Origin of the sequence: Pseudomonas silesiensis (genome assembly GCF_001661075.1) — a bacterium.
Taxonomy (GTDB): Bacteria; Pseudomonadota; Gammaproteobacteria; order Pseudomonadales; family Pseudomonadaceae; genus Aquipseudomonas; species Aquipseudomonas silesiensis.
On the sequence record NZ_CP014870.1, the window covers coordinates 227,707 to 689,079 of the forward strand.

At 60.1% G+C, this 461,373-nt stretch carries 387 protein-coding genes, 2 tRNA genes, 9 pseudogenes and 1 riboswitch (2 of these 399 cut by a window edge); of the genes and pseudogenes, 208 read left to right on the forward strand and 190 right to left on the reverse strand.

Annotation, left to right across the window (positions count from 1 at the left end; translation table 11 throughout):
- A protein-coding gene (mutY, locus tag PMA3_RS01065; RefSeq protein ID WP_064675438.1) for an A/G-specific adenine glycosylase crosses the window boundary here: on the reverse strand, nucleotides 1-80 show its 5' portion. 988 nt of this gene lie to the left of the window's left edge; the window shows 80 of its 1,068 coding nt (coding positions 1-80); the start codon lies at nucleotides 78-80; its stop codon lies beyond the left edge, outside the window.
- Nucleotides 77-2,293: an AsmA family protein gene (locus tag PMA3_RS01070; protein ID WP_064675439.1), complete on the reverse strand. Its 2,217-nt coding sequence runs from the start codon at nucleotides 2,291-2,293 to the stop codon at nucleotides 77-79. Before PMA3_RS01070 ends, mutY begins: the two co-directional genes overlap by 4 nt.
- Before the next feature lie 238 nt (nucleotides 2,294-2,531).
- Here PMA3_RS01070 and hisB point away from each other — a divergent pair, with 238 nt between their 5' ends.
- The 6 genes from hisB (at nucleotide 2,532) to PMA3_RS01100 (ending at nucleotide 6,416) form a co-directional block, all read left to right on the forward strand.
- Entirely contained in the window at nucleotides 2,532-3,125 is a 594-nt protein-coding gene (gene hisB / locus PMA3_RS01075) for an imidazoleglycerol-phosphate dehydratase HisB (protein ID WP_064680593.1), read from the forward strand.
- Entirely contained in the window at nucleotides 3,125-3,763 is a 639-nt protein-coding gene (gene hisH, locus PMA3_RS01080; protein WP_064675440.1) for an imidazole glycerol phosphate synthase subunit HisH, read from the forward strand. The genes hisB and hisH overlap by 1 nt, the downstream gene beginning before the upstream one ends.
- A complete protein-coding gene (locus PMA3_RS01085) occupies nucleotides 3,763-4,020 on the forward strand; it encodes a DUF2164 domain-containing protein (RefSeq protein ID WP_050682512.1) in 258 nt (85 codons plus the stop codon). The genes hisH and PMA3_RS01085 overlap by 1 nt, the downstream gene beginning before the upstream one ends.
- 42 nt (nucleotides 4,021-4,062) lie before the next feature.
- Nucleotides 4,063-4,800: a 1-(5-phosphoribosyl)-5-[(5-phosphoribosylamino)methylideneamino]imidazole-4-carboxamide isomerase gene (gene hisA, locus PMA3_RS01090; RefSeq protein ID WP_010464588.1), complete on the forward strand. Its 738-nt coding sequence runs from the start codon at nucleotides 4,063-4,065 to the stop codon at nucleotides 4,798-4,800.
- 9 nt (nucleotides 4,801-4,809) lie between these two features.
- Nucleotides 4,810-5,580, forward strand: coding sequence for an imidazole glycerol phosphate synthase subunit HisF (gene hisF / locus PMA3_RS01095; protein WP_007897430.1), 771 nt, complete (start codon nucleotides 4,810-4,812; stop codon nucleotides 5,578-5,580).
- An 80-nt stretch (nucleotides 5,581-5,660) separates the two neighbouring features.
- Nucleotides 5,661-6,416: a substrate-binding periplasmic protein gene (locus PMA3_RS01100; RefSeq protein WP_064675441.1), complete on the forward strand. Its 756-nt coding sequence runs from the start codon at nucleotides 5,661-5,663 to the stop codon at nucleotides 6,414-6,416.
- Here PMA3_RS01100 and PMA3_RS01105 read toward each other — a convergent pair.
- The 6 genes from PMA3_RS01105 to gpmI all read right to left on the reverse strand — a co-directional run bounded on the left by PMA3_RS01105 (nucleotide 6,397) and on the right by gpmI (nucleotide 14,770).
- On the reverse strand, nucleotides 6,397-7,713 hold the full coding sequence (locus PMA3_RS01105) for a Vps62-related protein (RefSeq protein WP_064675442.1): 1,317 nt from the start codon (nucleotides 7,711-7,713) through the stop codon (nucleotides 6,397-6,399). The genes PMA3_RS01100 and PMA3_RS01105 overlap by 20 nt on opposite strands.
- Nucleotides 7,714-7,916: 203 nt before the next feature.
- Nucleotides 7,917-9,335, reverse strand: a complete 1,419-nt coding sequence (locus tag PMA3_RS01110; protein WP_064675443.1) for a trypsin-like serine peptidase — start codon at nucleotides 9,333-9,335, stop codon at nucleotides 7,917-7,919.
- Nucleotides 9,336-9,544: 209 nt separating this feature from the next.
- On the reverse strand, nucleotides 9,545-10,336 hold the full coding sequence (locus PMA3_RS01115) for a divergent polysaccharide deacetylase family protein (protein ID WP_064675444.1): 792 nt from the start codon (nucleotides 10,334-10,336) through the stop codon (nucleotides 9,545-9,547).
- Between the two features lies 1 nt (nucleotide 10,337).
- Nucleotides 10,338-11,657 carry a S41 family peptidase gene (locus tag PMA3_RS01120; RefSeq protein ID WP_064675445.1) on the reverse strand — a complete coding sequence of 440 codons (1,320 nt, stop codon included), beginning with the start codon at nucleotides 11,655-11,657 and terminating at the stop codon, nucleotides 10,338-10,340.
- 34 nt (nucleotides 11,658-11,691) lie between these two features.
- Nucleotides 11,692-12,984 (reverse strand): murein hydrolase activator EnvC family protein, encoded by a 1,293-nt coding sequence (locus PMA3_RS01125; protein WP_064675446.1) that lies wholly within the window; start codon nucleotides 12,982-12,984, stop codon nucleotides 11,692-11,694.
- A 256-nt stretch (nucleotides 12,985-13,240) separates the two neighbouring features.
- Nucleotides 13,241-14,770, reverse strand: a complete 1,530-nt coding sequence (gene gpmI, locus PMA3_RS01130; RefSeq protein ID WP_064675447.1) for a 2,3-bisphosphoglycerate-independent phosphoglycerate mutase — start codon at nucleotides 14,768-14,770, stop codon at nucleotides 13,241-13,243.
- A gap of 153 nt (nucleotides 14,771-14,923) precedes the next feature.
- Between gpmI and PMA3_RS01135 the strand changes: the two genes are divergently transcribed.
- From PMA3_RS01135 to secB, 3 genes are read left to right on the forward strand one after another with little or no spacing between them, the layout of a single operon-like run.
- The gene (locus PMA3_RS01135; protein ID WP_008024918.1) at nucleotides 14,924-15,337 is read left to right on the forward strand and encodes a rhodanese-like domain-containing protein; all 414 of its coding nucleotides are present in this window, start codon (nucleotides 14,924-14,926) and stop codon (nucleotides 15,335-15,337) included.
- 1 nt (nucleotide 15,338) lies between these two features.
- Nucleotides 15,339-15,593 (forward strand): glutaredoxin 3, encoded by a 255-nt coding sequence (gene grxC / locus PMA3_RS01140; RefSeq protein WP_064675448.1) that lies wholly within the window; start codon nucleotides 15,339-15,341, stop codon nucleotides 15,591-15,593.
- A 41-nt stretch (nucleotides 15,594-15,634) separates the two neighbouring features.
- Nucleotides 15,635-16,120, forward strand: a complete 486-nt coding sequence (gene secB / locus PMA3_RS01145; protein ID WP_064675449.1) for a protein-export chaperone SecB — start codon at nucleotides 15,635-15,637, stop codon at nucleotides 16,118-16,120.
- Nucleotides 16,121-16,251: 131 nt separating this feature from the next.
- Here secB and PMA3_RS01150 read toward each other — a convergent pair whose 3' ends face one another.
- The gene (locus PMA3_RS01150) at nucleotides 16,252-16,707 is read right to left on the reverse strand and encodes a tRNA (cytidine(34)-2'-O)-methyltransferase (protein ID WP_007949025.1); all 456 of its coding nucleotides are present in this window, start codon (nucleotides 16,705-16,707) and stop codon (nucleotides 16,252-16,254) included.
- On the opposite strand from PMA3_RS01150, the gene PMA3_RS01155 reads away from it, so the two are divergent.
- Entirely contained in the window at nucleotides 16,706-17,146 is a 441-nt protein-coding gene (locus tag PMA3_RS01155; RefSeq protein WP_082930239.1) for a hypothetical protein, read from the forward strand. The two genes, PMA3_RS01150 and PMA3_RS01155, sit on opposite strands and share 2 nt — an antisense overlap.
- Before the next feature lie 210 nt (nucleotides 17,147-17,356).
- The gene (locus PMA3_RS01160) at nucleotides 17,357-19,474 is read left to right on the forward strand and encodes a leucine-rich repeat domain-containing protein (RefSeq protein WP_237140681.1); all 2,118 of its coding nucleotides are present in this window, start codon (nucleotides 17,357-17,359) and stop codon (nucleotides 19,472-19,474) included.
- Between the two features lie 661 nt (nucleotides 19,475-20,135).
- Here PMA3_RS01160 and ntrC read toward each other — a convergent pair.
- The 5 genes from ntrC to glnA form a co-directional block, all read right to left on the reverse strand.
- On the reverse strand, nucleotides 20,136-21,572 hold the full coding sequence (gene ntrC, locus PMA3_RS01165) for a nitrogen regulation protein NR(I) (protein WP_064675450.1): 1,437 nt from the start codon (nucleotides 21,570-21,572) through the stop codon (nucleotides 20,136-20,138).
- Nucleotides 21,569-22,654, reverse strand: coding sequence for a nitrogen regulation protein NR(II) (gene glnL / locus PMA3_RS01170; protein WP_064675451.1), 1,086 nt, complete (start codon nucleotides 22,652-22,654; stop codon nucleotides 21,569-21,571). The genes ntrC and glnL overlap by 4 nt, the downstream gene beginning before the upstream one ends.
- A 230-nt stretch (nucleotides 22,655-22,884) precedes the next feature.
- Entirely contained in the window at nucleotides 22,885-23,505 is a 621-nt protein-coding gene (locus PMA3_RS01175) for a DUF4124 domain-containing protein (RefSeq protein WP_064675452.1), read from the reverse strand.
- A complete protein-coding gene (locus PMA3_RS01180) occupies nucleotides 23,502-24,017 on the reverse strand; it encodes a DUF4124 domain-containing protein (protein ID WP_064675453.1) in 516 nt (171 codons plus the stop codon). Before PMA3_RS01180 ends, PMA3_RS01175 begins: the two co-directional genes overlap by 4 nt.
- 298 nt (nucleotides 24,018-24,315) lie before the next feature.
- On the reverse strand, nucleotides 24,316-25,722 hold the full coding sequence (gene glnA / locus PMA3_RS01185; RefSeq protein WP_064675454.1) for a type I glutamate--ammonia ligase: 1,407 nt from the start codon (nucleotides 25,720-25,722) through the stop codon (nucleotides 24,316-24,318).
- 332 nt (nucleotides 25,723-26,054) lie between these two features.
- Between glnA and thiI the strand changes: the two genes are divergently transcribed.
- Nucleotides 26,055-27,509 carry a tRNA uracil 4-sulfurtransferase ThiI gene (gene thiI, locus PMA3_RS01190; protein WP_064675455.1) on the forward strand — a complete coding sequence of 485 codons (1,455 nt, stop codon included), beginning with the start codon at nucleotides 26,055-26,057 and terminating at the stop codon, nucleotides 27,507-27,509.
- A gap of 139 nt (nucleotides 27,510-27,648) precedes the next feature.
- On the forward strand, nucleotides 27,649-29,469 hold the full coding sequence (gene typA, locus PMA3_RS01195; protein WP_064675456.1) for a translational GTPase TypA: 1,821 nt from the start codon (nucleotides 27,649-27,651) through the stop codon (nucleotides 29,467-29,469).
- 113 nt (nucleotides 29,470-29,582) lie between these two features.
- On the opposite strand, the gene PMA3_RS01200 is transcribed toward typA, so the two are convergent.
- Both PMA3_RS01200 and PMA3_RS01205 read right to left on the reverse strand, forming a co-directional pair.
- Complete coding sequence (locus PMA3_RS01200; RefSeq protein WP_064680596.1) at nucleotides 29,583-30,110, reverse strand: hypothetical protein; 528 nt, start codon at nucleotides 30,108-30,110, stop codon at nucleotides 29,583-29,585.
- Between the two features lie 153 nt (nucleotides 30,111-30,263).
- On the reverse strand, nucleotides 30,264-30,704 hold the full coding sequence (locus PMA3_RS01205) for a YkgJ family cysteine cluster protein (protein ID WP_102136469.1): 441 nt from the start codon (nucleotides 30,702-30,704) through the stop codon (nucleotides 30,264-30,266).
- Between the two features lie 259 nt (nucleotides 30,705-30,963).
- On the opposite strand from PMA3_RS01205, the gene PMA3_RS01210 reads away from it, so the two are divergent.
- The 5 genes from PMA3_RS01210 to PMA3_RS01230 all read left to right on the forward strand — a co-directional run bounded on the left by PMA3_RS01210 (nucleotide 30,964) and on the right by PMA3_RS01230 (nucleotide 40,214).
- Nucleotides 30,964-33,414 (forward strand): glycogen/starch/alpha-glucan phosphorylase, encoded by a 2,451-nt coding sequence (locus PMA3_RS01210; RefSeq protein WP_064675458.1) that lies wholly within the window; start codon nucleotides 30,964-30,966, stop codon nucleotides 33,412-33,414.
- 286 nt (nucleotides 33,415-33,700) lie between these two features.
- Nucleotides 33,701-36,922 (forward strand): DUF2339 domain-containing protein, encoded by a 3,222-nt coding sequence (locus PMA3_RS01215; RefSeq protein ID WP_064675459.1) that lies wholly within the window; start codon nucleotides 33,701-33,703, stop codon nucleotides 36,920-36,922.
- The gene (locus PMA3_RS01220; RefSeq protein ID WP_064675460.1) at nucleotides 36,919-38,292 is read left to right on the forward strand and encodes a DUF3999 domain-containing protein; all 1,374 of its coding nucleotides are present in this window, start codon (nucleotides 36,919-36,921) and stop codon (nucleotides 38,290-38,292) included. The genes PMA3_RS01215 and PMA3_RS01220 overlap by 4 nt, the downstream gene beginning before the upstream one ends.
- A gap of 305 nt (nucleotides 38,293-38,597) precedes the next feature.
- A complete protein-coding gene (locus PMA3_RS01225) occupies nucleotides 38,598-39,608 on the forward strand; it encodes a class 1 fructose-bisphosphatase (RefSeq protein ID WP_064675461.1) in 1,011 nt (336 codons plus the stop codon).
- 3 nt (nucleotides 39,609-39,611) lie between these two features.
- A complete protein-coding gene (locus tag PMA3_RS01230; protein ID WP_064675462.1) occupies nucleotides 39,612-40,214 on the forward strand; it encodes a DUF924 family protein in 603 nt (200 codons plus the stop codon).
- A gap of 123 nt (nucleotides 40,215-40,337) precedes the next feature.
- Here the strand turns inward: PMA3_RS01230 and PMA3_RS33475 are convergent, their stop codons facing one another.
- Both PMA3_RS33475 and PMA3_RS01235 read right to left on the reverse strand, forming a co-directional pair.
- The gene (locus tag PMA3_RS33475) at nucleotides 40,338-40,925 is read right to left on the reverse strand and encodes a methyl-accepting chemotaxis protein (RefSeq protein WP_420848677.1); all 588 of its coding nucleotides are present in this window, start codon (nucleotides 40,923-40,925) and stop codon (nucleotides 40,338-40,340) included.
- Nucleotides 40,832-42,139, reverse strand: a complete 1,308-nt coding sequence (locus tag PMA3_RS01235) for a PDC sensor domain-containing protein (RefSeq protein ID WP_420848595.1) — start codon at nucleotides 42,137-42,139, stop codon at nucleotides 40,832-40,834. Before PMA3_RS01235 ends, PMA3_RS33475 begins: the two co-directional genes overlap by 94 nt.
- A gap of 362 nt (nucleotides 42,140-42,501) precedes the next feature.
- Between PMA3_RS01235 and PMA3_RS01240 the strand changes: the two genes are divergently transcribed.
- On the forward strand, nucleotides 42,502-42,756 hold the full coding sequence (locus PMA3_RS01240; protein WP_064675463.1) for a hypothetical protein: 255 nt from the start codon (nucleotides 42,502-42,504) through the stop codon (nucleotides 42,754-42,756).
- A gap of 31 nt (nucleotides 42,757-42,787) precedes the next feature.
- Nucleotides 42,788-43,357 carry a lipocalin family protein gene (locus PMA3_RS01245; RefSeq protein ID WP_064675464.1) on the forward strand — a complete coding sequence of 190 codons (570 nt, stop codon included), beginning with the start codon at nucleotides 42,788-42,790 and terminating at the stop codon, nucleotides 43,355-43,357.
- 57 nt (nucleotides 43,358-43,414) lie between these two features.
- Here the strand turns inward: PMA3_RS01245 and PMA3_RS01250 are convergent, their stop codons facing one another.
- Nucleotides 43,415-44,779 carry a formimidoylglutamate deiminase gene (locus PMA3_RS01250; protein WP_064675465.1) on the reverse strand — a complete coding sequence of 455 codons (1,365 nt, stop codon included), beginning with the start codon at nucleotides 44,777-44,779 and terminating at the stop codon, nucleotides 43,415-43,417.
- A gap of 200 nt (nucleotides 44,780-44,979) precedes the next feature.
- Here PMA3_RS01250 and hutC point away from each other — a divergent pair, with 200 nt between their 5' ends.
- The 18 genes from hutC to PMA3_RS01340 all read left to right on the forward strand — a co-directional run bounded on the left by hutC (nucleotide 44,980) and on the right by PMA3_RS01340 (nucleotide 67,468).
- Nucleotides 44,980-45,648, forward strand: coding sequence for a histidine utilization repressor (gene hutC, locus PMA3_RS01255; RefSeq protein WP_237140722.1), 669 nt, complete (start codon nucleotides 44,980-44,982; stop codon nucleotides 45,646-45,648).
- A 9-nt stretch (nucleotides 45,649-45,657) separates the two neighbouring features.
- Entirely contained in the window at nucleotides 45,658-46,227 is a 570-nt protein-coding gene (locus PMA3_RS01260; RefSeq protein WP_064675467.1) for a HutD/Ves family protein, read from the forward strand.
- Nucleotides 46,228-46,747: 520 nt separating this feature from the next.
- Nucleotides 46,748-48,430 (forward strand): urocanate hydratase, encoded by a 1,683-nt coding sequence (gene hutU, locus PMA3_RS01265; RefSeq protein ID WP_064675468.1) that lies wholly within the window; start codon nucleotides 46,748-46,750, stop codon nucleotides 48,428-48,430.
- Between the two features lie 141 nt (nucleotides 48,431-48,571).
- Nucleotides 48,572-50,044, forward strand: a complete 1,473-nt coding sequence (locus tag PMA3_RS01270) for a purine-cytosine permease family protein (protein ID WP_064675469.1) — start codon at nucleotides 48,572-48,574, stop codon at nucleotides 50,042-50,044.
- Between the two features lie 68 nt (nucleotides 50,045-50,112).
- Nucleotides 50,113-51,081, forward strand: a complete 969-nt coding sequence (locus tag PMA3_RS01275; protein ID WP_064675470.1) for an ABC transporter substrate-binding protein — start codon at nucleotides 50,113-50,115, stop codon at nucleotides 51,079-51,081.
- 70 nt (nucleotides 51,082-51,151) lie between these two features.
- Nucleotides 51,152-52,003 carry an ABC transporter permease gene (locus tag PMA3_RS01280; RefSeq protein WP_030129253.1) on the forward strand — a complete coding sequence of 284 codons (852 nt, stop codon included), beginning with the start codon at nucleotides 51,152-51,154 and terminating at the stop codon, nucleotides 52,001-52,003.
- On the forward strand, nucleotides 52,000-52,830 hold the full coding sequence (locus tag PMA3_RS01285; protein WP_064675471.1) for a quaternary amine ABC transporter ATP-binding protein: 831 nt from the start codon (nucleotides 52,000-52,002) through the stop codon (nucleotides 52,828-52,830). Before PMA3_RS01280 ends, PMA3_RS01285 begins: the two co-directional genes overlap by 4 nt.
- A 160-nt stretch (nucleotides 52,831-52,990) precedes the next feature.
- Nucleotides 52,991-54,514: a histidine ammonia-lyase gene (hutH, locus tag PMA3_RS01290; RefSeq protein ID WP_064675472.1), complete on the forward strand. Its 1,524-nt coding sequence runs from the start codon at nucleotides 52,991-52,993 to the stop codon at nucleotides 54,512-54,514.
- Between the two features lie 118 nt (nucleotides 54,515-54,632).
- On the forward strand, nucleotides 54,633-56,165 hold the full coding sequence (gene hutH, locus PMA3_RS01295; protein ID WP_064675473.1) for a histidine ammonia-lyase: 1,533 nt from the start codon (nucleotides 54,633-54,635) through the stop codon (nucleotides 56,163-56,165).
- A gap of 126 nt (nucleotides 56,166-56,291) precedes the next feature.
- Nucleotides 56,292-57,515 carry an imidazolonepropionase gene (gene hutI, locus PMA3_RS01300; protein WP_064675474.1) on the forward strand — a complete coding sequence of 408 codons (1,224 nt, stop codon included), beginning with the start codon at nucleotides 56,292-56,294 and terminating at the stop codon, nucleotides 57,513-57,515.
- Nucleotides 57,508-58,308: an N-formylglutamate deformylase gene (hutG, locus tag PMA3_RS01305; protein WP_064675475.1), complete on the forward strand. Its 801-nt coding sequence runs from the start codon at nucleotides 57,508-57,510 to the stop codon at nucleotides 58,306-58,308. Before hutI ends, hutG begins: the two co-directional genes overlap by 8 nt.
- Nucleotides 58,309-58,557: 249 nt before the next feature.
- A complete protein-coding gene (pip, locus tag PMA3_RS01310) occupies nucleotides 58,558-59,529 on the forward strand; it encodes a prolyl aminopeptidase (protein WP_064675476.1) in 972 nt (323 codons plus the stop codon).
- Nucleotides 59,526-59,963 (forward strand): D-aminoacyl-tRNA deacylase, encoded by a 438-nt coding sequence (gene dtd, locus PMA3_RS01315; protein ID WP_064675477.1) that lies wholly within the window; start codon nucleotides 59,526-59,528, stop codon nucleotides 59,961-59,963. The genes pip and dtd overlap by 4 nt, the downstream gene beginning before the upstream one ends.
- Nucleotides 59,964-60,283: 320 nt before the next feature.
- Nucleotides 60,284-62,104: a glucan biosynthesis protein gene (locus PMA3_RS01320; protein WP_064675478.1), complete on the forward strand. Its 1,821-nt coding sequence runs from the start codon at nucleotides 60,284-60,286 to the stop codon at nucleotides 62,102-62,104.
- Complete coding sequence (gene mdoH, locus PMA3_RS01325; protein WP_064675479.1) at nucleotides 62,097-64,667, forward strand: glucans biosynthesis glucosyltransferase MdoH; 2,571 nt, start codon at nucleotides 62,097-62,099, stop codon at nucleotides 64,665-64,667. The genes PMA3_RS01320 and mdoH overlap by 8 nt, the downstream gene beginning before the upstream one ends.
- A gap of 196 nt (nucleotides 64,668-64,863) precedes the next feature.
- The gene (locus PMA3_RS01330) at nucleotides 64,864-65,661 is read left to right on the forward strand and encodes a transporter substrate-binding domain-containing protein (RefSeq protein WP_064680597.1); all 798 of its coding nucleotides are present in this window, start codon (nucleotides 64,864-64,866) and stop codon (nucleotides 65,659-65,661) included.
- Between the two features lie 120 nt (nucleotides 65,662-65,781).
- Nucleotides 65,782-66,741 (forward strand): amino acid ABC transporter permease, encoded by a 960-nt coding sequence (locus tag PMA3_RS01335; RefSeq protein WP_064675480.1) that lies wholly within the window; start codon nucleotides 65,782-65,784, stop codon nucleotides 66,739-66,741.
- Complete coding sequence (locus PMA3_RS01340; protein ID WP_064675481.1) at nucleotides 66,734-67,468, forward strand: amino acid ABC transporter ATP-binding protein; 735 nt, start codon at nucleotides 66,734-66,736, stop codon at nucleotides 67,466-67,468. Before PMA3_RS01335 ends, PMA3_RS01340 begins: the two co-directional genes overlap by 8 nt.
- A gap of 138 nt (nucleotides 67,469-67,606) precedes the next feature.
- Here the strand turns inward: PMA3_RS01340 and PMA3_RS01345 are convergent, their stop codons facing one another.
- From PMA3_RS01345 to ubiE, 10 genes are all read right to left on the reverse strand, one after another.
- Entirely contained in the window at nucleotides 67,607-69,523 is a 1,917-nt protein-coding gene (locus tag PMA3_RS01345) for a methyl-accepting chemotaxis protein (protein ID WP_064675482.1), read from the reverse strand.
- 180 nt (nucleotides 69,524-69,703) lie between these two features.
- Nucleotides 69,704-70,411, reverse strand: coding sequence for a 16S rRNA (uracil(1498)-N(3))-methyltransferase (locus PMA3_RS01350; RefSeq protein WP_064675483.1), 708 nt, complete (start codon nucleotides 70,409-70,411; stop codon nucleotides 69,704-69,706).
- Nucleotides 70,408-71,202, reverse strand: coding sequence for a twin-arginine translocase subunit TatC (gene tatC, locus PMA3_RS01355; protein WP_064675484.1), 795 nt, complete (start codon nucleotides 71,200-71,202; stop codon nucleotides 70,408-70,410). Before tatC ends, PMA3_RS01350 begins: the two co-directional genes overlap by 4 nt.
- Nucleotides 71,199-71,654, reverse strand: a complete 456-nt coding sequence (gene tatB, locus PMA3_RS01360; protein WP_064675485.1) for a Sec-independent protein translocase protein TatB — start codon at nucleotides 71,652-71,654, stop codon at nucleotides 71,199-71,201. The genes tatC and tatB overlap by 4 nt, the downstream gene beginning before the upstream one ends.
- A gap of 10 nt (nucleotides 71,655-71,664) precedes the next feature.
- Complete coding sequence (locus PMA3_RS01365; protein ID WP_064675486.1) at nucleotides 71,665-71,943, reverse strand: twin-arginine translocase TatA/TatE family subunit; 279 nt, start codon at nucleotides 71,941-71,943, stop codon at nucleotides 71,665-71,667.
- A 25-nt stretch (nucleotides 71,944-71,968) separates the two neighbouring features.
- Nucleotides 71,969-72,301 carry a phosphoribosyl-ATP diphosphatase gene (locus tag PMA3_RS01370; RefSeq protein WP_003220849.1) on the reverse strand — a complete coding sequence of 111 codons (333 nt, stop codon included), beginning with the start codon at nucleotides 72,299-72,301 and terminating at the stop codon, nucleotides 71,969-71,971.
- The gene (gene hisI, locus PMA3_RS01375; RefSeq protein WP_064675487.1) at nucleotides 72,294-72,695 is read right to left on the reverse strand and encodes a phosphoribosyl-AMP cyclohydrolase; all 402 of its coding nucleotides are present in this window, start codon (nucleotides 72,693-72,695) and stop codon (nucleotides 72,294-72,296) included. The genes PMA3_RS01370 and hisI overlap by 8 nt, the downstream gene beginning before the upstream one ends.
- 81 nt (nucleotides 72,696-72,776) lie before the next feature.
- Complete coding sequence (ubiB, locus tag PMA3_RS01380) at nucleotides 72,777-74,381, reverse strand: ubiquinone biosynthesis regulatory protein kinase UbiB (protein WP_064675488.1); 1,605 nt, start codon at nucleotides 74,379-74,381, stop codon at nucleotides 72,777-72,779.
- The gene (locus PMA3_RS01385) at nucleotides 74,378-75,001 is read right to left on the reverse strand and encodes a ubiquinone biosynthesis accessory factor UbiJ (protein WP_064675489.1); all 624 of its coding nucleotides are present in this window, start codon (nucleotides 74,999-75,001) and stop codon (nucleotides 74,378-74,380) included. The genes ubiB and PMA3_RS01385 overlap by 4 nt, the downstream gene beginning before the upstream one ends.
- A complete protein-coding gene (ubiE, locus tag PMA3_RS01390; RefSeq protein ID WP_007948968.1) occupies nucleotides 75,001-75,771 on the reverse strand; it encodes a bifunctional demethylmenaquinone methyltransferase/2-methoxy-6-polyprenyl-1,4-benzoquinol methylase UbiE in 771 nt (256 codons plus the stop codon). Before ubiE ends, PMA3_RS01385 begins: the two co-directional genes overlap by 1 nt.
- Nucleotides 75,772-75,926: 155 nt before the next feature.
- On the opposite strand from ubiE, the gene PMA3_RS01395 reads away from it, so the two are divergent.
- The 3 genes from PMA3_RS01395 (at nucleotide 75,927) to PMA3_RS01405 (ending at nucleotide 77,718) form a co-directional block, all read left to right on the forward strand.
- Nucleotides 75,927-76,202, forward strand: coding sequence for a polyhydroxyalkanoic acid system family protein (locus PMA3_RS01395; protein WP_064675490.1), 276 nt, complete (start codon nucleotides 75,927-75,929; stop codon nucleotides 76,200-76,202).
- Nucleotides 76,203-76,451: 249 nt separating this feature from the next.
- Complete coding sequence (locus PMA3_RS01400; protein ID WP_064675491.1) at nucleotides 76,452-76,874, forward strand: phasin family protein; 423 nt, start codon at nucleotides 76,452-76,454, stop codon at nucleotides 76,872-76,874.
- A 10-nt stretch (nucleotides 76,875-76,884) separates the two neighbouring features.
- A complete protein-coding gene (locus PMA3_RS01405; RefSeq protein WP_064675492.1) occupies nucleotides 76,885-77,718 on the forward strand; it encodes a phasin family protein in 834 nt (277 codons plus the stop codon).
- 167 nt (nucleotides 77,719-77,885) lie between these two features.
- On the opposite strand, the gene PMA3_RS01410 is transcribed toward PMA3_RS01405, so the two are convergent.
- The 10 genes from PMA3_RS01410 to PMA3_RS01455 all read right to left on the reverse strand — a co-directional run bounded on the left by PMA3_RS01410 (nucleotide 77,886) and on the right by PMA3_RS01455 (nucleotide 91,043).
- Nucleotides 77,886-78,506: a TetR/AcrR family transcriptional regulator gene (locus PMA3_RS01410; RefSeq protein ID WP_064675493.1), complete on the reverse strand. Its 621-nt coding sequence runs from the start codon at nucleotides 78,504-78,506 to the stop codon at nucleotides 77,886-77,888.
- A gap of 177 nt (nucleotides 78,507-78,683) precedes the next feature.
- Nucleotides 78,684-80,366, reverse strand: coding sequence for a class II poly(R)-hydroxyalkanoic acid synthase (gene phaC, locus PMA3_RS01415; RefSeq protein WP_064675494.1), 1,683 nt, complete (start codon nucleotides 80,364-80,366; stop codon nucleotides 78,684-78,686).
- Between the two features lie 114 nt (nucleotides 80,367-80,480).
- A complete protein-coding gene (phaZ, locus tag PMA3_RS01420; RefSeq protein WP_064675495.1) occupies nucleotides 80,481-81,335 on the reverse strand; it encodes a poly(3-hydroxyalkanoate) depolymerase in 855 nt (284 codons plus the stop codon).
- A gap of 148 nt (nucleotides 81,336-81,483) precedes the next feature.
- Nucleotides 81,484-83,163, reverse strand: a complete 1,680-nt coding sequence (gene phaC, locus PMA3_RS01425) for a class II poly(R)-hydroxyalkanoic acid synthase (protein WP_064675496.1) — start codon at nucleotides 83,161-83,163, stop codon at nucleotides 81,484-81,486.
- Nucleotides 83,164-83,417: 254 nt separating this feature from the next.
- The gene (locus tag PMA3_RS01430; protein ID WP_008025216.1) at nucleotides 83,418-83,795 is read right to left on the reverse strand and encodes a gamma-butyrobetaine hydroxylase family protein; all 378 of its coding nucleotides are present in this window, start codon (nucleotides 83,793-83,795) and stop codon (nucleotides 83,418-83,420) included.
- Between the two features lie 165 nt (nucleotides 83,796-83,960).
- Nucleotides 83,961-85,298 carry an ATP-dependent protease ATPase subunit HslU gene (hslU, locus tag PMA3_RS01435; protein WP_064675497.1) on the reverse strand — a complete coding sequence of 446 codons (1,338 nt, stop codon included), beginning with the start codon at nucleotides 85,296-85,298 and terminating at the stop codon, nucleotides 83,961-83,963.
- Nucleotides 85,299-85,353: 55 nt separating this feature from the next.
- On the reverse strand, nucleotides 85,354-85,884 hold the full coding sequence (gene hslV, locus PMA3_RS01440) for an ATP-dependent protease subunit HslV (RefSeq protein WP_007948954.1): 531 nt from the start codon (nucleotides 85,882-85,884) through the stop codon (nucleotides 85,354-85,356).
- Between the two features lie 255 nt (nucleotides 85,885-86,139).
- On the reverse strand, nucleotides 86,140-86,847 hold the full coding sequence (locus PMA3_RS01445; RefSeq protein WP_064675498.1) for an SPOR domain-containing protein: 708 nt from the start codon (nucleotides 86,845-86,847) through the stop codon (nucleotides 86,140-86,142).
- A 1-nt stretch (nucleotide 86,848) separates the two neighbouring features.
- Nucleotides 86,849-88,585 (reverse strand): arginine--tRNA ligase, encoded by a 1,737-nt coding sequence (argS, locus tag PMA3_RS01450; protein ID WP_064675499.1) that lies wholly within the window; start codon nucleotides 88,583-88,585, stop codon nucleotides 86,849-86,851.
- Between the two features lie 238 nt (nucleotides 88,586-88,823).
- Nucleotides 88,824-91,043, reverse strand: a complete 2,220-nt coding sequence (locus PMA3_RS01455; protein WP_064675500.1) for a primosomal protein N' — start codon at nucleotides 91,041-91,043, stop codon at nucleotides 88,824-88,826.
- Nucleotides 91,044-91,330: 287 nt separating this feature from the next.
- Here PMA3_RS01455 and rpmE point away from each other — a divergent pair, with 287 nt between their 5' ends.
- The 4 genes from rpmE (at nucleotide 91,331) to PMA3_RS01475 (ending at nucleotide 95,095) form a co-directional block, all read left to right on the forward strand.
- Nucleotides 91,331-91,567: a 50S ribosomal protein L31 gene (gene rpmE, locus PMA3_RS01460; RefSeq protein WP_064675501.1), complete on the forward strand. Its 237-nt coding sequence runs from the start codon at nucleotides 91,331-91,333 to the stop codon at nucleotides 91,565-91,567.
- A 14-nt stretch (nucleotides 91,568-91,581) separates the two neighbouring features.
- Complete coding sequence (locus PMA3_RS01465) at nucleotides 91,582-92,382, forward strand: thermonuclease family protein (protein WP_064675502.1); 801 nt, start codon at nucleotides 91,582-91,584, stop codon at nucleotides 92,380-92,382.
- 183 nt (nucleotides 92,383-92,565) lie between these two features.
- Entirely contained in the window at nucleotides 92,566-93,834 is a 1,269-nt protein-coding gene (locus PMA3_RS01470) for a malic enzyme-like NAD(P)-binding protein (protein WP_064675503.1), read from the forward strand.
- Nucleotides 93,835-94,147: 313 nt separating this feature from the next.
- Complete coding sequence (locus PMA3_RS01475; RefSeq protein ID WP_064680598.1) at nucleotides 94,148-95,095, forward strand: IS110 family RNA-guided transposase; 948 nt, start codon at nucleotides 94,148-94,150, stop codon at nucleotides 95,093-95,095.
- Nucleotides 95,096-95,277: 182 nt separating this feature from the next.
- Here the strand turns inward: PMA3_RS01475 and PMA3_RS01480 are convergent, their stop codons facing one another.
- Entirely contained in the window at nucleotides 95,278-97,722 is a 2,445-nt protein-coding gene (locus tag PMA3_RS01480; protein WP_420848678.1) for a penicillin-binding protein 1A, read from the reverse strand.
- Nucleotides 97,723-97,936: 214 nt separating this feature from the next.
- Here PMA3_RS01480 and PMA3_RS01485 point away from each other — a divergent pair, with 214 nt between their 5' ends.
- From PMA3_RS01485 to hemE, 11 genes are all read left to right on the forward strand, one after another.
- Nucleotides 97,937-99,001, forward strand: coding sequence for a pilus assembly protein PilM (locus PMA3_RS01485; protein ID WP_064675505.1), 1,065 nt, complete (start codon nucleotides 97,937-97,939; stop codon nucleotides 98,999-99,001).
- Nucleotides 99,001-99,564, forward strand: a complete 564-nt coding sequence (locus PMA3_RS01490) for a PilN domain-containing protein (RefSeq protein WP_064675506.1) — start codon at nucleotides 99,001-99,003, stop codon at nucleotides 99,562-99,564. The genes PMA3_RS01485 and PMA3_RS01490 overlap by 1 nt, the downstream gene beginning before the upstream one ends.
- Nucleotides 99,561-100,184, forward strand: coding sequence for a type 4a pilus biogenesis protein PilO (gene pilO, locus PMA3_RS01495; RefSeq protein WP_064675507.1), 624 nt, complete (start codon nucleotides 99,561-99,563; stop codon nucleotides 100,182-100,184). The genes PMA3_RS01490 and pilO overlap by 4 nt, the downstream gene beginning before the upstream one ends.
- Nucleotides 100,181-100,708 carry a pilus assembly protein PilP gene (locus PMA3_RS01500; RefSeq protein ID WP_064675508.1) on the forward strand — a complete coding sequence of 176 codons (528 nt, stop codon included), beginning with the start codon at nucleotides 100,181-100,183 and terminating at the stop codon, nucleotides 100,706-100,708. Before pilO ends, PMA3_RS01500 begins: the two co-directional genes overlap by 4 nt.
- 13 nt (nucleotides 100,709-100,721) lie before the next feature.
- The gene (locus PMA3_RS01505; protein WP_064675509.1) at nucleotides 100,722-102,803 is read left to right on the forward strand and encodes a type IV pilus secretin PilQ; all 2,082 of its coding nucleotides are present in this window, start codon (nucleotides 100,722-100,724) and stop codon (nucleotides 102,801-102,803) included.
- 4 nt (nucleotides 102,804-102,807) lie between these two features.
- Entirely contained in the window at nucleotides 102,808-103,326 is a 519-nt protein-coding gene (aroK, locus tag PMA3_RS01510) for a shikimate kinase AroK (protein ID WP_010464421.1), read from the forward strand.
- Between the two features lie 150 nt (nucleotides 103,327-103,476).
- Complete coding sequence (gene aroB / locus PMA3_RS01515) at nucleotides 103,477-104,577, forward strand: 3-dehydroquinate synthase (protein ID WP_064675510.1); 1,101 nt, start codon at nucleotides 103,477-103,479, stop codon at nucleotides 104,575-104,577.
- Between the two features lie 9 nt (nucleotides 104,578-104,586).
- Nucleotides 104,587-106,176 (forward strand): AAA family ATPase, encoded by a 1,590-nt coding sequence (locus tag PMA3_RS01520; RefSeq protein WP_064675511.1) that lies wholly within the window; start codon nucleotides 104,587-104,589, stop codon nucleotides 106,174-106,176.
- A 506-nt stretch (nucleotides 106,177-106,682) separates the two neighbouring features.
- Nucleotides 106,683-111,128 carry a glutamate synthase large subunit gene (gene gltB / locus PMA3_RS01525; protein ID WP_064675512.1) on the forward strand — a complete coding sequence of 1,482 codons (4,446 nt, stop codon included), beginning with the start codon at nucleotides 106,683-106,685 and terminating at the stop codon, nucleotides 111,126-111,128.
- A gap of 33 nt (nucleotides 111,129-111,161) precedes the next feature.
- Complete coding sequence (locus PMA3_RS01530) at nucleotides 111,162-112,580, forward strand: FAD-dependent oxidoreductase (protein WP_064675513.1); 1,419 nt, start codon at nucleotides 111,162-111,164, stop codon at nucleotides 112,578-112,580.
- Between the two features lie 223 nt (nucleotides 112,581-112,803).
- Nucleotides 112,804-113,871, forward strand: a complete 1,068-nt coding sequence (gene hemE / locus PMA3_RS01535) for a uroporphyrinogen decarboxylase (protein ID WP_064675514.1) — start codon at nucleotides 112,804-112,806, stop codon at nucleotides 113,869-113,871.
- A 174-nt stretch (nucleotides 113,872-114,045) separates the two neighbouring features.
- On the opposite strand, the gene PMA3_RS01540 is transcribed toward hemE, so the two are convergent.
- On the reverse strand, nucleotides 114,046-115,287 hold the full coding sequence (locus PMA3_RS01540) for an MFS transporter (RefSeq protein WP_420848679.1): 1,242 nt from the start codon (nucleotides 115,285-115,287) through the stop codon (nucleotides 114,046-114,048).
- 151 nt (nucleotides 115,288-115,438) lie between these two features.
- Between PMA3_RS01540 and PMA3_RS01545 the strand changes: the two genes are divergently transcribed.
- The 5 genes and pseudogenes from PMA3_RS01545 (at nucleotide 115,439) to PMA3_RS01555 (ending at nucleotide 118,812) form a co-directional block, all read left to right on the forward strand.
- Nucleotides 115,439-116,338 carry a LysR family transcriptional regulator gene (locus PMA3_RS01545; protein ID WP_064675516.1) on the forward strand — a complete coding sequence of 300 codons (900 nt, stop codon included), beginning with the start codon at nucleotides 115,439-115,441 and terminating at the stop codon, nucleotides 116,336-116,338.
- A 114-nt stretch (nucleotides 116,339-116,452) separates the two neighbouring features.
- A complete protein-coding gene (locus PMA3_RS30405) occupies nucleotides 116,453-117,511 on the forward strand; it encodes an RHS repeat-associated core domain-containing protein (protein ID WP_082930452.1) in 1,059 nt (352 codons plus the stop codon).
- Between the two features lie 20 nt (nucleotides 117,512-117,531).
- Nucleotides 117,532-117,624: pseudogene (locus tag PMA3_RS32980) on the forward strand (LysR family transcriptional regulator); the annotation flags it as partial.
- Nucleotides 117,625-118,183: 559 nt separating this feature from the next.
- A pseudogene (locus tag PMA3_RS01550) lies at nucleotides 118,184-118,518 on the forward strand (DUF6124 family protein).
- A gap of 6 nt (nucleotides 118,519-118,524) precedes the next feature.
- Nucleotides 118,525-118,812: an addiction module antidote protein gene (locus PMA3_RS01555; RefSeq protein ID WP_064675517.1), complete on the forward strand. Its 288-nt coding sequence runs from the start codon at nucleotides 118,525-118,527 to the stop codon at nucleotides 118,810-118,812.
- Between the two features lie 64 nt (nucleotides 118,813-118,876).
- On the opposite strand, the gene PMA3_RS01560 is transcribed toward PMA3_RS01555, so the two are convergent.
- Together PMA3_RS01560 and PMA3_RS01565 are read right to left on the reverse strand one after the other, a co-directional pair.
- Nucleotides 118,877-119,131 (reverse strand): hypothetical protein, encoded by a 255-nt coding sequence (locus PMA3_RS01560; protein WP_064675518.1) that lies wholly within the window; start codon nucleotides 119,129-119,131, stop codon nucleotides 118,877-118,879.
- Nucleotides 119,132-119,189: 58 nt separating this feature from the next.
- On the reverse strand, nucleotides 119,190-119,546 hold the full coding sequence (locus tag PMA3_RS01565; protein ID WP_064675519.1) for a DUF6124 family protein: 357 nt from the start codon (nucleotides 119,544-119,546) through the stop codon (nucleotides 119,190-119,192).
- A 404-nt stretch (nucleotides 119,547-119,950) separates the two neighbouring features.
- Between PMA3_RS01565 and PMA3_RS01570 the strand changes: the two genes are divergently transcribed.
- Together PMA3_RS01570 and PMA3_RS01575 are read left to right on the forward strand one after the other, a co-directional pair.
- On the forward strand, nucleotides 119,951-120,547 hold the full coding sequence (locus PMA3_RS01570) for a helix-turn-helix transcriptional regulator (RefSeq protein ID WP_064675520.1): 597 nt from the start codon (nucleotides 119,951-119,953) through the stop codon (nucleotides 120,545-120,547).
- Entirely contained in the window at nucleotides 120,541-121,419 is an 879-nt protein-coding gene (locus PMA3_RS01575; RefSeq protein WP_064675521.1) for a queuosine precursor transporter, read from the forward strand. Before PMA3_RS01570 ends, PMA3_RS01575 begins: the two co-directional genes overlap by 7 nt.
- Nucleotides 121,420-121,476: 57 nt before the next feature.
- On the opposite strand, the gene queC is transcribed toward PMA3_RS01575, so the two are convergent.
- Nucleotides 121,477-122,172: a 7-cyano-7-deazaguanine synthase QueC gene (gene queC, locus PMA3_RS01580; RefSeq protein ID WP_064675522.1), complete on the reverse strand. Its 696-nt coding sequence runs from the start codon at nucleotides 122,170-122,172 to the stop codon at nucleotides 121,477-121,479.
- Between the two features lie 237 nt (nucleotides 122,173-122,409).
- Between queC and PMA3_RS01585 the strand changes: the two genes are divergently transcribed.
- On the forward strand, nucleotides 122,410-122,793 hold the full coding sequence (locus PMA3_RS01585; RefSeq protein WP_064675523.1) for a type II toxin-antitoxin system PemK/MazF family toxin: 384 nt from the start codon (nucleotides 122,410-122,412) through the stop codon (nucleotides 122,791-122,793).
- A 232-nt stretch (nucleotides 122,794-123,025) separates the two neighbouring features.
- Here the strand turns inward: PMA3_RS01585 and PMA3_RS01590 are convergent, their stop codons facing one another.
- Genes PMA3_RS01590 through PMA3_RS01680 form a run of 19 tightly spaced genes read right to left on the reverse strand, consistent with a single transcriptional unit; the run spans nucleotide 123,026 to nucleotide 140,429 of the window.
- Entirely contained in the window at nucleotides 123,026-124,252 is a 1,227-nt protein-coding gene (locus tag PMA3_RS01590) for a beta-ketoacyl-ACP synthase (protein ID WP_064675524.1), read from the reverse strand.
- On the reverse strand, nucleotides 124,252-124,980 hold the full coding sequence (fabG, locus tag PMA3_RS01595) for a 3-oxoacyl-ACP reductase FabG (protein WP_064675525.1): 729 nt from the start codon (nucleotides 124,978-124,980) through the stop codon (nucleotides 124,252-124,254). The genes PMA3_RS01590 and fabG overlap by 1 nt, the downstream gene beginning before the upstream one ends.
- Nucleotides 124,977-125,438 carry a hotdog family protein gene (locus PMA3_RS01600; RefSeq protein WP_064675526.1) on the reverse strand — a complete coding sequence of 154 codons (462 nt, stop codon included), beginning with the start codon at nucleotides 125,436-125,438 and terminating at the stop codon, nucleotides 124,977-124,979. The genes fabG and PMA3_RS01600 overlap by 4 nt, the downstream gene beginning before the upstream one ends.
- Nucleotides 125,435-126,631: a beta-ketoacyl-[acyl-carrier-protein] synthase family protein gene (locus PMA3_RS01605; protein WP_064675527.1), complete on the reverse strand. Its 1,197-nt coding sequence runs from the start codon at nucleotides 126,629-126,631 to the stop codon at nucleotides 125,435-125,437. Before PMA3_RS01605 ends, PMA3_RS01600 begins: the two co-directional genes overlap by 4 nt.
- Nucleotides 126,628-127,137, reverse strand: a complete 510-nt coding sequence (locus PMA3_RS01610) for a hypothetical protein (protein ID WP_237140683.1) — start codon at nucleotides 127,135-127,137, stop codon at nucleotides 126,628-126,630. Before PMA3_RS01610 ends, PMA3_RS01605 begins: the two co-directional genes overlap by 4 nt.
- Nucleotides 127,138-127,157: 20 nt before the next feature.
- Nucleotides 127,158-128,405, reverse strand: a complete 1,248-nt coding sequence (locus PMA3_RS01615; RefSeq protein WP_064675528.1) for an NAD(P)/FAD-dependent oxidoreductase — start codon at nucleotides 128,403-128,405, stop codon at nucleotides 127,158-127,160.
- Entirely contained in the window at nucleotides 128,392-129,552 is a 1,161-nt protein-coding gene (locus PMA3_RS01620) for a cation:proton antiporter (protein WP_082930241.1), read from the reverse strand. Before PMA3_RS01620 ends, PMA3_RS01615 begins: the two co-directional genes overlap by 14 nt.
- On the reverse strand, nucleotides 129,549-131,888 hold the full coding sequence (locus PMA3_RS01625; protein ID WP_064675529.1) for an MMPL family transporter: 2,340 nt from the start codon (nucleotides 131,886-131,888) through the stop codon (nucleotides 129,549-129,551). Before PMA3_RS01625 ends, PMA3_RS01620 begins: the two co-directional genes overlap by 4 nt.
- A complete protein-coding gene (locus PMA3_RS01630; RefSeq protein WP_064675530.1) occupies nucleotides 131,872-132,591 on the reverse strand; it encodes an outer membrane lipoprotein carrier protein LolA in 720 nt (239 codons plus the stop codon). The genes PMA3_RS01625 and PMA3_RS01630 overlap by 17 nt, the downstream gene beginning before the upstream one ends.
- Nucleotides 132,588-133,013 carry an acyl-CoA thioesterase gene (locus tag PMA3_RS01635; protein WP_064675531.1) on the reverse strand — a complete coding sequence of 142 codons (426 nt, stop codon included), beginning with the start codon at nucleotides 133,011-133,013 and terminating at the stop codon, nucleotides 132,588-132,590. Before PMA3_RS01635 ends, PMA3_RS01630 begins: the two co-directional genes overlap by 4 nt.
- The gene (locus PMA3_RS01640; RefSeq protein ID WP_064675532.1) at nucleotides 133,006-134,550 is read right to left on the reverse strand and encodes an HAL/PAL/TAL family ammonia-lyase; all 1,545 of its coding nucleotides are present in this window, start codon (nucleotides 134,548-134,550) and stop codon (nucleotides 133,006-133,008) included. Before PMA3_RS01640 ends, PMA3_RS01635 begins: the two co-directional genes overlap by 8 nt.
- Nucleotides 134,531-135,472 (reverse strand): LpxL/LpxP family acyltransferase, encoded by a 942-nt coding sequence (locus PMA3_RS01645; protein WP_064675533.1) that lies wholly within the window; start codon nucleotides 135,470-135,472, stop codon nucleotides 134,531-134,533. Before PMA3_RS01645 ends, PMA3_RS01640 begins: the two co-directional genes overlap by 20 nt.
- On the reverse strand, nucleotides 135,469-136,203 hold the full coding sequence (locus tag PMA3_RS01650; RefSeq protein ID WP_064675534.1) for a glycosyltransferase family 2 protein: 735 nt from the start codon (nucleotides 136,201-136,203) through the stop codon (nucleotides 135,469-135,471). The genes PMA3_RS01645 and PMA3_RS01650 overlap by 4 nt, the downstream gene beginning before the upstream one ends.
- Complete coding sequence (locus PMA3_RS01655; protein WP_064675535.1) at nucleotides 136,196-137,875, reverse strand: acyl-CoA synthetase family protein; 1,680 nt, start codon at nucleotides 137,873-137,875, stop codon at nucleotides 136,196-136,198. The genes PMA3_RS01650 and PMA3_RS01655 overlap by 8 nt, the downstream gene beginning before the upstream one ends.
- Nucleotides 137,872-138,417, reverse strand: a complete 546-nt coding sequence (locus PMA3_RS01660) for a COG4648 family protein (protein WP_064675536.1) — start codon at nucleotides 138,415-138,417, stop codon at nucleotides 137,872-137,874. The genes PMA3_RS01655 and PMA3_RS01660 overlap by 4 nt, the downstream gene beginning before the upstream one ends.
- On the reverse strand, nucleotides 138,414-138,668 hold the full coding sequence (locus PMA3_RS01665) for an acyl carrier protein (RefSeq protein WP_064675537.1): 255 nt from the start codon (nucleotides 138,666-138,668) through the stop codon (nucleotides 138,414-138,416). The genes PMA3_RS01660 and PMA3_RS01665 overlap by 4 nt, the downstream gene beginning before the upstream one ends.
- 9 nt (nucleotides 138,669-138,677) lie before the next feature.
- Nucleotides 138,678-138,938: a phosphopantetheine-binding protein gene (locus tag PMA3_RS01670; RefSeq protein ID WP_064675538.1), complete on the reverse strand. Its 261-nt coding sequence runs from the start codon at nucleotides 138,936-138,938 to the stop codon at nucleotides 138,678-138,680.
- Nucleotides 138,919-139,728 (reverse strand): lysophospholipid acyltransferase family protein, encoded by an 810-nt coding sequence (locus tag PMA3_RS01675; protein ID WP_064675539.1) that lies wholly within the window; start codon nucleotides 139,726-139,728, stop codon nucleotides 138,919-138,921. The genes PMA3_RS01670 and PMA3_RS01675 overlap by 20 nt, the downstream gene beginning before the upstream one ends.
- Nucleotides 139,704-140,429 (reverse strand): beta-ketoacyl synthase chain length factor, encoded by a 726-nt coding sequence (locus PMA3_RS01680; RefSeq protein ID WP_064675540.1) that lies wholly within the window; start codon nucleotides 140,427-140,429, stop codon nucleotides 139,704-139,706. Before PMA3_RS01680 ends, PMA3_RS01675 begins: the two co-directional genes overlap by 25 nt.
- Nucleotides 140,430-140,782: 353 nt before the next feature.
- Here PMA3_RS01680 and PMA3_RS01685 point away from each other — a divergent pair, with 353 nt between their 5' ends.
- The gene (locus tag PMA3_RS01685; RefSeq protein ID WP_064675541.1) at nucleotides 140,783-141,553 is read left to right on the forward strand and encodes a ParA family protein; all 771 of its coding nucleotides are present in this window, start codon (nucleotides 140,783-140,785) and stop codon (nucleotides 141,551-141,553) included.
- 169 nt (nucleotides 141,554-141,722) lie between these two features.
- Here the strand turns inward: PMA3_RS01685 and trxC are convergent, their stop codons facing one another.
- From trxC to PMA3_RS01705, 4 genes are all read right to left on the reverse strand, one after another.
- Nucleotides 141,723-142,157: a thioredoxin TrxC gene (gene trxC, locus PMA3_RS01690; protein ID WP_064675542.1), complete on the reverse strand. Its 435-nt coding sequence runs from the start codon at nucleotides 142,155-142,157 to the stop codon at nucleotides 141,723-141,725.
- A 98-nt stretch (nucleotides 142,158-142,255) separates the two neighbouring features.
- A complete protein-coding gene (selO, locus tag PMA3_RS01695) occupies nucleotides 142,256-143,719 on the reverse strand; it encodes a protein adenylyltransferase SelO (protein ID WP_064675543.1) in 1,464 nt (487 codons plus the stop codon).
- A 48-nt stretch (nucleotides 143,720-143,767) separates the two neighbouring features.
- Nucleotides 143,768-147,115 carry a mechanosensitive channel MscK gene (gene mscK, locus PMA3_RS01700; protein WP_064675544.1) on the reverse strand — a complete coding sequence of 1,116 codons (3,348 nt, stop codon included), beginning with the start codon at nucleotides 147,113-147,115 and terminating at the stop codon, nucleotides 143,768-143,770.
- A 34-nt stretch (nucleotides 147,116-147,149) separates the two neighbouring features.
- Complete coding sequence (locus PMA3_RS01705; protein WP_064675545.1) at nucleotides 147,150-148,892, reverse strand: potassium/proton antiporter; 1,743 nt, start codon at nucleotides 148,890-148,892, stop codon at nucleotides 147,150-147,152.
- A 314-nt stretch (nucleotides 148,893-149,206) separates the two neighbouring features.
- On the opposite strand from PMA3_RS01705, the gene PMA3_RS01710 reads away from it, so the two are divergent.
- The 4 genes and pseudogenes from PMA3_RS01710 (at nucleotide 149,207) to PMA3_RS33485 (ending at nucleotide 151,771) form a co-directional block, all read left to right on the forward strand.
- On the forward strand, nucleotides 149,207-149,437 hold the full coding sequence (locus tag PMA3_RS01710; protein WP_064675546.1) for a hypothetical protein: 231 nt from the start codon (nucleotides 149,207-149,209) through the stop codon (nucleotides 149,435-149,437).
- A complete protein-coding gene (locus PMA3_RS01715) occupies nucleotides 149,434-149,736 on the forward strand; it encodes a cell division protein ZapA (protein WP_064675547.1) in 303 nt (100 codons plus the stop codon). The genes PMA3_RS01710 and PMA3_RS01715 overlap by 4 nt, the downstream gene beginning before the upstream one ends.
- A 262-nt stretch (nucleotides 149,737-149,998) precedes the next feature.
- Nucleotides 149,999-150,907, forward strand: a pseudogene (locus tag PMA3_RS33480) (HAMP domain-containing protein); the annotation flags it as partial.
- Nucleotides 150,908-151,039: 132 nt separating this feature from the next.
- Nucleotides 151,040-151,771 carry a methyl-accepting chemotaxis protein gene (locus tag PMA3_RS33485; protein WP_420848680.1) on the forward strand — a complete coding sequence of 244 codons (732 nt, stop codon included), beginning with the start codon at nucleotides 151,040-151,042 and terminating at the stop codon, nucleotides 151,769-151,771.
- A gap of 246 nt (nucleotides 151,772-152,017) precedes the next feature.
- Here PMA3_RS33485 and PMA3_RS01725 read toward each other — a convergent pair whose 3' ends face one another.
- Nucleotides 152,018-153,820, reverse strand: coding sequence for an acyl-CoA dehydrogenase (locus PMA3_RS01725; protein WP_064675549.1), 1,803 nt, complete (start codon nucleotides 153,818-153,820; stop codon nucleotides 152,018-152,020).
- Between the two features lie 222 nt (nucleotides 153,821-154,042).
- The gene (putA, locus tag PMA3_RS01730; protein WP_064675550.1) at nucleotides 154,043-157,993 is read right to left on the reverse strand and encodes a trifunctional transcriptional regulator/proline dehydrogenase/L-glutamate gamma-semialdehyde dehydrogenase; all 3,951 of its coding nucleotides are present in this window, start codon (nucleotides 157,991-157,993) and stop codon (nucleotides 154,043-154,045) included.
- Between the two features lie 463 nt (nucleotides 157,994-158,456).
- On the opposite strand from putA, the gene putP reads away from it, so the two are divergent.
- From putP to PMA3_RS01745, 3 genes and pseudogenes are all read left to right on the forward strand, one after another.
- Nucleotides 158,457-159,941, forward strand: a complete 1,485-nt coding sequence (gene putP / locus PMA3_RS01735) for a sodium/proline symporter PutP (RefSeq protein WP_064675551.1) — start codon at nucleotides 158,457-158,459, stop codon at nucleotides 159,939-159,941.
- A gap of 329 nt (nucleotides 159,942-160,270) precedes the next feature.
- Nucleotides 160,271-162,166: pseudogene (locus PMA3_RS01740) on the forward strand (RHS repeat-associated core domain-containing protein); the annotation flags it as partial.
- Nucleotides 162,167-162,376: 210 nt separating this feature from the next.
- Nucleotides 162,377-163,216, forward strand: a complete 840-nt coding sequence (locus PMA3_RS01745; RefSeq protein WP_064675552.1) for a 23S rRNA (adenine(2030)-N(6))-methyltransferase RlmJ — start codon at nucleotides 162,377-162,379, stop codon at nucleotides 163,214-163,216.
- Between the two features lie 141 nt (nucleotides 163,217-163,357).
- Here PMA3_RS01745 and msrA read toward each other — a convergent pair whose 3' ends face one another.
- The 5 genes from msrA to aceE all read right to left on the reverse strand — a co-directional run bounded on the left by msrA (nucleotide 163,358) and on the right by aceE (nucleotide 173,391).
- The gene (msrA, locus tag PMA3_RS01750) at nucleotides 163,358-164,005 is read right to left on the reverse strand and encodes a peptide-methionine (S)-S-oxide reductase MsrA (protein WP_064675553.1); all 648 of its coding nucleotides are present in this window, start codon (nucleotides 164,003-164,005) and stop codon (nucleotides 163,358-163,360) included.
- Between the two features lie 187 nt (nucleotides 164,006-164,192).
- Nucleotides 164,193-166,886, reverse strand: a complete 2,694-nt coding sequence (locus PMA3_RS01755) for a putative bifunctional diguanylate cyclase/phosphodiesterase (RefSeq protein ID WP_064675554.1) — start codon at nucleotides 166,884-166,886, stop codon at nucleotides 164,193-164,195.
- 222 nt (nucleotides 166,887-167,108) lie between these two features.
- Entirely contained in the window at nucleotides 167,109-168,503 is a 1,395-nt protein-coding gene (locus PMA3_RS01760) for an alkaline phosphatase D family protein (protein ID WP_064675555.1), read from the reverse strand.
- Between the two features lie 269 nt (nucleotides 168,504-168,772).
- Complete coding sequence (gene aceF, locus PMA3_RS01765) at nucleotides 168,773-170,734, reverse strand: dihydrolipoyllysine-residue acetyltransferase (protein WP_064675556.1); 1,962 nt, start codon at nucleotides 170,732-170,734, stop codon at nucleotides 168,773-168,775.
- A gap of 11 nt (nucleotides 170,735-170,745) precedes the next feature.
- Nucleotides 170,746-173,391: a pyruvate dehydrogenase (acetyl-transferring), homodimeric type gene (aceE, locus tag PMA3_RS01770; protein ID WP_064675557.1), complete on the reverse strand. Its 2,646-nt coding sequence runs from the start codon at nucleotides 173,389-173,391 to the stop codon at nucleotides 170,746-170,748.
- A gap of 383 nt (nucleotides 173,392-173,774) precedes the next feature.
- On the opposite strand from aceE, the gene glnE reads away from it, so the two are divergent.
- The 16 genes from glnE (at nucleotide 173,775) to PMA3_RS01850 (ending at nucleotide 192,598) form a co-directional block, all read left to right on the forward strand.
- Nucleotides 173,775-176,714, forward strand: coding sequence for a bifunctional [glutamate--ammonia ligase]-adenylyl-L-tyrosine phosphorylase/[glutamate--ammonia-ligase] adenylyltransferase (glnE, locus tag PMA3_RS01775; RefSeq protein ID WP_064675558.1), 2,940 nt, complete (start codon nucleotides 173,775-173,777; stop codon nucleotides 176,712-176,714).
- 49 nt (nucleotides 176,715-176,763) lie between these two features.
- Nucleotides 176,764-177,798 carry a lipopolysaccharide heptosyltransferase II gene (waaF, locus tag PMA3_RS01780; protein WP_064675559.1) on the forward strand — a complete coding sequence of 345 codons (1,035 nt, stop codon included), beginning with the start codon at nucleotides 176,764-176,766 and terminating at the stop codon, nucleotides 177,796-177,798.
- Nucleotide 177,799: 1 nt separating this feature from the next.
- On the forward strand, nucleotides 177,800-178,861 hold the full coding sequence (rfaC, locus tag PMA3_RS01785; protein WP_064675560.1) for a lipopolysaccharide heptosyltransferase RfaC: 1,062 nt from the start codon (nucleotides 177,800-177,802) through the stop codon (nucleotides 178,859-178,861).
- Entirely contained in the window at nucleotides 178,861-179,985 is a 1,125-nt protein-coding gene (locus tag PMA3_RS01790) for a glycosyltransferase family 4 protein (protein WP_064675561.1), read from the forward strand. Before rfaC ends, PMA3_RS01790 begins: the two co-directional genes overlap by 1 nt.
- On the forward strand, nucleotides 179,982-180,788 hold the full coding sequence (rfaP, locus tag PMA3_RS01795) for a lipopolysaccharide core heptose(I) kinase RfaP (protein ID WP_064675562.1): 807 nt from the start codon (nucleotides 179,982-179,984) through the stop codon (nucleotides 180,786-180,788). Before PMA3_RS01790 ends, rfaP begins: the two co-directional genes overlap by 4 nt.
- Entirely contained in the window at nucleotides 180,788-181,522 is a 735-nt protein-coding gene (locus PMA3_RS01800; RefSeq protein WP_064675563.1) for a lipopolysaccharide kinase InaA family protein, read from the forward strand. Before rfaP ends, PMA3_RS01800 begins: the two co-directional genes overlap by 1 nt.
- Nucleotides 181,519-182,271 carry a lipopolysaccharide kinase InaA family protein gene (locus tag PMA3_RS01805; protein ID WP_064675564.1) on the forward strand — a complete coding sequence of 251 codons (753 nt, stop codon included), beginning with the start codon at nucleotides 181,519-181,521 and terminating at the stop codon, nucleotides 182,269-182,271. Before PMA3_RS01800 ends, PMA3_RS01805 begins: the two co-directional genes overlap by 4 nt.
- A complete protein-coding gene (locus PMA3_RS01810) occupies nucleotides 182,271-183,722 on the forward strand; it encodes a lipopolysaccharide kinase InaA family protein (protein WP_064675565.1) in 1,452 nt (483 codons plus the stop codon). The genes PMA3_RS01805 and PMA3_RS01810 overlap by 1 nt, the downstream gene beginning before the upstream one ends.
- A 243-nt stretch (nucleotides 183,723-183,965) precedes the next feature.
- Nucleotides 183,966-184,298 (forward strand): YceK/YidQ family lipoprotein, encoded by a 333-nt coding sequence (locus PMA3_RS01815; protein ID WP_064675566.1) that lies wholly within the window; start codon nucleotides 183,966-183,968, stop codon nucleotides 184,296-184,298.
- A gap of 177 nt (nucleotides 184,299-184,475) precedes the next feature.
- Entirely contained in the window at nucleotides 184,476-186,233 is a 1,758-nt protein-coding gene (locus tag PMA3_RS01820) for a carbamoyltransferase family protein (protein ID WP_064675567.1), read from the forward strand.
- Nucleotides 186,217-187,347 (forward strand): glycosyltransferase, encoded by a 1,131-nt coding sequence (locus PMA3_RS01825; protein ID WP_064675568.1) that lies wholly within the window; start codon nucleotides 186,217-186,219, stop codon nucleotides 187,345-187,347. The genes PMA3_RS01820 and PMA3_RS01825 overlap by 17 nt, the downstream gene beginning before the upstream one ends.
- Complete coding sequence (locus PMA3_RS01830; protein WP_064675569.1) at nucleotides 187,347-188,243, forward strand: antimicrobial resistance protein Mig-14; 897 nt, start codon at nucleotides 187,347-187,349, stop codon at nucleotides 188,241-188,243. Before PMA3_RS01825 ends, PMA3_RS01830 begins: the two co-directional genes overlap by 1 nt.
- A gap of 8 nt (nucleotides 188,244-188,251) precedes the next feature.
- The gene (locus PMA3_RS01835; RefSeq protein WP_064675570.1) at nucleotides 188,252-189,682 is read left to right on the forward strand and encodes a PIG-L deacetylase family protein; all 1,431 of its coding nucleotides are present in this window, start codon (nucleotides 188,252-188,254) and stop codon (nucleotides 189,680-189,682) included.
- Entirely contained in the window at nucleotides 189,679-190,635 is a 957-nt protein-coding gene (locus PMA3_RS01840) for a glycosyltransferase (protein WP_064675571.1), read from the forward strand. Before PMA3_RS01835 ends, PMA3_RS01840 begins: the two co-directional genes overlap by 4 nt.
- A gap of 55 nt (nucleotides 190,636-190,690) precedes the next feature.
- Complete coding sequence (locus PMA3_RS01845; RefSeq protein WP_064675572.1) at nucleotides 190,691-191,452, forward strand: hypothetical protein; 762 nt, start codon at nucleotides 190,691-190,693, stop codon at nucleotides 191,450-191,452.
- A gap of 48 nt (nucleotides 191,453-191,500) precedes the next feature.
- Nucleotides 191,501-192,598 (forward strand): glycosyltransferase family 4 protein, encoded by a 1,098-nt coding sequence (locus tag PMA3_RS01850; RefSeq protein ID WP_064675573.1) that lies wholly within the window; start codon nucleotides 191,501-191,503, stop codon nucleotides 192,596-192,598.
- Here the strand turns inward: PMA3_RS01850 and PMA3_RS01855 are convergent.
- The gene (locus PMA3_RS01855) at nucleotides 192,593-193,159 is read right to left on the reverse strand and encodes a BUD32 family EKC/KEOPS complex subunit (RefSeq protein ID WP_237140684.1); all 567 of its coding nucleotides are present in this window, start codon (nucleotides 193,157-193,159) and stop codon (nucleotides 192,593-192,595) included. The two genes, PMA3_RS01850 and PMA3_RS01855, sit on opposite strands and share 6 nt — an antisense overlap.
- Before the next feature lie 150 nt (nucleotides 193,160-193,309).
- Between PMA3_RS01855 and PMA3_RS01860 the strand changes: the two genes are divergently transcribed.
- The 3 genes from PMA3_RS01860 to hldE all read left to right on the forward strand — a co-directional run bounded on the left by PMA3_RS01860 (nucleotide 193,310) and on the right by hldE (nucleotide 197,903).
- A complete protein-coding gene (locus PMA3_RS01860) occupies nucleotides 193,310-194,482 on the forward strand; it encodes an O-antigen ligase family protein (protein WP_064675575.1) in 1,173 nt (390 codons plus the stop codon).
- 15 nt (nucleotides 194,483-194,497) lie between these two features.
- Nucleotides 194,498-196,306 (forward strand): lipid A export permease/ATP-binding protein MsbA, encoded by a 1,809-nt coding sequence (gene msbA / locus PMA3_RS01865; RefSeq protein WP_064675576.1) that lies wholly within the window; start codon nucleotides 194,498-194,500, stop codon nucleotides 196,304-196,306.
- Nucleotides 196,307-196,478: 172 nt separating this feature from the next.
- A complete protein-coding gene (gene hldE, locus PMA3_RS01870) occupies nucleotides 196,479-197,903 on the forward strand; it encodes a bifunctional D-glycero-beta-D-manno-heptose-7-phosphate kinase/D-glycero-beta-D-manno-heptose 1-phosphate adenylyltransferase HldE (RefSeq protein ID WP_064675577.1) in 1,425 nt (474 codons plus the stop codon).
- Nucleotides 197,904-197,951: 48 nt separating this feature from the next.
- Here hldE and PMA3_RS01875 read toward each other — a convergent pair whose 3' ends face one another.
- From PMA3_RS01875 to PMA3_RS01890, 4 genes are all read right to left on the reverse strand, one after another.
- On the reverse strand, nucleotides 197,952-198,920 hold the full coding sequence (locus PMA3_RS01875) for a hypothetical protein (RefSeq protein ID WP_064675578.1): 969 nt from the start codon (nucleotides 198,918-198,920) through the stop codon (nucleotides 197,952-197,954).
- A gap of 32 nt (nucleotides 198,921-198,952) precedes the next feature.
- Nucleotides 198,953-199,765, reverse strand: a complete 813-nt coding sequence (locus PMA3_RS01880) for an aldo/keto reductase (protein WP_064675579.1) — start codon at nucleotides 199,763-199,765, stop codon at nucleotides 198,953-198,955.
- Nucleotides 199,762-200,937 carry an NAD(P)/FAD-dependent oxidoreductase gene (locus PMA3_RS01885; RefSeq protein WP_064675580.1) on the reverse strand — a complete coding sequence of 392 codons (1,176 nt, stop codon included), beginning with the start codon at nucleotides 200,935-200,937 and terminating at the stop codon, nucleotides 199,762-199,764. Before PMA3_RS01885 ends, PMA3_RS01880 begins: the two co-directional genes overlap by 4 nt.
- Before the next feature lie 177 nt (nucleotides 200,938-201,114).
- Nucleotides 201,115-201,447 carry a DMT family transporter gene (locus tag PMA3_RS01890; RefSeq protein ID WP_008027887.1) on the reverse strand — a complete coding sequence of 111 codons (333 nt, stop codon included), beginning with the start codon at nucleotides 201,445-201,447 and terminating at the stop codon, nucleotides 201,115-201,117.
- 103 nt (nucleotides 201,448-201,550) lie between these two features.
- Between PMA3_RS01890 and PMA3_RS01895 the strand changes: the two genes are divergently transcribed.
- Nucleotides 201,551-202,471: a LysR family transcriptional regulator gene (locus tag PMA3_RS01895; protein WP_064680601.1), complete on the forward strand. Its 921-nt coding sequence runs from the start codon at nucleotides 201,551-201,553 to the stop codon at nucleotides 202,469-202,471.
- Complete coding sequence (waaA, locus tag PMA3_RS01900) at nucleotides 202,464-203,741, forward strand: lipid IV(A) 3-deoxy-D-manno-octulosonic acid transferase (RefSeq protein WP_064675581.1); 1,278 nt, start codon at nucleotides 202,464-202,466, stop codon at nucleotides 203,739-203,741. The genes PMA3_RS01895 and waaA overlap by 8 nt, the downstream gene beginning before the upstream one ends.
- A gap of 157 nt (nucleotides 203,742-203,898) precedes the next feature.
- On the opposite strand, the gene PMA3_RS01905 is transcribed toward waaA, so the two are convergent.
- Nucleotides 203,899-205,332, reverse strand: a complete 1,434-nt coding sequence (locus PMA3_RS01905) for a TolC family outer membrane protein (RefSeq protein WP_064675582.1) — start codon at nucleotides 205,330-205,332, stop codon at nucleotides 203,899-203,901.
- Between the two features lie 191 nt (nucleotides 205,333-205,523).
- Nucleotides 205,524-205,629, forward strand: a riboswitch (TPP riboswitch).
- Nucleotides 205,630-205,792: 163 nt separating this feature from the next.
- Here PMA3_RS01905 and thiC point away from each other — a divergent pair.
- Entirely contained in the window at nucleotides 205,793-207,682 is a 1,890-nt protein-coding gene (gene thiC / locus PMA3_RS01910; RefSeq protein ID WP_064675583.1) for a phosphomethylpyrimidine synthase ThiC, read from the forward strand.
- Nucleotides 207,683-207,844: 162 nt separating this feature from the next.
- Nucleotides 207,845-209,137 (forward strand): putative hydroxymethylpyrimidine transporter CytX, encoded by a 1,293-nt coding sequence (gene cytX / locus PMA3_RS01915; RefSeq protein ID WP_064675584.1) that lies wholly within the window; start codon nucleotides 207,845-207,847, stop codon nucleotides 209,135-209,137.
- Here the strand turns inward: cytX and PMA3_RS01920 are convergent.
- A complete protein-coding gene (locus tag PMA3_RS01920; protein ID WP_064675585.1) occupies nucleotides 209,106-209,852 on the reverse strand; it encodes an RsiV family protein in 747 nt (248 codons plus the stop codon). The genes cytX and PMA3_RS01920 overlap by 32 nt on opposite strands.
- Before the next feature lie 206 nt (nucleotides 209,853-210,058).
- On the opposite strand from PMA3_RS01920, the gene PMA3_RS01925 reads away from it, so the two are divergent.
- The 9 genes from PMA3_RS01925 to PMA3_RS01965 all read left to right on the forward strand — a co-directional run bounded on the left by PMA3_RS01925 (nucleotide 210,059) and on the right by PMA3_RS01965 (nucleotide 219,486).
- Nucleotides 210,059-210,676, forward strand: coding sequence for an NUDIX domain-containing protein (locus PMA3_RS01925; RefSeq protein WP_064675586.1), 618 nt, complete (start codon nucleotides 210,059-210,061; stop codon nucleotides 210,674-210,676).
- Nucleotides 210,667-211,119, forward strand: coding sequence for a DUF1249 domain-containing protein (locus PMA3_RS01930; protein WP_064675587.1), 453 nt, complete (start codon nucleotides 210,667-210,669; stop codon nucleotides 211,117-211,119). Before PMA3_RS01925 ends, PMA3_RS01930 begins: the two co-directional genes overlap by 10 nt.
- A 97-nt stretch (nucleotides 211,120-211,216) precedes the next feature.
- The gene (gene cpdA / locus PMA3_RS01935; protein WP_064675588.1) at nucleotides 211,217-212,032 is read left to right on the forward strand and encodes a 3',5'-cyclic-AMP phosphodiesterase; all 816 of its coding nucleotides are present in this window, start codon (nucleotides 211,217-211,219) and stop codon (nucleotides 212,030-212,032) included.
- 224 nt (nucleotides 212,033-212,256) lie between these two features.
- Complete coding sequence (locus tag PMA3_RS01940) at nucleotides 212,257-212,865, forward strand: YqiA/YcfP family alpha/beta fold hydrolase (protein WP_064675589.1); 609 nt, start codon at nucleotides 212,257-212,259, stop codon at nucleotides 212,863-212,865.
- Nucleotides 212,866-212,906: 41 nt separating this feature from the next.
- Nucleotides 212,907-214,811, forward strand: a complete 1,905-nt coding sequence (gene parE / locus PMA3_RS01945; protein ID WP_064675590.1) for a DNA topoisomerase IV subunit B — start codon at nucleotides 212,907-212,909, stop codon at nucleotides 214,809-214,811.
- Nucleotides 214,811-215,800, forward strand: a complete 990-nt coding sequence (locus PMA3_RS01950; protein WP_064675591.1) for an esterase-like activity of phytase family protein — start codon at nucleotides 214,811-214,813, stop codon at nucleotides 215,798-215,800. The genes parE and PMA3_RS01950 overlap by 1 nt, the downstream gene beginning before the upstream one ends.
- Entirely contained in the window at nucleotides 215,797-216,321 is a 525-nt protein-coding gene (locus PMA3_RS01955) for a retropepsin-like aspartic protease family protein (RefSeq protein ID WP_064675592.1), read from the forward strand. Before PMA3_RS01950 ends, PMA3_RS01955 begins: the two co-directional genes overlap by 4 nt.
- Before the next feature lie 7 nt (nucleotides 216,322-216,328).
- A complete protein-coding gene (parC, locus tag PMA3_RS01960; protein ID WP_064675593.1) occupies nucleotides 216,329-218,596 on the forward strand; it encodes a DNA topoisomerase IV subunit A in 2,268 nt (755 codons plus the stop codon).
- Nucleotides 218,597-218,772: 176 nt separating this feature from the next.
- Complete coding sequence (locus PMA3_RS01965; RefSeq protein ID WP_064675594.1) at nucleotides 218,773-219,486, forward strand: PqiC family protein; 714 nt, start codon at nucleotides 218,773-218,775, stop codon at nucleotides 219,484-219,486.
- A gap of 252 nt (nucleotides 219,487-219,738) precedes the next feature.
- Here the strand turns inward: PMA3_RS01965 and PMA3_RS01970 are convergent, their stop codons facing one another.
- Nucleotides 219,739-221,268, reverse strand: coding sequence for an AhpA/YtjB family protein (locus PMA3_RS01970; protein ID WP_064675595.1), 1,530 nt, complete (start codon nucleotides 221,266-221,268; stop codon nucleotides 219,739-219,741).
- A 134-nt stretch (nucleotides 221,269-221,402) separates the two neighbouring features.
- Between PMA3_RS01970 and serB the strand changes: the two genes are divergently transcribed.
- Nucleotides 221,403-222,617 (forward strand): phosphoserine phosphatase SerB, encoded by a 1,215-nt coding sequence (gene serB / locus PMA3_RS01975; RefSeq protein WP_064675596.1) that lies wholly within the window; start codon nucleotides 221,403-221,405, stop codon nucleotides 222,615-222,617.
- A 120-nt stretch (nucleotides 222,618-222,737) separates the two neighbouring features.
- On the opposite strand, the gene PMA3_RS01980 is transcribed toward serB, so the two are convergent.
- The gene (locus PMA3_RS01980; RefSeq protein ID WP_064675597.1) at nucleotides 222,738-224,516 is read right to left on the reverse strand and encodes a hypothetical protein; all 1,779 of its coding nucleotides are present in this window, start codon (nucleotides 224,514-224,516) and stop codon (nucleotides 222,738-222,740) included.
- A 226-nt stretch (nucleotides 224,517-224,742) separates the two neighbouring features.
- Here PMA3_RS01980 and PMA3_RS01985 point away from each other — a divergent pair, with 226 nt between their 5' ends.
- Complete coding sequence (locus tag PMA3_RS01985; protein ID WP_064675598.1) at nucleotides 224,743-225,144, forward strand: lectin OAA family protein; 402 nt, start codon at nucleotides 224,743-224,745, stop codon at nucleotides 225,142-225,144.
- Between the two features lie 56 nt (nucleotides 225,145-225,200).
- Here the strand turns inward: PMA3_RS01985 and asd are convergent, their stop codons facing one another.
- From asd to PMA3_RS02000, 3 genes are read right to left on the reverse strand one after another with little or no spacing between them, the layout of a single operon-like run.
- A complete protein-coding gene (gene asd / locus PMA3_RS01990; RefSeq protein WP_064675599.1) occupies nucleotides 225,201-226,061 on the reverse strand; it encodes an archaetidylserine decarboxylase in 861 nt (286 codons plus the stop codon).
- Nucleotides 226,062-226,078: 17 nt separating this feature from the next.
- Nucleotides 226,079-226,894, reverse strand: coding sequence for a rhodanese-like domain-containing protein (locus PMA3_RS01995; protein ID WP_064675600.1), 816 nt, complete (start codon nucleotides 226,892-226,894; stop codon nucleotides 226,079-226,081).
- Nucleotides 226,895-226,937: 43 nt separating this feature from the next.
- A complete protein-coding gene (locus PMA3_RS02000) occupies nucleotides 226,938-228,476 on the reverse strand; it encodes an HDOD domain-containing protein (RefSeq protein WP_064675601.1) in 1,539 nt (512 codons plus the stop codon).
- A gap of 178 nt (nucleotides 228,477-228,654) precedes the next feature.
- Here PMA3_RS02000 and motA point away from each other — a divergent pair, with 178 nt between their 5' ends.
- Nucleotides 228,655-229,506, forward strand: coding sequence for a flagellar motor stator protein MotA (gene motA / locus PMA3_RS02005; protein WP_064675602.1), 852 nt, complete (start codon nucleotides 228,655-228,657; stop codon nucleotides 229,504-229,506).
- Nucleotides 229,507-229,509: 3 nt separating this feature from the next.
- Nucleotides 229,510-230,538, forward strand: a complete 1,029-nt coding sequence (gene motB, locus PMA3_RS02010; protein WP_064675603.1) for a flagellar motor protein MotB — start codon at nucleotides 229,510-229,512, stop codon at nucleotides 230,536-230,538.
- Nucleotides 230,539-230,626: 88 nt separating this feature from the next.
- Here motB and rsgA read toward each other — a convergent pair whose 3' ends face one another.
- The gene (gene rsgA / locus PMA3_RS02015) at nucleotides 230,627-231,658 is read right to left on the reverse strand and encodes a small ribosomal subunit biogenesis GTPase RsgA (RefSeq protein ID WP_064675604.1); all 1,032 of its coding nucleotides are present in this window, start codon (nucleotides 231,656-231,658) and stop codon (nucleotides 230,627-230,629) included.
- A 107-nt stretch (nucleotides 231,659-231,765) separates the two neighbouring features.
- On the opposite strand from rsgA, the gene orn reads away from it, so the two are divergent.
- Together orn and PMA3_RS02025 are read left to right on the forward strand one after the other, a co-directional pair.
- On the forward strand, nucleotides 231,766-232,308 hold the full coding sequence (gene orn, locus PMA3_RS02020) for an oligoribonuclease (RefSeq protein WP_064675605.1): 543 nt from the start codon (nucleotides 231,766-231,768) through the stop codon (nucleotides 232,306-232,308).
- Nucleotides 232,309-232,508: 200 nt separating this feature from the next.
- Nucleotides 232,509-233,120, forward strand: coding sequence for a trimeric intracellular cation channel family protein (locus PMA3_RS02025; RefSeq protein ID WP_064675606.1), 612 nt, complete (start codon nucleotides 232,509-232,511; stop codon nucleotides 233,118-233,120).
- A gap of 131 nt (nucleotides 233,121-233,251) precedes the next feature.
- On the opposite strand, the gene queG is transcribed toward PMA3_RS02025, so the two are convergent.
- Nucleotides 233,252-234,316 (reverse strand): tRNA epoxyqueuosine(34) reductase QueG, encoded by a 1,065-nt coding sequence (gene queG / locus PMA3_RS02030; RefSeq protein ID WP_064675607.1) that lies wholly within the window; start codon nucleotides 234,314-234,316, stop codon nucleotides 233,252-233,254.
- 63 nt (nucleotides 234,317-234,379) lie between these two features.
- On the opposite strand from queG, the gene PMA3_RS02035 reads away from it, so the two are divergent.
- From PMA3_RS02035 to PMA3_RS02090, 12 genes are all read left to right on the forward strand, one after another.
- Complete coding sequence (locus tag PMA3_RS02035; protein ID WP_064675608.1) at nucleotides 234,380-235,879, forward strand: bifunctional ADP-dependent NAD(P)H-hydrate dehydratase/NAD(P)H-hydrate epimerase; 1,500 nt, start codon at nucleotides 234,380-234,382, stop codon at nucleotides 235,877-235,879.
- Entirely contained in the window at nucleotides 235,867-236,337 is a 471-nt protein-coding gene (tsaE, locus tag PMA3_RS02040; RefSeq protein WP_064675609.1) for a tRNA (adenosine(37)-N6)-threonylcarbamoyltransferase complex ATPase subunit type 1 TsaE, read from the forward strand. The genes PMA3_RS02035 and tsaE overlap by 13 nt, the downstream gene beginning before the upstream one ends.
- Nucleotides 236,338-237,765: an N-acetylmuramoyl-L-alanine amidase gene (locus PMA3_RS02045; protein ID WP_064675610.1), complete on the forward strand. Its 1,428-nt coding sequence runs from the start codon at nucleotides 236,338-236,340 to the stop codon at nucleotides 237,763-237,765.
- Nucleotides 237,762-239,666 carry a DNA mismatch repair endonuclease MutL gene (mutL, locus tag PMA3_RS02050; RefSeq protein WP_064675611.1) on the forward strand — a complete coding sequence of 635 codons (1,905 nt, stop codon included), beginning with the start codon at nucleotides 237,762-237,764 and terminating at the stop codon, nucleotides 239,664-239,666. Before PMA3_RS02045 ends, mutL begins: the two co-directional genes overlap by 4 nt.
- Nucleotides 239,666-240,637 (forward strand): tRNA (adenosine(37)-N6)-dimethylallyltransferase MiaA, encoded by a 972-nt coding sequence (gene miaA, locus PMA3_RS02055; RefSeq protein WP_064675612.1) that lies wholly within the window; start codon nucleotides 239,666-239,668, stop codon nucleotides 240,635-240,637. The genes mutL and miaA overlap by 1 nt, the downstream gene beginning before the upstream one ends.
- 95 nt (nucleotides 240,638-240,732) lie before the next feature.
- Complete coding sequence (hfq, locus tag PMA3_RS02060) at nucleotides 240,733-240,999, forward strand: RNA chaperone Hfq (protein WP_064675613.1); 267 nt, start codon at nucleotides 240,733-240,735, stop codon at nucleotides 240,997-240,999.
- A gap of 12 nt (nucleotides 241,000-241,011) precedes the next feature.
- On the forward strand, nucleotides 241,012-242,313 hold the full coding sequence (hflX, locus tag PMA3_RS02065) for a ribosome rescue GTPase HflX (protein ID WP_064675614.1): 1,302 nt from the start codon (nucleotides 241,012-241,014) through the stop codon (nucleotides 242,311-242,313).
- A gap of 96 nt (nucleotides 242,314-242,409) precedes the next feature.
- Nucleotides 242,410-243,582: an FtsH protease activity modulator HflK gene (hflK, locus tag PMA3_RS02070; protein WP_064675615.1), complete on the forward strand. Its 1,173-nt coding sequence runs from the start codon at nucleotides 242,410-242,412 to the stop codon at nucleotides 243,580-243,582.
- The gene (gene hflC, locus PMA3_RS02075) at nucleotides 243,582-244,451 is read left to right on the forward strand and encodes a protease modulator HflC (protein WP_064675616.1); all 870 of its coding nucleotides are present in this window, start codon (nucleotides 243,582-243,584) and stop codon (nucleotides 244,449-244,451) included. Before hflK ends, hflC begins: the two co-directional genes overlap by 1 nt.
- A 316-nt stretch (nucleotides 244,452-244,767) precedes the next feature.
- The gene (locus PMA3_RS02080; protein WP_064675617.1) at nucleotides 244,768-245,955 is read left to right on the forward strand and encodes an ATP phosphoribosyltransferase regulatory subunit; all 1,188 of its coding nucleotides are present in this window, start codon (nucleotides 244,768-244,770) and stop codon (nucleotides 245,953-245,955) included.
- Nucleotides 245,956-246,009: 54 nt separating this feature from the next.
- Nucleotides 246,010-247,299 (forward strand): adenylosuccinate synthase, encoded by a 1,290-nt coding sequence (locus PMA3_RS02085; protein ID WP_064675618.1) that lies wholly within the window; start codon nucleotides 246,010-246,012, stop codon nucleotides 247,297-247,299.
- Nucleotides 247,300-247,449: 150 nt separating this feature from the next.
- Nucleotides 247,450-249,384 carry a methyl-accepting chemotaxis protein gene (locus PMA3_RS02090; RefSeq protein WP_064675619.1) on the forward strand — a complete coding sequence of 645 codons (1,935 nt, stop codon included), beginning with the start codon at nucleotides 247,450-247,452 and terminating at the stop codon, nucleotides 249,382-249,384.
- A gap of 95 nt (nucleotides 249,385-249,479) precedes the next feature.
- Here PMA3_RS02090 and PMA3_RS02095 read toward each other — a convergent pair whose 3' ends face one another.
- From PMA3_RS02095 to PMA3_RS02110, 5 genes and pseudogenes are all read right to left on the reverse strand, one after another.
- On the reverse strand, nucleotides 249,480-251,045 hold the full coding sequence (locus PMA3_RS02095; protein ID WP_064675620.1) for an ABC transporter permease: 1,566 nt from the start codon (nucleotides 251,043-251,045) through the stop codon (nucleotides 249,480-249,482).
- The gene (locus PMA3_RS02100) at nucleotides 251,045-252,055 is read right to left on the reverse strand and encodes an extracellular solute-binding protein (protein WP_064675621.1); all 1,011 of its coding nucleotides are present in this window, start codon (nucleotides 252,053-252,055) and stop codon (nucleotides 251,045-251,047) included. The genes PMA3_RS02095 and PMA3_RS02100 overlap by 1 nt, the downstream gene beginning before the upstream one ends.
- Nucleotides 252,056-252,168: 113 nt before the next feature.
- Nucleotides 252,169-252,246: pseudogene (locus PMA3_RS33490) on the reverse strand (YqgE/AlgH family protein); the annotation flags it as partial.
- Between the two features lie 112 nt (nucleotides 252,247-252,358).
- A tRNA-Leu gene (locus PMA3_RS02105) sits at nucleotides 252,359-252,445 on the reverse strand.
- Between the two features lie 167 nt (nucleotides 252,446-252,612).
- Nucleotides 252,613-252,699: transfer RNA gene (locus PMA3_RS02110), tRNA-Leu, on the reverse strand.
- 226 nt (nucleotides 252,700-252,925) lie between these two features.
- Between PMA3_RS02110 and rnr the strand changes: the two genes are divergently transcribed.
- The 7 genes from rnr to dnaB all read left to right on the forward strand — a co-directional run bounded on the left by rnr (nucleotide 252,926) and on the right by dnaB (nucleotide 260,244).
- Nucleotides 252,926-255,571 carry a ribonuclease R gene (gene rnr / locus PMA3_RS02115; RefSeq protein ID WP_064675622.1) on the forward strand — a complete coding sequence of 882 codons (2,646 nt, stop codon included), beginning with the start codon at nucleotides 252,926-252,928 and terminating at the stop codon, nucleotides 255,569-255,571.
- Nucleotides 255,568-256,335: a 23S rRNA (guanosine(2251)-2'-O)-methyltransferase RlmB gene (rlmB, locus tag PMA3_RS02120; protein ID WP_064675623.1), complete on the forward strand. Its 768-nt coding sequence runs from the start codon at nucleotides 255,568-255,570 to the stop codon at nucleotides 256,333-256,335. Before rnr ends, rlmB begins: the two co-directional genes overlap by 4 nt.
- Before the next feature lie 315 nt (nucleotides 256,336-256,650).
- A complete protein-coding gene (rpsF, locus tag PMA3_RS02125; protein ID WP_003217491.1) occupies nucleotides 256,651-257,073 on the forward strand; it encodes a 30S ribosomal protein S6 in 423 nt (140 codons plus the stop codon).
- Between the two features lie 28 nt (nucleotides 257,074-257,101).
- Nucleotides 257,102-257,332, forward strand: coding sequence for a 30S ribosomal protein S18 (gene rpsR, locus PMA3_RS02130; protein WP_002551829.1), 231 nt, complete (start codon nucleotides 257,102-257,104; stop codon nucleotides 257,330-257,332).
- 36 nt (nucleotides 257,333-257,368) lie between these two features.
- Nucleotides 257,369-258,262 carry a YybS family protein gene (locus PMA3_RS02135; protein WP_064675624.1) on the forward strand — a complete coding sequence of 298 codons (894 nt, stop codon included), beginning with the start codon at nucleotides 257,369-257,371 and terminating at the stop codon, nucleotides 258,260-258,262.
- Between the two features lie 19 nt (nucleotides 258,263-258,281).
- Nucleotides 258,282-258,728, forward strand: a complete 447-nt coding sequence (rplI, locus tag PMA3_RS02140) for a 50S ribosomal protein L9 (protein WP_003197251.1) — start codon at nucleotides 258,282-258,284, stop codon at nucleotides 258,726-258,728.
- A gap of 121 nt (nucleotides 258,729-258,849) precedes the next feature.
- Complete coding sequence (dnaB, locus tag PMA3_RS02145) at nucleotides 258,850-260,244, forward strand: replicative DNA helicase (RefSeq protein WP_064675625.1); 1,395 nt, start codon at nucleotides 258,850-258,852, stop codon at nucleotides 260,242-260,244.
- 51 nt (nucleotides 260,245-260,295) lie between these two features.
- Here dnaB and PMA3_RS02150 read toward each other — a convergent pair whose 3' ends face one another.
- The 3 genes from PMA3_RS02150 to PMA3_RS02160 form a co-directional block, all read right to left on the reverse strand.
- Complete coding sequence (locus PMA3_RS02150; protein ID WP_064675626.1) at nucleotides 260,296-263,994, reverse strand: NEL-type E3 ubiquitin ligase domain-containing protein; 3,699 nt, start codon at nucleotides 263,992-263,994, stop codon at nucleotides 260,296-260,298.
- Between the two features lie 228 nt (nucleotides 263,995-264,222).
- Nucleotides 264,223-264,978 carry a hypothetical protein gene (locus PMA3_RS02155; protein ID WP_152032234.1) on the reverse strand — a complete coding sequence of 252 codons (756 nt, stop codon included), beginning with the start codon at nucleotides 264,976-264,978 and terminating at the stop codon, nucleotides 264,223-264,225.
- 182 nt (nucleotides 264,979-265,160) lie between these two features.
- Entirely contained in the window at nucleotides 265,161-267,767 is a 2,607-nt protein-coding gene (locus tag PMA3_RS02160; RefSeq protein ID WP_064675628.1) for a hypothetical protein, read from the reverse strand.
- 233 nt (nucleotides 267,768-268,000) lie between these two features.
- On the opposite strand from PMA3_RS02160, the gene PMA3_RS02165 reads away from it, so the two are divergent.
- From PMA3_RS02165 to PMA3_RS02185, 5 genes are all read left to right on the forward strand, one after another.
- Nucleotides 268,001-270,304: a YgiQ family radical SAM protein gene (locus PMA3_RS02165; RefSeq protein WP_064680602.1), complete on the forward strand. Its 2,304-nt coding sequence runs from the start codon at nucleotides 268,001-268,003 to the stop codon at nucleotides 270,302-270,304.
- Nucleotides 270,305-270,679: 375 nt separating this feature from the next.
- Nucleotides 270,680-273,955 (forward strand): transglutaminase family protein, encoded by a 3,276-nt coding sequence (locus PMA3_RS02170; RefSeq protein ID WP_064675629.1) that lies wholly within the window; start codon nucleotides 270,680-270,682, stop codon nucleotides 273,953-273,955.
- 89 nt (nucleotides 273,956-274,044) lie between these two features.
- Entirely contained in the window at nucleotides 274,045-276,531 is a 2,487-nt protein-coding gene (locus tag PMA3_RS02175) for a circularly permuted type 2 ATP-grasp protein (RefSeq protein WP_064675630.1), read from the forward strand.
- Nucleotides 276,531-277,421 carry a transglutaminase family protein gene (locus PMA3_RS02180; RefSeq protein ID WP_064675631.1) on the forward strand — a complete coding sequence of 297 codons (891 nt, stop codon included), beginning with the start codon at nucleotides 276,531-276,533 and terminating at the stop codon, nucleotides 277,419-277,421. The genes PMA3_RS02175 and PMA3_RS02180 overlap by 1 nt, the downstream gene beginning before the upstream one ends.
- A gap of 112 nt (nucleotides 277,422-277,533) precedes the next feature.
- Nucleotides 277,534-278,712, forward strand: coding sequence for an integrase core domain-containing protein (locus PMA3_RS02185; RefSeq protein WP_064675632.1), 1,179 nt, complete (start codon nucleotides 277,534-277,536; stop codon nucleotides 278,710-278,712).
- Between the two features lie 216 nt (nucleotides 278,713-278,928).
- On the opposite strand, the gene PMA3_RS02190 is transcribed toward PMA3_RS02185, so the two are convergent.
- Entirely contained in the window at nucleotides 278,929-279,117 is a 189-nt protein-coding gene (locus tag PMA3_RS02190) for a hypothetical protein (protein WP_007947526.1), read from the reverse strand.
- A 68-nt stretch (nucleotides 279,118-279,185) separates the two neighbouring features.
- Nucleotides 279,186-279,773, reverse strand: coding sequence for an LOG family protein (locus PMA3_RS02195; protein WP_064675633.1), 588 nt, complete (start codon nucleotides 279,771-279,773; stop codon nucleotides 279,186-279,188).
- A 342-nt stretch (nucleotides 279,774-280,115) separates the two neighbouring features.
- On the opposite strand from PMA3_RS02195, the gene azu reads away from it, so the two are divergent.
- Complete coding sequence (gene azu / locus PMA3_RS02200; RefSeq protein WP_064675634.1) at nucleotides 280,116-280,562, forward strand: azurin; 447 nt, start codon at nucleotides 280,116-280,118, stop codon at nucleotides 280,560-280,562.
- Between the two features lie 188 nt (nucleotides 280,563-280,750).
- Here the strand turns inward: azu and nadE are convergent, their stop codons facing one another.
- The 3 genes from nadE to PMA3_RS02215 all read right to left on the reverse strand — a co-directional run bounded on the left by nadE (nucleotide 280,751) and on the right by PMA3_RS02215 (nucleotide 283,960).
- On the reverse strand, nucleotides 280,751-281,578 hold the full coding sequence (nadE, locus tag PMA3_RS02205; protein ID WP_064675635.1) for an ammonia-dependent NAD(+) synthetase: 828 nt from the start codon (nucleotides 281,576-281,578) through the stop codon (nucleotides 280,751-280,753).
- Nucleotides 281,579-281,582: 4 nt separating this feature from the next.
- A complete protein-coding gene (gene pncB / locus PMA3_RS02210; protein WP_064675636.1) occupies nucleotides 281,583-282,818 on the reverse strand; it encodes a nicotinate phosphoribosyltransferase in 1,236 nt (411 codons plus the stop codon).
- A gap of 230 nt (nucleotides 282,819-283,048) precedes the next feature.
- Nucleotides 283,049-283,960: a LysR family transcriptional regulator gene (locus PMA3_RS02215; protein ID WP_064675637.1), complete on the reverse strand. Its 912-nt coding sequence runs from the start codon at nucleotides 283,958-283,960 to the stop codon at nucleotides 283,049-283,051.
- 175 nt (nucleotides 283,961-284,135) lie between these two features.
- Here PMA3_RS02215 and amaB point away from each other — a divergent pair, with 175 nt between their 5' ends.
- The 7 genes from amaB to PMA3_RS02250 all read left to right on the forward strand — a co-directional run bounded on the left by amaB (nucleotide 284,136) and on the right by PMA3_RS02250 (nucleotide 292,581).
- Nucleotides 284,136-285,626 (forward strand): L-piperidine-6-carboxylate dehydrogenase, encoded by a 1,491-nt coding sequence (gene amaB / locus PMA3_RS02220; protein ID WP_064675638.1) that lies wholly within the window; start codon nucleotides 284,136-284,138, stop codon nucleotides 285,624-285,626.
- Between the two features lie 124 nt (nucleotides 285,627-285,750).
- Complete coding sequence (gene amaA, locus PMA3_RS02225; protein WP_064675639.1) at nucleotides 285,751-287,034, forward strand: L-pipecolate oxidase; 1,284 nt, start codon at nucleotides 285,751-285,753, stop codon at nucleotides 287,032-287,034.
- A 362-nt stretch (nucleotides 287,035-287,396) separates the two neighbouring features.
- Nucleotides 287,397-288,530 carry a branched-chain amino acid ABC transporter substrate-binding protein gene (locus PMA3_RS02230; protein ID WP_064675640.1) on the forward strand — a complete coding sequence of 378 codons (1,134 nt, stop codon included), beginning with the start codon at nucleotides 287,397-287,399 and terminating at the stop codon, nucleotides 288,528-288,530.
- 267 nt (nucleotides 288,531-288,797) lie between these two features.
- Entirely contained in the window at nucleotides 288,798-289,712 is a 915-nt protein-coding gene (locus PMA3_RS02235; protein WP_064675641.1) for an ABC transporter permease subunit, read from the forward strand.
- Nucleotides 289,713-289,715: 3 nt separating this feature from the next.
- A complete protein-coding gene (gene livM / locus PMA3_RS02240) occupies nucleotides 289,716-290,999 on the forward strand; it encodes a high-affinity branched-chain amino acid ABC transporter permease LivM (protein ID WP_064675642.1) in 1,284 nt (427 codons plus the stop codon).
- On the forward strand, nucleotides 290,996-291,868 hold the full coding sequence (locus tag PMA3_RS02245; RefSeq protein WP_064675643.1) for an ABC transporter ATP-binding protein: 873 nt from the start codon (nucleotides 290,996-290,998) through the stop codon (nucleotides 291,866-291,868). Before livM ends, PMA3_RS02245 begins: the two co-directional genes overlap by 4 nt.
- Nucleotides 291,865-292,581 carry an ABC transporter ATP-binding protein gene (locus PMA3_RS02250; RefSeq protein WP_064675644.1) on the forward strand — a complete coding sequence of 239 codons (717 nt, stop codon included), beginning with the start codon at nucleotides 291,865-291,867 and terminating at the stop codon, nucleotides 292,579-292,581. The genes PMA3_RS02245 and PMA3_RS02250 overlap by 4 nt, the downstream gene beginning before the upstream one ends.
- A gap of 64 nt (nucleotides 292,582-292,645) precedes the next feature.
- Here the strand turns inward: PMA3_RS02250 and PMA3_RS31445 are convergent.
- Nucleotides 292,646-292,846 (reverse strand): annotated as a pseudogene (locus PMA3_RS31445) (IS110 family transposase); the annotation flags it as partial.
- 965 nt (nucleotides 292,847-293,811) lie between these two features.
- Between PMA3_RS31445 and PMA3_RS02260 the strand changes: the two are divergent.
- Entirely contained in the window at nucleotides 293,812-294,582 is a 771-nt protein-coding gene (locus tag PMA3_RS02260; RefSeq protein WP_064675646.1) for an SDR family oxidoreductase, read from the forward strand.
- A gap of 119 nt (nucleotides 294,583-294,701) precedes the next feature.
- Here PMA3_RS02260 and PMA3_RS02265 read toward each other — a convergent pair whose 3' ends face one another.
- The 7 genes from PMA3_RS02265 to PMA3_RS02295 all read right to left on the reverse strand — a co-directional run bounded on the left by PMA3_RS02265 (nucleotide 294,702) and on the right by PMA3_RS02295 (nucleotide 299,824).
- Nucleotides 294,702-295,829, reverse strand: a complete 1,128-nt coding sequence (locus PMA3_RS02265; RefSeq protein ID WP_064675647.1) for an AGE family epimerase/isomerase — start codon at nucleotides 295,827-295,829, stop codon at nucleotides 294,702-294,704.
- Nucleotides 295,830-296,021: 192 nt separating this feature from the next.
- Nucleotides 296,022-296,594, reverse strand: a complete 573-nt coding sequence (locus PMA3_RS02270; protein ID WP_064675648.1) for a HupE/UreJ family protein — start codon at nucleotides 296,592-296,594, stop codon at nucleotides 296,022-296,024.
- 35 nt (nucleotides 296,595-296,629) lie between these two features.
- On the reverse strand, nucleotides 296,630-297,244 hold the full coding sequence (gene ureG, locus PMA3_RS02275) for an urease accessory protein UreG (RefSeq protein WP_064675649.1): 615 nt from the start codon (nucleotides 297,242-297,244) through the stop codon (nucleotides 296,630-296,632).
- A gap of 23 nt (nucleotides 297,245-297,267) precedes the next feature.
- Nucleotides 297,268-297,942, reverse strand: a complete 675-nt coding sequence (locus tag PMA3_RS02280; RefSeq protein WP_064675650.1) for an urease accessory protein UreF — start codon at nucleotides 297,940-297,942, stop codon at nucleotides 297,268-297,270.
- Nucleotides 297,939-298,439, reverse strand: coding sequence for an urease accessory protein UreE (gene ureE / locus PMA3_RS02285; RefSeq protein WP_064675651.1), 501 nt, complete (start codon nucleotides 298,437-298,439; stop codon nucleotides 297,939-297,941). Before ureE ends, PMA3_RS02280 begins: the two co-directional genes overlap by 4 nt.
- Nucleotides 298,440-298,634: 195 nt before the next feature.
- Nucleotides 298,635-299,267 (reverse strand): TetR family transcriptional regulator, encoded by a 633-nt coding sequence (locus PMA3_RS02290; RefSeq protein WP_064675652.1) that lies wholly within the window; start codon nucleotides 299,265-299,267, stop codon nucleotides 298,635-298,637.
- 170 nt (nucleotides 299,268-299,437) lie between these two features.
- On the reverse strand, nucleotides 299,438-299,824 hold the full coding sequence (locus tag PMA3_RS02295) for a hypothetical protein (RefSeq protein WP_064675653.1): 387 nt from the start codon (nucleotides 299,822-299,824) through the stop codon (nucleotides 299,438-299,440).
- A 388-nt stretch (nucleotides 299,825-300,212) separates the two neighbouring features.
- On the opposite strand from PMA3_RS02295, the gene PMA3_RS02300 reads away from it, so the two are divergent.
- Entirely contained in the window at nucleotides 300,213-302,279 is a 2,067-nt protein-coding gene (locus tag PMA3_RS02300) for an AsmA family protein (RefSeq protein WP_064675654.1), read from the forward strand.
- A gap of 85 nt (nucleotides 302,280-302,364) precedes the next feature.
- On the opposite strand, the gene PMA3_RS02305 is transcribed toward PMA3_RS02300, so the two are convergent.
- From PMA3_RS02305 to PMA3_RS02325, 5 genes are all read right to left on the reverse strand, one after another.
- Nucleotides 302,365-303,033 carry a hypothetical protein gene (locus PMA3_RS02305; protein ID WP_064675655.1) on the reverse strand — a complete coding sequence of 223 codons (669 nt, stop codon included), beginning with the start codon at nucleotides 303,031-303,033 and terminating at the stop codon, nucleotides 302,365-302,367.
- 75 nt (nucleotides 303,034-303,108) lie between these two features.
- A complete protein-coding gene (locus PMA3_RS02310) occupies nucleotides 303,109-303,870 on the reverse strand; it encodes a hypothetical protein (RefSeq protein WP_064675656.1) in 762 nt (253 codons plus the stop codon).
- A 114-nt stretch (nucleotides 303,871-303,984) separates the two neighbouring features.
- Nucleotides 303,985-304,749, reverse strand: coding sequence for a hypothetical protein (locus PMA3_RS02315; protein WP_082930245.1), 765 nt, complete (start codon nucleotides 304,747-304,749; stop codon nucleotides 303,985-303,987).
- Nucleotides 304,750-304,774: 25 nt separating this feature from the next.
- Nucleotides 304,775-305,533: a hypothetical protein gene (locus PMA3_RS02320; protein ID WP_064675657.1), complete on the reverse strand. Its 759-nt coding sequence runs from the start codon at nucleotides 305,531-305,533 to the stop codon at nucleotides 304,775-304,777.
- Between the two features lie 166 nt (nucleotides 305,534-305,699).
- The gene (locus PMA3_RS02325) at nucleotides 305,700-306,230 is read right to left on the reverse strand and encodes a ferritin-like domain-containing protein (RefSeq protein WP_064675658.1); all 531 of its coding nucleotides are present in this window, start codon (nucleotides 306,228-306,230) and stop codon (nucleotides 305,700-305,702) included.
- Between the two features lie 234 nt (nucleotides 306,231-306,464).
- On the opposite strand from PMA3_RS02325, the gene PMA3_RS02330 reads away from it, so the two are divergent.
- The gene (locus tag PMA3_RS02330) at nucleotides 306,465-307,355 is read left to right on the forward strand and encodes an esterase/lipase family protein (protein WP_064675659.1); all 891 of its coding nucleotides are present in this window, start codon (nucleotides 306,465-306,467) and stop codon (nucleotides 307,353-307,355) included.
- A gap of 138 nt (nucleotides 307,356-307,493) precedes the next feature.
- On the opposite strand, the gene PMA3_RS02335 is transcribed toward PMA3_RS02330, so the two are convergent.
- A complete protein-coding gene (locus tag PMA3_RS02335) occupies nucleotides 307,494-308,381 on the reverse strand; it encodes a DMT family transporter (protein ID WP_064675660.1) in 888 nt (295 codons plus the stop codon).
- 95 nt (nucleotides 308,382-308,476) lie between these two features.
- Between PMA3_RS02335 and PMA3_RS02340 the strand changes: the two genes are divergently transcribed.
- The 3 genes from PMA3_RS02340 to PMA3_RS02350 all read left to right on the forward strand — a co-directional run bounded on the left by PMA3_RS02340 (nucleotide 308,477) and on the right by PMA3_RS02350 (nucleotide 310,733).
- Nucleotides 308,477-309,265, forward strand: a complete 789-nt coding sequence (locus PMA3_RS02340; RefSeq protein WP_064675661.1) for an AraC family transcriptional regulator — start codon at nucleotides 308,477-308,479, stop codon at nucleotides 309,263-309,265.
- A 72-nt stretch (nucleotides 309,266-309,337) separates the two neighbouring features.
- The gene (locus PMA3_RS02345; RefSeq protein ID WP_064675662.1) at nucleotides 309,338-309,643 is read left to right on the forward strand and encodes a PsiF family protein; all 306 of its coding nucleotides are present in this window, start codon (nucleotides 309,338-309,340) and stop codon (nucleotides 309,641-309,643) included.
- Between the two features lie 76 nt (nucleotides 309,644-309,719).
- On the forward strand, nucleotides 309,720-310,733 hold the full coding sequence (locus PMA3_RS02350) for an AI-2E family transporter (protein ID WP_064675663.1): 1,014 nt from the start codon (nucleotides 309,720-309,722) through the stop codon (nucleotides 310,731-310,733).
- A 157-nt stretch (nucleotides 310,734-310,890) separates the two neighbouring features.
- On the opposite strand, the gene PMA3_RS02355 is transcribed toward PMA3_RS02350, so the two are convergent.
- Nucleotides 310,891-312,165 carry an Hsp70 family protein gene (locus tag PMA3_RS02355; protein WP_064675664.1) on the reverse strand — a complete coding sequence of 425 codons (1,275 nt, stop codon included), beginning with the start codon at nucleotides 312,163-312,165 and terminating at the stop codon, nucleotides 310,891-310,893.
- Between the two features lie 298 nt (nucleotides 312,166-312,463).
- Between PMA3_RS02355 and PMA3_RS02360 the strand changes: the two genes are divergently transcribed.
- Both PMA3_RS02360 and PMA3_RS02365 read left to right on the forward strand, forming a co-directional pair.
- Nucleotides 312,464-313,411, forward strand: coding sequence for a DnaJ C-terminal domain-containing protein (locus PMA3_RS02360; RefSeq protein WP_064675665.1), 948 nt, complete (start codon nucleotides 312,464-312,466; stop codon nucleotides 313,409-313,411).
- Nucleotides 313,412-313,434: 23 nt separating this feature from the next.
- Nucleotides 313,435-313,740 (forward strand): chaperone modulator CbpM, encoded by a 306-nt coding sequence (locus PMA3_RS02365; protein WP_064675666.1) that lies wholly within the window; start codon nucleotides 313,435-313,437, stop codon nucleotides 313,738-313,740.
- Nucleotides 313,741-313,792: 52 nt separating this feature from the next.
- Here the strand turns inward: PMA3_RS02365 and PMA3_RS30425 are convergent, their stop codons facing one another.
- Both PMA3_RS30425 and PMA3_RS02370 read right to left on the reverse strand, forming a co-directional pair.
- Nucleotides 313,793-315,106 carry an RHS repeat-associated core domain-containing protein gene (locus PMA3_RS30425; RefSeq protein ID WP_420848605.1) on the reverse strand — a complete coding sequence of 438 codons (1,314 nt, stop codon included), beginning with the start codon at nucleotides 315,104-315,106 and terminating at the stop codon, nucleotides 313,793-313,795.
- Nucleotides 315,030-316,154, reverse strand: a complete 1,125-nt coding sequence (locus PMA3_RS02370; RefSeq protein ID WP_064675667.1) for a sensor histidine kinase — start codon at nucleotides 316,152-316,154, stop codon at nucleotides 315,030-315,032. Before PMA3_RS02370 ends, PMA3_RS30425 begins: the two co-directional genes overlap by 77 nt.
- 252 nt (nucleotides 316,155-316,406) lie before the next feature.
- On the opposite strand from PMA3_RS02370, the gene PMA3_RS02375 reads away from it, so the two are divergent.
- A complete protein-coding gene (locus PMA3_RS02375; protein ID WP_064675668.1) occupies nucleotides 316,407-321,653 on the forward strand; it encodes an NEL-type E3 ubiquitin ligase domain-containing protein in 5,247 nt (1,748 codons plus the stop codon).
- Between the two features lie 287 nt (nucleotides 321,654-321,940).
- Nucleotides 321,941-326,704, forward strand: coding sequence for an NEL-type E3 ubiquitin ligase domain-containing protein (locus PMA3_RS02380; protein WP_420848681.1), 4,764 nt, complete (start codon nucleotides 321,941-321,943; stop codon nucleotides 326,702-326,704).
- Nucleotides 326,705-326,764: 60 nt separating this feature from the next.
- Here the strand turns inward: PMA3_RS02380 and ureC are convergent, their stop codons facing one another.
- The 21 genes from ureC to PMA3_RS02485 form a co-directional block, all read right to left on the reverse strand.
- On the reverse strand, nucleotides 326,765-328,465 hold the full coding sequence (gene ureC / locus PMA3_RS02385; protein ID WP_064675670.1) for an urease subunit alpha: 1,701 nt from the start codon (nucleotides 328,463-328,465) through the stop codon (nucleotides 326,765-326,767).
- Between the two features lie 151 nt (nucleotides 328,466-328,616).
- On the reverse strand, nucleotides 328,617-328,922 hold the full coding sequence (locus tag PMA3_RS02390; RefSeq protein ID WP_030128285.1) for an urease subunit beta: 306 nt from the start codon (nucleotides 328,920-328,922) through the stop codon (nucleotides 328,617-328,619).
- Nucleotides 328,922-329,455 carry a GNAT family N-acetyltransferase gene (locus PMA3_RS02395; RefSeq protein ID WP_064675671.1) on the reverse strand — a complete coding sequence of 178 codons (534 nt, stop codon included), beginning with the start codon at nucleotides 329,453-329,455 and terminating at the stop codon, nucleotides 328,922-328,924. The genes PMA3_RS02390 and PMA3_RS02395 overlap by 1 nt, the downstream gene beginning before the upstream one ends.
- Nucleotides 329,456-329,461: 6 nt before the next feature.
- Nucleotides 329,462-329,995: a GNAT family N-acetyltransferase gene (locus PMA3_RS02400; RefSeq protein ID WP_064675672.1), complete on the reverse strand. Its 534-nt coding sequence runs from the start codon at nucleotides 329,993-329,995 to the stop codon at nucleotides 329,462-329,464.
- A gap of 9 nt (nucleotides 329,996-330,004) precedes the next feature.
- A complete protein-coding gene (locus PMA3_RS02405) occupies nucleotides 330,005-330,307 on the reverse strand; it encodes an urease subunit gamma (protein WP_064675673.1) in 303 nt (100 codons plus the stop codon).
- A gap of 122 nt (nucleotides 330,308-330,429) precedes the next feature.
- Entirely contained in the window at nucleotides 330,430-331,269 is an 840-nt protein-coding gene (locus PMA3_RS02410; protein WP_064675674.1) for an urease accessory protein UreD, read from the reverse strand.
- 28 nt (nucleotides 331,270-331,297) lie between these two features.
- Nucleotides 331,298-331,996 (reverse strand): urea ABC transporter ATP-binding subunit UrtE, encoded by a 699-nt coding sequence (urtE, locus tag PMA3_RS02415; protein ID WP_064675675.1) that lies wholly within the window; start codon nucleotides 331,994-331,996, stop codon nucleotides 331,298-331,300.
- Nucleotides 331,997-332,133: 137 nt separating this feature from the next.
- Nucleotides 332,134-333,003 (reverse strand): urea ABC transporter ATP-binding protein UrtD, encoded by an 870-nt coding sequence (urtD, locus tag PMA3_RS02420; protein ID WP_064675676.1) that lies wholly within the window; start codon nucleotides 333,001-333,003, stop codon nucleotides 332,134-332,136.
- The gene (gene urtC, locus PMA3_RS02425; RefSeq protein WP_064675677.1) at nucleotides 333,000-334,079 is read right to left on the reverse strand and encodes an urea ABC transporter permease subunit UrtC; all 1,080 of its coding nucleotides are present in this window, start codon (nucleotides 334,077-334,079) and stop codon (nucleotides 333,000-333,002) included. The genes urtD and urtC overlap by 4 nt, the downstream gene beginning before the upstream one ends.
- Nucleotides 334,079-335,581 carry an urea ABC transporter permease subunit UrtB gene (gene urtB / locus PMA3_RS02430; RefSeq protein WP_064675678.1) on the reverse strand — a complete coding sequence of 501 codons (1,503 nt, stop codon included), beginning with the start codon at nucleotides 335,579-335,581 and terminating at the stop codon, nucleotides 334,079-334,081. The genes urtC and urtB overlap by 1 nt, the downstream gene beginning before the upstream one ends.
- Before the next feature lie 160 nt (nucleotides 335,582-335,741).
- Entirely contained in the window at nucleotides 335,742-337,007 is a 1,266-nt protein-coding gene (gene urtA / locus PMA3_RS02435; RefSeq protein ID WP_064675679.1) for an urea ABC transporter substrate-binding protein, read from the reverse strand.
- Nucleotides 337,008-337,324: 317 nt separating this feature from the next.
- A complete protein-coding gene (locus PMA3_RS02440; protein WP_064675680.1) occupies nucleotides 337,325-338,701 on the reverse strand; it encodes a PepSY-associated TM helix domain-containing protein in 1,377 nt (458 codons plus the stop codon).
- A 126-nt stretch (nucleotides 338,702-338,827) separates the two neighbouring features.
- Nucleotides 338,828-340,945 carry a TonB-dependent copper receptor gene (locus PMA3_RS02445; protein ID WP_064675681.1) on the reverse strand — a complete coding sequence of 706 codons (2,118 nt, stop codon included), beginning with the start codon at nucleotides 340,943-340,945 and terminating at the stop codon, nucleotides 338,828-338,830.
- Between the two features lie 84 nt (nucleotides 340,946-341,029).
- Nucleotides 341,030-341,494, reverse strand: coding sequence for a DUF2946 domain-containing protein (locus tag PMA3_RS02450; protein ID WP_064675682.1), 465 nt, complete (start codon nucleotides 341,492-341,494; stop codon nucleotides 341,030-341,032).
- A 21-nt stretch (nucleotides 341,495-341,515) separates the two neighbouring features.
- The gene (locus tag PMA3_RS02455; protein ID WP_064675683.1) at nucleotides 341,516-341,995 is read right to left on the reverse strand and encodes a copper chaperone PCu(A)C; all 480 of its coding nucleotides are present in this window, start codon (nucleotides 341,993-341,995) and stop codon (nucleotides 341,516-341,518) included.
- Nucleotides 341,996-342,042: 47 nt separating this feature from the next.
- Nucleotides 342,043-342,441 (reverse strand): DUF2946 domain-containing protein, encoded by a 399-nt coding sequence (locus PMA3_RS02460; RefSeq protein ID WP_064675684.1) that lies wholly within the window; start codon nucleotides 342,439-342,441, stop codon nucleotides 342,043-342,045.
- 117 nt (nucleotides 342,442-342,558) lie between these two features.
- Complete coding sequence (locus PMA3_RS02465) at nucleotides 342,559-342,882, reverse strand: helix-turn-helix domain-containing transcriptional regulator (RefSeq protein WP_064675685.1); 324 nt, start codon at nucleotides 342,880-342,882, stop codon at nucleotides 342,559-342,561.
- Between the two features lie 3 nt (nucleotides 342,883-342,885).
- Complete coding sequence (locus tag PMA3_RS02470) at nucleotides 342,886-343,221, reverse strand: type II toxin-antitoxin system RelE/ParE family toxin (RefSeq protein ID WP_064675686.1); 336 nt, start codon at nucleotides 343,219-343,221, stop codon at nucleotides 342,886-342,888.
- A 55-nt stretch (nucleotides 343,222-343,276) separates the two neighbouring features.
- The gene (locus tag PMA3_RS02475; RefSeq protein WP_064675687.1) at nucleotides 343,277-344,002 is read right to left on the reverse strand and encodes a cobalt-precorrin-6A reductase; all 726 of its coding nucleotides are present in this window, start codon (nucleotides 344,000-344,002) and stop codon (nucleotides 343,277-343,279) included.
- Nucleotides 343,999-345,096 carry a cobalt-precorrin-5B (C(1))-methyltransferase gene (locus PMA3_RS02480; RefSeq protein WP_064675688.1) on the reverse strand — a complete coding sequence of 366 codons (1,098 nt, stop codon included), beginning with the start codon at nucleotides 345,094-345,096 and terminating at the stop codon, nucleotides 343,999-344,001. The genes PMA3_RS02475 and PMA3_RS02480 overlap by 4 nt, the downstream gene beginning before the upstream one ends.
- Nucleotides 345,089-346,300, reverse strand: a complete 1,212-nt coding sequence (locus tag PMA3_RS02485) for a bifunctional cobalt-precorrin-7 (C(5))-methyltransferase/cobalt-precorrin-6B (C(15))-methyltransferase (protein WP_064675689.1) — start codon at nucleotides 346,298-346,300, stop codon at nucleotides 345,089-345,091. Before PMA3_RS02485 ends, PMA3_RS02480 begins: the two co-directional genes overlap by 8 nt.
- A gap of 166 nt (nucleotides 346,301-346,466) precedes the next feature.
- On the opposite strand from PMA3_RS02485, the gene PMA3_RS02490 reads away from it, so the two are divergent.
- The 6 genes from PMA3_RS02490 to PMA3_RS02515 all read left to right on the forward strand — a co-directional run bounded on the left by PMA3_RS02490 (nucleotide 346,467) and on the right by PMA3_RS02515 (nucleotide 352,720).
- Entirely contained in the window at nucleotides 346,467-347,219 is a 753-nt protein-coding gene (locus PMA3_RS02490; RefSeq protein ID WP_064675690.1) for a hypothetical protein, read from the forward strand.
- 130 nt (nucleotides 347,220-347,349) lie between these two features.
- Nucleotides 347,350-348,672 carry a precorrin-3B synthase gene (gene cobG, locus PMA3_RS02495; RefSeq protein ID WP_064675691.1) on the forward strand — a complete coding sequence of 441 codons (1,323 nt, stop codon included), beginning with the start codon at nucleotides 347,350-347,352 and terminating at the stop codon, nucleotides 348,670-348,672.
- Nucleotides 348,665-349,291, forward strand: a complete 627-nt coding sequence (locus PMA3_RS02500) for a precorrin-8X methylmutase (protein ID WP_064675692.1) — start codon at nucleotides 348,665-348,667, stop codon at nucleotides 349,289-349,291. The genes cobG and PMA3_RS02500 overlap by 8 nt, the downstream gene beginning before the upstream one ends.
- Nucleotides 349,288-350,022: a precorrin-2 C(20)-methyltransferase gene (locus tag PMA3_RS02505; protein ID WP_405047570.1), complete on the forward strand. Its 735-nt coding sequence runs from the start codon at nucleotides 349,288-349,290 to the stop codon at nucleotides 350,020-350,022. The genes PMA3_RS02500 and PMA3_RS02505 overlap by 4 nt, the downstream gene beginning before the upstream one ends.
- Nucleotides 350,022-351,725, forward strand: coding sequence for a precorrin-3B C(17)-methyltransferase (gene cobJ / locus PMA3_RS02510; protein ID WP_064675694.1), 1,704 nt, complete (start codon nucleotides 350,022-350,024; stop codon nucleotides 351,723-351,725). The genes PMA3_RS02505 and cobJ overlap by 1 nt, the downstream gene beginning before the upstream one ends.
- Before the next feature lie 203 nt (nucleotides 351,726-351,928).
- A complete protein-coding gene (locus tag PMA3_RS02515; RefSeq protein WP_064675695.1) occupies nucleotides 351,929-352,720 on the forward strand; it encodes a hypothetical protein in 792 nt (263 codons plus the stop codon).
- A gap of 58 nt (nucleotides 352,721-352,778) precedes the next feature.
- Here PMA3_RS02515 and PMA3_RS02520 read toward each other — a convergent pair whose 3' ends face one another.
- The 14 genes and pseudogenes from PMA3_RS02520 to PMA3_RS02585 form a co-directional block, all read right to left on the reverse strand.
- The gene (locus PMA3_RS02520; protein ID WP_064675696.1) at nucleotides 352,779-353,375 is read right to left on the reverse strand and encodes a MarC family protein; all 597 of its coding nucleotides are present in this window, start codon (nucleotides 353,373-353,375) and stop codon (nucleotides 352,779-352,781) included.
- Nucleotides 353,376-353,439: 64 nt separating this feature from the next.
- On the reverse strand, nucleotides 353,440-356,217 hold the full coding sequence (locus PMA3_RS02525) for a hybrid sensor histidine kinase/response regulator (RefSeq protein ID WP_064675697.1): 2,778 nt from the start codon (nucleotides 356,215-356,217) through the stop codon (nucleotides 353,440-353,442).
- A gap of 99 nt (nucleotides 356,218-356,316) precedes the next feature.
- Nucleotides 356,317-357,612, reverse strand: a complete 1,296-nt coding sequence (gene purD, locus PMA3_RS02530; RefSeq protein ID WP_064675698.1) for a phosphoribosylamine--glycine ligase — start codon at nucleotides 357,610-357,612, stop codon at nucleotides 356,317-356,319.
- Nucleotides 357,613-357,797: 185 nt separating this feature from the next.
- Nucleotides 357,798-359,405 (reverse strand): bifunctional phosphoribosylaminoimidazolecarboxamide formyltransferase/IMP cyclohydrolase, encoded by a 1,608-nt coding sequence (gene purH, locus PMA3_RS02535; RefSeq protein WP_064675699.1) that lies wholly within the window; start codon nucleotides 359,403-359,405, stop codon nucleotides 357,798-357,800.
- An 81-nt stretch (nucleotides 359,406-359,486) separates the two neighbouring features.
- Nucleotides 359,487-359,807, reverse strand: coding sequence for a DNA-binding transcriptional regulator Fis (fis, locus tag PMA3_RS02540; protein ID WP_007907419.1), 321 nt, complete (start codon nucleotides 359,805-359,807; stop codon nucleotides 359,487-359,489).
- Entirely contained in the window at nucleotides 359,804-360,814 is a 1,011-nt protein-coding gene (gene dusB, locus PMA3_RS02545; protein WP_064675700.1) for a tRNA dihydrouridine synthase DusB, read from the reverse strand. The genes fis and dusB overlap by 4 nt, the downstream gene beginning before the upstream one ends.
- Before the next feature lie 185 nt (nucleotides 360,815-360,999).
- Nucleotides 361,000-362,217, reverse strand: coding sequence for a DUF3426 domain-containing protein (locus tag PMA3_RS02550; protein ID WP_064675701.1), 1,218 nt, complete (start codon nucleotides 362,215-362,217; stop codon nucleotides 361,000-361,002).
- A gap of 30 nt (nucleotides 362,218-362,247) precedes the next feature.
- A complete protein-coding gene (gene prmA / locus PMA3_RS02555) occupies nucleotides 362,248-363,126 on the reverse strand; it encodes a 50S ribosomal protein L11 methyltransferase (RefSeq protein ID WP_064675702.1) in 879 nt (292 codons plus the stop codon).
- 263 nt (nucleotides 363,127-363,389) lie between these two features.
- Complete coding sequence (accC, locus tag PMA3_RS02560; RefSeq protein ID WP_064675703.1) at nucleotides 363,390-364,748, reverse strand: acetyl-CoA carboxylase biotin carboxylase subunit; 1,359 nt, start codon at nucleotides 364,746-364,748, stop codon at nucleotides 363,390-363,392.
- A 17-nt stretch (nucleotides 364,749-364,765) separates the two neighbouring features.
- The gene (gene accB / locus PMA3_RS02565) at nucleotides 364,766-365,230 is read right to left on the reverse strand and encodes an acetyl-CoA carboxylase biotin carboxyl carrier protein (RefSeq protein WP_033059578.1); all 465 of its coding nucleotides are present in this window, start codon (nucleotides 365,228-365,230) and stop codon (nucleotides 364,766-364,768) included.
- Nucleotides 365,231-365,254: 24 nt separating this feature from the next.
- A complete protein-coding gene (gene aroQ / locus PMA3_RS02570) occupies nucleotides 365,255-365,710 on the reverse strand; it encodes a type II 3-dehydroquinate dehydratase (protein ID WP_008031265.1) in 456 nt (151 codons plus the stop codon).
- 131 nt (nucleotides 365,711-365,841) lie between these two features.
- A complete protein-coding gene (locus tag PMA3_RS02575) occupies nucleotides 365,842-367,578 on the reverse strand; it encodes a protein-disulfide reductase DsbD (protein WP_064675704.1) in 1,737 nt (578 codons plus the stop codon).
- A 184-nt stretch (nucleotides 367,579-367,762) separates the two neighbouring features.
- Nucleotides 367,763-368,269, reverse strand: a pseudogene (locus tag PMA3_RS33495) (methyl-accepting chemotaxis protein); the annotation flags it as partial.
- 1,492 nt (nucleotides 368,270-369,761) lie between these two features.
- Nucleotides 369,762-371,432: a diguanylate cyclase gene (locus PMA3_RS02585; protein WP_064675706.1), complete on the reverse strand. Its 1,671-nt coding sequence runs from the start codon at nucleotides 371,430-371,432 to the stop codon at nucleotides 369,762-369,764.
- Nucleotides 371,433-371,719: 287 nt separating this feature from the next.
- On the opposite strand from PMA3_RS02585, the gene PMA3_RS02590 reads away from it, so the two are divergent.
- The 6 genes from PMA3_RS02590 to PMA3_RS02615 all read left to right on the forward strand — a co-directional run bounded on the left by PMA3_RS02590 (nucleotide 371,720) and on the right by PMA3_RS02615 (nucleotide 378,467).
- A complete protein-coding gene (locus tag PMA3_RS02590) occupies nucleotides 371,720-372,787 on the forward strand; it encodes a DUF2333 family protein (RefSeq protein ID WP_064675707.1) in 1,068 nt (355 codons plus the stop codon).
- Nucleotides 372,788-372,790: 3 nt separating this feature from the next.
- Nucleotides 372,791-373,351, forward strand: coding sequence for an NUDIX hydrolase (locus tag PMA3_RS02595; protein ID WP_064675708.1), 561 nt, complete (start codon nucleotides 372,791-372,793; stop codon nucleotides 373,349-373,351).
- A 295-nt stretch (nucleotides 373,352-373,646) separates the two neighbouring features.
- Nucleotides 373,647-374,018, forward strand: a complete 372-nt coding sequence (locus PMA3_RS02600) for a translation initiation factor Sui1 (protein WP_033059567.1) — start codon at nucleotides 373,647-373,649, stop codon at nucleotides 374,016-374,018.
- A 213-nt stretch (nucleotides 374,019-374,231) separates the two neighbouring features.
- Nucleotides 374,232-376,145: an arginine decarboxylase gene (gene speA, locus PMA3_RS02605; protein WP_064675709.1), complete on the forward strand. Its 1,914-nt coding sequence runs from the start codon at nucleotides 374,232-374,234 to the stop codon at nucleotides 376,143-376,145.
- A 232-nt stretch (nucleotides 376,146-376,377) separates the two neighbouring features.
- Nucleotides 376,378-377,688: a type VI secretion system Vgr family protein gene (locus PMA3_RS02610; RefSeq protein ID WP_064675710.1), complete on the forward strand. Its 1,311-nt coding sequence runs from the start codon at nucleotides 376,378-376,380 to the stop codon at nucleotides 377,686-377,688.
- Nucleotides 377,685-378,467: a DUF4123 domain-containing protein gene (locus tag PMA3_RS02615; protein WP_064675711.1), complete on the forward strand. Its 783-nt coding sequence runs from the start codon at nucleotides 377,685-377,687 to the stop codon at nucleotides 378,465-378,467. The genes PMA3_RS02610 and PMA3_RS02615 overlap by 4 nt, the downstream gene beginning before the upstream one ends.
- Before the next feature lie 28 nt (nucleotides 378,468-378,495).
- Here PMA3_RS02615 and PMA3_RS02620 read toward each other — a convergent pair whose 3' ends face one another.
- Complete coding sequence (locus PMA3_RS02620) at nucleotides 378,496-379,845, reverse strand: MATE family efflux transporter (protein WP_064675712.1); 1,350 nt, start codon at nucleotides 379,843-379,845, stop codon at nucleotides 378,496-378,498.
- Nucleotides 379,846-380,021: 176 nt separating this feature from the next.
- Nucleotides 380,022-380,315 (reverse strand): hypothetical protein, encoded by a 294-nt coding sequence (locus tag PMA3_RS02625; protein ID WP_064675713.1) that lies wholly within the window; start codon nucleotides 380,313-380,315, stop codon nucleotides 380,022-380,024.
- A 332-nt stretch (nucleotides 380,316-380,647) separates the two neighbouring features.
- Between PMA3_RS02625 and PMA3_RS02630 the strand changes: the two genes are divergently transcribed.
- The 4 genes from PMA3_RS02630 to PMA3_RS02645 are packed head-to-tail and all read left to right on the forward strand — an operon-like array spanning nucleotide 380,648 to nucleotide 382,940.
- The gene (locus PMA3_RS02630) at nucleotides 380,648-380,950 is read left to right on the forward strand and encodes a MazG-like family protein (RefSeq protein ID WP_064675714.1); all 303 of its coding nucleotides are present in this window, start codon (nucleotides 380,648-380,650) and stop codon (nucleotides 380,948-380,950) included.
- Nucleotides 380,950-381,699, forward strand: coding sequence for a methyltransferase domain-containing protein (locus PMA3_RS02635; RefSeq protein ID WP_064675715.1), 750 nt, complete (start codon nucleotides 380,950-380,952; stop codon nucleotides 381,697-381,699). Before PMA3_RS02630 ends, PMA3_RS02635 begins: the two co-directional genes overlap by 1 nt.
- Before the next feature lie 12 nt (nucleotides 381,700-381,711).
- Nucleotides 381,712-382,335: a DUF4136 domain-containing protein gene (locus PMA3_RS02640; protein ID WP_064675716.1), complete on the forward strand. Its 624-nt coding sequence runs from the start codon at nucleotides 381,712-381,714 to the stop codon at nucleotides 382,333-382,335.
- A gap of 50 nt (nucleotides 382,336-382,385) precedes the next feature.
- Nucleotides 382,386-382,940 (forward strand): DUF4136 domain-containing protein, encoded by a 555-nt coding sequence (locus PMA3_RS02645; RefSeq protein WP_064675717.1) that lies wholly within the window; start codon nucleotides 382,386-382,388, stop codon nucleotides 382,938-382,940.
- 17 nt (nucleotides 382,941-382,957) lie between these two features.
- On the opposite strand, the gene PMA3_RS02650 is transcribed toward PMA3_RS02645, so the two are convergent.
- Complete coding sequence (locus PMA3_RS02650; RefSeq protein WP_064675718.1) at nucleotides 382,958-383,812, reverse strand: MaoC family dehydratase; 855 nt, start codon at nucleotides 383,810-383,812, stop codon at nucleotides 382,958-382,960.
- Nucleotides 383,813-383,814: 2 nt separating this feature from the next.
- Nucleotides 383,815-385,167, reverse strand: a complete 1,353-nt coding sequence (locus PMA3_RS02655; RefSeq protein ID WP_064675719.1) for a 3-oxoacyl-ACP reductase — start codon at nucleotides 385,165-385,167, stop codon at nucleotides 383,815-383,817.
- A gap of 219 nt (nucleotides 385,168-385,386) precedes the next feature.
- Between PMA3_RS02655 and PMA3_RS02660 the strand changes: the two genes are divergently transcribed.
- Nucleotides 385,387-386,664, forward strand: a complete 1,278-nt coding sequence (locus PMA3_RS02660; protein WP_064675720.1) for an acetyl-CoA C-acetyltransferase — start codon at nucleotides 385,387-385,389, stop codon at nucleotides 386,662-386,664.
- Nucleotides 386,665-386,855: 191 nt separating this feature from the next.
- The gene (locus PMA3_RS02665; protein ID WP_064675721.1) at nucleotides 386,856-387,647 is read left to right on the forward strand and encodes an AraC family transcriptional regulator; all 792 of its coding nucleotides are present in this window, start codon (nucleotides 386,856-386,858) and stop codon (nucleotides 387,645-387,647) included.
- Between the two features lie 13 nt (nucleotides 387,648-387,660).
- Here PMA3_RS02665 and holA read toward each other — a convergent pair whose 3' ends face one another.
- From holA to leuS, 3 genes are all read right to left on the reverse strand, one after another.
- On the reverse strand, nucleotides 387,661-388,698 hold the full coding sequence (gene holA / locus PMA3_RS02670; protein ID WP_064675722.1) for a DNA polymerase III subunit delta: 1,038 nt from the start codon (nucleotides 388,696-388,698) through the stop codon (nucleotides 387,661-387,663).
- Nucleotides 388,699-388,737: 39 nt separating this feature from the next.
- Nucleotides 388,738-389,343 (reverse strand): LPS-assembly lipoprotein LptE, encoded by a 606-nt coding sequence (locus PMA3_RS02675; RefSeq protein WP_064680604.1) that lies wholly within the window; start codon nucleotides 389,341-389,343, stop codon nucleotides 388,738-388,740.
- A gap of 88 nt (nucleotides 389,344-389,431) precedes the next feature.
- The gene (leuS, locus tag PMA3_RS02680) at nucleotides 389,432-392,038 is read right to left on the reverse strand and encodes a leucine--tRNA ligase (RefSeq protein ID WP_064675723.1); all 2,607 of its coding nucleotides are present in this window, start codon (nucleotides 392,036-392,038) and stop codon (nucleotides 389,432-389,434) included.
- 278 nt (nucleotides 392,039-392,316) lie between these two features.
- Here leuS and PMA3_RS02685 point away from each other — a divergent pair, with 278 nt between their 5' ends.
- Together PMA3_RS02685 and PMA3_RS02690 are read left to right on the forward strand one after the other, a co-directional pair.
- Entirely contained in the window at nucleotides 392,317-392,637 is a 321-nt protein-coding gene (locus PMA3_RS02685; RefSeq protein ID WP_064675724.1) for a hypothetical protein, read from the forward strand.
- A gap of 107 nt (nucleotides 392,638-392,744) precedes the next feature.
- Entirely contained in the window at nucleotides 392,745-393,506 is a 762-nt protein-coding gene (locus tag PMA3_RS02690) for a YdcF family protein (protein ID WP_064675725.1), read from the forward strand.
- Nucleotides 393,507-393,637: 131 nt separating this feature from the next.
- On the opposite strand, the gene lnt is transcribed toward PMA3_RS02690, so the two are convergent.
- The 5 genes from lnt to miaB all read right to left on the reverse strand — a co-directional run bounded on the left by lnt (nucleotide 393,638) and on the right by miaB (nucleotide 399,049).
- Entirely contained in the window at nucleotides 393,638-395,161 is a 1,524-nt protein-coding gene (lnt, locus tag PMA3_RS02695; RefSeq protein WP_064675726.1) for an apolipoprotein N-acyltransferase, read from the reverse strand.
- A gap of 15 nt (nucleotides 395,162-395,176) precedes the next feature.
- Entirely contained in the window at nucleotides 395,177-396,016 is an 840-nt protein-coding gene (locus PMA3_RS02700) for an HlyC/CorC family transporter (protein WP_064675727.1), read from the reverse strand.
- A gap of 5 nt (nucleotides 396,017-396,021) precedes the next feature.
- Entirely contained in the window at nucleotides 396,022-396,516 is a 495-nt protein-coding gene (gene ybeY / locus PMA3_RS02705; RefSeq protein ID WP_064675728.1) for an rRNA maturation RNase YbeY, read from the reverse strand.
- On the reverse strand, nucleotides 396,509-397,513 hold the full coding sequence (locus PMA3_RS02710) for a PhoH family protein (RefSeq protein WP_064675729.1): 1,005 nt from the start codon (nucleotides 397,511-397,513) through the stop codon (nucleotides 396,509-396,511). Before PMA3_RS02710 ends, ybeY begins: the two co-directional genes overlap by 8 nt.
- A gap of 207 nt (nucleotides 397,514-397,720) precedes the next feature.
- Complete coding sequence (miaB, locus tag PMA3_RS02715; RefSeq protein WP_064675730.1) at nucleotides 397,721-399,049, reverse strand: tRNA (N6-isopentenyl adenosine(37)-C2)-methylthiotransferase MiaB; 1,329 nt, start codon at nucleotides 399,047-399,049, stop codon at nucleotides 397,721-397,723.
- A 134-nt stretch (nucleotides 399,050-399,183) separates the two neighbouring features.
- Here miaB and PMA3_RS02720 point away from each other — a divergent pair, with 134 nt between their 5' ends.
- Complete coding sequence (locus PMA3_RS02720) at nucleotides 399,184-399,513, forward strand: DUF1820 family protein (protein ID WP_007894425.1); 330 nt, start codon at nucleotides 399,184-399,186, stop codon at nucleotides 399,511-399,513.
- A 111-nt stretch (nucleotides 399,514-399,624) separates the two neighbouring features.
- Here PMA3_RS02720 and PMA3_RS02725 read toward each other — a convergent pair whose 3' ends face one another.
- The 4 genes from PMA3_RS02725 to PMA3_RS02740 all read right to left on the reverse strand — a co-directional run bounded on the left by PMA3_RS02725 (nucleotide 399,625) and on the right by PMA3_RS02740 (nucleotide 403,160).
- Nucleotides 399,625-400,179, reverse strand: coding sequence for a tetratricopeptide repeat protein (locus tag PMA3_RS02725; RefSeq protein WP_064675731.1), 555 nt, complete (start codon nucleotides 400,177-400,179; stop codon nucleotides 399,625-399,627).
- A gap of 226 nt (nucleotides 400,180-400,405) precedes the next feature.
- Nucleotides 400,406-401,689 (reverse strand): glutamate-1-semialdehyde 2,1-aminomutase, encoded by a 1,284-nt coding sequence (gene hemL / locus PMA3_RS02730; RefSeq protein ID WP_064675732.1) that lies wholly within the window; start codon nucleotides 401,687-401,689, stop codon nucleotides 400,406-400,408.
- Between the two features lie 17 nt (nucleotides 401,690-401,706).
- Nucleotides 401,707-402,330: a thiamine phosphate synthase gene (thiE, locus tag PMA3_RS02735; RefSeq protein ID WP_064675733.1), complete on the reverse strand. Its 624-nt coding sequence runs from the start codon at nucleotides 402,328-402,330 to the stop codon at nucleotides 401,707-401,709.
- Nucleotides 402,331-402,362: 32 nt separating this feature from the next.
- Nucleotides 402,363-403,160 carry a hydroxymethylpyrimidine/phosphomethylpyrimidine kinase gene (locus PMA3_RS02740; RefSeq protein ID WP_064675734.1) on the reverse strand — a complete coding sequence of 266 codons (798 nt, stop codon included), beginning with the start codon at nucleotides 403,158-403,160 and terminating at the stop codon, nucleotides 402,363-402,365.
- A gap of 303 nt (nucleotides 403,161-403,463) precedes the next feature.
- On the opposite strand from PMA3_RS02740, the gene PMA3_RS02745 reads away from it, so the two are divergent.
- From PMA3_RS02745 to PMA3_RS02760, 4 genes are all read left to right on the forward strand, one after another.
- The gene (locus PMA3_RS02745; RefSeq protein ID WP_064675735.1) at nucleotides 403,464-405,848 is read left to right on the forward strand and encodes a hybrid sensor histidine kinase/response regulator; all 2,385 of its coding nucleotides are present in this window, start codon (nucleotides 403,464-403,466) and stop codon (nucleotides 405,846-405,848) included.
- Between the two features lie 75 nt (nucleotides 405,849-405,923).
- Nucleotides 405,924-407,573 (forward strand): acyl-CoA dehydrogenase family protein, encoded by a 1,650-nt coding sequence (locus tag PMA3_RS02750; protein ID WP_064675736.1) that lies wholly within the window; start codon nucleotides 405,924-405,926, stop codon nucleotides 407,571-407,573.
- A 192-nt stretch (nucleotides 407,574-407,765) separates the two neighbouring features.
- Nucleotides 407,766-409,265 carry an AMP nucleosidase gene (amn, locus tag PMA3_RS02755; RefSeq protein WP_185753236.1) on the forward strand — a complete coding sequence of 500 codons (1,500 nt, stop codon included), beginning with the start codon at nucleotides 407,766-407,768 and terminating at the stop codon, nucleotides 409,263-409,265.
- A 75-nt stretch (nucleotides 409,266-409,340) separates the two neighbouring features.
- Nucleotides 409,341-409,985 (forward strand): pseudouridine synthase, encoded by a 645-nt coding sequence (locus PMA3_RS02760; RefSeq protein ID WP_064675737.1) that lies wholly within the window; start codon nucleotides 409,341-409,343, stop codon nucleotides 409,983-409,985.
- Here the strand turns inward: PMA3_RS02760 and PMA3_RS02765 are convergent.
- Together PMA3_RS02765 and PMA3_RS02770 are read right to left on the reverse strand one after the other, a co-directional pair.
- A complete protein-coding gene (locus PMA3_RS02765; protein ID WP_064675738.1) occupies nucleotides 409,977-410,186 on the reverse strand; it encodes a DUF2788 domain-containing protein in 210 nt (69 codons plus the stop codon). The two genes, PMA3_RS02760 and PMA3_RS02765, sit on opposite strands and share 9 nt — an antisense overlap.
- Before the next feature lie 211 nt (nucleotides 410,187-410,397).
- Nucleotides 410,398-410,877, reverse strand: coding sequence for an Lrp/AsnC family transcriptional regulator (locus PMA3_RS02770; RefSeq protein ID WP_007937367.1), 480 nt, complete (start codon nucleotides 410,875-410,877; stop codon nucleotides 410,398-410,400).
- 434 nt (nucleotides 410,878-411,311) lie between these two features.
- Between PMA3_RS02770 and PMA3_RS02775 the strand changes: the two genes are divergently transcribed.
- Nucleotides 411,312-412,343 (forward strand): DUF6515 family protein, encoded by a 1,032-nt coding sequence (locus PMA3_RS02775; RefSeq protein ID WP_064675739.1) that lies wholly within the window; start codon nucleotides 411,312-411,314, stop codon nucleotides 412,341-412,343.
- A gap of 42 nt (nucleotides 412,344-412,385) precedes the next feature.
- Here PMA3_RS02775 and PMA3_RS02780 read toward each other — a convergent pair whose 3' ends face one another.
- Both PMA3_RS02780 and PMA3_RS02785 read right to left on the reverse strand, forming a co-directional pair.
- On the reverse strand, nucleotides 412,386-413,279 hold the full coding sequence (locus tag PMA3_RS02780) for a cation diffusion facilitator family transporter (RefSeq protein ID WP_064675740.1): 894 nt from the start codon (nucleotides 413,277-413,279) through the stop codon (nucleotides 412,386-412,388).
- A 30-nt stretch (nucleotides 413,280-413,309) separates the two neighbouring features.
- A complete protein-coding gene (locus PMA3_RS02785) occupies nucleotides 413,310-413,729 on the reverse strand; it encodes a hypothetical protein (RefSeq protein ID WP_064675741.1) in 420 nt (139 codons plus the stop codon).
- Between the two features lie 110 nt (nucleotides 413,730-413,839).
- Between PMA3_RS02785 and hrpB the strand changes: the two genes are divergently transcribed.
- The 6 genes and pseudogenes from hrpB to argE all read left to right on the forward strand — a co-directional run bounded on the left by hrpB (nucleotide 413,840) and on the right by argE (nucleotide 420,836).
- On the forward strand, nucleotides 413,840-416,362 hold the full coding sequence (gene hrpB / locus PMA3_RS02790; protein WP_064675742.1) for an ATP-dependent helicase HrpB: 2,523 nt from the start codon (nucleotides 413,840-413,842) through the stop codon (nucleotides 416,360-416,362).
- A 623-nt stretch (nucleotides 416,363-416,985) separates the two neighbouring features.
- Entirely contained in the window at nucleotides 416,986-417,897 is a 912-nt protein-coding gene (locus tag PMA3_RS02795; RefSeq protein WP_064675743.1) for a hypothetical protein, read from the forward strand.
- Nucleotides 417,857-418,027: pseudogene (locus PMA3_RS33500) on the forward strand (ATP-dependent helicase C-terminal domain-containing protein); the annotation flags it as partial. The gene PMA3_RS02795 and the pseudogene PMA3_RS33500, both read left to right, overlap by 41 nt.
- A gap of 499 nt (nucleotides 418,028-418,526) precedes the next feature.
- The gene (locus tag PMA3_RS02800; protein WP_064675744.1) at nucleotides 418,527-418,886 is read left to right on the forward strand and encodes a DUF6124 family protein; all 360 of its coding nucleotides are present in this window, start codon (nucleotides 418,527-418,529) and stop codon (nucleotides 418,884-418,886) included.
- A 116-nt stretch (nucleotides 418,887-419,002) separates the two neighbouring features.
- Nucleotides 419,003-419,680, forward strand: coding sequence for a DUF1028 domain-containing protein (locus PMA3_RS02805; RefSeq protein WP_064675745.1), 678 nt, complete (start codon nucleotides 419,003-419,005; stop codon nucleotides 419,678-419,680).
- Complete coding sequence (gene argE / locus PMA3_RS02810) at nucleotides 419,673-420,836, forward strand: acetylornithine deacetylase (RefSeq protein WP_064675746.1); 1,164 nt, start codon at nucleotides 419,673-419,675, stop codon at nucleotides 420,834-420,836. The genes PMA3_RS02805 and argE overlap by 8 nt, the downstream gene beginning before the upstream one ends.
- 96 nt (nucleotides 420,837-420,932) lie before the next feature.
- Here argE and PMA3_RS02815 read toward each other — a convergent pair whose 3' ends face one another.
- Nucleotides 420,933-421,853 carry a LysR family transcriptional regulator gene (locus tag PMA3_RS02815; RefSeq protein WP_064675747.1) on the reverse strand — a complete coding sequence of 307 codons (921 nt, stop codon included), beginning with the start codon at nucleotides 421,851-421,853 and terminating at the stop codon, nucleotides 420,933-420,935.
- A 229-nt stretch (nucleotides 421,854-422,082) separates the two neighbouring features.
- Between PMA3_RS02815 and PMA3_RS02820 the strand changes: the two genes are divergently transcribed.
- From PMA3_RS02820 to PMA3_RS02845, 6 genes are all read left to right on the forward strand, one after another.
- Entirely contained in the window at nucleotides 422,083-423,573 is a 1,491-nt protein-coding gene (locus PMA3_RS02820) for an aldehyde dehydrogenase (RefSeq protein WP_064675748.1), read from the forward strand.
- A gap of 149 nt (nucleotides 423,574-423,722) precedes the next feature.
- Nucleotides 423,723-424,778 (forward strand): ABC transporter substrate-binding protein, encoded by a 1,056-nt coding sequence (locus PMA3_RS02825; protein WP_064675749.1) that lies wholly within the window; start codon nucleotides 423,723-423,725, stop codon nucleotides 424,776-424,778.
- A 101-nt stretch (nucleotides 424,779-424,879) separates the two neighbouring features.
- Entirely contained in the window at nucleotides 424,880-426,325 is a 1,446-nt protein-coding gene (locus PMA3_RS02830; RefSeq protein ID WP_064675750.1) for an APC family permease, read from the forward strand.
- A gap of 28 nt (nucleotides 426,326-426,353) precedes the next feature.
- Nucleotides 426,354-427,736: an aspartate aminotransferase family protein gene (locus tag PMA3_RS02835; RefSeq protein ID WP_064675751.1), complete on the forward strand. Its 1,383-nt coding sequence runs from the start codon at nucleotides 426,354-426,356 to the stop codon at nucleotides 427,734-427,736.
- A gap of 337 nt (nucleotides 427,737-428,073) precedes the next feature.
- Nucleotides 428,074-429,339 (forward strand): flavin-containing monooxygenase, encoded by a 1,266-nt coding sequence (locus PMA3_RS02840; RefSeq protein ID WP_064675752.1) that lies wholly within the window; start codon nucleotides 428,074-428,076, stop codon nucleotides 429,337-429,339.
- Nucleotides 429,340-429,415: 76 nt separating this feature from the next.
- Nucleotides 429,416-429,841, forward strand: a complete 426-nt coding sequence (locus tag PMA3_RS02845; protein WP_064675753.1) for a RidA family protein — start codon at nucleotides 429,416-429,418, stop codon at nucleotides 429,839-429,841.
- Nucleotides 429,842-429,977: 136 nt separating this feature from the next.
- Here PMA3_RS02845 and PMA3_RS02850 read toward each other — a convergent pair whose 3' ends face one another.
- Nucleotides 429,978-431,054 carry an endonuclease/exonuclease/phosphatase family protein gene (locus PMA3_RS02850; protein ID WP_064675754.1) on the reverse strand — a complete coding sequence of 359 codons (1,077 nt, stop codon included), beginning with the start codon at nucleotides 431,052-431,054 and terminating at the stop codon, nucleotides 429,978-429,980.
- 75 nt (nucleotides 431,055-431,129) lie between these two features.
- Entirely contained in the window at nucleotides 431,130-431,804 is a 675-nt protein-coding gene (locus PMA3_RS02855) for a YciC family protein (RefSeq protein WP_064675755.1), read from the reverse strand.
- A gap of 178 nt (nucleotides 431,805-431,982) precedes the next feature.
- Between PMA3_RS02855 and PMA3_RS02860 the strand changes: the two genes are divergently transcribed.
- From PMA3_RS02860 to PMA3_RS02875, 4 genes are all read left to right on the forward strand, one after another.
- The gene (locus PMA3_RS02860) at nucleotides 431,983-432,744 is read left to right on the forward strand and encodes a DUF2076 domain-containing protein (RefSeq protein ID WP_064675756.1); all 762 of its coding nucleotides are present in this window, start codon (nucleotides 431,983-431,985) and stop codon (nucleotides 432,742-432,744) included.
- Between the two features lie 137 nt (nucleotides 432,745-432,881).
- Entirely contained in the window at nucleotides 432,882-433,361 is a 480-nt protein-coding gene (locus PMA3_RS02865) for a LabA-like NYN domain-containing protein (protein ID WP_064675757.1), read from the forward strand.
- Nucleotides 433,362-433,383: 22 nt separating this feature from the next.
- Nucleotides 433,384-433,995 carry a 3'-5' exonuclease gene (locus PMA3_RS02870; RefSeq protein WP_064675758.1) on the forward strand — a complete coding sequence of 204 codons (612 nt, stop codon included), beginning with the start codon at nucleotides 433,384-433,386 and terminating at the stop codon, nucleotides 433,993-433,995.
- Nucleotides 433,996-434,497: 502 nt separating this feature from the next.
- A complete protein-coding gene (locus PMA3_RS02875) occupies nucleotides 434,498-435,013 on the forward strand; it encodes a BRO-N domain-containing protein (protein WP_064675759.1) in 516 nt (171 codons plus the stop codon).
- A gap of 152 nt (nucleotides 435,014-435,165) precedes the next feature.
- On the opposite strand, the gene PMA3_RS02880 is transcribed toward PMA3_RS02875, so the two are convergent.
- On the reverse strand, nucleotides 435,166-435,621 hold the full coding sequence (locus tag PMA3_RS02880; protein WP_064675760.1) for an Lrp/AsnC family transcriptional regulator: 456 nt from the start codon (nucleotides 435,619-435,621) through the stop codon (nucleotides 435,166-435,168).
- 163 nt (nucleotides 435,622-435,784) lie between these two features.
- Here PMA3_RS02880 and yedA point away from each other — a divergent pair, with 163 nt between their 5' ends.
- Together yedA and PMA3_RS02890 are read left to right on the forward strand one after the other, a co-directional pair.
- The gene (gene yedA, locus PMA3_RS02885; protein ID WP_064675761.1) at nucleotides 435,785-436,711 is read left to right on the forward strand and encodes a drug/metabolite exporter YedA; all 927 of its coding nucleotides are present in this window, start codon (nucleotides 435,785-435,787) and stop codon (nucleotides 436,709-436,711) included.
- Nucleotides 436,712-436,775: 64 nt separating this feature from the next.
- The gene (locus tag PMA3_RS02890) at nucleotides 436,776-438,110 is read left to right on the forward strand and encodes an RNA helicase RhlE1 (RefSeq protein ID WP_064675762.1); all 1,335 of its coding nucleotides are present in this window, start codon (nucleotides 436,776-436,778) and stop codon (nucleotides 438,108-438,110) included.
- A gap of 137 nt (nucleotides 438,111-438,247) precedes the next feature.
- Here PMA3_RS02890 and PMA3_RS02895 read toward each other — a convergent pair whose 3' ends face one another.
- Nucleotides 438,248-439,489, reverse strand: coding sequence for a TIGR03862 family flavoprotein (locus PMA3_RS02895; protein ID WP_064675763.1), 1,242 nt, complete (start codon nucleotides 439,487-439,489; stop codon nucleotides 438,248-438,250).
- Between the two features lie 281 nt (nucleotides 439,490-439,770).
- Nucleotides 439,771-440,691 carry a histone deacetylase family protein gene (locus tag PMA3_RS02900; protein ID WP_064675764.1) on the reverse strand — a complete coding sequence of 307 codons (921 nt, stop codon included), beginning with the start codon at nucleotides 440,689-440,691 and terminating at the stop codon, nucleotides 439,771-439,773.
- Between the two features lie 84 nt (nucleotides 440,692-440,775).
- On the opposite strand from PMA3_RS02900, the gene PMA3_RS02905 reads away from it, so the two are divergent.
- The 3 genes from PMA3_RS02905 to PMA3_RS02915 all read left to right on the forward strand — a co-directional run bounded on the left by PMA3_RS02905 (nucleotide 440,776) and on the right by PMA3_RS02915 (nucleotide 442,909).
- A complete protein-coding gene (locus PMA3_RS02905) occupies nucleotides 440,776-441,345 on the forward strand; it encodes a GNAT family N-acetyltransferase (protein WP_064675765.1) in 570 nt (189 codons plus the stop codon).
- Nucleotides 441,346-441,449: 104 nt separating this feature from the next.
- Entirely contained in the window at nucleotides 441,450-442,319 is an 870-nt protein-coding gene (gene tesB, locus PMA3_RS02910; RefSeq protein WP_064675766.1) for an acyl-CoA thioesterase II, read from the forward strand.
- Nucleotides 442,316-442,909, forward strand: coding sequence for an HAD family hydrolase (locus PMA3_RS02915; protein ID WP_064675767.1), 594 nt, complete (start codon nucleotides 442,316-442,318; stop codon nucleotides 442,907-442,909). Before tesB ends, PMA3_RS02915 begins: the two co-directional genes overlap by 4 nt.
- A gap of 170 nt (nucleotides 442,910-443,079) precedes the next feature.
- Here the strand turns inward: PMA3_RS02915 and PMA3_RS02920 are convergent, their stop codons facing one another.
- The 3 genes from PMA3_RS02920 to ypfJ (PMA3_RS02930) form a co-directional block, all read right to left on the reverse strand.
- Nucleotides 443,080-444,039, reverse strand: coding sequence for an alpha/beta hydrolase (locus tag PMA3_RS02920; protein ID WP_064675768.1), 960 nt, complete (start codon nucleotides 444,037-444,039; stop codon nucleotides 443,080-443,082).
- Nucleotides 444,039-444,929 carry a KPN_02809 family neutral zinc metallopeptidase gene (ypfJ, locus tag PMA3_RS02925; RefSeq protein WP_064675769.1) on the reverse strand — a complete coding sequence of 297 codons (891 nt, stop codon included), beginning with the start codon at nucleotides 444,927-444,929 and terminating at the stop codon, nucleotides 444,039-444,041. Before ypfJ (PMA3_RS02925) ends, PMA3_RS02920 begins: the two co-directional genes overlap by 1 nt.
- Before the next feature lie 149 nt (nucleotides 444,930-445,078).
- Nucleotides 445,079-445,945, reverse strand: coding sequence for a KPN_02809 family neutral zinc metallopeptidase (gene ypfJ, locus PMA3_RS02930; protein WP_064675770.1), 867 nt, complete (start codon nucleotides 445,943-445,945; stop codon nucleotides 445,079-445,081).
- A 218-nt stretch (nucleotides 445,946-446,163) separates the two neighbouring features.
- Between ypfJ (PMA3_RS02930) and PMA3_RS02935 the strand changes: the two genes are divergently transcribed.
- The 3 genes and pseudogenes from PMA3_RS02935 (at nucleotide 446,164) to PMA3_RS02940 (ending at nucleotide 448,152) form a co-directional block, all read left to right on the forward strand.
- Nucleotides 446,164-446,940, forward strand: a complete 777-nt coding sequence (locus PMA3_RS02935) for an IclR family transcriptional regulator (protein ID WP_064675771.1) — start codon at nucleotides 446,164-446,166, stop codon at nucleotides 446,938-446,940.
- 106 nt (nucleotides 446,941-447,046) lie between these two features.
- Nucleotides 447,047-447,178: pseudogene (locus tag PMA3_RS31465) on the forward strand (sugar phosphate isomerase/epimerase); the annotation flags it as partial.
- A 95-nt stretch (nucleotides 447,179-447,273) separates the two neighbouring features.
- Nucleotides 447,274-448,152, forward strand: a complete 879-nt coding sequence (locus PMA3_RS02940; RefSeq protein ID WP_064675772.1) for a DMT family transporter — start codon at nucleotides 447,274-447,276, stop codon at nucleotides 448,150-448,152.
- 135 nt (nucleotides 448,153-448,287) lie between these two features.
- Here PMA3_RS02940 and PMA3_RS02945 read toward each other — a convergent pair whose 3' ends face one another.
- Nucleotides 448,288-449,622 (reverse strand): MFS transporter, encoded by a 1,335-nt coding sequence (locus tag PMA3_RS02945; protein ID WP_064675773.1) that lies wholly within the window; start codon nucleotides 449,620-449,622, stop codon nucleotides 448,288-448,290.
- Nucleotides 449,623-450,193: 571 nt separating this feature from the next.
- Between PMA3_RS02945 and quiC the strand changes: the two genes are divergently transcribed.
- Complete coding sequence (quiC, locus tag PMA3_RS02950) at nucleotides 450,194-452,095, forward strand: 3-dehydroshikimate dehydratase QuiC (RefSeq protein ID WP_064675774.1); 1,902 nt, start codon at nucleotides 450,194-450,196, stop codon at nucleotides 452,093-452,095.
- Between the two features lie 102 nt (nucleotides 452,096-452,197).
- On the forward strand, nucleotides 452,198-452,875 hold the full coding sequence (locus PMA3_RS02955; RefSeq protein WP_064675775.1) for a TetR/AcrR family transcriptional regulator: 678 nt from the start codon (nucleotides 452,198-452,200) through the stop codon (nucleotides 452,873-452,875).
- Nucleotides 452,876-453,009: 134 nt separating this feature from the next.
- Here the strand turns inward: PMA3_RS02955 and PMA3_RS02960 are convergent, their stop codons facing one another.
- From PMA3_RS02960 to PMA3_RS02970, 3 genes are all read right to left on the reverse strand, one after another.
- On the reverse strand, nucleotides 453,010-453,864 hold the full coding sequence (locus PMA3_RS02960) for a shikimate dehydrogenase (RefSeq protein ID WP_064675776.1): 855 nt from the start codon (nucleotides 453,862-453,864) through the stop codon (nucleotides 453,010-453,012).
- A 5-nt stretch (nucleotides 453,865-453,869) separates the two neighbouring features.
- Nucleotides 453,870-454,310, reverse strand: a complete 441-nt coding sequence (aroQ, locus tag PMA3_RS02965) for a type II 3-dehydroquinate dehydratase (RefSeq protein ID WP_064675777.1) — start codon at nucleotides 454,308-454,310, stop codon at nucleotides 453,870-453,872.
- A 157-nt stretch (nucleotides 454,311-454,467) separates the two neighbouring features.
- Nucleotides 454,468-455,379 (reverse strand): LysR family transcriptional regulator, encoded by a 912-nt coding sequence (locus PMA3_RS02970; protein WP_064675778.1) that lies wholly within the window; start codon nucleotides 455,377-455,379, stop codon nucleotides 454,468-454,470.
- A 215-nt stretch (nucleotides 455,380-455,594) separates the two neighbouring features.
- Between PMA3_RS02970 and PMA3_RS02975 the strand changes: the two genes are divergently transcribed.
- Both PMA3_RS02975 and PMA3_RS02980 read left to right on the forward strand, forming a co-directional pair.
- Nucleotides 455,595-456,023 (forward strand): hypothetical protein, encoded by a 429-nt coding sequence (locus tag PMA3_RS02975; protein ID WP_064675779.1) that lies wholly within the window; start codon nucleotides 455,595-455,597, stop codon nucleotides 456,021-456,023.
- Nucleotides 456,020-456,466, forward strand: a complete 447-nt coding sequence (locus PMA3_RS02980) for a DUF2442 domain-containing protein (RefSeq protein WP_064675780.1) — start codon at nucleotides 456,020-456,022, stop codon at nucleotides 456,464-456,466. The genes PMA3_RS02975 and PMA3_RS02980 overlap by 4 nt, the downstream gene beginning before the upstream one ends.
- Nucleotides 456,467-456,520: 54 nt before the next feature.
- On the opposite strand, the gene trmA is transcribed toward PMA3_RS02980, so the two are convergent.
- Together trmA and PMA3_RS02990 are read right to left on the reverse strand one after the other, a co-directional pair.
- Nucleotides 456,521-457,600, reverse strand: a complete 1,080-nt coding sequence (gene trmA, locus PMA3_RS02985) for a tRNA (uridine(54)-C5)-methyltransferase TrmA (RefSeq protein WP_064675781.1) — start codon at nucleotides 457,598-457,600, stop codon at nucleotides 456,521-456,523.
- Nucleotides 457,597-458,892: an NCS2 family permease gene (locus PMA3_RS02990; RefSeq protein ID WP_064675782.1), complete on the reverse strand. Its 1,296-nt coding sequence runs from the start codon at nucleotides 458,890-458,892 to the stop codon at nucleotides 457,597-457,599. Before PMA3_RS02990 ends, trmA begins: the two co-directional genes overlap by 4 nt.
- 222 nt (nucleotides 458,893-459,114) lie before the next feature.
- Between PMA3_RS02990 and PMA3_RS02995 the strand changes: the two genes are divergently transcribed.
- Together PMA3_RS02995 and PMA3_RS03000 are read left to right on the forward strand one after the other, a co-directional pair.
- Nucleotides 459,115-459,561 (forward strand): DUF4879 domain-containing protein, encoded by a 447-nt coding sequence (locus PMA3_RS02995; RefSeq protein WP_082930453.1) that lies wholly within the window; start codon nucleotides 459,115-459,117, stop codon nucleotides 459,559-459,561.
- Between the two features lie 66 nt (nucleotides 459,562-459,627).
- The gene (locus PMA3_RS03000) at nucleotides 459,628-460,179 is read left to right on the forward strand and encodes a DJ-1 family glyoxalase III (RefSeq protein ID WP_064675784.1); all 552 of its coding nucleotides are present in this window, start codon (nucleotides 459,628-459,630) and stop codon (nucleotides 460,177-460,179) included.
- Between the two features lie 6 nt (nucleotides 460,180-460,185).
- Here PMA3_RS03000 and PMA3_RS03005 read toward each other — a convergent pair whose 3' ends face one another.
- Both PMA3_RS03005 and PMA3_RS03010 read right to left on the reverse strand, forming a co-directional pair.
- On the reverse strand, nucleotides 460,186-460,473 hold the full coding sequence (locus PMA3_RS03005; protein ID WP_064680605.1) for a HigA family addiction module antitoxin: 288 nt from the start codon (nucleotides 460,471-460,473) through the stop codon (nucleotides 460,186-460,188).
- A gap of 122 nt (nucleotides 460,474-460,595) precedes the next feature.
- Nucleotides 460,596-461,373, reverse strand: partial view of an MFS transporter gene (locus PMA3_RS03010; protein WP_064675785.1) — the 3' portion only. It continues 461 nt past the right edge of the window; only the last 778 of its 1,239 coding nucleotides appear in the window; the start codon falls outside the window, past its right edge; the stop codon is at nucleotides 460,596-460,598.

The window sequence follows — 461,373 nt, forward strand, 5'->3', positions numbered from 1 at the left end:
CCCTGTTGCCAGGGCAAATCGTGGCGGCCGTGGCGGTCGTACCAGTCCAGTACCGCCGAAGAGAACTGCTCGGCTCTCATCGCTTGAACAACCCCTTCAGCGCATCTTTGAGTTCAGGACTGACCTTGTCGCCCAACTTCTCATCGATTTTTTCGCTGATTTTGTCGCCGGCCATTTTGCCCGCGACCTTGCCCATGCGTTCATTGTCGAGGCGACAAGCCTTGGCACCCAACTCCAGTGGGCCGCGGCAGCGCAGTGGCCATTCGATGCCGACGAATTTCTCGCCCACCTGGCAGGCCGGGTCTGGCATGTCGCTCTTGTCGCCTTCGACGATGATGCCCACGCGGTAATCCATGCCCAGCACTCGCAGGTCGACATCGCCGTCGCCGTTGACGGTCATGCCCGGGATGCGCACTTTCAGGTCCGGGTTGCTGGCCACGCCATTACGGAAGGTCAGGTTGCCCTTGAGCTCCTGGAACGGCGTGTCCTTGCCCCGTGGCTCGCCGCTGAGGGTTTTGCGGTTGAGGGTGGCGATGCCTTTGCACAGTTGCTGTTCGAGATTGGCATTGAGCAATACGCCATTGTTGATGACGAAACTGGCGTTGCCGTTGAGGCTGTCGATCAGCGCGCTCTGACTGTTGCCGCTGCCGGTCAGGTTGCTGTTGAGCGTGACCAGGCCCTTGACTGGCGGATTTTTACCTTGGCTTTCGAGGATTTTTTCTACCGGTACCTGGTTGATGTGCGTCTGCATGTTCAGCGTAGGCACCGACTGGCGTACGTCCAGGGTGCCCTTGGCTTCGAAGTTGCCGTCGTACAGGTTGCCGCGCAGGTTTTCCAGGGTCAGCAAACCACCCAGGCCGGTGGCTTTGAGTGCAGCGTTCTGGATCGGCAGTTTGTCGAGGGTCAGCTGGCCGAAGGTCAGGTCGGCGTCCACATCGAGTTTGCTCAGGCGTTCCACCGGCAATAGCCGCGCAGTGCTCCAGGGGCCTTTGGTCGGTGATTGCGGCAGTGGAGTGCTGCCCGCACTGGCCATGGCATCGGCCTCGGTGCTGGCGACTTCGGCTTCGCGCACCTGTTTCGCGCTGTTGGCTTCGGCGGATTTTGGCGGCAAGTAACGATCAACGTTGAAGGTGTCAGCCTTGAGGCTCGCCCGCAGCGATTGTTTGGCGAAGTCCTCGACGGCGATACGACCGCTGAAGGTGCTGTCGTCGACCTTCAGGTTGATGTCGTCGAACGACACGCTGGTCGGTGTTCCGGAAAGACGGCTGGCCAACTCGACTTTGCTCAGGCTGCCTTCAGCCATGGCCGGGAGTTTCTGGCCGATGCTGTCGACGAATTTCGCCAGGTCAAACTGGGCAATCGACAGGCCGCCGCTGATTTGCGGGGTCTTGTCGAGGTCGTTGACCTTCAATTCACCCAAAGCGCGCAGTTGATTGGCAGATAGCTTGATACCGGTCCATTCGGCGACGTTGGCCGCTTTATCCAGCAGCAACTGGCCTTGGGCGGCGAAGGTAATGGTTTTGCCTTGCAATGGATCACCGGCGACTTCACCGGACAGTTTCATGTCTTCGAACTTGTAGCGTTGCAGCGCACGCTCGAAGCGCAGTTCGCCATTGAGCTCGGTACGTACTCGCAGAACCGGTTGGTTGGAGCCGAGAAACGCGGTGAGCTTGATTGGAATATTGGTCGAGTCGTGAACCGCCCCGGTGCTCAGCTGGATGCTTTCGGCGCTGAACAGCTTGCCGGTTTTTTCGTCGCTGTATTCAACGCGGGCGTTGTTGACGGTCAGGCTGTCGATGTCCAGGCGGATCGGCTGGGCCGGTTTTTCCGCTTGGGCGGTGGTCTGCGATGCTGGAGCGTCGGTGGCGGCGGGCGGTGTGGCAGATGCCGGGGCCTTGCCGATGTCTTCCCAGTTTCCGTGGCCGTCCTTGTCGCGATTAAGGCGCAGATTCAGGCCTTCGACACGCACGTCGCTCATCTGCACTTCACGACGCAACAGCGGCAGCACGCGCACCGAGAGGCCCAGCATTTTCAAGTCAGCGAACGGCTCGGTGGGCTTGGCCAGGGTTGCGACACTGGCTTCGTGCAATTCCAGGCCTAGCCAGGGGAACAGGCTCCAGCCGATATCGCCATTGAGCGTCAGCTCGATGTGGGCCTTGTCGCGGGCAATCTGGCGAATCTCGTCTTTATAGTCGTTGGGATCGAAGAGGTGGGTCAGGGCAAAGCCCAGCGCCACAATGATCAGCAACAGCCCGAGGAGTACCAGACCCAGGATTTTGCCGAACGCTTTCATGGGCGAGTCCTTGTAGTTAGTCGAATGTGTAATTTAGCCGGGGAGTATAGCGCCCCGAAACGGGTGATCGGTCAGCGATGATGCAGGCATTCATAATGATTCCGGCTTGTATGGACATGTCTATCCACGACGGTGCTGAATTCAGTCCGTCAGTGATATCACCTCTCGTGTTTCTGTTTCCGGCCCGCGCCCCTATAATGGTTGCCTTTTTCGCCCAATGATTTTTGCGGAGCTGGTGATGGCCGAACGTATGGCGTCTGTCGAGCGCGACACTCTGGAAACCCAGATCAAAGCCTCGATCAACCTGGATGGCACCGGAAAGGCCCGATTTGATATCGGTGTGCCTTTTCTTGAGCACATGCTGGACCAGATCGCCCGTCACGGGCTGATCGACCTGGATATTGTCAGCAAGGGCGACCTGCATATCGACGACCACCACACCGTGGAAGATGTCGGTATCACCCTGGGTCAGGCCTTCACCAAAGCCATCGGCGACAAGAAAGGCATCCGTCGCTACGGCCATGCCTACGTGCCGCTCGATGAGGCGCTGTCGCGCGTGGTGATCGACTTCTCCGGCCGTCCTGGCCTGCAGATGCATGTTCCTTTTACCCGCGCCACCGTCGGCGGTTTCGACGTTGACCTGTTCCAGGAATTCTTCCAGGGCTTCGTCAACCACGCCAACGTCAGCCTGCACATCGACAATCTGCGTGGGCACAACACCCACCACCAGATCGAGACCGTGTTCAAGGCTTTCGGCCGCGCACTGCGCATGGCGGTAGAGCTGGATGACCGCATGGCCGGTCAGATGCCGTCGACCAAAGGCGTTCTGTAATGCAGACGGTCGCGGTTATCGATTACGGCATGGGCAACCTGCACTCGGTGGCCAAGGCCCTCGAGCACGTCGGTGCCGGCAAGGTCCTGATCACCAGCGATGCCGATGTGATTCGCGAAGCCGACCGGGTGGTATTCCCCGGTGTCGGCGCGATTCGCGATTGCATGGCGGAAATCCGTCGCCTGGGTTTCGATTCGCTGGTACGTGAAGTCAGCCAGGACCGTCCGTTCCTCGGCATCTGTGTCGGCATGCAAGCCTTGCTCGACAGCAGTGAAGAGAACGACGGCGTTGACTGCATCGGCCTGTTCCCGGGCGCGGTGAAGTTCTTCGGCAAAGACCTGCACGAAGACGGCGAACACCTTAAAGTCCCGCACATGGGCTGGAACGAAGTGAAGCAGAAGGTGAGTCACCCGCTGTGGCACGACATTCCTGACCTGGCGCGTTTCTATTTCGTGCACAGCTACTACATCGCTGCCGGCAATCCGCGGCAGGTGGTGGGTGGCGGTCACTACGGCGTCGATTTCGCCGCGGCGCTGGCCGACGGCTCGCGTTTCGCCGTGCAGTTCCACCCGGAGAAGAGCCATACCCATGGCCTGCAATTGCTGCAGAACTTCGCCGCGTGGGATGGTCGCTGGTAATGGCCGTCAAGAAGAAGCCGCCGATCCTGACCCTCACTCCTGAACAGGAGAACGAGGCCAACCAGAAGATCAAACGCTTCATGGAGGATCGCTTCGAGCTGGACCTGGGTTCGTTCGAAGCGGCCGAAATCCTTGAGCTGTTTACCCGTGAAATTGCGCCGCACTATTACAACAGGGCGATTTTCGATGTGCAGACGCATCTCAAAGAGAGGTTCGAAAGCATCGAAAGCGACTTGTGGGCGCTCGAGAAAAACTGATTTTCGAGCGAAGCTGAACAATCGAATTTGAAGGTTTGCCAGATGCTGATTATTCCCGCTATCGATCTTAAAGACGGTGCCTGTGTTCGTCTGCGCCAGGGCCGCATGGAAGATTCCACAGTGTTCTCCGATGATCCGGTGAGCATGGCTGCCAAGTGGGTGGAGGGCGGTTGCCGTCGTCTGCATCTGGTCGACCTGAACGGCGCCTTCGAAGGCCAGCCGGTCAACGGCGAAGTGGTCACCGCCATCGCCAAGCGCTACCCGAACCTGCCGATCCAGATCGGCGGCGGTATCCGTTCCCTGGAAACCATCGAACACTACGTGAAGGCTGGCGTGAGCTACGTGATCATCGGGACCAAAGCCGTGAAAGACCCGGCCTTCGTCGCTGAAGCCTGCCGCGCGTTCCCGGGTAAAGTGATCGTTGGTCTCGACGCCAAAGACGGTTTCGTCGCCACCGACGGCTGGGCTGAAATCAGCACCATTCAGGTGATCGACCTGGCCAAGCAGTTCGAAGCCGACGGCGTGTCCGCGATCGTTTATACCGACATCGCCAAAGACGGCATGATGCAGGGCTGCAACGTACCGTTCACCGCTGCGCTGGCCGCTGCCACGCGCATTCCGGTGATCGCGTCCGGCGGTATTCACAATCTGGGTGACATCAAGTCGCTGCTCGACGCCAAGGCGCCTGGCATCATCGGCGCCATCACCGGCCGCGCCATTTACGAAGGCACCCTCGACGTCGCTGAAGCGCAAGCTTTCTGCGATTCGTACAAAGGCTGAGGACTGACCATGGCGCTGGCCAAACGCATCATCCCTTGCCTGGACGTGGATAACGGCCGGGTGGTCAAGGGCGTCAAGTTCGAGAACATCCGCGATGCCGGTGACCCGGTGGAAATCGCCCGTCGCTACGACGAGCAAGGTGCCGACGAGATTACCTTTCTCGACATCACCGCCAGCGTCGACGGTCGCGACACCACGTTGCACACCGTCGAGCGCATGGCCAGCCAGGTGTTCATCCCGCTGACCGTGGGTGGCGGCGTGCGCACCGTGCAGGACATTCGTAACCTGCTGAATGCCGGTGCGGACAAGGTTTCGATCAATACCGCTGCGGTATTCAATCCCGAATTCGTTGGCGAAGCCGCGCAGCATTTCGGTTCGCAGTGCATTGTCGTCGCCATCGACGCCAAGAAGGTCTCCGGCCCGGGCGAAACCCCGCGCTGGGAAATCTTCACCCACGGCGGCCGCAAACCCACCGGTCTCGACGCGGTGGAGTGGGCGAAGAAAATGGAAGGCCTGGGTGCCGGTGAGATCCTGCTGACCAGCATGGACCAGGACGGCATGAAAAACGGCTTCGACCTGGGCGTCACCCGTGCCATCAGCGATGCCCTGGGCATTCCGGTCATCGCGTCCGGCGGCGTCGGCAACCTGCAGCACCTGGCCGACGGCATTCTCGAAGGCCACGCCAGTGCGGTGCTGGCGGCGAGTATTTTCCACTTTGGCGAATACACCGTGCAGGAAGCCAAGGCCTACATGGCTCATCGCGGAATCGTGATGCGCTAAAACAAATCGATGCCAGGCCAGTGGACAGCATGGCGGGCTCAAGGCACTCTTGAGCACGCCATGGATTTCGGTAGCCAGACATGCTTAGACGCCTTCTTCTTGCCCTCGCCAGCGCTTCTGTGTTGCTCGTCAGCGGAGCTCAGGCGGTAGAAAGTCTCGACACCGACCTGGTGCTGCTGACGGAAAATTTCCCGCCCTACAACATGGCAAAGAACGGCAAGAATTTCGCTCAGGACGAGAACATCGATGGCATCGCCGTGGACATCGTCCGCGAAATGTTCAAGCGCGCCGACATCACCTACAGCCTCACGCTACGTTTCCCCTGGGAGCGGATCTACAAGATCGCCCTCGAAAAACCCGGTTATGGCGTGTTCGTGATGGCACGGTTGCCGGACCGCGAGAAACTCTTCAAGTGGGTCGGCCCGATCGGCCCGGATGACTGGATCATGCTGGCCAGGGGGGACAGCAAGATCACCCTCGAGACCCTGAACGACGCGCGCAAGTACAAAATCGGCGCGTACAAGGGCGATGCGATTGCCGAGACGCTGGCCAAACAAGGTTTGAAACCGGTAGTGGTGTTGCGCGATCAGGATAACGCCAAAAAGCTGGTCAATGGCCAGATCGACCTCTGGGCCACCGGTGACCCGGCCGGGCGCTATCTGGCGCGCCAGGACGGGGTGACCGGTCTCAAGACCGTTCTGCGTTTCAATAGCGCAGAGTTGTACCTGGCACTGAACAGGAACGTTCCGGACGATGCGGTTGCCAAGTTGCAGGCCGCGCTGGATCAGATGCGCAAGGACGGTGTGGTCGAAGAAATCATGGCGCGGTATTTATAGCTGCCGAAATGTCTGCCACTGGCAAAGTGGCGGTGGTTTCACTGTCTACCTCAGGCGGATATTCGGCCAGGTAGAAACTGTCGCTATCGGTGTAGGCGATGTTGACCGCAACCTGTGTGCCGTCTTTGCGCAGAAGCTCGTAGTGGCTCTGCAGCTGATAAACCGCCAGGATCTTGTTTTTCGGAACGATGGCGACGACTTCTACGGATTTAGATGTCATCCATCGGCTGGATGATGTTTCGGTGCGAGTGAAACTCTTGCTCAATCTTGCCGAGAATTTTATTGGCAAGACACGCCCCGACGTCGCGATTGGCCACTCGGTTCTGAACTGTATGGATGTGTTGTCGGTGAATATCCGCAGTAGGGTAGGGTTCAGAACCCGATGCGCTGTCCATCTGAAAAACTTGCCCTTGGTTCCTGTGTTATGGCCGTACCCGACCAGCACGTATTTGTCTGTTCTTTCCAACTGGTAGAGCGGTGATCTGGTTAATTTTTCGATAGGTTCCAGGGCATCGTCTTCCACTGCGAACCAGGGAATGGTGGCAACCTGAGTGGCCTCGGATGATTCATGTGGTGGAGCACTGAATCCCGTGAGTACGGGAACTTCTGATGGGGGATTTGCCTGGAGGGGGATTTGCATCCGCAATGAATAAGCAGCGACGTGTGTCGCAGGTTTGGAAAAGCTGGCGGCACCGATGAAGGTGCCCGATGCAAAGTAGATTTCTCCCGCCGCTGCGGCCGGAGGATCGGTGCTCCAGGCGCTGAAGTTCTGTTTGGCGCCGCTGCCCCGGTCGTCCCAGATCTCGTCGCCGACGCTTGACGCGATCACCAGGTCTGCCCGGACACAACGTACTGCATTGAGCGAGGGCTTTTCATGGTTGTTGGAGCTCACCAGACCCAACGCCACATAGCCATCAGGAGGGATCGGACGCCATATCGAACCGTCCGTCCTGGATCCTGAACCCGAATCTTTCCAGACTTGTTCATAGTCATTGGGCCGGCTGAGTGCTTTTCCCTTGGTGGCACCCTCGCTCTGCGGATCACCCTCACAGACAACCGCCATCACTCTTTTTCCGTTGATGTTGTCGTGTCCGGAGACGGCAAGGTCACCCAGCGGGAAAAAGCCAGGTAGTGCATCAGGGGCCGGGGTTGGGCGCCAAAAGGCCCCTGGTTTTGCCTTCGAGCCCTTGCTATCCCAGATCCGGTGAAACTCCGTCGTGAAGTTGATCAGCAGGTTTTCTACTTTTAATGATTCCATTTGCCTCGCGGGCAATGCGACATCGTCATTGGTGTTCATGATCAATCCTGATAGTTGAAAGGCGACTCGGGGGAGTCGCGACCTGTTGCGTGTCTCACTATTCAGGGATTGGCGAGGTATCTGGCGGTAACTATGTATAGGTCGTGACCGGGTATTACCGATAAATGCCATCTTTGCCATGAGCGACCATGGCGCGGTATCACTGATATTCGGGTGATAAAATTTTGTTTCCGCGGAACGTGTTATTGATCTGTAGCGGGTGGCGCTATCAAATCGAACCGCGTTGCAGAGGGTTGCGGGTCTGACTCATTGCTGGCGTAACTACATATTTTCAAAGGGCTATCTGGCGACAGCAACTCGAGTGCCGCTGCTTTCTTGTACCGTGTATCTCGAAAGTCGGCGCAGGGAGTACTATCGACAAGGGTTGTATAGAAAAAATGCGAACTGAAATCAGGGTAGGCACCTTCCCATTGCATCGATGTAAATTTTTCATTGTAGCCAAACGCTGGTTCAGGAGCAGGTTCTGCGAGATGTCCAGCGTGAGTGAATGCATTTTTCAGTAATGCAGTTGTAAGATTTTTCTCTATTGAACGCACACCTATTATGCACAGTACGTGCATGCGCGTTTCGGGACCTACAGAGTCGTTGATATGACCCTTTGTAGCGCTGATGGCAGCGCTATAGTCTTCAGGTCTTTCGCAGCTTTGCGCATCCCGCACAGTCTTGTATCGATAATAGGGAGTATCGATACTGAATTTAAAATTCCATGTTGGCATTAGTTCATTGCCCGAAGGGCCAATTTCAGGCCGAAGCTTGCTCCTTAAGAACAAGCTCTCAAAGTCAACTTGCACGTTGATTTGTTGTAGGTCGCAGTTTTCAGTGCCATTGCTGAATATTCCATTTATGAAGCAGTTTGACAGGAACGCGGGTGAAAAACCGTAATGGCGTTCGGAAACGATGCTCGTGATTTTGTTTGTCCGCCGATCCACCATTGGGCTGCCTGAGCTTCCATAGTCCAGATCCTTGCACTCGTTCACCAAACCTCCGGGAAATGCAGGTTGTACGCCTGAGATAGTCCTGGACACTTCCTGTGCGCAGGCACTCAAGCGCAGAGCCCTGTTGGTGAAGGTGCCAGGAGCTCCGACATTGAGCACATCATGAGAGAACAAGGGGGGCGTGGGTGAGAGTTCGAGAGGCATGATCTGGTCCTGTAACAATGCAGACAGAGGTTTTTCAAGCTCGAGTATCGCCAGATCCGTCCCCAACATGCTTGTCCAGATGGCCGTACGAACTTTGTAAGTTTTGTTATTGTCGGCTGTATCTTGAAAGTAATTGAAAGCCACGCTTGCATTTAGCTCATGATTCAACTTTGAAGTGCCATGTTCAGCTAATACACAGTGGCCGGCAGTGATGACATACGCGGGTGCAGTAGTCGTCCATCCGACACCTCGGGTATCGATTAGCACTGCGGTACAAGTACCATTGGGTGTACTGAGAAGCCCAACGCCGGTCCAGCGTGAAGACTGGTTGTCATTGTTGGTTAACGGTCGGGAGGGAGAACCGTTTTTTAAATTCTCTCCGAGATCTTTTTGTGCGGCTTCAGCAAACACAAAGAGGTGACTGGTAAAGTAAAGAATAAAACTGAACTGTTTGAATTTCATGACCAATCCTTGGTTATTGATATGTGTGGTTTTGGGTAAGCAGACTGAATGACTACTGCGTTATTTAAGGTTTCGACGCAGTGTGACCATTATTCGAAGGGCTAGGTGGTACATATTTATAGCGACGGCCACAGCGGAATGACCGGCGCAAAGCCCTTGCGCAATGTGTCCGTCAGCTTGGAGGAGGCGGTGTTAAACAATCAGAGGGGTCAATTACCGTGCAGGGTCCGGTAAATGCCGTCCTTGCCGTGCGCAGCCGTTGCCTGGTTGCCACGCACGCTGATCATCATCTTGATATCGATCCACTCAATGCCTTGGGCCTTTAGTTTTGGCAGTTCGCGTTCGAGTACTGCCAGTGTTTGCGGATACGGATGCCCTATCATTACCGCCGAACCCTGCTTGCGCGCCAGGCTGATGGCGGTCTGCAGTTGCGTGAAGATCGCCGCTTCCGTCGGCTCGTCATCCAGAAACACATCCCGCGAAACGCTCGCCAATGCAATCTTCTGCGCTTGGGCCGCCGCGACGGTCTGGGCGCTGGTGCGGCTGTCGACGAAAAATTTGTGCCGCCGCTGCAGGTCAGCCATCAACCAGGCCATGGCAGCCGGTTGAGCGGTCATGCGGCTACCCATGTGGTTGTTGATGCCAGCGGTGTAGGGGACGACCTTGAACGCCGCGTTCAGGCGCTTTTCGAGCTCTTCGATCGGCAGCTCGGGATGCCACGCGAACGGTCCGGTGGCCGGCGCCATGGGCATGTGCAGAATGACGATCTTGCCGGCGCGATGGGCCTCGCGAGCGAACTCGGTGGCATGGGGGGTATCGGGCATGATCGCTGCAGTCACCGGCCCGGGCAGGGCCAGCACGCGGCGATCCTGGGGCAGGTTCTGCCCCAGGTCATCGATGATCAGGCTTAAATAGGCCTTTTGAGGCGGCGTCGCGACAGGCGTTGCGTGAGCAACACCCGTCAGACAGCACATCAGTGCGAGGATGAACCGCAAGCGCACCTCAGCGGCCAGAGGTGATGCTCAGCCCTTTGAGCAGGCTCAAGGCCTGGGCCAGCTGATAATCGTCATCCTGCGGCATTACCTTGGCTTTGCCGCCCGAGCCGGTAGGCTTGTCGGCGCCGCCGTTGCCATTGCCCAGGTGGCCTTGCAGATCGGCTTCCTTGAAGTACTCGCCGTCCTGTTCGTTGGTGATCTTGGCCCTGCGCACTTCGATGTCCGGGACGATGCCCTGCGCCTGGATCGAGCGGCCGTTCGGCGTGTAGTACAGCGCCGTGGTGATTTTCAGTGCGCGCTCGTTATTGAGCGGCAGCACGGTCTGGACCGAGCCCTTGCCGAAACTGGTGGTGCCCATGACCACCGCACGTTTCTGATCCTGCAAGGCGCCGGCGACGATCTCCGAAGCCGAGGCACTGCCGCCGTTGATCAGCGTGACCATCGGCACGGCTTCGCTTTCGTCCTTGCCGGTGGCGGAGAAGCGCAGTTCGGAGTTGGCGATGCGGCCTTTGGTATAAACGATCAAGCCCTTGGTGATGAAGTGGTCGACCACTTCCACCGCTGCTTGCAGCACGCCACCCGGGTTGTTGCGCAGATCGAGGATGATGCCGTTGAGCTTCTTGCCGTTATCCTTGCGCAGCTTGGCCAGGGCCTTGGAAACCTCTTCGCCGGTCTTGACCTGGAACTGGGTGATGCGGATGTAGCCGTAGCCGGACTCCAGCAGCTGGCTCTTCACGCTCTTCACTTGAATGATGGCGCGGGCCAGGGTCACGTCGAACGGCGTGCCGCCGTCGCGCACCAGGGTCAGGGTGATTTTCTGGCCGATCTTGCCGCGCATCTTGTCCACGGCTTCGGTCATGCTCTGGCCACGGGTCGGCTGGCCGTTTATCTTGACGATGAAATCGCCGGCCTGGATGCCAGCCTTGGACGCCGGGGTGTCATCGATCGGCGACACCACCTTGATGAAACCGTCTTCGGCGCCGACTTCGATGCCCAGGCCGCCGAATTCGCCGCTGGTGCTTTCCTGCAATTCAGCGAAGTCTTCCGGGCCCAGGTAGGCGGAGTGCGGGTCGAGGTTGCTGAGCATGCCCTTGATGGCGTTTTCCAGCAGGGTTTTGTCATCCACAGGTTCGACATAGGCGGCCTTGATCCGGTCCATGACCTCGGCAAAGGTGCGCAACTCTTCCAGCGGCAATGGCGCCTTGGTGGTCGCAGCAGTGCCCGCAGGTGCGACCGCCGGAGCAGGTTGAGCGGCGAACGCCAGAGGCGCGCCGATCACCAGGGCGATCGTCAGGGCCAGCGAGGTAAGGCGGGACAAATACAGCATGTCGAACGAACTCCTAATGTAGGTGATTCAGCGCCTATCCTTGCGCGCGGCACCATTGCGCCGGATCACTCGGGTGACCCTGCTGACGAATTGCGAAATACAGCGCTGGTGTGTCCTGACCGCCACTGTTGCCGACGGTGGAAATGGACTCACCGGCTTTTACCACGTCACCCGCAGCCTTGAGCAGCGTCTGGTTGTGGCCGTAAAGGCTCAGGAAACCGTTGCCGTGGTCAAGGATCACCAGCAGCCCGGCGCCACGCAACCAGTCGGCGAACACCACGCGACCGCCATGCACGGCGTGTACCTGGCTGCCGGCGGAGGCGCTGATCATTACACCGTCCCACTTGGTGCGGGCGTCGTCGCCGCGGCTTTCGCCAAAGCGTGCCAGCAGTCGACCATCAACTGGCCAGGGAAGTTTTCCCCGGCTTGAAGCAAAAGGGCCACCAAAGGTTTCGCCTGAACTGGACACCAGTGCGCCAGGGGTCGTTCGGACAGGTTTACGTGGGGCGTCAGTGGCATCTGCTTGCGCCTGAGCCTCACGTAAACGCTTTTTTTCGGCTTCCTGCTGGGCGATCAGCGCTTTTTGCCGCGCTTCCTCTGCCTCACGAGCCTGGCGGGCCAGGGTTTCCTCGATGGTTTTAAGGACTTTAGACAGGTCGGCCTGATCCTGCTCGCGAGCGGCCAGCTTCTGATCGCGCGCCTTGACGTCGTTGTTGAGCTTGGCCAGGACTTGCTGGCGCTCCTTGCGGACTTTGTCGAGTTCGTCACGCTGGCTGTCAAGGCTGCTCTTCTGCACGAGCAGTTGCGCCTGCTGCATGGCGATATCTTTTTCAACATTGGCCAGTTGACGCAAGGTTTCGTTGAAGTTCTTCAACTGTTCCAGGCGGGCCTGGCTCAGGTAGTCGTAATAGGTGAGGGTGCGGGCGAATTTTTCCGGGTTCTGCTGGTTCAGCAGCAGCTTCAGGTACTCCTGGCGGCCGTTCTGATAGGCCGCGCGGGCCTGAATGGCGATCAGTCGTTGCTGTTCAATGCGCGCGCTCTGGAGTTTTTTTTTCTCTGCATCGAGTCGCTGTAGCTCGGATTCGCTTTTCTGCAGCTCTTTTTGCAGGGCATCGACCTGCTTCTCGAGCTTGCCCATCTCGGTCTCGGTGCCCTTGAGATCTTTTTGCACCCCGGTCTTTTCTTCCTGCAACTTGCCCAGCAGTTTTTTCAGCTCGGCAATGTCCTGACGCGTGGCGTCCAACTGTTGTTGGGTTTGCGCGCGCTCGTCAGCGAAGGCCGGTTGGAGCAGGCAAGTCAGGGCGAGGGCTATCAGGACGCGAAGCATAGAGGCGGGTGATACCAGGGAAAGGGACGCCCTAGTATGCCCGCCAAGCGCTGCAAAAAAAACGCCCAATTGGGGCCGTGTGATGACTGGAGCAGAGTTGCATCGAAAAACACCCTAAAACCACTGTGGGAGCGGCGGTGCGACGATTCGACTTGCCCGCGATGGCGGCCTGACATTCAACATGGATGTTGGCTGTCAGGCCGCCATCGCGAGCAAGCTCGCTCCCACAGGGGTTGGTGGTGTTTGGAAGGTTGGATTACACCAGTATTGAAGTCCCGGTCATTTCAGCTGGCTTTTCCAGGCCCAGCAACATCAGCATTGTCGGCGCCACATCTGCCAGAACACCGCCTTCACGAACCGTCAGGTCCCGCTTGCCGACATAAATGAACGGCACCGGCTCGGTGGTGTGGGCCGTATGCGCCTGGCCAGTGGATTCGTCGGACATTTGCTCGACGTTACCGTGGTCGGCGGTGATCAACGCTTCGCCACCGACTTTTTCCAGCGCATCGACGATCCGGCCGACGCACAGGTCCAGGCATTCAACGGCTTTGACCGCAGCGTCGAACACGCCGCTGTGGCCGACCATGTCGCCGTTGGCGTAGTTGACCACGATCACGTCGTAACGCTGGTTCTCAATGGCATCGACGATGCGGTCGGTGACTTCCGGTGCGCTCATCTCAGGCTGCAAGTCATACGTGGCCACTTTTGGCGACGGGATCAGGATGCGCTCCTCGCCCGGGAACGGTTCTTCACGACCGCCGGAGAAGAAGAAGGTCACGTGGGCATATTTCTCTGTTTCGGCAATGCGTAGCTGGGTCTTGCCGTTTTTCGCCAGGTAGTCGCCCAGCACGTTGTCCAGGCTGCCGGCGGCGAAGGCCGATGGTGCAGGAATGCTGGCAGCGTATTGGGTCAGCATGACGAAGCCGGCCAGTTTTGGCTGGCGCGCACGTTCGAATTCCTTGAAATCGTCTTCGACGAACACGCGGGTCAGTTCGCGGGCGCGGTCGGCACGGAAGTTCATGAACACCACGGCGTCGCCGTCTTCGACCTTGACCGGCTCGCCGATGGAGGTGGCCTTGACGAATTCGTCGCTCTCGCCGCGTTCGTACGCGGCTTGCAGGCCTTCCTGGGCGGTGGCGGCGTTGAATTCGCCCTTGCCATCGACGATCAGGTTGTAGGCCTGGGATACGCGGTCCCAACGGTTGTCGCGGTCCATGGCGAAATATCGACCGATAATGCTGGCGATCCGACCTTTGCCGAGGGCCTGGAAGCTCGCGTCGAGCAGTTCGATGGACGACTCGGCGCTTTTTGGCGGCGTGTCGCGGCCATCGAGGAAGGCGTGCAGGTAGATTTTTTCAGCGCCGCGTTTATAGGCCAGTTCAGCCATGGCAACCAGGTGATCCTGGTGGCTGTGAACGCCGCCATCGGACAGCAGGCCCATGAAGTGCACGGCTTTGCCGGCGGCAACAGCTTTATCGACGGCGGCGCAAATGGTCGGGTTCTCGAAAAATTCGCCATCGCGGATCGATTTGGTCACTCGCGTGAAGTCTTGATACACAACGCGACCGGCACCGAGGTTCATGTGGCCGACTTCGGAATTGCCCATCTGGCCGTCCGGCAAGCCGACGTCCATGCCGCTGCCCGAGATCAGGCCGTTCGGCACGGTGGCCCACAAGCGGTCGAGCACGGGCTTCTTCGCGGCAAAGATAGCGTTGGATTCGGGGCTCTCACTGTGACCGAAGCCGTCGAGAATAATCAGGACCAAAGGTTTAGGCGTGGTAGTCATGGATTCCACTCGTGGCTGAGTTAAAAGAGGGCGATGGAAAAGGGAGTGGCAGTTTAAAGCGAAGTTCCGGCGCCGTCACCGCCGGACGGGGTTTGGCCCACCATAGTGGCTGTGTATACTGGCCGACATTTTAACGCCCTGGAACCTCCTTCGATGGTTGCTCACCTGATTGAATTCGCCACTAACCACTATCTGCTCGTCGGTATCTTCGTCGTACTGCTGGCGTTGCTGATCGCTTATCAGATGCAAGGCGGCGGCCGCAGCCTGAGCACCGGTGAACTGACCGGGCTGGTCAACAAGGACGCGGGCGTTGTGATTGACATCCGTCCGGTCAAGGATTTCGCCGCTGGTCACATTGTTGGCGCGTTGAACATTCCTCACGACAAACTGGCGGCTCGCGTCGCCGAACTGGAAAAGCACAAGGCCAAGACCATCATCCTGGTCGACGCCATGGGCCAGACGGCCGGCACCCATGCCCGCGAACTGATGAAATCCGGCTTCACCGCCGCCAAGCTCTCCGGCGGTATTTCCAGCTGGAAGGGCGACAACCTGCCACTGGTGAAGTGAAATGAGCAACGTCGTCGTCTATTCCAGCGATTACTGCGGTTATTGCTCACGAGCCAAGTCCCTGCTCGAGAACAAAGGCGTGGCCTTCGAAGAAATCAAGGTCGATGGCAAGCCGCAGGTGCGCGCCGCCATGGCCCAGAAAGCGGGGCGTACGTCCGTGCCGCAGATCTGGATCGGTGAGCGCCACATTGGCGGCTGTGATGATTTGTTTGCCCTTGAGCGCGCCGGTAAGCTCGACGCCATGCTCAAGGCCTGAATGCCTTCCCTATAAGACCCCAAGATCAGAAAGGATCTGAGATGACTGACCAACAGAACACTGCAGCTAGCGAAGAAGAAACCGCACCGCAATTCTCCTTGCAGCGCATCTACGTACGTGACTTGTCCTTCGAAGCCCCGAAAAGCCCGGCGATCTTCCGCCAGCAGTGGGAGCCGAGCGTCGGTCTGGATCTGAATACCCGTCAGAAGGCACTGGAAAACGACTTCCACGAAGTCGTGCTGACCCTGTCCGTGACCGTGAAAAACGGTGACGAAGTGGCGTTCATCGCTGAAGTGCAACAGGCCGGGATCTTCCTGATCAAGAACCTGGACGACGCTTCGATGAGCCACACCCTGGGCGCGTTCTGCCCGAACATCCTGTTCCCGTACGCGCGCGAAACCCTGGACAGCCTGGTGACCCGCGGTTCGTTCCCGGCGCTGATGCTGGCCCCGGTGAACTTCGACGCGCTGTACGCACAAGAACTGCAGCGCATGCAGGCGGCGGGCGAGACTCCGACCGTTCAGTAAGCGGTCTAAGCGTCGAAGCAAATCCAATGTGGGAGCGGGCTTGCTCGCGAAAGCGGTGTATCAGTCAACAATGGTGTTGAATGCTATGACCCCTTCGCGAGCAAGCCCGCTCCCACATTTGCTATGCAGTGTTATTTGAAGCCGAGCTGGCGCCAGCCTTCATACACGGCAACCGCCACGGTGTTCGACAGGTTCAGGCTGCGGCAGCCTTCGCGCATCGGCAGGCGCAGGCGTTGCTCACCGGGCAGGGCATCGAGCACCTCCGCCGGCAGGCCACGGCTTTCCGGGCCGAACAGAAAGGCGTCGCCCTCGGCGAAGCTGGCATCGTGGAACGGCCGCGAGCCCTTGGTGGTGAAGGCGAACAGCCGTGGGTGACCGAGGCTCTCCAGGCAGCTGGCGAGGTCGGCGTGGCGCTGCAGGGTGGCATACTCGTGGTAATCGAGGCCGGCCCGGCGCAGGCGCTTGTCGTCCATCTCGAAGCCCAGCGGCTCGATCAAATGCAGGTGGCAGCCGCTGTTGGCGCACAGCCTGATAACGTTGCCGGTATTCGGCGGAATTTCCGGTTGGAAAAGGATGACGTGAAACATGCACGGCTCCGAAGGTAAAGATGACCGGCATTCTACGCCGCCAGTGGACAAGCGATCGAAACTATTCCCGCGGGTGATGGTTTCGCTGGCGATTGTCGGGGTAATGATAGGTTTAATGATCGGTCGCCTGACCACGCCCGATCCGAGCGTGCTGCAGCAGGTCGAGGTGATCGACGACGGCCTGGTGCTGTGGTTCAACAATGAACCGAAGCTGCACGGCGAAATCATTGACGGCACCGTGGCGCTGCTGTTTCAGGCTGAGGGCCGGGCGCAGAAGGGCCAGCTCAAGCTCAATGGCAAAGACGTTAACTGGCGTACGCGAGTGAGTGATGGTGGATTGTTGCTGACGGTTCTCGCGGCACGGCCGCTGCGGGCTGATTGGGCCGGCAGCAAGGTTGATGACCGCTGGCGGCTGGAAATTCGGTTGCAAGCAAACTGAAAAAATAAGTTCCAGTTGGCCGGCAGACGGGGACGCCGGCCAATAGCTTTTAAAATTGATATATGTACCGCTTTTCGCTCCATTTTTCCTGCTACAAAAATGGCGAACCTTAGGCGCTCCACGAAACCGTATAACCCAAAAAACCGGCAATGACGCCAAATGCCCCTTCAGACTCCCGCTTGTGGGTTCTGATGCGGCAACCCTTCAAGGATGAAAAAAACCATGTCACCAAGACCGCCACCCAAAGGTCCCATCAGCGTCGATATCCACCCCCGTCCCAGACAGCCCTCGGACGGCCATACACCACTACCCGACACCCTGCCGCGGGTCGATTTCGGCTCGCCAGCCACGACGAATCTGCAAAATCCTTCCAGGACGACCGGGACACCGGGGGATGGCGATCTTGATGCCATCACCCCTGCACCGACCGTAACGGCCAGCGACCTGCCTTCTGTCCCGGTGCCTGCCCCCGCCGCGGCGCCGCGTTCGCTCGAGCGTTATTGGGTTGCCTCGGCGGCGCAGCTTCCCGCTCCGGACGCCCAGGGCATAAGGACGCTCAAAGGACGTCAGTACGTCGATGTGCCGGGCGGTGGCATCGTGCATGTCGAGGCGGATCCTGACACCGGCCTGTACCTGTACCGGGCCAAACTGCCGAGAGAACTGCAAGCCTCAGGTCCGGTGCTAGTGCGCGATCCCTCGGGCACGCTTTGGCATCCAGTGGATGAGATTGGGTCAACGACCTACCCATTTGAAGCGCAAGTCCTGTTCCACAGGCGGATTGCCGAGCGGGCTTTGGTCAAAAGCTACTTTGCGGAAGCGACTGATCAGCACGCTGATGACTTCATCGCACACTTTGGCGACAAGGATAAGGCAGAGGCGGAGCTCAAGCGGCTCCAGCTTGGCTTTCCTCATCTGGACCAAGAGGTCCGTGCCTGGGAGAGGGCGTATAAAGGCATCGATGACGGCGAGCGCATTCGGCGACTTGCTATCGGTGCCAAGATACGTCGACTGTACAAATGGCAAGGCGAAACATTGGAGAAGGTCCATCGCGATGGGCGACTGGTGGGTTTCAAACTGGATTTGGACCTGGGTAATCGAAAAAATCAAACGCTTCCGATTTTTTCGACACGAGCCTACTCCATTGTTTCCCTTAACCTGCAAGGTAGTGCCGTGCAAAAGCTGGGGGGGTTAATTGCGGGGTTTGCCCATATTGAAACTCTGAAGATACGTATATACGGGACCACCATTGAACTGCCTGTCGAAATCGAACGGCTCACGGCGTTGAGAGTCCTGAATATGAGTGAAACCAGACTCACACTGGGACCAGGCGATGTGGAGCGACTCACAAATCTGCCCCGTTTGCAGGAGCTGAACCTGGAAAAATGTAACCTGCAGCTTGCACCTTCAGTGCGTGGCATGACTGAATTGCGAGTGTTAATGCTTGGTGATAACGGAATAAGCGATCTGCCTGCCGGACTGAGTCAGTTGCCCGGGCCGTCACGCTTACATGTGCTTGATCTGCATAGGAATCGAAATATACGAGCGGCGCCTGATATTAGCGGGATGTCCGAGTTGCGAGTATTGGATCTGAGGGACACCGGCATAAACCAGCTACCTGTCGGGCTGGGATCTGCGGACGGGCCATTACGACTGGAAGTTCTGAAACTTGGCGATAATCGGATATGGGTTGCGCCGTCACTCAGAGGCATGACTGCGTTGAGGGAGTTAGACCTTGGCAATACTGGAATCGATAGACTCCCGGAGGGGATCACGTCTGAGATTCCCAAGACAAATTTGGATATAAGCAACAATGACATCGCGTCGATCCCTGAACACATCGAAATCAGAAAAGGCTTTGAGCTTCGATTCAACCCTATTACCGACCCTTCTACCCTGCGCCGACTGATTTTTGCGCGTCGACAAACGGGCACCGATATTTGGCTAGGTACGGGGGACGCTGACCTGACGGTAAATCTTTGGTTGCGAAATGTGCCGCAAGATCAGATCCCTGACAAGTTGACTCTTTGGGACAGTGTGTTCCCCGTTTCCGAGGGCCCGCTTGCCCCTAACAAGATGAAGATTCGAGAACTGAGCAGAACGCCCGAGTTTCAAGTCGAGCGTCAGATTTTGCAGCGTCGGGTCTGGGCATATCTTGAGCGTTTCGCAGAGGCTGATCAAGATGAACGAGTACAACTGACTCAAATTCTGCGCAATGAGCCTAGTCCTGGACAGATGCTGGACAAACTGGAAGAAGAACTACGGAAATACGACGCAGGGCGGCAAAACCAGCCGCCGCATCACTTGCCCAAGCGCCCGAGGCTTGATTGACGCCAGGCTCAAGGGCACGGCCTGGGGTGTAAAAGCGGGAATCCCTGACCTGCCTGTATCAGGGTTCCCAAAAGGCTGGACTTCGCTTGCAGCGTCGGTCCGGTGTAAAGAAGGAATCCCCGGCCTGCCTGTACCAAGGACCCCAAAACGGGAGGGCTCATCGCCAATGCGTTGTGAGCCCGGTGTAAAGAAGGAACCCCTGACCTGCCTGTATCAAGGGCCCCAAAACTGCAGGGCTCGTCGCTAGTGCGTTGTGAGCCCGATGTAAAAGAGGGGAATCCCCGGCCTGCCTGTACCAAGGTCCCCGAAACCGGGTAGTGAACTGAATCACTGAATGGACTATTGCAGGGGGCGTGCCAGGTTTTAACAAGTTGATACAGAAAGCCGCTTTGAAAAGCTGAAAGCCCCGTCATTCGGGGCTTTCGTGTTTTTTCGATCGGGGTTCGACTGCGAATGCAGGCGGGATTTTGGGTCGGTTGATGTGCGCGATTGCGGTTCACGGTGCATTCAGTCGGTGCACGGCGGCCCCAAAAGCATCGCGGGCAAGCCCGCTCCCACAGGGTTCAATGGTGTTCGCACAATCGTGAAAACACCGAAGTCCACTGTGGGAGCGGGCTTGCCCGCGATTGGATGTAACGGTCATCGAAGATCTGAAGGCTGTTTAGCCTTCTTCGCCCTCATCATCATCCCCACCATCAACCTTCATCCCCAATTCCTTGATCTTGCGCGTCAGGGTATTACGCCCCCACCCCAGCAACACCGCAGCATCGCGGCGGCGGCCGGCGGTGTGTTTGAGGGCGGTCTCGATCATGATCCGCTCGAAAGCCGGCACGGCGCTGTCGAGCAGGCTCGATTGACCACGGGCCAGGGCTTGATCAGCCCACTGCCGCAGCGCCTGCTCCCAGTTGGTCACCGGTGCCGAATCCTGCGGCAGGCTCAGCAGTTCCGGCGGCAAGTCACTGATGTGCACTTCGCGACCCGAAGCCATCACCGTAATCCAGCGGCACGTGTTCTCCAGCTGACGCACGTTGCCGCCCCACGGCAGGTTCTTCAGGTACTCCTCGGTTTCGCTTTTCAGCAGCTTGGGCTCCACCGCCAGTTCTTGCGCGGCGCGGCTGAGGAAGTGCTTGGCCAGGGTCGGGATGTCTTCGCGACGGTCCGACAGCCTTGGGATATGAATGCGGATCACGTTGAGACGGTGGAACAAGTCCTCACGGAATTTCCCGGCGTGTACCAGGGTTTCCAGGTTCTGGTGAGTCGCGGCGATGATTCGCACATCGACCTTCACTGGCACGTGGCCTCCGACGCGATAGAACTCGCCATCGGCCAGAACGCGCAACAGACGGGTCTGGGTGTCGGCCGGCATGTCGCCGATTTCATCGAGGAACAGCGTGCCACCGTCCGCTTGTTCAAAACGTCCGCGCCGCAGGTTGGCCGCACCGGTGAACGCACCTTTCTCATGACCGAACAGCTCGGACTCCATCAGGTCTTTCGGGATCGCCGCCATGTTCAGCGCGATGAACGGTGAAGCCGCCCGTGGGCTGTGACGGTGCAGGGCATGGGCTACCAGTTCTTTACCGGTACCGGATTCGCCATTGATCAGCACGGTGATGTTGGAATGGCTCAAGCGCCCGATGGCGCGAAACACTTCCTGCATCGCCGGCGCTTCGCCGATGATTTCCGGGGTGCGGGTCAGGGCGACCGGGACTTCCAGGCCTTGTTGTTCCTGGGCATGTTGGTTGGCGCGCTTGACCAGCGATACCGCTTCATCGACATCGAACGGCTTGGGCAGGTATTCGAACGCACCGCCCTGATAGGACGCGACAGCGCTGTCCAGATCGGAGTGCGCAGTCATGATGATCACTGGCAGCCGTGGGTGCTGTTCGCGAATCCGCGCCAGAAGGTCCAGGCCGCTGGCGCCGGGCATGCGGATGTCGGAGATGATCACATCCGGTTGCTGGCGCGCCAGGCGGCTCATCACGCCATCGGCGCTGTCGAAGCTTTGCGTGGTCATGCCTTCTTGCTGCAGGGCTTTTTCCAGGACCCAACGGATAGAACGGTCGTCATCGACGATCCACACGGTTTCACTACGGCTCATGTCGATGTGGCTCCTTGTTCCAGTGGCAGAAAGATCGAGAACGTGGTGTGGCCTGGATGGCTGTCACATTCGATCAGGCCCTGGTGCTGGCTGATGATGTTCTGGGTAATGGCCAGGCCCAGCCCGGTACCGTCCGGGCGGCCGCTGACCATGGGAAAGAAGATGGTTTCCTGCAGCTCGGCGGGAATGCCCGGACCGTTGTCGATGATTTCGATCTTGGTCACCAGGCGGTGGCGCACATGGCCGATGGTGAATTGGCGCATGGCGCGGGTGCGCAGGCTGATGCGTCCCAGTCGCAGCTCGTTCTGGGTGCTGATGGCCTGCATCGCGTTGCGCACGATGTTCAGCACCGCCTGGATCATTTGTTCGCGATCGATTAATACGTCGGGAATGCTTGGATCGTAGTCGCGCACCAAAGTGATGCAACCCTGGCTTTCCGCTTCGACCAGATGGCCGACGCGCTCGAGCACTTCATGAATATTGCACATGGCCAGGGACGGTAGCTTGTTGGAGCCGAGCATGCGATCGACCAGGTTACGCAGGCGGTCGGCTTCTTCAATGATGACGTTGGTGTAGTCGCGCAAGCTTTCTTCCGGCAATTCCCGGGCGAGCAATTGCGCCGCGCCGCGAATCCCGCCCAGTGGATTCTTGATTTCGTGAGCGAGGCCGCGCACCAGCATCTTGCTGGTTTCCTGCTTCGACAGCTGCGCCTCTTCCTTGGTGATCCGCAGCAGACGGTCACGGGGATGGACTTCCAATAGCAGCATGGTGACGCCGCTGGCCAGGATCGGCGTTACCGCATAGTCGACGGTCAGGGTCTGGCCGGTGAGGGCCGTGAGCATCGCTTCGCGCTTGGTGAACGGGTGCGCCTGCTCGACCGCCTGGCGCAGGGAGTTCAGGGCTTCGGTGGATTCGGTAAACAACTCGCTGATGAACTGCCCATGGCTACGCTGGCCGCTGATGGCCAGGAGCATCTCCGCCGCCGGGTTCATATACTCCAGACGCAGCTCGGCGTCGAGCAGAATGGTGGCGGTGGTCAGGTTGTCGAGTAGCAAACGGTGTAGTGCGTCGCTTATGGTCATCAGGACCTCTTTTGGAGCGGAGCGTGCGCAAGAAACAAGCGTTGGTACAAGGAAAATGCAAAAACCAAACCAAGGCTCCGAAAAGAAGCGTTTAAAGCCGGAAACAGGCGATTGACGCTCGTTTGCGTGGCGTACGGCCTGCCTTCGCGGGTAGTTTCGAACCAAAATGGGTTGGCGAGTGGGTAAGTGGCAGATTGTCGCCCCAATATAGTGCGCAAAGCCGAGGGAGGTTAGAAGAACGGCAGGAAGGAATTTTTCTCTTCTTCGGGTTTGTCTTTGAGTGGGCATTCCGGTCGTTGGCCGTAGTCATCGAGCGCGCAAGGTTTGACCTGCCTTTTCTGCGCGAGGGATATGCGCAGCATGTGAAACGGCTGATTGGCCGTGCGTTCGACGGTGCGGCCCTGTTCGTCGAGGATCTCCACGGACAGGTTGTGACTGCCGCGGTCGACGTTGCTCAGGGGGAAGACCGGGCTGGGGCCGGGTTCGGCAACGGCTTCGCCGTCCAGCAACAGGCGGAAACGATGACCGCGCTGCAGGCCGGGTTCGCTGGTGACGCTGACGATCAGCTCACCGGCGCTGCTGCGGACAGTGGCATCGGGCTCCGGTACCAGCACTCGCAGCATGTCGTAGTGGAAAGGTGCCTTGGCTTCGGTCTTTTTACCTGCGGCGACCGGTACTGCGGCGGTCGGGTTGGCGGACATGCGATTACTCGGTGCCAACGGCACTCGCTTGGCGTTGCCGGAGCCGGGTCGGTCGGTGAAGACCCGATTGCCTTGGGCGTCGACGTAGGTGAACACGTCGGCCGCTACGGGCAGGGCGATCAGGCATGCGAGCAACAGCCAATACCTCACGGCTTATGCACCCGTTGTACGGTGAAGGTCACGCTCGGACTCTGCTGAACGATGCTTTCCCCGTCGATGACCTGCACGGCGAGGCTGTGTAAGCCGCGATCGATGTTCACCAGTTGCAGGATGGGTACGTTGCTAGGTTGGCCGTAGGGCTGATCGTCCAGCAACAGCCTGAACAGATGCGGACCTTGCAGGCGGGGCTTGATCAACACGTTGACGGTGAAGGTGCCGTTATTGGCGCGCAGGGCTTCTGTGGTCGGCAGGCCGGTCAGCTCCAGCACCTCGTAGGCACTGCCGGGTTGCTCGCGATCGGTGGCGTCGGCAGGTGGCTCAGGGTCTTTCGGCGACTGCGGCTCGATGCTGTTGAGCGGCGGCAGCTCGACCGGCTGCGCTTTTACGCCGTCGGGCGGTTGATTGCTGTAGGCCGTGTTGCCGTTGGCGTCAGTGTATTTATAGATCTGCGCTGAGGCAGGCAGGGCGATCAGCAGCAGGATGAATGGAAGACAACGACCCATAAAGGCGACCAGAAACGAAAGTGTTGGGGTGCAGCATAGGTCAGGGGTGACGGTTGACCCAAGTGGTTAACATTTGGGCACGGTTTACCTATGCCACCTCAGCACAGCAGATCCCTGTGGGAGCGGGCTTGCCCGCGAAAGCAGACTGTCTGACGAATTAGATGCTGGCTGTGCCGCCGCCTTCGCGGGCAAGCCCGCTCCCACAGGGATCTGCTGCGCCCATTAAATCGTGGGTACAAAAAAGGCCTCCCGAAGGAGGCCTCTCTTTTGTCACGCCGCGTGTCGCAGCGCTACCGGATCAGCAGCTGTAGTACAGCTCGTATTCCAGTGGGTGTACGAAGGTACGTACCTTGATTTCTTCTTCGCTTTTAAGGGCGATGTAAGTGTCGATGAAGTCGTCGCTGAAAACGCCGCCTTTGGTCAGGAACGCACGACCTTTGTCCAGCTCTTCCAGGGCTTCTTTCAGGCTGCCGCAAACTTGTGGGATCTCTTTCGCCTCTTCAGGCGGCAGGTCGTACAGGTTTTTGTCAGCTGCGTCGCCAGGGTGGATCTTGTTCTGGATGCCGTCCAGGCCAGCCATCATCAGGGCTGCGAAAGCCAGGTAAGGGTTGGCGGCCGGGTCCGGGAAGCGCGCTTCGATACGGCGACCCTTGGGGCTGTTCACGTAAGGAATGCGGATCGAGGCGGAGCGGTTGCGTGCCGAGTAAGCCAGCATGACCGGTGCTTCGAAACCTGGGACCAGACGCTTGTAGGAGTTGGTCGACGGGTTGGTGAAGCCGTTCAGGGCCTTACCGTGCTTGATGATACCGCCGATGAAGTACAGGGCGGTGTCGGACAGGCCGGCATAACCTTCGCCGGCGAAGGTGTTCTTGCCGTCTTTGGAAATCGATACGTGAACGTGCATACCCGAACCGTTATCGCCGTACAGCGGCTTAGGCATGAAGGTCGCGGTGCGGCCATAGGCATCGGCAACGTTGTGCACGCAGTATTTCAGGGTCTGAACTTCGTCAGCCTTGGCGACCAGGGTGTTGAACTTCACACCGATTTCGTTCTGGCCGGCAGTCGCCACTTCGTGGTGGTGAACTTCGACGGTCTGGCCCATTTCTTCCAGTGCGTTGCACATGGAGGTACGGATTTCATGGTCGAAGTCGAACGGTGGAACAGGGAAGTAGCCGCCTTTCACGCCTGGACGGTGGCCTTTGTTGCCGCCTTCCACGTCCTGGTCGGACATCCACGAGCCTTGCTCGGAGAAGATTTTGAACATGGAGCCGGAGATGTCGGATTTGAACTTCACCGAGTCGAAAATGAAAAACTCAGGCTCCGGACCGAAGAAAGCGGTGTCGCCGATACCGGTGGACTTGAGGTATTCCTCGGCACGGCGGGCGATGGCGCGTGGGTCGCGGTCATAGCCTTGCATGGTCGAAGGTTCGATGATGTCGCAGACCAGGATCAGGGTCGGTTCTTCAGTGAACGGATCGAGTACGGCAGTGCTGTCGTCCGGCAGCAGGATCATGTCGGAGGCTTCGATGCCTTTCCAGCCAGCGATGGAGGATCCGTCGAACATCTTGCCGACTTCGAAAAAGTCGTCATCCAGCGCATCGCGAGCCGGCATGGTCACGTGATGCTGAGTGCCTTTGGTATCCGTGAAGCGCAGATCAATCCACTTGACGTCATGATCTTTGATGAGTTGAACCGACTTCGACATAGTGTCCTCCGGGTGGATTCGGGCTTGGGTAGTGGATGGCCCTTGGAATGTGGGTGATGCCGGCGCGAATACTCTGCCAAGGCAACCTGCCTCACAAGGGAGCAAATTGCATGCCAGTGCCCCATCATGGTTTTTTTGCCCCAAAATCACGCTTATAAAGGTGCAATCGGTCATAAAGAAGAAAATCTCGCCCTGTTATGTGGCGTGTAATTCAACAAATGACCTGTTTTGGTGCGCGGCAAACCTTATACACATTAACTGGTTAAACCTTGAGCAATTTCCGCTATAATCCGCGCCCCCCTTTTTCGGCTGGCCCAGCGCGCGCTGTTTTCATGAAACTAATCGTAAAAGTCTTTCCCGAGATCACCATCAAGAGCCGCCCGGTACGGATGCGTTTCATCCGCCAGTTGGCCAAAAATATCCGTACCGTGCTCCGCGACCTGGACCCGGCCGTGGTGGTGAACGGTGTGTGGGACAATCTCGAGCTGGAAACCCGCGTCAGCGAGCCCAAAGCCCTGAAGGAGATGACCGAACGCCTGAGCTGCATGCCGGGCATCGCGCATTTCCTGCAGGTCGACGAGTACCCGTTGGGCGACTTCGACGACATCGTCGCCAAGTGCAAGCAGCACTTCGGCGAGGCGTTGGCCGGGAAGATCTTTTCGGTGCGCTGCAAGCGTGCCGGCAAGCATGAATTCAGCTCGATGGACGTCGAGAAATACGTCGGCAGCCAACTGCGTCGTCAGTGCGGCGCCGCCGGAATTTCGCTGAAAGAGCCGGAAATCGAAGTCCGCATCGAAATTCGCGACAAACGGTTGTTCGTGATCCACAACCAGCACAACAGCATCGGTGGTTATCCGCTGGGTGCCCTGGAGCAGACGCTTGTACTGATGTCCGGCGGCTTCGATTCCACCGTTGCGGCCTACCAGATCATGCGTCGCGGCCTGATGAGCCATTTCTGCTTCTTCAATCTGGGCGGGCGTGCCCATGAGCTGGGCGTCATGGAGGTCGCGCATTTCATCTGGAAGAAGTACGGCAGCTCCCAACGCGTGTTATTTGTCAGTGTGCCGTTCGAGGAAGTACTGGGAGAAATTCTCGGGAAAGTCGATAACAGTCATATGGGTGTGGTTTTGAAGCGTATGATGTTGCGCGCTGCTTCCCGTATTGCCGATCGGCTGGAGATCGAAGCGCTGGTCACCGGCGAAGCGATTTCCCAGGTGTCGAGCCAGACGCTGCCGAACCTGTCCGTGATCGACTGCGTGACCGACAAACTGGTCTTGCGTCCGCTGATCGCCAGTCACAAGCAGGACATCATCGACCTGGCCAACGAAATCGGTACCGCCGACTTCGCCAAGCACATGCCGGAATACTGTGGGGTCATCTCGGTGAACCCCAAGACCCACGCCAAGCGACCGCGCGTGGAGCATGAAGAGAAAGAATTCGACATGGCGGTCCTTGAGCGTGCGCTCGAGAACGCCAAGCTGGTGCCGATCGATCGCGTGATCGACGAATTGGGCCAGGACTTGCAGATCGAAGAAGTCAGCGAAGCACTGGCGGGCCAGATCATCATCGACATCCGTCACCCGGATGCCGCTGAAGACGAGCCGCTGGATCTAGCTGGCATTGAGGTACAGACGATGCCGTTTTATGCATTGAACGCTCGTTTCAAGGAACTGGACCCTACTCGCCAGTACCTGCTGTATTGCGACAAAGGCGTGATGAGTCGCCTGCATGCCCACCATTTGCTCAGTGAGGGGCATGCCAATGTGCGCGTTTATCGACCGAGCTAAGAGCCCGGGGCTGTTTGCCTGTGGCCTGCGTCACCGGCCCCCCGACGCCGCCGTCAAGCTGTAACGGCAAGGCCTGACTCTACTGTAAATCGCTGCCAAGACTTGTCAGCACACCGAATCCTCTGATCGAGATACACAAGTGATCGAAAATCTACGCAACATCGCCATCATTGCTCACGTTGACCATGGTAAGACCACCCTGGTAGACAAACTCTTGCGTCAATCCGGCACCCTGGAGCGCAACGAGCTCAACGACGAGCGCGTGATGGACTCCAACGACCAGGAGAAAGAGCGCGGTATTACCATTCTGGCGAAAAACACCGCCATCAACTGGAACGGCTACCACATCAACATCGTGGACACCCCGGGCCACGCCGACTTCGGCGGCGAAGTTGAACGCGTAATGTCGATGGTCGACTCCGTTCTGCTGCTGGTTGACGCTCAAGACGGCCCTATGCCGCAAACCCGTTTCGTGACCAAGAAGGCTTTCGAAGCCGGCCTGCGTCCGATCGTGGTGATCAACAAGGTTGACCGTCCAGGCGCGCGTCCGGATTGGGTTCTGGACCAGATCTTCGACCTGTTCGACAACCTGGGCGCTACCGAAGAACAGCTGGACTTCAAAGTCGTCTACGCCTCGGCCCTGAACGGCATTGCCGGTCTGGAACACACCGACATGGCTGAAGACATGACCCCGCTGTACCAGTCGATCGTCGACAACGTACCAGCACCGAAAGTCGACCGTGACGGTCCGTTCCAGATGCAAATCTCGGCGCTGGACTACAACAGCTTCCTGGGCATCATCGGCGTTGGCCGTATCGCTCGTGGTCGCGTCAAGCCGAACACCCAGGTTGTGGCGATCGATGCCGACGGCAAGCGCCGTAACGGCCGTATCCTGAAGCTGATGGGTCACCACGGTCTGCACCGTGTAGACGTTGACGAAGCAGCTGCCGGCGACATCGTCTGCATCAGCGGCTTCGATTCGCTGTTCATCTCCGACACTCTGTGCGACCCACTGAACGTCGAAGCGATGAAGCCGCTGACCGTTGACGAACCAACTGTTTCCATGACCTTCCAGGTTAACGACTCGCCGTTCTGCGGTCGTGAAGGCAAGTTCGTCACCAGCCGTAACATCAAAGAGCGTCTGGACAAGGAACTGCTCTACAACGTTGCCCTGCGCGTTGAAGAAGGCGACACCGCCGACAAGTTCAAAGTCTCCGGCCGCGGTGAACTGCACCTCTCGGTACTGATCGAAACCATGCGTCGCGAAGGCTTCGAAATGGGTGTTGGTCGTCCGGAAGTGATCATCCGCATGGTTGACGGCGTGAAGCACGAACCGTACGAAAACGTGACCATCGACCTGCCGGAAGAATCGCAAGGTTCGATCATGGAACAGATCGGTATCCGTAAAGGCGACCTGACCAACATGGTTCCGGATGGCAAGGGCCGTGTGCGCCTTGAGTACAACATCCCGGCTCGTGGCTTGATCGGTTTCCGTAACGAGTTCCTGACCCTGACCTCCGGTGCAGGCATCCTGACCTCGATCTTCGACCGTTACGACGTGATGAAGTCCGGCGACATGTCCGGCCGTCAGAACGGCGTGCTGGTTTCGGTTGCCACCGGTAAGGCTCTGACTTACTCGCTGGAAACCCTGCAGGCTCGCGGCAAACTGTTCCTGGGTCACGGCGAAGACGTGTACGAAGGTCAAATCGTCGGCATCAACAGCCGCGACAACGACCTGGGCGTCAACCCAACCAAAGGCAAGAAGCTCGACAACATGCGTGCTTCGGGTAAAGACGAAACCATCGCTCTGGTTCCGCCTATCCGCTTCACCCTGGAGCAGGCTCTGGAATTCGTTCAAGAAGACGAATTGTGCGAAGTCACTCCTAAGTCCATCCGTCTTCGCAAGAAGATCCTGGGCGAAAGCGAGCGTACCCGCGCTGCCAAGAAAAGCGGCAACTGAGTTTCGACTTAGTTAGCGGCTAAAAAAAACGCCCCCGGATCGCGAGATCCAGGGGCGTTTTTTTATGTCTGGACCTGCAGGTCGCCCTTGAGGTCCGGTACCTGGCTTTGACGTCAAATCTCGAACCATCGAAAGGCGAGAAAGCTTTGCGCAATGTTGCGCAGCAGTACCTTGTCGGCCCTGTTGGCTATGCCGTCACTGTTCACGTCAGTATTGGTGTACGAGTCCAGACTGCCATCATTGTCACCATCATAGGCCGCTGCACCTTTAATCCGAATGGGGATGCCAGGCGTGCCATCGTCTTCACTGAACTGAAGCGAGACGACATTGGGGGAGCCATCCTGGTGATGGTCTTTCGCACTGATCTTGAGATAACGCTCCCAGTTATCTCCTTTATTGAACCAGTTCAGCTGCAGGAAAACTTCCGCAAACGCGGTCAACAGCAACTGGTCCTGGAAGTTCTGCTCGCCGTCGCTGTTGATGTCACCGGCGAAACCAAACTCAATCCTGCCGTCGGCGGACATATCCACGGCAAAGGCTTCGTGTACCAGGTTGTCCGGGCTGTTGTGGAAGTGCAACAGCACCGCATCCGCTTTGCCGTTACCGCTACGATCCTGGGCTGTCACTTTCAAATAACGCATGAGCATCTTCTCCGAATAAAAGATGCTCCACACTAGGGCTTGTGACTGGCCTTTCCTGTCGGGCGAATGCTTGGCGAGGCATGGGAAATCGCTGAATATGCATCAGGTCGAGTTACCCGGGCGTGTCGGAACAAACCCAACACTCAGCGGCGATTAAAACTTCTCGAGCGTGCGACGGCTCTCGCTGGTCTCACGCGCCACTTCTTTGGGCTTATAAGCGCAATACCCCGGTCGCGGCCCGATTTTCGGGTGGTTGCGGCAGGTATCCGGGCGCTTTTCATAAATAGTGCACAGACGGCTCTTACGATCCAGGTACAGGCAATCGTTGTTGCTCATGCGCTGAAGGGTGAAGATCTCGGACTTCTGGTTGTAGCGCTCGACGATCCCTTCCTTCTGCAGGCGCTTGGCGATGTTCTTCGCCGGCTCGCCGCGCTCGAATTCGTCGACGATGCCGATTCGGATAAGATCCTTGATCTTGACCTCGACCGGCAACGTGCAGCAGCTGGACACGCAGGAACCGCACATCGGCGCAGAGTATTTGGCCCAGGTATCGAGGCGATCGATCTCCGCGGCGGCGATCAGGTTGGACTTCATCATCGGTTGTTACCAGCGTGTGCATCAGGGCGCGCGATCATACCGGGACTGGTGGATTTTTGAACAACCTTTCGCCAGTTTTTTTCATAAACTACCCGGTAATCACTGTTTTCCGGCACGGGCCCTGCATTCTTTCCGGTGCGCGGCAAGGTAATCTTGATCTATCTCGCCCTAACGGGAAAAACTGCCGAACCAGAGTTCCAACGGCCTGTCTGACCGTCTAGGCTCAACTATTCCACGCTCGCCCGAGGTCTTATCGATGACTCAAGAACCACTTGTTCGCGAAGCAGAGGTGGCCGCATTTCGCGACGCCGTCTTGACCAAACTCACCTATGCGGTGGGCAAAGACCCGGATCACGCCTTCGACCACGACTGGTTCGAAGCCATTGCCTTGGCGGCGCGCGATCACATGGTCGAGCACTGGATGGATCACACCCGGCAGATCTACCGCAAGGGTCAGAAGCGGGTTTACTACCTCTCCCTGGAATTTCTCATCGGCCGCCTGCTCTACGACAGCCTGAGCAACCTCGGCCTGCTGGATGTGGCCCGCGAGGCCCTGACCGAACTCGGCGTCGACCTTGAGCGCATCCGCCTGCTGGAGCCCGATGCGGCCCTTGGCAACGGTGGCCTCGGCCGTCTGGCCGCGTGCTTCATGGAAAGCATGTCGACCCTGGGCATCGCCGGCCACGGCTACGGCATTCGTTACGAGCACGGCTTGTTCCGCCAGGCCATCGTCGATGGCTGGCAGCAGGAACAGACCGAACACTGGCTGGATTTCGGCAACCCGTGGGAGTTCGAACGTCCGGAGGTCGTTTATCCGATCGGTTTTGGCGGCAGCGTCGAAACCGTCACCGACGAAACCGGCAAATCCAAGCAAGTCTGGACCCCGGCGGAAACCGTTCGCGCGATTGCCTACGACACCCCGGTGGTCGGCTGGCGCGGGGCGAGCGTCAACACGCTGCGCCTGTGGCGTGCCCGTGCCATGGAAGATTTGCACCTGGAGCGCTTCAACGCTGGCGACCACCTGGGTGCCGTGGCGGAAGTCGCCCGGGCCGAAAGCATTTCCCGGGTACTCTACCCGGCCGACAGCACCGAAGCCGGCCAGGAACTGCGCCTGCGCCAGGAATATTTCTTCGTCGCCGCGTCCTTGCAGGATTTGCTGCGGCGCCATCGCAACATGCACACCTCGGTCCTGACCTTGGGCGACCACGCGGCCATCCAGCTCAACGACACTCACCCCTCGATCGCCGTGGCCGAGCTGATGCGTCAGCTGGTCGACGTGTACGACGTGGCGTGGGACGCCGCCTGGCAGGTCACCGTCGACACGCTGTCCTACACCAACCACACGCTGTTGCCGGAAGCGCTGGAAACCTGGCCGGTCGGGTTGATGGAGCGCATGCTGCCGCGGCACATGCAGATCATTTACCTGATCAATGCCCAGCACATCGACTCGCTGAGGGCCAAGGGCGTCCATGACTTCGAAGTGCTGCGGGCGGTGTCGCTGATCGAGGAAGACAACGGCCGTCGTGTGCGCATGGGTAACCTGGCGTTCCTCGGTTCCCACAGTGTGAACGGCGTGTCCGCGCTGCATACGCAGCTGATGCGCAAAACGGTGTTCTCCGAGCTGCACAAGCTCTATCCGGAGCGGATCAACAACAAGACCAACGGCATTACCTTCCGCCGCTGGCTGTACCAGGCCAACCCCGAACTGACCTCGATGATGGTCGATGCCCTCGGCCCGGATCTGCTCAATAACGCTGAAGAGCGCTTGCGCGACCTGGAACCCTTTGCCGAGAAAGCCGCGTTCCGCAAGGCGTTTGCCGACCAGCGCCTGCACAGCAAGAAAGCTCTGGCGTATATCATCCACGAGCGGCTGGGGGTGGCGGTCAACCCGGCGGCGATGTTCGACGTACAGGTCAAGCGGATCCACGAATACAAACGGCAGTTGCTGAACCTGCTGCACACCGTCGCGCTCTATCAGGCGATTCGTGCCGAGCCGGAAGTCGACTGGGTACCGCGGGTGAAGATCTTCGCCGGCAAGGCCGCAGCCAGTTATCACCAGGCCAAGCTCATCATCAAATTGACCAACGACATTGCCCGGGTCGTGAACAACGACCCGACCGTGCGTGGCTTGCTCAAAGTGGTATTCCTGCCCAACTACAACGTCAGCCTGGCGGAAAGCATCATTCCAGCGGCGGATTTGTCGGAACAGATTTCTACCGCAGGCTTCGAGGCGTCGGGCACCAGCAACATGAAGTTCGGCCTCAACGGCGCGTTGACCATCGGCACCCTGGATGGCGCCAACGTGGAAATGTGCGAGTTCATCGGCGCCGAACACATGTTCATCTTCGGCCTCAGCGCCCAGCAGGTCGAGGCGCGCAAGCAGAACCACGAGTTCAACGCGACGCCGGATATTGCCGCGTCCCATCGGCTCAATGACGTGCTGCAGGCGATTCGCGGTGGGGTGTTCTCGCCGGATGATCCGTCTCGTTATACCGGGCTGATCGATTCGCTGATCGATTACGACCGCTTCCTGGTCTGTGCCGATTTCGATTCCTACTGGGACGCGCAGATGCGTGTCGAAGCCCATTGGCACGATTCTCAGGCATGGTGGCGTTCGGCGGTATTGAACACCTCGCGGATGGGCTGGTTCTCCTCCGACCGGACCATTCGCGAGTACGCGACGGATATCTGGAAAGCGCTGGAGTAATTTCTAACAGTAATTGCGAAGCAGGCCCGACGATGGTTGGGCTTGATCGATATACTCAGCACCACCTTAATCCCTGTGGGAGCGGGCTTGCTCGCGAAAGCGGACTGACATTCAACATCGTTGTTGAATGTCATGGCCTCTTCGCGAGCAAGCCCGCTCCCACATTGGGTTTGTGGTGCAGGTGCAATCTGCGCTCGCACTGGAATACGGGGGGCTGGTCACTAGACTGAACGAGGCGCTCTACCGTCTGGAATGCCCCATCGCGGGCCGCTTAGGGATATCGACCATGCAATGGATGTTCATGCTGATTGGGCTGGTGCTGGGCTGGATGCTCGACGAGTCGTTCAGCGATGCGCTGTTGGGCGCACTGCTCGGGTTGGGGATCGGTCAGGCCATCCGTATCGGCCGCCTGGATTCACAAGCTGCGGAGCAACGCTTGCTGCTTGAGAAGGCACAGGTTGCGCTGCATGCGGTCGAGCAACGTCTGGCATTGCTGGAGGTGTCGGGCGTCAAATTGCCTGAAGCCAATGAACTTGCGCCGTCCGCTGACATCATTGTCGATGAAGTTTCTGCCCAAACCCCCGAATTGATCTGGGAACTCCCGCCCGAACTGGAGCCGATGCCGGCTGCGGCTACCGAAACCAGTCCGCCGCCCCCTGTCGATGCATGGAAACCCGAGCCGGTTACCCGTGAACCGCAACGATCGGCCTTCCCTCGCGACCCTGATTTCATCGAGCGCGCTATCAGCGTTGCCCGCGCCTGGCTGTTCGGCGGCAACACCGTCCTGCGCGTCGGTGTGGTGCTGTTGTTCCTCGGCCTGGCGTTCCTGCTGCGCTATGCCACCGAAGGCATGGTGGTGCCGATCGAATTGCGTTACGCCGGTGTCGCGGCGGCGGCATTGGGCCTTCTGGGGCTGGGTTGGTGGCTCAGGGCGCGCAACGACAATTACGCACTGATGCTGCAAGGCACCGCAATTGCGGTGTTGTACTTGACGGTATTTGCCGCGATGCGCCTGCATCCGCTGCTCGATCCCACCGCTGCGTTGGGCTTGCTGGTTGCGGTGACGGTGTTCTCGGCGATTCTGGCCATTACCCAGGACGCTTTGGGGCTGGCCGCCGCGGCGGCACTTGGCGGTTTTGCGGCGCCGATCCTGACGTCGACCGGTGCCGGCGACCCTGTTGCGCTGTTCAGTTACTTCGCCTTGCTCAATGCCGGTATCTTCGCCATCGCCTGGTTCAAGGCCTGGCGTTTGCTCAATCTGATCGGTTTCGTCGGCACCTTCGGCATCGGGGTCGCCTGGGGCCTGCGCTCCTATACGCCGGACCTGTTGTGGAGCACCGAGCCGTTCCTGATTCTGTTTTTCCTGATGTACCTGGCCATCGGCCTGCTGTTCGCCCGGCGCAAGCTGTTGGACATGCCCGACGCAGCCGAAGACGACAGCCGCGATGCGCTGCTGCGCGGGTCGGCACTCAAGGGTGACTATGTCGACGGCACCCTGCTGTTCGGCCCGCCGCTGGTGGGCTTCGGCTTGCAGTTCGCGCTGGTCCAGCACCTGGAATTCGCCGCGGCGTTCAGTGCGTTGGCGCTGGGCATGATCTACATGGGGCTCGCCCGATTGCTGATGGGTGGCCGGGCCTTGCTGCTGGCGGAAACCTGCCTGGCGTTGGGCGTGATCTTCGCCAGCCTGGCGATTCCGCTGGGGCTCGACGCCCGCTGGACAGCCGCAGCCTGGGCAGTGGAAGGCGCGGGTATTTTCTGGCTCGGCCTGCGTCAGCAGCGAACGCTGGCCCGGGCCTTTGCCTTGCTGCTGCAACTGGGGTCGGCACTGACATTCCTCAGTGAGCTGCGAATGGGCGAGAGCAGCCTGCTCGACGGGGCGCCACTGAGTGCGTTGATGCTCGGCGGGGCGTTGTTGTTCAGCTTCTATCAGTTGCGCAGCGCTTTGCCTGAACAGACTTCGCCGTGGGAGCGCAACGGGCTGCCCGTGCTGGCCAGCCTCGGCCTGGCCTTCCTCTACTTGCTGGCGCCGTTGTTCTTCTTCACCCAAGGTACGGCGATCAGTTGGGCGCTTGCGGGGTTGGCGACGCTGTTTATCGGCCTGCACCTGCAATCGCGGACGCTCCTGCTCAGCGCTTTTGCCGTGCAATTATTGGGCGGTGCGGCGTTCCTGCTGGCCGGACACAGTCTGCTCGGGCCATTGGCCAGCGAAGGTCTGCGCCCCTTGGCTCATGGTGGTTTCTGGACCCCGCTGTTGCTGGGCCTGGCCGCGCTGGTCGGGGCCTGGCGTTTGCAGCTCGGCAATCACGGCACGGCATTCGATCCATTGAGCTTGAATCGTTTGTCCGACGTGTTGTTGGCGTGGGGCGCGGGCTGGTGGGCGCTGGCGTGGATCAGTGAAGTGCTGCGTTTTGCCCCGGTGAGTCTGCAGGCGACGTTATTGCTGTTCGTCGCAGCGGTCAGTGTCGCTTTGTGGGCCGTGTTGGCGCTACGTCTGAAATGGCCGTCACTGGGATTGCTCTGCACCGTGCTGATTCCCGCTGCCGGTCTGGTGTTGCTGGCGGCCTGGCACTCGCGTTATCACCCGGCCGCCCATTTCGCCTGGTTAGCCTGGGCAGCAGTGTTCGTTGTGCATTTCATCTCCATGAGGCGCCTGGGGCCGATGATGCCGGCGCGCCCTCTGGGCGTGGCCCATGTCGTCGGTTGTTGGCTGCTGATCGGTGTACTGGCGCTGGAATTGCGTTACGGCTTGCTGTTGTTGTCCGAACACTACAACGCCTGGCGCTGGTTGGGTTGGGCGATGCTGCCGAGCCTGTACCTGGTGCTCGCGGCGGCGCCCCGAGCCTGGCCTTGGCCGGTGTCGGCTTATCCCCGGGAATACCGTGTGTATGCGGCAGTGCCCCTGGCATTGTTGATGCTCGGCTGGTTCTGGCTGGCGAACCTCGTCAGTGATGGCGCTGCCGAGCCGCTGCCCTATGTGCCGCTGATCAACCCGCTGGAGTTGGGCCTGCTGTTCACGCTGTTCGGCCTATACGTCTGGTCCCGCAGTGCGGTGACGCAAGGGGTGATTCGCAAGGATTACGCTGCGCCGGCCACGCAGCTGATCGCCGGGTTTTCGCTGTTTGCATTCTTTACTGCGCTGGTGATGCGCACCGCCCACCACTGGGGCGATGTGCCGTTCGAGCTGGATGCCTTGCTCGAATCCATGCGGGTGCAAGCCGGCCTTTCCATTGTCTGGACCTTGATCGCCCTGAGCCTGATGATCGGCGGTCATCTGCGACATCGCCGCGAGGTCTGGCTGATCGGGGCGGCGCTGATCGGTGTCGTGGTGGCCAAGCTGTTCTTTGTCGAATTGAGTAACCGCGGCGGGCTGGCACGGATCGTGTCGTTTATCGGCGTTGGCGTATTGCTGTTGGTGGTCGGTTATTTCGCCCCGTTGCCTCCCAAACGCACTGATGCTGTGCCTGATCCTGCAACACTGGCCCCGCAAACCGAAGGAGTGTCACCTTGAGTCAGAAGCTGATCCTGGTCTGGTTGAGCGCTGTTGCGATGGGCGTGGCCCTGTCGGCGCATGCCCGGGAAACGCCGGCGGATTTCGCCACGCAGGTGCCGTTGACCGTCAGTGGCCAAGGCCCATGGTATCGACTCGAATTGCCTTTGGACGTGCAACTGAAGGCACGACGAACCGACCTGGGCGATGTGCGCGTGTTCAATGCCGCCGGTGAGCCTCAGGCCTATGCCCTGGCTCGGGCGCCCGCGCAAACCAGCGAAAGCCGCCACCTTACCGAGGTGAAATGGTTCCCGCTGTACAACTCGGCGGATGCCACCGAGCAAGCGCCGAGCATCCGGGTGCGATCGAGCGCCAACGGCACGCTGGTCGACGTACAACCGTCCACTCAGCTGGAGGCGGGCGAAGAAGTGCTGCGCGGCTGGTTGCTCGACGCCAGCGGTATCAAGGCGCCGTTGCAGCAATTGATCCTCGACTGGACCAGCGAGCGCGACGGCTTCCAGCGTTTCAGCATCGAGGCCAGTGACGACTTGCAGCATTGGCAATCCTGGGGCGAGGGCCAAATAGCGCGGCTGACGTTTGCCGACGAACGGGTCGAGCAGCATGAGATCGGCCTTCCAGGTCAATCGGCGCGCTATCTGCGCTTGCTGTGGAAGGCGCCGCAATCGGCGCCGACACTGACCTCGGTGCAACTGGAAAGTGTCAGCACTAGCAGCTTGCCTATGCCGTTGGTCTGGTCGCAATCATTGGCCGGCAGCGCCATCAAGGGCGGTGAATATACCTGGCAATTGCCGATGGGATTGAATGTCGAGCGTTTGCAGGTAGAACTCGGTCAACCCAACAGCCTGGCCCCCGTAACCTTGTCCGGTCGTCGGGAAAGCAGTTTGCCGTGGCAGCCGTTAGGCGGTGGTTTGCTCTATCGACTGACCCAGAATGGCCAGGATGTGGTGCAGAACGAATTGCTGCTGCCGGGGCATACCGTGCAGCAATTGAAACTGACAGTGGATGAACGAGGTGGGGGCATTGGTGAGCAAGCGCCGTCCATCAGGTTTGCCGTGCGCGCCACCCAACTGGTGTTCCTGGCGCGCGGGGCGGGGCCTTACACGCTGGCACTGGGGAATGCGACGGTGAAGGCGGCGAACCTGCCGCTGTCGACGCTGATACCGGATTACAGCGCGGCGAAGTTGGCGACGTTGGGCAAGGCTACGGTTGATGGTCCAGTGGTTGGCACGTCGACTTCGACGGTAACAACGGCGGTGATTCCTGACGTGAACTGGAAGAAATTCGGGTTGTGGGCGGTGTTGTTGCTGAGCGTTTTGTTCCTGGCGGCGATGGCGTTCAGCTTGTTGCGCAAGCCTGCTGCCAAATCCTGAGAGTGGCGGGCGCTGCGCGCCATTCGCGAGCAGGCTCGGTCCCACAAGTGATCCGCAGTGGTCCCGGAATTTGCGTCCAACGCTGATCCCGTGTGGGAGCGAGCTTGCTCGCGAAGGCTGAATATCAGGCAAAGAAAATCTCGAAACTGCCACCAATCTTCAGCTCACATTCCATCCGTTTCGAACTACGCTCAATCGGGCACATGAACTCTATTGGGTGTAACACGTCTGATAGGAGGAAATGCGCCCCGACTCGCGTTAAACTGCGCGGGTTTTTAGCCCCCCCCATTCCACCGGAGCCTTCCATGTCCCGCGTTACCCTGAGTCGCTATTTGATTGAGCAGACCCGTAGCAACAACACCCCTGCCGATCTGCGTTTCCTGATCGAAGTGGTGGCGCGTGCCTGCAAGGAAATCAGCCACGCCGTGTCCAAAGGCGCCCTCGGTGGTGTTCTGGGCAGCATGGGCACCGAAAACGTCCAAGGCGAAGTGCAGAAGAAACTCGACGTGATCTCCAACGAGATCCTGCTCGAAGCCAACGAATGGGGCGGTCACCTGGCCGGCATGGCGTCCGAAGAAATGGACAACGCCTACCAGATCCCGGGCAAATACCCGAAAGGCGCGTACTTGCTGGTTTTCGACCCGCTGGACGGTTCGTCGAACATCGATATCAACGCACCGGTCGGCACCATCTTCTCGGTACTGCGTTGCCCGAACGAGCACCTGAGCCAGAACGAATCCCTGAGCGAGAAAGCCTTCCTGCAGCCAGGCACCCAGCAAGTTGCCGCCGGTTACGCGATCTACGGTCCACAAACCATGCTGATCCTGACCCTGGGCGACGGTGTGAAAGGCTTCACCCTGGACCGTGAAATGGGCAGCTTCGTGCTGACCCATGAAGACATCAAGATCCCGAAGTCCACTCAGGAGTTCGCGATCAACTCGTCCAATCAGCGTCACTGGGAAGCTCCGGTACAACGCTACGTCAGCGAATTGCTGGCCGGTGAAGAAGGCCCGCTGAAAAAGAACTACAACATGCGCTGGGTTGCCGCGATGGTGGCGGACGTGCACCGCATCCTGACCCGTGGCGGCTTGTTCATGTACCCGCGCGACAGCCGTGAACCGTCCAAGCCGGGCAAGCTGCGTCTGATGTACGAAGCCAACCCGATGTCTTTCCTGGTTGAACAGGCTGGCGGCGCTTCCACCGATGGCCATCAGCGCATCCTCGACATTCAGCCTGAAGGCCTGCACCAGCGCGTGGCGGTGTTCCTCGGCTCGAAAGAAGAAGTCGAACGCGTCACGGCTTACCATAAGGAATAAACCATGCCCGCGCCCTGGCAGCCGTTGCTCGAGTGGTGGTTCGGTACGTTCGAATCCCCCAGCGAAATAGCGGCTGACAAGGGCAGGTTATGGTTTGGTAAACGCGACAGTCAGGACCTCGAAGCGCGAACGCGTTTCGGGGGCTGGGTCGAGCAGGCACTGGCCGGCGGACTGACCGAGTGGGCGCAACGCCCCGAAGGTTGGCTGGCCTTGGTGTTGTTGCTCGATCAACTGCCGCGGATGATCTTTCGCGACTCTCCCAACTCCTTTGCCGGCGATCTCAGGGCTCAAGCGCTGGTGGCGCAAGGCATTGCTGCGGATTTTGATCGGCAGTTGCGGCCTATCGAGCGGGTGTTCATCTACCTGGTGTTCGAGCACTGCGAGAATCTGGCGGTGCAAAATGAGGCGGTTTCCCGGTACATCGATCTGGTTGCGCAACAGCCGGAGTCCGATCGGACATTGTTCAACGATTATCTGGACTATGCCGAGCAGCATCAGCAGGTGATTGCGCGGTTCGGGCGGTTTCCGCACAGGAATGCGGTGTTGGGAAGGGAGAGTACGGCTGAGGAGTTGGCGTTTCTCTCCAGGCCTGGTTCTCGGTTTTAGTTTTCGGTTGCTGCTGATGCCGCCTTCGCGGGCAAGCCTCGCTCCTACAGGTTATGCGCGGTATCAAATACTGCACTAGCCCTGTAGGAGCGAGGCTTGCCCGCGAAGAGGCCGGTTCAGGCACTAAATACGGAAACTGCCCACCAACTGTTTAAGCCGCGCCGCTTGCCGCTCAAGATCGGCACACGCACGCAAGGTCGACTGCAAATTCTCCACCCCTTCCTGGTTCAGCGTGTTGATCTCGGTAATGTCGACGTTGATCGACTCCACCACGGCCGTCTGCTCTTCCGTCGCCGTCGCCACCGACTGGTTCATCCCGTCGATCTCGCCGATGCGCGCAGTGACGCTGCCCAGGCGCTCGCCCGCCTGATTGGCGATGCCGACGCTGTTTTCGCTCTGGCGCTGACTATCGGTCATGATGCTGACTGCTTCCCGGGCGCCGACCTGCAGCTCCTCGATCATCTTCTGCACTTGCTGCGCCGAATCCTGAGTGCGGTGGGCGAGGTTGCGCACTTCGTCGGCGACCACGGCAAACCCCCGCCCGGCTTCACCCGCACGCGCCGCTTCAATGGCCGCGTTCAGCGCCAACAGGTTGGTCTGCTGCGAGATGCTGGTGATCACTTCCAGAATCTGCCCGATGTTGACCGTGTTGCTGTTGAGCGTCTCGATATTGCCGCACGAATCACTGATCTTCGCCGAGAGCTGCTGCATCGCCGCGATGGTTTTATCCACCACTTGCTGGCCGTCCTCGGCCAGGCTGCTGCGGCGACACTGCTGGTGCGCGAGGCTTGCTGATCGGAGTTGAACATCGACGAGTTCGACGCGGCCACCACCCGCAAGGCGACTTCGTTTACCTGGCCGGTAGCCGAGGCCACTTCCCGAATCGAGCTGTGGATACGTTCGACAAAGCGGTTGAACGAGGTGCCCAGCGCGCCGAATTCGTCATGGCCATGGATGGTCAGGCGTTTGGTCAGGTCGCCTTCGCCCTCGGCGATGTCATGCATCGCGCGGCCCATGGTCAACAGCGGCTGCATCAGGAAGCTGATCAACATCCCCAGCAGCGCGATGATGATCACCACCGCGATCACCATTGCAATGATCGCCGAGGTGCGGAATTCGCTGAGCATCGCGAAGGCGGTTTCCTGGTCCAGTACCAGCGCGACATACCAGTCCGCCGACGGTACGCCGTTGACGTGGGTGAAGGAGATGAACTGGCGCTTGCCGTCGATCTCGACTTCTTTCATCCCGGGGCTGACTGTCGGCGCGCCGTTCGGGTAGGCGTCGACCAGGCCCTTGAGCGCCAGTTTGCTGTCCGGGTGGATCAGGATCTTGCCGTCGGCGCTGACGATGAACGCATGGCCGTGACCGCCGAAATTCAGCGAGTTGATGATGGCGCTGACACTGGACAGATCGATGTCTGCACCGGCAACTCCAATCATCTGGTTCTCATGCTTCACCGGGGTGGCAACGGTAATCACCAATTTGCCTGACGAGGCCGCGATGTAGGGTTCGGTCACGACAGTCTGCTGTGCGCTGTTGGCCGCCTTGTACCAGCCACGGGTGCGAGGATCATAGTCCGCGGCGCGATTGCCGGCCGGAATCGAGAACATCACGCCGTCGGTGCCGCCGAAATAACTCAGCTGGAAGTTGCTCGTATAAGCCGGCAGGTCGATGGCGCGCTTGAGGTTGGCCTGGTCACTGCCATCCACGGCGATTTGCTGGGACAGCGATTGCAGCAGCTGGATGCGGCTTTCCAGCCAGGTCTGGATATTGCTGGTGGTCAGGCTGCCGAGTTCCTGCATCGAGGTTTCTGTACTGCTGCGCAGGGTCTGGCGCTGGCGGTAGTCGTTGAACAGGATGAAACAAGCGAATGCAACGGCCACCACGAGGGCAGCAGCCAACAAAATCTTGTGGCTGAATTTCATGTTTCTGGTCATTAAATGATCTACCGCGGAGGGGGCTGGTGTAGGAGCGAGCTTGATCCGGGCGGCGTTCCGACGAAGAACCTGAGAGCGCCGCGGGGCGTCAGGCTTCAAGCGTTATCGTTCACGTCCATCGCGAGCGAGCTCGCTCCTACATATGTCGACTGGCCGGCGCCAAAGATTAGGCGTTTTTCGTCAAAAACGACGAAATATCCAACAGCAAAAGAAAGGGGCTGATTTTGCGCAAATAACCCAGACCAATGGCAAAACAAATAGCCGGACGGTCAGGGAACCACATGGGGGTTTTCTCTTCTAAGCTTCTGCTTGGCAGACATGCCATTCCCCTTCGCCCCAGGAGCCTCACCATGTCGCTGCGTTCCATCGCCCTGATTTCGTTCTGCGTGTTGCTGGCTGCGTGCAGCAAGGTCAATCAGGAAAACTACTCGAAACTGGAGACAGGCATGCCCAAGGCCGAGGTTGAAACCTTGCTGGGTAAACCCGCCGACTGCTCGGGCGCGCTCGGCATGTCCAGCTGCACCTGGGGCGACAAAAACAGCTTTATCAGCGTGCAGTACGCCGCTGACAAAGTGCTGATGTTCTCAGGCCAAGGTCTGAAGTAATCCGGGGCTGTTCGCCCACGGGAGAAAAACAATGAAGCGGTTACTGATTTTACTTTTTGCCGGCCTTGTACTGGCCGGCTGCGCCACTTCTGGCGAAGACCCGTTGGCGCCAAAGACCGTCGACAGTGTCAACCTCAAGCGTTACCAGGGGACCTGGTACGAGCTGGCTCGTCTGCCCATGTATTTCCAGCGCAACTGTGCGCAATCCGAAGCCCGTTACACCCTGAAGCCTGACGGCAACGTACTGGTGTTTAACCGCTGCCTGACGTCGGACTGGCAATGGGAAGAGGTCAAGGGCACGGCGTATCCGCAGATACCGGGCAAGACCGACAAGCTATGGGTCGAATTCGACACCTGGTTCTCGCGTTTGCTGCCAGGTGTAGCGAAGGGGGAATACTGGGTGTTGTACGTCAGCGACGACTACAAGACCGCCATTGTCGGCGACCCGAGCCGCAAGTATCTGTGGCTGCTGTCACGCACCCCGACGGTCAATGGTCTCGTGCGTGAAGAACTGCTGAGCAAGGCGCGTCAGCAGGGTTACGACACCACGCGGCTGATCTGGCGCGCGTCGGACGCGCAGATGGCCAAGACCTCGAACTGACGTCTGGCAACAACCCATGTGGGAGCGAGCAAGCTCGCTCCTACAGGGGGTTTGGCATTAGCCCAAAAGATCGCGCAGGACCCGGGTGAACGCCCGATTGCTTTCTTCTTCGTCGGCATGACGCCCGTCACGCACAACCCACTGGCCATTGACCAGCACATCCCGTACCTGGCGATCGCCACCGGCAAACAACCACCGGTTCAATATCCCGTCACCGCTGGCCGTCGCCAGGTACGGATCATTGCCATCCAGCACCAGCCAATCGGCCCGCTTGCCAACTTCCAGTGCGCCGATCGGCTGCCCCAGCGCCTGAGCCCCACCATCCAGCGCAGCGTCATACAGCGTGCGGCCAACCATTGGCTGGTCCGCGCCATACAACCGGTTGCGCCGCTGATCACGCAGGCGCTGGCCGTATTCCAGCCAACGCAATTCTTCCACCACGCTGAGCGACACATGGCTGTCGGAGCCGATGCCCATGCGCCCGCCCTGGGCCAGGAAATCCACCGCCGGGAAAATCCCGTCGCCAAGGTTGGCTTCGGTGGTCAGGCACAGGCCGGCAATGGCGCGACTCCTGGCCATCAGCGTGACCTCTTCCGGGTTGGCGTGGGTGGCGTGGACCAGGCACCAGCGTTCATCGACTTCGGTATTTTCGTACAGCCATTGCAGCGGACGCCGGCCACTCCAGCCCAGGCAGTCATCGACTTCCTTCTGCTGTTCGGCGATATGAATGTGTACCGGGCATTGCTGGTCGCTGGCTGCCAGCACTTCGCTGATCTGCTGCGGTGTAACTGCCCGCAACGAGTGGAAACACAGACCCAGCGACTGCGCCGGTTGTTGCGCCAGGATGGGCTGCAAACGCGATTGCAGCTTGAGATAGTTTTCGGTGCTGTTGATAAAGCGCCGCTGGCCGTCGTTCGGGGCCTGGCCGCCGAAACCGGAATGGCTGTACAGCACGGGCAGCAGCGTCAGGCCGATGCCGGCGGAGCTAGCCGCCTGGCTGACGCGCAGGGCCAGTTCGGCCGGGTCTGCGTAAGGCTGGCCATTGCTGTCGTGATGCACGTAATGAAATTCCGCGACCGAGGTGTAACCGGCCTTGAGCATTTCGATGTACAGCTGACGGGCGATGACGCCGAGTTGATCGGGGCTGATTTTTCCGACGAGGCGATACATCAAATCGCGCCAGGTCCAGAAACTGTCGTTCGGATTGCCCGCCACTTCCGCCAGCCCGGCCATGGCCCGCTGGAAGGCGTGGGAGTGCAGATTGGGCATTCCCGGCAGCAGCGGACCGCTTAGCCGTTCGGCGCCATCTGCGTGAGAATCGGCCTGGATATGGGTCAGGATGCCCGCGGCACTGACCTCAAGACGTACATTGTTGGCCCATCCACTAGGCAGCAGCGCGCGTTCGGCAAAGAAGGCGGACATGGTTCAGCACCCCATCGTGTGTTATTTGTATATACATATACAGACGTTTGCCTGCCCGGTAAACTCCGGCAAGCTAGCAATCTCTATCAGATGAACAAGGATTAACCGTGCCGACTCCGCCAGCCACATTGCCGCCAAATGCCACTCTGAGCGCCAATCTGGGCGACAGTCCGGCGCCCTTGTACGCCCGCGTCAAGCAAATGATCACTCAGCAGATCGACAGTGGAAACTGGCCGCCGCACTACCGCGTTCCGTCGGAAAGCGAGCTGGTCAGCCAGCTGGGTTTCAGCCGCATGACCATCAATCGCGCCCTGCGCGAGATGACCGCCGACGGTCTGCTGGTGCGCATGCAAGGCGTCGGGACTTTCGTCGCCGAGCCGAAAAGCCAGTCCGCGCTGTTTGAAGTGCACAACATCGCCGACGAGATCGCCTCCCGCGGCCATCGCCACGCCTGCAAAGTGATCATCCTTGAAGAAGAGGCGGCCGGTTCCGAACGGGCCCTGGCGCTGGACATGCGTGAAGGCCAGAAGGTTTTCCACTCGCTGATCGTGCATTTCGAAAACGATATCCCGGTGCAAATCGAAGACCGTTTCGTCAATGCACTGGTGGCGCCGGACTACCTCAAGCAGGACTTCACCCTGCAAACGCCCTACGCCTATCTGAATCAGGTCGCGCCGCTGACCGAAGGCGAGCACGTGGTCGAGGCGATTCTGGCCGAGCCGTCCGAATGCAAATTGCTGCAGATTGAAAAAGGCGAGCCGTGCCTGCTGATTCGTCGCCGCACCTGGTCCGGCCGTCAGCCGGTGACGGCCGCCCGTTTGATCCACCCAGGTTCGCGCCATCGTCTGGAAGGGCGCTTTCATAAGTAAGGGGCAAAGATGAGTCAGTTGAAAGTCTTGCGCGCGGCCGATTACCCGCGCATGCCATGGAAAAACGGCGGCGGCAGCACTGAAGAAATTACCCGTGATGCAGGCGCCGGGCTGGATGGCTTCGGTTGGCGTCTTTCGATTGCCGATATCGGCGAGTCGGGCGGCTTCTCGACGTTCGCCGGGTATGAACGTGTGATCACCGTGCTGCAGGGCGAAGGCATGACCTTGTGCGTTGACGGTCAGGACACTCGGCCATTATTACCGCTGGACCCGTTTGCTTTCAGTGGCGAGAGTCAGGTGTCCTGCGCCCTGCTCGGCGGGCCGATCCGCGATTTCAACCTGATTTATGCACCGCAGCGTTACAGCGCGCGGTTGCAGTGGCTGGCGGCTGAGCAGCGGTTTTTCAGTTCGGCCGGGACTGTGCTGGTGTTCAGTGTTACCGAAGCGCTGGAAGTGAAGGTAAGTGACAGCGACGCTCAGTTGGGTCGCCATGATTGCCTGCAGCTCGACGGTAACGCGGGTTTGCTGGACGTCTCCGTGAACGGCCAATGCTGCGTGATTGAACTGACTGCACGCTGATCCACCACCCTGTCGCGGACAAACATGGCCCCCTGTAGGAGCGAGCTTGCTCGCGAAGAACCTGAACGCACCGCGGGGCATGTGGTTTTACGCGTTATCGTTCACGACCTTCGCGAGCAAGCTCGCTCCTACAGGGGGTGATCTTTGCCAGCGATGTCGTTTCCCTCCCCCAAATCCGTTTCTCACAGCGCACCAACTTGTTACCGAACGCCCCAGCGTGGCGCAAAACCATGCTCAAGTAACAGCCTTCACCCTCCCGCAAAAACTCCCCCGAAAAATTTCATCTTCGTCAGAGCCCTTGATCCAGGCCTCTTTCAGCCCTTTCAAAGCTTTTCTTGAATTCTCATCCAACAAGTTGGCCGCTTGATTGCATATGCTTGTATGTACAAGTAAAGACGTATGCGTATGAGTCGATCGAGACTCCCCGCAACGTCCACTGATTCGCTTGTGGCGCTTTGCGCACAGGCTGGCTTACCCACCGCCAGGGTTGGTTTGGATTGATCGCTGAGGAGTCTTTTTCGTGACTGAGAATAAAACTACAAAGTTTCGTGACGTTGAAATCCGCGCTGCCCGCGGTAACACGCTGACCGCCAAGAGCTGGCTGACTGAAGCGCCGCTGCGGATGTTGATGAACAACCTCGACCCGGAAGTTGCCGAAAACCCTAAGGAACTGGTGGTTTACGGTGGTATCGGTCGCGCGGCACGTAACTGGGAATGCTACGACAAGATCGTCGAAAGCCTGACCAACCTGAACGACGACGAGACCCTGCTGGTGCAATCCGGCAAGCCGGTCGGCGTGTTCAAGACCCACAGCAACGCCCCACGCGTGCTGATCGCCAACTCCAACCTGGTGCCACACTGGGCGAGCTGGGAGCACTTCAACGAACTCGACGCCAAAGGCCTGGCCATGTACGGCCAGATGACTGCCGGCAGCTGGATCTACATCGGCAGCCAAGGCATCGTCCAGGGCACCTACGAAACCTTCGTCGAAGCCGGTCGCCAGCACTACAACGATGACCTCAAAGGCCGTTGGGTCCTGACCGCAGGCCTCGGCGGCATGGGCGGCGCTCAACCTCTGGCCGCGACCCTGGCCGGTGCTTGCTCGCTGAACATCGAATGCCAGCAGGTCAGCATCGATTTCCGCCTGAACAGCCGTTACGTCGATGAACAAGCCACCGACCTCGACGACGCGCTGGCCCGCATCGCCAAATACACCAAGGAAGGCAAGGCGATTTCCATCGCGCTGCTGGGTAACGCGGCAGAAATCCTGCCTGAACTGGTCAAGCGCGGCGTGCGCCCGGACATGGTCACCGACCAGACCAGCGCCCACGACCCGCTCAACGGATATCTGCCGGCCGGCTGGACCTGGGAAGAGTACCGCGCTCGCGCCAAGACCGAGCCCGCCGCTGTCGTCAAAGCCGCCAAGCAATCGATGGCCGTGCACGTTAAAGCGATGCTCGAATTCCAGAAGATGGGCATTCCGACCTTCGACTACGGCAACAACATCCGTCAGATGGCCCAGGAAGAAGGCGTCGAGAACGCATTCGACTTCCCGGGTTTCGTACCCGCGTACATCCGTCCGCTGTTCTGCCGCGGCATCGGTCCATTCCGTTGGGCTGCACTGTCGGGCGATCCGCAAGACATCTACAAAACCGACGCCAAAGTAAAAGAACTGATCCCGGACGACGCCCACCTGCACAACTGGCTGGACATGGCCCGCGAGCGCATCAGCTTCCAGGGTCTGCCGGCACGTATCTGCTGGGTTGGCCTGGGTCTGCGCGCCAAGCTGGGTCTGGCTTTCAATGAAATGGTGCGCAGCGGTGAATTGTCCGCGCCAATCGTGATTGGTCGCGACCACCTGGACTCCGGCTCGGTCGCCAGCCCGAACCGCGAAACAGAATCCATGCAGGACGGTTCCGATGCCGTGTCCGACTGGCCACTGCTCAACGCTCTGCTCAATACCGCGAGCGGCGCTACCTGGGTTTCCCTGCACCACGGCGGCGGCGTCGGCATGGGCTTCTCCCAGCATTCGGGCATGGTAATTGTCTGCGACGGTACTGACGAAGCGGCCGAGCGTATCGCTCGCGTGCTGCACAACGACCCGGCGACCGGTGTCATGCGTCACGCCGATGCGGGTTATCAGATCGCGATCGACTGCGCCAAGGAACAGGGGCTGAACCTGCCGATGATTACCGGCAAATAAATCAGGCCTTGGCCTGATGCAAAACCTGTAGGAGCGAGGCTTGCCCGCGAAGGCGTCATTTCTGACACACCGCGGTTCGCGGGCAAGCCTCGCTCCTACAGGGATCACCAACACCGACAAACAATCCACAGAGGTTGAACAATGGCTGTTAATGACGATCGTGCAGGCAGTAAACCGTTGATCGAGAAACGCTCGATCGACTACATCCCGGAAGCGGAAAGACACGGTCGTCTGTTGAGCCAGTTCACTCTGTGGATGGGTGCCAACCTGCAAATCACCGCGATTGTCACCGGGGCCCTGGCCGTGGTGCTGGGCGGTGACGTGTTCTGGTCGTTGATCGGTCTGTTGATCGGGCAGCTGCTCGGCGGTGGCGTAATGGCGCTGCATGCGGCGCAAGGGCCCAAGCTTGGCCTGCCGCAGATGATCTCCAGCCGGGTGCAGTTCGGCGTGTATGGCGCGGCCATCCCGATCGTGCTGGTCTGTCTGATGTACCTCGGTTTCACTGCAACGGGCACCGTGCTTTCCGGCCAGGCTTTGGGCCAGTTGTTCGGCGTCAGCGACAGCGTCGGTATCCTCATCTTCGCCAGTGTCATCGTGCTGGTCACGGTGCTCGGTTATCGAGTGATCCACTTCATCGGCCGTGTCGCCAGCGTCATTGGTGTGATTGCCTTTGTTTACCTGTTCAGTCGTCTGATGAGCCAGACCGACGTTGGCGCACTGCTGCAAATCCGCCACTTCAGCTGGACCAGCTTTCTGCTGGCGGTGTCGCTCGCGGCGTCCTGGCAGATTGCCTTCGGCCCCTATGTGGCTGACTATTCACGCTACCTGCCGAGCAAGACGTCTTCGGTGAAGACCTTCTTCGCTGCAGGCGCGGGCTCGGTCATTGGCGCACAGGTGGCGATGATCCTCGGCGTGTTTGCCGCCGCCATGGCCAACGGGCAATTCGCCGGCCACGAAGTGGCCTACATCGTTGGATTGAGCGGCAGCGGTGCCACCGCTGCGCTGCTGTACTTCAGCATTGCGTTCGGCAAGGTCACCATCTCCACGCTGAACTCCTACGGCAGCTTCATGTGCATTGCGACCGTCATCAGCGGTTTCCGGGGTGACCTGCGGGTCTCACGCTTGCAGCGCCTGGTCTTCGTGCTGGCCATTGTCGGTACTGCGACCCTGATCGCGTTGCTCGGTCAGCACTCGTTCCTCGGTGCGTTCAAGTCCTTCATCCTGTTCTTGCTGGCGTTCTTCACGCCATGGAGCGCGATCAACCTGGTGGACTACTACTGCATCACTCGCGAGCGTTATGACGTGCCGGCACTGGCCGATCCGAAGGGTCGCTACGGCCGTTGGAACCCGCTCGGCATCAGCGTCTATGTCTTCGGTGTGCTGGTGCAACTGCCGTTCATCTCCACCAAGTTCTATACCGGTCCGCTGGTGGAGGCCCTGGGTGGTGTGGATATTTCCTGGATCATCGGTCTGGTGCTCCCCGCAGCCCTGTATTACGTGTGCGCGAAAAAATGGCACAGCGCAGTACCCGATCACCTGATCCTGCCGGTCGAGCAGGACAGCGATGTACAACCTGAAACAAGCGGGGCCCGTCGCGCTGCTGCGCAGGCCTGATTGGACGTGGACAGGGCTGGATGCCTCTTGACTGCCGTAAGCCAATTCATGATTAGGAGCGTCACACAATGAAATCGAACAAGACCCTGCTGACCACATTGCTTTCCATGGGCCTGCTCGCCAGTGCCGGCGCCACCCAGGCAGCCGGCTGGTGCGAGTCGGGCAAACCGGTGAAATTCGCCGGGCTGAACTGGGAAAGCGGCATGCTGCTGACCGACGTCATGCAGGTGGTGCTGGAGAAAGGCTACGACTGCAAGGTCGACAGCCTGCCTGGCAACTCCATCACCATGGAAAACGCCCTGAGCAGCAACGACATTCAAGTGTTCGCCGAAGAATGGGTCGGCCGCAGCGAAGTCTGGAACAAGGCCGAGAAGGCCGGCAAGGTGGTCGGTGTCGGCGCTCCGGTCGTTGGCGCCATCGAAGGCTGGTATGTGCCGCGTTACGTGATCGAAGGCGACGCCAAACGCAAGCTGGAGCCGAAAGCCCCGGACCTGAAGGCGATCGCCGACCTGGGCAAATACGCCAGCGTGTTCAAGGATCAGGAAGAGCCATCCAAGGGCCGTTTCTATAACTGCCCGGCCGGCTGGACCTGTGAGCTGGACAACAGCGAAATGCTCAAGAGTTACGGCCTGGAAAGCACTTACACCAACTTCCGCCCGGGCACCGGCCCGGCGCTGGATGCGGCCGTGCTGTCGAGCTACAAGCGTGGCGAGCCGATCCTGTTCTACTACTGGTCGCCCACCCCGCTGATGGGCCAGGTCGACCTGGTCAAGCTTGAAGAAAAGCCCGGCGTGGACAAGAGCGTGACCATCAAGGTCGGCCTGTCCAAGGTCTTCCACGAGCAAGCCCCGGAACTGGTGGCTGTGCTGGAAAAGGTCAACCTGCCAATCGACCTGCTCAACCAGAATCTCGGGCGCATGGCCAAGGAGCGGATCGAGTCACCAAAACTGGCGAAAATCTTCCTCAAGGAACATCCTGAAGTCTGGCATGCATGGGTGAGCGAAGACGCAGCCAAGAAGATCGACGCGGCCTTGTAGGTCGAGCTTTGGCGACTGCCGTCAGCGGCAGTCGGACGCTTGATCGCAACCCCTTGATTGAGAGCCTCTTATGTTTCCCGAAAGCTTTACCTTTTCCATCGCCGACTGGGTCAACAGTTGGGTCGATTCGCTGGTCACCAACTACGGCGATGTGTTCCGCAGCATCTCCGACACCCTGTTGTGGGCCATCGTCAATTTAGAAGGGCTGCTGCGTGCGGCGCCCTGGTGGCTGATGCTGGCGATCGTGGCGGGCGTTGCCTGGCACGCGACCCGCAAAGTCGTGACCACGTCCGTCATCGTCGGCCTGCTGTTCCTGGTGGGGGCCGTCGGCCTCTGGGACAAGCTGATGCAAACCCTGGCGCTGATGATGGTGGCGACGGTCATCTCGGTGCTGATCGGCATTCCACTGGGCATTCTCTCGGCGCGCAGCAATCGCCTGCGCTCGGTGCTGATGCCGCTGCTGGACATCATGCAGACCATGCCGAGCTTCGTGTACCTGATCCCGGTGCTGATGCTGTTCGGCCTGGGCAAGGTTCCGGCGATTTTCGCCACCGTGATCTACGCTGCGCCACCGCTGATCCGCCTGACCGATCTGGGCATTCGCCAGGTCGACGGTGAAGTGATGGAGGCGATCAACGCCTTCGGCGCCAACCGCTGGCAGCAACTGTTCGGCGTGCAACTGCCGTTGGCCCTGCCGAGCATCATGGCCGGGATCAACCAGACCACCATGATGGCCCTGTCGATGGTCGTGATTGCCTCGATGATCGGTGCCCGTGGCTTGGGTGAAGATGTGTTGGTGGGGATTCAGACCCTCAACGTCGGACGTGGTCTTGAAGCCGGTCTGGCGATCGTGATTCTGGCAGTGGTCATCGACCGCATTACTCAGGCGTATGGTCGGCCACGGCATGAGGTGAGCAAATGAACGACGCAACCGTGAGCAAGATCGAAGTCAAAAACGTCTTCAAGATTTTCGGCAACCGTGCCAAGGAAGCGCTGGCCATGGTGGGTCAGGGCAAGACCAAGGATCAGGTGCTGGCCGAAACCGGCTGCGTGGTCGGCGTGAACGATTTGTCCCTGAGCATCGGCAGCGGCGAGATCTTCGTGATCATGGGCCTGTCGGGTTCCGGCAAGTCCACCCTGGTGCGTCACTTCAACCGCTTGATCGACCCGACCAGCGGCGCAATCCTGGTGGACGGTGTGGACATCCTGCAATACGACATGGACGCCCTGCGCGAATTTCGCCGACGCAAGATCAGCATGGTGTTCCAGAGCTTCGGCCTGCTGCCGCACAAGACCGTACTGGATAACGTCGCCTACGGCCTGAAGGTGCGTGGCGAGAGCAAGCAGATGTGCGCCGAACGCGCGCTGCACTGGATCAATACCGTGGGCCTGAAAGGCTACGAAAAAAAATACCCGCATCAGTTGTCGGGCGGCATGCGCCAGCGTGTGGGCCTGGCCCGGGCCTTGGCGGCGGACACCGACATCATCCTGATGGACGAGGCGTTCAGCGCCCTCGATCCGCTGATCCGCGCGGAGATGCAGGACCAGTTGCTGGAGCTGCAAAAGACGTTGCACAAGACCATCGTGTTCATTACTCACGACCTTGATGAGGCTGTGCGGATTGGTAACCGCATTGCGATCCTCAAGGACGGGCGGCTGATTCAGGTGGGTACGCCTAGAGAGATCCTGCATTCGCCGGCGGATGAGTATGTCGACCGGTTTGTACAGCGTCGGGCTGCGGTGGTTTAAAGGTTTGCGGCGGCTGTTCGGACGCCTTCGCGGGCAAGCCTCGCTCCTACAGGTTTTGTGTCGTTCCTGCATTGGACGGCAAACCTGAATCCTGTAGGAGCGAGGCTTGCCCGCGAAGAGGCCGGCAAAGCTGCATCAATATTCTGGTAAGAGGTCAATGATGTCCCAGGCTGAAAAAATCGTTATCGCCGACGCCCCCTTGCGTTGGCAGGATGTGGTCGCCGTAGCCCGCCATGGTGCACAGCTCGAGCTGTCGCCCCAGACCTGGGCGCGGATCGAGAATGCGCAGGCGATCGTCCAGCGCATCGTCGCCAGCGGCGAGCGCGCCTATGGGGTCAATACCGGCCTCGGCGCGCTGTGCAACGTCTCGCTCAAGGATGAACAACTCAGCCAGCTGTCGTGCAACACCTTACTCAGTCACGCCTGTGGTGTTGGCGCTCCATTGGCCGACGAACAGACCCGCGCGATCATGTGCGCCGCGATCCGCAATTACTCCCATGGTAAATCCGGCATTCACCGTCGAGTGGTCGAGGCTCTGCTGGCGCTGCTTAACCACGGCATCACCCCGCAAGTGCCGTCCCAGGGCTCGGTCGGTTACCTGACCCACATGGCCCACATCGGTATTGCACTGCTGGGTGTCGGCAATGTGAGCTATCGCGGGCAGATCATTGGCGCGCAGCAGGCACTGGCCGAAGAAGGTCTGCAACCGGTTCAGCTCGGCGCCAAGGACGGTTTGTGCCTGGTCAACGGCACGCCGTGCATGACCGGCCTCAGCTGCCTGGCAATTGCCGATGCCACGCGCCTGGTGCAGTGGGCCGACGTGATCGGGGCGATGAGCTTCGAAGCCCAGCGCGGTCAGATCGCAGCGTTCGATGCCGAAATCATCGCGCTCAAACCGCATCCGGGCATGCAACAGGTCGGGATCAACCTGCGCGCCTTGCTCGATGGCAGTGAAGTGATCGCCAGCAGCAAAGGCATTCGCACGCAGGATGCGTTGAGCATCCGTTCGATCCCGCAAGTCCACGGCGCTGCACGGGATCAGCTGGCGCACGGGATTCAACAGATCGAAACCGAACTCAACGCTGTCACTGACAACCCGATGTTGCTCGGCACCCCGGACAATTTCCGCATCGTGTCCCAGGCCAACCCGCACGGTCAGTCAGTGGCCATGGCTGCCGACCTGCTGGCCATCGCCATGGCAGAAATCGGCTCCATCGCCGAGCGGCGCCTGGACCGTTTGATCAACCCGCACGTCAGCGGTCTGCCAGCGTTTCTGGTGGCCAACCCGGGGGTGAACTCCGGGATGATGATAGTCCAGTACGTCGCTGCCTCGCTGTGCGCGGAAAACCGTCAGTTGGCGCAACCGGCGGTGCTCGACAACTACGTCACCTCGGGCCTGCAGGAAGACCACCTGAGCATGGGCACCAACGCGGCGCTGAAGCTGCATCGCGCCCTGGAAAACTGCACGCAGATTCTTGCCATCGAGTACTTGCTGGCCGCCCAGGCCTTTGAGTTCTTGAAAGAACAACGCTTTGGCGCCGGCACCGATGTGGCATGGCGTCTGCTGCGCGAGCGGGTTCCGGCCTACGACCAGGACCGCTGGCTGGCGCCGGATATCGCCGCCGCCGCCGGGGTGTTGAAAGATTCGAATCTACTGCACAAGGCCTTACCGAACCTTAACTGATTTCTACATCAAACCAGCGTGCCAAGGCGCCAGCCCTCCTACAAGGAGGGAAGCGACGGACAACGGACATCTCCGGAGCGTCTGGTTAGTTCATAAAACTCTCAAAAGGAGAATAAAAGTGACTGCGCTAAACCTGATTCCCGGCCAACTGAGCCTTGCCCAACTGCGTGATATCTATCAACAGCCGGTCAAAATCACCCTCGACGACTGCGCCTCGGCCCAGATCGAAGCCAGCGTCGCGTGCGTGGAGCAGATCCTGGCCGAAAACCGTACCGCCTACGGGATCAACACCGGTTTCGGCCTGCTGGCGTCGACCCGCATCGCCAGCGAAGACCTGGAAAACCTCCAGCGCTCGCTGGTGCTGTCCCACGCCGCCGGTGTCGGCGAGCCAATCAGCGACGCCCTGGTGCGCCTGGTCATGGTGCTCAAGGTCAACAGCCTGAGCCGAGGTTTCTCCGGCATTCGCCGCGTAGTGATCGACGCGTTGATCGCGCTGATCAACGCCGAGGTTTACCCGCACATTCCATTGAAAGGTTCGGTCGGTGCGTCCGGCGACCTGGCGCCGCTGGCCCACATGTCGCTGGTGCTGTTGGGCGAAGGCAAGGCGCGCTACAAGGGCGAATGGCTGGAGGCGACCGAAGCACTGCACGTCGCCGGCCTCAAGCCGCTGACACTGGCTGCCAAAGAAGGTCTGGCGCTGCTCAACGGTACTCAGGTGTCCACCGCTTACGCGCTGCGTGGCCTGTTCGAAGGTGAAGACCTGTTCGCCGGTGCCGTGGCGCTGGGTGCCATGACCGTTGAAGCGGTATTGGGCTCGCGCTCGCCGTTCGACGCGCGCATCCACGCCGCTCGCGGCCAGAAAGGCCAGATTGACGCCGCTGCCGCTTACCGCGATTTGCTGGGCGAGCGCAGTGAAGTCTCCGATTCGCACCAGAACTGCGACAAGGTCCAGGACCCGTATTCCCTGCGCTGCCAGCCGCAAGTCATGGGCGCCTGCCTGACCCAGTTCCGTCAGGCTGCCGAAGTGCTTGCCATCGAGGCGAACGCAGTCTCCGATAACCCGCTGGTGTTCGCCGCTGAGGGCGATGTGATCTCCGGCGGTAACTTCCACGCCGAGCCGGTGGCCATGGCCGCCGACAACATGGCCCTGGCCATCGCTGAAATCGGCTCTCTGAGCGAGCGCCGCATCTCGCTGATGATGGACAAGCACATGTCGCAACTGCCGCCGTTTTTGGTGGCCAATGGCGGGGTGAACTCCGGTTTCATGATCGCCCAGGTGACGGCGGCGGCACTGGCCAGTGAAAACAAGGCGCTGTCCCATCCGCATTCGGTGGACAGCCTGCCGACGTCGGCGAACCAGGAAGACCATGTGTCCATGGCCCCGGCGGCAGGCAAGCGTCTGTGGGAAATGGCGGAGAACACGCGTGGGGTGCTGGCGGTGGAATGGTTGGCGGCGTGTCAGGGGCTGGATTTGCGTGAAGGGTTGAAGACTTCGCCGAAGCTGGAAAAGGCTCGGGCGATTCTGCGTGCTGAAGTGCCGTTTTATGAGAAGGACCGGTTCTTTGCGCCGGACATTAATGCGGCGACTGAATTGTTGGCCACGCGCTGCCTGAATGAGCTGGTCACGGCGAAGTTTTTGCCTAGCCTTTAAGGGCCTCATCGCGGGCAAGCCCGCTCCCACAGGGATCTGCTGTGAACACAGAATTGCAGACATCCCCGGTTACTGTGGGAGCTGGCTTGCCAGCGAATCGATTTTGAACAAGACGAGGAACTCGGGATGAAAACTCTCTGGCAACACTGCCACGTCGCAACCATGGCGCAAGGCGTCTACTCGATCATCGAGGACGCGGCCATCGTGACGTCCGGTGCGCACATTGAGTGGATCGGCCCACGCGCTGAACTGCCGTCGGCTGAATACCCGGCCGTCAACGATTTGAACGGGGCCTGGGTGACGCCGGGCCTGATCGACTGCCACACCCACACGGTGTTCGGCGGTAACCGCAGTGGTGAATTCGAACAGCGGCTGCAAGGCGTCAGCTATTCGGAGATCGCGGCAGCCGGCGGCGGCATCGCCAGCACCGTACGTGCCACTCGCGCGGCAAGCGAGGACGAACTGTTCGCCAGCGCCGCCAAGCGTCTGAAAAGCCTGATCCGCGACGGCGTGACCACGGTCGAGATGAAGTCCGGCTACGGTCTGGACCTGGCCAGCGAGCGCAAGATTCTGCGGGTGATCCGCCGTCTCGGCGCCGAACTGCCGGTCAGCGTGCGCAGCACCTGCCTGGCCGCCCACGCCTTGCCACCGGAGTACAAGGATCGCGCCGACGACTACATCGATCACATCTGCGCTGAAATGCTGCCGGCCCTGGCCGCAGAAGGGCTGGTGGATGCGGTGGATGCGTTCTGCGAATACCTGGCGTTCTCGCCGGCGCAGGTCGAGCGCGTGTTCGTCACCGCACAGGCGCTGGGCCTGCCGGTGAAGCTGCATGCCGAGCAACTGTCGTCCCTGCACGGTTCGAGTCTGGCAGCGCGTTACCATGCACTGTCGGCCGATCACCTGGAGTTCATGACCGAAGACGACGCCATCGCCATGGCCGAGTCCGGCACCGTCGCGGTGTTGCTGCCCGGTGCGTTCTACTTCCTGCGGGAAACCCAACTGCCGCCGATGGACGCCCTGCGCAAGCACGGGGTGAAAATCGCCATCGCCAGCGACCTCAACCCCGGCACTTCGCCGGCGCTGTCGTTGCGCTTGATGCTGAACATGGCCTGCACCTGTTTTCGCATGACCCCGGAAGAAGCCCTGGCGGGCGCGACGATTCATGCCGCCACCGCGTTGGGCATGGCTCAAACCCATGGTTCGCTGGAAGCCGGCAAGGTCGCGGACTTCGTCGCCTGGCAAATCGATCGTCCCGCCGACCTGGCGTACTGGCTGGGCGGCGACCTGGAAAAACGCGTCGTGCGTCACGGCGTCGAAACACGCATTCAGGAGAACAGTCGTGGATAAGGTTCTGAACTTCAAACAAGGCCGAGTACCGCTGCTGATCAGCATGCCACACGCCGGTCTGCGCCTGACACCGACAGTCGACGCCGGGTTGATCCCCGACGCGAAAAGCCTGCCGGACACCGATTGGCACATCCCGAGGCTTTACGACTTTGCCGCAGAGCTGGGTGCCAGCACCCTTGCGGCCGAGTACTCGCGGTTTGTCATCGACCTGAATCGGCCATCCGATGACAAGCCTTTGTATGCCGGCGCCACCACCGGGCTGTACCCGGCGACGCTGTTCGATGGCATTCCATTGTTCCGGGAGGGCATGGCGCCGTCGGCGGCCGAACGCGCGACTTATCTTGAACAGATCTGGACGCCGTACCACACCACCTTGCAGCGCGAGCTGGCGCGATTAAAAGACGAATTCGGCTACGCGCTGCTGTTCGATGCGCACTCGATCCGCTCGATCATCCCGCATCTGTTCGACGGCAAACTGCCGGACTTCAACCTTGGCACCTTCAACGGCGCCAGTTGCGATCCGCAGTTGGCCACCGGGCTGGAAGCGATCTGCGCGCGTCACGGCGATTACAGCCATGTGCTGAACGGTCGCTTCAAGGGCGGCCACATCACCCGGCACTATGGCAATCCAGCCGAGAACATTCATGCGGTGCAACTGGAGCTGAGCCAATGCACGTACATGGAAGAGTTCGAACCGTTCCGCTATCGCCCGGACCTGGCGGAGCCGACCCAGGTTGTGCTCAAGGAATTGTTGCAAGGGTTGTTGGCCTGGGGTCAAAAGCACTACGGATAACAGGGTCCGACGCAATCGCCGGCCCCTGTAGGAGCAGCCGGTCGACGCTCGATTGCTCGCGAAAAACCTGAGGGCGCCGCGCGCTGTCTGGCTCGTCGCGTTATCGTTGACGACCATCGCGAGCAATCGAGCGTCGACCGGCTGCTCCTACAGGGGATCGTGCTCTAACGTAATTCGGGTTTATGATGCCGGACGGCAGAATAATAGAAGTCCCCCCAGGGATGACCTCGACCCCTTACGGAGCGCGCAATGCAGACTTTGTACCCGCAGATCAAACCCCACGCCCGGCACGATCTGGCCGTCGATGCAACTCACACGTTGTATGTCGACGAAAGCGGTTCACCGGAAGGATTGCCGGTAGTGTTCATTCACGGCGGCCCAGGCGCAGGGTGTGATGCCCAGAGCCGCCGGTATTTTGATCCGAATCTGTACCGCATTGTGACTTTCGACCAGCGCGGTTGTGGTCGCTCCACCCCCCACGCCAGCCTGGAAAACAACACGACCTGGGACCTGGTCGCCGACCTCGAGCGCATCCGCAAGCACCTGGGGATCGACAAGTGGGTATTGTTCGGCGGCTCCTGGGGTTCGACCCTGGCGCTGGCTTACGCGCAAACCCACCCCGAGCGTGTACACGGCCTGATTCTGCGCGGGATTTTTCTCTGCCGTCCGCAGGAAATCGAGTGGTTCTACCAGGCGGGTGCCAGCCGACTGTTTCCCGACTACTGGCAAGACTACATCGCGCCGATCCCGCTGGATGAGCGCGACGATCTGCTCACGGCTTTCCACAAGCGCCTGGTCGGCAACGACCAGATCGCCCAGATGCACGCGGCCAAGGCCTGGTCCACGTGGGAAGGCCGGACGGCGACCTTGCGGCCGAACCCGCTGGTGGTCGACCGTTTTTCCGAGCCTCAGCGCGCGTTGTCCATCGCTCGCATCGAATGTCATTATTTCACTAACAACGCATTCCTGGAGCCGAACCAGCTGATCCGCGACATGGGCAAGATCGCCCATCTGCCCGGGGTTATCGTTCATGGTCGCTATGATGTGATCTGCCCGTTGGATAACGCCTGGGAACTGCATCAGAATTGGCCGAACAGTGAACTGCAGGTGATCCGCGACGCTGGCCATGCCGCTTCCGAGCCGGGCATTACCGATGCGCTGGTGCGTGCCGCCGATCTGATGGCCCGACGCCTGCTCGATCTGGCGCCCGACGAAGCATGAAGGCTCTGCTGCAGCGCGTGCGAGGTGCGCGAGTCGAGGTAGCGGGGGAGGTGGTTGGTGCAGTGGACCAGGGTTTGCTGGTGCTGGTGGCCGTCGAGCCAGAGGATACTCGAGCCAGTGCCGACAAACTTCTGCATAAGCTGCTTAACTATCGAGTGTTCAGCGATGCCGAGGGCAAGATGAATCTGTCCTTGGCAGATGTCGACGGCGGGTTGCTGCTGGTCTCTCAGTTCACCCTGGCCGCCGATACCCGAAGCGGGCTGCGTCCGGGTTTTTCGACCGCGGCGCCCCCAGCCTTGGGAGAGGAACTTTTCGGCTATCTTTTAGACAAGGCGAAACAGGTGCATGGCACTGTGGCATCAGGTAGATTCGGCGCGGATATGCAGGTGCACCTGGTCAACGATGGCCCGGTCACCTTCCTGTTACAGACCTGAAAGCGCTTGAAACATGTGTTTTAAGCTCTTTTCGGCTGAAAACAAGGGGTTTTCGCGAGAAATACTGGGCTGCCCCTGATGTGTTGTAACGCGGCATGCTAGATAATCGCGCGTTACGGGGATCAGCATTCGTTGGCCCATTTTGACTTAGGTAGAGACTTGTCCGGGACCTGTTGGGGAATCATTTAGCCCCAGAGGAGTCGGAACAATGCTCGCCAACTTGGCAAGAGTGATTCGCAGGGTCGGTTTTTTCACCGCACACCGTGCTGACACTTTAACTGGCCGTTGGTTTTTTGATCTGTTTTCGGCGAGGGTTGCTCGTGATTGTTAGTCCCTGTAATGCAACAATATTGTCTGCCAAACGGTTACGAAGCGCTCTGGTAGCGGGCTCTGCACTGCTCTGCCTGCTCAGCGCCGGCCAGCTTTGGGCATTCAATCTGGATGATGTATCGGTCAAGGCAAAAGAGCTGGCCGGGCAGAAATACCAGGCTCCGCGCAGTAATCTGCCGAACGAATTCCGCGAAATGAAATTCGCGGACTATCAGAAAATTCGTTTCCTCACCGAGAAAGCCGAGTGGGCCGATCAGAAAACCCCGTTCAAGCTGTCGTTCTATCACCAGGGCATGCATTTCGATACTCCGGTGAAAATCAACGAAATCACGGCAAACACCGTCGAAGAGATCAAATACGACCCGGCGCGGTTTGATTTTGGCGACGTAAAATTCGATCCGAAAGCCACCGAGCAACTGGGTTACGCCGGTTTCCGGGTGCTGTACCCGATCAACAAGGCCGACAAGCAAGACGAAATCATGACCATGCTTGGCGCGAGTTACTTCCGCGTGGTCGGCAAGGGGCACACCTATGGCTTGTCCGCTCGCGGCATGGCCATCGATACCGCTTTGCCATCCGGGGAAGAGTTCCCGCGGTTCACCGAGTTCTGGATTCAACAGCCAAGACCGGGCGACAAGCACCTGGTGATCTTCGCCCTGCTGGATTCGCCGCGCGCCACCGGTGCGTATCGCCTGACCCTGCGTCCGGGCAGCGATACCGTGGTCGACGTCAAGGCCAAAATGTTCCTGCGTGAAAATGTCACCAAGCTTGGCGTTGCGCCTTTGACCAGCATGTTCCTGTTCGGCGCCAACCAGCCGTCGAAAGTGCTCAACTACCGTCGCGAGCTGCATGATTCCAGCGGCCTGTCGATCCATGCCGGCAACGGCGAGTGGATCTGGCGCCCGTTGAACAACCCGAAACACCTGGCTGTCAGCAACTTCTCCATCGAGAACCCGCGCGGTTTCGGTCTGCTGCAACGTGGCCGTGACTTCAGCCATTATGAAGACCTCGACGACCGCTACGACAAGCGCCCAAGTGCCTGGATCGAACCGAAAGGCGATTGGGGCAAGGGTTCTGTAGACCTGGTCGAGATTCCGACCGCCGACGAAACCAACGACAACATCGTGGCGTTCTGGAGCCCGGAAAAGCTGCCTGAACCTGGCCAGCCGCTCGACGTCGCCTACCGCATGCACTGGACCATCGACGAAGCCGCCCTTCATGCGCCGGACAGCGCCTGGGTACAACAGACCCTGCGTTCCACCGGTGACGTGAAACAGTCCAACCTGATCCGTCAGCCGGATGGCAGCGTTGCCTATCTGGTGGACTTCGAAGGCCCGTCGCTGTTGGCATTGCCTGCAGATACGGAAGTTCGCAGCCAGGTCAGCGTTGGCGAGAATGCCGAGCTGGTCGAGAACAGCGTGCGCTACAACCCTGAAACCAAGGGCTGGCGCCTGACGCTGCGCATGAAGATCAAGGACCCGAGCAAGGCCACGGAAATGCGTGCCGCGCTGGTCAAGAACATCGTGACCGCCGACCTGGCCAAGGCTGTACCGGCCTCCAACTCTTCCGTTGCCAAGGCCGACAAGGTCGCCGCCAGGCAGCAGGAGAAGCTGGACAAGGAAGCCAAGGACGCCAAGCAAGCTGAAGCCAAACAGGCCGAAGCCAAGCCTGTCGCGGATTCCAAGGATAAGGACAACAAAAACGCCCAGCAGCCTGCAGCTGCCGACGCGGTCCCAGCCACACCGGAATCGGCGCCGACTGAAGAAGTCCTGACCGAGACCTGGAGCTATCAGTTGCCTGCCGATGAGTAATTCTCAAGTACAGCCAGAGACGCTTGCGGAGTATCTGGCGCATCTACCGATGACTGACGAGCAGCGCGCGGAACTCGCGGGCTGCCAGTCCTTCAGCGAATTGCACGAACGCTTGTCGTCTTCGACGTTCGACGCACCGACCGAGGCTGCGCAAGCCTCGGTGGGTCGTCGCCTGACCCTGAACACCGCCGAAGAACTGGCGGACGCCGAAATGCTGGCGCTCGACGCCAGCGGCCGGGTCTGCCTGCGGGCGACCCCGCCGATTCGTCGGACCAAAGTCGTGCCGGAGCCGTGGCGTACCAACATTCTGGTGCGTGGCTGGCGTCGCCTGACCGGCCGCACCAACCCGCCAAAGCCGCCGAAAGACGAAAACGTGCTGCCGGCGGCTCGCTGGCGCACTGTCGGTTCGATCCGGCGCTACATTCTGTTGGTACTGATGCTGGGTCAGACCATCGTCGCCGGCTGGTACATGAAAGGCATCATGCCGTACCAGGGCTGGTCGTTCGTCGACCTCGATGAAGTCTTGCACCAGCCGTTCCTGCAAACGGTCACGCAAGTGCTGCCGTATGCGTTGCAAACCAGCATCCTGATACTGTTCGGGATTCTGTTCTGCTGGGTGTCGGCCGGTTTCTGGACGGCATTGATGGGCTTCCTCGAGTTGCTCACCGGCCATGACAAATACCGGATTTCCGGGAAAAGCGCCGGTAACGAACCAATTCCCAAGGACGCACGCACCGCACTGGTGATGCCGATCTGCAACGAGGACGTGCCTCGGGTGTTCGCCGGTTTGCGAGCGACCTTCGAGTCGGTCGCTGCCACGGGTAGCCTTGATCGATTCGACTTCTTCGTGCTCAGCGACAGTAACGATGCCGACATCTGCGTCGCCGAGCAACAGGCCTGGCTGGATGTCTGTCGTGAAGCCGAGGGCTTTGGCAAGATTTTCTATCGCCGCCGTCGCCGCCGTGTGAAACGTAAAAGCGGCAACCTCGACGACTTCTGCCGTCGCTGGGGAGGTGACTACAAATATATGGTCGTGCTCGACGCCGACTCGGTGATGAGTGGCGAATGCCTGACCAGTCTGGTGCGCTTGATGGAAGCCACGCCGGACGCCGGGATCATCCAGACCGCGCCGCGTGCGTCGGGCATGGATACACTCTATGCGCGCATGCAGCAGTTCGCGACCCGGGTATACGGTCCATTGTTCACCGCCGGTCTGCACTTCTGGCAGTTGGGCGAATCCCATTACTGGGGTCACAACGCGATCATCCGCATGAAGCCGTTCATCGAGCACTGCGCCCTGGCGCCATTGCCCGGTAAAGGCGCGTTCGCCGGGGCGATTCTGTCGCACGACTTCGTCGAAGCCGCGCTGATGCGCCGTGCCGGTTGGGGTGTATGGATCGCCTACGACTTGCCGGGCAGCTACGAAGAACTGCCGCCGAACCTGCTGGACGAACTCAAGCGTGACCGTCGCTGGTGCCACGGCAACCTGATGAACTTCCGGCTGTTCCTGGTCAAGGGTATGCACCCGGTGCACCGGGCGGTGTTCCTGACTGGCGTGATGTCGTACTTGTCGGCGCCGTTGTGGTTCTTCTTCCTTGTATTATCGACGGCGCTGCTGGCGGTCAATACGCTGATGGAGCCGCAGTACTTCCTCGAACCACGCCAGCTTTATCCGCTGTGGCCGCAATGGCACCCGGAAAAAGCGATTGCGCTGTTTTCGACGACCGTCGTGCTGCTGTTCCTGCCGAAGTTGCTGAGCATCATCCTGATCTGGGCCAAGGGCGCGAAAGAGTTCGGTGGCAAGTTCAAGGTGACGTTGTCGATGCTGCTGGAGATGCTGTTCTCCATGCTGCTGGCGCCGGTGCGGATGATCTTCCACACCCGTTTCGTGCTTGCCGCGTTCCTCGGCTGGGCCGCGACCTGGAACTCGCCGCAACGTGACGATGACTCCACGCCCTGGAGCGAGGCAGTCAAACGCCATGGTCCGCAAACCTTGCTGGGCTTCTTCTGGGCGTTGTTGGTGATCTGGCTGAACCCGAGCTTCCTCTGGTGGCTGGTGCCGATCGTCGGTTCGTTGATGCTGTCGATCCCGGTGTCGGTGATCTCCAGTCGTGTCGGCCTGGGCCTCAAGTCCCGTGACGAAAGCCTGTTCCTGATCCCTGAGGAATACAATCCGCCACAGGCGTTGCTGGCCACCGACCAGTACACCCACGAGAACCGTTGGCATGCGCTGAACGACGGCTTTGTCCGGGCAGTGGTCGATCCGCAGCAGAACGCCTTGGCGTGCTCGCTGGCGACTTCGCGCCACCTTCAGGCCGAGCCGATCGAATGGCTGCGGATCGAGCGGGTTCGCCATGCCATGAAAGTCGGACCCGCCGGGCTGAGCAACAAAGAGCGATTGGAGTTGCTGAGTGATCCGGTGGCCCTGGGTCGCTTGCACGAGCAGATCTGGGATGAAAGTCACCCGGAATGGCTGCAAGCCTGGCGTCAATCGGTGAAAGCCGATCCCCATGCGCCATTGCTGCCGCTCAAGCCGCTGAGCGTGCAACCTCAGTTGGCATAAATGAAAAGCCCCGCGAAAGCGGGGTTTTTTTTTGCTGATCAAAATCCTGTGTAAACCCTTGTGCAAACGCCCGAGTGCGTTAGCATCCGTCCCCGAATTGGTGCGCCCGGACAACGTTCTGTCCTTATTTGCCGGTTTCCCGAAGGAAATCCCGGTTTGCGCGCTTCATAAACGCAATGGTTTTGGGGACTTGATGATGAAGAAGTATCTCTCGATGCTGCTGGTCGGCGTCACGGCACTGGTGGCAGTCAGCGCGGCGCAGGCCGGTGCCATCGACGACGCGGTCAAGCGCGGCACACTGAAAGTCGGCATGGACCCGACCTACATGCCGTTCGAAATGACCAACAAACGCGGTGAGATCATCGGCTTCGAAGTCGACCTTCTCAAAGCCATGACCAAAGCCATGGGCGTCAAGCTGGAGCTGGTCTCCACTGGCTACGACGGCATCATCCCGGCGTTGCTCACCGACAAGTTCGACATGATCGGCAGCGGCATGACCCTGACCCAGGAGCGCAACCTGCGCCTGAACTTCAGCGACCCCTTCATCGTGGTCGGCCAGACCCTGCTGATCCGCAAGGAACTGGAAGGCACCATCAAGTCGTACAAAGACCTGAACACCGCCGAATACCGCATCACCTCCAAGCTCGGCACCACCGGCGAGATGGTTGCCCGCAAGCTGATCTCCAAAGCCCAATACCACGGGTACGACAACGAGCAGGAAGCCGTGCTCGACGTGGTCAACGGCAAGGCCGACGCCTTCATCTACGACGCGCCCTACAACGTTGTCGCGGTCAACAAGGTCGGCAACGGCAAGCTGGTGTTCCTCGACAAGCCGTTCACCTACGAGCCGCTGGCTTTCGGTCTGAAGAAGGGTGACTACGACAGCATCAACTTCATCAACAACTTCCTGCACCAGATCCATGAAGACGGCACTTACGATCGTATTCATGACAAGTGGTTCAAAGACACCGCTTGGCTCAAGGACATGGAATAAGGCTTGGTCAGTTAGACCGAGTCGCCCCTGTTCGCGAGCAAGCCTCGCTCCTACAGGAGCGAGGCTTGCCCGCGAAGACGGCCTCCCTGGCGACACAGAATTCGGAACCTTCAGAGCAAAATGAAACATAAAAAAGCCCAATGGCCCTGGCACGTTCTAACCGTGCTGGTGCTCATCGGCCTGGCCGGCGCCTTGTACTACGCCACTTCGCTGATGTCCTACGAATGGCGCTGGAACCGCATACCGCAATACTTCGCCTACCACGCCGAAGAATCCCAGCGCGCCGCCGACATTTCCACTGTCAGCGAGCTTGTGCGCAAGGGCGACAAGGCTGAAGTCACCCTGCGCAACGATGCCGGCGACGAGCAACGCCTGATCGTCGACGATAACAGCCTGCAAGTCGCCCGGGGCGATGACGTGGCTGAAGGCGATGTCATTGGTGTCACCCGCCATTGGGCCGCAGGGCCACTGATGTGGGGCCTGTGGACCACCTTGTGGCTGTCCGTGGTGTCCGGCGTGCTCGGTCTCCTGATCGGCCTTGCCACCGGCCTGTGCCGACTGTCGAACAACCCGACCCTGCGCGACCTCTCGACCATTTACGTCGAGCTGGTGCGCGGCACACCGCTGCTGGTGCAGATCTTCATTTTCTACTTCTTCATCGGCACCGTGATGAACCTGTCCCGGGAATTCGCCGGGATCGCCGCACTGTCGTTGTTCACCGGCGCCTACGTGGCAGAGATCATCCGTTCCGGCGTGCAGTCGATCGCCCGCGGCCAAAACGAAGCGGCGCGCTCCCTGGGCCTGAGCGCTGGCCAGTCGATGCGTCATGTGGTGCTGCCGCAAGCCTTCAAGCGGGTATTGCCACCGCTGGCCGGGCAATTCATCAGTCTGGTCAAGGACACCTCGCTGGTGTCGGTGATCGCGATTACCGAGCTGCTCAAAAGCGGTCGCGAAGTCATCACCACCTCGTTCTCGCCGTTCGAAATTCTGTTCTGCGTGGCCGGGCTATACCTGTTGATCAACCTGCCGCTGTCGAAAATCGCCAGCCGGCTAGAGCGGAGGCTCGCGCAAAGTGATTGAAGTCCGCGATCTGGTAAAAGTCTTCGACACCCGCGGCCAGGTGGTTCGCGCGGTGGATAACGTCACCACCCAAGTGGCCAAGGGTGAAGTGCTGGTGGTGATCGGCCCCTCCGGTTCCGGCAAGTCGACCTTCCTGCGCTGCCTCAACGGCCTGGAAGAGTTCGACTCGGGGTCGGTCAGCATCGACGGTCTGCAGCTGGCCGACCCGAAAACCGACGTCAACGCCTACCGCCGCGAAGTCGGCATGGTGTTCCAGCACTTCAATCTGTTCCCGCACATGACCGTGCTGGAAAACCTCTGCCTGGCCCAGAAGGTCGTGCGCAAGCGCGGCAAGAAAGAGCGGGAGGCCAAGGCGTTGGCGTTGCTGGAAAAGGTGGGTATCGCGCAGAAGGCCAACGAGTTTCCGTCGCGCCTGTCCGGTGGTCAGCAGCAGCGGGTGGCAATCGCTCGTGCGCTGGCGATGGAACCGAAGGTCATGCTGTTCGATGAACCAACCTCTGCGCTCGATCCAGAGATGGTCGGTGAAGTGCTGGACGTGATGAAAACCCTGGCGCTGGAAGGCATGACCATGGTCTGCGTGACCCACGAAATGGGCTTTGCGCGGGAAGTGGCGGATCGGGTGTTGTTCTTCGATCACGGGAAACTGCTGGAAGATGCCTCGCCGGCGGAGTTTTTCGATGCGCCGAAGGATCCTCGGGCGCAGGCCTTTTTGCGGCAGGTTCTCTAAGATTCAGCGCCCTCCCGGCCGCCATCGCGGGCAAGCCCGCTCCCACAGGATCTGTTTACGACATAAATCCCTGTGGGAGCGGGCTCGCCCGCGATGGCATCACCTCGGTTTTGGCTGAACCGAGGTCACCGCATCACCTCAAACCCTGAACCGTCCCACCAGCATCTGCAGATGCGTCCCCAACCGTGCCAGCTCTACGCTGGAGGCCGCGGTTTCCTCACTCGCAGCCGAAGTCTGCTCGGACACATCGCGCACGTTCAGCACGCTACGATTGATCTCTTCAGCCACCGCGCTTTGCTGCTCGGCGGCAGCGGCGATCTGCTGGTTCATCGACTGGATCGCCGACACGGTGCGGGTGATGTTGCTCAGCGAACCACCGGCACGGCGGGTCAGTTCAACGCTGCTGTCAGTCAGGCTGCGACTGTTGTCCATGATGGTTGCCACTTGCTGGGTACCGGCCTGCAAACCGATGATCAACTCTTCGATTTCTTCGGTGGACTTCTGGGTGCGCAGGGCGAGGCTGCGGACTTCGTCGGCGACGACCGCAAAACCGCGCCCGGCCTCACCGGCACGGGCGGCTTCAATCGCGGCGTTCAGGGCCAGCAGGTTGGTTTGCTGGGCCACGGATTTGATCACGTCGAGCACGCTGCCGATCTTGTCGCTTTCGCGCTTGAGATGACCCATGGCCTCGGTTGAGTGACCCACTTCGAGGGCCAGGCGTTCGATCTGGGCGATGGCTTCGCCGACCACTTTGTCACCCTCGCGGGCCTGCTGGTCGGCCGCGACGGCGGCTTCGGAGGCCTCTTCAGCGTTGCGTGCGACCTCCTGCACCGTGGCGGTCATTTCGTTCATGGCAGTCGCAACCTGGTCGGTCTCGACCTTCTGGCTATTGACCCCGGCGCTGGTCTGCTCGGTGACGGCGGATAGCTCTTCAGCAGCGCTGGCGATTTGCGTCACCCCATCGCTGATGCCGCCGATCAGTTCGCGCAGGCCTTGGGTCATGCTCTGGATGGCACGTTGCAGCTGGCCGAGTTCGTCCTGGCGCCGGGAGGTGAGGTTGTGAGTCAGGTCGCCTGCGGCGATGCGTTCGGCGACTCTGAGTGTCTGGTTGAGAGGAACCACGATCTGACGGGTAATGACCCAAGCCGCGAGCACGCCAAAAGCCAGGGCCAGCAGGGCCGCCAGCAACAGCATGTTTTTGGCGTGCGCGGCATCGGTGTCACGTACCACGGTCTGCGACGCCGTCAGCTTTTTACTCAGGTCGATCAGGAGATTGCCTTGTGCCGCCATGTGTTTCAGGGCAGTGGCGTTCGCCACCTGCGAGTCACGGAACTGGCCGACGGCGGCCCGATAACCTTTCAGCGATTCGGTGGCTTGTTGCAGATTGGCGAGGTGCTGTTCCGGCACCTTGGACGGCAGGTTCGCCAGGTTTTGCAGGGCCTTTTCGATAGCATCCAATGCCGGTTGTTCAGCTTCGGCCTTGCCGCTGTAGGTGTAGCCGCGAACCTGATAACGGGCTTGCTGGAGCAGTTTGCTCAGCTCGATCACGTTGCTGTAGTCGGCGACGCTTTCACCTTGCAGCAGGGATTTTTCCACTTCGCCGACCTGGGCCACGGCGTTGTCGGCGGTCGCTCCGAGCTTGCTGCGGGCGTCTTCGCGAGTGGCGGTGGCCTGGGTCATGTCGGCAAAGGCACGCTTGTACTCGGCGACGGCAGCCAGTTGCTGGTCGACCATGGCGGCGTCGGCGGGTTGTTCGATCAGCGTACGCGCGGTCTTCAAGCCGGTTTCGAGCTGACCCAGCAGGTCATTGACCGCCCCCGGGCCCTGTTCGCCGCGACGCATGTCGTAGTCCAGGCGGGCAATGCGCAGGTCTTTGGTCAGCTCATTGAGGCTGGAAATGAACCCGAGTTTGTCGCCACGGTTTGTCACCTCGTTCAGGCCGGTCCAGCCGGTGAAGGTGGTGAGCAAGGTCAGCAGGAGCACAAGACCGAAGCCGACACCCAGTTTGCGATTGACGCTGACGTTCCCCAGTTTCTCGGCTAGCCATTGGTACATGCTGCAACTCCCTTGAACCAAACGATGGTTTTATGAGAGCTGTATCGGCAGGACGCCGGGAATCTGTAGGAGCAGCCGGTCGACGCTCGATTGCTCGCGATGGGCTTACAAGCACCGCGTTCACCCAGGCAGCCTGCGTCATCGTTAACGACCTTCGCGAGCAAGGGGATTGCGTTATGGCTAGAACAGGCGGGCGAGCAGGGCGGTAACGGCGGTTTCGACCCGCAGGATGCGTTCGCCGAGCTGCACCGGTTGCAGGCCGGACTTGCCCAGCAAGTCGATTTCGTAAGGGATCCAGCCGCCTTCTGGACCGATGGCCAGGGTCACCGGTTCATCCAGGCCACGAGGGCAGGGCGGGTAGTTGCCAGGGTGGCCAACGAGGCCGAGCGTGCCGTCGGTGATGGCCGGAAGACGATCTTCGACGAACGGCTTGAAGCGCTTTTCGATAACGACGTCCGGCAGCACGCTGTCCCGCGCCTGTTCGAGGCCGAGGATCAACTGCTCACGAATCGCGTCCGGTTCCAGGAAGGGGGTTTGCCAGAAGCTCTTCTCGACGCGGTAGCTGTTCACCAGCACGATACGCGGCACACCCATGGCGGCCACGGTCTGGAACACCCTGCGCAGCATTTTCGGGCGTGGCAGGGCCAGTATCAGGGTCAATGGCAGCTTGGCGGGTGGGGGTTGATCGAGGGTGACGCGCAATTCCGCCTCATCGGCGTCCAGGCGCAGCAATTCGGCCGAGCCCATCAACCCGCCGATACGTCCGACCCGCAGGCTATCGCCCACCACCGAACGATGGACTTCCTGCATGTGAGTCAACCGGCGATCGCGCAGGATCACCCGGTCGGCCGCAATGAAGTCGGCCTCTTCGAGGAGCAGCAGGTTCACGGTTGGGTCGCTGGCGGCTGGTCGTTGTGATCGTCAGCCGGTTGATCGTCCGGGTGCTCGCCGCGTTTGCTGATCAGGCCGCTGAACAGGATGCCGATCTCGAACAACAGCCACATCGGCACGGCCAGCAGGGTCTGCGAGAAGATGTCCGGCGGTGTAAGGATCATGCCGACCACGAAGCAGCCGATGATCACATACGGACGGATTTTCTTCAGGTAGGCGACATTGACCACGCCGATCCACACCAGCAGCACCACGGCCACCGGGATTTCGAACGCCACGCCAAAGGCGAAGAACAGCGTCATGACGAAGTCGAGGTAGCTGCTGATGTCGGTCATCATTTCCACGCCGGCCGGGGTGGCGGCGGCGAAGAATTTGAAGATCAGCGGGAACACCAGGTAGTAGGCGAACGCCATGCCGGTGTAGAACAGCATGATGCTGGACACCAGCAATGGCACGGCGATGCGCTTTTCATGCTTGTACAGCCCCGGCGCGATGAAGCCCCAGATCTGATGCAGGATCACCGGGATTGCCAGGAACAGCGACACCATCATCGTCAGCTTCAGCGGCGTCAGGAACGGCGATGACACGTCGGTGGCGATCATCGTCGCGCCGACCGGCAGGTACTGGCGTAGCGGCGTGGAGACGAAGGTGTAGATCTGCTGGGTGAAGGCGAACAACCCGGCGAAGATGATGAAAATCGCCGCTACACAGCGCAGCAGGCGGGTACGCAACTCGGTGAGGTGCGAAACCAGCGGCATGTGCTGGTCGTTTTCAGGAAGATCGCTCATGGGGCTCGCGGCGGCAATGTGGGGTCATGAGGGGCCGGCGCCACAGGCGCAGCCGCAGGTGTAACGGGTTCAACCGCAGGTGCTGCAACCGCCGGCGGTTCAATGGTGCTCACCGTTCCGGTCGGGGCAGCAGCAGGCATGGCGACTGCTGTCGGAGAATGGTTGTTCTGCTCCGCCACAGGCACAACGGGTGTCGGCTCCTGCTGGGTCGGCGCGAAAATCTTCCGCGCCTCCTGCTCCATCGACAGAATGTGTTCGTTGTGCAGTTGCCGACGGATCTCGTCGGCACCGATTTCACGTTCAACTTCCTGTTTGATCGCGTTGAAGCTGCGCTTCAGGCGACCGACCCACAGGCCGGCGGTGCGCGCGGCGCCCGGCAGACGCTCGGGACCCAGCACCAGCAGGGCCACGAGGCCGACGAGCAGCAGTTCAGAGAAGCTGATACCAAACATTAGTCAGTGCTCACACGTCTTTGCGAATCGGCTCTTCGACTTTTTGCGCCTGCACGTCGATGGTGTGCGGCGGGTTCACGGACTGTGTGGTCTGTGGTTGAGCAGGGGGTACCGGTTGTTGCGGGGTCACCGTCGGGTCAGCCGGCTTTTCGTCATCGTTCATGGCCTTGCGAAAGCCCTTGATCGACTCGCCCACGTCGGTGCCGAGGTTCTTCAGCTTTTTGGTGCCGAACACCAGCACAACGACAACCAGGATGACGACCCAGTGTTTCCAGTCAAAAATGCCCATGATGCTGCTCCTCTCAAATAGTTGTTCAGGCGGACGGGCGCGAGGCTTTCTCGACGTGTCCGGACAGACCGAAGCGACGGTCCAGTTCATCGAGCACAGCCTGTGGATGTTGCCCCAGTTGGGCGAGCATGACCATGCTGTGGAACCACAAATCGGCAGTCTCGTAGATCACATCGCTGCAGTCACCGCTGATCGCGGCGTCCTTGGCGGCAATGATGGTTTCCACCGACTCTTCGCCGACTTTTTCCAGGATCTTGTTCAAGCCCTTGTGGTACAGGCTGGCGACATACGAGCTGTCGGCGGCGGCGCCTTTGCGCTCTTCCAGTACCTGGGCCAGGCGGGTCAACGTATCACTCATGGGTGTGTCCTGCGCTGTAGATGGCGTGCGGGTCCTTCAGGACCGGGTCGACGGTTGTCCAGTCGCCGTTCTCGAAGACACGGTAGAAGCAGCTCTGGCGGCCGGTATGACAGGCGATGTCGCCGACCTGCTCGACCATCAGGATGATCACGTCGGCATCACAGTCCAGGCGCATCTCATGCAGGGTTTGCACGTGCCCGGATTCTTCGCCTTTGCGCCACAACTTGCCACGGGAGCGTGACCAGTAGATGGCGCGGTTTTCGGCAGCGGTCAGTTCCAGCGCTTCCCGGTTCATCCAGGCCATCATCAGGACGCGTCCGGTCTTGTGATCCTGGGCAATCGCCGGCACCAGGCCATCGGCGTCCCACTTGATCTCGTCCAGCCAGTTTTTCATCATCGACTCCGACAGCGGGCCCGACACTTCATTAGTCGGGCACAGGCGTTGAAACAGTGTGCCAGCGTGCGGGGGCGCTGGCTATCGGCGAACGACCAGATACAAGCCGACGGCCACCATGATGCCGGCCGGCCAATGGCCCATTTCGTTCAATGGCCCGCCCGCGGCGAGTATCGTGCCGCCGGCCAGGTGCGCGCAACCGAGCAGGCGCAGGAACCAGTCGTCCTTGCGTCGATGCCACGGTGGTGGGGGATCGTTGGCGTGGGGCTGGGACATGCGTTCGAGCAGGTCACGGGCCATGTTCGCCAGGTGCGGCAGTTGTTCGAACTGGCTCTGCACATTGCCGAGCAAGGCTTTGGGACTGACCCGTTCGCGCATCCAGCGTTCGAGGAACGGCTGGGCGGTGTTCCACAGATCGAGATCCGGGTACAGCTGTCGGCCCAGGCCCTCAATGTTCAGCAGGGTTTTCTGCAGCAGCACCAGCTGCGGCTGCACTTCCATGTTGAAGCGTCGAGCGGTCTGGAACAGGCGCATCAGCACCTGGCCGAAGGAAATATCTTTTAACGGTTTTTCGAAGATCGGCTCGCACACGGTGCGGATCGCCGCTTCGAATTCGTTGAGTTTGGTTTCCGCCGGCACCCAGCCCGAATCGATGTGCAATTGGGCCACGCGACGATAATCGCGCTTGAAGAACGCGAACAGGTTGCGCGCCAGGTAGTCCTGGTCTTCCGGGGTCAGGCTGCCGACGATGCCGCAGTCGATCGCAATGTATTGCGGGCTCCACGGGTTGACCGTGCTGACGAAGATGTTGCCCGGGTGCATGTCGGCGTGGAAGAAGCTGTCGCGGAACACCTGGGTGAAGAAGATCTCCACGCCGCGCTCGGCGAGCATTTTCATGTCGGTGCGCTGGTCGGCCAGGGTGGCGAGGTCGGTGACCTGGATCCCGTAGATGCGCTCCATCACCAGCACTTTCGGCCGGCACCAGTCCCAATAGACTTGCGGTACGTAAAGCAGATCCGAGCCGTCGAAGTTGCGTTTCAACTGGCTGGCGTTCGCCGCTTCGCGCAACAGGTCGAGTTCGTCGTAGATGGTTTTTTCGTAATCCTGGACCACGTCCACCGGGTGCAGCAGGCGTGCGTCGGCCGAGAGCTTTTCGGCGGCGCGGGCGAGGATGAACAGCCACGCCAGGTCCTGGGCAATGATCGGTTTCAGGCCCGGGCGGATGACCTTGACCACCACTTCTTCGCCGGTTTTCAGTTGCGCGGCATGCACCTGCGCCACCGAGGCCGAGGCCAGCGGTTCGACGTCGAAGCGGCTGAACACTTCACTGATTTTTTTGCCGAGCTGCTCTTCGATCAGCCTGATCGACACTTGCGAGTCGAACGGCGGCACCCGGTCCTGCAGCTTCATCAGCTCATCGGCGATATCTTCGGGCAGCAGGTCGCGGCGAGTGGAGAGAATCTGTCCGAACTTGATGAAAATCGGCCCCAGGTCCTGCAGCGCCAGACGCAGTCGCGCACCGCGGCTCAGGTCCAGGGTCTTGCGCGGGAACCAGCGCCACGGCAAGGCATAGCGCAGCGCCAGCAGAAACCAGGGCAATGGCAGGGCGAACAGCAGGTCATCGAGGCGGTAGCGAATCACAACGCGCTGGATGCGCAACAAACGGCGGACGGCAAGCAGCTTCATGCGTTATCGCTTGGGTCGAGGGATCGGGAGAGGCGCTCGAAACGCGCCTCGAGACGTTCCAGATCGAGTTTGATCTGGTCCAGTTCGCTGAAACGGGCTTCGGCTTCGCGCTGCCCGACGAGGGTGCGCGACTCTTCGGCCAGGTATTCGCCCAGATTCTGGTTCAGGCTGGCGAACCCTTGCTGGTACCAGCGTGCGCGGCTGCGCAGATGACCGCCGACCAGATGCGTGGCGACCGGTCCCAGCCAGCGAGAGAGTTCGTACTCCCAGTCCAGCTCAAGGTCCTGAAGGATCGCCGCCAGTTCCAGCAGCACGCCGCTGTCGCCGTCGAGTTCGACTTCAGGGCCATGCAGGACCGAGGTCTTGTCCTTGCTCATCGCCAGTTTCAACAGGCTCGAGGCTGGTGCACGCAAGGTGCAGTCGGCGCCGGTTTCCCAGTGGGCGGCGAGCATCAGGCCTTCATCGCTGGGCAGGATGAACAGTTGCAGCGCCGGGCTGCGGCAGTCGACGGCAATCACCTTGCCGCTCAAATGCGCCAGCCGCGGCAACGCCGTGCTGTCGAGCCGCAGCACCCGGTTCAGTCCGAGTTCGACGCTGGCGAGCAGGCCGGCCAGCAACATCAGGGTTTGATGCCGCGGTGCAAGGCAACGATGCCTGCGGTCATGTTGTGATAGGTCACGCGGTCGAAACCGGCCTCGACCATCATCGACTTCAGGGTTTCCTGGTTCGGGTGCATGCGGATCGATTCGGCCAGGTAGCGATAGCTTTCCGAGTCGTTGGTGATCAGCTTGCCCATCAGCGGCATGAAGGCGAACGAGTAGGCGTCGTAGGCTTTGGACATCAGCGCATTGGTCGGCTTGGAGAATTCCAGCACCAGCAGGCGGCCACCCGGTTTCAGCACGCGCAGCATCGAGCGCAGGGCATCTTCCTTGTGGGTGACGTTGCGCAGGCCGAAGGCGATGGTCACGCAGTCGAAATGGTTGTCCGGGAACGGCAGCTTTTCGGCGTCGGCCTGGACGAATTCGACGTTGCCGGCCACGCCCAGATCCAGCAGGCGGTCACGACCGACCTTGAGCATGGATTCGTTGATGTCGGCGAGCACGACCTGGCCGGTCGGGCCCACGAGGTGCGAGAACTTCTTGGTCAGGTCGCCGGTGCCGCCAGCGATGTCCAGCACCCGGTTGCCGGTGCGAACGCCCGACAGCTCGATCGCAAAACGCTTCCACAGACGGTGCATGCCACCCGACAGGAGGTCGTTCATCAAGTCGTACTTGGCCGCTACCGAGTGGAATACCTCAGCGACTTTTTCCGCTTTCTGGCTTTCCGGAACGTTTTTGAAGCCGAAGTGAGTGGTGGGTTCGGCATCGCTGCCTTTGCGCTGATCAGTCATATCGCTGTCACCAAAAGAGAATGCGGGACATTCTAATCCCGGTGGCCTGCTTTGTCTTGGCAAGGCTGAGGGTAAGATGGGCAATCGCCGGGACGTTTTGCCGCAGCAGCGGTCAAGATGCTTCAGGAAAGTATCCATAAAGCAGGAGTCATTCGATGGCCCATTTTAGTGTTGAGCGTGCCCACGGCCTGGGCAAGGAAGCGGCCCGCGAGAAGGCCGACAAGTTGGCGCAGAAGCTGTCCGAGCAATATGGCCTGGTACCGCAATGGTCCGGCGATACGCTGAACCTCAAGCGTTCGGGTGTGAAAGGCGAGGTGCATGTCAGCGAAGACTCGATCCGCGTCGATGTGGAGTTGGGCCTGATGATGTCGGCCATGAGCGGCATGATCAAATCGGAAATCGAGAAGGCCCTCGATAAAGCGTTGGTCTGATCCGCACTGGATGTGTGAATGCAGTCCCTGTAGGAGCGAGCTTGCTCGCGATAGCGGAGTATCAGGCAACATCTATGTTGAATGTTATGGCCTCATCGCGAGCAAGCTCGCTCCCACATTTTTATGCGGTGCCTGCCGAAGGTTCATCTCATTTGTTAGGGTGCCGTTTCTAATTATTCTCACTACTTTGTGCCTGAGCCCGACACTTTCGCGGGCAGTTCCTCAAACCTTCTGCGCGTGAGGTGCACCATGGCCAAAGTTATTTTGAAGAAAAAAATCGACGCTTCGACAACTGCTCTGAGCGACGTCAAATCCTATGCTCGCAAGATCTGGCTGGCAGGCCTGGGGGCTTACGCCAGAGTCGGTCAAGAAGGTAGCGAGTACTTTCAAGAGTTGATCGTTGCCGGTCAAGCTGTTGAAAAGAAAGGCAAAGAAGCCGTTGCCGAGAAGCTCGAAGCAGCGAATGCCGAGATCGATGAAGCCAAGACTGAAGTCAGCTCTTTCAAAGGCAAGGTCGAAGTACAACTCGACAAAGTCGAGAAGGCTTTCGACTCGCGTGTCGCAAGTACCTTGAATCGTATCGGCATTCCGTCTAAACATGACGTGGAGACACTCTCTGCCAAGCTCGATGAGCTGACGGCATTGCTCGAACGCGTCGCGCGTAAATCTTAAGGAGAACGGGATGGCTGGTAAAAAGAACACCGATAAAGAAGGCAGCTCGTGGATTGGGAAAGTCGAAGACTACTCCCGCAAAATCTGGCTGGCTGGTTTGGGCGTGTACTCGAAGATCGACACTGACGGCAGCAAGCTCTTCGATGCATTGGTTAAAGATGGCGAGAAAGCCGAGAAGCTCACCAAGAGCGCTGTCGATAAGAAAGTCGATGCCGCCAAGGATTCCGCTACTTCGGCCAAGTCGCGTATCAGCGGCGTGAAAGATCGTGCAATGGGCAAGTGGGATGAGCTGGAAGGGGCTTTCGACAAGCGCCTGAACAGTGCCATTTCGCGCCTGGGTGTACCAAGCCGCAATGAGGTCAAGGCACTGCACAGCAAGGTCGATACCCTGACCAAGCAAATCGAAAAACTCACCGGCGCCAAGGTTGCACCTGTTGCGGCCAAAACCGCAGCGGCCAAACCTGCGGCAAAATCGACGGCCAAGCCGCTGGCCAAGGCTGCCGCTAAACCGGTAGCCAAAGCCGCAACGAAAGTCGCGTCCGCAGCCAAGTCGGCTACTAAAACTGCCGCCGCTAAACCTGCTGCAGCCAAGACAGCGGCCAAAACGGTTGCGGCCAAAACCGCAGCGGCCAAACCGGCCGCCAAGCCAGCGGCAAAACCTGCTGCGGCGAAGAAGCCGGCAGTGAAAAAACCGGCAGCGCCGAAAGCCGCTGCACCAAAACCGGCAGAGGTTGCTGCGAAACCGGCGGCCCCGGTCAGCGCATCGAACTCGGCTGCTGCACCGACCCCTGCTGCAACCCCGACTGCCGCGCCAGCTCCATCGACGCCAACCAGTCAGTCCTGATTTTTCCGGGACTCAAGAAAACGCCCGGCCTGCAAAGGTCGGGCGTTTTTGTTTGTGCAATAACCGCTGCAGATCCCGTGTAGGAGCGAGCTTGCTCGCGATGGTGTGTCAGTCGACACCAATGTGACTGACACACCATCGCGAGCAAGCTCGCTCCTACACGGGGATTACTCGTGTTCTTCGAGGTATTGGAGTGCCATTTGCTCGGTCGCCACCTTGATCGGCGGCAGCAGATGCGGCGCCACCAGCATCATGATCTGATACACCACCAGCCTCACCTCGCCCCCACGATCCAGAATCCGCTGATAGTCCAGCGAGAACAGCAGTGTCATGGTGATCTGCTCCACCAGCTGACCCAGCGCCTGGGTGTCGCTGACCAACTGCCCCTTAGCTTTCAATTGCGCCAGCAATGAAGCCAGCGTGCGCTTGAGCGCGTTGAGCAGGTTGCGGATGCCCTTGGCCAGCTTCGGCAGGCGCCCGGCCAGGTTCGACAGGTCCTGGAACAGAAACCGGTAATGCGCCAGGCGCTCGACGATCAGGTGCAGGAACAGCCAGTAATCTTCGGGGGCCAGTTCGACGTCGTGAGGTGGATCGAGCAGTGGCGCAAGTTCGGCCTGGAAGCGCTCGAACAACCCGAGTATCAGTGGTTCCTTGCCGTGGAAGTGGTAGTAAAGATTGCCCGGGCTAATCCCCATTTCATTGGCAACTTCCATGGTGGAGACGTTCGGTTCGCCCTTTTCATTGAACAACTGCAGGGCACATTCGAGGATCCGGTCGCGGGTTTTCATCCAGTCTTCTTAATGATCGAGTCATGCCACGGCCAATGCCTGTCTCTGTAGGAGCGAGCTTGCTCGCGAAAAACGAGGGGAACACGCGGTTGACCAGGCAGCACGCGTTATCGTTAACGTCCATCGCGAGCAAGCTCGCTCCTACAGGATTGAAGGCTGGCTGCAGCGTTTTAAGGTTCAGCGCACGCGCACGTAGGTGCCAGGTGCTGCCTCCATCGGTGGATAATTCGGGTTGCCAAGCGTCACCCGGGTTTCTTTCAGTGCGCCGGAGCGCTCCTGAATCCAGCCCAGCCACTGAGTCCACCAGCTGCCGTCGACTTGCTTGGCGTCGTAATACCAGGCGCGCGGGTCGCCGCTCAGCTTGGTGCTTTCGACGAAATTGGCTTTCGGGTTGGAGGGCGGGTTGAGGATGCTCTGCACATGCCCGCTGTTGGAGAGTACGAAGCGCCGCTCGCCACCCAGCAGCAGGGTGGAGCGATACACCGCATCCCAAGGGGTGATGTGGTCGTTGATGCCGGCGACGCTGAAGCTGTCGACCGTGACTTTCTGCAAGTCGATCGGCGTACCGCACACTTCAAGGCCGCCCGGATGGCTCAGTGGATTGTGCTTGAAGAAGTCCAGCAGGTCGCCATGGAGGGCCGCAGGCAGGCGCGTGCTGTCATTGTTCCAGTAGAGAATGTCGAACGCCGGCGGTTCCTTGCCCAACAGGTAGTTGTTGACGAAGTAACTCCAGATCAAATCGTTGGGGCGCATCCAGGCAAAGACCTTAGCCATGTCTCGACCCTCCAGCACGCCTTTCTGGTAAGAGCGGCGCTTGGCTGCCTCGAGGGTTTGCTCATCGGCGAACAGGGACGCGGGCGTGTCCATCTGACTGTCGAGCAGGCTCACCAGGTACGTCGCGCTGGATACCCTGCGCAGTTGTCGCTTGGCCTGCAAATGTCCTTGCAGGGCCGCGATTGTCAAACCGCCGGCGCAGGCGCCCATCAGGTTGACTTCGCGGGCTCCGGTGATCGCCCGGCACACGTTCATCGCCTCTTCGACCGCTTCAACGTAGGTCGACAGCCCCCATTCGCGATGGCGCACATCAGGGTTGCGCCAACTGATCATGAAGGTCTGCAGGCCGTTCTTCAGCGCAAACTGGACGAAGCTGTTGTGGGGGCTCAGGTCGAAAATGTAGTACTTGTTGATCTGCGGCGGCACCACCAGCAAGGGCTTGGAATACTGCTTTTCGCTCATCGACTTATACTGGATCAGCTCCAGCAGCTCATTGCGAAACACCACGGAGCCGGTAGTGGTGGCGACCGTTTTGCCGACTTCGAAAGCTTGTTTGGTGACCTGTCTGGGCAGGCCGTCGTTGTGCAGGAAGTCGTCGACCAGGTGGCTGATACCCCGCACCAGACTGTTGCCGCCGGAGTTGAAGATCTCCTTGATCGCCAGCGGATTGAGCAAGCTATTGGACGGGGCCAGGGCGTCGTTGAGCAAGGCGAAAGCGAAGTGGGCGCGGGCGCGATCGTCCGGGCTCATGTTGCTCTCGTCGATCCAGTGCCTGACTTGCTTCTGCCAGCTCAGATAAGCCTGCAAACTGCGGCGATAAAAAGGGTTGAGGCTCCAGGCGGGATCGGCAAAGCGATTGTCATGCGGATTGGTCGGGTGCAGGGTTTCGCCCAGCAGCACCCGACCCAACTGGCCGCCGAGTTTCAAGGCGTGTCGGGCCGTGTGCACCGGGTTGCGCAAACCATGGGCGGCAACGCTGCGCAGGGTTGAAAACAGATCCCGACCACGCAGGCCGGTGATCGCACTCTGTGCGTTGATGAACGCGGCGGGAGTCGGTGAAAATTCCCTCGCTGGTTTGTCGCGCATGACTCAACACTCCTTGGTCTTCAGGCCTAAAACAAACACGTCGAACCAGAACACCATAGACGCTGTTACGGGTTGTTGCGCGGGCCGGCGTCCTGCCGACCGACAATGGGCCGGTTAACCGCCCAATGGCGCCGGGTGCGGATGCATGACCGCACGCTGTCGTTCTTCCTGGAGAAATTTCATGATGATCGGTGCCACTGCTTCGGCCCGGGTAATCAGGAACAGGTGCCCGTCATCGATGATGTGCAGCTGAGCATTGGGAATCCGCCACGCCAGCACGCGCATGTTGATCAGCGGGATCAGCGGATCGTCGTCGCCGGCGAGCACCAGGGTTGGCTGATTGATCTTGTGCAGCCAGTGAATGCTGGTCCAGCCGACGCCGGCGAACAACTGCCAGTAGTAACCGAGCTTGCCCGCGGAACGCACCTTGGCGGCGTGGCTGGCGGCGAGGGTTGGATCGCGCCGGAACGCACCGCCGTAAATCATCGGCGCAATACGGATGACATGAGACGGCTGGATATAGCGCCGAGGGCTGGCCATCAGCCACAGCACTTTGGGCTTGCCCGGCACCATCACCGCGCCAGCCGCCGTCGCCGCCAGGACGAGTTTCTTGCACCGCTCGGGATAGTCGTAGGCGAACTGTTGGGCGAGGGCCCCGCCCCAGGACACGCCGATCACGTTGACTTGCCCATAGTCGAGATAGTCGAGCATCCGCGCCGTGAGTTTCGCCAGGCCCGGAAAACGATACGGTCGGTTTGGTGTCGAGGAGCCGCCGACACCGGGTACATCGAAGGCGATGACTTCCAGGTCCGGGTCCAGCGCCGCGATGAACGGAAACACCAGCTCCAGGTTGGCGCCGATGCCGTTGAAAATCAGCAAGGGCGTCAAGTGAGGCTTGCCGGGGCGTACTGCCGTGCGGAGGGTCTGGCCATCCAGGTCGACGGTACGAAAGATGAACTGTTGCGGCATGCTTCAAACCCTGTGGGTGAATTCGTCCCCGCGCCATCTGTAGGAGCGAGGCTTGCCCGCGATGAACGATGATGAGGTGTATCTGTTACACCGAGTCGCTTCATTCGCGGGCAAGCCTCGCTCCTACAGATAGGGTGGGGTATGTCGGTTACCGCTCGTGTACGTAAGTGCCTGGTGCCGCCTCGCCTGCCGGATACGCCTTGTTGCCCAGTTTCGCCGGGGCCTTTTTCAGGTTGCCCGAACGCTCGGCCTGCCAGGCCTGCCAGTACAGCCACCAGGAATCCGTGTGTTTGGTGGAGGTTTCTTGCCAGTCCTCGGCTTTGACCGGCATCTCGGTGCTGGTCATGTAGCGCGATTTCGGATTGCCCGGCGGATTCAGGATGCTCTGGATATGCCCACTGCTGGACAGCACGAATTCCACCTTGCCGCCGAACAGTTGCGCCGATTTGTAGCAGGATTTCCACGGCGTAATGTGGTCGTTGGTCCCGGCCAGGGAAAAGATATCGACAGTGACCTGCTTCAGATCGATCGGCGTGCCGCACACTTCCAGTGCATCGGCGCGGATCAACGGGTTGGTTTTGAACAATTCGATCAGGTCGCCGTGGAATGCCGCAGGCAACCGTGTGGTGTCGTTGTTCCAGAACAGGATGTCGAACACCGGTGGCTCGTTGCCCAGCAGGTAGTTGTTGACCCAGTAGTTCCAGATCAGATCATTGGGGCGCATCCAGGCGAAGACTTTCGCCATGTCGCGGCCTTCCAGCACCCCGGCCTGATAGGAGTGGCGCTTGGCGGATTCGAGGGTCTGTTCATTGACGAACAGCGCCACGTCGCTGTCCAGGGTGGTATCCAGCACGCTGACCAGCAGGGTGAGAGCGTTGACCTTGTTTTCGCCGAGCGCCGCATAGTGGCCCACCAGCGCGGTGCAGGTGATGCCGCCGGAGCAGGCGCCGAGCATGTTCACGTCTTTGCTGCCCGTGATCGCGGTGACCACGTCGACCGCTTCCTTGAGCGCCTCGATGTAGGTCGACAGCCCCCACTCGCGCTGCTCCTTGGTCGGGTTGCGCCAGCTGACGATAAAGGTCTGCACGTTACCGCGCAGGCAGAAGCGCGCCAGGCTCTTGTCCGGACTGAGGTCGAACACGTAGAACTTGTTGATCTGCGGCGGTACCACCAGCAAGGGACGCTCGTACACCTGCTCGGTGGTCGGCCGGTACTGGATCAGCTCCAGCACGTCGTTGCGGAAAACGACTGCGCCTTCGGTCACGCCCAGGCTTTTGCCGACTTCAAAGGCGCCCATGTTGACCTGGCTCGGCATGCCGCCGTTGTGCACCAGATCCTTGGCCAGATGCGAGAGGCCGTCGAGCAGGCTTTTGCCGCCGGTTTCGAAGAAGCGTTTGACCGCCGCCGGGTTGGCCGCGCTGTTGGTCGGCGCCATGGCTTCGGTCATGAGGTTGATCACGAAATGCCCGCGACTGGCATCATTGGGCGACAGATTGCTGTGTTCGATCCAGTCGTGGAGCTCCTTGCGCCACGCCAGATAGGTTTGCAAATAACGTTTGTAGAGCGGGTTCTGGCTCCAGGCCGGATCTGCGAAGCGACGGTCATCGCTTGCCGGTTGCAACCCGGACTTGCCAAGCAGCACGTGCGTGAGTTCACGACCGAAATGGGCAACATGCCTGGCACTGTGAATCGGTTGTTTGATGGCTTGCCTGAGCACCATACGTGCAGACGCCAGTAGATCCTTGCCACGCAACCCAACGACAGGATTCAGCCCCAAGGTGTTTTCCGAGGCCTGATACTTCAAGTCATCGTTATTCTTGTTACTCATCTACGACGCTCCATTGTCCCGACGAATACCCGGGCCGGCTGCGCAGTCTCACAGCCAATGCCAGGTACTACTGCTCGGGTGACCGTGAATTCTGATCGCTGGTTTTCAGTTCAGCGAGCACTGCAGGGACCTTGCCAGTTCCATTGGTTACCCGAGTTTAATTTTTTTCGCAAGCAGGCCAATCGTCGGCCTGTAAGCCGAGCATTCAAACAGATGAAATTAGAAAATGCCCTCTAAAGAGCAAGAGGCCCGATTTAGAGCATCAACTTGACGACGGATTCGTTCGGGTCGCGGGTTTTTCCAGCCGCCTTGAGTTCGGCAAGATAATCGTTCCAGAGATCTTCCTGGCGCACGCCTAACTGGTACAGATATTCCCAGGTGAACAGGCCGCTGTCGTGGCCGTCGTCGAAGGTCAATTTCAGTGCGTACTGGCCGGCCGGTTCGACCTTGGTCAGGCCTACGCCGATCTTGCCAAATTGCAGGATGGGTTTGCCGTGGCCCTGGACCTCGGCGGAGGGGGAGTGCACGCGGAGGAATTCGGCGGGCAGGTGATGTTCCTCGCCGGACGCGTATTTCAGCGACAGGGTTTTCGAGGCTTTGTGCAGTTTGATGTCGGTGGGGAGTTGGGTCATGGCCAGTAATCCATTTGTGTGGGCGACCCATTGAACACCACCGTTCAAATGTGGGAGCGGGCTTGCTCGCGAAGAGGCCAATACATTCAACATCATCGTTGACTGTTATACCGCTTTCGCGAGCAAGCCCGCTCCCACAGGGTCCACTACCACAGTAAGTATGGCTTACAGGATATAACGGGACAGGTCTTCGTTCTGTGCCAATTCGCCCAGGTGATTGTTGACGTAGTCGGCGTCGATCAGGATCGCCTTCTCATCGTGGGCGCTGGCCAGGTCGCCGGCGCTGAACGACACCTCTTCGAGCAGGCGCTCGAGCAGGGTGTGCAGGCGACGGGCGCCAATGTTCTCGGTCTTCTCATTGACCTGCCAGGCGATCTCGGCGATGCGCTTGATGCCGTCCGGCTGGAACTCGATGACCAGGCCTTCGGTTTTCAGCAGGGCGCAATACTGCTCGGTGAGCGATGCGTGCGGCTCGCTGAGGATGCGTTCGAAGTCTTCCGGCGTCAGCGCCTTGAGCTCGACGCGAATCGGCAGGCGGCCTTGCAGTTCCGGCACCAGATCGCTCGGCTTGCTCAGGTGGAACGCACCAGAGGCGATGAACAGGATGTGGTCAGTCTTGACCATGCCCAGCTTGGTGTTGACGGTGCAGCCCTCGATCAGCGGCAACAAGTCGCGCTGTACGCCTTCCCGGGACACGTCGACGCCACCGGAATTGCCGCGCTTGGCAACCTTGTCGATTTCGTCGATGAATACGATGCCGTGCTGCTCGACCGCTTCCAGCGCCTTGGCCTTCAACTCTTCTTCGTTGACCAGGCGGCCGGCTTCTTCGTCGCGCACCAGTTTCAGCGCTTCCTTGACCTTGATCTTGCGGCTCTTGCGTTTGCCCTTGCCCATGTTGGCGAACAGGCTCTGCAACTGGTTGGTCATTTCTTCCATGCCTGGCGGCGCGGAGATATCGACACCGACCACGTCGGCGACTTCGATTTCGATTTCCTTGTCGTCCAGCTGACCTTCGCGCAGGCGCTTGCGGAACAACTGGCGAGTGTTGGAATCGGTCGACGGCGCGGCGTCTTCATTGAAACCCATGCGTGCCGGTGGCAGCAGGGCGTCGAGGATGCGTTCTTCGGCAGCGTCTTCGGCGCGATGGCGAACCTTGGTTATTTCCTGTTCGCGCAGCAGTTTGATGGCCGCGTCGGCCAGGTCGCGAATGATCGATTCCACGTCGCGACCGACGTAACCGACTTCGGTGAACTTGGTCGCTTCGACTTTGATGAACGGCGCGTTGGCCAGTTTGGCCAGGCGACGGGCGATCTCGGTTTTACCGACACCGGTCGGGCCGATCATCAGGATGTTCTTGGGGGTTACTTCAACGCGCAGCTCTTCAGGCAGCTGCATCCGGCGCCAGCGGTTACGCAGCGCGATGGCGACGGCGCGCTTGGCATCGTCCTGGCCGATGATATGGCGATTGAGTTCGTGGACGATTTCACGGGGAGTCATGGACATAGTATTTGGCGGACCTCAAGCAAGAATGAACCGTGGCACAAAGGCCTGATCAGGCTTATTCGGCGCAGTCCTGCTCCTCAATGGTCTGGGTGTGGTTGGTGAATACACAGATGTCGCCGGCAATGCCGAGTGCGGTTTCGACGATTTCCCGGGCGGACAGATCGGTTTTCTTCAGCAGCGCGCTGGCGGCGGCCTGGGCATAACCGCCCCCGGAGCCCATGGCGATCAACCCTTCTTCGGGTTCGACCACGTCGCCGTTGCCGGTAATGATCAGGGATGCGTCTTTGTTGGCGACCGCGAGCATGGCTTCGAGGCGGCTGAGGGTGCGGTCGGTGCGCCACTCTTTGGCGAGTTCGACGGCGGCGCGAACCAGGTGACCCTGATGTTTCTCGAGCTGGCCTTCGAAGCGCTCAAACAGGGTGAAGGCGTCAGCGGTGGCGCCGGCAAAACCGGCGATCACCTGGCCGTGGTACAGGCGGCGAACTTTCTTCGCGTTGCCTTTCATCACGGTATTGCCCAGAGAAACCTGGCCGTCGCCGCCCATGACGACTTTGCCGTGGCGGCGAACTGAAACGATGGTGGTCAAGGGAGAGTCTCCACGCAGCGGGGCGAAAATGCCTTCTGCCAACTCATATGGGGGTGGTGATGCGTATTTCAACTGCGGGGCGTGAGAAGGGACGAGTGGTGTCAGGCGGGAAAAGGTGTGTTGGCTGTTCGGCCGCCTTCGCGGGCAAGCCTCGCTCCTACGGGGCAGCGTCGTTCACACATGCGGTGAACGGCACAATTGCTGTAGGAGCGAGGCTTGCCCGCGAAGAACGATAACGCGGCACTACTGGCGAAATCAGCGGCTCTGGCGTTGTTGTAACAACAAATTGCTGAAACCGCTGCCGGCCAGTTGTTTCTGGGCGGTGGTCAGCTGTTCGCGGTTGCTGAACGGTCCGACCAATACCCGATACCAGGTTTCATCCTTCACGGTGCCGGATTCAACCGCCACAGCCTGACCGAGCAGGATGATCTGCGCCCGAACCTTGTCCGCATCAGCCTCCTTGCGGAACGAACCGGCCTGCAGGAAGAATTTGGTCACTGGCGCCGCTTTGGACACCGGTGGCGCTGGCGGTGGGGTAATCCCGGCCAGTGCGGCCTGAGCGCGCGCAGTGTCGATCTTCGCCGCTTGCTCCGGCGTGACCGGCGTGGTCGGGATGGCCGGCACTTGTGGCGTCGGCAGGGTTTTCTCCGGCACGGCATCCGGCGGCACGATCACTTCCGATTCCGGCAGCAAGGTATAGAAGTCGTATTTCGGCTTCGCCGGCTGTGTCGGGCTCGGGGGGGTCTTGTTGGCCTCGGCCATCCTGGTGGCTTTCTGCTGCTCGATTTTCTCGCGCTTGACGCTTTCGCTGCCCTTGCCCGGTTCCAGCTTCATCAGGAACACGATGAACGCGCCGACCGTCAGGCCGATGGCCATCCACAGCCAACCCGGGATCGGTTGCTTTGCAGGGGCTTGGTAACGGCTGGCGCCACGCTTGGGTGCAGGTTTTTTCTTGGCAGCCAACTTACATACGCTCCAGAGTTTCCAGACCCAAGAGTTCCAGGCCTTGCTTGAGAGTGCGACCGGTCAGCGCGGCGAGGCGCAGGCGGCTCTGCATTTGCGCCGGGGTGTCGGCACCGAGGATCGGGCAGTTCTCGTAGAAACTGGAGAACAGGCCGGCGACATCGTACAGGTAGGTGCACAGAATGTGCGGCGTACCTTTGTCAGACACGTTATTCAACACTTCACCGAACTGTGCCAGTTTCGCTGCCAGTTCGTGTTCGTGTGGCGCTTCAAGGACGATCTGGCCTTCGACTTCGCTGAAGTCCTTGCCGAGTTTGCGGAACACCCCGGCCACACGGGTATAGGCATACAACAGGTACGGCGCGGTGTTGCCTTCGAAGTTCAGCATCAGGTCGAAGTTGAAGCTGTAGTCGCTGGTGCGATGCTTGGACAGATCGGCGTACTTCACGGCGCCGATGCCCACGACCTTGGCGATGTTGCGCAACTCGGCTTCGGCCAGCTCCGGGTTTTTGTCCTTCACCAGGGTGTAGGCACGTTCCCGGGCTTCGGTCAGCAGGTCGATCAGTTTCACGGTGCCGCCGTCACGGGTCTTGAACGGACGGCCATCGGCGCCGTTCATGGTGCCGAAGCCCATGTGTTCCATTTCCATCGGATGGGTCACGAAGCCGGCCTTGCGGGCGACTGCGAACACCTGCTGGAAGTGCAGGGCCTGACGCTGGTCGACGAAATACAGCGCGCGATCAGCGTTCAGCTTGCCACTGCGGTAACGCACGGCGGCCAAGTCGGTGGTGGCATACAGATAGCCGCCGTCGGCCTTGACGATGATCACCGGCAGCGGGTCGCCGTCGGCGTTCTTGAATTCATCGAGGAACACGCACTGGGCGCCGTTGCTCTCGACCAGCAGGCCGGCGGCCTTGAGGTCGTTGACCACGTTGATCAGGTCGTCGTTGTAGGCGCTTTCGCCCATCACGTCGGCCATGGTCAGTTTGACGTTCAGCAGTTCGTAGATTTTCTGGCAGTGGGACAGCGAGATGTCCCTGAACCTGGTCCACAGCGCCAGGCAGTCCGGGTCACCAGCTTGCAGCTTGACCACCAGGCCACGGGCGCGGTCGGCGAATTCTTCGGATTCATCGAAACGCTGCTTGGCCGCGCGGTAGAAATTTTCCAGGTCCGACAGCTCGTCGCTGGTGATCGGGTTTTCTTGCAGGTAGGCCATCAGCATGCCGAACTGGGTGCCCCAGTCGCCGACGTGGTTCTGACGGATCACTTCATCGCCAAGAAACTCCAGGACCCGCGCCACGCCGTCGCCAATGATGGTCGAGCGCAAGTGGCCGACGTGCATCTCTTTGGCCAGGTTCGGCGCCGACAGGTCGACCACGGTGCGCTGCACCGGACCCGCCTTGCGCACGCCGATCTTGTCATCGGCCAGGGCGGCATCCAGGCGAGTGGCCAGGGCTTGGGTGTTCTGGAAGAAATTGAGGAAGCCCGGGCCGGCGATTTCGGTTTTGGAGACGTTTTCGTCAGCCGGCAGCGCGGCGATGATTTTCTCTGCCAGGTCGCGCGGCTTCATGCCGGCCGGTTTGGCCAGCATCATCGCGATGTTGCTGGCGAAATCGCCGTGGGTCTTGTCGCGGGAGTTTTCCACCTGAATCGCCGGCGACAGGCCTTCAGGCAACACACCTTCGTTGACGAGTTGGGTGATGGCTTGTTGGATCAGCTGGCGAATGGTGTCTTTCATGGTCTTCTCTTTCGACCGCAAGCGCGGCGGCGCTTCGATGCGCTGGTGGAAAAACTGGGCATTATCCGTGGCGAAGGCGGGCTTGCCAACTATAGCGGGCAGGATGTGGATATGTGGTGACTATTCGGGCCCCTTCGCGAGCAAGCCCGCTCCCACACTGGATCTACGGTGTTCATGCGTTATGTGTCAGGCACATACCCCTGTGGGAGCGGGCTTGCTCGCGAAGGCGATCTCCAAATCAATACAAATCCACAGGATCGACATCAAGGGACCAACGCACCGCCCGCCCACTCGGCATCTGCTCCAACACCAGCAGCCAGCTGCTTAACAGCCGATGCAACGGCGCCCGAGCCGTAGCCTGCAACAACAACTGCGCCCGATAACGCCCGGCCCGCCGTTCCATTGGAGCAGGCACCGGCCCCAGCAGCTCGATGCCGGTCAGGTTCTGCTCTGCCAGCAAACGCTCGGCCTCACTGCACGCCTCATCGAGAAAACCTTCGGCCTGCCCGGGCTTGTGCGCTTCGGCCCGCAGCAATGCCAAATGCGCAAAGGGTGGCAATCCCGCCGCGCGACGTTCGCTCAAGGCCTGTTCGGCAAACGCGAAATAACCCTGTTCGGTCAATTGCACCAGCAGCGGATGGTCTGCGAGGTGGGTTTGAATGATCACCTTGCCCGGCTCTTCAGCCCGGCCCGCACGGCCTGCCACCTGGACGATCAGCTGCGCCATGCGTTCGCTGGCGCGGAAGTCGCCGGAGAACAGCCCGCCGTCGGCATCGAGTATCGACACCAGGGTTACCCGGGGAAAGTGGTGCCCTTTGGCAAGCATCTGCGTGCCCACCAGAATGCAGGGATGGCCTTTCTGGATGGTGGCAAACAGCTGGTTCATCGCGTCCTTGCGTGAAGTGCTGTCGCGGTCGACCCGCAGCACCGGGACGTCGGGGAACAAAATCCCCAGTCGTTCCTCGGCGCGCTCGGTGCCGGCACCTACCGGGCGCAGGTCGACTTTGCCGCACTTGGGGCAATGCCGGGGTACGCGTTCGACGTACCCGCAATGGTGGCAGCGCAGCTCGCCCGAGCGCTGGTGCACGGTCATTCGTGCATCACAGCGTTGGCACTCGGACATCCAGCCACAGTCGTGACACAGCAGCGTCGGTGCAAAACCGCGGCGGTTGAGAAACACCAGCACCTGCTGGCCCGCCGCCAGCGTCTGGCCGATGGCCTGCTGCATCGGCCCGGAAATGCCGCTGTCCAGTGGACGACTTTTCACGTCAAGACGCAGGAAACGCGGTTGCTTGGCGCCACCGGCGCGTTCATTCAGGCGCAGGAGTCCGTACCGACCGGTGTAGGCGTTGTGCAGGCTTTCCAGTGACGGCGTGGCGGAGCCGAGGACAATCGGAATGTTTTCCTGTCGTGCACGCACCAAGGCCAGGTCGCGAGCGTGATAACGCAGGCCTTCCTGCTGTTTATAGGAGCCGTCGTGCTCTTCGTCGATGATGATCAGGCCGGGGTTCTTCATCGGGGTGAACAGTGCCGAGCGGGTGCCGATGATGATGTCGGCCTCGCCGTCCCGCGCGGCAAGCCAGGCCTCCAGGCGCTCACGATCATTGACCGCCGAGTGGATCAGCGCGATGCGTGCATTGAAGCGTTGCTCGAAGCGCGCCAGGGTCTGCGGGCCGAGGTTGATCTCCGGGATCAGCACCAGTGCCTGCTTGCCCGCTTCGAGGGTTTCGCGAATAAGTTGCAGGTAGACTTCGGTCTTGCCGCTGCCGGTGACCCCGGCCAGCAGAAACGCGTGATAACTGTCGAAACCGGCGCGAATCGCTTCATAAGCCGCACGCTGCTCGGGGTTGAGCGGCAACTCCGGTTGCGCCAGCCAGTGTTCGTGGCGCGCGCCGGGAGCGTGCCGGCGGATCTCCACCTGCACCAGGTCTTTGGCCAGCAACAGGTCGAGGCTGTCCTTGCTCAGCATCAGTTTGCTCAGCAATTGATGGGCGACGCCGTGGGGATGCTGGGCCAGGGTCGCCAGGGCCTCACGCTGACGCGGGGCGCGGGCGATGCGCGGGTCATCGAGCCTGGCGCCCGGTGCAGCGGACCAGAAGCGCTCCTGGCGCGCTTCGGCCAGTTCGCCCTGGCGCAACAACACCGGCAGCGCCCAGCTCAAGGTATCGCCGAGGCTGTGTTGGTAATACTGGGAGGTCCACAGGCACAGCTTGAACAGAGCAGGCGGCAGGGGCGGCGTGGCGTCGAGCAGGGCCAGGGCCGGCTTGAGCTTTGCCGCCGGGACTTCGCTGGTGTCGGTGACCTCCACCAGGATCCCGATCATCTCCCGTCGGCCGAAGGGGACCCGCAGGCGCATGCCCGGATGCAACTGGGCGCGCAGGATGCCGGCCGGGGCACGGTAATCGAACAGGCGGCGCAGCGGCGAGGGCAGGGCGAGGCGCAATATGGCGTCGGGCACGCGGGGGGATCTCTTTGGGCGGGCAATAAATGCAAGGCTGGACGCAATACCTGTAGGAGCGAGCTTGCTCGCGAAGGTATTCCAGCCGCCGAGTGGCGTCGGTTGTACCTTTTTCGCGAGCAAGCTCGCTCCTACAGAGCAATGTGCTTTGGACCGGGAGCCTAGCAGACGGTCGGTGTAAGGGACAGCTTGCGTGATTTCAAACCTCTGGTAGAATCCGCGGCCTAATTACGTGCGGTATTCAACAATGGTGTTGAGTGGCGGCACGCTAGCCTGAGGAATTCACCATGAAAGCCGATATCCATCCAACATACGAAATCACCGCAGTTACCTGCAGCTGTGGCAACAAGTTCGAAACTCGTTCGAACCTGGCCAAGCCTCTGGCGATCGACGTATGCAACGAGTGCCACCCGTTCTACACCGGTAAGCAGAAGACTCTGGATACTGGCGGCCGTGTACAGCGCTTCGCAGACCGTTTCGGTCAATTCGGCAAAAAAGCTCCTGCTCCTGCTGCTGCAGAGTAAGGCAGAAAAGCCCGATGGGCTTTTCCTTGCTGATGAAAAAGGCGTCCCTTGCGGGCGCCTTTTTTGTGTCTGCGTTTTGGCTTTCTGCTGTCCACGCTTTCTGCCCTGCGCCGGACGGCCTGGCCTCGGTCGCGGTGCAGCGGGTGGTGGACGGCGACACGCTGCGCCTGAGCGACGGCCGCAGTGTGCGCATGATCGGTTTGAATACCCCGGAACTGGGCAAGAAAGGCCGTGCCGACGAGCCGTTCGCCGTGACGGCACGCAAGCGCCTGGAAGCGCTGGTTGCGGCCAGCGACGGACAGCTCGCTTTGCTGCCCGGCAAAGAAAGCAAAGATAGCTACGGCCGTACCCTGGCTCATCTCTACGGCGCGGATGGCGCCAATCTCGAAGCGCAAATGCTCGCTGAAGGCCTGGGGTTCCAGGTGGCCGTCGCGCCGAATGTCGATCTGGTCATCTGTCAGCAAACCGCGGAGCGTAGTGCCCGTCAGGCCGGGCTGGGTGTGTGGCGACAATCACCTGTACTGAAAGCGGAGCAGATAACCACATCCGGCTTTGCCGTGCTCAGTGGTCGCGTGAGCAAGGTTCAGCGCAATCGCGGCGGGGTTTGGATCGAGTTGCAGGATTCAGTTGTATTGCGCGTTGCGCCCAATTTGCTTGGGCAGTTCGACGTCGCGGCGCTTGAGCGGCTGAAGGGCAAGCAGATCGAGGCGCGTGGTTGGGTGGTGGATCGTTCGCGCCGTGGCGGACTGAAAGACGGGCAGGCGCGTTGGTTATTGCCATTGACCCACCCGGCGATGCTGCAAGCGGCTCCCTGATAAAAAATTGTAGACATTTTTTATGTCGATTGTGAACAGTCTATCCCTTGTGTTCTGTGGCTCTTGGCCCAAAGTCGTAGGGCAGGCCGCTTGACAGGGGTGACCGGTCAGTCTTGTGGGGACTTTGCGACACGCGTATCCTCGGCGGTCCGTCTGTCCAACAGTAAAAAGCGGAATGCCCACATGTCTGATCTGAAAACTGCCGCTCTCGAATATCACGCCCATCCTCGTCCAGGGAAGCTGAGTGTCGAGCTCACCAAGGCCACCGCTACCGCCCGCGACCTGTCGCTGGCCTACAGCCCCGGCGTAGCCGAACCAGTACGCGAAATCGCCCGCGATCCTGAGCTGGCCTACAAGTACACCGGTAAAGGCAACCTGGTTGCAGTGATTTCCGATGGCACCGCGATTCTCGGCCTGGGTAACCTCGGTCCATTGGCTTCCAAGCCAGTCATGGAAGGCAAGGGTGTACTGTTCAAGCGCTTCGCCGGTATTGACGTGTTCGACATCGAAGTCGACTCCGAAAGCCCGCAAGCCTTCATCGACACGGTCAAGCGCATCTCCATCACTTTCGGTGGCATCAACCTGGAAGACATCAAGGCCCCTGAGTGCTTTGAGATCGAACGTGCCCTGATCGAGCAGTGCGACATTCCGGTGTTCCACGATGACCAGCACGGCACCGCGATCGTTACCGCGGCCGGCATGATCAACGCCCTGGAAATCGCTGGCAAAACCCTGGCTGACGCCAAGATCGTCTGCCTGGGCGCCGGTGCTGCCGCCATCTCCTGCATGAAATTGCTGGTGAGCATGGGCGCCAACATCGAAAACATCTATATGGTTGACCGTACCGGTGTGATCCACTCCGGCCGTGACGACCTGAACCAGTACAAGGCTGTGTTCGCTCACGCGACCGAGAAACGCTCCCTGGCTGACGCGCTGGAAGGCGCGGACGTGTTCGTTGGCCTGTCCGGTCCGAACCTGCTGAGCGCAGAAGGCCTGAAATCCATGGCGGCCAACCCGATCGTGTTCGCGTGCTCGAACCCGGATCCGGAAATCTCCCCGGAACTGGCGCATGCCACCCGCGACGACGTGATCATGGCCACCGGCCGTTCGGACTACCCGAACCAGGTCAACAACGTACTGGGCTTCCCGTTCATCTTCCGCGGTGCCCTGGACGTTCGTGCCAAGCGCATCAACGAAGAAATGAAAGTGGCTGCGGCCAACGCCCTGCGTGAACTGGCCAAACTGCCAGTGCCCCAGGAAGTGTGCGACGCCTATGGCGGCATCAAGCTGGAATTCGGTCGTGAGTACATCATCCCGAAACCGATGGATGCCCGTCTGATCACCCTGATCTCCGATGCCGTGGCCAAGGCTGCGATCGAGACCGGTGTGGCGACCCTGCCGTATCCGAAGAACTACCCGCTGAAAAGCGTGGATGATGTGTTCAACGGCTAAGCCGTTGTAGCGCTTCAACCAAAGGCCCCGATTCGTATGAGTCGGGGCCTTTTTTGTATCTGCGGCTTTTGCGTCGTCCGCAAGGGCCCCTTCGCGGGCAAGCCCGCTTGTATGCTAGGACTTGAAGGGAGGAGAAGGGACAAAGCCCGATTCTGACTGTTGACGCAGTACAGATCCGTGGGAGATTTCGCCCCTCCTCCTTTCACTCAAGCGCCGATAAAGAATGCATCAGGCTAAGACCGACGATAGGAACAAGCCTGCGCCCCTGGGTGAGCCCTTCAAGTGTTCAAAACCATATCTCGGGGGAATTTCAATGGCAATGCCAGTTTCTGTCCTGATGCCAATCGTTGGCGTCGATGTCGCCAAGAATGAGTTGGTGATCTTTCAAGCTGAGCTGGATCTGCTTGAGACGATTCCCAACAACAAGACGGCGATCAAGCAATGGCTGAAGGGCTTGCCAGGGGCTGTCGAAGTCGCCATTGAGTCCACCAATATCTATCACTTAGAGTTTGCCGATCTGGCCCATGAGGCCGGCTGCACGATCTACATGGTGGATGGCTATGAGCTGAGCCATTACCGCAAAGGCGTGAAAATTCGTGCGAAGACCGATGCGCTGGATGCCAAATTGCTCGCTCGCTACCTGAAGAACGAACACGAAGAGTTGCATCCATGGATCCCGCCTTCCCCCCTGTATCGCAGGCTTTTGAGTCTTTTTCGCCGTCGTTCTGCATTGGTTCAGGCCCGAGTTGGCTTGGTGCAAAGCTGGTCGAATGAACCGCTCCTCAAAACAGCCTTTGCCGCGCAAGTAGCATCAATGCAGAAGCTTGAGGTGCTGGTTGAAAAGATGATCAATGATCACTTGAAAGAGGCTGGCTTACTCGCTCAGTTAAAGCGCTGCATGAAAGTTGAAGGGATCGGATTTCTGACGGGCGCTCGCCTGATCGCGGCATTTCAACGAGGCGACTTCAGAAACGCGGACGCATTCATCGCTTTTCTAGGAATGGATTTGCGAGTCTCGAAATCAGGACAGAAAGACGGTCGAAGGAGCTTGACCAAACGTGGAGATCCCGAGGCACGCCGACTTCTGCACAACGCGGCCATGTCGGCCAGCCGTACGTCAACCTGGAACGGGTTTTACCAGGAGCAAAGGGATCGAGGATTCAGTACCACGCAAGCGCTGGTGATACTGGCTCGCAAACTCGCTCGAATCGTATTCGCCCTGCTGAAAGGGCAGAGCGAATACCAACCGAAAGCAGGTTGAGGCTTCCCCTCAACCATAGAATCTCCCACAGTGGCCGGCGATGTCTGCACAATTTGTGTACGCCGCTGATCCCTGTGGGAGCGGGCTTGCCCGCGAAGAGGCCCTCATAGACAACACAACGCCCACAGGCAGAAAAAGCCCCGCGCTTCTCTCGAAGGCGGGGCTTTTTAATGTTGCGCTGATCAGAACAAATCGATCGGCGCCCCTTCATCCGCTGGCAGCGGGCTGCCCGGCGCATTGCCGTTGCCCAGCTCGTTACCCGACGGTGGCGTGTCCTCGGCCTTGAACAGTTCGAAGTAGGCCCCTGGCGTGCCAGGGGAGGCTGCACGGCCACTGATCGGGTCGACTCGCAGGCTGAGGATGCCTTCCGGCTCTCGTTGCGTATGGGGCGGCTTGTCTTTAAGCGCGGCGCCCATGTAGCTCATCCAGATCGGCAGTGCTACGGTGCCGCCGAACTCCCGGCGACCCAGGCTTTCAGGCTGGTCGAAGCCGGTCCAGACGGTAGTCACGTAGTCGGCGTTGTAGCCGGAGAACCAGGCGTCCTTGGATTCGTTGGTGGTGCCGGTCTTGCCCGCAATGTCGCTGCGACCCAATGACAGGGCGCGGCGGCCGGTGCCGCGCTTGATGACGTCCTCAAGCATGCTGTTGAGGATGAACGTGGTGCGGCCATCGACGATGCGTTCGGCCACGGCCGGTGCGGGTGGCGCTGGCTGGGCAGTCAGGGTGTCGCCTGGCGTAGCGCTGACGGTGAACGCGTCGGCGGCCGGGACCGGGGCCGCAATGCCATCGCTGACTGCATCGCTTTTCGGAACGCTTGGCGGGTTGGCGACGAACAGCGTATCGCCGTTGCGGCTTTCGATCTTTTCGATGATGTACGGGGTGATCTTGTAGCCGCCGTTGGCGAAGGTGCTCCAGCCGGTGGCGATTTCCATGGGCGTCAGGGTGGCGGTGCCCAGGGCCAGGGACAGGTTGCGCGGCAGGTCCTGTTTGTTGAAGCCGAACTTGCTGATGTAGTCGATGGTGCGATCTACACCCAGCGCTTGCAGCAGGCGGATCGACACCAGGTTGCGCGACTTGTAGAGCGCCTCCCGCATGCGGATCGGCCCAAGAAAGGTATTGGTGTCGTTCTTCGGACGCCAGACCTTGTCCAGGTATTCGTCGACAAACACGATAGGGGCGTCGTTCACCAGGCTGGCGGCGGTGTAGCCATTGTCCAGCGCGGCGCTGTAGACGAACGGCTTGAAACTCGAGCCCGGTTGGCGCTTGGCCTGCATCGCGCGGTTGTAGTTGCTCTGCTCGAACGCAAAGCCGCCGACCAGCGAGCGAATGGCGCCGTTCTGCGGGTCGAGGGACACCAGTGCGCCCTGGGCTTGCGGGATCTGGCTGAACTTCAGCGAGTTGTCTGGCTGGCGCTGGACGCGAACCAGGTCGCCGACATGAGCCACATCCGAAGGTTGCTTGGGATTGGGGCCCATGCTGTTGGTGTTCAGGAACGGGCGCGCCCATTTCATGGTGTCCCAGCTGACGTGTTCTTCCCCGGTACGGGTCAGCACCTGCAGGCCGGTCTTGTCGACCTGGGTGACGATGGCCGGCTCGAGGCTGCTGATGGTACGCTGCTTGGTCAGTTCGGTAGCCCAGGCCTCGCGGGTCTTGCCCGGCAGGCGTGATTCGGGGCCACGATAGCCGTGACGCTGATCGTAGGTCATCAAGCCTTCGTGGACCGCGGTGTTGGCCATTTCCTGCAGGTTGCTCGGCACCGTGGTGGTGACGCGGAAGCCTTCGGTATACGCGTCGCTGCCATAGCGCCCGACCATTTCGGCGCGGGCCATTTCAGCGATGTACGGCGCGTTCACTTCCGGGGTCGGTACGTGATAACTGGCGTTGAGCGGCTCGTTGATCGCAGCGGTGTAGTCGGCCTCGGTGATCTTGCCCAGCTTGTACATGCGCCCCAGGATCCAGTCGCGACGCTCCTTGCTTCGGGCAGGGTTGGCCAACGGGTTGAAGCGCGACGGCGCTTTGGGCAGGCCGGCGATCATCGCCATTTGCGCCAGGCTGACGTCTCGAATCGACTTGCCGTAATAGACTTGCGCCGCGGCCTCGATGCCGTAGGCGCGGTTGCCCAGATAGATTTTGTTCACGTACAACTCAAGGATTTCATCCTTGGTCAGTTGTCGTTCGATCTGCAGGGCCAGGAGGATTTCGGTGGTCTTGCGCGAGAAACTGCGTTCGCTGGTAAGGAAAAAATTCTTCGCAACCTGCATAGTGATGGTGCTGCCGCCGGACTGGATGTGTCCGCTCTTGATCAGCTGAGTGGCGGCGCGCATCAGGCTGCCGGGATCGACGCCATAGTGGTTGGCGAAATTATCGTCTTCGGCGCTGAGCAGGGCATTGATGAAATTGGGGGGGATGTCGGCGAAACGGATCGGAGTGCGGCGCATTTCGCCAAACTCCGCGATCAATTTGTCGTCGCTGCTATACACCCGCAAGGGGATCTGCAACTGAATGCTTCTCAGTGCCTCCACGGATGGCAATCCGGGGCTAAGGTAAAGAAACGCGCCGCTCAGACCAAGGAGCAGTCCGCAGAAGACCGCGACGATGGACCACCCGAAAAATTTCAGCAGACGAATCAAGGCTTTTGGATATCCAGGCAAAGAATGAATTAGGCTCAGGGTTCAGGTAAACAGGGAAACCCGCGCTTGAAGTAAATGCGGAAAAAAATCGCTGGGCATTATAAGCATTTTTCCGTCGCGGGCGTCATTTGCCCTGCTGTCAAGACGGGTGGTTTGAACGCAAAGTGTATTACGGAGTCCGTAACTCACGGAAAGTCATAGGGAATTGGTAGTGTTAGGACTCTTCAATAAAAAGGCCAATACGCTGCTGGGGATCGACATCAGTTCCACGTCGGTAAAGCTTCTGGAACTCAGCCGCCAGGGTGATCGCTACCGGGTCGAGGCCTATGCGGTCGAGCCACTGCCCTCCAGCGCGGTGGTCGAGAAAAATATCGCCGAGCTCGAAGGCGTGGGTCAGGCCCTTTCACGCGTGTTGATCAAGGCCAAAACCAGCCTCAGGAACGTCGCCGTAGCCGTGGCCGGTTCGGCAGTGATCACCAAGACCATCGAGATGGATGCCGGCCTTTCCGACGACGAGATGGAAAACCAGCTGAAGATCGAGGCCGATCAATACATCCCTTATCCATTGGACGAAGTCGCCATCGACTTTGAAGTCCAGGGCGTGTCGGCGCGCAACCCCGAGCGGGTCAATGTGCTGCTGGCGGCCTGTCGCAAGGAGAACGTCGAAGTCCGTGAAGCGGCCTTGGCCCTGGCCGGCCTGACAGCTCGGGTAGTCGACGTCGAGGCCTATGCGCTGGAGCGATCGTACGGCCTGCTGACGCGTCATCTGGCGGCCTCCCAGGAGGGGCTGACGGTGGCGGTGGTCGACATCGGCGCCACCATGACCACCCTGAGCGTGCTGCACAACGGGCGCATCATCTATACCCGCGAGCAATTGTTCGGCGGTCGCCAGCTGACGGAAGAAATCCAGCGCCGTTACGGGCTGACTGTTGAACAGGCAGGGTTGGCGAAGAAACAGGGCGGTCTGCCGGACGATTACGTCAGCGAGGTCCTGCAGCCGTTTCGCGAGGCGCTGGTGCAGCAGGTGTCCCGTTCATTGCAGTTTTTCTTCGCCTCCGGCCAGTACAACTCGGTCGATCACATCCTGCTGGCCGGCGGTACCGCTTCGGTCTCGGGGCTGGACCGCTTGATCGAGCAGCGACTGAGCACCCCCACGCGAGTGGCCAATCCCTTCTCCGAAATGAGCCTGAGCAGCAAGGTCAACGCCGGTGCCCTGGCCAGTGATGCCCCGGCCTTGATGATTGCCTGCGGGCTGGCCCTCAGGAGTTTCGACTGATGGCGCGGATCAATCTCTTACCCTGGCGCGAGGAGCTGCGTGAAACGCGCCGCAAGCGCTTTTTGCTGGCGCTGGTCGGTGTGCTGGCGGGGTCGGTCGGAGCGGTGCTGATTGCAGACCAGGTCATCAAGAGCGCCATCGATCGACAAATCGCCCGTAACGACTACATCGGCAAGCAGATTGCCGTGGTCGATGAGCGGATCAAGCAGATCAGCGATCTCAAGGCCCGGCGCCAGCAACTGGTCGAACGGATGCGCATCATCCAGGATCTGCAAGGCAATCGTCCCATCAGCGGGCGCATCTTCGATCAGTTGGCGCGTACCTTGCCGGATGGCGTGTACTTCACCGAAGTGAAAATGGACGGCAAAACCTTGTCCATTGCGGGCGCGGCAGATTCCAACAATCGGGTTTCAGACCTGATGCGCAATCTGGATGCGTCCGACTGGTTCGATGCGCCTAACCTCACGGAAGTCAAAGCGACCAGCGCCGGCCAGCTGGATCAGGCCAACGTTTTCCAGTTGACTGTTCGTCAGACCCAGCCGGCTTTGGAGAGCGCAAAATGAGGCTATCCGAATGGTTCGAAGGCCTGCGCAAGATCGATATCAACGATCTGGATACCAACAACATGGGCTCCTGGCCGCCGGCGATCAAGGCATCGGCGGGTGTCCTGCTGATGGTATTGGTGCTGGCGCTGGGGTACAGCTTCTACGTCAGCGACCTGGAGGATCACCTCGATCTCAAGCGCGAGGAAGAATCGACACTCAAGGAGCAATTCGCCTCCAAAGCCCACATGGCGGCGAACCTGGAGCTCTATACCCAGCAGATGAAGGAAATGGAGAATTCGTTTGGCGTACTGCTGCGGCAATTGCCCAGTGACACCGAAGTGCCCGGCCTGCTGGAGGACATCACACGTACCGGCCTGGGCAGTGGCCTGGAGTTCGAAGAGATCAAGTTGTTGCCGGAGGAATCCCGGCAGTTCTACATCGAACTGCCGATCCAGATTACCGTCACCGGTGCCTACCATGACCTGGCCACCTTCGTCAGTGGCGTGGCGGGACTGCCACGGATCGTTACCCTGCATGACTTCGATATCGCGCCGGCCAATCCCGACGGTGGACCGAAGTTGCGCATGAGCATCCTTGCCAAGACTTACCGCTACAACGACAAGGGGCTGCAAAAATGAGCCTGATTCGTCGTGTTTCGATGATGGTATTCATCGCCGGCCTGGCCGGTTGTGGCAGCGACAATGATGTCAGCGACCTCGATGCCTACATGAACGAGGTGCGCCTGCGACCGCCGGGCAAGATTGAACCAACCCCGATATTCCGGTCTTACCCGACATTCACCTACAGCGCCGCCAATCTGCGAAGCCCGTTTTCCAGGCAGGTCAGAGTGGATCTGGCGGGTCAGAAACACGGCTCGCGCAAGGTCAAGCCCGACCTCGGTCGGGTCAAGCAATACCTCGAAGGTTTCAACATCGAGCAGTTTGAAATGGTAGGTACCCTGTCCAATGCGACGGGTTCCTTTGCGCTGCTGCGCGGAGCGGGCGGTGTGCATCGGCTGAAAGTCGGCGATTACCTGGGACGTAACGATGGGCGAATCGTCGCCATCAGCGGCTCGCAGGTCGATGTGATCGAAATCGTTCCGGACGGCCAGGGCGCCTGGCTGGAGCGGCCACGGACCATCCCTTTGAAAGAGCACTCATAGTGGAATTCGAATAATGAACAGGATTTTCTCCACCCTCGGTATTTCGCTATGGATAGCGCTGCTGTCGCCGATGGTACTAGCGGCCAACCTCAAGACGCTGGATGTCGCGGCGTTACCAGGAGATCGCATCGAGTTGAAGTTGTCTTTCGATGGACCGCCCCCGACACCCCGTGGTTACACGACGGAGTCGCCGGCACGGATTGCACTGGACCTGCCCGGGGTGGTCAGTCAATTGAAGAGCAAGAATCGTGAACTGGGGGGCGGCAATGCCCGCAGCGCCACGGTAGTGGAGGCGAAGGATCGCACGCGGCTGATCATCAACCTTACCCAGTTGACCCCGTATGACGCGCGGGTCGAAGGCAACACGCTGTTCGTGGTGGTCGGGCAAGGCGCCACGAAGGCCGCGAAGGCCGCGCCCCGGCCCGCCAGTGCGCCTCGCGCTGCCACTGCAACGCCAGCCCCGGCCAGGACTTATGCGCCGGTTGGCAAAGCCATCCGGGGCGTGGATTTCCAGCGCGGCACCCAGGGCGAAGGCAATGTGGTCATCGATCTGTCGGACCCCTCCATCGCCCCGGACATTCAGGAGCGTGACGGCAAGATCATCCTCGGTTTCGCCAGGACACAACTGCCCGAGCCACTGCGGGTGCGCCTGGACGTCAAGGACTTCGCCACGCCCGTGCAGTTCGTCAATGCCAGCGCCACGGGCGATCGGGCCACCATCAGCATCGAGCCCACCGGTGCTTTTGACTATTCGACCTATCAGACCGACAACAAGCTGACGGTCAGCATCCGGCCGATGACCGTCGACGACCTGCAAAAACGCAACGCCGAGCGTTTCGCCTACACCGGTGAAAAGCTCTCGCTGAATTTCCAGGACATCGATGTGCGCTCGGTGCTGCAACTGATCGCCGATTTCACCAACCTCAACCTGGTGGCCAGCGACACGGTGCAGGGCGGCATCACCCTGCGATTGCAGAACGTGCCGTGGGATCAGGCGCTGGACCTGGTGCTGAAAACCAAAGGCCTGGATAAACGCAAGATCGGCAACGTGTTGCTGGTGGCGCCCGCCGATGAAATCGCCGCGCGCGAACGCCAGGAGCTCGAGTCGCAAAAGCAGATCGCCGAACTGGCGCCTTTGCGTCGCGAGCTGCTGCAGGTCAACTATGCCAAGGCCGCGGATATCGCCAAGCTGTTCCAGTCGGTGACCAGTGCAGAGGCAAAAATCGACGAACGGGGCTCGATCACCGTCGATGAGCGGACCAACAACATCATTGCCTACCAGACCCAGGACCGCCTTGATGAACTTCGTCGTATCGTTGCGCAGCTGGATATTCCGGTGCGACAGGTGATGATCGAGGCGCGCATCGTCGAGGCCAATGTCGATTACGACAAAAGCCTCGGTGTGCGCTGGGGCGGTTCGGTGCAGAAAGGTAACTGGAACGGCTCCGGGGTCAACGGCTCCTCGACCACCATTGGTACGCCGGGCAGTACCAGCACCAACTCGCCGTTCGTCGACTTGGGCACCGCCGGCAACACCTCGGGACTGGGTATCGCGTTCATCACCGACAATGTGTTGCTGGACCTGGAGCTGACCGCGATGGAGAAGACCGGCAACGGCGAAATCGTCTCGCAGCCCAAGGTGGTCACGTCCGACAAGGAGACCGCGAAAATCCTCAAGGGCACTGAAATTCCCTATCAGGAAGCCAGTTCCAGCGGCGCCACGTCGGTATCGTTCAAGGAGGCCTCGCTGTCGCTGGAAGTGACGCCGCAAATCACCCCGGACAACCGGATCATCATGGAGGTCAAGGTCACCAAGGATGAGCCGGATTACTTGAACAAGGTCCAGGATGTGCCGCCGATCAAGAAAAACGAGGTCAATGCCAAGGTGCTGGTCAATGACGGCGAGACCATCGTGATCGGCGGGGTTTTCTCAAATACTCAGAGTAAGGTTGTAGATAAGGTGCCATTTCTCGGCGATGTGCCGTATCTTGGCCGCCTTTTCCGGCGTGACGTGGTTTCGGAGAAAAAATCCGAGCTGCTGGTATTTCTCACTCCGCGTATCATGAACAACCAGGCGATTGCTGTGAGTCATTGATTCTGTGCGAAATTTGATTCTTGTTGGACCGATGGGGGCTGGAAAAAGCACCATCGGCCGTTTGCTGGCCAAAGAGCTGCGCCTGCCGTTCAAGGATTCCGATAAGGAAATTGAATTGCGCACGGGCGCCAATATCCCGTGGATTTTCGATAAGGAAGGCGAGCCGGGCTTTCGTGATCGCGAGCAGGCGATGATTGCCGAGCTGTGCGGCTGCGATGGTGTGGTGCTGGCGACCGGTGGCGGCGCGGTGATGCGCGAAGCCAATCGTCGGGCGCTGCATGCCGGTGGTCGGGTGGTTTACCTGCATGCCTCCGTCGAACAGCAGGTCGGTCGCACCTCGCGTGACCGCAATCGACCCCTGCTGCGCACTGCCGATCCGGCCAAGACTCTTCGGGACCTGCTGGCGATTCGCGATCCGCTTTATCGGGAAATCGCTGATCTGGTAGTGGAAACCGATGAGCGCCCGCCGCGAATGGTGGTGCTTGATATTCTCGAGCGTTTGCAACAGCTGCCTCCCCGTTAAAGCGAGGCGCGAAATGCGCTATTCTCGGGCGCTGTCATGACCGCTCAAGGTTGTGGCGCATGGCTACCGAACGGCGTCGCACCAGCAGGCGCCGTAGACATTGGCTAACTCTAGGCAGGATGCCTGATTCCATCTTTACTGTGGGGACACATGCAGACACTCAAGGTCGATCTAGGCGAGCGCAGCTACCCGATTCATATTGGCGAAGGTTTGTTGGATCAGCCTGAGCTGCTGGCCCCGCATATCCGCGGACGGCAAGTGGCGATTATCTCCAACGAAACCGTTGCGCCGCTCTATCTCGAGCGTCTGACCCGCAGCCTCGCACCGTTCTCGGTCATTTCCGTGGTACTGCCCGACGGCGAAGCCTTCAAGACCTGGGAAACCCTGCAGCTTATATTCGACGGCCTGCTGACCGCGCGCCACGACCGTCGCACCACGGTGATTGCCCTCGGTGGCGGCGTCATTGGCGACATGGCCGGTTTTGCCGCCGCCTGTTACCAGCGCGGCGTCGATTTCATCCAGGTCCCGACCACCTTGCTGTCGCAAGTCGACTCGTCGGTGGGCGGCAAGACCGGCATCAATCATCCGTTGGGCAAGAACATGGTCGGTGCCTTCTATCAGCCGAACGTGGTGCTGATCGATACCGCCACCCTCAATACCCTGCCGGCCCGCGAGCTGTCCGCCGGGCTTGCTGAAGTCATCAAGTACGGGCTGATCTGCGACGAGCCGTTCCTGACCTGGCTCGAAGAAAACGTCGATCGCCTGCGCGCCCTTGATCAGGTCGCCCTGACCTACGCCATCGAGCGTTCCTGCGCGGCCAAGGCGGCGGTAGTCGGTGCCGACGAGAAGGAAACCGGCGTTCGTGCCACGTTGAACCTGGGCCACACCTTCGGTCACGCCATCGAAACCCATATGGGCTATGGTGTCTGGCTGCATGGTGAAGCGGTCGCTGCTGGCACCGTAATGGCTCTGCAGATGTCCGCACTGCTGGGCTGGATCAGCGAGCAGGAGCGCGATCGCGGCATCCGCCTGTTCCAGCGCGCCGGCCTGCCGGTCATTCCGCCTGAAGAGATGACTGAAGCCGATTTTCTCGAACACATGGCAATAGACAAGAAAGTGATCGACGGCCGTTTACGCCTGGTGCTGCTGCGCCACATGGGCGAAGCGGTGGTGACCGACGATTATCCGAAAGAGGTTTTACAGGCCACGCTGGGAGCGGACTACCGCGCCCTGGCTCAGCTTAAAGGTTAATAGATCCCGATGACTAGTTTGCATGCCGACGAGGCTTTCCTCGGCCATTACCAGTTGAGCCATGACCCTTTTGCTCCGCGGGTGCCTGGCTTCAAATTTTTCCCGGCCCAGCGCAAACCGGTGTTGGGACAACTGCATCACCTGGCACGCTATAGCCAGTTGCTGCTGGTGGTCACCGGTCCGCAAGGCAGTGGCAAGACCCTGTTGCGTCAAGCCCTGGTGGCCAGTACCAACAAGCAGACGGTGCAGAGCGTGGTGGTATCCGCCCGTGGTGCCGGTGATGCAACCGGCGTGCTAAAGCAGGTGGCCCAGGCGCTGAACGTTGCACAGCCGGAGATCGGTGCGATTCTGGCTCAAGTGGTGCAACTGGCGCTCACGGGGCAGGAGGTCTACCTGCTGGTGGATGATGCCGAGCAACTGGACGAGTCCGCGCTGGAGGCCTTGATGGCCCTGGCGACGGGCGCGCCGGAAGGGCGTCCCCATGTGTTCCTGTTCGGCGAGTCCTCGCTGATTGCGCAGCTTGATGCGTTGACCCTTGAGGAAGAGCGTTTCCACGTCATCGAGTTGCAGCCGTACACCGAAGAAGAAACCCGGGAATATATGGACCAGCGGCTCGAGGGCGCCGGTCGCGGTATCGAACTTTTCACCGCAAAACAGATCTCTGATATTCACGAAAGCTCCGACGGTTGGCCTGGCACCATCAACCAGGTTGCCCGCGATGCAATGATCGAAGCCATGATTGCCAGCCGCTCAGCGGTCAAGCGTCCAACTATGGGGTTCAATATGCCGAAGAAACACGTATTGGCGATATCCGCCGTCGTCGTGGTCGCGGTAGCCGCCGCCTGGCTGATGCCGGGTCGCAGCAAAGCACCGACCACTGGCGCGCCTGCCAACGAGCAGGCGCAACAGCAGCCTGGTCAGGGCGCGCCGCAAACTGATGGCAGCGCTCCGGCCATGGAGTTCAACGGTAATTCGCAACCGATGCCGTTACCGCTGGTCGGTAACTCGCAACCGGTCATGCGCGGTCCCCTGGCCGAAGCGGCCGGCGGCATCACCGAAGGCGACGACGGCGTGCCGGTAGAGGGTTCCAGCGCTACGCCGCCGACCGTGACCACGACTGCGCCGCCTGCCGGCGTCCAGCCAGGTCCGGCGCCGACACCGGCCGCCAAACCAGCGCCTGCGCCGACTCAGGTCGCAACGGCCAAGCCTGCCCCGGCGCCTGCGGCGAAACCGGCCCCGGTGCCCGCCAAGCCAGTTGCTGCTGCACCCGCCAAGCCTGCCGACAAGCCAGTCACCGTGGCCAAAGCCGCCGGCGGCACCTGGTACGCCGGGCAAGCGCCGACCAACTACGTGGTGCAGATCCTCGGCACCAGCTCCGAAGCGTCTGCGCAAAACTTCGTGAAAGAGCAGGGCGGCGAGTACCGTTATTTCAAGAAAGTGCTCAACGGCAAGCCGCTTTACGTCATCACCTATGGTAGCTTCGCCAATCGCGATGCAGCCCTTAGCGCCATCAAGGCCTTGCCAGCGAAGGTTCAGGCTGGTAAACCTTGGCCTCGCACTGTCGCCAGCGTCCAACAGGAGCTGGCAGCAACTCGCTGAAGATTCGGCGGCCTTACCCAGGCCGCCTCTCCAGGCACCTCAAAATTTCCGCAAGTGCGCGCTGCCTGAAGGGTCTGCTGGCGCTTGCTGACGACCGCGTTGCGCGCCAACATGCGCGAGGCTGCGTTGCGGGATTTGCCAAGGGAAGAGCCATTGGCAGCATCCCGCGCTTGCCTCGCACATGTTGGCATCGCAACGCGGTTCGTCAGCAAGCACCAGCAGACCTTGGGCCGCGTGCCTTGTGGTGTCTGCGTCACAGTAGTCTTTGAGTCGTAGCGGTCAAAATTAAAAAAGTTTTGACTAGCACAGTAGATAGCTTTAAACCTTTCACAAATGCGACATAGATTTGCGACATTTCGTCGCCAAATTTGTGAGGCTAAGTGTCGGTGTGTACAATGACCTCCCTTTTGCCCCCGCAAAGCTGGCGTACGTCCGGCGCGGATGGTAAGTGGTTGAATTGAAAAGAAATTTGCCCTGATAAGGGGCAGCCTGGTGAGAAAGTGTCTATGAAAGCAGGTCTGTACCAACCAGATGAATTCAAGGATAACTGCGGTTTCGGCCTGATAGCCCATATGCAGGGCGAGCCCAGTCATACCCTTTTGCAAACGGCCGTCGAGGCCCTGACCTGCATGACCCACCGCGGTGGGATCAACGCCGACGGCAAGACCGGTGACGGTTGCGGTCTGCTGATTCAAAAGCCGGACGTGTTCCTGCGAGCCATCGCCCAGGAAACGTTCGGCGTCGCATTACCCAAGCAATATGCCGTGGGCATGGTGTTCTTCAATCAGGACCCGGTCAAAGCCGAAGCCGCTCGCGAGAATATGAACCGCGAGATCCTGGCCGAAGGCCTGACCCTGGTCGGCTGGCGCAAAGTGCCGATCGACACAAGCGTCCTCGGCCGCCTGGCCCTTGAGCGCCTGCCGCAGATCGAGCAGGTGTACATCGGCGGCGAAGGCCTGAGCGACCAGGACATGGCGATCAAGCTGTTCAGCGCCCGTCGTCGCTCGTCGGTGGCCAACGCCGCCGACGTCGATCACTACATCTGCAGCTTTTCCCACAAGACCATCATTTACAAAGGCCTGATGATGCCGGCGGATTTGACCGCCTTCTATCCAGACCTCAGCGACGAGCGCCTGCAAACTTCGATTTGCGTGTTCCACCAGCGCTTCTCCACCAACACCCTGCCGAAATGGCCGCTGGCTCAGCCGTTCCGCTTCCTCGCCCACAACGGCGAGATCAACACCATCACCGGCAACCGCAACTGGGCCCAGGCCCGTCGCACCAAGTTCACCAACGATCTGATGGATCTGGAAGAACTCGGCCCGCTGGTGAACCGCGTAGGTTCCGACTCCTCCAGCATGGACAACATGCTCGAGTTGATGGTCACCGGTGGCATCGACCTGTTCCGCGGTGTGCGGATGATCATTCCGCCTGCGTGGCAGAACGTCGAAACCATGGACCCGGACCTGCGGGCGTTCTACGAATACAACTCGATGCACATGGAACCGTGGGACGGCCCGGCCGGCGTGGTAATGACCGACGGTCGCTACGCGGTGTGCCTGCTCGACCGTAACGGTCTGCGTCCGGCGCGCTGGGTTACCACCAAGAACGGCTTCATCACCCTGGCCTCGGAAATCGGTGTCTGGAACTACCAGCCTGAAGACGTGATCGCCAAGGGTCGTGTCGGCCCGGGCCAGATCTTTGCCGTGGACACCGAAACCGGTCAGATCCTCGACACCGATGCCATCGACAACCGCCTGAAGTCGCGTCATCCGTACAAGCAATGGCTGCGCAAGAATGCCCTGCGCATCCAGGCGACCATGGAAGACAACGACCACGGTTCGGCGTTCTACGACGTCGATCAGCTCAAGCAATACATGAAGATGTACCAGGTCACGTTCGAAGAGCGCGACCAGGTGCTGCGTCCACTGGGCGAACAGGGCTACGAAGCCGTCGGCTCGATGGGCGACGATACGCCGATGGCCGTGCTGTCCCAGCGCGTGCGCACGCCGTACGACTATTTCCGCCAGCAGTTCGCGCAGGTGACCAACCCGCCGATCGACCCGCTGCGTGAAGCCATCGTCATGTCGCTGGAGATCTGCCTCGGTGCCGAGCGCAACATCTTCCAGGAGTCGCCGGAACACGCTTCGCGCGTGATCCTCAGCTCGCCGGTCATTTCTCCGGCCAAGTGGCGCTCGCTGATGAACCTCGATCGTCCGGGCTTCGAGCGCCAGATCATCGATCTCAACTACGACGAGAGCGTCGGCCTCGAAACTGCGGTGCGCAACGTCGCCGATCAGGCTGAAGAAGCCGTTCGCGCCGGCCGCACCCTGATCGTGCTGAGTGACCGTCACATCGCCCCTGGCAAGTTGCCGATCCACGCTTCCCTGGCCACCGGCGCGGTGCACCATCGCCTGACCGAAAAAGGCCTGCGTTGCGACTCCAACATCCTGGTGGAAACCGCAACCGCTCGTGATCCGCATCACTTCGCGGTGTTGATCGGTTTCGGCGCCTCGGCGGTCTATCCGTTCCTGGCCTACGAAGTGCTGGGCGACCTGATCCGCACCGGTGAAGTGCTGGGCGACCTTTATGAGGTGTTCAAGAACTACCGCAAAGGCATCACCAAAGGCCTGTTGAAGATCCTGTCGAAGATGGGGATCTCCACCATCGCCTCGTACCGTGGTGCTCAGCTGTTCGAAGCGATCGGCCTGTCCGAGGAAGTCTGCGACCTGAGCTTCCGTGGTGTACCGAGCCGCATCAAGGGCGCGCGTTTCGTCGACATCGAAGCCGAGCAGAAAGCGCTGGCGGCCGAAGCCTGGAGTCCGCGCAAGCCGATCCAGCAAGGCGGGCTGCTGAAGTTCGTCCACGGTGGCGAATATCACGCCTACAACCCGGACGTGGTCAACACCCTGCAAGCCGCGGTGCAGCAGGGCGACTACGGCAAGTTCAAGGAATACACGGCGCTGGTGGATAACCGCCCGGTGTCGATGATCCGCGACCTGCTCAAGGTCAAGACCCTCGACACGCCGCTGGACATCAGCGAGATCGAACCGCTGGAATCGGTGCTCAAGCGCTTCGACTCCGCGGGCATCTCCCTTGGCGCCCTGTCGCCGGAAGCCCACGAAGCCCTGGCCGAAGCCATGAACCGCCTCGGTGCGCGTTCCAACTCCGGCGAAGGCGGCGAAGACCCGGCGCGCTACGGCACCATCAAGAGCTCGAAAATCAAGCAAGTCGCGACCGGCCGTTTCGGGGTGACCCCGGAATACCTGGTCAACGCTGAAGTGCTGCAGATCAAGGTTGCCCAAGGCGCCAAGCCTGGCGAAGGTGGTCAGCTGCCGGGTGGCAAGGTCAACGGCCTGATCGCCAAGCTGCGTTATGCGGTGCCGGGCGTGACCTTGATTTCGCCACCGCCGCACCACGACATCTACTCGATCGAAGACTTGTCGCAGCTGATTTTCGACCTGAAACAAGTCAACCCGAAGGCGCTGGTTTCGGTGAAACTGGTAGCAGAAGCGGGCGTCGGCACCATCGCCGCCGGTGTGGCCAAGGCTTATGCGGACTTGATCACCATCTCCGGCTACGACGGCGGCACCGGTGCATCGCCGCTGACCTCGATCAAATACGCCGGCGCTCCATGGGAACTCGGCCTGGCCGAAACTCACCAGACCCTGCGTGGCAACGATCTGCGCGGCAAAGTCCGGGTGCAGACCGACGGCGGCCTGAAAACCGGCCTCGACGTGATCAAGGCAGCGATCCTGGGCGCTGAAAGCTTCGGCTTCGGCACCGCGCCGATGATCGCCCTGGGCTGCAAATACCTGCGTATCTGCCACCTGAACAACTGCGCCACCGGCGTCGCGACTCAGAACGAGAAGCTGCGCAAGGATCACTACATCGGTACCGTCGACATGGTGGTGAATTTCTTCACCTACGTCGCCGAAGAAACCCGTGAGTGGCTGGCGAAGCTGGGCGTGCGCTCCCTCGAAGAGCTGATCGGTCGTACCGACCTGCTGGACATCCTCGAAGGCCAGACCGCCAAGCAGAACCACCTGGACCTGACCCCGTTGCTCGGCAGCGATCACATCCCGGCAGACAAGCCCCAGTTCTGCCAGGTCGAGCGCAACCCACCGTTCGACAAAGGCTTGCTGGCAGAGAAAATGGTCGACCTGGCCACCTCGGCCATCAACGACATGAGCGGCGCCGATTTCGCCCTGGATATCTGCAACTGCGACCGTTCCATCGGCGCGCGGATCTCCGGTGAAATCGCACGCAAGTACGGCAACCAGGGCATGGCCAGCGCGCCGATCACCTTCCGCTTCAACGGGACGGCCGGTCAGAGCTTCGGTGTGTGGAACGCCGGCGGCTTGAACATGTACCTGGAAGGCGATGCCAACGACTACGTCGGCAAGGGCATGACCGGCGGCAAACTGGTCATCGTTCCGCCCAAGGGTAGCGTGTACAAGACTCAGGACAGTGCCATCATCGGCAACACCTGCCTGTACGGCGCCACCGGCGGCAAACTGTTCGCCGCCGGGACCGCGGGCGAGCGCTTCGCAGTGCGTAACTCCGGTGCTCACACCGTGGTTGAAGGCACTGGCGATCACTGCTGCGAATACATGACCGGTGGTTTCGTCTGCGTGCTGGGCAAGACCGGTTACAACTTCGGCTCAGGCATGACTGGCGGTTTCGCCTATGTGCTCGACCAGGACAACAGCTTCGTTGACCGGGTCAACCACGAACTGGTGGAAATCCAGCGGATCAGCGGTGAGGCGATGGAAGCCTATCGCAGCCACCTGCAACGCGTGCTGAACGAATACGTCGAGGAAACCGACAGCGAGTGGGGTCGTAACCTCGCCGAAAACCTCGATGACTATTTGCGTCGTTTCTGGCTGGTCAAGCCCAAGGCTGCCAACCTGAAATCGTTGCTTTCCAGCACCCGTGCCAACCCGCAGTGATATGCGCCTGAAGAGTTTGATGAGGTTTTAACAATGGCTGAACGTCTGAATAACGACTTCCAGTTCATCGATGTCGGGCGCAAGGATCCGAAGAAGAAACTGTTGCGTCAACGCAAGAAAGAGTTCGTGGAAATCTACGAACCCTTCAAACCCCAGCATTCGGCCGATCAGGCCCACCGCTGCCTGGGTTGCGGTAACCCGTATTGCGAATGGAAGTGCCCGGTGCACAACTTCATTCCGAACTGGCTGAAACTGGTGGCCGAGGGCAACATCCTCCAGGCCGCCGAGCTGTCGCACCAGACCAACACCCTGCCGGAAGTGTGCGGCCGGGTGTGCCCGCAGGATCGTCTGTGCGAGGGTGCCTGCACCCTCAACGACGGCTTCGGCGCGGTGACCATCGGTTCGGTCGAGAAGTACATCACCGATACCGCGTTCGCCATGGGCTGGCGCCCGGACATGTCCAAGGTCAAGCCGACCGGCAAGCGTGTTGCCATTATCGGCGCAGGCCCTGCCGGCCTTGGGTGTGCCGACGTGCTGGTGCGTGGCGGCGTGACCCCGGTGGTGTTCGACAAGAACCCGGAAATCGGTGGCCTGCTGACCTTCGGCATCCCCGAGTTCAAACTGGAAAAGACCGTGCTGAGCAATCGCCGCGAAGTCTTCACCGGCATGGGCATCGAGTTCCGCCTGAACACCGAAGTGGGCAAGGACGTGACCGTCGAGCAACTGCTCGAAGAATACGATGCCGTGTTCATGGGCATGGGCACCTACACCTACATGAAGGGCGGCTTTGCCGGCGAGGACTTGCCGGGCGTGCATGATGCGCTGGACTTCCTGATCGCCAACGTCAATCGCAACCTGGGCTTTGAGAAGTCGCCGGAAGATTTCGTCGACATGAAGGGCAAGAAGGTCGTGGTGCTGGGTGGCGGCGACACGGCGATGGACTGCAACCGGACCTCGATTCGCCAGGGTGCCAAGTCGGTGACCTGTGCCTATCGTCGCGACGAAGCGAACATGCCGGGCTCGCGCAAAGAGGTGAAGAACGCGAAGGAAGAGGGCGTGAAATTCCTCTACAACCGTCAGCCTATCGCGATCGTTGGCGAAGACCGCGTCGAGGGCGTGAAGGTGGTCGAGACCCGTCTCGGCGAACCCGATGCCCGCGGCCGTCGCAGCCCCGAGCCGATCCCGGGCTCCGAAGAGATCATCCCGGCGGACGCCGTGGTCATCGCGTTCGGTTTCCGCCCGAGCCCGGCGCCGTGGTTCGAACAGTTCAGCATCCAGACCGATAGCCAGGGCCGCGTCGTGGCACCGGAGCAAGGTCAGTACAAGCACCAGACCAGCAACCCGAAAATCTTCGCCGGTGGCGATATGGTGCGCGGGTCCGACCTGGTGGTGACGGCGATCTTCGAAGGGCGTAATGCCGCTGAAGGGATCCTGGATTACCTCGGTGTTTAAACCCGCTTGATCGGCGTCGCTCCATTCGCGGGCAAGCCTCGCTCCTACAGGTTAATCACACTCCCGTAGGAGCGAGGCTTACCCGCGAAGGGGCCGGTCGCGTCAACGTAGATCTAGCATTAAACCGCGACAAATTGACCAGAGAGACAAAAGGCTGACCTGCAACCGTGCCTTTTGCGTCGCGCTCTGAGAAAATGCCCGCACTTTTTTTCCGGATGCCGACATGACTGCCCTGAAGAACGACCGTTTCCTTCGTGCCCTGCTCAAGCAACCCGTAGACGTCACCCCTGTGTGGATGATGCGTCAGGCCGGTCGCTATCTGCCGGAATACCGCGCCAGCCGTGCCAAGGCCGGTGATTTCATGAGCCTGTGCATGAATCCGGAGTTCGCTTGCGAAGTCACGATGCAGCCGCTCGACCGCTATCCGCAACTGGACGCGGCAATCCTGTTCTCCGACATCCTCACCATCCCGGACGCCATGGGCCAGGGCCTGTACTTCGAAACCGGTGAAGGTCCACGCTTCAAGAAAGTCGTCAGCACAATGGCGGACATCGAAGCCCTGCCGATCCCGGATCCGCACAAAGACCTCGGCTACGTCATGGACGCGGTCAGCACCATTCGCCGCGAACTGAACGGTCGCGTGCCGCTGATCGGCTTCGCCGGCAGCCCGTGGACACTGGCCACCTACATGGTCGAAGGCGGCTCGTCGAAAGACTACCGCAAGACCAAAACCATGCTCTACGACAACCCGCAAGCCTTGCACCTGCTGCTGGACAAACTCGCGCAGACGGTCACCAGCTACCTCAACGGCCAGATCATGGCCGGCGCGCAAGCGGTACAGATCTTCGACAGCTGGGGCGGCAGCCTCTCGGCAGCGGCGTACCAGGAATTCTCCCTGGCCTACATGCGCAAAATCGTCAGTGGCCTGATCCGCGAACACGAAGGCCGCAAAGTACCGGTCATCCTGTTTACCAAGGGTGGCGGCCTGTGGCTGGAAAGCATCGCCGACGCTGGCGCCGATGCACTGGGCCTGGACTGGACCTGCGACATCGGCAGCGCCCGTGCTCGCGTCGGCGACAAAGTCGCATTGCAAGGCAACATGGACCCGACCGTGCTCTACGCCAAGCCTGAAGCCATTCGCACCGAAGTCGGGCGGATTCTCGCGAGCTACGGCAAGGGTACCGGCCACGTGTTCAACCTCGGCCATGGCATCACCCCGGAAGTCGATCCGGAACACGCCGGTGCGTTCTTGCGTGCGGTGCATGAGTTGTCGGCGCAATATCACGAGTGATCGTGACCCGATAGAAAACGCCCGGCTTATGCCGGGCGTTTTTGTTTGGCGATTTCGAGCGGTACTCGGTCAATGTGGGAGCGAGCCTGCTCGCGAATGCGGTTGAATATTCACTTTGATGTCGACTGACCCACCGCTTTCGCGAGCAAGCCCGCTCACACAAGGGGAACAGCTTCAGGCTTTTACATCGCCTAATGGCGGCAACTTCGCCAGCTTTAATGCGATCAGCAGCGCCACCACCAGCAATCCGCCGATAAACAGCCCAATCCCGTCCCACCCGCCCAAATGCCAGAACACCCCGCCCGCCGTGCCGGCAATGCTCGAGCCGGCGTAGTAGCTGAACAGGTACAGCGACGAAGCCTGCCCCTTGGCCTTGAGCGCACGGCGGCCGATCCAGCTGCTGGCCACCGAATGGGCGCCGAAGAAGCCGAAGGTGAAAATCAGCATGCCGATGATCACCACCGGCAAGGGCGTGAACAGGGTCAAGGCCAAGCCGGCGATCATCAGCACGATGGTGGCCCAGAGCATTTTGCGCCGGCCAAGTCTATCGGCCAGGGCGCCGACTTTCGCCGAGCTGTAAATGCCCGACAGATACACCACCGAGAGTAGCCCGACGAACGCCTGATCCATGTGATACGGCTCGGCCAGCAAGCGGTAACCGATGTAGTTGAACAGGGTGACGAACGCGCCCATCAGCACAAAGGCTTCGAGGAACAACAACGGCAGGCCGGCATCGCGAAAGTGCATGGTGAAGCCGTCCAGCAGGCTGCGCGGGTGCAATGAGCGAGGGCGGAAGTTGCGCGACTCGGGGAGAATCTTCCAGAACACCGCCGCCGCGATCAGCGCCAGGCCGCCGATCACCAGCATCGCCGCGTGCCAGCTGATGAAGTCGATCAACACGCCGGTAATCAAGCGTCCGCTCATCCCGCCGATCGCGTTGCCGGCGATGTACAAGCCCATGGCCAGGCCAATGTGCTGCAGGTGGATCTCTTCGCTCAGGTAGGTCATGGCCACCGCGGCCAGCCCGCTCAATGACAACCCGATCAGTGCACGCATGAGCAACACGCCGTGCCAGCTCGGCATCATGGAGCTGGCGATGGTGCACAGCGCCGCTGCGAACAACGCCGCCACCATGACCGGTTTACGCCCTACACGGTCAGAGAGGGGGCCGGTGATCAACAAGCCGATGGCGAGCATGCCAGTGGCCACCGACAGAATCAGGCTGCTCTGGGCCGCGTTGATGGCGTACTCGTGGGACAGCAGAGGCATCATCGGTTGCACGCAGTAAAGCAGGGCGAAGGTCGCGAAGCCGCCAGAGAACAGTGCCAGCACCGTGCGCATGAACAGCGGCGTGCCTTTTTCGATGTAAATGTCCTTCACCTGCGCGACGACGTCGACCTGCACGGCGGGCGGAATTTCATGGGCGAGTGGAGCGACAGCAGTTTTCACTTCAGACCTCGGAGAGCGCAGCCGGTCAGGCAATGGAAAAAGCATATAGCTGCCTAATGATTCAATCCAATATATTGTTCGACCTGTTTGAGAGGTTTTGCGACCTAATGGAGTTTTCATGGAACTGCGTCATCTGCGCTACTTCATCGCCGTTGCCGAAGAACTGCATTTCGGCCGCGCCGCCCAGGTGTTGGGCATCTCCCAACCGCCGTTGAGTCAGCAGATCCAGGCGCTGGAACAGGAAGTGGGCGCACGGCTTTTCGAGCGTACCAATCGTCGGGTCGAGTTGAGTGAGGCCGGTCGCTTGTTTCTGGAACAGGCGCGGTTGGTGCTGGCGCAGGTCGATAAAGCGGCGGATGTGGCGCGGCGGGCACAGCTGGGTGAATTGGGTGAACTGAAGATTGGCTTCACCTCGTCCGCCCCGTTCAACTCGACGATCCCTCAGGCGATTTTTTCGTTTCGCCAGCGCTTCCCTGCCGTGCATTTGAACCTGCGGGAAATGAGCAGCACCCAAGTGGCCGACGCACTGCTGGACGATTCGATCGAAGTCGGCATCATGCGCCCGCTCGGGCTGCCGGACTCACTCAGCGTGGTGGAACTGATGCGCGAACCTCTGGTGGCGGTCCTCAGTTCAAAGCATCCATTGGTGGCAGGTAGCGAAGAAGGATTATTCCTCTCGGCCCTGGCTCACGAACCCTTCGTATTTTTCCCACGCAGTTACGGCAGCGGACTTTACGCACAATTGCTCAGCCTGGCCCGGGATGCCGGCTTCAACCCGCACTTTGCGCAAGAGGCGGGGGAGGCGATGACCATCATCGGTTTGGTCGCGGCGGGGTTGGGGGTGTCGGTGCTGCCGGCGTCTTATCAGCGGATGCGCATTGATGGTGTGGTGTATCGACCGTTGCTGGATCCAGCGGCGGTGTCGGCGGTGTGGCTGGTGCAGCGCAAGGATCAGAAGTCGCCGATGGCGAAGGCGTTTGTTGAATTGTTGACCTACAAAGCCGAGTCTATTGGATGAGTCTGGAGTGATAACTTCACCAAGCGCCTGCAAATCCTAGCAGTTCTGCCAGTACCCTAAACCAAAAAAATCTATCAAGCTGTTCGTTGATCAGTGATGACGGGATTTAAGATCATGACCAGCAGCCGCGAAACGACGCGCTATCGGTACGATGCGCTGGATCGTCTGGTCGCTTATGTATCATCGGAGCAAGCGAGCATTCGGTGCTTTTATTTGAAAAGCCGTTTAGTCACCGAAATTCAAGGTTCGGTGCGACTCTCGCTCTTTCAGCATGAGGATCAACTGTTGGCGCAACACCAGAGCGGCCTCGTTGAAAGCACGTTGCTTGCTGTCGATCATAAACGTTCGGTATTAAATACCGTCGACGTTTCGCAGTCCCATCCCTTCGTATACACACCTTTTGGTCATCGCTTGCTGCTCGGAAGACATCTGAGCCCGCTTGGTTTCAACGGCGAAAAAGCAGACCCGATCACCGGGCATTACTTGTTGGGGAATGGTTATCGTGCTTTTAATCCGGTATTGATGCGGTTCAATAGCCCGGACAGTCGGAGCCCATTTAGAGAAGGCGGATTGAACGCATATGCCTATTGCTTGGGAGATCCGGTTAATCGAGAAGATTCGACAGGGCATTCGTCTGTGCTGGCGAGATTTTTTGTCCGACTTGGGAGGCGTGCGAATCAAGTTTTTAGTGGGAAGCCAAACATCGGACCAAAAATAAGAGCAGAAAACACCAAGCGTATTGCTCCGCAACTCGTTGTATTTGATAGTTACAATGGAAGTAAAAAACAATTGAATATTGTTACCCATGGGTATAGTGGAACTGATCCTAAGTACGGCGGGATGCATTTAAATTCGCCAAGTGAAGATATGGCGTGGACGCCTGAAGAGTTTGTAAATAATATAAGTAGTGCTGGGGTTTTTGATGCTGGCTATAAGCGTATTGATTTGATTATGTGTTACGGGGCCGATGGAGGTGCCAAGTCATTTGCGCAGCAAGTTGCAAATTTAACTAATGTGCCTACTAAATCTTATTTTGGAAATGTGATTTCGAGAAAAACCTACGTCGATCAAGCTTTGAAATGGGTTCGTGTGCATAGAGATTCTCAAGGTGCCGGCATACCTGATTACAAGTACAAGTCTGCTATTTTCAAGCCTGTGCAACACAAACGTTAAGCGGGTGTCTTCGTGAAGGGGTGTGGCTGGTACAGTGCAAGAATCAGAAGTCGCCGATGGCCGAGGCGTTTATCGAGCTGCTGACGCGCAAGGTTGAGCCGCTGAAGCCGTGACTGCTGCGTCCGACCCCGGCCTGAGTCAATCGTGGGCAAGCCCAATGCCAGTCAGTTAAACGCAATTCATGTGGGAGCGGCGATGCGGCGATCCGACTTGCTCGCGAAAGCGGTGTGTCAGGCGACATCAATATTGGCTGGGTCGCCGTCGCCCGCAAGAACATTAAAAAGGGCAGTTGTCCATGACGATGAAGTATTGATTCTGTCGGAAGATATATCGCGTGCTGTAGGACGTTTCCGAAGTAATTTGGAGAGCCTACAGCACCTTGCGGCATTACCTACAACTACGCCAGAATCCGCCGGCTTGTGCGCCTTGGACACCATCGGTAACTTGATTCGCGTCACTGATTCCCAGTGATCGGGTTTAGTAGCCCGGTGTTTTCCAGGGCGTATAGCGCATCAGACAGTCAGGTACCCCATCCCTGCACTTTATGGTGGCTGTGCGTAGGGCGCTCTCGGGCGCGCCGGCTTCCTGGATTCCCGGTCTACTAACCTGCGTACAGCTACCACCTCTTGATTAGTAGCTCGATGGTGGTCGCCCTGACATTGGTATCCAGGAATGCTCAAATCGACTACAAGTTCACCGGACACTGATCCGTCCACCTTATCCGAATCAACCGATACAGAAGCGCGCCCCAAAGGCGTCGACAGCGTGGCGCCCATCAACCCTATGCAACGCGTACCCAGCGAAATTTTCGTCATCGCGCCAGGCATCGACAATCAAACCCTGCTGGAATACGCCTGCGAATCCCTGGCATCAGCGAATGTCATGGCGAGTGATTTCGCGAGATACCTGAAAGGATCGCAGTGCAACACACTGCTGGGGATTCAGCAGTCGATCATGCTGGGGAGCTGGCGGTGAATCGGGTACTGGATAACCTTGATCCACGCTAATAGGCCATGACCGAACAATTCACTCGCTGGGACTCTGCCGAGTACCTCAAGACCGAAGAGGACATGGCTAATTATCTGGACGCTTGCATGGAAGAGGCGGGAGATGATCCCGCGTTCATCGCCAAGGCGCTCGGGACCATAGCACGGGCTGGCAGCATGACTCAGGTCGCTAGGGATGCAGGGCTTTCTCGGGAAAGTCTCTACCGCGCCTTGTCAGGTGAGGGGAATCCCGATTTCGGCACCATCCTGAAAGTCGTCAAGGCGTTAGGATTGAAATTACACGCCAGTACCTGACTTGCCGAAATAAAAATGGCAAACGGAAGTTGTGGAGGGGCGCCGAAAGGCGCCCCTTTTATTTTTACGCCAAAACCTGCTTCTGCAGACGTCGACCGACGACGTCCATCAAATCACAGCCATCGCGCAATGAAGTCACCAGTACCCGCGCCAGGTCGCTGTGAACACCTTCTTCGAACGCGAAGCTTTCCAATAGCTGGGTCGCCGTGCGAATGCGGTACGCCGCGGTTTCGTGCAACACATCCAGTGGTGCTTCGGTGTCGATCACCAACGATGCGATAGTGCAGTCGATGCCGGTGATAGGCATATATCGATCCATGATAAAAAATCCTCCATTTGGTACAGAACGCGACGACTTCAAGGGTAATGGGTAGGGGCTAAGGCACTACGGGCGGGTCCAGATTGTCCAGCGCTCGATTGACCAACAACTCGCCCATTGCGGCCAGTTGCTGAATGGCCAACGCCACATTGCGGCGAGAGCCCTCCAGTTCGCAGGCGAGATCAGTGCTCATGACATTCAGGGAGGCCAGGGTTTCACAGGCATGACAGAGCAGGGATTCCGTGTCGACATTCGGGATGATGGTAAAGACATGGCTGACAGGGTCGGGGCGGTTTGGATTGCGCAGGCGTGCACTGACGAGGGGCTCAGTGATCTCGGAGAGCTTGGATATATCGATAGTGTCGAAGGCCGATGTGTCGGGCGAGTTCGAAGACTTAGGTTTGGATTTTGTCATGCCGGAGCTCCTTGCAAGGTTAATAAGTGTCAATCCCATTCCGTTAGTCAGGATTGGTTGGCGGTGATGGGTCAGCAGAATTATTACCAGAAAAGTCTGTTTTATTAATCAAATAAATGAACGTGTGTGTAATTAAATGATTCGTATAAGGCTGAGATTTTTTTGTAAGAAGAGGCTGTAAGAGAATTCTGTAGGAGGTTTCGTTAAATAGAGTAGTCCGTATCCGTTGAGCGATCGGCCGAACTATAGTGTTGAAATATTATCTAGCATTTGTTTGGTGTGATTGTAATATTGCTTTTGTGTCGGGCCTAGGTATGTAGGATGCTGGCTAACAGCGAGGCGCCTGTGTAGTGCTCAAACGGGTGCGCAGTGTGTGAGAAATATGAGCAAATGGTAGATATTTAATGCATAAGAAAGAGAAAACCGAAAAGTTAAAGAACAACATTAAGTACCTAATAAAAAGTCGCGGAGAAACACGATTGTCTTTGTGCAATTCTAGTGGTTTGACCAGGACGACCATCTACAACATCTTGGAGGGTAGGGTTGTCAATGTACAGCAATCCACTATTCGTAAAATATCAGATTTTTTTGGCGTGTCTTATAAAGAAATCGAGACTATCGACTTTGAGGAAAAAGAAACAATAGAGAGTAGTATCTCCCTGCAGGGGAATAAGAATCCGGCGGCCGTACCCATAATTAAAGAAAGTTTGTTGATTCAGAATCTTGATAAAAGGATTGGTGAACTGGCCGTCACTCATCCTCTGACATATTACTTCGGCACAGCCTGCAACCTAATAGGTGTGCTTCTGGAGAACGAAATTTCCGGGATCAATGAGTCAGGAGATCTCTTGATAGTGAAGAAAGGTGCGTCGAGTAGCAACAGAGAAAAATTGGTATACGACAAAATATCTAAAAAACTATCAGTCACCAAAGAGTCGTTTTTTGATTCTGACGTAATTTGTATTGTGGGGGAAGTGTTGGAAGAGAGGTTTAAATGGTGAATAATAACGAGGTCGAAAATAGCAAATATAAATTATTAGGTTTTGAAAAAAATAAAAATCTTGTTATCGTGATGGTTATGTCTACCGGAAAAATTATTAAAATAAAATTAGGCGAGGTGTTGAGAAGCGAAATAATAGATAACTTAAATAAATCAGAGGTGAAAGATATATACAGGAAATATTACTCTAGTGGGGTTGCGGTAACTACCTACGACATTAATGACCGTAATGAGCGGTCTTGGATGATTTACGTTGCACTAAATTTGCTTTTGCTTGCGCTTTATATTTTCACAAATATTGCCGCGACAAGACTTGTTTATTTTGAAGTGCTTGATCTTGTTGTTCCTCCTGCTGTTTTTCTCTATCCATTGACGTTTTTAGTAGTTGATTTGTTGAACGAGACATACGGGCTTAGACTTGCAAGAAGAGCGCTGTTGTTTGCTTTTGGAAGTAATGCCTTAATTGTTATATTGCTGAATGCGGTCACTTATCTCCCTGGGATGCCTGGCTGGAAATTGGATGCGCCATACGCCGAAGTTATGACTCATGTGTCATCTGTGTTAGTAGCATCATCGGTCTCTTTTCTTTTTTCTGAATATGTAAATTCATATCTGCTATGCAAGATAAAAGAGCTTACAAATTCCAGATTTCTATTTTTGAGGGTTTTTTTTAGTACTTTTTTTGCGGTGATAATAGATAGCTTTCTTTTTTGCTATATTGCATTTTACAGCGTTATGCCAAATAGTGAAATATTAAACTTGATCTATGCTCAGATTGCTATAAAAATGTGTTTCGCTGTCTTCAATGTTTTTCCAGCCTACGGAGCGCGATCGTTCTTTAAAAGATATATAGCAGGTCCCAAAACGGTATAGTGCTAGGGGCGTGCTAGCTTTTTATCGCATGTTCGCCCCATTTTTAATATGCTATTCTTATAATTCTAGTTTGATTTTTAGACCTTTCATGATTTCCGTTCTGTTTTTGAGGAATTCATTCAGCCCTTTTGCGCGGAGCTTACAGGCGTCACAATTAGAACACCCACTTCCCTTTATGCCGTTATAACATGAAAGGGTGTGGTAGCGGATAAGGTCAAGTTGTTGGTGGTAATCGGCTAGCGCCCAGGTTTCCGCCTTGTTCAGCCACATGAGTGGTGTGTCGATGCGCAATGTATAGTCCATGCCCAATTTGATAGCTTTATTCAGTGTATTAACAAACTCATCGCGACAATCAGGGTAGCCCGAACATTCTGTTTCACAAACGCCGGTGATTACAGTTTCAGCACCAACTTGATAGGCATAAATAGAGGCCAAGGTTAAAAACAAAATATTTCGACCAGGTACGAAAGTGCTCGGCAGCGTATCGCCAGCGCTATTCGCACTGGGCACGGGGATGCTATCCCGCGTCAGACTGCTGATGGCCAACTCATTTAGCAGTGAGGTGTCGAGTACTTTATGAACCACCACGCCAAGCTTTTTGCAAAGCTGCTGCGCGACTTCAATTTCCGCCCGATGTCGCTGACCATAATCAAAGGTAATGCAATGAATTTCATCGTACATCGGCAATGCATGGATCAGGCAAGTGGTTGAGTCTTGTCCGCCGCTGAAAACGATAACTGCTTTTTTAGTCATGTTTTTTCATCCTTGGGGTGGCGCGCCATGTAGCTGGGGCATTGACCCTACCGGGAAGCTAAAAGTCTCGCTGTGGGAAATTTCCGAAATGACATGCTCCGTTTTCCTTTTGTGTCAATTCCTTGCTGGGATTCTACAGAGAACTTCCTTCATGAGGAGACATTCCAGGTAACGCATTCGACTTAGTGCTTTGACCGATTCTTGCGCAGAATCGATTTTTTTTGACGGGTGCCATGGATGCCACTTCTATATCAACCCAAGGAAGGTAGCGTGCTGATCTGCGACTTCAGGGGCTATGAAGTTCCTGAAATGGTCAAGATCAGGCCCGTTGTCGTTATACGAAAACACAGGGCCAATAGCTTAGTGGTAACCGTGGTGCCGCTGAGCACCACCGCCCCGGATCATATGCTTGAGCACCATCTGGAACTTCAAAGTCATCTTCAAGGCGCCAGTCCGGTCTGTTGGGCAAAATGCGACATGGTTGCGACCGTGAGCCTTTCCCGACTCGACCGGATCAAACGTCGAGATCGCCAGGGAAAGCGTGTTTACGTCATTTCACAACTTGATACAGATGAGTTTTACGCAATCAAAGTCGCGGTACGTAAGGCTCTCGGTCTGTGATGGGGCCGATTGCAACACAGACAGGCGAGTTGCCACCTGTTGTCCATCACGCCATTCCGGGCAATACTATCCATGTTCCCGAAAGGGGCTTGTGAGACTCTGAGGATCCTGGGCAACCAGCCATCGCAGAGCCAGGCAGGTTAAGGGCGATGACAAGCCGACCTGTTTGTGAAGGGGCGCCGAAAGGCGCCCTTTGTCGTTCTGGTGTTACTGGAAACGTTGAACGACCAGATTACGCCCACCGCCGAAAAATCAGCGACGTATTAACCCCGCCAAACGCAAAATTATTATTCATCACATACTGATTGCTCATCTGCCGAAACTCGCCGCGCAGGTAATCGAGCTTGCCGCAGTTCGGGTCGACCTCGTCGAGGTTGAAGGTGTGCACGTACAGGTCGCGGTTCATCATTTCGATGCTGAACCAGGACTCCAGCGCACCGCAGGCGCCCAGGGTGTGGCCGAGGAAGCTTTTTTGCGAGCTGATGGGCATGTGTTCGCCGAACAGGCTGCTGGTGGCCAGGGTTTCAGCGATGTCGCCCTGTTCGGTTGCCGTGCCATGACCATTCACGTAGCCGATGTCCGAAGGCTGCAGCCCGGCGTCTTCCAGGGCCAGTTCCATGGCCCGGCGCATGGTGGACTGCTCTGGGCGGGTGGCGTGCTGGCCATCGGCGTTGCTGCCGAAACCGACGAGTTCGGCATGGATGTGCGCGCCGCGGGCCAGGGCGTGTTCCAGTTCTTCGAGGACCAGCATGCCAGCGCCTTCACCGATCACCAGGCCATCGCGTCCGGTGTCATACGGGCGCGGGCTGGTTTGCGGGGCATCGTTTTTCAGGCTAGTGGCGTAGAGCGCATCGAACACCATGGCTTCGGTGGGGCACAGCTCTTCGGCGCCGCCGGCGAGCATCAGCGGCAGGCGCCCGAATTTGACCGACTCGTACGCATAGCCGATGCCCTGGCTGCCGCTGGTGCAGGCGCTGGAGGTCGGAATCAGGCGACCGGTCAGGCCGAAGAAGATGCTGATGTTCGCCGCGGTAGTGTGCGGCATCATGCGCACGTAGGAGTTGGCGTTCAGGCCTTCGGCCACCGAGTTGAGCAGCATGTTGCCGAAGGCCTTGATCTCGTCGGTGCTGCCGGTGGACGAGCCACAGGCCACGCCCATGCGCCCGTCCTTGATCAACGGGTTGCCCAGCAATCCGGCGTCGGCCAACGCTTGCTCGGCAGCACCCACTGCAAGCCGCGAGACGCGGCCCATGCTGCGCAGTTGCTTGCGGGTCCAGTGGCTCGGCACTTTGAAGTCATCGATGGGCCCGGCCAGGCGCGTGTTGAGTTCAGTGAAGCGATCCCACTCGTCCATCCGGCGGATACCGCTGCGGTTGGCCGCGAAGTTGCCGGCGATGGTCTTCCAATCGCTACCCAGTGACGTGATGCCGGCCATGCCGGTGACGACGACGCGCTTCATCAGCACAGGCCTCCATTGACGGCCAGGACTTGCCGGGTGATGTACGAGGCTTCCGCCGACATCAGGAAATTCACCGCGCCGGCCACCTCTTCAGGGGTGCCCATGCGTTGTGCGGGGATCATTTTCATCAGTTCTTCCACCGGCACGTTTTCGTCGAGCATTGCGGTGTCGATCAGGCCGGGTGCGACACAGTTGACGGTGATTTTGCGCTTGCCGAGCTCGATCGCCAAGGCCTTCGCCGCGCCGATCAGACCGGCCTTGGAGGCGCTGTAGTTGACCTGGCCACGGTTACCGATCAATCCGGACACCGAGGTGATACAGACAATGCGCCCGGCGGCGCGACGACGAATCATCGGCATCATCACCGGGTGCAGCACGTTGTAGAAACCGTCGAGATTGGTGCGCATCACCACATCCCAATCATCCTCGCTCAGGGCCGGAAAAGCACCGTCGCGGGTCAGGCCGGCGTTCAGCACCACGCCGTAATAGGCGCCGTGGGTTTCCACGTCGGCCTCGAGAACGGCTTTGCAACCGGCGCGATCGGACACGTCGAATTGCAGGATACGCGCCGTGCGTCCCAGAGCCTCGACCTCGGCTTTCACCGCGATGGCGTCGGTCAGGCCGCTGCGGCAATGCAGCACGATGTCATGCCCGGCCTGAGCCAGGCGCAACGCGATGGCACGGCCGATGCCACGGCTGGAACCGGTGACCAGTACGGATTCAGTCATGACTGGACTCCTTGGGATTCATGAAGATAGTGGGCAGCCTGAGGCGGACGGAACACGTTCAAACGGGCGGTGGCGTGAATGCCCGGAGCATTGATATGGCATTCGAACACGCCCATGCCGTTGTCGTCCTCCAGGGAGCGCAGCCCATGGATGGTCAGCTCGGTGCCAGCGGGAAAATGTTCGACGTTGCACTCGAATTTACGCGTGCCGAGCAGGAAACCCAGGGCCACCGCATCGCCGCGCTGGCGCGCATGGCAGCCGGCATAGGCGGCAACGCTCTGGGCCATCAGTTCGATACCGACCCAGGCCGGCAGGCTGCCGTCGGGACAGCTGAACAGGCCGTTTGGCCGGACGGTGAGGCGAGTGTGAATCTGCTCGTCATCGAACGACAGGATCTGTTCGATCAGGATCATGTCGCCAGCATGAGGCAACAGTTCGGCGAGCGGCCAGTCAATCATGGGGCGTCTCCGATAATCAGGCTGACGTTATTGCCACCGAAGGCAAAGGAGTTGCTCATCAGGTAGCGAGGTGCAATGGACGTCAGGCGATCGGCCGGGGTCACCCACTTCAGGGCTGGCAGTTCGGGGTCGGGCTGGCCATCCCAGATATGCGGCGGCAGGGCGTGCTCGCGGTTCTGCGTGCTCAGGCTCAGCCAGCAGAACGCCGCTTCCAGGGCACCGGCCGCGCCCAGGGTGTGACCGGTCATCGGTTTGGTCGAGGAGCAGGGCACGCCATGGGGGAACAGCGCTGTCACCGCCAGGCTTTCCATGGCGTCGTTGTGTTGGGTGGCGGTGCCGTGCAGGTTCAGGTAATCGATCTGCCCGGGTTGCAGGTTGGCGCGGCTCAAGGCCTTGCGCATGGCTTGCAAGGCACCGCGACCGGTCGGCTCCGGCGCGGAGATATGATGCGCGTCGGAGCTGGCGCCGCTGCCCAGCAGGGCAATCGGCTGGTTGTCGCCTGCACTTTTTGTCATCAGAAACAGCACTGCCGCTTCGCCGATGTTGATGCCGTTTCGGTTGACCGAGAACGGATTGCAGCGTTGCCCGGATACCGCTTCCAGTGCCGAAAACCCGTTGAGGGTCAGTTTGCACAATGTGTCGACACCGCCGCACAACACGGCATCGCAAAGGCCCAGGTCCAGCAGCCGCTGGGCACTCATCAGCGCCCGGGCGCTGGAGGTGCAGGCCGTGGAAATCACATAGGCCGGGCCGCTCAATTGCAGCCAGTCGGCGAGGAAGTTCGCCGGCGCGCCGAGTTCCTGCTGCTGATAGTCGTAACCGGCAGGGAACTCATGCTCGCGAATGTAATGCGCCAGGCCCTGGCTGGCTTCATCGATGCCCGAGGTGCTGGTGCCCAGAACGACACCGATACGGTCGCGGCCACAGGTCTGGATCGCCTGGTCGATGTCGTCGCGAATCTGCAGCGCGGCTTGCATCAGCAATTGATTGTTGCGACTGCTTTGCTCGGCCAGCTCAGGTGGGATCGGCGGCAACTCAGCGTGTACAGCTGCCACCGGCAACGAGCGCTCCGCCACCCAGCCCGACTCGCTGCGCATGCCGGAGCAGTCGCCGGCAAACAGGTTGCGGCTGACTTCGCGTTTGTCGCGGCCCAGGGCACAGATCACCCCAAGGGCGTTCAGATAAGCCGTCATGGCGCCTCCCCGTTGAGGGGTGTGACTTGATAACTCGGGCCTTTGGGCAGGTTCAATTCAAAGCTCATCGGTTGTGAATAACGGACGTCCCAGCGCGAAGGCAGGGAGCGTTGCGAACCATGTTGCCAGGCCGCAGGGTAGTTGCCCGAGAGTTCTTCCTTGGGCGTCAGCGCAAACAGCAGCGCGGCGAACAGTTCCCGCGCTTGCGGATTGGGCGGCAGCAGACCGTCGGACTGCCATTCGCCATCGACCAGTTTCTGGCGTGCCTGTGGAATGCCTAGCAGGTCCATCATTGACCAGCGGATGCCAGGGTCTTCACGCTGGATCACCAGGACCCAGTCCTGACGTTGCCCGGCCTCGAGCCGCTGGATGTGCAATTGCAGCGGCAGCGCCAGGTTCGGGGTTTGCTCGGGCAATGGTGCCCGGCTGGCGCAGGCGCTCAGCAGCAGGACTGCGCCGAGTAGCAGCAATCGCATCAACACTGCACACCCCGTGGGAGTAAACATCAAACAGCACCTTCCAAGACTCACGTGACATCCCTTGCACAGAGTTCCGACAGCATTCGCAGCCGACGCCTGGGTTCGGCGACGAACGGATTGCGCTCGTCCCAGGCATACCCGGCAAGGATCGAGCTGATCATGCGGCGGATGTCGGGCGAGCCACCCTCATGATAAATCACATCCTGGAAAGTTCCGGCGTACCAGCCTTCGACATAGCAACGAAAGGTGTCGACGCCACGCTTGAGCGGTGCGGCGAACTCGGTTTGCCAATCGACGCTTTCGCCTTGCAACTGACGGTGCAGGACAGCGGCGGCCATGCTTGCCGAACGCATGGCGATGGTCACGCCGGAGGAGAACACCGGGTCGAGGAACTCGGCGGCGTTGCCCAGCAACGCAAAGCCCGGCCCATGGAGGGTTTTGACGTTGGCCGAATAGCCGCCGATGGTCCGCGCCGGGGTATCCCACACGGCGTTGTTCAGCACGCCGGACAGGCTTGGGGTTTCAGCGATGAACCCGCGCAGGCAGTCGTCGAGATTCTCGGTACGGCCTGCGAAATGTTCGGCGGCCGCCACCACGCCTACCGAGCAACGGCCGTTGCTGAAAGGAATGGTCCAGAACCAGATGTCGCGATGGATCGGATGGGTGGTGATGAGGATTTTTTCCCGCTCGAAAGCCGGGTGGTCGATATGGTCTTCGACGTGGGTGAACACCGCCTGGCGCACCGGGAAGTTCGACGGCGCCTCCAAGTCGAGCAAGCGCGGCAGCACGCGACCGTAGCCGCTGGCATCGAGCACGTAATCGGCCTCGACGCGGTACTGGCTGCCGTCTTCGCGAAGTACGTCGAGTTGCGGTCTGGCCAGGGTGAAGTCGGCACTGACGATCGCTTCGCCGTAGCGCACTTCCACGCCCTGGAGTGCTGCCTGATCGGCCAGCAGCTTATCGAAATCGGCGCGCTGGACCTGAAAGGTGGTCGGCTTGCCGTTGCCGAAGGTGTCACCGAAATCGAAGGCGCTGTAGTGCTCGCCCCAAGCGAATGCGGCACCGTTTTTCAGCTGGAACCCGGCGGCGTTCACCGCCTCGAGCATGCCGGCTTCCTCGACGAAATCCAGGCAGTGGGACAGCAGGCTTTCACCGATGGAAAACCGCGGGAAATGCTGGCGTTCGATCATCAGCACATCGTGGCCTTTGCGCTTGAGCAGCGCGGCGGCGATCGCGCCCGAGGGCCCCGCGCCGATCACCACAACCTGACGACGTTCCATTTCAACTGTTGGCACTGGAGCTCCTTGCCGGGACGGCGATGTTCAAGCGGGTTCGATGCATGCCGGCGAGCGCCGGCAGCAGTGTGGCGATCAGGCCCATTACCATCAGCGCAAAATACAGCGCCGGGCTGATGAGCTGTTGTTGCAGCAGCAGGTTGAGAAAGACGATCTCGCTCAAGCCACGAATATTGAGCAGGATACTTTCCCGCCAGCGGCTGGCGCCTTCAAACGAGGCGCCGGCCCAGCCGAGGCCCAGCCAGTTGCCCAGCAGTTTGCTGATGATCGGCAACAGCAGCAGCGCCGTCAGTTGCACCCAGCCGAGGCTGGTCAGGGCCGCGTGGACGTTGATTTGCACAATGCCGAACGTGAGGATCAGCGGGATGGCGATATACGTCTGCACGTGACTCAGCCAGATCACCGGCAACGGCAGCACCAGCGGCACCTTGAGCGCGGCCATGCACAACAGGTAGCCAATGCCGACAATCAGTGCATTGAGCTTGAAATGTTCCGCCACCACCAATAACGCGAAGAAGCAGACGCTATGCAACAGCGGTTGGCGCAGGCGCAGCAGGCGCAACAGTAACGGCAGGCAGGCCGCGGCCAGCGGCAGCAGCAGGCTGCTCAGGTGCAGGCTGCCCTGGGCGATGGCGAACAGGGTCCAGCAGGTGAGATCGATGAGGATGGCGGTCTGCACCAGGCGCCGGGTGGCGGCAGGCGGGTACTGGATGTGCCGCAGGTACAGGTACAGCACCGGAATGGCGGTGATGGCGAACAGCAGGCCGACCGCCAGGGAACTGATCCAGGGTTGCGGCGGTAGCAGCCAGACCGCTGTCGCGAGCCCGCAGGTGAACGGAATGCAGAAGCTCGGCAGGGCGATTTTCAGGCTCTGGCGGTCGAGTCGCAGGTCGATCACGTCGCTGAGAATATGCCCCAGGAGCAAGGCAAAGCTCAGGCTGTAGAGATTTTTCAGCCAGGCCGGCGCCACCAGGGCGGCACCGCTCAGTTGCCATTGGGGCTCGATCCAAAAGAACATCAGCAACGGCAGGCCGAAGGTCGCCAGCAGCAACTGGCTGACGATCGGGATCACACCGAAGTGACGACCGACACGGGTGGCCAAGGCGAACAGTACCAGGGCCATGATCCAGAACAGGACGATCATCATGCTGCCGGCTCCGTGACCGCGGCCGCATGGACCTGGCGTCCAGCCCAGGGTGCGAGGAGGAAACTGAAGGCCAGGCCGAGGCTCACCGACAGCCCGAAGTTACTCACCGCCGGGGTACTGGACACTGCCAGCAGCCCGAACGACAGCCAGGTGGTCACCGCCGCCAGCAGGGTGCCCAGCAGGCTCACGGCGACACCGCCGACCTGTTCGCGCATCAGGATCGCGTAGTCGACGCTGATGGCCGTGACCAGCAGCAGGCCGAACAGGCTGAACAGCGTCAACGGCTGTCCGAGCCAGCCGAGACTGGCCAGGCTGCACAGCGCCGCCAGCAGTGGCAGGGCGACGATGCGCAGCGCGCCACCCAGGCCGAACGGCAGGATCAGTACCAGCACGATCAGCACACAGGAGGCGAGTTTCAGTTCAGCGGCACTGACCTGGGTATCGGCGAAGACCTCGTTCAGTTCGCCGAGGCGATCCACCAGTTCCACGCCCGGCAAATCCATCGCCTGAATCCGCAACAAGGACGGGTTGTTCAGGCCTTGCAGGCTGACCAGCGCCGCTACGCCGTCTTCGATGGGGCCTAGCCACAGGACGCGATAAGGTTCGGCCAAAGGACCGACCAGCGCCGCGTCGATGTCTTCGATCGGCAGCGCCTGCAGCCTTGCCAGTTCCGCTTGCAGCGCTGCAGCCGGCACGCCGAGGTCGAGCAAGGGGTGCCAGAATTGCGGAAGTTTGTTCAAGGCCTCACGCACCCGCACCTGTTCGCTGGGCGGGCTGACCAGTTGATTGAGTGACAGATAACCCTTGAGTTTGTCCAGGTTGACCAGTTGATCCAGCCGCTCGCCCAGCGCTGCCTGGCGCTCCAGCAGTTGCTGTTGATTGGCCGCGCGCACCAGGAAGAACTGGCTGGTGGGTTGATAACCGGTGATGCGCGCAATGGCCTGGGCTTCGTCGGTCAATTGCTGCGGTGCGCCGACCCACTGGCGAATATCGTTGCGGGCTTCGAGCTGCAACAGTCCGCCCACACAAAAGGCAATCAGCAGCGCCAGCAACACCGGGGTGCGCGCAATGTTCAGCAGCGCTTCACGGCGTTCCAGCAAAAATTCGGCGACTCGCAGCGGCCACTGCGCCGGGCGCAGCTCGACGCCTTTGAGCAGCGCCGGCAACAGGCACACCGCGCACAGGTAGGCACCCACCAGACCGGCGGCGGAGAACACGGCAATCTGGGTCAGTGCCGGGAACGGCGTCCAGGCCAGGGCCAGGTAGCCGATACAGCTGGTGATCAGGCTCAGCGTCAGTCCCGGCAGGGTCAGGCGCAACGCCGGCCAGCTGTGCCAGGGTTTGAGGCTCCAGCTCTTGGACAGGTAATGCAGCGGGTAATCGACAGCGACGCCGATCAGGCTGGAGCCGAGCACCAGGGTCATCACGTGCATGTGTCCGAACATCGCCACGCAGGCCACCGCACCGAACAGCATGCCCACCAGGACCGGCACAAACGCCAGCAACACCCGCCAGCGGCGGAACGCCAGCAACAGCAGCAACAGAATGCCCGCCGTGGCGCCGCCGCCGACCCAGGTCATTTCCCGGGTGGCTTGCCGTTGACCGCTGGCGGCGTAGAGCAAGCCACTGGCAGCCAGCAATTGCACGTCGGCCTGGGCGGCTTGTTCCCGGCCCTGCTGGAGCAGATCGGCCACTTGCAGCGGCAGGTTCATGTCGAAGGCGTTGCCGGTGGTCCGCGCCCGCAGCAGCACCCAACTCTGACCGTCGGCATCGGCCACCAGCGCACCGCTGCCGATGTCCAGTTGCACGGAGCCGTGTTGCGGCTGGCTGTTCTGGATGCGTCCGGTCAGGCCCAGCCAGTCATCCTCACTGGGTACCAGGCTGAAGCCGGTGAAGGGGTCAAACAGTGCCTGGACCCGTTGCTGGATAAACGCATCGGGGTGTTCGATCAATTGTTGCCGATCCGTCGCCGAGAGCATCGCCAGGCGACCTTGCAGCAATTGCGTGCGCAACGCCGGCAAATCCGCTTGCAGGTTCCACTGGACCTTCTCGAACAAGCCGCTGGCCTGCCACTGCTCACCCAGCGTCTGCGCCATGGCGATGGCTTGCGGGCGATCCTTGTGGCCGACCAACACCAGCATTTCGCGGTTCAGCGGTTCTTGCATGCGTTGTTCGGCGCGCAGTTCCAGCGCATCCGGCGCCGTGCCCGGCACCAGCTCCATCAGGTTGGCCGACAGCGGCGCGCCGTCACGCCATTGCCAGCCGGCGAGCGCGAGCACCGCCAGCAGCAGGATCAGGAACAGCCACGGCAGCCTCCGTTCACTCGGCAAAGTCAAGTTGCTCCGCTTCGCTCAACGGTTGGGTGCTCGTGCTGTCCTGCATGCGCAACAGCGTGCTGTCGCCCTGGGTTTCGAGCAGCTGGATGCTGTGCACCAGTTCACCACCGGCGATGTTGATCTGATTGAACACCTGCTTGAGCAGCATCGAGCGCGGCACCAGGGTCAGTGTCCAGTTCTGCGCGTTGCCGCTCAGGGACAGCTCGAAGTCCCGTTGCAGTCCGCTGCTGTCACCTTGCAGCACGGCGAGAAACAAACGGTTCTGTTCGGCGCCGGCACTCTTGCCGGGCAGCATTTGCCAGCCGCTGGCGTCACGCCGGGCAATGCCCTTGGCGTTGATGCGGTAATCCTGTTGCAGCGGTGTTTTCAGTAGCCACAGCATGCCCTGATTCTTCGCCAGGACAAAGGTGCCCTTGCTGGTCAGCGGCTGGGGCAGGGCGCGCAGGTGTTTTTCCTGGATGAAGTTGCCGTGGATCACCTCAGGCCTGGCCAGTTGATCGCTGAGCTGTTGCAGATCAAACGCGCTGGCCAACCCCGGAATACCCAGCAACACGCAAAACACTGTAGGAGCGAGCTTGCTCGCGAAAAACCTGAGAACGCTGCGCAGTGTCAGGTGCCCAGTGTCATCGTTGACGACCTTCGCGGCGGTGCGGCGATCCGACAAGCCCGCTCCCACAGGAGGGCGGGGGTGGCAGTAAATCATGGCAAGGCCCTCTCTACGGCATCGGTGAACACCTTGGGCGAGGCCAATTGCATCTCGCGACTGCCCATGTCGACGGCCACCTGCACGGAACAGGCACGGGTCAGGCGTTCGCCGGAGTGCAGATCGCTGATCAGGTAGCTGATCTTCAGACGGTTCTCCCACTCCACCAGGTTGGCCCGCACATTCAGCTTCTGGCCGAACACGGCGCCGCGCACATAGCGCAACTGCAAGTCGATCACCGGCCAGGCGTAACCCGAGGCAACCATGGCGTCGTAGTTGTGGCCGATCTTGTCCAGCAGCGCACAGCGGGCGACTTCCAGGTATTTGACGTAATGGCCGTGCCAGACGACGTTCATGGTGTCGACATCAAAGAACGGCACGAGGATTTCCGTATCGGCATGAAGCACGCCCTTGCTACGCATGCAGCCTCCAGTGTTGTTCGGCGATACGTTTCAGGCACAGGCGCAATTCACCCTCCAGGGCACGGTCTTCGATGACCGGCGCAAAGTCCTTGGCCAATTCCTCGTGCATGGCGGCCAGGGCGGGTGGCAAGGGGCGCGCATCTTCAGCCATGCCGCGCAGCCAGACGCCCTGGTTGGCCGCCAGCAGCGTGGCGGCGGCGACCTGTTCGGTCAGCTCCAGTACGCGGATCGCGTCCCGGGCGGCAATGGTGCCCATGCTGACCTTGTCCTGGTTGTGGCATTCGGTGGAACGCGAGAAGACGCTGGCCGGCATGGTGTTTTTCAGTGCCTCGGCCGTCCAGGCGCTGGTGCCGATCTGCACCGCCTTGAAACCGTGGTTGAGCATCGCCCGGTCGGCGGTGGCGCCGGACAGGTTGCTCGGCAAGCCGTGGTTGTATCGTTCGTCCACCAGCAGGGCGAGTTGACGGTCGAGCAAGTCGGCGACGTTGGCCACCAGGTTTTTCAGGCTGTCCATGGCGAACGCGATGTGGCCGCCATAGAAGTGCCCCCCGTGCAGCACGCGTTCGGCTTCGGCGTCGATGATCGGGTTGTCGTTGGCGCTATTGAGCTCGATCTCGATGAACGAGCGCAGCCAGTTCAGGCTGTCGGCCAATACGCCGAGGACGTGGGGCGCGCAACGCAGGGAATATCGGTCTTGCAGGCGATGCAACGGCGCGGTCGGCGCGTCGATCGCCAGATCCTTGCGCAGCCAGGCGGCGACTTGCATCTGCCCCGGGTGCGGTTTGGCGGCGAACAGGCGCTCGTCGAAATGCTCCGGGTTGCCTTGCAACGCGACCACGTTCAATGCGGTGATGCGGGTGGCCAGTTGCAGCAAGTAATCGGCGCGGGCAAAGGCCAGGCACGCCAGACCGGTCATGACCGCGGTGCCGTTCATCAGTGCCAGGGCTTCTTTCGGGCGCAGTACCAGCGGTTGCCAACCAAGTTCGCGGTGCACGTCGGCGGCTTGTCGGCGTTCCCCACGGAACATCACTTCGCGCTCGCCGGACAAGGTCGCGGCCACATAGGACAGCGGCGTCAGGTCACCGCTGGCACCCACCGAGCCTTCTTCCGGGATCAGCGGCAGGATGTCGTGTTCAAGGAAGGCGTGCAGGCGTTCCAGCAGTTCCACGCGAACCCCGGAGACCCCGTGGCACAGCGACTGCAAACGCGCCGCCAGTACCGCGCGAGTGGCCTGGGCATCGAGCAGTTTACCCAGGCCGCAGCCATGGAAGGTGTACAGGTGACGGGGCAACGCCTCGACGTGATGCAGCGGTACCGCGACCACGCAAGAATCGCCATAACCGGTGGTCACGCCGTAGATCACCCCTTCCTTGTCCAGCAGGGAGTCGAGGAATCGCGCGCCCTTGGCGATACACTCGCGGTACGCGGGGTCGCCTTGCAACTGCGTCGGCACCTGACGGTTGGCCAGGGCCAGCACGTCTTCGATGCGCAGAGGGAGTTCGCCGAAGGTTACCGGCTCAAGCGTTGACGTCGTCATCGGTCTTCCAGAAAGGGTAAAAGTTGAACCATTGTTGGGGCGCTTGCAGGCAATAGTGACTCAGGCGTTCGGCGTAGCGGGTTGCCCACTGATGAATGACCTGCTCGCGGTCGCTGCGCTTCCATACCACGGCCTCGGTAAACGGTTCGAGGGTCACCCGGTATTGGCCCGTCGGCTTCTTCAGGCACATCAACAGATTGATCGGGCATTTGAGCAAGCCGGCCAGCAACCATGGGCCCTGGGGGAACGCGGCTTGATGGCCGAGAAAATCCACGGTCACGCTCCGCCCACCGTGCAGCGGCACGCGGTCGCCGGCGATCGCCAGCCACTCGCCGCGCTCCAGGCGCTCATGCAGTTGCAGCATGATGACCGGGTCGAGCTCACTGACCTGGATCAGCCGCAGGTTGGTCGCGCCGGCTTCACCCAGCAGACGATTGAATTGCTCGGCGTGCTTGGTGTGCACCAGTACGTTCATGGTGACCTTCTCGCCGATCTCCGCCAGGGCGCGGCAAACCTCGAGGTTGCCCAGATGTGCGCCCACCAGCATCTGCCCGCGTGTACCGCGCAATTGATTGCGCAGCAGCGCCGGGTCGATGATTTCGATCTGCTCGATGCTCAGCTTGCCATTCCACACGTCGAGCTTGTCGAGCATGGAATCGGCGAACGCCATGAACTGGCCGAACACTCGCCAATGGGTCGGGCGCAATTCGGTGCGACCGCTCCAGTCGGCGAGCCGTTGCTGGTATTGCCAGGCACTGTGGCGGGCGCTGCGTCCGAACACAAAAAAGTACAGGACGATGCCGTACAACAGCGGGCTCAACAGTCGACGGCCAAGCACCCTGGCGCCGAACGCCGTGAGTTTCATCAGCCAGAAACTGCCGCGCTCCTGGCGGTCGGCCCAGTGTTGCCGGTCTGCGCTCATGCTCGCCACCGCCGCCAGAGGATCATCGGGGCCCGCACTAACATGCCGAAGAACAGGCGGGTGTGCATGCTCGTTATCAGCACGTTGTCGCGGAACAGGCGGAAATGCGAGACGCCGTCCAGCGGGTAGTGAACCCTGGTTTGCAGCCACTGCATCGGCTGGTTGCGCCAGGCCAGGCGTACCAGGATGTCCGAGTCGAAGTCCATGCGCTTGCCGATCTTGGCGGTGTCGATCAGTGCCAGGGTCGGCGGCAACGGATAGAGGCGAAAGCCGCACATGGAATCGCGGATCTGCAAGGACAAGGTGTTGATCCAGACCATGACGTGCGTCAGGTAGCGGGCGTACAAACGCCCTTTGGGTACGCTGGCGTCGTACTTCGGATAACCACAGATCACCGCCTCGGGGTGCAGGCGCGATTGTTCGACGAAGGTCGCGACGTCCTGCAGGTCGTGCTGGCCGTCGGCATCCACCTGCAAGGCATGGCTGAAACCCAGGCGTGAAGCTTCGCGCAGCCCGGTCATGACGGCGGCGCCCTTGCCCTGGTTGGAGGCCAGGCGGATCAGGAACACGTTGTCGCGCCGGGCCAGTCGATCCAGTACCGCGGCGCAGGCCTTATCGCTGGCGTCGTCTACCAGCAGGCACGGCAAGCCGCTGGCGAGCACGGCATCGACCACCGTGGTGATGGCGGTTTCGTGGTTGTAGACCGGGATGACGGCGCAGGGGTTATGCATCTGCAGCCTCCAGCAAAATCCGCCCACTGGAGCAGGTAGCGGTCTCATTGCGATAGGCGAAATACAGCTTGCCCCGTGCCGGGTCATAGCGCAGGTGCAGTTGGACTTCATCCCCCGGGCGCACCAGTTGCTGGAATTTCAGCACTTCCATGCCGGCGAATTTTGCTGGCAGGTCCATCAATCGCTGGCCCAGCATAAGCGCCCACTCCACCTGCACCACGCCGGGCAATACCGGCGCCTGGGGGAAATGGCCACTGAAGTAGGCGAGGTCCGGTGGCACCGCCAGTTGCAGGCTCCACTCGCCATTCACCTCAAGCTGCTCCAGCACCTCTGGCGCCTTTGGCCGCGGTGCCAGCAGCAGGGCTTGAACGTCGGCCTGAGGCAGTTTGCCTTGGGCGTTCAGCGGCAGTTGTCGCAGCAGGCGCCAGCGGCGTGGCAGGGCGAGGGCTTCGCAATGCTGGCTCAGATGCTGACGCAAGGTTTGCGTAAGGGTGCGCCGGCCTTGACTGCGCAAGGCATGCAAACCCTGTTCACTCAACACCAGCAGCACACCTAATGAGGCGCGATTTTCCTGAACCACGCCAAGGCGCGCTTCGGCAACCCACTCGTGGTTCATCAGCGCCTTTTCCAGCATCGGCAGCGAGATGCGTTTTTCTTCCAGTTTGACGATCCGGTCCAGGCGCCCGAGCAATTCGAAGCGGCCATCTTCCGCGATTCGCGCGGCATCCGCAGTGTGCTCGATATGCCCGGCCGGCAAGTAGGGCGAGGCAATGAGCAGCGCACCATCGCTGTCCTGGCTCAACTCGATGCCGGCAAAGGGCTGCCAGAGATCCTGTCCTTGGCGCCACGCAATGCCACCGGTTTCCGAGCTGCCGAGGATTTCCGTCGGCCACTGGCTCAAGCGGTCGTGCAAGCGTTGAGCGGCCTCGGCCGGTAATGCACCGCCGGAGGAGAATACCCGTCGAACCGCACTCAGGGCAGGCCAGTCGAGATTGTCGCCCATGCGCTTGAGCAGCGCCGGGCTGGCGACCCAGGCGAACGCCGAGTGTTCACGGCTGGCGCGCTGCAAATCCTCCGGGAACGCCAGTTGCTTGCGCACGAACGGGCGCCCGGCGCACAACGGCCACAACACCCGGAACAGCAGGCCGTAGATGTGCTGGGTAGCAACGCTGCCGATGATGCAGGCCTCATCCAGATCGGCACCCCACAGCCGCTCCAGCGCTTCGACTTCATTGGCCAGCTGACGCAGGCTTTTGTCGATGCGCTTGGGTTCACCGCTGGAACCGGACGTGCACAAGCTCAGCTGGCAGCGATCCAGGTCCAGCGTGCCGGCGCTCAGTGGCGAATGTCGATAATCGCTCAGGTGCGCGTCGTCGGCCTGATCGGTCAGCCACAGATCGACTTCCGTCGACCAGCGCTGGCGAGTCCGGGCTTGCAAGTCGGCAGGCAGCAGCACGCTGACCCCGGCACGCCAGGCGCCGAGCAGGGCAATCGCCAGGTCGGCGGCGTCTTCGAGGTGCACGGCAATGCGCTGCACGCCCTGGGCCTGCAGGCCGGCGGCCAGGCTCAATGCCTGCTCGCACAGTTGCGCGTGATTCAGCGCCGGCCCTGCCGTCACGGCACGTTCCGGCTGAGCCTTGAGCAACAGGTGCTCAAGTTTTGTCCAATTCATGGGTGGCCTCGTACCCGTTGTCGCATGAGCCATTCAATGGCAAACAGCAAGCCCATCAACCCGTAGGAAATCAGGCCGGTGTACAGCATCCACCACTTCAGCGGCGCCCAGAGTGTCAGGGCGGCGGCGAGCAAACCGTTACAGAGGAAGAACACACACCAGGCGATTGTCACCTGACGGGTATAAACAATCGCCTTCGCCGGCAGTTGCGGTTCACGCAGTCGCGCCAGCCGTTCGACCATCGGCGGGCCGTATTTCAGGCTCAGCCCGAACAGCCCGAGCATGAACGCGCTGATCAATACCGGGTACCAGCGCAGCAACAGCGGGCTGTCCAGTAGGGCCAGCAACAGGCAGAAAGCGATCGCGCCGATCGCCATCCACAGGCTGCCTGGCTTGCGCGCACCGAGCAGGGCCCGGGCCAGCCACAGGCTGCCCAGCAGCAGGCCGAACTGCCACGGGGCAAAATGCTCCATGCCGAAATACACCGCAAAGGGGTACAGCAGGCCCGCCAGCAGCAGGCCAAGGCCGATCAATCGACTCATGCGGCCGGCTGAACCAGACGATAGACCGCCTCGACCACATCGCTGACAGTACGCACCGATTTGAATTCTTCGGCGGCGATTTTCTTGCCGGTCTGGCGTTTGATGTGATCGATCAGGTCGACTGCGTCGATGCTGTCGATTTCCAGATCCTGGTACAGGTTTGATTCGAGGCTCACACGCTCAGGGTCCAACTCGAAGAGTTCGACCATGGCATCGCGCAGGGTGATGAAAATTGCTTCACGAGTTTGCATGGTCCGGTCTCAAGCTGCCTGTTTTGCGGTGACGAATGCCGCAAGGCTCGCCACATTGCTGAAGTGATTGCGCGTGTCCTTGGCGTCGGCGTCGATCTTGATGCCGTACTTTTTCTGAATGGCCAGGCCGAGTTCCAGGGCGTCGACCGAATCCAGGCCCAGGCCTTCGCCAAAGAGCGTCTGGTCATCGCCAATGTCGTCGACGCTGATATCTTCAAGGCCCAGGGCGTCGATGATCAGTTCTTTGATTTCACGGTGTAGATCGCTCATCTTCGGCGAGCTCCTTGATAAAGTAATGGTGCAGATAATCGTTGAGCTTGCGCGACGCCTGCGGAGCAGGGCCCAGCGCAGCGAAGGCTTGTGGGTCTATATCGGCCCCGACACGGAAACTGAAGTGCACGCGACGTTTGGGGATCCGATACCAGGGCTCGGCCTTGGTCAATGTGGTGGGGTTGACCTTGATGATCACCGGGGTGAGGATTTTCGCACCGCGCAACGCGATGGCCGCGGCACCCCGATGAAAGGCCGGTGCGTGGCCTGGCCGGGTGCGCGTGCCTTCGGGAAAGATGATCAGGGTCTGGCCGCTTTTCAGGGCATCCGCCGCCGCATCGAGCATGTCCATACTGCCATCGTTGCTGATGTATTCAGTGCGGCGCAGCGGATCGCGGGTAAAGGGGTTCTCCCACAGGCTTTGCTTGACCACGCAATTGGCATGGCGCACCAGGCCGATCAGGAACACGACGTCGATCAGCGACGGGTGGTTGGCGATGATCATCTGTCCCGGTCGACCGAGCTTTTCAGCACCCTGGATGTCGTAGGTCAGCACACCGGTGCGGGCCATGAAACGGACGAAAAACCAGAAACATCTACTGACAGTTTGCCGGGCCCGCAACCGATGCTTCTGGGCATCGCCGGGCAGGCAGCTCAGCAGCGGGAAAACCACCAGGCGCAGGCACACCCCGCCCAACCCGAACAGGGTGAAGCTTGCAGCGGTAGCCAGCAGGCGCCAGTAATAGGCGTCGCGGTTTTTATCTGTTACAGGTTGCGTTGCCAGGTCCATACACGATTTTTCCAGGCATGTTGGCAGGTAGTCTGCTGGCCGAGCAGGGTACGCAAGAGATCCAGGGCATGGGGCCAGTGGGCTTTGGACAACGCATCCGGGTTGCTGTTCAGGGACAACTGCCAGTCATTGCCCGGAGTAATCAGCAGGCCGACCGCGTAAGGGAACGGCACATCGTCGATCCAGGTGGAATAGGCTCGGGGTGGCTGCTCTTCGGTAACCACCAGCAGGACTGCCGTCGCACCTTCGGCAAGCAATGCCGCGGCCTCTAGCATGCCGTGTTCAAGGCCGTCGCCGGCTGCCGCAAGGGCCGTCATCTCACTGGTTTCGCCACGCATGATCGACCACAGGCCGATCACCGCGTTGTGCACCGACAGGCTGAACTGGGTAGGGGACAGCGGTTGATCGGCCGCCAGTTCGCTGAGGATTTCAAAGGTGCGCGGGGTTTCGCCGTGGCGGGAAATAAAGACCAACGGTAAGTCCTGACGCCCCTCGGCCAATGGCCAGCCCACACTGAATGCCATCCGCGCCAGGCGGCTGAGTCGCCGGCGCTGCATGGCCGGTAGAAAAGAGACGTCGGGGGCGGCATCGCTGCCCGGGAGCACGACCGGTTGTCGGCACCAGGCCTGCCAATCGTCCACGCTTTCGAGCCCAGGGGCCCACGCGCGCCATTGGGCGATGTTGAAGTTAATCACAGACATTCATCCCGCCCCTGCGGGCTTCCTTGACGCGGTGAATCGCAAAAACAGCGACAGACGCTACCGTGGCGCATTACGCCGAGTGGCGCGCATTATCGCGGTGCGGCGAGCCTGTAGCAAATGCTGGTTACATTTTGCTCAACAAACGGACCGGTTGGTGCGCATCGAGCTTCGTATGGCCATTATCCATACTGCGCCTGCCATGTCTGTCGGCCCATTTTGCGATCAGTGGATGACTTTGCCGCTTTTTCATCAAGAGATCGCGCCTGACTGTGTAGTCCCTTTGCCGGCGAGGTAGCTAAGCAGCGCTGTGGACTACTACACTCGGTCATTCTTTGATACACGGAGGTTTTGACATGCGGCGCGTGGTGTTCAATCAGAAAGGTGGCGTAGGCAAATCGAGCATTGCCTGCAATCTGGCGGCGGTCAGTGCCAGCGAGGGTTATCGCACCTTATTGGTGGATCTCGATGCCCAGGCCAACTCCACTCAGTACCTGACAGGGCTCACCGGCAATGACATTCCCATGGGCATTGCCGATTTCTTCAAGCAGACGCTGTCTTCCGGGCCGTTCTCGAAAAAAAGCCAGGTCGATATCTACGAAACCCCGTTCGACAACCTCCACGTCATCACCGCCACGGCCGAGTTGGCTGACTTGCAGCCCAAGCTTGAGGCCAAACACAAGATCAACAAGCTGCGTAAATTGCTCGAGGAGCTGGACGGCGACTACGACCGCATCTATCTGGATACGCCGCCAGCGTTGAATTTTTATGCCGTTTCGGCATTGATCGCCGCTGATCGCGTGCTGATCCCCTTCGATTGCGACAGTTTCTCGCGTCAGGCGCTGTACGGCCTGCTGGCGGAGATCGAAGAATTGAAGGACGACCACAATGAAGGGCTGGAAGTCGAAGGCATAGTCGTCAACCAGTTCCAGGCCCGTGCCAGCCTGCCCCAGCAAATGCTCGACGAGCTGATTGCCGAGGGGTTGCCGGTGCTGCCGGTGTATCTGGGCAGTTCGGTGCGCATGCGTGAGTCGCATCAGGCCAACACGCCGCTGATCCATCTCGATCCGCGGCACAAGCTGACGCAGCAATTCGTCGAACTGCACAGCCTGCTCGAAAACACCTGAGTCCGGCAATCAACACCGAACCACTGTGGGAGCGAGCTTGCTCGCGATGGTCGTTAACGATAACGCGTATTTACTGGTTAAAAGCGGCGCTTTTGAGTCCATCGCGAGCGAGCTCGCTCCTACAAGTCGGATCGCCGCATCGCCGCTCCCACAGTGGTTTATGGTGGCTTTAGATCCCTTGGCTACGCAACCAGCTCATCAACTGCGGCAACGGGAAGGCCCCGCTCTGGCGCGCCACTTCCCGGCCGTTCTTGAACAGAATCAGGCTCGGGATCGAGCGGATCCCCAACTGCGCCGACAACTGCTGATTCGCCTCGCTATCCAGTTTCGCCAACCGGCACTTGCCTGCCAACTGACTGGCGGCCTGCTCGAACACCGGGGCAAACGACTTGCACGGCCCGCACCAGTCCGCCCACACATCCACCAGTAGCGGCAGGTCTCCCTTGATCTGACTGGCGTAATCGCTTTGCTTCAATTCGAACGATTTGGCCAACAGGACCTCGTCCTTGCAACGGCCGCATTTTGGATGGTCGTTGAGGCGTTCCGCGGGGATACGGTTAAGTCCGTTGCAATGGGGGCATGGGATAAGGAGTGGGTCAGACATGGTGAGCTCTTCGAAAGTTGGCAGTCAATGCGATGGATCTGGTGGCAAAGGCCTCGTTTATCAAGGCAGATAGGTGTTCGCAGAGGGCTTTGTTGCCCTCACGACGAGCAACTGATCTCCAGATGCTTGCCCCATTCCGGTGGTCGCTCGGCGTAACCCTGCATTCCCGGCTGTTCCTCGAAGGGATTGCTCAGCACTGCATGCAGGCGACGAACTTCTGAATAGTCGCCACTTTCCGCCGCATCGATGGCTTTCTGCGCCAGGTAGTTGCGCAGGATGTAGAGGGGATTGACCGCATGCATCCGTGTGCGGCGCTGTTGCTGATCAACCTCGCCCTCACGGGCAACCCGAGCGGCATAGCGTTCACCCCAGGCATCGAAGCCCTTGATGTCGACGAAGTCGTCGCGCAAGCGGGCGAGCGCCAGCTCAGGTGATTCATCCCCCAGGCGGCGGAAGAACAGGCTGTAATCAACGCCGCTGTTCTGCATCAGTTGCAGCAGCTGTTCCAGCAATTTCTGGTCATCTTCCTCGGCGGTGGTAAAACCGAGACGACGGCGCATCAGGTCCAGGTAGTGAGCCTGGTACAGCGGCAGGTACAGGCCGAGGGTTTCGCGCAGGGCCTCGACACTGATGAATGGCGTCAGGGCCTGGGCCAGGGCGCTGAGGTTCCACTGGCCGATCGGCACCTGGTTGCTGAAGGAATAACGGCCCTGGTCATCGGAGTGGTTGCAGATGAAGTGGGCGTCGAAGTCGTCGAGGAAGGCGAACGGGCCATAGTCGAAGGTGATGCCCAGGATCGACATGTTGTCGGTGTTCATCACCCCATGGCAGAAGCCATAGGCTTGCCACTTGGCGATCAGTTCGGCGTTGCGCTCGACGATTTCGCGGAACATCGCCAGGTACGGTTCCGGTTGTTCCAGGCACTCCGGGAAATGCATGGCCAGCAGGTAGTCGCCGAGTTCTTTCTGCTTCTCCGGGCGTTTGGTGTAGTAGAAATACTCGAAATGACCGAAACGCACATGGCTCGGTGCCAGGCGCAGGACCATGGCCGCCCGTTCCTGCTTCTCGCGCCAGACCGGGGTGTCGGACCCGATCACGCACAGTGCGCGGGTGGTCGGGATATTCAGGGCATGCAGCGCTTCGGAGGCCAGAAACTCGCGAATCGATGAGCGCAGTACCGCGCGTCCATCGCCCATGCGCGAAAAGGGCGTCTGGCCAGCGCCCTTCAGGTGCAGGTCCCAATGCTCGCCGGCCTGGTTGTACACCTCACCCAGCAACAAGCCGCGCCCGTCGCCCAACTGGGGGTTGTAGGAACCGAACTGGTGACCGGAATAGACCATCGCCCTGGGAACCGCGTCGGCCCAGAGCTTGTGACCGCTGAACAGCTCGGCGAATGCTGGGGTTTCGGCCTCGGCCGGGTCGAGGTCGAGCAGGGCCATGGCGGCGGGGCTGGCCACCACCAGGCGCGGATTGTCGATGGGCTCTGGCAGCACATGGGCGGAAAACGTATCGCCCAAGCGGGCGAAGCGGTTATCGAAGGTCAGTTCGTCGAGGGCTTTCAAGGGCCATCTCCAGCAGAATGTCCGAGCATTCTGCTAGGGATAGGCCGGTTAGTCGAGCTTGGCGGCCGGCGGCTCTTGAGGCACTGGACCCTCAGTCTTGGGCACAATGGTTTTCGTTTCCGGATCGACCGGCACCATCCTGTATTCCTGACCCTGGATGTTCTTGAGGTAAACCTCCATCTGCCGGAACGAAATGTTGATGTGTTGCTTCTTGAATTCGCGGTTGATGAAGCGGTTGACCTCGTCGAGCACCGGGTTACGGTCACCCAGGTCGCGCACGTGCATGCGCAACTCGTGGTCGAGGGTGCTTTCGCCGAAGTTCAGGAAATACACATGGGGTTCAGGCTCTTTGAGTACCCGCGGGTTTTCCCGTGCAGCCTTCAGAAGAAGCTCTTTCACCAGATCCAGGTCCGAGCCGTAGTCGACCCCGAGCTTGAGGGTCACCCGGGTGATGGTGTCCGTCAGGGACCAGTTGATCAATTGCCCGGTAATGAACGTCTTGTTCGGGACGATGATGTCTTTGCGGTCGAAGTCGGTGATCGTCGTGGCGCGGATCCGGATCTTGCTCACCGTGCCTGACAGGTTGCCGATGGTAATCGTATCGCCGATCCGCACCGGGCGTTCGAACAGGATCATGATCCCGGAGATGAAGTTGGCGAAGATCTCCTGCATGCCGAAACCCAGGCCCACCGAGAGCGCTGCCACCAGCCATTGCAATTTGTCCCAGCTCACGCCGAGCGTGGACAGGGTGGAGACGAAACCGATACCGGCGATCACGTAGGAAAGCAAGGTGGTGGTGGCGTAGGCACTGCCTTGGGCCAGGTTGAGCTTCGACAACACAAACACTTCCAGCAGACCCGGCAGGTTGCGTGCGAGGGCAAAGGTGATGCCGATGATGATCAGTGCGCCGAGCATGTCGCCAATGCTGATCGGCACCATGCTCATGTTGGCACCGGTGCCGCTGGTGTATTCGTAGAGGGTGATGTTGTCCAGGTACGAGAACACCGAGATCAGGTCCGACCAGACCCAGTACAGCGCCGCCATGAACCCGCCGAGCAGCGCCAGGCGGATCAGGCGCAGAGACTGTTCGTTGACCTTCTCGATGTCCAGGGTCGGCTCTTCGATCACCGCTTCGCCGTCGCCCGCTTCCTTGGCGGCCTGGCGTTTGGCCAGGGCGCGCTGGTAAGCCAGGCGCCGCGCCGCAACACTGAGGCCGCGCACGAAAGTGGCTTCGATCACCAGCCAGAACATCAGCAGGTAAAGGGTATTGATCAACCGGTCGCTGAGTTTCAGTGCGGTGTAGTAGTAGCCGAAGCACACCGCCACGAACAAGGCGATCGGCAGGGCGGTGAACACGACGGCCAAAGCCTTGCGGAACAGCGAGGCGTTTTCGTGGGTCGGGCTGCTGATCAACAGGCGGCTGAGCAACCAGGCCATCAGGGCGTAGCAAGTCAGTACCACCGGCATGCCGAGCACGTCGTCAGCCAGCGCGGCCGGTTGCAGTTCGGCGACGGCCACCACTGCGACCAAGGCCATTACCACCAGCCCGAGTCGGCGAATCCAGCCCTGGAGGAATTCGACCTGGGGTTTTTCCCAACGGAAATGCAACTCGGCCACGCCGCCAGGTGCGAGGATCCGGTAGGTGGTGTAGAACACCAGCCAGGCCTGGGCCATCTGCAGCAGCGCCGCGCCCATGTTGGCGTTCTGCCCGCGAGCGTCGATCTGCAAGGCCAGGCCGCACAAGGCCAGGCCCAGGGCGACCGGCATCGCCAGCAAAATATTGATCAGGATCGCTTGAGGCGTGTGCCACTGGCTGTCGCGCTTGAAGTGGCCGATGTCCTGGTGAACCTTGTTCAACTTGGCGTACAAGCTCGTGCGCCGCCACAGCAGGGCGCCGATCAGCAGCGCCAGCGGCAGGAACAGCAAGGGGCGCTGGGTCAGGCCGTCGACCAGTTCACTCAGGCTCGAGGCCCACGGCAGCGTAGTCACCTGTCGTTGCAGGCGCTCCGGCACGGCGCGCATCCATTCAAGATCGAGCGGCTTGTTGCTGGGAATCCAGAACATCTGCTCTTCCAGCGTGGCCCTGAGGCTTTGCGCAGTGCTGAGCAGTTGTTTTTGGTTGAGTTGCAGCGTGATGGATTCGTTGAGCACCGCGCTCAGTTCGCGGTTCAGTCGCTCCAGCAGGTCGGCGCGGGTGAGGGCCAGTTCCATCAGGCTCTTGCGCAGCTGTGGGGTGACTTGCTCGGGCGGCTGGGCCGCCAGCAGGTTATCGACGTACGTTGCCGGGTTGCTCAGCAGTTCCCGCTGCTGGCTGACTTCGAACTGATACAGGCGGATGTCGGCGATCTGGTCGGCCAGGTCGCGGTCGACCTTGAGGTGCGGCAGGCCCTGCTTCTGTTTGTAGAGAATCTTGGAAAGCAGCAGGCTGCCCTTGAGTACGCTGATTTGCTCGTCCAGGGCTGAATCGCTCTGGGTCACGTTGTCCAGCTGCTGTTTGGTCTGCAGGTTCTGCTGGGTGACTTCGTTGAGACGGTCGGTGCTTTTGAGCAGGTAGTCCGAGAGTTTCAGGTTGGCCGAACTTTCGGTGGCCAGCAGAACGCTGCCTCCGGACTTCTGTGCTTCGATGGACTGCTGGGTCACCGTCTCCTGGGACTGGGCCAGGCGTTTCTGGCTGATCAGGTTTTGCAGCTCCTGGATTTCCCGTTCCAGGCGGTCGGATTTCTCCGAGAGCAAATCATGCTGGCTGTTGCCCAGATCCTGCAGCTGACTGTTGCCGGCCAGTTCCTGGCGGCGCAGGGGGATCAAGGCATTGAGCGCCGCGAGTTCGGCATTGAGCTGGTCGCGTTGCTCGCCGCTCAGGGTCTTGCCGTTCTCTTTGCCGGCCTTGAGGATGTTGTTGATCTGCTGGATGCGTGTCTGACTGGCGGAAATTTCCGCCTGGGCGCGCTCGGGACGGGTCTGGGCGGTAATGACCAGGCTGTTGGCGTCGGCCAGGGCTTTTTGCAGATCGCTTTGCTGGGTCGAGCGCTCGGTCAGCAATTGCTCAAGCTGCTGAATCGACTCTTTGGCGTAGCGTTGCGCGACCGGCACCACGCTGGTGGCCTTGAGACGAGTCAGTTCACGCTGATTCTCGATGTTCTGCTTTGGCGCGGTGGCCAGTTGTTGCTTGAGTTCAACCAGCTTCTGCTCGTAATCACGCTTGCTGGTGAGCTGTGTCAGGGTGCTCTGCAGAATGCTCTGCAGGGCTTTTTGATCGGCTTCCGGCAGTTTGCGCTCGGCGATCTTGTCCAGGTTGGCCTGCACGGCTTCGCTGGACGGCGGCTCGGCCGCTTGTGTACCGACAGAAAGACTCAAGCCCAGCAGGGCCATGACGAAAAAAGAGCGCAGGGTTGACATAGAGACCGATCGAAAACAAGGCGAAGTGTGGAGTTTAGAGGAAGAGTCCGGGACCCGGGCGACTTCCTTCGGGGAATCTGACGCCCACTTTGCCGATCTTGTTCCCTTCCATGACCGCGACGGTCCAGGTGGTGTTGTTCCATTCCACCTGGTCACCGACCACCGGCGCACCCCCCACTTTATGGGCAATGAAATGGGCCAGGGTCATGTCTGGATCGATGCCTTCGACTTTCAACCCATATAGCGCCGCAACCGCAGCCAGCTGGGCGTCTCCTTCAAGTACGAAGTCGCCGAAAAAGCGCAGATCGAGGCCTCGTTGCGGTGCCTGGCTGAAGAGTTTTCCGAGGGCCGGAAGATTGTGTTCATGGCCGATTACACAGAGCAAATCATCGACTTCGAGCACCGTACTACCCGACGGATGGAGCAGTTGCTGACCGCGAAACAGTGCCGCGATCCGGGTCCCTTCGGGCATTTTCAATTCGCGAAGGGGCGAACCGATGCACCATTTTTCGGCGCCGAGGCGATAAACGAACAGTTCCCACTCGCTGGTGACGTGGACTTCCAGGGCTGATCGGGAAATCGGCAAGGGCTCTGGCGGCACAGTGACTTTCAAAAGCTTCGCCACCCAAGGCAGGCTGGTGCCTTGCACCAGCAGCGACACCAGCACGATAAAGAACGCCAGATTGAAATACAGCTGAGCGTTGGGCAGCCCCGCCATCAATGGGAACACTGCCAGAATGATCGGGACCGCGCCCCGCAGGCCAACCCAGGAAATGAATGCTTTTTCACGCCCATGGAATGCCTTGAAGGGCAGCAGGCCGACCAGCACCGACAGTGGGCGGGCAAACAGAATCATCCACAGCGCCAGGCCCAGCGCGGGGAGGGCGATCGGCAGCAGGTCGTGGGGGGTAACCAATAAGCCCAGCACCAGGAACATGCCGATCTGGGCCAGCCATGCCATGCCGTCGAGCATATGCAGAATGCCGTGTCGGCTGCGCACCGGACGGTTGCCGATCACCAGGCCGCACAGGTACACCGCCAAAAAGCCGCTGCCGTGCAGGGCGTTGGTCAGGGCAAACACCACCAGGCCACCGGCAACCACCAGGATGGGATAAAGCCCGGCAGCCAGGTGGATGCGGTTGACCAGTTGCAACATCAGCCAGCCGCCGCCGAGGCCAATCACACCACCTATGCCGAACTCGCGCACCAAATGCACCAGCAAACTCCAGTGCAGGCCTGTCTGGCCGCTGGCGAGCATGTCAATCAGGGTCACGGTGAGGAACACCGCCATCGGGTCGTTGCTGCCGGATTCGATCTCCAGGCTCGCGCTCACCCGCTCGTTCAGGCCTTTGCCGCCCAACAGCGAGAACACGGCCGCAGCGTCGGTAGAACCCACGATAGCGCCGATCAGCAGGCCCTGAATCAGATTAAGGTCGAACAACCACGCCGCCGCCATGCCGGTCAGCCCCGTAGTGATCAACACGCCGACCGTGGCCAGGGACAGTGCGGGCCATAACGCAACGCGGAAACTGGAGACCCGTGTGCGCAAACCGCCATCGAGCAGGATCACCGCCAACGCGAGGTTGCCCACCAGATACGCCGTTGGATAGTTATCAAAGATGATCCCGGCGCCGTCGACGCCAGCCGACATGCCCACCGCCAGGATGATCACCAGAATCGGGATGCCGAGGCGGGACGAAAGTGAGCTCACCAGAATGCTTGCACCTACCAGCAACGCGCCGATCAAGAACAGGCTGTTGATGGTCGTCGCATTCAAAGGCAGTACTCCAGAAAGCTGAAAGGCGGGCACAAACTGACCATGCAGTCTGCGTGCCAGCGATTCTAACCTGTTGAAATGTGATGCTGTCAAAAAGGTTTTGCGGCAGGAGAGGCTCAAGGCGTTCCCGGGTTTTTATCGTACTACCGTCCTGGCGACGAAGTGCAGGAACCAGATGGGCCAATCAGAGTCTCTACAGTTCGCGAGGAAGGTCGTCCGCCAGCAAAATCAAGGCCTTGCGCCCGGATAACCCTGGCATCCGTGGTGACTTTTCTTTATCGTATGTGCCCTTTGAAAACGCCTGGAAAATCAAAATGTTGGAAGCATCCCTAAGCCAATTGGAACAACTGGTCAGCGATCTGGTGCAACAGAACCAGGCCCTGCTTGCCACCAACCAGTCCCTGAGCGCAGAACTGGCCCAGACCAAGGACGAAAACGAAAGCCTGCAATTGAGCCTGATGGAACAGGAAGAGAAACAAGGCGCCACCACGGCCCGCATCCAGGCTTTGGTTGAGCGCGTCAGCGCCGGCCCGGTCAGCGCATGAATCACGGCGCCGCAGAGGTGAAAGTCGTCTCGATCCTGGGGGAGGACTATTCGATCAGGGCGCCGGCCGGGGAAGAGCAAACCCTGCTGGACGCCGCGCTGATGTTGAAGGCCGCACTGGCCGACACTAAAAAGAAGTACCCGACACTGATCGGTGACCGCTTGTTGGTACTGGCCGCCATGAATCTGTGCTCCCAGCAGATTGAAATGAAGAAACAGCACCAGCAGGAACTCGACCGTTACCAAGAGCAAGTCAGCGCCACGGTTGAAGTGATCTCCAAGACGATCAATCAGGCCTGATCGGCTTTGCGCACAACCAAAGAATAAATTGTCGCTTGAGTTGTATACAATCGGCACGGCTGTTGCAGTGTTTCAGCCTCTTATTCTTTGGGGGTGCTCCATGCAGTTCTGGCGACGCAGTATTCAATGGCAGCTGATCCTGAGTATGGGCACTGCCCTGCTGGTCAGTATCCTGATCGTGGTTGGCATTTATACCCTGGTGGTCAACCGCCTCGCCGAGCGCTATCTGGTCGAGCAAGCGCTGCCCTCTTGCATCGAAGCGATGCGCAACGACATCGAGCGCATCCTCGTCCAACCCCTCACCGCCGCCAAGGACATCGCCAGCAACAGCATGGTGCGCGACTGGCTGGCCGGGGGTGAAGACAGTGCCCGGACAGACGCATTTGTGGCGTATCTGGAAGGCATCCGTGCCGAGCACAAAGCCTTTACCGCGCTGATTGTGGGCACGGCTTCAAACCACTACTTCAATGAAAAAGGCCTGGATCGGACGCTCAGCCGCGCCAATTCCAAGGACAACTGGTTCTATTCGTTCCTCGACAGCGATCAGCCGCGCACCCTCAACATCGACACCGACATTGCCACCGGAGAACTGGCGCTGTTCATCGACCTCAAGGTCGAGCAGGCCGGTAGAGTCGTGGGCGTCGCCGGGCTTGGCCTGAGCATGAAAGAGTTGTCAGAGCTGATCCACGACTTCAGTTTCGGTGAGCGCGGCAAGGTCTATCTTGTGCGTTCCGACGGTTTGATCCAGGTTCACCCCGAGGCGCAGTTCAGCGGCAAACGCACGCTGGTCGAACAGATCGGCGCTTCGGCGGCGCAAGCGGTCATGGGGCAAAAAGGTGCCACCAGCAGTTTTATGCGCGATGACGAAGACTTTCTGGCATTGAGCCTGCCATTGCGTGATCTGGGCTGGACGCTGGTGGCCGAAGTGCCACAGTCGCAGATCTATGCCGAAGCTCGCCGGGCCATGTGGATGAGCAGTGGCATCGGCCTCGCGGTGGCGCTGGTTTGTCTTTTATTGGTAGTGCTGCTGGCCCGTGGTCTGGTGAGACCGATTCGTCAGGTAACAGCGGCGCTGGTAGCCATCGGTAGCGGTGGTGGAGATTTGACCCACAGGTTAGATTCCACTCGCGCCGATGAGTTGGGCGATCTGGCCCGGGGCTTCAATCGGTTCCTGGACAGCCAGCGCGACATGATTGGCGAAGTGCTGACCACCAGCGAACGATTGCGCACGGCGGTGGGGCAAGTGGCGCGAGTGGTGGACAACACCGCCGAACGTTCCGGCCGGCAGCAGGAAATGACCGATATGGTCGCAACCGCTGTTCACGAAATGGGCCTGACCGTGCAGGAGATCGCCCAGAACGCCGGTAACGCTGCCGTCGCTTCGCAAAGCGCGCGGGATGAGGCGACGCAAGCCAGGGAGGTGGTGGGTGGGTCGATCCGGCATATAGAAAGCATGTCTGATGAAATCGGCATCGCCGCCTCTGCGGTGGGCGAGTTGGCCAATCAGGTCGCGTCGATCGATCAGGTATTGGCGGTCATTCGCGGTATTTCCGAACAGACCAATTTGCTGGCGCTCAACGCGGCCATCGAAGCGGCAAGAGCCGGGGATATGGGACGAGGGTTTGCAGTGGTGGCCGATGAGGTGCGCACGTTGGCTCGACGTACACAGGCGTCCACTGACGAGATTCAACAGATGATCGGTAGCCTCAAGCAAGGTGCCGAGAATGCCGTGTCGTCGATGCGTACCGGGCAAGCGGCAACGGGCACGGGTGTGGAGTCAAGCCAGCGCACCGGGGCGTCATTGACGGCGATAACCGGGCAGGTCGAGCGCATCAGCGACATGAACCATCAGGTGGCGACGGCGACGGAAGAGCAGTCGGCGGTGACGGAGGAGATCAACCGGAATGTGCAGGGGATTTCTGATTTGGCACGGGCTACGGCGGGGGAAGTCAGGGCGTGTCGTGAAGACTGTCAGACGTTGCAGCGTTTGGCCGATGATTTGGCGCGGCAGATGGGTGGGTTCAAGTTGAGCTGATGAGTTGTCTTTGCCGGCCTCTTCGCGAGCAAGCTCGCTCCCACATTTGACCGCGCACTCTGGTCGAACGCGGGCCACTGTGGGAGATGGGTGGGTTCAAGTTGAGCTGATGCGTTGTCTTTGCTGGCCTCTTTGCCGGCAAGCCGGTCTCGCTCCCACAGTTGACCGCGTTGTCTGGTCGAGCGCGGACCACTGTGGGAGCGGGCTTGCCCGCGAATGGATTTCAGCAGCACTAAAAAGCTCTGATCAGAACCACTCATCCTGCATGCTCAAGCACACATCATCCCGAGCCTCTAGAATCGCCAGTTCATGGTGGCAACCCGGCACTTCCCATGTCAGGAAATACCGCGCCGCCTGCAGCTTGCCTTTATAGAAGCTCACATCCGCCGTGTTCCCTTTGGCCAACCCTTCCTCGGCACGAATCGCCTGTTCCAGCCAGCGCCAACCAATCACCGTGTGCCCAAACACTTTCAGATACAGCGCCGAGTTCGCCAGGCTGCTGTTGACCTTGCCTTGCCCCAGGTCCGTCAGCAGGCCGATGGTCACGGTTTGCAGGTGCGCCACCAGTTTCTCCAAGGGCTCACGCAGTGCAGTCAATGATTCGTATGCCTGGGCGCGCTCGGCAGTGTCGGCAATCAAACGAATCAATTGCTTGAGCCCCGCGCCGCCGTTCTGCGCCAGTTTTCGTCCCAGTAAATCCAGCGACTGAATGCCGTGCGTGCCCTCATGGATCGGATTCAGGCGGTTGTCGCGATAATACTGCTCCACCGGATATTCACGGGTATAACCGTGGCCGCCAAGAATCTGGATCGCCAGTTCGTTGGCCTTCAGGCAAAACTCCGATGGCCAGGATTTGACAATGGGAGTCAGTAAATCCAGTAGTTCGTGGGCCTGCTTGCGTTCAGTTTCAGATGCAAGCGTTGTGGTGTCATCGAACAGCCGCGCTGCATACAGGCCAAGGTCGAACGAGCCTTCCACGTAGGCCTTTTGCATTAGCAGCATGCGTTTGACGTCGGCATGCCGGATGATCGCCACCGGCGCAGTGTTCGGGTCCTTGCTGTCCGGGACGCGACCTTGCGGACGTTCGCGGGCGTATTCCAGCGAATACAGATAACCGGCGTAGCCCAGCATCACCGCGCCCATGCCGACGCCGATCCGCGCTTCGTTCATCATCTGGAACATGTAGCTCAGCCCGTAATGCGGCTTGCCCACCAGGTAGCCGACACACTCGCCGTTGTCGCCGAAGTTCAGCGCGGTAGAGGTCGTGCCGCGCCAGCCCATCTTGTGGAACAGCCCCGCCAGTAGTACGTCGTTGCGTTTGCCCAGGCTGCCATCATCGTTGACCAGAAACTTGGGCACGATAAACAGAGAGATTCCCTTCACGCCGGCCGGTGCATCCGGCAATTTGGCCAGGACCATGTGCACGATGTTTTCCGACAGCGGGTGATCGCCACCGGAGATGAAGATTTTGTTGCCCTTGAGTCGATAGGTGCCGTCGGGCGCGGGTTCGGCGCGTGTACGAATATCCGACAACGAAGAGCCGGCATGCGGTTCGGTCAGGGCCATGGTGCCGAAGAAGCGTCCATCGATCATCGGCTGCAGGAAGCGCTGCTTCTGCTCCTCGGTGCCGAAACTTTCAATCAGGTTGGCCGCGCCCATGGTCAAAAAAGGGTATGAGGTCGATGCCGCGTTGGCCGATTGAAAGTGTGCGAAACAGGCCTGGGACAGCAGGGTAGGGAGCTGCATGCCGCCCGCGTCGAAACTGCGCGCCGCATTGAGGAAGCCGGCTTCGAGGAAAGCATCCACCGCGGGCTTCACTTCCGGAATCAGAATGGCCTGGCCGTCTTCGTAGCGTGGCTCGTTTTCATCGCCCTTGCGGTTGTGCGGGGCGAAGAATTTCTCGGCGATGCTGCGCGCGGTACCGATGGCGGCATCGAAGGTTTCGCGGTTGTGTTCGGCAAACCGCTCGCGCCGGGCCAGGCCCTCGGCATCGAGGACTTCATACAGCTCGAAAGCCAGATTGCGGGAACTGAGCAGCGTCTCGGACATGGCGGCCTACCTTTTTTTGGGTTGGACCGAGTCTAGGCGTGGGGAGGGCGGGGTGAACAGGATGATTGATGAGCGTGATGGTGCAGCAGCGCGACAACTTAGCAGGCACTCCAAAACAAATGTGGGAGCGAGCTTGCTCGCGATGGCGGTGTGTCAGTCACATCTATGTTGGATGTGCCACCGTCATCGCGAGCAAGCTCGCTCCCACAGGGTAGTTGCGGTTTAGCCGATCGTCATCAAGCTGGCGTTACCACCCGCCGCAGCCGTGTTAACGCTCAACGCCCGCTCGATCACCAGGCGCTCCAACGCAATGCCGGTTTCGCCTTGCGATAGACCATGGACACCAACAATGGCACCAGCGCGCTTGGCCACTTGCTGGCACACCGCACGCAGCTGATCGGAATGGCCATGATGCAACACCGCATCAAACACCACTTCATCCTTGTTCCAGTCGGCAACCAGCTTGATGCGTGCCTGAACGTCTTTCGGCAGACGGGCGAACACTGCCTTGGTCAACTCAGCTTCCGGCCACACTGCCGAACCGCCCACCGCCAATACCGCGGCGAGTTGGGTCAGCAGATCGCCTTCGACGTCCGCCAGGCACAGCACGTGTTCACGCGGCAGGATGGCATAGCTGTTGCGTTCGCCGGTCGGTCCTGCCAGGACACGCGTGATCCCGCTTTGCGATTGCGCTGCGAACTGCACGCACAGGGTGCTCAGGTCGGCGAGCTTGTGTTTATCGGCCCAGGCCTTCAGGGCTGTCAGCGGTTTGCTCATGGCATCGCGCAGACGAACATCCGGTGCCGTGATTGCGTCACCGCGAGCGAAGGATTGTTCGATCGCATCGGTAGGACGTGTCGACAGCAGGCGGTACAGGTACAGCGGGCCACCGGCTTTCGGGCCAGTGCCCGACAAACCTTCGCCGCCGAACGGTTGCACGCCGACCACGGCACCCACGATGTTGCGGTTCACGTAGACGTTACCGGCGTTGACGTTGTCGATCACCTTGGCGATCGTTTCGTCGATCCGGGTGTGCACGCCCAGCGTCAGGCCGTAGCCGGAAGCGTTGATCTGAGCGATCAACTGGTCGATGTCTTTGCGCTTGTAGCGAACCACGTGCAGCACCGGGCCGAAGATCTCCCGTTGCAGCTCGTCGAAGCTTTCCAGTTCGATCAAGGTTGGCATCACGAAGGTGCCGCGCTTGACTTCGTCGGTATTGGCGATAGCCACCTGGTACACGCTGCGACCTTTGTCGCGCATGCCCTGGATGTGCTTGTCGATGCCTGCCTTGGCTTCGGCGTCGATCACCGGGCCGATGTCCACGGACAAGCGCTCCGGGTTGCCGAGACGGCATTCAGCCATGGCACCCTTGAGCATTTCGATGACGCGGTCAGCGGAATCTTCCTGCAGGCACAGGACCCGCAGCGCCGAGCAACGTTGACCAGCGCTGTCGAAGGCCGACGACACCACGTCGATCACTACTTGTTCGGTCAGCGCCGAAGAGTCGACGATCATCGCATTCTGGCCGCCGGTTTCGGCGATCAGCGGAATCGGACGGCCTTGAGCATCCAGGCGACCGGCGACGTTGCGTTGCAGCAAGCGAGCGACTTCGGTGGAACCGGTGAACATCACGCCTTTGACCCGATCGTCGCCGACCAGACGGGCGCCAACGGTTTCGCCACGGCCCGGCAACAGTTGCAGCACGCCTTCCGGAATCCCGGCTTCGAGCATCAAGCGCACGGCTTGAGCCGCCACCAGCGGAGTCTGTTCTGCAGGCTTGGCCAGCACCGGGTTACCGGCAGCCAAGGCCGCAGCGACCTGGCCGCTGAAGATCGCCAGCGGGAAGTTCCACGGGCTGATGCAGACCACCGGACCCAATGGGCGGTGGGCGTCGTTGCTGAAGTCGTTGCGTGCCTGCACCGCGTAATAACGCAGGAAGTCCACGGCTTCGCGCACTTCGGCGATGGCGTTGGCGAAGGTCTTGCCGGCTTCGCGGGCCAGCAGGCCCATCAGCGGCTGGATCTCGCCTTCCATCAAATCGGCGGCACGTTCCAGGATCGCGGCGCGTTCGGCGGGCGGGGTGGCCTGCCAGATCGGCGCAGCGTTCAGGGCGCACTGGATCGCGTTGTCGACGTCGTCGACGGTGGCTTCCTGGACATGGCCGACCACGTCGCGCAGATCGGATGGGTTCAAGACAGGCGCAGGGGTTTCAGTGCTGGACGCGCAACCGAGCATCGGTGCGGCTTTCCAGTGGTTGTGAGCGGTGGCCAGCAGGGCGCAGGACAGGGAAGCCAGACGATGTTCGTTGGCCATGTCGATGCCGCTGGAGTTGGCGCGCTCGGCACCATAAAGATCACGCGGCAGCGGGATACGCGGGTGCGGCAGGCCGAAGCCGCCTTCCAGCGTCGCCATCTGCTCGATGCTGGCCACTGGATCGGCCACCAGCTCCTGAATCGAAATGGACTGGTCGGCGATGCGGTTGACGAACGAGGTGTTCGCGCCGTTTTCCAGCAGGCGACGGACCAGGTAAGCCAGCAGTGTTTCGTGGGTGCCAACCGGTGCGTACACACGGCACGGACGGTTCAGCTTGCCTTCGGAAACCTTGCCTACGACCTGTTCGTACAGCGGTTCACCCATGCCGTGCAGGCACTGGAACTCGTACTGGCCGGGGTAATAGTTCTGACCGGCAATGTGGTAAATGGCCGACAGGGTGTGGGCGTTGTGCGTGGCGAACTGCGGGTAGATGACTTCCGGTACCGAGAGCAGTTTGCGGGCGCAGGCAATGTAGGACACGTCGGTGTACACCTTGCGGGTGTAGACCGGATAGCCTTCCAGGCCTTCGACCTGGGCGCGCTTGATCTCGCTGTCCCAGTAGGCGCCTTTCACCAGGCGGATCATCAAGCGATGACGGCTGCGACGAGCCAGGTCGATCACGTAGTCGATCACGTAAGGGCAACGCTTCTGGTAAGCCTGGATAACGAAACCGATACCGTTCCAGCCGGTCAGTTGCGGCTCGAAGCACAGGCGTTCCAGCAGATCCAGCGACAGCTCGAGGCGGTCGGCTTCTTCGGCGTCGATGTTCAGGCCGATGTCGTATTGCTTGGCCAGCAGGGTCAGCGACAGCAGGCGCGGGTACAGCTCTTCCATCACGCGCTCGTACTGGGCGCGGCTGTAACGCGGGTGCAGGGCCGACAGCTTGATGGAAATGCCCGGGCCTTCATAAATCCCACGACCGTGGGAGGCTTTGCCGATCGAGTGGATGGCTTGTTCGTACGAGGCCAGGTACTTCTGGGCGTCATGTTCGGTGAGTGCGGCTTCACCCAGCATGTCGTAGGAATAGCGGAAGCCCTTGGCTTCGAACTTGCTGGCGTTGGCCAGGGCTTCGGCGATGGTTTCGCCGGTGACGAACTGCTCGCCCATCAGGCGCATGGCCATGTCGACGCCCTTGCGGATCATCGGCTCGCCGCTCTTGCCGATGATGCGGCTCAAGGACGAAGTCAGGCCGGCTTCGTTGTGGGTGGCGACCAGTTTGCCGGTCAGCAGCAAGCCCCAGGTGGCGGCGTTGACGAACAGCGACGGGCTGTTGCCCAGGTGCGGGTGCCAGTTGCCGGTGCTGATCTTGTCGCGGATCAGCGCGTCGCGGGTGCCTTTGTCCGGGATGCGCAGCAGCGCTTCGGCCAGGCACATCAGCGCCACGCCTTCCTGGGACGACAGGGAAAACTCTTGCAACAAGCCCTGAACAATACCGGCACGGCCGCCGGCGCTCTTCTGATTGCGCAATTTCTCGGCAATCGAGGCGGCGAGTTTGTTGGTGGCTTCGGCCATCGCCGCCGGCAGGCGAGCCTGTTCGATCAGCATCGGCACCACTTCGGGTTCCGGGCGACGGTAGGCGGCGGTAATCGACGCGCGCAGCACCGATTGCGGCAGGATGCTTTCGGCAAACTCAAGGAAGCACTGATGGGCGTGATCCAGCGGTACGTCGACGGCTTCGTCGGAATCCTTGGTCAAACCGTTCAGCTCGGTCAGGGTTGCACCACCCTCGAGTTTTTCCAGGTAATTGAATATCGCCTGCTTGATCAACCAGTGCGGTGTGCGGTCAATCGAGGTCGCGGCGGCCTTGAGGCGCTCGCGGGTCGGGTCGTCAAGTTTGACCCCAAGGGTGGTGGTAGCCATATTTTTATCCTCATGTTTGCCACGACCGCGTGGCATCAGCTGGCGGCAAGATTAGCTGCGCAACTGACGAGGTGCAACCGGGTGCAACCCTTTTTTTGTCGGAATGTTTCGCAGCTCGTCAGGAAATTAATTCCGATTCGCCGGGGCCTTTCCTGTTTGGTGCATTTACTTCTAGTAATGAGCTTCGACTGCCCTAAAAGGGCGCAAAAACAGGGCTTTTGTCGATAAATCCGACTAGGTGCAACTTATTCTCGAGAAACTGGTTGCACCTTATTTGCTTTGTTGAATAGCATTCGCGCCCAAGGTGCAACCGGCCATAAAAGGCAGGTGTACCGGCTGATGGCTTTCCTGGGGAAACATCAGTCATAAATGCGCGGGATCCGGAATCGTCTGTCGAACGTCATCGTTTGCGTGCGGTTCACCAGCCGCCGCTACATAAAAACAAAGCCAGGGCGTCACTTAAATGAGCGTTAGCAATCCAACCCTGATCACGTTCGTGATCTACATCGCAGCAATGGTGCTGATCGGCTTCATGGCCTATCGCTCCACCAATAACCTTTCCGACTACATTCTGGGCGGTCGTAGCCTGGGCAGTGTCGTGACGGCATTGTCCGCCGGCGCCTCCGACATGAGCGGCTGGTTGTTGATGGGCCTGCCGGGCGCCATCTACATGTCCGGTCTGTCCGAAAGCTGGATCGCCATCGGCCTGATCATCGGTGCTTACCTGAACTGGCTGTTCGTTGCCGGTCGTCTGCGCGTGCAAACCGAGCACAACGGCGATGCACTGACCCTGCCGGATTACTTCTCCAGCCGTTTCGAAGACAAAAGCGGCCTGCTGCGGATCATCTCCGCGGTCGTGATCCTGGTGTTCTTCACCATCTACTGCGCTTCCGGCATCGTGGCCGGCGCCCGTCTGTTCGAAAGCACCTTCGGCATGTCCTACGAGACGGCGCTGTGGGCCGGTGCTGCGGCGACGATTGCCTACACCTTCGTCGGTGGTTTCCTGGCAGTGAGCTGGACTGACACCGTACAAGCCACGCTGATGATCTTCGCCCTGTTGCTGACGCCGATCATCGTGCTGTTGGCCACTGGCGGCGTCGACACCACGTTCCTGGCGATCGAAGCACAAGATCCAAGCAACTTCGACATGCTGAAAAACACCACCTTCATCGGCATCATCTCGCTGATGGGCTGGGGCCTGGGCTACTTCGGCCAGCCGCACATCCTCGCGCGCTTCATGGCGGCGGATTCGGTCAAGTCGATCGCCAACGCTCGCCGTATCTCCATGACCTGGATGATCCTGTGCCTGGGCGGCACCGTGGCGGTAGGCTTCTTTGGTATCGCTTACTTCTCGGCGAATCCTGACTTGGCCGGTCCCGTGACCGAAAACCACGAACGCGTGTTCATCGAACTGGCGAAAATCCTGTTCAACCCGTGGATCGCCGGTGTACTGCTGTCGGCCATTCTGGCGGCGGTGATGAGTACCCTGAGCTGCCAGCTGCTGGTGTGCTCGAGCGCCCTGACCGAAGACTTCTACAAAACCTTCCTGCGTAAAACCGCTTCCCAAGTTGAACTGGTCTGGGTCGGTCGCGCCATGGTGCTGCTGGTTGCCCTGGTCGCCATCGCGTTGGCCTCCAACCCGGAAAACCGCGTATTGGGTCTGGTCAGCTACGCCTGGGCCGGTTTCGGTGCCGCGTTCGGCCCTGTTGTCCTGATCTCCGTGATCTGGAAAGACATGACCCGCAACGGCGCACTGGCCGGTATCCTGGTCGGCGCGATCACCGTGATCGTGTGGAAACACTTCGAGGTGCTGGGTCTGTACGAGATCATCCCGGGCTTCATCTTCGCCAGCCTGGCGATCTACATCGTCAGCAAGCTGGGCGCGCCGACTGCCGGCATGCTTTCGCGCTTCGCGGCTGCCGAGGCAGATTTCCGCCTGAACAAGTGATCGGTATGAGCTGAGGCTCTGACCGTTCAGAAACAAGAAAACGGCCCGTTTCCTGTTGGAGGCGGGCCGTTTTTTATTGCGCAGAGAAATGTCTGTAGCCAATTGTCCCGTTTGTTGTAGGAAGGTGCCCTAAAAAAGCAGGATAAATCTGAATTTCCTGGCGGCTCCTCAACACCCCTTGTCGCTCATGCAGAATCACCCGACTTCACTTTGCAGAGACACATCGGATGTTCGTTCCTGCTAATCAACTGCCTTTCACGTCAGCGTTCGACAGCCTCGACCTCGCCGATGCGCCCGAGCCCGACAGCCCTGGCAGCGACTATCGCCTTGATGAAAATGGTCGATTGCTGTCGATCCGCTATCCGGACAACAGTCAGCATGTGTTTGTTTGGAATGGTCCGGCCCAATTGCTCGAAGAAACGCTGCCGGACGGTGGTCAGCGGCGTTTTACCTACGATGCGTTGGGGCGGCGGGTAAGCCGGCAGGATGAGCACGGTGCCATCACCCGTTACCGATGGGACGCCGACGGCCGTCTGCTTCAGACGACGCTTGCCCACGGTGCCAGTCGTGAGTTCAGTTATGACGCCAATGGCAGGATCACCGCCGAGCGCGATGAGCTCGGCCACGTCACGCGCTACAAATACGCAGCCGACTGCCAACTCATCAGTCGCCGGATCAATCCCGACGGCACGCAGCTGCGTTATCGCTACGACACAGCACAGCGGTTGCTCACGGCAATCGAAAATGAATCCGGCGAACAGTATCGGCTGGAGTACACGGCCAGCGGTCTGATCCGCCAGGAAACCGGGTTCGACGGTCGTCGCACTGCGTACCTCCATGACCCCAATGGTCTCCTTCTGGAAAAAACCGAGTTCGGCGATGACGGCGTGGATTTGATCACCCGCTATCAGCGCAACGCAGCAGGGCAGGTGCTGGTCAAGACCCTGCCCGACGGCAATAAGGTCGGTTATCGCTACGATGACTGCGGCCGACTGGTCTGCATCGATGACGGTCAGGCTCATTCGCTTGAGCTGGAGTATGACCAGCAGGGCCGCCTGATCTGCGAGCGCCAAGGCCGGGGCACACTGCGTTATGGCTACGACGCCTGCGGTCAGCTCAATCACCTGCGCCTGCCTGACAACAGCCAAATCGATTACCGACACGCCAAGGGCGGTTCGCTGATAGCCATCGACCTCAACGGCGCACGGCTCACCACCCACGAATTCGTCTTCGGGCGTGAACAGCAGCGCCAGCAAGGTCAATTGACCAGTCACTACCACTACGACGAGCTGGGTCGATTGCAAGCCCACGCGGTCAACCTGCCAACCCGCCCCCTGTACATGCGTCACTACTGCTACACCGTCAACGGCAACCTCGCCTCGATCGCCGACAGCCGTCATGGGCAACGCAGCTATTACTACGACGCGCGCAATCGTCTGGTCCGGGTGCGCCACACCCGAGGCGACCCGGCGCAACGCTTCGTCCATGACCCTGCCGATAACCTTCTGATGCAGGATCGACAAGGTCCGGCCACTTTCAAAGGCAACCGCCTGCTCATGCATGGCGATAGCCATTACGACTACGACGCCTTCGGCAACCTCATCTGTGAACGCCGTGGCATCGGGCAAAAAATCGTCACCGAATACCATTACGACTGTCAGCACAGGCTGATCGGCATCACGCTCCCGGATGGCCGCAGCGCCAGCTACCGCTACGATGCTCTCGGTCGTCGCATCGGCAAAACCGTCGACGGCAAAATCACCGAGTTCTTCTGGCAGGGTGACCATCTCGTCGCCGAACGTAGCCACAATCATTACCGTAGCTACCTTTACGAACCCGGCAGCTTCCGCCCGTTGGCCTTGCTCGACGGCAAAGGGCCGTACCAGGCCTGCGCGTTTTACTACCAGCTCGATCACCTCGGGACGCCGCATGAGCTGACGAGTTGCGCTGGCGAAATTATCTGGTCGGCCAGGTACGATGCCTTCGGCAAAATCACCCACCTGGCGTTGGCAAGGGGCGATCGGTTCGACCAACCCTTGCGTTTCCAGGGGCATTACTTCGATGCCGAGAGTGGTCTGCATTACAGCCGGCATCGCTACTACAACCCGGAGACGGGACGCTACCTGACGCCCAACCCGCTCAACCTTGAAGGTGGTTTGAACCCGTACCGGTACGCGCCGAATCCGACGGGTTGGATCGATCCATTGGGGGTGGCCTGCCAGCCATGGCCTGCAGCGAAGGGGCGGTGGAATCTCCGGGCGATGGTATCGGACGTTTCCGAGCGCGGGAGTGGAGCGAGGTCAAAAGGAAGTATTTGACCGTCTGCGAGGCGGTGGATGTGCTCGGCGGTTGTTGTCGCATCCCCCCGCTCGGCTGCGAACCCCTGACGTCCAGCCCGGTACAAGGTAAACTTGCCGCCCTTCGCAGGAGCAGCCATGAATTATCGTCACGCCTTCCATGCCGGCAATCACGCCGATGTGTTCAAACACCTGACCTTGACCCGCCTCATCGCCTTGATGTCGCGCAAGGAGCAGCCGTTTGCCTATCTCGACACCCACGCCGGCATTGGCCTGTATGACCTGCAGGGCGATCAGGCCAGTCGAACCGGTGAGTACCTGGAAGGCATCGCGCGGTTGTGGGATCAGCCGGATCTGCCGGCATTGACCGCCGATTACATGCAGGTGCTGCACGAGATGAACCCGGATGGCCAGTTGCGCTATTACCCGGGGTCGCCGGAGTTGGCGCGGCGTCTGACGCGGCCGCAGGACCGGGTGTTGCTCAACGAGAAGCACCCCGAGGATGGTGTGTTGCTCAAGGACAACATGAAAGGCGATCGTCGGGTGAAGGTGCATCTGGGCGAAGGCTGGCATGTGCCGCGGGCAATGTTGCCGGTGCCGGAGAAACGCGCGGTGATGTTGATCGATCCGCCGTTCGAGCAGCTCGATGAGATGCAGCGCTGTGCGGCGTCGTTGAAAGAGGCGATCGGCCGGATGCGCCAGACCGTGGCGGCGATCTGGTATCCGGTGAAGGACCAGCGCCTGTTGCGGCGTTTTTATCAGGACCTGGCGGGGACCGGCGCACCGAAGTTGTTGCGGGTGGAGTTGCTGGTGCATCCGCTGGATACGCCGAACAGTCTCAATGGCTCGGGGTTGGCGATTGCCAATCCGCCGTGGGGGCTGGAAGAGGAGTTGCGTGAGTTGTTGCCGTGGTTGTCCAAGAAGCTTGGGCAGACGCAGGGTGGGTGGCAGATGGATTGGTTGATTGCTGAAAGTTGATCTGTTGCATTAGTGGCGTCTGATCGGACGCCATCGGGGGCAAGCCCGCTCCCACAGGGATTTATGTCTATCACGAGAGAGTGGCCAGACATAGATCCTGTGGGAGCGGGCTTGCCCGCGATGCTTTTAGGGTCTGAAAAATCAGATCGGGCAAGTCACGCCTGTACCGCCGATCCCGCAGTAGCCTTCAGGATTCTTGGCCAGATACTGCTGGTGATACGCCTCGGCGAAGTAGACCGTCGGGGCTTCGTCGATTTCGGTGGTGATGGTGCCTTTGCCAGCCTTGGTCAGTTCGGCCTGGAACACCTGCTCGCTGTGTTTGGCAGCAGCCAGCTGGTCTGGGTTGGTGGCGTAGATGACCGAGCGGTACTGGGTGCCGATGTCGTTGCCCTGACGCATGCCCTGGGTCGGGTTGTGCAGTTCCCAGAACATCTTCAGCAGCTCGTCGTAGCTGACTTTCGCCGGCTCGTAGACCACCAGTACCACTTCGCTGTGGCCGGTCAGGCCGGAGCAGACTTCTTCATAGGTCGGGTTCGGTGTAAAGCCGCCGGCATAACCCACCACCGTACTGACCACCCCTTCACGCTGCCAGAACTTGCGTTCCGCACCCCAGAAGCAGCCCAGGCCGAAGATTGCGAAATCCACGTCCATGGCAAACGGGCCCAGCAGCGGGGCGTCGTGGACGAAATGTTTTTCCGGCAGGGACATTGGCGTTTCACGGCCAGGCAGAGCTTGTTCTTTGGTAGGGAGCACGTTTTTGTTTACCAGAATTTCCGAGCGCAGAACCATTATCAGTCCTCTCAGTCAGGTTGGGATATAAATAGCCAGACACGCAGTTTGCCCAATACCGTCCGGTTACGCACTAACCCTGTGGGAGCGAGCTTGCTCGCGATGGCGGTGTATCAGTCAGGATCAACGTTACTGACACACCGCCATCGCGAGCAAGCTCGCTCCCACAGGGAAATGTGGTGTGCTGTCAGGCGATCGGGCCACGCGGGTACCGTTTGAGTTTTTCGATCAGCTCGCTGCCCGGAATCGGTCGGTCGAACAGGTAGCCCTGGCCGACGTCGCAACGGTGGCGCCTCAAAAACGCAAGCTGCTCGGCCGTCTCGATGCCTTCAGCCACGACCTTGAGTTTCAGGTTGTGGGCCATGGCGATCACCGCGGAGGTGATTTCCATGTCGTCCTGGTTGTCGGGGATTTCGTGGATGAAGCTGCGGTCGATCTTGATGATGTCGATCGGGAATTTTTTCAAGTAACTGAGCGACGAGTAACCGGTCCCGAAGTCGTCCATGGCCAGGGTCAGGCCCAGGCGCTTGAGTTGGTCGAGCTGTAAGTGGGTGTCTTCGGTGGCTTCCAGCAGCAGGCCCTCCGTCAATTCAAGCTCCAGCAGGTTCGCCGGCAATGCTTCTTCCTTGAGGATGCTGGCGATCGACGCCACCAGGTCCGGATCGGAGAACTGTTTGGGCGACAGGTTGATCGCCACCTGAAGATTGCCCAGGCCAGCGGCCGTCAGGTCTTTGCTCATGCGGCAGGCCTGGCGGGCGACCCATTTGCCGATCGGAATGATCAGGCCGGTTTCTTCGGCGACGCTGATGAACTGGTCCGGGCGGATCATGCCTTTTTCCGGATGGTTCCAGCGCAGCAAGGCTTCCATCCCCAGCAGGCGACCGCTGCGCAGGCAGAGCTTGGGCTGATAAAACACATCCAGTTCATTCTGGGTCAGGGCGCGGCGCAGGTTGTTCTCGACGAACAGCTTGTAGCTGGCCTCGGCGTTCAACGCTTCGGTGAACACATGAACCTGATGTTTGCCGTTGGCCTTGGCCTTGTGCAGCGCCAGGCCGGCGTTGCGCATCAGGGTCTGCGGGTCGCGCCCATGCAGCGGCGCGCAGGCCAGGCCCACGGAGCCGGTGACGCTGATCAATTGGTTGTCGACGAACATCGGTTTGTCGAGGGTCGCCAGCAACTGGTTGGCGACTTGCTGGCCAACCGAGATATCGGTGTTGTCCAGCAGCACTGCGAATTCGTTGCTGGCAAAGCGCGCCAGGCTGCCGCTCGGGCTCAGGCTGTTGCGCAGCCGCCGGGCCAGGCTGATCAGCAACTTGTCACCGGTTTGATGGCCAAGGCTGTCGTTGATCCGCTTGAAGTTGTCGATGTCCACCAGCAACAGGCTGATCGGCGTATCGCGGTCTCTGGCAAAGCGTTCATCGAGGTTGCGGATGAACGCCGGGCGGTTGCCGAGGTTGGTCAGGTTGTCGGTGTAGGCCAGGCGCTCGATGCGCTGCTGGGCAAGCTTGGTCTGGGTGATGTCTTCGTAGATGCCGATGTAATGGGTCAGCTCGCGGTTGTCACCGTAGACTTTGGAAATCGACAACTGGCCCCAGTAGGGTTCGAGGTTTTTGCGCCGGCTTTTGAATTCGCCCTGCCAGCTGTTGCTCATGGTCAGCGCCGAGGGCGCGTCAAACAGCAGTTCGCTGAGGTTTGCCAGTGCCGGCAGTTCCGACAGCCGTTGGCCGTGGACTTCATCGGTGGTGTATTGAGTGATCGCCGTGAAGCTCGGGTTGACGTACTCCACCACGCCATCGCAATTGACCAGCAGGAAGGCGTTGGCGCTTTGTTCCACTGCACGCTGGAACAGGTGCAAAGCGCTGGTGGCGGTGCGGCGCTTGTGATTGCTGATGACCTGGGCGAACTGATCCGCCAGCTCGCCGGCAAAGGCGATTTCATCCGACTGCCAGGCGCGGGTGGTGCCGATCTGTTCAAGGCAGAGCACGCCGACTACCTGGCCATCGACACGGATACTGGCGTCGAGCATGGCATTGACATCCCGTGGGCGCAGGCTTTCGGCCATTACCCGGGTGCGCGGGTCGCGCATGGCGTTGTGGGCGTCAATGGCGCGGCTGCTATGCAGGGCTTCCATGTAGTCGGGGAAGTCACTGGCGTCGATCGACTCCGGCAGTTGATAGTCCTGGGTGGCGCGGTGATAGGCCGAGATGGGCGAGAGTCGCGAACCTTCGAGGTTCCACAGGCTGGCGCAGTCGATTTCGTAGATGTCGCAGGCGCTGCGGGTGATCAGTTGCGCCGCTTCATGCAGCGAGTTGCTGGTGCTGTAGCGTTGGCGGGTCAGCAGTAGAATCAGGTCTTGCTGGGCGCGCACCCGCTCCAGGTGCAGGAGTTGGTCCTGCTGGGCGCGCTGATTGAGCTCAAGAGCGATCTGCAGGCGCGAGTTCTGGGTTTCCAGGTCCAGCGTCGGTAGCCGTTGTTGGTCCGCGAATAATCTGTCCGCGACCATCAGGTAGCCGCGCAGCAGGTGTCGATTGTGCTGTCGGTAGGCTTCGCCCAGCTCGAGCAGGTTCAGGGAGCCATTGGCAGTGTGCAGGGTGTAGCGCACCAGGTAATGCGGGCTGTTGCTGAGTTGCAATTGAATCGCGTCGTGCAGTTGATAACGCGCTTCGGGCTCCATCAGGCTGGCGTAGGGTGAGTCGACCAGGGCACAAAGCTCCGTGGCCGGTTGACCAAACTGTCGTTCGCAATTGGGATCGAGAAACAACAGCGCCCAGCTCGGTTCATTCAGCCGTTCGAAACGCAGCATGCCCAGCCGCGAGGGCACAGGCAACTGCGTCACTACCTCGGCCACCATACGGCTGGCGGCATCGGGCTGGCTTTTCATGAGGGGAGACTCGCTTCGAAGGTGCTGTTCGCGCCGGGCTCGCGCCCTCTTTTCTGTTGCGTGACGCAAGGTTGCATCATTGCGACACCGACTGACAAGAGAGATGAAAGCCAAGTGCTATAAGAATATGTCGGCAGGCACCAGGAATTCTGCAGTGGCGGTACAAAAGTAGTGTTCCGGCCCGAAAGGATCGCAGCCCTGCAGGCTGCGTCCCGGGAGTTTTCAGCGCAATGGAATTTCAATTCTCTGCAACAGGTTGCCCGTCCTGCCGTGATAACTGATGCAAATTTTTGCACTATCAATCACCAGATGGGCAAAGTTGTCCTGACTGACCACCTCGCCGACCAGTTCATGGCGATACTCCCCCGATTCGGTTTTGGCCAATGGCTGATCGAGAATGAAGCTGGAAATCCTGGCATAGGGCAGCATTTTGCTGTTGCTCAGTGGCGATGACACCAGGGTGTGAATCTCGAATGTCGGGTCCTCGCTGTGGGTCATTCGGCTGACCAGCGAGCCATGCACGTCGCCGGAGACGATAAAGACGTTCCTGAGACGATGCTTGCGAATGGTCTCCAGCAGGCGCAGTCGTTGCTCGGGAAACCCTTTCCAGCCATCATCGCCGTCTTTGACCAGGTCGGGGTACAACATTACGCTGGTGACCACGAACTTGACCCGGGCCGTGCTGTTGATCAGCCATTCGCACAGTGCCAGTTCCTGCTCTTGATCAATCATGCGTCGGTCATTGGCTGCGAGATTGCGCCGGGTGCGGCAATCTATGACGAACCATTCGATATCTCCTTCGCAAAACTGATACCAATATCGGTCCGATGCCGGATTGATCTGGCCGTTATCGAGCAGTTGGTGAGTCGGGCTGTGGCTGGCTTGATATAACTCGTAAGCGAGCATTGCATTGTTATACAGGTAGTCGTCATCAGGCTTTCTTTTGGCCGGCCAGTTGTCCTCTATTTCATGATCATCAAGAATCATGTAGGTGGGGATAGTGGACATCAGTTTGCTGATGTTGGGTTGGGAAAAAGCAGTGCGGTATCTAACGAGCATTTGATTAAGCTCGCGGTCGGGAGCAATCGCGTTCAGGTCATCCAGATAAACCTGGTCGCCGGTCATCAACAGTGCGCTGACAGGAGGATCACTCTGCTCTGCAAGCGTTGTGATCGCGGCGAAAATCCGGTCGCTGAGGTGCGGCAATATCGGTACCCCGCCAGTCAACTGCAGGTATCGGCAGGAGCCGAAGATATAGGCGCGTGGTCGGGTCGCTTCATCGGAAGGCGTGCGAAAGCGGTAAATGTCCTGGGGCCATTGCAGAGGCAGGTCCGTGACTGTCTCCAGGGTATGCGCCGGGCTTGCAAGGTGGAACCAGCCCGCCTGGTATTCGTATTCAGTGTTGGCAACGAGATCGTTGAGGACAATGACCTGGGACATGTCGCGTACGGATTCGAGTTTGGTAAAAACGCTATCCAGCCAACGAGGGTCCCCCCGTCGTCGATATCGGATGCCAGCAAATGCCCGGGTGTTCATCTGGAACTTGCCACGCACAAAAATACGCGCGTGGTTAATCGTCGTGTGGCCAATAATCGGGCCGACCGTTGGTTTGAACATATTAGAGTCCATTCAGTATTGCGCTTATCAATCAAGTATTGATGTCGGCGCGCATAGTTAGATTCGTATCAATAAGACTATTGATTGGACCCTAAAAAATACTGGGTAAAAATGGACTGGAGTTGTGGGCGGTATCAGCCACAACTGTAGGAAGTAAAAACGTCAGGCAAAAAAAGCCCCGCCAAATGGGCGGGGTTGAGGTACGAGCGTGTGGCGCTCGGAAAGCGTGGAACGCAACCGGCCCTCCGGTGAAGGAGGGCCGGTCGGTGTTACAGCAGGATGGTGCGGATGTCCGCCAGCAGGGCGCTCAAACGCTGGGTGAAGCGTGCTGCAGCGGCGCCGTTGATCACACGGTGATCGTAGGACAGCGACAGCGGCAGCATCAGTTTCGGCTGGAAGGCTTTGCCGTCCCAGACTGGCTGGATGGTTGCCTTGGAAACACCGAGGATCGCCACTTCCGGCGCGTTGACGATCGGCGTGAAGCCGGTGCCGCCAATGTGGCCGAGGCTGGAAATGGTGAAGCAGGCGCCTTGCATGTCGTCAGCGGTGAGCTTCTTGTCGCGGGCTTTGGCGGCCAGCACGGCGGCTTCGGCTGCCAGTTGCAACAGGCTCTTCTGGTCGACGTTCTTGATGACCGGTACCAGCAGGCCATCAGGGGTGTCGACGGCGAAGCCGATGTTTACGTACTTCTTGCGGATGATCGCCTTGCCGCTTGGCGCCAGCGAACTGTTGAAGTCCGGCAGTTCCTTGAGCATGTGCGCGCAGGACTTGAGCAGCAGCGGCAGGATGGTCAGCTTGACGCCGGCCTTTTCCGCAACGGCTTTCTGAGCGACACGGAACGCTTCCAGCTCGGTGATATCAGCCAAATCGAACTGAGTCACGTGCGGAATGTTCAGCCAGCTGCGGTGCAGGCTCGACGCGCCGATTTGCATCAGGCGAGTCATCGGCACTTCTTCGATTTCGCCGAAACGGCTGAAGTCCACGACCGGAATCGGCGGGATACCCGCGCCGCCGGTTGCGCCAGGAGCAGCGGCCGGTGCTTGCTTGGCCTTCTGCATCATGGCCTTGACGTAAACCTGCACGTCTTCCTTGAGGATGCGACCGTGCGGACCGCTGGCGCCGACGGCGTCCAGTTCGACGCCGAACTCACGAGCCAGTTGGCGTACAGCCGGGCCTGCGTGAACCTTGGCGCCCGGCTTGGCCGGTGCCGCAGCAGGTGCCGCCGCTGCCGGAGCAGCAGGGGCTGCGGCGGCTGGAGCAGTAGCAGCAGCGCTCGGTGCCGCAGCGGCCGGAGCCGGGGCAGCAGCCGGTGCCGCGCCTTTGACTTTCAGCTTCAGGATCAGGTCGCCGGTACCGACTTCGTCGTCCAGCTTGATGGAAACGCTTTCCACCACGCCAGCGGCAGGCGATGGAATTTCCATGCTCGCCTTGTCGGATTCCAGGGTGATCAGCGACTGGTCGGCTTCAACGGTGTCGCCGGCCTTGACCAGGACTTCGATGATCTTGGCCTTGCCCGACGAACCGATGTCCGGGACATGAATGTCCTGAACGCTGTCGGCAACCGGTGCAGCGGCAGCGGCTGGCGCAGGAGCAGCGGCAGCGGCAGCAGGCGCAGCAGCCTGAGCTGGAGCGGCGGCAGCCGGTGCCGCAGCACCTGCCACTTCCAGATCCAGAATCAGATCGCCAGTGCCGACTTCGTCGTTGAGCTTGACGCTGATGGCCTTGACCACGCCAGCGGCAGGCGATGGAATTTCCATGCTCGCCTTGTCGGATTCCAGGGTGATCAGCGACTGATCAGCCTCGACGGTGTCGCCGACCTTGACCTGGATCTCGATGATCTGGGCTTTGCCCGACGAACCGATGTCCGGCACGTGCACTTGCTGAACCGAAGCGGCAGCAGGGGCCGCGGCAGGAGCTGCCGGCGCTGGAGCGGCAGCCGGTTTCTCTTCAGCCTTGGGCGCTGGCGCAGCGGCAGCCGCAGGGGCAGCCGCAGCGGCACCTTCGACTTCCAGCTCCAGCAGTTCGTCGCCTTCTTTCAGGCGATCGCCCAGCTTCACTTTCAGGCTTTTGACGATGCCGGCCTTGGGCGCAGGCACTTCCATGCTCGCCTTGTCCGACTCAAGTGTCAGGATGCTCTGCTCGGCTTCGATACGGTCGCCGACCTTCACAAACAGTTCAATTACTTCACCTTCACCGCTGCCGATGTCAGGTACGCGAATGAGTTCGCTCACAGAGTGTCTCCTCAGCAGTCCAGTGGGTTGCGTTTTTCCGGGTTGATCCCGAACTTGGCGATGGCTTCAGACACCACCTTGGGTTCGATATCACCACGGTCAGCCAAGGCTTCCAGGGCTGCCAACACCACGAAATGACGGTCGACTTCGAAGAAGTGACGCAGCTTCTTGCGGCTGTCACTGCGGCCGAAACCGTCGGTGCCCAGGACTTTGAATTCCTTGGACGGGACCCACTGACGAATTTGCTCAGCGAACAGCTTCATGTAGTCGGTAGAGGCGATGACCGGACCTTTACGGCCGTTCAGGCACTCTTCCACATAGCTGAGCTTAGGCTTCTGGCCCGGGTGCAGACGGTTGGTGCGCTCAACGGCCAGACCATCGCGACGCAGTTCGTTGAAGCTGGTAACGCTCCAGACGTCAGCGCCGACGTTGAACTGTTCACGCAGAATCTTCGCCGCTTCACGGACTTCACGCAGGATGGTGCCGGAGCCCATCAGCTGAACGTGGTGCGCCGCTTCGCGGGTGTCTTCCTCGAGCAGGTACATGCCCTTGATGATGCCTTCCTCGACACCGGCCGGCATGGCTGGCTGCTGGTAGGACTCGTTCATCACGGTGATGTAGTAGAAAACGTCCTGCTGCTGTTCGGTCATCTTCTTCATGCCGTCCTGGATGATCACCGCCAGCTCGTAGCCGTAGGTTGGATCAAAGGTGCGGCAGTTCGGGATGGTGGCAGCCAGGATGTGGCTGTGACCGTCTTCGTGTTGCAGGCCTTCGCCGTTCAACGTGGTCCGGCCTGCGGTACCGCCGATCAGGAAGCCACGGGTACGGCTGTCGCCGGCAGCCCAGGCAAGGTCGCCGATACGCTGGAAGCCGAACATCGAGTAGAAGATGTAGAACGGCAGCATTGGCTGGTTGTGGCTGGAGTACGAAGTACCGGCAGCGATGAAGGAGCTCATGGCGCCCGCTTCGTTGATGCCTTCTTCGAGGATCTGGCCCTTCTTGTCTTCCTTGTAGAACATCACCTGGTCTTTATCGACTGGCTCGTAGAGCTGGCCGACGGAGGAGTAGATGCCCAACTGACGGAACATGCCTTCCATACCGAAGGTACGGGCTTCGTCCGGGATGATCGGCACGATACGCGAACCGATTTCCTTGTCCTTGACCAGTTGCGCGAGGATCCGCACGAAGGCCATGGTGGTAGAGATTTCACGGTCGCCCGAGCCGTCCAGGATTGCCTTGAGGGTATCCAGCGGTGGCGTCGGGATGTCGAAGCTTTTGGCGCGGCGCTGTGGCACGAAACCGCCCAGTGCAGTGCGGCGCTCGCTCAGATAGCGGGCTTCGGCGCTGTTTGGCTCTGGCTTGAAGAACGGCAGGTTTTCCAGCTCTTCGTCCTTGACCGGAATGTCGAAGCGATCACGGAACAACTTCAGGCTGTCGACATCGACTTTCTTGGTGTTGTGCGCAGTGTTTTTCGCTTCGCCGGCACCGGTGCCATAACCCTTGATGGTCTTGGCCAGGATGACGGTCGGTTGTTCTTTGTGGTTGACCGCTTCGTGGTATGCCGCGTAGACCTTGTACGGGTCGTGGCCGCCACGGTTGAGTTTCCAGATCTCGTCGTCGGACAGGTCTGCAACCATCGCCTTGAGTTCTGGCGAGTTGAAGAAGTGTTCACGCACGAACGCGCCGTCTTTGGCTTTGTAGTTCTGGTACTCGCCGTCGATGACTTCGTCCATGCGACGTTGCAGGATGCCGTCGACGTCTTTGGCCAGCAGCGGGTCCCAGAAACGGCCCCAGATGACTTTGGTCACGTTCCACTGAGCACCGCGGAACACGCCTTCGAGTTCCTGGATGATCTTGCCGTTGCCGCGAACCGGGCCGTCGAGGCGCTGCAGGTTGCAGTTGATGACGAAGATCAGGTTGTCGAGCTTCTCGCGGCCAGCCAGCGAGATCGCGCCCAGGGATTCCGGCTCGTCGCACTCGCCGTCGCCCAGGAAGCACCAGACTTTCTGCTTGCCTTCAGGAATGAAGCCACGGGCTTCCAGGTACTTCATGAAGCGCGCCTGGTAGATCGCCTGGATCGGGCCCAGACCCATGGAGACGGTCGGGAACTGCCAGAAGTCAGGCATCAGCCATGGGTGCGGGTAGGACGACAGGCCCTGACCGTCGACTTCCTGGCGGAAGTTGTTCATCTGGTCTTCGGTGATGCGGCCTTCCATGAACGCACGGGCGTAAACGCCTGGCGAGGTGTGGCCCTGGAAGTAGATCAGGTCGCCGCCGTGCTCGTCGGTCGGGGCCTGGAAGAAGTAGTTGAAGCCGATGTCATACAGGGTCGCACTGGAAGCGAAGCTGGAGATGTGACCACCCAGGTCAGAATCTTTCAGGTTCGTACGCATTACCATGGCCATCGCGTTCCAGCGTACCAACGAGCGAATGCGGCGTTCCATGAACAGGTCGCCAGGCATGCGTGCTTCGTGGGTAACGGGGATGGTGTTGCGGTACGGCGTGGTGATGGCGTAAGGCAACTGCGAACCGCTGCGGGTCGCGAGTTCACCCATACGGGTCATCAGATAGTGAGCGCGGTCTTCGCCTTCTTTGTCGAGAACCGATTCCAGGGCGTCCAGCCATTCCTGGGTTTCGACGGGATCGAGGTCTTGCATGGCTTGCTCCAGGGCGGAAAGGCTTCCAGAATCGGTTGCCTGAGTTTGCGACTGGCCTTGTGGGCAGACGATATAAATTCTTGGATTGCCGAGAGGTTGTTCCGGCGGCGTGTAGTTTTACTACAAATCATCGGGCATTTCAGCCTTTCGAATGTATATACGAGTAGTAAAACTACAGATGAGCGGCTTGTGGCCTCCAGCTGCGTTGTGAGAATAATCGTTAAGGTTGGTCTTTTGCCAACCGGAAAAGGTGAAAGCTTGATGCTGTCTGCCAAAAATAAAGAAAATTCAGCTATTTCTAACCTTTGTTCGACAGTCGATCAGGTAGTGCATTCTCGCGAATCACTACATGCAGCCCTCTACACGCCGATCAAGGATAGACCATGAGCCTCCCTTTGCTTGCCGAACTGCCCGCCGTCCTTCTGCCGCTTGTCTCCCGGGCCGAGCAGTCGTTGCGTACGGCCGCCGCCGCGCTGGACAACGACCAGGGGCTGTCTGGCTGGACACCTGAACGCTGGGCCCAATTCGCCCGCGTCACCGCCGCCAGCGACTTCGTGATCGAACAAACTGCGCGCGACCCTTCCATGTTGCTGGAGCTGGTGCAGTCCGGGGAACTGGACCGCAGTTATGCGCCCGGTGAGTTGTGCGGGCAGATTGCGGCAACGGTGAGCGCGGTCCAGACCGACGATGAGCTCGGCCGCGTCCTGCGCCGCCTGCGCAATCGCCACCAGGTTCGGATCATCTGGCGCGACCTGACCCGTCAGGCCGATCTGGTCCAGACCTGCCGCGACCTCTCGGACATGGCCGATGCCAGCATCGATCAGGCCTATCAGTGGTTGTACTCGCGACATAGCCAGCAATTCGGCGTGCCCACCGGCCGGCGCAGTGGCGAACCGCAACAGATGGTCATCCTTGGCATGGGCAAGCTCGGCGCGGTGGAGCTCAACCTGTCGTCGGACATCGACCTGATTTTCGCGTACCCCGAGGGTGGAGAAACCGTCGGTGTGAAGCGCTCGCTGGATAACCAGGAATTTTTCATTCGGCTTGGCCAGCGTCTGATCAAGGCGCTGGACCCGATGACTGTCGACGGCTTCGTGTTCCGTGTCGACATGCGCCTGCGGCCCTACGGTTCGGCAGGCGCACTGGTGCTGAGCTTCAATGCGCTGGAGCAGTATTACCAGGATCAGGGCCGCGACTGGGAGCGCTACGCCATGATCAAGGCGCGGGTGGTGGCTGGCGATCAAGTGGCCGGCGCGCAGTTGCTCGACCTGTTGCGGCCGTTCGTTTACCGGCGTTATCTGGACTTTTCGGCCATCGAGGCGCTGCGCACCATGAAGCAGCTGATCCAGCAGGAAGTCCGGCGCAAGGGCATGGCCGACAACATCAAGCTGGGCTCCGGCGGCATCCGTGAAGTGGAGTTCATCGCCCAGGCCTTCCAGCTGATCCACGGTGGTCGCGACCTGAGCCTGCAACAACGTCCTCTATTGAAAGTGCTGAGCACGCTGGAAGGTCAGGGTTACCTGCCGCCGGCGGTGGTGAGCGAACTGCGCGAAGGCTATGAATTCCTGCGCTACACCGAGCACGCCATCCAGGCGATTGCCGACCGCCAGACCCAGATGCTGCCGGACGGCGCTCGGGACCAGGCGCGCATTGCCTTTATGTTGGGTTTCGACGATTGGGCCGCTTTCCACGAGCAGCTCATGTATTGGCGCGGCCGGGTAGCGTGGCACTTCGGCCAGGTGATCGCCGACCCCGACGAAGAACAAGGCAGTGAAAACGAAGTGGTGGTCGGCGGTGAATGGTTGCCGCTGTGGGAAGAAGCCCAGAACGAAGAAGCGGCCTGCCGCCAATTGGAAGAGGGCGGGTTCACCGATGCTACCAAGGCGCTGAAAGCCTTGGCCGGCCTGCGCGGCAGCCCGCAGTTGCGTGCCATGCAGCGCCTGGGACGTGAACGCCTCGATGCCTTCATTCCGCGCTTGCTGGCGCAAGCCGTGGAACACGCCAATCCCGATCTGGTGCTGGAGCGGGTGCTGCCATTGGTCGAAGCCGTGGCCCGCCGTTCTGCGTACCTGGTGTTGCTGACCGAAAACCCCGGCGCACTAAGACGCTTGCTGACCCTGTGCGCCGCGAGCCCGTGGATAGCCGAACAAATCACGCGCTTCCCGCTGCTGCTCGATGAACTGCTCAACGAAGGCCGACTGTTCAAGCCGCCCTTGGCGCCGGAACTGGCCGCCGAGTTGCGCGAGCGCCTGACACGGATTCCCGAGGACGACCTCGAACAGCAGATGGAGGCCCTGCGGCATTTCAAACTGGCGCACCGCTTGCGAGTGGCGGCCTCGGAAATCGCCGGGAGCCTGCCGTTGATGAAAGTCAGCGATTACCTGACCTGGCTGGCCGAAGCGATTCTCGAACAGGTACTGGCCCTGGCCTGGCGCCAGACCGTGGCCAAGTACGGCACGCCGTTGCGCACCGACGGCACCCTGTGCGATCCCGGATTCGTCATTGTCGGTTACGGGAAAGTCGGTGGGCTGGAATTGGGGCATGGTTCGGACCTGGACCTGGTGTTCATCCACGACGGCGATCCGCAGGCGGAAACCGACGGACCCAAGCCTATCGATGGCGCCCAGTTCTTCACTCGGCTCGGGCAACGGATCATTCACTTGCTGACGACCCAGACCAACTCCGGTCAGCTTTACGAAGTGGACATGCGCCTGCGTCCGTCCGGTGCCTCCGGGTTGCTGGTCAGTTCCCTGGGGGCGTTTGCCCGTTATCAGGAAATCGAAGCCTGGACCTGGGAGCATCAGGCATTGGTGCGGGCGCGGGTACTGGTGGGCAGTGAGGATGTCGGCCGGGCGTTCGAAAAAGTGCGTGCCGCGGTGTTGGGCAAATCACGAGACCTGGCAACCTTGCGTCAAGAGGTCAGCGAGATGCGCGCCAAGATGCGCGATAACCTCGGCAGCAAGAGCACCGCGGCAGGCACCGGGGCAAACGCCTTCGAGGCCACGGCGCCATTCGATCTCAAGCAAGACGCCGGAGGTATCGTCGATATTGAATTTATGGTGCAATACGCGGCTCTGGCGTGGTCGCAAACGCATCCGTCATTGCTGCGCTGGACCGACAACATCCGCATTCTGGAGGGGCTGGAGGAGGAAGGGCTGATGCCCGCCGAAGACGCCAGCCTGTTGCGTGAGGCCTATAAAGCCTACCGTTCCGCCGCCCACCGGCAGGCCTTGCAGAAGGACCCCGGCGTGATACCCGGCGACCAGTTCGCGGACGAACGACGGCAGGTACTGCGGATCTGGCGTGAGCTAGGGTTAAGCTGATTCTCGAGCGGGGAGGCATATGCCTCCCCGGTTCGTTTATGGAAACCACATGAAAATTCTGATCGTTGGGCCCAGTTGGGTCGGTGACATGGTGATGGCGCAGACACTGTTTCAGTGCCTCAAGCAACGCCACCCGCAATGCGAAATCGACGTGCTGGCCCCCGAGTGGAGCCGGCCGATTCTCGAGCGCATGCCCGAAGTGCGACGGGCCTTGAGCTTTCCGCTCGGCCACGGCGCCCTGGAGCTGGCGACCCGTCGACGCATCGGCAAATCCCTGGCCGGCCAGTACGACCAGGCGATCCTGCTGCCCAATTCCCTGAAGTCGGCGCTGGTGCCGTTCTTCGCCGGTATCCCGAAACGCACCGGCTGGCGTGGCGAGTTCCGTTATGGCCTGCTCAATGACGTGCGCACGCTGGACAAAGAACGCTACCCGCTGATGATCGAGCGCTTCATGGCCTTGGCTTACGAGCCCGGCCTTGAGCTGCCCAAGCCTTATCCGCGGCCGAGCCTGCAAATCGATCCGGTCAGCCGGGAAGCGGCGCTGGCCAAGTTCGGTCTGACCCTAGACCGTCCGTTGCTGGTGCTGTGCCCCGGTGCCGAGTTCGGCGAATCCAAGCGCTGGCCGTCCGAACACTACGCCAAGGTCGCCGAAGCGAAGATTCGTGAAGGCTGGCAAGTCTGGTTGTTCGGTTCGAAGAACGATCATGGCGTTGGCGAAGACATCCGGTCGCGGCTGATTCCCGGCTTGCGTGAAGAGTCGGTGAACCTCAGTGGCGGCACGTCCCTGGCCGAAGCCATCGACCTGATGTCCTGCGCCGACGCGGTAGTCTCCAACGACTCCGGTCTGATGCATGTCGCTGCCGCGCTGAATCGCCCGCTGGTGGCGGTATACGGCTCGACCTCGCCGGGCTTCACGCCGCCATTGGCCGAACACGTCGAGATCGTGCGCCTGGGCATCGAATGCAGTCCGTGCTTCGATCGCACGTGCCGCTTCGGGCATTACAACTGCCTGCGTCAGCTGATGCCGCATGCGGTGAACGAAGCCTTGCAGCGGTTGCAGGGCACTGTGGTCGAGGTCAAATAATTTGCGGGTTCTGCTGATCAAGACTTCTTCGCTGGGCGACGTGATTCACGCGTTGCCAGCGCTGACCGACGCGGCGCGAGCGATCCCCGGCATCCAGTTCGACTGGGTGGTGGAGGAGGGTTTTGCCGAAATTCCGACCTGGCACCCGGCTGTGGGCAAGGTGATTCCAGTGGCGATTCGTCGCTGGCGCAAGAATATCTGGCAGACCATCAAGAGTGGCGAGTGGAAGCGCTTCAAGCAAAGTGTTCGCGCTAACAAATATGATTTGGTGATCGATGCCCAAGGCCTGCTCAAAAGTGCCTTGCTGACCCGATATGCCAAAGCCCCGGTGGCCGGGCTGGATAAAAACTCGGCCCGTGAGCCGATTGCCGCACGCTTCTATTCCCGGCGTCTGGCCGTGGCCCGTGGGCAACACGCGGTGGAGCGGGTGCGTCAGCTATTTGCCGTGGCCCTGGGTTACGACCTGCCAAAAGGCATGGGCGATTACGGCTTGAACGTCGAACGACTGGTGGAGTTGCCGCGCAAGAATCCTTACGTGGTGTTCCTGCACGGCACCACTTGGGACACCAAACACTGGCCTGAAGCCTACTGGCGCGAGCTGGCCGAGCGTGTCGGCTTTCTCGGTGTGGCGGTGAAGCTGCCGTGGGGTAATCCGATCGAGAAAGCCCGCGCCGAGCGCATCGCCAAAGACATGAAACACGTCGAAGTGCTGCCCAAGCTGAACCTGGCGGGCGTCGGCAAGGTGCTGGCCGGGGCGCAAGCCTGCGTCGCGGTGGACACCGGACTCGGGCACCTCGCCGCGGCGCTGGATGTGCCAACGCTGTCGTTGTTCGGCCCGACCAACCCGGGCCTTACCGGTGCCTATGGTAAATCGCAGATTCACATCGCCAGCGATTTCCCTTGTGCGCCGTGTATGCAAAAGAAATGTACGTATCAACCGACAGCTGAAGATGCCCGTCAGTTTGATCTTAAGCGCGAGTGGCCCCTGTGCTTCACGCGTCTGAACCCCGAGCGTGTCGCGAGCCGATTGAGCACGTTGTTACTGGCTGAGGAGCTGCGCTGATGCAATTGGCATTTGTCTTGTACAAGTACTTTCCCTTTGGCGGCTTGCAGCGCGATTTCATGCGTATCGCCTTGGAATGCCAGCAGCGAGGCCATCAGATTCGCGTCTACACGCTGATCTGGGAAGGTGACATCCCACCGGGCTTCGAAGTGCTGGTGGCGCCGGTCAAGGCGTTGTTCAACCATCGGCGCAATGAAAAGCTCAGCGAGTGGATGGAAGCGGACTTGGCCAAGCGTCCGGTAGACCGCTTGATCGGTTTCAACAAGATGCCGGGCCTGGACGTTTACTACGCCGCCGACGGTTGCTTCGAAGACAAGGCGCAGAATCTGCGCAACTCGCTGTACCGTCGCTGGGGTCGCTATCGACACTTCGCCGAGTACGAGCGCGCGGTGTTCGCCAAGGACGCCAAGACTGAAGTGCTGATGATTTCCGAGGTCCAGCAGCCGCTGTTCATCAGGCATTACGACACGCCGCTGCAGCGCTTCCATCTGCTGCCGCCAGGCATCGCCCAGGACCGTCGTCGTCCACCGGACGCGGATGAAATTCGCGCCGGGTTTCGCGCCGAATTCAAGCTGAAGGACGATGAACTGTTGCTGGTGCAGATCGGCTCCGGGTTCAAGACCAAGGGTGTGGATCGCAGCCTCAAGGCGCTGGCCGCATTGCCCGCGGACCTGAAGAAACGCACCCGGTTGTTTGTAATTGGCCAGGACGACCCCAAGTTATTCCAGATGCAAAGTGCCGCCTTGGGCCTTGGGGACAACGTGACGTTCCTCAAGGGTCGTAGCGATATCCCGCGTTTCCTGCTCGGTGCCGATCTGTTGATTCACCCGGCGTATAACGAAAACACCGGGACCGTGTTGCTTGAAGCCCTGGTGGCCGGGTTGCCGGTGCTGGTGAGTGCGGTGTGTGGTTATGCCCATTACATCGCCGAGGCCGATGCCGGTCTGGTGCTGGACGAGCCTTTCGATCAGGCACAGTTGACCCAATACCTGACGGGGATGTTGAACGACGATCAAGCGCGGGCGGCCTGGAGCCGCAACGGCCTGGCCTTCGCCGAGACGGCCGACCTCTATAGCATGCCGCAGCACGCGGCCGATGTGATTCTCGCGGAGCACGCGCAATGAAGTTGATGCTGGCTGAACCGTTCAAGAGCCTCTGGGCCGGACGCGACCCGTTCGCCGAAGTCGAGAAGCTCGAGGGCGAGGTGTATCGCGAGCTTGAAGCGCGCCGCACCCTGCGTACCGTGGTTGATGGCAATGGCTTTTTCGTGAAGATCCACCGCGGCATTGGCTGGGGCGAGATCGTCAAGAATCTGATCACAGTCAAGCTGCCTGTGCTCGGTGCCGGCCAGGAATGGAAGGCTATTCAACGCCTGCAAGAAGTCGGCGTGCCGACCATGACCGCCGTCGCTTACGGCGAGAAAGGCAGCAACCCGGCGGATCAACACTCGTTCATCATTACCGAAGAACTGGCACCCACCGTCAGCCTCGAAGATTTCAGTATCGATTGGGTCAAGCAGCCGCCGTTGCCCAAGCTCAAGCGTGCGCTCATTGCCGAAGTCGCGCGCATGACCGGCATGATGCACCGCGCTGGCGTCAATCACCGCGACTGTTACATCTGCCACTTCCTGCTGCACACCGACAGACCGGTGACGGCTGAAGACTTGAAGCTGTCGATAATCGACCTGCACCGCGCCCACACCCGCCCGACGATTACCCAGCGCTGGCGCAACAAGGACCTGGCGGCGCTGTATTTTTCGGCGCTGGACATCGGCCTGACCCGTCGCGACAAACTGCGTTTCCTCAAGGGCTATTTCCAGCAGCCCTTGCGCCAGATCCTCGGCGAAGAAGCCGGGTTGCTCAGCTGGCTCGAAGGCAAGGCCAACAAGCTCTATGAGCGTAAACAGCGATACGGGGACGCGCTCTGATGCCAGGCTGGAAACTGGAACCTGCTTACAGCGATCTGGCAGAAGATTTCGGCAGCCTCGAGGCAGTGTTTGCGCTCGAGGGTGAGCGCTTGACCCATGACCTGCTGTCCGAGGTCATTCGCGTCAAGCGCAATGGCGTCAACTATTACGTCAAACGCTACGTCGGTGCGGGTAAGGGGCTGCGTCGTTACCTGGGCAAGCCCCGGGTCAAAGCCGAGTGGCAGAACCTCAAGCGCTTCGCCAAGTGGGGCATTCCCACGGCCGAGGTGGTGGCCTGGGGGCTGGAGCGGCGCGGCGCGGCTTATGATCGCGGCGCGATGATCACCCGCGAACTGCCCAATACCGAAGATCTGTCCGCCCTGGCCGAACGGCATGATCCCAAGCTGGCGGACCGCGCCTGGGTCGACACCGTCAGTCGACAGTTGGCCAGCTACACCCGGACCATGCACGATCATCGCTTCACCCATAACGATTTGAAGTGGCGCAACCTGTTGATCGACGATCAGGCCCGGTTGTTTCTGATCGACTGCCCCAACGGCGACTTCTGGCGTGGCTTCTGGCTCAAATACCGCATTACCAAGGATCTGGCCTGCCTGGACAAGGTGGCCAAGTATCAACTGTCGGCCACCCAGCGCCTGCGCTTTTACCTGCAATACCGGCAACGGACCCGGCTCGATGCAGCTGACAAAAAAAGGATCCGGCACGTGGTGAGATTTTTCGAGGGGCGCGAATGACTGATTTTCTCGCCGCGCAAGACCGGGCGCTGCTCGCGCGTCACGGCCTCGACACCTTCGATGCACTCTGGGCCAGGCAACTCGACGCCGTGGATGAGCCCAACACCGCGCGCGGTGGCTGGAGCAGCGTGTTTCGGCTGGATCTGGAAGGTCAGGGTTACTACCTCAAGCGCCAGAGCAACTATCAAATGCGCACCTTGCATGCACCGTTTGGCGAGCCGAGTTTTGCCCGGGAATTTCGCAACATCAGTCGCTATGAGCGCTTTGGGATTCCCGCACTGAAGGCGGCGTTTTTCGGTGAGCGCAAAGTCGATGGCGAGGTTCGGGCGATTCTGTTGACCCGTGCCCTCGACGGCTGGGATGACCTGGATTCGTTTTTGCAGCGCTGGTCGGATTTAAGCGCCGCCCAGCACTCGATGATTCTGCAGGCCTGTGGGCAATTGGCCCGGCGTCTTCATGGCGCGCGTCAGGTTCACGGCTGCTTCTACCCCAAGCATATTTTTCTCCAGGCCACCGGCGAAGGTTATCAGGCCCAACTGATCGACCTGGAAAAGACCCGGCCATTATTGTTCGGTTCGCGTGACCGGGCCAAAGACCTGGAGCCGTTGCTGCGCCGGGCGCCGGAGTGGACCGAAGCGCAGTTGCGCGAGTTACTGGCCGCCTATCTGGATCAACCCCGGGACAGCACGCTGATCGATAGCTGGCTGACCCGCCTGCACGCGCGACGCAGCCACAAGGAGACCCGCTGATGCGTTTGTCCGAGCTGAAAAATGCTGGCCGCAGTCCTGGCCTGCCCATGAGTATTTCACTGGCCGATGCCGCCGGTCCTGCCGAGTTGCAGTTGCTGAGCCTGTTGCGGGTATTGCCCGGGCAGCGTTATGTCGGCGCCGGAGTCTGGCGCGGTCGGCCGGTGTTGGCCAAATTATTGGTCGGCAGCAAGGCGGCGCGGCATTTTCAGCGTGAACTGGAGGGTGTGCGACTGCTCGCCGCCCAGGGCCTGACCACCCCGCAGCTGTTGGCCGACGGCCTGAAAGAGGGCGAGGGCGGGTGGCTGCTGTTTGATTTCCTTGAAGGCGCCGAGAGCCTGGGGGAGGCCTGGAAGCGGGTCGAGACTTTGCCCGTGTTGGCGGATGAGCAATCGGCGGTCCTGGCCGATGCGCTGGGGGCGATTGGTCAGCTGCACCGCAAAGGCCTGTGGCAGGAAGACCTGCATCTGGACAATCTGCTGCGCCAGCGCGGCCGGCTGTATTTGATCGATGGCGCGGGCATCCGTGTCGAGACGGCCGGCAAACCGCTGTCGCGGCAGACAGTGTTGGAAAACCTCGGCGTGTTTTTTGCCCAGTTGCCCAAGTCGCTGGAGCCCTTCACCGAAGAATTGCTGGTGTATTACCTGCTGAGCAACGGCGAGCATGCCTTGCCCATGGAGGCCTTGCAGGCGCAGATCGACAAGGTTCGGCGCTGGCGCCTCAAAGACTTTCTGATCAAGGTCGGTCGTGAGTGCACGCTGTTCAGTGTCCAGCGCGGGCCATTCGGCTTGCGGGCGATTCGCCGCGAGGAAGAAGCCGCGATGCGGCCGGTGCTGGCGCAGGCCGACGCGTTGCTCGATCAGGGCCATCTGTACAAGACCGGCGGTGCGGCGAGCGTCGGCAAGGTCGACGTGGCTGGCCGTACGCTGGTGATCAAGCGCTACAACATCAAGGGCTTCGCCCACTGGCTCAAACGCTTCTGGCGCCCGAGCCGGGCCTGGCACTCCTGGCGCGAAGGCAATCGGCTGGCGTTTCTTGGCATTGCCACGCCCAAGCCCTTGGCGTTGCTGGAAAGGCGGTTTCTCTGGTTGCGCAACCGGGCTTATCTGATCACCGAGCACCTGTCTGGGCCGGACATCATTGAGCGCTTTGCGCCGTACATTGAGAGCGGCGATGCGCCGGAGGCTGAACTGGTGGCGCTGGATCATTTGTTTGCGCAGTTGATTCGCGAGCGGATCAGCCATGGGGATTTCAAGGGGCACAACCTGTTCTGGCAGGAAGATCGCTGGGCGCTGATCGACCTGGATTCGATGTGTCAGCATGGCTCTGCGGGCAGCTTTGCGCCGGCGTATGCGCGGGATCGGGCAAGATTCATGCGTAACTGGCCCGAGGCCAGTGCGCTTTATCGAGTCATCGATCAGCGTCTGCCCAGAGACATCTCCAGCGCTGCCTGAGTCCCTATCGCGAGCAAGCTCGCTCCCACAGTGGTTCTCGGCCGTACACAAAATACGTGCGCGACACTGATCCAGTGAGGGAGCGAGCTTGCTCGCGAAGAGGCCGGCACATCCAGCGAAAATGCCGCGAGTGTCACCAGAGGACAAGTTCTTCTGAAATGTCCTACATGATCTCCAGACCCCGTGAACTATGCTCTGAATAGCCACGATGCTAGCTTGCCTGATGTACTTGGAGGGCAGGTCGTGACGATAAAAAGGGCTGTTGTAATCGGAGCTTTCTCACTGGCTTTATCCGGGTGCGGGACCGCGGTCACGGTACTGCAGGATGACGCCGAAACGGCAAAGGATCTCCGACAAAGGCAGACCTACTGTCAATCCGTCCCTCGCGCCTACAGCGGTCTGGTCTACGACTTCTGCATACTCAACTCTCCGCCCAGCTATACGGCAGGTGGAGCACAAGTGGGCTTTATTCCCCTGATCTTTTTCGACCTCGTCGCCTCCGGGGTACTGGACACGATCATCCTGCCTTACACCATTTATCGCCAGAGCGAGGACGGGAGCCTCTGGATCAGGTGACGGCACCGCAATTGCGATGCGTTCTGCCGCGACAGACCTGTGTAAACAACCGCAGGGTCATTCCCGCCATGTTTACGCTATAATCCCGCCCTTTAGCTGTCTCTCGCCCCTCGCGAGGGGCACATCAATTTTCGAGGCGCCTTGCGCCTGCATGCAGACTAAAGAGGCTAGACCCCTGTGGCATTGACGATTCTTGGCCTGTCCGGCGCCCTTAGCCATGATCCTTCCGCAGCCTTGTACATCGACGGCAAGCTGGTCGCGGCAGCTGAAGAAGAGCGCTTTGTACGCGATAAACATGCAAAGAACCGCATGCCTTACGAATCGGCGAAATTCTGTCTCGAGCAGGCTGGCATCAAGCCGTCCGATGTTGACGTGGTAGCGATTCCATTCGCACCGATCAGCCTGTTCGGCAAGGCCCGCTGGCAATACGCCAAGCGTTACTGGTATGCCCCGGACCGCGCCCTTGACGCGATCCTGATGGGCAACCGTCGCTACAAGCGCTATCGCAACAAGATTGTCTGGTGCCTTGAGCAACTGGGCTTCGATCCGAAGAAAATCAAGATCGAGCCGGTCGAACACCACCTGGCCCACGCCTCCAGCGCTTACCACTGCTCCGGCTTCAAGGAGAAAACCGCAATCCTGGGGATCGACGGCAAGGGTGAGTACGCCACGACCTTCTTCGGTTACGGCGAAAACGGCAAGATCCACAAGATCAAGGAATTCTTCGATCCGGACTCCCTCGGCGGCCTGTATGGCGCGATCACCGAGTTCCTCGGTTTCGATATGCTCGATGGCGAGTTCAAGGTCATGGGCATGGCGCCGTATGGCGACGCCAGCAAATACGATTTCTCGCGCCTGGCTTCGTTCGAAAACGGCGAGCTGGTGATCAATACCGACTACGCCAACGTCATCGGCCTGCGTCGCTACAAAGAGAAGGGCAAAGGCTACTACTTCTCGCCGAAGCTGATCGAGTGGCTGGGACCGAAGCGCGAAGGCGACATCGCCGACGAGCCGTACATCCACTACGCCGCGAGCATTCAAGCGCTGTTTGAAAAAATCTCGCTGCAAATGATCGACCATTACCTGGGCGACGTGCTCAAGGAAACCGGCAAGCTGGCCTACGCCGGTGGCTGTGCGTTGAACGTCAAGCTGAACCAGAAAATCATCGCCCGCGATGACGTTAAAGAGCTGTTCGTGCAGCCTGCGTCCGGCGATGCCGGCACCGCGGTCGGCGCGGCAGCCTATGTGTCTCACGCCCGTGGTGTGCCGGTCGAGAAGATGGAACACGTTTACCTCGGCCCGTCGTACACAAACGAAGACGTCCTCGCTGCATGCGCCCGTCACCCGAGCAAGCCGGTATGGCGCAAGCTTGAGAACATGCCGGAAAACATCGCCAAGATCATGGTCGATGGCAACCCGGTAGCCTGGTTCCAGGGCCGCATGGAGTTCGGTCCGCGCGCCTTGGGCGGTCGTTCGATCATTGGTTGCCCGAGTGCGACCGGCGTGGCTGACCGCATCAACCACCAGATCAAGTTCCGCGAGCGCTGGAGGCCTTTCTGCCCGTCGATGCTCGACACCGTTGCACCGCAGATGATCAAGATCGATCACCCGGCGCCGTTCATGACCTTCACCTTTGAAGTGGCGGAAGAGTGGAAAACCCGCGTGCCGGAAGTCGTCCACGAAGACGGCACATCCCGAGCCCAGGTGCTCAAGCGCGAATACAACCCACGCTACTACGACATGATGAAGGCACTGGAAGTGCTGACCGGCAACGGCGTGTCGCTGAACACCTCGCTCAACCGTCGTGGCGAACCGATGATCTGCTCGCCGACGGACGCCCTGAACATGTTTTTCGGTTCCGATCTACAGTATTTGATCATGGAAGACATCCTGGTGGTCAAAGAGGGCGCGAACGCATATGACACGCTCGGCTGAACGCCATGTGCTGCAGTTCTGTCACGGCTATGACGGGCCGTTCCTGGACTGCGCCCGGCAGTACGCCAGCCTGTTCGCGGGGACCGGTTATCGAGTGACCACGGTGTTTCTGACCGGGGCCGCCGATGCCGAAGTGGCCGCGGGCTGCGCTTGCGATGAAGTGCTGTTCATGGAATACAGCTCCAAGGCCATTCGTGGCTTGAAGCTGGGCGCCATCGGCGATTTGCGCAAGATCGCCGCCTCGCGCAATTTCAGTTTCTGTATAGCTCACCGTTTCAAGCCGATTTATATCGCCTTGCTGGGCACTTCGCTGCCTGTGATTGGCGTGCATCACGCCTTTGACGATTACAAGCGTGGCACCCGTAAACTCTTCGCGAATATTTTCCGCAAGCGCTTGTGCCTGCTTGGCGTTTCCGATGCGGTGCGTGACGACATGCGCAGTTGCCTGCCGAAATGGCCGGCCGCGCGTATTCAAACGCTCTATAACCGAATCGACGTACTGGCCTTGCAAGAGAGCCAGGTGTCGGTTCGCGAAGCTCGGGAATCCCTCGGTCTGTCGATGGATGCGTGGATCGTCGGCAACGTCGGGCGACTGCACCCGGACAAGGATCAGGACACGCTGTTGCAAGGTTTTGCCACAGCGCTGCCGGGTTTGCCGGTCAACAGCCAACTGGTGATTCTCGGCGCCGGTCGACTGGAGCAGGACCTCAAGGCCCTGGCGCGTGAGCTGGGCATTGGCGACCGCGTGCTGTTCCTCGGCCAGGTACCCGAGGCCCGGCGTTATTTCCGTGCCTTCGATGCATTTGCCCTGAGCTCCGATCACGAACCATTCGGCATGGTGTTGCTGGAGGCCATGGCCGCCGGTGTGCCGTTGCTCGCCACGGCGTGTGGCGGCGCAAAGGAAGTGGTCGAAGGCGTAGGCATTCTGTTTCCGCTGGGCGATGCCGGGCGTTTGGCTCAAGGCCTGCAACATCTGGCCGCCATGGACGAACAGCAACGTCATCAGTGTGCCGAGCTGATGCTCGACCGCTTGCAAGAGCGCTTCTCCGACCGCGCGGTGCGTGACGCCTTCTGGCGTTTGCCGCCGGTCACCGAACTGGCACCGAGGGGCTGATGCTCAACCGATTTCAAGGCTGGCGAGAACGGGGCTGGACGGCAGTCGACGCCTCGATCTACGCCGAGACCTGGCAACGTTATGGCGGCAGTGTCGCCACTCATCCCATGGTGGTCGAACGGCTGGCGCAGCTGGCGGACATCCCGGTGCGCTACCTGGCCTGGGAGCAAAACGGCGAAGTCAAAGCCGCTATTCCGACCTGGGGGCGTGACCTGGCCTTGTCCAAGGATGTGCTCAAGCGCCGAGGTAAAAAGGGTTTGTTCGACCTCGGCAATGCCGAATTCATTCTGCCGGCCGCTGCCGATGCCCAAGCCCCGCTGCGCCATCGCGGGCGCTATCTGTCGGCGTTGAATGAAGGCCGCTTTACCGGCATCAGGTTGCAGGCCGAACAATTGGCCATGGCCCGCACTCCCGAAGAACTGTCGAAGAAGTTCCGTTACAACCAGCGCCGCGAATTGCGTCTGCTGGAAGAGGCGGGTGGAGTGGTGCGACCGGTCAGCGAATTTTCCAGCAGCGAGCTGGCGGCTATCTATTGCGACCTGTTCCAGCGTCGTTGGGGTTTTCCGGCGACGGGTGCCGAACGCATGGCCGAGGTTATCGAGTTGCTGCGTGACTTGTTGATCGGCTCGGTGATTTTCCTCAACGATGCGCCGATAGCGATTCAACTGGTCTACCGTGTGGAGACACCCCAGTGGATCAGTGTCGAGTACATCAACGGGGGCGTCGATCCTGAAACCCGTGAGTTCAGTCCCGGCAGCGTCTTGAGTTTTCTCAACACGCAAAGCGCCTGGGAGCATGCCCGGGCGCTGGACAAACCCCTGCGCTTTTCTTTCGGTCGCGCCGACCGTGAATACAAGGACCGCTGGTGCAATCCTGTACCGGTGTTCACCGTATGAGCCAGCCCATGAATCGCAAACAGCAACTGCTCAAGCGCCATCGGCGCAACAAGCGCATCGGCCTGTTGATTGCGCTGGTGCTGTTGATTGCCTGCGGCGTACTGGTGGTCTGGTGGCTGCCGGTGGTGCTCGCGGTGCTGGGCTGGATTGCCCACGAGGCATGGTTTGCCGATCATCTGTTCTATTCGCCCACAGACGATTATCAGTACAGCTTCCCACCGTACACCCAGCAGCCCAAGGTGCACCTGGACGGGGACCGGTTGCGGCTGGACGAGGGCGTGATGCTGGTCGACAACGCCACGCTGATATTGGCGCTGCGGATAAAAAGCACCTGGCTGGGACGTTTTATCGATCCCGTTGTCGAGCTGGTCGGTGGTGCCGATCCGGACCGCCAGACCTTCGAGCGTGGCGTCGATGGTTTGCGTTACCTCAATCTCACGGGGCAGGCCGCTGCACTGTCACAGGGTGAGTTGCGACTGCGCGGACGTTACTGCCGATTGCTCGGCGAGCCGGTGCTCTCGGCGTTCGAACATCCGGATTACAGCCGTCAGCGGGTGATGGTGATCGCACCCCACGCCGACGACGCCGAGCTGGCCGCATTCGGTTTGTACAGCGGTGCCGAACAAAGCTGGATCGTGACCATCACCGCCGGTGAAATCGAGGCCGGGCACTATCGACAGATGGGGCTCGATGACGTCGAAGCGTCCCGGCTGAAGGGCTCGTTGCGCGCCTGGGACAGTGTCAGTGTGCCGTTGTGGGGAGGCGTGCCTGCGCAACGCTGTATTCAACTGGGCTATTTTTGCCTGCAGTTGCCTGCCATGCAGAGCGCACCGACCGAGGCCATAGCGTCCCGTGAAGCACAGCTGGGCGATACCCGATATTTCCGCCGATTCAATCCATTCGCCTTGGGCAGTGACGTCGATGGCCTGCCGTCCTGGAATAATCTGCTGGCTGATTTGCGTGAGTTGATCGAACGCATCGAGCCTCAGGTCATTGTCTTGCCGCACCCGCACCTGGATCCCCATCCGGACCACCTGTGTTCGCAGCAAGCGGTGATGCAGGCCTTGAGCGGCACCGCGTGGCAGCCCGAAACATTGCTGCATTACGCCAATCACCTGCACGACAACGATCGTTGGCCAATGGGCGACGCGGGCACGGGTGTGGCACTGCCGCCCCAGATCGGCGTGCATGAATCGTTGCGCCCCTGGACCCTGTGTCTGTCGACCGACAGCCAGCTGCGCAAGGCTATGTCGCTGGGCATGATGCACGACCTTCAGCCCCGGCCTCCCTTCAAGCGTCTGCTGCGCCGGGCGATACAACGTTGCCTGGCGGCTCGACGCTGGCGGGCGTTCGGCGAAAACGATTTTATGCGTAAAGCGGTGCGACGCCACGAGTTGTTCTGGGTCTGGGAATTGTCTGGAAAGAGAGAGTCCAATTGAAAGTCCTGTTTCTGGTGCAGAAAGAGCAGCGGGCGATTCTCGATCGGCTGTATGACGGCATCGCCGAGCATTGCGAGTGCGACAAGCGCGAATTGACCAGTGAAGAGCAAGACGACTTGCGTGGGTATTTCCGCAAGCATGTCGATGTGACCCGCTATGACCGTATCGTGTTTTTTCTGCGCTTCAAAAAAGAAATCAGGCAGGTGAGGTTCATCCAGACCGTGCCCAACCTGGTCATTCTTGAGCACGATGCCTACCAGAATTACATTCCGTGCAAATACACCGGCAAGTTCAGCGCCCATTATCACAAGCTGCCCTGGGCACGGGTGATCAGCTCGGGTTTCATGGTGAGCGAGCGCTTGCGCGCAGAGGGCTTCGACGCGGTATTCGTTCCAAAGGGGTACGACCAGACGTTGCTGCAAGACCAGGGTCGTGAGCGGGACATCGAGCTGGCGTTTGTCGGCAGCACCAACAGCGTCGCCTACAGTGGCCGCAAGGCACTGCTCGATGAGTTGGGACGCGTCGAATCGATGGTCGTCACGCGCACCAAATCCGGTGAAGAGTACTGCGACACGCTCAACCGCATTCGCTTCTTCGTCAGCGCCGATGTCGGCATGGGTGAATTCATGATCAAGAACTTCGAGGCCATGGCGTGTGGCTGTGTGTTACTGGCCTACGATCAGGGCTCGGCGGAAAGCAGCGCGCTGGGTTTGCAGGACATGCATAATGTGGTGCTCTATCAAGATGTCCCGCAGCTCCAGCAGAAGCTGGCCGTATTGCGGGCCGACCCGGAGCTTGCGCAGCGCATCGCCTCCAATGGTCGCGAACTGGCGGTCAGCCAGTTCAGTTTTGCGCGGATTGGCCAGCGTATCGTCGAAGCGCTCGAGCCTGCACTGCGCCCTGGGGCCCCGCTGGGGCTGCTGGAAAAAGTGCGTCTGAAACTGGGCGTTTGACAAGGGCTGGCTAGCCGATGATAGGGCTGGCACTTTGAGTTTAATCGGGAATCAGGTGCACTTCTCTAACGAAAGCAACATCACATTAGTGGTCACCAGCTGTGGCCGCCTGGACCTGCTCAAAATAACTCTCGAGAGTTTTGACCGGTTCAATACCGCCGCCATCCGCGAAGTCTTCATCACCGAAGATGCAGGCGATGATCAGGTGCACTCGGTCATTCCCGTCCATTGGAAAGATCACTGCACGGTGTTCGTCAATCGCCCGAAGCTTGGCCAGTTGGCGTCGATCGATCTGGCGTACGAACACGTCAGCACGCCTTACATCTTTCATTGCGAGGATGACTGGGAGTTCTATCGCCCGGGGTTTGTGGAAGACTCCATGGCCATCCTCGAGTTGCGCCCGGAAATTCTCCAGGTGTGGTTGCGCAACTATATCTACGATCTGTGTGTTCACAGCCCCTACATTCACCTGGGAGCACGTGAAATTGTCGGTGGGGTGCCGTGTTACCCGCTAATCTCCGATAAACCCGAGTGGCAGAGTTTTTCGCTCAATCCCGGGCTGCGTCGCATGAAGGAATATCGGCTTTGCGCCCCATTTGCCGAACACGGTGGCGAGAAAGCGTTGTCGCAACGTTACGCACAGCTTGATTTGACCGCCGTGACGCTGGAAGGGGATGCCGTTCGGCATACCGGATTTGGCCTTCATGTACAGACGTCGGTTGAACGTCGGCGCAAGGCGCGGCGCAGTCGACGTGATCATGTGAAGTCCGGATTGTTACTATTGCTGGGAGTCTGCATTGGCTGGTTCATCAACTAAGTGCACCACCGCTTGCCACCCGGGACCCATGCATTGGCTTGTTGCTCTATGAATATCCTTAACGTCATGTGGTCCGGTGGTGCTCCTTATGCGTCGATTCACAAGGTTCATCAGCAAATTCTCTCGCAGGCGTGCCCCACTGCATCAGTGAAGACCTGGCTGCTGCAAGGCAGCGTGTCCGAGTGTGGGCTGAGCGTTGGCGACGCCCGGGAATGGAAGCTGTCCTCTGCCCGTTTGAAAGGGCGGCATTTCTGGCGGCTGACGAAGCCCTGGATGCTGGCCGGCTTTCAGAAGGCGCTGTTGCAGAGCGAGGCGAACCTGCTGCTGCTCGATGGTCTGGGCGTCGCACGGACGCTATTGCCACTTGTCAAAAATTTGCCACGGATCCGCGCGGTGGTGATTTTTCATGGCTCCACGCGGCTGCGTGCTGCGGATCGAGCACTCTTCGAGGAGCTTACGGCGTCTTCCCGGCTGACCCTGGTCGCCGTGTCGAATACCCTGGCCGACCAGTTGAGCCGCGACCTCCAATTGCCCGTTTTGACCATGCGCAGTGCGTTCGACCCCGCCTCCTTCCGTTCGGCAGTGCTCACGCGAGAACAGGCCCGTGCCCGGTTGGGATTGCCCCTGGACAATACGCCGGTGCTCGGTGCGGTCGGACGATTCGAGGACAAGAAGGGTTTTGCGTGTCTATTGGACGCCTTTACTTCGGCCTTGCAACAACGACCCGATCTGCGCCTGGTGATCATTGGCGATGGATCGACCCGGGCAGCGCTGCAAGCTCGCATCGACCACCTGGGATTAAGTGCCCGTGTCACGTTGCCCGGTCATCTGGACGAGGCTGCGCAGCTTTACAGTGCCTTCGACTGGGTCGCGATCCCTTCGCTCAGCGAGGGGTTGGGGCTGATCATGCAAGAGGCCGTGATGGCGGGTGTGCCGGTCATGTCCAGCGAGTTGGCGGTGTTCCGCGAGCAGCTCGCTCATACGGGTTGGTACGCCGCCGTCGATGATGTCAGTGCCTGGAGCGATGCCATCGTGCGCGCATTCAGCGTCTCTGCGAAAGACGTCGCCGCCAGGCAGTATCTGGAACTGGCGCCGGACCAGGCATGGTCGGACTTCAGTCAGGTCGCCCGCCAATTGCTTTCATGACGGCAGAACGGCTTGCTCCAATGCTCGCATTGGAAAGCTGCCGTTCAGGTTCTCTCGGGCAATATAGCGGGCGAAGTGTTGCAGGTTGCGCTTGATCAGGCGCCTGGGCAGCGGTGCCTGCAGGAAACGCATGTCCGCCACATCGATCAGGCCCATGCGGTTGTCCGGCGTCACCACGATGTTTCCCAGGTGCAATGACCGAAAATAGATCCCCGACGCATGCAGGCTGCGGATCAGGCCTGCCAGAGCAGGCAGGTTCTGTTGCCAGTTGAAACCTTCCTTGTCGGCAATCTGGCGCAGGGTTTCTCCGGGCAGCGGCCGATACAGCACAGCCGTCATGCCGGGGGCTTGCAGTCGAAAGAACTCCAGGACCTCAAAGGTAGGCACACCGAGTTTTTGCAGTTCAATGGCATTGTCGATGAAGCGCTTCGAATACGGACGAAACATCGCGGAAGAAAAAATACGCTTGCGTCGAAACAGTTTGAGGATATTCCCATCCTGCAACAGGTAGACTTTCGGGCCGAAGCTATCGGCCTCCAGTATTCTGGCGCCTTCAATCATTCGATTTAAAGCGTCTTGCGCAAGTCGGGAGCATTGCATCGTAGGAAGCCTTGTTGGAATAGCGGGGCACTGTGGCGGGCAATGATGCCGAAAAGTTTCAGTTTTAACCATGCCGGGTTAGGCGGGGCGAACCAATCAAGGAGCACATTGATGCAGGAAACACGCTGGGCGCAAGCATGGATGACGATCGGTCTGCTGTGGTTCCTGTTGGCCATCGCCGTTGCGCCTACCAATAAACTCTATCAGCAGGGCCTGGTCGCAACGCTCTGGCTGCCCGCCTTGATGTTTGCCTGGACAGCACGGGCCAGGCTCGCGGAGTTGCTGGATAAGCAGCGCTGGGTCTATCTGCCATTGCTTGGCCTGATGGTCTGGTCATTGATCAGTCTGTCGTGGACCAACGTCGAGGAGCCGGGTCGCGAAGCCAAGCGCTTGTTGTACATCGGTGTGTTTCTGCTGTTCTTTCCGGTCTTTGCCAATGCCCGGCCCGAGCGGGTCATACGCGTCATGCAATGGGGCGGAATGGGTTTGGCGTTGACTGCGTTGGCCGCGATGGTCAAATTTTACCTGATCAATGGCAACGTCTGGTATGCGCGCGTCGAGGGTTTGGGCGAGTTGGCTCATCCGATCCTGGGTGGGTACGTCATTGGGCTGGCGGCTGTGTGGCTTGTTCATTGGGTCCCCCGCGATCGCTGGCTGCAAGCAGCCTGGGCGTTCGCGCTGGGATTGCTTGGGGTGTTCGTAGTGCTTAGCCAGAGCCGTGGTGCTGCGTTGGCGTTGTTCCTGACGCTGCTTGCCATGCCCATCTGGTGCCGCAATCGTCGCAGCCGCATCATTGCCGTGTCGGCATTGACAGTAGCGATGCTGGCTTTCTGGTTTCTCGAACCTTTGGTGTTGGCCCGCGGTGTTTCCTATCGTCCGCAAATCCTGATGGCGAGCCTGCAAATGATCGCCGAACATCCCTGGCAGGGGTTGGGGCTCGGCGGTGCCTACAGAGTGTTCGCCGACGGCATTTACTTTGATCATGCGCATAATCTGTTCACCCATGTCGCTATCGAGCTGGGTGTGCCAGGCCTGATATTGTGGTGCGCAGCCTGGATTGCAATCTTGTATCAAGCCTGGAAGGCCCGGGAAACGCTCTATGGCCAAGGAGTCATCGGCATCTGGCTATTTTCATCCCTGGCCATGCAGTTCGACGCGGCCAGCCTGACCGGAACGCCAAGGGCGGAGTGGTTCATCAGTTGGCTGCCCGTAGGTCTGGCCGGTGTTTTGGTATGGGCGCGGGCCGATTCCGGCGCTTGTGATAAAATTTCGCGTTCTTCCTAACCAGTGAGCTCTACGATGAGTGACGCACCGCCCAAAGCGGGACAGGATTCCAGCTTGAAAATCTATTTTCGGCTGTTGGGGTATGTAAAACCCTATACCGGCCTTTTCCTGCTGAGTATCGTGGGCTTCGTGATTTTCGCCTCCACTCAGCCCATGCTGGCGGGGATTCTGAAATATTTCGTCGATGGCCTGAGCAATCCTGAAGCGGTGCTCTTCCCCAATGTCCCCTACCTGAAAGACTTGCAGTTGCTGATGGCCGTGCCGCTGCTGATCATCCTGATCGCCGCGTGGCAAGGTCTGGGGTCATTTCTGGGCAACTACTTTTTGGCGAAGGTTTCCCTGGGCCTGGTCCACGACCTGCGTGTGGAGTTGTTCAACAAGCTGCTGGTGCTGCCCAACCGTTATTTCGATACCCACAACTCCGGGCATCTGATCTCGCGCATCACCTTCAACGTGACCATGGTGACCGGCGCCGCCACCGACGCCATCAAGGTGGTTATCCGTGAAGGCCTGACCGTGGTGTTCCTGTTTGCCTATCTGGTGTGGATGAACTGGAAACTGACGATCGTGATGCTGGCGATCCTGCCGATCATCGCGTTCATGGTCGGCAATACGAGCAAGAAATTTCGCAAGCAGAGCAAGAAAATCCAGGTGGCGATGGGCGACGTGACTCATGTGGCCTCTGAAACCATCCAGGGGTATCGCGTCGTGCGCAGCTTTGGTGGCGAGAGCTATGAAAAACGTCGATTCGCCGAAGCCAGCCAGGGCAACACCGACAAACAATTGCGCATGACCAAGACCGGTGCGGTGTACACCCCGATGCTGCAGTTGGTGATCTATACCGCGATGGCCGTGCTGATGTTCCTGGTGCTGTTTCTGCGTGGTGACGCCTCCGCCGGCGATCTGGTGGCCTACATCACCGCGGCGGGTCTGTTGCCCAAGCCGATTCGACAGCTGTCCGAAGTCAGCTCGACCATCCAGAAAGGCGTCGCCGGTGCCGAAAGTATTTTCGAGCAGCTGGACGTCGAACCTGAGGTCGACAACGGCACCGTCGAGCGTGATCGCGTGAGCGGCCACCTGGAGGTGCGCAACCTGAGTTTCACGTATCCGGAGACCGAGCGTGAAGTGCTGAAAAACATCAACTTCACTGCGGCACCGGGACAAATGATCGCCTTGGTCGGTCGGTCCGGGAGCGGCAAGTCGACCCTGGCCAGCCTGATTCCGCGTTTTTATCACCACGACATCGGCGAAATCCTGCTCGATGACGTGGAAATCGAAGACTATCGCCTGCGCAATCTGCGTCGGCATGTGGCGCAAGTCACGCAGCATGTGACCCTGTTCAACGACACCATTGCCAACAACATCGCCTACGGTGACCTGGCCGATGCACCGCGTGCCGATATCGAGAAGGCCGCCACCGATGCCTACGCGATGGACTTCATCTCGGAAATGCCCCAGGGGCTGGACACTCAGGTCGGGGAAAACGGCGTGTTGCTGTCCGGCGGACAGCGTCAGCGTCTGGCGATTGCCCGTGCCCTGTTGAAGAATGCACCCTTGCTGATTCTCGACGAAGCGACGTCGGCGCTCGATACCGAGTCCGAGCGGCATATTCAGGCGGCCCTGGATCATGTCATGAAAGGTCGCACTACCCTGGTGATCGCGCACCGCTTGTCGACCATCGAGAAAGCCGATCTGATCCTGGTCATGGACCACGGCGAAATCGTCGAGCGTGGCACCCACGCCCAGTTGCTGGCGCAAAATGGCTACTATTCGCGCCTGCATGCGATGGGATTGGACGAACCGGTATCAGCCGGCATCGCCTGAGCCGGCGAGAGGGTGGGCCTGGCTCGCCCTCTCGCACGCCCGACGTGCAATGCGTCCGGTCAGTCATGAATGGAAAACCCAAGTCTGATCATCCCGTTGCAGCCGTCACACAAGCCCACGCCAAGCCTGTGTTAATATCGCGCCCCTGTTCATTTTGTATGTGGGTTGCACCATGAAGTTGTCCATGCCGCGATTCGATCAAGCCCCTGTCTTGGTGGTTGGCGATGTCATGCTCGACCGTTACTGGCATGGTGGTACCTCACGGATTTCCCCTGAGGCGCCGGTACCGGTAGTCAAGGTCGAGCAAATCGAGGACCGTCCGGGCGGTGCCGCCAACGTTGCGTTGAACATTGCCGCCCTCGGTGCCCCGGCGTCGCTGGTCGGCGTCACGGGTGACGATGAAGCCGCCGACAGCCTGGTCAATAGCCTCAAGGGCGCGGGCGTGCGGGCATTGTTCCAGCGCATCGCGCACCAGCCGACCATCGTCAAGCTGCGGGTCATGAGTCGTCACCAGCAACTGCTGCGTATCGACTTCGAAGAACCCTTCGCCACCGACGCCCTGGCGTTGGGTGAGCAAGTCGACGAACTGCTCGAAGGCATCAAGGTGCTGGTACTGTCGGACTATGGCAAAGGCGCGCTGAAAAACCATCAGGTGCTGATCCAGGCCGCCCGTGCCCGCGGCATTCCGGTGCTGGCCGACCCCAAGGGCAAGGATTTCTCTATTTACCGTGGTGCAAGCGTGATCACGCCGAACCTCAGCGAATTTGAAACCATCGTCGGCGGCTGCGCCGATGAGCACGAGTTGGTGAGCAAAGGCGCGCAGTTGATGCATGACCTGGATCTCGGCGCATTGCTGGTGACACGCGGTGAACACGGGATGACCCTGCTGCGTCCGGATCATCCGGCGTTGCACCTGCCTGCCCGTGCCCGTGAAGTGTTCGACGTGACCGGTGCTGGCGACACGGTGATTTCCACCCTGGCGGCAGCGATAGCCGCCGGTGAAGAACTGCCTCACGCGGTGGCCCTGGCCAACCTGGCGGCGGGCATCGTGGTCGGCAAGCTCGGTACGGCGGCCATCAGCGCCCCGGAATTGCGTCGGGCCATCCAGCGTGAAGAAGGTTCCGAGCGCGGTGTGCTGGGCCTCGAGCAGCTGGTGCTGGCGGTCGCCGATGCGCGTGCGCACAACGAGAGAATCGTCTTCACCAATGGTTGTTTCGACATTCTGCACGCCGGCCATGTGACCTACCTCGAACAGGCGCGCGCCCAGGGCGACCGTCTGATTGTGGCGGTCAACGACGATGCGTCGGTCAGCCGGTTGAAAGGGCCAGGTCGTCCGATCAACAGCGTCGACCGTCGCATGGCCGTACTGGCGGGTCTGGGCGCCGTGGACTGGGTGATCAGCTTCCCGGAAGGCACCCCGGAAAACCTGCTGCGCGAAGTCAAGCCGGACGTGCTGGTCAAGGGCGGTGACTACGGGATCGAACAGGTGGTCGGTGCGGACATCGTGACCGCTTACGGTGGCATCGTGAAAGTGCTGGGGCTGGTTGAAAACAGCTCGACCACGGCGATCGTCGAGAAGATCCGCCAGTCCGAATGACGCGTTGATCGTTCCCACACTCCGCGTGGGAACGATCAACCGCAGCGCCTACAGGCTGACCTTCTTACGCGGCACGATCTTCTTCAGCAATTGCTTCGCTTTGCCGCGCAACCGCGCCAGACCGGAGTCCTTCCCCGGCGGGGTCAACCCCTGCTGCCGTACCCAATCCTTCCAGCGAATCCGCTCATCGCGCACCAGCCAGCCTTCCTGTCGGGCGAAACTTTCAGCCAGGTACAAGCCGCGAGTGCTCGCCGGGTACAACTGATCCTTTTTCAAGGTAAAGAGCTCGGCCAACGGCTGGCCGTCTTGCAATGGCATCAAATAAAGGTCGGGACGCTTGCGGTCGAGCCGGGCCACCAGTTGATCGCCTTCCAGTCGCTCATCGACATGAAACAGGCTCAGGGATTTGGCTTCCTTGGGCACGTCCAGGCGCAAGTCATAGATCAATTGCAACGAAGCGGTCGGCAAGTGCACGTAAGCCCGTGGTCGTTCGATCAGTTGCATATTGGCGCAACGCACCGGTCGCGCCGCGCCGGACAACGGGGTCAGGCGAAAAGGCATGGCTTCACGGTAATGCAGGGCTGAAGAGTAGGGCGCTGGCAACCAGGTGTCGTTGAAACGTCCGCCGAGCCAGCCTTCCGGCGTTTCCAGCAGGCACTCTTCGGCAATCTCCTGGATCGCCGTGTGAAGCGGCAGGTTCAGCTCGTGGGCCGGCACGTAACCGGAGATCAGCTTGAGCACCACATCGCCACGGTCTTGCCGCCGCTGACGCACCAACACCCAGTAATCGCGATTCTGCCAATGCAGGGTCAGGCGCACCGAGACCCCCAGGTTGGCCAGCTCCAGGGCGAAGCGTTCGGTGTCGGCCACGGTCACCGGGCGGCGACGTTGCAGGGTCTGGGAAAAATTGAGCGGCATCCCGACGCTCTGATAACTCAAGCCTTCAGGAGTCGCTTCGACGAATAACGGCAGGGTCTTGAAGTTGCTCGGGTTCTTTCTTATGAGCGTACGCGGCATGTCGGCTCCTGCTTAAGGCCGCGTTGGCGGCATCAGTTTTTACGTAGGACCTGGGCAGCGGTCGAGACGTTGTGGGCGAGGTGCAGCGGATTGATGGTCCCGACAATAGCACTGGCGACACCCGGATGTTCAAACAACAATTCGAAGCTGGCGCGCACCGGGTCCACGCCCGGGCTCAGGCAGACGTGACCGCTGGCGAGGGCTTTTTTGACCAGGATGGCTTTGCCGTGGGCAGCAGCATAGTCAATGACCGGCTTCTCGTTCTGTTCGTTCAGATTGTAGGTGACCATGGCGCAATCACCCTGTTCCAGAGCCTTCAAACCGCCTTCGACGGTTTTGCCGGAAAAGCCGAAGCCGCGAATCTTGCCCTGGCGTTTGAGCTCGGCAAGGGTTGCATAGACTTCGCTGTCATTGAGGATCGCCAGGTCGTTGCCATCGGAGTGCACGAGCACCAGGTCGATAAAATCCGTTTCCAGACGTTGCAGGCTGCGTTCCACCGAGAGTCGGGTATGCGCGGCACTGAAATCGTGCCGGGACTGACCGTCGGCAAACTCTTCGCCGACCTTGCTGACGATCACCCAGTCCTGACGCTGACCACGCAATAACGGGCCAAGGCGTTCTTCGCTGCGGCCGTAGGCCGGGGCCGTATCGATCAGGTTGATGCCCAGGTCGCGCGCAAGTTTGAGCAGCATGCGCGCTTCGTCATCGTCGGGGATCTGGAAGCCGTTGGGGTACTTCACACCCTGGTCGCGGCCGAGTTTTACCGTGCCCAGGCCCAGGGGCGAAACCAGCAGGCCGGTGCTGCCCAGAGGGCGATGCAGATCGTGCAGGGTCGGTAGGCTCATGGCAGCAGTTGCTCCCAGGCTGGAATGCCCATCGGCGGTTTTGGCAGTTCAGGCAGCGGTGCCGGATGGCCTGGCTGGATGCCATCCCGTTGCAAAGAACCGATGACGCGGTCGGCGAAGTCCGGCGCCAGTGCCAGTTTGGTGGGCCAACCGACCAGCAGTCGGCCTTCTTCGGCAAGAAACGCGTTGTCGGGGCGGGTCAATCCCGATTGCAGCGGCTCGGCGCGATCCACGTGCAAGGTCGCCCACTGCGCCGTGCTCAGGTCGATCCAGGGCAGCAACTGGCCGAGTTCTTTGCGGGCCGTGGCAATTTGCGTGGCGGGTTCACGGGCGACACCTTCGGCTTCGGCAATATCGCCCCCCAGGTACCAGACCCATTGGCCGTCGGCAGCCGGGTGCGTGGTCACGGTGATACGCGGTTTGGTCCCACCGCCCAGGCAGTGGGCGTACAGCGGTTTGAGGCCCGGGCCTTTGGCGATGATCATGTGCAACGGCCGGCGTTGCATGGCGGGGTGGGTCAGCCCCAGTGTTTCAAGCAAGCTCGCGGTGCCGGCGCCGGCGCTCAAGACGATGCGCTGGGCGCGGATCTCGCGCGCGTCCACCTTGAGGCCGATCAGTTTCCCACCCTCGAGCAACGGTTCGATCTTCTGCCCGGCGAGCAAACTGTCGCCGGCCAGATCGGCCAGGCGCTGGATCAGGCTGGGTACATCGATCACCAGTTCCGCCAGCCGATAGACCTTGCCTTTGAAGCGCTTGTCTTGCAGGGCCGGTGGCAATTGCTCACCGGTGACCTGATCGACGCGACCGCGCACGGCTTTGCTGGCGAAGAAGCTGGTGAGGTTGCCGGCAAGGGTGCCGGGAGACCAGAGGTAATGCGCTTCGGACAGCAGGCGCACGCCGGTCAGGTCCAGCTCACCGTCCCCGGCCAGCGCTTCACGCCAACGGCGTGGCATGTCGGCGATGGCTTCGGAGGCGCCGGTCAGGGCGCCATGCAGCGCGTACTTGGCGCCGCCGTGGATGATGCCCTGGGATTTCACAGTCTGCCCGCCGCCGAGACTGGCGCTTTCCACCAGCACGGTCGAAAAACCCTGGCGGCGCAGGCGCGCATTCAGCCAGAGCCCGGCGACACCAGCGCCGACAATCAGAACGTCGGTGGAAATAACGGATGGCATGCGGCGACCTCAGTGTTCAAGACGAGGGCGCAGTATACAGACTCGAGGATTGGAAGGGCTGAAGCACCTGTGGGAGCGGGCTTGCTCGCGAAAGCGGTGTGCCAGTCGACACAAATGTTGCCTGACACATCGATTTCGCGGGCAAGCCCGCTCCCACAGTGAATCGAGTTCCAGGTCTTAGTGCCCGGCGGTTTTGGAGAAGAGCTGGATCACTACGACGCCCAATACGATAAGCGCCATCCCCAGCATCGCCGGCACATCCAGTTTCTGCCCATAAATAAACAGCGCCGCGACGCTGACCATCACGATGCCCATACCGGCCCAGACGGCGTAGGCCACGCCCACCGGAACGCTGCGCACCACCAGCGTCAGCATCCAGAACGCAATGCCATAACCGACGATGACCAGAATCAATGGTAGAGGCGTGCTGAAACCCTTGACCGCTTTCATCGAAACGGTGGCGATCACTTCGGCGCAGATGGCAATGGCCAGGTAGTAGTAAGCGGTCATAGGTGCATCCTCATGTGAAGCGTTGCTTTCTGAGTTCGGCATTCTAGAGGTTCGTCAGATGCGGTAAAGTCATTACCTATCTGTTTAGGCGATGGGTTTGGCCATGAACATGCAGTGGAATCTGGATCAGCTACGTTTGTTTGTCAGCGTAGCGGAGCAGCGGTCTTTCTCCGCCGTGGCGCGGGAGCAGCGCAAGGCGCAGTCGGCGGTCAGCAGTTCGATTGCGCTTCTGGAAGAGGACCTGGGCGTCAGCCTGTTCGATCGCAGCAGTGGCCGCCAGCCAAAGCTTACCGACGCCGGCAATGCCTTGCTGGAAGAGGCGCGGGAAGTGCTGCGCCAGTGTGAGCGCCTCAACGGGCGGGCACTGGCGATGATGCAGGGCCAGGAAGCACGCCTGTGCCTGGCCCAGGATGAGGCGATGCCCTTTCAACCGGTCATCGACAGCCTTGAAGCCATGGCAGAGCAGTTTCCCAGCCTCGAGGTTCAGCTGTCCAACGGTACTCAGGGTGATGTGGCACGCAAGCTGGTGGAGCGCAAGGCCGACCTGGGCCTGCTGTTCTACCATGATCAAATCCCCCAAGCCCTTGAGCGGCGGGTGTTGGGCAGTATTGAAATGGTCACGGTCTGCGGTATCGACCATCCATTGGCGGCCCAAAGTAGCGTTAACTGTCAGCAAATGGCCCAGCATCGGCAGTTGCTGATGGCCACGCAATCCAGTGTCTATCCCGGCAGCGAGCCGGCCAGTCCACAGGTCTGGCGGGCCGATAGTTTTTACGTGATGGCCGAACTGGTGATGCGCGGCCTTGGCTGGGCCTGGTTGCCGAGAAACGTGGTGCAGTATCCGGCCTATCAGGGTCATATCGTCGAACTGGTCAGCGAATGGACTCCGCCGGCATTGATCGTGGAACTGGTCTGGCGCCGCGACGAGCCCCTCGGTCCGGCCGCCCGTTGGCTGGCGGAACGTTTTGCCGTGCACTTGCAGGCGATCGGCGCAAAACCCGATAAACTCCGCCGCCATGAATAGATCTCTCTACACCGCACTGTTTTACCTGGGGCTGCCATTGGTAGCGATTCGGCTGTGGCTGCGGGCGCGCAAGGCGCCGGCCTATGCCAAGCGTATTGGCGAACGGTTCTCCTTCGGATTGCCCGTGATGAAGCCGGGCGGTATCTGGGTGCACGCGGTATCCGTGGGCGAAAGCATTGCCGCCGCGCCGATGATTCGCGCCTTGCTGCAACGTTATCCGACTCTGCCGATTACCGTGACCTGCATGACCCCGACCGGTTCGGAACGCATCCAGGCACTGTTCGCCCAAGAGCCACGTATTCAGCACTGCTATCTGCCATACGACTTGCCTTGCGCCGCGGCGCGCTTTCTTGATCGGGTCCGGCCGACACTGGCGGTGATCATGGAAACCGAGCTCTGGCCGAACCATATCCATCAGTGCGCCAAGCGCGGGATCCCCGTGGCGCTGGCCAATGCTCGCCTGTCCGAGCGTTCCGCCAAGGGCTATGGTCGTTTCACGAAATTGACCCGGCCGATGCTCGCCGAGATGAGCCTGTTCGCGGTGCAGACCGAGGCCGAGGCCCAGCGCTTTCGCAATTTGGGCGCGCGTGAGGAAACTGTCGAAGTGACCGGCTCGATCAAGTTCGACCTGACCATAGACCCGGCATTGCTCCAGCGTGCCGCCGGGTTGCGTGCGCAATGGCAGGCGCAAGAGCGTCCGGTCTGGATCGCCGCCAGCACCCATGACGGTGAAGACGAAGTGGTATTGGCGGCTCATCGTCAGTTGCTCACCCGTCATCCCGATGCGTTGCTGATTCTGGTGCCGCGCCATCCGGAGCGTTTCAATGCGGTATTCGAGTTGTGCCGGCAGCAGGGTTTCGCGACCGTGCGGCGTTCCACGGGCGAGCCGGTGACTGCGGGTACTTCGGTGTTGCTGGGCGACACCATGGGCGAATTGCTGTTTCTGTATGCCCTGGCCGACAGTGCCTTTGTCGGCGGCAGCCTGGTGCCGAACGGCGGGCACAATCTGCTGGAACCGGCGGCGTTGGCCAAGCCGGTGCTCAGCGGGCCGCACCTGTTCAACTTTCTCGAAATCGCCGCGCAGTTGCGCAGTGCCGGGGCGTTGCAGGAAGTGGAGGATGCCGAAGGCCTGGCGGTGGCGGTGCAGCGGCTGTTCGAGTTGCCCCGGGATGCGCAGCGGATGGCGGAGGCGGGGTTGAGCGTGATGCGCAGCAACCAGGGCGCGTTGCAGCGGTTGCTGGACGGGTTGGGGCGGTTGATCGGGCGTTAGACCGGGTTGCCTGAACCAAAAAAGATCACAGGTGCTTCCCTTGTAGGAGCGAGCGGTGCGGCGATCCGACTTGCCCGCGAACAGGCATGACGCGGTGCAACAGATACGCTGCGGTGCTTCCTTCGCGGGCAAGCCTCGCTCCTACAGGGGGGGATTTTCAAGGCCGGGCTTTGAGCTGATCTGCCGCAGCCTTGGCCAGATCCGGCGGCAGGAAGTCTTTGTCCGGGTTGTAATCGGGTTTGAGGTAGCGCTTGAGGTCCCGCAAATCCCCCGGATTCAATGTGCCCGCGGCCTGTTTCAGGCGCAGGTTGTCGAGGATGTAGTCGTAGCGGGTGTTGTTGTAGTTGCGCACCGAGGTATACAGCTGACGCTGGGCATCCAGCACGTCAACGATGTTGCGCGTCCCCACCTGATAACCGATTTCGGTCGCTTCCACCGCGCTCTGGTTGGAGATGATCGACTGCTTGCGCGCCTGCACCTGCTCGACGTCGGTGTTCACCGCACGGTGCAGGTTGCGGGTGTTTTCCACCACCTGCCGGCGCAGGGATTCGCGCTGTTGTTCGGTCTGATCCAGGCGTGAATAAGATTCGCGAACCTGTGAGGTGGTGAGGCCGCCACTGTAGATCGGGATATTCAATTGCAGCGCCAGCGTGCGTTGCTCGATGGGGCCGCCATAAGGCTGGGGGAATGCGCTCGGATTGCTCAAGCCGAAAGCGTCGTTGTCCCCCTTCTCGTATTTAGCCACGGCATCCACGGTCGGTGCGTGACCGGCCTTGCGCTGCTTGAGGGTTTCTTCAGCGGCGCTGACCGCGTAGTTGCTGGCCAGCAGATTCAGGTTCTGCCTGGCGGCAGTGTCGACCCAGGCCTTGGCATCGTTCGGGGCCGGGGGCAGGATCGGCAGGGTGTGGACGATGCCCTGGATCGAGTTGTACTGCCGGTTGGTCAGGGTGATCAAGGCTTCGAACGCGTCGTCCACCTGGCGTTGCGCAACGATCCGATTGGCGCGCGCCGTGTCGTAGCTGGCCTGGGATTGCAGTACATCGGTCTTGTCCGAAAGGCCGACGTCGAAGCGTTCGTTGGACTGATCGAGCTGGCGCTTGAAGGCGGCTTCTTCGGCCTTGGTCGAGGCCAGGTTGTCCTGGCTGCGCAACACGTTGAAGTAGTCTTCTGCCGTTTGCAGAATCAGGTTCTGCTCGGTCGCCGAGAGTTGCAGCGCCGCCTGTTCGTTGACGTCCTTGGCGGCCTGATACTGGAACCAGCGATCGGCGCGGAACAGTGGCTGGGCCAGGGTCGCCTGATAGGAGTTGGCGCTGCGGTTGGCAACGGACGCCGGTTGATCGATATCGGTACGCACGTTGGCGACCTGGGCGCCGCCGGAGAGGTTCGGCAACAAGCCGGCGCGGGCCTGGGGCACGACCTCTTTCTGGGCGCCGTACTGGGCCCGGGCCGCAGCCAGGTCGGCGTTGTTATCCACCGCTTCCTGATAGACGCTGACCAGGTCAGTGTTGGTCGATAGGGGCGCTTCCGCTGCCCAAGCCATTCCATTGGTCGCACAAGACACGGCAAGGGCCAATGAGAGTTTGCGCAGCATAAGGCCATCCCTAAAAATTACGCTGATAATTTGAGCGCCAAGGCTACGGCGCGGGCCTTGCAGCGTCAAGGCGCGGCACGGCCTGGCGAGTGTAGTTGCGCACACGTTTGGCAACAATCCTGTAATTACGCCATTCATCATGGTGTTTAAAGCGGTGTTGGCGTTCTTTGCCAGTTGTGTCTAGACTGGCCACGTTCTTGTCGGGGTGCCTTGCTATGAGGCTGAGATCGAATAATTTCGGATCCCGTTGAACCTGATCAGGTTAGCGCCTGCGTAGGGAACAAGATTTCTCGTCACCCGGCGAGTCCTCTTGTGCTTCGTCCGGGATGTTGTTCGACAATCGAACGGCCCTCGTGCACCGAGCACAGCACAGCTGGTTTTTCCAGCACCCGTGCGTCCATTCGTTTACAGGTTCGCTCCGACAAAAATCCACTGCCTGGATGTGTTCGGAGAGCCCGTGATGACGATAAAACTAAAAGACAATACGAACCTGAGTGACTCGGCCAAGGTCGATCAACAATCGGTTCAGCCGTTTACCCGCTCGCAAAAAATCTACGTTCAAGGCTCGCGCCCGGACATTCTCGTGCCGATGCGCGAAGTCAGCCTCGACGTGACCCCGACCGAATTCGGCGGCGAGATCAATGCGCCGGTGGTGGTGTATGACACCTCGGGCCCGTACACCGACCCCAACGTCATCATCGACGTCCGCAAAGGCCTGGCCGATGTGCGTTCGCCGTGGATCGAAGCCCGTGGCGATACCGAGCGCCTGCCCGGCTTGAGCTCGAACTTCGGCCGGGAGCGTCTCGCCGATCCGGAACTGACCAAGCTGCGTTTCGCCCATGTGAACAACCCGCGCCGCGCCAAGGCCGGGGGCAACGTCACCCAGATGCACTATGCCCGCCAAGGCATCATCACGCCCGAGATGGAATACGTCGCCATCCGCGAGAACATGAAGCTCGAAGTGGCCCGCGCCGCCGGGCTGCTGGACCAGCAACACGCCGGTTACAGCTTCGGCGCCAGCGTGCCGAAAATCATCACCCCAGAATTCGTTCGTGAAGAAATCGCCCGCGGCCGCGCGATCATTCCCGCCAACATCAACCACACCGAACTGGAACCGATGATCATCGGCCGTAACTTCCTGGTGAAGATCAACGGCAATATCGGCAACAGCGCACTGGGTTCGTCCATCGAAGAAGAAGTGGCGAAACTGACCTGGGGCATTCGCTGGGGCGCGGACAACATCATGGACTTGTCCACCGGCAAGCACATTCACGAAACCCGTGAGTGGATCATCCGTAACTCGCCGGTGCCGATCGGTACCGTGCCGATCTACCAGGCCCTGGAAAAAGTCGGTGGCGCGGCCGAGGACCTGACCTGGGAGCTGTTCCGCGACACGCTGATCGAACAGGCCGAGCAGGGCGTCGACTACTTCACCATCCACGCCGGCGTGCTGTTGCGTTACGTGCCGCTGACCGCCAAGCGCGTGACCGGCATCGTTTCCCGTGGCGGTTCGATCATGGCCAAGTGGTGCCTGGCGCACCACAAAGAGAACTTCGCCTACACGCATTTCGAAGAAATCTGCGAAATCATGAAGGCCTACGACGTCAGCTTCTCGCTGGGTGATGGCCTGCGTCCGGGCTCGATTGCCGACGCCAACGATGCGGCACAATTCGGCGAGCTGGAAACCCTCGGCGAACTGACCAAGATCGCCTGGAAGCACGACGTACAGACCATGATCGAAGGCCCGGGCCACGTGCCGATGCAGTTGATCAAGGAAAACATGGACAAGCAGCTCGAGTGCTGCGACGAAGCGCCGTTCTACACCCTCGGCCCGCTGACCACCGACATCGCACCCGGCTACGACCACATCACCTCCGGCATCGGTGCGGCGATGATCGGCTGGTTCGGTTGCGCCATGCTCTGCTATGTGACGCCGAAGGAACACTTGGGCCTGCCGAACAAGGATGACGTGAAGACCGGGATCATCACGTACAAGATCGCCGCGCATGCCGCCGATCTCGCGAAGGGCCATCCGGGCGCACAGATACGCGACAATGCGTTGAGCAAGGCGCGTTTCGAATTCCGTTGGGAAGACCAGTTCAACCTGGGCCTCGATCCGGACACCGCTCGTTCGTATCACGATGAGACCCTGCCGAAGGATTCGGCCAAGGTTGCGCACTTCTGCTCCATGTGCGGGCCGAAATTCTGCTCGATGAAAATCACCCAGGAAGTTCGTGAATACGCGGCCAACCAGCGGATCGACTCGATCGATGCCGAAGTTGCCAAGGGACTGGCGGAACAGGCCGAGCGGTTCAAGCAGGAAGGCAGTCAGCTGTACAAGAAGGTTTGATCTGACCCGCAGCGCCGGTCTGGCGCTGCTCTTGTAGGAGCGAGGCTTGCCCGCGAAGGCGGTTTGCCTGACACACCGCCTTCGCGGGCAAGTCGGATCGCCGCACCGCTCGCTCCTACAGGTTGCGGTTACAACAACAAATGTCCCTCTGAGATAACACCCTTGAGCATTCAACCCAGCACTTATTCCCCCGACATCGCGGTGCCGACCGACAAGCGCGTCTTCGGCGGTCGCGATCTGTTTTCCCTGTGGTTTTCCCTCGGTATCGGCCTGATGGTGCTGCAGACCGGTGCCCTGCTCGCGCCAGGCCTGGGCCTTTCCGGCTCGCTGCTGGCGATTTTCCTCGGCACCCTGGTCGGCGTTCTGCTGCTGGCCGCCGTCGGCGTGATCGGCAGTGACACTGGCCTGTCGTCGATGGCCGCGCTGAAACTCAGCCTCGGCAAACACGGCGCGAGCCTGCCGGCGGTGCTGAATTTGCTGCAACTGATCGGTTGGGGCTCGTTCGAAATCATCGTGATGCGCGACGCCGCCAGCCTGTTGGGCGCTCGTGCCTTCAGTGAAGGTAGCCTGCTGTCCAATCCGCTGTTGTGGACCTTGTTCTTCGGTGGGCTGGCAACCTTGCTGGCCGTCAGCGGGCCACTGACGTTCGTGCGGCAGATCCTGCGCAAGTGGGGCATCTGGCTGCTGCTGGCCGCCTGCATCTGGCTGACCTGGAACCTGTTCGCCAAGGCCGACCTGGCGGCGTTGTGGGCGCAGGCCGGTGACGGTTCGATGCCGTTCGCCGTGGGCTTCGACATCGCGATCGCCATGCCCCTGTCCTGGCTGCCGTTGATTGCCGACTACTCGCGTTTCGGCAAACGGGCGAAAAATGTGTTCGGCGGTACGGCAATTGGCTTCTTTATCGGTAACTTCTGGCTGATGAGCCTGGGCGTGGCCTACACCCTGGCGTTCGCGCCGAGCGGTGAAGTCAATGCCTTGCTGTTGGCGCTGGCCGGTGCCGGCCTGGGGATTCCGCTACTGCTGATTCTGCTGGACGAGTCGGAAAACGCCTTTGCCGATATTCACTCGGCGGCGGTGTCCAGCGGGATTCTGTTGCGCCTGAAGGTCGAGCATCTGGCGCTGGCCATCGGCGTGATCTGCACGCTGATTGCCTGCCTGGCGCCATTGGCCCAGTACCAGAATTTCCTGCTGTTGATCGGTTCGGTGTTTGCGCCGTTGTTCGGCGTGGTGCTGGTGGACCACTTCATCCTGCGCAAGCGTTCTGCGCAAGTGGTGGCAACCGCATTGCGCTGGCCGGCGCTGCTCGCCTGGCTGGGCGGGGTGAGCACCTATCACTTGCTGGCCAATCTGTACCCGGATGTCGGCGCAACCCTGCCGGCGCTAATCCTGGCAGGGCTGTTGCAGCTGGTGCTGGGCCGGGCCTTCAGCTACGGCCGGGAAACAGCTCGGGCTTGAGAATGCCGTTCAGGCGAGGGTAGGGGATCTTCAATTCGACGTGACCCAGTGCGTAAGGCGCAATGGTGCTCACTTCGTACTTGAGGATCACCCCGCCATACGTCAGTGCCACGTTCTGGGTCTTGACGAAGGGCCAGCTCTTCACGAACTCCGCTTCCTGATCGAGCTTGGTGCTGATCAGCCAGCTGTTGTGCGCGACTTGCGCGGCTTTCCAGAACGCTTCTTCCTGCCCCGGCACCAGCATGTCCGACAGGGTCAGCACCTTGTGCTGTTGGCGCGAGTAGTTGATGAAGCTACGGCCCGGCGTGCCATGGGCGCCGCCGGTGTCCAGGTAGCTGGAAAACTCGACGATCACCAAGCCGTCATGCTGCTCACGTACCTTGGCTTGCAGGTAGCTGCTGTGACGCGGGCCGGCACTGCTCAAGAATTGCTCGCGATACGCGGCCAGCGTCGGCGCCACCGGGGCGTCGGGCGCGGTGCGGGTCATTTGCAGCAAGCGTTTTTCGATAATGCCATCCAGTGCCGGTTCGGCCGGGAAGCGCAGGGTGTCGATGTTCACCAGCGGGCAGTCCTGGTTGGTGCAGCCCGGTTTCAGCTGTTCGGAGGCATCGCGGGTGGTTTCCAGCGGTGCCCGGTAGCTGGGTTGGAACAGACTCTGGCAGGCGCCCAGGGTCAGGGCGATTGCAGCCACGGAGGCGATTTTAAAAAGCGACATGGGCGTCCTTCATAAAACAGGGAAAGGCAAAAAGTTACCCGCTTCGACTCTCGGCGCAGGAATCAGTTCGCCACTAAGCTAATTAGAGTTGGTTTCACCCTCACCGTCTATCCCGCTCGCTGGAAAGGGGCTGCATCAAAGGTCTCGGGCGCGTTAGGATGGCGCGAAGTCGAGGCTGGAGCCTCGGTGTAGAAACGAGGATTGTCATGACTGATTTTGCCAACGCCATTCCGACCGCCGTTGAGATCGTTCGGCGCGAAAAGTGCTTCGAGGGTTTTTACAAGCTCGACCGCGTGCACTTGCGTCACGAATTGTTCGCTGGCGGCATGAGCCGCGAGATCAGCCGGGAAGTGTTTGTGCGCCATGACGCGGTGTGCGTGCTGCCTTACGATCCGCAGCGCGATGAAGTAGTGTTGATCGAACAGTTTCGCGTCGGCGCCATGGGCAAGATCGACAATCCATGGCTGGTCGAACTGGTCGCTGGTCTGATCGACAAGGATGAAGAACCGGAAGAAGTTGCTCACCGCGAAGCGCAGGAGGAAGCTGGGCTTGTATTCGGGGCGCTTTGGCCGATGACCAAATATTTTCCATCGCCAGGCGGCAGCAATGAATTCGTGCATTTGTACCTGGGGCGTTGCGACAGCACCGGTGTCGGCGGCCTGCATGGGCTGGAGGAAGAAGCAGAAGATATCCGCGTCACGGTCTGGGCGTTCGAAGATGCCCTGCAGGCCGTACGCGACGGGCAAATTGCCAACGCGGCCAGCATCATTGCCTTGCAATGGTTAGCTTTGAACCGCGCTGAAGTGAGGGGGCTATGGTCGTAAACAAGCTGCGCGATCGCTATCGGGTGGACCTGGTGGGGCTGCAAGCGTCCTGCGAGGCCAACTACGCGCGCCTCATGCGACTGTTGCCAGACATGCGCAACGAGCCCGCGGCCAGGCGCATTGCCGTGACCCATGGCGACCAGATGCTCGGCGTACTGGCCCTGGAGGTGCTGCAGGTCTGTCCGTACACCACGACCCTGCAAGTGCGCCAGGAACACAGCCTGCCCTGGCTGCCGGTGCCGCAACTGGAAGTTCAGGTCTATCACGACGCGTGCATGGCCGAAGTGGTCAGCGCCGAACATGCACGACGCTTTCGCGGCATCTATCCTTACCCGAACGCCGCGATGCACCAGCCCGACGAAAAGGCCCAGCTGAATATGTTTCTGGGCGAATGGCTGAGCCATTGCCTGGCCTGCGGGCACGAGTATGCGGTTGTGCGCTGATGTGAACGGCGTCAGGTTTACCGTTTCCTCTTTTGGTCGTCCCCCAGCATAATTGCGGCACTCATCCATCCCCGTGATCACGCCCCGGGAGAACGCCTTGCCACGCGTATCCACATTGACCACCGCCGATCCGGCATTGCTGGTGCAACTCTCCGACAGCCACCTGTTTGCCGAGGCGGATGGCACGTTACTGGGCATGAACACGCGTGACAGCCTGCAAAAGGTCATCGAACTGGTCAGGCTGCAACAGCCTCGGATCGATCTGATCGTTGCCAGTGGCGATATTTCCCAGGACGGGACGCTTGAGTCCTATCAGCAGTTCCGCGACCTGACCCGGCAGCTCGATGCATCGGCGCGCTGGATTCCCGGCAATCACGACGAGCCTCGGATCATGGCTGAGGCTGCCGTGCAGAGCGCCTTGCTGGATCCGGTGGTGGATATCGGTAACTGGCGGGTCACATTGCTGGATTCGGCAGTGCCGGGCTCGGTGCCAGGGTATCTGGAAGACGAACAGTTGCAGTTGCTGGCCCGCGCGCTGAGCGAAGCGCCGGAGCGGCATCATCTGGTGTGCTTGCACCATCATCCGGTGTCGATCGGCTGTGCGTGGATGGAGCCGATCGGGTTGCGTAATCCAGAGGCGCTGTTTTCGGTTCTGGATCGATTCCCGCAGGTGCGTGCCGTTTTGTGGGGGCATGTTCATCAAGAGATCGATCGGGAGCGTAATGGCGTGCGGTTGATTGCCTCGCCGTCGACCTGCATTCAGTTCGAACCGGGGAGCGATGATTTCAAGGTGGGGGATCAGGCGCCGGGGTATCGGTGGTTGCGGCTTTTGCCGGATGGCGAGCTGGAAACCGGTGTAGAGCGTGTGACAGGCTTCGCTTTCCAGGTCGATTACGGCTCCAACGGCTACTGACTTTTTTGTCACTCGGTAAGACCGAGTCGCGGCCTTCGCAAGCCCGCTCCCACAGGGGATCTGCTGTGTACACACGATCTGTGAACACCCATGATCAAATGTGGGAGCGGCGGTGCGACGATTCGACTTGCTCGCGAAGGCGTCGGCACAGGCGCCCCGAATTCCACGGATATTCCCGATTCCCTGTAAACTGCGCCTCTTTACCCGACGCACAGGGAGCTCAAATGTCCGGTTCGATCCTTTATATCCATGGTTTCAACAGCGCGCCGGCGTCGAACAAGGCCACTCGGTTGATCCAGGTGATGGACCAACTGGGCTTGAGCGATCAGTTGCGCGTTCCGTACTTGCATCACCATCCTCGTGAGGCCATCGGTCAGCTGGAGCAGGCGATCGAGGAGCTCGGACGGCCATTGCTGGTCGGCAGCTCACTCGGCGGCTACTATGCGACTCACTTGGCCGAGCGCCATGGCCTCAAGGCGCTGTTGATCAACCCCGCCGTCAGCCCGCATCGGATGTTCGACGGGTATCTGGGGGCGCAGAAAAACCTGTATACCGACGAGGCCTGGGAATTGACCCACGACCACGTGACGGCCCTGGCCGAGCTGGAAGTGCCGGCGCCCCAGGATCCGCAGCGGTTTCAGGTGTGGTTGCAAACCGGCGACGAAACGCTGGACTACCGCCTCGCCCAGCAGTATTACCGGGCCTGTGCCTTGCGCATCCAGGCCGGTGGCGATCATGGTTTCCAGGGTTTTGCCGGGCAACTGCCGGCAATGCTCAGTTTTGCCGGCATCGGCGCAGATTTGTATCAGGCGATTGATTTCACTGCACTGTGAGCCATCGCCCCTTTTCACAAAACATTTGACGACGAGACCCCATGGCCACTCCCAGCGCTAGCTCTTATAACGCAGACGCCATCGAAGTCCTCTCGGGCCTCGACCCGGTGCGCAAACGCCCCGGCATGTACACCGACACCAGTCGGCCGAACCACCTCGCCCAGGAAGTCATCGACAACAGCGTCGACGAAGCCTTGGCCGGGCACGCGACCTCGGTGCAGGTCATCCTGCACGCCGATCACTCACTGGAAGTCAGCGACGATGGTCGTGGCATGCCGGTGGACATTCACGCTGAAGAAGGCGTCTCGGGTGTCGAGCTGATCCTCACCAAGCTCCATGCCGGCGGCAAGTTTTCCAACAAGAACTACCAGTTCTCCGGCGGTCTGCACGGGGTGGGTATCTCGGTGGTCAACGCGTTGTCGACCGAAGTCCGGGTGCGCGTAAAGCGTGATGGCAACGAATACCAGATGACGTTCGGCGACGGCTACAAGAAAACCGAACTGGAAGTGATCGGCACCGTCGGCAAACGCAACACCGGCACCAGCGTGTTCTTCGCGCCGGACCCGAAGTACTTCGATTCCCCGAAATTCTCCATCAGCCGCCTCAAGCACGTGCTCAAGGCCAAGGCCGTCCTGTGCCCGGGGTTGCTGGTCAGTTTTGAAGACAAGGCCACCGGCGAGAAAGTCGAATGGCATTACGAGGACGGCCTGCGTTCCTACCTGGTCGACGCCGTCAGCGAATTCGAACGCCTGCCGGACGAGCCGTTCTGCGGCAGCCTGGCCGGTAACAAAGAAGCGGTCGACTGGGCGTTGCTGTGGTTGCCGGAAGGCGGCGACAGCGTTCAGGAAAGCTACGTCAACCTGATCCCGACGGCCCAGGGCGGCACTCACGTCAACGGTCTGCGCCAGGGCTTGCTCGACGCCATGCGCGAGTTCTGCGAATTCCGCAGCCTGCTGCCACGGGGTGTGAAGCTGGCGCCGGAAGACGTCTGGGAGCGCATCGCCTTCGTCCTGTCGATGAAAATGCAGGAGCCACAATTCTCCGGCCAGACCAAAGAGCGCCTGTCGTCCCGTGAAGCGGCGGCGTTCGTGTCCGGTGTGGTCAAGGACGCCTTCAGCCTGTGGCTCAACGCTCACCCTGAAACCGGCATGCTGCTGGCGGAGCTGGCGATCAACAACGCCGGCCGTCGTCTCAAGGCCAGCAAGAAAGTCGAACGCAAGCGCATCACGGCGGGGCCGGCACTGCCGGGCAAACTGGCCGACTGCGCCGGGCAGGACCCGATGCGCTCCGAGCTGTTTCTGGTGGAAGGTGATTCCGCCGGCGGTTCGGCCAAACAGGCGCGGGACAAAGAGTTCCAGGCGATCCTGCCGTTGCGCGGCAAGATCCTGAACACCTGGGAAGTCGATGGCAGCGAAGTGCTGGCCAGCCAGGAAGTGCACAACATCGCGGTGGCCATAGGCGTCGATCCAGGCTCCGCGGACATCGCCCAACTGCGTTACGGCAAAATTTGCATCCTCGCCGACGCCGACTCCGACGGCCTGCACATCGCCACCTTGCTCTGCGCGTTGTTCGTCCAGCATTTCCGCCCCTTGGTGGATGCCGGTCACGTCTATGTCGCGATGCCACCGCTGTACCGTATCGATCTGGGCAAAGAGATCTACTACGCCCTGGACGAAGCCGAGCGCGATGGCATCCTCGATCGCCTGGTGGCGGAGAAAAAACGCGGCAAGCCCCAGGTCACCCGATTCAAGGGTCTGGGCGAAATGAACCCGCCACAGCTGCGCGAAACCACCATGGACCCGAACACCCGGCGCCTGGTGCAGCTGACGCTGGACGATTTCGAAGCGACCTCGGAAATGATGGACATGTTGCTGGCGAAGAAACGCGCCGGCGACCGCAAATCCTGGCTGGAATCCAAAGGCAACCTGGCCGAGGTTCTGGGCTGATGCGCCGAGGCTTTGCCTTGGTGTGTGCGTTGCTGCTGACCTCGATGACGGTGTCTGCGCAGTCGGCGCCAGAGTTGCGCCTGTTGTCCGCGCATGCCGTCGATGGCATGCGCGGTGGCAACCTGTCCGGGCTGGCCCAGTGCGGCAAGGATTTGTGGAGCGTGTCCGATCGGGACGACGAGCAGATTTACCTGCTCGATACCCGTGAGCCTGTCTGGCAAGCCGAAGCCGTGCACATCGATGTGCCGGCGGTGCCCGACAGCGGCTTGCCCTGGGGGTTGCGTTCGCGGACCTGGGCGGCCTCGTTGGCCCGTGGCGGCGATCTGGATTTCGAAGGCATCACCTGCGACAACGCCGGTAATCGCTACATTGTCAGCGAATCTCATGGGGCGGTGCTGCAAGTGCCGTCAACGGGGCCCGCGTCCTGGCTGAAGATTTCGCCGATGCTGATTCGGGAAGCGCGGGCCAGCGGCCTGTTGCTGAAATTCAATGCGCTGTTCGAAGGCCTGGCGATCAGTCCTGAGGGCGACAAATTGTGGCTGGCCGCCGAGCGTGAAAGCCGCGGGTTGCTGTTGATCAAACGACAACAAACTCTATGGGACTGCGATGGCGGCTGTGTGCTGCTGAGCGAGTCCGGCATGGAAATGCAGCCAGCTCAATTCCCCGGCGCCAGGGCGGTGCCGCGGGACTTTGCCGATCTGTCATTGTTCGACGGCAAGCTGTTCACCCTTGAACGCAATGTCTTCGAGATCTGCCGCCGCGACGCGCAGACGGCCAAGGTCGAGCGCTGCTGGTCATATGCCGCCGAGGCATTGCAGGAAAACCGGCGTTATCCACAGGCCTTTGGCCTGGAAGAAGCATTGATCGTGGACGCCGACGGTGCCTGGATCGGCATCGACAACAACAACGGCATACGCGCCGATGGCGAAGTCCGTCCGATCGTCATGCGCTTTGCCGCGCCCGAGGGTGGCTGGAGTGCCAGGTCATGAGTCAGCAACCGCCGGGCAAGCGCATCGGTCGCGTATTGATGGTGCTGGCCTGGTGCGCCGCGCTGTTTCTGGCCACGCGGTTTTTCGGGCAGTGGGAGCAGCGCCAGCAGAATCCCAACGTCGTGGTCAGCTCGGAACAGGGCGAAGGTTTTATCGAAGTGAAGCTTGCCAGCAACAACCAGGGACATTTTGTTGCCAGCGGCCAGATCAACGGTCAGCCGGTGGACTTCATGCTCGATACCGGGGCAACCGATGTGGCGATACCCGGCGGTATGGCCGAACGACTGAAACTGGAAAAGGGCTTCCCGGTGACCTTGAGCACGGCCAGCGGTCGTGCCGAGGGCTATCGAACCCGTATCGACCGCCTGCAGCTGGGCGACATTGTGCTGCGTGATGTGCGCGCCCTCGTCGTGCCAGGCCTGGAAGGCAAGCAAGTGCTGCTCGGGATGAGCGCGCTGAACAAACTTGAATTTACCCAGCGCGGTGGCACCATGCTGCTGCGCCAGACAACGAACCGATGAGGCCCGCATGAGCGACTCCCTTGATCTCAGCCTGGACGGTGTAGAACGCCGGTCACTGGCTGACTTCACCGAAAATGCCTACCTCAACTACTCCATGTACGTGATCATGGACCGTGCCCTGCCGCATATCGGCGACGGACTGAAGCCGGTACAGCGGCGCATCATCTACGCGATGAGCGAGTTGGGGCTGGACGCCGATTCCAAACACAAGAAGTCGGCGCGTACCGTCGGTGACGTGCTCGGCAAGTTCCACCCGCACGGCGACTCGGCCTGCTACGAAGCCATGGTCCTGATGGCCCAGCCGTTCAGTTACCGCTACACGCTGGTCGACGGCCAGGGTAACTGGGGTGCACCGGATGATCCCAAGTCCTTCGCCGCCATGCGATACACCGAAGCGCGGCTGTCGCGTTATTCCGAAGTGCTGCTCAGCGAACTGGGCCAGGGCACCGCGGACTGGGGCCCGAACTTCGATGGCACCCTCGATGAACCGCTGGTGTTGCCGGCACGTTTGCCGAACATCCTGCTCAACGGCACCACCGGCATCGCCGTGGGCATGGCCACCGACGTACCGCCGCACAACCTGCGCGAAGTCGCCACCGCCTGCGTGCGTTTGCTCGATGAGCCCAAGGCCACGGTCGAACAGCTCTGCGAACACATCCAGGGCCCGGATTACCCGACCGAAGCGGAAATCATCACGCCGCGGGCCGATTTGCTGAAAATGTATGAAACCGGCAAGGGCTCGGTACGCATGCGTGCCGTGTACCACGTCGAGGACGGCGACATCATCGTCACCGCGCTGCCGCATCAGGTCTCCGGTGCCAAGGTGCTGGAGCAGATCGCGGCCATGATGCAGGCCAAGCCGTCCAAGGCGCCGCAGATTGCTGACCTGCGTGACGAATCCGACCACGAAAACCCGTGCCGGATCGTGATCATCCCGGGCGCCCGCAAAAACTTTGACCACGATGCCCTGATGCAACACCTGTTCGCCAGCACCGAGCTGGAGTCGAGCTACCGGGTCAACATCAACATCATCGGTCTGGACGGCAAGCCGCAACTGAAAAATCTGCGTGCGTTGCTGGTCGAGTGGTTGCAGTTCCGGGTTCAGACGGTACGTCGCCGCCTGCAATTTCGCCTGGACAAGGTCGAGCGTCGCCTGCACCTGTTGGACGGTTTGTTGATTGCCTACCTCAACCTGGATGAAGTGATCCACATCATCCGGACCGAGGAACACCCCAAAGCCGCCCTGATCGAACGTTTTGCCCTGAGCGAAATCCAGGCCGACTACATCCTTGACACCCGTCTGCGTCAATTGGCGCGACTGGAAGAAATGAAGCTGCGTGCCGAGCAGGATGAACTGCTCAAGGAACAGGCCAAGCTGCAGGCCCTGCTGAGCAGCGAAGCCAAGCTGAAAAAACTGGTCCGCACCGAACTGATCAAGGACGCCGAAACCTATGGCGACGACCGTCGTTCGCCAATCGTCGAGCGTGCCGAGGCCAAGGCCCTGACCGAACACGATCTGCTGCCGAACGAAAAAGTGACGGTAGTGCTGTCGGAAAAAGGCTGGGTGCGCTCCGCCAAGGGCCACGAAATCGATGCCACCGGGCTTTCCTACAAGGCCGGGGATGGTTTCAAGGCCCTGGCGCCCGGGCGTTCCAATCAGTTTGCGGTGTTTATCGATTCCACTGGCCGCAGTTATTCGGTGGCCGCACACACCTTGCCATCGGCCCGTGGCCAGGGCGAGCCGTTGACCGGCCGTCTGACGCCGCCGCCAGGGGCGAGTTTCGAGTGCGTGCTGATGCCCGAAGACGATGCGTTGTACGTGATCGCCTCGGACGCCGGTTACGGTTTCGTGGTCAAGGGTGAAGACCTGCAAGCCAAGAACAAGGCGGGCAAGGCCCTGTTGAGCCTGCCGAACAACGCCAAGGTGATCTTGCCGCGTCCGGTAGCCGATCGTGAACAGAACTGGCTGGCCTCGGTGACCACCGAAGGTCGCCTGCTGATCTTCAAGATCAGCGATCTGCCACAATTAGGTAAAGGTAAAGGCAATAAGATCATCGGTATTTCCGGTGAGCGCGTTGCCAGTCGCGAAGAATATGTCACGGACATCGCCGTTCTGCCGGAAGGTGCCACATTGGTGCTGCAAGCCGGAAAACGTACCTTGTCACTGAAGGCGGACGACCTCGAACACTACAAAGGTGAGCGTGGGCGTCGTGGTAACAAACTGCCTCGTGGCTTTCAGAGGGTAGATGCGCTGCTCGTCGAAAACCTCAATTAAGCGTCCTAGAGCGCTCGATCTACGATTTAACGAGTAGATCGACGCATTGGCGCTGGAGTCGGAACGCATATTCACGGATGATATGGCCTTTCAAGCGCCGGCGTGGCCGAGCGTTCTTCATATTTTTTGAGTATTTTCACTGTGGTTAGCCTTGTGGCAACCACCTGGATGGGACGATGACTGCTCTGCGCCTTCCGTTTTTTTTGATGCTCGCCGGGGTCCTTGGCCTGGCGGGTTGCAGCGTTCACCAACCGGTGTCGCTGTATCAGCTGGACAGCGGAAGTCCGGCTCAGCCTGCGCAAAGCGCGGGCATGGCTGTTTTGCTGGGTCCGGTGACCGTTGCCGATTATCTGCAACGCGAAACCTTGTTGCAGCGTCAACCCGACGGGAGCCTTCAGGCTGCCACTGACGGCCGATGGGCGGGTAGCCTTTCGTCCGATATCGATCAGCTGTTGTTGCGTCAGGTAGCAGGTCATCTGGACAGCCAGCGCGTGGTGCTCGCGCCGGCGACGGTGGGTTTCACGCCGGATGTCCAGGTTCTGCTGACCATCACCCGCCTGGATTCGGGTGAGTCGCAGCCGGCGATCCTCGATGCGCAATGGCGTCTGATCGACCGTCGTGGTCAGGTTCGCGATAACCGCATCATTCATCTGCAGGAACAGCATGCCGGCGGTACGGCGGCGCAGGTTCAGGCACAGGGTGTATTGCTGCAGCGTCTGGCGGCGCAATTGTCGGTGGCGCTCAAGCCGCTGGCCAATCAGCCGCCGATTGCCGAAGCGCCACGCAAGTCTGCGGCCAAGGCTGCGGCACCTGCGGTGGAAAAGGATAAGCAGCCGAAGATCCCGATGGCTGCGCCGATCCGGACCGATATGGAAGTGTTCAGGTTCTAGAGCTGGATTGATTCAAAGCAAAGCCCGCCATTGTGCGGGCTTTGTTGTTTCTGCAGGTTGGAGATCTCGGCTGTCTGTCCTGGCCTCATCGCGAGCAAGCTCGCTCCCACAGGGCGCTCAGTCGTACATAAACCTTGTATTCACAGAGGTCACTGTGGGAGCGGGCTTGCCCGCGAAGAGGCCGGCACAGGCCACAAAAAAGCCCGCAGACGATCACTCATCTGCGGGCTCTTTTACAACAGGGGCCAGGACTTAAGCCCGGCGCTCATGCATCCGCGCCAATTGCCGCTCCAGCATCGATGGATAAGGCTCCATCAACCGCTCTACGCAGCACGCGCCCTCCGGGCTGGCAATCGGCCGGATCCGGGCACGCTGACGGATCAACGCGTCGTCACTGATCTTGCGCTCCACCAGCAACAGGTTGCGGCTGTGTTGCGACAGGGCCAAGGCGTCCTGGGCCGATTCGGTCAGCAGCAGATCGATCTGGCTCATGCCGAACAATTCGTCGCCCAGAGTCAGGCCCAGCTGCAATTGCAGGGTAATGCCACTGTCGGCGACTTCAATCTGCAGCTGATGGCCCAGGGCGCGCAGCAATTCACCGCAGCAAATGGCATTGGTCAGGTAATCGTCGCCGCTGTCTTCGTTGTGGAACAGCATCAGCGTGCTGCCGTCGTTCAGGGTATGCAGTTCACTCTGGTAGAGCGAAGCGGCCTGATCGAGGCAATCGCGATAGCGTTTGAGCAGTTCTTCCAGACGTGCCCGGGGCAGGCGGCGCAACTGATCCTGCGCGCCCAGTTGCACGGCGAGCACGGCACTGTGTTGCGGCACGTTCGATGGCTTTGGTTTTACCAGCGGTTTCGGCGCGCTGTCCGCAGAGACATCACGCAGGTCGGCAAACGGGTCGTCGTCGTCATCGTCATCCTCGACGGTGCTGACAATGCGCCGCGGCGCAGGCTTCACGGCGGCTACCGGGCGACTTTCGTCAAAGCTCGGATCGCGCAGGTTGCGCACTTCGAAGGCCGGATCAGTCTCTTCGTCGTCATTTTCATCGTCGAACTCAGGCTCCGGCTCGGCTTCCGGTTCAACCGGTTCCGGTGCGAAGTCCGCGTGCAACTGGCGAGCGAGGTCGCCGATTTCATCCTGACGCCCGGTACCCGGCGTGTGTTCGTCAATGTTGCGCAGCCATACGCGCAATTGCATCAGCGGCGTGGAAAGGTTGCGGCCCAGGCGCAGGCTCAGGGCCAACGACAACGCCAGCAGAATGGCACTGAGAATGCCCATGCTTTGCAGGCTGATGGTCATCGGCTGCTGGAATTGATCCATGTCCAGGCTGATGCGCAGTTGCCCGGCGGTCACGTCCTGAAAGGTGATCTTGCTCTGGTACATGCCCTCGGCTTCGCCCAGCAGGCTGTGCTTGGGGCGCTGACCGGCTTCGGCGAGGATGCGGTTATCCACGCTGTAGATGGCGGCATGGGCCACCAGCTTGTTCTTGGTCAGGTTGTTGAGCAGCACGTTGAGACTGAGGATGTCGTTGGACACCAACAGCTCCGTGGCCGACGTGGCGGTCTGGGTGGTCAGGCTTTCGCCCAGGGCATCCGCCTGCTCATGCATGGCCTGCTTGAACTGCAATCCCATCACACAGGCGTAGATCACCAGGGCCAGAGCGACCAGGATCACGTTATGGCTGGCAATGCGTAATGCAATCGGTACACGGCGGTGGCGCAGTGCCCGGAAGATCAGCAGAAAGAAGTTATCGGTTTTTACTGGCGTGGGCCGGTTCACTTGAGCTCGGCTCTTTGTCCGTGAAGTTGACGCGCAGTATAGCGATAGGCCCTAGGCCGTCAAAGCGCTCACGGTGCCCGATGGTCACTGAATGTGGGTAGAATGCGGTTTTTTTCCACCTGCGGGGGTGCGCCTTGCGCGAAATCGTCCTGATAAACATCACGGGAGTCGACCGTCCGGGTCTGACTGCGGCCATTACCGGCGTTCTGGCCCAGGGTGGTGTGAACATTCTCGACATCGGTCAGGCGGTGATCCACGACACCCTGTCGTTCGGCATCCTGGTTGAAATTCCTGACACCGAGCAAGGCAAGTCGGTGCTCAAGGACATTCTGTTCACGGCTTACAAGCTCGATCAACAGGTGCGTTTCACGCCGGTGTCCGAAGAGGATTACCAGCAGTGGGTCGGCAATCAAGGCAAGAAACGCCACATCGTGACGCTATTGACCCGCAAAGTGACTGCCGAGCAATTGCAGCGAGTCAGTTCGATCACGGCCAAGTATGGCCTGAACATTGACCACATCGACCGGCTGTCCGGGCGTATGCCGCTGGATACCCCGGCCGATAAAGGCAAGGGCTGCATCGAGTTTTCCGTGCGTGGCGAGGCGGCTGACCCGCAAGCGTTGCGGGCGGAATTCTTGAGCGTTGCCCAGGAACTGAACGTTGACATTGCCTTTCAGGAAGATTCGCTGTTCCGCCGCAACCGTCGCCTGGCGGTGTTCGACATGGACTCGACGCTGATCGAAGCCGAAGTCATCGACGAACTGGCCAAGGCCGCCGGTGTGGGCGACCAGGTGTCCGCCATCACCGAGCGGGCGATGGCCGGCGAGCTGGATTTCCGCGCCAGCTTCAAGGAACGCCTGGCCTTGCTGCAAGGCCTGGACGTTAGCGTACTGGACTCGATCGGCGCCTCTTTGCGCCTGACCGAAGGCGCGGAAACCCTGTTCGCCGAACTCAAGCGTCTGGGCTACAAGACGGCGATCCTGTCAGGTGGCTTCACTTATTTTGCCAAGCAGTTGCAGGCAAAGCTGGGCATCGACTACGTGTTTGCCAACGAACTGGAAGTGGTCGATGGCAAGGTCACCGGCGTGGCGGTTGAACCGATCGTCGATGCACAGCGCAAGGCGGATCTGCTGAAGGAACTGGCGCACAAGGAAGGTTTGCGTCTGGAGCAGACCATCGCAGTCGGTGACGGCGCCAATGATTTGCCGATGCTGGCGATTGCCGGGCTGGGCGTGGCGTTCCGCGCCAAGCCGCTGGTGAAGCAGTCGGCGAAGCAGGCGATTTCCACCCTTGGGCTGGATGGTGTTCTTTATTTGCTGGGCTTCCGGGATCGTGACGGGCAGCTCTGATTCTTCAATTGTCTGAGCGGGCCCTTTCGCGGGCAAGCCTCGCTCCTACAGGGATTGCGCAAAACCTGTAGGAGCGAGGCTTGCCCGCGAAGGGTGCGTCGCGGTCTTACGGACTGTCCCTCAAAGCGTCTTCCACAACGAATCGAATTCCTGCTCGATACGAACCACACCGCTCCCTATGGCCTCGACATTTGCGACCGTCTCCACCAAGCGATAGGCAAACTGATTGAAACTGTGGGTGCTCGCCAACCGCCGATCCAGCCCGGCCCGGCGCTCCTCGCCGTGGGTGTTGATCACCACTTTATGGCCTTCCTGAAAGGGCAGGCGCGGCGCGAGCAACGTCGGCGGCAGGTCTATCGCACTGATGGCCGGTAATAACAAAGCGCGCAGGTAATGGCTGTGATCGTCATGCTCACGCAACAGCTGCAGCCCGCAAGGTTCGGCGCATGGCGCGACCTGTTCGATGCCCATTTGCGTACCGCCGCCACGCACCTGACGGATCCAGCGCACCACGGCGATGCTCCAGCCCTGACCTGCAGAGTCCTCGATGCCAACCATTTCGCCCGCCTGCAGTTCGGCGGGCACTGCGCCAGGCCAGGCCAGGCAATAACCGCCAGGACTGTGGTTGATCACTGGCAGGACATAAGTCGCAAACTGTTGATTGCGATCGGACGCCTCATGGCTGTCGTCATTCTGAAGCTGCGGGTACTCGATTTCTTCATAGGGCAGTAGATCGACTACGTTTTCATTGGGTGTCACAGGGCTCCACAGGTCTTTCACTCGACCTGCTGGGGATTTCGCCGAGAATTGCGCGTGTCGGGAGCCCGAGTGTTTCAGGAGGTCGCTGAACGAACGTTGCCCGCCCAGATAATAGTGCAGCGCGCTCATGCCGATGCACAGGGTCAGGGTGCCTTGGCCGACAGTACGCTGGAAACCGCGCTCGGCCGTCTGGCCCCAGGCCGCATGCAAGTGTTGCAGCGTATCGAGACTCAGCCCTGCCGGTACTGGCAGGGGTGTCGAGCTGTCGGTTTTTTGCAGATGAGCTGCGATGGCTGCCACCAGCGGCAGCGGGTCGATCCCCAGGAGGCTTTCCTGCTGCTCTGGACGGAATCGGGAGCGATAACGAGGCCCGGTGTCGATGTCCGATGCGATGGCAAACAGTCCATCCGAGCGTTTGCCGGGTTGCAGCTTGATCCACTTGCTCCAGGGCTCCAGCACTTCGGCGACCCGGGCAATCTGGTTCTGCCGCAGTTGGTTGCAGCGGGAGGCCCCCAGCAGCAACGCGACGACATAGGTCTGTTCGATGCTGAGCGTTTGCGTCTGGCTGGCCAGTTCATCGCGCAGGCTCAGGTGCTGCAACTGATGCACACAGGCGATCCGGTACAGTTGATGCAACTCCAGCCACAGCCCTTCCGGTACCGGGCAATAAAGCTCGGTGGCGCGGATCAATGGTCCGTTCAGGCAATGGATCGCACGTTGCAACGCCTGGGTCAGCAGCGGCGCACGGTCCTTGCTGAAACGCGGTGAGATGCGCACGACAATCTGTTTATAGCCAATCGCCAAGTGATTTTGCAGCGCCTGGCAGAGGTTGGCGATCTTGCGCGAACGTTCGTCGAGAACGATCGATTGATGCAGGAAATGCCGCTCCAGGTGTTTACAGACGTAATACACCTCGGGCCTTAGCAGCTCGAGCATTTGCAGGCGATTATCGCTGGGCGTCAGCAGCTGATTGAGTTCACTCAAGCCTTGATAGAGCTGGCGTGCGGTTTCGCCGATGTTGGCTTTGGGCAGATTGGCGATCCAGCGCTTGAGGTCACGCGGGGTGGCTTCACAGAACGTCAGGCGCAACTGCGTGGGGATGGGCGCGCGTAGCAAGAGGTGGGGACTGGTTTCATTCATGCCGTGGACAGACTCCAACCGGGACAATGGGCAGTGAATGGCGTGACTGTACCAGCAATAGCCTGCCGGCGAATATTGGCAGATGGGGGGATTACCGTTGGTCTGTCAGTCTGGTGGCGTCCGGGTGTACTACTAATCTGACAATCGTGCGACTGGATACGCACAGTCGTACGGCCTGCCGCAAACGCAGGGCAGGTCTCTTCGTAACTTCAAGGAGATGAGGTTCATGTCTAGATACGTAGTGGCAAATCAATGGGGCGGTAGTTCGGCACCCTGGCATCCAGGTGGAGACTGGGTACTGGGCGCGCGGGACAACCAGAAGGTTGTCGCGATCGAAATCAAATCGGGCGATGGCGGTAAGAGCTTCACCGGCACCATGACTTATGCGGGCGAAGGTCCCATTGGCTTCAAGGCTCAACGCACGGGCCAGAACCAGTACAACGTTGAAAATCAGTGGGGCGGTAACGACGCCCCGTGGCACCCGGGTGGCAAATGGGTCATCGGTGGCCGGGATAATCAGAACGTTGTCGCGTTGAGCGTGACCTCCAATGATGGAGGGAAAAACCTCAGTGGCACCAACACCTACGCCAATGAAGGGCCCATAGGCTTTCGTGGGCAGATAGAGTAGCGGCACCACCGCAATGTCCGACCCCGCGAAGACGTTCGCGGGGTTCGGATCAGGCATCATGCTGTTGGCAGACCCATGCCCTGGCCCATCTGCACCGGCGAACCGGCCGCCAGTTCTTCAGCCCATTTGACCTGGTCCGGCCCGAATAGCACCACGGCTGTCGAACCCAGTTTGAAGCGACCCAGTTCAGCACCTTTTTCCAGGTGGATCGGCGCACGGGCGGCTTCGTCGTAGCGGAAGGTTTTCAGCTCGCGCTTCGGTGGCGTGACCAACCCGGCCCAGACCGTTTCGATCGATGCCACGATCATGGCGCCCACCAGCACCACGGCCATTGGCCCGCGCTCAGTGTCGAAAATGCACGCCACACGCTCGTTGCGGGCGAACAGCTCCGGCACGTTTTCGGCAGTGGTCTGGTTGACGGAAAAAATCCGCCCCGGAATGTAGACCATCTCGCGCAGCGTGCCAGCCAATGGCATGTGCACGCGGTGATAGTCCTTCGGCGACAGGTAAATGGTGGCGAAATCGCCGCCCATGAACGGCGCGGCATTGGCAGCGTCACCACCCAGCAACTCCAGGACGCTGAAACTGTGGCCCTTGGCCTGGAACACGCGGCCGTGTTCGATCGGGCCGAGCTGGCTGACGGCACCGTCGGCGGGGCTGAGGATGGCGCCCGGCGTCTGGTCCAGCGGACGGGCACCCTCTTTCAAGGCGCGCGTGAAGAACGCATTGAAGTGCTCGTAAGCGGTGAGGTCTTCGACCAGCGCCTGGGACATGTCCACCTGATAGCGCTTGGCGAACCACGCCGTAAAGGCGTTCTTGAACCAGCGCACGCGGCATTCGGCAATGCAGCCGGCCAGTCGCGACAGCAAATGGTGGGGCAGCAGGTATTGGCTGAGGATAAACAAACGCTTATTCATTGACGGTCCTTAGAAACTTATTTCTCTACCGGGGTATCGGGATGGTTGCCCCATTCGCCCCATGAGCCGGCGTAGCCTTTGACCCGCGGAAAACCGAGGGATTTGGCCACCAGATAAGTGAAGCCAGAGCGATGGTGGGTCTGGCAGTGGGTGATCACTTCTTTGTCTTTGCTGATCCCGAGTTGCTCCAGGATCTGCGGCATGTCCGTGCGAATGCGCAGGTGACGGGCCTGATCCATGCCTGCGGTCCATTCGAAATTGACCGCGCCGGGGATGTGCCCTGCCTTGGCCGCCAGGACTTTTTCGCCGGAGTACTCCAGCGGTCCGCGGGCGTCCCAGATCGCCAGGTCGGCCGCGCCGAGACGGCTTTGCAGGTACTCGCGTGTAGCGATGGGTTCGTCGTGCAAGGTCAGGTGGACGGGACCGCCGACCGCAGGCGGGATCTGGATCGACATGGGCAAACCTTCCGCCAGCCAGGCTTTGAGGCCGCCGTCGACATAGTGGTACCGGCTATGGCCGATAACGTCCAGAAGCCAGATAAAGCGACCGGCCCAACCGCCGCCTTCGTCGTCATAGACGACGTAGACCGCATCGGGGTTGTGTCCCAGTTCGCCGAACAATGCTTCAAGCGCCCCTTGGGTCGGCAGCAGGCCTGGCGCAGGCGCCTGACCCAGTTGCGTACGCTTGGGATCGACAAAGCGGGCGCCGGGAATATGCCCTTCGGCATAACGCGCGCTGCTGGTCAGGTCCACCAGGATCAGTTCGCGGGATTCGAGACGGGTGAGCAGGTCGCTCGGCTCGATCACCAGGGTCAAGCCAGAGAAGTCAGACATGTGAGGTCTCCAGAGCACAAAGGGGTGGATTGTAGCGCAGCCTTCATTGGCCGCGGTGGCTAAAGCTGTGCAGGGCTTTTTCGATGCACTGCGCGGTTTTGCCGAAGGCTTGCACGGCGATCTCCGAGAACGGCCCGCCACCCTGGTCCGCCACCACAATCATGATCACCCGACCGTTGTTGACCAGTGAGCGCAGTAACAAGTGTTCACCCTCGAACTGCGAACGCAGGCTCGCCGGCAACAGGGCCGATATTTGCGCGTTGTTGGCCGGGGTCAGGCGCAGCTGCGCCTGTTGCGAGAGCAGGCGTTGCAGCACGGTGCTCTGGTTGACCGGAACGTTCAGGCTGGTGGCTGCCGTTGGCAGGCCGCAGGCCTGGTGGACCCGCAGATTGGCGTGAGTGCGGTCGGCCATCAGTATCATCACCCGTCGCATGCCGCACGCCACCAATGCGTCGCGAGCAGAGGTGGTCAAGTGCAGGGCATTGGCGAAGCGACTGGGTTGCATCAGCAATTCGGCGCATTGCCTGCGCCATTTCGCCAGATCTTCGGCGGACGGCGCCGGGGCCGAGGGCAAGCCCGCGTGACTGCGCTTGATGCCCCACGGCCAGATCAGCGAAACGGCCGGGTGCCACAGGTCTGGCATGGCGTGCTGGCGGGCGCTGGTGACGGCCTGTCGGTGCAATTGCTGCTGCACTTCGTCCATCGGCATTTGCAGGTAAAGGCCGGTCAGGTGGTGCCAGCGCTCAGCGTGCGGACTGTCCCAGGCCTGTTGCGCCGATAACGCCAGGCCATTGGCCAGCAACACCGTGTTCGCCGGTTGATTGAGCCAGCGGCGCAAGGTCGGATCGTCGTCGAGGCGGTTTTGCTGGCGCAAGGGGTGATCACTGTCGCGAGCGATGCGCAGGACCTTGACCAGTTCCCGCTGCTCGTTGAGCAGCAGCCGATAACCTTGCTGCACCCAGATCGGCAGGTGCCAGAGGTCGGCCAGGGCCTGGCCGATTTGCAGCAGACGTACGCCGAACAACTGCTTCTCGACGTTGCGCGCCGATTCGCCTTTATGGATGACCCGCCGCTCCCACTCTTCAAGCAACTGCGGATGGGTCAACGCCATCGGCCACAACGGCGAGAGAAACAGCAGGCTGCCCCAATGGATGTCCTGCCACAGCCGCGCCAGGCGACTGGCGAAAAAACCGTTGGCCTGTTGGGTCGCGTGCTGGCTGATCAGCTGCAGCTGGCGCAAGACTTTGGGGATCTTTGACAGCGGCTGGGCGGGCAGTTGGCCGAGCAGTTCTTCGGTGCGCTGCAAGCCGAGGCGATTGAGCGCTACTTCAAGGTTTTCAGCAGGAGTGGTCAGGCTGCCATGGGCATGCCGGTTGGCTTCGCGAATCACGCTCAAGGCCAGGGCAGGGCTGTGCTGCATCATGTCGGCGATATCGCGCAGCGAACTTCGCTTGTCGCGGACGGCCTTGCAAACCCGATCATGACTGGCTTGCGGAACGGGCAGTCGTACGCTGTCGAGCAGCTTGACCCAGCCTTCGAGCGTGCTCGGTGCCGGCGTTGGAACGTTCGTTTCGTCAGCCATGTGTGGACGCGATCATCGTCTGCTTTATCCATGTTCGGAGCGTATGCCCGGAACGGGCAAATTGGCTTTTCGCCTGAACGGGCTATAGTCTGGCGCAGTTTTGCCGATAAGGAGAAGAAGAGATTTTTCAGCTTCCGGATATGACCTTGAACCCGACTCAGTAAGTGCTCCCCACCCTATGGCTAAAATAATCGGCATCATCGTCGTATTCGCGAGCGTGCTCGGCGGATACGTGCTTTCCCACGGTAAAATTGCCGCCCTGATTCAGCCCTTCGAGGTGATGATTATCGGTGGAGCGGCCCTGGGTGCATTCCTGCAGGCCAACCCCAGTCACATGACGATGCGCGTGTTCAAGAAATCCTTGAGCATGTTCAGCTCGCGCTTCACCCACACCTTCTACCTTGAGGTGCTGGGGCTGATCTACGAGATCCTCAACAAGAGCCGCCGCGAAGGCATGATGGCCATCGAAGGCGACATCGAAGATGCCTCCGCGAGCCCGATCTTCGCCAAGTACCCGGCGGTTCTGAAAGACGAACGCATGACGGCGTACGTCTGTGATTACCTGCGCATCATGTCGTCCGGCAACATGGCCCCCCATGAGCTGGAAGGCCTGTTCGACATGGAGCTGTACAGCCTCAAGGAGGACCTGGATCACCCCTCCCACGCCGTGAACGGCATCGCCGACGCCATGCCCGGCTTCGGTATCGTCGCGGCGGTACTGGGTATCGTGGTGACCATGGCGTCCCTGGGGGATGGCGATCAGCAATCCATCGGCCTGCACGTCGGTGCGGCGCTGGTCGGTACCTTCTTCGGTATTCTGGCCGCCTATGGTTTCTTTGGTCCGCTGGCCCACTCCCTGGCCCACGATGCCAAGGAAGAACTGAATGTCTACGAGGCCATCAAGGCCTCGCTGGTCGCTTCCGCTTCCGGCATGCCGCCGTCGCTGGCGGTGGAATTCGGGCGCAAGGTGCTGTACCCGGCGCACCGCCCCAGCTTCGCCGAGCTGGAACAAGCGGTTCGCGGTCGCTGAGTCATGGAGAATAACCAGCCGATCATCATCAAGCGCGTCAAGCGCTACGCCGCCGGGCATCATGGAGGCGCCTGGAAAATCGCCTTCGCCGACTTCGCGACGGCGATGATGGCGTTCTTCCTGGTGCTGTGGCTGCTGTCCAACGCAACGCCTGAGCAGAAGATCGCCATCGCCGGTTACTTCAAGGACCCGATCGGCTTTACCGAAAGTGGCACGCCCTACATCATCGACCTGGGTGGTTCGCCCACCCTGGCGCCGGAGAACACGCTCAATCCCGAGGTCAAATCCCAGCCTCAGCCGGACAAAGTGACCATCGGTAACGAACAGGCCGAAGGCATGGCCGAGCAGGTCGAGAAAGAACGGCTGGAACTGCTGCTGCAAGAATTGCAGAGCAAGGTCAATGAAAATCCTCAGTTGCACAAATTCAAGGACCAGATCCAGTTCGAGATCATTGCCAATGGTTTGCGCATCCAGATCATGGACGCGGAAAACCGGCCGATGTTCGACTCGGGCAGCGCTCGCCTGAAACCGTATTTCGAAGATATTCTGCTGGCCATGGCCGACACCATCAAGGCCGTGCCGAACAAGATCAGCATCAGCGGCCACACCGATGCCACACCCTATTCGGGTACCGGTGATTTCGGTAACTGGGAATTGTCGGCCAACCGTGCCAACGCGGCCCGCCGTGCGCTGGTCGCCGGCCGTTATCCGGAATCGCAAGTGGCGCGAGTCGTCGGCTATGCCTCCTCGGCCCTGTTTGATCGGGACAACCCGTTCAACCCGGTCAATCGCCGTATCGACATCGTGGTGCTGACCAAAAAAGCCCAGCGTGCCATGGAAGGTACGCAAGGTGCGGAGCCTGCGCAGGAGCAGACGCCAGGGCAGGGCGCCCCGGGTGAAGTGCCGACCACGCCCGTCGACCCGAATGCGTTGCCTGCGGATAAAGAGCCGCTGCCGGCGCATGAGCTTCGCGAGCGCTTGAATCTGTTCGATGTCCCGGCGCCGAAACCGGGCGAGCCGCTCAAGCCGTGACCCACAAAAAAGCCGCGATGATCGCGGCTTTTTTGTCTTCGCAGGGTGCTGATCATTTTCGTGGCGCCACGAAAATGATCAAGACTACTTAGTAGCTGCTCTCCGGCAAGCTGGCGATGATCGAGCGGTAACTGTTCATCCGTTGCTGCTGCACTCGGCCCTCTTCCAGGGCCTTGAGCAAGGCGCAACCCGGTTCGCGGTCGTGCTTGCAGTCGCGGAAGCGGCAGGTGCCGATCAGGTCGTTGAACTCGATGAAGCCGGCTTCGACGTCGGCGCGGCTGACGTGACCCAGGCCGAATTCGCGGATACCCGGGGAGTCGATCAGCTCACCGCCACCGGGGAAGTGGAACAAGCGCGCGGTGGTGGTGGTGTGGGTACCCTGGCCGGACAGCTCGGAGAGCGGGCCAACGCGGGTGTCGACTTCCGGCAACAGGCTGTTGACCAGCGATGACTTGCCGACGCCGGACTGGCCGACGAACACGCTGATGTGCCCGTCCAGCTGCTTCTGCAGTTGCTCCATGCCGTTGCCGTGGTGCGCCGACACTTCCAGTACCGGATAGCCCAGCGTGCGGTAGACCGCCAGCAAGGCATTCAGCGCCGGGGCGTTGTGTTCGTCGATCAGGTCGAATTTGTTGAGCAGCAGCAGGGGGCGAATCCCCGCGTGCTCGGCCGCGACCAGATAACGGTCGATCAGGTTGGCGTGCGGCTCGGGCAGCGGGGCGAAGACGATGACGATCATGTCGACGTTGGCCGCCACCGGCTTGAGCTGGCCACGGCTGTCCGGACGGCAGAGTTCGGTTTTGCGCGGCAGTTGCGCCACGATCACGCCGATCCCCTGGTTGCCGGCACGCCAGACCACCTGATCGCCGGTTACCAGCGCCGGGAGGTTGGCGCGCAAGTGGCAGCGGAATACCTGGCCGGCCAACTCGCCATCGAGCGCTTCGACTTCGACCTGCACACCGAAGTGTGCGATCACCAGGCCGGTCTGTTCCGGACCCAGGTCGCCACCCTCGAGTGCCTCGACAGCCGAGGACTCGCGTTTGGCGGCGCGGGCAGCGCGTTCGCCCTGAATCTTTTCGATGCGCCAGTTTTGACGACGATTGAGTTGGCGTTTGGCCATGGGTGTTCCGTATCAAGAATGCAGCGATTAGGTAAAACGGCCGCGAGTTTAGCACGCCCGGCCACGTCCCTAGGCTAAACTGCGCAGCATTGCCTAGGAGTCGACATATGCAAAACCCGCAGAATCTGATCTGGATCGACCTGGAAATGACCGGTCTGAACCCTGATACCGACGTCATCATCGAGATGGCGACGATCGTCACTGACAGTGATTTGAACACCTTGGCCGAAGGTCCGGTGATCGCCATCCATCACAGCGATGAGATCCTCGCCGGCATGGACGAGTGGAACACCCGTCAACACGGCGGCTCGGGCCTGACCCAACGGGTTCGCGACAGCCGCATCAGCATGGCCGAAGCCGAAGCCGAGACCATCGCCTTCCTGGAAAAATGGGTGCCGAAGGGCAAGTCGCCGATCTGCGGCAACAGCATCTGCCAGGACCGTCGCTTTCTATATACCCACATGAAATCCCTGGAAAGCTATTTCCACTACCGCAACCTCGACGTGTCGACCCTGAAAGAACTGGCCGCACGCTGGGCGCCTAGCGTGCGCGACAGTTTCCAGAAAGGCAGCACCCACCTGGCCCTGGACGACATCCGTGAATCCATCGCCGAGTTGCAGCATTACCGCAAGAATTTCATCAAGTTCTGAATCAGCGGTGCCTTCACTGGCCTCTTCGCGGGCAAGCCCGCTCCCACAAGGTTATTCGCCGACCCTGTGGGGAGTGAGCTTGGCCACGAAGGCGTCCGATGGGTCACCCATTGACCATGCGGGTGAAAGTTCTTGTGTGCCCGCTTTTGGTGCTTCGGCGAAGTGAGTAGACTGCGCGCCTTCCTGCAAGGACCGCCCCCATGTTGCTGATGCTCTACCTGATCGCCATTACCGCCGAAGCCATGACCGGTGCCCTGTCTGCCGGCCGTCGCGGCATGGATTGGTTTGGTGTGGTGCTGATCGCGTGCGTGACGGCCCTGGGTGGCGGGTCGGTGCGCGACGTGCTGCTTGGCCATTACCCGCTGACCTGGGTCAAACACCCGGAATACCTGGTGCTGACCTCGATCGCGGCGATGTTCACCGTGTTCGCCGCACGCTGGATGCGCCACCTGCGTTCGCTGTTTCTGGTACTCGACGCCGTAGGGTTGGTGGCCTTTACCTTGATTGGCTGCATGACCGCGCTGGAAATGGGTCATGGCATGTTGGTGGCTTCGGTCAGCGGGGTGATCACCGGGGTGTTCGGCGGCATCCTGCGGGACATCTTCTGTAACGACATCCCGCTGATCTTCCGCCGAGAACTCTATGCCAGTGTGTCGTTCGCTGCGGCGTGGTGCTACCTGCTGTGCATCTATCTCGAACTGCCCGGCGAACAGGCGATCCTGATTACTCTGTTCGGCGGCTTCCTGCTGCGTCTGTTGGCGATCCGTTTTCACTGGGAAATGCCGAAGTTCGTCTACAACGACGAAGCCTGACACGGTCTCCTGTAGGAGCAGCCGGTCGACGCTCGATTGCTCGCGATGAGCCCGAGAGCGCCGCGGGGTGTCAGGTTTAAAGCGTTATCGTTGAAGACCATCGCGAGCAATCGAGCGTCGACCGGCTGCTCCTACAGCACACCGTGTTGTTTCAGGGCCCATTCCACATGTTCGCGGACCAGTTCCGATGGGTATTCGCGTCGCGCCTTCAACGCCTCCAGTACCGGAATGCTCGACGGCGCATTACCCAGGCCCACCGCGAGATTGCGCAGCCAGCGCTCATAGCCGGCACGGCGTAGCGGCGACCCTTCGGTGCTGCTGAGGAATTTATCCTCATCCCACATGAACAATTCAGCCAGTTCGGCGTTGTCCAGGTTATGACGCGGCTTGAAGTCGCTTTCCCCGGACGGGCGGGCAAAGCGGTTCCACGGGCAGACGATCTGGCAGTCATCGCAACCAAACACCCGATTGCCGATCAGCGGTCGCAAATCTTCGGGGATCGCGCTTTTCAGCTCGATGGTCAGGTAGGAAATGCAGCGCCGGGCATCCAGTACATAAGGGCCGACGAACGCATTGGTCGGGCAAATGTCCAGGCACGCGGTGCAGCGTCCGCAGTGTTCGCTAGCGTGGGGCGGGTCCACAGGGAGCGGCAGGTCGACGAACAGTTCACTGAGAAAGAAGTAACTGCCGGCCTTGCGATTCAACACCAGGGTATTTTTGCCGATCCAGCCCAGGCCGGCTTTTTCGGCAATGGCCTTTTCCAGCACCGGGGCACTGTCGACGAACGCGCGGTAGCCGAACGGGCCGATGACCGCCTGGATTTTTTCTGCCAGTTGTTGCACGCGTTTACGGATCAATTTGTGATAATCGCGGCCCAAGGCATAGCGCGAAACGTAGGCTTTCTCCGGTTGGGCCAGGCGTTGGGCCATTTCCGTGTCGCCGGGCAGGTAGTCCATGCGCAGGGATACGACCCTTAACGTGCCCGGCACCAGTTCTTCCGGGTGCGAGCGTTTGCTGCCGTGGGCGCCCATGTAGTCCATTTCGCCGTGGTAGCCGGCTTCGAGCCAGCGCTGCAGGTGCTGCTCATGCTCGGCCAGGTCCAGGCCGCTGATGCCGACTTGCTGAAAGCCCAGCTCGCGGCCCCAATCCTTGATGGATTGGGCGAGGGCGGGCAGGTCTGTGGTAATTGCGGGCATGAGACGAGAGAAACCGGAGCTGAGGTGCGTATAATTCTGCCAGACATCGGAGCCCGAAGACGCATGCCGCACACTAAAGATGATTTACCCGACGCGCTGTACAGCGCCGCGCAAGTGCGAGCGCTCGATGCGAGCCTGATTGCGGCCGGCACACCGGGCTTCGAATTGATGCAGCGGGCGGCGCGCGCTACCTGGCGTGCGCTGGTCCGTCACTGGCCGACGGCGAACGAGCTGAGTGTGGTGACCGGTCATGGCAACAACGCCGGTGATGGCTATTTAATAGCTGTTTTGGCCAGGCGCGCAGGCTGGCACGTACGCGTCCTGGCAGTCGGTGATCCTAAGCGTTTGCAAGGCGATGCAGTCCTGGCCCACGCCGAGGCCGTGGCCGAAGGCGTTGCCGTTCAAGCCTGGAGCTCGCAGTCCGGGTTGCGGGGCGTTGTGGTAGACGCCATGCTCGGTACCGGTTTGACGGGAGACGTGCGAGAACCCTATGCCGGCGTTATCGCTGCGATCAATGCCAGTGGCTTGCCAGTTGCGGCAGTGGATATTCCTTCGGGTCTTTGCGCTGATACGGGACGTATTCTTGGCTCGGCCGTCCGGGCTGACCTGACCGTGACCTTCATTGGCTTGAAATTGGGGCTGTTCACCGGCGACGCGGCGGACGTGGTGGGCGAGTGGGTGTTCAATGACCTGCAGGCCTCCCCTGAGTCATTTAATGGCGTCGACATCAGTGCGCGTCTTCTGACGGCCGATAACGTGCCGCGCCTGGCCAGCCGCGCTCCCACTGCCCATAAAGGCAAGTTCGGGCATGTGCTGTTGATCGGCGGTGATCGGGGTTTTGGCGGCGCGATCCTGCTGAGTGCGCAAACTGCGCTGCGCAGTGGCGCGGGCATGGTGTCGGTATCGACGCGAAGCGAACACGTTCCCGCCGCACTGGCTAGAATTCCCGAAGCGATGGTAGTGGGCACTTCGTCAGCCAACCAACTGATGGGATTGCTGGAAAAAGTGTCCGTGCTGGTCGTCGGTCCAGGCTTGGGACAGGCGTCCTGGGGGCGCAGTCTTTTGTCGGCGGCGGCCAACGCACCGCTTGCGCAAGTCTGGGACGCCGACGCCTTGAATCTGTTGGCTGAAGGGCAGGTGAGCTTGCCCGGGGATTGTGTGATCACGCCGCATCCGGGGGAGGCGGCGCGGTTATTGGGCCTGTCGACTGCCGAGGTCCAGGCCGATCGTCCAGCCGCTGCCCATGCATTGAGCAAAAAATACACAGCGGTTGTGGTCCTCAAAGGCGCCGGCAGCCTGATCGCCAGTCCCGACGGACGTCTGGCGGTATGCGATCAGGGGCATCCGGCGATGGCTACCGCCGGATTGGGCGATGTACTGGCCGGATTGCTGGGCGCCCTGCTGGCCCAGGGCATGAACGCCTTTGACGCCGCTTGCCTCGGTGTCTGGCTGCACGCCGGCGCCGGTGCACAAGAAGGTAAATCGGGCCGTGGGCTGGCGGCCAGTGATCTGATCCCAGCCATTCGTCAGTTGTTGGAGGAGCAAGCACCGTGTCTGAAGTAACCCTGTACCTGGCTGATGAAGAGGCGATGACGGCGTTTGGCGCACGTATCGCGAAAACCACCGAAGGGCACGGTCTGATTTTTCTGGAAGGGGATCTGGGAGCGGGGAAAACCACGCTGTCCCGAGGTATCATCCGGGGTCTGGGGCATGAGGGTGCGGTCAAAAGTCCGACCTTCACTCTGGTCGAACCGTACGAGATCGGTGACATCCGGGCTTTCCATTTCGACCTGTATCGCCTGGTCGATCCGGAAGAGCTGGAATACCTCGGTATCCGCGACTACTTCGTAGACGATGCGTTGTGCCTGATCGAATGGCCCCGCAAGGGCTCAGGCTTTTTGCCAAAGCCCGACCTGACCATTACCATTAGCCCGCAAGACAGCGGGCGTTCGCTGAAAATTTTGTCCCAGGGCTCGCGTGGCGAGTCGTGGTGTGCCGCTTTGGCATTGGAATCCAATTAAATGATGGGGTCAGGTATGCGCTTTCGCGCGATGGTAGCTGCCGTAGGGTTGTTGTTTCTGGCGGTAACCGTCGACGCTGTGGCCGAGACAAAGGTCAACAGCGTTCGCCTGTGGCGGGCTCCGGACAACACACGACTGGTGTTCGACCTGACGGGGCCTGTCCAGCACAGCGTGTTTACCCTGTCTGCTCCGGATCGCCTGGTGATCGACATCAATGGTGCGAGCCTCGGGGCGCCCTTGAGCGTCAATAGCTCGAACACCCCGATCACCGCAATGCGCTCGGCCCAACGCACGCCGACGGACCTGCGGGTGGTCATCGACCTGAAAAAAGCCGTCACGCCGAAAAGCTTTACCCTGGCGCCGAACGCCCAGTACGGTAACCGGCTGGTGGTCGATCTGTTCGATAACCCCGCCGATGCCGCGCCGATTCCGGCGCCAACCAACGTCGCGAAAGTGGCCCCGGTGCCGGTCACCCCGATCGATCCGCCAGTCAAATTGCCGCCAGCCCCGGCCGGCAAGCGCGACATCGTCGTGGTCATCGATGCCGGCCACGGTGGCGAAGACCCGGGCGCCTCCGGTTCTCGCGGTCAGCGCGAGAAAGACGTGGTGCTGGCCATCGCTCGCGAACTGCAGCGCCAGGTCAACGGCATGAAAGGCTTCCGCGCCGAACTGACCCGTACCGGCGACTACTTCATTCCCTTGCGCGGGCGTACCGAAATCGCCCGCAAGAAGGGCGCCGACCTGTTCGTCTCGATCCACGCCGATGCCGCCCCCTCGACCGCCGCCTTCGGTGCGTCGGTATTCGCCCTGTCTGATCGCGGCGCCACGTCCGAGACGGCGCGCTGGTTGGCCGACAGCGAAAACCGGTCCGACCTGATCGGTGGTGCCGGTAACGTCAGCCTCGACGACAAAGACCGGATGTTGGCGGGCGTACTGCTCGACCTGTCGATGACCGCCTCCCTGACGTCCAGCCTGAACGTCGGCCAGAAGGTCCTGAGCAATATCGGCCGGGTCACCCCGCTGCACAAACAACGGGTGGAGCAGGCCGGGTTCATGGTGCTGAAGTCGCCGGACATTCCGTCGATCCTGGTGGAAACCGGGTTCATCTCCAACGCCAACGAAGCCTCCAAGCTTGCCGCTGCGAATCACCAGCAGGCGCTGGCGCGGTCGATCAGCAGCGGCGTGCGCCAGTTCTTCCAGCAGAATCCACCGCCGGGCACCTACATTGCCTGGCTGCGCGATTCCGGCAAGATCGCCCAAGGCCCGCGAGACCATCGCGTGAATCCCGGTGAAACCCTGGCGATGATCGCCGTGCGCTACCAGGTGTCGCCGGCCAGCCTGCGCAGCGCCAACAACCTGGCGAGTGATGAGCTCAAAATCGGTCAGCATCTGACGATTCCCGGCACCGACCTGGCGGCCAAAGAATGAATCAGGCGCTGACCAACACCGCTCGCATCGAGCTGCTCAGCCCCCGGCTGGCGAACCAGATTGCCGCCGGCGAGGTGGTCGAGCGCCCGGCTTCGGTGATCAAGGAGTTGCTGGAAAACAGCCTCGACTCCGGCGCCAGACGCATCGATGTCGATGTGGAACAGGGTGGTGTCAAATTGCTGCGGGTGCGCGACGATGGCAGCGGCATTTCAGCCGATGACTTGCCGCTGGCCCTGGCCCGTCACGCCACCAGCAAGATCCGCAACCTGGAAGACCTCGAGCAGGTCATGAGCCTCGGCTTTCGGGGCGAGGCCCTGGCATCGATCAGTTCCGTGGCACGGCTGACGCTGACGTCCCGAACCAAAGAGGCCGACCAGGCCTGGCAAGTCGAAACCGAAGGCCGGGACATGGCGCCGCGGGTGCAGCCGGCCGCGCATCCGGTCGGCACCTCGGTCGAAGTGCGCGACCTGTTCTTCAATACCCCGGCACGCCGCAAGTTTCTCAAGACTGAAAAAACCGAGTTCGATCACCTGCAGGAAGTGATCAAGCGCCTGGCATTGGCGCGTTTCGACGTGGCCTTCCACCTGCGCCATAACGGCAAGACCATCCTCAGCCTGCATGAGGCCCGCGATGATGCGGCCCGTGCCCGGCGTGTAGCGGCCATTTGCGGCGCGGGATTCCTGGAGCAGGCGCTGCCAATCGAAATCGAGCGCAATGGCCTGCATCTTTGGGGCTGGGTCGGCTTGCCGACGTTCAATCGCAGCCAGGCGGACTTGCAGTATTTCTTTGTGAATGGTCGAGCCGTGCGCGACAAGCTGGTGGCCCACGCGGTCCGTCAGGCGTATCGCGATGTGCTGTTCAATGGCCGTCATCCGACCTTCGTGCTGTTTTTCGAAGTCGATCCGGCGGGCGTCGACGTCAACGTGCACCCGACCAAACACGAAGTGCGCTTCCGTGACGGGCGCATGGTCCACGACTTCCTCTATGGCACCTTGCACCGCGCCCTGGGCGATGTGCGTCCTGAGGATCAACTGGCGGCGCCTGTGGCGACCGCCATCGTTCGACCGACCGGGATCGAGGCCGGCGAATTTGGTCCCCAGGGTGAAATGCGCCTGGCGGCCAACGCGTTGCTGGAGCAGCCCCAGGCTCAGCCGGCCTACAATGCAATGCCTGGCTCGGGCGCCGGCGCCGGTTATCAATACACGCCACGGCCGCAGTCCGGTGTTCCCGCCGCTGAAGCCCAGGCTGCCTACCGCGAGTTCTTCGCGCCGTTGCCCGAGGCCAACGCGGTCGCTCTGCCAGCCGGGCAAGACGATATTCCGCCCCTGGGCTACGCGTTGGCGCAGCTCAAGGGTATCTATATTCTGTCGGAGAACGCTCAGGGCCTGGTGTTGGTGGACATGCACGCCGCCCATGAGCGGATCATGTACGAACGCCTGAAGATCGCCATGGCCAGCGAAGGCCTGAGTGGCCAACCGCTACTGGTGCCCGAGTCCCTGGCGGTCAGCCAGCGTGAAGCCGATTGCGCCGAAGAGCATGTGGCCTGGTTCCAGCGCCTGGGCTTCGAGTTGCAGCGCCTTGGCCCGGAATCCCTTGCCATCCGGCAGATTCCGGCCTTGCTCAAGCAGGCAGAAGCCAATCGACTGGTCAGTGACGTATTGGCAGACCTGATGGAGTACGGCACCAGCGACCGGATCCAGGCGCACCTGAACGAGCTGCTCGGGACCATGGCCTGCCACGGCGCGATTCGGGCGAATCGGCGTCTGGCCCTGCCGGAAATGAACGGTCTGCTGCGCGACATGGAAAGCACCGAGCGCAGCGGTCAATGCAACCATGGCCGACCGACCTGGACCCAATTGGGGCTGGACGATCTGGACAAACTGTTTTTGCGCGGTCGTTGATGAGCCAGCACCCTCCCGCGATTTTCCTGATGGGGCCGACCGCCGCCGGCAAGACCGACCTGGCCATCGAGCTCACCAAAGTCTTGCCCTGCGAGCTGATCAGCGTGGATTCGGCGCTGGTCTACCGTGGCATGGACATCGGCACCGCCAAGCCGTCCAAAGCGCTGTTGGCCGAATTTCCCCATCGCCTGATCGATATTCTCGACCCGGCAGAGAGCTATTCGGCGGCGGATTTCCGACGTGATGCCCTCGACGCCATGGCCGACATCACCGCGCGCGGAAAAATTCCGTTGCTGGTGGGCGGCACAATGCTCTATTACAAGGCTTTGGTCGAAGGTCTGGCGGACATGCCCGCCGCCGATCCCGACGTTCGCGCCCAGATCGAAGAAGAAGCTGCACGCCTTGGCTGGCAAGCCCTGCACGATCAATTGGCAGTGATTGACCCGGAGTCTGCAGCGCGCATTCATCCGAACGATCCCCAGCGACTCAGTCGAGCGCTGGAGGTTTATCGTGTCAGCGGTCAAAGCATGACTGAGTTGCGCTTGCGACAATCTGCGCAAAGTACTGAAGCAGCCGCTTCGGGACAGCAACAATTGCCCTATACTGTCGCGAACCTGGCCATTGCTCCGGCTAATCGCCAGGTATTGCATGAGCGAATTAAACAAAGATTTACTTTAATGTTGGAACAGGGATTCATTGACGAGGTCGTAGCCCTGCGTAAGAGAAGTGACCTGCATGCCGGGTTGCCGTCTATACGTGCAGTAGGCTACCGACAAGTCTGGGACTACCTGGATGGCAAGCTGACGCAAGCCGAGATGCAGGAGCGTGGAATCATTGCCACGCGCCAGCTGGCGAAGCGCCAGTTCACCTGGCTGCGCAGTTGGGCTGATTTACACTGGTTGGACAGCCTGGATTGCGACAATCTGCCGCGCGCCTTGAAATACCTGGGGACCATCTCCATATTGAGCTGAGTCCTTGCAATTGCCGTCTATCCTTGGGGGTCTGACGGCCACAAGCCATCTGTTTACCTATTTTTTTATATTGAATCCTTAAAGGAGTGCGGCACATGTCAAAAGGGCATTCGCTACAAGACCCTTACTTGAATACTTTACGTAAAGAGAAAGTGGGGGTCTCCATCTACCTGGTCAACGGGATCAAGCTGCAAGGCACGATCGAATCTTTCGACCAGTTCGTTATCCTGCTGAAAAACACCGTCAGCCAGATGGTTTATAAACACGCTATCTCTACAGTGGTGCCGGTTCGTCCAATTCGTCTGCCTAGTGCCGCCGAAAGTGAACAGGGCGACGCTGAGCCTGCTCCGGGTAACGCCTGATAGGAGTCTCCTTTGTTCTTTGAGCGCCACGGTGGTGGTGAACGGGCAATTCTCGTTCACTTGGATGGTCAGGACCCTGAGGCGCGCGAAGATCCGCAGGAGTTTCAGGAATTGGCAATGTCGGCTGGCGCCGAGACCGTCGCGTTTTTCAACGTGCCGCGTCATCGGCCAACCGCCAAATACCTGATTGGCAGCGGCAAGGTCGAGGAGTTGCGCGACCTGGTCAAAGCCGAACAGGTCGATCTGGTGATTTTCAATCACATCCTCACGCCCAGTCAGGAACGTAACCTCGAACGTGTTTTCGAGTGTCGCGTGATCGACCGCACGGGTCTGATTCTCGATATCTTCGCCCAACGCGCCCGCACCCATGAAGGCAAGCTCCAGGTCGAACTGGCCCAGCTTGAACACATGAGTACGCGGCTGGTTCGTGGCTGGACTCACCTTGAGCGGCAGAAGGGCGGTATCGGTCTGCGCGGCCCGGGTGAAACCCAGCTGGAAACCGACCGGCGCCTGTTGCGGGTTCGCCTGCGTCAGATCAAGGGGCGCCTGGAAAAGGTTCGCAGCCAGCGCGAGCAATCTCGTCGCGGGCGCAAACGGGCTGACATTCCGACGGTTTCACTGGTGGGTTATACCAACGCCGGCAAATCGACGCTGTTCAACTCGGTAACCGATTCCGATGTCTTCGCCGCCGACCAGCTCTTCGCCACCCTCGATCCGACCCTGCGTCGACTTGAGCTCGACGACCTCGGTCCGATCGTGCTGGCCGATACCGTGGGCTTCATTCGCCACCTGCCGCACAAACTGGTCGAGGCATTTCGGGCTACGCTCGAAGAGTCGAGCAACTCCGACCTGCTGCTGCATGTGATCGACGCCCATGAGCCCGAGCGCATGGCCCAGATTGAACAGGTGATGGTGGTTCTAGGGGAGATCGGTGCTCAAGACTTGCCGATCCTCGAGGTTTACAACAAACTCGATTTGCTCGAGGGTGTGGAGCCGCAGATCCAGCGCGATGCCGATGGCAAGCCGCAGCGGGTCTGGTTGTCGGCCAAGGACGGTACAGGTCTGGATTTGCTCAAGCAGGCCGTGGCCGAATTGCTCGGCGACGATTTGTTTGTTGGCACCTTGCGCTTGCCGCAACGTTTTGCTCGACTGCGTGCGCAGTTTTTCGAAGCCGGTGCGGTACAGAAAGAAGAACACGACGAAGAGGGCATCTGCCTGCTGGCCGTTCGTTTGCCGCGAATCGAGTTGAATCGACTGGTGAGCCGCGAAGGATTGCAGCCGATGGATTTCATCGAGCAACACACTTTGCAATAAAAGCCTGAGAAAGCGGTTGTGCCGTAGTCACAGGCATTCTGTAGCATTGGTCGGCGCGCCGTGGGTGCGTCTTTGCTTTATCAGATGGAGAGCGCTATGGCTTGGAATGAGCCGGGTGGCAACTCGAATAATCAGGATCCTTGGGGTGGCAAGCGCCGCAATAACGGCGACCGCAAGGGACCACCGGATCTCGACGAGGCCTTCCGAAAGCTGCAGGAAAGCCTGAACGGGTTATTCGGTGGTGGTAAGAAACGCGGTGATGACGGCGGCGGTTCTGGCAGGAGTGGCGGCTTCGGCGGCATTCTTGGCATCGGCCTGGTCGTGTTGGCGGCCGTGTGGCTGTACAGCGCGGTCTACGTAGTCGACGAGCAGGAACAAGCCGTGGTGCTGCGCTTCGGCAAGTACTACGAGACCGTCGGCCCGGGCCTGAACATCTATTTCCCGCCGATCGATCAAAAGTACCTGGAAAACGTCACGCGTGAGCGGGCCTATACCAAGCAGGGTCAAATGCTGACTGAAGACGAGAACATCGTCGAAGTGCCGCTGACCGTGCAGTACAAGATCAGCAACCTGCAGGACTTCGTGTTGAGCGTCGACCAGCCGGAAATCAGCCTGCAGCACGCGACCGAAAGTGCCTTGCGCCATGTGGTGGGTTCCACCGCGATGGACCAGGTGCTGACCGAAGGTCGTGAATTGATGGCCAGCGAAATCAAGGAGCGTCTGCAACGCTTCATGGATACCTATCGCACCGGTATCACCGTCACTCAGGTCAACGTACAGAACGCAGCGGCACCGCGTGAAGTGCAGGAAGCCTTTGATGACGTGATTCGTGCCCGTGAAGACGAGCAGCGTTCGCGCAACCAGGCTGAAACCTACGCCAACGGTGTCGTGCCGGAAGCCCGTGGTCAGGCCCAGCGCATCCTTGAAGATGCCAATGGTTACCGCGACGAAACCGTCTCGCGCGCCAAGGGTGAGGCCGATCGCTTCACCAAGCTGGTGAGCGAATATCGCAAGGCACCTGAAGTCACCCGCGAGCGTCTGTACCTGGACACCATGCAGGAAGTCTTCAGCAACACCAGCAAGGTTCTTGTAACCGGCAACAAGAATGGCCAGAGCAATCTGCTCTACCTGCCGCTGGACAAGATGGTCGAAAGTGGTCGCAGCACCAGCACTCCGGTGACCGGCGCGGCAGCCACCAGCAATGAAGCGAATGCACGTGCGGCAGCTGATCTGCAGCAACAGCAGACACGTACCAGGGAGAGTCGCTGATGAGCAATAAATCGCTGATCGCCCTAATTGTCGTGGTCGTCGTGGCGATCGCCGCCTGGAACTGCTTCTACATCGTGGCTCAGACCGAGCGTGCGGTGTTGCTGCAGTTCGGACGCGTGGTCCAGGCTGATGTCCAGCCAGGCTTGCATGTGAAAGTGCCTTACGTGAACAAGGTGCGTAAGTTCGATGCACGCTTGATGACACTGGATGCACCGACACAGCGCTTCCTGACGCTGGAAAAGAAAGCCGTCATGGTCGACGCCTACGCCAAGTGGCGCGTGAAAGATGCCGAGCGCTTCTACACCGCGACTTCCGGCCTCAAGCAGATTGCCGACGAGCGTCTTTCCCGTCGTCTGGAATCGGGCCTGCGTGACCAGTTCGGTAAGCGCACGCTGCACGAAGTGGTGTCCGGTGAGCGCGATGCGCTGATGACCGATATCACCGCTTCGCTGAACACGATGGCGGAAAAAGAGCTGGGCATCGAAGTCGTCGATGTTCGGGTCAAGGCCATCGATCTGCCGAAAGAAGTGAACCGCAGTGTGTTCGAGCGCATGAGCTCCGAACGTGAGCGTGAAGCTCGCGAGCACCGCGCCAAGGGTAACGAGCTGGCGGAAGGCATTCGTGCCGATGCCGATCGTCAACGCCGCGTGTTGCTGGCTGAAGCCTATCGTGAATCCGAAGAGGTTCGCGGTGACGGTGATGCCCAGGCCGCTGCGATCTACTCCAAGGCCTACGGCCAGGATCAGGAGTTCTACGGTTTCTACCGTAGTCTGCGCGCCTACCGTGAAAGCTTCGCGAACAAATCCGACGTCATGGTCCTGGACCCAAGCAGCGACTTCTTCCGTTACCTGGAAAAAGCCAAGCCTTGACACATCGTTGACCTGAATCATCCCCCCGCCTGGCGGCTACAGCCTCGGGCGGGGTGATCCTTTGGGAAAACGAGTGTATGATGCGGCAGCCGGGAAATTCCCGGCTTTTTTGCGTCTGCACGTTTGATTGCTGAGCGTACGCAGTCGCCCGAGTTGAATGACTCGACAGGTTTTTCGAGGAAAGTGGTTGGCGAAGCCGATTTCAGGCTTTTCGCCCCGTTGCTCATGCGCGTGGTTTGCGCATGAGCCGATCATTTTCTGCTTCACTCAAGGCTCGCCCAACGGCTTGCCGCCCGGACCATAGGGGAATGGCGTAATGGCAACGGTAGACCGCTGGCTGCTGCCAGATGGCATCGAAGAAGTACTGCCACCAGAAGCGGCGCGCATTGAAGTAGCGCGTCGCCAGGTGTTGGATCTGTTCCAGAGCTGGGGTTACGAGTTTGTCGTGACTCCCCATATCGAGTACCTCGAATCCCTGCTGACCGGCGCGGGCTCGGACCTCGATCTGCGTACCTTCAAGGTCATCGACCCGCAATCGGGCCGGCAGATGGGCTTCCGTGCAGACATCACGCCGCAAGTGGCGCGCATCGATGCGCACACCCTGCGTCGCGAAGGTCCGAGTCGTCTGTGTTATGCCGGTAGCGTGCTGCATGCTCAACCGCGTGCACTGTCGTCCTCGCGTAGCCCGATTCAGTTGGGCGCCGAGTTGTACGGCGATGCGAGCCCGAGCAGCGACGTGGAAGTCATCAGCCTGATGCTGGCCATGCTGCAATTGGCCGACGTGCCGGATGTGCACATGGATCTCGGGCATGTCGGTATCTACCGTGGCCTGGCCCGCGCCGCCGGTTTGTCCGGTGAAGTCGAGCAACAGTTGTTCGATGCATTGCAACGCAAGGCCATCGATGAGGTCATTACTTTGACCGAAGGCTTGCCTGCCGATCTGTCGGGCATGCTGCGAGCGCTGGTCGACCTGTGTGGCGGTCGTGAAGTATTGAGCGCTGCCCGCGAGCGTCTGGCGAATGCACCGGCGCCAGTTTTGGCGGCGCTGGACGATTTGCTGGCAATTGCCGAGCGTCTGTCCACGCGTTTCCCTGAGTTACCGCTGTATTTCGACCTGGGCGAGTTGCGCGGCTACCACTACCACACCGGTGTAGTGTTCGCGGTGTTCGTACCGGGCGTTGGTCAGTCCATTGCCCAGGGCGGTCGTTACGACGACATCGGCGCCGACTTCGGTCGCGCCCGTCCGGCAACCGGCTTCTCCACCGATTTGAAAACCCTGGTGACCCTGGGGCGTGCTGATATCAAGTTACCGTCTGGCGGTATCTGGATGCCGGACAGTACGGATACGGCACTCTGGCAGCAGGTTTGCCAGTTGCGCAGTGAGGGTCAGCGTGTCGTTCAGGCATTGCCTGGGCAACCATTGGCCGCCGCCCGTGAAGCGGACTGCGACCGGCAATTGATTCAGCAGAACGGGCTTTGGCAAGTATCGCCACTGGCTTCTTGAGTTTCCCTGCCGGCTGCCGCCGGCACCAAGTTTGCGCGAATGAGGACAAGTGTTATGGGTAAGAATGTCGTAGTCCTGGGCACCCAATGGGGTGATGAGGGCAAAGGCAAGATCGTTGATCTGCTGACCGAACATGCTGCCGCCGTAGTGCGCTACCAAGGTGGCCACAACGCGGGTCACACCCTGGTGATCGACGGCGAAAAAACCGTCCTGCACCTGATCCCGTCGGGCGTGCTGCGCGAAGGCGTGCAGTGCCTGATCGGCAACGGCGTGGTGGTTGCACCCGACGCCCTGCTGCGGGAAATCATCAAGCTGGAAGAAAAAGGCGTACCGGTGCGCGAGCGCCTGCGTATCAGCCCGTCCTGCCCGCTGATCCTGTCCTTCCACGTAGCGCTGGACCAGGCCCGTGAAAAGGCCCGTGGCGAGCTGAAGATCGGCACCACCGGTCGCGGCATCGGCCCGGCCTACGAAGACAAGGTTGCACGTCGTGGCCTGCGTGTGGGCGACCTGCTCAACATGCCGCGCTTTGAAGACAAGCTGCGTGAGCTGGTGGAATACCACAACTTCATGCTGGTGGGTTACTACAAAGAGCCAGCCATCGAATTCGACAAGACCCTGGCCGAATGCAAAGAATACGCTGAGCTGCTCAAGCCGCTGATGCTGGACGTGACTGCCGAGCTGCACGACCTGCGTCGCGCTGGCAAAGACATCATGTTCGAAGGCGCCCAAGGCTCCCTGCTGGACATCGACCACGGCACCTACCCGTACGTGACCAGCTCCAACACCACCGCTGGCGGCGTAGCTACCGGTTCGGGTGTCGGCCCCATGTTCCTGGACTACATCCTGGGCATCACCAAGGCTTACACCACGCGTGTAGGTTCGGGTCCATTCCCGACGGAGCTGTTCGACGAAGTCGGTGCGCACCTGGCCAAACAAGGTCACGAGTTTGGCGCGACTACCGGCCGTGCTCGTCGTTGTGGCTGGTTCGACGCTGTTATCCTGCGTCGCGCTATCGATGTGAACAGCATCTCGGGCATCTGCCTGACCAAGCTGGACGTGCTCGACGGTCTTGAAACCATCAACATCTGCGTCGGCTACAAAGATGCAGAAGGTAATGACGTTGCCCCGACTGACGCTGACAGTTACGTGGGTCTGCAGCCTGTGTACGAAGAAGTGCCGGGCTGGACCGAATCGACCGTGGGTGCCAAAACCCTGGAAGAGCTGCCAGCCAACGCTCGTGCTTACATCAAGCGGGTTGAAGCGCTGATTGGTGCGCCGATCGACATTATTTCGACGGGCCCGGACCGCAACGAAACCATCGTTCTGCGTCATCCGTTCGCTTGACAAGTCGTTGATGTAAAACACAAAGGCCCCTTAATCGGGGCCTTTGTCGTTTGTGCCTGTCCGACGGCATGACCTTTGCTGCGATCTTCATTAAGTGCATCTTTTATGGGGTGCCATCAATTTAATGGCGTCAAAGCAGAAGGATTTCCTGTGTCGGCCGTTCTCTCTCTGTTACAAAGCCGTTTATTGCGGCCCGTGTTCGTTACCTTGGGTATCGCTCTCCTGGTGCAAGTGCTGGTGGCTGTCGCCCTGACGCGGAGCACGGTGACTGCGCTTGAGGCCGATCTGGCCGTTCGCCTGGGTGCCGACAGTCAAAAACTCTCTGGCGAACTGGAGCAGGCCGGGCGTGAAGTCACGTCGAGCCTCGATAGCCTTTCGACCAACACCCGCCAGCGCCTTACGGCCGGCTTATCCTCGCGATTGAAAGACGAGCAGGCACAGCTGCGTGCGACGCTGGAAAAGGATTTGAAGGACTCCGCCAATGATATGGCGCAGCTCCTGGCCTCCGTTGCACCCCGCGCCATGTGGGACAGCGACGTGCCAACCCTGTCCGAATTCGCCCGCCGGGCCCAGCGTAATCCCAACGTGTTGTTCGTGGTCTACGACGACGCCACGGGTCAGCACCTGACGCGCTACCTCAACCGGGAAAATCCGATCAACAAGGCCCTGCTGGAAAAAGGCCAGGGCGAGCGGGCGCTGGACAAGGTGCTGGACGCGGCGAAGAACGATCCGTCGGTGTACTACCTCGAAGCCTCGATCAACCCCAATGGCGTGGAAATCGGCAAAGTCCTGATGGGTGTCTCGACCGCTTCGGTGGAAGCCGATGTGGCGGCGCTGGACAAGCGTTTCCTCGCGTTGATCGCCAGCAGCGATGAACTGGTGGGCGACAGCCTCAAAGGCGCGGCGGCTGACAGCGCCACGGCGATGCGTGCGCGGCTGCAGTCGGCGCAGGCTACCGCGTCCGAGATGAAATCCAACACCACTGACACGGTGCAGGAAGCCGCGACCACGTTGCGCTGGCGCATCGGCATGGGCCTGGCGGTCGTAGGTTTCGCTGTGCTGTTGCTGCTCGCGGTGGTGCTGGGGCGTCGAGTGGTCAATCGCTTGAAAATGCTCATCGCCGCCATGGATGACCTGGCCGCGGGCGAGGGCGACCTGACCAAGCGCGTGCAGATCAACAGCAAGGACGAAATTGGCGACATGGCCTCGGCGGTCAATCGTTTCGTGGACAAGTTGCAGCCCATCGTGCGTGAGGCGGGTGATGTGGCCCAGCGCACCGGTGTGGAAATCGGCGCCATGACCTTGCGCAACGCTGGCGCCGATGCGGCGGCCGGCCTACAGCGTGATGAAGTGGCGGAGAGCTTGCGTGCATTGTCGCAGATGGCGGATGACGCTCAGTCGGAAAGCCACGCCATGCAGGCGGCCCTGCAGCAGGTGGTGGACATTCGTTCGGCCACCGATGAAAACACCCGCACTTCGGCCAAGGTCGGCAGCCTGATCGAGGCGTTGGCCGGGCAGGTCGATACCGGCTCGAAAGTCATCGAGCGGCTGGCGCAGCAGAGTGAACAGATTGAAGTGGTGCTGACAGTGATTCACGGGATCGCCGAGCAGACCAACCTGCTGGCGCTGAACGCGGCCATCGAAGCGGCGCGGGCCGGCGAGACCGGTCGCGGGTTTGCGGTGGTGGCTGATGAAGTGCGGGCGCTGGCGAGCAAGACCCAGAGCTCCACGGGCGACATTCAGGCGCATATCGTCGCGCTGCAAGAGGGCGCGCGTGAGGCGGTGGCTGCGATCGGTCAGGCCGGGCGCCAGGCCAGTGAAGGATTGCTGGTGTTGCGTGACAGTGCGCGGTTGCAGCAGTCGGTACAGGCATCTGTCGAGCGGGTGCATTCGGCGATAGGTCTGGCGACTCAGGCAGCGGCCCATCAGGCGCAGGGTGCGCAAGCGGTGCGCGGGCGGGTCGAGACCATCCATGCACAGGCGGAGAAGGCGGCTCAGGCGGTGGTGGAGACTACGGCCAGCGGCAAGGTGCTGGATGGGTTGGCGGCGCAGTTGAAGGCGAGCCTGGGGCAGTTCAGGGCTTAAAATTTGTATTGGCGGGTCTCACGCCTTCGCGGGCAAGCCTCGCTCCTACAGGGATCGCGCAATTCCTGTAGGAGCGAGGCTTGCCCGCGAAGCTTTCAACGGCTCAAATACATCCGGGTTGTCAGCAGGTAAACCGGCAGCCCCGACACCAGTATCAGCAACGCCGCATAAGGCGCCGCCGCCGCAAATTCCACATTCGCGGTATGCGCCCAAACTTCTGTCGCCAAGGTGTTAAGCCCGGTAGGACTCAACAGCAAAGTCGCCGTCAGCTCCTTCATCGCATCCAGGAACACCAGCGCAAACGCTGCCCCCAGCGCCGGGAAGATGATCGGCAGGGTCACCCGGCAAAATGCACTGAAAGACGACGCCCCCAACGTGCGCGCGGCCTCTTCCAGCTGCGGTGCCGCCTTGTTCAGCGCCGTGCGGATCGGCGCTTGAGCCAGCGGCAGGAACAGCAGCGCATAAGCGATCAACAACAATGCCGAGGTCTGGTACAGCACCGGCACATAGTGCAGCGCGAAGTACACCAGTGTCAGGGCAATCACCAGCCCTGGCAGTGCGTGCAGCAGGTACGGCAGGCGCTCGGCCCAGATCGCCAGCCGACCCTTGTGGCGCACCACCAGCAAGCCCACTGGAACGGCCAGCACCAGGCACAACGCTGCGCCACCGAGGGACAGCGCCAGAGACGAGAGCAAGGCCTCGCTGATCGCGGCCACCGGGAACGCCGCTGACGATCCCACCGCCAACCAGTACGCCAGCATTCCCAGTGGAATGCCGCTGCCGATGATCGCCAGCATCAAGCAATAGAGCTGTCCGACCGTCGCCCAGGGGCCCAGGCGAACCTGTTCTGCCCGGCGTGCCGCGCCTTGCCCGGTGCGCACGTGTCGGCCTTTGCCGCGCACTCGCAACTCCAGCCATAGCAGTATCAGGCACAATCCTAGCAATACCGCCGAAAGCATCGCCGCGTTGGCGTTGCTGAATTCCAGTTCGAATTGCTGATAGATCGCCGTGGTGAAGGTCTGCAGGCCAATGATCGACAAGGCGCCGAATTCCACCAGCATGTGCAGGGCGATCAGCAGGGAGCCGGCGAGCAACGATGGCCAGAGCAGTGGCAAGGTCACCCTGAAGAACACCCCCAAGCGGTTCTGCCCCAGTGTGCGGGCGGACTCCTCGAGAGAAGGGTCGAGATTGCGCAGCGTCGCGGCCACCGGCAAGAATATCAGCGGATACTTGGACAGGCTCATCACCAGGATTGCCCCGCCCAGGCCTTCGAAGTGAGCGCTCAGGGAGACCCAGGTAAAACTGCTGACGAACGCCGGCACGGCGAACGGCAGGCACAGGATCACGCCCCACACTCGGCGTCCCGGCAGATTGCTGCGCTCCAGCAGCCAGGCCAGTGACAGACCGATCACACCGCAGGCCAGGGTCACGCCGATCATCAGTGCCAGGGTGTTGCGCAGCAGGCCGAACACATACGGCCGCCACAGCAGGTGCAGCGCTTCGGCCCAGCCCGCTTGCCAGGTCTTGAGCCCGACATAAGCCAGCGGCAGCAGGCTGAGCACAACCAGCAGCAGCACCGGTAACAGCAACCAGATCGAAGGTCGTTTGCGCCGTGGTACGTAACCCCCGCGCGAGGCGAGGGCGGATGACGATGGGTTCATCAGTTCAAGCCAACGTCACGTTCCAGGTCCAGGGCTTCTTCGGCATTGCCAAGATCGGCTGGCGTGACCTTTGGTGCCTCCAGTTCGCCGAACGGCTTGAGGCCGCGATCCGATTGCATGCCTTTGTGCAGCGGGTATTCGGCGGTGGTCTGGGTGATCACCCGCTGGCCTTCTTCACTGGCCATGTAGGCGAGGAATTGCTGGGCTTGCTTCGGATGTTTGCTGGATTTGAGCACGGCCGCGCTGGAAACCGTGATCAAACCGCCGACGTCGCCACCGGTGAAGTAATGCAGTTTCGAATCGAGCTGGCCTTTTTCACGCTGCAGGGCGAACCAGTAGTAGTTGTTCACCAGCACGGTGGCGACTTCGCCGTTTTCCACAGCCTTCAGGGCAACCATATTGTTGCTGTAGGTCTTGCCGAACGCACGCAGACCGGTCAGCCACTCTTCAGCCGCATCCATGCCGTGCACCTTGATGATCGCCACCGCCTGTTCCTGGAACGCGCCGCTGGTAGGCACGAAGCCGACCTTGCCTTGCCATTTCGGATCGGAAAACTCCATCACCGACTTGGGCAGGTCTTTTTCGTCGATCAGTTTCGGGTTGAAGGCGACGACGCGGACTCGTGCGGTGATGCCGATCCAGGTGCCATTGCCGGCAACGTAGTCTTTCGGCAGAACGGCGAGGGTGGCGGCATCGGTCTGCGCCAGCAAGCCCTGTTCGCCGAGCTTGTTCAGTGGTGGCGACTCTTCGGTGTAGATCACGTCGGCAGGGGAGCGGTCGCCTTCTTCGACGACCTGGCTGGCGAGCTGGTTGCTGCTGCCCTTGCGCACATTGACGTGAATGCCGGTCTTGGCTTCAAAGGCTTTGGCGATAGCATCGCCGACTTCCTTGTGTTGTCCGTTATAGAGCGTCAGGGAAACTGGATCGGCGGCCTGGGTGAGGGGAGTGGCCAATGCCAGGCCAAACAGGGTGATGGTCAGGCCGCGGCGCAGGGTATTTCGAAACAACATTCGCAGGGTTCCTCACTGTCGCATTGTAAAATCTTGCAACAATGATAAACGATATTGTTTCTCAAGTGCGCCTTGCGGGGCTGGCATGCTTTTGTTAGGAGAGCGTATCACCCTGTAGGAGCGAGCTTGCTCGCGATAAACCTGAGAGCGCCACGGGGTGTCAGGCTTACAGCGTTATCGTTCACGTCCATCGCGAGCAAGCTCGCTCCTACAGGGGGGCTTGATAGTTTTGGAAGCCGGAAACGCAAAAACCCGCTTTCGCGGGTTTCTGTGAAATTCAAGATCGTGACCTTGAATTTGAATTGGTGCCCAGAAGAAGACTCGAACTTCCACGACCTTGCGGTCACCAGCACCTGAAGCTGGCGTGTCTACCAATTTCACCATCTGGGCATTCATCTTCAGCGTTGCCGCTGTTGATGTGGCGCACTATACGGAGAGCTTTTTGATCTGTAAACCCCTGATTTGATTTTAATAAATCAGAAGCCCCAAATGCAAAAAACCCGCTTTCGCGGGTTTTTGTGCGAGCCTTGAAATTGATCTAATCTCAAGCTCGTAATTGGTGCCCAGAAGAAGACTCGAACTTCCACGACCTTGCGGTCACCAGCACCTGAAGCTGGCGTGTCTACCAATTTCACCATCTGGGCAGTATCGGCAGCGCTAGTGCGTCGTCGATGGCGCGCACTATACGGAGCGTCTTTTTAACTGTAAACCCCTGCCATCAAAAAAACCTGGATTTTTTTACCAATGGCATTTAAATCAGCTTCGAGGTGTCCATTAAGGGCTTTAGACAGGCTGTCATAGCCTGAAATTTCCCGTTTCATTACGCCTATGCCAAACTAACCCGTATATAGACAAGGTGAAAACTCTCTAATGGCCGATTGGCAGTCCCTCGATCCCGAGGCCGCTCGTGAAGCGGAAAAATATGAAAACCCTATTCCTAGCCGCGAACTGATCCTTCAGCACCTTGCTGATCGGGGTTCGCCTGCTAACCGCGAGCAGCTGGTCGAAGAGTTTGGTCTGACCACAGAAGACCAGATCGAAGCCCTGCGCCGCCGCCTGCGCGCCATGGAGCGCGACGCTCAACTCATCTATACCCGTCGCGGCACCTATGCGCCGGTGGACAAGCTCGACCTGATCCTGGGCCGCATCAGCGGCCACCGTGACGGCTTCGGCTTCCTGGTCCCGGACGACGGCAGTGACGACCTGTTCATGAGCCCGGCGCAAATGCGCCTGGTGTTCGATGGCGACCGTGCCCTGGCCCGTGTTTCCGGCCTGGATCGTCGCGGTCGCCGCGAAGGCATGATCGTCGAAGTGGTCTCCCGTGCTCACGAAACCATCGTTGGTCGCTACTTCGAAGAGGGCGGTATCGGTTTCGTGGTGGCGGACAATCCGAAGATCCAGCAGGAAGTGCTGGTGACACCGGGCCGCAATGCCAACGCCAAGATCGGTCAGTTCGTCGAAGTGAAGATCACTCACTGGCCGACACCGCGCTTCCAGCCGCAGGGCGACGTGGTTGAGGTCGTGGGGAACTACATGGCGCCTGGCATGGAGATCGATGTTGCCCTGCGCACTTACGATATTCCTCACGTCTGGCCTGAAGCGGTGCTCAAAGAAGCCGCCAAGCTCAAGCCGGAAGTCGAAGAGAAGGACAAAGAGAAGCGCATCGACCTGCGTCATCTGCCGTTCGTCACCATTGACGGCGAAGATGCGCGCGACTTCGACGACGCGGTCTACTGCGAAGCCAAGCCGGGCAAGCTGCGCCTGTTCTCCGGTGGCTGGAAGTTGTACGTGGCGATTGCCGACGTTTCCAGCTACGTGAAAATCGGTTCGGCCCTGGATAACGAATCCCAGGTTCGCGGCAACTCGGTGTACTTCCCCGAGCGCGTGATTCCGATGCTGCCGGAGCAGCTGTCCAACGGCCTGTGCTCGCTGAACCCGCACGTCGATCGCCTGGCCATGGTTTGCGAGATGACCATCTCCAAATCCGGCGAGATGACCGACTATTGCTTCTACGAAGCGGTGATCCACTCTCACGCGCGCCTGACCTACAACAAGGTCAGCGCCATGCTGGAAACGCCGAAACTCACCGAGGCGCGTCAGCTTCGTGGCGAGTACAACGACGTTCTGCCGCACCTCAAGCAGCTTTACTCGCTGTACAAAGTGCTGCTCGCCGCTCGTCACGTGCGTGGCGCGATCGATTTCGAAACCCTGGAAACCCGGATCATCTTCGGCACCGAGCGCAAGATCGCCGAGATCCGCCCGACCGTTCGCAACGACGCCCACAAGCTGATCGAGGAATGCATGCTGGCGGCCAACGTGGCCACCGCCGAATTCCTGAAAAAGCACGAAATTCCTGCGCTGTATCGCGTTCACGATGGCCCGCCACCGGAGCGTCTGGAAAAACTGCGTGCGTTCCTCGGCGAGCTCGGCCTGTCCCTGCACAAAGGCAAGGACGGCCCGTCGCCGAAGGATTACCAGGCATTGCTGGCCGGCATCAAAGACCGTCCCGATTTCCACCTGATCCAGACCGTGATGCTGCGCTCGTTGAGCCAGGCGGTGTACAGCGCCGATAACCAGGGCCACTTCGGCCTGAATTACGAAGCCTATACGCACTTCACCTCGCCGATCCGTCGCTACCCGGACTTGCTCACGCACCGGGCGATCCGCAGCGTCATCCATTCGAAAATGAACACCCCGCACGTTCGCCGTGCCGGCGCGATGACCATTCCGAAGGCGCGCATCTATCCGTACGACGAAGCGATCCTGGAGCAGCTCGGCGAGCAGTGCTCGATGAGCGAGCGCCGCGCCGACGAAGCCACCCGTGACGTGGTGAACTGGCTCAAGTGCGAGTTCATGAAGGACCGCGTAGGCGAGTCGTTCCCGGGTGTGATCACCGCCGTGACCGGTTTCGGCCTGTTCGTCGAGCTGACCGATATCTACGTCGAAGGCCTGGTGCACGTCACCGCGCTGCCGGGCGATTACTACCATTTCGATCCTGTGCATCACCGCCTGGCCGGTGAGCGTACCGGCCGCAGCTTCCGCTTGGGCGACACCGTTGAAGTCCGGGTCATGCGCGTCGACCTCGACGAGCGCAAGATCGACTTCGAGATGGCTGAAAAAACCATCAGCGCGCCGATCGGTCGCAAGAAGCGCGGAACGGAAAAAACCGAGCCAGCCGCCAAGACTGCTGCAAAAACAGCGGCAGAGCCGGCATCGGCGAAAACCGCTGGTCGTCGTCCTGCCAAGGAAAAGGCTGTCGAGGCCTATCGCCCGAGCGATGCCGCGGCGAAAAACGCCGAGTTGCGCAAGAGTCGTGAACTGAAGCAGGCGTTGCTGTCTGAAGCAAAAAGCGGCGGTAAAGCGGCGTCTGGGGGAAAGACCGGACGGTCGGCGCCTGACAAGGCCCCCGGCGGCAAGCCAGCAAAACCGAGCAAGCACCGTAAAGGCCCGCCCAAGGCGGGTTCCGCTCCAGCTGCCAAAAGCGGCGGGGTACGTAAACCTAAGGCCAAGTCATGAGTCAGTTGGAAAAGATCTACGGCGTACATGCTGTAGAAGCGTTGCTGCGTCACCACCCCAAGCGCGTCAAGCAGATCTGGCTGGCCGAAGGCCGCAGTGATCCGCGGGTTCAGACACTGATCGAGCTGGCCAACGAAAATCGCGTATCAGTCGGCAATGCTGAGCGTCGTGAGCTCGATGCCTGGGTTGAAGGCGTGCACCAAGGCGTGGTGGCGGAGGTGAGTCCGAGCCAGGTCTGGGGCGAGGCGATGCTCGACGAGTTGCTCGACCGCACCGAAGGCGCACCGCTGTTGCTGGTGCTGGACGGCGTGACCGACCCGCACAACCTCGGCGCTTGCCTGCGTTCGGCCGATGCGGCGGGTGCGCTGGCGGTGATCGTGCCCAAGGACAAGTCAGCGACCCTGACCCCGACGGTACGTAAGGTTGCTTGCGGTGCGGCGGAAGTCATTCCGTTGGTGGCCGTGACCAACCTGGCGCGCACCTTGGAGAAACTCAAGCAGCGTGGCTTGTGGGTTGTCGGTACGGCGGGCGAGGCTGAGCAGAGCCTGTATCAGCATGACATGACTGGCCCGACCATCCTGATCATGGGCGCGGAAGGCAGCGGCATGCGTCGCCTGACTCGTGACCTTTGTGACTACCTGGTACACCTGCCGATGGCCGGTAGCGTCAGCAGTCTCAACGTGTCCGTGGCGACGGGCGTTTGCTTGTTCGAAGCCCAGCGTCAGCGCAGCGTAAAAGCAGCCGGAACCGGCAAAAAGTCTTAAGTCAGCTGTGATCCCTGTGGGAGCGGGCTTGCCCGCGATAGCGGTGTGTCATTCAGCAAAGATGCTGGATGTGAAACCGCTATCGCGGGCAAGCCCGCTCCCACAGTGGTTTGTGGTGAAGCGAAGATTGGTGGTGTGAACGAACTGTTCAAATATTCACCAATTGCCTTGCACCTCTCCCGTCCCTTCTCTACAATTGCGCCCCTTGCTGTGACGGCAGGCACGCATGTGTCTATCGCAAGCAAGTCCATAAGTGTCATTCACTCCTTGTCTGACCGCTTTTGAGCGGCAGGCTACAACCCGTAAGGAGCATTCATGCGTCATTACGAAATCATCTTTTTGGTCCACCCGGATCAAAGCGAGCAAGTCGGCGGCATGGTTGAGCGTTACACCAAGCTGATCGAAGAAGACGGCGGCAAAATCCACCGTCTGGAAGATTGGGGCCGTCGTCAACTGGCCTACGCAATCAACAATGTTCACAAGGCTCACTACGTGATGCTGAACGTTGAGTGCACTGGCAAGGCCCTGGCCGAGCTGGAAGACAACTTCCGCTACAACGATGCAGTGATCCGTAACCTGGTCATCCGTCGCGAAGAAGCCGTTACCGGCCAATCCGAGATGCTCAAGGCTGAAGAAAACCGCAGTGAGCGCCGTGAGCGTCGCGACCGTCCTGAGCACGAAGGCGCTGAAAGCGCTGACAGTGATGACAGCGACAACAGCGATAACGCTGACGAGTAATCCACGGACCTTTTGAGGAGCCTATTACATGGCACGTTTCTTCCGTCGTCGTAAATTCTGCCGCTTCACCGCTGAAGACGTGAAAGAGATCGATTACAAAGATCTCAACACCCTGAAAGCTTATGTATCCGAGACCGGCAAAATCGTTCCAAGCCGCATCACCGGTACCAAAGCACGTTATCAGCGTCAGCTGGCCACCGCTATCAAGCGCGCCCGCTTCCTGGCCCTGCTGGCCTACACCGACAGCCACGGCCGCTGAGACCGGGCAGTCGACACGTAGCAAAGGATTGAAAGCATGCGTGCCATAGCTGAGTTCATCATGCGCGGCCGTATGCAGGCCACTCTGGTAGTGGCTGGATGCGCGGCATTGCCGTTGTTGTATTGGTTGGGTGCTGCCGCTGGATGCTTCGTGCTCCTGCGGCGCGGATGGAAGGACGCTTCGAGCGTTCTTGCCCTGGGATTGCTGCCGGCATTGATCTGGTGGCTTTACGCCGATGACCCACGCTCACTTCTGGTGCTGCTGGGGTCTTGGAGCCTTGCGTTGGTTTTGCGCGCAAGTGAGTCCTGGAACCGCGTGCTGCTGGTCAGCATAGCGATGGGAGTGGTGTTTTCAGTGGTGCTGGGGATGGCTTTTGGTCCCCAGATCGAGATGCTGGCGCAGGCGTTGATAAAAGTCATGCCGTCGCTACTCGGTGATGTCTACCAGAAATTGTCGGTAGACGAGCAAGCGCATTTTGCGTCCCTGATTGCACCGGTCCTGACCGGCCTGATTGCGGCCTTGTTGCAAATCGTCAGTGTGCTGAGCCTGATTGTCGGGCGCTACTGGCAGGCGTTGTTGTACAACCCGGGTGGTTTTGGTCGCGAGTTTCGCGCCATCCGATTCCCGCTTTTGCCGGCGATGTTGCTGCTGGCGTTCATGCTTCTGGGACCGAACATCGGTCCTCAGATGGCCATGTTGACGCCGTTGTGCAGCGTACCGCTGGTGTTCGCCGGGCTGGCCCTGATTCACGGGCTGGTGGCGCAAAAGCGACTGGCCAGGTTCTGGCTGGTGGGGTTGTACGTCACGTTGTTGCTGTTCATGCAGCTGATCTATCCGTTGCTGGTGGTCTTGGCCATCGTCGACAGCCTGATTGATTTTCGCGGTCGTTCGACGCCGAAAGACGTCGATAGCGCGAACGGTGAAGGTTAAAAGTTAAGAGGATTTTCACATGCAACTGATCCTTCTGGAAAAAGTCACCAACCTGGGCAACCTGGGTGACAAAGTGAACGTTAAGGCTGGTTACGGTCGTAACTACCTGCTGCCTTACGGCAAAGCTACCGCTGCGACCGCTGCCAACCTGGCTGCGTTCGAAGAGCGTCGCGCTGAGCTGGAAAAAGCCGCAGCAGATCGTAAAACTTCGGCTGAAAGCCGTGCCGCCCAACTGGCTGAGCTGGAAGTGACTATCACTGCCACCGCCGGTGACGAAGGCAAGCTGTTCGGTTCGATCGGCACCCACGACATCGCTGATGCACTGACCGCCTCTGGCGTTGAAGTTGCAAAAAGCGAAGTTCGTCTGCCGAACGGCACCATCCGCAACGTAGGCGAATTCGACGTAGCCGTGCACCTGCACGCCGAAGTTGAAGCCACCGTACGCGTTGTCGTGGTAGCAGCTTAAGCAGCACTTGTCGGCTGGCACCCTCGGGTGCTTGCCGGTAACATCGGGCACGATCCTGTTTACAGGTCGTGCCCTTTGTCTTTCTGCGGTTCCTGATTTTCACAAACCTATTCAAGTGGCCATGAACGATATCTCCGCTCCCGAGCAATATGACCTGCAAACCGCGTCCCTGAAGGTGCCTCCGCATTCCATCGAGGCCGAACAGGCCGTGCTCGGTGGTCTGATGCTGGACAACAACGCCTGGGAACGCGTGCTCGATCAAGTCTCGGACGGCGATTTCTATCGGCATGACCACCGTTTGATCTTCCGTGCGATTGCCAAACTGGCCGACCGGAACTCGCCGATCGACGTCGTGACCCTTGCCGAGCAATTGGACAAGGAAGGTCAGACCTCGCAAGTCGGTGGTCTTGGTTACCTCGGCGAACTGGCAAAAAACACGCCGTCCGTCGCAAATATCAAGGCCTATGCGCAGATCGTTCGCGCGCGGGCGACCCTGCGACAACTGATCGGCATCGCTACCGAGATCGCCGACAGCGCCTTCAACCCGGAAGGCCGCACCGCGGAAGAGATTCTCGACGAAGCCGAGCGGCAGATCTTCCAGATCGCCGAGGCCCGGCCAAAAACCGGCGGCCCGGTGAGCGTGAATGACCTGCTGACCAAGGCCATCGACCGCATCGACACCTTGTTCAACACCGACAACGCCATTACCGGTTTGTCCACCGGCTACACCGACCTCGACGGGATGACCAGCGGCCTGCAACCGTCCGACCTGATCATCGTCGCCGGCCGTCCGTCCATGGGTAAAACCACCTTTGCGATGAACCTGGTGGAAAACGCCGTACTGCGCAGTGACAAGGCCGTGCTGGTCTACTCGCTGGAGATGCCAGGCGAATCGCTGATCATGCGTATGTTGTCGTCCCTCGGCCGGATCGACCAGACCAAGGTCCGGGCCGGTCGCCTGGACGACGACGATTGGCCGCGCCTGACCTCGGCGGTCAACCTGCTCAACGACCGCAAGCTGTTCATCGACGATACGGCCGGTATCAGCCCGTCGGAAATGCGCGCGCGGACCCGGCGTCTGGTGCGTGAGCATGGCGACATCGCCCTGATCATGATCGACTACCTGCAATTGATGCAGATCCCGGGTTCCGGTGGTGATAACCGGACCAACGAGATTTCCGAAATCTCCCGTTCCTTGAAAGCCCTGGCCAAGGAATTCAACTGTCCAGTCGTGGCGTTGTCGCAGCTCAACCGCTCCCTGGAGCAGCGACCGAACAAGCGCCCGATCAACTCCGACTTGCGGGAATCCGGAGCGATCGAGCAGGATGCCGACGTCATCATGTTTGTGTACCGCGATGAGGTCTATCACCCGGAAACCGAGCACAAGGGCATCGCCGAAATCATCATCGGCAAGCAGCGGAACGGCCCGATCGGCACCTCGCGCCTGGCATTCATCGGCAAATACACCCGTTTCGAAAACCTCGCGCCGGGCAGTTACAACTTCGACGACGAATGACAGCTGGCCGAAACGATTCGGCCAGCTGTACCGGTGCATGCGTCAGATTTTTCAGCCCGCTTCAGACGTAGCCTGATTCCCGGACGTGTCACTCGCCGGACGCTCCTCGATGGTTGGACCAGGTTGAAGTTCTTGCCGGGTCAGCACCTGAATCAACGTCGCTTCTGCAATCGCATGCTGTGCCTGCAAATCATCGGTTTGAGTCTTGTATTCAGACTCTTTCAGCTTCCCTTGGGATTTCTGTGCGTCCAGTATCGCCTGCTGATCCTGAAACGGCTGACGGCTGTCCTCGAATTGCGACTGATACTTGTGGGTGATGTAGTCCTGCCAGAAATCCATCGACACCAGTGCCTCAACCACTTCAGGCGAACCGTCCAGCGCAACGACTTTTCTATAAGCCGCATCCAGCATTGTCGGGGTCACCTTGGCCATGCCGATGAAGGTGAGTGCTTCCGGCTGAAATGGCAATTGCAACCGGTCCTTGAGACCAAAGCGATAGGCCATCGTCATTTCATGCGGATCGCGTATTCGATTGCGATGGTGATTCCTCTGCTCCGTGGATGTCGCCGGATCGTTGACTATTGCCCTACTGGATTCGAGGTCAGCCGCCGCGATGTCGTCGACCTGTTTCAATCGAAACAGTCCTTTGGATAAATCCACCAGTTGCGCACCGTTCAATTCAAGTTTGGCCTGGATACGCGCCTTGTGGCTGATTGCCAGGATTTGCAGGTCGGTAAAGGTGGCAGCGGCAAGATCAGTGCATCCGGCTTCGCACGCGCGAGCGAACAGCTCCCTGCGCAAGACTCGCGACTGCGGATTGTTTTCGGTAATGACATCGATCACCTCCCAGACCTGTCGCCGAAAATCAGGATGGTCGGTGCGACTGTTTATGATGTTGAAGAAGCCATCCGAGCCATGCTGTTCACGCAACATGTTCCATTGCGCTGTTCTGATTGAGACCTGTTCGGCCGTCAATCCTACGAGCCATGCCGGGTGCAATGCTCCCGGTCTCACCACAGGCTCGGGCAGTCTCACATCGGGGGCAGACGATGTGAGCAGGTTGAATGCGCCGCGAAGCGGTGTTCCGGCATTCTCCAGTCGCACACGGTAGGCTTCCAACCGCACACGCGTGGCGTCAGACAGCGGGTTGTTGAACACCCGGGTGCCGCTGTTGACCTGTACCGAGTGCGCCAGACGATCCGCGGCGGGCGCGGTAACGAAGTCAGGAAGCGTTGTGATCTGATTGTTGCTCAGATCGATGTCGGTCAGGAGGGGCTGATCAAACAGGCCGGTCGGCCAGGTATTGATACCTGTATTCGCCATGTTGACCGCGCGCATATCCGATATCAGGCTAAAGTCGGGGAGTTCACCCAGTTGGGGGTTGTCCTGTAGAAACAACGCTCTGAGTGTTGTTCGCCCAGAGAGGATCTGCGCAGTCTCGGCGGTTAGCTGCAATTGGTTCTTCTGCAGGAACAGACGCGTCATTCCATGCATTTCTCCGACGGCCGGGGGTAAATCCGTGAGCCGGTTATTCGACATGTCCAGCCAGCGTAAATGGCGAAAGCGGGTAAGGAAACCTTCCGGGGAAGCCGTCAGGTTCATGTTGCTCAATTTGAGTGATCCCACGTGGCTGAAGTCGACGCTCAGATCCGGCAGGGTTGGCAGTGTCAGGCCACTGAGATCCAGTTCCAGACCGATCGGAGTTCCGTCGTTCGCCAGTTTTTGAGCCGTTTCCCGCCGCCAGCAGCTGATGATTTTATCCCGCGCCGTGTTTCGGTGATCGCGGGTCGGGATATTGCGCCCTATTTGATGGTTACGAATGTAACCAAGCCGATTGCCTTCACCCGAGTACACCCAGTCATCAAGCTGGCTTTTCAACAGGCTGAACTCTTGCTCCAATCCGTTCAATTTGGGTGAAAAAGTCCCTTTCTCATGGCTCCATATGTATTCCCTGCACTCCTTGATACTTTTGCCTGGATACAGTGCGCGGTAACGCTGTGCCCAAGAGTTATCGCTATCGAATGCTTTGGCATAGGCAGGGCTCATCAGTTCCGGGTGAGCCTCGTTCAGACGTCGCCAGTAGCTGTCGAATTTTCTCCAGTATTGGGAAGGGAATGCGTTTTGCTCGAGCCGCGTGACAGCATTGATCCGGGCAACCGCTTGCAGTTGTTCAGGTGCAGGGTTGAGGTTGGCCTGTGGCACTTCGCGTAACCGATTGTTGCTCAAATCAACGCCTGTCAACGCGGTCTTGTCCAGTAACCCTGTAGGCCACTGACTGATCTGCGTGTCATGCAGATTCACCGAGTTCAACTGGGACATGGCACTAAAGTCGGGCGCTATCTGCAGCGGGTTTTTGGACAGATCGACTACCGCAAGTTGACTCAGGGCGCTGAGTGTCGAAGCGCTTTGCGCATCCAGTGTCAGGTTGTTCGAGGTCAGGCTCAGGTAATTCAGGTTTTTCATTTCGCCAATACTGGGGGGGAGCTTCTCGATTTGAGAGTTGTCAATGCTCAACGATTCCAGGCGGGGGAAATTGGACAGGAAGATATCGGTAGCGTCCGACGAGTGAATTGAGTCCATGCTGAGGATTTTGACGTGACTGAAATCCACTGTCAGAACCGGAAGCGGGCCTTTGACGTCTGGCAGCCTTAATACTGCCCCCGAATCTTCAAGCCAGCAGCCCTTGATTATTCTGGCGATGCCGCCGGCAGTGCCGGATGAATCGGGTTGACTGTCGGCTACGTAGCGTTCCAGCTGCGTTTCAAGTAAATCGAATGCCTGAATGCGTCGGGCGATCTTTGTTTCTGCTCCATCACCCAAGCCGATCAGGTACTCCCTGGCAGCTTGCGCGTCTTTGTCCGGGTACATCCGCCGCACCATCGCGACTTCAGGGATATCGGCATCGATCCTGAATGCACCGGTTGTGGCCAGGGTGCTCGGTTCGGGATGTTCGGCAGCCACGCGTTGCCAATATGTCTCAAGGGACCTCCAATACCCAGGGGGAAACGAATTGCCTTCAAGCTGCGTGACACTGTTGATCCGGGCGATGGTTTCGAACTGATCGGCCGTCGGGTTCAGGTTTGCCTGAGGAATTTCACGCAGTTGGTTGTTGCGCAAGTCGACGACTTCCAGTGTGGCCTGATGTTGCAAGCCCGTTGGCCACTGATCCAGGTGCGTGCTGCTCAGGTTCAGTGTCTTGAGTTCGGACATGCCACTGAAATCAGGTGTTGTCCCAAGTGGATTGCCCGACAGGTCAATGTGCTCAAGCTTGCTGAGCGCGCTCAGTGTTGCGCCAGTCTGCTCATCGAGCCGGATACGGTTCGAACTCAGATTCAATGTGCTCAGGTTGGACATTTCAGCGACGGCGGCAGGCAGTTTAGTCAGGGTGGAGCGGGTCACTGTCAGACGTTCAAGGCGGGAAAAGCCAGTGAGGAATGTGTCGGCCGTGTCCGACCAGGTGATGTTGTCCAGATCCAGCGTCCGGACATGGCTGAAATCAGCATTCAACGCTGGAAGGGTTTCATTCCCAGGCGGTAACTTAAGCGTTGTTCCGGTCTTCTGACGCCAACAGCGCTTTATCTCTTTGGCGACATGTTCCACCCAGCGTTTTGTTGGTTCTGGCGTCGATGAGGTGGACGACTGTGTGATCCAGGATTTCAGTTGGTCCTTGAGCGTTTTGTACTCGGTTTTACGGCGGGCCAAGGCAAACTCTACGTGGTCATTGAGAACCAGGCTTATCAGGCCCTGCATGATCTTGAGGCGTCCTCGCCGCAGGCTCCGGTGATGCGGATTGTTCGGGCAGAAGATCCCGTCGCCCTGGACGACAACAATGTGTATGTCGCGACGCGCCCGGGAAGGTCGGAACCCGTGGTTTACGATGTACTGGACGGCTGGGTGGGAACCAAGGTCCCCGGCGCGGGCGGGATGATGCGTAGCGAACCTGACCGCCCTGTTCCTCAAGGTCTGAAAGACAGACTGTTATCGGCTGTCGACCGCCTGCGCAGCCCGGAATCTCGTGCCGCAGACTTGTACCCATCCCTCGACCCGGAGCAGATCAAAGCACTTGTCCGATCGCTGGGAGACGACGTCGATGGCGGTTTCGCGCCGATACAGCCCGTCGCTGCCCGGTTCGACACCGGTGAAGTCCAGGCTCGTGCGAAAGGCTTCCAGGCGGGTATTGGTCAATGAGTAGGTCGTTGGCTCAACGTCATCCAGCGAATACCACAGCGTGCTCTCGGGATCGCGCACGAGCACCGGGCCTGAAGCCTGCAGTTCGCTCGGCAGCTTGGCCCGGTACAGGCCGGTGTCCGGATCCGCCTCGATCTGCACCACGCCACCGCCCGGCACATCGACATACTGGCGTCCTTTGAACGTTCTCAAGCCCAAGGCGTCGGGAGCGGGAAGCTTGACCGCGGAGGCGACCCAATAGTTCGCCAACGGACGCTGCGACGCCGTGGGTGCAGGCGCCGGGACGGAGGGTATCTCGCTGGCCGTTACCGAAGGCGCAGGCATGATGGCATCGAGGTCGCCATCCCCCGGTATTACGGTCGTCCTGGAAGGATTTCGTGGATTCGTCGTGATTGGCAGACCGAAATCGACTCGCGGCAGGGTATCGGGCAGCGGCGCATGTCCGTCCGAAGGCAGCCCGGGACGGGGGTGGATATCGACGGTGACAGTGCCTCTAGGTGGCGGTTTTGGCGACATGGTTTTTTCATCCTTGAAGGGTTGCCGCATCGGCCTCCATGAACGGATGCTGACGCGGGATTCGGCGTCATTGCCGGTTTTTTGGGTTTTACGGTTTCGTAGACCGTCTAAGATTCGCCATTCTTGTAGCAGGAAAAAAGGGGCGAAAAGCGGTACATATATACATTTACCAACGATCGGACGGTGCCCCCTGCCGGCCAATTGCAATGGCCTTACGTGGCGAGGTCAAATATCCGCTGCGCCGTCCGGCGATCAATCGCGGGTCGCCAGATGGCAGTGTGCGGTCGGCCGGCCTGTTCATCCCTGCGCTGGGATGAAATACCTTTTCCGCTCTGCTCGAGGGTTTTGAGATGCCCGCCATCGTCTTTGAAGTGCACCGCAAGCGTGTCCTTCCGGTCATAGTGGAAATGGGCGTGCCACAACGGCTCCCCGGTATGGCGGTCGTTGAGTGAGTAAATGTCGAGGAAGTGCTTTTCCTTACCTTTGCCGCGTAGTGCTCGGTCGAGGATTTTCACTGCGCCGATATGCTCCTGGCTGATCAAATACGCCAATCGGTCCCCACCCAGAAAGGCTTTGTCCTTGTAGAGCCGGATGCGAATGTCCTCGCCTTCGGTGCGCAAACGATGACTGTGATCTCTCAGGCGCTGGACAAGGGGGGCGATGTTGTTCCCGGTTGGATTCGGAGCGTGTTCGAGCTGTCGGGCCAGGTCGTCAAGCGTTTCGGCCTTGCCGCCAAGAAATTCCACGATATTGGTGGCGTTGCGTTTTGCCCGCTCATCCCGTCTGGCTTCACCCAGGTGCGAGTCGAACTGGTCCAGCCGTTGGGTGGCTTGTGCCATCAGCTCGGGCAGTGCGGTGTTTTGCACGGGGCGCAGCCGGCGCCATTCTCCTTCCTGACGCTCGTAGGTGTGCATGACCTGGATCAGGTCGCCGGGGCTCATGACATCGATCACCTGCACGCCTGTGTCAGACTGGCGCGGGTGACCGACATTGATCTTGTAGACCCCATGGTGTCTGGCGCGAAACATTCGTGAAGGTCTCGGTGCGGCGCCACTTCTGTCTTGTGCCGGGATGAAGTCAAAATCAATGGACTGCTCATGTGCAGGTAGCGCCGAATTCCGAATCTGTTCCAGGTGATAGCGGGCCAGGTGTTCTTCCAGCGTGTGTTCAAATGCTTTGATCTCCCCGGTTATCTCATCCCGTGAAGTGGCATGTTTGGGCTCAGGTGGCAGTGCCAGCCGATCATACGAATCCCTGATTGCAATGCTTTGATCCAGCAGCTCGCTCAGCACGGCGGAGCGAGCGCTCTCGGGTATGTTGTCGATTGCCCCATATGCGGTTGTTGTTTGAGAGAACATGGCTGCAAGATACGGCGCTTCGAAGGCGGTAGTGGCCGACTGATCATTGCTCAGCAGACGACTTTTGGCGTACATCCACAGGGCAACGACTTCATGAACTTCCATTGGTGAAAGAACATCACCGTGCAGATCACTGGGTGGCACGCGCCACTTTTTTACGAGCTCATCTTCAATTTCTTGACGTTTCTTCATGTAGGTTAATTTTTTTGTCAGAAACGCGGCGACCGAAGGAAGATTTTCGGTGGAAGCTGCGGTTATGGGGCCGGCCAATAACTGGCGCAAAAAGTTGACTTCGAGGATTCGTTCGTAGGCCAGGATTCTCCCCTGTTGTAGATGGATCAGTTTCGCTCTGTACCCGTCACGGCGGTAGAGGGCGACTATATCCGCCTTGTTGTCGGTGTAGTACGTGACTGTTTTCTCCAGTATCCCCAACTCACGCTGGTGCTGTATCTCACGCAAGATCAGCGCATTTCTCTCGCCTTGCGTGCCTCTTACGGCCTCCCAGTCGGATTGCAGACGTTCACTTATTGCCATGGCTTGGTCAGATTCGGAATCCAGGCGATCTAGCTCATGTACCACCTCGACAGATGCAATAGCCGCACGATCTGCGGCAGGATTTGCTCTTCGGTGCATTCCCCCTTTTGCTCCCACATGGGTTCCCACCCAGCCGTCCAATGAGGCGTAAACCACAGGCTCCGACCTTCCCGGGCGCGTCGCGACATACACATTGCGGTCGTCCAGGGCGACGGGATCCTCTGCCCGAACAATTCGCATCACCGGAGCTTGCGGCGACGAAGCCTCAAGATCATGCAGGGCCTGATAGGTCCGGTTCTCAATGACCACGTAGAGTTTGCCATCGTGCCGATACAGCCCGTCGTCGCCCGGTTCGACGCCGGTGAAGTCCAGGTGGGTGCGAAACGCCTCCAGGCGGGTCGCGGTCAAAGGGTAGGTCGTTGATCCAACTTCATCCACGGGATGCCAAAGCGTGCTCGCGGAATCGCGTACGAGCACCGGGCCTGAAGCCTGCAGTTCGCTCGGCAGCTTGGCCCGATACAGGCCGGTGTCCGGATCCGCCTCGATATGCACGACGCCACCACCCGGCACATCGACGTACTGGCGTCCTTTGAACGTCCTGACGCCGAAGTCGTCGGGAACGGGAAGCTGCGCCGCCGAGGCGATCCAGTAATGCTCCAGTGGACGCTGCGCCGCCGTGGATGCAGGCACCGGGACAGAAGGCCGCTCGCTGGCCGTTACGGTCGGTGCTGGGGTGATGGCATCGAGGTCGCCATCCTCCGGCGTCCCGGTCGTCCTTGAAGGATTTCGCGGATTCGTCGTGACCGGCGAGCCGAAATCGACCCGCGGCAGGGTGTCGGGCAGTGGTGTGTGCCCTTCCGAGGGCGGTCTGGGACGGGGGTGGATATCGACGCTGAAGGGACCTTTGGGTGGCGGTTTTGGTGACATGTTTTTTTTCATCCTTGAAGGGTTGCCGCATCAGGACCCACAAGCGGGATGCTGAAGGGGGATTCGGCGTCATTGCCTTTTTTGCGCCTCACGGACCTGTAAAGCGCGTATCGTCCGGGTCAGTTGTGCGCAAGCGCTGGATCGAAGAGAAACCGACCACCGTTGTCGGAATTGGTCAAATTTTGTGCTATATTCCGCGCCCGCGATTTTTCATCTCAACACCGGTCATCGACATGCAAGCAGCCAAGCCGTTATTTGACTATCCAAAATATTGGGCCGAATGTTTCGGGCCAGCGCCATTCCTGCCAATGAGCAGGGAGGAGATGGATCAGCTTGGCTGGGATTCATGCGACATCATCATCGTCACCGGTGATGCCTACGTCGATCACCCGTCGTTCGGCATGGCGATCATCGGCCGGCTGCTGGAGTCCCAGGGCTTCCGCGTCGGGATCATCGCCCAGCCAGACTGGCAGTCCAAAGACGACTTCATGAAGCTCGGCGAGCCGAACCTGTTCTTCGGTGTCGCGGCCGGCAACATGGACTCGATGATCAACCGCTACACCGCCGACAAGAAAATCCGTTCCGATGACGCCTACACCCCGGGTGGCCTGGCGGGCAAACGTCCGGACCGCGCGAGCCTGGTCTACAGCCAGCGTTGCAAGGAAGCCTACAAGCACGTGCCGATCGTGCTCGGTGGCATTGAAGCTTCATTGCGCCGCATCGCCCACTACGATTACTGGCAGGACCGGGTCCGCAACTCGATCCTGATCGACGCCTGCGCCGACATCCTGCTCTACGGCAACGCCGAGCGTGCGATCGTCGAAGTCGCCCAGCGTCTGTCCTATGGTCACAAGATCGAAGACATCACCGATGTGCGCGGCACCGCATTCATTCGTCGCGATACGCCGAAAGACTGGTACGAAGTCGATTCCACGCGCATCGATCGTCCGGGCAAGGTCGACAAGATCATCAACCCGTACGTGAATACCCAGGACACTCAAGCCTGCGCCATCGAGCAGGAAAAGGGGCCGTCTGAAGACCCGACTGAAGCTAAAGTCGTGCAGATCCTGGCCAGCCCGAAAATGACCCGCGACAAGACCGTGATCCGTCTGCCGTCGGTTGAGAAAGTCCGTGGCGACGCCGTTCTTTATGCTCACGCCAACCGCGTGCTTCACCTGGAAACCAACCCGGGCAACGCCCGTGCGCTGGTGCAGAAGCACGGCGAAGTCGACGTCTGGTTCAACCCGCCGCCGATTCCGATGACCACCGAAGAAATGGACTACGTGTTCGGCATGCCCTATGCGCGCATTCCGCACCCGGCGTACGGCAAGGAAAAGATCCCGGCCTACGACATGATCCGCTTCTCGGTGAACATCATGCGCGGCTGCTTCGGCGGCTGCACCTTCTGCTCGATCACCGAACACGAAGGCCGGATCATCCAGAACCGTTCCGAAGAGTCGATCATTCGCGAAATCGAAGAGATCCGCGACAAGGTCCCAGGCTTTACCGGCGTCATTTCCGACCTCGGCGGCCCGACCGCGAACATGTACCGCATCGCCTGCAAGACACCGGAAATCGAATCGGCGTGCCGCAAGCCGTCGTGCGTGTTCCCCGGCATCTGCCCGAACCTGAACACCGATCACTCGTCGCTGATCCAGCTCTATCGCAGCGCCCGTGCCTTGCCGGGTGTGAAGAAGATCCTGATCGCTTCCGGCTTGCGCTACGACCTCGCGGTCGAGTCGCCGGAATACGTCAAGGAGTTGGTGACCCACCACGTCGGTGGTTACCTGAAGATCGCCCCGGAACACACCGAGGAAGGTCCGCTCAACCAGATGATGAAACCGGGCATCGGCAGCTATGACAAGTTCAAGCGCATGTTCGAGAAGTACTCCAAGGAAGCCGGGAAAGAGCAGTACCTGATTCCGTACTTCATCGCCGCCCACCCGGGCACTACCGACGAAGACATGATGAACCTGGCCCTGTGGCTCAAGGGCAACGGCTTCCGTGCCGACCAGGTGCAGGCGTTTTATCCGTCGCCGATGGCCACCGCCACTGCGATGTACCACTCGGGCAAGAACCCGCTGCGCAAGGTCACCTACAAGAGTGACGCGGTGACCATCGTCAAGAGCGAAGAGCAGCGTCGCCTGCACAAGGCGTTCTTGCGTTATCACGACCCGAAAGGCTGGCCGATGTTGCGTGAAGCGCTGACCCGCATGGGCCGCGCCGACCTGATCGGGCCGGGCAAGAACCAGTTGATCCCGCTGCATCAGCCGGCGACCGATAGCTATCAGAGTGCTCGTCGCAAAAACTCGACGCCGGCCGGCAGCCACAAGGTCGCGGGTGAGAAGACCACCAAAATCCTGACCCAGCACACCGGTCTGCCACCCCGTGCCAGCGATGGCGGTAATCCGTGGGACAAGCGTGAACAGGCCAAGGCTGCGGCGTTCGCCCGCAACCAGCAGGCGGCCAAGGAGCGTAAGGATGCGGCTAAAGGCAAAGGGCCAAAGCCTGCGCGCAAGCCAGTCGTACCGCGCTAAGCCTCGTTTGAGTTGAACAGAACGCCAACCTTCGGGTTGGCGTTTTGCGTTTAAGGCTTGAAAGTTTTGCCCGGGCGACTGGCCCCTTCGCGGGCAAGCCTCGCTCCTACAGGGATCCCTGTTGTTCACAAGATGCTGCGTCCACAGAAAAACCTGTAGGAGCGAGGCTTGCCCGCGAAGGGGCCAGTACAGTCTCGAAAACTTCCCTGACAGCACTCGCTGCCACATAAACGTGCAATCCCCCCAAACCAAATTCCCGCATCGCCCGATTTTGGTGCTGTACTGCCTCAAGCAACCGAAGAAAGCGCCAGCGCTGCTGGATGGCATAAGTCTTGCGCGCTTTCCAATACGCTTAAGGCTCGCAGGAGGCACGCCGTGTCGATTCATGTCGCATTGCACCATGTCACTCATTACCGCTACGACCGCACTGTCGAGCTCGGACCGCAGATCGTTCGCCTGCGCCCGGCCGCCCACAGTCGCACGCGAATACTGTCCTACGCGCTGAAGGTCTCGCCTGGGCAGCACTTCATCAACTGGCAGCAGGATCCCCAGGGCAATTACCTGGCGCGGTTGGTGTTCCCGGAAAAAACCGATGAGCTGCGGATCGAAGTCGATCTGGTGGCCGAGATGGCGGTCTTCAATCCGTTCGACTTTTTCCTCGAGCCCTACGCGGAAAAGATCCCGTTTACCTACGCGGCGGACGAGCGCAAGGAATTGGCGCCGTACCTGGAAACCTTGCCCCTCACCCCGAAATTCCAGGCTTATCTGCAGGGTATCGACCGCACACCGCTGCCCAGCGTGGATTTCCTTGTCGCACTCAATCAGCGTCTGAGCGAAGACATCGGCTACCTGATCCGCATGGAGCCGGGCGTGCAGACCCCGGAGCACACCCTCGAGCAGGCCTCCGGTTCCTGCCGCGACTCCGCGTGGCTGCTGGTGCAATTGCTGCGCAATCTTGGCCTGGCGGCGCGTTTCGTCTCCGGCTACCTGATCCAGCTTACCGCTGACGTCAAAAGCCTCGATGGCCCGTCGGGCACTGACGTGGACTTCACCGACCTGCACGCCTGGTGCGAGGTCTATCTGCCCGGTGCCGGCTGGATCGGCCTGGACGCGACCTCCGGGCTGTTTGCCGGCGAAGGACACATACCGTTGGCCTGTAGCCCCGATCCGGGCTCTGCGGCACCGATCAGTGGCCTGGTGGAACCGTGCGAGTGCGAATTCACCCACGAAATGTCCGTGGAGCGGATCTGGGAAGCGCCGCGAGTGACAAAGCCCTACACCGACGAGCAATGGCTGGCGATCCAGGCGCTGGGGCGGCAGATCGATGCCGATCTGCTGGAGGGTGACGTCCGCTTGACCATGGGCGGCGAGCCGACCTTTGTGTCCATCGATGACCCCGACGGCGCCGAGTGGAACACCGCAGCGCTCGGGCCGGACAAGCGTCGCCTGTCCGCCGAACTGTTCCAGCGCATGCGCAAGCACTATGCACCCGAAGGCCTGGTGCATTTCGGCCAGGGCAAGTGGTACCCCGGCGAACAATTGCCACGCTGGTCGCTCAACTGCTACTGGCGCCGCGATGGCGTGCCGATCTGGCACAACAGCGCCTTGATCGCTGATGAGCAAGAGGACTACGGTGCCAATGGTGAATTGGCCGGGCGTTTTCTGGCGAGTGTCGCCGAGCGCCTGAAAATTCCCACACGCTTCGTGTTTCCGGCCTACGAAGACAATTTCTATTACCTCTGGCGCGAGGGGACTTTGCCGCAGAACGTCAGCGCCGAAGACTCACGCCTGGAAGAACCATTGGAGCGTGCGCGACTGCGTAAAGTCTTCAGCCAAGGCCTGGACAAGATCATTGGCCAGGTCCTTCCTCTGGCGCGCACGGCCAAGGGCGATCAATGGCAGAGCGGGCGCTGGTATCTGCGTGAAGAACACTGCCGACTGATACCGGGGGATTCGCCACTGGGCTATCGCCTGCCACTCGGCTCGCAGCCTTGGGTGAAAGCGGCAGAGTATCCGTTTATCTATCCCAAGGACCCGAACCAGGATTTCCCGACGTTGCCTGACACCGCCCAGCTGCAGAGTCATGGCGACCCTGCGGTGGCTGACGAGCGCGTGCCCGGAATCGACGAATCCGCAGACTGGCTGACCCGTACGGCGTTTTGCGCCGAGGCGAGGGAAGGCCGGTTGTATCTGTTCATGCCGCCACTGGAGCGGGTCGAGGATTACCTGGAACTGATCAGCGCCATCGAGGCCACGGCTGAAGAACTGCATTGCCCGGTGTTGCTGGAAGGCTATGAGCCGCCGAGCGATCCGCGCCTGAGCAACTTCCGGATTACGCCGGACCCAGGCGTGATCGAGGTCAACGTGCAGCCGTCCGCCACCTGGGATGAGCTGGTCGAACGCACTGAGTTTCTTTACGAAGAGGCGCGCCAGACGCGACTGACCACCGAGAAGTTCATGATCGACGGCCGGCACACCGGTACCGGTGGCGGTAACCATTTTGTCCTGGGTGGCGCGACACCGGCTGACTCTCCGTTTTTGCGCCGCCCCGATCTGCTGCGCAGCCTGATCAGTTACTGGCATAACCATCCGTCCTTGTCCTACCTGTTCTCCGGACTGTTCATCGGCCCGACGTCCCAGGCGCCACGTGTAGATGAGGCGCGCAACGATGCGTTGTACGAACTTGAAATCGCTTTTGCACAAATGCCCGAACCGGGCGAGGAGTGTGCGCCGTGGCGGGTGGATCGGCTGTTGCGCAACTTGCTGATCGATGTCACCGGCAACACGCATCGCGCTGAATTCTGTATCGATAAGCTTTATTCGCCGGACGGTGCTACCGGTCGCCTCGGGTTGCTTGAGCTGCGAGCATTCGAGATGCCACCCCATGCGCGCATGAGCCTGGCGCAGCAGTTGCTGCTGCGGGCGCTGGTCGCACGGTTCTGGCGCGAGCCTTATGCGCCGCCGAAGCTGGCGCGCTGGGGCACAGAGCTGCATGACCGATTCCTGTTGCCACACTTTATCGAGCAGGATTTCGCTGATGTCATCGTCGATCTCAATGCCGCCGGTTATCCCGTGCGGGCCGAGTGGTTTGCAGCGCATCTGGAGTTCCGTTTTCCCAAGGTCGGCGATTACGCGGTCAGCGGTATCGAGCTGGAAGTGCGTCAGGCACTGGAACCCTGGCATGTGCTGGGCGAGGAGGGTGCGGTCGGTGGCACGGTGCGTTATGTGGATTCGTCCCTGGAGCGTTTGCAGGTCAAGCTCACGGGCTTGCCACCCCAGCGTTATCTGTTGACCTGTAATGGCATTCCAGTGCCATTGCAGCCTACCGGTCGGGTTGGCGAGTTTGTGGCAGGCGTACGTTTTCGCGCCTGGCAACCGGCCAACTGCCTGCATCCCACCATCCCGGTTCATGCGCCGCTGGTGTTCGACCTGCTCGACACCTGGATGCAACGCTCGCTGGGCGGCTGCCAGTACCATGTCGCCCATCCGGGCGGGCGCAACTACGACAGCCTGCCGGTGAATGCCAATGAAGCCGAGAGCCGCCGGATGGCGCGTTTCTTCCGCATCGGACATACGCCAGGGAAACTGCCTGTACCGAATGTGGACATTAGCGACGAACTACCGATGACGCTCGATTTACGACGTTACTAAACCCTACGCGACGCTCGGATTTTTCGTCTATCCGGGCGTCATGAGCCTGCGTTAGTCTGACCGTTCCTTGCTGTCTGCCGAGCTTTTCCATGCCTGATCTGCTTGACCGCTACCCGCTGACGGCGGGCACTTATCACGAACTGCTCGATGGCAGTGGAGCCGTGCGCCCGCACTGGCGACGGCTGTTCGACCAATTGCAACGCAGCACACCTGCGCAGTTGGTGCAGCGTCAGGCGTTGCTGACCCGGCAGATCCAGGAAAACGGCGTGACCTACAACGTCTACGCCGATCCCAAGGGGGCTGACCGGCCGTGGGAACTGGACCTGCTGCCCCATGTCATTGCGGCTGACGAGTGGGAGCAGTTGTCGGCGGGCATCGCCCAACGGGCGCGCTTGCTCAATGCCGTGCTGGCGGACCTCTACGGTCCGCAACGCTTGATCGCCGAGGGCCTGTTGCCCGCCGAGCTGGTATTCGGCCATAACAACTTCCTCTGGCCGTGCCAGGGCATCACGCCGCCCGACGGGGCTTTTCTGCATCTGTACGCGGTGGACCTGGCGCGCACGCCCGATGGTCGCTGGTGGGTGACGGCGGATCGGACCCAGGCGCCATCCGGTGCCGGTTATGCCCTGGAAAACCGTACCATCGTGTCCCGGGCCTTTCCCGAGTTGTACCGCGATATGAAGGTGCAGCATCTGGCCGGATTTTTCCGCACGCTTCAGGAAACCCTGGCCCGCCAGGCGCCGAGCGACGATGAAGCGCCGTTGGTGGTGTTGCTGACGCCGGGACGATTCAACGAAAGCTATTTCGAGCATCTGTATCTGGCGCGCCAGCTGGGTTACCCACTGGTGGAGGGTGGCGATCTCACGGTGCGCGATGCCACCGTCTACCTGAAAACCTTGAGCGGTCTGCGCCGGGTCCACGCGATCATGCGTCGGCTGGATGATGACTTCTGCGATCCGCTGGAGTTGCGTACCGACTCGGCGCTTGGTGTGCCGGGCCTGCTCGAGGCCGTGCGGCAAGGGCGAGTGCTGGTGGCCAACGCACTTGGCAGTGGCGTGCTGGAGTCGCCGGGGTTGCTGGGCTTTCTGCCGAGGATCAATCAGTTCCTCTTCGGCGAAGCACTGATCCTGCCCTCCATTGCCACTTGGTGGTGCGGCGAAGCGCCAGTGCTGGCCCAGGCCTTGGAAAAATTACCGGAGCTGTTGATCAAACCGGCATTCCCGTCCCAGAGCTTCACTCCGGTGTTTGGTCGTGATTTGAGTGAAAAACAGCGCCAGGAGCTGGCCGAGCGCATGCAGGCACGGCCTTACGCCTATGTGGCGCAAGAACTGGCGCAGCTTTCCCAGGCGCCGGTCTGGCAGGCTGAAGACGGACAGTTGCAACCGCGGGCCATCGGCATGCGTGTGTATGCCGTAGCCAGCCGCAATGGTTATCGGGTGCTGCCCGGTGGACTGACCCGGGTGGCCGCCGACGCCGACGCCGAAGTGGTATCGATGCAGCGCGGCGGTGCGAGCAAGGACACTTGGGTGCTGGGGGATCGCCCACCCAGCGGCGAACAATGGAAAACCCGACGCAACATCGGGGTGCGCGATCTGGTGCGGCTCGATCCGTATCTGCCGTCACGGGTGGTGGAAAACCTGTTCTGGTTCGGCCGTTACTGCGAGCGTTGCGACGGCAGCGCACGGTTGCTGCGGATCATGCTGGCGCGCTATGTCGACGGTGACGATCCCCAGGCCTTGCAGGCTGCCGTCGATCTCGGCGAACGCCTGAATCTGTTGCCGGATGAAGGCGAGTTGCAGGAGCGCTTGTTGGCGGCGCTGCTCGGCGATGACTGGCCGTTCAGCCTGCGCTCCAACCTGCAGCGTTTGCAGTGGGCGGCGTCCCAGGTGCGGGGCAAGCTCTCGCGGGAGAATTGGCAGGCGCTGGTGGAATTGCAGCGCGAAGCCATGGCGCTGGAAACCGATGAAGCGGATTTTGGCGAGTTGCTGGATTTTCTCAACCGTCTGGTGATGTCCCTGGCGGCGTTGTCCGGTTTCGCCCTGGACGACATGACACGGGACGAAGGCTGGCGCTTCCTGATGATCGGTCGCCGGATCGAGCGACTGCAGTTTCTCAGCGCCAGCCTTGCGGCGTTCCTGCGCGGTGCCGGCGCCTTCGACCAGGCTGGCCTGGAGTGGCTGCTGGAGTTGGGGAACAGCAGCATCACCTACCGTTCGCGGTATCTGGCGGTGGCGCAATTGATACCGGTACTGGACCTGTTGCTGCTGGATGAACAAAACCCCCATGCGGTGCTGTTCCAGTTGAAGCTGGTGACCCGCACGCTGAAACGCTTGAACGATGACTTTGGCGTACCTCGTGAAGCAGGCCTGCCGCAACTGGTGGACCGCCTGGCGTGCTTTGATCTGGGTAGCCTGGAGAATTCGCTGTTGGGTGAATCCAGCGTTCGCGCCGCTATCAATGGTCTGGCTGATTTGCTGCAAGAGATCGCCGATATCAGCGGGCAAATGTCGGATCGCCTGGCCTTGCGCCATTTCGCCCATGTCGATGATGTCAGCCAGCGCACGGTGTCCGTCTGATGAACGCCCATTACCAGATTCTCCACGACACCCATTACCACTACGACAGCCCGGTATCCCTGGCCCAGCAACTGGCACACCTGTGGCCGCGGGCCTGTGCCTGGCAGCGCTGCACCGAGCAGCAATTGCAGATCAGTCCGGAGCCGACTACGCGCCGGGACGAACTGGACGTATTCGGTAATCCCCTGACCCGGTTGGCGTTCGAGCGGCCCCACGATGAATTGCTGGTCAATGCCCGGCTCACCGTTGAAGTGCTGGCCCGGCCTGCGCTGGACTTCAATCGATCCCCGGCCTGGGAAGACACCCGCAACGCGCTGACCTATAGCAGTCAGCCGCTGTTACCTGAATTGCTGGACGCGTGCCGTTTCCGTTTTGAATCGCCCTATGTGCATTTGAAACGCAACTTCGTCGAGTTTTCGGACAGTTGTTTTCCCGCGGGCCGTCCGCTGTTGCTCGGCGTTCAGGCGCTGATGGAGAAAATTTTCAGCGAGTTCACCTTCGACGCCGAAGCGACACAGGTGGCAACGCCGTTGGTGGAGGTGCTGGAGCGTCGGCGCGGTGTTTGTCAGGATTTCGCGCACCTGATGCTCGCCTGCGTTCGCTCCCGTGGATTAGCGGCGCGGTACATCAGCGGCTACCTGCTGACCCAGCCACCGCCGGGGCAGCCGCGACTGATCGGGGCCGACGCATCCCACGCCTGGGTCTCGGTATTTTGCCCGGTGCTGGGCTGGGTCGATTTCGATCCGACCAATAACGTACAGCCGGCGCTGGAACACATCACGCTGGCCTGGGGCCGGGATTTCTCCGATGTTTCGCCGTTGCGCGGGGTGATTCTTGGGGGCGGTAATCATGACCCGGAGGTCCGCGTCACCGTGATGCCACTGGAGTAACGGTATCCCTTGTGGGAGCGGGCTTGCTCGGGTAGAAACCGGAGACATCCTTTACGTTTTAAACCGGAGACATCGTTTACAGGTATGAAATACGGTCAGGAGGTGCCTGACCATGCCCTGGAATCGAGAGTCCCCAATGGATCAACGAATCAAACTCATAGGCGACTGGCTGCAAGGCAGCTATTCCAAAAGCGAGTTGGCCCGTCACTACGGGCTCAGCCGACCCACTTTGGATAAATGGCTTGCGCGCTACGAAACACAGGGCATTGATGGGCTCAAGGAACTGTCACGGCGTCCGCATACGAGCCCTTTCAAAATCAGCGATGAGGTGCTTGAGCTGCTAGTCGCGTACAAGCGCGAGCATCACAGCTGGGGACCTGAGAAGCTGGTGCATAACCTTAAGATTGATCATCCAGAGTTGTCTTGGCCAACAGTCAGCACGGCAGGCGAATGGCTTAAGCGAGCAGGTCTGGTGCAAAAACGTCGTTTCCTCAATCGCCCGCCAGCGGGGAAAAATCCGCTGCGCGACGCTACTGCGCCTAATCAGACATGGGCGGCGGATTTCAAAGGTGACTTCGCGCTTCAGAACGGCCAACGTTGTTACCCACTGACCATTACTGATCACGTCAGCCGATTTCTATTGCTGTGCAGAGCGCAAAGCAGCGTTGCCGGGGCTCGCGAAGGGTTCGACTGGGCGTTTCGGGAGTACGGGTTGCCTAATGTGATTCGCACAGACAACGGCTCCCCCTTTGCCTCCACCGGCATTTCGCGCATATCCAGCCTGGCGGCTTGGTGGATACGCCTAGGGATCTACCCTGAGCGAATCCAGCCGGGGCGGCCTGACCAGAATGGCCGTCATGAGCGCATGCATCGAACGCTCAAGGCTGCATTACTTCATGCGCCTGAACGTAATCTGGTGGAACAACAGTTGGCATTTGAACAGTTTCGACAGGAGTTCAATTACGTAAGACCTCATAAGGCTTTAGAGATGAAGGTTCCTGCGGATCTGTATAAGCCTTCGCCAAGGCAGTACGACGGACGCGTGCCTGAGGCTGATTACGCTTCGGATATGAGGATCCGCATGATCCGACAAAATGGATCGATGAAATGGAAAGGCAAAATGATTTTCGTCAGTGAATCTTTGGCAGGTGAGGCGCTAGGACTGAAGGAAGTGGACGATGATGTGTGGGATATTTACCTTTGCAACTACCTTTTAGGCAGACTGAAAAGCGGCGAGAGCCGCCTTTCAAGCCAACAGAAACGTAAAGGATGTCCCCGGTTTCAGTCGTAAAGGATGTGTCCGTTTCTACATCGCGAAAGCGGCGGCACATCCCACATCCATGCGTCTGAAATACCGCCTTCGCGAGCAAGCCCGCTCCCACAGGGGAAATGTGCAAGGACGTTCGGATAGGGGATATTCAGAGTGGCCTGTGAGGGTCGGCAGCGACGCTGCCAACCCTGGACACAGATCCGGTGGGCCTGATCAGATCATCCGGCCCTGAGGGTCTCAGGCGTCGGGCGCCTGATCTTTCGGTGCTTCAGTTTCGTCTGTCGCCACTTCGCCTTCGGCATCCGGGTTCAGTGCTGCTGCTTCTTCTTCAGCGGTAGCTTTCTTGCGCTGAAGCTTTTCCTCTTTCTTCTGCTCCTTGGCCAAGTCTCTCTGACGTTTGGCGAACGAATAATTGGGTTTAGCCATGGGCGATCCTCTGGGGTCGAAGGTGAGGTTGAGCGGCGCGTATTCTGCCTTGTATCGGTGCCCAGCCGTTAGCTGGGTTTTTGCTCGATCCACTTTGGCACCACTGTCGGCTGCCAGGCATCCAGGGCGTCGAGCAAGGATTGCGGCGATTCGCTCACCTGCAGCATGTCACGGTGAGCCTCGCGAACGAAGCCTTCGCCGACGATATGATCAAGAAAACCGGTCAATTTGCTGTAGAAACCGTTCACTTCCAGCAGTCCCAACGGTTTGCCGTGGTAACCGAGCTGGCCCCAGGTCCAGACTTCGAACAGTTCTTCCAGGGTGCCCAGGCCGCCAGGCAGGGCGATGAAGGCGTCGCTGAGCTCGGCCATCCGCGCCTTGCGCGCATGCATGCCGTCGACCACTTCCAGGCGGGTCAGGCCGCTGTGGCCGATTTCCTTGTCCTTGAGACTTTGCGGGATGATCCCGATCACTTCACCGCCGGCGGCCAGTGCCGCATCGGCGACAATGCCCATCAGTCCGACGGCGCCACCGCCATACACCAGGGTCAGCTTGCGCTCGGCCAAGGCTCGCCCCAGGGCGACAGCCGCTTCACGATAAGCCGGGTTGGTGCCGGTACTGGCACCGCAAAATACACAAACGGACGCTAAAGACATGCCTTACTCCACGGTCAGGGTGGACACAGAGTAAAGGCAGGCGAGCGGCGCTCCAAGGTCTAGACTTCGCGTTCAGGTGTTTCACAGGTGCCGCTGGCGCCACAGGCATAAGCGGCGAGCAAACTGCGCAACAGGCTGTTAAGGGACATGACAGACGCTCCAGATGAGGATGACGGCTTGATGATAGGGCCGCACCAGACGTCTGGCTGGTAGATTGTCTCGATAGGGGTCATAGCCCGAAAGTTGTATACAATTTTTGATTCAGGTCATAGGAACTTGCGAAGTTTTCAGGCAGTCTTCTGTCCATTCGCATTTTTGTTAACCCTGCCTTGGAGATTCACCATGTTTGCCAAACTTGTTGCGGTATCCCTGCTGACACTGGCCAGCAGCCAATTGATGGCTGCCGAGTGCAAGGTCACTGTCGACTCCACCGATCAGATGTCCTTCAACACCAAGGCCATTGAAATCGACAAGAGCTGCAAGACGTTCACCGTAGAGCTGACTCATTCCGGCGCCTTGCCGAAAACCGTCATGGGCCATAACTGGGTGCTGAGCAAAGAGGCTGACATGCAGCCGATCGCTACCGATGGCCTGGCTGCCGGCATCGACAAGAACTACCTGAAAGAAGGTGATGCACGCGTCATCGCCCACACCAAGGTCATTGGTGCCAAGGAAACCGACTCGGTGACCTTCGATGTAGCGAAGCTTGCTGCTGGCGAGAAGTACGGGTTCTTCTGCTCGTTCCCGGGCCATATTTCGATGATGAAAGGTACTGTTACCCTGAAGTAATCGAATCGAGCTCATAAAAAAGCGTCCCTTGAAGGACGCTTTTTTTTGTGCCTGACGATAGACCGAGTCATCGTTCTTCGCGGGCAAGTCGAATCGTCGCACCGCACGCTCCCACAGGGATCGCGTGACTCTGTAGGAGCGAGGCTTGCCCGCGAAGGCGCCGGAACAGACGCCACCTCATTCACGCCTTACGGCGCGAACGGCATCACTCGCTTGTGATGGGTCTTTTTATACGTATCGCAAATGATCTTGAACGCTTCCTCACGCACCGGCTCGCCATGCAGGAACGCATCGATCTCGGCATAGGTCACGCCATGGGAGGCTTCATCCGGTTTGCCCGGCGACAAGTCCTCAAGGTCCGCCGTCGGGATTTTTTCCACCAGCGTTTCCGGCGCGCCGAAGCTGCGGGCGATGTCCCGAACCTGGTTTTTCACCAGGCCACTCAACGGCGCCAGGTCACACGCGCCGTCACCGAACTTGGTGAAGAAGCCCATCACCGCTTCCGCCGCGTGATCGGTGCCGATCACCAGCCCATGCGCTGCGCCGGCAATGGTGTATTGGGCGACCATGCGCATCCGCGCCTTGGTATTGCCGAGCACGAAATCCACCGATACTGCTTGCTTGCCTTCGAACGCTGCCACTTCACTGGCCAGGGCTTTGACCGCCGCACCGATGTTGACCGTGTGACGTTCGTCCGGGGCAATGAAATCCAGCGAAGCCTGGGCGTCGTGCTCATCGAACTGGGTCTGGTACGGCAGGCGCACGGCGATGAACCTGTAGCTGTCGTCACCGGTGCGTGTGCGCAGCTCGCGCATGGCGCGTTGGGCCAGCAGGCCGGCGGTCAGGGAGTCGACACCGCCGCTGATGCCGAGCACCAACGTCTTGAGCCCGGAATTGACCAGGCAATCCTGGATAAAGGTGATCCGTCGGGCGACTTCGGCCTCAAGGGCGGCCTGGTCGGCGAACGGCGGTTGAACCTTGAGCTGCTCAGCAATCTCACGCTGTTCGGCTTGCATGAATTCACTCCTTGCTTGAAATGCCTGCTGTACTGGAAAGCGCGGCAGGTACCTGGAAAACGTGTCGCAAATAGGCGACGAAATTTGGGTCTTTGCAATGCGTCTTGCCCGGCTCGTCGGAGATCTTTGCCACCGGCTGGCCGTTGCAGGCGGCCATTTTAAGCACGATGCTCATCGGTTCGACACCCGGAATATCGCACGTCAGGTTGGTGCCGATACCGAAGCTGACATTGATCCGACCACGCAGCGCCCGGAAAATCTCCAGGGATTTGGGCAGCGTCAGGCTGTCGGAGAACACCAGCGTCTTGCTCATCGGGTCGATGCCAAGTTTGTGATAATGGGCGATGGCCTTTTCCGCCCAGAGCACCGGATCACCGGAGTCATGGCGCAAGCCGTCGAAAAGCTTGGCGAAATACAGGTCGAAATCACTGAGGAAGGCATCGGTGGTGATGCAGTCGGTCAGCGCGATCCCGAGCAGGCCGCGATATTCGCGGACCCAGCAATCGAGGGCGGCAATCTGGCTGTCGATCAGTCGCGGGCCGAGCTGCTGATGGGCCATGATCCACTCGTGGGCCATGGTGCCCAGCGGTTTCATGTCCAGCTCACGCGACAGGTGCACGTTGCTGGTGCCGACGAAACGACCGGGGAAGTCGTGCTTGAGCACGTTTACCACTTCTTCTTGCACGCGGAACGAGAAGCGCCGGCGCGTACCGAAATCGGCCACCTGCAGTTCGGATAATTCATCGCTGCCGGCATTGGCGGTCAGCCAGTCGAACTTGCGATAGAGCTGCTCGCGCGCCTGCTCCAGGACGATTTCCCTGTAGCGATAGCGGTTGCGCACTTCGCTGACGATCGCCAGCAGCGGCACTTCGAACAGAATCACATGCAGCCATGGCCCACGCAGGCGGATGAACAACTCGCCGTTTTCGATCCCCGTGTGCACATAGCGCAAGTTGAAGCGAAACAACCCGAGAAAGCGCAGGAAATCCGGTTTCATGAAACTGATGCGCTCCATGAAACTCAACTGGTCGGCACTCAGGCTCAACTCGGCCAGGCGCTCGATCTGGAAGCGGATCTCCGCCAGGTACGGGCGCAGGTCTTCACTGTTTCGGCAACGGAACTCCCATTCGACTTCCACATTCGGGTAGTTGTGCAGCACCGCCTGCATCATCGTCAGTTTGTAGAAGTCGGTGTCGAGCAGGTTCTGCACGATGCGATCGGCAAACACGCTCTCGCTCATAACGGGGGTTCTCCAGGCTGGCCGCGGCCTGTGGCAGCGGCGTTGCAGCTGTTCAATGAATTGGGCTAGTGGCGCATATCGGTGGTGAGGATTGCCAGCGATTTTTTAGACCGCAGCAGATCCTTGTGGGAGCGAGCTTGCTCGCGATGGCGGTATTTCATTCAATATCAATATTGACTGACCCACCGCCATCGCGAGCAAGCTCGCTCCCACAGGGGCTGGGGGCAACCCTAAATAGATGACATTTGCGGACTATCAATCTGCTCCAGCATCCACTTCACAAAATCCCGCACTTTCGGCACGTCTGCCGCATGCTCCGGGTACGCCAGGTAATAGGCGTCGGTGCTGGGCATCGCGTGCTGCCAGGGTATGACCAGTTTGCCGTCGGCCAATTCCTCTTCCACCAGAAACTTCGGCATCAGCGCCACGCCACAGCCGACCTGGGCGGCGCGGATGCACATGTAGAAGGTTTCGAACCGCGGCCCGTGGTAACTGTGCTCGGTGTGGTAGCCCTGGCTGTCGAACCAGTCGTGCCAGGCCTGGGGGCGCGAAGCGTTTTGCAGCAGGACCAGGTCAGTGAGTTGCGTAGGATCGGTGAATGGCGTGTCCGGCAGGCTGCCCGGTGCGCAAACCGGCACCAACTCTTCGCTGAACAGCTTCAGGCATTCGGTGCCGGGGCGCGAACCCTGGCCAAAATAGAAAGCCAGGTCGCTGCGCCCCTGCAGCAGATCGTCGGCTTCCTGTTCGCTGCACAGGTCCAGGTGGATCGATGGGTGGCGCAGGCGCCAGCCTTTCAAGCGTGGCACCAACCAACGGGCGCCGAAGGTCGGAGGCGTGGAGACGCGCAGGACTTCTGTTTCACCGCCGTAGGAGCGCAGGTAATGGGTCGACATTTCGACTTGGGTGAGAATTTTTCGTACTTCTACCAGGTACAAATCTCCGGCCGGGGTCATTTGCAGGCGGCGGCGCACCCGACGGAATAGCAGATGCTGTAATAACTCTTCGAGTTGCGCGACCTGTTTGCTCACCGCACTCTGGGTCAGGTTCAGCTCTTCTGCGGCCCGAGTGAAACTCAAATGCCGGGTCACAGCCTCGAAACACTGCAGTGCGGTGATCGAAGGCAGATAGCGTTTGTTCAGCATGGGCGGTCCTTTCGTCTTGTCTCTTTATTGCCAGCAATGCACAGCATGAATAAACGGAATGATATCTCTCTTAAAGGTCGTTTGTTGAGTAACCTCGGGGGCGCTAAAACTACAGGTCTGATCAGTCGTGATTTTCCGGCTGCCCACTTTCTGTTTTTTGCTTGAGGAGTGACCCATGGTTGCCGCATTGCTTGATCGTCTTGGCGTGAACCCGGCCCTGTATCAGAATGGCAAAGTGCCGGTGCATTCGCCGATCGATGGCAGCCGGATCGCCGCCGTGAACTGGGAAGGCGCCGCTGAAGTCGAGCAGCACATCAGTCGCGCAGATCATGCGTTCGAACTCTGGCGCAAAGTCCCGGCGCCGCGCCGTGGCGAACTGGTGCGTCAGCTGGGCGATATCCTGCGTGAGTACAAGGCCGACCTCGGCGAGCTGGTGTCCTGGGAAGCCGGCAAGATCACCCAGGAAGGCCTGGGTGAAGTTCAGGAAATGATCGACATCTGCGATTTCGCCGTCGGCCTGTCCCGTCAGCTGTATGGTTTGACCATCGCTTCCGAGCGTCCTGGCCACCACATGCGCGAAACCTGGCACCCGCTGGGTGTCGTCGGCGTGATCAGCGCGTTCAATTTCCCTGTCGCGGTCTGGGCCTGGAACACGACGCTGGCGCTGGTCTGCGGTAACCCGGTGATCTGGAAACCGTCGGAAAAAACCCCGCTGACGGCCTTGGCCTGCCAGGCGTTGTTCGATCGTGTGCTGAAAAACTTCAGCGATGCGCCGCCGCACCTGAGCCAAGTCATCATCGGCGGCCGCGATGCGGGTGAAGCCCTGGTCGATGACCCGCGCGTCGCACTTATCAGCGCCACCGGCAGCACCCGCATGGGCCGCGAAGTGGCGCCGAAAATCGCCGCCCGTTTCGCTCGCAGCATTCTTGAACTGGGTGGCAACAACGCGATGATCCTCGGCCCGAGCGCCGACCTGGACATGGCCGTGCGTGCGATCCTGTTCAGCGCCGTGGGGACCGCGGGTCAGCGCTGCACCACGCTGCGTCGTCTGATTGCCCATGAATCGGTGAAAGAAGAAATTGTCACCCGCCTCAAAACCGCTTACTCGAAAGTGCGCATCGGCAACCCGCTGGAAGGCAACCTGATTGGTCCGCTGATCGATAAACACAGCTTCGAAAACATGCAGGACGCGCTTGAGCAAGCCTTGAGCGAAGGTGGCCGGGTGTTCGGTGGCAAGCGCCAGCTGGAAGATAAATTCCCTGATGCGTATTACGTCTCGCCGGCGATCGTTGAAATGCCGGAGCAGAGCGATGTGGTCTGCAGCGAAACCTTCGCACCGATCCTCTACGTGATCGGATACAACGATTTCGAAGAAGCCCTGCGCCTGAACAACGCAGTGCCACAAGGCCTGTCGTCGTGCATCTTCACCACTGACGTGCGTGAAGCCGAGCGGTTCATGTCGGCAGTGGGCAGCGATTGCGGGATCGCCAACGTCAACATCGGCCCGAGCGGCGCGGAAATCGGCGGCGCGTTCGGTGGCGAAAAAGAAACCGGCGGTGGTCGCGAGTCGGGCTCCGATGCATGGCGCGGGTACATGCGTCGTCAGACCAACACCGTGAACTATTCGCTGGAGTTGCCGTTGGCTCAGGGTATTACGTTCGACTGACGGGCCCCTTCGCGGGCAAGCCTCGCTCCTACAGGGGTTGTGTCATGGCAGATAACCTGTAGGAGCGAGGCTTGCCCGCGAAGCTTTTGCTTTGTGTTGGTTAGGTTTCGGTTGGAGTCTGGCAATGCCGTTACGCGAAGAGTGTCTGTGGGAAAAACTGACGCCGCAAAGGCCGGACAATTCGGCGCTCAAGGGTGAGGTGAGGGTAGATGTCTGCGTCATCGGCGCCGGTTTCACCGGTCTGTCGGCGGCGGTGCATCTGCTGGAACAAGGTAAAAGTGTCTGCGTGCTGGAAGCCCATCGTGCCGGTCATGGCGGTTCGGGGCGCAATGTCGGGTTGGTCAACGCCGGGATGTGGATTCCACCGGACGAGATCGAAGCCGGGTTTGGCGAAGCGGTGGGCAGTCAGCTCAATCGCATGCTCGGTGCGGCACCGTCCCTGGTGTTCAGCCTGGTCGACAGATATGACATCGATTGCCAACTGCGCCGCGAAGGCACGTTGCACATGGCGCACAACGCCCGTGGCGAAGCGGATTTGCGCAGTCGTGAACAACAATGGAAGCGTCGCGGCGCGCCAGTGGAACTGTTGACCGGTCAAGCTTGCGAACAAGCGACAGGTACCAAAAAGATCGCCGCCGCGCTGCTTGATCGACGTGCTGGCACGATCAACCCGATGGCGTATACGACAGGACTGGCCAAAGCGGCGATCGGCCTTGGCGGTCAGCTGTTCGATCATTCCCCGGTCATCCGACTCGAACGTCAGGGCCAACGCTGGTCGGTGCAAACGGCTCAGGGTTCGGTACTGGCCGAGCAAGTGGTCATCGCCTCCAACGCTTACACCGAAGGCGACTGGACCGAGTTGCGGCGCAATTTCTTCCCGGGTTACTACTATCAGGTGGCTTCGGTCCCGCTGACCGAGGAGGCCGCGCAGCAAATCCTGCCCGGTGGCCAGGGTTCCTGGGATACCCGCCAGGTTCTCAGCAGTATTCGTCGGGACAAAGACGGACGCCTGTTGCTCGGCAGTCTCGGTAATGGCAATCAGAAGCCGACCTGGTTCCTGAAAGCCTGGGCCGACCGGGTTCAGCAGCACTACTTCCCTTACTTGAAACCAGTGGAGTGGGAGTGCACTTGGACCGGCTGCATCGCGTTCACGCCTGACCATCTGATGCGTCTGTTCGAACCCGCGCCCGGTTTAGTGGCAGTCACCGGTTACAACGGCCGGGGCGTGACGACCGGCACCGTGGTCGGCAAGGCCTTTGCCGATTATTTGTGTAATGGAGATCCTCAAGCTTTGCCGATTCCCTTCGCCGCCATGCAGCCACTGGCAGGGGCGGGATTGCGCAGCTGTTTATACGAAGCCGGTTTTTCGCTGTATCACGCAGGCCAGTGCCTGCGGATCGTTATCTGATTGTTGAAATATGTTGCTGGAAGCGGCGCTTTCACGCGTAGCGACTAGCCTGTAGTGGTGCGGGTTGTAGCAGTCCCGCACCAGCAGTGTGCACTTCGGTGACGCACGTTGTTACAGGCTGGTTGCACGTCGTTTGTCGACGCGGTTGCAATGATGGCGCATGCGGGTTGCGCCTTTAAAAATAAATGGTTTCACCTCTCGCGGTTTAGACGGTTGCACGCCCAATGAAAATGGGCTCGAAACAGTCGAAAGAACAATAAGGTAGCGACTTTTCCCAGAATAAAAAACCGATGGCACGGCCCTTGCTCTGAGCATTCAGAGAAGTCGCAGTGCCAACTAAAAAAACCATGGAGCACCACCTCATGTCCCAGACGTTTTACAAAAAAGGCTTTCTGGCCCTCGCAGTGGCAGCTGCGCTGGGTGTTTCTGCGTTTGCACAGGCTGACGTAAAAATTGGTGTGGCGGGTCCAATGACAGGTGCCAACGCGGCATTTGGCGAGCAGTACATGAAGGGTGCACAAGCGGCGGCCGATGCGGTCAACGCGGCGGGCGGCGTCAATGGGGAAAAAATCGTACTGGTCAAGGGCGATGACGCCTGCGAACCGAAACAGGCGGTGACGGTCGCCAAGGACCTGACCAACCAGAAAGTCGTTGGCGTGGTCGGTCACTTCTGTTCTTCGTCGACCATCCCGGCTTCCGAGATCTACGATGAAGCGGGCATCATCGCGATCACCCCCGGTTCCACCAACCCGGCGGTGACCGAGCGCGGCCTGAGTGCCATGTTCCGTATGTGCGGGCGTGACGACCAGCAAGGTATCGTGGCCGGCGACTACATTGTCGACGTGCTCAAGGGCAAGAAAGTCGTGGTCCTGCACGACAAGGACACCTACGGCCAAGGCCTGGCGGACGCGACCAAGGCCCAGCTGGAAAAACGCGGCGTGAAGCCGGTGTTGTATGAAGGCCTGACCCGTGGCGAGAAAGATTTCAGCACCATCGTCACCAAGATCCGCGGCGCTGGCGCCGACGTCGTCTACTTCGGTGGTCTGCACCCGGAAGCCGGTCCCCTGGTGCGCCAACTGCGCGAGCAAGGTCTCAAGGACGTCAAGTTCATGTCCGACGATGGCATCGTGACCGACGAACTGGTGACCACCGCTGGCGGTCCGCAATTCGTCGACGGCGTGCTGATGACCTTCGGCGCCGACCCGCGCATGCTGCCAGAAAGCAAGACCGTAGTGGATGAGTTCCGCAAGAAGGGCACCGAGCCTGAAGGCTACACCCTGTACGCCTATGCTTCGGTCCAGACCCTGGCCGCTGCCTTCAATGGCGCCAAGTCCAACAATGGTGAGAAAGCCGCCGAGTGGCTGAAGAAAAACCCGGTCAAGACCGTGATGGGCGAGAAGACCTGGGATGCCAAGGGCGACCTGAAAGTCTCCGACTACGTGGTTTACCAGTGGGACAAGGACGGCAAATACCACCAGCTGGAAAAACAGAAGTAAGGGCTGACTCGATCGGCTGATCCCTCGATTCCCTGTGGGAGCGGCGGTGCGGCGATCCGACTTGCCCGCGATGACGGCCTGACAGACGACAAATTTGTTGAATGTTCAACCGCTATCGCTGGCAAGTCGGATCGCCGCACCGCAGCTCTCACAGGGGCGGTGGTGTCTGGGCTGATCGCATCTGACATTGCTCCGACGTATATCTGTATTTTCCTTAGAAGAGCCGCACAGCCACATGTGCAGGTTCTCATTGCGTGAGATTGCGTTATGGATGGTATTTTCCTGCAGCAACTGGTCAACGGCCTGACCCTCGGGTCGGTCTATGGCCTGATCGCCATCGGCTACACAATGGTCTATGGCATCATCGGCATGATCAACTTCGCCCACGGCGAGGTTTACATGATTTCCGCTTACCTCGCGGCAATCAGTCTGGCTCTGCTGGCATACTTCGGTATTGAATCCTTCCCCCTGCTGATGCTCGGCACACTGATTTTCACCATCATCGTCACGGCGGTGTATGGCTGGGTCATTGAGCGCGTCGCCTACAAACCGCTGCGCAACTCCACCCGACTGGCCCCGCTGATCAGCGCCATCGGTATTTCCCTGATCCTGCAAAACTATGCACAGATCGCCCAGGGCGCCCGTCAACAAGGCGTGCCGACCCTGCTCACCGGTGCATGGCGAGTTGAAGTCGGGACCGGCTTCGTCCAGCTCACCTACACCAAGATCTTCATTCTGGTCGCAGCGTTTGCCGGGATGGCCCTGCTGACCTACATCATCAAGTACACCAAGCTCGGCCGCATGTGCCGCGCCACCCAGCAGGACCGCAAGATGGCCTCGATCCTGGGGATCAACACCGATCGCGTGATTTCCTACGTGTTCATCATCGGTGCTGCAATGGCGGCCCTGGCCGGTGTGCTGATCACCATGAACTACGGCACATTCGACTTCTACGCGGGCTTCATCATCGGCATCAAGGCGTTCACCGCCGCGGTGCTGGGCGGGATCGGCTCGTTGCCCGGGGCAATGCTCGGCGGGATCATTCTCGGGATCTCCGAGTCGCTGTTCTCCGGACTGGTCAACTCGGACTACAAAGACGTCTTCAGCTTCTCGCTGCTCGTTCTCGTTCTGGTCTTTCGGCCCCAAGGCCTGCTCGGCCGTCCTCTTGTGTCGAAGGTGTAAGCGATGTCTTCAACCACTAAAAAAACCATTGATCTCAAAAGAAGCCTGGTTGACGCGATTCTCGCCGGCCTGGTGGCCCTGATTGTGTTCGGCCCGATTGTCGGCGTGGTCCTGGACGGCTACGGCTTCAACCTGGAAACGACCCGGGTGGCATGGATTGTCGCCATCGTCATGGCGGGCCGCTTTGCCCTGAGCCTGTTCCTGCAAACCCCCAAGGGCCTGAAAATTCTCGAAGGCTTCGAAAGCACCGGCTCCGGGGTGCATGTACTGCCGCCGGACTACAAGACCCGGTTGCGCTGGATCATTCCGGTGGTAATCGTCGTCGCCGTGGTGTTCCCGTTTTTCTCCAACTCCTACCTGCTGGGCGTGGTCATCCTCGGGCTGATCTACGTGCTGCTGGGCCTGGGGCTGAACATCGTGGTCGGCCTGGCCGGCCTGCTCGACCTGGGTTATGTGGCGTTCTACGCCATTGGTGCCTATGGACTGGCGCTCGGTTATCAATACCTGGGGCTGGGCTTCTGGACGGTGCTGCCGCTGGCCGCGATCACGGCTGGGCTGGCCGGTTGCATCCTCGGTTTCCCGGTGCTGCGCCTGCACGGTGACTACCTGGCGATCGTGACCCTGGGCTTTGGTGAAATCATCCGTCTGATCCTCAATAACTGGCTGTCCCTGACGGGTGGCCCGAACGGCATGGCGGCGCCGTTGCCGACCTTCTTCGGCCTCGAGTTCGGTAAGCGAGCCAAGGAAGGGGGTGTTCCGTTCCATGAGTTTTTCGGCATCGCCTATAACCCGGACGTGAAGTACTACTTCATCTATGCGGTATTGTTCCTGGTGGTATTGGCCGTGCTGTACGTCAAGCACCGCTTGACCCGCATGCCGGTCGGCCGCGCCTGGGAAGCCTTGCGCGAAGACGAAATCGCTTGCCGCTCCATGGGCCTGAACCACGTACTGGTCAAGCTTTCGGCATTCACCATCGGTGCATCGACAGCTGGCCTGGCCGGCGTGTTCTTCGCCACTTATCAAGGCTTCGTCAACCCGACCTCGTTCACCTTCTTCGAATCGGCACTGATCCTCGCCATCGTGGTACTGGGCGGCATGGGCTCGACCATCGGCGTGGTCATCGCCGCATTCGTGCTGACCGTGGCCCCGGAACTGTTGCGCGGCTTCGCCGAATACCGCGTATTGCTGTTCGGCATCCTGATGGTGTTGATGATGATCTGGCGACCGCGCGGCCTGATTCGGATCAGCCGTACCGGTGTGACCCCGCGTAAAGGAGTAGCGCCATGAGCGAAGTCGTACTCTCGGTCGAGAAGCTGATGATGCACTTCGGCGGCATCAAGGCATTGAGCGATGTCAGCCTGAAAGTGCACCGCAACTCGATCTTCGCCCTGATCGGCCCCAACGGAGCCGGCAAGACCACCGTGTTCAACTGCCTGACCGGGTTCTACAAAGCCTCCGGCGGCAAGATCGAACTCAATACCCGTGGCGAGCGAACCAACGTGATCCAGCTGTTGGGCGAATCATTCAAAGCCATCGATTTCGTTTCACCGAAAAGCTTTATCACTCGGCTGCGCTACAAGATGTTTGGCGGTACCCACCTGGTTAACCGGGCGGGCCTGGCGCGCACGTTCCAGAACATTCGCCTGTTCAAGGAAATGTCGGTGCTGGAGAACCTGCTGGTCGCCCAGCACATGTGGGTCAACCGCAACCTGCTGGCCGGTATCCTCAACACCAAGGGCTACCGCAAGGCCGAAAGCGATGCGCTGGATCATGCATTCTACTGGCTGGAAGTGGTGGACCTGGTGGACTGCGCCAACCGTCTGGCCGGTGAGCTGTCCTACGGGCAACAACGCCGCCTGGAAATCGCCCGGGCCATGTGCACCCGGCCCCAGATCATCTGCCTCGACGAACCGGCCGCCGGCCTCAACCCTCAGGAAACCGAAGCGTTGAGCGCGATGATCCGGCTGCTGCGCGACGAGCACGATCTGACCGTGGTGCTGATCGAACACGATATGGGTATGGTCATGAGCATTTCCGATCACATCGTGGTACTGGACCACGGCATTGTCATCGCTGAAGGCGGGCCTGAAGCGATTCGTAACGATCCGAAGGTGATTGCGGCCTATCTGGGCGCGGACGAAGAGGAGGTGGTATGACTCAACCCATCCTCGAGCTCAAGGAACTGGACGTGTTTTACGGGCCGATCCAGGCCCTGAAGAAAGTCTCGCTGCACATCAACGAAGGGGAAACCGTCAGCCTGATCGGCTCCAACGGCGCCGGCAAATCGACCCTGCTGATGTCGATCTTCGGTCAGCCGCGGGCGGCAGGCGGGGCGATCGTCTATCAAGGGGTGGACATCACCCACAAGTCGTCCCACTACATCGCCTCCCACGGTATTGCCCAGTCGCCGGAAGGTCGGCGGGTGTTCCCTGACATGACCGTCGAGGAAAACCTGCTGATGGGCACTATCCCGATCGGTGACAAGTACGCTACCGAAGACATGCAGCGCATGTTCGAGCTGTTTCCACGGCTCAAGGAGCGGCGCACCCAGCGGGCCATGACCATGTCCGGTGGCGAGCAGCAAATGCTGGCCATCGCCCGTGCGTTGATGAGCCGGCCGAAATTGCTGTTGCTCGATGAGCCAAGCCTGGGGCTGGCGCCGATCGTGGTGAAACAGATCTTCGCCACCCTGCGGGAGCTGGCGAAAACGGGCATGACCATCTTCCTGGTCGAGCAGAACGCCAACCACGCCCTCAAGCTGTCGGACCGGGCCTATGTGATGGTCAACGGCGAGATCCGCATCACGGGTACCGGCAAGGAGCTGCTGGTCAACGAGGAGGTGCGCAACGCTTATCTTGGCGGGCACTGAGTTCACTGTTGTAACACCAAGCCCCGGCGCGCAATCGCCGGGGCTTTTTTACGTCCTCAAACACCGCAAATTCCCTGTGGGAGATATTGGTGGACTCAATGGCGACTTCGACAGCCCCTGGCAAGCCCTTCAGCCATTGCTTGATCGCCGTCTTGTTGTTGGGAATCGTCTCAAGCAGATCCAGCTCAGCTTGAAAGATCACCAACTCATTCTTGGCGACATCGACGCCAACGATTGGCATCAGGACAGAAACTGGCATTGCCATTGAAATTCCCCCGAGATATGGTTTTGAACACTTGAAGGGCTCACCCAGGGGCGCAGGCTTGTTCCTATCGTCGGTCTTAGCCTGATGCATTCTTTATCGGCGCTTGAGTGAAAGGAGGAGGGGCGAAATCTCCCACGGATCTGTACTGCGTCAACAGTCAGAATCGGGCTTTGTCCCTTCTCCTCCCTTCAAGTCCTAGCATACAAGCGGGCTTGCTCGCGAAGGCGGTGTTTCAGCCACTTTGATGCTGGATGTGCTGCCGTCTTCGCGAGCAAGCCCGCTCCCACAAGGATCTCCATGTGCTTTTTGGAAATTGTGGAAAACAATATTCACAAGCTCTCAAAGCGCGACATAAAGTCGCTGCAAATAGTTGTTTTGCCACAGTTTTGACTTGTCCCCGTTTGCTGTGGAGCTGGCTGTGAATAACGTGGGAGTAGGTGGCTGCAAGCCTTTGAATCCGGGGTCTGCAGAGATATGATCGTTTTTTGATCATGGGTTTTTGCCGGGAATGAACCCGACGTTGTCAACCTTTTTAATGATAGCGAAAACAGGTCGAAATGAGTCGGAGCAGCCTGTGGATAAGTCTGTGGTTAAACTCTGGAAAGACTCGGCTGGAGGCCGTAGTTGCTGGCTTGGCGCCATCGTTGGTTCTACCTGAATCGTGCAAATTGCCCTAGGGCTGCATGGGAGGACGGCCAGGGTCAAGCGAAAAAATTTTGAAATGGCTCTTGAAGCCTTGTGCACAGCGGCTTTCAGCTTTTCCACTTGCCCCCGGAATGTGTGGATGGGGCTGTGGATAAGGTGCGCGCACATGGCTGCAGCCCATGCGGGTCAAGGCCTGGCTACGATTGATCGCTTTTTATACAAAAACGCGGCCACAGGTTGCCGGTGGAAGTCTGGCGGGGCATGCTGCCAGCTGATTTCTATCCCACTGGCTGCCCATCAGCCGAAGCAAGGAGAACACGATGTCCAACACCCTGTTTATTACCGGCGCGACCTCCGGTTTTGGTGAGGCCTGTGCCCGGCGTTTTGCCGATGCCGGCTGGAAACTGGTGCTGACAGGTCGTCGTGAAGAGCGCCTCAATGCCCTGTGCGCCGAGTTGTCGAAGCAGACCGAGGTCCACGGCCTGGTGCTCGACGTGCGTGATCGCAAGGCCATGGAGGAAGCGATAGCCAACCTGCCGCCTTCGTTCGCCAAACTGCGCGGGCTGATCAACAACGCCGGCCTGGCCCTGGGCGTTGACCCGGCGCCCAAGTGCGACCTCGACGATTGGGACACCATGGTCGACACCAACATCAAAGGCCTGATGTACAGCACTCGCCTGCTATTGCCGCGCCTCATCGCCCATGGCCGCGGCGCCGGCATCGTCAACCTCGGCTCCATTGCCGGCAACTACCCATACCCGGGCAGCCATGTGTATGGCGCGAGCAAGGCGTTCGTCAAACAGTTCTCCCTGAACCTGCGCTGCGACCTGCAAGGGACTGGCGTGCGCGTCAGCAATATCGAGCCGGGCCTGTGCGAAAGCGAGTTCTCGCTGGTGCGTTTCGCCGGTGACCAGGATCGTTACAACGCGACCTACGCCGGGGCCGAGCCGATCCAGCCGCAAGACATCGCCGATACGATCTTCTGGGTGCTCAACGCCCCGGCACACATCAATATCAACAGCCTGGAACTGATGCCGGTGAGCCAGACCTGGAGTGGGTTTGCGATTGAGCGTAATAGCGACAGGGCGTAAGACCGCGTAACGGCCATTCGCGGGCAAGCCACGCTCCCACAGGGTTCGCGCCGTTCACATTATCGTGAACCGGCACGAACCCTGTGGGAGCGGGCTTGCCCGCGAAAGCAATCTCCCTGTCAACGCAGATAGTCGGCCAATCCGCGATAACAGGTCGCCAAGTGATAAGGCGTGGTCGAAGGCATATCCTGACGGCTCACTTCACCGCGCTCATCCCGACACTCATACCAGCCGCCTGCATGCAGATGGCGCTGCTGCAATGCCTGTAACTGCTGTAGCACCGCGGTCTCGCTGTCCGGACGCAAGGTCAGGGCGCGCAGGTATTCAGCCTGGGCCCAGATGCGTTGGGTGGCATCCTTGGAAAGACCCTCCAGATTGAGCATTGCCTGTACGGCGCCGGTCTGTTGATCGACACCCAATTGCTCGGTCAACGCGAAGGCGCGCTCCAGGGACGTGTGTAATGCCGAACCACGCAGTAACGCAGATGACTCCAGCAGGAAATACCACTCGAACTGATGCCCCGGTTCAAACCAGTTATCCACAAGCCCCAACGGTTTTTCCATCAATACATCGTGTTGTGGATCGATAAAACGCTTGTGCATGGCAGTGCATAAGTCGACGAGCGCGTCTTGCACGGCGTTGTCTTCGCGCACCGACAGCGTGGCGAGGAACGCTTCGGCCAAGTGCATCAGAGGGTTCTGCAGCGGTCCGCTGTTGAGCGATGACCAATCACGATCAAGGCTGGCTTCGTACAGGCCGTCACCCGTGGAGAAATGCTGCGCTATCACTTGCAGTGCTGCGTTGAGCACCGATTCCACCTGCGGTTCGCGGACTTTATCCCAGTAATGGGCGCAAGCGAAAAGGATGAAGGCGTGGGTGTAGAGGTCCTTGCGCTGATCCAGCGGCGCTCCGTGCGGGTCGACGCTGTAGAACCAGCCGCCATGCTCGACATCTTGAAAATGCTGCTGCAAGGAATGGAACAGCGTCGCGGCGCGCTCCTCGGCGGCCGGTACCTGGCCGATCAGGCTTGAAAACAGATACAGCTGCCGCGCGCAGGCCATTGCCCGATAACGTTGAGGGAGCAACGGTTGATGACTGGCGTCCAGCGCCTCGTAAGGCAGCGCCATGTCGCAGTTCCAGCCGGGTCCTTGCCAGAGCGGCACGATCACGTTCAGAAAGTGCTGTTGCACCGAGGCGAACAGTGCGGTCAATTCAGGCTGGGAGGCGGAGCGGGAAACTGGCGGCATTGGCTGGCGTCGTCACGGCAGGGTCGATTGCGCGACATGTTAGCAGGCCTGAGAGATGCGGTGTCTGTCAGGCCGCCTTCGGGCAAGCCTCGCTCCTACGGATGTCGGATTGAATCGCAAATCATGCGAACGACACATTACCTGTAGGAGCGAGGCTTGCCCGCGAAGAGGCCCTCGCAGACGATACAAAAATCAGCCCGCCAGCAACCAGGCGCCCGTCACCGCCGAACCCACGCCCGCCAACCTAACCAGCGGGGCCGCCGCTTGAGGCAGCATTCGAACCACTGCATAACCCGCTGCATGCAACACCGCCGTCGCCGCCACAAACCCCGCCGCATACGCCCAAGGACTCGACATCTCCGGCAATTCCAACCCATGCGCCACGCCATGGAACAGCGCGAACAACGCCGTCGCACCCACCGCCAGGCTCAACGGCGGACGCACCGCCAACGCCACCGCCAGCCCCAGCGCCAGCACCGATGCGGCAATCCCGCTTTCCAGTGCCGGCAAGTTCAATCCTTCAAAGCCCAACAGCCCGCCGATCAGCAGGGTGCCGACGAAAATGCACGGCAACGCCCATCGCGCGGTACCTTTCTGCTGCGCAGCCCACAGCCCGACTGCAACCATCGCCAGCAAGTGGTCGAGGCCGCCGATCGGGTGGCTGATACCAGCGATCAAACCATTGTCGCCATGACCCGGATGAGCGAAGGCGACGGCTGGAGTGAGCAGCAGGGCCATGGCGCCCAGAATGCGTTTAAGTGTCATGGATAAGCTTCCTTGTTGATAACGGTTGAGCGAGATCAGGCCGCGGTCAGCAGGCCTTGGCGTTCGATAAAGGCAATGATTTGTTCCAGGCCCAAGCCGGTTTTCTGGTTGCTGAATACAAAAGGCTTGCCGTTACGCATGCGTTTGGTGTCGCTGTCCATCATCTCCAGCGACGCGCCTACCAGCGGCGCGAGATCGATTTTATTGATGACCAGCAGATCTGATTTGCAGATCCCCGGCCCGCCCTTGCGCGGTAGCTTGTCGCCCGCCGATACGTCGATCACGTAGATGGTCAGGTCGGACAGTTCCGGGCTGAACGTCGCCGAAAGATTGTCGCCACCGGACTCCACCAGAATCAGGTCGAGCCCCGGAAAGCGGCGGTTCAGTTGATCCACGGCCTCCAGGTTGATCGACGCATCTTCGCGGATCGCCGTATGCGGGCAGCCGCCGGTTTCCACACCGATGATCCGTTCCGGCGCCAGGGCCTCGTTGCGCACCAGAAAGTCGGCGTCTTCACGGGTGTAAATGTCGTTGGTCACCACCGCCAGGTTGTAGCGGTCGCGCAAGGCCAGGCACAGGGCCAGGGTCAGCGCGGTTTTGCCGGAACCGACCGGGCCGCCGATGCCGACACGCAGAGGTTGTGTGTTCATGTGATTCTCCAAAATAACAGGCCCTAGGAACGGAACAGACGGCTGTACTGGCGCTCATGGGCCATGCACGCCAGCGACAGGCCGAAAGCGGCGCTGCCACACTGTTCGGGTTTGATTCGGGTAGCGTTTTTCTGAGCCTGTTGCAGCAATGGCAGCAGTTCGCTGGTCAGGCGTTGCGCGGCTTGCTGGCCCAGGGGCAGGGTTTTCATCAGCACGGCCAGCTGGTTTTCCAGCCAGCTCCAGAGCCATGCCGCCAGCGCATCTTGCGCACTGATGTGCCATGCGCGAGCGGCCAACGCCCAGCCAAGGGCCAGGTGCGGTTCCGGGTGTTGGTCGAGAAAGGCGCGGGCCGGGGCATCCAGTTCCGGCAAGCCATTGAGTAGTTGCTGCAAGGAATAGCCCATTTGCCGGCTTTCCTGGTGCAACTCGCGGGTTTCCCGGCTGGAGCGGTGTTCTTCACAACGTTGCAGCAAGTCGGCCCAGTTTTCCTCGGCCGCGGCCGTGCAGTGGGCGAGCAGCAGAGGCGCTTCGAAGCGTGCCAGGTTCAGCAGCAGTTGATCGCTGATCCAGCGTCGCGCACTCCCGGGATCGTTGACGCGGCCATTTTCCACAGCCATTTCCAGGCCTTGGGAATAGCTGTAGCCACCAATCGGCAATTGCGGACTGGCCAGACGCAGCAGCGCCCAGGCTGGATTCATGAACGCACGCCGAACTGGTGAAGTTTCGGCGGATAATTGAAATCTTCATCGCCATGGCGTGAATGGTGATGGCCTCCGCCGTAGGCACCGTGTTCCGGCTGAAACGGCGCTTGGCTGTCCTCGACCCTGGCCCCCAGCTGTTCGAGCATGGCCTTGAGTACATAGTCATCGAGCAGGCGCAGCCAGCCATCCCCGACTTGCAGTGCCACATGGCGATTTCCCAGGTGATAGGCGGCGCGGGTCAATTCGAAGGCATTGGCGCAGGTGACGTGCAGCAATTGTTCGGCCCGGGCACGGACGCGGACGATGCGACCGTCCTCGGCCTGCAGGCATTCGCCGTCATACAGCGGCGGTTGACCGCGCTCCAAAAACAATCCGACGTCTTCACCGTCAGCACTGAAACAGCGCAGTCGGCTTTTGCTCCGGGCTTCGAAGGTCAGGTGCAATTCAGCAGCCCAGACGGGTTGAGGGTCGATTCTGCGATGAATCACCAGCATGGGAAGGCTTCCAGCAATGAACAATAGTCAGGCTAGAGCAAGGGGCTTGCCAAGGACGGGATCTGTAGGAAATAGGCGCCGAAGTCTGTAAGACGTTTGGGTGTGGCGCAACAAACTGAATTAATTTGGTGCAAGGGTAAGTGTGATGCACCAATTTGCAGCGCACACAAAAAGCTCGTCCATGCGCCCGGGGAGCTATTCGGTACTTCCCAGCCCCTGCCAATGTTTCAACCCGATAAAGATGAACCTTAGCTGCTGGGTGATCTTCGCCTGCGGTGTCAGGTGTTCGGGTAACGCCTGCGCCGGCGGATCAATGATGTCTGGCAGCGTCGCAAACACACTCTTGACGATCAGATCGGCCATTACGCTCAGGGCGGCGATATCCAGGTGCTGAAGTTTGGGCATCAGCGACAAATCAGCCGCCAGGTCCGAGCTGATGTCTTCGCGCAAACGACCGATGGCCTGGCGCACCGGCAGCGAGCCTCCGTATTGCTCGCGGGCCAGAAACAGAAATTGCGAACGGTTGGCGGACACCACGTCGAGAAAGATTCGCACAGAGGCGTCGATGATGCCGCCCATGACGAACTCGTTGTGGCGCACCAGGCGGATGGTTTCGCGGAAAGTCTGCCCGACTTCACTGACCAGCACCAAACCCAGCTCATCCATGTCGGCGAAATGCCGGTAGAAACCGGTGGGGACGATGCCGGCGGTCCTCGCCACTTCGCGCAGGCTCAGGCTGCCGAATCCTCGGCCGCACTCCATCAAGTGGCGGGCAGCGTCCATCAGGGCGTTGCGGGTCTGTTGTTTCTGTTCGGCGCGGGGCAGCATCGCAAGGGTGTTTTCTGGACAGGGACAGCGACGCACTCTAGCAAATAGGCCTTGCCAGCGTCGAACGACTATCGGGGGATTGTGCGGGGAAATCGGGTGTACGAGGTGAAACGCTATAAAATCAAAAGCCCAATCCGTTGATTGGGCTTTTTTTCAAGGCCGCCATGGGCTTAGCTCAAGGCGCTGTTGCGTTCGATGACGCGATCACCACCACCTTCAGCCAGGGTTTGACCTTGTGGAGTGCGATCGGAACCGTCAGCCGCCAGGGTTTGACCTTGTGGAGTGCGATCGGAACCGTCAGCTGCCAGGGTTTGACCTTGTGGGGTGCGATCGGAACCGTCAGCTGCCAGGGTTTGACCTTGTGGTGTACGGTCCGAGCCATCTTGAGTGATCAGGCCTTTTTCTTTCAGGCGATCATTGCCACCTTCGGCGACGGTTTGACTGAATGCCGAGTGGCTTGATTTCACTTGCGGAGTGGCCTGGTCGGCCGCAGGCAGGGCAAAAGCAGTGCTGGCCAGCATTGAAAGGGTAAGGCTAAGCAGTAATTGGCGTTTCATGATTGGGTGCTCCGTGGGAGGGCGATAAAGTGGGTACGAGGGCAATGCTACTCTCGATAAGTCGATATAAAAGTTCATAAACGCAATGGTAATAATCAACGGAATTGATTGTTCGCTGAAAAGGCTCTAGATCGGGTGTTTCCGAAGGACGGTTTTGCACCGGCGTGGGTATTTTCGACTCACTTGCGTCACACAAAAGTGCGGGTGCGGTAACGCTGAAGGGAACGCTACGCCCGCAACCGAACGGCTATTTGTGTGCGAATCAATCTTTCCATTAAACCTGCGGCCGGTTTTTCAGTCCTAGATTTCAGGGCAAGCCGGTTCCGGCCTAACGTTTTACACGCGCGTCGCAGTCAGGGGCGCTCAGTCGTATAAGGAGCTCTGTGCAATGACGCGCACTCGTAAAATTATTCTCTGGACGGTCGCCAGCCTTGTTGTTCTGCTGGCCGTACTGGTTCTGGTCATCGCGTTCTTCGATTGGAACCGGATCAAACCGCCACTCAATGCCAAAGTGTCTGAAGAGCTGCACCGCCCGTTCGCCATCAATGGCAACCTGGCGGTCGTCTGGCAGCGCGACCCCGACGAAGGTGGTTGGCGGGCCTGGGTGCCGTGGCCGCATGTGGTTGCCGAGGACCTGAGCCTGGGTAACCCGGACTGGTCGAAGCAGCCGCAGATGGTCACCCTCAAACGCGTCGAATTGCGCATTTCACCCTTGGCCTTGTTGGCACAGCGGGTGGTGATCCCGCGCATCGATCTCACTGAGCCCAATGCCGAGCTGCAGCGCCTGGCTGACGGCCGCGCCAACTGGACATTCAAGTTCGATCCCAAGGATCCGGATGCCGAGCCTTCGAACTGGGTGGTGGACATTGGCGCGATCGGCTTCGACAAGGGGCACGTCACCCTCGACGACCAGAACCTGAAGACACAGCTTGAGCTGATCATCGACCCGCTGGGCAAACCGATTCCGTTCAGCGATATCGTCGGCGACAAGGCGGCGAAAACCGCGCAGGAGAAGGGCGCCGCTCCCCAGGATTACGCGTTCGCCCTGAAGGTCAAAGGCCAATACCACAACCAGAAACTGACAGGGGAGGGCAAGATCGGCGGCCTGCTGGCCCTGCAGGATGCGGCCAGACCGTTTCCGCTCCAGGCCCAGGTCAAGATTGCCGACACCAGTGTCGAACTGGCCGGCACCCTGACCGATCCGCTTAACCTCGGTGCTTTGGACTTGCGGCTGAAGCTGGCCGGCGCCAGTCTCGGCAATCTCTACCCGTTGACCGGCGTGATCCTGCCGGATACGCCACCCTATGCCACCGACGGCCATTTGATCGCCAAGCTGCATGAGCCCGGTGGCACGGTTTTCCGCTACCAAGAGTTCAACGGCAAGATCGGCGCGAGCGACATCCATGGCAGCCTGGCCTATGTCGCCAGCCAGCCACGGCCGAAACTCAGCGGCTCGCTGGTGTCCAATCAATTGCTGTTTGCCGACCTGGCGCCATTGATCGGCGCCGACTCCAACGCCAAGCAGAAAGCCCGTGGCGGCGAAAGCAAGCAACCGGCGGACAAGGTATTACCGGTCGAAGAGTTCAAGACCGAGCGCTGGCGCGACATGGATGCCGACGTCGAATTCACCGGGAAACGCATCGTTCACAGCGAAAGACTGCCGTTTAACGATCTTTATACCCATTTGGTACTGACTGATGGCGTGCTCAGCCTGGAACCGCTACGTTTCGGTGTGGCGGGTGGCAAGCTGGATGCGCAGATTCGCCTGAACGGACACGCCGAGCCGTTGGAAGGCCGGGCGCAGCTCACCGCACGTGGATTCAAGCTCAAACAGTTGTTCCCGACATTTGAGCCGATGAAAACCAGTTTCGGTGAGCTCAATGGCGACGCCGACATTACCGGGCGGGGTAATTCGGTAGCCGAATTGCTGGCTACTTCCAATGGCAACTTGAAGATGCTGATCAACGACGGCGCCATCAGTCGCGAGTTGATGGAGCTGGCCGGGCTGAACGTCGGCAACTATGTGGTTGGCAAGATCTTTGGCGACAAGGAAGTGAAGATCAACTGCGCGGCCGCCAATTTCGACATCAAGACCGGCCTGGCAACCTCGCAGCTGTTTGTCTTCGACACCGAGAACGCGATCATTTATATCGATGGCACGGCGAACATGGCGACTGAGCAACTGGACCTGACCATCTCCCCGGAATCCAAGGGCTGGCGTTTGATTTCGTTGCGATCGCCGCTGTATGTGCGGGGTAAGTTCATCAAGCCCGATGCCGGCGTGAAGGCGGTCCCGCTGATGTTGCGCGGGGCGGGGATGGTGGCGTTAGGTGTGATTGCCGCACCGGCGGCGGGTCTGTTGGCCTTGGTGGCGCCTAGTGGGGGCGAGCCTAATCAGTGTGCGCCATTGCTGGAGCAGATGAAGGCGGGCAAGGCGCCGAAGACCGTCAAATGATGAAAAGGCTCGTTTTTTTGCGGTGCACATCATTGCTATTCAAGCGGCTGATCACATGCTGTTCAGATGTGCATGGGTGCTGACTTTATAACGGCGTTGCATTGAGGTGGAAGAGCTTGGTTTTAATGTTGCTACCAAGCTTTTCGATCACCTTGTCACGAATGCCGGCATAATTGTCGTCCCCTAGATAAGTAATCCACAGGTCGACCTGCGGAGCGACTTTTTCCAGGGGAAACTCTTCGTCAAGAATCGTGATGTCAACAGGGTTGGCGGCGTTGAGCATGATGTTGCATGAAATGACCATCGTGTTTTCACAGACAACGGTCAATAACAGGCGGGCCGTGTTGGAGGTCGTCTGGTCAACAGGTTGATTGCGTTGGACGTTATTCAAACAGGCCGCCAAGGCCTCGGAGTCTTCAGGTAGATTTTTTACGACAGCCAGACAGTCAGCAAGCTGACTAAGCTGCGCAGGGGTCAAGTACCTGGATAGCGTAAGCTCGGCGAGTGTTAGTATACTCGCCGATTTAACTTTAGGGCTATGGCTTGCATCAGCTTTGGCTGCCCAAAATATAGAGCCAAGTGTTCGCTTGTAAGAGTAGAACCAAGAGTCCGGAGCACCGCTGCTCAGGTTGGAGGCCAAACTCCCTAGCAAACTTGAATTCAAGATATCATTCTTGAAGTCAGATGAGTGTTGTCCCAAAAAAACAGTAATGTTTCCATTGACGATATACGTGTCAAAGGCGCTATTAGTCATTTGTATTCCTGCTGGCTACAATGGTTTGACGAAACGGCTCGTGGGCACTGCCTGGATAGTTTGGCAGGATCAGTGTCAGTCTAGATCCGGAATATCGGCGAGAGCGTTTCTGGCAGTATCGCCAATTTTTTGAAGAACCAATTGACGTATCCCGGCGTAGACATCCAGGTTCAGGTACATGGCCTGTGCGGCTGTCTGGATTTTTGTTTGCTGGCTGGTTGATTTCCAGAACAGAATGCCACGACTGCTTTCGCTGACATCGAGGGAATTGCAGTTAAGGATCATCATTGGATAACCCTCCTTGGTTTGCCAGATCGGCGACATGTCGAATTTGGCGTCTGATCCGACATCAGCTTTACGGTTGTAAATATCAATAAGCCCGTCATCGTTTTTGACAACCCCTACCGCCTTGGCAGCCACTTCCGCGAGTTTCGGGGCATTAGCTCCCACCAGGCCTTGCAGTGCAAGGACAGCGACAACATCCATCGTCAAGCCACTGCGTTTAATCGTTTGTTGCTTGATCTGGGAAGCCTGAATGATCCAGCCAAGCTTTTCCATAGTCTCGGTATAGACCTTGTACCATTGATGGAGCTCTTTTTTGGGGTCATAACGCTTCGTCGCAGCGTTCTGTACCAATTGCTTGCAGTTATTGACGTCTTTACGGTTCTGTTCCGCTATGTCCGCCATGAAGAGATTCATCATCTCTTCTCCAATGGTGGCGTTTGGCTTGCTAAGATCGATTGTCGGTTGAGCAGCTAAAGATCGAATGGCGGGGGTCTTGACTGCTGGCAAGGAAGGTAGAGAATCAATAAGTTCAAGGCGTTGTTCAAGATGCATGTTTAAAATCCTTTTTTGGTTTGATCAGACTTAATGTCTGTATCGTTACTATAATGGCTGAAAACTGTAAGTCTATCGCTTGATTGTAACTCGATGCAGATGATGTGAATCTGGTTAAATCTGGAGCAAATCGGTGATATGAAGTAATTCAGTTAGCATTTTGTCTCCAAGTTTTTTTGCGATTTGCGCGCGCCTGGTGTTGTATCGATGTTCGTTTATAGTGCTGATCAATAAGCGACTATTATAAACCTCGTCGAGTGCTTTCAATGTCGGATTGGTCAGGATGTCGAGCCCAATCAAATCGTCGGTTTTAAACGAGACTTGCAGAGTCGCGACTTTTTTATTGTCGAATACGATGGTTAGCGTAACTGAAGTAGCGTATGACTGCTTGAAAGGGGAGCGAGAGCCAGTTGTGTAGGAGACGTCAGAAGCGTTGAGCTCAAGTCTGTTAGTAATGCTCTTGGCTGCGGGTACGTCACTTGGGAGCCTGGCCAGTTTTATCAATATTGTGTCCAATATCGCTCTTTCATTGGTTTTGAGGGTCTTGCCAGTACACAAATCAATAATATTCAAGAGGCTGCTGTTTTCGAATTTCAAAAATTTCAGCTCGGAGCTGCTCCCGATCCAGTCCAGTTTTTTTAACGTGCCTGTATAAGTGGACCACGAGGTGAGGCCGTCGTTGAGTTTTTGAGACAAAAGATGGCCGCACAAGCTTGTGTGCAATATGTCTTTTTTGAAAGCCTCAGTATGCTGTCCAAAAAAAACCGTTATATTTCCACTGACAAGGTAAATATCAATTAATTGTTTAATGATGGCTTCTCCGAAGTGAGGCTGATACGGAGCGGGGAATTGAAATCGACTATGGGTAGCCGATTTCAATTAAGCTTCAAGCGTTAGCCATTAGTTAAAAGTCGGGCATGCCTAGCACGAAATTGTTGAACATGGTCTCGTATTTCGCAACCAGAGTATTGCGCAGTTTCGGGAACACGTTGTTGTCCAGGTAAGCATGTGTAGCACCGCTCTTTACGGTGGTCGACTGCGTGGTCGACTTCCAGTTCAGGACGTCGATGATGCCTTCACGGGAGTCGAAGGATATGCAGTTGACGACCATGTTCGCCTGGCCCTTCTCATCGTACCAAACCGGCCCGAGGTCGTATTTTCGATTTTGCTTGGTTTCTTCCTTCATATTAAAGAGTTCAAGGGCGCCTGGTGTGTTTTTAACGGCGGCCATTGCCTGTTCGAAGCAGGAGGTGATAATCGGAGCTTTGTCGCCGATATGAGGCTTCGCGAGCTGCAGGGCCAGTGTCTCCAGCGTCAATCCGGCTTGGTCGATGGTGGTGTTTTCATAGTTTCTGGCCTGCAGCACCCAGCCTAATTTGCCAAGGCCGGAGGTGTAGTATTTATACCACTCGAATATTTGCTCGGGTTCAGGGAATAGTTTGTCAGCAGCAGTCTGCATCACCAATTTGCAGAGGTTGACGTCATCAAAGATCTGTTGTCGTACACCCGGCAAGCGCACACTTATATTGTTAGGGAAGACGCAGGCTGAGGCCTTGTTGGTGTTGTTTGTGATTTTGACATTTAAATTAATAAGGGATCGCTTTGCGGGTGCTGCACTGATTGGCAACGAAGCAACGAAATCAATGCGTTCTTCCATGTACATAGATGTATTCCTTTACTTGAATGTAAACAACGGTTTTGTTGTGGGCTCGAGTATAAGTAAGTGTGGCGTGGTGTCTATTTGGCTTTTGTGTCTTTAGTTTGCTGCTGTGGCGAGTGGTGGGGCAGCCTTATTGCGTTATTTCATGTGCAATAAGGCTGTTTTGCCGTTACAGATCTTTCAGGATATCGGCCATGTCATCCGCATGCTCTTCTTCCTGGGCCAGGATGTCTTCAAAGATGCGGCGGGTAGTGGGGTCTTGTTCGCCAATGTACTGAATAATCTCGCGGTAGCTGTCGATGGCGATGCGCTCGGCGACCAGGTCTTCATAGACCATTTCCTTGAGCGAATTGCCGGCCACGTACTGGGCGTGGGAGTTTTTCGACAGCAGGTCGGGGTTGAACTCGGGTTCACCGCCCAATTGCACGATGCGTTCGGCCAGACGGTCGGCGTGTTGGGCTTCCTGGGTCGCGTGCTCGAGGAATTCGTCAGCGGCGACATGGGCTTTGAGGCCGTTGGCCATGAAGTAATGGCGCTTGTAGCGCAACACGCAGACCAGTTCGGTGGCCAGCGATTCGTTGAGCAGGCGCAGTACCTCTTCGCGGTCGGCGCTGTAGCTTTCGGTCACTGCGCCGTTCTCGACATTCTTGCGGGCACGTTCGCGCAGGGTGGTTACATCGGACAAATGCATGTCGCTCATCTCGATCTCCTGGAGGCTAATCCGGTTTTCGCCACGCCTCTGAGGACGTGATCGCTACTTAAGGTGTGAGTGATGGGCGAAGCGAAAAGTTTTATGGAAATGATCAATCGCCAAATATCCAGGTGGGGCGGATGTCATAGACTGGTTGTCGAGTTGTCACCTTCGATGTCGAAGCTTGGCGGAGGTATTGCATCGCGCCTTGCGTCATCTCACCGATCACAAGGATGTTTGCCCATGTCGCAAGGTTCTGCCACACGCTATCCGTTGGTCCTGGTTCCGGGAATGCTCGGGTTTATCCGTCTGCTGCTCTATCCGTACTGGTATGGAATTGTTTCGGCGCTGCGCCGGGATGGGGCGACGGTGGTAGCGGTGCAGGTCTCGCCGCTCAACTCGACCGAGGTGCGCGGTGAGCAGCTGTTGGCGCGGATCGAGGAGATTGTGCGAGAAACCGGGGCCGAGAAAGTCAACCTGATCGGCCATAGCCAAGGCTCGCTCACCGCCCGTTATGCCGCCGCCAAACGCCCCGATCGGGTCGCCTCGGTCACGTCGGTGGCGGGACCCAATCACGGTTCGGAGTTGGCGGACTACCTGCACGAACACTACCCGGCAGACAGCGCCAAGGGTCGCCTGCTCGCTGTTTTGCTGCGGTTGATCGGGGCGGTGATGAGCCTGCTGGAAACCGGCTATCGCGGGCCGAAGCTGCCAGTGGATATCCCGGCCTCGCATCAATCGCTGACCACTGAAGGCGTGGCGTTGTTCAACCAGCGTTATCCACAGGGGTTGCCGCTGACCTGGGGCGGGCAAGGGCCTGAAGAGGTCAACGGCGTGCGTTATTACTCCTGGTCCGGGACCTTGCAACCGGGGAAAACCGATCGGGGCGCCAACCTGTTTGATGGGACCAATCGAAGCTGCCGCTTGTTTGCCAGAACCTTTGTGCGCGAAACCGGGCAGTGCGACGGGATGGTCGGGCGATACAGTTCGCATCTCGGGACAGTGATTGGCGATCAATACCCCCTGGATCACTTCGATATCGTCAATCAGTCGCTGGGACTGGTCGGCAAGGGGGCGGAGCCGGTTCGGTTGTTTGTCGAGCACGCGGCGCGGCTGAAAGCGGCCGGGGTTTAGCAGGTTGATAGAGTCATCGTTCTTCGTCGGAACGCCGCCGGGAGCCGGCTCGCTCCCACAGGAAATGTATGGCGAACACAAAATCTGTGGGCAACCGAGATCAATGTGGGAGCGGGCTTGCTCGCGAATGGCGTCGGATCAGGCAGCGCAAGGCCTACGGCCCAGCACGGTGGTCCAGCGCTCCGAAACAATCACCCCGCCCAAGGTCAGCACCCCACCCACCAGGTGGTACATCGCCAACTGCTCTTGCAGCACCACCGCCGCAATCAGCGCCGTAATCAACGGCAGCAGATTGAAAAACAGAGTGGTCCGGCTCGGCCCCAGGCGCACCACCGCCTGCATCCACGCCAGCGGCGCAATCATCGAGGCAAGCAGGCAGGCATATAACACCAGCGGAATGTTCTGCTGGGTCAGGCCGATTTTCGGTGAAGTAAGAAATAGCGGAAACAGCACCATTACCGCTACCAGTACCTGTAAATACAGCAACACCAGCGGTGGCAAGCGCAATTGCCACTTTTTCAGCAGGGTACTGTAGATCGCATAGGCCAGAGTGGCGATCAGCATCATCGCGTCGCCCAGATTGACGCCGTGTTCCAGCAATGCTGCCAGGTTGCCGGAGGAGATAATCACCAGCACGCCGGCAAACGACAGCACCGCCCCAGCCAAGGCCCCGGCAGTCAGGCGCTGGCCCAGGCTGACGATTGCCATGACCAGTGACATCAGCGGCATCAGCGACAGGATGATCCCCATGTTCGTGGCCGAGGTCAGCGTCGCGGCGAAATACGCCAGGCTTTGATACACCGCCATGCCCAGCACGCCAAGAATGAAGATCTTGCCCAGGTTGGGGCGGATCGCCGGCCAATGGGTGATCACCGGTTTGAGCATGAACGGTGTGAACAGGATTCCGGCCAGCAGCCAGCGGTAGAAGCCAATCTCGGCGGGGAAAATCGCGCCAGCCGACATTTTGGTGATCACGGTGTTGCCGGCCCAGATGAAAATGGCCAGCAGGGGATACGCGTATTGCATCGGAAAAAACCAGGTATTGATGAGACGTAATTATCGCCTGTCTGGATGCAAGCCTATACTGCGATCCGGACAACCTGCCCCTGATGACAGACAGCATGAACAGCAAACACATCGACCTGCTGGATTTCAGCGAGTTACCTTCGCCGGTGTACTTCCGTTATGCCGACTTCGATGCGCACCGCTACGCCTCGGCTCACCGTCATCCCTGGGGCACACTGGAGTATTCGGCCCACGGCGTATTGCAGATGGAAGTCGGCGGCAGCCGCTTCATGTCGCCACCGCAATACGCGGTGTGGGTGCCGCCGCAGACCGAGCACAGCTTCTACAGCAATCAGCCGATCAATTATCGTGCGGTCTGCCTGGCACCGCTCTTGTGCCACGACCTGCCGCAACAGGCTTGTACGCTGGCGATCAGCGACATTCTGAAAGCGATCCTCAAGGATTTTGCCGCCCGGGATGTGAAAATTCCCGAGCGTGCAGCCGACAAACGGCTGGCCCAAGTGCTGGTGGACCAGCTGCAACAGGCCCAGGTACATGAGTGTTACTTGCCCTACGCCAGCAGCCCCGGATTGCTCGGGATACTGGAATGCTTGCAGGCGGAGCCGGGCGACAACCGACCTTTGGCGCACTGGGCGGCGCAGATACACGTCAGCGAACGGACCCTGGCGCGGCAGTTCGTACGCGAGTTGGGCATGAGTTTTGGCGAGTGGCGCCAGCGTTTGCGCTTTCTTGCGGCGATTGAAGCGCTGGACAGCCATCGCAGCATCCAGGAAGTCGCTTTCGATATGGGCTACAGCACTGGGTCGGCATTTATCGCGATGTTTCAACGCCAGGCCGGATGCACACCGGAGCAGTATCGACGCAGCCACTTGGAGAGCCGATGAAGATGTAACGGGTGTTGTCTACACTGCAGGACGAGGCCGCGCCCCTCGTTGCGGCAACAAGGAGAAAACTCCATGAAGATGTTGCATGTCCCTTTGTTGATGATCGGTGTACTGATGTGCGCCCAGAGTTTCGCCGCCACTGACCAACAGAACAAGATGACCACCTGCAACGCCGACGCCACCGCAAAAAGCCTCAAGGGCGATGAGCGCAAGGCCTTCATGAGCACTTGCCTCAAAGCTGCGCCGGCAGCGGATGCCGCCAAACCCATGACTCCCCAGCAGGAAAAGATGAAAACCTGCAACGCCGATGCCGCGACTAAACCCCTCAAGGGTGATGAGCGCAAGGCGTTCATGAGTGACTGTCTGAAGAAAAAATAAACATTCGGTTGGGATGTGCTGTCACCGGAACGCTGGCAGACTGCCAATCCTTTTACGCCGTTCGTTTTGAGGCTGTATGCCAACGTTTTCTCAACGTCAAGTCTTGCTGGTAATCAGTTGGGTCATCATCTTCGGTGGTTTGCTGCTGGTGTTGCCGTTGCGGCTGCTGCCCAGCCTGCTGGCCGGGCTACTGGTGTTCGAACTGGTCAACATGCTCACCCCGCAATTGCAGCGGCTGATCGAAGGCCGGCGCGCGCGCTGGCTGGCGGTGGCGTTGCTGGGCACATTGGTGGTGAGTGTACTGGCGTTGATCTTTGCCGGCGCCATCAGCTTCCTGCTGCACGAGGCGGAGAACCCCGGCGCTTCCCTCGACAAATTCATGGGCGTGGTCGACCGGGCGCGCGGGCAGCTGCCGCCGTTCATCGACGCCTATTTGCCCGCCAGTGCCGCCGAATTCCGCGTGGCGATCGGCGAGTGGATGAGCAAGCACCTGAGTGACTTGCAGCTGGTGGGCAAGGACGCGGCGCACATGTTCGTGACGCTGCTGATCGGCATGGTGCTGGGGGCGATCATTGCCTTGCAGCGAGTGCCGGACTTGACCAAGCGCAAGCCTCTGGCCGCCGCACTGTTCGATCGTTTGCACCTGCTGGTCCAGGCGTTTCGTAACATCGTGTTCGCCCAGATCAAGATTTCCCTGCTCAATACCTTCTTCACCGGGATTTTCCTGGCGGTGGTCCTGCCGATGTTCGGCATCAAGCTGCCGCTGACCAAGACCCTGATCGTGCTGACCTTCCTGCTCGGCTTGTTGCCGGTGATCGGCAATCTGATGTCGAATACCTTGATCACCATTGTCGGTTTGTCGCTGTCGATCTGGGTGGCGGTGGCGGCACTGGGTTACCTGATCGTTATCCACAAGCTCGAATACTTTCTCAACGCGCGCATTGTTGGCGGGCAGATCAGTGCCAAGTCGTGGGAGTTGCTCCTGGCAATGCTGGTGTTCGAGGCCGCGTTCGGCCTGCCGGGGGTCGTGGCGGGGCCGATTTATTACGCGTATCTGAAGAGTGAGTTGAAGCAGGTGGGGATGGTTTGATCAGGTAGAGATGTGTTGCCTGATCTGACGCCTTCGCGGCGGTGCGGCGATCCGACAAGCCACGCCCCCACAAGATTTGCGTCGTTCGCTGCATTGGGTACGACACAAATCCTGTGGGAGCGTGGCTTGCCCGCGATGGGCGCGCCTCGGTTCAGGATCAGTCCATGTTGCCGTAACGCTTCATCGCCTCGATCGCCAACCCGCTGCCGATGCTGCCAAAAATGTTCCCCTCCACATGCCGCGCATTCGGCAGCATCGCCGAAACACTGTTGCGCAGCGCCGGGATCCCGCTCGAGCCACCGGTGAAGAACACCGTATCCACCTGATCGACCCGCACATTCGCATCGTTGAGCAACTGCGTGACGCTGTTGCGCACGCGCTCGAGCAGGTTGTCGATGGCCGATTCGAACAGTGCCCGGCTGAGCTCTACGCTCAGCCCCGGCTCGATGCGGTCCAGCGGCACATGCCGGCTGTCGGCGTGGGTCAGCTGAATCTTGGTTTCTTCCACTTCCATGGCCAGCCAATGCCCGGCGCGCTGGTCGATCAGCTTGAACAGGCGGTCGATGCCGCCCGTGTCTTCGATGTCGTAGCGCATGCTGCCCAGGGCCAGGGTCGACTTCTGCGAGTACACCGAGTTGATGGTGTGCCAGGTCGCCAGGTTCATGTGGTGGCTGGTGGGCATGTAAGCGCCGCTCTTCATGCGGCTGCCGTAGCCGAACAGCGGCATCAGGCCCTGCAGGCTCAGTTGCTTGTCGAAATCGGTCCCGCCGATGTGCACGCCGCCGGTGGCGAGGATGTCGTCGTGACGGTTGTCGTGATTGCGGCGCTCGGGTGACAGGCGCACCAGCGAGAAGTCGGACGTACCGCCGCCGATGTCGACGATCAGCACCAGCTCTTCCTTTTCGATGGTCGACTCATAGTCGAACGCCGCCGCAATCGGTTCGTACTGGAACGACACGTCCTTGAAACCGATGGCGCGGGCCACATCTACCAGGGTGTTTTCCGCTTCCTGGTCAGCCATTTCGTCGTCGTCGACGAAGAACACCGGACGACCCAGCACCACTTCTTCGAACTCCCGACCGGCGGCCGTTTCGGCGCGCTTCTTCAATTGGCCGATGAACAGTCCGAGCAGGTCCTTGAACGGCATCGCGGTGCCGAGGACACTGGTGTCGTGCTTGATCAGCTTGGAGCCCAGCAGGCTTTTGAGCGAGCGCATCAGGCGGCCTTCGTAGCCTTCGAGGTACTCGTGCAGCGCCAGCCGGCCGTACACCGGGCGACGTTCTTCCATGTTGAAGAACACCACTGACGGCAGGGTAATCTTGTCGTCCTCCAGCGCGATCAGCGTTTCCATGCCGGGGCGCAGCCAGCCGACGGTGGAGTTGGATGTGCCGAAGTCGATACCACAGGCACGGGCTGGAGATGCGTTTTTCATGTCTTTCAGGTTCCGGTTAAAAAACGGCCGCGCAGTGTATGTCACTGCGGCACAGATTCGAAGGCCGACTATCCGCTAAATCTCAGCTATTAGCGCCTTGAAAGACTATCCTTTGCCCCAAACTTGTCTGCATTGGGCCTGGCAGCCACCGGACGGTCGCAAGAACCGCCCACTGCTGCCGATAAACTTCTGATGCGCTGCCCGGTCACAATCTTGAGATCGGTCAAACCCGGTGATGCAAATCAAGTGCATGCTCTGGCAGGTGGCGCGATATCGATAATGGATGGTGATTCCCACGATGGACTTTAAAGATTATTACAAGATTCTCGGTGTGGAACCGACTGCGGACGATAAGACGATCAAGGCGGCTTATCGCAAGCTGGCGCGCAAATACCACCCCGATGTCAGCAAGGAAAAGGACGCCGAGGCCAAGTTCAAGGATGCGTCGGAAGCCTATGAGGCGCTGAAAAGCGCCGACAAACGCGCCGAATACGACGATTTGCGCAAATACGGCCAGCACGGCCAACCGTTCCAGGGGCCGCCGGGTTGGCAGGGGCGAGGCGCTGGCGGGTTCGGTGGTGGTCAGGACACGGGCGATTTTTCGGACTTCTTCAGTTCGATCTTCGGCGGCCGTGGCCCTGGTTTTGATGGTGGACAGTCGCGTCGCAGCACCGGACGTCGAGGGCAAGACGTGGAAATGGAATTACCGGTTTTTCTGGAAGAAACCCTCTCGAACGAGTCGAAGAAGGTCAGCTTCCAGGTGCCGCAGTACAACGCTGCGGGCCAGCATGTCAGCAATACCAGCAAAAGCCTGAACGTGAAGATCCCGGCCGGCGTGGCCGACGGCGAGCGTATCCGCCTCAAGGGCCAGGGCGCACCGGGTGTCGGTGGCGGCGCCAATGGCGACCTGTACCTGATCATCCGTTTTGCGCCGCATCCGAAATACGATGTAGAAGGCGATAACCTGATCATTACCCTGCCACTGGCACCGTGGGAGCTGGCGCTGGGCGCTGAAGTCGCGGTACCGACCCTGACCGGCAAGATCAACCTCAAGGTCCCGGCCGGCAGCCAGAACGGCCAGCGCATGCGCGCCAAGGGACACGGCTTGATGAACAAGGCCGGCGAGCGTGGTTACCTGTTCGTGCAACTCAAGGCCGTGATGCCTAAAACCTCGGACGACGAGGTCAAGGCGCTGTGGCAGGAACTGGCGAAAAAAGCCGCTTTCAATCCCAGAGAACACTTCTGATCCAAGAGACGGAGTAGCCCATCATGAGCAACCCCCTGATCGTTCAACTGGACATGGCAGAATTCTGTGAGGCAACCGACCTGTCGGACGTCTACGTGATCGAAATCGTCGAACACGGCATCCTCGAACCTCAGGGCAAGCAGCCCAAGGATTGGCGTTTCAACGATTACGAGCTGGCGCTGGCCAAGCGTGCCGCCAAGTTGCGGCACGACCTGGAGCTGGAGTGGGAGGGGGTTGCCCTGGCGCTGGATCTGCTTGAAGAGGTCCAGCAGCTAAGGGCGGAGAATCGGATGTTGAAGCAGCGGTTGGGGCGGTTGGTGGTTGAATAACAAAATGGTTAAACACCAGGCCGCGAATCAGTGGGAAACTGGATTGTCACTGTTAGTGACCGGACCCTTGCCTCCGAATCCCAATCTCTGCACGGATTCGCCTTACCTGATAACGTGACTCCGAAAATATTATGCTTCCTATGGCTGATGGTGATGTAAAACCTTGCCTTTGCAGTTGCGCACCTCTTACCCGCACCCAAGTATTGTACTCAACTCGCTCGGGCTCGCTCATTTGCTGGCGAGACGTCGAACTCGCGCTACCACTTGTGTTAGTACCCCTCCCGCTTCCACCCCGAACCGGTTCTCGAGGGCGTGTGACACTTCGCCCATTACTATAAGTAGTTGTTATTGCATCTCTGCCAAATTGATGTCTTTCAACCGTTATGCGGCTCGCCAGGTTTGGGTTCTGTGAAGCACTTCGGGTGATTGATCTATTACCTAGAGCGGTCAATCCGGCTAACGCCGCTCCGTCTGCGTATCCAGGTCGACCAAGATTCTCCGAGGCAACGCTGGTCATCCGCGCACCCTCCCTTAGTATGTCTCCTCTTGGGCCGGGTGCCGCCGCTACAGGAGCCCCCGCTATGATTAACCCCGTGAGTTCACCCGTTTTTTCAGGCGACATTGGACCATTCAGTAATGGTCTGCCTGACCCTGTAGCTCCGGGACCGCCAAATAGAAAATCATAGGCGCCCCAAAGTAATTTTCCCACCCTGGAATGTCCCGTCGGATCCGAAAAATTCACCGGATCACCCACGCAATACATATACGCATTCAATCCGCCTTCCCCAAACGGGCTCCAACTGTCCGGGCTATGAAAACGCATCAATGTCGGGTTGTAAGCCCGGTAGCCATTGCCCAGCAAATACCAGCCGAGGTGCGGCTCGAGCAATTCACCGTTGAACCCGATTTTCGTCGCAACATCCTGCTGAGCGGACTGCTGGCCGTAGGCGGAATAAGCGATGGCATTAGATTTGCCCCCTGCGACTTCAGCGAGTATCGAGTTTTTGTTGTCGGCAGCCAGCAGGACAGTGCGCGACTGTTGGGAGGACGTGTGGTTGTCAGCAGGTAACTGAGGCATGGCGCATCCTTCCTTGGTGAAAGCGTTGATAGTGTCAGCGCCCCAGTCTGATCCTGCTGCAGAGTGTTGGGAACTAGCAGAACTGATAGTCAGGCGCCCCCTGGCGCTGAATTTGCCGGGAGAAGCCCGGCAACTGTTGGCCGAGAACCGCGCGCTCGAGCAGCCACTATTGGTTGGCCAAAGCTGCCTGCACCAATCCCCTGCACAAGCCCTAGGTCCGGCGAGGCAACACCACGGTAAACAGCGTGCCATCGGCCTCACTGGAGCTGACCTCGATCGTCCCGGCATGCGCGTTGACCACTTCCTTGACGATAAACAGGCCCAGGCCGAGGCTGGTGGAGGGCTGGCCGAGTTCTTCGTCGGCACTGCGCACCAAGGGGTCGAAGATAGTGCCAATGGCATTCTCGGGAATCGGCGTGCCGTAGTTATGCACCGTGAGACGAACCGTATCTGGCTCGCCAGTGAGCTTTATCGTCACATCCCGCTTGTTCGAACCATGCTGCAATGCGTTGCCGATCAGGTTTTGCAGGAGTTGACCCAGGCGCCCTGCATCCCAGACGCCTCGGGTGTCTCCCGATACGTTGAGTATCGGATCGCACTCCGGGTTGCCGGCACAGGCTTCGGCGATCGCGGCATGGGCTGCGTCCGCCAGATCCATGGGGACAGGCTCGATGGGCAGGCTCTTGCCCAGGCGACTGCGCACCAGCTCCAGCAAATCGCCGACCATCACCGCCATGTGCCGCGCGCCGCGCTTGATGTTGATCGCGCAGGTCAGCGCATCGCCCTCGAGCGTCGCCTTGCGCATCAGCAGTTCAGTGGACATGCTCACCGCTTGCAGCGGCGCACGCAGGTCATGGCCGAGAATCGCCAGAAAGATGTCCCGCGAACGGTTGACCTGTTCGGCATAGGCCGCGGTGGACTCGGCAAGGGCTTCGTCGATGGCTTCATTGAAGCGGATCATGTCCTGGAAGTACGTCATGTCCGGCGATTCCAGGCTGTCGACCCACAGACGAATCACGCAGGCCCGCAAATGGCGGAACTCGGACGTCATTTGCACCAGGTCGAACCCGACGTTGTGGCGCAGCTCGCCATGACAGGCTGCGGCCTGGTCCAGGCTCGGAGTTTTCTCCGGGCCTTCGCCTTTGGCCTTGGCCGCCTGTTCGCAGGCGGTCTGTGTCTTACACATATCGGTTGAGGCGGCGAGCAGGATCGACTTCGCGTGATCGCGCAAGGTCGTGCGGTCCAGCGAATCGTCGGCGCTGATGAATTCGGCAAATACTTCCCATTCATCAACGATGCGATCCACGTGCTGCACGATGAATTCAGATAAACGCATGGCTTTGCATCTGCATGGCAATGATAGCCAATGAGTGTGGCGCATCCTGACGCCTTTGTCCTGTCCCTGCTGCACGCGCCGATGAAGCGGTATGGATGCGCAGACAAGGTAGTAATTAATTGTTTTTTGATGCTGTTAATTGAATGGTTATGGCCGCTTGCTCAGACTTTATTCGATGGATTTTCGATTTGTTGTTTCAGGTGTGTGGTGAGTAAATTGAAAGTTCAATTGAACTGCATACGGATATGCGACATGTCTGAATCTCTTATGGAAAACACCACGGTTGATGCGCCCGGCGCTGATGAAAAGGGTCGTCACTTCGACTTCTTAAAAAGCACTATTCCCGAATGCCTTGTTCAGGCCTCGCCGCTACGGCGCAAGGTGCTCAAAGACACTAAACCGACTCTTCCAGATTGGTATGAACATTGTTCGCCGGATCAGCGCAGTGTACTGAAAGGGCTAATAGAAGCTGACTGTCATACGCAGAATAAATGGGACAAGACCTTGGCTGCCGTGGACAGTGTCACCGCTTATGCAAAGCCCTTGTTGACGGCTGCTTTGGCCAAAGCGGGTATTGAGCTGGATGTCGAGAAAACCTGGGTACGTCTCTACTACCCGATAGATTACAAGTTTTTCGGTATTCCGACGGGCGTGAACACTGGCGATGTACGTAGCAGGACCTTCTCGTTGCTGCAGGCGGCATTGCATAATTTCGAAGCCTTCGAGGCCGATGAGCGTTACTTTGATAAAGACTCTACGTTCATTACCGAGCCCGATGTGCAGGGTCGCTTCGAGGTTGTTTCTTCCGGCCTGAAAATTTCGCAGTTCGTCACAATCTGTAGAAACCTGGATATAGGTGGCCAGTATGAAACCTATATCAAGGACTTCCTTTACGAAGGGGGCACTGCGCATCAGCAGGCGTTAAGCCAAGCGTTCATCGATAGTAAAAAAACCGCCCTGAAGGCCGCCGCCTATGCAGCCCTCCTGAAAAGTGATATCGAACTCGCACATTACGAAATGTTAGTCGAGCTGATCAACGAGCAGAATATCGTCAGGGATAAAAGCAGCCGACGCCCCATCAGCTACAGCCCGCTTCGGTTGATGGGGTACGAAATCGCCGAGTGTGCGGTGTTTTTTCCAACCCACGCCAATCGTTACGATTGCAGCTATGTCATTGCCTGGATTCCGGACGATCCCGAACACCCGATAAAAAAATACGCCTCGTTCGCTGACCTCGAAGCGCAACTGACCCATCAACTGATGTACCGGCCACCGGGCAGCCGAATCGATAGCGCCAGGGACGCGCTCACCGACTATCAACGCTTTTTCAGCCGGTTCATCGGCGAAAAGGACCGGGGCCGGTTTTTTCTTCGGTTTACCCAGAAGGTTCTGGACGCGCCGTCCGGCACTTACTGGAAAGACCAGGTGCGCGGTTATCTGAAGTATGTGAGCCCTGCGTCAAGGTTGGTCGGCCCCATAGCGGATCGGCACTGGCGGCACGACCCGCGGGAGAATATCGATCTGCATGCCGAGCTTTCGCTGAATTTTCAGTGGGTCGGCATGGCTGGCATCTGGACCGAGATGTTTCGTCAGAAACGTCGACACATGCGAGAGGACGCGCAGGTACTTGCCGTGTCCACGGCTGCCGAGGATGACATTACCCGCGAGCGTCGGCTCTCCAATTATCTGAATATCGGCATGTCTGTCGTCGGTATCGCCGCGTTCTTTGTGCCGCCGGTCGGCGCTGCCCTGCTGCTGGTCACTGCGGACCAGTTGTTGTTCGAGACGATCGAGGGTGTGCGCGAGTTGAGCCAGGGCGACAAGGACGCGGGCTGGGCGCACATCACCGATGTGCTGGAAAACCTGGCGACGATGGCGGCACTGGCTCCGGTTTTTCATTACACGGTTTCGCCGTTCATCGAAGGCTTGAAGTCGGTCACCTTGCCCAGCGGCAAGACGCGGCTGTGGAAACCCGATCTCAAACCCTACGAGCGCAACGTCGAATTGCCAGCGAACGCCTGGCCCGACAAGCTGGGGCTGCATCGGCATTCCGGGGAGAATATTCTGCCGCTGGAGGGCAAGCATTACGCGCTGAACAAGGAACCGCACTCCGGAACATACCGAATCAAGCATCCGACGCGGGAGGACGCCTACCAACCGGCGTTGAACCATAACGGCAACGGGGCCTGGCATCATGAGGTGGAGGCACCCCTGCAGTGGTCGAAACATACCTTGTTACGGCGCTTGGGACACTCGGTGGACGCCTTCACCGAGAGTGAGCGCGAACACATGCTCAAGGTCAGCGGCACGCATGAGGATGCGCTGCGTCGAATGCATGTCGAGGGTGAGCCGACGCCGCCAATGCTGGCCGACACCATCAAGCGGTTTCAAGCCTATGCCGATGCCGGCGAAGTCGGCACCCAGATTCGTCGCGGCCAGCTGCAGGACGACCTTTGCGGCTATGCCGCCTCGTTGATGGTCGAGCTGCCAGGATGGCCTCGCAGCAAAGCCATAGAGGCGTTCGAAGGCCCTGATTTAAGCGGCGACTCCGTTCAATATGGCGATAGTGCCGCACCGGCCTCGGACGTCATCAGGGTCAGCCGGGCCGAGCTTATGGCGGGGCAATTGCCGGAGCGTGTACTCACCTTTCTCAGCGAGGAGCAAATCAAGCGCCTGGTCGGCCAGCATGTCGCGCCGGACCAACAGGCCCTGACGTTGAAAACTCGATTGGCCGACCATGCGGATCAGGCCAGGGCGCGGATATTCCAGAGTTTATCCAAGGAACGGGAGGAACTGGGCAATCCCCGGACACAGATGATCCAGCGTAGCTTTCCCTCATTGTCGACCCCCCTCGCAAACGAACTGTTGGAGGAGGCGACACCCGACGAGCTGCGCCAGATGAAAACCACCCGGCGCCTGCCGTTGCAATTGGCGCAGAAAGCGCGTCTGGCGCAGCAAGAGGTGCGTTTGTCGCGCGCTTATGAGGGGCTTTTCCTGGAGACGCTGGCTGCGCCGGACACTGAAAGCCTGGCCCTGCATACACTGGGAAAATTACTCGACGAGCCAGGCGATTTGCGTATCGAGGTCCGGGAGGGCTCCTTCACCGGAGCGATACGTGCCAGCGTCGGCCCCGAAGATGCCCTTGAGCGCAAAGTGCTGGTTCGTACCGGGGATGGGCAGTACGAAGCACGCGACGCCAGCGACAATCATTTACACGGAGGGGATGACCTGTATGCCGCCCTTCAGCACGCCTTGCCGGATGTTCAACGAAGATCCCTGGGGTTGCCCCAGGTGAATCAGGGCGCCGAGCTCAAGGCACTGATCCAGCAACAGGCACTGGCGCGTGATGAGCTGCGCTCGGTCCTGAACATGCAGGCGCAGCGTCAACCGTTCTTCAAGCCTCTGACGCTGTTGCCCGATGGTCGGCGCGGCTATCCGTTGAGCGGTCGCGGTCAGGGGATATGGGAGGGGATTATCGAGGAGCGGGTCAAAACGCTCTACCCCGACTTTGTCCGTGAAGAAATCGATGAATTCGTCGCCGCGCTGAATGCTCAGGACGACTCGCCTGAGCAACAGCTGAAACGGCTGGAGCGTGAATACAAGCAACTGGATCATCGCCTGCAGGCCTGGTTGAGGGCACCGAACGAGTATTCTGGCGTAAGAGACAGCCCGCAATACATCAGGGAGTGGGGCGCGAGGATAAAAATCGTCAGAGCCCTCAAGCAGGCCTGGCAAAGGACCGGACCTAAAGACTATGACGCCTATGGCAATTATCGCGGCCAGAGCATCGATCTGAGCGATACCTCGTTGCACTACCAGCTGCGCAGCTTGCCGGCGCTGGAAGCGAATTTCGACCATGTCACCCGGCTGAGATTGAATCGTTCGCAATTCAGCAATGAAGTAGAAGGGTTCCTTGGACATTTTCGCCAGCTTCGCGCCCTGGATCTATCCAGCAACCAGTTGACCCGCCTGCCTGCAGCGATCAGCGACATGCCGCATCTGCTGGAACTGCATGTGGGCAATAACCAGATCGTGTTGACCGGACCAGCCATCGACAGCATCAAGAACCTGACCCGGTTAAAAGTCCTCGGGATGGAAAACAATCCACTGGCCTTATCGCCCGATATCAGCCGTATGCCTGACTTGCACATCGTGAACCTCTCGAACACCGGCCTCGCCACTTGGCCTAGCGGGACCTTTGCCCTGCCCAGACCCCGGCATTTCGATTTGAGACTGGTCGATAACCCCATTACCGAGCTTCCCGTGGTGGCCCCCGGCTCCATCCGGGCTGAAATGGTGGCGCGCACGCTGATCAGTCGCGATCCGCCATGGCTTTCGCCAGAAAGTCTCACCACGTTCAGAACCTACATTGAATCGGTAGGGCTCAATCCTGACCGTGGTTCGCCCAATTCGGTGATGTCCGATAGCAGTTTCTGGATCAAGGCGTTGCCACCGGAGGCGCGAGCGACCCCTGAATTACGCGCGTTGAAACGTGATCTGTGGAGCGCGGTGGCGGACGAGTTCGGCTCCGAGGCCTTTTTTGCTGAAATCCAAAAACTTGCCGGCTCCTCGGATGCCGTGCCCGCGTATCGAACCGAGCTGGCGGACAAGGTCTGGAGAATGCTGCAGGCGGTCGCCGAAAACACCGAGCTACGCGAGAGGCTGTTCAAAGAAGCGCTGGTTCCTTCCTCCTGTGTCGACTCCGGCGCGCAACTGTTTAACGCCATGGGCGTCGAAGTGCTGGTGCATGAGGCCTACGGTCTTGTCAGCAAGGATCTGGTGGAAGCGGACCTGGTGAGTCTGGCCAAGGGCAAGTCACGTCTGAACGAACTGGGCAGGATAGCCCGCAAGAGGATCTCGGACCTGATGGAGCAAGGCCGCAAACTTCCCGAATATGATCAGGACGGCGACATGATCATGCAGCGGGATGAGGAAGGAAACTTTGTCAGGTCGATCGATGAAGTGGAAATTTATCTTTCCTATGTAACCGCGCTGGCTGAACGCCTGGATTTGCCTTGGCAGTCGCGCAGCATGTTGTTCGAAGAGGAGGACGTCACGCCGTGGATGATAGAGACCGCTTACCAGCAAGTACTGGCGCTCGAGACGGGTGATGATCTGACTGATTTATTGCTTGAGCAGGATTTCTGGAGCAAACATATCCAGGGTGCCAACCGGCAGGCCTTCAAGAACCTGCGGCGCAGAACTCACGCGGCATTAGCCCTGCAAACGGCACAAAAAGACTGGACGCAAACCTCCGATTCATCGGCGCGCGCACGACTGCGCGAGACCATCACGACATTGGCGACGACGCTTGGCAAACAGCCCGCCGATGTTCCTCCCGGTCGCGTGATGACGGATGAGGAGTACTGGGCAGAGTGTGATGTGATCAATACCGAAACGACCACCCTGCTGAGGAAACTGACCCGGGAAGCGATGGCCAGGGCCAAACTTCAAAGAGTCGAAATTCCCTTCGCGGTGCAGTCGAATCAAGCGCCTTGAACATGACGAGTTGAGGTTTTTTCCCAACAAGCGATACATATATAGGGCTTTTACAACAGGGTCGCTCGTTAGACTGGAAGCTTCATAACCCGTCAAGGACGACCCCTATGCCAGACTCACTGACACCCGTTACCACCCCCGCAGGTATGTTCAATGCCGACCTGCGGGGTGTCCACTACGACTTCCTGAAAGACCGCGTGCCTACGTGGTTCTCGGGGGCTTCGACGCAACGCCAGTTGGAACTTGCCCAACATGAAATGGAGCTGCCCAGCTGGTACCTGACCGCCATGCCCGAGGACAGGACCGCGCTTGCCGACAGTCACATCCAGTATCGCGAAGCCTTGAACAACATCGAAGACAAGCTCGGCGGCATCGAAGATGTATTGGCCTTCGCCGAACAGCCACTCAAGGACGCGATCAAGAAAGAATTCAAGCTGGATCTGGACGTCAGGAACACTTATTTCGCGCGCAAATACGGCGTCAAGGATCGAGATGACTTTTATGGTTTCTTTGTCTTCGACCAGCAAAACGATCCGGCGCTGAAGTACGAGTATCGCGGCATATCGCTGCTCGAGGCCGCCCTGGCCAACTTCGAGCCTGACGAAGAACACAGCAGCCCTTGCACGGATTGTCAGATCATTACCACTTGGAGCGATTATGACGGAGACGTCATACCGACGTTCAACGCGGTCAATGGTCAGGCCGTGTCCATTGCGCCGCATGCCTTTGCCAGGCTTTGTCGCACACTGGATCTGGGCGAGCTGTATCAGAAGCACCTGAAGGCTATCCTGAAGCCCAGGGGTGTGGTCGACCGCAAGGCGCTCAATGACCGGATGGAGGCGTACCAGCGACAACAGCTGGCGCTGAGCACCGAGATCGGTCGCCGCCAGGCCGCCATGGGCAGCGGCAACAGCACATGGGGCATCAGTGTCGACGCCTGGCAGATGCTCAAGCAAGTGGTGACCGATCAGAAGGATGTCACCCTGGACGGGAAGCCTGTGACGTTCGCGGCGCTGAAGATCTTCGGCTCTACCCTGGTCGGCCCCTTGCTGATCGGTCCGGACCGCAAGAACAGTGACAAGGTCGAGCGGCTGCTGGTGTATATCCCCAATGACCCGCAGCAGCCACTCAAGGAATATGCATCCAGCGCCGACTTCATGAATGAGCTCAGGACGCGTTTGCACAGTGCCTCGTATCGACGTTTTTTCAGCCGTTTCGTGCCACAGCGGGATCAAGGCATTTTCTTTCAGCGCTTCAATGCCTTGTATCAGCCCACCGGTTCTGGTGCGGCAGCCGACTTTGCGCTCCAGCCAAATCCGCTGAAACTGCCGCTGGATGAGGTCGCCATTACCGGCAATCTGTGGGAGCAGTTGCGTCAGGCCCATGTGAACAAGGTTCTTGCCGACGCCAGAGCTGTCGCCGTGCCTACCGGGGACGAGGACCGCAAGGCTCGAATGGAGAGGCTGGAGAGCTTCCTGGACGCGGTGAACAGCGTGTTCAACCTGGCGGCTTTCGTGGTGCCGGGGCTGGGGCCGATCATGCTGGCCGTGGGCGCCGCCCAGATGGGCTCGGAAGTATTTGAAGGCATCGAAGCGTACGAGCAGGGTGACGTGAAAGCCATGTGGGCGCACTTTTCCAGCGTGGCCCTTAATGTGGCCTTTATCGGTGCCGGGGCCAAGGTCCTCCCCGAAATCAAACTGTCGAGCAGGGTGGATACGCTCAAGCCCGTTACGCTGTCGAACGGCAAGCAAGCGCTGTGGAACCCTGATCTTTCGCGCTATAAGGCTCCCGTTGAACTGGAGCCGAATGCAAAGCCCGATAAATTGGGCCTGTTTCAGAACAACGGCCAGAAACTCCTGGCCCATGAGGGTGATCACTACGGCATCGTTGAGGACGCTACTCAGTATCGCATCCAGCACCCGACCCGGCCCGAGGCCTATCGGCCTGTTGTCGAGCACAACGGCGCGGGGGCCTGGAAGACCGAACTCGATGAGCCGCTGACGTGGGACAAGGCGCGCTTGTTGCGCCGACTGGGGGCTTCAACCCAGGACTTTACGGATGAAAAACTTGAGCAAATCCGGACCGTGGCGGGTGTTTCGGAAGACCAACTGCGACGTTTACATGTCGAGCTCGATCCGCCCCCGATCATGCTGGACGATACGCTCCAGCGTTTCAGGCTGCATGCCGAAGCGGGTAAGGTCGGCCAACAGATACTGGTCAATCAAGTGCCTGAGCGGTTGCTGGAGGATGTGGCAAGACTCACGGCCGACTTGCCTCGCTGGCCGGATAACCGGTCCGTGGAAGTCTTTGCTGGCCCTGAGCTGAAAGGGCCGTCGACCCTCATCGGAAATATTGACGTGGCCAGCGCGAACCGGATCAAGCTGACCCGATCCGAATTGCGCGACGGGCAGTTACCGCAGCGCATAATCGAAACCCTCGGCGAAGATGAAATCCATCAACTGTTGGGGCAAGCCATTTCCAGCAACAAGGAAGTGCGCATCCAGGCGTTGAAGGACGCGCTGGCGGAGCAGGCGACGCTGCGCCATAAGCGACTCTTTGATTCGCTGTACAAACAGCACCAGCTCGACGGCGGGGAGCAGGTGCAGCTGCTGACCAATGAGTATCCGGGGTTGCCGAACGCTGTCGCCGCACGTCTGCTGCAAGAGGCTACCCCGGCCGATCTCGAACACCTGACGAAAAAGCGCACCATTCCCTTGCGCTTGCGCGAACAGGTCCGCCAGGCCATGCACCGCGTGCGGGTCAGCCGCGCCTATGAAGGGCTGTATCTTGATGGGCTGGAGAACAACGACACGCGGCGATTGGAGCTGGCATCGCTGGCCGCACTGCCGGGATGGTCGAGCGATGTGCGCATCGAAATTCGTGAGCATTCGTTCACTGGCAAGCTTCACGCCAGTGTCGGTCCAGAAAACGCAACCATCCGCAAGGTGCTTGTTCTCGAAGACGAGGGCGGTTATCAGGCGCGTGATGAGAGTGATCAACACCTGCACGGTAGCGATGATTTTTTTGCCTCGGTGTTGCATGCGTTGCCGGACACTGAACGCAAGGCGCTGGGGTATGACATTTTCGAGGGGGAGCGGCTCAAGTCAGATCTGCAACGTTCACCGTTGGCGTTCGAGCAATTCGAATCGGTCCTGAATGAACATCCGTTGCGTAAACCGGCTTATGACCCTGTAACGATGCGCCTGCTTGGCGGTATGCAGGGCTATCGCCAAGTGCTCGACGAGCCGATGTTAAAGCGCCGGATCGGGGCGCTTTATCCGAATTTTTCCGTGGCGCAGGTCGACTCGATGCTGGCGGAATTCGGCGAGGCGGCGCCTGCGCGAGTCCTGGCCCTGGAGACCGAGTTCCGCGAGTTGGACAATGCACTGCAAGGCTGGTTGAACTCGCAAAATCGCTTCGGCCCCCTGGGGGCTCTGAAGTGGGAATCGCGAAACTTGCTGTACAGGGCGCTCAAGCAATGTTGGCAAAGAACAGGGCCAGCGGGTGTCGACGTTCCGGGTATCGTTGGCGCGCAACATCTGCAGCTGGACGATTTTGCGATGGGTCGCAACCTGGCGGACTTGCCCCGACTGACCGCCAATTTCGATCACGTGACGAGCCTGAGCATGCGTAGCACCAATGCACTTGCCAGCCAGGGGAAGTTTCTTGAAAAATTTCCGCAACTTCGTCAGTTGGATCTGGAAGGAAACCTAATGAACCGCTTGCCGCCGGCCATCGGCGAGCTGCGTCAGCTGACCCATCTGGTGCTGGATAACAATCAAATCATGCTGACACCGCAAGCGGTCGCGCGGTTGAGAAGCTTGACCCGGCTTGAGGTTTTGCGGCTGCACGGCAATCCGCTGGGGCTCGTGCCTGACATCAGTCAAATGCCTGATCTGCAGGTCCTCGATCTTGAACGGACAGGCATCGACCAATGGCCCACCGGACTGTTTGGCAAATCCCGTCCGCGGCACATCTATCTGAACCTGAAACATAATCGATTGGCAATCATTCCAGACGTCGCTCCTGGCTCATTCCGGGCGGAACTGCTGGCCCGGACCATCGTCAGCCGTGATCCCGCGTGGATGCCGGAGCGTGTTCTGAACAAGTTGAAAGGTTATGCGGAATCGCTAGGCATGGATCCTGACCGTCCCTACCCCCCACGGGGATTGATGGACAGCCACAAATGGGGTCAGGGCTTGTCTGAGTCAGCGTTCAGGGAAAAGCTGATTATCTGGGACGGGGTTGAGGATGAGATCGGTTCCGAAAAATTCTTCGACATGGTACGAAGGCTTACCGAGTCGGCTGACTTTAATTCGCCGCAGCTGTCCTACCGCGCCGAGCTGACAGCCAAGCTCTGGCGAATGCTCGAGGCCATGTACGACGATGCGCAGTTGCGGGAAACGGCCTTCTCCGAATCCGTTGTGGTGACCGAATGTTCCGATGGAGCAACCCAGTTGTTCAATGCATTGGGGGTCAAGGTTCTGGTCAAGGAAGCCTACGCTCTGCAGCATCCGGGACTTATCGAGGCGGAACTGGTGGAATTGGCCAGGGGCAAGTCCCGGCTGGATGAACTCGGCGCTATTGCGCGTCGACGAATTGCCGCGCGCTTCGAGAACGGAGAACGATTCAGACGTGTCGATGCCAATGGCAACGTTACCGGTACGATCGACGAAGTGGAGGTGCAGCTCGCCTATATGACCGATCTGGCGGAAAAACTGGATCTGCCGTGGCAAGCGCGTGGCATGTTATTCCGGGCCATTAGCGGGGTGACGTCCGAGATGATAGAGGCCGCTCGTGTGCACGTACTGGGGCTTGAACTGGGTGACCTGCTCGAGGAGACCATTCTTGAGCAGCCTTTCTGGAAAGATTATCTGGAAAACACTTATCGTGATGATATCGCCAGAAAAAAGCTCGAGCTGCGCAACGAAGATGAGATGGCCCAGTTCACCGCGATCAAGGGCCTGATGAAAACCTGGACGAGTCAAGCTATCGAGCGTGCCAAGCTGCGAAGGACGGAGCTACCGTTCACGGTGCAGGCCGATAGTTGATTGATGATGTGACCAGCCCCGATTGCGATATCGCCTTCGGGGCTTCTTTTCGAAGGTCCGTCAGAACAGGAAATAACGCTGTGCCATCGGCAAGATATCGGCCGGCTCGCACCACAACAATACGCCGTCGGCTTTCACCTGATAGGTCTGCGGGTCGACGTCGATCGTCGGCAGGTAGTCATTGTGAATCAGGTCGGTTTTCTGCACGTCCCGACAGCCTTTGACGACCGCAATGGTCTTCTTCAGTCCCAGGGCTTCGGGTAACCCCGCATCCTGTGCCGCCTGACTGATAAACGTCAGGCTGGTGGCGTGCAGCGAACCGCCGTAACTGGCGAACATCGGACGGTAGTGCACCGGTTGTGGTGTCGGGATCGAGGCGTTGGCGTCGCCCATCAGGCTCGCCGCGATGGCGCCGCCCTTGAGAATCAGGGTCGGCTTCACACCGAAAAAAGCCGGGCGCCAGAGCACCAGATCGGCCCATTTACCAACCTCCACCGAACCCACTTCATGGCTGATGCCATGGGTGATCGCCGGGTTGATGGTGTATTTGGCGATGTAGCGTTTGGCGCGGAAGTTGTCATTGCCAGCACCGTCGCCCGGCAGCGCCCCGCGCTGTTTTTTCATCTTGTCGGCGGTTTGCCAGGTACGGGTGATGACTTCGCCGACGCGGCCCATGGCCTGGCTGTCGGAGCTGATCATCGAGAACGCGCCGAGGTCGTGCAGGATGTCTTCGGCGGCGATGGTTTCGCGGCGGATGCGGCTTTCGGCGAAGGCCACGTCCTCGGCGATGCTCGGGTCCAGGTGATGGCAGACCATCAACATGTCGAGGTGTTCGTCGATGGTGTTGCGGGTGAACGGCCGGGTCGGGTTGGTGGAGCTCGGCAGCACGTTGGGGAAACCGCAGGCCTTGATGATGTCCGGCGCATGGCCGCCGCCCGCGCCTTCGGTGTGATAGGTGTGGATGGTGCGGCCCTTGAAGGCGGCGAGGGTGGTCTCGACGAAGCCCGATTCGTTGAGGGTGTCGGTGTGGATCGCCACCTGTACGTCGTATTGGTCGGCGACGTTCAGGCAGTTGTCGATGCTCGCTGGCGTGGTGCCCCAGTCTTCGTGCAGCTTGAGGCCGATGGCGCCGGCCTTGACCTGTTCGATCAAGGGCTCGGGCAGGCTGGCGTTGCCCTTGCCGGTGAAACCGATGTTCATCGGGAAGGCATCGGCGGCCTGGAGCATTCGTGCCAGGTGCCAGGGCCCGGAGGTGCAGGTGGTGGCGTTGGTGCCGGTGGCCGGGCCGGTGCCGCCGCCGATCATGGTGGTGACGCCGCTCATCAGCGCTTCTTCGATCTGCTGCGGGCAGATGAAATGGATATGGGTGTCGATGCCACCGGCGGTGAGGATCATGCCTTCACCGGCGATCACTTCGGTGCTGGCGCCGATCGCGATGGTGACGCCGGGCTGGATGTCCGGGTTGCCGGCCTTGCCGATGCCGGCGATGCGCCCGTCCTTGAGGCCGACGTCGGCCTTGACGATGCCCCAGTGGTCGATGATCAGCGCGTTGGTGATCAGGGTGTCGACCACTTCGGCGGCCAATAATTGACTTTGGCCCTGGCCGTCGCGGATGACTTTGCCGCCGCCGAATTTCACCTCTTCGCCGTAGGTGGTGAAGTCCTTTTCCACTTCGATCCACAGCTCGGTGTCGGCCAGACGGACCTTGTCACCGACAGTGGGGCCGAACATGTCGGCGTAGGCTTGTCTTGAGATTTTCATGCGCTTGCCTTGGGATTCAATTGGATGTGAAATCGCATTCGCGGGCAAGCCTCGCTCCTACAGAATTTGGGTCGGTCGCCGGTATGGGGACGACGCCAAACTGTAGGAGCGAGGCTTGCCGGCGAAGGGGCCGGTGTGGACAACCCATTACTTACAGGTCACCCATGATCCGCCCGGCAAACCCGAACACCCGGCGATGCCCGGCGAGGTCGACCAGCTCGACCTCGCGGCTCTGCCCCGGTTCGAAGCGCACGGCGGTGCCGGCGGGGATGTTCAGGCGCATGCCGCGGCTGGCGGCGCGGTCGAAGGTCAGGGCGTCGTTGGTTTCGAAAAAATGGTAATGCGAGCCGACCTGGATCGGCCGGTCACCGCTGTTGGCCACCTTCAGGCTGAGCGTGCGGCGGCCGACATTGAGTTCGATGTCGCCGGGCTGGATCTGGTATTCACCGGGAATCATCAATGGGCCCCCTGGAGGATCTTGTAGTAAAGCGCGGTGGGTTTGTAACGGCCGCTCGGATCGCAGGCGTAGTCGGGGATTTCACCGGCGCGGGTGTAACCCAGGGCCTTGTAGAAATCCTCGGCGGGGGAGCCGGCTTCGGTGTCGAGGTAGAGCATGCCGCGCTTGTGCTGGAGGGCGGCCGTTTCCAGTGCGCTCATCAATTGCTGGCCCAGACCACGGCGACGGGCATGTTCGCGCACCAGCAATTTCTGCACTTCGGCACGGTTCAGGCCATTGGCTTTCTGGCACAGGGTCAGTTGCACGCTGGCCTGCACCTGTTCGTCCTTGACCACCACCCACAGCAGCACGTTGCCTTGGTTCAGGTTCTCTTGAACGTCATCGAAGTAAGCGCGTGCCTCAGTGGCGTCCAGATTGGCCATGAACCCGACGCTGGCGCCATAACCCACGGCATCGAGCAGCAGGTCGATCAAACCCTGGCGATAGTGCGCAAAGCTTTCAACATTGACGCGGCGCAGTTGGGCAGCGTTCATCTGACGTTACTCCTTTTGGGCGGCAGGTGGCTGCGCGCCAGGATTGAGGGTCAATTGCATGAAGGTCAGGTCCAGCCAGCGGCCAAACTTGGTGCCCACCTGGGGCATCTGGCCGGTGGTCACGAAACCGGCTCGTTCATGCAGACGTATGGACGCGGCATTACCGCTTTCGATCGCGGCTACCATCACATGCTTGTCGCAGCCTCTGGCGCGGTCGATCAGTACTTCCATCAGTTGTGGGCCCAGGCCATTGCCGCGCTGATCGCTGCGGACATAGACCGAGTGCTCGACGGTGTGACGGAAACCGTCGAACGGCCGCCAGTCACCGAATGAGGCGTAGCCCAGCACAGCGTTATCGCTGTCGACGATCACCAGAACCGGATAACCCTGGGATTCCCGGGCGCTGAACCAGGCCTGGCGGTTGCCCAGGTCGACGACCTTCTCGTTCCAGATCGCCGTGGTATTGAGCACGGCATCGTTGTAGATATCGCGGATCGCCGGCAGGTCGGCATGCACGGCATCGCGGATGTGGTAAGTCATGGCGCGACCTCAGGCGATCGGTTGGTGAACGGTGACCAGTTTGGTGCCGTCGGGGAACGTCGCCTCGACCTGGATCTCGGGGATCATTTCCGGGATGCCTTCCATCACTTGCTCACGGCTGAGCAGGGTGGTGCCGAAGTGCATCAGGTCGGCTACGGTCCGGCCGTCGCGGGCGCCTTCGAGCAATGCGGCGGAGATGTAGGCCATGGCTTCCGGGTAGTTGAGTTTCACGCCGCGAGCCAACCGCCGTTCGGCCACGAGGCCGGCGGTGAAGATCAGCAGCTTGTCTTTTTCGCGTGGGGTCAGGTCCATCGTTTGGAATCCATAATCGGCAGTTTAAAAGGTGTTCGAACAGTTCCTTTGTAGGAGCGAGGCTTGCCCGCGAAGGGGGCTTCCAGGCCGCCAACAGCTTCGCTCCTACAGGGAATCGGTGTTCAGGTGCTCCATATTCGTGGGGCGACGGCTTCTCGCCCAAGCAACGCAGGCCTGAGCAACCGCCACACATCAATCAACCAGCCCCGCGCCAACAGGGCTTCGCTGGCCAGGCATCGAGCCACCAGAAGCCCTGGCAGCTGGGTCAGGTCTCCCCGCACCTCATTGGGCAGCGATCGGCACTTTTCCAGCAGATCACTATCAATTTCGCCGGTCACCAGCAAGGTCGCAAACACCGGCTGCCCATCCAGGCCAATTGGCGAGTCGAGCAAGCCATCCCCGCCGACAATGCGCTGACGTTCGTGCCAGAGCAACCGGCCATCGCGACGGATATCGAGTTGCGCCTGAAAATGCCCGAGGTCGAAGCACTCGCCGCTCGCCGGTCGGCCCAATGCCACTACGTCCCAATAAAACAACCGGGCATCGCCTTCAAGCTCGATGCAGGTGCTGAGTTCGGCCTGCGCAGCACTGAAAACGATGGTCTCCTGCGGCAACCATTCCAGTGTCGCACCGCTTGCTACTTTCAAGGCCAACTGCTGATAAGCGGGTCCGGCCGCGCGATACCACTTGGCCGCGCCAGGACTGGTGATTTGCGCCCAGGCATCAGGGCCAACGCTGGCCGAGATGTCCAGCCGGTCACCCCCGGCAATCCCGCCCGGCGGGTGAACGATGATGTGCTGGCAGACCTGTGGCCCTTCGGCATACAGATGCTTCTGCACCCGCAGCGGGCCTTTGTGCCGGCGCTGAACCGGGCGCGTGCTGTCGCCGAATCGGGCGTAGCCCAGCTCCAGCTCGGCGTGCCAGCTTGGGGTAAACAGGGCAGTGGGGGCAGGTAGATTCATGGTTTCCAGTTCGTCAGAGCGTTACAGATTAAATCGTAACCAGGCCGCGAACACCCTCGGCTTCCATATTTTCGCCACGGCCCTGCTGCACGATCTCGCCCCTGGACATCACCAGGTACTGATCGGCCAGTTCGGCGGCGAAGTCGTAGAACTGCTCCACCAGCAGGATCGCCATGTCCCCGCGGGCTGCCAGTTTTTTGATCACGGCACCGATCTCCTTGATCACCGAGGGCTGAATGCCTTCGGTGGGCTCGTCGAGAATCAACAACCGTGGACGGCTGGCCAACGCCCGGCCAATCGCCAGTTGCTGCTGTTGACCCCCGGACAAGTCACCGCCACGGCGTTGCTTCATCTGCAGCAGTACCGGAAAAAGTTCGTAGATAAACGCCGGGACTTCCTTTGCTTCGGAGCCAGGAAATCGTGAAAGACCCATCAGCAGATTCTCTTCCACGGTCAGGCGGCCGAAGATCTCGCGACCCTGGGGTACGTAGGCAATCCCTGCATGAACCCGTTGGTGCGGCTTGAACGTGGTGATCGGTTTGCCTTCCCAGTTCACCGCGCCTTCCTTGGCCGGCAACAGGCCCATCAGGCACTTGAGCAGGGTGGTCTTGCCGACGCCGTTGCGCCCGAGCAGGCAGGTGACTTCCCCGACCTTCACGTCAAAGCTCAGGCCCCGCAGGATGTGGCTACCGCCGTAGAATTGGTGCAGCTTGTCGACTTGCAGCATTTCTGAATCTCCTCAATCCCTCTGTAGGGGCGAGCGGTGCGGCGATCCGACTTGCCTGCGAAGAACGATAACGCGGTCTAACAGTTGCACCGCGGCGTTCCCTTCGCGGGCAAGCCTCGCTCCTACAGGAGTAAAAATCAGCGACCGAGATAAACCTCGATCACCCGCTCGTTATCCTGCACCTGTTCCAGCGACCCTTCCGCCAGCACGCTACCCTGATGCAACACGGTGACGTGGTCGGCGATCGACCCGACAAAGCCCATGTCGTGCTCCACTACCATCAGCGAATGCTTGCCGGCCAGGCGTTTGAACAGTTCGGCGGTGAATTCGGTTTCGGCATCGGTCATGCCCGCCACCGGCTCGTCGAGCAGCAGCAGTTGCGGGTCCTGCATCAGCAACATGCCGATCTCCAGGAACTGCTTCTGACCGTGGGACAGCAAGCCCGCGGGACGATTGACCGAGGTGGTCAGGCGAATGGTATCGAGCACCTCGCTGATACGATCTTTTTGTTCGCCACTCAGGCGAGCGCGCAGGCTGGCCCAGACCGACTTGTCGGTCTTTTGCGCCAGCTCGAGGTTTTCGAACACGCTCAAGGCTTCGAACACCGTCGGCTTCTGGAACTTGCGCCCGATGCCGGCCTGGGCGATCTGCACTTCGCTCATCTGCGTCAGGTCCAGGGTTTCGCCGAACCAGGCCTTGCCATGACTGGGTCGGGTCTTGCCGGTGATCACGTCCATCAGCGTGGTCTTGCCCGCGCCGTTGGGGCCGATGATGCAGCGCAATTCACCGACGCCGATGTACAGGTTCAGATTGTTCAGGGCCTTGAAACCATCGAAGCTGACGCTGATGTCTTCCAGGGTCAGGATGGTGCCATGGCGGGTGTCCAGGCCGGGGCCGACGCTTTGACCGAGGCCTATGGCGTCGCGGCTGCTGCCTGCATCCTTGTTGGGCTCCACAGGGAAAAACGCCGGTTCGAGCATGAATTCGGCCGTCGCAGTGACTCTCATTGCTCACCTCTCTTTTTCAGCAGGCCGATCACGCCTTTGGGCAGATACAAGGTCACGACAATGAACAGCGCGCCGAGGAAGAACAGCCAGTATTCGGGGAAGGCCACGGTGAACCAGCTCTTCATGCCGTTGACCACACCCGCGCCGAGCAGCGGACCGATCAACGTACCGCGACCGCCCAGTGCGACCCAGACGGCAGCCTCGATGGAGTTGGTCGGCGACATTTCACTCGGGTTGATGATCCCGACTTGCGGCACATACAGCGCGCCGGCCAGGCCACACAGCACAGCGCTCAACACCCAGACAAACAGCTTGAAGCCACGGGGATCGTAGCCGCAGAACATCAGGCGGTTTTCCGCATCCCGCAGGGCGGTCAATACCCGGCCAAACTTGCTCCGGGCCAGGCGCCAGCCGATGAACAGGCTCGCCACCAGCAACACCACGGTGGCGAAAAACAGCACGGCGCGGGTGCCGGGTTCAGTGATGCCGAAACCGAGGATGGTGCGGAAGTTGGTGAAGCCGTTGTTGCCGCCGAACCCGGTTTCGTTGCGGAAGAACAGCAGCATCCCGGCGAAGGTCAGGGCCTGGGTCATGATCGAGAAATACACGCCCTTGATCCGCGAACGAAAGGCGAAGAAGCCGAACACCAACGCCAATAATCCCGGGGCCAACACCACCAGGCACATCGACCAGAGGAAGCTGCTGGTGCCGGTCCAGTACCAGGGCAATTCGGTCCACGACAGGAAGGTCATGAACGCCGGCAAGCCATCGCCCGAGGCCTGGCGCATCAGGTACATGCCCATCGCGTAACCGCCGAGGGCGAAGAACAGGCCGTGGCCCAGGGACAACAGGCCGGCGTAACCCCAGACCAGGTCCAGCGCCAGGGCGACGATGGCATAGCACAGAATCTTGCCCACCAGCGTCAGGGTATAAGCCGAGACGTGAAACGCACTGTCCGGTGACAACAGCGAAAGCAGCGGCAGCGCCAGCAGCAGAACGAGGACCACCGCGCCGACAGCGAGAGTGACCTTTGGGCCGGCCTTTTGGCTGGCGGTAAGCATCAGGGGCTGGTTCATCAGTCGATCACCCGTCCTTTCAGTGCGAAGAGGCCTTGCGGACGTTTCTGGATGAACAGAATGATCAGCGCGAGGATCAGGATCTTGCCGAGCACCGCACCGATCTGCGGTTCGAGAATCTTGTTGGCTACCCCCAGGCCGAAGGCAGCCAGGACGCTACCGGCCAACTGACCGACGCCGCCGAGTACCACCACCAGGAACGAGTCGATGATGTAGCTCTGGCCGAGGTCCGGGCCAACGTTGCCTATCTGGCTCAGGGCGACGCCGCCGAGACCGGCAATGCCCGAGCCGAGGCCGAAGGCGAGCATGTCGACGCGCCCGGTGGGCACCCCGCAGCAGGCGGCCATGTTGCGGTTCTGGGTGACGGCGCGCACGTTCAAGCCGAGGCGCGTCCTGTTCAGCAACAGCCAGGTCAGCACCACCACAAACAGCGCGAAAGCGATGATCACGATGCGGTTGTACGGCAGCACCAGATTCGGCAGCACTTGAATCCCGCCCGACAACCACGCCGGGTTAGCCACTTCGACGTTCTGCGCGCCGAACACCAGTCGCACCAGCTGGATCAGCATCAGGCTGATGCCCCAGGTGGCGAGCAGGGTCTCCAGCGGACGGCCATAGAGGTGGCGAATGACGGTGCGCTCCAGGGCCATGCCGATCGCGGCGGTGACGAAAAAAGCCACCGGCAAGGCGATCAATGGATAAAACTCGATGGCTTGCGGCGCGAAGCGCTGAAACATCAACTGCACCACGTAGGTCGAGTAGGCACCGAGCATCAGCATCTCGCCGTGGGCCATGTTGATCACACCGAGCAGGCCAAAGGTGATCGCAAGACCGAGTGCCGCGAGCAGCAGGATCGAACCCAGCGACATGCCGCTGAAGGCTTGCCCAAGCATCTCGCCGATCAGCAGTTTGCGTTTGACCTGGGCGAGGCTGGTCTCGGCGGCGGTACGCACCGTGGCATCGGCTTCCACACCGGGTTCGAGCAAGCCTTCAAGGCGGGTACGGGCCAGCGGGTCACCGGTTTCACCCAGCAGCCGGACGGCGGCGAGGCGCACGCTCGGGTCGGTATCGACCAGTTGCAGATTGGCCAGGGCCAGGCTCAGCGCCGCGTGAACGCTTTCATCTTTTTCGCTGGCCAGCTGCCGATCGAGGAACGTCAGCTGCGCCGGTTTGGCGCTTTTCTGTAATTGCTGTGCGGCGGCCAACCGGACGTTGGCGTCGGCGGCGAGCAATTGGTGGCTGGCCAGCGCGGTGTCGATAAGGCCTCGCAGGCGATTGTTCAGTCGCAGTGTTTTCGGTTGGCCATCGATGGTCAATTCACCTTGTTGCAGGGCATTGATCAGTTCGACACGGACCGGATCGGGCTGCGCGGCCCAGGACTCCAGGAGTTTGGCTTGTTGCACGGGGTTGGCCGTGACGAAGTCTTCGGCGTCGCCTGAATGTGCGGCCATCGGCAATAAAAATGCGATGGCGAGAATGAAGCGGTAAAGGGCGGTGGGCATGGAAAGTCGCCTTGCACGGAATTTGTGGGAGCGGGCTTGCCTGCGATGGCATCACCTCGGTGCATCAGATACATCGAGTCGTCTGCATCGCAGGCAAGCCAGCTCCCACAGGGATTTATGTCGGTCCTGAACGGAGTGCCAAGACCCGACATCCAGGGGCTTAGTTGCTCTTCACCGCATACTCCGGCTTCTTGTCGTTGCCCGGAATGAACGGGCTCCACGGCTGGGCGCGGATCGGGCCTTCGGTCTGCCACACCACGTTGAACTGACCGTCCGCCTGGATCTCGCCGATCATCACCGGCTTGTGCAGGTGGTGGTTGGTCTTGTCCATGGTCAGGGTGTAGCCGGACGGCGCAGCAAAGGTCTGGCCAGCGAGGGCTTCGCGGACTTTGTCGACATCGGTGGACTTGGCTTTTTCGGCCGCTTGCGCCCACATGTGGATGCCGACGTAGGTAGCTTCCATCGGGTCGTTGGTCACCGCTTTGTCGGCGCCCGGCAGGTTGTGTTTCTTGGCGTAGGCTTTCCAGTCGGCGACGAACTTCTTGTTCGTCGGGTTCTCGACCGACTCAAAGTAGTTCCACGCCGCCAGGTTGCCCACCAGCGGTTTGGTGTCGATGCCGCGCAGTTCTTCTTCACCGACCGAGAACGCCACGACCGGAACATCGGTGGCTTTCAGGCCCTGGTTGGCCAGTTCTTTATAGAACGGCACGTTGGAGTCGCCGTTGACGGTGGAGATCACCGCCGTCTTGCCCCCGGCGGAGAATTTTTTGATGTTGGCCACGATAGTCTGGTAATCGCTGTGGCCGAACGGGGTGTAGACCTCTTCGATGTCCTTGTCTGCCACGCCTTTGGAGTGCAGGAACGAACGCAGGATCTTGTTGGTGGTGCGCGGGTAGACGTAGTCGGTGCCCAGCAGGAAGTAGCGCTTGGCGCTGCCGCCTTCCTCGCTCATCAGGTATTCCACCGCCGGGATCGCCTGTTGGTTCGGCGCCGCGCCGGTGTAGAACACGTTTGGCGACATCTCTTCGCCTTCGTATTGCACAGGGTAGAACAGCAGGCCGTTGAGTTCTTCGAAAACTGGCAATACCGATTTGCGCGACACCGAGGTCCAGCAACCGAACACCACGGCCACTTTGTCCTGGGTCAGCAACTGCCGGCCCTTTTCAGCGAACAGCGGCCAGTTCGATGCCGGGTCCACAACCACGGGTTCGAGCATCTTGCCGTTCACGCCGCCCTTGGCGTTGATCTCGTCGATGGTCATCAAGGCCATGTCCTTGAGCGAGGTCTCGGAGATCGCCATGGTCCCGGACAACGAATGCAGGATACCGACCTTGATGGTCTCGGCGGCCTGGACAGTCCAGGCCATGCCCATCGCGGCAATGCTTGCCGATAGTGTGAAAGCCTTGATCAAGCTGCGACGCTTCATTGTGCGATCTCCATGAACGTTGGATATTTTTCTTGGGTGGCAGATGCGGACTACTGAAGGGTCTTTAGCAAGGGCTGTGCCTGGTCGGCAAAAGGCAGGAAAATGTCGTATTAGAGCGGTTGCGCCATTTTATGGCGCACCATGAAGGATCGCGTCTGGCGCGTTGGTGCGAAGCGGTGCGCCAGATTGGGGCGCGGCACTCACAATACCGTTCCCTGTAGGAGCGAAGCTTGCTCGCGATGGTGGGTCAGCTGCCTGGGTGTCGTCTGACACACCATCGCGAGCAAGCTTCGCTCCTACAGGGAGGCCGGGGTGTTTCAGGAAGAGGGGGCCGATTCGGTTTGCCGGGTGAAGCGCGACAGCACCACCCGATCCAGCAGCCACACCACCACCAGTGAAGCGCCCACCAACGGAAACGCAACCGCCAGCCCGAACATGATGACCATCGCGGTTTTCCATTTCGGCAGGTCGTGGCGCAGGGGCGGAACCCCGAGCTTGCCCTGCGGGCGACGCTTCCACCAGATCACCACGCCGCTGACGGCGCTGAGCAGGATCATCAGGCAGATCAGCAGCACGATGATCTGGTTGAACACACCGAACATCTTGCCTTCGTGCAGCATCACCCCCATTTCCGTGGCGCGGGCGACGTTGCCGTAATGCTCCCAGCGTACGTCGGCGAGGACGTCGCCGGTGTATTGATCGACGTGCAGGGTGGCGTCGTTACGCGGGTCGTCGGCGAATACGGCGATGGTGAAGACACCAGTGGCCGTGGTCGGGAAGGTGATGCTATAGCCCGGCTCGACTTTGCGTTGCTCGGCGATGTTTTGCACATCTTGCAGGCTGATGGTCGGTGCGGCGGGACCGGCTTGGGTCTCACCCTGGGCCATGTGTTCGGCGTGGTCGCCGGACATCGGCATCGGCGTGTTCTCCATGGCCCATGGCACGGTCTGGCGCGTGGCGCTGTTGAGGCTGCGCGCCTCGACGTCGGACTTGGGCATGTCATTCCACATCGCATCCGGGAACACGTTCCACACGCCCGCGTATTGCTTGCCCCAGAACCCGGTCCAGGTCATGCCGCTGAGCAGCATCACCAGTAGAAACGCCGCGCCCCAGAAGCCGGTGACCGCGTGCAAGTCACGCCAGAGCACTCGACCGCGGCTACTCAGGCGCGGCCACAGGATGCCAGCGGCCTGGCCTCGCGGCCACCACAAAAATACGCCGGAAACCACCAGCACGATGCCCCAGCCGGCGGCGAGTTCGACCAGTCGATCACCGACCGTGCCGATCATCAATTCGCCGTGGATGGCGCGCGCCACCGCTTGCAGGTTCTTCTTGGCGTCTTGCTCGCCGAGGATGTCGCCGTGGTAGGGGTCGACGAACACGTTGAGTTCGTTGCCGGCATTGAGTACGACAAACTGGGCGCTGCGTTCGGCGTTCACCGGTGGCAGGTACTGCTTGATCGTTGCCTGTGGATAGGCTGCTTTTACCCGCTTGAGCAGGTCGTCAGCCGGAACGCTGTGGTGTCCGGCCGGGACGTTCAGCAGGCTGCCGTACATCAGCGGGTCGAGTTGCGGCTTGAACAGGTAGATGACGCCGGTCAGGGCCAGCATCACCATGAAGGGCGCGACGAACAGACCGGCATAGAAATGCCAGCGCCAGGCCAGATTGTAGAAATTCACTTTGGGCTGTTTCATCGGTTGTGCTCCGCTTGGCTTGGTTCTTTGTTGTTGTCGAGTGACTGCTGCGCAGTCATTCGAGAGCAGGCTTGCTCCCACAGGTTCAACACTGTCCATGTGGGAGCGAGCCTGCTCGCGATGCGCTTAGAAACTCATGTCGACCTTGGTCCAGAGCGTTCGCCCCGGTTCTTTAATGGCCTGCGGGTCATTGGCCGGATAACCGAAGCCCGCGTTTCCCGCCAGGTTCAAATGCTCGGCGTACGCCTTGCCGAACAGGTTGTCGACGCCGCTGCTGACCTTCCAGTTCTGGTTGATCCGATAGGCGCCGTTAAGCGAGAACACGCCGAACCCCGAGGTTTTGTCGAAGTCCTTGCCGACCACGTTGCCTTTGTTCCGGTCGATCCGGTTTTGTGCGGCGACCACTCTCCACAGTGCCCCGGCACTCCAGTTGTCTGCGCTGTAAGTCAGGCCGAAACGTGCGTCCAGCGGTGGCATTTGCGGCAACGCCGTGCCGTCGCTGCTGTTCTTGCCCCAGGCGTAGGCCAGGGTTGCGTCGGTTTTCCAGCTATCGGTCAGCTTGTAAGCTGCGCCGAGTTCGCCGCCCATGATCCGCGCGTCGATGTTTTCGGCCTGCGAGCTCATGCCCATCATTGCGGGCGTGTAGTTGAACAGGATGTAGTCGCGCACCTGCCCGACGTAGCCCGAAGCCCAGGCCTCCAGGTCTTCGGTCTTGTACTGCAAGCCAAAGTCGAGCTGGGTGGTTTTTTCGGGCTTGATCGAATCGAAGGCGTTCACCGAGCCTGCGGGACCGGAATTGGGCGAAAACAGCTCCCAGTAATCCGGGAAACGCTGGGTGTGGCCAAGGCCGGCATACAGCGTGGTCGGACTGTCGGCCAAATCATGCTCGTAGCGCACGAAGCCGCTCGGCAGGGTGTCCGCGCGGGTATCGTCCGCGGTGGGGTTGGGGCGCGACATCATCCCGGACCCGATGGTCTGCCGATAATCCCTGGCCGAAGCCCGGTCCAGGCGCGCACCGGTAATCAGCCGGTCACGATCGGCGGCGTACCAGGTCAGTTCGCTGAACACGCCGTAGTTGTGGAAGTCGGCGTCCTTGTTGCGTGGCAGGTCTTTGTAGGCGTCGATACCCATGGCACTGCGCTGGCGATGCTCGTTGGTTTGCGCATCAATACCGCTGATCAACTGCACGTCGGCCCAGCGCCAGGTGGCTTTGATCCGCGCACCCAGGGTCCGGCGGTCGACATTGGAGGCCATGGGGCCGGCCATCATCCCGGTGCCGGACGGCGTGCGCAGGGTGTAGTTGTCCATGACGTGGTCGGCATAGTTGTAGTAGATCTGCGCTTCGACCTTATCCAGCACCTCGCCGATATTGGACCGCTCGAAGCGCAGGCCCAGGCTCTCGCGCTTGAACTGTGAGCCGTCCATGCCGCGTCCGGCGTAACGCGCTTCGCCGTCGCCCTTGCCGGCAGTCAGTTCCAGCAGGGTATCGGCATCCGGCGTCCAGCCCAGGGCCACGTCGCCATTCCATTTGTCATAGCGCGACGGCACGGTGTCGTTGTTGCCATCCTGGTAGTCGTCGGAATGTGCGGTGTTGCCGATTACCCGCACGTACCCCAGAGGCCCGCCAGCTGCGGCGTCCACCACTTTGTCGAAACGGCCGTAGGAGCCGGCCAGTACGCTGGCATTCACCCGCGTTCCGAGTTCGCCGAAGCTTTCGGGCTCGCGGTCGAACAGGATGGTCCCGGCCGAAGCACCCGGTCCCCAGAGCACTGTCTGCGGCCCTTTGATGACGGTGAGTTTGTCGTAGGTTTCCGGGGAGATGTACGAGGTCGGTGCATCCATCCGGCCGGGGCAGGCGCCGAGCATCATGCCGCCGTTGGTGAGGATGTTCAGCCGCGAACCGAACATGCCCCGCAGCACCGGGTCGCCGTTGGTGCCGCCATTCCGCACCAGGGCAAAGCCGGGAATGGTCTTCAGGTAATCGCCACCGTCGCTGGCCGGCACCGGTTGGCGTGGGTCCTTGGGGTTGGTGACGATGGTCAGGGGCGAGCTGGGTGCGATGGCGGTGATGACCGTCGGGCTGAGTTCTTCGCTATGACCGGCGTGTTCATCGGCCAGCGCCATGGGGGTCAGCAGTGCGCCGCACAGGAATGCGGTGGCGTGCCTGAAACGAATGCTGGATTCGTTCAGGGCAAAAGTGGCTTGGGCAGCGCTCAAGCGTGTGTCAGCAGAAAACCTGGACATGACAATTTCCATCGAACAGTCGTAAACGACACGGCCGGCAGCCTGGGGCTGTCTTCTGAACCGTGCGGGATCGGAGGCGGGTGTTTACGCGACGATGGGCGGGGCGCGGGTGCGGGCGCCGGGGAAGACGGTTGCCCGGGCATGACCCAGGCGGGGGGAGGGGGTGGTGTGGGTCGTGGCTTTGGGTGTGACGAATGCGACGAAGGACTGGCCGCCGGTGAGTGCCGGGCAGTTGAACAGCAGGCTGCAATAGCCGCATTTTTCCCACAGTGCGTGATGATCTGCCTGGGGTGGACAGTGCTCGGCATCGGGTTGCTCGTCGTGGTCGGCGTGCGCCATCGCCGACCTGTCCATGTCCATGCCCATGTCCATCGACATGCTCATGGAGGTTTTCATCAGTGCAGCGGCGCGTTGATCCATCGGCATCGACTGAGAAATCAGCGGGCCGATAAAGATCATCAACATGGCAAACAAGCCGATCCAGCGGCCGCGGGTCAGGCTCAATGGCTGACGACGGCGTGCGGATGACCTGGCGCTAAGCGGGCGCATGGGCGTGTTCAGCTCTGCCGGTTACTGGGCGTGCGCGTGCGTTTGCATGCCGTCCGGGGCCTTCTTCTGCACCGTGACTTCGACGGTCACGTCGCCGGACTTCTCGAAATGCATCGTCAGCGGGAATCGTTTGCCATCGCTCAGCAGGCTGCGGTCTTTGAGCTCCAGCAGCATCACGTGATAGGCCATGGGGGCGAAAGTGACTTCGCCACCTGCGGGGATTTCTACGCTCGGCACCTCCTGCATTTTCATCAGGTCGTTCTGCTTCACGTGTTCGTGCAACTGGGCGATGCCTGCAATCGTCGAGTCGACGCTGAGCAGTCGGTCAGCGGTTTTACCGCTGTTATGAATCACGAAGTAAGCCGCGACAGTCGGCGCGTTGGGCGGCAACTCCTGCGACCAGGGGTGAGCGATTTCCAGCTCTGCGGCCTTGTATTCGTTAGCATTGGCAAAGCAGGCAGGCAGCAGCAACGCAGCCAGAACGATGAGTTTGTTCAACATGGCAGTTCTCCGGAACGATTCATGACGCAGTCAATTGCGAGAAGGAATCACACCAGGGGAGAAGCGCGGGGGTTGAGACTCGGCCATTGCTGGCGCGGAGTGGGCGTTTCAAGCGTGGCCGCGGGACGGCTTCGATTGGCCTCGAAACGGGTGTAATACAGCTGCGGCATATGCCCGGGCAACGCTACCAGTGGTGCGGAGCCGGAACAGCACCAACAATGCTGCATGTTGGAATGATCGTCGCCCTGCGGGGCTTTCTGCTGGGTGTCGCCCAGGGAAATCGCCACCATCTTCGTGCCGCTGGACGAACAGAAACTGCCCCACAGCACCTGTTCGGCAGGCGATGTCGCCGTCTGCGCCATCGCGCCGGTCATCGGCATGGCGAGCATGTTGAACAGCACTGCGAAGCAGGCGATCCAGGCAATTGCAAGCCGTTGTCGGGACATGGGACGAATCCGGTGGGTGGGCGATCAGGCGCGGCTATTTAGCCTGATCAGGGCTGATAAGTAAAAAAGTGGCGTGCGGTGTGGTGTCGCAGTAAAAGCTGCTGACTTTTCACGCCTTCAATGGGCACGCACCGCATGCACTTGTATATCCACTCCCAGCGTAGCGCGAACCACCGCGAATATTGCAGCCAGATTGTCCATGCTTGGGTTGCCCTTGGCAGACAACATTCGATGAAGGCTCTTGCTGGGTTTTGCAGTTTCCTTGGCCAATTCTTCGAAACCAACGGTGGCATTAACGAGATCGCGCAAAATGATTCGGGCCATTTCAGGTTCACCATTAAGAAACAGAGTAGCAGCCTCATCCAACAATGCCTGGGCGAACTCCGGGTCGCGCTGGGCACGCTCGGCAATGGTGTGTTTATAGCTTCGGGTGAGCGCCATGACTTATCTCCGGTTTCGTTCGGCTTTTTTTCGGGTTCGAAATTCGGCTATGAGTGTTTTTGCCCGCTTGATATCGGATTTTTGAGTGGACTTATCGCCTCCACCAAAAAGAATGATCAGGCGTTTCCCCTCTTGCACCAGGTAGATTCTGTAACCTGGCCCCCAATTTATTCGATATTCGCCAAGGCCATCGAACCACTTGATATTTGATGTGTTCCCTAGCTCCAATCGGACCAGCGCGCTGGATACCTTGAGCGCTGCCTGCACATCCAGGGTGGAAAGCCAGCGTTTGAAGGGGCTTGTTTCGTTTTCCAGCAAATATTCTTCAAGTATGATCACAGGCGGCCCTGAAGGTAACAAATAGGTTACTGTTCATGCAAGCCGTTAATTTGCCTCACTGGGTGCAAGTCGCCAACGCGTTAAGTGTTTCTTCAAGCGTCAATAGCTCCCGATCAACCCCCGGCAACACCGGCCGCTTCAGAACAATCACCGGCACCCCGCGCTCCCGCGCCACTTCCAGCTTCGGCTCGGTGGCCGTGCTGCCGCTGTTCTTGCTGATCAGCACATCAATCTGGCGACGTTCAAACAGCTCGCGCTCACCCTCGATCAGGAACGGTCCACGGGCGCCGATCACTTCGCAGCGCTCGTTGCCCGGATAAACCTCCAGCGCACGCAAGGTCCAGAATTGCTCCAGCGGAATTTCATCCAGGTGCTGCAAGGGTTCGCGGCCGAGGGTGAACAGCGGTCGCCGGAAAGGTTTGAGTGCCTGGATCAGTTCGGCCCAGTCGCTGACTTCACGCCAGTCGTCCCTCGCTTGTGGTTGCCAGGCTGGACGCCTCAGCGCCCAGCAGGGAATACCGCTTGAACAAGCGGCGGTCGCCGCGTTCTGACTGATTTGTGCGGCGTAGGGGTGAGTCGCATCCAGCAACAGATCGATCCCTTCAGCGCGGATGAACTGCGCCAGCCCGTCGGCGCCACCATAGCCGCCGACGCGAACCTGGCAGGTCAGATCAGTCGGTACGCGACCGACCCCGGCCAGGCTGTAGATGTGTTCCGGCCCAAGGGTTCGGGCGATGGCCAGGGCCTCCGTCACACCGCCCAGCAACAGAATGCGTTTCATTGGAATGCTCCTGCGTGGCCGACTATCCCGCCCTGGCGATCGATGGCAAATACTTCGACCTGAACCTGCGCCGGTACGACGCTGCGGGCAAAGTCCAGGGCGTGCTGGCAGACCGCGTCGCCGAGGCCGATCCCGGCGGCGCTGGCCATGGCCATGGCTTGCTGGCTGGTGTTGGCTTCCCGGATCGCTTGCTGCAATGCCTCATCGGCGCCGATGGCAGCAGCCCACTCGGCCAACTGCGGCAGGTCGATGCTTGAGTGCCGACTGTGCAAATCCATGTGTCCGGCCGCCAGCTTGCTGATCTTGCCGAACCCGCCGCACAGGCTGAGCTTGGCCACCGGCACCTTGCGCAGGTGCTTGAGCACTGCGCCAACGAAGTCGCCCATTTCGATCAGGGCGATTTCCGGCAGGTCATAGACCCGGCGCATGGTGTCTTCGCTGGCATTGCCGGTGCACGCCGCGATATGCAGGTAGCCGTTGGTTTTGGCCACATCGATACCCTGATGGATCGAGGCAATGTAGGCGGCGCAGGAGAAGGGCCGGACGATGCCGCTGGTGCCGAGAATCGACAGACCGCCCAGAATGCCCAGGCGCGGGTTCATGGTTTTCAACGCCAGCGCCTCGCCGCCCTCGACGTTTACCGTGACCTCGAAACCGCCGCGATAATCGAGTTCCTCGGCGAGCTGGGTCAGGTGGTCGCTGATCATCTTGCGTGGCACCGGATTGATCGCCGGCTCGCCGACGCCCAGCACCAGGCCTGGCCGGGTGACGGTACCGACGCCACGGCCGGCCTTGAAGCGAATACCCGGCGCGGCATCGAGGCGTACCTGCGAATAGAGCAGGGCGCCGTGGGTGACGTCCGGATCGTCCCCGGCGTCCTTGAGGGTTCCGGCTTCGGCGCCCTCATCCAGCAGCCGACAGAATTCCAGGCGCATCTGTACCTGCTTGCCTTTGGGCAAAACGATCTGCACCGCATCTGCGCTCACTCCGCAGAGCAGCAGGCGAGCCGCCGCGAGGCTAGTGGCGGTAGCGCAGCTGCCGGTGGTCAGGCCGCTGCGCAGCGGGGCGGGCTGTTCGGCGGTTTCGTCACGCATCGAAGGGCTTGACCACGTCCAGCAGGGTGATCGGCAACGCCTGGCGCCAGGTGTCGAAGTCGCCCAACGGCTGCGCCTGGGCGATATGAATTCGTGTCAGCTCTCCGCCGTGCTGCTCGCGCCAGGCCATGAGGGTCATCTCGCTCTGCAGCGTGACCGCGTTGGCGATCAGTCGACCGCCAGGTTTCAACCGGGCCCAACAAGTGTCCAGCACGCCGTCGCGGGTCACGCCTCCGCCAATGAAAATCGCATCCGGGCGTTCGAGCCCATCCAGCGCTTGCGGCGCACTGCCGCGAATCAATTGCAGGCCGGGTACACCTAGGGCATCGCGGTTGTGCTCGATCAATTGCTGGCGTCCTTCATCGGCTTCAATCGCCAGTGCCCGACAACCGGGGTGAGCGCGCATCCACTCGATGCCTATCGAGCCGCTGCCGGCGCCGACATCCCACAACAGTTCGCCGGGAACCGGGGCGAGACGGGTGAGGGTGATGGCGCGTACGTCGCGCTTGGTCAATTGACCGTCGTGCTTGAACGCTGAGTCCGGCAGGCCGGCCAGTCGCGACAGGCGCGGCGTATTTGATTCGGCGATGCATTCGATGGCGATCAGGTTCAAGTCGGCGACTTGTGGATCGGTCCAGTCGTTGGCGACACCGTCGATGCGTCGTTCGGCTTCACCACCCAGATGTTCCAGTACGCTCAGGCGACTCGGCCCGAACCCGCGCTCGCGCAACAACGCGGCGATCGCGGCAGGGCTTTGGCCGTCGTTGCTCAGTACCAGCAGGCGAACACCGCTGAATAATTGTGCGTTGAGCGCGGCGATAGGACGGGCGACCACCGACAGCGTGACCACATCCTGCAATGGCCAGCCCATTCGCGCCGCGGCCAGGGAGCAGGAAGAGGAGGCCGGCAAGATCAACATTTCATTGCTCGGCAATTGCCGAGCGAGGCTGGCGCCGACGCCGAAGAACATCGGATCGCCACTGGCCAGCACGCAAACCGGCTCGCCTCGCATGGCCAGCAACGCATCGAGGGAGAAGGGACTGGGCCAGGTGTGGCGCTCCCCGCGGATGCAGCGCGGCAACAGGTCCAACTGTCGTTGGCTGCCGAAGATCGTCGACGCGGCCAGCAACGCATGCCGGGCAGCCTTGCCCAAACCCGTGAAGCCGTCCTCACCTATACCTGTCACGGTCAACCAGCGTGCCATCTGTATTCTCTATTCATCTGCATAAAGCGGCACATGATAACGCGGCGCAAGTCAATTCGAGTAATGGAATGTTTGAAGTTGACTGCCCTGGTCAGTGGTGGGTGGTTCTGAAGTTGTATAGTCTGGTTTTTATGGAAGGAACTATTAATAGTAAAGCGGATGAACTATGGATCTCAAAAGAATAGCAGGCCTGGACTTGGCAGCTTATTCCGAAGTGTTTGAACGTGATTTTTCAGCAAGAACGGCAAAGGCCGTTCAAGGTCGTGCCTTGCTGGATCAACGGGCGGCTGCCGGATCGCTCCTGGGAGGTAACCTGATCAGTACGGCAAGGGGCATGACTCGACAGGACAGGCGAGACGTCAACTCAAGCGTGCGGTATGCCCAGTGGTATGCAAGCCAGGAGCGCAATCGCGAAACAGACGCACAGGGCTGGTTTTCCTTGTTTGCCGTCGTGCTATGGGACATGGGCTGGGAAGTCGATGAACAACGGGTCGTCGAGCAAAGTTATAACAACTTTTCAGGCAGGGTAAGTCAGGCTTATTTGAATAAGATTGCGGCAGTTAACAGTCAGATGGCGAAAGTAACAAAGGATATGTTTGAAGCACTATCGGTAAATAGTTCAATGCTGAGGTCATTGTCCACAGAAAGTCGGCGTGGCCGGGAGTTTGCGATTGCCCCCGCTGAATATGACGAGCAGGGGCGGTTGTCACTGGATCTGAATGATTTTTCGTTGAAGGCTCGATCCCAACGAGAAAATTTTCTGTTTTGGGACTGGAACGAGGGCGACGTGACGCTCACGCATCGAGCTGCATCTTTCACCCTGAACAGAGTGAAGTTTGAAAAAGTCCGAACACAGTTGAGTGACCGGCTCGGTCGGATCGCTGACGCCATATTCGAGTTCTATCAGGAGCGTCTGTGAAGGAGGCTGCATGATTGACTGGGGGCACAAGCATTTGCGACACGCGGACTTATGATGCCGCGCGGTAAAGCAGGCATAATACGGCTCGCCTCCGTCAGGAGGTGCTTCTACTCTTGATCCGGTCATCCCTTTGAACGAACTCCCTGTATCCCGCGCTTTACGCCCCTCGGCTTGTCCGGGGTTGCTGCGTATCGTACAGGCCAGAGATGGTGGCATCTGCCGGATAAAACTCGCAGGCGGCGTCATCAGTGCAGCGCAGGCCAATGCCGTTGCCGAGGGGGCGCAGCGTTATGGCCGCTCAGTGATCGAGGCCACCAACCGCGCCAACCTGCAGATTCGCGGCATCGCCGATGAGCAGGCCGCGTTGATCGAGAGTCTGCTCGCCGCGGGCCTCGGCCCCTCGAATGCGGCGGGCGACGATGTGCGTAATCTGATGTTGAGTCCGAGCGCAGGAATCGATCGACAGATGCTGTTCGATACACGTGACCTGGCCCGGCGGATCCTCGGCACCGTGCAAGGGCATGCACGCTTTCACGACCTCAGCGCCAAATTCGCGGTGCAACTCGATGGCGGCGAAGGCTTGGCGATGCTCGAGCATCCCCATGATTTGTGGTTGTCCGCTGTAGAGCGTGAGGGCGAGCGGCGGTTGGCGTTCGGTCTGGCGGGATGTCCCACCGATCGACCGGCGGGCTCTGTTGCACTCGACGATGGCCATGCTCTGGTGGTCGCGGTGCTTGAATTGTTCCTGGAACTGGCGGATCCCGATCAAACGCGGATGCGCCATTTGCTGATCAGCGTTCCGGCCGCCGGGTTCCTCGCTCGACTGGCCGAGCGGGTGTCCTTCGAACCTGTTGCAAACTGGCAGCGTTCATTGAATTCAAACGTGCTGCACATTGGCGCGCATCCGCAGGCGCAAGCCGATCATGTCTATGTCGGCGCCGTGCCGCCGCTGGGCCGGCTCGATTGCGCCATGCTCCGAGGCGCCGCCCGACTGGCGCAGGAATACGGTGATGCAACGCTGCGGTTCACCCCATGGCAAAGCCTGCTGTTACCGAACATTCGCAGCGAGAACGCCGCCGAAGTCATCCGCCGCCTGCATCTGTTGGGCCTGTTGTGCGAAGCCGATCAAGCCTTGTCGCGGTTGATCGCCTGTACCGGTTCGACAGGATGCGGCAAAGGCCTGGCCGACACCAAGGGCGATGCCCTGCAACTGGCGGCTCTGCTGCAAGACCAGGGTCAAGCCTTGAGTGTTCACCTGTCCGGGTGCTCGCGCTCCTGTGCTGCGGCGCATGTTGCTCCGGTCACTCTGCTGGCTGTCGGCCCCGGTCACTACGACCTCTATTTTCGCGATGCACGGCAGCCGGGTTTCGGCGCCTTGCACGCACGCAACCTTACTATTGAAGCGGTCGGCGCCTTGCTCGACGCCCGTTTACGGAGCCCCCTTGATGCTTGATTACATTCGCGATGGTCAGGAGATCTATCGCAATTCCTTCGCGATTATTCGCGCCGAGGCCAATCTCCACCGGATACCGGCCGATCTGGAAAAACTCGCGGTGCGAGTGATCCACGCCTGCGGCATGGTCGATGCGATAGACGGGCTGCAGTTCTCCGAAGGCGCAGGCAAGGCCGGACGTGAGGCGCTGGCCGCCGGCGCACCGATTCTGTGTGATGCGCGGATGGTGTCCGAAGGCGTGACCCGCACCCGGTTGCCAGCGAATAACCAGGTCATCTGCACCCTGCGCGATGACAGCGTTCCCGAGCTGGCGCGCGAGTTGGGTAACACCCGATCCGCCGCCGCGCTCGAACTGTGGCGACCGCACCTGGAGGGCAGCGTAGTGGTGATCGGCAACGCACCGACCGCGCTGTTTTATCTGTTGGAAATGCTCGACGCTGGCGCCCCGAAACCCGCGCTGATCCTGGGCTTCCCAGTGGGCTTCGTCGGCGCCGCCGAATCCAAGGCCGCGCTGGCGGCGGACAGTCGCGGTGTGCCTTTTGTCATCATGCAAGGCCGGCTGGGCGGTAGCGCCATGGCCGCCGCCGCCGTCAATGCCCTCGCCACGGAGATCGAATGATGCAGACACCTGGACGGTTGATCGGCCTTGGCGTCGGCCCCGGTGATCCGGAGTTGATTACTGTCAAAGCCCTGCGTCTGCTGCGCGAATCGCCCGTGGTGGCGTACTTCGTCGCCAAGGGCAAGAAGGGCAACGCCTTCGGGATTATCGAAGCGCATCTGCAGGACGCTCAAACCTTGGTGCCCCTGGTGTATCCGGTGACCACCGAAGCGTTACCGGCGCCGCTGTCTTATGAACAAGTGATCAGCGATTTCTACGATACGGCTGGCCAGGCGCTGGCCGCGCATCTCGATGCCGGCCGTGACGTGGCGGTGATCTGTGAAGGTGACCCGTTTTTCTACGGCTCCTACATGTACCTGCACGATCGCCTGGCCGAGCGTTACGAAGCCGAAGTCGTGCCGGGTGTCTGTTCGATGCTTGGCGGTGCCTCGGTACTCGGTGCGCCGTTGGTCTATCGTAATCAGAGCCTGTCGGTGCTGTCCGGCGTGTTGCCTCACGATGATCTCAAGCGACGTCTGGCGGATGCCGATGCGGCGGTGATCATGAAACTGGGGCGCAACTTCCCGAAAGTCCGTCAGGTATTGGAAGAACTCGGCTTGGCCGAACGTGCGCTGTACGTCGAACGCGCGACCATGGCCAATCAGAAGATCGTGCCGCTGGATCAGGTCGAGCCGATGTCGTCACCGTACTTCTCGCTGATCATCGTCCCTGGTGAAAGGTGGCAAGGCTGATGACTCGTCCAGCTCCGGCGATTGTCATTCTCGGCAATGGCAGCCTCGCGACCGCGCGTAAAATCCAGCAGGCTTACCCCGGCGCGTTGATCCACGGTCTGGCCGAACGGGTCGAGGGTGCGGATCGTGTCTATCACGAATTTGGCAGCACCCTGCGCGAACTCTATCAGCAGGACACGCCCATCATTGCCCTGTGCGCAGCCGGCATCGTGATCCGCACCCTGGCGCCGCTGCTGCTTGAAAAGGGCGCTGAGCCGCCGGTGCTGGCCGTTGCCGAAGACGGCAGCGCAGTGGTGCCATTGCTCGGTGGTTTGGGCGGTGTGAATGTCCTGGCGCGAGAAATTGCTGCTGTGCTGGACGTGGCGGCAGCCATCACCACCAGTGGTGAATTGCGTTTTGGCACCTGTCTGCTCAATCCGCCCAGCGGTTATGCCCTTGGCGATCTGGAACTGGGCAAACGCTTCGTTGCCGATTTGCTGGCGGGCGAAACGGTTCGTATCGAGGGTGCGGCCCCCTGGTTGGCCCAGGCACAGTTGCCTGAAAATCCGCGAGCACGGCTGGCCGTGCATGTCGGTCATGCCGAACGTGAGCCTGCGGCCAACGAGCTGCTGATCTATCCGCGTAACGTTGTGGTGGCGCTGAGCGCCCACGCCGTCAGTGTTCCCGGCGCGGTTCGTGACGCCTTGCATCGGGCAAAAATCGCCGTGCAATCAGTGGCGTGTCTGCTGGCTGCCGATACCGAAATGGCCAGCCCGTTGCTGCATGAAGCGGCACTTGAGCTGGGCGTGCCATTGCGCTTTGCCGACGCTGTCGGTGCGCTCAGCGCGCTGGCAAGCAATGCCATCGAGCTGCCTGTATTAATCCTGGGTGATGAGGCTATTGCCATCGCGGTAGCCGGGAAACCTTTGGATCCCTCGGTCATTGGCCGTCGCCGCGGCCGACTGGCGGTGATCGGGCTGGGGCCTGGCGCTGCCGAACTGATGGTCCCGGCGGTCAAGGCGGAACTGGCTCGGGCCAATGACGTGCTGGGTTACGAAACCTATGTGCGCATGGCCGGCCCCTTCCGTGCCGACCAAGTGATGCACTGCACCGATAATCGTGAAGAGATGCAGCGTGCGCGTCACGCTTTCGCGCTGGCGGCGCAAGGGCGTTCGGTAGTAGTGGTTTCATCGGGCGATCCGGGTGTTTTTGCCATGGCTGCGGCGGTGCTGGAAGCGCTACACGAATCCACCGATCCTGCGTGGCATAACGTTGATCTGGACATCTTGCCGGGCGTTTCCGCGTCCCTGGCAACAGCCGCCCAGGCTGGTGCACCCTTGGGTCATGACTTCTGTGTGCTGTCGCTGTCTGACAACCTCAAGCCATGGGGCATTATCGAGAAACGCCTCGATCTGGCCTCGCAGGCTGACCTGGCTCTGGCGTTCTACAACCCGATTTCCCGTTCCCGCCCATGGCAGCTTGGCCGGGCACTGGAAATCGTCGCTCGACATCGTACGCCTCAGACGCCGGTGGTCCTGGGGCGCGACATCGGTCGTCCTGGACAAACGCTGCGAGTGACGACGCTTGGCCAGTTGACCCCGGACCAGGTGGATATGCGCACCATGGTCCTGGTGGGATCGTCCACTACCTGCGTATTTGAACGTCCGGGTGGCGGTGAGTGGGTATACACCCCGCGCTGGTACGGAGAAAAACCCAACGCCTGACACCTGAATTGTAGGAGCAAGCTCGCTCCTACAAGTTGCTGTGGCTTTTTCTTATTGCTCTCGTGACACTGCGCCTAAAGTTGTTGTGTGGGTCTTTTTTTCTATCGCTGATGGTGTTGAAGGATTTTGCTGTGTGCGATAGATTTTAGTGGAGAGCTAATTCAGGCTGTCATATATATATTTAAATGAAAGGATTTATTTAAATGAACAAAATGAATGAAGTGGAAGCGAGTGCTTATTTCGATGAGTGTCTTGAACAGTGCCGGGCCAAACTTCAGCTTGTCGGTCCGAAAGCTCGTGTGCGCCTGGCGGCTACGCTGCCTATTGACAGGGATGAGCTGAATGCCGCGGTGATGGGTAGCGCTGTGGTTGGTTTTCTGGAGGGGATGAGCCGACGTAACAAGCGCATTGTAAAAAACACCTACGCTTATGCCGATATTGCTTCAAGGTTTTTATATCCAGGTAAAACAGACAAGGTGGCTCGCTACGAATGTTTCAAGAAATTGATGTTTGCCATGGGCTGGACCGAATATCACGGCGCGTTCACTGAATACAAGTCCAGCACCGCAAAGCTTACAATGGATAATGTAGCCCTGGATATTGTTCACTCTGCTGTCGGTGGTCTGGCGGGTTCCGCTGCGAATGCGCTGAAAGTTGTAGCGGACAAAACCGTTGAAGCGCTAAAGAAACAACCTGAAGCCGTCAAGCTTCTAGAGCATCATTCGGCTGAAGCCAACGGCGCAGGCTTCGGAGTGTCCGTTTGCAAACAGGACGATGATGCTGAAGTGACGATGGTCGTGGGTACGTTGCGCTATGACTCATCGGCGGGGAATACAAAAATTCTTTTTGTGGAATGGGACAGTTCCGAGGTGCAAATCTATCAAGGTAAAGCTCAATTCAGTATTCACGAGGAAGACTTGAAGCGGGAGGCTGAGTGCATCAAGTATCTCGACGATCTCAGAGAGGTCATTTTTATGGAGTTCTCGCCGGTTTAAATGAAGTTCAGTGGCCAGAGGCGTCGGGCACGGGCCTCTGGCTTTCAGTCGGCGGCCGCTAAGGCACCAGATACCCTTTCACCCCGGTAAATATAATCTGCGCCGCCAACGCACACACAAACAGCCCCATCAACCGACTGACAATCTGCAGCCCCTGATCACCCAGAATTCGCTCGATCCGGTTCGACAGGTACAGCACCACCCCCACGGTGAAACTGGCCAGGGCAATGCTGACAATGGCCATTAGCTTGTCGTCCCAGTGCGGCTGGCTCACGCCCATTACCAGCAAGGCGCCGATGGTGCCGGGGCCGACCGTCAAGGGAATGGTCAGCGGAACGATGGTGACGTCTTGCTGCACGTTGTCGGTCTGCACGGCCGACTTGCCCTGAGCCATGCCCAATGCCGAGATGAACAACACGCTGCCGGCACCGATGCGGAACGCGTCCACGGTGATGCCGAAGACATTGAAAATCACCCTGCCGAACAGGTACAGCAAGACGCTGGACACCAGCGTGGCAGTCGCCACTTTCCAGGCCAGCCGACGTTGTTCCTTGCGCGAATAACCGCGGGTCAGACTGATGAAGCAGGACAATACGAAGAACGGGCTGTAGAGCACCAGCATCTTCAGGTAAACGCTGAACAACACGTGAAGCATGGTGCAAGCTCACTGGCGAGGGAAGTCGAGGGGGAGTCTATCAGGCACTGCGGAGTCTGTCGGCTCAGGACGTTTGCGTCGCTGCGCGGTTCTGCTCATCGCGCTGGGCAACCCAGTGTTCGATCAGTTCGCGCAACTGCGACAGCTCGACCGGTTTGGCCATGTGCCCGTCCATGCCGGCCTGGCGCGCGCGTTCCTTGTGTTCGGCGAGGATGTGCGCGGTCAACGCGACCACGGGGGTGCGGGTTCGCTGGTTGCCGACTTCCCAGGCGCGCAATTGCTGGGTGGCGGAAAAACCGTCGAGGATCGGCATTTCACAATCCATCAATACCAGGTCGTAACGTTGGGCTTTCATCGCCTCCAAGGCTTCTTCGCCATTGCTGGCGGTATCGGGTTGCAGGTTGAGCTTGCCCAGCATGCCGCGGATCACCTTGGTCGAAATGCTGTTGTCTTCGGCCACCAGAATGCGGAAGTCGCTGGGTACCTTGACCGGCAGGGTGGGGCCGGGAGGCAGGTGATGCGAAGCGACGAGCCCTTTGTCGCGCTGGTTCAGTTCATCCGCCAGCGTCGTCTTGAGGGTGTAGCCGGCCACCGGTTTGGCGAGGATGCGCTTGATCCCGGAATTGCGCGCGATGATCTTGCTCGGCGCATTGCTGATGCCGGTGAGCATGATCAGCAGGATGTCGTGGTTGAGGCTTGGGTCTTCCTTGATCTTGGCCGCCAGTTGCATGCCGGTCATGCCGGGCATGTTCTGGTCGAGCAGGACCACGTCGAAGTAGTCGCGCAGGTGGGCCTTGGTGCGCAACAGCGCGAGGGCCTCCTTGCCGGAGGGTACGGCGCTGACGTTCAGGCCCCAGGCGCTGCACTGCTGCACCAACACCTTGCGACACGTGTCGTTGTCGTCCACCACCAACACCCGTGCGCCCTGCAGCGGGCCATCCAGATCGGAGGTCGGGTGTTCGAGGCGGTCAGGGTCCAGCGGCAAGGTCAGCCACAAGGTACTGCCCTGGCTGTTGCCGCTCTTGATGCCGAACTCCCCGTGCATCAAGCGGATCAGCTGGCGGGCGATCACCAGCCCCAGGTTGCCGCCCACGCGGGGGGCGGAGAGAAAGTTTTTGCTGTGCAGTTCGGCCTGCATCAGCGCGTCGCGTTCTTCGGTGTCCATGGGCTCGCCGCTGTCCTGTACGGCAATGCGCAAGCGTGGCTTGGCGCTGCGCTCGTCGAGGGCGACGACGATCAGGATTTCGCCTTCATCGGTTTTCTTCAGGGCGTTTTCCAGCAGGCTCAGCAGGGTCTGGCGCAGGCGCGTCGGATCACCGCTGATCACCCGTGGCACTTGCGGCTGGATGAAGCTGATCAGCTCGACGTTCTGCTGTTCGGCCTTGGCGCGGAAGATGTTCAAGCAGTCTTCGATCAGCGCGTTGAGATCGAACTGGACGTCATCCAGCTCGATCTGCCCGGATTCGAGCTTGGAGATGTCGAGGATCTCGTTGATCAGTGTCAGCAGTTCGTTGCCGGCACTGTGGATGGTTTGCACGTAGTCGCGTTGCTTGACCGAGAGCGGCGTGCCCAGTAGCAATTCGGTCATGCCCAGCACGCCATTCATCGGGGTGCGGATTTCGTGGCTGATTTTTGCCAGGAATTCGGCCTTGGCATTGATCTCGGCGTTGCTGGCAGCCAGGTCGCGACTGAGGCTGAAACGGTCTTCGGTGATGCTGCGCTGGCGTTCGCTCAGGGCGATGCTCATCAGCAGGCCACTGATGCAGATGATTACCAGCAGGGCGGTGATCAGGCCTTGCGGCTCGACCAGGGTCAGCCCCAGCAGCGCGGGCAGGATAATCAGCGTACCGACGTTGAATACCACCATCGCCACCACGAACAGGCGTGCGGGACGATAGCCTTTTTGCCAGTGATGGGCGCTGACGAACAACATGCTCAGGCCCGCCAGTGCGACCAGGGCGTAGGTGATGATATTCAGCGGCAGCGTGTTGACGAACAACAGCAACAGGCCGCAGGCGATGATGACCACGATGTCGCCCAGTAACAGTTTGTTCAGCGGATGCGGGCCGAGCGGGGCGAAAAAGCGATAGGCGAACATCAGGCCGCACGGGGCGGTCAGCAGCAGGGCGAGGTAAGCCCCAGGCGTCTGGATCGCATGCCAGTCCGGTAACCATGGGCCCGCGAGGTTCAGCAGCAACACCAGGCTGAGCATCAACAAGACTTCACAACCCGACAGCCACAGGCAGCTGCGCGAGCGGGTGTACGCGTAGCGGATCAGGTTGTGCAGGATCAGCATTCCGAGACAGCCGAACAGCAGGCCGTAGATCAGGGTCTGGTTCTGATTGGCCGCGGTCATGATGGCCGACTGCAGGGTGATGTAAGGCCGCATCTGGTGTTCGGACACCAGGCGCAGGTAGACGTCGAGGGGTTTGTCGCTTTGGGGTAGCGGCAACATGAAGTCGCTATTGGGCAGTGGCCGTTCAGCCCGAGGCTGATCTGCGCCGCTGTCCAGTTCCTCGATCAGGCTGTCGCCTTCCAATACAAACAGATCGAGGTCGGACAGGTCCGGAGCGAACACCCGCAGCAACTGTTCGTGCTTGCCGGGCGCAAGCCTGAAACGCAACCACATCGCACCATCGGGCTCGGCCGCGGTGAGGTGATCGAGTTCGATGGGGCTGAATTGATTGGTGTAGCGAGCGGAACGGATGTCGCTCAGTTGCAGGTCGCCCTGTTCATCGAGCAATACCGCCCAGCCACTGCCTTGCGCGGCCTGGGCCGGTAGCATGCAGAGCAGCGTCATCAGCGTGACAGTGAAACCTATGGCAATCCTGAGCCAGCGCACGGCGAAATCCCTTCGTAGGTTGATGCCAGAATATAACTATGCGCGGCGCCGGAATAGCCCGGCAAGGGCCTGAAGCCCTTGCCCTGCCGAATGGATGGCTTATTCCTGATTTTCGCCACGCTCGCGGGCAATGGCGCGGTAGCCAATGTCCTTGCGATAGAAACAGCCTTCCCAGTCGATCCGGGCCGCTAACGCATAAGCCTGCTGCTGCGCAGCATCGACGCTGGCGCCCATGGCAGTGGCGCAGAGCACCCGACCACCGGCTGTCACCACTTGACCGTCCTTGAGTGCAGTGCCGGCGTGGAAGACTTTGCCTTCCAGTGCCGCGGCTGCATCCAGACCGTTGATGGCCGCGCCTTTGGCGTAGTCACCAGGATAGCCGCCAGCGGCCAGCACGATGCCGACGCTCGGACGCGGATCCCATTGTGCTTCGACCTTGTCCAGGGCTTGCGCCAGGGCAGCTTCGACCAGCAACACCAGGCTCGACTGCAGACGCAGCATGACCGGCTGGGTCTCGGGGTCGCCGAAGCGGCAATTGAATTCAATGACTTTCGGGTTGCCTGCCTTGTCAATCATCAGGCCGGCGTACAGGAAACCGGTGTAGACGTTGCCTTCCTCGGCCATGCCGCGCACGGTCGGCCAGATCACCAGGTCCATCACGCGCTGGTGCACTTCGCTGGTGACGACCGGTGCAGGGGAGTAAGCACCCATGCCGCCGGTGTTCGGGCCGGTGTCGCCGTCGCCGACGCGCTTGTGGTCCTGGCTGGTGGCCATTGGCAATACGTTCTTGCCGTCGACCATGACGATGAAGCTGGCTTCTTCGCCGTCCAGAAACTCTTCGATGACGACGCGCGAACCGGCGTCGCCGAATGAATTGCCGGCCAGCATGTCACGCACGGCGTCTTCGGCTTCGACCAGGGTCATGGCCACGATCACGCCTTTGCCGGCGGCCAGGCCATCGGCCTTGATCACGATCGGTGCGCCTTTTTCACGCAGATAAGCGAGGGCTGGCTCGATCTCGGTGAAGTTCTGGTAGTCGGCTGTCGGAATCTTGTGACGGGCCAGGAAGTCCTTGGTGAAGGCTTTCGAACCTTCCAGTTGCGCGGCGCCAGCGGTCGGGCCGAAGCAATCCAGGCCACGGGCGCGGAACAGGTCGACGACACCGGCGACCAGCGGCACTTCCGGGCCGACGATGGTCAGGGAAACGTTCTTCTCGGCGAAGTCGGCCAGCTGCTCGAGAGCCAGCACGTCGATAGCGACGTTCTCGCACTTGGCTTCAATGGCAGTGCCGGCGTTGCCAGGTGCCACGAAAACCTTCTGCACACGCGGATCCTGAGCCACTTTCCAGGCCAGGGCGTGTTCACGGCCACCGCTGCCAATGATCAAAACATTCATTTCAAAAACCTCGGGATGACGCTAATTCTGTTGAGCAGCCTCGGCTGCCTGGCGAACGGTACACGGCATCTGCCATACACCGAACCTGTAGGAGCGAGGCTTGCCCGCGAAGGCATCACCTCGTTATTGCTGTTGCACCGCGGCGTCCCCTTCGCGGGCAAGCCTCGCTCCTACAAGAGCAACAATCAGTGACGGAAGTGGCGCATGCCGGTGAAGACCATGGCGATGCCGGCTTCGTCGGCCGCTGCAATCACTTCGTTGTCACGCATCGAGCCGCCCGGCTGGATCACCGCAGTGATGCCGACCTTGGCCGCATTGTCCAGACCATCGCGGAACGGGAAAAAGGCGTCGGAGGCCATCACCGAGCCTGCTACCTGCAACCCGGCGTGTTCAGCCTTGATCGCGGCGATACGGGCGGAGTTCACGCGGCTCATCTGGCCAGCGCCGACACCAATGGTCTGGCGGTTCTTGGCGTAGACGATGGCGTTGGACTTGACGTACTTGGCCACTTTCCAGGCGAAGATCAGGTCGTGGATTTCCTGTTCGGTCGGAGCGCGCTTGGTCACGACTTTCAAGTCATCGGCGCCGATCATGCCGATGTCGCGGCTCTGCACCAGCAGGCCACCGTTGACGCGTTTGTAGTCCCACGCAGCAGCGCGATCAGCCGACCATTCGCCACAGGCCAGCAGGCGCACGTTGGCTTTGGCGGCTACGATGGCACGGGCTTCTTCGCTGACGCTCGGGGCGATGATCACTTCGACGAACTGACGCTCGACGATGGCCTTGGCGGTTTCGGCATCCAGCTCGCGGTTGAACGCAATGATGCCGCCGAATGCCGATTCGGTGTCTGTGGCGTAGGCCAGTTCGTAAGCCTGGCGGATGCCGCCTTCGGCGTCCGGGCTCACGGCCACGCCGCACGGGTTGGCATGCTTGACGATCACGCAGGCCGGCTTGACGAAGCTCTTCACGCATTCCAGCGCGGCGTCGGTGTCGGCCACGTTGTTGTACGACAGTTCCTTGCCTTGCAGTTGGGTCGCGGTAGCGATGCCGACTTCCGCAGGCTTGGCTTCAACGTAGAACGCCGCGCTCTGGTGCGGGTTCTCGCCGTAGCGCATTTCCTGGGCCTTGACGAACTGGCTGTTGAAAGTGCGCGGGAATTCGCTGCGACCTTCTGTGCTGAGGGTGTCAGCGGCCTGGTTCACGGTGCCCATGTAATTGGCGATCATGCCGTCGTAGGCGGCGGTGTGTTCGAAGGCCTTGAGCATCAGGTCGAAACGCTGTGCGTAGGTCAGGCCGCCGGCCTTCAGGCTTTCCAGGACGTTGGCGTAATCACTGGCATTGACCACGATGGCCACGTCTTTGTGGTTTTTGGCTGCCGAACGGACCATGGTCGGGCCGCCGATGTCGATGTTCTCGATGGCGGTCGGCAGGTCACAGCCTGGCTTGTTGATGGTGGCTTCGAACGGGTACAGGTTGACCGCGACCAGGTCGATCGGCTTGATGCCGTGCTCGGTCATGATGGCGTCGTCGATACCGCGACGACCGAGGATCCCGCCGTGGATTTTCGGGTGCAGGGTTTTCACCCGACCGTCCATCATTTCTGCGAAACCGGTGTAATCCGCGACTTCCACTGCGGCAACACCGTTGTCACGCAGCAACTTGAACGTCCCGCCGGTGGAGAGGATCTCGACGCCCAGGGCTTCAAGCTCCTTGGCGAAGTCGAGGATACCGGTCTTGTCGGAAACACTGATCAAAGCGCGGCGGATCGGCAGGCGGGTAGTCTGGTCGGTCATTTCAATTTCCATCAAAAGCAAAGGAGTCAGCAAAAAAGGCGACCGTTTCTACGCGGGCGCCTTTCTGGTTTGATTGAATGCTTACAGCAAATCGTACTGCTTGAGTTTCTTGCGCAGGGTGCCCCGGTTCAGTCCGAGCAGCTCGCTGGCCTTGGTCTGGTTGCCCTTGACGTAGTTCATCACGCACTCGAGCAGGGGCGCCTCGACTTCGGACAGCACGAGGTTGTACACATCCGTGACGGCAGCGCCCTCAAGGTGGGCGAAATAATTGTGCAGCGCCTTCTCCACGCTCCCGCGAAGGGTCTGGCCTTCTTCGCTCGGCGTGTTGAGGTGCTGTTTCAAATTCACGTTGTCGCTCACGGGTGTTGTTCCACTCACTAAAGTCTCGGTCATCATCGTCATGCGGCCACCTCGTCTCCGTCCCCTGTCAGGCTCTTGTAACGTTCGGCGAAGAAGCCCTGAACGTTGGCGCATTGTGCTTCCGTATCTTCCAAACGATTGAAGTGGGCGCGAAACTCCCTGGCGCCCGGCAAGGTTGCGAGATACCAGCCCACATGCTTTCGAGCGATGCGTACGCCCATGACGTCTCCGTAGAAAACGTGCAGCGCGGCCAGATGCTCAAGCAGAATGCGTTCCACCTCGATCAGCTCCAGCGCCGGGAGTTTCTCGCCGGTACGCAGGAAATGATCGATCTCACGAAAAATCCATGGCCGCCCCTGGGCAGCCCGGCCTACCAGCAGGCCATCGGCACCGGTCGCGTCGAGCACATACCGGGCCTTCTCGGGTGAATCGATATCGCCGTTGGCAAAGACCGGGATCGACACCGCCTGCTTGATCGCGGCAATGGTGTCGTACTCGGCTTCACCGGTGTACAGATCGGCACGGGTGCGGCCATGAACCGCCAGCGCCGTGATGCCTGCCTGCTCGGCAATCTTCGCCACCGTCAGGCCGTTCTTGTTGTCCCGGTCCCAGCCAGTGCGGATCTTCAGGGTGACCGGCACATCAACCGCGGCCACTACGGCCTGCAGGATCTCGGTCACCAGTGCTTCATCCTTCAACAACGCGGAGCCGGCGGCCTTGTTGCAGACCTTCTTGGCCGGACAGCCCATGTTGATATCAATAATCTGCGCGCCCAGTTCGACGTTGGCCCGGGCCGCATTCGCCAGCATCTGCGCATCGCCACCGGCGATCTGTACCGAGCGTGGCTCGGGATCACCTTCGTGGATCATGCGCATGCGCGATTTGCGGGTGTTCCACAAACTCATGTCGCTGGTGACCATTTCCGAGACTACTAGCCCCGCGCCCAACCGCTTGCACAGCTGACGAAAGGGTTGGTCCGTGACACCCGCCATGGGGGCGAGGATCAAGCCATTGTGTAATGTGTATGGACCGATGCGTACCGCCGACATAGGGCTTCCCTGTTGTGGGGCCGGATCATGAGACTTCGAAAAAGGGTTGGCATGATACCCGCTCTCGATGACTGGATAAAGGCTGAATTGAACAAAATCTGAACAGCGATTCTGTTATTGCCAGCGGTTTGGTACGAGCGGTCAAAGTCAGAAATATGCCGTCAATGCCGTAACACTGAACCGTTTCACTCGGGCGAGTGGAAGCTCAGGCTGTAATTCACCGCTTTGGAACCTGGATCGAGAATATCCAGCGCGATGTGGATCGGCGTTTGCGGAGGCATTTCCGCCATCCCTTCAAGATCGCCGTTGAGGTATTCGCCAGGCTTGAAGCGACGGCTGGCGATCAGGTGACCGTTGAGGTCGGCGAAACGCAGCTCCAGCAGCGGGAATGGCTGGGAGAACGGCGCGCGGTTGTAGATGATCGCGTCGACCACCAGTGCACCGCTGAAGTCCGGATGGCTGCGCACCACCAGGTTGCTGCTCTTGATTTTCGCGATGTCGACCTTGGACGGCACGGTGCAGCCGATTTGCGGGCACACCAGTTGGAACCATGGCCGGTACTGGTCCTGGCGCGCCATCTCATCGAAGTGGTAGGCAATGTATTGGCCGGCGAGGGCGGCGGCCCCCAGCAGGACCAGTAGCAGCCAGAAAAGCCGTCGGCTCCAGGGGGCGCGACGTTTCTGCCAATCCAGTTGCAGCGGGTCGTCGGTCAGGTCCTGCAAGGCTTCGACACGTTCGGTCGACTCGCTGCGTTCGTGTCGCTTGCGCAGGGGGGCAATCGGGGGCAGGTCGTCGTCAGGTGCATCGGTTGCCGACAGGCGATCATGGCGCAGGGGCATGTCGAGCGGATCATCCAGGCGCAGTTGCGGCACCTGGGGCTCGTCGTCCAGATCAACTGGTTCCAGCGAGAACGAAGGTTCGGTGCGCGAGTGCTTGCCCTGTTCTGGCTGTGTTTCCCGTTGGTCGGCTTCGGCCGCTTGGGCGCGATCGGCTGCCGATTCGCTGAAGAGGCTGTCGGACCAGGGTTCATCGTCGTGCTCGACAGAGTCGCGACGAGCACTGAGGCCGTTTTCGCGATGCCGGCCGAATTCCGTGGTCGGCTGGATTTCCCGTTGTTCAAGCCGAGCGAGTTCTTTGTCCAGGTCCAGGCTGTCCAGGTCCATTTCCGCGGCGGACCACTGCTTCTGGCTGATGGCACGCGGTGCTGGCGGTTCGACAATGGCCCGGGCTGCAGGTGTGACGGTTTCCTTGTCGGCCCGTTGCTCCAGCAATTGCTTGGCGGCATTGAACACCTGCAAACACGAGCCGCAACGAACCACTCCGCGGGCGACGCTCAACTGAGCATGGCTGACGCGGAAGCTGGTTTGGCAATGCGGGCACTGAGTGACGAAACTGTCGGTCATGCGGCGGTCCGGTTCATGCAGAGGCTCATTCTAGCGCCGACGACCGGTAATGCGCACCCAGCCATCGCGATTGGCGATCGGGTCCAGGTCGAAGTCCCCGGCGTAGGCCTTGGCAACGTCTTCACCTTGTTCGGCGAGGATGCCCGACAGCGCCAGGCGACCACCTGGCTTGACCAGGCTGGACAGTTGCGGCGCCAGGGAAACCAGCGGGCCGGCGAGAATGTTGGCCACCAGCACGTCGGCCTGAACCGGCGGCAAGTCTTCCGGCAGATACAGCGGGAAGAGTTCTTCAGCAATATTGTTGCGCCCGGCGTTATCGCGGGAGGCTTCCAGCGCTTGCACGTCGATGTCGGTGCCTACGGCTTGCTTTGCGCCCAGAAGCAGCGCGGCGATCGCCAGGATCCCCGAACCGCAGCCGAAGTCCAGGACGTTACAGTCTTTCAGGTCCTGGCCATCGAGCCATTCCAGGCACAGCGCGGTGGTCGGGTGAGTCCCGGTGCCGAATGCCAGGCCCGGATCCAGCAGCAGGTTCACCGCGTCTGGCTCAGGTGCCGCGTGCCAGCTCGGAACGATCCACAGGCGCTGACCGAAGCGCATCGGCTGGAAACCGTCCATCCAGCTGCGTTCCCAGTCCTGGTCTTCGATGACTTCGCTGTGATGCTCAGGCAGCGGACTGCCGGTCAGCAATTCCAGATGAGCCAGCACGGTGGCGGCTTCGGTGCCACCTTCGAACAGGGCCAGCAGGTGCGTGTGCGACCACAACGGCGTGGTGTTGAGCTCCGGCTCGAAAATCGGCTGGTCTTCGGCGTCCATGAAGGTCACCGAAACGGCGCCCACTTCAAGGAAAGCGTCTTCGTAGGTTTCGGCTTGTTCTGGGCTGATGGCGAGACGGACTTGCAGCCAAGGCATGGCGGGCACCTTTGAAAAATATTGATTGCAGCCTAGCGGGCTGCGAGAAGCGCGCAAGTTTACGCGAGCGCGCGACAGAAGACGACAAGACCGACACGCGCGTGCTCTTCGTAGGAGCGAGGCTTTCCCGCGAACCAGGCGCCGCGGTGTATCAGCGGTGCCGATGCGCGTCCTTCGCGGGCAAGCCTCGCTCCTGCGGGGGACGGTAATGTCCAGAAACAACAAAGCCGCCCGAAGGCGGCTTTGTTGGTCTGGATCAAAGCTTAGTGCTTATCGCCAGCCAGCTTGTGTTCCAGGTAGTGGATGTTGATTCCACCTTTGCAGAAGCCTTCATCGCGGACCAGGTCGCGGTGCAGCGGGATGTTGGTCTTGATCCCGTCGACCACGATTTCGTCCAGCGCATTGCGCATGCGCGCCAGCGCTTCGTCACGGGTTGCGCCGTAGGTGATCAGCTTGCCGATCAACGAATCGTAGTTCGGCGGAACGGCATAACCACTGTACAGGTGCGAATCGACGCGAACGCCGTTGCCGCCCGGGGCGTGGAAATGCTTGACCGTGCCTGGGCTCGGCATGAAGGTTTTCGGGTCTTCGGCGTTGATCCGGCATTCCAGCGCGTGACCGCGGATGACCACGTCATCCTGGGTGTACGACAGCTTGTTGCCAGCGGCGATGCTGAGCATCTCCTTGACAATATCGATGCCGGTGACCATTTCCGAAACCGGGTGCTCAACCTGAACACGGGTGTTCATTTCGATGAAATAGAACGCGCCGTTCTCGTACAGGAACTCGAAAGTGCCCGCGCCACGGTAGTTGATGTCGATGCACGCCTTGACGCAGCGAGCGAGGACTTCAGCGCGTGCTTTCTCGTCGATGCCCGGTGCCGGTGCTTCTTCGAGAACCTTCTGGTGACGACGTTGCAGCGAGCAATCGCGGTCGCCCAGATGGATCGCCTGGCCCTGGCCGTCGGACAGGACCTGGACTTCCACGTGACGTGGGTTGGTCAGGAACTTTTCCAGATAGACCATCGGGTTGCCGAACGCCGCGCCCGCTTCGGAGCGGGTCAGTTTCGCCGAAGAGATCAGGTCTTCTTCCTTGTGCACGACGCGCATGCCGCGACCACCGCCGCCGCCAGCGGCTTTGATGATCACCGGGTAACCGACTTCGCGACCGATGCGCAGCGCGGTTTCTTCGTCTTCAGGCAGCGGGCCATCGGATCCCGGAACGGTTGGAACGCCAGCGGCGATCATGGCGTGCTTGGCCGATACCTTGTCGCCCATCAGGCGAATGGTCTCGGCTTTCGGGCCGATGAAGGCGAAGCCGGAGTTTTCCACCTGTTCGGCGAAGTCGGCGTTTTCCGCAAGGAAGCCGTAGCCCGGGTGAATGGCGGTAGCGCCGGTCACTTCAGCCGCGGCGATGATTGCCGGAATGTGCAGGTAAGAATGAGCGGCCGACGCTGGACCGATGCAGACGGATTCATCTGCCAGGCCCAGGTGCATCAGTTCCTTGTCGGCCTTGGAGTAAACGGCGACAGTCTTGATGCCCATTTCTTTGCAGGCGCGCAGGATCCGCAGGGCGATCTCACCGCGGTTGGCGATCAGGACTTTTTCCAACTTCGCAGTCATCAAAGGCTCTCCGCGGTTCAAACGATGGTGAACAGCGGTTGGTCGTACTCAACCGGCTGGCCGTCTTCGACGAGGATGGATTCGATCACACCGCTGGATTCAGCTTCGATGTGGTTCATCATCTTCATGGCTTCAACGATGCACAGGGTGTCGCCTTTCTTCACGGTCTGGCCGACTTCAACGAAAGAAGGCGAAGATGGCGAAGACTTGCGATAGAAGGTGCCGACCATTGGTGAGCGGGCAACGTTACCGTTCAAGACCGGTGCGGCCGGGGCTGCCGGTGCAGCGGCGGCAACTGGAGCTGCTGCAGCAACAGGCGCAGGCGCCGGAGCGTGCATAGGGGCCGGTGCGTAGTACTGCTGAGCTGGCGTTTTGCTGTGGCGGCTGATGCGTACGGACTCTTCGCCTTCCTTGATCTCGAGCTCGTCGATGCCGGACTCTTCCAGCAACTCAATCAGTTTCTTAACTTTACGGATATCCATGAATCATCAACTCCCAAGGGTCGGTCAGGGGCGTATAGCTTGTTGTTCAAGCTGCTCTAGTGCAGCCTCCAGGGCCAGTCGGTAACCGCTGGCGCCAAGGCCGCAGATCACTCCCACCGCTACGTCGGAGAAGTAAGAGTGATGGCGGAAAGGTTCGCGTTTGTGCACGTTAGACAAATGCACTTCGATGAATGGGATGCTCACTGCCAGCAGCGCGTCACGTAATGCGACGCTGGTATGCGTAAAAGCTGCCGGGTTGATCAAAATGAAGTCCACGCCTTCACTGCGGGCAGCGTGGATGCGGTCGATCAATTCATACTCGGCATTGCTTTGCAGGTGCAGCAAATGGTGGCCGGCTTCACGGGCACGACGTTCCAGATCCTGGTTGATCTGCGCCAGTGTCGTAGCGCCGTAGGTGCCCGGTTCACGGGTGCCGAGCATGTTCAGGTTGGGTCCGTGCAGAACCAATAGCGTCGCCATCTGCTGTTCCTTGTGAACTGTGTGCAATTGTCAGAACCCGGCGACTATGCCGCAAAGCCTTTGTGACTGTCCAGTTCTATGCAATAGCCCGCACGATGGCCGATGTTTGCGCGAAATAAATGACCGGGGTGTTAAATCCGGTCATTTGCTTTTTTGACACGTTCGGCGAAGTCCGCTGCGCTGATCTCGCCGATCACCCGCACATCGGCCTGTTCGGTGCCGTCTTTGCGGAAAAACATCAGCGCCGGCGGGCCGAACAGTTTGTAGCGGTCGAGCAGGGCGCGTTGCTCGGCATTGCTTTCGGTGATGTCGAAGCGAATCAATCGATAGCCCTTGAGCCGTTCCATGACCGTGGCATCGTTGAGCACCTGATGTTCGATGACTTTGCAACTGATGCACCAGTCGGCGTACCAGTCCAGCAGCAACGGTATGCCGGATGCTTTGGCTTGGGCGAGCACGCGATCGAGCTCTGCCGGGGTACTGATGGTTTGCCAGGCGCTGCTGCCCTGCGTTTGCTCAGTGTTCGTGACAAGGCGCGGCTGGCCGATCGGGTTGAGCGGGTCGGTCTGGCCGCTGAATGCGCCGTACCAGCAGGCCAGCGCGTAAAACAGCAGGAACATCCCGAGTAATTGGCCCAGGCGTTTTCGAGGAGGTTTGTAGACGAACTCCAGCGCGCCCATGAACAAACCGACACCGCCGGCGAGCAAACCGATCAGCAGCAAAGTGATCTGCCCCGGCACTACCCGACTGAGCAGGCCGATTGCCAGGCCCAGCAACAATACCCCGATCGCGTTTTTCACATGGATCAGCCATGGCCCGCTTTTCGGCAGCCAGGCCGCCCCCCCGGTAGCTACCAGGACTAACGGTGCGCCCATGCCGAGGCCGAGCATGAACAGTTTCAAGCCGCCGCCCAGTGCATCGCCGCTGGCACTGATGTATAGCAGCGCACCAGCCAGGGGTGCCGATACGCAAGGCGAGACCAGCAGGCTGGAGACGACGCCAAGCACCGCCGCACCCCACAGCGAGCCGCCTTCGGTACGGCCGGCGATTCGGTCGAGTCGACTGCTGATAGCGTGCGGCAGCTTGAGTTCGAACACCCCGAACATGGCCAGGGCAAACAGTGCAAAGAACGTCGCGAACGGCACCAGCACCCAGGCCGACTGCAGCCGCGCCTGAAGATTGAGCTGCGCGCCGAACATGCCCATCAACGCACCGAGCAAGGCGAAACAGATGGCCATTGGCAGGACGTAGGCCAGGGACAGGTAGAAGCCGCGTATGCCGCCGACCTGGCCGCGTAACACCACGCCGGACAGGATCGGCAGCATGGGCAGTACGCAGGGTGTGAACGTCAGGCCCACACCGGCGAGGAAGAACAGGGCAAGTTCTCGCCAGCCCCAGCTCGTGGCACCGGTGTCGCCCTCTATGTCCAGGCGCTCGGTCTCGGGCGGATAGCACAGGCCCTTGTCGGCGCAGCCCTGATAGGTAACGACCAGGGTGAAGGCGCGTTGATCGGTGCGCGGCACCTCAACCTCGAGAATGCCGTGGTAGACCTCGACATCGCCGAAATACTCGTCGTGCTTCTGTTCGCCCTTGGGCAATTGCGCGGCGCCGAGGCTGACATCGGCGGGCTCGGCGCGAAACTGGAAGCGGTGGCGGTAGAGGTAGTACCCCTCGGTGGCGACAAATCGCAGTTTGATCGACTGCGGCGTGCTGTCTACCAGGCTTAATTGAAAGGCTTCGCGTACCGGCAGGAAGTCGGCGCTGTTGTTGATCGAGCCCAGGGTGGAACTGGGCCGACTCTCCAGCAAACCGGCGGCGGAGGCCGGCAGGGCGAGCATGAAAAACAACAGGCAGAGCAAACGGCGCATGACAGTCTCGCGTATCGAAAGTGAGGGCATGATAGCGGACAGTCGCGCAGATTGCCCTGTACCCGTAGGAGCGTGGCTTGCCCGCGAATCAGGCGACGCGGTCTTTCAAGCAGACCGCGTTATCGTTCTTCGCGGGCAAGTCGGATCGCCGCACCGCTCGCTCCTACAGGTACGGGGCGGTCTGTCAGACGCGGAAGGCCTGAACGGCCGTATGCAACCGCCCACCCAGCACCAACAAATGCTCCCCTTGCTCACGCCCCTGGCCAATGCGCAGCAAATTATCCCCACCCAACTGGTGAATCCGCTCACTGTGGTCGCGGATTTCGCTGACAGCACCGCTCTGCTGGGCGGTGATATCGGCGATGCGCACGGCGGTGTCGGAAATGGTCTGGATCGCCCCGACGATTTTATCCAGCGCGCCGTCAGCCGCTTGCGCCTGATTGGCGGTGGCTTCGGCATGCTCGACCTGGGCGCGCATGCCGTCCACCGATTGCCGCGCGGCGGTTTGCAGGCCTGCGATCAAGGTTTGAATCTCTGCGGTCGCCCGGGCAGTGCGTTGCGCCAGAGTGCGAACCTCTTCGGCCACCACCGCAAACCCACGACCCATTTCTCCGGCACGGGCCGCTTCGATGGCGGCGTTCAGGGCCAGCAGGTTGGTCTGGTCGGCAATGGAGCGGATCACCGTCAGCACGCCACCGATGGTTGCCGATTCCTCGGCCAGGTGTTCGATCATCTGCGCGTTGCCCTGCACCTCCCCCACCAACGCATGCAGGCCGGTGAGGCTCAGGCCGATGACTTTTTGCCCGTGCTCCACCGCCAGTCCTGCATGTCGACTGGCATCGGCGGCCTGGCTGGCATCACCGGCGACTTGTTGAATGGTCGCCTCCAGTTCGCCGAGGGAGTCGCGGATCAACGCCGTGTCGCCGGCCTGATGCTCGGCGCCGCTGTGCAGGTCGTGGCTCAACTCAGCCAGGGTTCGGCTGCTGCCGGCGACCTGCTCGGCGTTGAGGCGAATGGTGCCCACCAGATCCACCAGATAAGCCCGCAGGCGATTGAGCGAGGCTTGAATGTCATGCAATTCGCGATTGGTCTTGCCCAATTCGATGTCCTGGCTGAAATCGCCCTCGGCCCAGGTCGACAGGGCCGGGGCCAGATTGGTCAGGGTTCGCGCCAGACGTCGCTGCAGGGTATCGATGAGCAATGCAATCAACAGGATCAGGCCGATCATCACCCCTTGTATCAACCGCACTTCACTCTGGATCTGCCCGTGCTGGGCGCGGACCACCGGTTCCAGTCCGGCAATGGCCTGCTGCACGGCGGCGATTTTCAGGTGAGTGGCGGCGCTGAGGTCGGCGCGTTTGCGGATCTGCTCGCGGGTGCGGGCAAGCTCTGAAGGATAACGGGTCAGCAGGCTATTGAATTCACGCTTGAGGCCGACGCCAGCCTCTTCTGCGACGGTTTTTTCGGTGTTCTCCAGGCCCATCATCGCCGCGAAATCATCCGTGCTCGACTCGTTACTGGCCGTCACGCCCAGTAGTGGCAAGGCGTCCAGCTGTTCGGCTTGAAGACGGATGTTGCTGACTTCGCGCTCGACATCGGCGGCCAATTCGCTGCGACCGCTGCTGACCAGCTTGTCCCGGGCCAGGGACAGTTTGCCCAAATGCCGGGACGCGGCAAGCAATGGCGTCAGGTAAGCCACATTGCCGCTGGCGTACTGGCTGAGCTGATCAAGGCTGGCCCCCAGTTCGCGCTCGGCTTGCAGCAGCAGTGCCTGCGGATCACCGGCGAGCTTGCCGGCAGCCAACAGGTCGGTTTTGCTGAACTCATCCAGATTCGACAGGCTCGGGCGCAAGGTCTCGGCCAATGCCGGGGGCAACTCGCCGAGTTCGTTGTGCAGCCTGTCGATGGCCTGACCGCCGCTGCTCAGGCGCAGGGCATCGCCGCTGGCGAGGTAATCCTCGATGTTGCGTGCGACGTCGTCCTGAAATTGTCGGGACAGGCCCAGATAGCGCTCCATCAATAGATAGGGACGTTCCAGGGCCTTTTGCGACCACCACAGGGTGGCGCCGAGGGCCACGCACACGGCGACCAACAGGAGGGTATTGAGATTGGTCAGCAACTTCAGGCGCATCGCGGGACTACCAACGGGAGAATGGTAAGTGCCTGAAGTTATTGCGATTGTGTTACAGGGTCATGACCGATTCGGTCGATTCCGCGGAAAAGATGGCACTTTGCTTCAAGGTTCGCGCCGCCTGTACGCGGTTGCGTCCGGCATGTTTGGCGCGGTACAGCGCCTCGTCAGCCTGGCTGGCCATCATCAGGCCGTCGGAGTTTTCGCACAACTCGACGACCCCGGCACTGAAGGTGCACCAGAGGTCCTGGGGCTGGGCCGGGTAATGGATTTCGGCAAAACGCTGACGGATTTCTTCGAGCACTTTGTAAGCCGATTCGAGGTCGGTGTCCGGCATCACGATGGCGAACTCTTCACCGCCATAGCGCCCGATGAAGTCGGTTTTGCGCAGGCGTTGCTTGAGGAACAGTGCCAGGCTTTTGATCACACGGTCGCCCATGGGGTGGCCGTGGCTGTCGTTGACACGTTTGAAGTGGTCGATATCCAGCATTGCAAAACTCAGGGGCTTGCTTTCACGACGGGCGCGCAAGCTGCAGTCTTCGAGCAGTTGCAGGATGTGGGTGTGGTTGTAGAGACCGGTGAGGCTGTCGCGAACCATCCGCGCCTTGAGGTTGCGCGCCCGCGCCGCGCGATTGCGCACGGTGGTGATCAGGTGTCGGGGCTTGATCGGTTTGGTCAGAAAATCGTCACCGCCCTCGCTCATGGCATCGAGTTGCTTGTCCAGATCGTCTTCGGCAGACAGGTAAATGATCGGCACGCTGACGTAACGATCATTGTGGCGGATCACCTTGGCCAGTTCAGTACCGGTGCAGGCCGGCATATACATGTCGAGGATGATCAGGTCCGGCTGGAAGTCCGCCAGCTCGGCCATCGCCCGGATCGGCTCGATCAGCGTGCGTGTGACGATCCCGGCGCTGTTGAGCAAGCGTTCGGTGTGCAGCGCCTGGGCGCGGGAGTCATCGATGATCAGCACTTTATAAGGTTCGTACTGGGCGACGCAGGTCAGGACTTCGATTTTCTCCAGCAGGCTCGACGCCTCGAGGGTGCCGGTCAGGAACTCCTTGCCACCGGCGCGCACCGCGGCAAGGCGGGTCGGCGTGTCGGTTTCCTGCAGGCTGAAAAACAGCAGCGGCAACGGTTCATCCAGGCCGATCTGGGCGTCGGCGGCCAGTTTCAGGCCGATGCCGGCGCCGCAGAAGTCGACGTCCATGACGATCGCCGCGGGCAAGCGCTCGGCCATCGACGAGCGAAATGCCGCCACGCTGTCCAGGGATTGGGCGCTTAGCCCGAAGAATTCCAGCTGCCTGGCCAGGCGTTCGGCGCGGTCGTGATCCTGCAGCATCACATAGATGGGCTTGCGCAACGGCGGCAGGAAGGTTTGTTCAAGCTGATCGCCATGGCGCAGGCCGGTGCGCGACAAGCGCTGCATCAGGTGATTGAGGTCATTGATCAGACCGCTGTTCAGGCGTCCGCGATTGGCGTCGACCGACTGCAGCGACTGGCCGATGAGGCGCGCCAGTTGGGTGTGTTCCGGTTGTTCGAAGCGCTCGGCAAAACGCAGCAGACGCAGGTTGGCCTCGCTCAGTTCCGATAAGTCGGTGTTGCACCACTCGTTGCTTTGCAGACGCTGCCATATTTCAAGAATCTGACGTGCCTGATGAATCACCCGCTGGGCAAAGTGGTGCTTGAGGCGCTCACGGCTGGGTTCTTCTGGCTCGGTCATATCCTGACTACTAGAGAGGGTGCATGCTGAGGTCTGATGGTGGCTCTATGCTAGCACCCCTTGTCATGGGCATGAGTGTCGCACGTCAATAATCTGCAAAGCGACCTCATTCAGTTTGTGGCCGACTGGTCGGATAGGCTGGCGGCCGCGCTTCATTTATAGTGGCCGCTCGATCGCGCCCGTGCGCGGCTCGCCCATTGCGCCGGATTTAATGCACGGCAAACGAGGCACGATGGCGTAGGGTTGTGGTCGAACCGATGAACTCAAGTGATTGAAAGGATATCGCCATGCTGGACTGGAAGAACCGCGCGGGCAGCGCGCCTGAACGTGCCGCTGAACCGAAATCGGCCACCCGCAGTTATTTTGGCGGCCTGTTGTTCAGCCGGGCGCTGGCCACACTGATCGGCCTTTACCTGCTGGTTGCGGTTGCGCTGGGCTGGTATTGGAGCCAGGAACCCGCGCTGTTCCCGGTTCAACAGAATGCCCAGGTGGCAGCCGAGAAAGAAGGCAAGCAGATGGTCATCGGCTATACCACGGTGGAAACGCTGAAGAGCGTCGCCGATACCTTGCTGACCAAACCGGGTGGTTATATTTCCAATGACCGTTTCCCTCCAGGCCTGTGGATGGATAACACGCCGAGCTGGGAATATGGCGTGCTGGTCCAGGTCCGTGACCTGAGCCGTGCGCTGCGCAAGGACTTCGCCCGTTCCCAGTCGCAGTCCACCGAAGACGCCGACCTGGCCAAGGCCGAGCCGCGTTTCAACTTCGACAACAAAAGCTGGGTGCTGCCATCCAGTGAGTCTGAATACCAGGAAGGGATCAAGTCCCTGAGCCGTTATCAGGCACGCTTGTCCGACCCGAGTCAGAAAAGCGCATTGTTCTATGCCCGCGCCGACAACCTGAACAACTGGCTGGGCGATGTCGGCACCCGCCTGGGTTCGTTGTCGCAACGACTGTCGGCCAGCGTTGGCCGGGTCAAGCTCAATACCGCGCTGAAAACCGAAGTCGTTGCACCAGGTCAGGTCCCGCAGGTCGACGAAGAAATCGTCGAAACCCCGTGGATGCAGATCGACAATGTGTTCTACGAAGCCCGTGGCCAGGCCTGGGCACTGTCCCATCTGCTGCGCGCCATCGAAGTCGACTTCGCCGACGTGCTGGCCAAGAAGAACGCGACGGTCAGCGTGCGCCAGATCATTCGTGAACTGGAAGCCTCGCAAGAACCGGTGTGGAGCCCGATGATCCTCAACGGCAGCGGCTTCGGTGTGCTGGCCAACCACTCGCTGGTCATGGCCAATTACATCTCCCGGGCCAACGCCGCGGTCATCGATTTGCGTCAGTTGCTCAATCAGGGCTGAGTCATGGTTGATAGCTCCATCGATAGTCTGCGCGAGGCCGCCCATCGTGCGGCCTCGGATGCCGAACAGATCGCCTGGGTCGACGAGCAGGACAACCTGCTCGGCGCCCTGGTCCGCTCCGAGCTGCGCGAGCGCGGGCTGATCGGTCGCGGCACCTACATCATGCTGTTCAATTCCGCCGGTGAACTGTGCGTGCACCGACGCACCCTGAGCAAAGCGATTTACCCGGGTTACTGGGACGTTGCGGCCGGCGGCATGGTGCTGGCCACCGAGACTTACGCCGAGTCGGCGGCCCGTGAGCTGGAAGAAGAGCTGGGCGTGGGCGGTGTGGAACTGACCGCCCATGATCACTTTTACTTCGAGGACACCGGCAACCGACTCTGGTGTTCGGCGTTTTCGGCGGTGTGGGACGGCCCGTTGATCCTGCAACCGGAAGAAGTGGTTGAAGCGCGCTTCATCCCGATCGATCAGGTTCTGCTGGAAATCACGCAGAAGCCTTATTGCCCGGACTCTTTGGCGGCCTTGCGGCGCTATCTCCGGTCCCAAGGGCCGGACGTCGCATAAGCGGCATAAATTGGCGCCGATTGGCTCTTAGCAAGTCGGCTTTTTGCCGTTACACTGCGCGACCTTTTCAAACTGAACCGGTATTGCTCTTCTGTAGGAGCGAAGCTTGCTCGCGAAGGACGTTAACGATAACGCGTGCATTCAGATTGTCCGCATCGTCCTTGCGTTCTTCGCGAGCAAGCTTCGCTCCTACAGGATTGTACCGGTTCAGTAGCGCTGCCCCTGCCTGAGTGGGGCTTCGCGGTCGATGGCACAGCTGCCGCGACCAGTCTTTGTCCTCCCAAGAGGATTGCCGGTGGCCAAAAAAGCCGCATCCTTCGCCGCCCTTGGTGGCCTGGTATTTTCCACCGACGCAGGTCGTCATTGCCCCGATTGCAGTAAACCGGTGGATGCCTGCATCTGCAAACAGACCGTTATCCCGGCCGGCGACGGCATCGCTCGCGTGCGTCGCGAAAGCAAGGGGCGTGGCGGCAAGACGGTGACCACCATCACCGGCGTGCCGTTGGCCGAAGACGCGCTCAAGGACCTGGCGACCACGTTGAAAAAACGTTGCGGGACCGGCGGTGCGTTGAAAGACGGCATCATTGAAATCCAGGGCGATCATGTCGAGCTACTCTTGGCCGAACTGATCAAGCACGGTTTCAAGGCGAAGAAGTCCGGCGGCTAGCAGCCTCTGTGAAACCCACCCTCGGCTTGATCCGGTCCTGACCCAGGCCCGGCGTCGTCTACATGGTTTTCACAGAGCCTGTTCTGACCGGTTTCTAAACTCATCGCGGTCAGCGAGGTCTATCCCCTCGTTGACGAACCGTCATTTTCATTCTTTAGACTGCGCCGGCCTGAACCCAGGCGACGCTCTATGACTTCTTTATAGGGGACTTCAATGTCCGTACGACGCACACGCAAAGACGATGGCAGCCAATGGACAGTTGCGGACAGCCGCAGTGTTTACGGGATTCGCCATTGGGGGGCCGGGTATTTCGCGATCAATGACGCCGGTCGCGTCGAAGTTCGTCCGAACGGTCCGGCCAGTTCGCCTATCGACCTGTTCGAGCAAGTCGACCAGCTGCGCCAAAGCGGCCTGTCCTTGCCGTTGCTGGTGCGTTTCCCTGACATTTTGCAAGACCGCGTGCGTCAGCTGACCGGTGCCTTCGACGCCAACATCGAGCGCCTGGAATACCAGAGCAAGTACACCGCGCTGTACCCGATCAAGGTCAACCAGCAGGAAGCGGTGATCGAAAACATCATCGCCACCCAGGACGTGTCCATCGGCCTGGAAGCCGGCTCCAAGCCTGAGCTGCTGGCGGTGCTGGCGCTCGCACCGAAAGGCGGCACCATCGTCTGCAACGGTTACAAGGACCGCGAGTTTATCCGTCTGGCGCTGATGGGGCAGAAACTGGGCCACAACGTGTTCATCGTGATCGAGAAAGAATCCGAAGTCGCCCTGGTGATCGAAGAAGCCGCCTCGCTGAAGGTCAAGCCTCAGGTCGGTCTGCGCGTGCGCCTGTCTTCGCTGGCGTCCAGCAAGTGGGCGGACACCGGCGGCGAAAAATCCAAGTTCGGGCTGTCGGCGGCGCAGCTGCTGTCGGTGGTCGAGCGTTTCCGTGCCGCGGGCCTGGATCAGGGCATTCGCCTGCTGCACTTCCACATGGGCTCGCAGATCGCCAACCTGGCGGACTACCAGCACGGCTTCAAGGAAGCGATCCGTTACTACGGCGAATTGCGCAACCTCGGCCTGCCGGTGGACCACATCGACGTCGGCGGCGGTTTGGGCGTGGACTACGACGGTACCCACTCGCGTAACGCCAGTTCGATCAACTACGACATGGACGATTACGCCGGTGTCGTGGTCGGGATGCTCAAGGAATTCTGCGATGCGCAGAGCCTGCCGCACCCGAACATTTTCTCCGAGAGTGGCCGCTCCCTGACCGCACACCACGCCATGCTGGTGGTGCAGGTAACCGACGTCGAGAAACACAACGACGACGTGCCACAGATCGAGAACAAGGAAGCTCTGCCGGAAACCGTGCAGTGGCTGGTTGACCTGCTGGGTCCGACCGACATCGAGATGGTCACCGAGACCTACTGGCGCGCCACGCACTACATGAGCGACGTGGCCACCCAGTACGCCGACGGCAAATTGACCCTGGCCGAGAAAGCCCTGGCCGAACAATGCTACTTCGCCGTGTGCCGTCGCCTGCACAACTCGCTGAAGGCCCGTCAGCGTTCGCACCGTCAGGTGCTCGACGAGCTCAACGACAAGCTGGCCGACAAGTACATCTGTAACTTCTCGGTGTTCCAGAGCCTGCCGGACACCTGGGCCATCGGCCAGGTGCTGCCGATCCTGCCGTTGCATCGTCTCGACGAAGAGCCTTTGCGTCGCGCGGTGCTGCAGGACCTGACCTGCGACTCCGACGGCAAGATCAAACAATACGTCGACGAGCAGAGCATCGAAACCAGCCTGCCGGTGCACGGTTTGAACGAAGGCGAGGACTACCTGCTGGGTATCTTTCTGGTGGGTGCCTATCAGGAAATTCTCGGCGACATGCACAACCTGTTCGGTGACACCGACTCGGTGAACATCTACCAGAATGCCGACGGCAGTGTGTACCACGCGGGTATCGAAACCCACGACACCATCGAAGACATGCTGCGTTACGTGCATTTGTCGCCGGAAGAACTGATGACCCACTACCGCGACAAGTGCGCCAGCGCCCGCATCACCGCCGCCGAGCGCACCCAATTCCTCGACGCACTGCGTCTGGGTTTGACCCGGTCGTCTTACCTGTCCTCTTGAGGTAAGTCGTCGTTCTCACCAGGTTGTCTGAAAATGTTCCGTTCACTGCGGAAGTTTCGGATGACCTGGTAGGAAGGTTCTCTATTCGCTAAGGAAATTTCCCCACTTTCAGCTATCAAAGGTATTTGGTCTTCTTTTCGCGTAGGCCATTTCCTAAGTTGTATTTCGCCTCTCTACTCGGCCATGTCTCTCGGCGAGAATCCCCGGCCGCCCCTCCTGTAGAGAATCGCCGATGTTCGATCCAGTCAACGAGCCTTCATTTCGTCTGGATGTAGCAGGCCTGTCCGACGCCTTCGAAGTCCTGGCCTTTACCGGTAAAGAAGCCATCAACGAGCCTTTTGCGTTCGATGTGGATCTGCTGGTAGATGACCCGACGCTTGACCTTGCCAGCCTGCTGTACCAACCGGTCTACCTGCACTTCGGGCCGGCGGGACACGCTATTCATGGACATCTGCACGAACTCGTCCAGCGTGACCAGGGTCCGGCTGCACGGCTCTGCCGCGTGCGGCTGGGGCCGAAGCTGGCATGCCTTGCCCAGCGTTTCAGCCAGAGAATCTTCAGTGCCCGCTCGGTGCCGCAGATCCTCAGCCAGGTACTCAGGGAGCATGGCATTGCCGGCAATGATCGGCGCTTTGAGTTGAGTGGCGATTACCCGCCCCTTGATTTCTGTACGCAGTACCGGGAATCGGACCTGCAGTTTCTCCAGCGTCTGTGCGTCGAGGCACGGCTTAACTACCATTTCGAGCACCACGCACAGGGCCACTGCGTGGTCTTCGGGGATGGTCAGGCGCATTTTCGCCTTGGCGAGCTGGCGGATTTTCATGTCGACAGCGAGCAACCGGCAGTGCGGCAGTTTCAGCTTCAGGAGCAACGAACCGCCCAGAGTGCCAAAGGCCGTACGGACCTGGCGACGCTGCGCAGTGGTCAACTGATGTCGCTGTCCGGCCATCCAGTTGCCCACTGGAATCAACTGTGGCTGTTGACCCACATCGAACATCAGGGGAGCCAGGATCCACTGGCCCCCTATAGCAATCAGATCAGCGCGATTCACCGGGACGCGCCCCTGGTGTCGCCCCATTGCGCAACGAAACCGCGCATGCACAGCCTGCAACGGGCCTGGGTCGTCGATGTCGAAGAGTCTCGACCGGATCCATCCAGGCCGGTCGCCGTGCAATTCGATTGGCTTTACCAGGGCGAGGGCGCGATCCCCACACACTGTTGGCTGCCCTTGGCAAGCGAACTGAGCGCAACGGATTCGCCGCTCAGTGAAGGCGCCGAAGTGGTGGTGAGCTTTATCGAGGGCGATCCGGATCGGCCGCTGATTACCGGTTTTCTTCACCTGCCGAAGGCTGTCGAAGAGGCAGAGGAGCCCCGCGCGACGGACGACTGTCCGCCCGACGAAGGCTTGCTCCGAATGCTGCGCTCCGGCGAGCCCTTGATGCTGCTGTGCCTGCTGCCGGGTGGCGGCAGTTACACGCATTGCGCTCAGGTTTTCTGCACCTGCCGGGCGGCGACGCGGTTCGGCCGGAGCGGTGCGGCATGATCGCCGCGAGCCCGCAATGGCTATTGCTGGATGTGCCGGGTGCGCCACGGGCGGGGGCGACACTGCGGCAAACGTTTGCCCATGCGCGGTGGTTCTGGTTGTTCGAGGATACGGAACTGCATGCGTCGCGCGAACAGGGGCCGGTTCTGGTGGACCTGGGCTCATGCCCGGCGCTGGCCGGGTTGTGCTACAGCGAAGCGCAAGACTGGCGTGGACTGTTGGTTTTCAGCGCGGCGTCGCTGTCGCCGCTGCTGGCGCATTTGCGCCGTATGCTCACGGTCACGGTCGGCGTGCATCACCGCGCTTTGTTGAACTACTACAACCCCAACACGGCCAGTTATATTTTCGATGCCTGCGATGCCCGGGAGCTGAGTCGCTGGCTGGGGCCGATCAGCCAGTTGCACTGGTTCGGCGGAACCTGGGCGGATCGCGCGATCGGCTGTCAGAGCTGGCAGCAGCTGCACAACCCGGGGCTCGCGGTGAGCCCGTTAGCCATTGAAGAAAGCCTCAGCCCCGGTCAACAGGGAAAGCTGCAAACCTGTCTGCTGGAACAGCACGCCTGGCACTGGAGCCAATCCACGGGGACCGATTACAACAGGCTGTGGTCGCATCTGCAGGAAGGGCTGGCGCTGGGCTTCAACGAGCGTCCGGTGCTCGATGAGTGGTTATGGCTGCGCTTGCAATACCCCCGCGCGGCGCTGGTGCTGCCTTTGTCGGGACGGACTCAACAGGAGCGTCTGCACAGCCTGCGCGACCGATGGCAGACCGATCGACACTGACCCCGGCGTTCATCACGGCCGCGCCGGATCAGTGCGTCCGGCCTGTAAACCAGCCGTCGTTCTTGCGCAGAAACCAGGCAAAAGCGCCAAGGGTCAAACTGCGCAAGACCATGAACCACAGGAACGTTATCCACAGGCCATGGTTGCCCAGGCCTTGCAGCGCCCAGGCGAACGGCAAGATCAGAATCATCGTCAACAGCATGCCGTTGCGCATTTCCCTGGCGCGGGTGGCGCCGATGAACAGGCCGTCCAGCAGGTAACTCCAGACCGCGATCAGCGGCAGGGCGGCGAGGTACGGTAGGTAGATGAATGCGGTGTCGCGCACGCTTTGGATGTCGGTCTGCATTTCGATGAACAGGTGCCCGGCGAATAGAAACAGTGCGGCAAAGCCCAGGCTCGCCAGCAACGACCAGCCACAGGCCACCACCAACGAACGGCGCAGGGCGTCCCGGTCGCGAGCACCGATGGCGTGTCCGCAAAGGGCCTCCACGGCGTGGGCCAGGCCATCGAGCGCATGGGCCGTCAGCAACAGACCGTTAAGCAATAGTGCGTTGGCGGCGACTGTGGCATCGCCCAGTCGCGCGCCTTGCACGGTGATGAGAAAAAACACCGATTGCAGGACCAGGCTGCGGATGAAAATGTCGCGGTTGACCGCCAGCAGCGGCCGCCAGCTCTGCCACAGCGCCAGCGCAGCCCAGGCGATATGGCCAGGGTAGGCGCGCAGGGCGTTTCGGGTCATCAGCAGGCCGATCACTGCACCGGTCCATTCGGCGATCACCGAGGCCCGCGCAGCGCCGACCACGCCCCATTCCAGCCCGAGGACAAACCACAGGTTCAAGGCAATGTTGACCAGGTTGGTGCTCAGCAGAATCGCCAGTGGCGCCCGGGCGTTCTGGGTGCCCAGGAACCAGCCGACCAGGGCATAACTGGCCAGTGCTGCCGGCAGGCCGAACAGCCGCGTGTGAAAAAATTCGCGGGTCAGTTGATCCAGTTCGGCCGAGGGTTGCATGAAATGCAGCGCGACGCCGCTTAACGGCACGCCCAGCGCCCCCAGGACGATGGCCAATCCCATGGCCAGCAGCAAGCCCTGCAACAGGATTTGCCGCAACGCCGCGCCGTCCCCGCGTCCCGCAGCCTGGGCGGCAAAGCCGGTGGAGCCCATGCGCAGAAAACCCATGGCCCAGGCGAGAAAGGTATACAGGGTGGCCCCGACCGCGACGGCGCCCAGTTGATGGGCATGGGGCAGGTGACCGATGACCGTACTGTCGACCAGCGCCACCAGCGGTACGGAAATGTTCGACAGGATCATGGGTGCGGCGAGCGCCCAGACCCGGCGGTGGGTAGGGCGGTCGCGCCAGTCGGCGATCAGGTTGGACATGCAGGCTCCTTGGGGGAGCGGGCATTGTAGCGACACATCGGGAGTTTGCCGCGATCCATGTGGGAGCGAGCTTGCTCGCGATGAGGTCGGCACATTCAATATCTATGGTGACTGTCAGGCGGCCATCGCGAGCAAGTCGAATCGTCGCACCGTCGCTCCCACAGGTTTTTGCGGTGTTAGTGGATTATCCAGCTTAATAACCAAAGCCCCAACAGCAACCAGATAATCCCCATGATGATCGACGCACTCATGAAGGCGCGAATCGCCGCCCACAACAGCATCAACCCCACGATCAACGCGATGATGCTGATGATCGAAGCGTCCATGCCCAGCGCGCGGGACAGTCCTTCGACAAAGTTGCTGCCGGCATTGCTCAACAGATTGAACAGCCCGCTGAGGGCATCAACGATGAACCGGATGATCGAACCGAGTACCTGGCCGAGCCATTCGAAAAAACTTTCTACCTGCATGTCGTGAACGTCCTGTTGAAGTGGTTGAGCCTTGGGCCAGTGATCACAGTGGCGAGTTCCCTGATGCCGGGATCGTTTGAGTATGACGCAAAGTTTCCGGTCTGTTGAGGACCCCCCTGTAGGAGCTGGCTTGCCAGCGAAAGCGGCCCCAAGCCTTGCACCGCCCATGAAGACGCCTTCGCCGGCAAGCCTGGCTCCTACGGTGAAGGCGGCTTCAAGCCTTGAGCCGCTTGTGAAGACGCCTTCGCTGGCAAGCCAGCTCCTACAGGGGGCTAACGCCCCTTGCCATCCCCGGCCATCCCCCTGAAGCTATACGCCTTCAGGAGAACCCGATGAACCTTGTTGAACTGACCGAACGCCTGCACGCCATCCGTGACCGCAATAACTGGCGGCAATTTCACAGCCCGAAAAACCTGGCCATGGCCGCGAGCGTTGAGATGTCCGAACTGGTAGAGATCTTCCAGTGGCTGACCGAGGACCAGTCGCGCCAGCTGCCGGCGGACAAACTGGCCCATGCCGGGCAGGAAGTCGGCGATATCGTGCTCTATCTCTTGCTGTTGTGCAGCGAGTTGGGGCTGGACATGAACGAAGTGGTGCGCAACAAGCTCGCCGACAGCGAACGGAGGTTCAGCTGATGAGCGACCGACATTTCGATCAACTGGCGACCCGCTTCGCCGAAAAAATCTATGGCGGTGCCAAAGGCGCGATCCGTCTGGCCGTGCTTCAGGCCGACCTGGCCGAAATCCTGCCGGATCGGCCATTGCGGGTACTCGACATCGGTGCCGGCCTGGGGCACATGTCGTTGTGGCTGGCTCAGCGCGGTCACCAGGTCACGCTCGCCGAACCCGCCGCGCCGATGCTTGAGGGCGCTCGCCAACGCTTCGCCGACGCCGGGCAGACCGCGACCTTCATTCAGGCACCCTGGCAGGAGCTGCCCGGACAGTTCACCGAGCCCTACGACCTGGTGCTGTGTCACGCCGTGCTGGAATGGCTCGCCGAACCCCACGCGATCCTGCCGGTGCTGCATCAGCTGACTCGACCCGAAGGTTGGTTATCCCTGGCGTTCTACAACCGCGATGCGCTGATTTATCGCAATCTGCTCAAGGGGCACTTCCGCAAGATGCGCAAGAACGACATGGCCGGTGAAAAGCAGAGCCTGACCCCGCAGCAACCCCTTGATCCGCGTGAACTGGCGGCGCAACTTGAAGGCCTGTGGCGGGTCGAAACCCAGAGCGGGGTACGGGTTTTTCACGACTACATGCCGGTAGAATTCCAGGCCCGTGCCGAACTGGTGGACTTGCTGGAGATGGAGCTGGCCCACCGTCGCCACCCAAGCTTCGCCGGGCTTGGGCGCTACTTGCACTGGATCTGTCGGCCGGTCTGATCGGAGCGCGAAATGAAAACTCGTTCAGGGTTACTGGTGATCTGTCTGGGGTTGGCGGCCTGTCAGGGCAGCAATCCTTATGTGGCGACATCCAACCCCTTGCCGCCGGCACCGCCCCAGGCGGCCAATACCTTCGATCGCAGCGCGTACCCGGCGCCACCGCGTGACTATGGGCGCTACCGCAGCTGGGCCTGGCTCGATGGACGACTGCCGCCTGGTACCGCCTGGGCGGACTCGGCGCAGGTGGCCGAAGCCGTCAGCAGCGCCCTCGACCAGCGCGGTCTGCGCCCCTTGCATGACAATCGCCAGGCTGACCTGTTTGTCAGCGCCGACCTGCGCCTGGAGACGCGTTTGCGTCAGGTCCGCGATGACTACGGTTACTACGGCGGCGGGTATGGCGGCTACGGCGGTTACAACCGCTACGGCAGTGGCTATGGCGTATACAACACCGTACCGATCGTTCGAACTTATCAGGAGCAGGTCGTGGTGGTGCAGGTGGATCTGTTCGATGCACAAAGCGGCCAACCGGTGTGGAGTTCCAGCGCCGAAACCAGCCAGCGCGGCAGCCAGGGCGCGCAGACCGACGCCATACGGGAGGCTGTGGAAAAGGCAATGTCGGCGTATCCTCCTGATTAGCTTCACCAGGAAGCTTTGCACAGGTTCATGTCTTCAACCGGAGAAATACCATGTTCCGCCGTCTCGCTTTACTGGCCGTGGCCGCGCTGCTCAGCGCCTGCGCCACCCAGGTCAATCATGACTTCGATGCCAGCCGCGACTTCTCCGCCTATCGCAGCTGGAGCTGGAAAGAACCCGCCCTGCAATATCGACCCGATGACCCGCGGATCAAGAGCGACCTGACTGAACAGCGCGTGCGCCAATCGGTTGCCGATCAGCTCGATCAGCGCGGCTTGCGGCCCGCCGCTTCCGGTACCCGGGGCGACTTGAGCGTGCAGACCTACCTGATCGTCGAAGAGCGCCAGCAACAAGTGACCACCAATTACGGCGGCGCTTGGGGCAACCCATGGAATGGCTACTGGGGCGGGCCGATGTACAACGAAACCCGCAACGTCAGCTACAAGGTGGCGACCATCCAGATCGACCTGCTCGATGGCAAGGACGGCAAGTTGGTGTGGCGCGGCAGTGATGAACAAATGCTCAGCCACTCACCCAATCCCGCTGATCGCAGTGCGGCGATTCGCGAAACGGTTGGACGGATACTGGCGAACTATCCACCCAGATAAACATCACGGCGTTCGGGTCAAGCGACAGGCCGCCAATGCCCCACCATATGCTCAAGATCCCCCGCACCCACCAACTGGAAATCGCCACTGGAACCGGCCGCGCTGGACAGCAGTGTCACCTCGCTCGGCAACCGCACCGGCTTCCTGAACTGCACCGCGATCTCGACATTCGCCGCCGGCAAGTGCTCACTCAACGCCGCGATCGTCCGGGCCTTGTTCCACAAGCCATGGGCGATGGCGGTCGGGAAGCCGAACAGCCTGGCGCTGACGGCACTCAGGTGAATCGGATTGTAGTCGCCGGACACCTTGGCGTACTGCCGGCCAATGTCCGCCGGCGCTTGCCAGCGCGCCACCTCCATCAGCTCCAGCGTCGAGGCCAACACTTCCTCGACAGGCTCGCCTTCCAGTTTTACGCCCCGGCACAGCATCTGGCTTTGCGCTTCCCACAACACGCCCAGCTGATCGTCGAGGGTGGTCACCAGGTCGAACGTCGCACCTTTGGCATGGGGTTGCAGGTTCTGCACCTGCACGCTGACCCGCGCGCGATTGACCCCGCCCATTGGCCGCAGGATGCGAATACGGTTGCCCAGGTGTATCAACCCCAGCAGTGGAAACGGAAATGTCTTGTCAGTGAGCAGTTGCATTTGCAAGGCAAACGCCAGGATGTGTGGATAGGTGGGGGGCAGCAAACCGTTGTCGGCGAAGCCGCAGACTTTGCGATAGGCCGCCAGGCGCTGTGGATCGACCGTGATCCAGCAGCGCAAACCTGTGGTCGGCAGCGTAGTGCCGGTGATTTTGCGTCGCGTCGCGGCCTTTACATAGAGGTCCGTCAGGCTCGGTTCGCGGTTGAGTGTGTGCCATTCGATAGTCATGCCTAAGCCCCCAAAACACTTTGGCCACAGACCCGCAATGCTTGCCCGGTGAACGCCCCGGTGCCGGGTTGCGCCAGCCAGGCCACCGCTTCGGCGACGTCTTGCGGCAGCCCGCCCTGGCCAAGGGAACTCATGCGCCGACCGGCTTCACGCAGGCCGAAGGGCAGGTGCGCGGTCATCTGGGTTTCAATGAAGCCTGGCGCCACCGCATTGATGCTGATACCGCGCGCCTTCAACAGTGGCGCCCAGGCCTGAGCCAGACCGATCAGCCCGGCCTTGCTCGCCGCGTAGTTGGTTTGCCCGCGATTGCCGGCGATACCGCTGATGGAGGCCAACAGAATCACCCGGCCGTCGTCCTGCAAGGTGCCGCTGTCGAGCAGTGCCTTGGTCAGCACCTGCGGCGCATTGAGATTGACCGCCAGTACGGCGTCCCAGAATTCCGGGGTCATGTTGGCCAGGGTTTTGTCCCGGGTGATGCCGGCGTTGTGCACGACAATGTCGATGCCGTCGGGCAATTGCTCGATCAGCTGCGCGGCGGCGTCTTCGGCACAGATGTCCAGCGTGATGCCGCGCCCGCCGAGGCGGGCGGCGAGGGCTTCGAGATCAGTCTTGGCTGGCGGCACGTCCAGCAGGATCACCTCGGCACCGTCACGGGCGAGGGTTTCGGCGATGGACGCACCGATGCCGCGTGCCGCGCCGGTGACCAGCGCCTTGCGACCCGACAGCGGGCGAGTCCAGTCCGTCACCTGCGCGGTACAGGCGTCCAGGCGAATCACTTGTCCGGAAACGAAAGCGCTTTTGGGCGAGAGGAAAAACCGCAACGGGCCTTCCAGTTGATTCTCGGCACCTTCACCGACCTGGATCAGTTGCAAGGTCCCACCGCCGCGCAATTCCTTGGCCAGCGACCGGCTGAAACCTTCCAGGGCCCGCTGGGCACTGGCGGCGAACGGGTCGCTCATGGCCTGCGGTGCCCGCCCCAGGATCACCAGGTGGGCGCCGTGATCAAGGTTTTTGATGAGCGGCTGGAAGAATTCGCGCAGCTGTTTGAGCTGGTCGGTCTGCACCAGATCGCTGGCGTCGAACACGACGGCCTTGAGTTTCGGTCCGTGCCCGGGAATCCACGCCGTGGCCATTGAAGGTTCGGTGCCGTAGCTGTAAATCGCGTCGGTCAGGCGGTTGGCGAAGGCGCCGACTTTTTCCGCCAGCGGTCCGCCGCCGATCAGCAACGCCCCTTCGACCGGCCGCAGCCGGCCGGCTTGCCAGCGCTCCAATCGTACCGGCGACGGCAGACCCAGGGCCCCGACCAGACGATGGCCGATGGACGAATTGGCGAAGTCGATATAGCGGTCAGACATGGAACGCGCTCCAGCGGCTGGGGTTCAAAGTGTGGACCACAAATGGCAATCAGTCGTTCGATCCACGGGATAAGGCCTACGCTTGTGTAGGAGCGAAGCTTGCTCGCGATGGCAGTGTGTCAGTTGACATCAATGTAGCTGACGCACCGCCATCGCGAGCAAGCTTCGCTCCTACAGGGGGCGGTGTTCACAATTGGATATTTTCATCAGGAGCTTTTCATGACTCAACCGCGCCGCGTCGCGATTATTGGCGGTAACCGTATTCCTTTCGCCCGCTCCAACGGGCCGTACGCCACAGCCAGTAACCAGGCGATGCTTACCGCCGCGCTCGAGGGCCTGATCGAACGCTACAACCTGCACGGCCTGCGCATCGGTGAAGTGGCCGCCGGGGCGGTGCTCAAGCATTCCCGGGATTTCAACCTGACCCGCGAGTGCGTACTCGGCTCGCGGCTGTCACCGACCACCCCGGCCTACGACATCCAGCAAGCTTGCGGCACCGGTCTTGAGGCGGCGCTGCTGGTGGCGAACAAGATCGCCCTTGGGCAGATCGAGTGCGGCATTGCCGGTGGCGTCGACACCACCTCCGACGCGCCGATCGGCGTCAACGAAGGCTTGCGCAAGATTCTGCTGCAAGCCAATCGCGCCAGGACCACTGGCGACAAACTGAAAACCTTTCTACAGCTGCGTCCCCACCATTTGATCCCCGAGCTGCCGCGTAACGGCGAACCGCGTACCCGCCTGTCCATGGGCGAGCACTGCGAGCTGATGGCCCAGACCTGGGAAATTCCACGGCAGGAGCAGGATCAACTGGCCCTCGAAAGCCACCAGAAATTGGCCGCGTCCTACACCGAAGGCTGGCACAACGATCTGATGACACCCTTCCTCGGCCTGACTCGCGACAACAACCTGCGCCCGGACCTGACCCTGGAAAAACTTGCCTCGCTCAAACCGGTGTTCGAGAAAAGTGCCAGGGGCACCCTGACTGCGGGCAACTCCACGCCACTCACCGATGGCGCATCGCTGGTGCTGTTGGGCAGTGAGGAATGGGCGAAGGAACGTGGGTTGCCGATCCTCGCTTACCTGCGCGATGGCGAAGCGGCGGCGGTGGACTTCGTCAAGGGTGCCGAAGGGCTGTTGATGGCGCCGGTCTATGCCGTGCCGCGCTTGTTGGCGCGCAATGGCCTGACCTTGCAGGACTTCGACTACTACGAAATCCACGAAGCTTTTGCCGCGCAGGTGCTTTGCACATTGAAGGCCTGGGAAGATCCGCATTATTGCGAAACACGACTTGGCCTCGCCGCGCCGCTCGGTGCCATCGACCGCAGCCGGCTCAATGTCAAAGGCAGCTCACTGGCGGCCGGGCATCCGTTTGCCGCCACCGGCGGGCGCATTGTCGCCAACCTGGCGAAGTTGCTCGATGCCGCAGGCAAGGGGCGGGGCTTGATCTCGATTTGCGCTGCGGGTGGGCAGGGCGTAACGGCGATTATCGAGCGCTGATGACTGCGGTGGGTGTAACCGGAAACTTGTGGGAGCGGGCTTGCCCGCGATAGCGGTGTCTCAGACACAGAGATATTGAATGTGCCTCCCCTATCGCGGGCAAGCCCGCTCCCACAGGATCACCGGTGTTGAATATATGAGTGGCATGGCGTAGCGTCGCTTATAGCCATTTTGCGACATAAGGCCTGTCAATGCCGACTAACGGACAAATCACCCTCGAACGGACGATCCCGACGCTGACGGCGTTGCCCCGTCCACTGTTCGCCCGGGTGGAAAGCCTCAATGCCGGTTCCTGGACACCGTCCCATCGCCACGACTGGGTGCAGTTTTCCTACGCTATCAGCGGCGTTCTTGGCGTACACACCGCCGAGGGCAGTTTCTTTGCGCCGCCGCAGTGGGGCATCTGGATTCCAGCGGATCTCGATCACCAGGTGGTGACTTCGATGCGCGCCGAAATGCGCAGCCTCTATGTGCGCCGCGAGGATTGTCTATGGGCGGACGGGCGTTGCCGGGTGCTCGAGGTGACGCCGCTGGCCCGGGAGCTGATCAAGCGTTTTTGTCTGTTGCCGGTGGAATATCCACAGGGTGACAGCCAGGAAGCCCGGTTGGTGAGTGTGCTGCTGGATCAGTTGGCGAGTCTGCCGGAGGTCGAGTTCTCCCTGCCGTTGCCGCGTCATGAGCGGTTGCTGGGGTTGTGCAGCGAGCTGCTTGAAAACCCTGAGCAAAACGTGACCTTGCAAGAATGGGCGCAGCGGTTGGGCACGTCGGAGAAAACCCTGATGCGGCTGTTTCAGCGGGAGACCGGGTTGAGCTTTCGAGGGTGGCGTCAGCGGATGCGGCTGCTGTCGTCGTTGAAATGGCTGGAGGAGGGGAATAGCGTGACCAACGCCGCGCTGTCCTGCGGGTATGACTCGACGTCGGCGTTTATTGCGGCGTTCAAGGGGTTGTTCGGGTTTACCCCCGGCGAACTCTTCAAGCAGTGACGATCTGTTGAGCTTATTCGGCAGGCAACGATAATCGTTGGCCCGCCATCAACAACGACAACCGACTCAGGCTCATCCACGGGGAACCCGCGGCCTGGCCCTTGATCTGCGCATCAATGCGCTGCGCTTCCAGCAACAACTGCGCCCAGCGTTGCGCCGGGTAGCGTTGCAGGGCTTTGCTCATCAGCGGTTTGCGTTTGTCCCAGATCGGCGGTCGCGCAGCGCTGAAGGCCTTGTCCAGCGGCACGCCCTGGCTGTACTGCAATGACAGGTTGGCCAGCACGCGCAGCTCCCGGGCCAGGGCCCAGAGAATCACCGGTGGCTCGACGCCTTCACCCCGTAGTCCTTCAAGCATGCGCAGGGCATGCGCCGCTTCACCGTTGAGGATGGCATCGGTCAGCCCGAAAACATCGAAGCGCGCACTGTCGGCCACCGCCGCTTGCACGGTTTCAACGGTGATCTGCCCACCCTCGGCCATCAGCTTGAGTTTTTCGATTTCCTGGGCGGCGGCCAGCAAGTTGCCCTCGACCCGGGCAGCGATCAGTTCCACGGCGTCCTGGCTCGCGGACAGCCCGGCCTGGGACAACCGTTGACGGATCCAGCTCGGCAACTGGTTGGCATCCACCGGCCAGATTTGCACGAACTGGGTGTGCTGGCCTTCAACCAGTGCCTTGCCCCACTTGGTTTTCTGCGCGCTGCCATCCAGCTTGGGCAGGCTGATCAACAACACCGTGTCTTCGGCCGGACGCGAGCAATACTCGATGAACGCGGCGGCCCCTTTGTCACCGGGTTTACCGGAGGGCAGGCGCAATTCTAGCAGGCGTTTTTCGGCGAACAACGACATGCTCGCGCCAGCCTGCAACAACGTCCCCCAGTCGAAACTGGCATCGGCGGCGAAGACTTGTCGTTCGTCAAAGCCCTGTTGGCGAGCGGCGGCACGAATCGCGTCGGCGGCTTCCTGACACAGCAACGGGTCATCGCCACTGATGATATAGACCGGCGCGAGGGGGCCTTGCAGGTGCTTGGCGAGTTGGGCGGGAGCGAGTTTCATAGGAGAGGGCGGACGGGGCGCCGAGGCGCCCCGCAACGCTTACTGCCGGGGCAGTTCGACAGGAGACTGGCGCGGCGTTTGCGCTTCAGCCTTCTGTGCCGCTTCCAATGCCGCGGCTTCAGCCCTGGCACGGGCCTCGGCGGTCTGTTGCAGCTGATCCAGTTGGGTCGGGGTCAGCTGCTGCAGGCGCAGCATCATGCGTTGCACCAGTTCACGACGTATGTCCTTGCGAGCGTCATTGGCTTCCTGATCGGAACCAACCAGGTTGTTACCGTCGTGGATGAAGACTTTCTGCACTTCGAGCTTGTCGCTCATCAGTGGCAAGTTGCCCTGGCCATTGATGTCGTAGCTGAGCACGGTGCTGAGCTGATACTCGCCAGTGCGGCCGGCACCGGCGTAGCTGAGGATGCGCTGGCTTTCCTGCTCGCCGGTCAGCACCAGTTTGTAAGGAGCGCCGCTGTAGAGCTTGACGCCGCTGCTTTCCAGCACCTGACGCATTTGGGTCACGGTCGGACCGTAGGCATCACGGGCGCTCAGGTCGAGTTCCTTGATCGCCAGCTCGGTCGTGCCGGTGCCGCGCAGCTGGAAACCGCAGGCGCTCAGCAGAACGGCGAGGCCCATCACCAGCAGATTGCGTTTGATCATCTTGTTGTTCCCCTTGAAACCAGGTGGGCCGATCATGCGGCCCGAAAGGTTTTATTCGGCGCCAGGCTGGACCTGGCGCCTGATCCACTTAGCTGGCGACGATATTGACCAGTTTCCCGGGCACTACGATCACTTTACGAATAGTCAGGCCGTCGACAAAGCGCAGCACGTTCTCGTTGGCCCGTGCGGCGGCTTCGACTTCTTCGCGGCTGGCGCTGGCTGGCATTTCGATGTGGCCACGCAGCTTGCCATTGACCTGAATGACCAGCTGCAGGCTGTCCTGCACCAGAGCACTGTCGTCCAGCACCGGCCAACCGGCGTCGATCACCGGATCGGGGTGACCCAGGCGATGCCACAGCTCATGGCTGATGTGCGGAGTGATCGGGGCCAGCAACAGGACCACGGTTTCCAGGCCTTCGTGAACCAGTGCGCGATCCTGTGCGGTGCCTTGCGGGGCTTTTTCCAGGACGTTCATCAGCGTCATCACCTGGGCGATGGCGGTGTTGAATTTGTGGTTCTGGCCGACGTCGTGGCTGGCCTGCTTGATAGCCTGGTGGATCGAACGGCGAATGGCTTTCTGCTCGTCGTTCAGGCCGGCGACGTCCAGTTTGCCTGGCAGGCCTTGAGTGACGTGGGCTTGAGCCAGGCGCCAGACGCGCTTGAGGAAGCGGTGCGAACCTTCTACGCCGGAGTCGGACCATTCCGCGCTCATGTCCGGTGGCGAGGCGAACATCATGAACAGGCGGCAGGTGTCTGCGCCGAACTGGTCGATCATCGACTGTGGGTCGACGCCGTTGTTCTTCGACTTGGCCATCTTCTCGGTGCCACCGATTTCCACCGGCAGGCCGTCTGCGATCAGCTTGGCGCTGACGACCTTGGCCTTGCTGTCGCGTTCGAGTTCGACGTCCGCCGGGTTGAACCAGGTGTAGGCACCGTTGGCTTCGCGACGATAGTAAGTATCGGCGATCACCATCCCCTGGGTCAGCAGGTTCTTGAACGGCTCGTCCGAGCTCACCAGACCTTCGTCACGCATCAGCTTGTGGAAGAAGCGCGCGTAGAGCAGGTGCAGGATGGCGTGTTCGATACCGCCGATGTATTGATCCACCGGCAACCAGTGGTCGGCCGCGGATTTTTCCACCAGGCCGCCTTCATAGTGCGGCGAGGCGTAACGGGCGTAGTACCACGAGGACTCGACGAAGGTGTCCATGGTGTCGGTTTCACGCTTGGCAGGCTGGCCGCATTTCGGGCAGTTGCACTCGTAGAACTCGGGCATGCGCGCCAGTGGCGAACCGGCGCCGTCCGGTACCACGTCTTCCGGCAGTACCACAGGCAGTTGATCTTCCGGGACCGGCACGTCACCGCAGGTCGTGCAGTGGATGATCGGGATCGGGCAGCCCCAGTAGCGCTGACGGCTGATGCCCCAGTCGCGCAGGCGGAACTGGGTGCGCGAGGCACCGAGGTTTTTCTTGATCAGGGCGACTTCCATGGCGTCGAAGGCGCCCGGGAAATCGAGGCCGTCAAACTCGCCGGAATTGATCAGCGTGCCATGTTCGCCGTAGGCGTCCTGCCACGGTGCCGGGTTGGTGTCACCGGAACTGGTGCGTACCACGGACTTGATCGGCAGGTTGTATTTGGTGGCAAATTCGAAATCGCGCTCGTCGTGCGCCGGAACAGCCATGACCGCGCCGTCGCCGTAATGCATCAGCACGTAGTTGGCGACCCATACCGGGAGTTTTTCACCGGTCAGCGGGTGCTCGACGAACAGCGCAGTCGGCAGGCCTTTCTTCTCCTGGGTGGCGACGTCGGCTTCGGCCACGCTGCCGCCTTTGCATTCAGCGATGAACGCTTGCAGCTCGGGGTTGTTTTGCGCGGCCAGGGTCGCCAGATGGTGTTCGGCGGCCACGGCAACGTAGGTCGCGCCCATCAGGGTGTCCGGACGGGTGGTGAAGACTTTCAGCGCGCCGGTTTCGCCAATGGAAGCGACGTCGAACGGGAACTGCACTTCCATGCCGCGGGACTTGCCGATCCAGTTGCGCTGCATGGTCTTGACCTGTTCAGGCCAGCCAGTCAGGTCGTCGAGGCTTTCCAGCAGCTCATCCGCGTAAGCGGTGATCTTGAAGTAGTACATCGGGATTTCGCGCTTTTCGATCAGCGCGCCGGAACGCCAGCCGCGGCCGTCGATCACCTGTTCGTTGGCCAGCACGGTCTGGTCGACCGGGTCCCAGTTCACGGTGCCGCTTTTTTTGTAGATCACGCCTTTTTCGAACAGGCGAGTGAACAGCCATTGTTCCCAGCGGTAGTAATCCGGTTTGCAGGTGGTCACTTCGCGGGACCAGTCCACCGCCAGGCCCAGGCTGCGCAGCTGGGTTTTCATGTAAGCGATGTTTTCGTAGGTCCACTTGGCGGGCGCCACGTTGTTCTTCATCGCGGCGTTTTCCGCCGGCATGCCGAAGGCGTCCCAACCCATGGGTTGCAGGACATTCTTGCCTTGCATGCGCTGGTAGCGGGAGATCACGTCGCCAATGGTGTAGTTGCGCACGTGCCCCATGTGTAGCTTGCCGCTGGGGTAAGGGAACATCGACAGGCAGTAGAACGTCTCCTTGCCTGGCTGTTCACTGACTTCAAAGGACTTTTGCTCGTCCCAGAACGACTGGGCGGCGGCTTCGATTTCACGGGGCTGATATTGTTCGTGCATGGCTACTTTTGAACTGAATAGGGGTGGCCTAATCCTCTTCAATACACGCTGGACGGTGATTGCGCCAGATCGGCGCTTCGGTGTCCAGACGAGCTGGAAGTGGAGTTACAGGAAGCGCCGTAGCATACATGACCGCACTCTACCGAGGGAAACCCTGATTACTGCCCAAGGCCTGGCAAAACCCGCTGCGAGGGCCGTTGGTCGCGGCATCCGGCCGGTTTGTTCATGGAAGCTAAGCTCTAAAAGGGGAGCGAGTCTTATCTTCAATGAGGTGAGGGATGGTTGAGTCACGGCAAAAAGTTACAAAACCGGAGCTGTACGAAAGACTGATCGATCGTCTGGGGATGGCCCTGGACGCGGCGAAAACCGCCGACCGGCTACGCGATGAACGTCCCTTGGAGCTGGAACTGCGCGGCCTGAGCCCCGCAGAGTTTGCACTGGTTAAAGCGTATCTGGATCGCAGTGAACGTGAATCACACGGATACTTGTCAGAGGCAGTGAAGCAACTCGACGCACCACGTTCGGCCAAGATCATCTGGCTCAAGGACAAGGCACCCGGCAGGGACGCGGTAAAGGTCCGGTCTTTGCAATTCAAGTAAGGGCACGTGAAGCCATGAAATATGGTTTTTTTAAAGCATAGTCCTTCCGCATTTGTTGTCGCATCGCGTCAACCCACTTAGGCTTCGGGCATCTCTGGAGATGCTCGATGCCTTTTCGTTACTTCGTCAAACAACTGTTGCTGCCTCCCGGCATTTTATTGCTGCTGTTGCTGCTTGCCTGGTGGTTGCGCCGCTCAAGGCCGCGACTGGCGGGCCTGTGTTTTGCCTTGGGGGTCGGTGGCTTCTGGCTGATGAGCCTGCCGGTGGTGGTGGAGTGGGGTGCCAGGGCGCTTGAGCGTGAACCGCCACTGGCTCGCCAGGAATGGGCAACACTGGCTCGGCGGGCGGATGCGATCGTGGTGCTGGGTTCCGGGCGCGAGCGTGGCGATCCGGCCTGGGGCGCCGACCAGCCGACCGGTATCGGCCTGGAGCGCCAGCGCTATGCGGCGCGGCTGGCCAAGGCGTCGGGCTTGCCGATCCTCACCAGTGGCGGGCTGCATTACGGTACCCCGCCGACGGAAGCCAAGTTGATGGCGGACTCGTTGCTCGATGATTTCGGCGTGACCGTGCGTTGGCAGGAAGGGCGCAGCCGCACGACCTGGGAGAACGCGCAATTCAGTGCCGAAGTGTTGCTGCCCCAAGGCTTCAAGCGTGTCGTGCTCGTGACGCACGCCTCGCACATGCCGCGGGCGGTCTGGAGTTTCCAGCAGGCGGGATTCGAGGTGGTGCCGGCACCGATGGGGTTTCTAGGAGTAGACAACGCCCGGCCGCTGGGCGGCTGGCTGCCGGAGTTCAAGGCGCTCTGGCAGAGCGGGCAGTTGATGAATGAGGCGGTGGGGCAGATCGGGTATTCGGTGTTTTACCGATAACCCAAATATTACGCATTCCCTGTAGGAGCGAGCTTGCTCGCGATGAGCCTGAAGGCGGCGCTTGTTTCCAGGAAACACGCGTCATCGTTCACGTCCATCGCGAGCAAGCTCGCTCCTACAGGGTTCGCGTATCAAACAGTCTTGGCCATCCGGCTAGCCACCAGCGCCCAGCCAAACAACAACACGCAAACAACGATCAGCGGCCACGAACGCCATTGCAGGTAAGGCGTCAGGTTGTGCATCGGTACCACTTCACCATACAAAATACCGCGTTCGAACTGCGGGATCTGCACGGTGATCTGCCCGAACGGGTTGATCAGGCCGGTCACGCCGTTGTTGGTGGCGCGGATCATCCAGCGTCCGGCTTCCAGTGCACGCATCTGTGCCATCTGCAAGTGTTGCAGCGGGCCGATCGAGGTGCCGAACCAGGTGTCGTTGCTGATGGTCAGCAGCAAATCGCTACGGGCCGCGAGGCTGGCGGCGAATTCCGGATAGACCACTTCGTAGCAGATGTACGGCGCGATCTGATAACCCTTCGCCTGCAGCATCGGCTGATCGGCAGGGCCGCGGGCGAAGTCCGACATCGGCAAGTCGAAAAAGGCGATCAGCCCGCGCAACACCTCCTGCAACGGCACGTATTCGCCAAACGGCACCAGCTTCTGCTTGAGGTAGGTGCCATCGCCCTCGCCGACCACGGTGATGCCGTTGAAAAAGCGTTTCTGTTGATGCATTTCCTGACGGATCGGTACGCCGGTAATCAGTGCGGATTTACGTTCTGCAGCGAAGTCGCCCATCATCTTCAGGTAGCCCTCGGCGGACTCCTTGAGCACCGGGACTGCGGTTTCCGGCCAGATCAACAGGTCGACCGGTCTGGAGCTGAAGCTCATGTCGCGGTACAGCGCCAGCTGCGCGTTGAGCTGTGCCGGGTCCCATTTCATGCTCTGTTCGACATTGCCCTGGATCGCCGCGACGCTCAGCGGTGCCCCCGCCGGGCTGGTCCAGGCATGCCCCTTGAGCGCCATGCCGGCCACCCATGGGCCGATCAGCAGCAGCACGCCAGCGGCGATGAAGCCTTTACGAGCGGTTTTCACCAAGGGCAGCGCGTTGTAGATCAGCGCAGCCGTCAGGGCCAGGGTAAAGGAAATCAGCCACATCCCGCCGACGGGCGCGAGCCCGGACAGTGGGCCGTCGAGTTGGCTGTAACCGGAATAGAGCCACGGGAAGCCGGTGAGAAACCAGCCACGAAAGGCTTCCTGGGCGACCCACAGCGCAGCGAACGCCAGGGCATCGGCCAGTGGCGCTTCGTTGCGGCGCAGCCAGCGCACCCAGATCCAGGCGGGCAGGGCGAAGAACCAGGCAATCGCCGCCGTGAAGATCAGCATCAGGAAGCCGGCCAGTAGCACCGAAGCGCCACCGAAGTGGTGGATGCTGTAGTAAATCCAGCTGGTACCGGCGCCAAACAGGCCGAAACCGAAGCACCAGCCACGGCCCAGGGCCTGGCGCGGGTTCAGTTCACGCAAGCCGGCATAGAACAGGCCGACCGCCAGCAACGCCAACAACCAGATATCGAACGGCGCCAGGGCCAGGGTGGTGATTGCACCGGCCGCCACGGCCAGCAGGTTACCGGGCCAGCCGGGGCGGGTGATCCAATGCATTTCTATCCTTAGGTGTTACCGGGCAATAGGCGTCAGGCGCAGCAAGTGAATCCGACGGCTGTCGGCGTTCAGGATGCGGAAGCGATAAGGGCCGATCTCTGTGATTTCGTTGCGTTTTGGCAGGTGCCCGAACGCACTCATCACCAGGCCGCCGACCGTGTCGAACTCGTCATCGGAGAACTGGCTGTCGAAGAACTCGTTGAAGTTCTCGATCGGCGTCAGGGCCTTGATCAGGAAGTCACCGCTGGGCAGCGGCTTGATGTAACTGTCTTCCTCGACGTCGTGCTCGTCTTCAATGTCGCCGACGATCTGTTCCAGCACGTCTTCGATGGTCACCAGCCCCGCCACACCGCCGTATTCGTCAATGACGATGGCCATGTGGTTATGGTTGGCGCGGAACTCGCGCAACAGCACATTCAGGCGCTTGGACTCGGGCACGAAGGTGGCCGGGCGCAGCAGGTCCTTGATGTTGAAGTTGTCACCGTTCTCCTTGAGGATCAACGGCAGCAAGTCCTTGGCCAGCAGCACGCCCATCACGTCATCGTGGCTTTCGCCGATCACCGGGTAGCGGGAGTGGGCCGAATCGACCACGGCGGGCAGGAACTCGCGAGGGGTCTGGGTCGCCTTGATGCTGATCATCTGCGAGCGCGGGACCATGATGTCCCGTACTTGCAGGTCTGCAACCTGGATGGCGCCTTCGACGATGGCCAGCGCTTCGCTGTCCAGCAGTTTGTTCTGGTGTGCATCGCGCAGCAGCTCCAGCAGCTCCTGGCGGTTCTTCGGCTCATGGGCAAAAGCCTGGGTGAGCTTACCCAGCCATGACTTTTGCCCGTTGCTCGATCGATCTTCGCTCATAGCGATTACTCTGAATCCTTTGTTGTAACGATAGGGGATGCGTCTGTTTCGTCGTCCGCATACGGGTCCGGATGACCCAGCTCAGCAAGCAACGTTCGTTCCAGTGCTTCCATTTCTTCGGCTTCGTCGTCATCTATATGGTCGTAACCCAGCAGATGCAAGCAGCCGTGAATAACCAGATGGGCCCAGTGGGCCTTGAGTTCCTTGCCTTGTTCGGCGGCTTCGCGTTCGACCACCGCCACGCAAATCACCAGATCACCCAACAGCGGGATATCCAGAAATTCGTCGGGGACATCGGCGGGGAACGAAAGAACGTTAGTGGCGTAATCCTTCTGCCGCCAGGTGTGATTCAGCTCGCGACCTTCCTCTTCATCAACCAGGCGAATGGTCATTTCGGAGTCGGCAGTGCGCTGGCGCAGGGCCAGTTCGCACCATTGGCGGAACTCGGCCTCGCTTGGGGTGGTCGCTTGCGTCGCCAGTTGCAGATCAAGCTCAAGCATCGCGGCGACTATCCTTTGGCGTTTCGTCCGCCACACGATTCTCGAAGCGCTCGTAGGCTTCGACGATGCGCTGCACCAGTGGATGGCGCACGACGTCCTTGGGCATGAAATGAGTGAAGCTGATGCCCGGCACGTCCTTGAGCACCTCGATCACATGGTGCAACCCGGACTTGGTGCCTTTCGGCAGGTCGACCTGGGTGATGTCACCGGTGATGACCGCGGTGGAACCGAAGCCGATCCGGGTCAGGAACATTTTCATCTGCTCGACCGTGGTGTTCTGGCTTTCGTCGAGGATGATGAAGCAGTTGTTCAAGGTGCGACCGCGCATATAGGCCAGCGGCGCAACTTCGATCACCTGACGCTCGATCAGCTTGGCCACGTGTTCGAAGCCGAGCATTTCGTAGAGTGCGTCGTAGAGCGGTCGCAGGTACGGGTCGATCTTCTGCGACAGGTCGCCGGGCAGGAAGCCGAGCTTTTCGCCCGCTTCAACCGCCGGGCGCACCAGCAGGATGCGGCGAATCTGTTCGCGTTCCAGCGCATCTACTGCGCAGGCAACGGCCAGATAGGTCTTGCCGGTACCGGCCGGGCCGATGCCGAAGTTGATATCGTTACCGAGGATTTCCTTCACGTAGCGCACCTGATTCAAGCCGCGAGGGCGAATCATGCCTTTCTTGGTGCGCAGGGCGACGGACGGTTCAGCGGGGGAGTGGTTGTCCAGCTCTTCGACGGCCGATTCCTGCAGGAACAGGTGAACCATGTCCGGCGACAGCTCGGTACCCTTGGTTTCCCGGTACAGGCGGCGCAGCAGGGTTTCCGCGGAGGTGGTGTGTTTGGGCTCGCCGATCAATTCGAACTGGTTTCCGCGGTTGCGGATTTCGATGGTCAGGCGCTGTTCGATCAAGCGCAGATGCTCGTCGAACTGCCCGCACAGATTGGCGAAGCGGCGAGCTTCAAAGGGCTCGAGGATAAAACGATGTGGTTCTATGGGTGCGTTCAAGGTCGTATTTAGCCGCCCTGGGGCAATTGAGATGAAATCAAGGATAACGCCAGTGGGCTGGGTGCGAAAGCTCTTAAATAATCCAGCACCAATCACCATCCCTTGTAGGAGCGAGGCTTGCCCGCGAAGAACGTTAACGCGGTCAGTCAGGTAGAACAGCAGTGTTGCCTTCGCGGGCAAGCCTCGCTCCTACAGGTCAGGTGGCGGTTATTGGATCAAGGAGCCCCGCAGCGAGTGCGGTTGCGCGGCATCGATGTGCACGTCGGCAAACTGCCCGATCAAGGTTGGAGTATCGCAGCGGAAGTTGACGATACGGTTATTCTCGGTACGGCCCTGCAGTTCGCCGGGATCCTTTTTCGAATAATCGGTCACCAGGATCCGCTGAATGGTGCCCACCATTTGTCGGCTGATCTCGAAACCTTGCTGGTTCAGGCGATGTTGCAGCGCGTTCAGGCGCTCTTTTTTCAGTGCTTCCGGTGTTTCGTCGGCCAGATCGGCCGCCGGAGTGCCTGGACGCTGGCTGTAGACGAACGAGTAGGAAAAGTCGAAACCGACGTCTTCGATCAGCTTCATGGTCTGTTCGAAGTCTTTTTCGGTCTCGCCCGGGAAGCCGACGATGAAGTCCGAGCTGATGCAGATCCCCGGCACGGCGGCCCGCAGCTTGCGCAGTTTGGATTTGTATTCCAGCGCGGTGTGGTTGCGCTTCATTGCCGACAGAATGCGGTCAGAGCCCGATTGCACCGGCAAGTGCAGGTGCTTCACCAGTTCCGGCACGTCGGCATGCGCCTGGATCAGGCTGTCGGAGAACTCCAGCGGGTGCGAGGTGGTGTAGCGAATGCGATCGATGCCATCGACGGCGGCCACCACCCGGATCAGTTCCGCGAGATCGGCCAGGCGACCGTCGTGGGTGGTGCCGCGATAACCGTTGACGTTCTGCCCCAGCAAGGTCACTTCACGCACGCCGTTTTCGGCCAGGTGAATGATCTCGGCAATCACGTCGTCGAATGGACGGCTGACTTCTTCACCGCGGGTGTAGGGCACCACGCAGAAGGTGCAGTACTTGCTGCAGCCTTCCATGACCGACACATAAGCGCTCGGGCCATCGATACGCGGTTCGGGCAGATGGTCGAATTTTTCGATTTCCGGGAACGAGACGTCCACTTGCGGCAACTTGGTGGCGCGGGCGGCGTCGATCATTTCCGGGAGGCGGTGCAGGGTTTGGGGGCCAAACACCACGTCGACGTACGGCGCCCGGTCGCGGATGGCGGCGCCTTCCTGGCTGGCCACGCAACCGCCGACGGCGATTACCATGTCCGGGTTGGCCAGTTTCAGTTCGCGCCAGCGGCCGAGCTGGGAGTACACCCGGTCCTGGGCGCGTTCGCGAATGGAGCAGGTGTTGAGCAGGATCACGTCGGCGTCTTCAGCGCGGGAGGTGACTTCCAGGGCCTGGTGTTCACCCAGCAGATCGACCATGCGCGAGCTGTCGTACTCGTTCATCTGGCAACCGTGGGTTTCGATGTAAAGCTTCTTGGCCATGGATAGAGTCATCACGTGATTCAAAGAACCGCGCATTATAGGGAACATGTTCCAAGGTTCCTACCGCTGTGCGTCCGGCGGCTATGCTATAGTTTGCGCCCTCATTTTTATCCCCGATGTGTTGCTCGCCCGCCATGACCAAACGTGAAGCTCCAATCTACAAGGTGATTTTCCTCAATCAGGGCCAGGTGTACGAAATGTATGCCAAGCAGATCTATCAAAGTGATCTGTGGGGCTTCCTGGAAGTGGAAGAGTTCGTCTTTGGCGAGCGCACGCAAGTGGTCGTCGATCCGAGCGAAGAGAAGCTCAAGGCTCAGTTCGAAGGCGTTGTGCGCAGCTTTGTGCCCATGCACTCGATCGTGCGCATCGACGAAGTCGAACGCCTCGGCACACCGAAAATCAGCGAAGCCCGCGGCGCGGTCGGCAATGTCATGCCGTTTCCGATGCCGATGCCTGAGAAGTAAGCCTTGGAACCGAGTCGCTCCCTTCGCGGGCAAGCCTCGCTCCTACAGGTCAGCGCTGACCTGTAGGGGCGAGGCTCGCCCGCGAAGGGGCCAGAAAGGTCGACGCAGAAATCAGGGCAGTGGCGAGAAAGGCGTACGCCCATCGGCGCTCTGCAATTCCATCAAATACTTGCGGAAAATCTGCCCCAGCACCTGGGTCGCCACCTCGAGTTCTTCCCGAGGCATCTTCTCGGCCACTTCATCCGCCGTATCCAGCGCCTCTTCAGCGCCGTTGACCGCAGCCATTTTCAGCACGATATACGCCTGAACGTTATTGGCCGGCACGCCTTCGCCGTGGAAAAACATGGTGCCGAGTTTGAATTGCGCCTGGGCATGGCCTTGCAGCGAGGCCTTTTCGAAGTAGCTCAGGGCTTTTTTGAGGTCGCGCGGCGCATTTTTACCGTCATAGTAAAACTCACCCAACTCGTATTGCGCTTGCGCATCCCCTTCATCCGACGCTTTCTGGCAAGCCGCGAGGGCCTGTGCCAGATCTTGCGGCTGAGTATTGAGGGTGCAGCGACCCATCGCTGGGATTAACAACGAGTTGCCGCCTGCCTGTGCGAGCGCGTGCAGGGGCTGAAGGAGCAACAGGCAGCCCAATGCAAGGGTGCGGCCGGTGCGGTTCATGGGAATCGACTTACCTCTGGAGGGCGCGCGGACCCATCGAGGGGGATCCAATAAGCGCGCATTATGAAATAAGCAGGGCCATCCTTACAAAGTCTTTACTCTTTTTTCTGCTGCGCGGGAAATATATCGATCACTTGGCCGTGGATTATTAGCAGGTGCGTAGGAAAAAGGGTGCAAGTGTAGGAAAAAGCTGACGCTGGCAATGGCCAACGTCAGCGGCACTGGCTTATTTCAAGGCGGCGAATGCGCGCTCGGCCGCATCCAGCGTCAGTTTCAGCTCGGTTTCGCCATGGGCGATCGAGGTGAAGCCGGCTTCGAAAGCACTCGGCGCCAGGTACACGCCACCTTCCAGCATCAGGTGGAAGAAGCGCTTGAACAGATTGGCATCGCTGGACATCACATCATCGAAGGTCACGATGTCATCGGCGCCGCTGAAGTACAGACCGAACATGCCGCCGGCCTGGGTGGTCACGAACGGGATGCCCGCTGCATCGGCGCGCTGTTGCAGGCCGTCGAGCAGGCGGCTGGTGTAGTCGGTCAATTCATCGTGGAAACCAGGACGGCTGATCAGACGCAGCGTCGTCAGGCCGGCCGCCATCGCCAACGGATTGCCCGACAAGGTGCCTGCCTGATAGACCGGGCCCAGTGGCGCGATGTGCGACATGATTTCGCGCTTGCCGCCGAAGCAACCGACCGGCATGCCGCCACCGATGATCTTGCCGAAGGTGCTCAGGTCTGGCGTTACGCCGTAGTGGGCCTGGGCGCCGCCGAGGGCGACCCGGAAGCCGGTCATCACTTCGTCGAAAATCAGCACCACGCCGTGCTTGTCGCACAGGGTCCGCAGGCCTTCGAGGAAGCCCGGTGCGGGCGGTACGCAGTTCATGTTGCCGGCCACGGGCTCGACAATGATGCAGGCCACGTCCTGGCCGACTTCGGCGAGCATGGTTTCAACGGCGTCGATGTCGTTGAACGGCAAAGTCAGGGTATGTTTGGCGAAAGCGGCCGGCACGCCGGCGGAGCTCGGCACGCCCTGGGTCAGCGCGCCGGAGCCGGCCTTGACCAGCAGGCTGTCGGAGTGACCGTGGTAGCACCCTTCGAACTTGATGATGCTGTCGCGACCGGTGAAACCACGGGACAGGCGAATGGCGCTCATGGTCGCTTCGGTACCGGAGCTGACCATGCGCACCATTTCCATCGATGGCACGATCGAGCAGACCAGGTCGGCCATCTGGGTTTCCATCTCGGTCGGGGCACCGTAGGACAGGCCGTGCTCAAGCTGTTTACGCACCGCGTCCAGTACATCCGGGTGGCTGTGGCCGAGAATCATCGGCCCCCAGGAGCCGACGTAATCCACATAACGCTTATCGTCTTCGTCGGTGACGTAGGCGCCCTCAGCGTGTTTGAAGAACAGCGGCGTGCCGCCAACGCTCTTGAATGCGCGAACAGGCGAGTTCACACCACCGGGAATGTGTTTCTGGGCATTGGCAAACAGCGTTTCGGAACGAGACATGATCGGGCTCTCAAAAATCAGGATTTGAACAATTCGTTAAAGGCGCGGGCGCGGCGGGTGACTTCAGCCGTGCTCTCGGCGCCAAACAGGCCATGGACCACCGCCAGCAGATCGACCCCGTGGGCCACCAGTGGCGCGGCGTTTTCCAGGGTGATGCCGCCAATCGCGCAGATCGGCAGGTGCAGTTTGCTGCGGGCCTGGTCGAGCAGTTCGAGGCTGCAGGTCGGTGCGCCGGGTTTGGTGTTGGAGTTGAAGAAGCGACCGAAGGCGACGTAACTGGCGCCTTCCTTCGCTGCCTGCTCGGCGAGCTCGAGTTGCCCATGGCAGGTCGAACCGATGATCGCCTGGCGACCGAGCAGTGCGCGGGCCGGGGTCAGCGGCCCGTCGGTCTGGCCCAGGTGCACGCCGACGTTCAGGCGTGCGGCCAGTTCGGCGTCGTCATTGATGATCAGCCGGGTCTTGTAGCGTTCGCACAGATCGCGCAGGGCTTGGGCCTCACGCAGGCGGCGGGCCTCGTCGCTGCTTTTGTCGCGGTATTGCAGCAGGGTGACGCCGCCTTCCAGCGCCGCCTCCACGTACGACAGAAATTTACCTGCCAGCAACTGGCTGTCGGTGATGGCGTAAAGGCCACGTAGTTTCATCGGACAAGCCTCTGCGCTTCACGCATCAAAAGTTACGAACAGAAATCCAGCGGCAGGCGGCGCGGGACGAACTGGCCTTTGCCCAGTTGCTCCGCGTCACGCAGGGTACGCCAAGTGTAGTCAAGCGCGGTTTCCACGGCGCTGGCGAGGTTTTCACCCAGGGCCAGGCGACCGGCCAGGGCGCTGGCCAGGGTGCAGCCGGAACCGTGATAACTGCCGGGCAGGCGCTGGCAGGTAAAGGTTTCGCTGCGGCCATCACGGCTGTACAGGCGATTGTGGATTTCGTCTTCATCGCCATGACCGCCGGTGATCAGCAGGTGCTTGACGTACGGCAGGAGTTTTTCCGCGCACTGGTCCGCGGTGCCTTCGGGCAGTTCGGCGAGAATGCGCGCTTCGGGAAGGTTGGGAGTAGCAATGATAGCCAGCGGCAGCAGGCGTTCGCGCATGGCGTAACCGACTTCATCCTTGCCCAGTCGTCCGCCGCCACCGGCGCGCAGCACCGGGTCGCAGACCATCGGCAAATGCGGATGCGCCTGCAGCAGTTCGACCACGGTGTCGACCATTTCCAGGGAACCGAGCATGCCCAGTTTGACTGCCGCGACTTCGCAATCGTTGAGCACGGCATTGGCCTGGGCCAACACCCACTCACGGTCGAGGACGCGGAAGTCCGTCACGTTGACCGTGTCTTGCACGGTCAGGGCGGTGACGGCCGGGGCCGCATGACAACCCTGGGCGAGCAGGGCTTCGATATCTGCCTGCAAGCCGGCGCCACCACTTGGGTCGTGGCCGGAGAGACAGAGGACAACGGGGCGAGAGCTGTAGATATTCATGGTGCGCGAGCTTACCACCAAACAGCGTTTTTCGGGTGTCGTCCGATCAACCTTGCAGGAGGAACCCCGTGCGCTTTCGAGGCATTGTCACACTCTGACCGGGGAAACAGCTCTAACTCAGGGCATACAGCTGGAACTCCCGTGCTAGAGCCTTTGTAGGAAAAATTTCCATGGTGCTCAATAGCCATCAACCGCTATGCTAGAGTGGATCCAAGTCAATACAGGGTAATACCGGTTTTACGTCTACTCAAAGGGAATGAGGGGCTTCCTGAGATAAACCGGACAGGCCACGCTGGGGCTTAAATGCGCTATTTGCTGATGTTGCTGTTGTGCTGGCCCCTCATGGCGAGCGCCGTCGAGTTCGATGAATTCACCCAAAGCCTCCCGCTGGGCCGAGCCCTGCAAGTGTTCGAAGACGCAAGTGGTCAGGCGGGCATCGCCGATATTCAAGCGCAAGCTGCTGCCGGACAGTTCAAAGCCCACGATAAAGACACCCTCAACGCGGGCTATTCCCGTTCTGCATTCTGGTTGAAAATCGACCTGCATTACCGACCGACCCATCCGGCGACGCAACGGACCTGGTTGCTGGAGCTGGCCTATCCGCCTCTTGATCACCTTGATCTGTACGTGCCCGATACGGCCGAGGGCTATCGGTTGGCCAGGCAGACCGGCGATGCCTTGCCGTTCGACAGTCGCGAGATTCGCCAGAACAATTACCTGTTCAACCTGGTTTTTACGCCCGATCAATCGCAAACCGTCTATCTACGCCTGGAAAGCGAAGGCTCGATCCAGGCGCCGGTGACCTTGTGGTCGAGCACCGCTTACCTCGAAGACCAGCCGGTGCGCCTTTATGTGCTGGGTGTGATCTATGGTGTGTTACTGGGAATGCTGGTCTACAACCTGTTCATCTACCTCAGCGTACGTGACACCAGTTACCTCTATTACATCCTCTATATTGCTTCCTTCGGCTTGTACCAGCTGTCGGTGAACGGCGCGGCCGTGGAGTATTTCTGGCCCGACAATCCCTGGTGGGCCAACGCGGCGACGCCCTTCTTCATCGGTTGTTCCGGGCTATTCGGCAGCCAGTTCGCCCGCAGCTTCCTGCAAACCGCCACCTGCAGTCGCTGGCTCGATCGCTTGCTGGTGGCGCTGATTGCGCTCAGCGCGGTGGTGGTCGGGCTGTCGTTGCTGGCCAGTTATGCCCTGGCCCTGCGTCTGGCGACGGCCCTGGCGCTGACGTTCACTCTGGTGATTTTTGCCGCGGGGATTTTCGCCTGGTTGCGCGGCCTGCGGGTGGCGCGGTACTTCATCATCGCCTGGTCGGCTTTTTTGCTCGGGGGCATCATCAATACGCTGATGGTGCTGGGATACCTGCCGAACGTGTTCCTGACCATGTATGCCAGCCAGATCGGTGCGGCGATTGAAGTGGCGCTGCTGTCGCTGGCCCTGGCCGACCGTATCAATGCCCTGCGCGAGCAGCAGGCGCAGACGTTGTTTGACGCCGGGCAATTGCTCGAAGGGCTGAACCAGCAACTGGCGCACAGTAACAAGCTCAAGGATGAATTCCTGGCGACCCTGACCCACGAACTGCGTACGCCCATGAATGGTGTGATCGGTTCGCTGGAGCTGATGGAGACCGTCGAGATGGACGCCGAGCTGGAGCAATACCAGCAAACGGCGGCGGGCTCGGCGCGGGACATGATGCGCATGGTCAATGGCATCCTGACACTGACCGAACTGCAGGCCGGCAAGCTCACGGCTGTTGCGGCCAACTTCAGTCTGCGCGGCGTGGTCGACGCCTTGCGAGTGCAGTTCGAGGGCAATGCCTCGGGCAAGTCGCTGGATTTCAAGGTCGACGTGGCGCCGGGGCTGCCGGATCGTCTGCGCGGCGACAGTGCCAGGTTGGCGCAATGCCTGGAATGTCTGTTGGAGAACGCCATCAAGTTCACCCGGATCGGCGGGGTGGCGCTGCGGGTGACGGGTAAGCCCATGGGGCCCGACCGACTGGCCCTGTCCTTTGTGGTGATCGACACCGGCATCGGTTTCACCGACCTGGGGGAGGCAACCCTGTATCAGCGGTTTTTCCAGCTCGACGGTTCGATGACCCGTGAATACGGTGGCCTGGGCATCGGCCTGGCGATCTGTCGGCAACTGATCGAAATGCTGGGCGGGCGTCTGACTCACCGCTCCGAGCCCGGGCGCGGCAGCCGCTTTCAACTCGACGTCGAATTTGAACTGCATGCGGTGGAACGTTCATCAATGCCTTCGATGACGGGGGTGGTCCCTCGCCTGCGTCTGCCACAGGACTGCACCGTGCTGTTGATCGATGCCAATAGCCTCAATCAACTGGTGATGCGCGGCATGTTGCTCAAGTTGGGGTTCCGGGTGCGCACGGCCGATAACGGTAGCGCTGCGCTCGATCATTTGCAGCGTGAAACCTTTGACGCCGTCGTGCTCGATAGTCAGTTGCCGGCAATGGATGGCCTGTCCGTGCACTGCCGGATCCGCGCACTGCCGGGCTGCGCAGAACTGCCGGTATTCGTTGTTGCCTTGGGCGCCGATCGGGAAAGTTGCCCGACGGGCGCTGTGATCGATTACCTGAGCAAACCGGTGAAATTCGAAGACTTGCAGGCCGCGCTCTATCGTCGGGTGATTGGCCTGGGACAAGGCGAAAGCGCCGACAGTTAGGCAGATATGACACTTTGATCAGCCGTGGGGCGGTGCTTAACTGAAAATCCCTTGGCTGACCAAAGGAGCCCCGTCATGAACCTGCATCAGTTCGCCGAAACCCACGAAGTCACCAACCAGCCACCCTCGCTGGACGGCGCCAACCTCTATCGCATCGACCTGCCCCTGCAGGAGTGGTCGCAGCGTTTTGGCGCAGGTTGGGCGCAATCGCAGATCGACGCCTACGGCGCCCTGGCCGGCGGGCCGCTGATGGAGTCGGGTTTTCTGGCCAATCAGAACAAGCCGGTGTTCAGCAGTCACGACCGTTACGGGCATCGCATCGATCTGGTGGAGTTTCACCCGGCGTATCACCAGTTGATGCGCACGGCGGTCGAGCACGGCTTGACCTCATTGCCCTGGGCGCATCCACAACCTGGCGCCCACGTCGCCCGCGCCTCCATGACGTATCTGCACAGCCAGGCCGAAGCCGGCAGTGGCTGCCCGTTGACCATGACATTTGCCAGCGTCCCGGCGATGCGCCTGCAACCGGACCTGGCGGAGCAGTGGTTGCCGAAAATCCTTTCTACCGAGTACGACCCGCGTAACGTCGGCATGACCCACAAGGCGGGGGTCACCATCGGCATGGCGATGACCGAGAAACAGGGCGGCACCGATGTGCGGGCCAATACCACCAAGGCCTATCCAGTGGGCGCCAGCGGGCCCGGCCAGGCCTATGAGCTTATCGGCCACAAGTGGTTCTGTTCAGCACCGATGTGCGATGCCTTCCTGACCCTGGCCCAGACAGACAAGGGGTTGACCTGTTTCCTGCTGCCGCGCCATCGCCCGGACGACACGCGCAACCAGTTCTATATCCAGCGTCTGAAGAACAAACTCGGCAATTGCTCCAACGCCTCCAGCGAAGTGGAGTTCCGGGGCGCCCTGGCCTGGATGGTCGGCGAAGAAGGCCGCGGCGTTCCCACCATCATCGAAATGGTCGCCATGACCCGCTTCGATTGCATGGTCGGCTCCAGCGCCCTGATGCGCCAGGCGTTGACCCAGGCCAGCCATCACTGCGCTCATCGCCGGGTGGGTGGCAAACTGCTCAGCGAACAACCCTTGATGCAAAACGTCTTGGCCGACCTGGCGCTGGAAAGCGAGGCGGCCCTGGCCCTGAGCCTGCGCATGGGCCGGGCGCTCGATCACCTGGATGACAGCCACGAAGCGAAGTTCGCCCGACTGGTCACGGCGGTGGGCAAGTACTGGATCTGCAAACGTGCCCCGGCCATGATCAACGAGGCCGCCGAGTGCATGGGCGGCGCCGGTTATGTCGAAGACAACATCCTGCCGCGGTTGTACCGCGAGGCACCGGTCAATTCGACGTGGGAAGGCTCCGGCAACGTGCAATGCCTCGACGTGCTGCGCGCGTTGTCCAAGGAGCCGGGTGTACTTGATGTGTTGTTCAGCGAATTGGGTGATGGCCATGGCGACAAACGCCTGGCTGCGCATATCCGTCAATTGCAGGCCGCGTTCAAGGACACCGGCGACATTCAATACCGCGCCCGGCAGTTGACCGAAGACATCGCGTTGGGGCTTCAGGCCAGGCTGTTGCTGGAGGCGGGCAATGGGGCGGTCAGCGACGCCTTCATCGCCAGCCGCCTGGGTTCGGCGGGGCGGGTGTATGGCGCGTTGCCACGAGGGTTGGATGTGGAAGCGATTGTGGCGCGGTCGACCCCGCAAGGATTTTAGCCACATTTGACAGAACAACTTTGAACCCCTATGGGAGCGAGCTTGCTCGCGATAGCGGTGTGTCAGACGACATCAATGTTGAATGAAAGACCGCTATCGCGAGCAAGCTCGCTCCCACAGGGGACTGCGGTGCATCGGTATTGGTGTACAGCCAACACGCCACTGTTTCCGTCCGGCAGCGATACAGGCAAGATGAAGGCCTGCAAGTCAGAACACAGGATGCTGATCGTGACCGAAGCTTTTATTGTCGTTCAAACCGCCGAGCAAGCCGTGGATCGGCTTGCGCTCTTGCACAATCGTGCAACCACCGCGCTGAACCAGGCGCTCAAGCGTTATCTCAAGGATCGAGTCGAACCGGACGCCGAACAGCGTGCAATGTTTCGTTATCCCGAACTGCGTCTGACCTACCACTGCCAGGGCGAAGTCCCGCAGACCACGCGCGCCTATGCCAAGGTTCAGCTGCCCGGAACCTACAGCGTCACCGTCACCCACCCGGCCGCTTTCCGCAAATACCTGCTGGAACAACTCGTTCCGTTGATGCACGACTTCACCGTGACCGTGGAAGTGGGCATCAGCCAGCAGAACATTCCTTATCCCTACGTGGTCGAGCAGGGCGATGAACTGGCCGGCTCTGGCGTCACCGCCGCCGTGCTGGCGCGGGTCTTCCCGAGCACCGACCTGTCCGCCGCGACCGATGGCATTGCCGATGGTCTGTACGATTGGGAAAACACCGACCCTCTGCCGCTGGCGCTGTTCGATGCCGCGCGGGTGGATTTCTCCCTGCGGCGCCTGGTGCATTACACCGGCAGCGACTGGCGGCATGTGCAGCCGTGGATTCTGCTGACCAACTACCACCGCTACGTCGACCAGTTCATCGTCCATGGCCTGGAGCAGTTGCGCAGTGATCCGCGTTTCGTGCGCATGGTCTTGCCGGGCAACGTGATCATCGAAAAGAGCATGGACCACGGCGAAGCCTCGGCCATTGCCGCGGGTGTGGTCTGGCACCGTTACCAGATGCCGGCCTACCACCTGATCGCCAGCGATGGCCACGGCGTGACCCTGGTGAACATCGGCGTCGGCCCGTCCAACGCCAAGAACATCACCGACCACCTGGCCGTATTGCGCCCGCATTGCTGGCTGATGATCGGTCACTGCGGGGGCTTGCGTCAGTCCCAGACCATTGGCGACTACGTGCTGGCGCACGCTTACATGCGCCGCGACGGGATTCTCGACCGCGTGGTACCGCCGAACATTCCCATCCCGGCCCTCGCCGAAGTGCAGATGGCCTTGCAGCAAGCCGCGGCGAACATCACGGGCGAGAAGGGCGACGAGCTGAAGAAACGCCTGCGCACCGGCACCGTCCTCACCTATGACGACCGCAACTGGGAATTGCGCTGGGCCCAGGAACGGCCGTTGATCAACCTGTCCCGCGCGGTGGCGGTGGACATGGAAAGCGGCACCATTGCTGCCCAGGGTTATCGCTTGCGGGTGCCGTACGGTACGTTGCTCTGCGTGTCCGACAAACCCTTGCACAGCGAAATCAAGCTGCCGGGCTCGGCCAACGCCTTCTATGAACGTGCGGTCAGCCAACACTTGAAGATCGGCATCGAGGCGGTGGACCTGTTGCGCACCGAGCTCAACTCGCTGCACTCGCGCAAACTGCGCAGCTTCGACGAGCCGCCGTTCCGCTGATAGCGCGTTGTCATGGTCATTTGGCGGTCAGGGCACTAGCATTAGCAGCCCTGACCGTTAGATGTTCACTTCGCCATGTCCCGTCCACCTCGTCCCGTTTCCCGTCGCCCTGGCGTGAAACCCGCGCCATCCTCATCAGCCCCGCGCCGTGTCGCCAAAGCGCCGCCGGCCGAACCCAAGCTGATTCTGTTCAACAAGCCCTTTGATGTGCTGACGCAATTCAGCGACGGCGAGGGGCGGGCGACGCTCAAGGATTTCATCGATATCCCCGGGATTTACCCGGCAGGACGGCTGGACCGCGACAGCGAAGGCCTGTTGTTATTGACCAACGACGGTCAGTTGCAGGCGCGGATCGCCGACCCGAAACACAAGCTGGCCAAGACCTATTGGGTACAGGTCGAAGGCGAGCCGAGCGCCGGGCAATTGCAGCGTTTGCGCGAAGGCGTCGAGTTGAACGACGGCATGACCTTGCCCGCCGAAGCGCGGCAGCTTGAAGAGCCGCAACTCTGGCCACGCAATCCACCAGTGCGCTTTCGCAAGAGCGTGCCCACCAGCTGGCTAGAGCTGGTGATTCGCGAGGGCCGCAACCGTCAGGTGCGGCGCATGACAGCGGCGGTCGGCTTGCCGACGTTGCGCCTGGTGCGGGTCAGAATCGGCGACTGGTCGATCGAAGGGCTCGATCAGGGCCAGTGGAAGGAAGTGCCGGCGCGGTTAAATTGAGCCGGATTCGATCAGGCCGATGACCACGCTTTTGATCACGAACGCGGCCACGCCCAAGCCGAGCACGAAGAACAGGATGAACGAGCCGAAGCGCCCGGCCTTGGATTTTTTCGCCAGATCCCAGACGATGAAACCCATGAAAATGATCAGGATGCTGACCAGTCCGGTCATCATCCACTCTTCGAATACTGCAGGATCCATTGGACATCTCCAGTGCGGGCGGGGCTAAAAGGCGCTGGAGTATACGACATGGGGGAGGGGTGGTGGATTGACCTGCGGCAGTGTGTCGCAGCTATTCGTCGCCTGTGCCGGCCCCTTCGCGGGCAAGCCTCGCTCCTACGGGTTTGTGCCGTTCACGAGGTTACGGCCCACAACAACCCCGTAGGAGCGAGGCTTGCCCGCGAAGGCGTCCTTAGCTACGCAGATGAGTCAAAGGTAACTCCGTGCTATTGAGCACCTGATTCAACACAAAACTCGACCGCACACTGGTCACCCCTTCAATCCGGGTCAGATGCCCCAGCAGCAGCTTCTGATAGTGATCCATGTCCGGCACCACCACCTTGAGCTGGTAGTCCGCATCCATCCCCGTCACCAGGCTGCATTCCAGCACCTGAGGCAATGTCCGGATCGCGGCTTCGAAGTTCTCGAACCGCTCCGGCGTATGCCGGTCCATGCCGATCAGCACATAAGCCGTCAGGCTCAGGCCGAGCATTTTTCGGTCCAGCAGCGCCACTTGGCGGGAGATATAGCCATCGTCCTCCAGTTGCTTGACCCGGCGCGAGCAAGGCGAAGGTGACAGGCCGATGCGTTCGGCCAGCTCCTGGTTGGAGATGCGCGCATCGCGCTGCAATTCCGCCAAAATGCTCAGGTCGTATCGGTCGAGTTTGCTCATCAATCAGGCCTTTGTCATATCAATTGCGGCAGATTATCTATCCAGGGTTAAAAATTGCGCAAGTCATGTTTATTTGAGCAATCTTCGCAATCCTCTGCCAAGGCATCCGGCCTATTCTTATCACCAGAATCACTGCTCGGACAAACAGTCCACAGCGGCTCGCCCGATCAGGCCAGCTGCGGTCGCCACCCCCACAGGGGATGAGCCGGCCCCCGAGCTGCACACTGTCCAGAAGACGGCGTGAGGTGAGCCGACGTCAAAAGCGTCGAGCACGGACGAAGTTCTCAAAGGGAGGCCGACGGGTCTCCCTTTTCTTTTGCGTGCGATTTACCTTCCGTCCCGATAAATATGTTTCGTGACTGATAACCTGTCGCAGAACCGGCCGCTGCTTTCCCAGTCTCATATACAAGCCCTGACCCGCAGTGAGGAAAAGCATGAAGTCGCGCATCTGGCGTTTGGCCGGAGTTGGTTTGCTGTGTGTCAGTGTCACCGCGCAATCGCTGGCCGATGAGCCGCAAACCCGGGGTCCCGACGGCGGGCAACGGGGTTCGGATGGCCATCAGGGCAACAATCAAGGCCGTGGCGGCCCTGATCAGTCGCGCCCGCACAATAATCAGCAACAGAATCAACCGCGTGCACAGAACGACGACATTATTCGAGCCGACAACAGTCGTCAGTTCGAGCACAACGGCCAGAATCAACAGAAGCGTCAGCCGCCCGACTACAACAGCCCGGTGCGGCCGCCACCGCCACCGCCGCAGCTACCGGCCAACGACCTGCCGATCCAGGGCCGGCCCGACACCGTGCGCCAGACCCAACAACCGCAGCGCGGCTACTATCAGGATGCTCCGCGGTACAACGACAACAACCAACATTGGCAAAATAACGCTCCGCGCCCCGATGACCGTCGCTGGTCCGGCCGTCCGGACGGACATGGCAACGGCTGGGGTCCAGGCCCGCAATATCGCCCCGGTCACGTGATCGATCGCTTCCCGGACCGCGACTACCGCGTGCCTTATGGCGGTCGGGACTATTTCTATTCCGGTGGCTACTGGTATCGCCCGCAGGGGCCGCGTTACGTAGTGGTGCAACCGCCGCGCGGCATACGTGTCAGCTACCTGCCCGATTACGCCCGTGAAGTGTGGATCGGCGGTGCGCTGCTATTCCTGGCGGCCGGTTCCTATTACGCCTATCAGGAGAGCACTCAGGATTACGTGGTGGTCGAGCCGCCCGTGCAGCCGCAACCGCAACCGGTCAGTCAGGGTTATGACGTGGTGGCGTATCCGGCCAACGGCCAGTCGCCGGAACAGGTCAACCAGGACGGTTACGAGTGCTACCAGTATGCGGTGCAGCAGAGTGGCTTTAATCCACGGACGGCCACCTACCAGCCGGACCCGTCGGTGGTGCAAGTCTATCGCCAGGCCCAGGGCAGCTGCCTGAGCAGTCGCGGTTATCAGGTTCAGTAGCAGCCATAAGCTACAAGCAAGCGGTTGCTTCGAACTTGCCGCTTAAAGCTTCAAGCTTGAAGCTGCTTTAATAGGATCGGCGTGCACCAGCACTTCGGCTCGCGGATAAGCCGCGTGAATCGCATCGGCGGCTTGATCACTGATGCCGTGGGCGACTGACAGCGTCAACTCGCCCGGCAATTCCAGGTGCAATTGCACAAACCACTGGTTACCGGACACCCGCGTGCGCAGGTCATGGGCGCCCAATACGCCCGGCACGCTGCAGGCCAGTTCGAGCATGTGCTGGCTGACATCCGGCGGCAGTTCTTCATCCATCAGCACCGTAAAACTCTCCCTGGCGATTTGAATCGCACTCCAGAGAATGTAGACGGCGATCCCCAAACCGAACCAGGGGTCGACCTGATGCCAGCCAAACCCGGCCAACACCAACGCCACCAGAATGCTGCCATTGAGCAACATGTCCGAGCGGTAATGCAGGGAGTCGGCGCGCACCGCATTGGAACCGGTTGCCTTGACCACCCGATGTTGCAGTATCAGCAGCGCCAGGGTCAGCGCCAGGGAAAACACGATGACCCCGATGCTGATCCACGGCGCGCCCAGCGGTTCCGGATGCTTCAAGCGGTCGACGGCCTGCAAGGCAATCAGCACCGCGCTTGCGCCAATGAACAAGGCCTGCGCCATCCCCGCCAGCGATTCGGCCTTGCCATGCCCGTATCGATGATCCTCATCGGCGGGGCGAAGGGCATAATGCACCGCCAGCAGATTGAGCAGCGAAGTGACGCCGTCGAGTGCCGAGTCGGTCAGCCCGGCGAGCATGCTCACCGAACCGCTCAACCACCAGGCGATGGCTTTGGCGACGACCAGCGTACAGGCCACCGCCACCGAGGCACGGGTCGCCAGCCGCAGCAGGCGGGCGTGTTCGGAGCTGGAGATCATAGGTACGGCGTGTCCTTGAAGTGCGCGAATTTACGCGGCGGGTTGCAGGCCGAACATCGCCAGTTGCTGGGCGCTGCCCTTGTGCTGGATCAGGCGTGGGTCGTCCAGCGGGAAGCTGCGGCCCAGTTCGGTTTCCAGAATAGTCTGCAACTTGTGGTTATCGACCTTGCCGTCGGCACCGATGGCTTCCTGGAGTTTTTCCGGGGCCACCTGGGCGGTCTTGCCTGGCTCGAAGTAAATCGCGCCGGTGGCGAAGTCCACGGCGAAGGCGATCAGGCCGGGGATGATGTAGAACAACAGGCCAACGGCATCCAGCGCGGCGATGGCCGGGTCGATCTTGCCGTCGATCTGGCCACGACGGTCAGGGTAGAAAATCGAACCGCAGGCGGTGACCTGGGTCAGCAACGTCGCGATCAGTACGCCGCCAATCAAGCGAAAGGGAGCACGCATATGAAATCTCCTGAGTCATCTGGGAAACGAAGCGTCGTCGATATGAATTAGGACCGCGACGAACGCCAGGCAGTTCGCCGTTATACTCGCGCCTCTGTTTGGGAGCCAGCATGATTTCTTTGCCGATTGATGAAGTTCTACCCGCCCTGCGTGAAGCCTTGGCTACACGCCACGAAGCCGTGCTCGAAGCACCGCCCGGTGCCGGTAAGACCACCCGCGTGCCTTTGGCCTTGCTCCACGAGCCCTGGCTGGCCGGGCAGACCATCCTGATGCTCGAACCGCGCCGGTTGGCCGCGCGGGCGGCGGCGGAGCGGCTGGCCAGCGAGCTCGGCGAGAAAGTTGGCGAAACCGTTGGCTATCGCATTCGACTGGACAGCAAAGTCGGCCCCAACACCCGGATTGAAGTGGTCACCGAAGGCATCCTGACCCGCCGTTTGCAGGACGATCCGGCGCTGGATGGCGTGGGCCTGCTGATCTTCGATGAATTTCACGAACGCAGCCTCGACGCTGACCTGGCATTGGCCCTGAGCCTGAATGGCCGGGAATTGTTTCGCGACGATCAGCCGCTGAAAATCCTCTTGATGTCGGCAACCCTGGAAGGCGAACGCCTGGCCGGGCTGCTCGATGACGCGCCGATCCTGCGCAGCGAAGGCCGCATGTACCCGGTGGCGATGCGCTGGGGCCGGCCATTCCAGCCGGGCGAGTTCATCGAACCGCGCCTGGTGCAGACCATTCTCGACGCCTTGAACGATGAAACCGGCAGTGTGCTGGTGTTTTTGCCGGGCCAGGCGGAAATCCGTCGGGTGCACCAACAGCTGGCCGATGCGCTGGGTGAAAGCACGCAAGTGTTGCTCTGCCCATTGCACGGTGAACTGGACCTGGCGGCCCAACGTGCAGCAATCGATCCAGCCCCGGCAGGCAAGCGCAAAGTGGTGCTGGCGACCAACATCGCCGAGACCAGCCTGACCATCGACGGCGTGCGCGTGGTGATCGATGCCGGGTTGGCGCGAGTGCCGCGTTTCGATCCCGGCAGCGGCATGACCCGGCTCGACACCCAGCGCATCTCCCGGGCCAGCGCCACGCAACGCGCGGGCCGGGCAGGGCGGTTGGAGCCGGGGGTGTGTTATCGGTTGTGGTCGCAGGATCAGCATGAACAACTGGCGGCCTACGCCAGTGCGGAAATTCTCTCGGCGGACCTCGCCGGCCTGGCCTTGCAACTGGGTCGTTGGGGCGTGGCACCGGGGCAACTGGTGTGGCTCGATGTGCCGCCGGCCGCCGCTTATGCACAGGCTCAGGACTTGCTTGAGCGCTTGGGCGCCCTGGACGGTGAAGCGTTGACCCGTCACGGCCAGGCCATGGCCGAACTGCCGGCGCATCCGCGCATCGCGCATTTGTTGTTGCGCGGTCAGGCACTCGGCCTGGCGGACATGGCGTGCGATGTCGCGGCGCTGCTCGGCGAGCGGGATATCTTGCGCGGCGCCGGGGCGGATCTGCACAGCCGGTTGGCGCTGTTGTCCGGCGAAGAACGCGCCGCACGCGGCGCCCAGGGCGGGGTGCAACGGGCCCGGCAACTGGCGCGGCAGTATCGCGGTTACCTGCGGGGCAAGGCAGCGCAGCCGGTCAGCGATCCGGACCATCCGCGCTGGCTCGGCGCGTTGCTGGCGCTGGCCTATCCCGACCGCGTCGCTCAACAGCGTCGTGCTGGCGGCGCCGAGTATCGCTTGGCCAACGGTCGCGCCGCGTTGTTCGCTGAAGCAGACAGCCTGATGAAACAACCCTGGCTGGTGATCGCCGATCTCGGCAGTCGCCAGGGCCAGCGTGAGGAGCGGATTTATCTGGCGGCCGATTTCGATCCGGCATTGTTTGACTCGGTGTTGGCCGAGCAGGTGCGTTGCGTCGATCAGCTGGATTGGGACGAGCGCGAAGGCGTGTTGCGCGCTGAGCGACAGCGCAAGGTCGGTGAGCTGATCCTCAGTCGCGAACCACTGACCGGTCTCGATGAAACCGCTCGCAGTCAGGCGCTGGTGAATCTGGTGCGACGTAAAGGCCTGGAGCTGTTGCCGTGGACGCCGGAGCTGCGGCAGTGGCAGGCGCGAGTGGAGCTGCTTCGTCAGCAGGAGATCCAGAATAGCCAGACCTGCAGTAAATGGCCTGATCTGAGCGATGCAAACCTGCTGGCAACCCTTGAGGAATGGCTCTCGCCATACTTGGGCAAGGTCACCAGGCTCAGTCACTTCAGCCAGTTGGATCTGTCTTCGATAGTCAGGAATCTGCTCCCTTGGCCGCTTCCGCAGGAATTGGAAGCCCAAGCACCGCAGACGATCCAGGTGCCGTCCGGTTCGAGCATTCGTGTCGACTATTCGCAGTACCCTCCTGTTCTCGCAGTGAGACTTCAAGAGCTATTTGGCCTGTCTGAAACACCTCGTATTGCTCAAGGCAAGCAGTTGCTCACGTTACATCTCTTGTCACCAGCTCGGAGGCCAGTGCAGGTCACTCAGGATCTGGCCAATTTCTGGCGGAGTACCTATGCGGAGGTGAAGAAGGATCTCAAAGGGAGATACCCCAAGCACTACTGGCCAGATGACCCTCTAGTTGCCGAGGCCACGGCCCGGGCCAAGCCAAGAAAGACCTGATTTTTTTCAGGATTGTGCTGCCGTCACCCTATCGCGAAAAGTGGGCAAAACGGTGGGCGTCGGAGTGGGAGCTGGACTTTGACGAGGATAACGATATCCAGTGTGAGCTGGACGCAGGAGTGATGGTAGAAGCGCAAGGCAAGCTTTTGTCAACCGATTCAGGTTGACACGTGTGTCATGACTTCCCCAAGATTACTGCACATGGTCGAGCTAAGAGCGCAGGACTCCACCTCGGCGACACGGCTAAAACCGTCTCCTGTGAAAGTAACATGTTCAAAAAAACCGCCCACAACAGGCGGTTTTTTTGTGCCTGTCGTTCAGTTAACTTCTGATCCTGAAGGGTGCGCACGCTTTGTCCGTGAGCTCACGCCATGATTCGTATCGATGCCATCAGAGGCCTGCGGCGAAGGCTCAAATGATCAGGAAGAGGAAAAGGCAAGTAGGTATGCCCCAGAAACAAAAACCCCGGCTCGAGGCCGGGGCGGGTGTTTCGTGGTCTTTGCAAAGAGTCGTAAGCTTTCGCTCATTGGAGCTCAGTGCCAACCTGTAGATCAATGCTACGAGTGGTTGACACCCGTGTCAATCACAACCTATACAGGCGCCTGGCCAGAAGGAAGCCGAGCATGCCGCATACCGTCCAGTATAGACCCCAACTGATCGACCAGCTTATCAGTGCTCACCGAATCGCCAGCTACAGCAAGGTGTTTTCGACCAGCAATGACGCGGAACTGGTGGGGGCCTACCTTTGGAACTCCCACGTTTGTGGGGTTCTGTACCCTTTGCTAAGTGCGGCAGAGGTCACGCTACGGAACTCCATTGACACCGTTCTGACTGCGGATATTGGCAAATTTTGGTGGAAGACAGGAAAGCTCAAGTACAAAAGCTTCGTCCTTGGTGCCAACGCGCCTGATGCGGTGGGAAAGCTGATCAAAAATTTTGGATCGGCCTATAACACTGCTTCAATTGAGCGAAAAAAACGCAAGGTAAAGGGAGCTCCGGATCACCAGGAAGTCGTCTCGAAAACGGACTTTTCTACGTGGGAGTACGTTCTCGATAACGAATACATGGGCAACAACCTTATCTGGCCGAAGCATCTGGGGCGGGTTTTCAAGGGGCGATGGCCCACGACCCAGGCTGGCGCAATGCTCTCTGGATGCAAAGATCAGGTCGCTCTGGTCAGGAAGTTCCGTAACCGGGTATTCCACCATGAACCCGCGTGGAAGCGCTTCAACGTCACTGATGAGCAGCAAGCGGTGGCTCACCTCCATGAAAAGATCGGCAAAATCACCGACCTGATTTCGTGGATCTCGCCAGAAAAAATCGACCTTCTCGAAAAAAGCGGCTTGATCCGAACCGCCTATCGTGCCTGCTCTGTAGCCGAGATCGAGCGCTTCAAGTACCAGTCCAAGACCAGCACAGTCAACAGCATGGTCAAGCTCATCAAGGTTGCTGACGCAGCGAGCGTCGGCAACGAAGTGCTGCAGATTGCGGTCTATGGCAAGCGCAAGCAGGTCTACACGCTCCACCCTGCCTAACAGCCAGAACACGCCTGTTCCGGCTGTGGCTAAAGCGTGTGGGACGGCACCGATTCTGACGGTGCGTTTGCAGGAGTTGTTCGGCCTGGCTGAAACCCCGCGCATCGCCGGTGGCCGGCAAGTGGTCAAGCGCGGATCAAACCGCGCAAGTAAACCCGCGCACCCCCTGTAGGAGCGAGCTTGCTCGCGAAGGTCGTGAACGATAACGCGTAAAACCAGATGCCCAGCGGCGTCCTTGAGCCTTTCGCGAGCAAGCTCGCTCCTACAGGTTTTACCGCTGGAGGGCGTGTGTTTAAAGGCGTTTAAGGATACTTCCTGCAAGCTACAAGACCTTGCGCCGTTGCCTACGGGTACGCCAGAATCCGCCGACTTGTGCGCTTTGGAGGCCATCGGTAACTTGATTCCTGTCACTGCTCATCAGTGATCGGGTTTAGTCGCCCGGCTATCCATCCGCGGTTGCACAAGTGTCATCCAGTCAGGTGTTCGCCTGTACTTGATGGTGGTTGTGCGCATGGCGCCCTCGGGCGCGCCGGGTTTGGGTGGCTTACCGGTCGACTAACTTGCGCACAGCCGCCTCCCTTTCGTTTAGTCGCGAGATGGTCACGGCCCCACTTAGAGGTCAACTGCCCATGTTCAAACCTACACCTAATCCGCCGGACACCGATCCGGCATCCCCATACGAACCCGATTCCAAAATGCTCAACGAGGCCGCCGAACGCGCCCTCAACGTCCACTTCCCCTCGATGGCCGACATCAAAGCCACGCCGCGCACACCCAACAACCTGTTTACCGTCAACCCAGAGGCCACGACCGAAACCCTTGTGGTGTATCTGGTGGAAACGCTGGCCTCGGTCGATGTGATGGTCCATCAATTGGTCGATCACCTCGACGGCGGATCGCGCAATGCGCTGCTGGGGATTTCCAACAGCGTGATGCTGGCGGAGATCACGGCGAATCGGGTGCTGGATCAGATTGATCCACCCGGGTAAGCCTGCGAGGCTGACCAGTTTTTTCCTTCCCCAAAGCCACAAAAAACCTGCTTTCTCCGATTCCAGTGCATGCACAGAATGCAGTTGCGCGTGCATTGAATTTTAAGGAGTGAGTCATGACGTTCTCGATTATCGGACGCTGCCCTGAAACCGGTCAGCTCGGTATTGCCATCAGTTCTTCCAGCATTGCGGTCGGCGCACGCTGCCCTTGGGCGCGGGCAGGAGTGGGTGCGGTTTCCACGCAGAACATTACGCTGCCAGCGTTAGGGCCGCAGATCCTGGACCTGCTGGAGCACCAGCATCTGGAGCCTGACGCGGCACTGGACAAGGCACTCACGTCCAATGGCTGGAGCCAGTACCGACAGGTCACGGTGATCGATGCGTCAGGCCGGATTGCGCTGTTCAGCGGTAAAGAGTCGTTGGGCGTGCATAACGCCGTGAAAGGCGAGCAATGTGTCGCGGCGGGTAACCTGCTGAGCGATGTGCGGGTCATCGAGGCCATGGTCGCGGCGTTCGAAGTCGAGCCGGGTCAGTTGGCGGACCGTTTGCTGGCGGCCATGCACGCGGCCATGGCGGCCGGTGGCGAAGCGGGGCCGGTGCATTCCGCCGCGCTGAAAGTGGTGGGTGACCACACCTGGCCGATCATCGACTTGCGGGTGGACTGGGCCGAGGAAGATCCCATCGGGCAGCTTGATGGCCTCTGGCAGGCCTATCGACCGCAAATGCAGGACTACCTGACTCGCGCGCTCAACCCGACGACGGCGCCGAGCTACGGGGTGCCTGGGGATGAGTGATGCATCCAGTCGCGAGCTGCTGGATCGCCTGATTGGTTTCGCCACTGTCAGCCGCGATTCCAACCTTGAGTTGATTCGTTTCATCGAGGCCTATCTGGCCGAACACGGGGTTCAGAGTGAGCTCTTCTTCAACGAAGAAGGCACCAAGGCGAATCTGTTCGCGACCATCGGCCCGCTTGTCTCGGGTGGGGTGGTGCTGTCCGGTCACACCGATGTGGTGCCGGTTGACGGACAGGCGTGGACGGTCGATCCGTTCCGGCTGACTGAAAAGGATGGGCGCTTGTACGGACGTGGCACCGCAGACATGAAAGGCTTCATCGCCTCGGTCCTCGCGGCGGTCCCGACCTTCGTGCAGCGTACGCTTGTGACGCCGGTGCACCTGGCCTTTTCCTATGATGAAGAAGTGGGTTGCCTGGGTGTCAGGCCGATGCTGGCCGAACTGGAGAAGCGGCCATTTAAACCGCGACTTTGCCTGATCGGCGAACCGACAGAACTCAAGCCTGTGCTCGGCCACAAGGGCAAACTGGCGATGCGTTGCGAAGTGCGCGGTGCGGCGTGCCATTCGGCGTATGCGCCTTATGGGGTGAACGCGATCGAATATGCGGCACAGTTGATTGGACGGCTCGGCGTGATCGGTGAGCAGCTGGCGCATCCCGACAACCACGATCAGCGTTTTGATCCGCCGTTTTCTACGGTGCAAACGGGTGTGATCAAAGGTGGCCGGGCGCTGAACATTGTTCCCGCTGAATGTGAGTTCGATTTCGAGGTCAGGGCGCTGCCGGACTTCGATGCTCAGGCAGTGGCGGACCAGTTGCAAGCGTTCGCCCACGAGCATGTGTTGCCCAAGATGCGCGCGGTGCAGGCGGACACCGATATCCGCCTGCGGCCGCTGAGCGCTTACCCCGGCTTGGCAACACCGCCCGAGAGTGAAGCGGCGCGGCTGCTTGCGCTGTTGAGCAATTCTTCAGAATTTGGAACGGTCGCGTTTGGCACCGAGGGCGGGCTGTTTGATCAGGCTGGGATACCCACGGTGGTTTGTGGTCCCGGCAGCATGGATCAAGGGCACAAGCCTGACGAGTTCATTGCGCTGGATCAGTTGAGCGGTTGCGATGGGATGCTGCTGCGCTTGGCTGACTACCTGTGTGGCGACATTTAACTGTAGGAGCGAGCTTGCTCGCGATGGACTCAAGAGCGCCGCGTTTAGCCAGTAAACACGCGTTATCGTTAACGACCATCGCGAGCAAGCTCGCTCCTACAGGGGGGCTGCGACTTTCTGGCTCAGTTGTTCGCGGCAGAAGTCCACGAACAACTGTGCAGGCTTGGTCAGTTGGCTGCGTTTCAAATGGGCGGACGCCAGGCCGGACAGGGTGACCGGCTCTTTGATGTTCACCGAGATCACCTTCTTGCCATCGTAAGTGCATTCCGAGTGCGGGCGGGTGACCAGGATCGAGAAGCCGAACCCCTGACCGACCATACCGCGCACCATCTCGATCGAGGGCGAGCTGAACACGATGTTGGGCGTCAGCTCCAGCTCGTGGAACAGGCTGACAAAGTAGGTCCGGCTCGGTTGCACATCGAGAAGAATCATCGGCTCGCTGCACAGGTCCCGTAGCGATACCTCCTTCTGGTCGGCAAAGCGGTGCCCTTCAGGCAACAGGACGTAAGGCTTTTGCGGTGGCATCAGCGGCGTGGTCTGGATGGTGCCGTCCAGACCGTGATCGTAGAGGAACGCCACATCGAAAGTACCAGCGGTCAAGCCCTGCACCAGCTCTTGTTGCTCGCCATCGCGAATGCGTATGTCCACGCCCGGGTAAAGCTTGCGAAAGCCGGCGATCAGTTGCGGCAGGTACAGCGGGGCGACGGTCTCGAAGCAGCCGATGTCGATCTGTCCGGAGACCGTGTCGTTATCGGCCAGCGCGTTCTGTTCAAACTCCCTGGCCATGCGCAGCAGTTCTTGCGCCTTGTGATAGAAACGCGTGCCGGTGGGCGTCAGGGAAACGCCCTGGGCGTGGTGGCGGATGAACAGCTGGACGTTGAACGACTCCTCCAGACTCTTGATCGCCGTCGATACCGAGGGCTGCGCGATATACAGCTGCCGCGAGGCCTCGGCGACGCTGCCGGCTTCCACCGTTGTGACGAAATACTTGAGTTGCCGCAATGTATAGGAAGCCACACGCACCTCGTTCTGCTCTGTTTTGCGGTGAAAGCCCGGATGGCCGTCGCACAGATTATTGACTGAACCTTACCCTATGCGGGTTCCGGACTGGGTCTGCGCTTACCTAGTTTTTTCTTATACCCCGAGCACATTTTTAATAATTTTCCTCTTCGCACGGTTGACGCACTATCTCTACAACCTCTGATAACAACCCCGACCACCCTGGCGGTCGTAAAGGGAGCGTAGCGTGTTCGACCTCGACTATTGGCAGCAACGAGCTGCCCGGCAAACCTTCTCTGACAAAGCCTTGATCGATGGCCGGCAAGTCTCTGCGTCTTCGGGCGCAACATTCGATTCGATCAACCCGGCGACGAATCAGTTGCTTGCCCGTGTCGCCGCGTGTGGCGAAGTGGACGTGGAACTCGCCGTGCGCAGTGCGCGCCGTGCTTTCAACGAAGGCCCTTGGGCGCGGATGGCACCGGTTGAGCGCAAGCGGGTGATGCTGCGTCTGTCTGAGCTGGTGCTGGCCCATCGCGAAGAGCTGGCCTTGCTCGACTCGGTGAACATGGGCAAACCGGTGATGGATGCCTACAACATCGACGTCCCCGGCGCCGCCCATGTGTTCGCCTGGTACGGCGAGTCGCTGGACAAGCTTTACGATCAGGTCGCGCCGACGGCGTCATCGGCGCTGGCGACCATCACCCGTGAAGCGCTGGGCGTGGTGGCGGCCGTGGTGCCGTGGAACTTCCCGCTCGACATGGCGGCCTGGAAACTGGCACCGGCCCTGGCGGCCGGTAATAGCGTGGTGCTCAAGCCCGCCGAGCAATCACCGTTTTCGGCGTTGCGTCTGGCCGAGTTGGCGCTGGAAGCCGGTTTGCCACCCGGCGTGCTGAACGTGCTGCCGGGGCTGGGCGAGTCTGCCGGCAAGGCGCTGGGCCTGCATCCGGATGTCGATTGCCTGGTGTTCACCGGCTCGACTCAGGTGGGCAAATACTTCATGCAGTACGCCGCGCAATCGAACCTCAAGCAGGTCTGGCTTGAGTGCGGGGGCAAGAGCCCGAGCCTGGTGTTCGACGACTGCCGGGATCTTGATCTGGCGGCGGAGAAAGCGGCATTCGGCATTTTCTTCAATCAGGGCGAGGTCTGCTCGGCCAACTCGCGACTGTATGTGCAAAGTTCGATTAAGGATGAGTTTATCGAGCGTCTGTTGGAAAAAGCCAAAGCCTGGATGCCCGGCGATCCACTGAACCCTGCGAGTGCCGCTGGCGCCATTGTCGATTCGGCACAGGCATCGCGCGTGATGAGCTTTATCGAACGCGCCCACGAAGACGGGGCCCGACTGCTCACCGGCGGCCGTCGCTTGAGCTTCAACGGTTCCGACAACTTTATCGAGCCGACCATTTTTGCCGACGTCGATCATGACTCGCACCTGTCCCGCGAAGAGGTGTTCGGGCCGGTGCTGGCGATTTCCACGTTCGATACCGAAGAGCAAGCGGTGCGGCTGGCCAACGACAGCATCTATGGGCTGGCCGCCTCAGTGTGGAGCGATGACCTGAATCGCGCGCACCGGGTTGCACGGGCGCTGAAGGCCGGCACCGTTTCGGTGAACACCGTGGATGCCCTCGATGTCAGCGTGCCATTCGGTGGCGGCAAGCAATCGGGTTTCGGTCGGGACCTGTCGTTGCACTCGTTCGATAAATACACCCAATTGAAAACAACTTGGTTTCAATTGCGTTGAGCGTCTCCTGAATAATTAACCGCACGCTGATGGTGTGCGGTTTAAAGAATAAAAAGATGTCATCGCGCGGAGAGTCATCCGTGTACTTGCGGCTGCGTGGCCGTGACTGCCTCAGTAACTAACCACAATTAAAAAGTGAGGGAGCTTTCATGTTCAGATATTCGTCTTCGAGCGTTACAGCAGCGGCGGGTTTAACGGCGCTTCTGGTAGTTACGGCGCCTGTTGTTGCGCACTCCGAAAGTCTTACGGTCATTTCGTTCGGCGGTGCCACCAAGGCGGCGCAAGAGGGGGCTTATTTCAAACCCTTTGAACAAAGTGGCGCTGGCAAAGTTGTCGTTGGCGAGTACAGCGGAGAACTGTCCAAAGTCAAAGCCATGGTCGATGTGGGCCAGGTCAGTTGGGATGTTGTCGAAGTCGAAAGCCCGGAACTGCTGCGCGGTTGTGAAGAAGGGCTGTTCGAGCGGCTGGATCCGGCGCTGATCGGCGATTCAAAAAACTATCTGGCTGGCGCTGTCAGCGAGTGCGGCGTGGCCAGTTATGTCTGGTCGATGGTGCTCGCCTACAACTCGAACAAGGTGAGCGCGGCGCCAACCTCCTGGGCGGACATGTGGAACCTGCAGCAATTCCCTGGCAAACGCGGCCTGCGCAAGGGCGCCAAGTACACGCTGGAAGTGGCGCTGCTCGCCGACGGGGTCAAACAGGATGACCTGTACACAGTGCTGGGCACCAAGGCCGGCGTGGATCGCGCTTTTCACAAGCTCGACCAGATCAAGCCCTCGATCCAGTGGTGGGAAGCCGGAGCGCAACCCCCGCAATGGCTCGCGGCAGGCGACGTCGTGATGTCGGCGGCCTACAACGGCCGGATTGCCGTGGCGCAAAAGGAAGGCTCGAAACTGGCCATTTCATGGAACGGCCACCTCTACGATCCCGATCACTGGGCCATCGTTCGCGGCAGTCCGAACAAGGCGCTGGCCGAGCGGTTCATCGTGTTTGCCAGCCAGGCGAGTGGGCAGAAGTCCTTCTCCACGCAGATTCCCTACGGCCCGATCCGCAAGGATGTGCTGGCGCAGCTACCGGCCGACACGCTCGCCCAGTTGCCCACCGCTCAGGCCAATCTGGCTGAAGGCCAGTTGGTCGATGCCACGTTCTGGGTCGATCACGGCGAAGAACTCGAGGAACGTTTCAACGCCTGGGCGGCCCGCTAAACCGCTGCTGTCGTCGATCGCCACTCAAGGATGAGTCGCGATGTTTATCCCTGCCTTCCACCTGAAGGCGATCAACAACAAGAAAACACGGGGAGTTTGTCATGAGTTCAAGTACAACCACGTCCATCCAGGGACAGTCCGGCGGATTGCGCCGGGTCCTGGGGCTGGGCTCGTTGCTGGCCGTTGCGGTGGGCGTCGTGGTCTCGCAGGGCGTCATGGTGCTGATGCTGCAAGGTGCGGGCATCGCCGGTTTCGGTTTCATCATTCCGCTGGCCATCGCGTATGTGCTGGCAATCACCTACGCCTGGTCGTTTTCCGAATTGGCCTTGATGATTCCGAAGGCAGGCAGCCTCAGCAGTTACACGGAAGTGGCGATCGGGCATTTCCCGGCGATTCTGGCAACCTTCTCGGGGTACATGGTGGTGGCGATGTTTGCGCTCTCCGCTGAACTGCTGTTGCTGGATCTGGTGATCAGCAAGGTCTACCCGGATGTCATTCCGCACATGGTGGTGGCCTACGGGGTGTTGGGGCTGTTCACCGTTTTGAATTTGTTCGGCATTGATGTGTTCGCCAAGCTGCAGAACGTGCTGGCGCTGGTGATGGTGGTGATTCTCGTCGCCATGGGCCTGGCTTCGCTGAGTAACGGTCAGGCCAGTCTGCAGTTGCCGCTCGATCAGGGTTGGAATCCGTTGGAATTCGGCGCAATCACCCTGGCGGCCATGGCGGTGTGGGGCTTTGTCGGGGCTGAATTCGTCTGCCCGCTGGTGGAAGAAACCCGCAATCCCGAGCGCAATATTCCGCGTTCGATGACCATCGGTTTGACCGTGATCTTCGGCGTGATCGCGCTGTACTGCTTTGGCGCGCTGCTGTGCATTCCACGTGAGCAACTGGCCAGCGATGCGCTGCCTCACTACCTGCTCGCCACCACCGTTTTCGGTGAGGCAGGCAAGCTGTTCCTGGTGGTCGCGGCCATTACCGCCACTTGCAGCACCGTGAATTCGTCCCTGGCTGCTTTACCCCGCATGCTGTACGGCATGGCGCAAAACGGCCAGGCCTTCCCGCAATTCAAGAAACTCACTGCACGTGGCCGCACGCCATGGGTGGCGGTGCTGTTCGTCGCAGCGATCACCGGTCTGCCGATCCTCATTCTGGGGCACGACGCTGCCGCGATCAGCTTGCTGCTGCTGGCTGCCGCGCTCGCCTGGCTGCTGGCCTACATCATCGTGCACATCGATGTGATCGCCTTGCGCCGCCGCTATCCCCATCTGGCCCGTCCATTCCGCTCACCCTTCTATCCTTGGCCACAAGTCATTGGCATCGCCGGCATGCTGTTTGCGATCTACCACGTGTCGCCCACGCCGGAGATGACCGCTAGTATTTTTGGCTGTGCCGGCGTGGTGCTGGGCGTGATTTCGCTGATTGCCGTGGTATGGGTCAAGTTCGTGATGCGCAAACCGCTGTTTACGCCGGAGCCACTCATTCAAAACGAATCCCAGGGCAACGACGTGCCGAAGATGACGCCGATCGCTACGGTGTCCGGGAACTGAACCTTTTTTCACTTCAGGAGAATAAGAAATGACAACAGACTACAAACCTCAGCGCGAAACCAAGGACTACCAGGCGGCCGATGCCGCCCACCACATCCACGCATTCCTCGATCAGAAGGCGTTGAACGAAGAAGGCCCACGCGTGATCGTTGGTGGCGAGCGCCTGCATCTGTGGGACAACGACGGCAATCGTTACCTCGATGGCATGTCCGGTTTGTGGTGCACCAACCTCGGTTACGGGCGCAAGGATCTGGCCGCGGCGGCGACCCGTCAGCTGGAGCAATTGCCGTACTACAACATGTTCTTCCACACCACTCACCCGGCGGTGGTCGAGCTGTCCGAGCTGCTGTTCAGCCTGCTGCCCAAGCACTACAGCCACGCGATCTACACCAACTCCGGTTCTGAAGCCAACGAGGTACTGATCCGTACGGTGCGCCGTTACTGGCAGGTGCTCGGCAAGCCGCAGAAGAAGGTCATGATCGGTCGCTGGAACGGTTATCACGGCTCTACCCTGGCCGCCAGCGCGATGGGCGGCATGAAGTTCATGCACGAAATGGGCGGTGTGATTCCGGATGTCGCGCACATCGATGAACCGTACTGGTTTGGCCATGAAGGTGATCTGACGCCCGCCGAATTCGGCTTGCGCGCGGCCCGGCAACTGGAGACCAAGATTCTCGAGCTGGGCGCGGAGAACGTCGCGGCCTTCATCGCCGAGCCGTTCCAGGGTGCTGGCGGCATGATCTTCCCGCCAGAGAGCTACTGGCCGGAAATCCAGCGCATCTGCCGCAAGTACGACGTGCTGCTGTGTGCGGACGAGGTGATCGGTGGCTTCGGGCGTACCGGTGAATGGTTTGCGCACCAACACTTTGATTTCGAGCCGGACACCCTGTCGATCGCCAAGGGCCTGACCTCGGGTTACATCCCGATGGGCGGCCTGATCCTCAGCCGGCGCATGGCCGAGGTACTGGTGGAGCAGGGCGGCGTGTTTGCCCACGGCCTGACCTATTCCGGTCACCCGGTGGCGGCCGCGGTCGCGATTGCCAACCTCACGGCGCTGCGTGATGAGGGTGTCGTCACCCAAGTGAAAAATGACACCGGCCCGTACCTGCAACAGTGTCTGCGCGAGGTGTTTGGCAATCACCCGCTGGTGGGTGAGATCCAGGGTGTCGGCCTGGTGGCGGCGTTGCAGTTTGCCCAGGACAAGGCGACCCGCAAGCGCTTCGCCAACGAAGGCGACATCGCCTGGCGCTGCCGCACGATCGGTTTTGAGGAAGGGGTGATTATTCGCTCGACGCTGGGCCGCATGATCATGGCGCCGGCATTGATTGCGACGCGTGCTGAAATTGATGAGCTGGTTGGTAAGACGAAGATTGCTGTTGATAGAACGGCTAAAGAAATTGGCGTGCTTTAAGTAACTATTACATGCACGCCTTAACTTTGTAGGAGCGAGCTTGCTCGCGAAAAACCAGAGGACGCCACTGGGTGTCTGGTTTTGCGCGTTATCGTTCACGACCATCGCGAGCAAGCTCGCTCCTACAGGTTTTGCGTTTATTAAGTGAAGATCGAAGTTGGTTGTTAGTAAGTTTTTTCATGGGCAACAACTACAAAAATCATATTTTCGCTATTGGCATTCGCTAAGCACAATAAAACGACCCCGCCAGCAAAGTGATCTACGCGGAATTAATTATTGAAACAGCTGATCTGTCGCGACTTGCCGCGCCATAGTCGCCTCTCTGAAGGACACAAGCATGAATGATAAAAAGATAGAAATAGATACGCTTGTCGTTGGGGCCGGCCAGGCTGGCGTCGCCATGAGCGAACACCTGAGCAAACTCGGTGTACCGCACCTGGTGCTGGAGCGTAACCGCATCGCTGAAGCGTGGCGCACCGGGCGTTGGGATTCGCTGGTGGCCAACGGCCCGGTCTGGCATGACCGCTTTCCCGGACTGGCCTTCGAAGACCTGGAGCCCGATGCCTTCGCCTCAAAAGATCGCGTAGCGGCTTACTTCGAAGCCTACGCCGAGAAGTTCGAAGCGCCGATTCGTACCGGTGTGGACGTCAAGAAAGTGGTGCGCAACAGCGATCGTCCAGGCTTCACCATCGAAACCTCCGATGGCGTGATTCAGGCCAATCGCGTGGTGGCGGCGACCGGTCCTTTCCAGCGTCCGGTCATCCCGCCGATTGCGCCGAAAGACAGCACGATCACGCAGATTCACTCGGCTCAGTATTACAACCCGCAGCAGTTGCCCGAGGGCGGTGTGCTGGTGGTCGGTGCGGGCTCTTCCGGGGTGCAGATTGCCGATGAATTGCAGCGTGCCGGCAAACAAGTCTACCTGTCGGTCGGCCAGCACGACCGTCCGCCTCGCGCCTATCGCAACCGTGACTTCTGCTGGTGGCTGGGGGTGCTGGGGCTGTGGGATGCCGAAGTGATGGAGCCGGGCCGTGAGCACGTCACCATCGCGGTGAGCGGTGCGCGTGGCGGGCAGACCGTCGATTTCCGTGGGCTCGCCAAACAAGGCGTGACGCTGGTGGGGCTGACCCAATCGTTCAACGACGGCGTGGTGACGTTCCAGCAGGATCTGGCGCGCAACATCGCGGCGGGTGACGCGAATTACCTGTCGCTGCTGGACGCGGCGGATGCCTACATCGCACGCAACGGACTCGACCTCCCGGAAGAACCCGAAGCCAGGTTCATGCTTCCCGATCCAGAGTGCGTCACCAACCCGATTCTCGAACTGGATCTGGCCGAGGCGGGCATCACCTCGATCATTTGGGCCACCGGCTACGCCGTCGATTACAGCTGGCTGCAGGTCGACACCTTTGACGAGAAGGGCAAGCCGCGTCATCAGCGTGGGGTCTCGAACGAGCCAGGTGTCTACTTTGTGGGGCTGCCGTGGCTGTCGCGTCGCGGATCGAGCTTTATCTGGGGCGTTTGGCATGACGCCAAACATGTCGCTGGCCACATTGCCACCCAGCGCCAGTACCTCGAATACCGCGACCCGTCGCAGCGTTAAGAATCGATCGAGGGAAGGGTCCATGGGCCCTTCCCGATCTACACCTTCATCACTCAAGTTTCAGGGGAGTCAGTTGATGCCTACTCACACACGCATTCGCATGTTCAATACCAAGGACACCTATCCCAACCAGTCGCTGGACAATGATCTTTGCCAGGCTGTACGGGCCGGCAACACGGTTTATGTGCGCGGCCAGATCGGCACCGATTTCGATGGCAACCTGGTGGGGCTTGGCGACCCGGGTGCACAAGCCGAACAGGCGATGAAAAACGTCAAGCAGCTGCTGGAAGAGGCGGGGAGCGATCTTTCCCATATCGTCAAAACCACCACTTATATCATCGACCCGCGTTACCGCGAGCCGGTTTATCAGGTCGTGGGCAAGTGGTTGAAGGGCGTGTTCCCGATCTCGACCGGGCTGGTGATTTCCGGGCTGGGTCAACCGCAGTGGCTGATGGAAATCGATGTGATCGCCGTCATCCCGGATGATTGGCAAGCGAACTGAGACTGGATTTGACACGGTCCTTGTGGGAGCGAGCTTGCTCGCGATTACAGTCTGTCATTCGACATCAACGTCGCCTGACACACCGCCATCGCGAGCAAGCTCGCTCCCACAGGTTGCATTTGCCTGAAGTCCGGCGCTAAGGCGCAGCAGGCAACAGGAACCGCGCTATCACCGGCAAATGATCGGAAATGCGCAACGTATCGTCCTGCCTCACCGTCGCCTCGACCCGTTTGAGCCGCGGGCTGTAGAACAGGTAATCGACCGTGCGGTCCGGGCCGTTCAAGCCCGGATCATTCGGATAATGGGTCAGCCAGCGCGCCCGGTCGGCACCGCTGGCTTCGTTGTTGGTCGGGATCATCGGGTACTTGTCCCACAACACATGCAAGGCGCTGTCGGCGGAGTAGGCCGTGCGTTGCGCGTCGGGCAGGCGTCGATATTGCCCCAGCGGCAACAGATCGAAGTCGCCGCCGATCAGCCAGGGCGTACCACGGCTTTCGAGCTTGTCGAGGACTTTGGCCACGGCGCCGACCTGGGCTTGCAGCGTCTCGTCGGGAGGAAGGACGCGGTCCAGGTGGGTATTGAGCACTGCAACCTGAGCACCGTCGCTCAACGGCAGGTAAGTGGCCAGCAAGGCATTTTTCGGTTTGAACTGGCGGCTGACCAGGTTGGCCGGCACCACCGGCAATTGCAGGCGTTCGGCGTGTCCGATCCGGTAGCGGCTGAGGGTCGCCAGTTGCCGGCCGACGCTGCCGAAGATGTGCGGCTCAGGCACGAAGTCGGCCTTCCAGTCGAAGGCGTGCGTGCTGCACGGATACAAATCGGTGAGCCGTTCCTGGAGCAGTTTGAGCTGGTTCTGGTACTCGGTGGCCTTGGCGCCGTCGTCGAGCTCTTGCAACAGCACGATGTCCGGCTGCTCGTCGCGGATCACCCGCGCCACCTCATCGAGACTGAAGGCCATGTCTTCGGCGGTGGGGCTTTCGTCGTCGCCGGCGGCCAGGTCATTCCAGAACACATAACGCTTGCCCGCCAGAAACTGAACGTTCCAGGTCATTACCTTCAACGCCTGGCCGGGGACCAGGGTGGGTGCCTGGGCGCTGCAGCTGACCGGCAGCGCTTCCCTGGCTTCGGGGCGCCAGGTCAGGCTGTAGATCAGCACGCCCATCAGGCAGGCGATCAGCAGGGCCAGCAGGGTGTAGCGCAGTAGACGGGTCATGGCTCGGCTTATCGCGTTACAAAAGTTGCCCCGAGCATAACCGAGAGCCGAGCCCAAGCCCATGGGGTAGAGCGGTCAGAGTGGCCCGTCGGTTTTCTCTGGCACGACGCTGATCAGCATGAACAGGCGGAACAGCACCACGCTGGTGAACAGTTGCAAAAAGCTGTGGGCACTGTCGATCAGCACGGCAACCACCGGGTTCTGCGGTTCCGGATACGCCTGCAGGGTCACGCCCTTGAGCAGCCACAACGGGGCCATCACACACAGAATGCACACCAGGATGCGCAGGAAGTTGCCGCGGGTCAGGCGCAGGCTTTCCTTCATCGCCGCCAGCGGGGCCATGCCGCGCAACACCAGCAGGTATTCGCCGAACGCCAGCGTCACCATCAGCCAGATGCCCGGCAGGAAATACAGCGACAGGCCGATCAATATCAGCAGGGTATTGAGCGCGGTGAGCAGGGCGAAACGCGGCCACAAGCTCGCGGACATGGCCAGCAGGTCACGGTTGCGCGGGGACTCGCCACGGCTGCGGGCATCGAGAAACAGAATCAGCGCGGCGGTGTACAGCGGATAGACCAGCAGGCCGACCATCACGCTGATGCCGGGGAAACCGTCCGGCTTGGTGGAGTGGTCGACCACTTGTTGCAGCAGCGCTTCGAAGATCACCAGCGGCAGGCACAGTTGAACGATCTGGCCCAGATTGCGCTTGAAGAAATACAGGGAGTCACGCAGTACGTCTAACGGATTCATCAGTCGGTATCGCAGGTTGAAAGCAGTGCTCCACTTTAACCGATGAAGCCCTCCGGGGCGCAAACGTAAACGTTCGGTAAAGGCCATTGAAACATCCTGTATCAGCCTCCATTACGGAGGGGCACCTTTTCCGTAGTGGAAAAGGGCGACGATATTCCCGGCAATCTACGAGGTCGCCATGAACAGCGAAGAACAAACCCTGATCGATGGACTGTTTTCCCGGCTGCAGCAGGCCGAAACGGATTCAGCCCCGCGCGACGCCCAGGCCGAGGCGCGGATCAAGGAACACCTGACTCGCCAGCCAGCGGCAGGCTATTTCATGACCCAGGCGATTCTGGTGCAAGAGGCAGCCATCAAGAGCCTCGACGACCAGAACAAGCAACTGGCCGAACAAGTGCGGCAATTGCAGGCAGAACTGCAATCGGCCAAGACTCAGCCGGCTGCTCCGGCAACCAGCGGTGGTGGCTTTCTATCGAGCATATTCGGTGGCGGTTCCCGCGATCCTCAACCCGCGCCAACCCAAAGTCCACCGGCATCGAGCGGGGGCGGCTGGCGTGAACCGGCGCGGCCGTCGTTCAATTCGCAGCCGCCCCAGCAAAACTTCGGCGCGGCACCCCCTCAGCAGAACTACGCGCCGCAGCAACAGGTCGGCAGCGGTTTTCTCGGCGGGGCACTGAAAACGGCGGCTGGCGTGGCCGGTGGCGTGATGCTGGCACAAGGCATCAGTAGCCTGTTCCAGCACAATCAACAGCCGGAAGTGGTTGAGGTCGTCAAGGAAGAACCGGCTCAGGTCAACGATCAGGGCGACAGCGGCAATGGCTGGGGCGACGACCAGCGGGTGGCTGACACCAACGCCAACGATCAGGGCGGTTTTACCGATGCCGACTACAGCGATGACAGCTCATCGTTCTTCGGCGGCGACGACGATTCCTTCGTCTGACACGCCATTCGTCCGGAGCGCAATGGCGCTCCGGACCGATTATTCGCGGAACAATCCTTCAGGCTGGCATACTGGGCCACTTTTCGGGCCTGGTGCCTGATCCTGTCCGCGCGCCAGCGCTCCAATGAGGATGCACGGTGAAAAAGATCGCAGTATTCGCCGATGTCCAGAACCTCTATTACACCGTGCGTCAGGCCTATGGTTGCCACTTCAACTATGCCGCGCTGTGGGCTGACATCAGCAAGCAGGGGGAGATCGTCGAGGCCTATGCCTACGCGATCGATCGTGGCGACAGCAAACAGCAACAGTTCCAGCAGATCCTGCGCAACCTCGGTTTCACCGTGAAGCTCAAGCCCTACATCCAGCGCAGCGACGGCTCGGCCAAGGGCGACTGGGACGTGGGCATCACCCTCGATATCATGGACGCCGCCGATCATGTCGACGAAGTGGTGCTGGCCTCCGGTGACGGTGATTTCGACATGCTGCTGGAGCGCATCATCGCCAAGCACGGGGTGCAGGCGGTGGCCTACGGCGTGCCGGGCCTGACGGCCAACTCGCTGATCCGTGCCGCCAGCCGATATGTGCCGATCGAAGGCGCGTTGTTGCTCAAGAATTGATTTTTACGGAGTTGAAACAGGTTTGGAACGCATAGCAGTCATCGACTTTGAAACCACCGGGATCTCCCCGAGCAGCAGCTGCCGGGCCACGGAAATCGCCGTGGTGATTCTTGAACAGGGGCGCATCGTCGAGCGTTACCAGAGCCTGATGAACGCCGGCGTGCGCGTACCGGCCTTCATCGAACAACTGACCGGCATCAGCAATGCCATGTTGCGCACCGCGCCATCGGCCGAGCAGGTGATGAACGAGGTCAACGAGTTCGTCGGCATCACCCCGCTGCTGGCCCATAACGCGGCGTTCGACCAGAAGTTCTGGGACTTTGAACTGGGGCGGATCAAGCGTACACGCCTGCAGAACTTCGCCTGCTCGCTGCTCCTCGCCCGCCGCCTGATGCCCGCCGCGCCGAACCATAAACTCGGCACCCTCACCACCTTCGCCAAACTGCCCCACACCGGCCAGGCTCACCGGGCCATGGCCGATGCCGAAATGGCGGCCAACCTGACGGCGCACCTGGCGCAGGAGTTGCGGCACAAGCACGGGTTGCGGGAGCTGTCCCATGAGCTGCTGGTCAGTTTGCAGAAAGTGCCGGCGGCGAAGATCAACGAGCATCTCAAGCGGCATCGCGGATTTTGAATCGCACATCAACCGTGTAGGAGCGAGCTTGCTCCGGGCGGCGTTCCGACGATGGTCTCAAGAGCGCCGCGTTTAGCCAGTAAACACGCGTTATCGTTAACGACCATCGTCGGAACGCCGCCCGGAGCAAGCTCGCTCCTACAGGGGCGGTGTCCGATTTTTTTCTGTGTTTAACCACGCCTTAAATTCGACGAATGATCCTACCGAACAATAAGGATTGTCTGTCTTGCCCACCATCTGCGGCATCGATAACCTCTGGGACGTCGCTGACAATCTCAGCGACCGGGCCTGCAAGCTCGTCGAGGTTTGGTAGATAACTACAGTCGCACCTATAATCGCGTCGCTTTACTTGGCGACCATCGATTTATGGTGGCTGTGTACGGGGTGACCTTCGGGTCTGCCGGGGTTATCTATCGACTCGGTCTTGCAGACTCGTACACAGCTGCCACCCATCACCTGCAAGTGATGCTGGCATCTCCAACTTTTCGATGGATTATTCGCCATGATCAAAGTTACCCCCAATCCCCCCGAAGACTCTGCGCAATCAGCTGCGTACGAAGCTCACTACCTTCCCAAAACATTCATCCGTCATCACATCCGGCTACGTGCGCTTTTATTACACGCAGAACCCTGGTTTTGCGCCCGCGATATCGGCCGGTTGATGGGGGTGGATATAAACGGCAGACAAGCGCTCAAGCTCGATGCGGATCAGCGACGGGTGATGAGTTTGTCCGGAAGCGATGACGCGCAAGAGACCTTGATGCTTAGCGAGTCAGGTGTATACGCGATGTTGGTGTATCACTACTGCCCGGAAAACCGCCATTTGCGGCGTTGGCTAACTCACCATGTGGTGCCTATGTTGAGGGAGGAGGCGGGGCCCGTTTCGACTCAGGCGCCGCATATGCGGGCGATGGAGTGGGCCGGTGGGACGCTGAGGCTGCTGCATTGGCGCAAAGAACCTTGGGTTCGCCTGCGTGATATGCCGGGTTTGTTGTCTGTAAGTTACAGCGGCGTTTGATCGATCGCTTTCGCGGGCAAGCCTTGCTCTACAGGATGTATTCGTACCTGTGGGAGCGGGCTTGCCCGCGATTGCGGTGGGTCAGATAGATCAGATGTCGACTGACACACCGCTATCGCGGGCAAGCCCGCTCCCACAGGGACTGTGTCGTATCAAACTTTTCCATTCCCTTCCAACTGCCCCAACGGCACCCGCTTCTCTATCGCGCTCGACAACACGATCGACGTCTTGCTGAACCCGAACTTGGCAATCTTGTTGATCAGCTCCTCCAGTTCCGGCATCGACCCCACCGCCGCCTGCATGATCACGCACGGATCGCCCGTCACCCGGTGGCACTCCGTCAGTTGCGGGATTTTGATCAGGTCGTCGTAGGCCTTCTGGTTGCCGTGCTGGTTCAGGCGCAGTTCGATCACGCATTGAATCGGCAATCCCAGCTTGGCCATGTCGACTTTCGCCTGATAACCGGTGATCACCCCGCAGGCTTCAAGTTTGGCCACGCGCTCGGCCACGGCCGGGGCAGACAGGTTGACCTTGCGCGCGAGGTCGGCGTAGGACGCTCGACCGTTTTCCAGCAAGGCGCCAAGGAGCATGCGGTCGTATTTATCCATCGTCTTGTTCCTGAAAATTGCCCGACTTTCGAAAACACGGTTTATAGCGCTGATCTCCGTGTTTTGAAAAGTGTACCGGCGCTATAAACAGGTTTTGTAACTTATTTTCTGCTGTTGGCCTTTCTAGAATAGCTGTTCACTTGTCTTGCCTGCGAGCTGCCCAATGCCTGGCTTCCGTCGTTTCCCCTTACCGTTGATCGCCGCCTTTTTTGCGTTGTACGTGATTTGGGGCTCGACTTACCTGGTGATTCGCATCGGCGTGGAGTACTGGCCGCCGTTGCTGCTTGCCGGTATTCGCTTCGTGATCGCCGGTTCGCTGATGTATGCCTTCCTGCGTTGGCGCGGGGCGCCGGCACCGACCTGGGCGCAGTGGAAAGCGGCGGGGATCATCGGGATTTTGCTGCTGACCTGCGGCAACGGTGGGGTCAGTGTGGCGGAACACACGGGTGTGGCCTCCGGCGTGGCCGCGCTGGCGGTGGCGACGGTGCCATTGTTTACCTTGCTCTGCGGCTATTTCTGGGGAGCCCGTAATACTCGTCTCGAATGGGCCGGGATTGCGCTCGGCCTCATCGGTATTGCCATGCTCAACCTCGGCTCGAACCTGCAATCCAGCCCGCTGGGCGCCACCTTGCTGATCTTCGCGGCCGCGTCCTGGGCCTTTGGATCGGTGTGGAGCAAACACTTGCCGTTGCCCCAGGGCGCAATGGCCAGTGCCGTGGAAATGCTGGTCGGCGGCGTGGCGCTGCTGATTGGCAGCGCACTGAGCGGTGAGCATCTGGAAGCCATGCCGCCGATTGAAGGTTGGGCAGCCCTGGCCTATCTGACGTTCTTCGGTTCGATCATTGCCTTCAACGCTTATATGTACCTGTTGAAAAACGTGCGTCCGGCGGCCGCCACCAGTTATGCCTACGTCAACCCGGCGGTGGCGGTGTTGCTGGGGATCGTGTTTGTGGGCGAGACCATTGGTATCGAAGAAGCGTTGGCCATGCTGGTGATCATCAGTGCCGTGGTGTTGATCGGTTTGCCGCAGTGGCGCCGGGCTCCGGTAAAGCCCGCTGCCGTGGTGCAGACAGAATCGAGCGTGAATTAGGGTAAACTGCGCGCCATTGCACACTTGTTTGCACACCCGCGCTGATTTTTCCTACGGTAATCCCATGACTTTCGCCTCCCTTGGCCTGATCGAACCCTTGCTGCGCTCTCTCGAGACGCTCGGCTACCAGACTCCGACGCCGGTTCAGGCGCAAGCCATTCCGGCGGTGCTGGCCGGTCGCGACCTGATGGCCGCCGCCCAGACCGGCACTGGCAAGACCGCCGGTTTCGCGTTGCCGCTCCTGCAATTACTGGCCATGGAAGGGCCGAAAGTCACCGCCAACTCGGTGCGTGCCCTGATTCTGGTGCCCACTCGCGAACTGGCTGAACAGGTTCACGAGGCCGTGCGTCAGTACGCCGAGAACCTGCCGTTGAGCACCTATGCGGTGTACGGCGGTGTCAGCATCAACCCGCAAATGATGAAACTGCGCAAAGGCGTCGACCTGCTGGTGGCGACTCCGGGGCGCTTGCTTGACCTGTTCCGGCAGAACGCGTTGAAGTTCAACCAGCTGCAAACCCTGGTGCTGGACGAAGCCGATCGCATGCTCGACCTGGGCTTTTCCGAGGAGCTGGGGAACATTTATCGGGTGCTGCCGAAGAAACGTCAGACGCTGTTGTTCTCCGCGACCTTCTCCGACGCCATCCGCCTGCTGGCCGGGCAAATGCTCAACGATCCGCTGAGCATTGAAGTCAGCCCGCGCAACGTGGCTGCCAACACTGTTAAACAGTGGGTGGTCACGGTGGACAAGAAGCGCAAGCCGGAGCTGTTCGTGCACTTGATGCGCAAGGGCAAGTGGAAGCAGGTGCTGGTATTCGCCAAGACCCGTAACGGCGTGGATGCCTTGGTGGAAAAACTCCAGGGCCTGGGCATCAATGCCGATGGCATCCATGGCGACAAACCTCAGGCAACCCGCCAGCGCGCACTGGACCGTTTCAAAGTCAGCGAAGTGCAGATTCTTGTAGCCACCGACGTCGCGGCCCGTGGCCTGGATATCGAAGACTTGCCGTTGGTGGTCAATTTCGACTTGCCGATCGTGGCCGAAGATTATATCCACCGGATCGGCCGTACTGGCCGCGCGGGTGCCACCGGCGAGGCGATTTCCCTGGTGTGCGCCGATGAAGTGAACCTGCTGTCGGCCATCGAGACCTTGACCCGTCAGACGCTGACTCGCCAGATGGAACAGGATTTCGAACCCGAGCACCGGGTGCCGGATACCGATGCCAGCGGTCAGGTGGTCAAGAAGCCGAAAAAACCGAAAAAGCCGAAGACCTCGGGCGGCAGCAAGCGCAACCTGGGCAAATGGGTCGAGAGCGGTGATGCGTCGGCGCCGGAACCTTCGATCAAGCCTGTGCGAAAAGTGCCGGTGTTCAATACTGGACCGCGTAAGCGTAAGCCTTAATATCTGCGGCGTCTGCTAAGCCCTCATCGTCGGAACGCCGCCCGGAGCAAGCTCGCTCCCACAGGTAACTGAGTTCTTTCAGAGAGAATTTGGTCATTGTGGGAGCGAGCTTGCTCGCGATGGACGCGCCTCGGTATTCAAGCCTTGCGCTGCAACCACTCCACCATCCCCAACCCAGCCGCCCGCCCACTGGCGAAACACGCGGTCAGCAGATAGCCACCCGTCGGCGCTTCCCAATCCAGCATCTCCCCGGCGCAGAACACGCCAGGCAACTGCTTGAGCATCAAACGCTCATCCATCGATTCGAACAGCACCCCACCGGCGCTACTGATGGCCTCGTCCAGTGGACGGGTTTTCACCAAGGTCAGTGGCAACGCCTTGATCGCTCTGGCCAGCATTGCCGGATCAGCGAAGCATTCGGCTGCCGTCACCTCTCGCAACAACGCCGCTTTCACCCCATCGAGCCCGAGCTGACTGTGCAGGTGTTTGGCCATTGAGCGCGAACCACGTGGTTTGCTCAGCGCCGCTTCAATCTTATCCACAGGCTTGCCCGGCAGCAGGTCGAGATGAACAGTCGCCGAGCCATCCAGGTTGATGGCTTCGCGGATCGGCGCTGACAGGGCATAGATCAGGCTGCCTTCAATACCCGTCGCGGTAATCACGCATTCCCCGAGCCGTGGGACGTCGTCATTAAGCCCGATAGCGATATTTTTCAGCGGCGCGCCGGCGAATTTTCCGACCATCAACTCGCTCCAGGCCTGCACTTCAAAGCCGCAATTGCTCGGTTGCAACGGCGCCAGTTCCACGCCGCGCTGTTCCAGTGGCAGCATCCAGGCGCCGTCCGAACCGAGGCGCGACCAGCTGCCGCCGCCCAGGGCCAGCAACGTGGCGTCTGGTTGAAGGGTTTTTTCACCGTCGGGGCAGGACACTTTCAGACTGCCATCGCTGTTCCAGCCGAGCCAGCGATGGCGGGTGTGGATAACTACTCCAGCGTCTCGCAGGCGTTTGAGCCAGGCGCGCAGCAGCGGCGCGGCTTTCATGTCGGTTGGAAACACCCGGCCGGAGCTGCCGACGAAGGTGTCGATGCCCAGGTCATGAATCCATTGGCACAGTGCGTCGGGGCCGAATGAGCGCAACAGCGGCGCAATCTGTGGTGCCCGTTCGGCGTAGCGCGAAAGAAACGCCGGGTAGGCTTCGGAGTGGGTGATGTTCATGCCCCCGACACCGGCCAGCAGGAATTTTCGCCCGACCGAAGGCATGCCGTCGTAGAGGTCGACCTTGATCCCGGCCTGGCTCAGCACTTCAGCCGCCATCAGGCCGGCGGGGCCGCCGCCGATGATGGCGACGTGAGGGGGGAGGGGAGTCGAGGGCTGAGTCATGGAATGCACTGCGGTTCGGCGGAATGAAGCCGGGCATTCTATCAGCACAGATCCCTGTGGGAGCGAGCTTGCTCGCGATAGCGGACTGTCAGTCAACAAAGATGCTGAATGTGCCGGCCTCATCGCGGGCAAGCCCGCTCCCACAGGAGGCGTGGGTGTTGTCACGAGCTGATCAAAAAATAACCAGCGCTCTGAAGCCTATACCCCGCCTGGCCTGCAGCCCCTTTCACTCAGGTTATCCACAGGCGGTTCCACAGCCATTGTGGGTAAAGGCCCACACCTCAATGACAACCTGATGACTGCCAGACCCTTTGGGCGCTGTGATGCAGGATCCCATGACGGCGCGCCAAAGCCTTGCGGTCCTTGCTGTAGCCGCCACCAATTACCCCGACCACTGGAATATCCCGGCCCAGGCAATGCCGCATCACGCTTTCATCGCGAGCGGCGACCCCTTCGTCTGTCAGCTTCAGGTAGCCGAGTGCGTCATCCTTGTGCACATCGACGCCGGCGTCATACAGCACCAGATCAGGCCGGTAGAGCGGCAGCAAATAGTTGAGCGCATCGTCCACGACCTTCAGGTAATCGACGTCGCCCATGCCCATCGGCAGGGGAATGTCCCAATCGCTTTCAGCCTTGCGTGCAGGAAAATTCTTTTCGCAGTGCAGGGAAACGGTGATGGCCTCCGGCGTGTTGTGCAGGATTCGTGCAGTCCCGTCACCCTGATGCACATCGCAGTCGAAGATCAGCACCCGATTCACACGACCACTTTCCAGGAGGAAATGGCTGATCACCGCCAGGTCATTGAAAATGCAGAACCCGGCGGGATGGTCGTAGTGTGCATGGTGGGTGCCGCCCGCCAGATGACAGGCCAAGCCATGTTCCAGCGCCTGCTCGGCCGCCAGCAGGGAACCGCCAACCGCCCGCACCGTGCGCCGGGCCAGGGCTTCGCTCCAGGGCAGGCCGAGACGCCGCTGGTCTTCGCGGGACAACTCGCCGCCCATGTAGCGTTCGATATACGCAGGGTCATGAGCGAGGGCGAGAATCTCTGGCGGGCAGAGCTCCGGGCGCAGCAGGTCGGTGTCCCGGGTCAGTCCGCTGTCCACCAGGTGATCGCGCAGCAGGCGAAACTTGTCCATGGGGAAGCGGTGATCCGCCGGGAACTCGGGGCTGTAGTCTTCGTGGTAGATCAACGGCAGGGGCATGACTGATTATCTGGCAAGGCATGTAGGAACGAATGAAGGATCCTACCAGCGATCTAGACTTGCGGCATGGGAAAGGGAGATGCGATGGAGCCGATACTGCAACTCGAGAGCGCGCGACTGTTGTTGCGGCAATGGCGTGACGAAGATTTGCCAGCGTTTGCGGCGATGTGCGCCGATCCGCAGGTGATGCGCTATTTTCCGGCACCCTTGAGTCGACTGCAAAGTGCTGCGCTGATCGGACGGATTCGGGGGCACTTTGCCGAGCATGGTTTCGGTCTCTGGGCGCTGGAGCGCAAGGACACCGGCGCCTTTATCGGGTTTACCGGCTTGGGGGTGGTCGGCTTCGACGCGCCATTTACCCCTGCCACCGAAATCGGCTGGCGCCTGGCTCGGGAGCATTGGGGCCTGGGCTACGCCAGTGAAGCGGCGTGGACCGCTCTGCGCTGCGGCTTTGACCGGTTGGCGCTGGATGAAGTCGTGTCCTTCACCACTGATACCAATATGCCTTCGCAAAAGGTCATGCAGGCTATCGGCATGCACCATGATTCAGCCGATGATTTCGAGCATCCGAAACTCGCATGCGATCATCCCCTGCGTCACCATGTTCTTTATCGCATCACCCGTGAGCAATGGCTGCAAACCTTGCATGGATAAGCTGGCACGGACGTTTACAATGGCCTGATAGGCCCTTGGCCGGAAATTGAATCGACCGCCGCAGCCAAGACTGCGCGGCATTGCGTTATGTGAGGAGCGTCTGAATGAGCCAAGTGTTGGATGATCTGGTCGACTTGCTGACCCTGGAGCCGATCGAAGAAAACCTGTTTCGTGGTCGTAGCCAGGACCTGGGTTTTCGTCAGCTGTTTGGTGGCCAGGTGCTCGGTCAGTCGCTGTCGGCGGCCAGCCAGACCGTTGAAGAAGCGCGCCATGTGCATTCGATGCACGGTTATTTCCTGCGTCCGGGCGATGCCGGGTTGCCGGTGGTGTATCAGGTTGACCGGGTGCGTGACGGCGGCAGCTTCAGCACGCGTCGGGTCACGGCGATCCAGAAGGGCAACCCGATCTTCACCTGCAGTGCTTCGTTTCAGTACGACGAAGAAGGTTTCCAGCACCAGAGCGAGATGCCGACTGTGGTCGGTCCGGAAAACCTGCCGTCGGAACTGGAACTCACCCAGCAGCGCGCGCACCTGATCCCTGAACACATGCGTGAAAAATTGCTGTGCCCGAAACCGATCGAGTTCCGGCCGGTAACCGAGGAAGATCCCTACAACCCGCATCCGTCCGATCCGGTCAAGTACGTCTGGTTTCGCGCCGACGGTGCCTTGGCCGATTCCCCGGCGCTGCATAAATACCTGCTGGCCTACGCCTCGGACTTCGGTCTGCTGACCACCTCGATGCAGCCCCATGGCAAGTCGGTCTGGCACAAGGATATGCAGGTGGCCAGCCTCGATCACGCCCTGTGGTTCCATGCCGATCTGCGCGCCGATGACTGGTTGCTGTACGCGATGGACAGCCCGTGGGCGGGCAATTCCCGTGGCTTTTCCCGTGGCAGCGTGTTCAATCGCGCCGGGCAACTGGTGGCTTCGGTCACCCAGGAAGGCCTGATTCGTCACCGCAAGGATTGGGCATGAACCTGGCCGAGGTGCGGCACTGGGTGTTCGACATGGACGGCACCCTGACAGTGGCGGTGCATGACTTCGCGGCAATCCGCGTGGCGTTGGCGATCCCTGCCGAAGACGACATCCTGACCCACCTCGCCGCGCTGCCGGCCGATGAGGCGGCGGCCAAGCATGCCTGGTTGCTGGAACACGAACGCGACCTGGCGTTGGGTTCGACAGCGGCGCCGGGTGCGGTGGCGCTGGTGCGAGAGCTGGCCGGACGGGGTTATCGCCTGGGCATTCTCACGCGCAATGCCCGTGAGCTGGCGCACGTCACGCTGGAGGCGATCGGTCTGGCCGACTGCTTCGCGGTGGAGGATGTCCTGGGCCGCGATGAAGCGCCACCCAAGCCTCATCCGGGCGGTTTGCTGAAACTGGCCGAGGCCTGGAACGTACCGGCGAGCGAGATGGTGATGGTTGGTGACTACCGCTTCGATCTGGATTGCGGCCGCGCGGCCGGGGCGCGGACGGTGCTGGTGAATCTGCCGGATAATCCGTGGCCGGAGTTGACTGATTGGCATGCGGTGGATTGTGGGGTGTTGCGGCAAATGCTTTCGGCTTGAGGAAATGGGTACCTGATCCACCGCCATCGCGGGCAAGTCGAATCGTCGCACCGCCGCTCCCACAGTGTCCGTGGCGGCCACAGGTTTTGTGTTCGACACGGACATTGTGGGAGCGGCGGTGCGACGATTCGACTTGCCCGCGAAGGCGTCAGATCAGACACCACAAAAACTCACTGACCGAACAATGCCTTTTGCCCCTCAGGCGAATTGAACATCCCATCCCCATCATGCCCAACCCCGGGCACTTCGATCAGCTGCTGACTCATCCCCTGAGGATACAGCCGCTTCAGATACTCAAAATAATAGCGCCCGCGAGCCAATCGATTCGGCCCCTGGGCTTTTGCCTCACACCGTTTATCCAGCGCCGGATGATTGGGGTCGGTGTCCTGCTGCCCCAGTAGATAAACGATGTCACGCTGGGCGTAGCTTTCCTTCAACTGTGCAGGCGTTCGCCCCTCGGCATAGGCGGGTAGATCCGCCAGCCCGTACTTCCAGCGATTGAAATCCGGGCAACCGGCATGACTGAACGCCACGGGCCGACGTTCATCGAAGTACGCATAAGAAGACGGATTGGCGACGACGTAACGCACCTGCACGCCAGCCGCCTTGAGCTCGGGCTGATCGTGGCCGAGCAAGGCATAGCGCTGAACCACTTGGGCGCCACCGGAGTGACCGACGATAACGACCTGCTTCACATCGGGAAACTGTAGACGATCGCCGATTCGGGCGACGACTTCGTCGAGTGCAGCGTAAGCGCTCAGGTTAAACGGAGCGGTGGACACGCCGCCAGCCATCCAGTCATTGCCTTTCCAGCGCAATACGCTGTCAGCCACAGGGTGAAGTGCGATGTCGGACTCATTGAGAAACTGGGGGGCAATCACCAGGGTGGTCGCGCTTTGTCCTGTCTGTTCAGCCGCGCGTTCCGCAGTCTGGCGATAGGTTTCGGCATTGCGCTGGCGGCCATGGATGATGATCAACACCCGTTCGATCTTCGTCGGTGCCGGGCCGATGCCCACTGCGATCTCACCCGAGGTCAACAGCAGGCGACCGGGGCTGAGTTCCTTGACCCCATGCTCGGCAGCCTGGGTACTTGCGCAGGTGAACAGCAGGGCCAGCAGCCACGTTTTCATCACAGGTTTTTCGCAGCAAAGGTATCGCACTGGCCGACCTGGCCCTGGGCGAATCCGGTTTTGAACCAGCGCACTCTTTGCGCCGACGTACCATGGGTGAACGAGTCCGGCACCACGCGACCCTGGCCTTGCTGTTGCAGGCGGTCGTCGCCAATGGCGTTGGCGGCGTTCAAGGCTTCTTCGATATCGCCCGGTTCCAGCCAGTTCAGGCGTTGCTGGGCATTATGGGCCCAGACCCCGGCCAGGCAATCGGCCTGGAGTTCCTGGCGCACCAGCAAACCACCGTCGCCTTCCATTTGCCGACCTTGTTGGCGAGCGGTCTGAATTTTCGCCGATACGCCAAGCAAGGTCTGCACGTGGTGTCCGACTTCGTGAGCGATCACGTAGGCCTGCGCGAAATCCCCCGCCGCGGAAAAGCGTTGCGACATCTCCTGAAAGAAACTCATGTCCAGGTACACCTTCTGATCCGCCGGGCAATAAAACGGACCGGTCGCCGAAGTCGCCAGGCCGCATGCCGAGTTGACGCGGTTGCTGAACAGTATCAGGGTCGGGTCCTTATATTGACGGTCGGCCTGCTGGAAAATCTGCCGCCAGGTGTCTTCGGTATCGCCAAGGATCGAGCGCACGAATTCGGCCCCTTCATCATTGGCCGGTGGCGCCTTGCGGGTTTGCGTCGGAGCCGGCGCCGATTGTTCGCTCATCTGCCCGGTGAGCTGCCCGAGGATCTGCATGGGGTCCTGGCCAGTGAGCCAGCCGATCCCGACGATCAGCACGATCGCCGTCAGGCTCAGGCCCTTGCCGCCACCGAAACGCATCCCGCCACCACCGCCGACATCATCGCCCCGGGCATCGACCACGTTGTCGCTGCGTCGACCTTTTTTCCATAGCATGTGGGGGGTCCTCTTTTCTTGCATGATAAAGACGCGTGGGGTGAGTGTTGCTGGTGAGTGAGAGCGGCGCCAGTCCGGTCGTCAGACAGCCTTGAGCGGCGCCGGTTCTGTGCAGGCGGTGACTTTAGCCTCTTCGTTGACGGATCGGGTTAAAGGTCCTCGGCGGCGAAGGTGTCGCAAGCGTCGGTCCGGCCGGTGGCGAAACCGGTTTTGAACCAGTTCGCGCGCTGCTGCGAAGTGCCGTGACTGAACGTCTCCGGGCGGGGTACGTCATTTGCGGAGCGTTGCAGGTAGTCGTCCCCGAACACTGCCGCGGCATGCAAGGCGGCTTCGATATCGCCAGGTTCCATCCAGTCCAGGCGTTGTTGCGCATGGTGCGCCCAGACGCCGGCCAGGCAATCGGCCTGCAACTCCGCACGCACTTCCAGGCCGCCATCGCCGGTGACGGGTCGCTGGTCCAGCAAGGCCTTCTCGAAGGGTTCGGACAGTCCCAGCTCGATTTGCACGTGATGGCCGATTTCGTGGGCGATGATGTAAGCCCGCGCGAAGTCACCGACCACTGCAAACTCCTGCTCCAGCTCGGCGAAGAACGCCAGGTCGAGGTACAGCTGCTGGTTGCCCGGACAGTAGAACGGACCACTGGCAGTGCTGGCGTAACCGCATCCCGAGACCACGCCATTGTCGAACAGCGTCAGCGTGGGCTCCGGATAATGCCGTCCCGTCTGGGCAAAAAGTTGTTTCCAGGTGTCTTCGGTGTCGCCCAGGACTGACTGGACGAATTTCAGTTGCAGGTCCTCGCTGTCAGTCGAAAGGGCAACGTCGGGCGGGTTCAGGGTGTTGGAAGAGGTGAGGAGGGCCTCGTCCGGTGTCGTACCCAGTGTCGAATAAAGTCCTGCGCTGGCCAGTGCGACGACGGCCAGTCCGGCGCCCAGGGTTTTCCGTGTAAGTGTGCGGGCATCCTTGCCCTTGCGAGTGTCATTCACGTTGTCGCTACGTCTAGCCTTGTTCCATAACATGGTTGCGGTCTCTCATTGATTGTGGGGCGTGTGTCGCCGAATCCATGAATAACTGCATTGGCAAAGATTTGTGGGTGAAATGTGTAAGGGTTGGTAAGGCCGTAGTCGTCGCGACGCATCGGACGGGCAAAGCGTGCGGTTATCGCACTGCTAGTTCCAGATTTGGTGTTGGGTGGTTTGTATTTTAGAATCGGACACATTTTGCGGGGGAGCCTCCCATGGCCGGCAGTCAGATCGAACGTGTTTTCAGTGTGTTGGAAAGCCTTACCAGCGACCCTCGCGGTGTGCCGATGCAAACGCTGGCAGAGGAGCTGGATATCCCCAAAAGCGCGACCCATCGTCTGCTCGCCGAACTCATACGGCTGGGCTACGTGCGGCAGAATCCGGAGAACTTGCGTTATCACCTGTCCACCAAACTGGTGGCCATGGGCTTCCGTTATCTGTCGAGCAGTGGTGCCGATATCGTGCAGCCGGTGCTCGATCGCCTGGCTCAGGAAACCGGTGAACTGGTGCGCCTTGGTGTCATCGAAGGTGAGCGACAGACCTGGATCGCAAAATCCCAAGGTGCCCGTTCCGGTCTGCGATACGACCCGGACATGGGTCGTGATGCGCCACTGTTTTATACCGCGTCGGGGCATGCGTGGCTGGCGAGCATGAGCGATGCCGAAGCCTTGTCTTTAGTGGAGCGCCAGGGCAGTGACCGCCCTGAAGAATCGGGGCCGAACGCACCGCGCTCCAACATCGAGTTGCTGGAGCGGCTGCGGCTGGCGCGGGAACAGGGTTATGCCTGGGTCGAGGAGAGTTCGGCGGTGGGGACGTCGGCGATTGCGGCGGTGGTAAGGCACCCGGGCGATGGGCGGGTGATCGGGGTGTTGAGTATTGCCGGTCCGAGTGCGCGGATGCCGGGGGCGCGTTTGCATGAGCTGGCGCCGTTGTTGTTGAAGTACGCCGAGGAGTTGGCCGCGGCGAGTCAGGCGTCCGAGTTGTTCAGTTAACCTGGCCACGCCGCTCCTGCATTTGATTTCCAACGCCCGGATATGTGCGTTGTTCGAACACTTTCGATCCTTATTAGCGTAAGAATCTGGAACCTGGTTCTAAAATATGACGGTAATGCCGTTGTCACCGCCGGAAATGGTCGAGGGCGCGGCACGAGCAGGCTACAGTCATGTCGGAATGCGGCTGGTTCCGGCGACACCTGAAGAGCATCACTTTGCGCTGGTAGTCGATGATGAAGCCACGCTCCCACAGGTATGCAGCAACCTGTAGGAACCTGCGCCGCGGCGATCCGACTTGCCCGCAAAGCTTTTGACTTTAAGTAAGGACACCCAATGACCCTCAGCACCCCGCTTTCCGGCGTCAATCAGCCCTTCAAGGGGATCATGCTGATCGTTGTCGCGACCTTTCTGTTTTCCAGCCATGACGCGTTGTCGAAATTTCTTTCAGGGTTCTACCCGATCATCATGGTGGTCTGGGCCCGATATCTGGTTCACACCTTGTTGATGGCCGGGATTTTTCTGCCGCAATCCGGGTTGAGTGTCCTGCGAACCAGGCGGCCGTTATTGCAGTTGCTCAGGGCATTGTGCCTGCTGGGCACCAGTTTGTTTTTCACCACCGGTTTGCAGTACATCCCTCTGGCCGAAGCCACGGCAGTCAACTTTCTTGCCCCGGTACTGGTGACCGCACTGTCGGTGCCGTTGCTGGGCGAGCACGTCACCCGTGGCCAATGGATCGCGGTGATATGCGGATTTATCGGCGTTGTGATCATTGTCCACCCCGGTGGGGATCTGTTCACGCCAGCCGTGTTGTTGCCGCTCTGCTCGGCGCTGTTTTTCTGCTTCTATCAATTGCTCACCCGCAAGCTCAGTAGTATCGACAGCCCCACCACCAGCAACTTCTTCGCCGGCCTGTGCAACACCCTGGTGATGAGCGCGCTGGTGCCGTTCTTCTGGCAAGTGCCGAGCCTTGGGCATGGTTTCATGATGGTGGCACTGGGGGCTTGCGGGATGACGGCGCATCTGTTTCTGACCCAGGCTTTCCGTTACGCCGCACCCGCCCTGCTGGCGCCGTTCGGCTATTGTCAGATTGTCTTTGCCGGGTTGCTGGGCTGGTTGCTGTTTGCCCACACGCCGACCCTGACCACCGTGATCGGGATCGCGGTCATTTGCTGCAGCGGGTTGGCGGCGGCCTGGCAACAGAGTCGTCGGTAATACGGCGAACGACCTTTGTAGGAGCGAGCTTGCTCGCGATGGTTGTCAACGATAACGCTGCAAGCCTGACACCCCGCGGCGTTCTCAAGTCCATCGCGAGCAAGCTCGCTCCTACAGGGGGATTGCGTCGGACTTTTAATCAGTGACGGTAGGAATCTTGCGCGGCGCCATGAAATACATCCAGATCAGCGCGATGAAGTACATCGCCGGAATCATGGTGAACAGCACGGTGTAATTGTTGTTGGTGATGGTCAGGATGTGGCCGACCAGTTGGGTCATGAACATCCCGCCGATGGCGGCGCACATGCCGCCGAAACCGAATACCGTACTCATCATGTGCTTGGGCGTGTAGTCCATGACCAGGCTCCAGATGTTCGCCGTCCAGGCCTGGTGCGCACCGATGGCCAGGGAAATGGCGGCCACGGCAACCCACAGATTGCTGGAGCCTGCCGCCATGATCACGCCGATGATGCAGCAGGCGAACAGGAACATGGACAGCAGTCGCGCCTTGATCGGGTTCATTCCGCGGCCAATCAGGAACGAGGAGAGTATTCCGCCGCCGACGCTGCCGAAGTCGGCGGTCAGGTAGATGATGATCAGCGGGATACCCATCTGGGTCACGTTGATCCCCAGGTTGTATTGCTGATTCAGGAACGGCGGCAGCCAGTAGAGGTAGAACCAGAACACCGGCGCGGTCATCGAGTAGGCGAGAGCGAAGGCCCAGGTGCCACGCATGCGCAGGATTCTCGAGAACGGCACGCGGGTCTGTTCCGGTTCGACTTCGTTCTGGATGTAGTCCAGTTCCGATTGTTTAACGCTTGGGTGATCCTCCGGGTTGAAGTACTTCAAGCCCCAGAACACCAACCAGATGCCGCCCAGTGACGCCATGCACAGGAACGCTGCCTGCCAGCCCCACACTTGGAGGATCAGCGGCAACAGCATCGGCGTGAACATCGCACCGACGTTGGTGCCGGCATTGAAGATGCCGGTGGCCACGGCGCGTTCGCCGGCCGGGAACCACAACCGCGTGGTTTTCACGCAGGCCGGATAGTTGGCGGCTTCGGTCAGGCCCAGGATGAAGCGGCAGACCATGAAACCGACCGCCGATGTGGCCAGGCCATGAGCACCCGTGGCCAGGCTCCAGAGCAATACCGCGCAGAAGAACACACGCTTCACGCCGACCCGGTCGATCAACCGGCCTTGCAGCACGAAACCGATGGCATAACCGACCTGGAACCAGAAGTTGATGTTGGCGTAGTCCATCGCCGTCCAGCTCATTTCCTTGGCCAGGATCGGCTGCATCACGCCCAGTGCGGCGCGGTCGATGTAGTTAAGGGTGGTGGCGAAAAACACCAGCGCCAGCATGCCCCAACGGGTTTTGCCGACCGCCATGGCGCCGCGGATCTTGTCGCCGATGCCGCCGGCGGTGCCGATGGCCGGAGCCATGCGTGAACTCTGAGAAGGAATCATCTGTGCCATCCGTTCAATGACTGACAAGCGAAGCTCGTCGGGACTTCAAAGGCGCGTGATCAATCGGGGGCGATAGACGCGGGGCGATTGATCGGCTGAGTTGCTTTGGTCGGCTGACGAAAGCGCGTTATTCAGCGAGCGGCACGGTAGGCCTGAGACGCGAGGGGTTCGGATGAATGCCAGGCAGGGCGTGTGGGCGTTTGAGCGAGGGATCAAGGCGTGTGAATGAGCGCATGAGCGTGTACCCGTTTTTTTGAAATTTTTATGTGGTGTTCAGGGTCTTCTGGTGACTGAGACCGGGGTCATGACCGGACTCAATGTGATGTCGATGTTGCGCATTGGACAAAAAATCGTCAATTCGCTAACAGCCATTGTGTTCGATAATCGCACGCAAAACTAACTGGGTAGTACACTTTAAATTGCTGTGTGGGATCGCACAGCCAATAATTCACTGTAGGAGCCCGGCTTGCCGGCGATGGCGGCCGAACATCGCCATCGCCGGCAAGCCGGGCTCCTAAAGAAAGCGAGTGATGCCTCTAACAAAATAGTCTCCACCACCGGGAGTCGAAACATGCAGCGTTCCATTGCCACCGTGTCCTTGAGCGGTACCCTGCCGGAGAAACTCGAAGCCATTGCCGCCGCCGGTTTTGATGGTGTGGAGATTTTCGAGAACGACCTTCTCTACTACGACGGCAGCCCGCGGGAGATCAGGCAGATGTGCGCCGATCTCGGGATCGCCATCACCCTGTTTCAACCGTTCCGGGATTTCGAGGGCTGCCGCCGCGACCGGCTGCCGCGCAATCTGGAACGGGCCGAGCGCAAGTTCGACTTGATGCAGGAACTGGGTACCGACCTGGTGCTGGTGTGCAGCAACGCTTCGGCCGAGTCCATCGGTGATGAACAGATTCTCGTCGACGACTTGCGCCTGCTGGCGGAACACGCCGGCGCCCGTGGCCTGCGGATTGGCTACGAAGCACTGGCCTGGGGCCGGCATGTGAACACCTGGCAACAGGTGTGGAACATCGTCCGTCAGGCGGATCACCCGAATCTGGGCGTGTTGCTGGACAGTTTCCATACGCTCTCGCTCAAGGGCGATCCGAGCGCGATCGCCGACATTCCCGGCGACAAGATTTTCTTTGTGCAAATGGCCGACGCACCGATCCTGGCCATGGACGTGTTGGAGTGGAGCCGGCATTTCCGTTGTTTCCCGGGCCAGGGCGAATTCGATTTGCCAGGTTTCCTCGCGCCAATCATCAAGAGTGGCTACACCGGGCCGTTGTCGCTGGAGATCTTCAACGATGGTTTTCGCGCTGCCCCGCCCCGGGCCAACGCCGCCGACGGCCTGCGCTCCTTGCTGTACCTGGAGGAGAAAACCCGCGAGCGTCTGGCGCAGGAAGCCAATCCCCCGGCCAACCTCGATATCCTGTTCGAGACGCCCACAGCCTGCGAATACAACGGCATCGAATTTCTCGAGTTCGCGGTGGACGAAAGCCTTGGGGCCAAGCTATCCCATTGGCTGGAGCGACTCGGTTTCGTCAAGGCCGGGCAACACCGCTCCAAGAGTGTGAGTCTGTTGCGCCAGGGCGATATCAACTTGATCCTCAACTCCGAGCCTTATTCGTTCGCCCACAGCTTTTTCGAAGCTCATGGTCCCTCGCTGTGCGCCACCGCTGTGCGCGTCAAGGACAGCGCCAGCGCGCTGGCCCGGGCCGTGGCTTACAAAGGTCAGCCCTATCGCGGTCTGGTCGGCCCCAACGAACTGGAGCTGGCCGCCGTACGTGCGCCGGACGGGAGCCTGATTTATCTGGTCGACCAGCACGCCGACGTCTATGGCACCGACTTCAATCTGCAGCCAGCCGCCGCGTCCAGCGGCGGTCTCAAGCGCATCGACCACATGGCCATGGCGTTGCCGGCCGACAGCCTCGACAGCTGGGTGCTGTTCTATAAGAGCCTGCTGGATTTCGAAGCGGATGATGAAGTGGTGCTGCCCGACCCCTATGGCCTGGTGAAGAGCCGGGCGTTGCGCAGCCGCTGCAGCTCGATCCGCTTGCCGCTGAATATTTCCGAGAACCGCAATACCGCGATTTCACACGCGCTATCGAGCTATCGCGGCTCGGGCGTGCACCATATCGCGTTTGATTGCGACAATATCTTTGCCGAGGTCAGTCGTGCGAAGGAGGCAGGCGTACCGTTGCTGGATATCCCCCTCAATTATTACGATGACCTGGCCGCGCGCTTCGATTTCGACGACGAATTCCTCAGCGAGCTGGCGTATTACAACGTGCTTTACGATCGCGATGCCCAGGGCGGTGAGCTGTTCCATGTGTACACTGAACCCTTTGAAGGGCGGTTCTTCTTTGAAATCATCCAGCGCAAGAATGGCTACGCCGGCTATGGTGCAGCCAACGTGGCGGTTCGGCTGGCAGCCATGGCCAAATCCCGCAGCGGTGCCATCCGTCAGGCAAAGTTGTAGGAAATTGGTAAACATGGGGTTAAACCGCTGCCGCGCGGCTTCCTTCACTGTGCGGCGCGGCCCATAATCGCCAGCCTGTGCAGTGACGGCCGTGAGCCCGCAATGACAATAACTTCAGAACTCTCAGCAGCGCCCGACGAACCAATTGCAGAGCCTCGCAAGAGCCGCAAGAACAATCCGGAAAAAACCCGCGAGAACATTCTGCAAGAAGCCATTGTAGAGTTCGTCCAGCAGGGGCTTTCCGGCGCTCGCGTCGATGCGATCGCCGAGCGTATCCACACCTCCAAGCGCATGATCTATTACTACTTCGGCAGTAAGGAACAGCTCTACGTCGAGGTATTGGAGAAACTCTACGGCGATATCCGCAGCACCGAAAACCGTCTGCACCTGGCTGAACTGGCGCCGGTGGAGGCGATCAGGCGGCTGGTCGAGTTCACCTTCGATCACCATGATCGCAACGTCGATTTCGTGCGTATCGTCTGCATCGAGAACATTCACAACGCCGACTATGTGAAGCGCTCCGATGCGATCAAGGCGATGAACAACACCATCCTCGATTCACTGGGCGAGATCTTGCGTCGCGGGGTCGAGGAGGGCGTGTTCCGTACAGGGCTCGATCCGTTGGATGTCCACCTGCTGATCAGTTCGTTCTGCTTCTATCGCGTGTCGAACCGCCATACGTTCGGTGAGATTTTCCAGATCGACTTGCCGGACGAAAGCATCAAGCAGCGTCATCGGGAGATGATCTGCGAGTCGGTTTTGAGATATCTGCAGGCCTGACGCCTTCGCGGGCAAGTCGGGTCGCCGCATCGCTCGCTCCTACAGGGGCAACATGGAACCTGTAGGAGCGAGAGGGGCAACATGGAACCTGTAGGAGCGAGCGATGCGGCGACCCGACTTGCCCGCGAAGCTTTTTAGCCATTCATGCTCTGAAAATGCGCCAGCATCCGCTGTGCATCCGGCACCACGCCGCTGAACAATTCAAACGCCTTCACCGCCTGGAACACCGCCATGTTGCCGCCATCCAGTGTCCGGCAACCCAAGGCGCGGGCGTTGCGCAGCAGTTCGGTTTCCAGCGGGAAATAGACGATCTCCGCCACCCACAGCTCACCTCGCATCATCTGCGCAGGCACCGGCGTGCCCGGCAGTTTTTGCATGCCCATGGGCGTGGTGTTCACCAGACCGTCGGCCTCGGCCAGGGTGCCCTGCAGATCATGCCCGGCGACCGCGCGGCCAGCACCGAAGTGTTGATTGAGGTTGTTTGCCAGCGACTGCGCGCGGCGGGTATCCACATCAAAAATGCTGAGCAGCTGTACGCCTTCGCTCAATAACGCATGGGCCACTGCTGCGCCTGCGCCCCCTGCGCCCATTTGCACCACGCGTTCAAGGGCAACGCCCTGCAGGCCACGGCGAAAACCTTCGGCAAAGCCCAGGCAATCGGTGTTATGACCGACGCGTTTGCCGTCCTTGAGCACCACGGTGTTGACGGCACCGATGCCGCGCGCTTCCGGCGACAATTCGTCGAGCAGCGGGATGATGGTCTGTTTGCACGGAAACGTGATGTTCAGACCGGTGAAGTTCATGCGCTCGGCTGCCAACAACAGGTCAGGCAAGGCACTGCTGTCGAGTTTCAACGGGTCGAGATCGATCAGGCGATAGAGGTAGCGCAAACCCTGGGCATCGCCTTCATGCTCGTGCAGTGCCGGGGTGCGGGAAGCCTGGATGCCGGCACCGATCAGCCCGGCCAGTACAGTCTTGTTCTGCGTCATGGCATTCACCCCTTCAACCGCAGGCTGAAATGTTCCAGCGCCAGGCGATAACCGTGGCTGCCGAAACCGGCCATTACGGCGGTGGCAATGGCTGAAACGAAGCTGTGATGCCGGAACGGCTCGCGGGCATGGACGTTGGAGAGGTGGACTTCGATCACCGGCAGTTCGCTGGCGACCAATGCATCGCGGATCGCCACCGAGGTGTGGGTCCAGGCCGCCGGGTTGATGACGATTCCAGCGCAACGGCCGCGGGCGGCGTGAATCCAGTCGAGCAGTTCGCCTTCATGATTGGTCTGGCGAAACTCCACCGCCAGTCCGAACTCTTCGGCGGCACGTGCGCACAACGCCGAAACGTCGGCCAGGGTTTCGTGACCGTAGGTGGCCGGCTCACGGGTGCCGAGCAGGTTCAGGTTGGGGCCGTTAAGCACCAGGACGATAGGGGGCATCGCTTTTCTCCACTTATTATTTTTGGAACCGGCCGCGCGTTTCGGCCTGTGGAGATAAAATGTACCGAATGGTTAATTTGGTCAATTGCAGAGGCAGCGCCTGCAGTTTTTGTGTGCGGTGATCGAACATTGGCAAAGATCGCCGGCTGCGATCTTTTCAGCGCGGAAGATGCTCGACCAGAAAATCGATGAAAGCCCGCAGCCGCAGTGGCACATGGCGACTTTGCGGGTAGAGCAGAGTGAACGGCCGCGAACGCCCGCCATAAGGCTTGAGCACTTCCACCAGCGAGCCGTCGGCCAGTTCGTTTTCGACAATGAAGCGATACGTCTGAAACAGCCCCGCCCCATGTCTGGCCAAGGTCACGCCCCCGAGCACGTCGTCGGAACAACTGAGGTTGCCCTCGGCAAGAATCTCTCGTTGCTCTCCATCGTCGTTGAACAACCAGGCAATGCGCCGCCCGCTGCTGGGCAGTTCGTACTGAATGCATTCATGCTGCGCCAGGTCGTCCAGGGTTTGCGGAATGCCGGCACGTTTCAGGTAGGCGGGACTGGCGATCATCACCAACGCTGCGTCTTCCAGGTGACGGGCGATCAGGCCGGAATCCGGAATCGCCCGCACGCGGATGGCCATGTCATAGCCTTCGCCAACGAAATCGATGTTGCGATTGCTGATGTGCGACTCGACTTTCACCGCCGGGAAGCGTTCCCGAAACGCCGGCAGCAACGGCAGGATGCGGTGATGGGCATACGTGGTGGGGATACTGATGCGCAAGGTGCCGGAAGGCTCCTGTTGCTGGCCCATGACCTCGCGTTGGGCCTCGACCAGTTGCGCCAGCGCCTGGCGACACTCCTCGTAATACCGTCGGCCACTGTCGGTCATTTTTACGCTGCGAGTGGTGCGCGCAAACAGCCGCACACCGAGGCGTTCCTCCATGCGCGACACCGATCGGCTCACGGCTGCCGGCGTCACGCCCGCCACCAGCGCGGCAGCGGTGAAGCTACCCGCTTCGGCGGCCAGGCAAAACAGCTCGATGCTGCCCAGTTGAAGATCGTCGAATTGTCGCTGCATGTTTGATTACACCAGGGATCAAATGGAGTGGCTAATTCTGTATTTATCAAATTGGCGAAAGGATTGCTTACCATTTTCCCCCCGTGATCAGGGTACCCAAGGCGACATTGCGCGCTAGCCTCAAGTTCGAGTATGGAAAGGGAGTCTGTACCAGTGGTCGGATTCTTCAAGGAATGGCGAGCCGTCGAGCTCTATAACCTAACGGATGGGTTAGCATGAGAGTATGCAGCTACAAGGGGTTTTCACTGGTAATCCTGTTGCGTGACGAGCATTGCCCGCCTCATGTGCATGTGGACGCGAGCACATGGAGTGCGCGCTTCAAGTTCAGCTTTTGGCACAACGGCGTAGAGCTTTGGGATGTTATTCCTCATGCGCGACGACCACCTGTAGCGGTGCTTGAGGGCTTGCGTCAGACGCTCAGGCAATCCGCCCATTTACGGCGAGCTCGCGGCATCTGGTGGAACAAATTGCAGACGGTTTGTCTCGACCGTCAATTATGGGATTGGCAAAACAACGAAGTCGTCGTGGTAAAGCAGATCGCGAGTAGCACCCGGATGATTGACTCGGCTTGTTATGAGCCTCTGGAGAACAAAACCCGGTTGACCCTCATGGGGACAATGGAGGGTGTGGAGATTGAATTATGAAAGCAGTAAAGGCAAAAAATCAGGTGGATCGGCCAGTCACCGAGTCGGTGCTGGATGAAGCGATCGAGCGAGGCCGGTTGCGTCGCAATAGCGGTTTGCAGGCGACGGCTGTGACGTTTCTGGAACCCTGTCTGGCCGTCAGCTTCGAGGATGGCAGTGGTGTATTGCTGCCAGTGAAGTGCTATCCGGAATTCGATGATTTCAGGACCCAGGATTTCGCCGGACTGAAAGTCGGTTTTTCTGGCACCGCCCTATGCCATGAAGGCAAGGACTTGCAGATATCCATTGCCGGGATGATTTCGGCGAGCAAGCCGCTGATGGACATGGCCGCCTCGGTCGTCGCCTCGCGCAACGGCCGCCAAAGCAGTGCCGCCAAAGCTGAGGCCGCGCGGGCTAATGGCAGGAAGGGCGGGCGCCCGCGCAAAGTCGAAGTCGCTCTGTGAGCGCCCACAAAAAAGCCGTCGTGATGACGGCTGATTCGTATGGGGCAATGGCTATCAGCGACGGGTCAACAACACCCCGGATTCCATGTGATGGGTCCACGGGAACTGGTCGAACATCGCGCAGCGGGTGATGCGATGGGTGTCGTGCAGTTGGGCGATGTTGGCCGCGAGGGTTTGCGGGTTGCAGGAAATATACAGGATGTTATCGAAGCGCCGGGTGAGCTCGCAGGTGTCCGGGTCCATGCCGGCACGCGGCGGATCGACGAAGACACTACCGAATTCGTAGCTTTTCAGGTCGATGCCGTGCAAACGACGGAACGGGCGCACTTCGTTCAACGCCTCGGTCAGTTCCTCGGCGGACAGGCGCACCAGGGTGACGTTATCCACTGCGTTATCGCTGAGATTGCTCAGTGCCGCATTGACCGAAGACTTGCTGATTTCGGTGGCCAGCACCTTACGCACGCGGGTCGCGAGCGGCAGGGTGAAGTTGCCGTTACCGCAATACAGTTCCAGCAAATCGTCGGAACGATCACCCAGCGCGTCGTAGGCCCAGTTGAGCATCTTCTGGTTCACGGTGCCGTTGGGCTGGGTAAACGCGCCTTCCGGCTGGCGGTAGCTGAACGTGCGGCCACCGACCTCCAGTTTTTCGATCACGTAATCATGACCGATGACTTCGCGCTTGCCCTTGGAGCGGCCGATGACGCTGACATTCAGCTCGGCTGCCAGTGTCGAGGCGGCGGCGTGCCAATGCTCGTCCAGCGGACGGTGGTAGCACAGCGTGATCATTGCATCGCCGGCCAGGGTGGTCAGGAACTCCACCTGGAACAGTTTGTGACTCAGGGCTGAGCTGGCCTGCCAGGCTGCCTTGAGCTGCGGCATCAACTGATTGATACGCAGGCTGGCAATCGGAAATTCTTCGATCAGGATCGGCGTGCGTTTGTCTTCCAGGGAAAACATCGCGTAGTGACGCTCGCCGGCTTCGCGCCACAAGCGAAACTCTGCGCGCAGGCGGAAGTTCTGCAGCGGCGAGTCGAACACGGCAGGTTCTGGCGCATCGAATGGGGCCAGCAGATCACGCAGGCGCGTGACCTTTTCTTCGAGCTGAACGGCGTAAGCCTGGGTATCAAAAGTCATGCGTTGAACCAACCCAATTTGATCACGAACAGAATCGACAGGATCACCAGCGCCGAATTCAATTCACGGCCGCGACCGGACAGCAGCTTGATCGCGGTCCAGGAAATGAAACCGAAGGCGATGCCGTTGGCGATGGAATATGTGAATGGCATGGCCAGGGCGGTGACCACGACCGGTGCAGCAACGGTGATGTCGTCCCAGTCTATTTCGGCCAGGCCGGATGTCATCAGTACCGCGACGAACAGCAGTGCAGGTGCCGTGGCAAACGCCGGAACGCTGGCAGCCAATGGCGAGAAAAACAACGCCAGCAGGAACAGGATCGCAACCACGACAGCGGTCAGGCCGGTGCGGCCGCCGGCACTCACGCCAGCCGCGGATTCGATGTAGCTGGTCGTCGTTGAAGTCCCCAGCAAGGAACCGGCCATGGCCGCGGTGCTGTCGGCGATCAGGGCGCGCCCCATTTTTGGCATGTGGCCATCCTTGCTCATCAGGCCGGCGCGCTTGGCCACACCAATCAGGGTGCCAGAGTTATCGAACAGGTCGACGAACAGGAAGGCGAAAATCACGCTGACCAGGCCGATGTCCAGTGCACCCTTGATGTCCAGCTGCAGGAAGGTCGGCGCCAGCGACGGAGGCATCGACATCACGCCGCCGAACGGGGTGAACCCCATGACGATGGAGGCGATGGTCACTGCCAGAATGCCGATCAGCACGGCGCCGCGAACCTTCAGGGCTTCGAGGGCGACGATCAGGGCAAAGCCCAGGGTGGCGAGGATCGGTGCCGGTTGCTTGAGGTCGCCGAGGCCGAGCATGGTCGCCGGGTTGCTGACGACGATGCCGGCGTTGTGCAGGGCTATCAGCGCCAGGAACAGGCCGATGCCGGCGGCAATGGCCGAACGCAAGGGCAACGGGATACTGTTGACGATCCATTCACGGATACGGAAGATCGAGAGCAGGAAGAACATCACCGCCGAGATGAACACCGCACCCAGCGCCACTTGCCAGGTGTGACCCATGTTCAAGACCACGGTATAGGTGAAGAAGGCGTTCAAGCCCATGCCCGGCGCGAGGGCGATCGGGTAGTTGGCGATCAGGCCCATCACGGTGGAACCGATGGCGGCTGCCAGGCAGGTCGCGACGAACACCGCACCTTTGTCCATGCCAGTCTCGCCAAGGATGCTCGGGTTGACGAACAGAATGTAGGCCATGGCCAAAAAGGTCGTGACGCCCGCCAGAATCTCGGTCCGCACGTTGGTGTTATGTGCCTTGAGTTGAAACAGCCTTTCCAGCATGTCTGCTCCCCGTGGCGCGCCAGGCGCCGTGAATGTATCGACTTCAACAGCAAAGCACAGACCACCGCAGGCGCCCGGTAATTTGCTGTAGGTCGGAAAAAGCCGCGCATCATACCAGCAGAGTGGGGTTATGACTGCTTATGGCTGCGATCGTCGTCGATGTTTTGCGTTAAAGCCCAGTGAGCCATACTGCGCGCTGCTTTGGGGGGACTTATGTATTGCATGAAAAAAGAGCGGGTGACCGGATTCGGACTCTTGATGGCCCTGTTTGCGGGGGCGCCAATCGCTTCGGCTGCATCGGCGCCGCCGTTGAGTCAGGTGAAGGTGCTCAAGGTCGAGTCGCCGGGCTGTGGTTTCGAAAGCATTGCACAGGGGCAGGAGCAGACTCGCTGCGATCACAGTGGCGAGAACATCAGGGTCTACGTGCTGGAAGTCGGCTACGGTCGTGGGGCGCATGTCGGGCTGGACGGTTTTGAGGTCAACGGCACCCGGACCCCGATCTGTGCTTTTGATAATGGCAACCTGACCGAATGCACCGTAGGGAAAAAAACGGTCGGTTATTTGTATGTCTTCGATCTGGCGGGCAAGCAGGAGGGCACGTTCACTTTCAGCAATACCTCGATCAACGCCCCGAGCAACACCTTATCGACCCAGCTTTATATCAAGTAACGGCAGGCGTGAACGAGGGGCGGGAAAGCTGACTACGCTTTAAGGATCATTCAGTGGACTGCGCCCATGACCTTTAGAGCTCTGATTACCCTCGCCGAGGGCATCGATGACCTGCAAGCAGTGACCCTGATCGATGTGCTGCGCCGTGCCAACGTTGAAGTGGTGGTCGCCAGCATCGAGGGGCGGCGCATGCTCACCTGTGCCCGGGGCACCCGAGTGACGTCCGACGCGATGCTGGTGGACTTGCTGGCCCAGCCGTTCGATCTGATCGTGCTCCCCGGTGGGGCCGTGGGGGCGCAACATCTGGCGGCGCATCAGCCCTTGCAACAATTGGTCAAGAATCAGGCGGCGGCCGGGCGCCTGTTCGCCGCCATCGCCGAGGCCCCGGCACTCGCGCTGCAGGCCTTTGGCGTCCTGCGCCAACGACGCATGACCTGCCTGCCATCGGCCAGCCATCAACTATCGGGTTGCAACTTCGTCGACCAGCCAGTGGTGGTCGACGGCAACTGCATCACCGCCCAGGGCTCGGGTGCCGCACTGGCGTTTGCCCTGGCGCTGGTGGAGCAACTTTGCGGCAAGGCCACGCGCACGGCGGTGGCGGGGGAGTTGGTGGTCTAGCGGTTGTCAGGCGTGGACGGCAATGGGTAGGATCGATGGTTGCTCACGATGCTCGGCTTGCCAGAGATCGTAGTCGGTTTGAACCCCTAGCCACATGCGTGCCTTGCCAATTCCGGCCCGCTCCAGACGTACTGCCAGATCCGGACTGATCGGCGCGTGGCCATGCAGTACCCGTGATAGATGCGGACGTGCAAACCCCAGGTGCCGGGCCAGCTCTGTGACGCTGATGCCCAGCTCGGGCAATATATCCGTCAATAGTGTTTCGCCAGGGTGTGGCGGGTTGTGCATGGGCATGTCCTGTCCGAAGCCGCGAAGGCCTTTGTGCTGAAAGGATTTGATCATGGGTGGAGTGTAAGGCGATACATTACACCTGATGCACTATCCATGTATTGCCAAATTTGTGTTTGGCAACGGCCTCAGGCCTTGGCTTCTTCCACCTGCACATGCATGCGGTCGCGGTTGGCCAGGGTCGGGAACAGTTTGATCCAGACCCCGGTCACCACCAGCGTGCCGATGCCGCCCATGACCACTGCCGGCACCGTGCCGAACCAATGGGCGGTCAGGCCGGATTCAAACTCGCCCAACTGGTTCGAGGCGCCGATGAACAGACCGTTCACGGCGCTGACCCGGCCGCGCATTTCGTCCGGGGTTTCCAGTTGCACGAACGAGGCGCGGATCACCATGCTGATCATGTCCGCGGCGCCCAGCACCACCAGTACGGCAAGGGAAAACCAGAAGGAGGTGGACAGGCCGAACGCAATAGTCGCCACGCCAAACACGCCGACCGCGGTGAACATCACTCGCCCGACCTGGCGATCCACGGAAAACCGCGCCAGCCAAAGCGACATCAGCAGCGCCCCCACCGCCGGGGCCGAACGCAACAGGCCCAGGCCCCAGGGGCCCGTCAACAGAATGTCCTTGGCGAACACGGGCAGCAGCGCCGTCGCGCCACCGAGCAGCACCGCAAACAGATCCAGGGAAATCGCCCCGAGGATATCCGGACGGCTACGAATGAAGCGTATGCCCGCCAGTAAAGAGTCCAGGGTGGCTTTGCCTTTGTTCAGTGGAGTCTGCCGGCCGGGCAAGTTGAGCATCAGTCCACAGGCGATGACGTAGAGGATCACGGTCGGCCCATACACCCAGACACTGCCGAAGGCGTAGAGCAAGCCGCCGAGGGCCGGGGCGACGATGGTC

Excerpts from the sequence above, each read along its gene's own strand:
- PMA3_RS02585 (WP_064675706.1), bottom strand. The coding sequence starts at position 371,432 with ATGACCGAGCCAGAAGAACCCAGCCGTGAGCGCCTCAAGCACCACTTT.
- queC (WP_064675522.1), bottom strand. The coding sequence starts at position 122,172 with ATGACTAAAAAAGCAGTTATCGTTTTCAGCGGCGGACAAGACTCAACC.
- hslU (WP_064675497.1), bottom strand. The coding sequence starts at position 85,298 with ATGTCCATGACTCCCCGTGAAATCGTCCACGAACTCAATCGCCATATC.
- PMA3_RS01640 (WP_064675532.1), bottom strand. The coding sequence starts at position 134,550 with ATGACGACGTCAACGCTTGAGCCGGTAACCTTCGGCGAACTCCCTCTG.
- mscK (WP_064675544.1), bottom strand. The coding sequence starts at position 147,115 with ATGTCAACCCTGCGCTCTTTTTTCGTCATGGCCCTGCTGGGCTTGAGT.
- PMA3_RS02520 (WP_064675696.1), bottom strand. The coding sequence starts at position 353,375 with ATGCTTCACGTGTTGTTCAGCGTTTACCTGAAGATGCTGGTGCTCTAC.
- PMA3_RS02080 (WP_064675617.1), top strand. The coding sequence starts at position 244,768 with ATGGCAACGGTAGACCGCTGGCTGCTGCCAGATGGCATCGAAGAAGTA.
- PMA3_RS02440 (WP_064675680.1), bottom strand. The coding sequence starts at position 338,701 with ATGAAACAGCCCAAAGTGAATTTCTACAATCTGGCCTGGCGCTGGCAT.
- PMA3_RS02650 (WP_064675718.1), bottom strand. The coding sequence starts at position 383,812 with ATGACTATCGAATGGCACACACTCAACCGCGAACCGAGCCTGACGGAC.
- PMA3_RS01160 (WP_237140681.1), top strand. The coding sequence starts at position 17,357 with ATGAAAAAAACCATGTCACCAAGACCGCCACCCAAAGGTCCCATCAGC.
- PMA3_RS02915 (WP_064675767.1), top strand. The coding sequence starts at position 442,316 with ATGAACCTGGCCGAGGTGCGGCACTGGGTGTTCGACATGGACGGCACC.
- PMA3_RS02630 (WP_064675714.1), top strand. The coding sequence starts at position 380,648 with ATGAACCTTGTTGAACTGACCGAACGCCTGCACGCCATCCGTGACCGC.
- nadE (WP_064675635.1), bottom strand. The coding sequence starts at position 281,578 with ATGCAAGCCGAACAGCGTGAGATTGCTGAGCAGCTCAAGGTTCAACCG.
- PMA3_RS01605 (WP_064675527.1), bottom strand. The coding sequence starts at position 126,631 with ATGACGGCTTATCTGAACGCCCTTGGGGTGATCTGTGCCCTGGGCCGC.
- PMA3_RS01805 (WP_064675564.1), top strand. The coding sequence starts at position 181,519 with ATGACTGATTTTCTCGCCGCGCAAGACCGGGCGCTGCTCGCGCGTCAC.
- glnL (WP_064675451.1), bottom strand. The coding sequence starts at position 22,654 with ATGACCATAAGCGACGCACTACACCGTTTGCTACTCGACAACCTGACC.
- PMA3_RS02235 (WP_064675641.1), top strand. The coding sequence starts at position 288,798 with ATGGATGGTATTTTCCTGCAGCAACTGGTCAACGGCCTGACCCTCGGG.
- PMA3_RS02990 (WP_064675782.1), bottom strand. The coding sequence starts at position 458,892 with ATGCTGGAAAGGCTGTTTCAACTCAAGGCACATAACACCAACGTGCGG.
- PMA3_RS02595 (WP_064675708.1), top strand. The coding sequence starts at position 372,791 with ATGGTTGATAGCTCCATCGATAGTCTGCGCGAGGCCGCCCATCGTGCG.
- ureG (WP_064675649.1), bottom strand. The coding sequence starts at position 297,244 with ATGAACACACAACCTCTGCGTGTCGGCATCGGCGGCCCGGTCGGTTCC.
- PMA3_RS02410 (WP_064675674.1), bottom strand. The coding sequence starts at position 331,269 with ATGAATCTACCTGCCCCCACTGCCCTGTTTACCCCAAGCTGGCACGCC.
- PMA3_RS02465 (WP_064675685.1), bottom strand. The coding sequence starts at position 342,882 with ATGGCGCTCACCCGAAGCTATAAACACACCATTGCCGAGCGTGCCCAG.
- miaA (WP_064675612.1), top strand. The coding sequence starts at position 239,666 with ATGAGCCAGCACCCTCCCGCGATTTTCCTGATGGGGCCGACCGCCGCC.
- PMA3_RS01230 (WP_064675462.1), top strand. The coding sequence starts at position 39,612 with ATGCCCGCGCCCTGGCAGCCGTTGCTCGAGTGGTGGTTCGGTACGTTC.
- PMA3_RS01575 (WP_064675521.1), top strand. The coding sequence starts at position 120,541 with ATGGTGAATAATAACGAGGTCGAAAATAGCAAATATAAATTATTAGGT.
- PMA3_RS33475 (WP_420848677.1), bottom strand. The coding sequence starts at position 40,925 with ATGCAGCAGCTCTCGGCGAAGATCAGTGATTCGTGCGGCAATATCGAG.
- PMA3_RS02035 (WP_064675608.1), top strand. The coding sequence starts at position 234,380 with ATGCCGCACACTAAAGATGATTTACCCGACGCGCTGTACAGCGCCGCG.
- PMA3_RS02675 (WP_064680604.1), bottom strand. The coding sequence starts at position 389,343 with ATGATCAAACGCAATCTGCTGGTGATGGGCCTCGCCGTTCTGCTGAGC.
- PMA3_RS01180 (WP_064675453.1), bottom strand. The coding sequence starts at position 24,017 with ATGGGTCGTTGTCTTCCATTCATCCTGCTGCTGATCGCCCTGCCTGCC.
- PMA3_RS01885 (WP_064675580.1), bottom strand. The coding sequence starts at position 200,937 with ATGCCATCCGTTATTTCCACCGACGTTCTGATTGTCGGCGCTGGTGTC.
- PMA3_RS01675 (WP_064675539.1), bottom strand. The coding sequence starts at position 139,728 with ATGGACCTGGCAACGCAACCTGTAACAGATAAAAACCGCGACGCCTAT.
- PMA3_RS01200 (WP_064680596.1), bottom strand. The coding sequence starts at position 30,110 with ATGCGTTATTTGAAAGTGACAGCCCAGGATCGTAGCGGTAACGGCAAA.
- PMA3_RS02150 (WP_064675626.1), bottom strand. The coding sequence starts at position 263,994 with ATGCAGGGCCTGATAAGCCTGGTTCTCAATGACCACGTAGAGTTTGCC.
- PMA3_RS01500 (WP_064675508.1), top strand. The coding sequence starts at position 100,181 with ATGAGCCTGATTCGTCGTGTTTCGATGATGGTATTCATCGCCGGCCTG.
- PMA3_RS02460 (WP_064675684.1), bottom strand. The coding sequence starts at position 342,441 with ATGTCCCGACAACGGCTTGCAATTGCCTGGATCGCCTGCTTCGCAGTG.
- dnaB (WP_064675625.1), top strand. The coding sequence starts at position 258,850 with ATGAACGATATCTCCGCTCCCGAGCAATATGACCTGCAAACCGCGTCC.
- PMA3_RS02175 (WP_064675630.1), top strand. The coding sequence starts at position 274,045 with ATGCCTGATCTGCTTGACCGCTACCCGCTGACGGCGGGCACTTATCAC.
- msrA (WP_064675553.1), bottom strand. The coding sequence starts at position 164,005 with ATGGTTCTGCGCTCGGAAATTCTGGTAAACAAAAACGTGCTCCCTACC.
- ubiE (WP_007948968.1), bottom strand. The coding sequence starts at position 75,771 with ATGACTGATCAGCGCAAAGGCAGCGATGCCGAACCCACCACTCACTTC.
- gpmI (WP_064675447.1), bottom strand. The coding sequence starts at position 14,770 with ATGACTACCACGCCTAAACCTTTGGTCCTGATTATTCTCGACGGCTTC.
- hutC (WP_237140722.1), top strand. The coding sequence starts at position 44,980 with ATGATCACTCAGCAGATCGACAGTGGAAACTGGCCGCCGCACTACCGC.
- PMA3_RS01560 (WP_064675518.1), bottom strand. The coding sequence starts at position 119,131 with ATGGATCGATATATGCCTATCACCGGCATCGACTGCACTATCGCATCG.
- yedA (WP_064675761.1), top strand. The coding sequence starts at position 435,785 with ATGCCTGGCTTCCGTCGTTTCCCCTTACCGTTGATCGCCGCCTTTTTT.
- PMA3_RS02610 (WP_064675710.1), top strand. The coding sequence starts at position 376,378 with ATGTTCGATCCAGTCAACGAGCCTTCATTTCGTCTGGATGTAGCAGGC.
- PMA3_RS01855 (WP_237140684.1), bottom strand. The coding sequence starts at position 193,159 with ATGATTGAAGGCGCCAGAATACTGGAGGCCGATAGCTTCGGCCCGAAA.
- PMA3_RS02025 (WP_064675606.1), top strand. The coding sequence starts at position 232,509 with ATGTTGCTGATGCTCTACCTGATCGCCATTACCGCCGAAGCCATGACC.
- PMA3_RS02260 (WP_064675646.1), top strand. The coding sequence starts at position 293,812 with ATGTCCAACACCCTGTTTATTACCGGCGCGACCTCCGGTTTTGGTGAG.
- PMA3_RS02785 (WP_064675741.1), bottom strand. The coding sequence starts at position 413,729 with ATGCGTGCTCCCTTTCGCTTGATTGGCGGCGTACTGATCGCGACGTTG.
- PMA3_RS02725 (WP_064675731.1), bottom strand. The coding sequence starts at position 400,179 with ATGAACCGCACCGGCCGCACCCTTGCATTGGGCTGCCTGTTGCTCCTT.
- PMA3_RS01475 (WP_064680598.1), top strand. The coding sequence starts at position 94,148 with ATGGCAATGCCAGTTTCTGTCCTGATGCCAATCGTTGGCGTCGATGTC.
- grxC (WP_064675448.1), top strand. The coding sequence starts at position 15,339 with ATGAGCAACGTCGTCGTCTATTCCAGCGATTACTGCGGTTATTGCTCA.
- speA (WP_064675709.1), top strand. The coding sequence starts at position 374,232 with ATGTCCGTACGACGCACACGCAAAGACGATGGCAGCCAATGGACAGTT.
- ureE (WP_064675651.1), bottom strand. The coding sequence starts at position 298,439 with ATGCTGGTGATTCATCGCAGAATCGACCCTCAACCCGTCTGGGCTGCT.
- PMA3_RS02935 (WP_064675771.1), top strand. The coding sequence starts at position 446,164 with ATGGCCGGCAGTCAGATCGAACGTGTTTTCAGTGTGTTGGAAAGCCTT.
- PMA3_RS02830 (WP_064675750.1), top strand. The coding sequence starts at position 424,880 with ATGAGTTCAAGTACAACCACGTCCATCCAGGGACAGTCCGGCGGATTG.
- thiE (WP_064675733.1), bottom strand. The coding sequence starts at position 402,330 with ATGAAACTACGTGGCCTTTACGCCATCACCGACAGCCAGTTGCTGGCA.
- PMA3_RS01965 (WP_064675594.1), top strand. The coding sequence starts at position 218,773 with ATGACTGCTCTGCGCCTTCCGTTTTTTTTGATGCTCGCCGGGGTCCTT.
- hisF (WP_007897430.1), top strand. The coding sequence starts at position 4,810 with ATGGCGCTGGCCAAACGCATCATCCCTTGCCTGGACGTGGATAACGGC.
- PMA3_RS01755 (WP_064675554.1), bottom strand. The coding sequence starts at position 166,886 with ATGAAAAGCCAGCCCGATGCCGCCAGCCGTATGGTGGCCGAGGTAGTG.
- PMA3_RS02625 (WP_064675713.1), bottom strand. The coding sequence starts at position 380,315 with ATGCAGGTAGAAAGTTTTTTCGAATGGCTCGGCCAGGTACTCGGTTCG.
- PMA3_RS02750 (WP_064675736.1), top strand. The coding sequence starts at position 405,924 with ATGAACCTGCATCAGTTCGCCGAAACCCACGAAGTCACCAACCAGCCA.
- PMA3_RS02375 (WP_064675668.1), top strand. The coding sequence starts at position 316,407 with ATGTCTGAATCTCTTATGGAAAACACCACGGTTGATGCGCCCGGCGCT.
- PMA3_RS02320 (WP_064675657.1), bottom strand. The coding sequence starts at position 305,533 with ATGTACATGGAAGAACGCATTGATTTCGTTGCTTCGTTGCCAATCAGT.
- PMA3_RS02085 (WP_064675618.1), top strand. The coding sequence starts at position 246,010 with ATGGGTAAGAATGTCGTAGTCCTGGGCACCCAATGGGGTGATGAGGGC.
- PMA3_RS02645 (WP_064675717.1), top strand. The coding sequence starts at position 382,386 with ATGTTCCGCCGTCTCGCTTTACTGGCCGTGGCCGCGCTGCTCAGCGCC.
- PMA3_RS02340 (WP_064675661.1), top strand. The coding sequence starts at position 308,477 with ATGAACAGCAAACACATCGACCTGCTGGATTTCAGCGAGTTACCTTCG.
- urtE (WP_064675675.1), bottom strand. The coding sequence starts at position 331,996 with ATGCTGCAAGTCGACAAGCTGCACCAATTCTACGGCGGTAGCCACATC.
- PMA3_RS01875 (WP_064675578.1), bottom strand. The coding sequence starts at position 198,920 with ATGCCGCGTACGCTCATAAGAAAGAACCCGAGCAACTTCAAGACCCTG.
- rplI (WP_003197251.1), top strand. The coding sequence starts at position 258,282 with ATGCAACTGATCCTTCTGGAAAAAGTCACCAACCTGGGCAACCTGGGT.
- pncB (WP_064675636.1), bottom strand. The coding sequence starts at position 282,818 with ATGAGCGAGAGCGTGTTTGCCGATCGCATCGTGCAGAACCTGCTCGAC.
- PMA3_RS03005 (WP_064680605.1), bottom strand. The coding sequence starts at position 460,473 with ATGCCCATGCACAACCCGCCACACCCTGGCGAAACACTATTGACGGAT.
- PMA3_RS02940 (WP_064675772.1), top strand. The coding sequence starts at position 447,274 with ATGACCCTCAGCACCCCGCTTTCCGGCGTCAATCAGCCCTTCAAGGGG.
- hldE (WP_064675577.1), top strand. The coding sequence starts at position 196,479 with ATGAAGTTGTCCATGCCGCGATTCGATCAAGCCCCTGTCTTGGTGGTT.
- PMA3_RS01370 (WP_003220849.1), bottom strand. The coding sequence starts at position 72,301 with ATGAGTGATACGTTGACCCGCCTGGCCCAGGTACTGGAAGAGCGCAAA.
- PMA3_RS01285 (WP_064675471.1), top strand. The coding sequence starts at position 52,000 with ATGAACGACGCAACCGTGAGCAAGATCGAAGTCAAAAACGTCTTCAAG.
- PMA3_RS01825 (WP_064675568.1), top strand. The coding sequence starts at position 186,217 with ATGACACGCTCGGCTGAACGCCATGTGCTGCAGTTCTGTCACGGCTAT.
- aroQ (WP_008031265.1), bottom strand. The coding sequence starts at position 365,710 with ATGGCGACGCTATTGGTTCTGCACGGACCCAACCTGAACATGCTCGGC.
- phaC (WP_064675494.1), bottom strand. The coding sequence starts at position 80,366 with ATGCGCGACAAACCAGCGAGGGAATTTTCACCGACTCCCGCCGCGTTC.
- PMA3_RS02700 (WP_064675727.1), bottom strand. The coding sequence starts at position 396,016 with ATGAGCGAAGATCGATCGAGCAACGGGCAAAAGTCATGGCTGGGTAAG.
- PMA3_RS01620 (WP_082930241.1), bottom strand. The coding sequence starts at position 129,552 with ATGATGATCGTCCTGTTCTGGATCATGGCCCTGGTACTGTTCGCCTTG.
- PMA3_RS02740 (WP_064675734.1), bottom strand. The coding sequence starts at position 403,160 with ATGAATATCTACAGCTCTCGCCCCGTTGTCCTCTGTCTCTCCGGCCAC.
- PMA3_RS01680 (WP_064675540.1), bottom strand. The coding sequence starts at position 140,429 with ATGTCTGTGATTAACTTCAACATCGCCCAATGGCGCGCGTGGGCCCCT.
- PMA3_RS01520 (WP_064675511.1), top strand. The coding sequence starts at position 104,587 with ATGACTAGTTTGCATGCCGACGAGGCTTTCCTCGGCCATTACCAGTTG.
- PMA3_RS02480 (WP_064675688.1), bottom strand. The coding sequence starts at position 345,096 with ATGCGTGACGAAACCGCCGAACAGCCCGCCCCGCTGCGCAGCGGCCTG.
- PMA3_RS01835 (WP_064675570.1), top strand. The coding sequence starts at position 188,252 with ATGAATCGCAAACAGCAACTGCTCAAGCGCCATCGGCGCAACAAGCGC.
- thiC (WP_064675583.1), top strand. The coding sequence starts at position 205,793 with ATGACGATAAAACTAAAAGACAATACGAACCTGAGTGACTCGGCCAAG.
- PMA3_RS01335 (WP_064675480.1), top strand. The coding sequence starts at position 65,782 with ATGAAACATAAAAAAGCCCAATGGCCCTGGCACGTTCTAACCGTGCTG.
- PMA3_RS01880 (WP_064675579.1), bottom strand. The coding sequence starts at position 199,765 with ATGAGCCTACCGACCCTGCACGATCTGCATCGCCCTCTGGGCAGCACC.
- glnE (WP_064675558.1), top strand. The coding sequence starts at position 173,775 with ATGAGCCTCCCTTTGCTTGCCGAACTGCCCGCCGTCCTTCTGCCGCTT.
- orn (WP_064675605.1), top strand. The coding sequence starts at position 231,766 with ATGCAAAACCCGCAGAATCTGATCTGGATCGACCTGGAAATGACCGGT.
- PMA3_RS01505 (WP_064675509.1), top strand. The coding sequence starts at position 100,722 with ATGAACAGGATTTTCTCCACCCTCGGTATTTCGCTATGGATAGCGCTG.
- PMA3_RS01570 (WP_064675520.1), top strand. The coding sequence starts at position 119,951 with ATGCATAAGAAAGAGAAAACCGAAAAGTTAAAGAACAACATTAAGTAC.
- hutH (WP_064675472.1), top strand. The coding sequence starts at position 52,991 with ATGTCCCAGGCTGAAAAAATCGTTATCGCCGACGCCCCCTTGCGTTGG.
- PMA3_RS02655 (WP_064675719.1), bottom strand. The coding sequence starts at position 385,167 with ATGTCTGACCGCTATATCGACTTCGCCAATTCGTCCATCGGCCATCGT.
- PMA3_RS02575 (WP_064675704.1), bottom strand. The coding sequence starts at position 367,578 with ATGCGCCGTTTGCTCTGCCTGTTGTTTTTCATGCTCGCCCTGCCGGCC.
- dusB (WP_064675700.1), bottom strand. The coding sequence starts at position 360,814 with ATGTCGGCGGTACGCATCGGTCCATACACATTACACAATGGCTTGATC.
- dtd (WP_064675477.1), top strand. The coding sequence starts at position 59,526 with ATGAAGGCTCTGCTGCAGCGCGTGCGAGGTGCGCGAGTCGAGGTAGCG.
- PMA3_RS01685 (WP_064675541.1), top strand. The coding sequence starts at position 140,783 with ATGCGGCGCGTGGTGTTCAATCAGAAAGGTGGCGTAGGCAAATCGAGC.
- PMA3_RS02350 (WP_064675663.1), top strand. The coding sequence starts at position 309,720 with ATGCCAACGTTTTCTCAACGTCAAGTCTTGCTGGTAATCAGTTGGGTC.
- PMA3_RS01240 (WP_064675463.1), top strand. The coding sequence starts at position 42,502 with ATGTCGCTGCGTTCCATCGCCCTGATTTCGTTCTGCGTGTTGCTGGCT.
- secB (WP_064675449.1), top strand. The coding sequence starts at position 15,635 with ATGACTGACCAACAGAACACTGCAGCTAGCGAAGAAGAAACCGCACCG.
- PMA3_RS02770 (WP_007937367.1), bottom strand. The coding sequence starts at position 410,877 with ATGAGCAAACTCGACCGATACGACCTGAGCATTTTGGCGGAATTGCAG.
- PMA3_RS02490 (WP_064675690.1), top strand. The coding sequence starts at position 346,467 with ATGGATCTCAAAAGAATAGCAGGCCTGGACTTGGCAGCTTATTCCGAA.
- pip (WP_064675476.1), top strand. The coding sequence starts at position 58,558 with ATGCAGACTTTGTACCCGCAGATCAAACCCCACGCCCGGCACGATCTG.
- PMA3_RS01565 (WP_064675519.1), bottom strand. The coding sequence starts at position 119,546 with ATGACAAAATCCAAACCTAAGTCTTCGAACTCGCCCGACACATCGGCC.
- hfq (WP_064675613.1), top strand. The coding sequence starts at position 240,733 with ATGTCAAAAGGGCATTCGCTACAAGACCCTTACTTGAATACTTTACGT.
- msbA (WP_064675576.1), top strand. The coding sequence starts at position 194,498 with ATGAGTGACGCACCGCCCAAAGCGGGACAGGATTCCAGCTTGAAAATC.
- PMA3_RS02615 (WP_064675711.1), top strand. The coding sequence starts at position 377,685 with ATGATCGCCGCGAGCCCGCAATGGCTATTGCTGGATGTGCCGGGTGCG.
- PMA3_RS02760 (WP_064675737.1), top strand. The coding sequence starts at position 409,341 with ATGTCCCGTCCACCTCGTCCCGTTTCCCGTCGCCCTGGCGTGAAACCC.
- fabG (WP_064675525.1), bottom strand. The coding sequence starts at position 124,980 with ATGACTGAATCCGTACTGGTCACCGGTTCCAGCCGTGGCATCGGCCGT.
- parC (WP_064675593.1), top strand. The coding sequence starts at position 216,329 with ATGAGCGACTCCCTTGATCTCAGCCTGGACGGTGTAGAACGCCGGTCA.
- urtD (WP_064675676.1), bottom strand. The coding sequence starts at position 333,003 with ATGAGAGTCACTGCGACGGCCGAATTCATGCTCGAACCGGCGTTTTTC.
- PMA3_RS02850 (WP_064675754.1), bottom strand. The coding sequence starts at position 431,054 with ATGACCCGTCTACTGCGCTACACCCTGCTGGCCCTGCTGATCGCCTGC.
- PMA3_RS02380 (WP_420848681.1), top strand. The coding sequence starts at position 321,941 with ATGCCCGAGGACAGGACCGCGCTTGCCGACAGTCACATCCAGTATCGC.
- phaC (WP_064675496.1), bottom strand. The coding sequence starts at position 83,163 with ATGAGTAACAAGAATAACGATGACTTGAAGTATCAGGCCTCGGAAAAC.
- PMA3_RS02685 (WP_064675724.1), top strand. The coding sequence starts at position 392,317 with ATGGTTGAGTCACGGCAAAAAGTTACAAAACCGGAGCTGTACGAAAGA.
- hemL (WP_064675732.1), bottom strand. The coding sequence starts at position 401,689 with ATGTCTCGTTCCGAAACGCTGTTTGCCAATGCCCAGAAACACATTCCC.
- PMA3_RS01120 (WP_064675445.1), bottom strand. The coding sequence starts at position 11,657 with ATGCTGTATTTGTCCCGCCTTACCTCGCTGGCCCTGACGATCGCCCTG.
- PMA3_RS02185 (WP_064675632.1), top strand. The coding sequence starts at position 277,534 with ATGCCCTGGAATCGAGAGTCCCCAATGGATCAACGAATCAAACTCATA.
- PMA3_RS33485 (WP_420848680.1), top strand. The coding sequence starts at position 151,040 with ATGGTCGCAACCGCTGTTCACGAAATGGGCCTGACCGTGCAGGAGATC.
- PMA3_RS02295 (WP_064675653.1), bottom strand. The coding sequence starts at position 299,824 with ATGAAACGCCAATTACTGCTTAGCCTTACCCTTTCAATGCTGGCCAGC.
- PMA3_RS02360 (WP_064675665.1), top strand. The coding sequence starts at position 312,464 with ATGGACTTTAAAGATTATTACAAGATTCTCGGTGTGGAACCGACTGCG.
- PMA3_RS01790 (WP_064675561.1), top strand. The coding sequence starts at position 178,861 with ATGCAATTGGCATTTGTCTTGTACAAGTACTTTCCCTTTGGCGGCTTG.
- PMA3_RS02155 (WP_152032234.1), bottom strand. The coding sequence starts at position 264,978 with ATGCGGCAACCCTTCAAGGATGAAAAAACCATGTCGCCAAAACCGCCA.
- PMA3_RS02300 (WP_064675654.1), top strand. The coding sequence starts at position 300,213 with ATGACGCGCACTCGTAAAATTATTCTCTGGACGGTCGCCAGCCTTGTT.
- asd (WP_064675599.1), bottom strand. The coding sequence starts at position 226,061 with ATGAATAAGCGTTTGTTTATCCTCAGCCAATACCTGCTGCCCCACCAT.
- PMA3_RS01465 (WP_064675502.1), top strand. The coding sequence starts at position 91,582 with ATGGGCTTTTCCTTGCTGATGAAAAAGGCGTCCCTTGCGGGCGCCTTT.
- PMA3_RS02620 (WP_064675712.1), bottom strand. The coding sequence starts at position 379,845 with ATGTCCAACCTGATCGCCGACTGGCGCGACCGCCCTACCCACCGCCGG.
- PMA3_RS02880 (WP_064675760.1), bottom strand. The coding sequence starts at position 435,621 with ATGGATAAATACGACCGCATGCTCCTTGGCGCCTTGCTGGAAAACGGT.
- glnA (WP_064675454.1), bottom strand. The coding sequence starts at position 25,722 with ATGTCGAAGTCGGTTCAACTCATCAAAGATCATGACGTCAAGTGGATT.
- hutI (WP_064675474.1), top strand. The coding sequence starts at position 56,292 with ATGAAAACTCTCTGGCAACACTGCCACGTCGCAACCATGGCGCAAGGC.
- PMA3_RS01810 (WP_064675565.1), top strand. The coding sequence starts at position 182,271 with ATGCGTTTGTCCGAGCTGAAAAATGCTGGCCGCAGTCCTGGCCTGCCC.
- tatC (WP_064675484.1), bottom strand. The coding sequence starts at position 71,202 with ATGAGCGATCTTCCTGAAAACGACCAGCACATGCCGCTGGTTTCGCAC.
- hemE (WP_064675514.1), top strand. The coding sequence starts at position 112,804 with ATGACTGCCCTGAAGAACGACCGTTTCCTTCGTGCCCTGCTCAAGCAA.
- holA (WP_064675722.1), bottom strand. The coding sequence starts at position 388,698 with ATGAAACTCGCTCCCGCCCAACTCGCCAAGCACCTGCAAGGCCCCCTC.
- PMA3_RS02455 (WP_064675683.1), bottom strand. The coding sequence starts at position 341,995 with ATGTTGAACAAACTCATCGTTCTGGCTGCGTTGCTGCTGCCTGCCTGC.
- PMA3_RS01980 (WP_064675597.1), bottom strand. The coding sequence starts at position 224,516 with ATGAATGAAACCAGTCCCCACCTCTTGCTACGCGCGCCCATCCCCACG.
- hisB (WP_064680593.1), top strand. The coding sequence starts at position 2,532 with ATGGCCGAACGTATGGCGTCTGTCGAGCGCGACACTCTGGAAACCCAG.
- accB (WP_033059578.1), bottom strand. The coding sequence starts at position 365,230 with ATGGATATCCGTAAAGTTAAGAAACTGATTGAGTTGCTGGAAGAGTCC.
- PMA3_RS02390 (WP_030128285.1), bottom strand. The coding sequence starts at position 328,922 with ATGATTCCCGGTGAATACCAGATCCAGCCCGGCGACATCGAACTCAAT.
- hrpB (WP_064675742.1), top strand. The coding sequence starts at position 413,840 with ATGATTTCTTTGCCGATTGATGAAGTTCTACCCGCCCTGCGTGAAGCC.
- PMA3_RS01830 (WP_064675569.1), top strand. The coding sequence starts at position 187,347 with ATGCTCAACCGATTTCAAGGCTGGCGAGAACGGGGCTGGACGGCAGTC.
- tatB (WP_064675485.1), bottom strand. The coding sequence starts at position 71,654 with ATGTTTGGTATCAGCTTCTCTGAACTGCTGCTCGTCGGCCTCGTGGCC.
- gltB (WP_064675512.1), top strand. The coding sequence starts at position 106,683 with ATGAAAGCAGGTCTGTACCAACCAGATGAATTCAAGGATAACTGCGGT.
- purH (WP_064675699.1), bottom strand. The coding sequence starts at position 359,405 with ATGACCGACCAGACTACCCGCCTGCCGATCCGCCGCGCTTTGATCAGT.
- motA (WP_064675602.1), top strand. The coding sequence starts at position 228,655 with ATGGCTAAAATAATCGGCATCATCGTCGTATTCGCGAGCGTGCTCGGC.
- PMA3_RS02860 (WP_064675756.1), top strand. The coding sequence starts at position 431,983 with ATGAACAGCGAAGAACAAACCCTGATCGATGGACTGTTTTCCCGGCTG.
- purD (WP_064675698.1), bottom strand. The coding sequence starts at position 357,612 with ATGAATGTTTTGATCATTGGCAGCGGTGGCCGTGAACACGCCCTGGCC.
- PMA3_RS01585 (WP_064675523.1), top strand. The coding sequence starts at position 122,410 with ATGCCACTTCTATATCAACCCAAGGAAGGTAGCGTGCTGATCTGCGAC.
- PMA3_RS02900 (WP_064675764.1), bottom strand. The coding sequence starts at position 440,691 with ATGCCCCTGCCGTTGATCTACCACGAAGACTACAGCCCCGAGTTCCCG.
- PMA3_RS02945 (WP_064675773.1), bottom strand. The coding sequence starts at position 449,622 with ATGATTCCTTCTCAGAGTTCACGCATGGCTCCGGCCATCGGCACCGCC.
- PMA3_RS02335 (WP_064675660.1), bottom strand. The coding sequence starts at position 308,381 with ATGCAATACGCGTATCCCCTGCTGGCCATTTTCATCTGGGCCGGCAAC.
- PMA3_RS01590 (WP_064675524.1), bottom strand. The coding sequence starts at position 124,252 with ATGAAGCGCGTCGTCGTCACCGGCATGGCCGGCATCACGTCACTGGGT.
- argE (WP_064675746.1), top strand. The coding sequence starts at position 419,673 with ATGAGTGATGCATCCAGTCGCGAGCTGCTGGATCGCCTGATTGGTTTC.
- ureC (WP_064675670.1), bottom strand. The coding sequence starts at position 328,465 with ATGAAAATCTCAAGACAAGCCTACGCCGACATGTTCGGCCCCACTGTC.
- PMA3_RS01710 (WP_064675546.1), top strand. The coding sequence starts at position 149,207 with ATGTTGGAAGCATCCCTAAGCCAATTGGAACAACTGGTCAGCGATCTG.
- PMA3_RS02690 (WP_064675725.1), top strand. The coding sequence starts at position 392,745 with ATGCCTTTTCGTTACTTCGTCAAACAACTGTTGCTGCCTCCCGGCATT.
- PMA3_RS30405 (WP_082930452.1), top strand. The coding sequence starts at position 116,453 with ATGACCAGCAGCCGCGAAACGACGCGCTATCGGTACGATGCGCTGGAT.
- PMA3_RS02305 (WP_064675655.1), bottom strand. The coding sequence starts at position 303,033 with ATGACTAATAGCGCCTTTGACACGTATATCGTCAATGGAAACATTACT.
- ubiB (WP_064675488.1), bottom strand. The coding sequence starts at position 74,381 with ATGAAGCTGCTTGCCGTCCGCCGTTTGTTGCGCATCCAGCGCGTTGTG.
- PMA3_RS01345 (WP_064675482.1), bottom strand. The coding sequence starts at position 69,523 with ATGTACCAATGGCTAGCCGAGAAACTGGGGAACGTCAGCGTCAATCGC.
- PMA3_RS02000 (WP_064675601.1), bottom strand. The coding sequence starts at position 228,476 with ATGGCTGACGAAACGAACGTTCCAACGCCGGCACCGAGCACGCTCGAA.
- PMA3_RS02100 (WP_064675621.1), bottom strand. The coding sequence starts at position 252,055 with ATGTTGTTTCGAAATACCCTGCGCCGCGGCCTGACCATCACCCTGTTT.
- PMA3_RS02400 (WP_064675672.1), bottom strand. The coding sequence starts at position 329,995 with ATGACTTACCACATCCGCGATGCCGTGCATGCCGACCTGCCGGCGATC.
- ypfJ (WP_064675770.1), bottom strand. The coding sequence starts at position 445,945 with ATGTTATGGAACAAGGCTAGACGTAGCGACAACGTGAATGACACTCGC.
- PMA3_RS02875 (WP_064675759.1), top strand. The coding sequence starts at position 434,498 with ATGATCAAAGTTACCCCCAATCCCCCCGAAGACTCTGCGCAATCAGCT.
- PMA3_RS01655 (WP_064675535.1), bottom strand. The coding sequence starts at position 137,875 with ATGAATTGGACAAAACTTGAGCACCTGTTGCTCAAGGCTCAGCCGGAA.
- PMA3_RS01275 (WP_064675470.1), top strand. The coding sequence starts at position 50,113 with ATGAAATCGAACAAGACCCTGCTGACCACATTGCTTTCCATGGGCCTG.
- fis (WP_007907419.1), bottom strand. The coding sequence starts at position 359,807 with ATGACGATGATGACCGAGACTTTAGTGAGTGGAACAACACCCGTGAGC.
- PMA3_RS01070 (WP_064675439.1), bottom strand. The coding sequence starts at position 2,293 with ATGAAAGCGTTCGGCAAAATCCTGGGTCTGGTACTCCTCGGGCTGTTG.
- prmA (WP_064675702.1), bottom strand. The coding sequence starts at position 363,126 with ATGCCTTGGCTGCAAGTCCGTCTCGCCATCAGCCCAGAACAAGCCGAA.
- hisI (WP_064675487.1), bottom strand. The coding sequence starts at position 72,695 with ATGAAAAACTGGCTGGACGAGATCAAGTGGGACGCCGATGGCCTGGTG.
- PMA3_RS02590 (WP_064675707.1), top strand. The coding sequence starts at position 371,720 with ATGCTGGACTGGAAGAACCGCGCGGGCAGCGCGCCTGAACGTGCCGCT.
- hflC (WP_064675616.1), top strand. The coding sequence starts at position 243,582 with ATGAGCAATAAATCGCTGATCGCCCTAATTGTCGTGGTCGTCGTGGCG.
- PMA3_RS01660 (WP_064675536.1), bottom strand. The coding sequence starts at position 138,417 with ATGAGTCGATTGATCGGCCTTGGCCTGCTGCTGGCGGGCCTGCTGTAC.
- PMA3_RS02805 (WP_064675745.1), top strand. The coding sequence starts at position 419,003 with ATGACGTTCTCGATTATCGGACGCTGCCCTGAAACCGGTCAGCTCGGT.
- rsgA (WP_064675604.1), bottom strand. The coding sequence starts at position 231,658 with ATGGCCAAACGCCAACTCAATCGTCGTCAAAACTGGCGCATCGAAAAG.
- lnt (WP_064675726.1), bottom strand. The coding sequence starts at position 395,161 with ATGCATTGGATCACCCGCCCCGGCTGGCCCGGTAACCTGCTGGCCGTG.
- PMA3_RS01365 (WP_064675486.1), bottom strand. The coding sequence starts at position 71,943 with ATGGGCATTTTTGACTGGAAACACTGGGTCGTCATCCTGGTTGTCGTT.
- trxC (WP_064675542.1), bottom strand. The coding sequence starts at position 142,157 with ATGTCTGACCCACTCCTTATCCCATGCCCCCATTGCAACGGACTTAAC.
- PMA3_RS02395 (WP_064675671.1), bottom strand. The coding sequence starts at position 329,455 with ATGAACGCTGCCCAACTGCGCCGCGTCAATGTTGAAAGCTTTGCGCAC.
- rlmB (WP_064675623.1), top strand. The coding sequence starts at position 255,568 with ATGAGTCAGTTGGAAAAGATCTACGGCGTACATGCTGTAGAAGCGTTG.
- PMA3_RS01950 (WP_064675591.1), top strand. The coding sequence starts at position 214,811 with ATGCGCCGAGGCTTTGCCTTGGTGTGTGCGTTGCTGCTGACCTCGATG.
- PMA3_RS01530 (WP_064675513.1), top strand. The coding sequence starts at position 111,162 with ATGGCTGAACGTCTGAATAACGACTTCCAGTTCATCGATGTCGGGCGC.
- PMA3_RS01630 (WP_064675530.1), bottom strand. The coding sequence starts at position 132,591 with ATGATTTACTGCCACCCCCGCCCTCCTGTGGGAGCGGGCTTGTCGGAT.
- PMA3_RS02640 (WP_064675716.1), top strand. The coding sequence starts at position 381,712 with ATGAAAACTCGTTCAGGGTTACTGGTGATCTGTCTGGGGTTGGCGGCC.
- PMA3_RS01405 (WP_064675492.1), top strand. The coding sequence starts at position 76,885 with ATGGCTGGTAAAAAGAACACCGATAAAGAAGGCAGCTCGTGGATTGGG.
- PMA3_RS01205 (WP_102136469.1), bottom strand. The coding sequence starts at position 30,704 with ATGAAGTCCAACCTGATCGCCGCCGCGGAGATCGATCGCCTCGATACC.
- PMA3_RS02370 (WP_064675667.1), bottom strand. The coding sequence starts at position 316,154 with ATGCGTTTATCTGAATTCATCGTGCAGCACGTGGATCGCATCGTTGAT.
- miaB (WP_064675730.1), bottom strand. The coding sequence starts at position 399,049 with ATGGCCAAGAAGCTTTACATCGAAACCCACGGTTGCCAGATGAACGAG.
- PMA3_RS02720 (WP_007894425.1), top strand. The coding sequence starts at position 399,184 with ATGACCAAACGTGAAGCTCCAATCTACAAGGTGATTTTCCTCAATCAG.
- PMA3_RS01800 (WP_064675563.1), top strand. The coding sequence starts at position 180,788 with ATGCCAGGCTGGAAACTGGAACCTGCTTACAGCGATCTGGCAGAAGAT.
- PMA3_RS01665 (WP_064675537.1), bottom strand. The coding sequence starts at position 138,668 with ATGCAAACTCGTGAAGCAATTTTCATCACCCTGCGCGATGCCATGGTC.
- PMA3_RS02745 (WP_064675735.1), top strand. The coding sequence starts at position 403,464 with ATGCGCTATTTGCTGATGTTGCTGTTGTGCTGGCCCCTCATGGCGAGC.
- PMA3_RS01215 (WP_064675459.1), top strand. The coding sequence starts at position 33,701 with ATGCAATGGATGTTCATGCTGATTGGGCTGGTGCTGGGCTGGATGCTC.
- PMA3_RS01430 (WP_008025216.1), bottom strand. The coding sequence starts at position 83,795 with ATGACCCAACTCCCCACCGACATCAAACTGCACAAAGCCTCGAAAACC.
- PMA3_RS02960 (WP_064675776.1), bottom strand. The coding sequence starts at position 453,864 with ATGACGCAGAACAAGACTGTACTGGCCGGGCTGATCGGTGCCGGCATC.
- PMA3_RS01905 (WP_064675582.1), bottom strand. The coding sequence starts at position 205,332 with ATGCTGCGCAAACTCTCATTGGCCCTTGCCGTGTCTTGTGCGACCAAT.
- PMA3_RS02475 (WP_064675687.1), bottom strand. The coding sequence starts at position 344,002 with ATGAAACGCATTCTGTTGCTGGGCGGTGTGACGGAGGCCCTGGCCATC.
- PMA3_RS01995 (WP_064675600.1), bottom strand. The coding sequence starts at position 226,894 with ATGTCTGACTTCTCTGGCTTGACCCTGGTGATCGAGCCGAGCGACCTG.
- waaA (WP_064675581.1), top strand. The coding sequence starts at position 202,464 with ATGAATAGATCTCTCTACACCGCACTGTTTTACCTGGGGCTGCCATTG.
- PMA3_RS02345 (WP_064675662.1), top strand. The coding sequence starts at position 309,338 with ATGAAGATGTTGCATGTCCCTTTGTTGATGATCGGTGTACTGATGTGC.
- PMA3_RS01470 (WP_064675503.1), top strand. The coding sequence starts at position 92,566 with ATGTCTGATCTGAAAACTGCCGCTCTCGAATATCACGCCCATCCTCGT.
- PMA3_RS01725 (WP_064675549.1), bottom strand. The coding sequence starts at position 153,820 with ATGTCCGAGACGCTGCTCAGTTCCCGCAATCTGGCTTTCGAGCTGTAT.
- PMA3_RS01385 (WP_064675489.1), bottom strand. The coding sequence starts at position 75,001 with ATGTTGCTGGCCGGCCTGCTCGCCAGCGTCGAACTCGGACTGAACCGG.
- PMA3_RS02795 (WP_064675743.1), top strand. The coding sequence starts at position 416,986 with ATGCCGCATACCGTCCAGTATAGACCCCAACTGATCGACCAGCTTATC.
- PMA3_RS02970 (WP_064675778.1), bottom strand. The coding sequence starts at position 455,379 with ATGCAGCGACAATTCGACGATCTTCAACTGGGCAGCATCGAGCTGTTT.
- PMA3_RS02485 (WP_064675689.1), bottom strand. The coding sequence starts at position 346,300 with ATGGCACGCTGGTTGACCGTGACAGGTATAGGTGAGGACGGCTTCACG.
- PMA3_RS02230 (WP_064675640.1), top strand. The coding sequence starts at position 287,397 with ATGTCCCAGACGTTTTACAAAAAAGGCTTTCTGGCCCTCGCAGTGGCA.
- PMA3_RS01715 (WP_064675547.1), top strand. The coding sequence starts at position 149,434 with ATGAATCACGGCGCCGCAGAGGTGAAAGTCGTCTCGATCCTGGGGGAG.
- PMA3_RS01895 (WP_064680601.1), top strand. The coding sequence starts at position 201,551 with ATGAACATGCAGTGGAATCTGGATCAGCTACGTTTGTTTGTCAGCGTA.
- PMA3_RS02635 (WP_064675715.1), top strand. The coding sequence starts at position 380,950 with ATGAGCGACCGACATTTCGATCAACTGGCGACCCGCTTCGCCGAAAAA.
- PMA3_RS02550 (WP_064675701.1), bottom strand. The coding sequence starts at position 362,217 with ATGACCGACAGTTTCGTCACTCAGTGCCCGCATTGCCAAACCAGCTTC.
- PMA3_RS02775 (WP_064675739.1), top strand. The coding sequence starts at position 411,312 with ATGAAGTCGCGCATCTGGCGTTTGGCCGGAGTTGGTTTGCTGTGTGTC.
- PMA3_RS02095 (WP_064675620.1), bottom strand. The coding sequence starts at position 251,045 with ATGAACCCATCGTCATCCGCCCTCGCCTCGCGCGGGGGTTACGTACCA.
- PMA3_RS01245 (WP_064675464.1), top strand. The coding sequence starts at position 42,788 with ATGAAGCGGTTACTGATTTTACTTTTTGCCGGCCTTGTACTGGCCGGC.
- PMA3_RS02765 (WP_064675738.1), bottom strand. The coding sequence starts at position 410,186 with ATGGATCCTGCAGTATTCGAAGAGTGGATGATGACCGGACTGGTCAGC.
- PMA3_RS02280 (WP_064675650.1), bottom strand. The coding sequence starts at position 297,942 with ATGAATCCAGCCTGGGCGCTGCTGCGTCTGGCCAGTCCGCAATTGCCG.
- PMA3_RS02190 (WP_007947526.1), bottom strand. The coding sequence starts at position 279,117 with ATGGCTAAACCCAATTATTCGTTCGCCAAACGTCAGAGAGACTTGGCC.
- PMA3_RS02045 (WP_064675610.1), top strand. The coding sequence starts at position 236,338 with ATGATGGGGTCAGGTATGCGCTTTCGCGCGATGGTAGCTGCCGTAGGG.
- PMA3_RS02835 (WP_064675751.1), top strand. The coding sequence starts at position 426,354 with ATGACAACAGACTACAAACCTCAGCGCGAAACCAAGGACTACCAGGCG.
- PMA3_RS02165 (WP_064680602.1), top strand. The coding sequence starts at position 268,001 with ATGCAAGCAGCCAAGCCGTTATTTGACTATCCAAAATATTGGGCCGAA.
- parE (WP_064675590.1), top strand. The coding sequence starts at position 212,907 with ATGGCCACTCCCAGCGCTAGCTCTTATAACGCAGACGCCATCGAAGTC.
- PMA3_RS02500 (WP_064675692.1), top strand. The coding sequence starts at position 348,665 with ATGCTTGATTACATTCGCGATGGTCAGGAGATCTATCGCAATTCCTTC.
- amn (WP_185753236.1), top strand. The coding sequence starts at position 407,766 with ATGAAGGCCTGCAAGTCAGAACACAGGATGCTGATCGTGACCGAAGCT.
- ybeY (WP_064675728.1), bottom strand. The coding sequence starts at position 396,516 with ATGCTTGAGCTTGATCTGCAACTGGCGACGCAAGCGACCACCCCAAGC.
- PMA3_RS02160 (WP_064675628.1), bottom strand. The coding sequence starts at position 267,767 with ATGTCACCAAAACCGCCACCCAAAGGTCCCTTCAGCGTCGATATCCAC.
- aroQ (WP_064675777.1), bottom strand. The coding sequence starts at position 454,310 with ATGCCCCCTATCGTCCTGGTGCTTAACGGCCCCAACCTGAACCTGCTC.
- PMA3_RS02800 (WP_064675744.1), top strand. The coding sequence starts at position 418,527 with ATGTTCAAACCTACACCTAATCCGCCGGACACCGATCCGGCATCCCCA.
- PMA3_RS02515 (WP_064675695.1), top strand. The coding sequence starts at position 351,929 with ATGAACAAAATGAATGAAGTGGAAGCGAGTGCTTATTTCGATGAGTGT.
- putA (WP_064675550.1), bottom strand. The coding sequence starts at position 157,993 with ATGGCTACCACCACCCTTGGGGTCAAACTTGACGACCCGACCCGCGAG.
- argS (WP_064675499.1), bottom strand. The coding sequence starts at position 88,585 with ATGAAAGACACCATTCGCCAGCTGATCCAACAAGCCATCACCCAACTC.
- PMA3_RS02445 (WP_064675681.1), bottom strand. The coding sequence starts at position 340,945 with ATGTCCAGGTTTTCTGCTGACACACGCTTGAGCGCTGCCCAAGCCACT.
- PMA3_RS01955 (WP_064675592.1), top strand. The coding sequence starts at position 215,797 with ATGAGTCAGCAACCGCCGGGCAAGCGCATCGGTCGCGTATTGATGGTG.
- PMA3_RS03000 (WP_064675784.1), top strand. The coding sequence starts at position 459,628 with ATGACCTTTAGAGCTCTGATTACCCTCGCCGAGGGCATCGATGACCTG.
- PMA3_RS01260 (WP_064675467.1), top strand. The coding sequence starts at position 45,658 with ATGAGTCAGTTGAAAGTCTTGCGCGCGGCCGATTACCCGCGCATGCCA.
- livM (WP_064675642.1), top strand. The coding sequence starts at position 289,716 with ATGTCTTCAACCACTAAAAAAACCATTGATCTCAAAAGAAGCCTGGTT.
- PMA3_RS01545 (WP_064675516.1), top strand. The coding sequence starts at position 115,439 with ATGGAACTGCGTCATCTGCGCTACTTCATCGCCGTTGCCGAAGAACTG.
- PMA3_RS02975 (WP_064675779.1), top strand. The coding sequence starts at position 455,595 with ATGAGAGTATGCAGCTACAAGGGGTTTTCACTGGTAATCCTGTTGCGT.
- PMA3_RS02665 (WP_064675721.1), top strand. The coding sequence starts at position 386,856 with ATGCCGACTAACGGACAAATCACCCTCGAACGGACGATCCCGACGCTG.
- aroB (WP_064675510.1), top strand. The coding sequence starts at position 103,477 with ATGCAGACACTCAAGGTCGATCTAGGCGAGCGCAGCTACCCGATTCAT.
- PMA3_RS01400 (WP_064675491.1), top strand. The coding sequence starts at position 76,452 with ATGGCCAAAGTTATTTTGAAGAAAAAAATCGACGCTTCGACAACTGCT.
- PMA3_RS01410 (WP_064675493.1), bottom strand. The coding sequence starts at position 78,506 with ATGAAAACCCGCGACCGGATCCTCGAATGTGCCCTGCAGTTGTTCAAT.
- PMA3_RS02180 (WP_064675631.1), top strand. The coding sequence starts at position 276,531 with ATGAACGCCCATTACCAGATTCTCCACGACACCCATTACCACTACGAC.
- cobJ (WP_064675694.1), top strand. The coding sequence starts at position 350,022 with ATGACTCGTCCAGCTCCGGCGATTGTCATTCTCGGCAATGGCAGCCTC.
- PMA3_RS02365 (WP_064675666.1), top strand. The coding sequence starts at position 313,435 with ATGAGCAACCCCCTGATCGTTCAACTGGACATGGCAGAATTCTGTGAG.
- PMA3_RS01150 (WP_007949025.1), bottom strand. The coding sequence starts at position 16,707 with ATGTTTCACGTCATCCTTTTCCAACCGGAAATTCCGCCGAATACCGGC.
- waaF (WP_064675559.1), top strand. The coding sequence starts at position 176,764 with ATGAAAATTCTGATCGTTGGGCCCAGTTGGGTCGGTGACATGGTGATG.
- ypfJ (WP_064675769.1), bottom strand. The coding sequence starts at position 444,929 with ATGCTATGGAAAAAAGGTCGACGCAGCGACAACGTGGTCGATGCCCGG.
- hflK (WP_064675615.1), top strand. The coding sequence starts at position 242,410 with ATGGCTTGGAATGAGCCGGGTGGCAACTCGAATAATCAGGATCCTTGG.
- PMA3_RS01085 (WP_050682512.1), top strand. The coding sequence starts at position 3,763 with ATGGCCGTCAAGAAGAAGCCGCCGATCCTGACCCTCACTCCTGAACAG.
- amaA (WP_064675639.1), top strand. The coding sequence starts at position 285,751 with ATGCCGTTACGCGAAGAGTGTCTGTGGGAAAAACTGACGCCGCAAAGG.
- PMA3_RS02215 (WP_064675637.1), bottom strand. The coding sequence starts at position 283,960 with ATGCTGAACAAACGCTATCTGCCTTCGATCACCGCACTGCAGTGTTTC.
- PMA3_RS01105 (WP_064675442.1), bottom strand. The coding sequence starts at position 7,713 with ATGAACACCAATGACGATGTCGCATTGCCCGCGAGGCAAATGGAATCA.
- rpmE (WP_064675501.1), top strand. The coding sequence starts at position 91,331 with ATGAAAGCCGATATCCATCCAACATACGAAATCACCGCAGTTACCTGC.
- PMA3_RS01850 (WP_064675573.1), top strand. The coding sequence starts at position 191,501 with ATGAATATCCTTAACGTCATGTGGTCCGGTGGTGCTCCTTATGCGTCG.
- PMA3_RS01225 (WP_064675461.1), top strand. The coding sequence starts at position 38,598 with ATGTCCCGCGTTACCCTGAGTCGCTATTTGATTGAGCAGACCCGTAGC.
- PMA3_RS02310 (WP_064675656.1), bottom strand. The coding sequence starts at position 303,870 with ATGCATCTTGAACAACGCCTTGAACTTATTGATTCTCTACCTTCCTTG.
- PMA3_RS02855 (WP_064675755.1), bottom strand. The coding sequence starts at position 431,804 with ATGAATCCGTTAGACGTACTGCGTGACTCCCTGTATTTCTTCAAGCGC.
- PMA3_RS01490 (WP_064675506.1), top strand. The coding sequence starts at position 99,001 with ATGGCGCGGATCAATCTCTTACCCTGGCGCGAGGAGCTGCGTGAAACG.
- PMA3_RS01760 (WP_064675555.1), bottom strand. The coding sequence starts at position 168,503 with ATGTTCAAACCAACGGTCGGCCCGATTATTGGCCACACGACGATTAAC.
- PMA3_RS02995 (WP_082930453.1), top strand. The coding sequence starts at position 459,115 with ATGAAAAAAGAGCGGGTGACCGGATTCGGACTCTTGATGGCCCTGTTT.
- PMA3_RS01330 (WP_064680597.1), top strand. The coding sequence starts at position 64,864 with ATGAAGAAGTATCTCTCGATGCTGCTGGTCGGCGTCACGGCACTGGTG.
- mdoH (WP_064675479.1), top strand. The coding sequence starts at position 62,097 with ATGAGTAATTCTCAAGTACAGCCAGAGACGCTTGCGGAGTATCTGGCG.
- PMA3_RS02325 (WP_064675658.1), bottom strand. The coding sequence starts at position 306,230 with ATGAGCGACATGCATTTGTCCGATGTAACCACCCTGCGCGAACGTGCC.
- PMA3_RS01270 (WP_064675469.1), top strand. The coding sequence starts at position 48,572 with ATGGCTGTTAATGACGATCGTGCAGGCAGTAAACCGTTGATCGAGAAA.
- PMA3_RS01155 (WP_082930239.1), top strand. The coding sequence starts at position 16,706 with ATGCACGGCTCCGAAGGTAAAGATGACCGGCATTCTACGCCGCCAGTG.
- PMA3_RS01645 (WP_064675533.1), bottom strand. The coding sequence starts at position 135,472 with ATGAGCGCAGACCGGCAACACTGGGCCGACCGCCAGGAGCGCGGCAGT.
- PMA3_RS01650 (WP_064675534.1), bottom strand. The coding sequence starts at position 136,203 with ATGCATAACCCCTGCGCCGTCATCCCGGTCTACAACCACGAAACCGCC.
- motB (WP_064675603.1), top strand. The coding sequence starts at position 229,510 with ATGGAGAATAACCAGCCGATCATCATCAAGCGCGTCAAGCGCTACGCC.
- PMA3_RS01395 (WP_064675490.1), top strand. The coding sequence starts at position 75,927 with ATGGCCCATTTTAGTGTTGAGCGTGCCCACGGCCTGGGCAAGGAAGCG.
- PMA3_RS02660 (WP_064675720.1), top strand. The coding sequence starts at position 385,387 with ATGACTCAACCGCGCCGCGTCGCGATTATTGGCGGTAACCGTATTCCT.
- PMA3_RS02245 (WP_064675643.1), top strand. The coding sequence starts at position 290,996 with ATGAGCGAAGTCGTACTCTCGGTCGAGAAGCTGATGATGCACTTCGGC.
- PMA3_RS01250 (WP_064675465.1), bottom strand. The coding sequence starts at position 44,779 with ATGTCCGCCTTCTTTGCCGAACGCGCGCTGCTGCCTAGTGGATGGGCC.
- PMA3_RS02135 (WP_064675624.1), top strand. The coding sequence starts at position 257,369 with ATGCGTGCCATAGCTGAGTTCATCATGCGCGGCCGTATGCAGGCCACT.
- PMA3_RS02890 (WP_064675762.1), top strand. The coding sequence starts at position 436,776 with ATGACTTTCGCCTCCCTTGGCCTGATCGAACCCTTGCTGCGCTCTCTC.
- rpsF (WP_003217491.1), top strand. The coding sequence starts at position 256,651 with ATGCGTCATTACGAAATCATCTTTTTGGTCCACCCGGATCAAAGCGAG.
- urtB (WP_064675678.1), bottom strand. The coding sequence starts at position 335,581 with ATGCCCACCGCCCTTTACCGCTTCATTCTCGCCATCGCATTTTTATTG.
- PMA3_RS02980 (WP_064675780.1), top strand. The coding sequence starts at position 456,020 with ATGAAAGCAGTAAAGGCAAAAAATCAGGTGGATCGGCCAGTCACCGAG.
- PMA3_RS01135 (WP_008024918.1), top strand. The coding sequence starts at position 14,924 with ATGGTTGCTCACCTGATTGAATTCGCCACTAACCACTATCTGCTCGTC.
- PMA3_RS02290 (WP_064675652.1), bottom strand. The coding sequence starts at position 299,267 with ATGCTGCCCCGCGCCGAACAGAAACAACAGACCCGCAACGCCCTGATG.
- aceE (WP_064675557.1), bottom strand. The coding sequence starts at position 173,391 with ATGCAAGACCTCGATCCCGTCGAAACCCAGGAATGGCTGGACGCCCTG.
- putP (WP_064675551.1), top strand. The coding sequence starts at position 158,457 with ATGAGCGTTAGCAATCCAACCCTGATCACGTTCGTGATCTACATCGCA.
- tesB (WP_064675766.1), top strand. The coding sequence starts at position 441,450 with ATGAGCCAAGTGTTGGATGATCTGGTCGACTTGCTGACCCTGGAGCCG.
- ntrC (WP_064675450.1), bottom strand. The coding sequence starts at position 21,572 with ATGAGCCGTAGTGAAACCGTGTGGATCGTCGATGACGACCGTTCTATC.
- PMA3_RS01985 (WP_064675598.1), top strand. The coding sequence starts at position 224,743 with ATGTCTAGATACGTAGTGGCAAATCAATGGGGCGGTAGTTCGGCACCC.
- accC (WP_064675703.1), bottom strand. The coding sequence starts at position 364,748 with ATGACTGCGAAGTTGGAAAAAGTCCTGATCGCCAACCGCGGTGAGATC.
- PMA3_RS02895 (WP_064675763.1), bottom strand. The coding sequence starts at position 439,489 with ATGACTCAGCCCTCGACTCCCCTCCCCCCTCACGTCGCCATCATCGGC.
- PMA3_RS02505 (WP_405047570.1), top strand. The coding sequence starts at position 349,288 with ATGATGCAGACACCTGGACGGTTGATCGGCCTTGGCGTCGGCCCCGGT.
- PMA3_RS01670 (WP_064675538.1), bottom strand. The coding sequence starts at position 138,938 with ATGAGCGATCTACACCGTGAAATCAAAGAACTGATCATCGACGCCCTG.
- thiI (WP_064675455.1), top strand. The coding sequence starts at position 26,055 with ATGAAACTAATCGTAAAAGTCTTTCCCGAGATCACCATCAAGAGCCGC.
- PMA3_RS02825 (WP_064675749.1), top strand. The coding sequence starts at position 423,723 with ATGTTCAGATATTCGTCTTCGAGCGTTACAGCAGCGGCGGGTTTAACG.
- PMA3_RS01890 (WP_008027887.1), bottom strand. The coding sequence starts at position 201,447 with ATGACCGCTTACTACTACCTGGCCATTGCCATCTGCGCCGAAGTGATC.
- PMA3_RS01745 (WP_064675552.1), top strand. The coding sequence starts at position 162,377 with ATGAATTATCGTCACGCCTTCCATGCCGGCAATCACGCCGATGTGTTC.
- PMA3_RS02955 (WP_064675775.1), top strand. The coding sequence starts at position 452,198 with ATGACAATAACTTCAGAACTCTCAGCAGCGCCCGACGAACCAATTGCA.
- PMA3_RS02250 (WP_064675644.1), top strand. The coding sequence starts at position 291,865 with ATGACTCAACCCATCCTCGAGCTCAAGGAACTGGACGTGTTTTACGGG.
- PMA3_RS02355 (WP_064675664.1), bottom strand. The coding sequence starts at position 312,165 with ATGAAAAACGCATCTCCAGCCCGTGCCTGTGGTATCGACTTCGGCACA.
- PMA3_RS01210 (WP_064675458.1), top strand. The coding sequence starts at position 30,964 with ATGACTCAAGAACCACTTGTTCGCGAAGCAGAGGTGGCCGCATTTCGC.
- rfaP (WP_064675562.1), top strand. The coding sequence starts at position 179,982 with ATGAAGTTGATGCTGGCTGAACCGTTCAAGAGCCTCTGGGCCGGACGC.
- PMA3_RS02920 (WP_064675768.1), bottom strand. The coding sequence starts at position 444,039 with ATGAAAACGTGGCTGCTGGCCCTGCTGTTCACCTGCGCAAGTACCCAG.
- PMA3_RS02840 (WP_064675752.1), top strand. The coding sequence starts at position 428,074 with ATGAATGATAAAAAGATAGAAATAGATACGCTTGTCGTTGGGGCCGGC.
- PMA3_RS01940 (WP_064675589.1), top strand. The coding sequence starts at position 212,257 with ATGTCCGGTTCGATCCTTTATATCCATGGTTTCAACAGCGCGCCGGCG.
- PMA3_RS02845 (WP_064675753.1), top strand. The coding sequence starts at position 429,416 with ATGCCTACTCACACACGCATTCGCATGTTCAATACCAAGGACACCTAT.
- PMA3_RS02195 (WP_064675633.1), bottom strand. The coding sequence starts at position 279,773 with ATGTCTTTAGCGTCCGTTTGTGTATTTTGCGGTGCCAGTACCGGCACC.
- PMA3_RS01610 (WP_237140683.1), bottom strand. The coding sequence starts at position 127,137 with ATGTTTACTCCCACGGGGTGTGCAGTGTTGATGCGATTGCTGCTACTC.
- PMA3_RS01280 (WP_030129253.1), top strand. The coding sequence starts at position 51,152 with ATGTTTCCCGAAAGCTTTACCTTTTCCATCGCCGACTGGGTCAACAGT.
- PMA3_RS01920 (WP_064675585.1), bottom strand. The coding sequence starts at position 209,852 with ATGTCGCTTTTTAAAATCGCCTCCGTGGCTGCAATCGCCCTGACCCTG.
- PMA3_RS01600 (WP_064675526.1), bottom strand. The coding sequence starts at position 125,438 with ATGATTGACTGGCCGCTCGCCGAACTGTTGCCTCATGCTGGCGACATG.
- PMA3_RS02405 (WP_064675673.1), bottom strand. The coding sequence starts at position 330,307 with ATGGACCTGACCCCACGCGAAAAAGACAAGCTGCTGATCTTCACCGCC.
- PMA3_RS01860 (WP_064675575.1), top strand. The coding sequence starts at position 193,310 with ATGCAGGAAACACGCTGGGCGCAAGCATGGATGACGATCGGTCTGCTG.
- queG (WP_064675607.1), bottom strand. The coding sequence starts at position 234,316 with ATGCCCGCAATTACCACAGACCTGCCCGCCCTCGCCCAATCCATCAAG.
- PMA3_RS01925 (WP_064675586.1), top strand. The coding sequence starts at position 210,059 with ATGACTGATTTTGCCAACGCCATTCCGACCGCCGTTGAGATCGTTCGG.
- hisH (WP_064675440.1), top strand. The coding sequence starts at position 3,125 with ATGCAGACGGTCGCGGTTATCGATTACGGCATGGGCAACCTGCACTCG.
- PMA3_RS02780 (WP_064675740.1), bottom strand. The coding sequence starts at position 413,279 with ATGATCTCCAGCTCCGAACACGCCCGCCTGCTGCGGCTGGCGACCCGT.
- quiC (WP_064675774.1), top strand. The coding sequence starts at position 450,194 with ATGCAGCGTTCCATTGCCACCGTGTCCTTGAGCGGTACCCTGCCGGAG.
- rnr (WP_064675622.1), top strand. The coding sequence starts at position 252,926 with ATGGCCGATTGGCAGTCCCTCGATCCCGAGGCCGCTCGTGAAGCGGAA.
- rpsR (WP_002551829.1), top strand. The coding sequence starts at position 257,102 with ATGGCACGTTTCTTCCGTCGTCGTAAATTCTGCCGCTTCACCGCTGAA.
- PMA3_RS02265 (WP_064675647.1), bottom strand. The coding sequence starts at position 295,829 with ATGCCGCCAGTTTCCCGCTCCGCCTCCCAGCCTGAATTGACCGCACTG.
- PMA3_RS02450 (WP_064675682.1), bottom strand. The coding sequence starts at position 341,494 with ATGCGCCCGCTTAGCGCCAGGTCATCCGCACGCCGTCGTCAGCCATTG.
- PMA3_RS01555 (WP_064675517.1), top strand. The coding sequence starts at position 118,525 with ATGACCGAACAATTCACTCGCTGGGACTCTGCCGAGTACCTCAAGACC.
- PMA3_RS01125 (WP_064675446.1), bottom strand. The coding sequence starts at position 12,984 with ATGCTTCGCGTCCTGATAGCCCTCGCCCTGACTTGCCTGCTCCAACCG.
- azu (WP_064675634.1), top strand. The coding sequence starts at position 280,116 with ATGTTTGCCAAACTTGTTGCGGTATCCCTGCTGACACTGGCCAGCAGC.
- urtC (WP_064675677.1), bottom strand. The coding sequence starts at position 334,079 with ATGAACCAGCCCCTGATGCTTACCGCCAGCCAAAAGGCCGGCCCAAAG.
- leuS (WP_064675723.1), bottom strand. The coding sequence starts at position 392,038 with ATGCACGAACAATATCAGCCCCGTGAAATCGAAGCCGCCGCCCAGTCG.
- PMA3_RS01930 (WP_064675587.1), top strand. The coding sequence starts at position 210,667 with ATGGTCGTAAACAAGCTGCGCGATCGCTATCGGGTGGACCTGGTGGGG.
- PMA3_RS01635 (WP_064675531.1), bottom strand. The coding sequence starts at position 133,013 with ATGCGTAGCAAGGGCGTGCTTCATGCCGATACGGAAATCCTCGTGCCG.
- amaB (WP_064675638.1), top strand. The coding sequence starts at position 284,136 with ATGGTTGCCGCATTGCTTGATCGTCTTGGCGTGAACCCGGCCCTGTAT.
- mutL (WP_064675611.1), top strand. The coding sequence starts at position 237,762 with ATGAATCAGGCGCTGACCAACACCGCTCGCATCGAGCTGCTCAGCCCC.
- PMA3_RS01110 (WP_064675443.1), bottom strand. The coding sequence starts at position 9,335 with ATGAAATTCAAACAGTTCAGTTTTATTCTTTACTTTACCAGTCACCTC.
- hisA (WP_010464588.1), top strand. The coding sequence starts at position 4,063 with ATGCTGATTATTCCCGCTATCGATCTTAAAGACGGTGCCTGTGTTCGT.
- PMA3_RS30425 (WP_420848605.1), bottom strand. The coding sequence starts at position 315,106 with ATGCCGGGACGATCGAGGTCAGCTCCAGTGAGGCCGATGGCACGCTGT.
- urtA (WP_064675679.1), bottom strand. The coding sequence starts at position 337,007 with ATGAAGCGTCGCAGCTTGATCAAGGCTTTCACACTATCGGCAAGCATT.
- pilO (WP_064675507.1), top strand. The coding sequence starts at position 99,561 with ATGAGGCTATCCGAATGGTTCGAAGGCCTGCGCAAGATCGATATCAAC.
- PMA3_RS02330 (WP_064675659.1), top strand. The coding sequence starts at position 306,465 with ATGTCGCAAGGTTCTGCCACACGCTATCCGTTGGTCCTGGTTCCGGGA.
- PMA3_RS02905 (WP_064675765.1), top strand. The coding sequence starts at position 440,776 with ATGGAGCCGATACTGCAACTCGAGAGCGCGCGACTGTTGTTGCGGCAA.
- PMA3_RS02270 (WP_064675648.1), bottom strand. The coding sequence starts at position 296,594 with ATGACACTTAAACGCATTCTGGGCGCCATGGCCCTGCTGCTCACTCCA.
- PMA3_RS01235 (WP_420848595.1), bottom strand. The coding sequence starts at position 42,139 with ATGAAATTCAGCCACAAGATTTTGTTGGCTGCTGCCCTCGTGGTGGCC.
- trmA (WP_064675781.1), bottom strand. The coding sequence starts at position 457,600 with ATGACTTTTGATACCCAGGCTTACGCCGTTCAGCTCGAAGAAAAGGTC.
- phaZ (WP_064675495.1), bottom strand. The coding sequence starts at position 81,335 with ATGCCGCAACAGTTCATCTTTCGTACCGTCGACCTGGATGGCCAGACC.
- PMA3_RS01100 (WP_064675441.1), top strand. The coding sequence starts at position 5,661 with ATGCTTAGACGCCTTCTTCTTGCCCTCGCCAGCGCTTCTGTGTTGCTC.